General features: G+C 69.5%; 393 protein-coding genes (1 of these 393 running past the window's edge). 223 read left to right on the top strand and 170 right to left on the bottom strand.

Annotated features, from left to right (window positions below):
• Positions 1 to 2108 carry the 5' portion of a phosphoribosylformylglycinamidine synthase subunit PurL gene (purL, locus tag AKH00_RS12055; RefSeq protein WP_050723010.1) on the bottom strand. Its footprint begins 223 nt before the window's first position, so 2108 of the gene's 2331 nt are visible here — the first part of the coding sequence; it begins with the start codon at positions 2106 to 2108; its stop codon lies beyond the left edge, outside the window.
• Positions 2109 to 2116: 8 nt separating this feature from the next.
• On the bottom strand, positions 2117 to 3097 hold the full coding sequence (locus AKH00_RS12060; protein ID WP_050723011.1) for a helix-turn-helix transcriptional regulator: 981 nt from the start codon (positions 3095 to 3097) through the stop codon (positions 2117 to 2119).
• Positions 3098 to 3196: 99 nt separating this feature from the next.
• Here AKH00_RS12060 and AKH00_RS12065 point away from each other — a divergent pair, with 99 nt between their 5' ends.
• Positions 3197 to 3652: a VOC family protein gene (locus tag AKH00_RS12065; RefSeq protein WP_050723012.1), complete on the top strand. Its 456-nt coding sequence runs from the start codon at positions 3197 to 3199 to the stop codon at positions 3650 to 3652.
• Between the two features lie 55 nt (positions 3653 to 3707).
• Here AKH00_RS12065 and AKH00_RS12070 read toward each other — a convergent pair whose 3' ends face one another.
• Positions 3708 to 5045: a serine/threonine-protein kinase gene (locus tag AKH00_RS12070; protein WP_050723013.1), complete on the bottom strand. Its 1338-nt coding sequence runs from the start codon at positions 5043 to 5045 to the stop codon at positions 3708 to 3710.
• A gap of 185 nt (positions 5046 to 5230) precedes the next feature.
• Between AKH00_RS12070 and AKH00_RS12075 the strand changes: the two genes are divergently transcribed.
• From AKH00_RS12075 to AKH00_RS12085, 3 genes are all read left to right on the top strand, one after another.
• Entirely contained in the window at positions 5231 to 5458 is a 228-nt protein-coding gene (locus AKH00_RS12075) for a DUF2188 domain-containing protein (RefSeq protein WP_050723014.1), read from the top strand.
• Complete coding sequence (locus AKH00_RS12080) at positions 5458 to 6210, top strand: 3-keto-5-aminohexanoate cleavage protein (protein WP_050723015.1); 753 nt, start codon at positions 5458 to 5460, stop codon at positions 6208 to 6210. The genes AKH00_RS12075 and AKH00_RS12080 overlap by 1 nt, the downstream gene beginning before the upstream one ends.
• Before the next feature lie 145 nt (positions 6211 to 6355).
• Positions 6356 to 7576 carry a MalY/PatB family protein gene (locus AKH00_RS12085; protein ID WP_050723016.1) on the top strand — a complete coding sequence of 407 codons (1221 nt, stop codon included), beginning with the start codon at positions 6356 to 6358 and terminating at the stop codon, positions 7574 to 7576.
• On the opposite strand, the gene AKH00_RS12090 is transcribed toward AKH00_RS12085, so the two are convergent.
• From AKH00_RS12090 to AKH00_RS12100, 3 genes are all read right to left on the bottom strand, one after another.
• The gene (locus AKH00_RS12090) at positions 7573 to 8787 is read right to left on the bottom strand and encodes a glycoside hydrolase family 76 protein (RefSeq protein ID WP_200903856.1); all 1215 of its coding nucleotides are present in this window, start codon (positions 8785 to 8787) and stop codon (positions 7573 to 7575) included. The genes AKH00_RS12085 and AKH00_RS12090 overlap by 4 nt on opposite strands.
• Positions 8788 to 8877: 90 nt before the next feature.
• Positions 8878 to 10653 (bottom strand): class I mannose-6-phosphate isomerase, encoded by a 1776-nt coding sequence (locus AKH00_RS12095; RefSeq protein WP_050723018.1) that lies wholly within the window; start codon positions 10651 to 10653, stop codon positions 8878 to 8880.
• A 108-nt stretch (positions 10654 to 10761) separates the two neighbouring features.
• Complete coding sequence (locus tag AKH00_RS12100) at positions 10762 to 11775, bottom strand: LacI family DNA-binding transcriptional regulator (RefSeq protein WP_050723019.1); 1014 nt, start codon at positions 11773 to 11775, stop codon at positions 10762 to 10764.
• A 195-nt stretch (positions 11776 to 11970) separates the two neighbouring features.
• On the opposite strand from AKH00_RS12100, the gene AKH00_RS12105 reads away from it, so the two are divergent.
• The 6 genes from AKH00_RS12105 to AKH00_RS12130 all read left to right on the top strand — a co-directional run bounded on the left by AKH00_RS12105 (position 11971) and on the right by AKH00_RS12130 (position 20320).
• Positions 11971 to 13215, top strand: coding sequence for an ABC transporter substrate-binding protein (locus tag AKH00_RS12105; protein ID WP_152926179.1), 1245 nt, complete (start codon positions 11971 to 11973; stop codon positions 13213 to 13215).
• Positions 13212 to 14141 (top strand): carbohydrate ABC transporter permease, encoded by a 930-nt coding sequence (locus tag AKH00_RS12110; protein WP_235556766.1) that lies wholly within the window; start codon positions 13212 to 13214, stop codon positions 14139 to 14141. The genes AKH00_RS12105 and AKH00_RS12110 overlap by 4 nt, the downstream gene beginning before the upstream one ends.
• Positions 14138 to 14959: a carbohydrate ABC transporter permease gene (locus AKH00_RS12115; protein WP_200903857.1), complete on the top strand. Its 822-nt coding sequence runs from the start codon at positions 14138 to 14140 to the stop codon at positions 14957 to 14959. The genes AKH00_RS12110 and AKH00_RS12115 overlap by 4 nt, the downstream gene beginning before the upstream one ends.
• Before the next feature lie 39 nt (positions 14960 to 14998).
• Entirely contained in the window at positions 14999 to 15940 is a 942-nt protein-coding gene (locus AKH00_RS12120; protein WP_161804393.1) for an ROK family protein, read from the top strand.
• A gap of 91 nt (positions 15941 to 16031) precedes the next feature.
• Positions 16032 to 19148 carry a glycoside hydrolase family 38 C-terminal domain-containing protein gene (locus AKH00_RS12125; RefSeq protein WP_050723023.1) on the top strand — a complete coding sequence of 1039 codons (3117 nt, stop codon included), beginning with the start codon at positions 16032 to 16034 and terminating at the stop codon, positions 19146 to 19148.
• A 62-nt stretch (positions 19149 to 19210) separates the two neighbouring features.
• Positions 19211 to 20320, top strand: a complete 1110-nt coding sequence (locus AKH00_RS12130) for a GntR family transcriptional regulator (RefSeq protein WP_050723024.1) — start codon at positions 19211 to 19213, stop codon at positions 20318 to 20320.
• 101 nt (positions 20321 to 20421) lie between these two features.
• On the opposite strand, the gene AKH00_RS12135 is transcribed toward AKH00_RS12130, so the two are convergent.
• The 5 genes from AKH00_RS12135 to AKH00_RS12155 all read right to left on the bottom strand — a co-directional run bounded on the left by AKH00_RS12135 (position 20422) and on the right by AKH00_RS12155 (position 26169).
• The gene (locus AKH00_RS12135; protein WP_050723025.1) at positions 20422 to 21525 is read right to left on the bottom strand and encodes a glycoside hydrolase family 76 protein; all 1104 of its coding nucleotides are present in this window, start codon (positions 21523 to 21525) and stop codon (positions 20422 to 20424) included.
• Between the two features lie 97 nt (positions 21526 to 21622).
• Entirely contained in the window at positions 21623 to 22876 is a 1254-nt protein-coding gene (locus AKH00_RS12140) for an ABC transporter substrate-binding protein (RefSeq protein WP_050723026.1), read from the bottom strand.
• Positions 22877 to 22931: 55 nt separating this feature from the next.
• Entirely contained in the window at positions 22932 to 23885 is a 954-nt protein-coding gene (locus AKH00_RS12145; RefSeq protein WP_082297592.1) for a carbohydrate ABC transporter permease, read from the bottom strand.
• Entirely contained in the window at positions 23885 to 24847 is a 963-nt protein-coding gene (locus AKH00_RS12150) for a carbohydrate ABC transporter permease (RefSeq protein WP_235556767.1), read from the bottom strand. The genes AKH00_RS12145 and AKH00_RS12150 overlap by 1 nt, the downstream gene beginning before the upstream one ends.
• On the bottom strand, positions 24844 to 26169 hold the full coding sequence (locus AKH00_RS12155; protein ID WP_050723027.1) for a glycoside hydrolase family 125 protein: 1326 nt from the start codon (positions 26167 to 26169) through the stop codon (positions 24844 to 24846). The genes AKH00_RS12150 and AKH00_RS12155 overlap by 4 nt, the downstream gene beginning before the upstream one ends.
• A 268-nt stretch (positions 26170 to 26437) precedes the next feature.
• Between AKH00_RS12155 and gnd the strand changes: the two genes are divergently transcribed.
• The 4 genes from gnd (at position 26438) to AKH00_RS12175 (ending at position 29684) form a co-directional block, all read left to right on the top strand.
• The gene (gene gnd / locus AKH00_RS12160; RefSeq protein ID WP_050723028.1) at positions 26438 to 27493 is read left to right on the top strand and encodes a phosphogluconate dehydrogenase (NAD(+)-dependent, decarboxylating); all 1056 of its coding nucleotides are present in this window, start codon (positions 26438 to 26440) and stop codon (positions 27491 to 27493) included.
• 172 nt (positions 27494 to 27665) lie between these two features.
• A complete protein-coding gene (locus AKH00_RS12165) occupies positions 27666 to 28136 on the top strand; it encodes a GNAT family N-acetyltransferase (protein WP_050723029.1) in 471 nt (156 codons plus the stop codon).
• 241 nt (positions 28137 to 28377) lie between these two features.
• Positions 28378 to 29301, top strand: coding sequence for a hypothetical protein (locus tag AKH00_RS12170; protein WP_050723030.1), 924 nt, complete (start codon positions 28378 to 28380; stop codon positions 29299 to 29301).
• A 14-nt stretch (positions 29302 to 29315) separates the two neighbouring features.
• Complete coding sequence (locus tag AKH00_RS12175; RefSeq protein WP_152926180.1) at positions 29316 to 29684, top strand: hypothetical protein; 369 nt, start codon at positions 29316 to 29318, stop codon at positions 29682 to 29684.
• Positions 29685 to 29852: 168 nt separating this feature from the next.
• On the opposite strand, the gene AKH00_RS12180 is transcribed toward AKH00_RS12175, so the two are convergent.
• The 3 genes from AKH00_RS12180 to AKH00_RS12190 are packed head-to-tail and all read right to left on the bottom strand — an operon-like array spanning position 29853 to position 31962.
• Positions 29853 to 30224 (bottom strand): VOC family protein, encoded by a 372-nt coding sequence (locus tag AKH00_RS12180; protein WP_082297593.1) that lies wholly within the window; start codon positions 30222 to 30224, stop codon positions 29853 to 29855.
• A 53-nt stretch (positions 30225 to 30277) separates the two neighbouring features.
• The gene (locus tag AKH00_RS12185) at positions 30278 to 31042 is read right to left on the bottom strand and encodes a MerR family transcriptional regulator (RefSeq protein WP_050723032.1); all 765 of its coding nucleotides are present in this window, start codon (positions 31040 to 31042) and stop codon (positions 30278 to 30280) included.
• Positions 31043 to 31053: 11 nt separating this feature from the next.
• Complete coding sequence (locus tag AKH00_RS12190; protein ID WP_050723033.1) at positions 31054 to 31962, bottom strand: DUF2268 domain-containing protein; 909 nt, start codon at positions 31960 to 31962, stop codon at positions 31054 to 31056.
• 178 nt (positions 31963 to 32140) lie between these two features.
• Here AKH00_RS12190 and AKH00_RS17990 point away from each other — a divergent pair, with 178 nt between their 5' ends.
• Both AKH00_RS17990 and AKH00_RS17860 read left to right on the top strand, forming a co-directional pair.
• Positions 32141 to 32296, top strand: a complete 156-nt coding sequence (locus tag AKH00_RS17990; protein WP_161804394.1) for a hypothetical protein — start codon at positions 32141 to 32143, stop codon at positions 32294 to 32296.
• 170 nt (positions 32297 to 32466) lie between these two features.
• Positions 32467 to 32976, top strand: coding sequence for a hypothetical protein (locus AKH00_RS17860; RefSeq protein WP_152926181.1), 510 nt, complete (start codon positions 32467 to 32469; stop codon positions 32974 to 32976).
• 129 nt (positions 32977 to 33105) lie between these two features.
• Here the strand turns inward: AKH00_RS17860 and AKH00_RS12195 are convergent, their stop codons facing one another.
• Complete coding sequence (locus AKH00_RS12195; RefSeq protein ID WP_050723034.1) at positions 33106 to 33426, bottom strand: DUF2087 domain-containing protein; 321 nt, start codon at positions 33424 to 33426, stop codon at positions 33106 to 33108.
• Positions 33427 to 33464: 38 nt separating this feature from the next.
• On the opposite strand from AKH00_RS12195, the gene AKH00_RS12200 reads away from it, so the two are divergent.
• Positions 33465 to 34025 carry a dihydrofolate reductase family protein gene (locus AKH00_RS12200; RefSeq protein WP_050723035.1) on the top strand — a complete coding sequence of 187 codons (561 nt, stop codon included), beginning with the start codon at positions 33465 to 33467 and terminating at the stop codon, positions 34023 to 34025.
• A gap of 10 nt (positions 34026 to 34035) precedes the next feature.
• Here AKH00_RS12200 and AKH00_RS12205 read toward each other — a convergent pair whose 3' ends face one another.
• Positions 34036 to 35217 carry a MalY/PatB family protein gene (locus AKH00_RS12205; protein ID WP_050723036.1) on the bottom strand — a complete coding sequence of 394 codons (1182 nt, stop codon included), beginning with the start codon at positions 35215 to 35217 and terminating at the stop codon, positions 34036 to 34038.
• 107 nt (positions 35218 to 35324) lie between these two features.
• Here AKH00_RS12205 and AKH00_RS12210 point away from each other — a divergent pair, with 107 nt between their 5' ends.
• Entirely contained in the window at positions 35325 to 35594 is a 270-nt protein-coding gene (locus tag AKH00_RS12210; protein WP_050723037.1) for a hypothetical protein, read from the top strand.
• A 6-nt stretch (positions 35595 to 35600) separates the two neighbouring features.
• On the opposite strand, the gene AKH00_RS12215 is transcribed toward AKH00_RS12210, so the two are convergent.
• Both AKH00_RS12215 and AKH00_RS17995 read right to left on the bottom strand, forming a co-directional pair.
• A complete protein-coding gene (locus AKH00_RS12215) occupies positions 35601 to 35888 on the bottom strand; it encodes a hypothetical protein (protein ID WP_050723038.1) in 288 nt (95 codons plus the stop codon).
• Positions 35889 to 35977: 89 nt separating this feature from the next.
• Entirely contained in the window at positions 35978 to 36139 is a 162-nt protein-coding gene (locus AKH00_RS17995; protein WP_161804395.1) for a hypothetical protein, read from the bottom strand.
• A gap of 57 nt (positions 36140 to 36196) precedes the next feature.
• Here AKH00_RS17995 and AKH00_RS12220 point away from each other — a divergent pair, with 57 nt between their 5' ends.
• Complete coding sequence (locus AKH00_RS12220; protein WP_235556768.1) at positions 36197 to 36766, top strand: TetR/AcrR family transcriptional regulator; 570 nt, start codon at positions 36197 to 36199, stop codon at positions 36764 to 36766.
• Between the two features lie 87 nt (positions 36767 to 36853).
• On the opposite strand, the gene AKH00_RS12225 is transcribed toward AKH00_RS12220, so the two are convergent.
• Entirely contained in the window at positions 36854 to 37234 is a 381-nt protein-coding gene (locus AKH00_RS12225) for a hypothetical protein (protein ID WP_050723039.1), read from the bottom strand.
• Between the two features lie 105 nt (positions 37235 to 37339).
• On the opposite strand from AKH00_RS12225, the gene AKH00_RS12230 reads away from it, so the two are divergent.
• The gene (locus AKH00_RS12230) at positions 37340 to 37618 is read left to right on the top strand and encodes a hypothetical protein (RefSeq protein WP_152926182.1); all 279 of its coding nucleotides are present in this window, start codon (positions 37340 to 37342) and stop codon (positions 37616 to 37618) included.
• Positions 37619 to 37775: 157 nt separating this feature from the next.
• Here AKH00_RS12230 and AKH00_RS12235 read toward each other — a convergent pair whose 3' ends face one another.
• From AKH00_RS12235 to AKH00_RS12270, 8 genes are all read right to left on the bottom strand, one after another.
• Positions 37776 to 38117 (bottom strand): hypothetical protein, encoded by a 342-nt coding sequence (locus tag AKH00_RS12235; RefSeq protein WP_152926183.1) that lies wholly within the window; start codon positions 38115 to 38117, stop codon positions 37776 to 37778.
• Positions 38114 to 38998 (bottom strand): hypothetical protein, encoded by an 885-nt coding sequence (locus AKH00_RS12240; protein ID WP_152926184.1) that lies wholly within the window; start codon positions 38996 to 38998, stop codon positions 38114 to 38116. The genes AKH00_RS12235 and AKH00_RS12240 overlap by 4 nt, the downstream gene beginning before the upstream one ends.
• Before the next feature lie 142 nt (positions 38999 to 39140).
• Positions 39141 to 40136, bottom strand: coding sequence for an SDR family NAD(P)-dependent oxidoreductase (locus AKH00_RS12245; protein ID WP_050723043.1), 996 nt, complete (start codon positions 40134 to 40136; stop codon positions 39141 to 39143).
• Between the two features lie 215 nt (positions 40137 to 40351).
• Positions 40352 to 42151 (bottom strand): glycosyltransferase family 4 protein, encoded by a 1800-nt coding sequence (locus AKH00_RS12250; RefSeq protein WP_082297595.1) that lies wholly within the window; start codon positions 42149 to 42151, stop codon positions 40352 to 40354.
• Between the two features lie 135 nt (positions 42152 to 42286).
• Positions 42287 to 45220 (bottom strand): type I restriction endonuclease subunit R, encoded by a 2934-nt coding sequence (locus AKH00_RS12255; RefSeq protein WP_050723045.1) that lies wholly within the window; start codon positions 45218 to 45220, stop codon positions 42287 to 42289.
• A 2-nt stretch (positions 45221 to 45222) separates the two neighbouring features.
• A complete protein-coding gene (locus AKH00_RS12260) occupies positions 45223 to 46422 on the bottom strand; it encodes a restriction endonuclease subunit S (protein ID WP_050723046.1) in 1200 nt (399 codons plus the stop codon).
• Between the two features lie 149 nt (positions 46423 to 46571).
• Positions 46572 to 48437, bottom strand: coding sequence for a DUF262 domain-containing protein (locus tag AKH00_RS12265; protein WP_050723047.1), 1866 nt, complete (start codon positions 48435 to 48437; stop codon positions 46572 to 46574).
• Entirely contained in the window at positions 48434 to 50407 is a 1974-nt protein-coding gene (locus AKH00_RS12270; protein ID WP_050723048.1) for a type I restriction-modification system subunit M, read from the bottom strand. Before AKH00_RS12270 ends, AKH00_RS12265 begins: the two co-directional genes overlap by 4 nt.
• Before the next feature lie 429 nt (positions 50408 to 50836).
• Here AKH00_RS12270 and AKH00_RS12275 point away from each other — a divergent pair, with 429 nt between their 5' ends.
• Positions 50837 to 52339, top strand: coding sequence for a hypothetical protein (locus AKH00_RS12275; protein WP_050723049.1), 1503 nt, complete (start codon positions 50837 to 50839; stop codon positions 52337 to 52339).
• 89 nt (positions 52340 to 52428) lie between these two features.
• Here AKH00_RS12275 and AKH00_RS12280 read toward each other — a convergent pair whose 3' ends face one another.
• Positions 52429 to 52929, bottom strand: coding sequence for a MarR family winged helix-turn-helix transcriptional regulator (locus tag AKH00_RS12280; RefSeq protein ID WP_050723050.1), 501 nt, complete (start codon positions 52927 to 52929; stop codon positions 52429 to 52431).
• 88 nt (positions 52930 to 53017) lie between these two features.
• On the opposite strand from AKH00_RS12280, the gene AKH00_RS12285 reads away from it, so the two are divergent.
• Positions 53018 to 53947, top strand: coding sequence for an NADP-dependent oxidoreductase (locus AKH00_RS12285; protein WP_050723051.1), 930 nt, complete (start codon positions 53018 to 53020; stop codon positions 53945 to 53947).
• A 41-nt stretch (positions 53948 to 53988) separates the two neighbouring features.
• On the opposite strand, the gene AKH00_RS12290 is transcribed toward AKH00_RS12285, so the two are convergent.
• Positions 53989 to 54765, bottom strand: a complete 777-nt coding sequence (locus AKH00_RS12290) for a DUF4839 domain-containing protein (protein WP_082297596.1) — start codon at positions 54763 to 54765, stop codon at positions 53989 to 53991.
• A 98-nt stretch (positions 54766 to 54863) separates the two neighbouring features.
• Here AKH00_RS12290 and AKH00_RS12295 point away from each other — a divergent pair, with 98 nt between their 5' ends.
• Entirely contained in the window at positions 54864 to 55766 is a 903-nt protein-coding gene (locus AKH00_RS12295) for a restriction endonuclease (RefSeq protein WP_050723053.1), read from the top strand.
• 81 nt (positions 55767 to 55847) lie between these two features.
• Here the strand turns inward: AKH00_RS12295 and AKH00_RS12300 are convergent, their stop codons facing one another.
• Positions 55848 to 56318, bottom strand: coding sequence for a hemerythrin domain-containing protein (locus AKH00_RS12300; protein ID WP_050723054.1), 471 nt, complete (start codon positions 56316 to 56318; stop codon positions 55848 to 55850).
• A 167-nt stretch (positions 56319 to 56485) separates the two neighbouring features.
• On the opposite strand from AKH00_RS12300, the gene AKH00_RS12305 reads away from it, so the two are divergent.
• The 6 genes from AKH00_RS12305 (at position 56486) to AKH00_RS17865 (ending at position 59388) form a co-directional block, all read left to right on the top strand.
• Positions 56486 to 56926 carry a hypothetical protein gene (locus tag AKH00_RS12305; RefSeq protein ID WP_050723055.1) on the top strand — a complete coding sequence of 147 codons (441 nt, stop codon included), beginning with the start codon at positions 56486 to 56488 and terminating at the stop codon, positions 56924 to 56926.
• Between the two features lie 99 nt (positions 56927 to 57025).
• Complete coding sequence (locus AKH00_RS12310; RefSeq protein ID WP_050723056.1) at positions 57026 to 57349, top strand: hypothetical protein; 324 nt, start codon at positions 57026 to 57028, stop codon at positions 57347 to 57349.
• Between the two features lie 91 nt (positions 57350 to 57440).
• A complete protein-coding gene (locus tag AKH00_RS18000) occupies positions 57441 to 57593 on the top strand; it encodes a hypothetical protein (protein ID WP_161804396.1) in 153 nt (50 codons plus the stop codon).
• 82 nt (positions 57594 to 57675) lie between these two features.
• A complete protein-coding gene (locus tag AKH00_RS12315) occupies positions 57676 to 58272 on the top strand; it encodes an HAD family hydrolase (protein ID WP_050723057.1) in 597 nt (198 codons plus the stop codon).
• A gap of 48 nt (positions 58273 to 58320) precedes the next feature.
• Positions 58321 to 58581 (top strand): hypothetical protein, encoded by a 261-nt coding sequence (locus AKH00_RS12320; RefSeq protein WP_050723058.1) that lies wholly within the window; start codon positions 58321 to 58323, stop codon positions 58579 to 58581.
• Positions 58582 to 58605: 24 nt separating this feature from the next.
• Positions 58606 to 59388: a hypothetical protein gene (locus tag AKH00_RS17865; protein ID WP_152926185.1), complete on the top strand. Its 783-nt coding sequence runs from the start codon at positions 58606 to 58608 to the stop codon at positions 59386 to 59388.
• 162 nt (positions 59389 to 59550) lie between these two features.
• Here the strand turns inward: AKH00_RS17865 and AKH00_RS12325 are convergent, their stop codons facing one another.
• The 3 genes from AKH00_RS12325 to AKH00_RS12335 form a co-directional block, all read right to left on the bottom strand.
• The gene (locus AKH00_RS12325; RefSeq protein ID WP_050723059.1) at positions 59551 to 61053 is read right to left on the bottom strand and encodes a SulP family inorganic anion transporter; all 1503 of its coding nucleotides are present in this window, start codon (positions 61051 to 61053) and stop codon (positions 59551 to 59553) included.
• Positions 61054 to 61293: 240 nt separating this feature from the next.
• On the bottom strand, positions 61294 to 62718 hold the full coding sequence (locus AKH00_RS12330; RefSeq protein ID WP_050723060.1) for an MFS transporter: 1425 nt from the start codon (positions 62716 to 62718) through the stop codon (positions 61294 to 61296).
• A gap of 79 nt (positions 62719 to 62797) precedes the next feature.
• Complete coding sequence (locus tag AKH00_RS12335) at positions 62798 to 63361, bottom strand: TetR/AcrR family transcriptional regulator (RefSeq protein ID WP_050723061.1); 564 nt, start codon at positions 63359 to 63361, stop codon at positions 62798 to 62800.
• A gap of 689 nt (positions 63362 to 64050) precedes the next feature.
• On the opposite strand from AKH00_RS12335, the gene AKH00_RS12340 reads away from it, so the two are divergent.
• The 5 genes from AKH00_RS12340 to panB all read left to right on the top strand — a co-directional run bounded on the left by AKH00_RS12340 (position 64051) and on the right by panB (position 67833).
• Complete coding sequence (locus tag AKH00_RS12340; RefSeq protein ID WP_152926186.1) at positions 64051 to 64815, top strand: hypothetical protein; 765 nt, start codon at positions 64051 to 64053, stop codon at positions 64813 to 64815.
• A 159-nt stretch (positions 64816 to 64974) separates the two neighbouring features.
• Positions 64975 to 65697, top strand: a complete 723-nt coding sequence (locus AKH00_RS12345) for a DUF2520 domain-containing protein (RefSeq protein WP_050723359.1) — start codon at positions 64975 to 64977, stop codon at positions 65695 to 65697.
• On the top strand, positions 65694 to 66581 hold the full coding sequence (panC, locus tag AKH00_RS12350) for a pantoate--beta-alanine ligase (protein ID WP_050723063.1): 888 nt from the start codon (positions 65694 to 65696) through the stop codon (positions 66579 to 66581). Before AKH00_RS12345 ends, panC begins: the two co-directional genes overlap by 4 nt.
• On the top strand, positions 66581 to 66967 hold the full coding sequence (panD, locus tag AKH00_RS12355) for an aspartate 1-decarboxylase (RefSeq protein WP_050723064.1): 387 nt from the start codon (positions 66581 to 66583) through the stop codon (positions 66965 to 66967). Before panC ends, panD begins: the two co-directional genes overlap by 1 nt.
• The gene (gene panB, locus AKH00_RS12360; protein WP_050723065.1) at positions 66964 to 67833 is read left to right on the top strand and encodes a 3-methyl-2-oxobutanoate hydroxymethyltransferase; all 870 of its coding nucleotides are present in this window, start codon (positions 66964 to 66966) and stop codon (positions 67831 to 67833) included. The genes panD and panB overlap by 4 nt, the downstream gene beginning before the upstream one ends.
• Positions 67834 to 67973: 140 nt before the next feature.
• Here the strand turns inward: panB and AKH00_RS12365 are convergent, their stop codons facing one another.
• From AKH00_RS12365 to AKH00_RS12375, 3 genes are all read right to left on the bottom strand, one after another.
• Positions 67974 to 68177 carry a helix-turn-helix domain-containing protein gene (locus tag AKH00_RS12365; RefSeq protein WP_050723066.1) on the bottom strand — a complete coding sequence of 68 codons (204 nt, stop codon included), beginning with the start codon at positions 68175 to 68177 and terminating at the stop codon, positions 67974 to 67976.
• On the bottom strand, positions 68177 to 68665 hold the full coding sequence (locus AKH00_RS12370) for a DUF2975 domain-containing protein (protein WP_050723067.1): 489 nt from the start codon (positions 68663 to 68665) through the stop codon (positions 68177 to 68179). Before AKH00_RS12370 ends, AKH00_RS12365 begins: the two co-directional genes overlap by 1 nt.
• A gap of 276 nt (positions 68666 to 68941) precedes the next feature.
• Positions 68942 to 70159, bottom strand: coding sequence for an MFS transporter (locus AKH00_RS12375; protein ID WP_050723068.1), 1218 nt, complete (start codon positions 70157 to 70159; stop codon positions 68942 to 68944).
• A 102-nt stretch (positions 70160 to 70261) separates the two neighbouring features.
• Between AKH00_RS12375 and AKH00_RS12380 the strand changes: the two genes are divergently transcribed.
• Complete coding sequence (locus AKH00_RS12380; protein WP_050723069.1) at positions 70262 to 70567, top strand: ArsR/SmtB family transcription factor; 306 nt, start codon at positions 70262 to 70264, stop codon at positions 70565 to 70567.
• Positions 70568 to 70864: 297 nt separating this feature from the next.
• The gene (locus tag AKH00_RS12385) at positions 70865 to 72223 is read left to right on the top strand and encodes an HNH endonuclease (RefSeq protein WP_050723070.1); all 1359 of its coding nucleotides are present in this window, start codon (positions 70865 to 70867) and stop codon (positions 72221 to 72223) included.
• A gap of 137 nt (positions 72224 to 72360) precedes the next feature.
• Here AKH00_RS12385 and AKH00_RS12390 read toward each other — a convergent pair whose 3' ends face one another.
• Positions 72361 to 73119: an SDR family NAD(P)-dependent oxidoreductase gene (locus tag AKH00_RS12390; protein WP_050723071.1), complete on the bottom strand. Its 759-nt coding sequence runs from the start codon at positions 73117 to 73119 to the stop codon at positions 72361 to 72363.
• A complete protein-coding gene (locus AKH00_RS12395; RefSeq protein ID WP_050723360.1) occupies positions 73119 to 73391 on the bottom strand; it encodes a helix-turn-helix domain-containing protein in 273 nt (90 codons plus the stop codon). The genes AKH00_RS12390 and AKH00_RS12395 overlap by 1 nt, the downstream gene beginning before the upstream one ends.
• A 48-nt stretch (positions 73392 to 73439) precedes the next feature.
• Between AKH00_RS12395 and map the strand changes: the two genes are divergently transcribed.
• Complete coding sequence (gene map, locus AKH00_RS12400; RefSeq protein WP_050723072.1) at positions 73440 to 74210, top strand: type I methionyl aminopeptidase; 771 nt, start codon at positions 73440 to 73442, stop codon at positions 74208 to 74210.
• A 274-nt stretch (positions 74211 to 74484) separates the two neighbouring features.
• On the opposite strand, the gene AKH00_RS12405 is transcribed toward map, so the two are convergent.
• From AKH00_RS12405 to AKH00_RS12415, 3 genes are all read right to left on the bottom strand, one after another.
• Positions 74485 to 76056, bottom strand: a complete 1572-nt coding sequence (locus AKH00_RS12405; RefSeq protein ID WP_050723073.1) for a glycosyltransferase family 2 protein — start codon at positions 76054 to 76056, stop codon at positions 74485 to 74487.
• Positions 76057 to 76547: 491 nt separating this feature from the next.
• Complete coding sequence (locus AKH00_RS12410) at positions 76548 to 77738, bottom strand: RNA polymerase sigma factor (RefSeq protein ID WP_050723074.1); 1191 nt, start codon at positions 77736 to 77738, stop codon at positions 76548 to 76550.
• Entirely contained in the window at positions 77735 to 78112 is a 378-nt protein-coding gene (locus AKH00_RS12415) for a YciI family protein (protein WP_050723075.1), read from the bottom strand. The genes AKH00_RS12410 and AKH00_RS12415 overlap by 4 nt, the downstream gene beginning before the upstream one ends.
• 177 nt (positions 78113 to 78289) lie before the next feature.
• Here AKH00_RS12415 and AKH00_RS12420 point away from each other — a divergent pair, with 177 nt between their 5' ends.
• The 3 genes from AKH00_RS12420 to AKH00_RS12430 all read left to right on the top strand — a co-directional run bounded on the left by AKH00_RS12420 (position 78290) and on the right by AKH00_RS12430 (position 82876).
• Positions 78290 to 78913: a PadR family transcriptional regulator gene (locus AKH00_RS12420; RefSeq protein ID WP_050723076.1), complete on the top strand. Its 624-nt coding sequence runs from the start codon at positions 78290 to 78292 to the stop codon at positions 78911 to 78913.
• 23 nt (positions 78914 to 78936) lie between these two features.
• Entirely contained in the window at positions 78937 to 80622 is a 1686-nt protein-coding gene (locus tag AKH00_RS12425; protein ID WP_082297597.1) for an ABC1 kinase family protein, read from the top strand.
• Between the two features lie 250 nt (positions 80623 to 80872).
• Positions 80873 to 82876: a BCCT family transporter gene (locus AKH00_RS12430; RefSeq protein WP_050723361.1), complete on the top strand. Its 2004-nt coding sequence runs from the start codon at positions 80873 to 80875 to the stop codon at positions 82874 to 82876.
• A gap of 90 nt (positions 82877 to 82966) precedes the next feature.
• Here AKH00_RS12430 and AKH00_RS12435 read toward each other — a convergent pair whose 3' ends face one another.
• The gene (locus AKH00_RS12435; RefSeq protein WP_050723078.1) at positions 82967 to 84532 is read right to left on the bottom strand and encodes an SDR family oxidoreductase; all 1566 of its coding nucleotides are present in this window, start codon (positions 84530 to 84532) and stop codon (positions 82967 to 82969) included.
• A 91-nt stretch (positions 84533 to 84623) separates the two neighbouring features.
• On the opposite strand from AKH00_RS12435, the gene AKH00_RS12440 reads away from it, so the two are divergent.
• On the top strand, positions 84624 to 84875 hold the full coding sequence (locus AKH00_RS12440; protein ID WP_050723079.1) for a hypothetical protein: 252 nt from the start codon (positions 84624 to 84626) through the stop codon (positions 84873 to 84875).
• An 85-nt stretch (positions 84876 to 84960) separates the two neighbouring features.
• The gene (locus AKH00_RS12445; RefSeq protein WP_082297598.1) at positions 84961 to 86541 is read left to right on the top strand and encodes an MFS transporter; all 1581 of its coding nucleotides are present in this window, start codon (positions 84961 to 84963) and stop codon (positions 86539 to 86541) included.
• A gap of 57 nt (positions 86542 to 86598) precedes the next feature.
• Here the strand turns inward: AKH00_RS12445 and AKH00_RS12450 are convergent, their stop codons facing one another.
• Together AKH00_RS12450 and AKH00_RS12455 are read right to left on the bottom strand one after the other, a co-directional pair.
• Positions 86599 to 87156 carry a MarR family winged helix-turn-helix transcriptional regulator gene (locus tag AKH00_RS12450; RefSeq protein ID WP_414685090.1) on the bottom strand — a complete coding sequence of 186 codons (558 nt, stop codon included), beginning with the start codon at positions 87154 to 87156 and terminating at the stop codon, positions 86599 to 86601.
• Positions 87153 to 87395, bottom strand: coding sequence for a hypothetical protein (locus AKH00_RS12455; RefSeq protein WP_050723081.1), 243 nt, complete (start codon positions 87393 to 87395; stop codon positions 87153 to 87155). The genes AKH00_RS12450 and AKH00_RS12455 overlap by 4 nt, the downstream gene beginning before the upstream one ends.
• A 210-nt stretch (positions 87396 to 87605) precedes the next feature.
• Here AKH00_RS12455 and AKH00_RS12460 point away from each other — a divergent pair, with 210 nt between their 5' ends.
• The 10 genes from AKH00_RS12460 (at position 87606) to AKH00_RS12505 (ending at position 94876) form a co-directional block, all read left to right on the top strand.
• Positions 87606 to 88016, top strand: a complete 411-nt coding sequence (locus AKH00_RS12460; protein WP_050723363.1) for a MarR family winged helix-turn-helix transcriptional regulator — start codon at positions 87606 to 87608, stop codon at positions 88014 to 88016.
• A 103-nt stretch (positions 88017 to 88119) separates the two neighbouring features.
• Positions 88120 to 88449: a DUF7882 family protein gene (locus AKH00_RS12465; RefSeq protein WP_050723082.1), complete on the top strand. Its 330-nt coding sequence runs from the start codon at positions 88120 to 88122 to the stop codon at positions 88447 to 88449.
• 71 nt (positions 88450 to 88520) lie between these two features.
• Positions 88521 to 88736 carry a hypothetical protein gene (locus AKH00_RS12470; RefSeq protein WP_152926187.1) on the top strand — a complete coding sequence of 72 codons (216 nt, stop codon included), beginning with the start codon at positions 88521 to 88523 and terminating at the stop codon, positions 88734 to 88736.
• Between the two features lie 65 nt (positions 88737 to 88801).
• Positions 88802 to 90025 carry an MFS transporter gene (locus tag AKH00_RS12475; protein ID WP_050723084.1) on the top strand — a complete coding sequence of 408 codons (1224 nt, stop codon included), beginning with the start codon at positions 88802 to 88804 and terminating at the stop codon, positions 90023 to 90025.
• A gap of 103 nt (positions 90026 to 90128) precedes the next feature.
• The gene (locus AKH00_RS12480) at positions 90129 to 90608 is read left to right on the top strand and encodes an SRPBCC domain-containing protein (protein ID WP_050723085.1); all 480 of its coding nucleotides are present in this window, start codon (positions 90129 to 90131) and stop codon (positions 90606 to 90608) included.
• Positions 90605 to 90922, top strand: coding sequence for an ArsR/SmtB family transcription factor (locus tag AKH00_RS12485; RefSeq protein ID WP_050723086.1), 318 nt, complete (start codon positions 90605 to 90607; stop codon positions 90920 to 90922). Before AKH00_RS12480 ends, AKH00_RS12485 begins: the two co-directional genes overlap by 4 nt.
• Before the next feature lie 94 nt (positions 90923 to 91016).
• A complete protein-coding gene (locus AKH00_RS12490) occupies positions 91017 to 92324 on the top strand; it encodes an ABC transporter substrate-binding protein (protein ID WP_082297601.1) in 1308 nt (435 codons plus the stop codon).
• A gap of 71 nt (positions 92325 to 92395) precedes the next feature.
• Complete coding sequence (locus AKH00_RS12495) at positions 92396 to 93268, top strand: carbohydrate ABC transporter permease (protein WP_050723088.1); 873 nt, start codon at positions 92396 to 92398, stop codon at positions 93266 to 93268.
• A complete protein-coding gene (locus AKH00_RS12500; protein ID WP_050723089.1) occupies positions 93265 to 94158 on the top strand; it encodes a carbohydrate ABC transporter permease in 894 nt (297 codons plus the stop codon). The genes AKH00_RS12495 and AKH00_RS12500 overlap by 4 nt, the downstream gene beginning before the upstream one ends.
• Before the next feature lies 1 nt (position 94159).
• Positions 94160 to 94876, top strand: coding sequence for an alpha/beta fold hydrolase (locus AKH00_RS12505; RefSeq protein ID WP_050723090.1), 717 nt, complete (start codon positions 94160 to 94162; stop codon positions 94874 to 94876).
• Positions 94877 to 95006: 130 nt separating this feature from the next.
• Here the strand turns inward: AKH00_RS12505 and AKH00_RS12510 are convergent, their stop codons facing one another.
• Entirely contained in the window at positions 95007 to 95564 is a 558-nt protein-coding gene (locus AKH00_RS12510) for a hypothetical protein (protein ID WP_050723091.1), read from the bottom strand.
• A 114-nt stretch (positions 95565 to 95678) separates the two neighbouring features.
• Here AKH00_RS12510 and AKH00_RS12515 point away from each other — a divergent pair, with 114 nt between their 5' ends.
• The gene (locus AKH00_RS12515; protein ID WP_050723092.1) at positions 95679 to 96278 is read left to right on the top strand and encodes a TetR/AcrR family transcriptional regulator; all 600 of its coding nucleotides are present in this window, start codon (positions 95679 to 95681) and stop codon (positions 96276 to 96278) included.
• A 113-nt stretch (positions 96279 to 96391) separates the two neighbouring features.
• On the opposite strand, the gene AKH00_RS12520 is transcribed toward AKH00_RS12515, so the two are convergent.
• From AKH00_RS12520 to hisD (AKH00_RS12530), 3 genes are read right to left on the bottom strand one after another with little or no spacing between them, the layout of a single operon-like run.
• Complete coding sequence (locus AKH00_RS12520) at positions 96392 to 97132, bottom strand: HpcH/HpaI aldolase family protein (RefSeq protein WP_050723093.1); 741 nt, start codon at positions 97130 to 97132, stop codon at positions 96392 to 96394.
• Positions 97129 to 97887: an SDR family NAD(P)-dependent oxidoreductase gene (locus AKH00_RS12525; RefSeq protein ID WP_050723094.1), complete on the bottom strand. Its 759-nt coding sequence runs from the start codon at positions 97885 to 97887 to the stop codon at positions 97129 to 97131. The genes AKH00_RS12520 and AKH00_RS12525 overlap by 4 nt, the downstream gene beginning before the upstream one ends.
• Positions 97884 to 99230: a histidinol dehydrogenase gene (gene hisD, locus AKH00_RS12530; RefSeq protein ID WP_050723095.1), complete on the bottom strand. Its 1347-nt coding sequence runs from the start codon at positions 99228 to 99230 to the stop codon at positions 97884 to 97886. Before hisD (AKH00_RS12530) ends, AKH00_RS12525 begins: the two co-directional genes overlap by 4 nt.
• Before the next feature lie 100 nt (positions 99231 to 99330).
• Between hisD (AKH00_RS12530) and AKH00_RS12535 the strand changes: the two genes are divergently transcribed.
• From AKH00_RS12535 to AKH00_RS12545, 3 genes are all read left to right on the top strand, one after another.
• Positions 99331 to 100332 carry a LacI family DNA-binding transcriptional regulator gene (locus AKH00_RS12535; RefSeq protein WP_050723096.1) on the top strand — a complete coding sequence of 334 codons (1002 nt, stop codon included), beginning with the start codon at positions 99331 to 99333 and terminating at the stop codon, positions 100330 to 100332.
• Positions 100333 to 100507: 175 nt separating this feature from the next.
• On the top strand, positions 100508 to 101488 hold the full coding sequence (locus AKH00_RS12540; protein ID WP_050723097.1) for a nuclear transport factor 2 family protein: 981 nt from the start codon (positions 100508 to 100510) through the stop codon (positions 101486 to 101488).
• Between the two features lie 30 nt (positions 101489 to 101518).
• Complete coding sequence (locus AKH00_RS12545; RefSeq protein ID WP_050723098.1) at positions 101519 to 102688, top strand: cupin domain-containing protein; 1170 nt, start codon at positions 101519 to 101521, stop codon at positions 102686 to 102688.
• A gap of 101 nt (positions 102689 to 102789) precedes the next feature.
• On the opposite strand, the gene AKH00_RS12550 is transcribed toward AKH00_RS12545, so the two are convergent.
• A complete protein-coding gene (locus tag AKH00_RS12550) occupies positions 102790 to 103716 on the bottom strand; it encodes a LysR family transcriptional regulator (protein ID WP_050723099.1) in 927 nt (308 codons plus the stop codon).
• 77 nt (positions 103717 to 103793) lie between these two features.
• Here AKH00_RS12550 and hisD (AKH00_RS12555) point away from each other — a divergent pair, with 77 nt between their 5' ends.
• Positions 103794 to 105110 (top strand): histidinol dehydrogenase, encoded by a 1317-nt coding sequence (gene hisD, locus AKH00_RS12555; RefSeq protein WP_050723100.1) that lies wholly within the window; start codon positions 103794 to 103796, stop codon positions 105108 to 105110.
• A 130-nt stretch (positions 105111 to 105240) separates the two neighbouring features.
• On the opposite strand, the gene AKH00_RS12560 is transcribed toward hisD (AKH00_RS12555), so the two are convergent.
• The 5 genes from AKH00_RS12560 to AKH00_RS12580 form a co-directional block, all read right to left on the bottom strand.
• A complete protein-coding gene (locus AKH00_RS12560) occupies positions 105241 to 105993 on the bottom strand; it encodes an SDR family NAD(P)-dependent oxidoreductase (protein WP_050723101.1) in 753 nt (250 codons plus the stop codon).
• A 132-nt stretch (positions 105994 to 106125) separates the two neighbouring features.
• Entirely contained in the window at positions 106126 to 107166 is a 1041-nt protein-coding gene (locus tag AKH00_RS12565; protein ID WP_050723102.1) for an adenosine deaminase family protein, read from the bottom strand.
• 89 nt (positions 107167 to 107255) lie between these two features.
• Positions 107256 to 107999 (bottom strand): DUF2071 domain-containing protein, encoded by a 744-nt coding sequence (locus tag AKH00_RS12570; protein ID WP_050723103.1) that lies wholly within the window; start codon positions 107997 to 107999, stop codon positions 107256 to 107258.
• 85 nt (positions 108000 to 108084) lie between these two features.
• Positions 108085 to 108711, bottom strand: coding sequence for a response regulator transcription factor (locus tag AKH00_RS12575; RefSeq protein WP_050723104.1), 627 nt, complete (start codon positions 108709 to 108711; stop codon positions 108085 to 108087).
• Complete coding sequence (locus tag AKH00_RS12580) at positions 108708 to 109892, bottom strand: sensor histidine kinase (protein ID WP_050723105.1); 1185 nt, start codon at positions 109890 to 109892, stop codon at positions 108708 to 108710. Before AKH00_RS12580 ends, AKH00_RS12575 begins: the two co-directional genes overlap by 4 nt.
• A 164-nt stretch (positions 109893 to 110056) precedes the next feature.
• Here AKH00_RS12580 and AKH00_RS12585 point away from each other — a divergent pair, with 164 nt between their 5' ends.
• Together AKH00_RS12585 and AKH00_RS12590 are read left to right on the top strand one after the other, a co-directional pair.
• Complete coding sequence (locus AKH00_RS12585) at positions 110057 to 111127, top strand: ABC transporter permease (RefSeq protein ID WP_050723106.1); 1071 nt, start codon at positions 110057 to 110059, stop codon at positions 111125 to 111127.
• Positions 111124 to 111816: an ABC transporter ATP-binding protein gene (locus AKH00_RS12590; protein ID WP_050723107.1), complete on the top strand. Its 693-nt coding sequence runs from the start codon at positions 111124 to 111126 to the stop codon at positions 111814 to 111816. The genes AKH00_RS12585 and AKH00_RS12590 overlap by 4 nt, the downstream gene beginning before the upstream one ends.
• Before the next feature lie 18 nt (positions 111817 to 111834).
• Here the strand turns inward: AKH00_RS12590 and AKH00_RS12595 are convergent, their stop codons facing one another.
• The 3 genes from AKH00_RS12595 to AKH00_RS12605 form a co-directional block, all read right to left on the bottom strand.
• Positions 111835 to 112731 carry a hypothetical protein gene (locus tag AKH00_RS12595; RefSeq protein ID WP_050723108.1) on the bottom strand — a complete coding sequence of 299 codons (897 nt, stop codon included), beginning with the start codon at positions 112729 to 112731 and terminating at the stop codon, positions 111835 to 111837.
• Between the two features lie 64 nt (positions 112732 to 112795).
• Positions 112796 to 113554, bottom strand: coding sequence for an IclR family transcriptional regulator (locus AKH00_RS12600; RefSeq protein WP_050723109.1), 759 nt, complete (start codon positions 113552 to 113554; stop codon positions 112796 to 112798).
• Between the two features lie 12 nt (positions 113555 to 113566).
• Entirely contained in the window at positions 113567 to 114553 is a 987-nt protein-coding gene (locus AKH00_RS12605; RefSeq protein ID WP_050723110.1) for a phosphoglycerate dehydrogenase, read from the bottom strand.
• A 205-nt stretch (positions 114554 to 114758) separates the two neighbouring features.
• Between AKH00_RS12605 and AKH00_RS12610 the strand changes: the two genes are divergently transcribed.
• From AKH00_RS12610 to AKH00_RS12625, 4 genes are read left to right on the top strand one after another with little or no spacing between them, the layout of a single operon-like run.
• Positions 114759 to 115301 (top strand): tripartite tricarboxylate transporter TctB family protein, encoded by a 543-nt coding sequence (locus tag AKH00_RS12610; protein ID WP_161804397.1) that lies wholly within the window; start codon positions 114759 to 114761, stop codon positions 115299 to 115301.
• A gap of 2 nt (positions 115302 to 115303) precedes the next feature.
• Entirely contained in the window at positions 115304 to 116812 is a 1509-nt protein-coding gene (locus AKH00_RS12615; RefSeq protein WP_050723112.1) for a tripartite tricarboxylate transporter permease, read from the top strand.
• 21 nt (positions 116813 to 116833) lie between these two features.
• A complete protein-coding gene (locus AKH00_RS12620) occupies positions 116834 to 117838 on the top strand; it encodes a tripartite tricarboxylate transporter substrate binding protein (RefSeq protein WP_050723113.1) in 1005 nt (334 codons plus the stop codon).
• 3 nt (positions 117839 to 117841) lie between these two features.
• Positions 117842 to 118456, top strand: coding sequence for an RraA family protein (locus AKH00_RS12625; RefSeq protein WP_050723114.1), 615 nt, complete (start codon positions 117842 to 117844; stop codon positions 118454 to 118456).
• Positions 118457 to 118520: 64 nt separating this feature from the next.
• On the opposite strand, the gene AKH00_RS12630 is transcribed toward AKH00_RS12625, so the two are convergent.
• Positions 118521 to 119219: an SDR family NAD(P)-dependent oxidoreductase gene (locus AKH00_RS12630; RefSeq protein WP_050723115.1), complete on the bottom strand. Its 699-nt coding sequence runs from the start codon at positions 119217 to 119219 to the stop codon at positions 118521 to 118523.
• 101 nt (positions 119220 to 119320) lie between these two features.
• Between AKH00_RS12630 and AKH00_RS12635 the strand changes: the two genes are divergently transcribed.
• From AKH00_RS12635 to AKH00_RS12645, 3 genes are read left to right on the top strand one after another with little or no spacing between them, the layout of a single operon-like run.
• A complete protein-coding gene (locus AKH00_RS12635) occupies positions 119321 to 119971 on the top strand; it encodes a TetR/AcrR family transcriptional regulator (RefSeq protein ID WP_050723116.1) in 651 nt (216 codons plus the stop codon).
• Positions 119968 to 120636, top strand: a complete 669-nt coding sequence (locus AKH00_RS12640) for a hypothetical protein (RefSeq protein ID WP_050723117.1) — start codon at positions 119968 to 119970, stop codon at positions 120634 to 120636. Before AKH00_RS12635 ends, AKH00_RS12640 begins: the two co-directional genes overlap by 4 nt.
• A 19-nt stretch (positions 120637 to 120655) precedes the next feature.
• Positions 120656 to 121573 (top strand): oxidoreductase, encoded by a 918-nt coding sequence (locus tag AKH00_RS12645; protein ID WP_050723118.1) that lies wholly within the window; start codon positions 120656 to 120658, stop codon positions 121571 to 121573.
• 290 nt (positions 121574 to 121863) lie between these two features.
• Here AKH00_RS12645 and AKH00_RS12650 read toward each other — a convergent pair whose 3' ends face one another.
• Both AKH00_RS12650 and AKH00_RS12655 read right to left on the bottom strand, forming a co-directional pair.
• Positions 121864 to 123060 carry an amidohydrolase gene (locus AKH00_RS12650; protein ID WP_050723119.1) on the bottom strand — a complete coding sequence of 399 codons (1197 nt, stop codon included), beginning with the start codon at positions 123058 to 123060 and terminating at the stop codon, positions 121864 to 121866.
• Between the two features lie 20 nt (positions 123061 to 123080).
• Entirely contained in the window at positions 123081 to 124487 is a 1407-nt protein-coding gene (locus AKH00_RS12655) for an MFS transporter (RefSeq protein ID WP_050723120.1), read from the bottom strand.
• Between the two features lie 138 nt (positions 124488 to 124625).
• Here AKH00_RS12655 and AKH00_RS12660 point away from each other — a divergent pair, with 138 nt between their 5' ends.
• The 3 genes from AKH00_RS12660 to AKH00_RS12670 all read left to right on the top strand — a co-directional run bounded on the left by AKH00_RS12660 (position 124626) and on the right by AKH00_RS12670 (position 128361).
• Positions 124626 to 125651, top strand: coding sequence for an Lrp/AsnC family transcriptional regulator (locus tag AKH00_RS12660; RefSeq protein WP_050723121.1), 1026 nt, complete (start codon positions 124626 to 124628; stop codon positions 125649 to 125651).
• Positions 125652 to 125731: 80 nt separating this feature from the next.
• Complete coding sequence (locus tag AKH00_RS12665) at positions 125732 to 127135, top strand: L-serine ammonia-lyase (RefSeq protein WP_050723122.1); 1404 nt, start codon at positions 125732 to 125734, stop codon at positions 127133 to 127135.
• 14 nt (positions 127136 to 127149) lie between these two features.
• Positions 127150 to 128361 carry a metal-dependent hydrolase family protein gene (locus AKH00_RS12670; RefSeq protein ID WP_050723123.1) on the top strand — a complete coding sequence of 404 codons (1212 nt, stop codon included), beginning with the start codon at positions 127150 to 127152 and terminating at the stop codon, positions 128359 to 128361.
• A gap of 38 nt (positions 128362 to 128399) precedes the next feature.
• On the opposite strand, the gene AKH00_RS12675 is transcribed toward AKH00_RS12670, so the two are convergent.
• The 3 genes from AKH00_RS12675 to AKH00_RS18495 all read right to left on the bottom strand — a co-directional run bounded on the left by AKH00_RS12675 (position 128400) and on the right by AKH00_RS18495 (position 130869).
• On the bottom strand, positions 128400 to 129188 hold the full coding sequence (locus AKH00_RS12675; protein WP_050723124.1) for an alpha/beta fold hydrolase: 789 nt from the start codon (positions 129186 to 129188) through the stop codon (positions 128400 to 128402).
• A gap of 5 nt (positions 129189 to 129193) precedes the next feature.
• Positions 129194 to 130048 (bottom strand): enoyl-CoA hydratase/isomerase family protein, encoded by an 855-nt coding sequence (locus AKH00_RS12680; protein ID WP_050723125.1) that lies wholly within the window; start codon positions 130046 to 130048, stop codon positions 129194 to 129196.
• Positions 130049 to 130185: 137 nt separating this feature from the next.
• Positions 130186 to 130869: a TetR/AcrR family transcriptional regulator gene (locus tag AKH00_RS18495; RefSeq protein ID WP_082297608.1), complete on the bottom strand. Its 684-nt coding sequence runs from the start codon at positions 130867 to 130869 to the stop codon at positions 130186 to 130188.
• A 146-nt stretch (positions 130870 to 131015) separates the two neighbouring features.
• Here AKH00_RS18495 and AKH00_RS12690 point away from each other — a divergent pair, with 146 nt between their 5' ends.
• On the top strand, positions 131016 to 132464 hold the full coding sequence (locus AKH00_RS12690) for an MFS transporter (RefSeq protein WP_050723127.1): 1449 nt from the start codon (positions 131016 to 131018) through the stop codon (positions 132462 to 132464).
• Positions 132465 to 132544: 80 nt separating this feature from the next.
• On the opposite strand, the gene AKH00_RS12695 is transcribed toward AKH00_RS12690, so the two are convergent.
• The 8 genes from AKH00_RS12695 to AKH00_RS12730 all read right to left on the bottom strand — a co-directional run bounded on the left by AKH00_RS12695 (position 132545) and on the right by AKH00_RS12730 (position 139669).
• A complete protein-coding gene (locus AKH00_RS12695; protein ID WP_152926188.1) occupies positions 132545 to 132985 on the bottom strand; it encodes a hypothetical protein in 441 nt (146 codons plus the stop codon).
• A 201-nt stretch (positions 132986 to 133186) separates the two neighbouring features.
• Positions 133187 to 133858: a response regulator transcription factor gene (locus AKH00_RS12700; RefSeq protein ID WP_050723129.1), complete on the bottom strand. Its 672-nt coding sequence runs from the start codon at positions 133856 to 133858 to the stop codon at positions 133187 to 133189.
• The gene (locus AKH00_RS12705) at positions 133839 to 135017 is read right to left on the bottom strand and encodes a sensor histidine kinase (protein ID WP_050723130.1); all 1179 of its coding nucleotides are present in this window, start codon (positions 135015 to 135017) and stop codon (positions 133839 to 133841) included. The genes AKH00_RS12700 and AKH00_RS12705 overlap by 20 nt, the downstream gene beginning before the upstream one ends.
• 13 nt (positions 135018 to 135030) lie before the next feature.
• Positions 135031 to 135843, bottom strand: a complete 813-nt coding sequence (locus AKH00_RS12710) for an ABC transporter permease (protein WP_050723131.1) — start codon at positions 135841 to 135843, stop codon at positions 135031 to 135033.
• Complete coding sequence (locus AKH00_RS12715; protein WP_327037270.1) at positions 135840 to 136793, bottom strand: ATP-binding cassette domain-containing protein; 954 nt, start codon at positions 136791 to 136793, stop codon at positions 135840 to 135842. The genes AKH00_RS12710 and AKH00_RS12715 overlap by 4 nt, the downstream gene beginning before the upstream one ends.
• A 573-nt stretch (positions 136794 to 137366) precedes the next feature.
• Positions 137367 to 138605, bottom strand: coding sequence for an RNA polymerase sigma factor (locus AKH00_RS12720; RefSeq protein WP_050723132.1), 1239 nt, complete (start codon positions 138603 to 138605; stop codon positions 137367 to 137369).
• Positions 138602 to 138970: a YciI family protein gene (locus AKH00_RS12725; RefSeq protein WP_050723133.1), complete on the bottom strand. Its 369-nt coding sequence runs from the start codon at positions 138968 to 138970 to the stop codon at positions 138602 to 138604. Before AKH00_RS12725 ends, AKH00_RS12720 begins: the two co-directional genes overlap by 4 nt.
• A 33-nt stretch (positions 138971 to 139003) precedes the next feature.
• Positions 139004 to 139669 (bottom strand): DUF998 domain-containing protein, encoded by a 666-nt coding sequence (locus AKH00_RS12730; protein WP_050723134.1) that lies wholly within the window; start codon positions 139667 to 139669, stop codon positions 139004 to 139006.
• Positions 139670 to 139843: 174 nt separating this feature from the next.
• Between AKH00_RS12730 and AKH00_RS12735 the strand changes: the two genes are divergently transcribed.
• From AKH00_RS12735 to AKH00_RS12755, 5 genes are all read left to right on the top strand, one after another.
• On the top strand, positions 139844 to 140323 hold the full coding sequence (locus AKH00_RS12735) for a hypothetical protein (RefSeq protein WP_050723135.1): 480 nt from the start codon (positions 139844 to 139846) through the stop codon (positions 140321 to 140323).
• A gap of 34 nt (positions 140324 to 140357) precedes the next feature.
• The gene (locus AKH00_RS12740; protein WP_050723136.1) at positions 140358 to 141203 is read left to right on the top strand and encodes an alpha/beta fold hydrolase; all 846 of its coding nucleotides are present in this window, start codon (positions 140358 to 140360) and stop codon (positions 141201 to 141203) included.
• Positions 141204 to 141231: 28 nt separating this feature from the next.
• Complete coding sequence (locus AKH00_RS12745; protein ID WP_082297609.1) at positions 141232 to 141573, top strand: ArsR/SmtB family transcription factor; 342 nt, start codon at positions 141232 to 141234, stop codon at positions 141571 to 141573.
• A 141-nt stretch (positions 141574 to 141714) separates the two neighbouring features.
• Entirely contained in the window at positions 141715 to 142116 is a 402-nt protein-coding gene (locus AKH00_RS12750) for an ArsR/SmtB family transcription factor (RefSeq protein ID WP_050723137.1), read from the top strand.
• 1 nt (position 142117) lies between these two features.
• Positions 142118 to 143095 carry an SRPBCC family protein gene (locus AKH00_RS12755; RefSeq protein ID WP_050723138.1) on the top strand — a complete coding sequence of 326 codons (978 nt, stop codon included), beginning with the start codon at positions 142118 to 142120 and terminating at the stop codon, positions 143093 to 143095.
• 78 nt (positions 143096 to 143173) lie between these two features.
• Here AKH00_RS12755 and AKH00_RS12760 read toward each other — a convergent pair whose 3' ends face one another.
• The 3 genes from AKH00_RS12760 to AKH00_RS12770 form a co-directional block, all read right to left on the bottom strand.
• Entirely contained in the window at positions 143174 to 143587 is a 414-nt protein-coding gene (locus tag AKH00_RS12760; protein WP_050723139.1) for a DoxX family protein, read from the bottom strand.
• Positions 143588 to 143606: 19 nt separating this feature from the next.
• Positions 143607 to 144464 carry a ribonuclease H family protein gene (locus AKH00_RS12765; protein ID WP_050723140.1) on the bottom strand — a complete coding sequence of 286 codons (858 nt, stop codon included), beginning with the start codon at positions 144462 to 144464 and terminating at the stop codon, positions 143607 to 143609.
• A 127-nt stretch (positions 144465 to 144591) separates the two neighbouring features.
• The gene (locus AKH00_RS12770; protein WP_050723141.1) at positions 144592 to 144831 is read right to left on the bottom strand and encodes a hypothetical protein; all 240 of its coding nucleotides are present in this window, start codon (positions 144829 to 144831) and stop codon (positions 144592 to 144594) included.
• A gap of 115 nt (positions 144832 to 144946) precedes the next feature.
• Here AKH00_RS12770 and AKH00_RS12775 point away from each other — a divergent pair, with 115 nt between their 5' ends.
• Complete coding sequence (locus AKH00_RS12775; protein ID WP_050723142.1) at positions 144947 to 145999, top strand: mechanosensitive ion channel family protein; 1053 nt, start codon at positions 144947 to 144949, stop codon at positions 145997 to 145999.
• A gap of 5 nt (positions 146000 to 146004) precedes the next feature.
• On the opposite strand, the gene AKH00_RS12780 is transcribed toward AKH00_RS12775, so the two are convergent.
• Both AKH00_RS12780 and AKH00_RS12785 read right to left on the bottom strand, forming a co-directional pair.
• Positions 146005 to 146358 carry a protealysin inhibitor emfourin gene (locus tag AKH00_RS12780; protein ID WP_235556771.1) on the bottom strand — a complete coding sequence of 118 codons (354 nt, stop codon included), beginning with the start codon at positions 146356 to 146358 and terminating at the stop codon, positions 146005 to 146007.
• Positions 146333 to 147397, bottom strand: coding sequence for a M4 family metallopeptidase (locus AKH00_RS12785; RefSeq protein WP_050723143.1), 1065 nt, complete (start codon positions 147395 to 147397; stop codon positions 146333 to 146335). Before AKH00_RS12785 ends, AKH00_RS12780 begins: the two co-directional genes overlap by 26 nt.
• Positions 147398 to 147616: 219 nt before the next feature.
• Between AKH00_RS12785 and AKH00_RS12790 the strand changes: the two genes are divergently transcribed.
• Entirely contained in the window at positions 147617 to 149125 is a 1509-nt protein-coding gene (locus tag AKH00_RS12790; protein ID WP_442922397.1) for an SDR family NAD(P)-dependent oxidoreductase, read from the top strand.
• A gap of 105 nt (positions 149126 to 149230) precedes the next feature.
• Here the strand turns inward: AKH00_RS12790 and AKH00_RS12795 are convergent, their stop codons facing one another.
• Positions 149231 to 149569 (bottom strand): winged helix-turn-helix transcriptional regulator, encoded by a 339-nt coding sequence (locus AKH00_RS12795; RefSeq protein ID WP_050723145.1) that lies wholly within the window; start codon positions 149567 to 149569, stop codon positions 149231 to 149233.
• 77 nt (positions 149570 to 149646) lie between these two features.
• On the opposite strand from AKH00_RS12795, the gene AKH00_RS12800 reads away from it, so the two are divergent.
• The gene (locus AKH00_RS12800) at positions 149647 to 150300 is read left to right on the top strand and encodes an FMN-dependent NADH-azoreductase (RefSeq protein WP_050723146.1); all 654 of its coding nucleotides are present in this window, start codon (positions 149647 to 149649) and stop codon (positions 150298 to 150300) included.
• 118 nt (positions 150301 to 150418) lie between these two features.
• On the opposite strand, the gene AKH00_RS12805 is transcribed toward AKH00_RS12800, so the two are convergent.
• Together AKH00_RS12805 and AKH00_RS12810 are read right to left on the bottom strand one after the other, a co-directional pair.
• On the bottom strand, positions 150419 to 151651 hold the full coding sequence (locus tag AKH00_RS12805) for an Nramp family divalent metal transporter (protein ID WP_050723366.1): 1233 nt from the start codon (positions 151649 to 151651) through the stop codon (positions 150419 to 150421).
• A 154-nt stretch (positions 151652 to 151805) separates the two neighbouring features.
• Complete coding sequence (locus AKH00_RS12810; RefSeq protein ID WP_200903858.1) at positions 151806 to 152741, bottom strand: dihydrodipicolinate synthase family protein; 936 nt, start codon at positions 152739 to 152741, stop codon at positions 151806 to 151808.
• Between the two features lie 151 nt (positions 152742 to 152892).
• Between AKH00_RS12810 and AKH00_RS12815 the strand changes: the two genes are divergently transcribed.
• Positions 152893 to 153900, top strand: a complete 1008-nt coding sequence (locus AKH00_RS12815; protein WP_050723148.1) for a LacI family DNA-binding transcriptional regulator — start codon at positions 152893 to 152895, stop codon at positions 153898 to 153900.
• A gap of 63 nt (positions 153901 to 153963) precedes the next feature.
• Here AKH00_RS12815 and AKH00_RS12820 read toward each other — a convergent pair whose 3' ends face one another.
• A complete protein-coding gene (locus tag AKH00_RS12820) occupies positions 153964 to 155046 on the bottom strand; it encodes a sensor histidine kinase (protein WP_050723149.1) in 1083 nt (360 codons plus the stop codon).
• Between the two features lie 10 nt (positions 155047 to 155056).
• Positions 155057 to 155764: a response regulator transcription factor gene (locus tag AKH00_RS12825; protein WP_050723150.1), complete on the bottom strand. Its 708-nt coding sequence runs from the start codon at positions 155762 to 155764 to the stop codon at positions 155057 to 155059.
• Positions 155765 to 155867: 103 nt separating this feature from the next.
• Between AKH00_RS12825 and AKH00_RS12830 the strand changes: the two genes are divergently transcribed.
• The 6 genes from AKH00_RS12830 to AKH00_RS12855 all read left to right on the top strand — a co-directional run bounded on the left by AKH00_RS12830 (position 155868) and on the right by AKH00_RS12855 (position 160269).
• Positions 155868 to 156470, top strand: a complete 603-nt coding sequence (locus tag AKH00_RS12830; RefSeq protein ID WP_050723151.1) for a M15 family metallopeptidase — start codon at positions 155868 to 155870, stop codon at positions 156468 to 156470.
• Positions 156467 to 157714 carry an alanine racemase gene (gene alr, locus AKH00_RS12835; RefSeq protein WP_082297612.1) on the top strand — a complete coding sequence of 416 codons (1248 nt, stop codon included), beginning with the start codon at positions 156467 to 156469 and terminating at the stop codon, positions 157712 to 157714. The genes AKH00_RS12830 and alr overlap by 4 nt, the downstream gene beginning before the upstream one ends.
• Positions 157711 to 158667 carry a D-alanine--D-alanine ligase family protein gene (locus AKH00_RS12840; protein ID WP_082297636.1) on the top strand — a complete coding sequence of 319 codons (957 nt, stop codon included), beginning with the start codon at positions 157711 to 157713 and terminating at the stop codon, positions 158665 to 158667. Before alr ends, AKH00_RS12840 begins: the two co-directional genes overlap by 4 nt.
• Positions 158664 to 159719 (top strand): acyltransferase family protein, encoded by a 1056-nt coding sequence (locus AKH00_RS12845; RefSeq protein WP_050723153.1) that lies wholly within the window; start codon positions 158664 to 158666, stop codon positions 159717 to 159719. Before AKH00_RS12840 ends, AKH00_RS12845 begins: the two co-directional genes overlap by 4 nt.
• Complete coding sequence (locus AKH00_RS12850; RefSeq protein WP_050723367.1) at positions 159719 to 160000, top strand: ArsR/SmtB family transcription factor; 282 nt, start codon at positions 159719 to 159721, stop codon at positions 159998 to 160000. The genes AKH00_RS12845 and AKH00_RS12850 overlap by 1 nt, the downstream gene beginning before the upstream one ends.
• 113 nt (positions 160001 to 160113) lie before the next feature.
• The gene (locus AKH00_RS12855) at positions 160114 to 160269 is read left to right on the top strand and encodes a hypothetical protein (protein WP_050723154.1); all 156 of its coding nucleotides are present in this window, start codon (positions 160114 to 160116) and stop codon (positions 160267 to 160269) included.
• An 84-nt stretch (positions 160270 to 160353) separates the two neighbouring features.
• Here the strand turns inward: AKH00_RS12855 and AKH00_RS12860 are convergent, their stop codons facing one another.
• The 7 genes from AKH00_RS12860 to AKH00_RS12885 all read right to left on the bottom strand — a co-directional run bounded on the left by AKH00_RS12860 (position 160354) and on the right by AKH00_RS12885 (position 166988).
• Complete coding sequence (locus AKH00_RS12860) at positions 160354 to 160572, bottom strand: hypothetical protein (RefSeq protein ID WP_152926190.1); 219 nt, start codon at positions 160570 to 160572, stop codon at positions 160354 to 160356.
• Positions 160573 to 160731: 159 nt separating this feature from the next.
• On the bottom strand, positions 160732 to 161061 hold the full coding sequence (locus tag AKH00_RS18500; protein WP_082297613.1) for a CPBP family intramembrane glutamic endopeptidase: 330 nt from the start codon (positions 161059 to 161061) through the stop codon (positions 160732 to 160734).
• A gap of 72 nt (positions 161062 to 161133) precedes the next feature.
• Positions 161134 to 162153, bottom strand: a complete 1020-nt coding sequence (locus tag AKH00_RS12865; RefSeq protein ID WP_050723156.1) for an ABC transporter substrate-binding protein — start codon at positions 162151 to 162153, stop codon at positions 161134 to 161136.
• Entirely contained in the window at positions 162150 to 162974 is an 825-nt protein-coding gene (locus tag AKH00_RS12870) for an ABC transporter ATP-binding protein (protein WP_050723157.1), read from the bottom strand. Before AKH00_RS12870 ends, AKH00_RS12865 begins: the two co-directional genes overlap by 4 nt.
• Entirely contained in the window at positions 162971 to 164080 is a 1110-nt protein-coding gene (locus AKH00_RS12875) for a FecCD family ABC transporter permease (RefSeq protein ID WP_082297614.1), read from the bottom strand. Before AKH00_RS12875 ends, AKH00_RS12870 begins: the two co-directional genes overlap by 4 nt.
• Positions 164077 to 165783 carry a prolyl oligopeptidase family serine peptidase gene (locus AKH00_RS12880; protein ID WP_050723159.1) on the bottom strand — a complete coding sequence of 569 codons (1707 nt, stop codon included), beginning with the start codon at positions 165781 to 165783 and terminating at the stop codon, positions 164077 to 164079. The genes AKH00_RS12875 and AKH00_RS12880 overlap by 4 nt, the downstream gene beginning before the upstream one ends.
• Positions 165780 to 166988, bottom strand: a complete 1209-nt coding sequence (locus tag AKH00_RS12885) for a hypothetical protein (RefSeq protein ID WP_050723160.1) — start codon at positions 166986 to 166988, stop codon at positions 165780 to 165782. Before AKH00_RS12885 ends, AKH00_RS12880 begins: the two co-directional genes overlap by 4 nt.
• 113 nt (positions 166989 to 167101) lie before the next feature.
• Between AKH00_RS12885 and amiA the strand changes: the two genes are divergently transcribed.
• From amiA to AKH00_RS12915, 7 genes are all read left to right on the top strand, one after another.
• Positions 167102 to 167200, top strand: coding sequence for a streptamidine family RiPP (gene amiA / locus AKH00_RS18405; protein WP_268768111.1), 99 nt, complete (start codon positions 167102 to 167104; stop codon positions 167198 to 167200).
• Between the two features lie 79 nt (positions 167201 to 167279).
• Positions 167280 to 168080 (top strand): hypothetical protein, encoded by an 801-nt coding sequence (locus tag AKH00_RS12890; RefSeq protein WP_050723161.1) that lies wholly within the window; start codon positions 167280 to 167282, stop codon positions 168078 to 168080.
• Positions 168077 to 169051 (top strand): CocE/NonD family hydrolase, encoded by a 975-nt coding sequence (locus AKH00_RS12895; RefSeq protein ID WP_050723162.1) that lies wholly within the window; start codon positions 168077 to 168079, stop codon positions 169049 to 169051. Before AKH00_RS12890 ends, AKH00_RS12895 begins: the two co-directional genes overlap by 4 nt.
• Positions 169048 to 170439, top strand: coding sequence for a YcaO-like family protein (locus AKH00_RS12900; RefSeq protein WP_050723163.1), 1392 nt, complete (start codon positions 169048 to 169050; stop codon positions 170437 to 170439). Before AKH00_RS12895 ends, AKH00_RS12900 begins: the two co-directional genes overlap by 4 nt.
• 10 nt (positions 170440 to 170449) lie before the next feature.
• Entirely contained in the window at positions 170450 to 171460 is a 1011-nt protein-coding gene (locus AKH00_RS12905) for a hypothetical protein (RefSeq protein ID WP_050723164.1), read from the top strand.
• The gene (locus AKH00_RS12910; protein ID WP_050723165.1) at positions 171457 to 173100 is read left to right on the top strand and encodes an ATP-binding cassette domain-containing protein; all 1644 of its coding nucleotides are present in this window, start codon (positions 171457 to 171459) and stop codon (positions 173098 to 173100) included. The genes AKH00_RS12905 and AKH00_RS12910 overlap by 4 nt, the downstream gene beginning before the upstream one ends.
• Entirely contained in the window at positions 173097 to 174791 is a 1695-nt protein-coding gene (locus AKH00_RS12915; protein WP_082297615.1) for an ABC transporter ATP-binding protein, read from the top strand. The genes AKH00_RS12910 and AKH00_RS12915 overlap by 4 nt, the downstream gene beginning before the upstream one ends.
• Here AKH00_RS12915 and AKH00_RS12920 read toward each other — a convergent pair.
• The 3 genes from AKH00_RS12920 to AKH00_RS12930 form a co-directional block, all read right to left on the bottom strand.
• Complete coding sequence (locus AKH00_RS12920; protein ID WP_050723166.1) at positions 174763 to 177333, bottom strand: DEAD/DEAH box helicase; 2571 nt, start codon at positions 177331 to 177333, stop codon at positions 174763 to 174765. The two genes, AKH00_RS12915 and AKH00_RS12920, sit on opposite strands and share 29 nt — an antisense overlap.
• A gap of 119 nt (positions 177334 to 177452) precedes the next feature.
• Positions 177453 to 178166, bottom strand: coding sequence for a purine-nucleoside phosphorylase (gene deoD, locus AKH00_RS12925; RefSeq protein WP_050723167.1), 714 nt, complete (start codon positions 178164 to 178166; stop codon positions 177453 to 177455).
• A gap of 34 nt (positions 178167 to 178200) precedes the next feature.
• On the bottom strand, positions 178201 to 178869 hold the full coding sequence (locus AKH00_RS12930; protein ID WP_050723168.1) for a DNA alkylation repair protein: 669 nt from the start codon (positions 178867 to 178869) through the stop codon (positions 178201 to 178203).
• Between the two features lie 105 nt (positions 178870 to 178974).
• On the opposite strand from AKH00_RS12930, the gene AKH00_RS12935 reads away from it, so the two are divergent.
• A complete protein-coding gene (locus AKH00_RS12935) occupies positions 178975 to 179154 on the top strand; it encodes a hypothetical protein (RefSeq protein ID WP_050723169.1) in 180 nt (59 codons plus the stop codon).
• Positions 179155 to 179161: 7 nt separating this feature from the next.
• Here AKH00_RS12935 and AKH00_RS12940 read toward each other — a convergent pair whose 3' ends face one another.
• On the bottom strand, positions 179162 to 180196 hold the full coding sequence (locus AKH00_RS12940; protein ID WP_050723170.1) for an FUSC family protein: 1035 nt from the start codon (positions 180194 to 180196) through the stop codon (positions 179162 to 179164).
• Positions 180197 to 180345: 149 nt separating this feature from the next.
• Between AKH00_RS12940 and AKH00_RS12945 the strand changes: the two genes are divergently transcribed.
• The 10 genes from AKH00_RS12945 to AKH00_RS12990 all read left to right on the top strand — a co-directional run bounded on the left by AKH00_RS12945 (position 180346) and on the right by AKH00_RS12990 (position 190276).
• A complete protein-coding gene (locus tag AKH00_RS12945; protein ID WP_050723171.1) occupies positions 180346 to 180801 on the top strand; it encodes an SRPBCC family protein in 456 nt (151 codons plus the stop codon).
• Between the two features lie 181 nt (positions 180802 to 180982).
• Positions 180983 to 181216 (top strand): hypothetical protein, encoded by a 234-nt coding sequence (locus tag AKH00_RS12950; RefSeq protein ID WP_050723172.1) that lies wholly within the window; start codon positions 180983 to 180985, stop codon positions 181214 to 181216.
• Positions 181217 to 181284: 68 nt separating this feature from the next.
• Complete coding sequence (locus AKH00_RS18455) at positions 181285 to 184158, top strand: helix-turn-helix transcriptional regulator (RefSeq protein WP_050723173.1); 2874 nt, start codon at positions 181285 to 181287, stop codon at positions 184156 to 184158.
• Between the two features lie 75 nt (positions 184159 to 184233).
• Complete coding sequence (locus AKH00_RS12960; RefSeq protein WP_050723174.1) at positions 184234 to 184437, top strand: cold-shock protein; 204 nt, start codon at positions 184234 to 184236, stop codon at positions 184435 to 184437.
• 179 nt (positions 184438 to 184616) lie between these two features.
• On the top strand, positions 184617 to 185639 hold the full coding sequence (locus AKH00_RS12965) for an iron-siderophore ABC transporter substrate-binding protein (protein WP_050723175.1): 1023 nt from the start codon (positions 184617 to 184619) through the stop codon (positions 185637 to 185639).
• A 26-nt stretch (positions 185640 to 185665) separates the two neighbouring features.
• On the top strand, positions 185666 to 186709 hold the full coding sequence (locus tag AKH00_RS12970) for a FecCD family ABC transporter permease (protein ID WP_050723176.1): 1044 nt from the start codon (positions 185666 to 185668) through the stop codon (positions 186707 to 186709).
• A gap of 5 nt (positions 186710 to 186714) precedes the next feature.
• A complete protein-coding gene (locus AKH00_RS12975) occupies positions 186715 to 187776 on the top strand; it encodes a FecCD family ABC transporter permease (protein WP_050723369.1) in 1062 nt (353 codons plus the stop codon).
• Positions 187773 to 188573 (top strand): ABC transporter ATP-binding protein, encoded by an 801-nt coding sequence (locus tag AKH00_RS12980; RefSeq protein ID WP_050723177.1) that lies wholly within the window; start codon positions 187773 to 187775, stop codon positions 188571 to 188573. Before AKH00_RS12975 ends, AKH00_RS12980 begins: the two co-directional genes overlap by 4 nt.
• Positions 188563 to 189522 (top strand): siderophore-interacting protein, encoded by a 960-nt coding sequence (locus tag AKH00_RS12985; protein ID WP_050723178.1) that lies wholly within the window; start codon positions 188563 to 188565, stop codon positions 189520 to 189522. Before AKH00_RS12980 ends, AKH00_RS12985 begins: the two co-directional genes overlap by 11 nt.
• Positions 189523 to 189583: 61 nt before the next feature.
• Positions 189584 to 190276 carry a ThuA domain-containing protein gene (locus AKH00_RS12990; protein WP_050723179.1) on the top strand — a complete coding sequence of 231 codons (693 nt, stop codon included), beginning with the start codon at positions 189584 to 189586 and terminating at the stop codon, positions 190274 to 190276.
• A gap of 190 nt (positions 190277 to 190466) precedes the next feature.
• On the opposite strand, the gene AKH00_RS12995 is transcribed toward AKH00_RS12990, so the two are convergent.
• Positions 190467 to 191309: an alpha/beta fold hydrolase gene (locus AKH00_RS12995; RefSeq protein WP_050723180.1), complete on the bottom strand. Its 843-nt coding sequence runs from the start codon at positions 191307 to 191309 to the stop codon at positions 190467 to 190469.
• 95 nt (positions 191310 to 191404) lie between these two features.
• Between AKH00_RS12995 and AKH00_RS13000 the strand changes: the two genes are divergently transcribed.
• Both AKH00_RS13000 and AKH00_RS13005 read left to right on the top strand, forming a co-directional pair.
• Positions 191405 to 191977, top strand: a complete 573-nt coding sequence (locus AKH00_RS13000) for a TetR/AcrR family transcriptional regulator (RefSeq protein ID WP_050723181.1) — start codon at positions 191405 to 191407, stop codon at positions 191975 to 191977.
• 178 nt (positions 191978 to 192155) lie between these two features.
• Positions 192156 to 192953 (top strand): TspO/MBR family protein, encoded by a 798-nt coding sequence (locus AKH00_RS13005; protein ID WP_050723182.1) that lies wholly within the window; start codon positions 192156 to 192158, stop codon positions 192951 to 192953.
• On the opposite strand, the gene AKH00_RS13010 is transcribed toward AKH00_RS13005, so the two are convergent.
• From AKH00_RS13010 to AKH00_RS17870, 6 genes are all read right to left on the bottom strand, one after another.
• Positions 192935 to 193606, bottom strand: a complete 672-nt coding sequence (locus AKH00_RS13010) for a response regulator (RefSeq protein ID WP_050723183.1) — start codon at positions 193604 to 193606, stop codon at positions 192935 to 192937. The two genes, AKH00_RS13005 and AKH00_RS13010, sit on opposite strands and share 19 nt — an antisense overlap.
• On the bottom strand, positions 193603 to 196119 hold the full coding sequence (locus AKH00_RS13015) for an ATP-binding protein (protein ID WP_050723184.1): 2517 nt from the start codon (positions 196117 to 196119) through the stop codon (positions 193603 to 193605). Before AKH00_RS13015 ends, AKH00_RS13010 begins: the two co-directional genes overlap by 4 nt.
• Complete coding sequence (gene kdpC, locus AKH00_RS13020) at positions 196116 to 196715, bottom strand: potassium-transporting ATPase subunit KdpC (RefSeq protein WP_050723185.1); 600 nt, start codon at positions 196713 to 196715, stop codon at positions 196116 to 196118. The genes AKH00_RS13015 and kdpC overlap by 4 nt, the downstream gene beginning before the upstream one ends.
• Before the next feature lie 110 nt (positions 196716 to 196825).
• On the bottom strand, positions 196826 to 199222 hold the full coding sequence (gene kdpB / locus AKH00_RS13025) for a potassium-transporting ATPase subunit KdpB (RefSeq protein ID WP_050723186.1): 2397 nt from the start codon (positions 199220 to 199222) through the stop codon (positions 196826 to 196828).
• 2 nt (positions 199223 to 199224) lie between these two features.
• Positions 199225 to 200913 (bottom strand): potassium-transporting ATPase subunit KdpA, encoded by a 1689-nt coding sequence (gene kdpA / locus AKH00_RS13030; RefSeq protein ID WP_050723187.1) that lies wholly within the window; start codon positions 200911 to 200913, stop codon positions 199225 to 199227.
• Positions 200913 to 201002, bottom strand: a complete 90-nt coding sequence (locus tag AKH00_RS17870) for a potassium-transporting ATPase subunit F (protein WP_050723188.1) — start codon at positions 201000 to 201002, stop codon at positions 200913 to 200915. Before AKH00_RS17870 ends, kdpA begins: the two co-directional genes overlap by 1 nt.
• A gap of 332 nt (positions 201003 to 201334) precedes the next feature.
• On the opposite strand from AKH00_RS17870, the gene AKH00_RS13040 reads away from it, so the two are divergent.
• The 3 genes from AKH00_RS13040 to AKH00_RS13050 all read left to right on the top strand — a co-directional run bounded on the left by AKH00_RS13040 (position 201335) and on the right by AKH00_RS13050 (position 204230).
• Positions 201335 to 202513 (top strand): SLC13 family permease, encoded by a 1179-nt coding sequence (locus AKH00_RS13040; RefSeq protein ID WP_235556772.1) that lies wholly within the window; start codon positions 201335 to 201337, stop codon positions 202511 to 202513.
• Positions 202514 to 202822: 309 nt separating this feature from the next.
• On the top strand, positions 202823 to 203524 hold the full coding sequence (locus AKH00_RS13045) for a GntR family transcriptional regulator (RefSeq protein ID WP_050723189.1): 702 nt from the start codon (positions 202823 to 202825) through the stop codon (positions 203522 to 203524).
• 1 nt (position 203525) lies between these two features.
• Positions 203526 to 204230 (top strand): GntR family transcriptional regulator, encoded by a 705-nt coding sequence (locus tag AKH00_RS13050; RefSeq protein ID WP_050723190.1) that lies wholly within the window; start codon positions 203526 to 203528, stop codon positions 204228 to 204230.
• On the opposite strand, the gene AKH00_RS13055 is transcribed toward AKH00_RS13050, so the two are convergent.
• A complete protein-coding gene (locus tag AKH00_RS13055) occupies positions 204217 to 204807 on the bottom strand; it encodes a GNAT family N-acetyltransferase (RefSeq protein ID WP_050723191.1) in 591 nt (196 codons plus the stop codon). The two genes, AKH00_RS13050 and AKH00_RS13055, sit on opposite strands and share 14 nt — an antisense overlap.
• A gap of 16 nt (positions 204808 to 204823) precedes the next feature.
• A complete protein-coding gene (locus tag AKH00_RS13060; protein WP_050723192.1) occupies positions 204824 to 206953 on the bottom strand; it encodes an APC family permease in 2130 nt (709 codons plus the stop codon).
• 218 nt (positions 206954 to 207171) lie between these two features.
• Here AKH00_RS13060 and AKH00_RS13065 point away from each other — a divergent pair, with 218 nt between their 5' ends.
• The 5 genes from AKH00_RS13065 (at position 207172) to AKH00_RS13085 (ending at position 210892) form a co-directional block, all read left to right on the top strand.
• Positions 207172 to 207870 carry a GTP pyrophosphokinase gene (locus tag AKH00_RS13065; RefSeq protein WP_050723193.1) on the top strand — a complete coding sequence of 233 codons (699 nt, stop codon included), beginning with the start codon at positions 207172 to 207174 and terminating at the stop codon, positions 207868 to 207870.
• A gap of 68 nt (positions 207871 to 207938) precedes the next feature.
• Entirely contained in the window at positions 207939 to 208220 is a 282-nt protein-coding gene (locus AKH00_RS13070) for a hypothetical protein (protein ID WP_152926191.1), read from the top strand.
• Between the two features lie 78 nt (positions 208221 to 208298).
• Complete coding sequence (locus AKH00_RS13075; RefSeq protein ID WP_050723195.1) at positions 208299 to 209906, top strand: molybdopterin-dependent oxidoreductase; 1608 nt, start codon at positions 208299 to 208301, stop codon at positions 209904 to 209906.
• A gap of 60 nt (positions 209907 to 209966) precedes the next feature.
• On the top strand, positions 209967 to 210455 hold the full coding sequence (locus AKH00_RS13080; protein WP_050723196.1) for a MogA/MoaB family molybdenum cofactor biosynthesis protein: 489 nt from the start codon (positions 209967 to 209969) through the stop codon (positions 210453 to 210455).
• Complete coding sequence (locus tag AKH00_RS13085) at positions 210452 to 210892, top strand: molybdenum cofactor biosynthesis protein MoaE (protein WP_050723197.1); 441 nt, start codon at positions 210452 to 210454, stop codon at positions 210890 to 210892. Before AKH00_RS13080 ends, AKH00_RS13085 begins: the two co-directional genes overlap by 4 nt.
• Before the next feature lie 79 nt (positions 210893 to 210971).
• On the opposite strand, the gene AKH00_RS13090 is transcribed toward AKH00_RS13085, so the two are convergent.
• The 4 genes from AKH00_RS13090 to AKH00_RS13105 are packed head-to-tail and all read right to left on the bottom strand — an operon-like array spanning position 210972 to position 213686.
• On the bottom strand, positions 210972 to 211205 hold the full coding sequence (locus AKH00_RS13090) for a MoaD/ThiS family protein (RefSeq protein ID WP_050723198.1): 234 nt from the start codon (positions 211203 to 211205) through the stop codon (positions 210972 to 210974).
• Positions 211202 to 211681 carry a cyclic pyranopterin monophosphate synthase MoaC gene (moaC, locus tag AKH00_RS13095; RefSeq protein WP_050723199.1) on the bottom strand — a complete coding sequence of 160 codons (480 nt, stop codon included), beginning with the start codon at positions 211679 to 211681 and terminating at the stop codon, positions 211202 to 211204. Before moaC ends, AKH00_RS13090 begins: the two co-directional genes overlap by 4 nt.
• Entirely contained in the window at positions 211681 to 212919 is a 1239-nt protein-coding gene (locus AKH00_RS13100; RefSeq protein WP_050723200.1) for a molybdopterin molybdotransferase MoeA, read from the bottom strand. Before AKH00_RS13100 ends, moaC begins: the two co-directional genes overlap by 1 nt.
• Positions 212916 to 213686 carry a HesA/MoeB/ThiF family protein gene (locus AKH00_RS13105; RefSeq protein ID WP_050723201.1) on the bottom strand — a complete coding sequence of 257 codons (771 nt, stop codon included), beginning with the start codon at positions 213684 to 213686 and terminating at the stop codon, positions 212916 to 212918. Before AKH00_RS13105 ends, AKH00_RS13100 begins: the two co-directional genes overlap by 4 nt.
• 166 nt (positions 213687 to 213852) lie before the next feature.
• On the opposite strand from AKH00_RS13105, the gene AKH00_RS13110 reads away from it, so the two are divergent.
• The 6 genes from AKH00_RS13110 to moaA all read left to right on the top strand — a co-directional run bounded on the left by AKH00_RS13110 (position 213853) and on the right by moaA (position 219046).
• On the top strand, positions 213853 to 214707 hold the full coding sequence (locus tag AKH00_RS13110) for a CPBP family intramembrane glutamic endopeptidase (protein ID WP_050723202.1): 855 nt from the start codon (positions 213853 to 213855) through the stop codon (positions 214705 to 214707).
• A gap of 81 nt (positions 214708 to 214788) precedes the next feature.
• Positions 214789 to 215181, top strand: coding sequence for a TOBE domain-containing protein (locus AKH00_RS13115; RefSeq protein ID WP_050723203.1), 393 nt, complete (start codon positions 214789 to 214791; stop codon positions 215179 to 215181).
• A 1-nt stretch (position 215182) separates the two neighbouring features.
• A complete protein-coding gene (gene modA / locus AKH00_RS13120; RefSeq protein WP_050723204.1) occupies positions 215183 to 215962 on the top strand; it encodes a molybdate ABC transporter substrate-binding protein in 780 nt (259 codons plus the stop codon).
• On the top strand, positions 215959 to 216747 hold the full coding sequence (locus AKH00_RS13125) for an ABC transporter permease (protein ID WP_050723205.1): 789 nt from the start codon (positions 215959 to 215961) through the stop codon (positions 216745 to 216747). Before modA ends, AKH00_RS13125 begins: the two co-directional genes overlap by 4 nt.
• On the top strand, positions 216744 to 217808 hold the full coding sequence (locus AKH00_RS13130; protein WP_235556773.1) for a sulfate/molybdate ABC transporter ATP-binding protein: 1065 nt from the start codon (positions 216744 to 216746) through the stop codon (positions 217806 to 217808). Before AKH00_RS13125 ends, AKH00_RS13130 begins: the two co-directional genes overlap by 4 nt.
• Before the next feature lie 158 nt (positions 217809 to 217966).
• Entirely contained in the window at positions 217967 to 219046 is a 1080-nt protein-coding gene (gene moaA / locus AKH00_RS13135) for a GTP 3',8-cyclase MoaA (RefSeq protein ID WP_050723207.1), read from the top strand.
• A 66-nt stretch (positions 219047 to 219112) separates the two neighbouring features.
• Here the strand turns inward: moaA and AKH00_RS13140 are convergent, their stop codons facing one another.
• A complete protein-coding gene (locus AKH00_RS13140; protein WP_050723208.1) occupies positions 219113 to 220327 on the bottom strand; it encodes an amidohydrolase in 1215 nt (404 codons plus the stop codon).
• Between the two features lie 105 nt (positions 220328 to 220432).
• Positions 220433 to 221083, bottom strand: a complete 651-nt coding sequence (locus tag AKH00_RS13145; RefSeq protein ID WP_050723209.1) for a TetR/AcrR family transcriptional regulator — start codon at positions 221081 to 221083, stop codon at positions 220433 to 220435.
• Positions 221084 to 221237: 154 nt separating this feature from the next.
• Between AKH00_RS13145 and AKH00_RS13150 the strand changes: the two genes are divergently transcribed.
• From AKH00_RS13150 to AKH00_RS13175, 6 genes are all read left to right on the top strand, one after another.
• Entirely contained in the window at positions 221238 to 222902 is a 1665-nt protein-coding gene (locus AKH00_RS13150; protein WP_050723210.1) for an ABC transporter substrate-binding protein, read from the top strand.
• Positions 222903 to 223086: 184 nt separating this feature from the next.
• Positions 223087 to 223911 (top strand): ABC transporter ATP-binding protein, encoded by an 825-nt coding sequence (locus tag AKH00_RS13155; RefSeq protein WP_050723211.1) that lies wholly within the window; start codon positions 223087 to 223089, stop codon positions 223909 to 223911.
• The gene (locus AKH00_RS13160) at positions 223908 to 224729 is read left to right on the top strand and encodes an ABC transporter ATP-binding protein (RefSeq protein ID WP_050723212.1); all 822 of its coding nucleotides are present in this window, start codon (positions 223908 to 223910) and stop codon (positions 224727 to 224729) included. Before AKH00_RS13155 ends, AKH00_RS13160 begins: the two co-directional genes overlap by 4 nt.
• Positions 224726 to 225826 carry an ABC transporter permease gene (locus tag AKH00_RS13165; protein ID WP_050723213.1) on the top strand — a complete coding sequence of 367 codons (1101 nt, stop codon included), beginning with the start codon at positions 224726 to 224728 and terminating at the stop codon, positions 225824 to 225826. The genes AKH00_RS13160 and AKH00_RS13165 overlap by 4 nt, the downstream gene beginning before the upstream one ends.
• A 1-nt stretch (position 225827) precedes the next feature.
• Positions 225828 to 226925, top strand: a complete 1098-nt coding sequence (locus tag AKH00_RS13170; RefSeq protein WP_082297619.1) for an ABC transporter permease — start codon at positions 225828 to 225830, stop codon at positions 226923 to 226925.
• Positions 226922 to 229168, top strand: coding sequence for a glycoside hydrolase family 3 N-terminal domain-containing protein (locus AKH00_RS13175; RefSeq protein WP_050723214.1), 2247 nt, complete (start codon positions 226922 to 226924; stop codon positions 229166 to 229168). The genes AKH00_RS13170 and AKH00_RS13175 overlap by 4 nt, the downstream gene beginning before the upstream one ends.
• Positions 229169 to 229261: 93 nt before the next feature.
• On the opposite strand, the gene soxR is transcribed toward AKH00_RS13175, so the two are convergent.
• Positions 229262 to 229735: a redox-sensitive transcriptional activator SoxR gene (gene soxR, locus AKH00_RS13180; protein WP_268768113.1), complete on the bottom strand. Its 474-nt coding sequence runs from the start codon at positions 229733 to 229735 to the stop codon at positions 229262 to 229264.
• A gap of 74 nt (positions 229736 to 229809) precedes the next feature.
• Between soxR and fdxA the strand changes: the two genes are divergently transcribed.
• From fdxA to AKH00_RS13195, 3 genes are all read left to right on the top strand, one after another.
• Positions 229810 to 230136: a ferredoxin gene (gene fdxA, locus AKH00_RS13185; protein ID WP_050723215.1), complete on the top strand. Its 327-nt coding sequence runs from the start codon at positions 229810 to 229812 to the stop codon at positions 230134 to 230136.
• Complete coding sequence (locus AKH00_RS13190; protein ID WP_050723216.1) at positions 230133 to 230651, top strand: flavin reductase family protein; 519 nt, start codon at positions 230133 to 230135, stop codon at positions 230649 to 230651. The genes fdxA and AKH00_RS13190 overlap by 4 nt, the downstream gene beginning before the upstream one ends.
• 70 nt (positions 230652 to 230721) lie before the next feature.
• Positions 230722 to 231351: a superoxide dismutase gene (locus AKH00_RS13195; RefSeq protein WP_050723217.1), complete on the top strand. Its 630-nt coding sequence runs from the start codon at positions 230722 to 230724 to the stop codon at positions 231349 to 231351.
• A gap of 100 nt (positions 231352 to 231451) precedes the next feature.
• Here AKH00_RS13195 and AKH00_RS13200 read toward each other — a convergent pair whose 3' ends face one another.
• The 3 genes from AKH00_RS13200 to AKH00_RS13210 all read right to left on the bottom strand — a co-directional run bounded on the left by AKH00_RS13200 (position 231452) and on the right by AKH00_RS13210 (position 234666).
• On the bottom strand, positions 231452 to 231856 hold the full coding sequence (locus AKH00_RS13200) for an arsenate reductase ArsC (RefSeq protein WP_050723218.1): 405 nt from the start codon (positions 231854 to 231856) through the stop codon (positions 231452 to 231454).
• 34 nt (positions 231857 to 231890) lie between these two features.
• Positions 231891 to 232907 (bottom strand): LacI family DNA-binding transcriptional regulator, encoded by a 1017-nt coding sequence (locus AKH00_RS13205; RefSeq protein WP_050723219.1) that lies wholly within the window; start codon positions 232905 to 232907, stop codon positions 231891 to 231893.
• Positions 232908 to 233004: 97 nt separating this feature from the next.
• Positions 233005 to 234666: a glycoside hydrolase family 13 protein gene (locus AKH00_RS13210; protein WP_050723220.1), complete on the bottom strand. Its 1662-nt coding sequence runs from the start codon at positions 234664 to 234666 to the stop codon at positions 233005 to 233007.
• A 138-nt stretch (positions 234667 to 234804) separates the two neighbouring features.
• On the opposite strand from AKH00_RS13210, the gene AKH00_RS13215 reads away from it, so the two are divergent.
• A complete protein-coding gene (locus AKH00_RS13215; protein WP_050723373.1) occupies positions 234805 to 235233 on the top strand; it encodes a DUF1761 domain-containing protein in 429 nt (142 codons plus the stop codon).
• Here the strand turns inward: AKH00_RS13215 and AKH00_RS13220 are convergent.
• Positions 235230 to 235685, bottom strand: a complete 456-nt coding sequence (locus tag AKH00_RS13220; RefSeq protein ID WP_050723221.1) for a VOC family protein — start codon at positions 235683 to 235685, stop codon at positions 235230 to 235232. The two genes, AKH00_RS13215 and AKH00_RS13220, sit on opposite strands and share 4 nt — an antisense overlap.
• Before the next feature lie 228 nt (positions 235686 to 235913).
• Here AKH00_RS13220 and AKH00_RS13225 point away from each other — a divergent pair, with 228 nt between their 5' ends.
• The gene (locus AKH00_RS13225) at positions 235914 to 237179 is read left to right on the top strand and encodes a hypothetical protein (RefSeq protein ID WP_050723222.1); all 1266 of its coding nucleotides are present in this window, start codon (positions 235914 to 235916) and stop codon (positions 237177 to 237179) included.
• Between the two features lie 85 nt (positions 237180 to 237264).
• On the opposite strand, the gene purQ is transcribed toward AKH00_RS13225, so the two are convergent.
• The 3 genes from purQ to AKH00_RS13240 all read right to left on the bottom strand — a co-directional run bounded on the left by purQ (position 237265) and on the right by AKH00_RS13240 (position 238833).
• Complete coding sequence (gene purQ / locus AKH00_RS13230) at positions 237265 to 237972, bottom strand: phosphoribosylformylglycinamidine synthase subunit PurQ (RefSeq protein ID WP_050723223.1); 708 nt, start codon at positions 237970 to 237972, stop codon at positions 237265 to 237267.
• Positions 237969 to 238217, bottom strand: a complete 249-nt coding sequence (gene purS / locus AKH00_RS13235) for a phosphoribosylformylglycinamidine synthase subunit PurS (RefSeq protein ID WP_050723224.1) — start codon at positions 238215 to 238217, stop codon at positions 237969 to 237971. Before purS ends, purQ begins: the two co-directional genes overlap by 4 nt.
• An 85-nt stretch (positions 238218 to 238302) precedes the next feature.
• Positions 238303 to 238833, bottom strand: a complete 531-nt coding sequence (locus AKH00_RS13240; protein ID WP_050723225.1) for an adenine phosphoribosyltransferase — start codon at positions 238831 to 238833, stop codon at positions 238303 to 238305.
• 296 nt (positions 238834 to 239129) lie between these two features.
• Here AKH00_RS13240 and AKH00_RS13245 point away from each other — a divergent pair, with 296 nt between their 5' ends.
• Together AKH00_RS13245 and AKH00_RS13250 are read left to right on the top strand one after the other, a co-directional pair.
• The gene (locus AKH00_RS13245; protein WP_152926192.1) at positions 239130 to 240125 is read left to right on the top strand and encodes a LacI family DNA-binding transcriptional regulator; all 996 of its coding nucleotides are present in this window, start codon (positions 239130 to 239132) and stop codon (positions 240123 to 240125) included.
• A 211-nt stretch (positions 240126 to 240336) separates the two neighbouring features.
• Complete coding sequence (locus tag AKH00_RS13250) at positions 240337 to 240996, top strand: TetR/AcrR family transcriptional regulator (RefSeq protein ID WP_082297620.1); 660 nt, start codon at positions 240337 to 240339, stop codon at positions 240994 to 240996.
• Positions 240997 to 241047: 51 nt separating this feature from the next.
• Here the strand turns inward: AKH00_RS13250 and AKH00_RS13255 are convergent, their stop codons facing one another.
• Complete coding sequence (locus AKH00_RS13255; RefSeq protein ID WP_050723227.1) at positions 241048 to 241686, bottom strand: GntR family transcriptional regulator; 639 nt, start codon at positions 241684 to 241686, stop codon at positions 241048 to 241050.
• Positions 241687 to 241857: 171 nt separating this feature from the next.
• Here AKH00_RS13255 and AKH00_RS13260 point away from each other — a divergent pair, with 171 nt between their 5' ends.
• The 5 genes from AKH00_RS13260 to AKH00_RS13280 are packed head-to-tail and all read left to right on the top strand — an operon-like array spanning position 241858 to position 248055.
• Complete coding sequence (locus AKH00_RS13260; protein ID WP_050723228.1) at positions 241858 to 243135, top strand: NRAMP family divalent metal transporter; 1278 nt, start codon at positions 241858 to 241860, stop codon at positions 243133 to 243135.
• Between the two features lie 4 nt (positions 243136 to 243139).
• Positions 243140 to 243904 (top strand): LamB/YcsF family protein, encoded by a 765-nt coding sequence (locus tag AKH00_RS13265; protein ID WP_050723229.1) that lies wholly within the window; start codon positions 243140 to 243142, stop codon positions 243902 to 243904.
• A 1-nt stretch (position 243905) separates the two neighbouring features.
• A complete protein-coding gene (locus AKH00_RS13270) occupies positions 243906 to 244706 on the top strand; it encodes a putative hydro-lyase (protein ID WP_050723230.1) in 801 nt (266 codons plus the stop codon).
• On the top strand, positions 244706 to 246313 hold the full coding sequence (locus tag AKH00_RS13275) for an urea amidolyase family protein (RefSeq protein WP_050723231.1): 1608 nt from the start codon (positions 244706 to 244708) through the stop codon (positions 246311 to 246313). Before AKH00_RS13270 ends, AKH00_RS13275 begins: the two co-directional genes overlap by 1 nt.
• Entirely contained in the window at positions 246310 to 248055 is a 1746-nt protein-coding gene (locus tag AKH00_RS13280; RefSeq protein WP_050723232.1) for an acetyl/propionyl/methylcrotonyl-CoA carboxylase subunit alpha, read from the top strand. The genes AKH00_RS13275 and AKH00_RS13280 overlap by 4 nt, the downstream gene beginning before the upstream one ends.
• Before the next feature lie 75 nt (positions 248056 to 248130).
• On the opposite strand, the gene AKH00_RS13285 is transcribed toward AKH00_RS13280, so the two are convergent.
• Complete coding sequence (locus AKH00_RS13285; protein WP_050723233.1) at positions 248131 to 249486, bottom strand: uracil-xanthine permease family protein; 1356 nt, start codon at positions 249484 to 249486, stop codon at positions 248131 to 248133.
• A gap of 125 nt (positions 249487 to 249611) precedes the next feature.
• A complete protein-coding gene (locus tag AKH00_RS13290; RefSeq protein WP_050723234.1) occupies positions 249612 to 250487 on the bottom strand; it encodes a phosphoribosylaminoimidazolesuccinocarboxamide synthase in 876 nt (291 codons plus the stop codon).
• Between the two features lie 71 nt (positions 250488 to 250558).
• On the opposite strand from AKH00_RS13290, the gene AKH00_RS13295 reads away from it, so the two are divergent.
• The 6 genes from AKH00_RS13295 (at position 250559) to AKH00_RS13320 (ending at position 256132) form a co-directional block, all read left to right on the top strand.
• Positions 250559 to 250804, top strand: coding sequence for a DUF2945 domain-containing protein (locus tag AKH00_RS13295; RefSeq protein WP_235556774.1), 246 nt, complete (start codon positions 250559 to 250561; stop codon positions 250802 to 250804).
• A gap of 66 nt (positions 250805 to 250870) precedes the next feature.
• Positions 250871 to 251494, top strand: coding sequence for a PadR family transcriptional regulator (locus AKH00_RS13300; protein WP_082297621.1), 624 nt, complete (start codon positions 250871 to 250873; stop codon positions 251492 to 251494).
• Positions 251491 to 253062, top strand: a complete 1572-nt coding sequence (locus AKH00_RS13305; RefSeq protein ID WP_050723236.1) for an MFS transporter — start codon at positions 251491 to 251493, stop codon at positions 253060 to 253062. The genes AKH00_RS13300 and AKH00_RS13305 overlap by 4 nt, the downstream gene beginning before the upstream one ends.
• Before the next feature lie 248 nt (positions 253063 to 253310).
• Positions 253311 to 253865, top strand: a complete 555-nt coding sequence (locus AKH00_RS13310; RefSeq protein ID WP_050723237.1) for a GNAT family N-acetyltransferase — start codon at positions 253311 to 253313, stop codon at positions 253863 to 253865.
• 117 nt (positions 253866 to 253982) lie between these two features.
• The gene (locus AKH00_RS13315) at positions 253983 to 255407 is read left to right on the top strand and encodes an amino acid ABC transporter substrate-binding protein/permease (protein WP_050723375.1); all 1425 of its coding nucleotides are present in this window, start codon (positions 253983 to 253985) and stop codon (positions 255405 to 255407) included.
• Positions 255404 to 256132: an amino acid ABC transporter ATP-binding protein gene (locus AKH00_RS13320; protein WP_050723238.1), complete on the top strand. Its 729-nt coding sequence runs from the start codon at positions 255404 to 255406 to the stop codon at positions 256130 to 256132. The genes AKH00_RS13315 and AKH00_RS13320 overlap by 4 nt, the downstream gene beginning before the upstream one ends.
• 95 nt (positions 256133 to 256227) lie before the next feature.
• Here the strand turns inward: AKH00_RS13320 and AKH00_RS13325 are convergent, their stop codons facing one another.
• From AKH00_RS13325 to AKH00_RS13340, 4 genes are all read right to left on the bottom strand, one after another.
• A complete protein-coding gene (locus AKH00_RS13325) occupies positions 256228 to 257538 on the bottom strand; it encodes an MFS transporter (protein WP_050723239.1) in 1311 nt (436 codons plus the stop codon).
• The gene (locus AKH00_RS13330) at positions 257535 to 258020 is read right to left on the bottom strand and encodes a winged helix-turn-helix transcriptional regulator (RefSeq protein ID WP_082297623.1); all 486 of its coding nucleotides are present in this window, start codon (positions 258018 to 258020) and stop codon (positions 257535 to 257537) included. Before AKH00_RS13330 ends, AKH00_RS13325 begins: the two co-directional genes overlap by 4 nt.
• A 187-nt stretch (positions 258021 to 258207) precedes the next feature.
• Entirely contained in the window at positions 258208 to 259485 is a 1278-nt protein-coding gene (gene purD, locus AKH00_RS13335; protein WP_050723240.1) for a phosphoribosylamine--glycine ligase, read from the bottom strand.
• 40 nt (positions 259486 to 259525) lie between these two features.
• Positions 259526 to 260206: an NUDIX hydrolase gene (locus AKH00_RS13340; protein ID WP_050723241.1), complete on the bottom strand. Its 681-nt coding sequence runs from the start codon at positions 260204 to 260206 to the stop codon at positions 259526 to 259528.
• A 55-nt stretch (positions 260207 to 260261) separates the two neighbouring features.
• Here AKH00_RS13340 and AKH00_RS13345 point away from each other — a divergent pair, with 55 nt between their 5' ends.
• Positions 260262 to 260633 carry a sterol carrier family protein gene (locus tag AKH00_RS13345; protein WP_050723242.1) on the top strand — a complete coding sequence of 124 codons (372 nt, stop codon included), beginning with the start codon at positions 260262 to 260264 and terminating at the stop codon, positions 260631 to 260633.
• Between the two features lie 108 nt (positions 260634 to 260741).
• Here the strand turns inward: AKH00_RS13345 and AKH00_RS13350 are convergent, their stop codons facing one another.
• From AKH00_RS13350 to AKH00_RS13360, 3 genes are read right to left on the bottom strand one after another with little or no spacing between them, the layout of a single operon-like run.
• The gene (locus tag AKH00_RS13350) at positions 260742 to 261530 is read right to left on the bottom strand and encodes a heme ABC transporter ATP-binding protein (RefSeq protein WP_235556775.1); all 789 of its coding nucleotides are present in this window, start codon (positions 261528 to 261530) and stop codon (positions 260742 to 260744) included.
• Positions 261527 to 262600 carry a FecCD family ABC transporter permease gene (locus AKH00_RS13355; protein ID WP_050723244.1) on the bottom strand — a complete coding sequence of 358 codons (1074 nt, stop codon included), beginning with the start codon at positions 262598 to 262600 and terminating at the stop codon, positions 261527 to 261529. Before AKH00_RS13355 ends, AKH00_RS13350 begins: the two co-directional genes overlap by 4 nt.
• Entirely contained in the window at positions 262597 to 263721 is a 1125-nt protein-coding gene (locus AKH00_RS13360; RefSeq protein WP_050723245.1) for a heme/hemin ABC transporter substrate-binding protein, read from the bottom strand. The genes AKH00_RS13355 and AKH00_RS13360 overlap by 4 nt, the downstream gene beginning before the upstream one ends.
• A 161-nt stretch (positions 263722 to 263882) precedes the next feature.
• On the opposite strand from AKH00_RS13360, the gene AKH00_RS13365 reads away from it, so the two are divergent.
• Together AKH00_RS13365 and AKH00_RS13370 are read left to right on the top strand one after the other, a co-directional pair.
• Complete coding sequence (locus tag AKH00_RS13365) at positions 263883 to 267737, top strand: HtaA domain-containing protein (RefSeq protein ID WP_050723246.1); 3855 nt, start codon at positions 263883 to 263885, stop codon at positions 267735 to 267737.
• 120 nt (positions 267738 to 267857) lie between these two features.
• Positions 267858 to 268172: a hypothetical protein gene (locus tag AKH00_RS13370; protein ID WP_050723247.1), complete on the top strand. Its 315-nt coding sequence runs from the start codon at positions 267858 to 267860 to the stop codon at positions 268170 to 268172.
• A gap of 23 nt (positions 268173 to 268195) precedes the next feature.
• Here the strand turns inward: AKH00_RS13370 and AKH00_RS13375 are convergent, their stop codons facing one another.
• Complete coding sequence (locus tag AKH00_RS13375; RefSeq protein ID WP_050723248.1) at positions 268196 to 268822, bottom strand: hypothetical protein; 627 nt, start codon at positions 268820 to 268822, stop codon at positions 268196 to 268198.
• 62 nt (positions 268823 to 268884) lie between these two features.
• On the opposite strand from AKH00_RS13375, the gene purM reads away from it, so the two are divergent.
• From purM to AKH00_RS13390, 3 genes are read left to right on the top strand one after another with little or no spacing between them, the layout of a single operon-like run.
• The gene (gene purM, locus AKH00_RS13380) at positions 268885 to 270000 is read left to right on the top strand and encodes a phosphoribosylformylglycinamidine cyclo-ligase (RefSeq protein WP_050723249.1); all 1116 of its coding nucleotides are present in this window, start codon (positions 268885 to 268887) and stop codon (positions 269998 to 270000) included.
• A 6-nt stretch (positions 270001 to 270006) separates the two neighbouring features.
• Positions 270007 to 271479 (top strand): amidophosphoribosyltransferase, encoded by a 1473-nt coding sequence (purF, locus tag AKH00_RS13385; protein WP_050723250.1) that lies wholly within the window; start codon positions 270007 to 270009, stop codon positions 271477 to 271479.
• Entirely contained in the window at positions 271452 to 272777 is a 1326-nt protein-coding gene (locus tag AKH00_RS13390) for an MFS transporter (RefSeq protein ID WP_235556776.1), read from the top strand. Before purF ends, AKH00_RS13390 begins: the two co-directional genes overlap by 28 nt.
• 12 nt (positions 272778 to 272789) lie before the next feature.
• On the opposite strand, the gene AKH00_RS13395 is transcribed toward AKH00_RS13390, so the two are convergent.
• Together AKH00_RS13395 and AKH00_RS13400 are read right to left on the bottom strand one after the other, a co-directional pair.
• Positions 272790 to 273608: an MOSC domain-containing protein gene (locus AKH00_RS13395; RefSeq protein WP_050723251.1), complete on the bottom strand. Its 819-nt coding sequence runs from the start codon at positions 273606 to 273608 to the stop codon at positions 272790 to 272792.
• 19 nt (positions 273609 to 273627) lie between these two features.
• Entirely contained in the window at positions 273628 to 274662 is a 1035-nt protein-coding gene (locus tag AKH00_RS13400) for a LacI family DNA-binding transcriptional regulator (RefSeq protein ID WP_050723252.1), read from the bottom strand.
• A 92-nt stretch (positions 274663 to 274754) separates the two neighbouring features.
• On the opposite strand from AKH00_RS13400, the gene AKH00_RS13405 reads away from it, so the two are divergent.
• Together AKH00_RS13405 and AKH00_RS13410 are read left to right on the top strand one after the other, a co-directional pair.
• Complete coding sequence (locus tag AKH00_RS13405) at positions 274755 to 276587, top strand: glycoside hydrolase family 35 protein (RefSeq protein WP_082297624.1); 1833 nt, start codon at positions 274755 to 274757, stop codon at positions 276585 to 276587.
• A gap of 284 nt (positions 276588 to 276871) precedes the next feature.
• Positions 276872 to 282010, top strand: coding sequence for an endo-alpha-N-acetylgalactosaminidase family protein (locus AKH00_RS13410; protein ID WP_235556777.1), 5139 nt, complete (start codon positions 276872 to 276874; stop codon positions 282008 to 282010).
• Positions 282011 to 282344: 334 nt separating this feature from the next.
• Here AKH00_RS13410 and AKH00_RS13415 read toward each other — a convergent pair whose 3' ends face one another.
• The 4 genes from AKH00_RS13415 to AKH00_RS13430 form a co-directional block, all read right to left on the bottom strand.
• Positions 282345 to 283265, bottom strand: coding sequence for a carbohydrate ABC transporter permease (locus tag AKH00_RS13415; RefSeq protein ID WP_050723253.1), 921 nt, complete (start codon positions 283263 to 283265; stop codon positions 282345 to 282347).
• Positions 283262 to 284245 (bottom strand): carbohydrate ABC transporter permease, encoded by a 984-nt coding sequence (locus AKH00_RS13420; protein WP_082297625.1) that lies wholly within the window; start codon positions 284243 to 284245, stop codon positions 283262 to 283264. The genes AKH00_RS13415 and AKH00_RS13420 overlap by 4 nt, the downstream gene beginning before the upstream one ends.
• Positions 284246 to 284332: 87 nt before the next feature.
• Complete coding sequence (locus AKH00_RS13425; RefSeq protein ID WP_050723380.1) at positions 284333 to 285643, bottom strand: ABC transporter substrate-binding protein; 1311 nt, start codon at positions 285641 to 285643, stop codon at positions 284333 to 284335.
• Between the two features lie 307 nt (positions 285644 to 285950).
• On the bottom strand, positions 285951 to 286139 hold the full coding sequence (locus AKH00_RS13430; protein WP_050723254.1) for a DUF3073 domain-containing protein: 189 nt from the start codon (positions 286137 to 286139) through the stop codon (positions 285951 to 285953).
• 149 nt (positions 286140 to 286288) lie between these two features.
• Between AKH00_RS13430 and AKH00_RS13435 the strand changes: the two genes are divergently transcribed.
• The gene (locus AKH00_RS13435; protein WP_050723255.1) at positions 286289 to 286831 is read left to right on the top strand and encodes a universal stress protein; all 543 of its coding nucleotides are present in this window, start codon (positions 286289 to 286291) and stop codon (positions 286829 to 286831) included.
• Positions 286832 to 286943: 112 nt separating this feature from the next.
• Here the strand turns inward: AKH00_RS13435 and AKH00_RS13440 are convergent, their stop codons facing one another.
• The 7 genes from AKH00_RS13440 to AKH00_RS13470 form a co-directional block, all read right to left on the bottom strand.
• Entirely contained in the window at positions 286944 to 287570 is a 627-nt protein-coding gene (locus AKH00_RS13440; RefSeq protein WP_050723381.1) for a PadR family transcriptional regulator, read from the bottom strand.
• Positions 287567 to 288409 (bottom strand): DUF4097 family beta strand repeat-containing protein, encoded by an 843-nt coding sequence (locus AKH00_RS13445; RefSeq protein WP_050723256.1) that lies wholly within the window; start codon positions 288407 to 288409, stop codon positions 287567 to 287569. Before AKH00_RS13445 ends, AKH00_RS13440 begins: the two co-directional genes overlap by 4 nt.
• An 87-nt stretch (positions 288410 to 288496) precedes the next feature.
• Positions 288497 to 289063, bottom strand: coding sequence for a hypothetical protein (locus AKH00_RS13450; RefSeq protein ID WP_152926194.1), 567 nt, complete (start codon positions 289061 to 289063; stop codon positions 288497 to 288499).
• 1 nt (position 289064) lies between these two features.
• Positions 289065 to 289316 (bottom strand): hypothetical protein, encoded by a 252-nt coding sequence (locus tag AKH00_RS13455; protein WP_152926195.1) that lies wholly within the window; start codon positions 289314 to 289316, stop codon positions 289065 to 289067.
• A complete protein-coding gene (locus tag AKH00_RS13460; RefSeq protein WP_050723259.1) occupies positions 289270 to 290784 on the bottom strand; it encodes a hypothetical protein in 1515 nt (504 codons plus the stop codon). Before AKH00_RS13460 ends, AKH00_RS13455 begins: the two co-directional genes overlap by 47 nt.
• A complete protein-coding gene (locus AKH00_RS13465) occupies positions 290781 to 291503 on the bottom strand; it encodes an ATP-binding cassette domain-containing protein (RefSeq protein WP_152926196.1) in 723 nt (240 codons plus the stop codon). Before AKH00_RS13465 ends, AKH00_RS13460 begins: the two co-directional genes overlap by 4 nt.
• Before the next feature lie 65 nt (positions 291504 to 291568).
• Positions 291569 to 291811, bottom strand: a complete 243-nt coding sequence (locus AKH00_RS13470; RefSeq protein ID WP_050723261.1) for a hypothetical protein — start codon at positions 291809 to 291811, stop codon at positions 291569 to 291571.
• A gap of 205 nt (positions 291812 to 292016) precedes the next feature.
• On the opposite strand from AKH00_RS13470, the gene AKH00_RS13475 reads away from it, so the two are divergent.
• The 3 genes from AKH00_RS13475 to AKH00_RS13485 all read left to right on the top strand — a co-directional run bounded on the left by AKH00_RS13475 (position 292017) and on the right by AKH00_RS13485 (position 294177).
• Positions 292017 to 292805, top strand: coding sequence for a MerR family transcriptional regulator (locus AKH00_RS13475; RefSeq protein ID WP_050723262.1), 789 nt, complete (start codon positions 292017 to 292019; stop codon positions 292803 to 292805).
• A gap of 180 nt (positions 292806 to 292985) precedes the next feature.
• Positions 292986 to 293360 carry a hypothetical protein gene (locus AKH00_RS13480; protein WP_050723263.1) on the top strand — a complete coding sequence of 125 codons (375 nt, stop codon included), beginning with the start codon at positions 292986 to 292988 and terminating at the stop codon, positions 293358 to 293360.
• Positions 293361 to 293364: 4 nt separating this feature from the next.
• Entirely contained in the window at positions 293365 to 294177 is an 813-nt protein-coding gene (locus AKH00_RS13485) for a nitroreductase family protein (RefSeq protein ID WP_050723264.1), read from the top strand.
• Between the two features lie 2 nt (positions 294178 to 294179).
• On the opposite strand, the gene AKH00_RS13490 is transcribed toward AKH00_RS13485, so the two are convergent.
• Complete coding sequence (locus AKH00_RS13490) at positions 294180 to 295706, bottom strand: FAD-dependent oxidoreductase (protein ID WP_050723265.1); 1527 nt, start codon at positions 295704 to 295706, stop codon at positions 294180 to 294182.
• Positions 295707 to 295794: 88 nt separating this feature from the next.
• Here AKH00_RS13490 and AKH00_RS13495 point away from each other — a divergent pair, with 88 nt between their 5' ends.
• The 7 genes from AKH00_RS13495 to AKH00_RS13525 all read left to right on the top strand — a co-directional run bounded on the left by AKH00_RS13495 (position 295795) and on the right by AKH00_RS13525 (position 302070).
• Positions 295795 to 296181, top strand: coding sequence for a fluoride efflux transporter FluC (locus AKH00_RS13495; protein WP_050723266.1), 387 nt, complete (start codon positions 295795 to 295797; stop codon positions 296179 to 296181).
• Complete coding sequence (locus AKH00_RS13500; RefSeq protein ID WP_050723267.1) at positions 296178 to 296537, top strand: fluoride efflux transporter FluC; 360 nt, start codon at positions 296178 to 296180, stop codon at positions 296535 to 296537. The genes AKH00_RS13495 and AKH00_RS13500 overlap by 4 nt, the downstream gene beginning before the upstream one ends.
• A gap of 125 nt (positions 296538 to 296662) precedes the next feature.
• Entirely contained in the window at positions 296663 to 297934 is a 1272-nt protein-coding gene (locus AKH00_RS13505; RefSeq protein ID WP_050723268.1) for an ABC transporter substrate-binding protein, read from the top strand.
• A gap of 7 nt (positions 297935 to 297941) precedes the next feature.
• Entirely contained in the window at positions 297942 to 298901 is a 960-nt protein-coding gene (locus AKH00_RS13510; protein WP_050723269.1) for a carbohydrate ABC transporter permease, read from the top strand.
• Positions 298894 to 299787: a carbohydrate ABC transporter permease gene (locus tag AKH00_RS13515; protein WP_200903859.1), complete on the top strand. Its 894-nt coding sequence runs from the start codon at positions 298894 to 298896 to the stop codon at positions 299785 to 299787. The genes AKH00_RS13510 and AKH00_RS13515 overlap by 8 nt, the downstream gene beginning before the upstream one ends.
• A 1-nt stretch (position 299788) precedes the next feature.
• Positions 299789 to 300847, top strand: coding sequence for a LacI family DNA-binding transcriptional regulator (locus tag AKH00_RS13520; protein ID WP_050723270.1), 1059 nt, complete (start codon positions 299789 to 299791; stop codon positions 300845 to 300847).
• A gap of 41 nt (positions 300848 to 300888) precedes the next feature.
• The gene (locus AKH00_RS13525; RefSeq protein ID WP_050723383.1) at positions 300889 to 302070 is read left to right on the top strand and encodes a Gfo/Idh/MocA family protein; all 1182 of its coding nucleotides are present in this window, start codon (positions 300889 to 300891) and stop codon (positions 302068 to 302070) included.
• Positions 302071 to 302122: 52 nt separating this feature from the next.
• Here AKH00_RS13525 and AKH00_RS13530 read toward each other — a convergent pair whose 3' ends face one another.
• The gene (locus AKH00_RS13530; RefSeq protein WP_050723271.1) at positions 302123 to 303499 is read right to left on the bottom strand and encodes an FtsX-like permease family protein; all 1377 of its coding nucleotides are present in this window, start codon (positions 303497 to 303499) and stop codon (positions 302123 to 302125) included.
• 2 nt (positions 303500 to 303501) lie between these two features.
• A complete protein-coding gene (locus tag AKH00_RS13535) occupies positions 303502 to 304239 on the bottom strand; it encodes an ABC transporter ATP-binding protein (protein ID WP_050723272.1) in 738 nt (245 codons plus the stop codon).
• Positions 304240 to 304396: 157 nt separating this feature from the next.
• Between AKH00_RS13535 and AKH00_RS13540 the strand changes: the two genes are divergently transcribed.
• On the top strand, positions 304397 to 304990 hold the full coding sequence (locus AKH00_RS13540; RefSeq protein WP_050723273.1) for a TetR/AcrR family transcriptional regulator: 594 nt from the start codon (positions 304397 to 304399) through the stop codon (positions 304988 to 304990).
• Between the two features lie 17 nt (positions 304991 to 305007).
• A complete protein-coding gene (locus AKH00_RS13545) occupies positions 305008 to 308214 on the top strand; it encodes an efflux RND transporter permease subunit (protein WP_050723274.1) in 3207 nt (1068 codons plus the stop codon).
• Positions 308215 to 308337: 123 nt separating this feature from the next.
• Here the strand turns inward: AKH00_RS13545 and AKH00_RS13550 are convergent, their stop codons facing one another.
• Positions 308338 to 309234: an aldose 1-epimerase family protein gene (locus tag AKH00_RS13550; RefSeq protein WP_050723275.1), complete on the bottom strand. Its 897-nt coding sequence runs from the start codon at positions 309232 to 309234 to the stop codon at positions 308338 to 308340.
• 281 nt (positions 309235 to 309515) lie between these two features.
• Here AKH00_RS13550 and AKH00_RS13555 point away from each other — a divergent pair, with 281 nt between their 5' ends.
• Entirely contained in the window at positions 309516 to 311771 is a 2256-nt protein-coding gene (locus AKH00_RS13555; protein WP_050723276.1) for a DEAD/DEAH box helicase, read from the top strand.
• A gap of 276 nt (positions 311772 to 312047) precedes the next feature.
• Here AKH00_RS13555 and AKH00_RS13560 read toward each other — a convergent pair whose 3' ends face one another.
• Both AKH00_RS13560 and AKH00_RS13565 read right to left on the bottom strand, forming a co-directional pair.
• Positions 312048 to 312587 carry a YaeQ family protein gene (locus AKH00_RS13560; RefSeq protein ID WP_050723277.1) on the bottom strand — a complete coding sequence of 180 codons (540 nt, stop codon included), beginning with the start codon at positions 312585 to 312587 and terminating at the stop codon, positions 312048 to 312050.
• 18 nt (positions 312588 to 312605) lie between these two features.
• The gene (locus tag AKH00_RS13565) at positions 312606 to 314756 is read right to left on the bottom strand and encodes an intein-containing Rv2578c family radical SAM protein (protein WP_082297626.1); all 2151 of its coding nucleotides are present in this window, start codon (positions 314754 to 314756) and stop codon (positions 312606 to 312608) included.
• A gap of 294 nt (positions 314757 to 315050) precedes the next feature.
• Between AKH00_RS13565 and AKH00_RS13570 the strand changes: the two genes are divergently transcribed.
• From AKH00_RS13570 to AKH00_RS13585, 4 genes are all read left to right on the top strand, one after another.
• On the top strand, positions 315051 to 315986 hold the full coding sequence (locus AKH00_RS13570) for a M15 family metallopeptidase (RefSeq protein ID WP_050723278.1): 936 nt from the start codon (positions 315051 to 315053) through the stop codon (positions 315984 to 315986).
• A 172-nt stretch (positions 315987 to 316158) separates the two neighbouring features.
• Positions 316159 to 317322, top strand: coding sequence for an acyl-CoA dehydrogenase family protein (locus tag AKH00_RS13575; protein WP_050723279.1), 1164 nt, complete (start codon positions 316159 to 316161; stop codon positions 317320 to 317322).
• A gap of 134 nt (positions 317323 to 317456) precedes the next feature.
• Positions 317457 to 317678, top strand: a complete 222-nt coding sequence (locus AKH00_RS13580; RefSeq protein ID WP_050723280.1) for a ribbon-helix-helix domain-containing protein — start codon at positions 317457 to 317459, stop codon at positions 317676 to 317678.
• Entirely contained in the window at positions 317675 to 318046 is a 372-nt protein-coding gene (locus AKH00_RS13585) for a type II toxin-antitoxin system PemK/MazF family toxin (RefSeq protein ID WP_327037271.1), read from the top strand. The genes AKH00_RS13580 and AKH00_RS13585 overlap by 4 nt, the downstream gene beginning before the upstream one ends.
• Positions 318047 to 318140: 94 nt before the next feature.
• Here the strand turns inward: AKH00_RS13585 and AKH00_RS13590 are convergent, their stop codons facing one another.
• The 5 genes from AKH00_RS13590 to AKH00_RS13610 all read right to left on the bottom strand — a co-directional run bounded on the left by AKH00_RS13590 (position 318141) and on the right by AKH00_RS13610 (position 322921).
• Positions 318141 to 318710 (bottom strand): ECF transporter S component, encoded by a 570-nt coding sequence (locus tag AKH00_RS13590; protein WP_050723385.1) that lies wholly within the window; start codon positions 318708 to 318710, stop codon positions 318141 to 318143.
• Between the two features lie 83 nt (positions 318711 to 318793).
• Positions 318794 to 319669, bottom strand: coding sequence for a siderophore-interacting protein (locus AKH00_RS13595; RefSeq protein WP_050723281.1), 876 nt, complete (start codon positions 319667 to 319669; stop codon positions 318794 to 318796).
• Between the two features lie 11 nt (positions 319670 to 319680).
• Positions 319681 to 320499, bottom strand: a complete 819-nt coding sequence (locus AKH00_RS13600; protein WP_050723282.1) for an energy-coupling factor transporter transmembrane component T — start codon at positions 320497 to 320499, stop codon at positions 319681 to 319683.
• Entirely contained in the window at positions 320496 to 322286 is a 1791-nt protein-coding gene (locus AKH00_RS13605) for an ABC transporter ATP-binding protein (RefSeq protein WP_050723283.1), read from the bottom strand. Before AKH00_RS13605 ends, AKH00_RS13600 begins: the two co-directional genes overlap by 4 nt.
• Positions 322287 to 322378: 92 nt before the next feature.
• On the bottom strand, positions 322379 to 322921 hold the full coding sequence (locus AKH00_RS13610) for an ECF transporter S component (RefSeq protein ID WP_050723284.1): 543 nt from the start codon (positions 322919 to 322921) through the stop codon (positions 322379 to 322381).
• 158 nt (positions 322922 to 323079) lie between these two features.
• On the opposite strand from AKH00_RS13610, the gene AKH00_RS13615 reads away from it, so the two are divergent.
• From AKH00_RS13615 to AKH00_RS13660, 10 genes are all read left to right on the top strand, one after another.
• The gene (locus AKH00_RS13615; RefSeq protein ID WP_050723285.1) at positions 323080 to 329373 is read left to right on the top strand and encodes an Ig-like domain-containing protein; all 6294 of its coding nucleotides are present in this window, start codon (positions 323080 to 323082) and stop codon (positions 329371 to 329373) included.
• 174 nt (positions 329374 to 329547) lie between these two features.
• Positions 329548 to 331830, top strand: a complete 2283-nt coding sequence (locus tag AKH00_RS13620) for a carbon starvation CstA family protein (protein ID WP_050723286.1) — start codon at positions 329548 to 329550, stop codon at positions 331828 to 331830.
• A 1-nt stretch (position 331831) separates the two neighbouring features.
• A complete protein-coding gene (locus AKH00_RS13625) occupies positions 331832 to 332077 on the top strand; it encodes a YbdD/YjiX family protein (RefSeq protein ID WP_235556778.1) in 246 nt (81 codons plus the stop codon).
• 45 nt (positions 332078 to 332122) lie between these two features.
• Positions 332123 to 333307, top strand: coding sequence for a sensor histidine kinase (locus AKH00_RS13630; protein ID WP_050723287.1), 1185 nt, complete (start codon positions 332123 to 332125; stop codon positions 333305 to 333307).
• Between the two features lie 4 nt (positions 333308 to 333311).
• A complete protein-coding gene (locus AKH00_RS13635) occupies positions 333312 to 334043 on the top strand; it encodes a LytR/AlgR family response regulator transcription factor (protein ID WP_050723288.1) in 732 nt (243 codons plus the stop codon).
• Positions 334040 to 334414, top strand: coding sequence for a Co/Zn/Cd cation transporter (locus AKH00_RS13640; protein WP_050723289.1), 375 nt, complete (start codon positions 334040 to 334042; stop codon positions 334412 to 334414). Before AKH00_RS13635 ends, AKH00_RS13640 begins: the two co-directional genes overlap by 4 nt.
• Complete coding sequence (locus tag AKH00_RS13645; protein WP_050723290.1) at positions 334411 to 335868, top strand: sodium/solute symporter; 1458 nt, start codon at positions 334411 to 334413, stop codon at positions 335866 to 335868. Before AKH00_RS13640 ends, AKH00_RS13645 begins: the two co-directional genes overlap by 4 nt.
• Positions 335869 to 336148: 280 nt before the next feature.
• Positions 336149 to 336412, top strand: a complete 264-nt coding sequence (locus AKH00_RS13650) for a type II toxin-antitoxin system Phd/YefM family antitoxin (RefSeq protein ID WP_082297638.1) — start codon at positions 336149 to 336151, stop codon at positions 336410 to 336412.
• Positions 336409 to 336663: a type II toxin-antitoxin system RelE family toxin gene (locus AKH00_RS13655; protein ID WP_050723292.1), complete on the top strand. Its 255-nt coding sequence runs from the start codon at positions 336409 to 336411 to the stop codon at positions 336661 to 336663. The genes AKH00_RS13650 and AKH00_RS13655 overlap by 4 nt, the downstream gene beginning before the upstream one ends.
• A gap of 221 nt (positions 336664 to 336884) precedes the next feature.
• Entirely contained in the window at positions 336885 to 340043 is a 3159-nt protein-coding gene (locus AKH00_RS13660; protein WP_050723293.1) for a S8 family serine peptidase, read from the top strand.
• Positions 340044 to 340307: 264 nt separating this feature from the next.
• On the opposite strand, the gene AKH00_RS13665 is transcribed toward AKH00_RS13660, so the two are convergent.
• Together AKH00_RS13665 and AKH00_RS13670 are read right to left on the bottom strand one after the other, a co-directional pair.
• Positions 340308 to 341225 (bottom strand): pirin family protein, encoded by a 918-nt coding sequence (locus AKH00_RS13665; protein WP_050723294.1) that lies wholly within the window; start codon positions 341223 to 341225, stop codon positions 340308 to 340310.
• On the bottom strand, positions 341225 to 341584 hold the full coding sequence (locus AKH00_RS13670; RefSeq protein ID WP_050723295.1) for a GNAT family N-acetyltransferase: 360 nt from the start codon (positions 341582 to 341584) through the stop codon (positions 341225 to 341227). The genes AKH00_RS13665 and AKH00_RS13670 overlap by 1 nt, the downstream gene beginning before the upstream one ends.
• Before the next feature lie 202 nt (positions 341585 to 341786).
• On the opposite strand from AKH00_RS13670, the gene recQ reads away from it, so the two are divergent.
• Entirely contained in the window at positions 341787 to 343853 is a 2067-nt protein-coding gene (gene recQ, locus AKH00_RS13675) for a DNA helicase RecQ (RefSeq protein WP_050723296.1), read from the top strand.
• A gap of 91 nt (positions 343854 to 343944) precedes the next feature.
• Here recQ and AKH00_RS13680 read toward each other — a convergent pair whose 3' ends face one another.
• Complete coding sequence (locus tag AKH00_RS13680; protein WP_235556779.1) at positions 343945 to 345228, bottom strand: TetR/AcrR family transcriptional regulator; 1284 nt, start codon at positions 345226 to 345228, stop codon at positions 343945 to 343947.
• A 134-nt stretch (positions 345229 to 345362) separates the two neighbouring features.
• On the opposite strand from AKH00_RS13680, the gene AKH00_RS13685 reads away from it, so the two are divergent.
• The 19 genes from AKH00_RS13685 to AKH00_RS18005 all read left to right on the top strand — a co-directional run bounded on the left by AKH00_RS13685 (position 345363) and on the right by AKH00_RS18005 (position 378119).
• Positions 345363 to 346661, top strand: coding sequence for an MFS transporter (locus AKH00_RS13685; protein ID WP_050723297.1), 1299 nt, complete (start codon positions 345363 to 345365; stop codon positions 346659 to 346661).
• A gap of 2 nt (positions 346662 to 346663) precedes the next feature.
• Complete coding sequence (locus AKH00_RS13690; RefSeq protein ID WP_050723298.1) at positions 346664 to 348445, top strand: glycoside hydrolase family 3 protein; 1782 nt, start codon at positions 346664 to 346666, stop codon at positions 348443 to 348445.
• A gap of 290 nt (positions 348446 to 348735) precedes the next feature.
• On the top strand, positions 348736 to 353619 hold the full coding sequence (locus AKH00_RS13695; protein WP_050723299.1) for a choice-of-anchor G family protein: 4884 nt from the start codon (positions 348736 to 348738) through the stop codon (positions 353617 to 353619).
• 72 nt (positions 353620 to 353691) lie between these two features.
• Positions 353692 to 354540, top strand: coding sequence for a DUF5819 family protein (locus tag AKH00_RS13700; RefSeq protein ID WP_235556780.1), 849 nt, complete (start codon positions 353692 to 353694; stop codon positions 354538 to 354540).
• 206 nt (positions 354541 to 354746) lie between these two features.
• Complete coding sequence (locus tag AKH00_RS13705; protein WP_442922398.1) at positions 354747 to 355751, top strand: HTTM domain-containing protein; 1005 nt, start codon at positions 354747 to 354749, stop codon at positions 355749 to 355751.
• 120 nt (positions 355752 to 355871) lie between these two features.
• Entirely contained in the window at positions 355872 to 357932 is a 2061-nt protein-coding gene (locus tag AKH00_RS13710; RefSeq protein ID WP_050723301.1) for an acyl-CoA dehydrogenase family protein, read from the top strand.
• Positions 357933 to 358074: 142 nt separating this feature from the next.
• Positions 358075 to 359121, top strand: a complete 1047-nt coding sequence (locus tag AKH00_RS13715; protein WP_050723302.1) for an NAD(P)-dependent alcohol dehydrogenase — start codon at positions 358075 to 358077, stop codon at positions 359119 to 359121.
• A gap of 196 nt (positions 359122 to 359317) precedes the next feature.
• Positions 359318 to 359899 (top strand): DNA-3-methyladenine glycosylase I, encoded by a 582-nt coding sequence (locus AKH00_RS13720; RefSeq protein ID WP_050723303.1) that lies wholly within the window; start codon positions 359318 to 359320, stop codon positions 359897 to 359899.
• A gap of 186 nt (positions 359900 to 360085) precedes the next feature.
• Positions 360086 to 366112, top strand: coding sequence for an Ig-like domain-containing protein (locus AKH00_RS13725; RefSeq protein ID WP_235556781.1), 6027 nt, complete (start codon positions 360086 to 360088; stop codon positions 366110 to 366112).
• A 58-nt stretch (positions 366113 to 366170) separates the two neighbouring features.
• Positions 366171 to 367142 (top strand): AAA family ATPase, encoded by a 972-nt coding sequence (locus AKH00_RS13730; protein ID WP_050723305.1) that lies wholly within the window; start codon positions 366171 to 366173, stop codon positions 367140 to 367142.
• Positions 367142 to 368404, top strand: a complete 1263-nt coding sequence (locus AKH00_RS13735) for a DUF58 domain-containing protein (RefSeq protein WP_050723306.1) — start codon at positions 367142 to 367144, stop codon at positions 368402 to 368404. Before AKH00_RS13730 ends, AKH00_RS13735 begins: the two co-directional genes overlap by 1 nt.
• Positions 368401 to 370806 (top strand): transglutaminase family protein, encoded by a 2406-nt coding sequence (locus tag AKH00_RS13740; protein ID WP_050723307.1) that lies wholly within the window; start codon positions 368401 to 368403, stop codon positions 370804 to 370806. The genes AKH00_RS13735 and AKH00_RS13740 overlap by 4 nt, the downstream gene beginning before the upstream one ends.
• The gene (locus AKH00_RS18410) at positions 370803 to 372332 is read left to right on the top strand and encodes an RDD family protein (RefSeq protein ID WP_050723308.1); all 1530 of its coding nucleotides are present in this window, start codon (positions 370803 to 370805) and stop codon (positions 372330 to 372332) included. Before AKH00_RS13740 ends, AKH00_RS18410 begins: the two co-directional genes overlap by 4 nt.
• Positions 372329 to 373141, top strand: coding sequence for a PP2C family protein-serine/threonine phosphatase (locus AKH00_RS13750; RefSeq protein ID WP_050723309.1), 813 nt, complete (start codon positions 372329 to 372331; stop codon positions 373139 to 373141). The genes AKH00_RS18410 and AKH00_RS13750 overlap by 4 nt, the downstream gene beginning before the upstream one ends.
• Positions 373141 to 374544, top strand: coding sequence for an FHA domain-containing protein (locus tag AKH00_RS18415; RefSeq protein ID WP_050723310.1), 1404 nt, complete (start codon positions 373141 to 373143; stop codon positions 374542 to 374544). Before AKH00_RS13750 ends, AKH00_RS18415 begins: the two co-directional genes overlap by 1 nt.
• Positions 374541 to 376226, top strand: a complete 1686-nt coding sequence (locus AKH00_RS13760; protein ID WP_050723311.1) for a serine/threonine-protein kinase — start codon at positions 374541 to 374543, stop codon at positions 376224 to 376226. Before AKH00_RS18415 ends, AKH00_RS13760 begins: the two co-directional genes overlap by 4 nt.
• Positions 376214 to 376951 carry a hypothetical protein gene (locus tag AKH00_RS13765; protein ID WP_082297629.1) on the top strand — a complete coding sequence of 246 codons (738 nt, stop codon included), beginning with the start codon at positions 376214 to 376216 and terminating at the stop codon, positions 376949 to 376951. The genes AKH00_RS13760 and AKH00_RS13765 overlap by 13 nt, the downstream gene beginning before the upstream one ends.
• Before the next feature lie 27 nt (positions 376952 to 376978).
• Positions 376979 to 377749: a hypothetical protein gene (locus tag AKH00_RS13770; protein WP_050723313.1), complete on the top strand. Its 771-nt coding sequence runs from the start codon at positions 376979 to 376981 to the stop codon at positions 377747 to 377749.
• 7 nt (positions 377750 to 377756) lie between these two features.
• Positions 377757 to 378119, top strand: a complete 363-nt coding sequence (locus AKH00_RS18005) for a hypothetical protein (protein ID WP_050723314.1) — start codon at positions 377757 to 377759, stop codon at positions 378117 to 378119.
• 39 nt (positions 378120 to 378158) lie between these two features.
• Here AKH00_RS18005 and AKH00_RS13780 read toward each other — a convergent pair whose 3' ends face one another.
• Both AKH00_RS13780 and AKH00_RS13785 read right to left on the bottom strand, forming a co-directional pair.
• Complete coding sequence (locus AKH00_RS13780; RefSeq protein WP_050723315.1) at positions 378159 to 378869, bottom strand: hypothetical protein; 711 nt, start codon at positions 378867 to 378869, stop codon at positions 378159 to 378161.
• Positions 378853 to 379512: a hypothetical protein gene (locus AKH00_RS13785; protein WP_050723316.1), complete on the bottom strand. Its 660-nt coding sequence runs from the start codon at positions 379510 to 379512 to the stop codon at positions 378853 to 378855. Before AKH00_RS13785 ends, AKH00_RS13780 begins: the two co-directional genes overlap by 17 nt.
• A 74-nt stretch (positions 379513 to 379586) precedes the next feature.
• Between AKH00_RS13785 and AKH00_RS13790 the strand changes: the two genes are divergently transcribed.
• From AKH00_RS13790 to AKH00_RS13845, 12 genes are all read left to right on the top strand, one after another.
• Complete coding sequence (locus AKH00_RS13790; protein WP_050723317.1) at positions 379587 to 380636, top strand: hypothetical protein; 1050 nt, start codon at positions 379587 to 379589, stop codon at positions 380634 to 380636.
• On the top strand, positions 380633 to 384970 hold the full coding sequence (locus AKH00_RS13795) for an FtsK/SpoIIIE domain-containing protein (protein ID WP_050723318.1): 4338 nt from the start codon (positions 380633 to 380635) through the stop codon (positions 384968 to 384970). Before AKH00_RS13790 ends, AKH00_RS13795 begins: the two co-directional genes overlap by 4 nt.
• A 111-nt stretch (positions 384971 to 385081) precedes the next feature.
• Entirely contained in the window at positions 385082 to 385738 is a 657-nt protein-coding gene (locus AKH00_RS13800) for an FHA domain-containing protein (protein WP_050723319.1), read from the top strand.
• A 108-nt stretch (positions 385739 to 385846) separates the two neighbouring features.
• On the top strand, positions 385847 to 386140 hold the full coding sequence (locus AKH00_RS13805; protein WP_050723320.1) for a WXG100 family type VII secretion target: 294 nt from the start codon (positions 385847 to 385849) through the stop codon (positions 386138 to 386140).
• Between the two features lie 50 nt (positions 386141 to 386190).
• Positions 386191 to 386631 (top strand): WXG100 family type VII secretion target, encoded by a 441-nt coding sequence (locus AKH00_RS13810; protein ID WP_050723321.1) that lies wholly within the window; start codon positions 386191 to 386193, stop codon positions 386629 to 386631.
• Positions 386628 to 386966 carry a hypothetical protein gene (locus AKH00_RS13815; RefSeq protein WP_050723322.1) on the top strand — a complete coding sequence of 113 codons (339 nt, stop codon included), beginning with the start codon at positions 386628 to 386630 and terminating at the stop codon, positions 386964 to 386966. Before AKH00_RS13810 ends, AKH00_RS13815 begins: the two co-directional genes overlap by 4 nt.
• Before the next feature lie 4 nt (positions 386967 to 386970).
• Positions 386971 to 391077 carry a WXG100-like domain-containing protein gene (locus AKH00_RS13820; protein ID WP_152926197.1) on the top strand — a complete coding sequence of 1369 codons (4107 nt, stop codon included), beginning with the start codon at positions 386971 to 386973 and terminating at the stop codon, positions 391075 to 391077.
• 44 nt (positions 391078 to 391121) lie between these two features.
• Entirely contained in the window at positions 391122 to 391484 is a 363-nt protein-coding gene (locus AKH00_RS13825; protein ID WP_152926198.1) for a hypothetical protein, read from the top strand.
• 109 nt (positions 391485 to 391593) lie between these two features.
• A complete protein-coding gene (locus tag AKH00_RS13830; protein WP_050723325.1) occupies positions 391594 to 392496 on the top strand; it encodes a hypothetical protein in 903 nt (300 codons plus the stop codon).
• A gap of 10 nt (positions 392497 to 392506) precedes the next feature.
• Positions 392507 to 392986 carry a DUF6301 family protein gene (locus AKH00_RS13835; RefSeq protein ID WP_050723326.1) on the top strand — a complete coding sequence of 160 codons (480 nt, stop codon included), beginning with the start codon at positions 392507 to 392509 and terminating at the stop codon, positions 392984 to 392986.
• Positions 392987 to 392989: 3 nt separating this feature from the next.
• Positions 392990 to 393460, top strand: a complete 471-nt coding sequence (locus AKH00_RS13840; RefSeq protein WP_050723327.1) for a TY-Chap domain-containing protein — start codon at positions 392990 to 392992, stop codon at positions 393458 to 393460.
• A gap of 18 nt (positions 393461 to 393478) precedes the next feature.
• Positions 393479 to 393964: a DUF6301 family protein gene (locus AKH00_RS13845; protein WP_152926199.1), complete on the top strand. Its 486-nt coding sequence runs from the start codon at positions 393479 to 393481 to the stop codon at positions 393962 to 393964.
• Between the two features lie 128 nt (positions 393965 to 394092).
• Here AKH00_RS13845 and AKH00_RS13850 read toward each other — a convergent pair whose 3' ends face one another.
• Complete coding sequence (locus AKH00_RS13850) at positions 394093 to 394566, bottom strand: recombinase family protein (RefSeq protein ID WP_050723329.1); 474 nt, start codon at positions 394564 to 394566, stop codon at positions 394093 to 394095.
• 52 nt (positions 394567 to 394618) lie between these two features.
• On the bottom strand, positions 394619 to 395608 hold the full coding sequence (locus AKH00_RS13855) for a malate dehydrogenase (protein ID WP_050723330.1): 990 nt from the start codon (positions 395606 to 395608) through the stop codon (positions 394619 to 394621).
• A gap of 63 nt (positions 395609 to 395671) precedes the next feature.
• Between AKH00_RS13855 and ypfJ the strand changes: the two genes are divergently transcribed.
• Positions 395672 to 396550 (top strand): KPN_02809 family neutral zinc metallopeptidase, encoded by an 879-nt coding sequence (gene ypfJ / locus AKH00_RS13860; protein ID WP_050723331.1) that lies wholly within the window; start codon positions 395672 to 395674, stop codon positions 396548 to 396550.
• On the opposite strand, the gene AKH00_RS13865 is transcribed toward ypfJ, so the two are convergent.
• On the bottom strand, positions 396551 to 397180 hold the full coding sequence (locus AKH00_RS13865) for a hypothetical protein (RefSeq protein ID WP_050723332.1): 630 nt from the start codon (positions 397178 to 397180) through the stop codon (positions 396551 to 396553).
• Between the two features lie 51 nt (positions 397181 to 397231).
• Here AKH00_RS13865 and pip point away from each other — a divergent pair, with 51 nt between their 5' ends.
• Complete coding sequence (gene pip / locus AKH00_RS13870) at positions 397232 to 398194, top strand: prolyl aminopeptidase (protein WP_050723333.1); 963 nt, start codon at positions 397232 to 397234, stop codon at positions 398192 to 398194.
• A 77-nt stretch (positions 398195 to 398271) separates the two neighbouring features.
• Here the strand turns inward: pip and AKH00_RS13875 are convergent, their stop codons facing one another.
• From AKH00_RS13875 to AKH00_RS13885, 3 genes are read right to left on the bottom strand one after another with little or no spacing between them, the layout of a single operon-like run.
• Positions 398272 to 400035, bottom strand: coding sequence for an aldehyde dehydrogenase family protein (locus AKH00_RS13875; RefSeq protein WP_050723334.1), 1764 nt, complete (start codon positions 400033 to 400035; stop codon positions 398272 to 398274).
• A 28-nt stretch (positions 400036 to 400063) separates the two neighbouring features.
• A complete protein-coding gene (locus tag AKH00_RS13880; protein WP_050723335.1) occupies positions 400064 to 401473 on the bottom strand; it encodes an MFS transporter in 1410 nt (469 codons plus the stop codon).
• A 34-nt stretch (positions 401474 to 401507) separates the two neighbouring features.
• Positions 401508 to 401771, bottom strand: a complete 264-nt coding sequence (locus tag AKH00_RS13885) for a glutaredoxin family protein (RefSeq protein ID WP_050723336.1) — start codon at positions 401769 to 401771, stop codon at positions 401508 to 401510.
• Positions 401772 to 401861: 90 nt separating this feature from the next.
• Here AKH00_RS13885 and AKH00_RS13890 point away from each other — a divergent pair, with 90 nt between their 5' ends.
• From AKH00_RS13890 to AKH00_RS13920, 7 genes are all read left to right on the top strand, one after another.
• Complete coding sequence (locus tag AKH00_RS13890) at positions 401862 to 402254, top strand: SIP domain-containing protein (RefSeq protein ID WP_050723337.1); 393 nt, start codon at positions 401862 to 401864, stop codon at positions 402252 to 402254.
• A gap of 76 nt (positions 402255 to 402330) precedes the next feature.
• Positions 402331 to 403548 carry a glycosyltransferase gene (locus AKH00_RS13895; protein ID WP_050723338.1) on the top strand — a complete coding sequence of 406 codons (1218 nt, stop codon included), beginning with the start codon at positions 402331 to 402333 and terminating at the stop codon, positions 403546 to 403548.
• A 248-nt stretch (positions 403549 to 403796) separates the two neighbouring features.
• The gene (locus tag AKH00_RS13900) at positions 403797 to 406595 is read left to right on the top strand and encodes a right-handed parallel beta-helix repeat-containing protein (RefSeq protein ID WP_050723339.1); all 2799 of its coding nucleotides are present in this window, start codon (positions 403797 to 403799) and stop codon (positions 406593 to 406595) included.
• A 121-nt stretch (positions 406596 to 406716) separates the two neighbouring features.
• Positions 406717 to 407775, top strand: a complete 1059-nt coding sequence (locus AKH00_RS13905; RefSeq protein ID WP_050723389.1) for an ABC transporter substrate-binding protein — start codon at positions 406717 to 406719, stop codon at positions 407773 to 407775.
• A gap of 68 nt (positions 407776 to 407843) precedes the next feature.
• Positions 407844 to 408575: an ABC transporter ATP-binding protein gene (locus tag AKH00_RS13910; RefSeq protein ID WP_082297641.1), complete on the top strand. Its 732-nt coding sequence runs from the start codon at positions 407844 to 407846 to the stop codon at positions 408573 to 408575.
• Entirely contained in the window at positions 408572 to 409399 is an 828-nt protein-coding gene (locus AKH00_RS13915; protein WP_050723341.1) for an ABC transporter permease, read from the top strand. The genes AKH00_RS13910 and AKH00_RS13915 overlap by 4 nt, the downstream gene beginning before the upstream one ends.
• Positions 409400 to 409461: 62 nt before the next feature.
• Positions 409462 to 409917: an RrF2 family transcriptional regulator gene (locus AKH00_RS13920; RefSeq protein ID WP_050723342.1), complete on the top strand. Its 456-nt coding sequence runs from the start codon at positions 409462 to 409464 to the stop codon at positions 409915 to 409917.
• A 3-nt stretch (positions 409918 to 409920) separates the two neighbouring features.
• On the opposite strand, the gene AKH00_RS13925 is transcribed toward AKH00_RS13920, so the two are convergent.
• From AKH00_RS13925 to AKH00_RS17690, 9 genes are all read right to left on the bottom strand, one after another.
• Entirely contained in the window at positions 409921 to 410661 is a 741-nt protein-coding gene (locus AKH00_RS13925; RefSeq protein WP_050723343.1) for a phosphotransferase, read from the bottom strand.
• A gap of 170 nt (positions 410662 to 410831) precedes the next feature.
• Positions 410832 to 411770, bottom strand: a complete 939-nt coding sequence (locus AKH00_RS13930; protein ID WP_050723344.1) for a sulfotransferase domain-containing protein — start codon at positions 411768 to 411770, stop codon at positions 410832 to 410834.
• A 1-nt stretch (position 411771) separates the two neighbouring features.
• Positions 411772 to 413016, bottom strand: coding sequence for a sulfate adenylyltransferase subunit CysN (gene cysN / locus AKH00_RS13935; protein WP_082297642.1), 1245 nt, complete (start codon positions 413014 to 413016; stop codon positions 411772 to 411774).
• Between the two features lie 2 nt (positions 413017 to 413018).
• Positions 413019 to 413939 (bottom strand): sulfate adenylyltransferase subunit CysD, encoded by a 921-nt coding sequence (gene cysD, locus AKH00_RS13940; protein WP_050723346.1) that lies wholly within the window; start codon positions 413937 to 413939, stop codon positions 413019 to 413021.
• Positions 413936 to 414694 (bottom strand): 3'(2'),5'-bisphosphate nucleotidase CysQ, encoded by a 759-nt coding sequence (locus tag AKH00_RS13945; protein ID WP_050723347.1) that lies wholly within the window; start codon positions 414692 to 414694, stop codon positions 413936 to 413938. The genes cysD and AKH00_RS13945 overlap by 4 nt, the downstream gene beginning before the upstream one ends.
• Positions 414695 to 414851: 157 nt before the next feature.
• Positions 414852 to 416030 carry an adenylyl-sulfate kinase gene (gene cysC / locus AKH00_RS13950; RefSeq protein WP_050723348.1) on the bottom strand — a complete coding sequence of 393 codons (1179 nt, stop codon included), beginning with the start codon at positions 416028 to 416030 and terminating at the stop codon, positions 414852 to 414854.
• A complete protein-coding gene (locus AKH00_RS13955) occupies positions 416027 to 417022 on the bottom strand; it encodes a sulfite exporter TauE/SafE family protein (protein ID WP_050723349.1) in 996 nt (331 codons plus the stop codon). Before AKH00_RS13955 ends, cysC begins: the two co-directional genes overlap by 4 nt.
• A gap of 76 nt (positions 417023 to 417098) precedes the next feature.
• On the bottom strand, positions 417099 to 418766 hold the full coding sequence (locus AKH00_RS17685; protein ID WP_082297631.1) for a polysaccharide deacetylase family protein: 1668 nt from the start codon (positions 418764 to 418766) through the stop codon (positions 417099 to 417101).
• Complete coding sequence (locus AKH00_RS17690) at positions 418763 to 420973, bottom strand: glycosyltransferase (RefSeq protein ID WP_082297632.1); 2211 nt, start codon at positions 420971 to 420973, stop codon at positions 418763 to 418765. The genes AKH00_RS17685 and AKH00_RS17690 overlap by 4 nt, the downstream gene beginning before the upstream one ends.
• Positions 420974 to 421105: 132 nt before the next feature.
• Between AKH00_RS17690 and AKH00_RS13970 the strand changes: the two genes are divergently transcribed.
• The 3 genes from AKH00_RS13970 to AKH00_RS18460 all read left to right on the top strand — a co-directional run.
• On the top strand, positions 421106 to 422062 hold the full coding sequence (locus tag AKH00_RS13970; protein ID WP_235556783.1) for a glycosyltransferase: 957 nt from the start codon (positions 421106 to 421108) through the stop codon (positions 422060 to 422062).
• Between the two features lie 63 nt (positions 422063 to 422125).
• Entirely contained in the window at positions 422126 to 422767 is a 642-nt protein-coding gene (locus AKH00_RS13975; RefSeq protein ID WP_152926200.1) for a hypothetical protein, read from the top strand.
• 181 nt (positions 422768 to 422948) lie between these two features.
• A partial coding sequence (locus AKH00_RS18460; RefSeq protein ID WP_050723351.1) for a PKD domain-containing protein occupies positions 422949 to 427858 on the top strand: 4910 nt, incomplete at its 3' end.

Consider the following 427858-nt stretch of genomic DNA (forward strand, 5'->3'; position numbering starts at 1 on the left):
GTCGACTCGGAGAAGAGCGCGGATGCGGCATCCACACCGTCGCGCTCGATGATCTCATTGAGCCAGACGCGCGCGCCGACGCTGAACCGCGAGACGCCCTCGGCGAGCGCCTGCGCGAGGCCGCCCTCCGACACGTCGTGCGCCGAGGAGATCAGCCACTCGTCGCGCGCCGCCGACAGCAGGCCCGCGAGGCGCTTCTCGCCGGCGAGGTCGACCTTCGGGGGGAGTCCGCCGAGGTGCTGGTGCACGGTCTCGGCCCAGGCCGAGCCCGAGAGCTCGGTCTGCGTCGTGCCGAGCAGGTAGATGTTCTGACCCTCGTCCTGCCATCCCGAGGGAATGCGCCGCGAGACGTCGTCGATGATGCCGAGCACGCCGACGAGCGGCGTCGGGTGGATCGGCACGTCGCCCGTCTGGTTGTAGAACGAGACGTTGCCGCCGGTCACCGGGGTGCCGAGCTCGTAGCATCCGTCCGCGAGGCCGTCGACGGTCTGGCCGAACTGCCACATGACCTCGGGGTTCTCGGGCGAGCCGAAGTTGAGGCAGTCGGTGATGGCGGTGGGCACGGCGCCGGTGACGGCGACGTTGCGGTACGCCTCGGCGAGCGCGAGCTGCGCGCCGGCGTACGGGTCGAGCTGGCAGTAGCGGCCGTTGGCGTCGGTCGAGATCGCGAAGCCGAGGCCCGACTCCTCGTCGACGCGGATCATGCCGGCGTCATCGGGGAACGCGAGCGCCGTGTTGCCGAGCACGTAGTAGTCGTACTGGTTGGTGATCCAGCGGGTATCGGCCAGGTTCGGGCTGGCGACGAGGTTGAGGAACTGCTCGCGCAGCACCTCCGCGTCGTTCGACCGGGGCAGGTTCTCGGCGGCATCCGCCTGCAGTGCGTCGATCCACGTCGGGTAGGCGACGGGGCGGTCGTAGACCGGGCCGTCGACCGCGACCGTGGACGGGTCGACGTCGACGATGCGCTCGCCCTGCCAGTCGATGATGAGGCGTCCGTCGCCGGTGACCTCGCCGAGCACCGAGGTCTCGACCTCCCACTTGCCGACGACCTCGAGGAACGCGTCGAGCTTCTCGGGCGCGACGATCGCCATCATGCGCTCCTGCGACTCCGACATGAGGATCTCCTCGGCCGTGAGCGAAGGGTCGCGCAGCAGCACGTTGTCGAGCGAGACCTTCATGCCGCTGTTGCCGTTGGCCGCGAGCTCGGAGGTCGCGCAGGAGATGCCGGCGGCGCCGAGGTCCTGAATGGCCTCGACGAGCTCACCGCGATACAGCTCGAGGCAGCATTCGATGAGCACCTTCTCGGCGAACGGGTCGCCGACCTGCACGGCCGGACGCTTGGTCGGACCGCCGTCGGCGAAGGTGTCGGATGCCAGGATGCTGGCGCCGCCGATGCCGTCGCCGCCCGTGCGGGCTCCGAACAGGACGACCTTGTTGCCGACGCCGGTGGCGTTCGCGAGCTTGAGATCCTCGTGGCGGAGCACGCCCACCGCGAGCGCGTTGACGAGCGGGTTGGCCTGGTAGACCGAGTCGAAGACCGTCTCGCCGCCGATGTTCGGGAGGCCGAGGCAGTTGCCGTAGAAGCTGATGCCGCTCGTCACGCCGTGCACCACACGGGCGGTGTCGGGGTGGTCGATCGCACCGAAGCGCAGTGCGTCCATGACCGCGACCGGACGGGCGCCCATCGAGATGATGTCGCGGACGATGCCGCCGACGCCGGTCGCCGCACCCTGGAAGGGCTCGATGAAGCTCGGGTGGTTGTGGCTCTCGGCCTTGAAGGTGACGGCCCAGCCCTCGCCCACGTCGATGACGCCGGCGTTCTGGCCCATGCCCACCATGAGGCGTTCCTTCATCTCGTCCGAGACCTTCTGGCCGAAGCGGCGCAGGTAGTTCTTGGAGGACTTGTACGAGCAGTGCTCGGACCACATCACCGAGTACATTGCCAGCTCGCCCGAGGTGGGGCGGCGGCCGAGGATCTCCTTGATGCGGGCGTACTCGTCGTCCTTGAGGCCCAGCGCCGCGTAGGGCTGCTCCTTCTCGGGAGTCGCGATCGCGTTCTCGACGGAGTCGGGGACGTGCTTGTGGGCAGGTGCAGGGGCGGTGGTCACGCGCACTCCTAGGGAAGGGGCCGGCGGGGCGTCGTCCAGTCTACCGGGGGGGATGCCGCGGCGAAGCGCCCGGCGAGCGCGCGGGCCGCCTCCACGAGCGGCTCCGGCCCGACGACCGTGAAGTCCGCGTCGAAGCGCGCGACCGCCGCGAGCACGCCGACCCATGACCAGGACCCGATCGTCACGCGGCACGAGTCGTCATCGAGGGGCTCGACGGTGCCGTCGGCACCCACCCACGGGGCGACGTCAGGGGCCGGGAGCTGGAGAACGACCTCGCCGACACAGGGCCACCGGTCCTCGGCATCCGATCCCTTCGCGCGCGCCGCGAGGTAGGTCTGCGCGTCGGCGGCCGGCAGCGGGCGGGGTGTGAACGCGGGACCGTGGGGGACGCGCGGAACGAGACGGTCGAGGCGGAAGGTGCGCCAGTCGTCGGCGTCGAGGTCCCAGGCGAGCAGGTACCACCGCCCCTCCCGTGCGACCACCGCGTGCGGTTCGGCCCGGCGGGCCGGCCGGTCGGCGTCGCCGTAGTCGAAGCGCAGCACGACGCGGTCGCGCACGGCCGCGCTCACCGTCTCGAGCACACCGGGGTCCACGCGGGTCGGATTCTCGACGCCGGCGAAGCGGATGCCGTCGACGCGATGTCGGAGACGCGAGGGCATGACCTGCCGCACGGTGGCGAGCGCACGGGCGGCGCCCTCGTCGATGTCGATGCCGCTCGCGGGGACGCTCTGCAGCGCGACCGCGATCGCCACGGCCTGTGCGTCGTCGAACAGCAGCGGAGGGAGTTCGGATCCGGCATCCAATCGATAGCCGCCGTCCGGACCTTTGACCGCCGTGATGCGGTAGCCGAGCTCGCGCAGCCGATCGACGTCGCGGCGCACGGTGCGCGGCGTGACCTCGAGACGCTCGGCGAGCACGGCACCCGGCCGGTCGCGGCGCATCTGCAGCAGAGACAGCAGAGCGAGCATGCGCGAGGAGCTTCCGGTCATGACTTCATTGTCGCGCAAGTAGAGGACCGAAACTGACCTCTACTGCTGTGATCGTGGAGTCACCGGCATCCCGCCGAGACCACCGATCGAGGAGATCCCATGTCCATCGTCACCACCACCCACTTCAACTTCCGCGGCACCGCCCGCCAGGCGCTGGAGTTCTACGCGTCGGTGTTCGATGCCACGGCGACGTTCGCGACCTACGGCGATGTCGGCATGCCGGCGGACGTGCCCGGTGCCGACCGGATCGTGTTCGGTCAGGTCGAGAACGCGGAAGGCGTCCGCCTCATGGCCTATGACATCCCCGGAGCGGATGCGGATGCCGCGGCGACCGCCGGCACGACCCGACGCGAGAACGGTACGACCGTGACCGACCGGACGTTCTTCCAGTCGCTGCGCGCCGGGTCGCTCGACGAGCTCACGTGCTACTGGGACGCCCTCGCCGACGGTGCCGAGGTCGTCGAGCCGCTGGCGGCGTCGGCCTGGTCGGCCGGCTTCGGGATGCTCACGGACCGCTTCGGGGTGACCTGGGTGCTCGACGTGCGCTCCGCCTGATCCCCTCGGACAGCCGGACCCTCACCTGAGGCCTCCGGTCGGAAGCCGGAGGTCGTCAGTCGTTTCGGCCGGGCCCGCCGCCGTCGCCGGGCTTACCGGGGCTGCCGTTGCCGTTGTTGCCGGGGCCGCTGTCGTTCCCGGGGCCGCTGTCGTTCCCTGGGGCGCCGGGGTTGCCGTTCCCCGCGTCGCCATCGGTACCGCGGTCCTCGGTGCTCTCCGTCACGGGTTCGGGGAGCGTCTGCTCGGTGACGACGACCTCGACGTCGGTCTCGGCCGGTGCCACGACCGCGCGGTCGAGGCCGCCGGTGGCCTGACGCGAACCGACCTCCGTCGGGGGTGAGGCGACCGAGAATCCCAGCACGAGCGCGCCGGTCGCGACGAGTGCCGAGGCGGCGGCGATCCCGACAGCGGCGCGACGGCGCTTGTATCCCGAGGGATGCTGCTCCGACGTGATCGGGGTCGTCTCGGCGGTGCCGGAATCGGCGACCGCTGCCGGAGCTGCGACGGAGGGTGCTGCGCCCTGCGCGGCATCCGCGATCGGCTGCGTCGCGGCGTCCGCTTTCATGAGGCGACCGGCGGCGTGCGACACCTCGCGGGCGGTGGGACGCTCGGCCGGGTCGAGGCGGGTCATGGCCGCAAGCAGCTCTCGCCAGGCGTCGTCGAGGTCGTCGGGGATCGTCGGCGGGTTCATGATGCGCGCGGCGGCGGCACCGCGACCCGTCGCAGTGGCGGGATAGGTCGGCTCGCCGGTGAGAGCCTCGAGCAGCACGAGACCGAGGGCGAAGATGTCGATCGGGGTGTCCGGTTCCGCATCCCGCAGTGTCTCCGGAGCCATATAGGTGAAGGTCCCGAGCACGATGCCGGGCGACGTCATCCGAGGGCTGCCGATCTGGCAGGCGATGCCGAAGTCGGCGAGCTTGGCGGTGCGGGGACCACCGCCCGGGTCGCGGCCGAGCAGCACGTTCGAGGGCTTGACGTCGCGGTGCACGATGCCGAGACCGTGCACCACGGCCAGCCCCTCGGCCAAGTCGCGGGCGAGGCGGGCGACCTGACGGGGGCGCATCGGTCCGGTGCGCAGACGACGAGCGAGCGTCGGTCCGTCGACGTACTCCATGACGAGGTAGCGCGGACGATCCGGCAGCAGCTGCGCGTCGTACAGCGTCACGATCGACGGGTGGTTGACGGCGGCGAGCAGCGCCTTCTCATTGTGGGCACGGTTGGCGAAGGCCGTGGAGCCCTCGCCGTCATGCAGCATCTTGATCGCGACCGTGCGCTCGAGGTGCGTGTCCTCAGCGCGGTAGACCGTGGCCATTCCGCCGCGACCCAGGCGGTCGCTCAGCACGTAGCGTCCGTCGAGCAGAGCCTCGGTCTCGGACAGCACTTCGAGACTCATGACTCACCTCCGGCGGGCGCACACTGAACGAGCATGGTCCCGACCGTACGGGGACGAGATCGGGGAGTCACCGGCCTTGACCTGGGCCGTGAAACATGGATGCCTTCCGGCCGCGGATGCTGTCAAGGGGGTCTGCGCTGTCGGTGGCCTCGCGTAGGAAGGAGGGGACGGAGAGGACACGACACATGGCCGCAGGAGACATCGAGACCTTCCAGCGCGACGGGATCTGGTTCAACCGCATCGAGGGCGAGTCGCGCACGCTCGGCATGAGCTTCGTCTCCCAGGAGGAGGCCGAGAAGGTCGGTCGCGGCGCCGCGGTCGCGCGTCAGGTCGAGCACTCGGTGCGCACCGAGGAGGGGCCGTCCGACACCGGCGGTCTGTACGACTGGCACCCGAGGGAGCTCATGAACTGATGGCCGGCCCAGCCAGGGAGGTGCCGCGAGCGTTGATGCAGGTCTGCGTCAACGGCGCTCAGGACATCGCCGATCATCCCGCGCTGCACGCGGACCCCGGTCTCGCCGCCGCCGACGCCGCCAGGGCCATCGCGGCGGGTGCGGGTGCCATCCACGTGCATCCCAAGGATGCCGAGGGGCGGGACAGCATGTCGCCCGACGACGTCGCCCGCTGGGTGCGAGCGTTCCGCGAGGCGTGCCCGGAGACCCCGCTCGGTGTGACCACGGGGGCGTGGATCCAGCCCGACATCGAGCGTCGTATCCATGCGATCGCCCGATGGACCGAACTCCCCGACTTCGCCTCCCTGAACTGGCACGAGGCCGGAGCCCCGCGCGTCGCCGACATGCTGCACAGGCGGGGCGTCCGCATCGAAGCGGGCATCTGGGACGCCACAGGACTCGCGGCGTGGCGGGAGTCTCCCCTGCGAGGCGAGTGCCTGCGGGTGCTGATCGAACTCCCCGACGAGGCTGCGGAGGTGGTGCGCGGTCACGCCGAGGGACTCATCGCTCACGTGCGGGCCGAAGAGCCGGACATCGCGATCCTGCTGCACGGCGAAGCGCGATCCGCCTGGCCGGCACTCGCTCTGGCGGCCGAGCTCGGCCTGGAGTCGCGCATCGGACTCGAGGACACGCTCGTCCTCCCCGACGGGCGCCCTGCGGCCGACAACGCGTCACTCGTGCGTGCGGCGGCGGCGCTGGCGGGCGGGGCCTGAGGGCGACACGGATGGACACGCGGGATGCGCCGGCGTCGCGCCCTTCATAGGGTGGAATCTCCCGTCGAAGGAGCCCGACATGTCCGACACCCGCACCGCGAGCGCAGCCTCGCGATGTCGCCGGGCGGCCTGAGAGCCGCACGCCATGACCGACCCGTCGCGCCCCGCCCCGCATCCCTTCGACACCCGGACCCGGTTCGATCTCGATCGTCCGGAGAGCCGCAAGTGGAGTCTGCATCCCGGGCGCATCGGCGCCTGGGTCGCCGAGATGGACTTCGGCATCGCCCCTGAGATCGCGGCGGCGATGCATCGGGCCATCGATGAAGAGAACCTCGGCTACCTGTCGCCGCCCCTCGCCGCCGAGCTCGGCCGGGCGACCGCGGACTGGATGCGCGACGAGTACGCCTGGACGATCGACCCCGAGAGCGTGCATCCGGTGTCCGACGTCATGGCCGCGCTGCGCGTCGCCGTCGAGGAGTATGCGCCGGCGGGGTCGCCGGTGATCGTGCCGACGCCGGCGTACATGCCCTTCCTCACGTTCCTGCCCACGATCGGGCACCCGGTCGTCGAGGTGCCGGGGGTCGAGATCGACGGTCGCTGGCATCACGACCTCGGCCGCATCGACGAGGCGTTCGCGGCGGGAGCGCGGACTCTTGTGCTCTGCAACCCGCACAATCCGACCGGCACCGTGGTCGACCGGGATGAGCTCGAGGCGCTCGCGCAGATCGTCGAGAGGCACGGTGGCCGCGTCTTCGCCGACGAGATCCACGCCCCGCTGCGGTTCGACGGGCGTCCGTTCGTGCCCTACGCCTCGGTCTCACCCGCGACCGCCGCGCACACCGTGACGGGCACGAGCGCCTCGAAGGCGTGGAACATCCCGGGCCTCAAGACCGCTCAGCTCGTGCTGTCGAACCGCATCGACCAGGAGCAGTACCGTCGGTTCGGCTTCTCGGTGCAGCATGGGGCGTCGACGCTCGGGGTGGTCGCGTCGACCGCGGCGTATCGCGAGGGACGGCCCTGGCTCGACGGGGTGCTGTCGTACCTGTCGGACTCGCGGCGTACGCTCGGAGAGCTCGTCACGGAGCATCTGCCCGGTGCCGTCTACCGGGAACCCGAGGCCACCTACATCGGATGGATCGACACCGGCGCCCTGGACATCGACGGCCGGCCCGCGGCGTTCTTCCGCGAGCAGGCCGGCGTCGTGCTGACCGAGGGCGCCCTGCTCGGCCGCGGGTACGAGGACTTCGTGCGGATCGTGTTCGCGACTCCGCGGCCGATTCTCGCGGAGGCGCTCGCCGCGATGGGGGATGCCGTGCGCGCCGGTGGACCGTCGGCATCCCCCTCGCGGCGAGTACCTGGCGGCTAGCTCACGTTCCCGAGGTCTGCGCGGTCCCAGGCGAGGATCGCGAAGATCTGGATCATGCCGGACTGGTCGAGCGTCGCTGCGGGGCGGGTCGGATCGTAGTCGCCGCCTCCCGACGGCTGGAAGTGGAACAATCCGGTCGCGGGGTCGCGGTTCGTGTCCCACATCAGCTGGGCGTACTGTTCCGCGGCAGCGCGATACGCGGGATCGTGGCTCACCGAGTCGAGCAGGAACAGATCGCGGAAGTAGAACGCGTTGAAGATGGCCGGCTGCTGCTGCAGCCTGTTCTCGGCGGTCCAGTACTCGAGCGATCCGCGCGCCGCGGCCTTGGCCTGCGTCAGATACTTCGTCTCGCCGGTCGCCCGGTAGAGGATGGTCGCGGTCGCGATCATCGACCCCGAGTTGTAGGTCCACAGCGTGGGGTTGACCTCGCCCGCGTCGTTGATGCTGTTGGCGTAGAGACCAGCCGAGGTCTTCAGACACTTGTTGTTCCAGCTGTAGAGCTTCGTGCTCCAAGTGAGATAGTCCGCGTCGCCGGTCTGTTCGTACAGGTGTGCGGCGAGCTGGGCGGCGAGCCCGGTGATGTTGGCGCCGCGGTCGGCGTTGTCGGGGCGGTCGATCCAGTCCATTCCGCCCGGGCAGGCGAGGGTGGCGTCGGTGTTCCACCCGCGCACCACGATCGAGAAGGCGTGCTCGGCCTTCTCGAGGTAGGCCGCGTCGCCGGTCTTTCGATACTGGCGCACGTCGGTGAGCCCGATGATGGAGTTGTCGTCGTAGAAGACGTCGCCCCCGGTGCCGAGCGGAGCGGGGAGGTAGGACTCGTATCCCGCGCGCCCTCCCTCGCGGACGTTGTAGTACAGCTCGAAGTTGGCGATGCGCTGCCGGGTCACGTTGGCGTAGGCGGGTCCGATGCCGGGGACGCCCTGCAGGTCGGCTGTCGCCTGACTCGCCTCCCGGTACTCCCAGAGGTAGGAATACGGGTTCGCCTCCTCGCCGGTGTTGAGACGGTAGAGCTGGTGTCCGGCGGCGCCGAGGTAGAGGTTGTCCTGCATCGCGTCGTAGCTGACGATCGCCCGATCGGACCAGGCGCCGGCATCCGACGGCGCAGCCGCTTGGGCGGGCGCGGCAGCGGTGGCGACCAGTATCGCGGCGGTCGCCACAGCGATCGCACTGCTGCGCATCGTCCGCGTATGGAGGGAAGAGGTTGACTTCATCGTTCATCCTGTCTTCAGATTGATATCGTTATCAACAAACCAAGCCTGACGGATGCCGCCGGGGGCGTCAACCCCTCTCCGGCGACCTGCTCACACGGCAGTGCCGCGCACGGAGGCCTTCACGGTCGCGCACTCCGCACCCACACCGGCGCCGTGCGGGCGGATCGTGTACTCGCCGACGGCCGCCGGGACGATGAAGGTCTCGGCGTAGTGCACGACGAACGGCTCGAAGGCCCGGGTGGGCGATTCCACGATCGCCTCCGCGCCCTCGACCAGGTTCAGCACGTTGACGGTCCCGCGGGTGTCGTGCGGCACGGCATCCGTGAACCAGTGGCGGCGCACCTCGATGAACTCGAGGTCGTGCAGACCTGTGCGCTCCTCCCGCCAGCCCTCGCCCTCCGCGACCGGGACGACCTGATCGATGAGGTTGTCCTCGGTCCACGCGGTGTCGCGCTCCCACTGGATGTTCGCGAGAGCATGGTCGAGGTGGATCGGACGCGGCACGCCGTCGAGGCCCACGCGGTCCCAGTCCCACATCTTGAACGTGAAGATGTACGGCGTCGCCGAGATCTCGAGCACCATCGAGTTCGCGCCGGAGCAGTGCACGGTGCCGGCGGGGATCGAGAAGTGGTCGTGCTTCGCGGCGGGGTAGGTGTTGACGTAGTCCTCGGCGGGGAACGAGATCTCCCCGGCCTGCGCGCGAGCGAGGTCGGCGGCGAGTCTCTCCCGGGAGACGCCCGTCTTGAGGCCGAGGTACACGACCGCGTCGTCGTCGGCGTCCAGCAGGTAGTAGCTCTCGTCCTGCGTGTAGGCCATCCCGAACCGGTCGCGGATGTACTCGGTGAGCGGGTGCACTTGCAGCGAGAGGTTGCCGCCGCCCATCGTGTCGAGCAGGTCGAAGCGGATGGGGAACTCGGCGCCGAACCGGGCGAAGGTGCGCTCGCCGAGCAGTTCCTTCGGGTGGGAGAACACCAGGTCGATGGAGGGAATCTGGAAGACGCCGACTCCGTCGCTCAGCAGCAGGCTGTTCTCCTCCGGTACGCCGTCGAACGACCAGGCGTAGTTGGCCTCCGAGGTGTCGAGTCCGCAGACCTGCTTCATCCACTGTCCGCCCCAGACGCCGGGGTCGAAGTACGGTACGACGCGGAACGGTCGCTGGGATGCCGCGGTCAGCGCTTCGCGGAAGGCGTCGCCGGTGATGAGCGCGGTCGCACCGACGCGGTTCGCGTCGAGCACGAAGTCGGCCGTGCCGAAGAGGGGGCGCTTGTGCCGGTCGGCCGCGCGCCACTCGAGGAAGAACCCGCGCTTGATCTTGCGCAGCGGATCCTCGTCGTGATTGTCGGCGTGCCAGTTCGGCATGCCGCGGCGGTAGCGCAGCTGGATCTCCCAGCGCGCCATCTCGACCAGCACCGTCACGTCGGCGCGGGTGAGGGTCGCCGCTCCCCAGCCCAGTAGAACGGTCGGGGCCGTGCGGTCGTCGACGCGGGCGCGGAGCTCGTTCCGAGCGTCGGCGTCGTAGAAGGCGTCGATCGTCGCATGGGACATCACGCCGAACACGCGATCGTCGGTGAGGTTCTGCGCGAACCGCTCCGCGAGCTCGGTCGCCGACAGGGCGGCCGACTCGATGTCCACGATCTCGAAACCGGGCAGCCCTATGCGGATCTCGTCGGTCAGGGCGAGGAGATCGGTGCCCGGGTACGCGTCGATCGCGATGAGTGCCCGGTCGCCGGCCGCGGCGGCGGCGTCGCGAAGAGTGCGCCAGGCGTCCGCGCCGTCGCGGATGCTCTCACCGGGAGGGAGCTCGATCACCGGGTGGCGGTCATAGGAGGAGGCACGCTCTCCGACGCGAGAAGAGGTATGGGGCATCGCTGCAGCCTTTCTTTCCGGATACCGGCGGGGACCGCTGGCAGCAACCGCACTGATATCGTTATCAACGTACATCACGGCCGTGCGAAAAGCACTCACTCCGGATGTCTACTCGCGGAAGCGGGTCGGGAGCTCGACGAGCTGCGGCTCACTCTCCGGTGCGGCGAGCCTCTGCATCATCATGCGGGCGGCCGTGCGCCCCAGCTCGCGAGGGTCGTGCTCGATGACCGAGAGGTCGAAGGGCACGAGCGCCGACAACTCGAAGTCGTCGAACGCGACGATGCGCATGGCGGCGGCCGCCTCGGGATGCTCTGCCAGAGCGCGCAGAGCGCCGATCGTGTTGCGGTTGTTCGCACTGAACACGGCCGTCGGCGGGTCATCGCCGGCCAGCAGCTCGACCATGACGTCGTGGGCGGCGGCATCGTCGTTCTGACCCGCCCGCATCAGGTCGGGGTCGATCGCGATGCCCGCCTCGTGATGCGCCCGCTCGAACCCGAGGCGCCGCCGTCGGCTGGTGAAGACGGAGGCGCGGTTGCCCAGGAACGCGATGCGTCGGTGGCCCTGTGCGATCAGGAACGCCGTGCCGTCGCGCGCGCCGTTCTCGTCGTCGACGAGCACGACGTCCGCGGTCACGCCGTCGACCTGGCGGGAGGCGAGGGCGAGAGGGATCCCTGCCGCCACGGCCGTGCGAAGGTGAGTGACGTCGCCGCCGGCGGGCACGACGATGAGTCCGTCGACCTTGCGGCCGATGAAGTCGTTGACGAGGGCGCGCTCGCGTTCGATGTCCTCGCCGCTGTTGCCGACCAGGAGCAGCATCCCGTCCGCGGTCACGATCTCCTCGACGCCGAGCTGCACCTGCGCGTAGTAGGGGTTCGCGACGTTCGTGATGATGACGCCGATCAGGCCGGTGCGCTGGCCGGGGCGGAGGCTTCTGGCGTTCTCGTTGCGGCGGTAGCCGAGGGCGGCGGCCGCGTCGAGCACGGCCTGCACCTTCTCGGGGCGCACGTTCGGTCCACCGCTGAGAACGCGCGACACCGTCATGGGCGAGACACCGGCGGCTGCGGCCACGTCCTGGACGGTGGGCGCGGCGGAGCCGCGATTCTTCGCAGGACGACCGGACATGCCGTCATGGTATCGATACTTCGCACGCGACGGCGGGCATCGAAGGGCGCCGCATGATCGTGCCGCCGCCAGCATTCCGGTTGCGTCGGATCGCTTGCCCTCGACTTCGAGAGCGTGTTACAGTCCGATTCTGATAACGATATCAACGCGGTTGACGCGAGATGTCGATCCTCTACCCGAACGAAGGAGTTCCGTGTGAAGTTCTCGCGAAGAATGGTCCTCGGCGCCGCCGCGCTCATGACCGTGGCCACGGTCGCCGGATGTGCCGGCTCGACCTCTGCCTCGTCGTCCGATCTGCAGTTCGTCACCGACAAGAGCTGGGACTTCGAGAAGTTCTCCGCCGTGTCGAAGGACGACATCGACGTGTCGCTCGACCCGGCGTACTACGCCGACCAGAACGCCTTCCAAGCGTTCATCAAGCAGTCCTTCCGCTCGAACAAGGCACCAGGGCTCTTCACCTGGCACACGGGTTCGTCGCTCGAGGATCTCGTCTCGGAGGGGCTCGTCGCCGAGACCACCGACATCTGGGAGAAGGCCGTCGCCGACGGCAACATCAGCGAGTCCGTGAAGGACCTCTACACGATCGACGGCAAGCAGTACTGCACGCCGATCAGCGTCGACGACTGGGTCATGTACTACGACAAGCGCACGTTCTCCGAGCTGGGCCTCGAGGTCCCCACGACCTGGGACGAGATGACGGCGGTCGCCGACACCCTCGTGGATGCGGGCATCGCACCGTTCTGGAACTCGGGCGGCAACCCCTGGGCGTTCGTGTGGTTCCAGATCCTGACCGCCGGCACCGACGTCGAGCTGTACAACGACCTCATGTCGGGCGATGCGAAGTTCACCGATCCCGAGGTCGTCGAGGTCATGAACGTGTGGCTCGACATGAAGGAGAAGGGCTACTTCTCCGACCCGGGTTCGAAGACGCCCGGAGAGACGCAGATCAAGGACCAGGAGGTCGCGATGATCCCCTTCGGCACCTGGTATGCGAGCACGCTCGACACCGTGGGGCTGGAGAGCGGCACCGACTGGGGCGTGTTCCCCATCCCGAACGTGAACCCCGACCAGGAGGTCACCCCGGTGGCCATCGAGACCGCTCCCGCCTGCGTGCCCGAGAAGTCGGCGCAGCGCGAGCTCGGCCTCGAGTACTCCGAATGGTGGATGGGCACCGAGGCGCAGACCGCGTGGTCGGAGCAGCAGGGCAACCTTCCCTTCAACCCGAACGCCACGGCCGCGACCGAGGAGTTCCAGAAGATCGGCGAGGAGTACACGGATCCGAAGTACACGTTCTATCTGCGCTACTACGAGGCGGCGCCCGCGCCCATCCTCACGTCGTCGCTCGACGAGTTCACCGGATTCATGACCAACCCCGGTGACCCGATGCCGTACCTCGAGGGCATCCAGAAGGTCGCGGACGAGTACTGGAGCGAGCATTGAGTCGGACTCCGGTCCGCTCCGCGCGTCAGCGCGACGCCTGGGCCTTCATGGGCCCGGGCGTCGCGGTGGTGCTCCTCGCGCTGTACGTCCCTGTCCTGTACACCGTCTACCTGAGCTTCACCGAGTACGACGGGCTCGGTGATCCGGAGTGGATCGGTGTCGACAACTACGTCGAGATGTTCCAGGACCCGGCGATCCTCGTCTCGATCCTCAACACCCTCGCCTGGGTCGGCGGCACACTGCTCGTGCCGGTCGGACTCGGCCTTCTGGTCGCCTATCTCGCGTACGGTCTCCCCGGCGCCGCGTGGCTGCGCGTCCCGTTCCTCATCCCGTACGCCCTGTCCGGCGTCGCTGTCGGCGTGATCTTCTCCTTCGTGCTGCAGAACGGCGGGGCCCTGTCGCAGGCGCTCGCGTTCCTGGGTCTGCCGGGTGCGGAGCTGCGCTGGCTGCAGGATGCTCCGCTGAACACGATCGTGATGATCCTCGCCGCCTCGTGGCAGGGGGTCGGCGTGAACGCCCTCCTGTTCACGGTCGGACTCCAGTCCATCCCGAAGGAGCCGCTCGAAGCCGCGAGGGTCGACGGCGCCGGCGGGTTCCGGCTGTTCACCTCCATGGTCTGGCCGCTGCTGCGCCCGACCACCACCATCGTGGTCGGGCTGTCGATCGTGAACAGCCTCAAGACGTTCGACATCGTGCAGTCGATGACCCAGGGAGGCCCGAATCGCGTGTCGGAGACCCTCGGCGTGACGATGTACCGCGAGACCTTCCTCAACAACGAGTACGGGATGGGCTCTGCGGTCGCGATCTTCCTGACCGTCATCACCGTCGCCGCATCCGTGATCTACCTGCGCCGCCAGCTGTCGCTCGGCGATGCCGCGCCGAAGACGGATGTCGCACCCCGCAAGATGGGAGCGCGCCGCGCATGATCTCCAAGATCCTCCGTTACGGCATCCTCGGCCTGATGGGCATCATCTGGCTGCTCCCGATCTACCTGCTGCTCGCCAACGCGGGCAAGACGACCTCGGAGTACTCCGGGTCGCGACTGTGGGAACCCGGCAACCTCGGAAGCCTGTGGACGAACGTCGTCGACGTCTTCACGACGACCGACGTGCCCTCCGGCCTCTTCATCACGGTGGTCTACGCGATCGTGGCGCCGATCATCGCGGTGATCCTCGGTGCGGCCGTCGGCTACGCGGTCATCGCGCTCAAGCTGAAGCACGGCTTCTTCTGGTTCTTCGTGATCTTCTGCGGCACGGTCTTCCCGCTGCAGCTCATGGTGATCCCGCTGTTCGCCGCGTACTCGCAGGTCGGCCTGTTCGACACAGCGGTCGGGATGATCCTCATCTACTCCGTGGTCTGCCTGCCGTTCTCGGCGTTCGTGATGCGCAACTTCTTCGCCGGCATCGCCGAATCGGTCTTCGAGGCCGCGGTGGTCGACGGAGCGAAGCCGTGGCGCATCTTCACCCAGATCTACCTGCCGATGTCGCGCAGTGCGCTCGTGGTCGTGTTCATCCTGCAGGCGACGTGGGTGTGGAACGACTTCCTGCTCGCGCTCATCCTCACGCAGAGCTCCGAGACGCGGCCCGTGATGCCGCTGCTGCAGGCGCTGCAGTCGGTGCAGGGCGGCGGATCGGCGTTCACGGTGCTGCTCACGGCGGCGCTGCTCGTGTCGATCCCGACGGCGCTGCTGTTCGGGCTCACGCAGAAGTACTTCCAGCGCGGTCTCGCCCTGGGGCAGTACTGACCGATGCGCGGCGGGACGCAGGATGCGAGAGTACGAGTGGTGAGCGACGACGCGCAGGGCACGACCGGGATGCCGGGCGCGACGTTGTGCGGCGTCGTCGAGGTCGGCGGGAGTCATGCGACGGCGGCGCTCGTCGAGACCACCCTGGCGTCTGCGCGGGTCGCGGAATCCGACACCGCGACTCTCGATCCTGCCCTGCCGGCGGACGATCTCCTCGATGCCTTCGTGGCTCCGGCCCGACGGCTGGACGGGATCGGCGCAGGGGGGTGGGTCGTGGCGATGCCCGGTCCGTTCGACTATGAGCGGGGCATCGGCATCTTCGGCGCGGTGGCGAAGTTCGACTCCCTCCGCGGGGTCGATGTACGCGCGGGGATGGCTCAGCGCCTCGGCATCGTCCCCGAGCGCCTCTCCTTCGTGAACGACGCCGCCGCCTACGCCCTGGGCGAGTGGGCTTTCGGAGCCGACACCCGCGCCGGACGTCAGGTGTGCGTCACGCTCGGCACCGGCGTCGGCTCTGCTTTCCTCGATCGCGGACGGATCGTCACCCACGGCGACGGCGTCCCGCCGGACGGCTGGGTCTATCCGCTGCAGTTCGCGGGCCGGCCCCTCGAGGACACGATCTCGACGAGGGCCATCGTCGCCGACCACGCGCGTCGCACCGGTCGGTCCGGCTCCGTGAAGCAGATCGCCGCCGAGGCGGCGGACGGGGAGGCGGATGCCGTCGCCGCGCTCGATCACGCGATGCGTGCTCTCGGTATCAGCCTCGGGCCCTGGCTCGCCTCGTTCCGCGCCGACCGTCTGACCGTGGGCGGGTCGATGGTGCGCTCCTGGCCGGTGCTGGTCGGTGCTCTCCTCGACGGCCTCGTGCAGGGCGGTGCGCCGGACGGACTCGACGTGGTGCCGTCTGCGCTTCTCGACGCCGCGCCGCTTCTCGGCGCCGCGCACTGGCTGCGTGCCCGCGACCCCGGCTCCTCCGGCTGAGATCCGCACCTTCGACACGAACTCCCCGCCTTCCTCCGACTTCCGCACCCTCGACTGATCCCCCGCACCCTCGACCCTGGAGCATCCGATCATGAAACCGTCCCTCATCTCCGCCAGCCCCTGGACCGGCGAGGAGGCCCGCGAGGGTCTTCTCCACCGTGCGACCGCCGCGGTGGCCACCATCGGGACGCACGTCGTCCGTGTCATCCCCGAACCGCTCCAGCGTCAGGCGGGCGGGCAGAGCGCGCGCAGCGTCCGGGTCGTGATCGAGGGCGACCGCGCCGCCGACGTCGAGGCGCTCGACGTGCAGATCGAAGATGCCGCCGGTGGGTCGCTCGGCATCGAACGGGCGACAGCGCCTGCCGGATCCGTGCGCGTCCTCGTGCCGGCATCCGCCGACCCCGTCGATGCGGTGGTGCGCGTGCCCGCCCTCGGCGACGAGTCGATCGCCGTGCGCCTCGACGGTGTGCGCCCCTGGAGCGTGCACGTGGTGCACCACTCCCACTTCGACTTCGGCTACACGGACCCGCAGGCGGCGGTGATCGCGAACCAGCGGTCGTACCTCGACTCGGCCGTGGAGCTGATCACCCGCACCGCGGACTGGCCCGAGGAGTCGCGGTTCCGCTGGAACGCCGAGGCCCTGTGGTCGTTCGACGACTGGGAGCGCCACCGCACCCCCGCGGAGATCGACGAACTCGTGCGCCTCGTGAAGGAGGGGTCGATCGGGCTGAGCGCGATGCCGTACAACCTCCACACCGACACGTGCTCGACGGACGAGCTCCACGAACTGCTCGCCTCGGCCCGCCGCATCCGCGACCAGTACGGCATCGAGTTCCGCAGCGCGATGCAGACCGACGTGCCGGGTCAGGTCGCGGGCCTCCCCGACGCGTTGTCCGATCTCGGGGTGCGGTACCTCGCGGTCGCGCACAACTGGGCGGGACGGTCCGAACCGCACCGCAACGGCGGGCTCGACAACCCCCGTATGTTCCGGTGGCGGTCGCCGGCCGGCAAGTCGGTGCTCGTCTGGATGACCGACAGTCCGCACGGCCTCGCGTACATCGAGGGGCCGATGGTCGGGTTCACCGAATCGTTCGAGACGCTCGAGACCGTGTTCTCGGCCTACCTCACGGCGCTGTCGACCAAGGGCTATCCCTTCCCGCCCGGGGTGTTCGGCGCCCACGGCGAGGAGGACCCCGGCCGCCAGCCGTACCCGTGGGACGTTCTGCACGTGCGCACGCAGGGCTTCATGGGCGACAACGGTCCCGCCCGCCTGCACCTCTCCGAGCAGGTGCGGCAGTGGAACGAGACCTGGGAGTACCCGCGCCTGCGCGTCTCCCGCAACGAGGACTTCTTCGAGGATGCCGAGGCGCGCTACGGCGACGAGCTGGTGACCTTCGAGGGCGACTGGGGCGACTGGTGGGTCGAGGGCGTCGGATCCGGAGCCGTGCCGCTCGCTCTGGCCCGCGAGGCGCAGGTCGCCGCTCCGGTCGCGCGCTCGATCTCGCAGCTGTCGCGCTGGAGCGGGGGCGACCCGGTCGCCTCGGAGGGTGCCGACGCGCGCGCCGCCTACGACGCGATCTCGATGTTCAACGAGCACACCTGGGGAGCCAGCAACTCGTGGACCCACGGTGATGAGGGATACGACTCGGGCGAGCGGCAGTGGCAGTGGAAGGTCGGGCACGCGATCGCCGCGCACCAGCGCACGGTCGACTCCACAGAGCTGGCGCTGCACCACCTCGGACGGGCGGTCGCCCCGGCGCCGGACGCTCTCGCGAGCTACGTGGTCGTGAACGTCGCCGGCCACGCCCGATCCACGACCGCCCGCGTGCTGGTGAAGGAGTCACAGGTTCCGCTCGACGCGCACGTCGCCGTCGTCGACGCCCGCACCGGTGACGTCGTGCCTCACACGGTCGAGGACCAGGGCAACTCGCTGCATCGGGAGTCGGGACGCTGGATCACGTTCCCGGTGACGGACGCACCGGAGGTCGGGTGGGTGCGGTTCGATCTGGTGCCCGCCGAGGAGCCGGCCGCCGCGCCGACCGTGCATCCGCTCCAGACCGGACGCCGTGAGGACATCCTCGTGCTCGAGAACGAGCATCTGCGAGTCGAGGTCGACGACCGCCGATCCGTGATCCGCTCGCTCGTCGAGAAGGCGACCGGGCGCGACTGGGTGAACCGGGAGTCGTTCGCGGGCTTCAACTCCTACATCTACGACACGTACGGCAGCTCGGGTGCCGGGGTGAACCACCTCGCGAACAAGCTGTCGGTCTCGCCCCGGCTCGAGCTGCTCGCGTCGCGCACGGTCGGCCGGCCGGCCGTGATCGTCGAGCGCGTGGACGACGCTGTCGAGCAGCGGCTGGTCTACGAGTTCCCCGCCGACGGTGTGGATGCCGTCCGCGTCACCCTCCGTCTGCGTCACGGCGACCCGACCCTGCTCATCGAGAACCGTGTCAGCAAGCCCGTCACGCGGGTGAAGGAGAGCGGGTACTTCGCGTTCCCGTTCGCGGCGGACGACCCGGCCGTGCGACTCGAGGTCTCCGGCGGGGTGACCGGCGACGGCATCCCGCACGTCCCCGGGGCGCCGCAGCACATGAGGGCCATCCGCAACTGGGTGACGGTCGCGGACCGAGACGATGCGGTCGTATGGGCGACGAAGGATGCACCGCTCGTGCAGACCGGGACGATCGCGCTGCCGTACGCGCCGTTCCCCGCCAGCACCGCGCCCGATGAGCCGTCGACCGTGATCTCGTGGTTCCACAACAACGTGTGGGACACGAACTTCCCGATCGAGCAGGGGTTCACCGCGACGTTCTCGTACGCGATCGGCGTGCGGGCCGTGGAGTCGCAGAGCGTCGAGGGCCTGGCCGTGGCGACGGCATCCGCTGTCGCGCGGCCGGTGGTGGCGATCCCCGCCGCGGGGCGCGGCGCATCGGAGCCGACCGCCTCGTTCCTGCACCTCGACGACGATCGCATCGCCGTGATCGGGGTCGGCACGGCCGACGAGCCCGGGTGGTCGCGGGTGCGACTGCAGTCGTTCGCCGACGTGCAGGCGCGGGTGCGGGTCGCGCTCGAGGGGATGGATGCCGCGCGCCGCGCGACCCTGCTGGGCGATCCGCTCGGCGATCTCACGGTCGTCGACGGAGCGGTCGTGCTCGAGCTGGCTCCGTTCGAGACGGCGGCGATCGAGGCGCGGATCTCCGACCGTTGAGTCCCGCACAGAGCCCCCTCACCCTGTAGATTAAATATAACTATTCGGGTGAGGGGGGCTCCGTGCTCTACAAGCGGGTCTACGAGGCCCTGCGCGAATCCATCGCGCAGGGCGCATACGCCGTCGGCGACAAGCTCCCCACCGAGGCGGAGCTCTCGAAGCAGTTCGAGGTCAGCCCCATCACGGTCAAGCGGGCACTCGATCTGCTGCGCACCGACGGCATGATCATGCGTCGACCGCGCATCGGCACCGTCGTGACGAGTTCGTCGCCCACGGCATCCGCGACCCGCATCGCGGGCGACCCCGAGGCCGGGTCGACGCTCATCGGCTGCGTCATCACGAGCTTCGACGACACCTTCGGCAACAAGGTCATCGAGGGGATCCTCGCCGCGACCGGCGCGGACGTCCATGTCGTGATCAAGCGGTCGGGCGGCGATCTCGCCGAGGAGGACGCCTGTATCCGCGCGCTCGTGGACGCGGGCGTCGAGGGGCTCATCCTGCTGCCGAGCTCGTCCGAGTACATCCCTCCCGCGGCCCTCGAACTCGTCGCGCGGAAGTTCCCCGTGGTGATCCTCGACCGGATCTTCGACGGGATCCCGGTCTCGGTCGTCTGCTCCGACAACCGGGCGGGCGGTCGTGCCGCCACCGAGCACCTGCTCGAGCTCGGCCATCAGTCGATCGGTTTCATCAGCGCGGCGAGCCATGTCTCGTCGAGCGACGATCGCCGCAACGGCTACATCCACGCACACGCCACGAATCACCTGCCGCTCGAGAATCAGGCCGAGCTGCGCACGATCGGCTCGACCGTCCCCGGCAGCTCGGAGACGACCGAGCAGGACATCGAGCGTCTGATGCGGTTCGTCGAGCAGCATTCCGACATCACGGGATACGTGGTGGCCGAGTACAACATCGCCCTGATGCTGCGCGAGGCCTGCGACCGACTGGGTCTCGCGGTGCCGGCGGACGTCTCGATCGTGTGCTTCGACCACCCTGACGCGTTCTTCGACACCCGGCTGTTCCGGTACACGCACATCCGTCAGCAGCAGCGCGCTCTCGGAGAGAAGGCCGTGGAGTCGGTGCGCAGGCAGACCGCGGCGCCGAGCGAGATCGACAAGATCGTGCTGCCGGTCGAGCTGGTCCTCGGGGCGTCGTCGGCTCCGCCGCGACACTAGCCGCGGTACCGACCCGCACCGACACGCGAATCGGCGCCTCCGGAGGAACCCCATGAGGAGTTCCCGCCGGAGACGCCGACAGGGTGCAGGAGCGGATGCCGTCAGCCGGCCACCCCTGCGACGGTAGCTGCGCCGACTTCTGCTCCGGACTCCCGCGCCTCGAGCCGCGCGCGCTGCTCGACCGCGAACACCGCGCTGAGGATCGTCGAGTACGGGATCCACTCGACCGGCGGCTTCGACCAGTCGTTGCCGGGGCGCAGGTGTCCCTCGACGAGGCCGTTCGCCCACAGTGTGTCGGTGCCCGCCCGCAGGAAGTCCGCCAGCGCGGTCCGCTGCTCGGCGAACTCCTCGTCGTCGGCGAGAGACGCGAGCAGCTCGCCGAGGTAGCGGTAGAACACACCCTTGAAGAGGCCCTCGTCGCCGCCGTCGCCCTCGTCGGGGAAGACCGCGCCGTCGCTGAGCTCGCGCACCGCTGTGGTCGCCGTCTGCACCGCGCGCGCCAGGTACGAGCGGTCGCCGGTGGCGGCGTACAGCTCGACGGCGGCGCCGACGTACAGGCCCTGGTTGTACGTGAAGCGCCACTGCGTGTCGACGCGGCCGTCCTCCTCGCGGTTGACGCCGTCCTCGACGAAGCCGTCAGGGCCCACGAGGTTCGCGGTGAGCCATTCGAAGGCCCGCTGCGCGTAGCCGAGGTGGTCACGCGAGTCATCGAGCCGGCTGAGGCGCACGCCGAGGATCACGAGCGGACCGTTCGCCGGGGTGTTCTTGTAGTACAGCTGCTGCTTGCGCCAGGCGAGGCTCTCGCCGAGGGTGTCGTTCCAGCCTTCCGCGATGACGTGGTCCCAGATGGCGGTCGCCTCGTCGAGGAACCGCTGCTCGCCGGTCGCGCGGTGCACCCGCTCGAGGGCGAGGGCGAACCAGAGCATGTCGTCGAAGTAGTCGTTGAACAGCTGCCCGCCGTTGCGCTCGACGATGTTGTCGCGTGCGGCGATCGCGGCGTCGAACCACTGCTCGTCCTCGGTGCGCAGCCACGCGTCGACACGGGCGTCGATCACGTGCGCGAGCCACCAGTAGTTGAAGACCTCCGTGTTGCCGCGGTCGTGGGGGTGGCTGTTCGCGAGGAACTGGATGCCGTCGGCGCCGAACCAGTGGTCGATGCTGTGCTGGGCGGTGTCGGCGCGTGCCGACCAGGTGTCGTCGTTCATATGTCCTTCTCGTCTGGTGGATTTCGAATAGCTCACTGTGCAACTGGCGAGCCGTCGAAGTTGCAGAGTGAGCGATTCGAAACGCGGGCGGATGCGGTCAGCGGTTCTGCTCGAGGATCTGGTCGCCCTGCTCCTGAGCCTCCTTGAGCGCCTGCTCCGCCGAGATCTCGCCGGAGAGGAAGCGCTCGAGGGCGGGGACCAGCGCCTTGCCCTCGACGTCGGAGAAGCCCTGCACGTTCGGGCGGGTCTGCGCGTAGTTCATGGCCTCGATGAACGCGGCGTAGTGCTCGTCCTCGGTGAAGTAGGCGTCGTTGGCCGCCTCGATGTTGGCGGGGATCCATCCCGAGATCTCCCCGAAGGCGACGCCGTTCTCGGCCTCGGTGGTCCACCACTTCATGAACTCCCACGCGCCTTCGGCGTTCTTGGCACCCTCGGGGATCACGAGCCCGAACCCGCCCATGTACGCGCCCTTGTCGCCGTTCGGGCCCGCCGGAGGCTGCACGACGCCGTAGCTGAGGCCGTCCACCTTGTCGAGGGTCGACAGCGCCCACGGCCCGTCGAGCTTCATGGCGGTGCGGCCCTCGGCGAACGAGTCGCCCGTGTCGCCGAAGCCCTGCTGATAGACGCCCGCGTCGAGCAGGCCCTGCCAGAACTCCAGCACTTCGAGGCCCTCGGGGCTGTTGAACGCGGTCTTGGTCTCGTCGTCGTTGAGCAGCTGCCCGCCCGCCTGCGCGAGGTACATGTTGAACAGGCCGGGGTCGCTGAGGTCGAGGCCGGCCTGGGCGAGCGTGCCGCCGTCCTTGACGGTGAGCGCCTCGGCGGCTGTCTTGAGCTCGTCCCAGTTCGTGGGCGGCGTGACGCCGGCATCCGCGAGCAGCGTCTCGTTGAACAGCAGCGAGCGGTTGTCGACGAGCAGCGGCAGGCCGTACAGCTCTCCGTCGACCTCCATCTCGCCGAGCGCCGGCTCGTAGAAGACGCTCGTGTCGACGGCATCCTCGTCCATGAACTCGTCGATCGAGGCGAGGGCGCCCTTGGGGGCGTAGAGCGAGGTCTGATAGCGGTCCCAGAGCACGACGTCGGGAACCTGGCCTCCCGCGAGCGCCGTGAGCAGCTTCTCCTCGACGAGCTCCTGCGGGACGTACGAGACCTCGTAGTCGTCCTGCGACTCGTTGAACCGCGCAGCCTGCTCTTCGAGCTGGGCGACCTGGTCGCCCGACCAGGATCCCCACATCACGACGGGTTCGGGGCCGTCTCCGCTGCCGTCGCCGGTGTCGCCCGAGGCACAGCCCGCGACGGTCACGGCGAGGGTCGCCGTCGCGACGACGGCCAGGGCTCGCAGGTTCTTCTTCATCGAAATCTCCTTGGTGGGTGGGTGGTGCTGTGGTGGATGGGTGCAGGGGTGCGGGTCACTTGGTGCCGACGTGCGCGACGCCCTCGATGATCCAGCGCTGGGCGAACAGGAACACGAGCAGCACGGGGAGGCTGGCGATCACGGTGCCGGCCATGAGCGGGCCGTAGGCGGTCTCGTAGTTGTTGACGAACGATGCGAGGCCGACCTGGACCGTCATCATGTCCTGGCTGTTCAGCACGATCAGGGGCCAGAGGAAGTTGTTCCACCCCGCCTGGAAGCTGATGATGCCGAGCACCGCGAGACCGGCCTTCGCGAGCGGGAAGTAGATGACCGTGAAGATGCGGAACTCGCTCGCGCCGTCGATGCGTGCGGCCTCGCCGAGCTCGTCCGGCAGCGTCTCGAAGAACTGCTTCATGAAGAAGACCGCGAACGCGCCGGCGGCGCCGGGGATGATGACGGCCCAGTACGTGTTGATGAGGCCGATGCCGCCCTGGCCGAGCACGTCGTTCCCGCCGACGAAGGGGATGCCGCGCAGGATGAGGAACGAGGGGATCATCGTGACGATGCCGGGGATCATGAGCGACGACAGGAAGACTGCGAAGACGGCCTTGCGCCCCCGGAACCGGAGCTTCGCGAGGGCGTAGCCGCCCAGCGCGCCGAAGAAGATGTTCGTCGCGGCGCCGCCGACGCCGAGCACGAGGGAGTTGACGAAGTATCGCCCGAAGGGCACCTCGTCGAACACCCGCAGGTAGTTCTCGATCGTCGGGTTCGCGGGGATGAGGTTGAGCGCGCCGGACAGGATCTCGGTCGCGGGCTTGAGCGAGGTCGAGATGGTCCAGACGAGCGGGGCGACCGTGAGGACGCTGATGAGGATGGCGCCGACGTACCAGCCGATCGTGGCGAGGCGCGCGCGGGGCGTCGTGCGCCGTCTGGTCGGGATCCGGTCGAGCGACGTGCCTGCGGCGATCGAGGTGGCGACCGTGCGGGGTCCGCTGAGGGTGTTCGTCATCACGCGTCCCTCCTGTTCGTGAGCCTGGCGTTGACCAGGGAGAAGACGAGGATGATGAGGAACAGCACGAAGGACAGCGCCGAGGCGTAGCCCATCTCGAGCGCTCCGAAGCCCTTGTTGTAGATGTAGTAGACCATCGTGACGGTCGAGTTGCCCGGGCCGCCCTTCGTGAGGACGTACGCCTGGTCGAAGACCTGGAACGCGCCGATGATCAGCAGCGTCGACACGAGGAACGTCGTGCGGGTCAGGGACGGCAGCGTCACATAGCGGAACTGCTGCCAGGCGTTCGCGCCGTCGAGTCGCGCGGCCTCGTAGAGCTCACCGGGCACGCCCTGCAGGCCGCCGAGGAAGATGATCATGTTGGCGCCGAATCCGGCCCACACGCTCATCATGACGATCGCGATCATCGCCCACTGCGACTCGTACAGCCACGCGGGGCCGTCGATGCCGAACCAGCTCAGTGCCACGTTGAGCAGGCCGTTCTGCGGGTTCAGCATCCAGAACCAGATGGTCGCGGTGGCGACTGTGGAGGCGACGACCGGGATGTAGAACAGCGTGCGGAACAGCCGCACCGCGCGGTGGCGGCGGTTGAGCAGCAGTGCCGTTCCGAGCGCGACCACGAGTCCGGCCGGGACGTACAGCACCGTGTAGTAGGCGGTGTTGCGCAGCGCGATCCAGAAGAACGGGTCGACCGCGATGTTCAGGTAGTTCTCGAGGCCGAGCCACTCGTAGTCGCCGACGATCGCGTAGTCGGTGAAGCTCAGCACGAGGGCCATGGCCATCGGCAGCGCCATGAAGACGAGGAACAGCACGCCCGGCACGAGCAGGAACAGCCAGGCGTTGCGGGTCATCTGCCGTGCCGAGGGGTTGCGCGGTGCGCGGGCGCGGCGGGCAGACGGCATCCGTTCCGGACTGCCCGACTCGTCGACGGATGCCGCGGGCGCGGCGACCTGGACGTTCATGCCGGCCGCGCCTCGGTCAGGGGCCGGCGGCGCAGTGTGCGGAGCCCGGCGATGTCGAGCACGAGCTCGCAGAACATGGCGTTGGCCCACGAGAACCACTCGCGCGTGAAGATCTCGGGGTCGGTCGCGAGGAACGACTCGTGCATGAGGCCGGTCCCGGCATCCGTGTCGAGCAGCAGGCGGAGGATGCGCTGCTTCTCGGCCGGGTCGTCGGTCGTGAGCGCCTCGATGCACAGGCCGATGGGCCAGATGTGACCGGCGGGGGTGTGCGGGCTGCCGAGGCCGCGGGCCTCGGCGCCCCAGGGGAGGGTGCCCGAGACGAACGTGGGGTTGGCCTCACTGAGGATCCAGGCGCGCGTCGCGAGGTACAGCGGGTCGTCGGTGGCGCTCCAGCCGATCAGCGGCAACGACAGCAGGCTGGGCACGTTGGCGTCGTCGAGGAGCAGGATGCCGCCGCGACCGTCGACCTCGTAGGCGTAGACGTCTCCGTGGTCGGGTGTGGCGACGACCCCGTGCTCGGCGACGCCCCGTTCGATGTCGGCGCGCAGGTCGCGGGCGCTCGCCGCGAGCTCCGCGTCGTCGAGCACCTCGGTCGCGATGGTCTCGATGTGCTGCAGCTCGACCGCGGCGAACATGTTGCCCGGCACGTTGTAGCCGTGCACGCAGGCGTCGTCACTGGGGCGGAACGCCGACCACGTCATGCCGGTGGGCGCGGTCTCGCTGCCGCGGCCCTCGCGCACGAGCGTGTCGGTCGACGGGCCGTCGAGGCGCTCGAAGCGGTAGGGCGAGTGTGCCTCGTGGTGCTGTTCGGTGCGCCAGAGTTCGATGATCGTGCGTGCCGCGCGGGCGAAGGCGGCACCGAGATGGTCGGTGCGTCCGGTGAGCGTCCACAGGTCGTGGGCGAGCTGCACCGGGTAGCAGAGCGAGTCGACCTCGTACTTGCGCTCCCACACCCACGGCGACTGCTCGGTGAGGTCGCTCTGGTGGCCGGCGCCGTTCGCCTCGGCGTTGAAGGCGTTGGCGTAGGGGTCGAGCAGCACGAAGTCGATCTGCCGGCGCGAGACCGCGGCGATCATGTCGCTGATCGCCTGGTCCTCAGCGGCGAAGTGCAGGTACGGCGCGAGCTGGGCGGTCGAGTCGCGCAGCCACATCGCCGGGATGTCGCCCGTCAGCATGAAGAGCGTGCCGTCGGGCATCTCGCGCAGCGTGGTGCCGAGGGTGTTCTCGAAGCAGCGCTCGAACATGGCGGCGGTCGCCTCGTCGGTGCGGGCGCGTACGCGCTCGGCGACGGAGTGGATGAAGGCCGAATGGGTCTGAGCCACGATGCTCCTCGGTCGATCTCGAACCGCCCTGCTCTGGGCGACATCGTCACTGTAACCTGAAAACACAATTAAATCTATTTATATCTATAAATATACGAGAGAGCAGTGCTCGTCCAGCGAGTGCTAGCGCCCCTCTGGTCGTTGAGCGAGCGCCAGCGAGACGAAACGCGGTGACCCGCGACCGAGCGACACGCGCCTCCCCCTTGGACGCACCCCCGCGCGCGTGTCAGGATGACGGCATCCCCTACCCCGCGACGGAAGGAACCTCATGCAGCTCGCGATGATCGGACTCGGACGGATGGGCGCCAACATCGTGCGCCGACTCATGCGGGCGGGACACGAGTGCGTGGTCTACGACGTCAACGCGGATGCCGTGCAGGCGCTCGTCGCCGAGGGGGCGGTGGGTGCCGACAGCATGGCCGACCTCGCGTCGAAGCTCGAGGCTCCGCGCGCCGTGTGGATGATGGTGCCCGCGTCGCTCACCGGCAAGGTCGCCGACGATGTGGCGGCCGTGCTCGAGAAGGGCGACATCCTGATCGACGGCGGCAACTCCAACTACCGCGACGACGTGCGCCGGGCGGCTGCGTTCCGCGAGCAGGGCATCCATTACGTCGACGTGGGTACGAGCGGCGGCGTCTTCGGGCTCGAGCGCGGCTACTGCCTCATGGTCGGCGGGCCGGACGAGGCCGTGCAGCACCTCGAGCCCGTGCTGCGCACGATCGCGCCGGGCGAGGGCGAGATCGAGCGGACCCCCGGTCGCACCGGAGAGCTCAGCCCCGAGGAGCAGGGCTTCCTGCACTGCGGACCGTCGGGTGCCGGGCACTTCGTGAAGATGGTGCACAACGGCATCGAGTACGGCATCATGGCGTCGATCGCCGAAGGCCTCAACATCCTCCACAACGCGGATGCCGGGGTGCGCGAGGCCGAGCACTCGGCCGAGATCGCGCCGCTGGAGGAGCCGGAGTTCTACCAGTTCCCCATCGACACCGCGAAGGTCACCGAGCTGTGGCGCCGCGGATCGGTCGTCTCGTCGTGGCTGCTCGACCTCACCGCCGCGGCGCTGAACGAGAACCCGACGCTCGACGGCCTGGCGGGTCGCGTCTCCGACTCCGGCGAAGGGCGCTGGACGGTCAAGGCCGCGGTCGACGTCGGTGTGCCGGTGCCGGTGCTCGCGGCATCCCTGTTCGAGCGCTTCGCCTCGCGCGACGAGGACCGCTTCGCGAACCAGGTGCTCTCGGCGATGCGTCTGCAGTTCGGCGGCCACAAGGAGCTCCCCGCGGGCGACGTGCTCGAGGCCGGTGCCCGCAAGGCCGAGTCCGCGTAGACCCCCGGCCGTTGAGCGCGCCGCGCCCCCCGGTCGTTGAGCGAGCGACGCCCCGGTCGTTGAGCGCGCCACGCCCCCGGGCGTTGAGCGAGCGAAGCGAGACGAAACGCGCTACATTCCTCGAATCGCCGCCCCGCGGCATCCGCACTACCCGCTACCCGAAAGCGTTCAGATGAATCGACCCGGCGCCGTCCGCATCCGCACCGCCACACCCGATGATGCCCCGCGCATCGCGGAGCTCCTCCACGCGTTCAACACGGAGTTCGACACCGAGACTCCGAGGGTCGAGGTGCTGACGCGCAGGCTGCGCGCGCTGCTCGCGGGGCCATCGACGTTCGCTGTGCTCGGCGGCGAGCCGGCGGTCGGCGTCGCGCTGGTGACGGTGCGTCCGAACGTCTGGTCAGATGGACCCGTGGCGCTGCTCGACGAGATGTACGTGGATCCTTCGGAGCGTGCCGGCGGTATCGGCGGTGAGATCCTGCGGGTGGTGGTCGAGGCGTGCCAGCGACTGGGTGTCGCCGAAATCGAGATCAACGGGGCCGGGTCGGATGCCGACGCGATGCGCTTCTACGAGAGGCACGGCTTCACGAACGGCGACCCCGACACCGGCGAGCGGGCGTACTACTTCTCCCGCTCGCTCTGATCGCGAGGGTCACCCGCTGCGGCGGACCTGCTGTAGCGGACGTGCCGAGGTCGGTAATGCATCCCGCGTGCCGTGAGTGGTCGGAAACGCTCCTGAAACGCCCGTGTGAGATGCCTTTTCGACCCGTTGTGAACCTCCGGGATCTCTGACGTGGCACTCCGATCGGTTATGACCGTTGAGCATCTCCACACCCCGACACAGTATTCTGCACCGTCTTCATATGTATGCTTTTGTTTCTCGTATGAAGAACACAAGCGAGTTCTCTCGGGGCCTGATCGCGATGGCCGTCACCTTGTCCCTCGTGACCACGGCGAACTCCGCCGCAGCGCAGACCGACGGCGGCACCGACCACGCCGAGGTTGCCATCATCGCGAGCGCCGTCGACGTAGCTGTGCCTGCGTCCGCGCCGGTCGCGGCGGGCGAGGTCGTCGGCGATCAGGCTGTGGTGCAGGCGAATGGCATCGAGGCAATCGTGCCGTTGAGTGCGGCCGACGTCGTGACGGTCGCGAGCGACGACAACGGAGGGCAGGCTGCGAGCATCACGCTTCCTTCCGAGTTCCGGGAGAGCGTGGGAACCTTCTCAGACGACGGGACTGTCGTCTACGAGGCAGACAGCGGGAGCGCCCTCGCCGTGCAGACGCTCACAGACGGGTCGACGCGTGTGCAGAGCGTCATCGACTCAGCGACGAGCGTGCACGAGTTCGAGTACGGTGTCGACGGCTACCGGCCGTATCAGGCGGACAGCGAGGAGGTGGTTTTCGTAGACGCCGACGGCGACTTCGTCGCCATCGCTCAGCCTTGGGCAGTCGACGCGAATGGTGTCAGCGTTCCGACTCACTACGAGATCCGTGGCGACAAGGTCGTCCAGGTGGTCCAGCCGGACGAGTCGACGGTCTATCCCGTGGTCGCGGATCCGACCTGGTTGTGGAATGGTCCCGCGTGGGGGATGAAACTCAACCGCTCGGAGACATCGCGCGTTCGTGACTACGCTGCTGCGATCGGTATGTGCGGTCTCTTCGCGAAGGCCATAGCGATCAAGGTGTGCGGAGTCTTTGCGTCGTACATCGTGGCTCAGGCCAACCTCGCTCAAGGCGATAGCCCGAAGAGCTGCTTGTTCTTCACTGCGGCTCCTATCCCGGGTGTGATCTGGAGGATCAAGTGCTGAACGGAGGACCGCTGATGGTGAACGAACCGTTCGTCTATCTCCTCACCGTCCTTCTCGCCGTGAGTGCGGGGCTCGGTTTCGGAGTGAAGGCAGCCGGCGTGCACCGATGGCTGGGCCAGGTGGCCGGCATTCTCGTTACGGCTTTCGTTGTTGTCGTCGGGTTCATGATCGGCGCTCACGCCGTGTGGATCGGGCCGATCTTCCTCCTCGTGTCGATGGTCACGACCGTGGTGGTTGGGGTGTCCGGTCGTCGCAATGAACCCATGTTCCTCGCATCGTCGTACTGGCGGCGGGTTCTTCTCGTCAGTAGGGGCTACAAGAGCGAGCCAGGCGAAGCGTCAGGAGACGCCGGACGTCCGTGTACTCGAATCGATCGCGATTGACACGGGGTGCCTACGGCGCGGACTCGCACAGCCCCGCTGTGGTGCAGGTTCTTCCTCTCCGTTTTATGGCGTCCTCCGTCCAGGTGATGCCGCGCACCTCCGACCAGAGATGGAAAACGCCTCGGAGCCGCCCTCTTCCGCAGCGTTTTCCATCTTTCGTGCCGGTGATCAGTCCCAGCCGACCCAGTCCGGGCGGTCGACGATGCAGAAACGGTTGCCCTCGGGGTCTTCCATGACGATGTAGTCCGCGTCATCGGGGCGGCCGTCCCAGTGCACCTCGCGCGCCCCGAGGTCGGTGAGGCGGCGCACCTCGGCATCCTGGTCCTCGGCGTAGATGTCGAGATGGATGCGCGGCGGCAGCACCCGTTCGGAATGGTGGGCGTCGAGCGCGATGCACGGCGCGTCGGCGTCGCGGGGTTTCAGCACGACCCAGTCGTCGTCGGCGGGGTCGCGCTCCACGTAGTCGAGGGCGGCCTTCCAGAACTCGGCCTGCGCGACAAGGTCGTTCACGCGGATCACGATCGACACGATCTTCAACATGCAGGTCAGGGTAGAGCGCGAGCGGATGCCGGGAAAGGCCTTGCGATCGAAGGTCAGGTGTCCTGCACGTGGGTGCGCAGCGCCGCGGCGGCGAAGGCCGCAGCATCCGGTGTCCCGAAGGTGACATGGAAGTCGGGGTTCGTCTCGTACTGCTCAGCCATGCCGAGCACCATGGCGTTCGCGCCGGCGATGTCGCCGGTGTGCATGGGCGTGCCGGGGATCTCCGCGAACCAGTCGAGGTGTGCGGTGGCGTGCTCTTGGGCCTCGGATGACTCCGGCGTGACTCCCTGCTCGTGCAACTCCCGCCACCGATGGACGAGCGCGTCGGTGCGAGCCTTCCAGTCGCGCTGATCACGCACGGACTTCCCATGCCACCAGCGGTTCGAGGCGTCGAAAGCCTCCCGCCCCCAGCGCCGCACGACCTCGTCCTCGTAGTCGTCGTTGAAGCCCTGCAGCATGACGTCCATACGGGGCTCGCGCCCCTGGATGCGCATCTCGATGGTGTGCTCGACCGAGGCGATGCGCCGGGCGACGGCATCCCTCTCGGTCTGCAGCTGGGCGAGGTGCGAGCGCAGCGCGGCCACCTCCGCGTCGACAGTCGCGGCGGCGCCGAGTGTCGACGCGATCTCGGCGAGCGGCATCCCGGCGTCGCGCAGCAGCAGGATGCGCTGCAGCCGGGCGACCGCGACCGGTCCGTAGTACCGATAGCCGTTCGCTCCGACGCGGTCGGGCGCGAGGAGTCCGATGCGGTCATAGTGGCGCAGGGTGCGACCGCTGATGCCGGCGCGGTCGGCGAGCGCGGAGACGGTCCACTCCATGCGGGCTCCGTTCAGTCGTCGGCGGTCGTTGCCAGTCCGAGGCGGGCGAGAGCGACGGACAGGATGCGTGAGGCCGGCGTGCGGACGGACTCCGCCGCCGTGCGTCCGCTCTCTTCACGGTACGCCTCGACGAGGCGCGCGCCGGCCGCGTAGCCGGCGCCGGTCGGGAGTCCGACGGGCTCACCGCCGAAGAGTCGCGCGGTCGCGTCGCCGAGGACCCAGGCGGCGAAGTCCTGCATCCCGGTGACGGGGAGGCCGGTGGCGACCTTCGCGAGAACGCGGTCGTCGGTACGGGTCTCGGGGGAGACGAAATGCGTGTACCCGGTCGGTCCGAAGAGCTCGGTGGCGAAGACGTCGGCGAGTCCCTCGGAGATCACGTGCTCGCCGACGGTGACCGTGGCCGGATCCCAGACGACGCCGCCGGGCGAGTACCGCACGTTGTGGTGCAGCTCGTGCACGGCGATGGCTTCGAGCCGATTGAGCACGGGCGGGGTCGGCCAGAGCGTCAGGGTGATGTAGCCGCTGATGCCGCCGAAGCCGGACAGCCCCTGCACCTCCTCGACGAAGTGCCGGTGGCTCGGATCGCCCAGGATCACCAGCACGGTCAGGTCGGGGACTCGGATGCCGGGATTCGCGCGCTCCAGTGCGTCGATGCCGGCGTGGAGCGCGGTCTCGATGCGCTGCCATGCATCGGCCTTCACGAGGGCGTCGAGCCCGGCGCGGAGTTCATCCGAGGGATGGTGGGCATCGAACCCGAAACTCTGCCGGTGCACGTCGGCGAGGTCGAGCCCGCCGGGGATGAAGTGGTACATACCTGCCATCGGCGCCCACATCTCGCGGACGAGGTCGGCGCGCGCAGGCTGGTCGGCGTCGAGGATGCGGGCGGTGGCGGAAGCGGTGTCGATCACGGTGACGGTCATGTCATACGACGGTAGACATTGCCGTCGCGTCAAGGTCAAGCGCGTGATGAACGTCGGGTCACGATGCGGGGTCGATAACGCATCCGATTCGGCTCTTTGGGATGCGTTTCTGATCCCGCCACGCGTGGTGTCACGCGTCGCCGACGATGAGATGCTCAGGTCACTGCGAGACGCGAGAATGCCGGACGCGATGGCCGATGCCGTGCTCGGGATGTCGATCGGACTGCGCGACGGGTTCGTGCCCGACCAGGAACGCACCGCGGTGACGACGACGCCGACCGGACTGCGCGGCTGGGTGCGGGAGGAGCTGGTGCCGGCGCTGGGTGGCCGTTGAGCGACGACGGAACGCCTGCTGCCGTCCGCGAGATCGCGCGCTTACATCGTTTGTCGGGTCTGCCGTGAACTTGAAGTAAACTCGCGCAGCTCACAGATCGAATGACTGGATCTCTTCCATGCGCGAGTTCGGCTGCAGCGCCGTTAGTTCCAGGAGCCAGGGGAGATGTGATGACAGAGGTGCCGGGTGCCGCGCATCTCGCTGTGGTTCAGAGGGAAAAAGAAGTGATCCAGGAGAGCCTGCTCTATGTACTTTGCCTGCCGGTTTGGACAACGCCACACCGAGATCTCGGTCGTGAGCACTGCGTTGACTCTTTTTTCCAACTGGTGTCGGAGGAGACGCGTCGTAATCGATTGCCCCGCCTTTCCTACGTATGCGGCCGTCAGGTGCTCGGCGTCGTGTTCGGAGCAGTAGTCATCCTGTTTCCACAGGATGTAAACACCCGATACTCGCTCAAGGTTCAGCCAGCGCACATCACCATTCTGCGCACCCTCCTCTCCGTCCTGGTACCACCCTTCGTGACTGTCGACAAGTTGTCGGAGGGTTGGCGTGAAGGTCGATTCGTCCGCTGTTGTGCGGTCGAACGTCTCCCAGGCTGTGCGGTCATAACACACGCAACCGCAATCGACGAAGCAACTGATGATGCGCTCTCCTTCGCCGGTTCAGAGGATGATTCATGACTCTACCGATCGGGGCCAGCCGTCGCGAAGGCACCTTGATTGGGCTCGTGAAACAGCTCGTCGAGCGCTTCGCATCGGGTGCGGAAGATCGAGCAGGCCCCGCAGGATCGAGAGGTTTGACCCCGCCTGTCACGTCCGCCAGTACGCCGACCCGTCAGCATCTCGCGACAGCACCCCGTGGACGATCAGGTACCGGCGAAGTGTGGGGATGTCGTCGGTGTGCCGTTCCAGTCGCGAATTGACCTCGGGTTCCGTCAGATGTTCGCCCGGCTGCAACAGTCCCTCGCCGATCGTCTGCAGAAGCGCCGCGCGGGCTGCGGCCCGCCGCGGATACTGCGTGATCCTCCCGTCGGCGTCGATCCAGCGGCTCAGGTCGATCGGATTATCTTCGCCACGGATCACACGTCGACCGTAGTCCTCGGGCGAGGACGAGTGCAGAATACTGTCCACGGACGGAATCGGCTGAAGCGCATCGAAGGAGCAGCGCCATGAGACCACTGCGGTATGCCATCAACGTCACGCTCGACGGGTGCGTGCACCATGAGGCCGGGGTCGCGCCCGACGAGGAGCTGATGCGCTTCTGGACGGAGCAGATGACGCAGTCGGATGCCGAGCTCTACGGCCGGGTCACATTCGAGATGATGCGGGAGGCGTGGCGTCGTCCGGATGACGGCGTCTGGCCCGACTGGATGGAGACGTGGGAGCACGATTTCGCCGACACGCTCGACCGGGCGAAGAAGTACGTCGTCTCGAGCACGCTCGACGAGGTCGACTGGAACGCCGAGCTCGTCCGCGGCGATCTCGGTGAGGCCGTGCGGGCGCTGAAGGAGCAACCGGGGAAGGGCCTGTCGGTCGGAGGGCTCGCGCTGTCGTCAGCGCTCACGGATCTCGGGCTGATCGACGAGTTCCTGTTCGTGGTGCATCCGATCGTGGCCGGTCACGGTCCGTATCTGCTCGAGGGTCTGCGCGAGCGGGTGAACCTGGAGCTCGTGGAACGACGGGAGTTCGGATCGGGCGCGACCCTGATGCGGTACACCCCGCGACCGTAATGGGCCTGGGTCAGGCCGCGTCGGCCTCCGCCCGCTCCTGCAGCGCGCGGGCGATCCGCTCGACGGCCTCGACCATCACAGGCCGGGGCATCGCGAACACGAACCGCGTGAACCCGATCGCGGCCGCTCCGCACGCGGCGCCGTCGGTCATCGCGACGCCGGCGTGGTCGCGGAACCATTCGCCGAGGTCGCCGGTCAGCCCGGTCGCGCGGAAGTCGAGCAGCGCGATGTAGCTGCCCTCGGGGGCGATCATCCGCACGCCGGGGAGCTTCTCGGACACGAGCTGCGACAGCATCCGCCGGTTGCCGTCGAGGTAGTCGACGACGTCGTCGAGCCACTCGGCGCCCTCGGTGTACGCGGAGGCGTTCGCGAGCACCCCGAGCGTGGACGTGCCGTGGCCGGCCCAGAATCCGAGGCGCTCCCAGAGCGCGACGTCCGCGTCGTTGGAGAGGATGACCTGCGCGCATTTGAGGCCGGCGAGGTTCCAGGCCTTGGATGCCGAGGTCGCGGTCAGCGTGTGCGCGGCGGCCTCCGCCGAGACCGAGGCGTAGGGGATGTGCTGCGCCGGCGCGTAGACGATCGGCGCGTGGATCTCGTCGGAGAAGACGCGCCCGCCCGCGGCTGTGACGGTGTCGGCGATCGCGAGTAGCTCCTCGCGCGTCGCGACCGTGCCGAGCGGATTGTGCGGGTTGCAGAGCACGAGAAGCTCGCCGCCGTCGCGGAACGCCTGGGCGACGGCATCCAGGTCCATGACCCAGCGTCCGTCGACCTCTATGCTCGGCACTTCGATCACGCGACGTCCGCGCATCGGCGGCACCAGGAGGAACGGCATGTACGCGGGTGTCGGCACGATCACGGCGGCGCCCGGAGTCGTGAAGTGCTCGATCGCGAGCTCGAACGCGGCGATCACATCGGGCACGTGGTGCACCCGCTCGGGCGCGACCTCCCACCCGTAATGCGAGGAATACCAGCGGGCCGTCGCCTCGGAGAGAGCGGTCGCTGCGGCGGTCGGCAGGTATCCGGTGAGGCCGACGTCGAGAGCATCCTTCACCGCGGCGCTCACCGCGGGAGCGAGCCCGAAGTCCATCTCGGCGACGAACGCGCCGATCGTGTCGGGGAACGTCGTCCATTTGACGCTGCCCGCACCCCGCAGGTCGTCTTGCGTGATCTGGTCGAACGCACCGGGATTCATCCCGCCTCCTCCGCGTGGTGATGATGCTCGGGATGCCGTCGCAGGGGCGAGGCGGGAGCCCTTCCATCCTTCCACCGGTGCGGAGGGGTGGGGCGTAGTCTGTGCGGATGAGCGAGCCGGAGAACTCTCTGATCCAGCAGCGGATGGTGCTGGAGCGGAAGCGGGGGTGGGGCGTCTACGGCATCGTGGTGCCTCTGATCGGGGTGGGGTTCGCCATCGCGCTGATGATCACCGGCACCCTGCCCTGGTTGTATGCGATCTCCGCGCTCGCGTTCCTCGACATGGCGGTGGTGAACGTGTTCCGGTTGCGTGACGCGCGGCGGGAGATCCGGGCGTTCGAGGCGGAGTACGGGACGGATGCCGGGAGGCGGGACTAGCGGGTCTCAGCGCTCAGGTTTCGAGCGCCCGGGTTTCTGGCGGCGGCTCTGCAGGAAGAGACCGAACTGCCAGGTCAGTACGCACAGCGATCCGACCGCGGCCATGGTGCCGATCACCACGGTCGCGAGCGGCACGGGCGATAGGCCGCCGGCGGTGCCGTGGATGTCTGCCTCCACGCCGGCAGCAAAGAGCGCGGATGCTCCCCACCATGTCGCGCCGAGTGAGCCGACGAGCGCGAACATGAGCAGCACGGTGTAGCGGCGCTCGGGTGAGGGAGGCGTGGGCTGCGGCATCCTTCAAGTGAAGCCGACCTGCGACGGAATGGCGGCATCCTCGCCTCAGGCGATTCCGTCTCCGTCGCGGTCGACCCGACCCGCTTCGTCTAGTCTTTGCCGTCGTCGATCCACCGCGTGTGCGCGCGCAGGCCGTAAAATACGCCTTGTCGGATGACCAGATACGTCAGGAGCAACCCGACGACGACGCCCAAGACGATGAGCGTGATGTTCAGGATCAGGAACAGGGTGAAGTGTGGTTCGAAGTTCACGCCCCGACCCTAGCAACCGCCCTCGGCCGCCGTTCCGCACCGGTTAGCCTTGTCCTCATGCCCCGTCCTCGTAGCGAAGCCGCGCGCCAGTCCGTGCTCGCCGCGATGCGCGCCGCCGTCGTGGCCGGCACCTTCGAGGCCGTGACGATCGAGGGGCTCGCGGAGTCGGCCGGAGTCGCCAAGCAGACGATCTACCGGTGGTGGCCGTCGAAGGCGGCGATCCTCGGCGAGGCGCTGCTGGAGGGAGACCTGCCCGGGGCGGACGTCTCCGTGCCGATGACCGAGGACGTGCGTAACGACTTCCATGCGTGGTTCTCGGCGATGTCCGAGGGGCTCGGGAGTCCTGAGGGCGTCGCGCTCGCGCGGGCGCTCATCGCCGTGACGGCGACCGACCACGAGCTCGGACTCGCGTTGAACGAGCGGCTGGCGGCGCCGATCCGGTCGTGGGTCGCGGAGCGGATCGGGCGCGGTCAGGTCGACGGTGAGATCCGCGCGGACGTGGATGCTGCCGCCATCGCCGATCAGCTCATCGCGATGGCGTCGTACGCGGCGTTGATCGGGCAGCCGTTGAGTGAGGACCGGGTCGGCGAGACGGTGACGCGACTGCTGCGGGGCATCGCGCGCTGACCGGTCGTTGAGCGAAGACGACGAAGTCGCCGTCCCCCGGTCGTTGAGCGAAGACGACGAAGTCGCCTGAGACGAAACGCCCCGACGCTACGGGGTGCAGTAGGCGACGATGGCGTCGGTCGCGGTGCGCAGCTGCGTGGATGCCGCATCCACTCCCGTCGCATCTCCCGCGATCGCCTTCTCGCCCTCGGTGACGAACGCGTCGATGCTCGTCGTCCACGAGTTGCGCAGGGTGACGAACTCGTCAGGGCCGTCGATGCCGCTAATCTTCTCCGACACCGCGCGGACCTCGGCCAGCGCGGCCTGCGCCGCCTCGGGCGTCGGTGAGCTGAGCTCGTTGATCGCTCCGGTCACCTGCACGGCCTCGGACGCGACCTGCCCGCACGCCGCGAGAGTCGCCGCCTGAGAGCATCCGGACAGGAGCAGGATGCCGACGGCCACGGACGCGAGGGCGGGGAGGCGCTTCATGGGAGTCAGGGTAGCTGGCGGAGATGTGAGGACAGCGCTCGCCGCATCCGCATATCCGTCTGTGGAGAACTCGGAGCGTCCTCATATGTGTGCTTCCATGCCGCCATGATCTTGATCTCGGTCGCCGTTGTGATGTTCGTCTGGGGCGTGGTCGTGGAGCGAGCGGGCAGAGTGCTCGGGACAGTGATGGCTCTACTCCCCGTCCTGGTCTGGTTCGGAGTTCTGGTAGCCATACAGGCCGACGGGGATCTCGGTTGGCGGGTAGCAGCCGACCACGCTCTGGCGTTGATTGTCGGGTTGTCTGCGTTCATGCTTGGTTCGAGCGTGGACAGCATCCGAGCGGCGTGGAGTCGGCACCGCGGGCGACGGGCGGAGAACGAGTGAGACGCACGGCGGTGCCACCGCCTCTCGGTCGTTGAGCGAGCGAGGCGAGACGAAGCGCACCGGAGCGGCTCCGATACTGGCGATGTGGGATGGCGAGCGCGACAAAGACAATGGGGCCAGATATCGTCTGGCCCCATTGTCTTTATCCTCTACTCGGCTATTCCGGCCTCGGGGTTGCTGAGGGGGACGAGCCGAGGTGTCGCAGCACGAAGAACGACGCGATGATGGTCAGCGCGATCGTCAGCGCACCTGCCATCGCCCACGAGCCGGTGACGGTCACCGCGTTCGTTCCGCCTGAGTCGTGGAACCCTTCGAACGTTGCGATGAAGGGTATGACGATCGTGCGGGCAGTCGTGAACGCGACCGCTGCGAGCAGCATCCCCACCGTGGCGATGAGTCCGCTGACACCCCCGAAGAGACAGGCGATCACAAGCACGCGTTCGCCGAGCTCGTTTGTCGGCCGCGGTGCCGCGGCGTCGAGCCCGCGGGATTGGCTCATTTCACGCACCGGGCCGTGAAGCCGTTCTTGGTCGACAGCTCGGGGTACTTGCCCTTCGCCTGGCATGTGTTCCACCAGCTGAGGACGATCCATGCTCCGACCCCCAGTGCGAGCGCCGCAACGGCGACCAAGGCGAGACCGGTGACGACGAACACGATCACCGGCAGTGGGTCCGCCACGATCGGGTAAGACACGTTCTCCATGCCTTTGTGGTTCACCACCTGAGTGAGGGTGTTCCCCTCGACGGAGTAGTGCGTCGGCACCGCAACTCCCGCCGCATCCTGGGCCCAGGCAGCTTCGAACTCGACCTTCACCCTGCCCTGTTCGTCCACGATCTGCGCGCCGCCATCCGTGGTCGCCTCAAGGCGGTGGCCGTGCGGGATCGTCAGGTCGTACGAGTAGTTCTCCGGAGCCTCACTGCTTTCGATGACCGAGAGCAGTTGGACACCACCCGCGGCAGGGACGACGGCGTTGCTACTTGCGCCGTCGGAAGGATAGACGGTCGTGCCGTCACCAAGGAGGTGCGCACTGTCTGCTGTTGCCGCATGCGGCAAGGAGATGTTCAGCTCGAAGTCTCCAACTCCCATGGAGACGCCATCGGACGCCGAGTCGGGTACGTGGACTTGAAGCGGGGCCTCAGCAGCCGACCCAGTAGATTCCGCCGCGTCTTTCACAAGCCCGCCGCTGACGTTCTCCAGGGCGACGGCGACCTCCTGCACGGTTACGCCACTGGTGGCATCGTCGGCGTAAGCGGAAGAATCCGACCACAGTAGACATCCCGCAATGATCGTGGCCGAAGCGGCTGCGATCGCGACAGTTCGATCTCTGAGGCGCGTGAGCGCGTGCGAACGGGCAACGAGGTGGCTGGTACGAGATGGCATGCGTCCTCTTTCGTGTGCGGTCCGACCATTGCCGTGCAGGCAACTGTTTCGGTCATGAAAGCGCACATATGAGGACGTAAGCAATATATTCGGCTACGCATCAGTTTGCGGGCCGTCTGATCCGCCACGGGGCGTCGCCGGTCTACTGGACCGACCATCCTCCATCCGAGGCCAGCACGGCGCCGTTGATGTTCACGGCGTCGTCCGACAGCAGGAATGTGATCGACGCGGCGAGGTGCTCGGCGGTCGCGACGGTGGGGATGGCCTGCTGGAACGGGGCGAGGCGTCCGGACCCGTACTCCGACATGTTCGGCGGCATCGGGATGCCGGTGGCGACGCCTCCGGGAGCGACGGAGTTCACGCGGATGCCCTTCGGCCCGTACATGAACGCCGCGGACTTCGTGACGCCGATGATGCCGTGCTTGCTCGCCGTGTAGGCGTTGCCCGAGGCGTTGCCGCGCAGGCCCGCCTCGCTCGAGACGTTGACGATCGCGCCGCGGCCGGCCTTCTCCATGATCGGCAGCACCGCGCGCATGAGTTTGAACGGGGCGGTGAGGTTGATGGCGATGACGCGGTCCCAGACGGCATCCGTCGTCTCGCCCGCGGGAGAGAAGTCGTCGTTGATGCCGGCGACGTTCGCGAGGCCGTCGATGGTGTCGCCCGCGGCGGCGATGACGGCGTCGATCGCGTCCTGTTGGATGAGGTCGCCGGCGACCGTGACGACGTCGGGCAGCTCGGCCTTCAGCGCGTCGAGCTTCTCGGCGGAGATATCGGCGGCGATGACGCGTCCGCCTTCACGGGCGATGCGGGATGCCGTGGCCCTGCCGATCCCGGATGCGGCTCCCGTGACGATCACGGTCTTGCCGGCGAAGCGCGCGGCGGTGGGGGTCTCTTGCCAGGTGCTGGTGTCGCTGTCTTCCGGGATCTCGCCGTTGTTGGCTGCGCGGACGAGGTCGTCGACGACCGACTGCGGGAGCTGGCCCTGGCTCATCGCGACGAGCTGCTGCAGCGGGAGGCCGAGGACGGGCGTGAGGAGCTCGGGGTCGGCGCCGGTCTGCTCGAAGAGGCCGCGAATGAGCGGGCCGCCGGTCGGGTCGTTTAGCCAATCGCCGATCGTGGAGTGGGCGGTGAGGGCCATGTGGGAACTCCCTTGGGTTTCGCAACGGTGCGTTTACTTATGGAACAGTGTACCGCTCGAAACCTGATTGGTACGCGTGATTGTCAAATACCACGGTTGCGCGGAGATCTTGCCCTGTAGCTGAGTGGATGTGGTCGTTCAACGCAGCGCGAGTAGGGGAAGAGGTCGCGTCACCGGATCCAGGGAGGCCTGGTGGTGAGGCGTCGGATACGGCCTCACGGCAAACCCTGTAGCGTTGCCACAAGCCTCTCCGTGACGGAGTTCCAACTCACCAACCTCCCAACCGAAGTGCGCAACGAGGTGACCTCTGAGCGAGCAGAATCGAAATCATCGAGAACCGCCTGTATGGCATCCGCCCATCGATCGACAGCTAGACGCGTCGGTGAGTCTCGGGTGGAGATAACTGACCGCGGAGATGTATCTAGATGCGATTCAGACAAGAACTGAGCAACACCGGATTCTGCGCTGATGAGCACCGGAACTCCGGCGGAGATCGCTTCAAACGCCGCTAGTCCGAATCCCTCGTGTCTCGACGGCATGATCAGGACCTTCGCTTGCGCGAGGTCATGCGTCAAGACTGTCTCGGAGTCGGTGTACGGGCGAAGCGTGTAGCTGACGCGGCCATCAAAGATCGAGTCAAGCTTGCGCTTAACGTCGTCTGCTGCATCGTCGGGAACACCGCGAATAACGAGTACCGGGGGATGCGACCGGCCACGAGGCCACTCGTCCATAATCTTCAATAACGCCTCGGCGGCGAGGTCAATGCCCTTTGAATGGAAGTCGTCCGCTCGCCCGATGAACAACACACGGTTCTTCACCGGTGCTCGCGTTGTAGACGCGTCAAATAGGTCGCGAAGGCCGGGCATGAACTCCATGACTGTTGCTGGCGCGCCGGGGCCCAGGAGGTCATCGCGGATTGTTTCGGTCAAAAGGGGGCCGATGCCAGCGACGAGATCGGCAGATCGAGCCAGATCGATCTCGAGGTTTCTCCGAGACTCGGTGATCGTCATCGTGGATGTCCCGCCATGCTCCTCCTTCGCTGCCTCCAACGATTCCGCATCGGTATGCACAAGGTGGACGCGCCGAGCGCCCGGGAAGAACTGCCGTTGCTGGGCTGCCGCATATGGCCCCAGTGCGCGCCCATGCCCGATGATGACGTCCGGCTCCCACCCTTTCTCACCGAAGATGGGGCGGAGGAGGAGAGTCTCCTTTTCGCTCAAGCCAGGGATCCGGGGTGGCGCAACTATGGAGACGTTCGCGGCCGACGCGACCCGGGCATCCTCCTCGGTCACGCGGGGGACTAGCACCGTGGCCTCATGGCCCGCTGCAGCTAGCGCGATCGCTAGGTGCCTGTTGATGGTCGAGATTCCGCCGCGTCCTGAGCGCCATTCGTCGGAGACGAGCAGGAAACGACGGATCGGGCGTCGAGCTGTAGGACGGGAGGTATCCGGGCTGACTGCTTCCTGCCGGATCATTGCGATCGCCTCGCTGGTAGTCCGTGGGCTCTCCTTCATCTCCTGGCGGCCTCCACGAGGAGCGAAATATCGCCAGGACAACTGCGAATCGGCAAACCCGAAAAGCACGGAGTCGTACCCGACCCCGTCGTCGGCGCGGAGCAGCCTGTCAGCCAGTCGTGGCCAGGTACTTTCGTGAATCGGTGATGTCGCGGGCGTCAGCTTCAGGATTAGCACCGCAGTAAGCAGAATCTCGCCCCGGAACAGCCGTCGCATTTCCACCGCAGTCGCTAGTAGCTCGGACGCCCGGTTGCCGATGTTGTTCTTGAAGAAGCCCTGTCCGAAAACTTTCAGCTCGATCACTGTAGGTGGCAAGTCTGCTCTAGAGATCAATATATCCGGTTGTCGCTGCCCGGGCATTCTGAGGTCTTCGGAACGCTCTCCGCCGACGAGTTTCGCGAATGCTTGTTCGACAGCCCGGTAATGACTCCCAGTTCTTCCTGATTCACCAAGTCGATGGATAGCTAAAAGTAGCTGATCTTCGCCGGATTTGCTCGCCATGGTCGCGAGTATATCCAGACCCGTGCTGCAATCGGCCCACCCAAGGACGGACGTTCCGGCTGCCTTTCTTCGCGGTAGCTGTCCAGATCGCGCAACCTGCGAGCGTACGCCGGATGGGGCGCGTATGCCGGCCGGCTAAGCCGAATTTCTGTAAGTCGCTCTGAACACGGCGTCCGCGAGCCACTGCTTGAAACTGCTGTTGTCCTGGAACTCCTTGAAGAGCTGCGTGTCGTCGGCGATGAGTCGCAACATCACCTGGCTGAGCGCACGGTCGCTCTCCACACGAGCGTTCACAGGATCGTCGTTGGCTTGTGCGTTCTGGTAGGCCTCGTCCTCGGAGACGAGACGCGGGATCTCCTCGGTGATGAAGCGCTCGACACGGTCCGCGTCGTTCCACTCGATGTTGCCGAAGTGGTCATTGAAGGTCCTAACGATCGCCGAGAGCCTCTCGAGTTCAGGATCGGCGCGGTGACCTCCGCTAGCGGCCGGGACTGGGTCGAGCGTGCCGTCCTCGTCGTCAAGCACGATCTTCATCGCGTTGAGCTTCTCAGCCCGATACGACTCCAGGTCGATGTTCTCCAGGATGCCTGCCGAGAGGTCTTCCTCCTTGGGCGCAGGCAGCTTCGGCACCAGGTGATCAAGAAAGATCGATCGCTTTTCCCACTCGCTGCTCCCATAGGGGAGAACCGTGGAGAGGAAGTTGTAGGTGCGCAGGAACGCCTTGGCGTTGCCCTTGAACATCACCTGATCGTCTTCTTCGGGCATCTCGATGTATTCGGCCACGCTGACATCGAGCAGCGGGTCGAGCTTGTCACGGCTCTCCCCCGCCAGGTATCGGGCGACGAACTCATCCACCTGTTCGAGCGTGTAGACACCGAAGGAATCGAGATCGTGGACCAGGTCGTGCAGCTTGTTCGCGTCGGTCTCCTCGGCCAGTAACGTGGTGCGATAGTACGGCTTGAACGCGCGCTGGATGTCATCAACGTCATTGGCGAAGTCGAGCACGAACGTGTCGTGTTTGGCGGGGTGCGCTCGGTTGAGTCGTGACAGCGTCTGCACGGCCAGCACCCCGGAGAGCGTCTTGTCGACGTACATAGTGTGCAGGAGAGGCTCGTCGTAGCCAGTCTGAAATTTGTTCGCGACGACGAGGATCCGGTGCGGTTCAGTTTTCACTTGTTCTGCGATCGCGTTGGAGGGGAAGCGGTTCAAGCTCGCCTCGGTGACCTTCATGCCCTTGTACTCGTGTTCGCCGGAGAACGCGACGATCACTCGGTACGGGCTCTTGCGCTCGGTGAGTGCTTCACGGATCGCGTGGAAGTACTCGATGCATCGTGCGATCGACGAGGTCACGACCATCGCCCGCGCCTGGCCGCCAATCTTCCGCTTCGCAACTACTTGGGCGAGGAAGTGCTCGACCATGATGCTGGCCTTCTGACCAATCGCATGCTCGTTTCCCTCGACGTACGCACGAAGCTTCTTCGAGGCGCGCTTCGCATCGAACTCGGGATCGTCCTCTACCGTCTTCATGAGTTTGTAGTAGCTGCCCACAGGTGTGTAGTTCGAGAGCACGTCGACGATGAAGCCCTCCTGGATGGCCTGCTTCATAGTGTAGGAGTGGAACGGCCGGAAGCCGCTCCCGCCCTCAGCGTTGGAAACCGGCTCACCGAACATCTCGAGGGTCCTGTTCTTGGGTGTCGCCGTGAACGCGAAGTAGCTCGCGTTCGTCAGCAGCTTCTTGCCCTCGATGATCTGGTTGATCCGATCCTCGACAGTGTCCCCTTCGACGTCATCGACGCCGGCGAGAGCCCGAGAGACCGCGGCGGAGGTCTTCGATCCCTGGGACGAGTGCGCCTCGTCGATCACGATCGCGAAGGTACGGTCGCGGTGATCGGCTCCGATGTCGTCCAGGATGTACGGAAACTTCTGCACCGTGGTGACGATGATCTTCTTGCCCGCCGTGATCGCCCGCCGCAGGTCTCCGGACCGGTCGGCGTGGACGAGGGTCGACCCCACCTGCAAAAACGACTTGATCGTCTGCGTCAGCTGGTTGTCGAGAATGATGCGGTCCGTCACGACGATGACCGAGTCGAACGCGATACGACCCTCGTGTGTGGCTTCGGTGAGCTGGTGGGCCAACCATGCGATCGAGTTCGACTTACCGCTGCCTGCCGAGTGCTGGATGAGGTAACGGCGACCTGCCCCATTCACTTCGACGTCAGCAAGTAGGCGACGGACGACGTCAAGCTGGTGATAGCGAGGGAAGATCGCCTTCGACACCTTCTTGCCGGTCTTCGGGTTTCTCTCGATCACGACCTGTGCGTAGTTCTCGATGATCCCCGCGAGGCTCGACGGGGCGAGCACGCGACGCCATAGGTAGTCCGTCATGACCCCATCAGGATTCGGCGGGTTGCCCGCGCCGTCATTGAAACCCTGATCGAAGGGGAGGAACCAAGACGACGTACCCTTGAGCTCGGTGCAGAACCGGGCACGCTGGTCGTCGAGCGCGAAGTGCGCGATCGTCCGACCGAACGCGAACAGCGGCTCGCGCGGGTCACGGTCGCGCTGATACTGCTGCACCGCGTCTTCGACGGTCTGGTTCGTGATGTTGTTCTTCAGCTCAAACGTGAAAACCGGCAAGCCGTTGACGAACGCGACGATGTCGACAGCATCCCCCGCGTTGCTGACGCTGTGATGCACCTGTCTTGTGATCACGAACCGGTTCGCACCGAACAGATCTGCCGCTTTCGCGTTCCCATCCGCAGGTGTCGGGTAGTACAGATCGATGTGGATGCCGTGGTGGTCGACTCCGTTGCGCAACACATGGACGACACCCCGCCGAGTGATCTCTCCCTGGAGCCGGGCTAGGAACTTGTGACGCGAAGACGTGTCCGACGCAAGGCCCAGCGGCTCGACGAGGGAGGGCTGAGTTGTCTCGATGAACGCGGCGAACTGGCCAAGATCGAGTACGTAAGACGCGACATAATCGGAGGTCGCGCCCTCGGCCCAGCCACCACCGCACATCTGAGAGACGATGAGTGTCTCTAGGCTCTCCTCGTTGAGTCGCTGCATGCTCACTCCTCTACTTCGTTCAGTACTTCCTCGAGATCATCATCAAGATGCGCGGATGCGTTGCTCAACGAGTCCGGCGGTTCCGGCAACGTCGCGGCAATCGCTCGGACGTCAACTTTGCCGGTCACAACGTCGGCTATCAGACGAGAACGAAACTCTCGAAGCAGGACGAGTTCGCGCACCGTCCGCGTGCGCACAGGCGTAGTTTCGGCGCGCTGGCGTTCGATGGCTTTTACCGCCCGTATTTGTGCTTCAAGCGGTGGGAGCGGCAATCGGATGGCACCGAAGTCCTCGTAATATAAGCGCATGAACCCCGACGCGCCTGTTCCCAATCCGTTGGAGCGGCGGCGGAACTCGGCCATCGCCTGATCAGTCTTGAACAGGCTGAGGAAGAACTTTGGATCCACGCCGTCAGCAACTGTCATGGTTGAATAGTCAGGACTTACGAGCCCCTGCTCGTTAGCCACACCGAATAGGCCGATGGATGCGCGCATGCGGTTCATTACCATTTCGCCGGGGTGCACAATCTTATAGCCGACTAGACTGTGCGGAGGAACTGGTGTTTCCGTGTACTCATTGGCATCAACGAGCCCGTCGCGCATTCTCAGAGACAGCAGCCCTTCGCTGCCTGTCACACTTCGACGGTCGATTTCCTTGAAAAGGCGCTTCGCGGGTATCGTGCTCCATGTCGGCGGGATAACGCCGAGCCACGGAATCGCCTTCTCTCCGTCGTCGCGGATGCCTATTGAGCCGGCGAGGTCGTTCTCGACCGCCCGGTCGAGCTCTCCAAGAAGGGTGATCAAGCGGTTCTTTGCAGAGATCGCCTTGTCGATCCGGGCGTGCGCGTGGGCGAGGTACTTCACGATTGCCGCCTGCTCGTCTGCCGCGGGCAAATGCACTTCGATGCTGCGCATGCGCGGGATGTTGAGATCCCACTGCCCGATCCGGACCCCGTCCGACGCCGCTCCGAACTTCGCCACGTACGGCTTGCTACGCAGGAGATACTCACCGAACTGAGGGACTGCGAAATCAGCATGGAAGACGTAGTAGGCGGGGCTCACGATTCCGTCGATCGGGGCCAGTCCGAGGGATCCCTGCCATGCCTTCATCTTGTTGATGACGAGGTCCCCAGCGCGGGCAACCTTATAGTTGCTGAGGTCATCTGGGATCGAATTGTGGTTCGCATCGTCTGCGGAGCGCACGAAGACACCACGCTCACGAGCGACCGTAAGCAACGGAAGCTCGGGACGATTTCGCTCACTCCGAGAACGGAGTATCGAACGCAACGAGCGGGCTGACCAGCCTTCCCGACATCGGTTGACGCGCGGTAACGCGAATATACCTCCCGCCATCATTCAGCCCCCACGATCCCAGCGACGCGAAGAAGATCGTCAGGGTCCCACACTTGCTTGGCGATGGCTCGGAACAGATCCCCTCGCTCGGTGATCGAGGCTGCGGTGAACGTGTCATACGCGCGGAACTTGAGCCCGCTGTTGCGTACCAATCGAATGAACCCCGGGTTCTTCTCATAGGCCTGCGGATCGAGGGATGCCGCCAGCAGGTTCTGTGAGAAGTACCGAGGTCGCTTCTGCTCGTACGTGTCGTCGTTGTAGCTGCCGTTGTGTTGCTTCGGCAGGAGCAGCAGGTCTCCTATGCGGTTGCGATGGCGAGCGAAGTCGGCTTCGTGGGCGAACTCGTCGGTGTGACGCTCTGCGTGGTTTGCCCAGATGTGCTCGACTTCGTACTTGACTCCGGTGCCGCCGGTGAGCTCCACGTAGTTCGACGCCTGCCCGGACTGCGTGGTGACGTAGTCGGTTAGGCGAGCGAGGATCTTGTGTAGTTGTCCACGGTTTTGCTGGTGCACGAGCAGGTCGTCGTTCGACTCGAACGTCTCGCTCTCGTTCAGAAGGTACCGATGCAACTCACGAGCGAGCTCTGTGCTGCTGAGTCCGCGGATGCGGAACATGAGCGCCGTCATACCGTACTGCATGGTCGAGTAATCGGTTGCGCGGAAGTTCCATATACGCCATGCCAAAAGGATGTCGATGAAGCGCCCGACAATCTCGAGCTTGGTATCGATGCTCGCGGCGTCATCGTCAATGCGCAGCGGAGCAAGCAGCATCTGATCCTGCAGCGTGAAGCGATGGTCGGCGTTGAACCGGATGAACCGCAGTGGACTCGACGGATCGAACGTCACCTCGGCCTGGGTCAGGCGCTCGTACTGGCGAGCGTAGAAGTCAAGGTCACGCGTGACGAAGGCGCCGAATGCGTCGGAGGATGTAAGTCCGATTCGCTTCGAGTCTCCGCGGAGCCATCGATGGAACTCAGTGCCGATTCGGTCCCAGTCCTGTGGCTTCGCATCCTTCTTGCGCTCACGGATCTTGGTCGAGTATTGGCTGCGCAACCAGGTTTTCAAGAAGTCCGAGCTGAGGCTCTCTCCGAGATCATCAAGTCGGCGCATCCAGGACCGCCAGACGTCGTTGGCCTTTGCGCGCGGCATGCCGTCGTCGATGTTCGCCAGCAGGTAGCCCTTGAGCATGTCGGCCGGTGTGAGCTTGAGTCCGCGGTCGTTCATCGTCTCGAAGATCGCGTAGGCATCGTCGTCGTTGTAGGCCGTGATCTGGACGATCTGAACTCGGTCCTTGAGCCAGTCGATGAAGTACGGCAGCGCGTCACCCTTGAGTTCGTCTGGGAAGAGCCCGTCGATCTCGCCATAGCGGGCAACGAGCGTGTGCACAGACTCGACGGACTCTGGTGGCGCTTCGTACGCACCCTGCTCGAACAGACCCTGCATGCAGTCGTTGCGATCGACCACATCGAGGTTGAACGACTTCTCGCCGTACGACTCCGAGTAGATCAGCTCGTCGATCTTTACCTCGGGAGTACCGAGATCGCTCTGCAGGCGACGCAAATATGTGAGGAGCAGCGTGAGAGTGGTGAGTCGCTGTTGACCATCGACGACGAACGGCTGATTGCCCTTCTGCGAGATGATAATCGACCCGAGGTAGTACCCGGGGTAGCCCCCGACTGCGGTGCGTTTGTGGTCCAGGCTGTACAGCTGCAGGAACTTCGCGGTGAGGTCTGTGACCAGCTCCGCCAGTTGCTTGGTCTCCCACTTGTACTCACGCTGGTAGTAGTCGATCGAGTACTTCTTGTCCTTCAGGATCTCGGCGATCGTCTTAGCAACCCCGTCGATGCTGTTCGCGCGCTCGCTCACGCTTCGCCTCCTGCGATCTCGGCGATCAGGTCGTCCGTCTCGGCTTCGAGCGCGCGGATGTCGGCCTGGATCTCGGCCAGCGTGCGCATCGGCGCGGGTTTGTAAAAGTGACGTGTGAAGGAGATCTCGTATCCGATCTTCGTCTTCGACTCGTCGATCCATGCACCCGGGGCGTACGGCAACACCTCGCGACGGAAGAACGCTTCCACGCCATCGGCGCAGTCGCCAGCCGGCTCGGTCAACGGCACCCGTTCGGTGTCGCGGAGTTCGGTATCGGGCTCGTACTCGACCACGCGGGTTCGTCCGTCGATGACTGCTTCGTAACGGCCGTGCAGTGCGTCAGCGATCGCCGTGTACGGGAGCGCCTTCTTGATCACCGCTGGTGCGGTCTCGTCGCGCACTCCCTCCTCCTTGAGTTGCTTGATCTCCTTAGCTGTGTATACACGGTTCGGATCCACGCCGACGATACGGAGCGGACGTTCGACGGTGATCTTCTGGTAGCCGAACTCGGCATCGTCGAACACCTTGGAGCGATCGGTGTCCTCATATTGGTCGAATGTCATGAACGCTTCGAGCACCTTGTCGGCGTCCGTCGTGCTGACTTCGACGCCCTTCTCCCCAAGGTTCTTGCGCAGCGGTGTGAACCAGCCGGTCGCGTCGATGAGCTGAACCTTGCCTTTTCGGCGCTGCTCCTTGCGATTCGAGAGCACCCACACGTAGGTCGCAATACCGGTGTTGTAGAACATCTTGAGCGGCAGCGCGACGATCGCCTCGAGCCAGTCGTTCTCGATGATCCAGCGACGGATGTTGCTCTCGCCCTGCCCCGCGTCACCGGTGAATAGCGAGGATCCGTTATGGACGGAGGCGATCCGAGTTCCCAGCTCGGTCTCCTGCTTCATCTTGGAGATCAGGTTCGCTAGGAACATCAGTTGGCCGTCGCTACTGCGAGTGACGAGCGAGTACTCGCTGTCGCCGTGGTGCGTGACGATGAAGCGGGGGTCGATGATCTTCTTCGCGCCGCCGAGCCGGTCCTGGTCGGTCTTCCAGCTCTTGCCATACGGCGGGTTCGAGAGCATGAAGTCGAACTCCTGCCCGGCGAACGCGTCGTTCGAGAGCGTCGAATACTCCGGTCCGCCGACGATGTTGTCGGCCGCCTTGCCATCGCCCTTCAAGATCAGGTCTGCCTTCGCGATGGCGTATGTCTCGGCGTTGATCTCCTGCCCATACAGGTGGGTGGACACCCTCTTGCCGGACGCCTCTGTCAGGTGCTTCAGCGTCTCCTCGGCGACGGTGAGCATGCCGCCGGTGCCCATCGCACCGTCGTAGAGACGGTACGTCCCCGATGGGATGCCATCAGCGATCGGCTCGAACATCAGCCGGGTCATCAAGCGCACCGCGTCGCGGGGAGTCCAGTGCTCACCGGCCTCTTCGTTGTTCTCCTCGTTGAAGCGGCGTACGAGCTCCTCGAAGACGGTGCCCATCCCGTGGTTGTCGAGGCCTCTCGGTGAGAGGTCAAGGTCGGGAGCGAGGAACTTCTCGATCAACGCGCCGAGCGCATCGGCCTTAGTTAGCCTTGGCAGCTGGTTGCGGAACTCGAAGTTGTCGATGATGTCCTGCACGTTGGGCGAGAACCCATCGAGGTAGGCCTCGAAGTTCTGCCTTAGCCGCGTCGAGTTCGACGTGTGCCGTAGTTCCTGTAGCGAGAACCCGGACGTGTTGTAGAAGTCCTGCTTGGCTGCATCTCTGAGAGGGGCATCCTGATCGGCGATGCCTGCTTCGTCGAGCATCTTCTTCATCGCCATCACCGCGTCGCGCGTCGGGCCGAGTACGCTGTCGAGTCGGCGCAGCACGGTGAACGGCAGGATCACGTCGCGGTACTTGCCCCGGACGTACAGATCACGGAGGACATCGTCGGCGATACCCCAGATGAGTGCGACGATCCGGGCGTGGTTGATCTGGGTGCTCGGCAACGGGTCTCCTCTTGGGTGCGCAGGGCCATCATCTGCGACGCGCGTGCGTGGCAGCCTGGCGAGGGCGGGCGGCGCATTGAAGCGCCTTGTGCCGCGGACTTCGCCGGGGACACCTACATCTTCTCAGGCCTCGCCGAGGCTAATGACACGCGACGCGCATCGCTGCTCGAGGTAAGCGCGGACGTAGCTGCGAACTAGAGGGCGCCATTCGCTAGAGCGACCGCGCCGCACTGCACACCGGTGTTGGTCGACCCATTCTTGCGCCGTGATTCGGTGCACGTGGCCGTCGCGCCGACGTAGGGGTCGTGCCTCGAGAGGCCGGCTTGCAGCTAAGTGGAAACCATGCCGAGTCTCGTGAGTCAGGTCAAGATGAGAGCAGCCGAGGAGCCACGGCACTGGCCTGGATCCAGTACCGATACGATCGGCTCCATGGAGGACATGGGGTCGACTACCGAGCAGTCGTCGGATTCGAGCCGAAACGCGCCTGCCATGCGGTCATTATCCGCTGATGGTCTGCGATCGCTGCTTGGTGCAGCCTTGCTGGGCTTTGCGGTGAGCTTCCTCTCGTCGTTTTTTACGGGGCTAGTTGCGATTACCCTGGTGCTTGCGTGTCTGGGTTTGCTCGTGCTTCTTGTTGGCCCGCGCAAAGATTCGGGCGGCGGGGTGCCGCTACCCCAGTTTACTGAGCGCCGCGACGGTATCGTGTTCCTTGCTACGTCGGTCATCATCGGTACCGCTCTTGGGGGGCTGTCTTTGCTCCCGGCCTTTCCGAGTAGTTCGCCGAGCGTCCCCTGGGTAGGTATTTTCGATCCGGAGGTGTTCAGCTACGGCGGGCAATTTCACTGGTACGAGATGCTGGCGTCGATTTTGATCGTGGCGGTTGCTTGTGTGCCACTGTTCAGGGGCCAAAAGCTGTTCCGAGCGCTAAGTTTCGCCGTCCCGGCTGTGGGGGGCGCTGTGACAGCATTCTCCGCTTTCGGGCGAAGTTTCAGCGATCCCGTTCAAACGTTCTTGGGGTGGTCGATCGCGGTGGTGGTGCTCGTGGGACTAATCGGGCTCGCGCACCAGGGGTTCATTCACCTGGGCCTCGCTCTGCGCCCCTCCGCTCCCCACTCCGTCCGAACGGTTGACTCCATCAGACCGAGTGCGTTGCGGAGCGATCGAAAGAACGCACGTCGGGTGCGCTTGCCTGCCAGCGGCGAAGCTCACCGCATTTGGCCGGCAGTGCTAGTTCTCGGAGTGTCGACGTTCATTGTCGTTAGCCTTGCGGTGGCAGTTGCCCAGGTGCAGTTTCGGGATCCGCTGTTCCTCATCCTGATCGGGTTGTTCGCGATCGGTGCCGTCGCGCTCTGCGCATCGGCCAGACTGCTTTTGAACCGATTGAAGAACAGAACGACTGTCTTCGCTGCCTTGGCGTCTGCGGGGGTGTTGATTGCCTTGCTATTCGCGTTCCTCCAGCTCCGCCCCGAACCGCCCCCTGAAACATACTCACCGGACGCCATGCCGACGCCGCGGGCAAGTTCGCCTACCTCCGGGCCGGCAGCAGCGACGTCGGGTCCCGAGGAGCGCCCGTCGCCTGCCGCCACTCCGACGCTGATTTCCGAGGAGGCTACGAAGCGAGGGGACGGTGGGTCGATCACTCTGCTAGAGGCTGCATCGATCAAGATCGAGTCCTGGGGGATGCGGATCTCCACGACCTCCATCTTCTCTTCATGGGCGAATGTTCGGGTCACCACTGACCAGAAGGTTTGCGAAGCGTCTCTGCACGTTGGCGAATCCATCGTGATGACAAACAGGCAATCGGCGGTCGACGACTACGAGCAGTGGTACGAGGTCGTTTTGGAAGGCATTGAAAACAGTCAAGCGACTTTCGCTTGGTCGGTAGGAACAGGAGCAGCACCCGCCGCCGATTCGCAGGATTCTTGCATCTGACTCGAGTCGAACGCGCGGGCCTCAAGAATGTGCTTCAGGTGATGTGGGGCGTATCTAGCAAGGGACTGTGGCCCAGAGCAGCGATCCTCCTACCCCGCGGGAGAACGCCTCCGCGGCGCCGCGCTCCGCGGCGACTCTGCCCGCAGCCTGTCGCTGACTCGCGTCATCACTTGGGCGAGCATCTCTACATCCGTCGCGCTCAGTGGCCCGAACAGATGCGTCTTCACGGCTTCGATGTGCCCGGGGAACACTTCCGCCAGTACCTTCCGTCCCGCGGCAGTCAGCGAAACAATGGTGCTGCGCTCATCCTCCGGTGACGGCGCCCGAGTCACGAGCCCCCGCTCCTCCAACACCTGCGCCTGATACGTCAACCCGCTCCGGCTGTAGACGACCCCGTCCGCAAGGTCGGTCATCCGCAGTGACCCACCAGAAGCATCGCCGAGCCGCGCGAGCAGCTGGAACTGCACGTAGCTGAGCTTGCCGACGTCGCGGAGCTGCTTCTCGACCTCGTGCCGAAGAAGGCTGCTGACCTCGGTGAATGCGAAGTACGCCGAGAGCTCGAGCGGGGACAGCTGCGCGGGACGACTCATGATCCCAGTATAGGTTGCTTCGAATTCGTAGCAGTGCTACCGTCATCATATACTTCGAATTCGAAGTACTTGCGAAAGGGAAGAAGTCATGAAGGCAGTACGGTTCCACGAGGTCGGCGGTCCAGAGGTTCTCCGCATCGAGCAGATCGACCAGCCGACTCCGGCGGCGGGTCAGGTGCGGCTGCGGGTCGCGGCATCCGCTTTCAATGCCGCCGACAACGGCATGCGCGCCGGCTTCCTGCCGATCCCGGTGAAGCTCCCGCACGTCCCCGGATACGACGTGTCCGGAACGATCGACGCCATGGGCGACGGTGTCGAGGGCTTCGCGGTCGGTGACGAGGTGATCGGGTTCCTGCCGATGACCGACGACGGAGGCGCCGCCGAGTACGTCGTCGCTCCCGCCGACTCGATCGTCGCCGCGCCCACGAGCGTTCCGCTGGCGGATGCCGCCGCACTCCCGTCTGTCGCCCTCACAGCCCGCCAGGCGCTGTTCGACGACGGCGGGCTCGAAGCCGGCCAGCGCGTGCTCATCGTCGGCGCCGGCGGAGTCGTCGGCAAGTACGCGATCGCCCTCGCCAAGCGCGCCGGCGCTCACGTCATCGCGACCGCGAGCCCGCGAAGTGCGGATGCTGTACGCGCAGCCGGTGCTGACGAGATCATCGACCACACGCAGTCGACGGTGCTGGATGCCGTGACCGACCAGGTCGACCTGTTGCTCAACCTCGCCCCCCTCGAACCCGACGAGTTCACCGCCTTGGTCGGCCTCGTGCGTGACGGGGGAGTCGTCGTCAGCACGACCGCATGGATGCCCGCCCCCGATGACGCCGACCGCGGTGTGCGCTCGGTCGTCGTGTTCGTGCGGAGCGACGCGGAGAAGCTGCATGAGCTCGTCGGACTGGTGGATGCTGGGGTGCTGACCGTCGAGGTCACGCGCCGGGTTCCGCTCGAGGAGCTGCCTGCCGTGCACGCCGAGGCTGCGGAGGGGCGGATCGCGGGCAAGGTGATCGTTACCCCGTGAACGGATTCGCGATCGGCTGGCAGGGGACCCCGTCGCGCGTGTCAGCGCACCTGCGTGGTCACCGGCTCGAGGAGGAACAGCGTGCTGTTCGGCTCATACGCACCAACGCGCGCGACGATGTGCAGGTTGGTCCCCACACCGATCGTGTTGGGGACGTCGCCGATGAGGTTGAGGTCGCTAGTGATGTTGACATCGCGGAACTGGAAGTTCGGTCCACCGGAGGACTGAGTTTCGCTATAGTCGCCGACCGGTACGAGGATGTCGTACCTCGTCGAGTAGCCCTCGTGAGTGTTCATCGCCCCGATGGAACCATCGAACTCGATCGTCTGCCCTGCGTACTTCGACGCAAACGCCTCAACTGTTGGGCCGTCCTGGGGGCCTGTGAGCAGCGCCGCGAGATCCGCGTTGTTCGCGGCCGTCAGCACGACTGATTCCGGTGCGGCTGACGGCTCGGGCGTCTCCTCAGCCTCATCCGTCGGCTCGGGCTCCGCTGCCGCCACCTCGCTCGGCGCGTCGCTCGCTGCGGGCTCGGCGGCATCTCTGCCCGCTGCTAGGGCGACGTTGACGACGATGATGATCGCGGCCACAACGAGCACGCCCCCGATCACGGCGAGCGGCTTCCAGGGCACGGGTCTCTTCGGCCGGCGGAAGGTGAGTTCCGTGCGCAGAGTGCCCTGCTCCTGGGAGACGAACTCCCACCCATCCGCTTCCCACTTCGTGCGGGTGCGCGCCTCCAGCCCGCGGATCGCACGAACATTCATGGTTTCGTACTTCACGGGCGTCTCAGCGTGGGTGTCGGGAGGAAGTTCCGCAGTCATGTTCTGATCATGGCGGATGTCGGGGCGTAGCGATGACCCCGTGAGCCGGAAGCGAGATCTGCGACGGCATGTGAGCCTTGATCTGCCAGGATGAGCGCGTGAGGTCCGTCAACACCGCGAACAAGATCGGCAGGGAGATCGGTCGCGATATACCGGACGTCTGGATCCCCGACGAACTTCTGAAACGTCAGATCCGCCGAGTCATCGGTCCGCAGATCAAGCTGCATCGCTCAGACGAAGACAGGGCGCTTGAGTCGTATCAAGGGGCTCTCATCGTCGCCTCCATCATCACGTTGCTCACGGTGATCGCTACGGTGATCCTGATGCTCCCGAGGGCGACGGTCGAATCGACGCCCGCGTTGATCACGATGCGCGGGCTTATCGATCAGGTGCCTCGTGAAATCGTGATCCTCGTCACAGCGGCGCTTCTCATCATCACGCTTGCGCTGTCGTTCGGTGTCGCGGCCGCTAGTAAGCGTGCGAAGGAGGCATACAGCTCGGCAGTCCGCGCGCTCTACGACGCAGCGTTCCAGGGAGCCATCACCGTCCTCGCCGTGCGTCGACAGCGAACCGGGATGACGGTCGAGACGTCGAGGTCGAGAGGTTTCCTTCCACCGTCGCCTCGACCACACGGTGTCGATGCTCGAGGCGCCGAGGAGGTCGTGGCCCAATGGATGCGGCACCTGGGGGAGGCGGATGCTGAACTGACGAGCTACACGGGCGACGGAGGCATCGACGTCACCGGGACGCGCTCCTTCGCACAAGTGAAGCACTACGCCTCGTCAGTCGGCGTTGCGGCCGTGCGGGAACTCGCTGGAGTCGCAGCCAACGATCCTCGACGTCGACACGCGTTGTTCTTCACGAGCACGGGTTATGCGCGCGGTGCGCGAGAGTTCGCCGACACTGCCGGGATAGCTCTGTTCGTCTATGACGCGGAGCGCGGCGGCTTGGAAGCAATGAACGGGCTTGCGAAGACACTGGTGCACAACGGGATCAGGTAGGCGCGCGCTGCGGTGCCGCGGGACCGGGACTTCCCTCGTCGCTGCTCTGCACCCACTTCCTTGCTGCGTACACCCCTGGCATCACAACGGCCCGAGCACCCGCCCCACTTCCGCATCGAGCACCAACCCTTCCAGCACTCTAAGCAACTCCCGCTCCTCATACCGGAAGTGGCTCTCCATGATCGCGCCGATGCCTTCAAGGTGCGACGACAAATCACCCGCAGTCGAACCAGAGGAAACGGCCGTCTGCAGCCCGCCGATCAGGTGGGAGATCATCGAATGGTCCTGCATGAGCTTGCGGATCGTGTCGCCCAGCTCCGGATGCGCCTCGACGAGCGCGGGGAACAGCATCCGGTCCTCGCCCTCGTGGTGCCCGGTGAGCGCGGTGCAGAATCCGTGGCAGAACAGCAGCAGATCGCGCGACGCGACCTCCGCAGATGACCCGGACGCGACAGCATCCTGTGTCGCCACCAGCGCCTCTCGCAGCCGCGCGTGCACGGCTCGCAGTTCATCGGCCCAGGCGATCAGCCTGGCCTTCTCGCCCTCAGACACCGGAGGGCGAAGAGATCGACGGGGTCATGTCGCCTCCTCGGGTCCCACGCCTCCATGCCTGGCACAGACTGCCATCGACACGCGACGCTGCGGCCACGGTAGCAGGTCGGCCCCTTCGTGTCCGCAACCCCCTTCGCCCGCCGCCCCACGCCTCTTACCCTCGGACCATGGACATCACCGCCGAACGAATCGATGACTTCTTCGCGCGTTACGCCGGCTCCCTCACCGCGTTCGATGCAGATGCGGCTGCCGCTCTCTGGTCCACCCCTGGACTCGTCGTCGACGACATCGCCTCGATCGTCGCCGCATCCCGGGAGGAGATGACCGCCGGCGTGCAGGCCTCGTATCCGCTGTACACGCAGCTGGGGCTCGCGTCCGTCGACCACGAGCTGCTCGACGTCACCCGCGTGACCGCGCGGCTCGCGTTTGCGCATGTGCGCTTCGTCTTCCGGGATGCCGATGGCGCGCGGCTGACCGACACGACCAGCCACTACCTCCTGCGCGATGAAGACGGAGAACTTCGCGCGACGGTCTGCATCGAGACGGATGCCGCCGAAAACCTCCGCGCGCTCGCCGCCGAGAAGGGCGTGGAGCTGCCGGACGCGTGATCCCGGTATGGGGTGATCTACCTGGGTAGATCGACCCATCGGCATCCGACCGCACCTTCGATAGCGTGAAAGCACACCGAGACCTGAGGGGGAATCACGATGTCCGCAGAAGCGACCACCACTTTCCATTCGAACGCCGATGCCGCCACGACCGCAGCCGCCGTGCAGCGCGTGCTCGCCGACAATAAGAGCAAAGTCCTCGGGCAGAGCCCCGACGGCACGCAGATCGACTTCCAGACCAAGAAGACGATGTTCAACTGGGAGCTCCTCGGCCGCGCGAACGTCGTGCCCGCGGCATCCGGGTCGGATGTGCACCTGTCGCTGAACGTGCACCACAACCGTCCGCCGGCGCTCATGGACGGCGTGAAGAACAAGAAGGCCATCGAGAAGCTCGCGGGGCAGATCCAGGCGGCTCTCGGCTGATCGCCCCGCGGCACGGTGTATCAGCGCCGCGCAACGGTGCTCCTGACAGGCAGACGCCGAACGACTCGGCGCGCCGATGCGAAGGAGCACCATGCCAGATCAGGCCTACTACTCGATCAACCCTGACGACCCCGACGTGCACCACGTGTACGACGACTGCGTGAGCGGCAAGCAGATCCCGCCGATCAACCGACGTCTCGGAACCGGGGGCTACCGGCTCTGCGAGCACTGCGCCAAGCGCTAGCCGGATGCGGGCGGGCGGCCACCCGGAGCACCAGGCCGCCCGCCCGCCCGCACCCACATCCATCGCCCCGTATCGTGAAGTCATGACCCCGATCCGTGCCGTGCTGTTCGACCTCGACGGGGTCATCCGTCACTTCGATTCGGCGCACACCGCGGAGGTCGAGCGTCGGCACGGTCTCGATGCGGGCGAGATCTTCCGCGTCGCGTTCGCCCCGGCCGTGCTCGACCTCGTGACCACCGGACGCATCACGCGCCGTGCCTGGGTCGCTCACGTCGGCGCCGAGCTCGACAACGCGGAAGCGGCGGAGGAGTGGTCCCGTCAGCCGACACGCATCGACGAGGGCACGCTCGCTCTGGTGAGCGAACTTCGCGCAGCCGGCATCCGCACGGCGATCCTCACCAACGGCACCGACACGATCCCCGCCGAGATCGCCGACATGGGTATCGGCGAGCACTTCGAGGCGATCTTCAACTCGGCGGAGATCGGCTGGATGAAGCCCGACGTCCGCGCGTTCCAGCACGTGCTCGACGCTCTCGGGCTCGCGGCGAGCGAGGTGTTCTTCACCGACGATTCCCCGAGCAAGCTCGTCGGAGCGGCTGAACTCGGGATGCCGGTGCACCACTTCTGCGAGGTGGAGGGCCTTCGGGTGGCGCTGCGCGGGGCTGGGGTTCTCGCTTAGTCGGTCCAGCGCTCCTCCACCGCCGACGCGGCGACCACTGCAGCCGCCGTGCAGCGCGTGCTCGCCGACAACAAGAGCAAAGTCCTCGGGCAGAGCCCCGACGGCACGCAGATCGATTTCCAGACGAAGAAGACGATGTTCAACTGGGAGCTCCTCGGACGCGCGAACGTCGTGCCCGCGGCATCCGGCTCCGACGTGCACCTGTCGTTGAACGTGCACCACAACCGTCCGCCGGCGCTCATGGACGGCGTGAAGAACAGGAAGGCCATCGAGAAGCTCGCGGGGCAGATCCAGGCGGCCATCGACTGAGCGTGCCGCTCATATAATCGCGAAGTGAACATCTCATCCGCCATCCCCTCCGCGTCATCCACGATCATCTGCGGCGATACGAAGACGGATCTGGGAGAGATCGCTTCAGGTTGCTGGACTGTTGTCCTGCAGGAAGTAAGTGCAGGCGCGAACGGAGTCGACTTCGGGCTTCTTGCGGCTGTAGCCGCCGGCCTAGGTGCAATCGCGGCGGCGGCTGTGGCTACCATAAACCTGCGGATCGACTACGTAGCGCGCCGCGATCAACGAGTGGCGGCCTTGGTGGCGCACTTCATGTCGGAAGAGGTCGCGGCTGCGCGTGATCTACTCACGGCCAAGGAGAGTAAGTTCCATGGCAGTCGTACTCGTCACTCGGCCTTTCTGCTGCTCTGGACGATCGAGAGAGTAGGAGCAGATCTCGATGCCCTGCGTCCGAGCTGGGCAAGCAAGGTCGCCTACAGCCACGGCAGGCGACCCCGACAAGCGAGTGGAATCGAAGTGCTTTACGCGAACATCGCGCGGGTGACTCGCTGCCTTAACCGCTACTTTCGATCGGATGCTTCCAACTCCTACTTCTCGGGCAGCGTGGGAACGGCGAATCGAGTCCTTGGCGACCTGCCGGATTGGCACTCAATCTCGCACGATCAATTCAAGACGCGTGTCGTCGAGCCAAGAGAGGGCGAGGACTATCGTGAGCGACACGTATACAAGATCATCCCGCCAATCAATGAGTTCCGCCCTCCGAGAGGTACGGGATCGACCAACCGGCTGCAACGATTGAGGCGTGACGCCCGTTCTCGACGCGCATAGCGTGTGAACAGCTGACTCGAGTCCTTCAGGCCTTGCGGAACGTTTGTCGCTCGGGTCCTCGATCGCGGTCAGGGGGACTACCGAGCAACGAGCGCTGGGCGATGCATCCGCGCTCGACTTGTTCAGCTCCCTCGACTACCGACGACCGACGACCGACGACCGCTACTCGAACCCTCCCGTCAACCGCCCTCGCATCCGCTGACTGCTCTCGTTCATCCCGACGATCTCTACGGTCTTTCCCATCCCCGCGTACTTCGTCTCGATCGCGTCCAGCGCGGCGACGGTCGACGCATCCCACACATGCGATCGGGACAGATCCACGACGACTCGAGAGGGATCGTCGGAGTACGAGAACAACGTCGTCAGATCGTTGCTCGACGCGAAGAACAGCTCCCCGTCCACGACGTAGGTGACGGCATCCCCGGAAGCGGACACAGTCCGCGACACCGACACGAAGTGCGCCACGCGCCGCACGAACAGCACCGACGCGACCAGCACCCCACCGACGACCCCGATCGCGAGGTTGTGCGTCAGCAAGACCAAGACCACCGTCGCGATCATGACGAACGTCTCGCTCTTCGGCATCCGCTTGAGTGTCGACGGCTTCACGGAGTGCCAGTCGAACGCCCCGATCGCGACCATGATCATCACCGCGACGAGGGCAGCCATCGGGATCGTCCCGACGAAGTCGCCGAACACGACGACCAAGAGAAACAAGAACACCCCGGCGAAGAACGTCGAGATCCGGGTCCGCGCGCCTGACGCCTTGACGCCGATCATGGTCTGGCCGATGACCGCGCATCCGCCCATGCCGCCGAAGAACCCCGAGAGCATATTCGCGACGCCCTGCGCCCACGACTCGCGCGTCTTGTTCGAGTGCGTGTCGGTGATCTCGTCGACGAGCTTCGCGGTGAGCAGCGACTCCATGAGCCCGACGAGCGCGACCCCGAGCGCGAACGGCGCGATGATGCCGAACGTCTCCCACGTCCACGGGATGTCGGGCAGGAACAGCGACGGCAGACTCCGCGGCAGCTCGCCCTGATCGCCGACCGTCGGCACCGCGATTCCCATCGTCAGCACCACCGCGGTCACGATGATCACCGACACGAGAGGTGCGGGCACGATCTTCGTGATCCGCGGCATGACGATCATCACGAGGATGCCGAGCGCGACCAGCGGATACACCAGCCACGGCACGTCGATCAGCTGCGGGAACTGCGAGCTGAACACGAAGATCGCCAACGCGTTCACGAACCCGACCATGACGCTGCGCGGGATGAACCGCATGAGCTTCGCGACGCCGAGCACCCCGAGGATCACCTGGAACACTCCCGCGAGGATGACGGTCGCGATGAAGTAGTCCATCCCGTACGTCGGCGCGACGGGCGCGACCACGAGCGCCACGGCTCCGGTCGCCGCGGTCACCATGGCCGGCCTGCCGCCGAGGAACGCGATCGACACCGCCATGATGAACGACGAGAACAACCCCACCTTCGGATCGACCCCGGCGATCACCGAGAACGCGATCGCCTCGGGGATCAGCGCCAGCCCCACGACCAGGCCCGCCAGGACCTCGCGCGTCAGCATCCGCGGACTCTTCAACGCATCGAGGACGGAAGGCTTCGCCCGGTAGCGGGCGCGGTCATCGACCGTGAGTGCAGACATGAGGGATGCTCCAGAGAAGGGCCACGCGAAAGGGGCCGACAGTCCAGAGTAAAGCGGATGCCGGGACTCGCCGTGCCGTTCGGTCGTTGAGCGAGGAGCGCAGCGACGAGACGAAACGCGGTGACTGGCTGAGGTTGGTCACCGCGTTTCGTCTCGTGGAGACCCGCGCTGAGCGAGCGCAGCGAGTCGAAGTGTCGCTCAACGACCGGGGGCGCTCGCTCAACGACCGGGGGCGCTCGCTCAACGAGCGGAGGGTCGCCGCGCGAACCCCGCCACCACCGCCCCGGCGACCGTGACCGCCGCGGCCCCGAGGAACAGCCACGAGAACCCCTCGGTCATCGCCTCGGGCACTGCGACTCCCGCCGCGGTCAACGCCTCGGTCCGCAGCGAGGCGACGGTCCCGAGCACGGCGAGTCCGAGCGCGCTGCCGATCTGCTGGCTGGTGTTCACGAGTCCGCCGGCGAGTCCGGCCTCTCCGCCCTCGACCCCGTCGACCGACAGCTGCGTGGCGGTGACGAACGCGCCTCCGAGGCCGATGCCGATGAGGAGGGTCGGTCCGAGCAGGTGCGCGACGAATCCGGCATCCGCGGGTGCGAACGACAGCCACACGAGACCCGCCGCGAGCACGAGCAGTGATCCGATGAGTGTCGGGGTGAGCCCGAGGCGCTGCACGAGCGCGGGCACGATCCCGGCGACCACGACGAGCGCCCCGGCGAGCGGCAGCTGCGAGAGTCCGGTGGTGAGGGCGTCGTAGCCGAGCACGGCCTGCATGTACACCGAGAGGGCGAAGAACAGCGCGACCATCCCGGCGCCGACGAGCAGCACGACGAGGTTGCCGATCGCGAGCGTGCGGGTGCGGAAGATCCCGAGCGGCACGAGCGGGGATGCCGTGCGCTGCTCGATCGCGATGAACGCCGCACCGAGGACGACCGCTACCACGAGCAGGCCCAGCGGCAGCGGATGCAGAATCCCGACCTGCTCGACGGCGCTGAGTGCCCCGACGATCGCGACGAGTGCGCCGGTGATCGTGACGGCGCCCCACACGTCGAGCTTCTCGCTTGCGGACGCGGTGTCGCGCGAGATCAGCAGCGGCACGGCCACGAGCACGATCACGCCCACCGGAACGTTCACGAAGAACACCGACTGCCACCCGAACGCGCCGGTGAGCACGCCGCCGAGCAGCACCCCCGCGGCCGATCCGATGCCGGCGACTCCACCCCACACGCCGAGCGCCTTCGAGCGATCGCCTGGCGCGGGGAAGAGTTGCGTCAACAGGGCCAGCGCCGAGGGAGCGAGCAGCGCCGCCGACATGCCCTGCAGGGCGCGGGCCGCGAGCAGCATCTCGCTCGAGAACGAGAACCCCGCCAGGGCGGATGCCGCGACGAACCCGGCCGTGCCGATCAGGAAGATCCGTCGGCGGCCGTAGCGGTCGGCGAGCCGTCCGCCGAGCAGCAGCAGCCCACCGAACGCGAGGACGTAGGCGGTGATCACCCACGCCAGTGCGGCGGTGCTCATGGCGAGCTGCTCGCCGAGAACGGGCAGGGCGATGTTGACGATCGACGCGTCGAGCACGACGAGGAACTGCGCGAGGGCGAGGAAGCTCAGCGCGAGCCAGCGTCGTGAACTGCGCACTGTCGTCGTGGGCGAGGGGGCGGTGAGGGTCATGAGGTGCTCCTTATAGTGCTTGGTTAGTGAGTGGTCACTCACTCAACAAGGCATGAAAAGACAGGGTGGTCGTGGGGGATCACTCGGGGTGTCGGATGCCGTGCGCGACGATCTTCGCCCACGGCGCGCTGCTCTCGTCGACCCGGGCGGTGACGATCAGGTGGCACAGCTGCCCGTAGGCGATGAAGCGCTGCACGGCGTCGTCGCTGCCGGCAGACCGCTGACGCACGAACTCCGTCACCTTCGCGAGGCCGGTGCGCAGCGCGTCGCCGATCTCGGGGATCTCCGCCGCGGACTGCGCGTGCACCTGCAGCATGAGCAGCGAGCGGTCGCGGATGAGATCGGCGTACGCCTCGCCCATCGCATCCAGTACCTCGTCGGGGGTCGGGGATGCCGCGGCGTCAGCCCCGGCATCCAGTGCCTCGACGATCCGCTCGAAGCAGGCCTCGAGCGCAGCGACGAACAGCTGCTCCTTGCGCGGATACAGCTTGAAGACATACGCGGGCGAGATCTTCGCCTCGCGGGCGACGTCGGCCACGGTCGTGCGGAAGTAGCCGCCGCGCGCGAACTCGACGAGCGCCGCCGCGGCGACCAGGGGTCGGCGGACATCGGCGGTCGAGAGGATCGGGCTGCGCGGGGTCATGTGAGCGACCGTACTCGGGTGAGAGTGATTGGTCAATCATTCCTCGATGTGCGAGCGTGAAGAGGGGACTCGCGGCGGAACGCCGGTCGTCTGGCGAGACGTGGCTCGCTGGTCGGTGGGAATGACGCGCTCTCCACCGAATGCCCTCGAATTGACGTTGTTCACAGCCCGTGGCACCGGGACCTCTGGTGTCCGGGATGCTCCCTAACCTCGCTCGCATGAGCATTCACATCCCTGCCCGAGTCTCCGCCTTCATGCACCTCGAACTGACGACATCAGGTCACCCGGAGCGTGATCGACTGATCACACTTCCGCGGAGCGCCCCCGTGGGGTGGGCGATCGATGCATACCTCCTGAGCATCGGACGCGAGCCGCGCGAGCGATTCGATTACGAGGACGAACCCGAGTCATTCGATGACTGGCCCTACCGCTATCGCCGGGATGGTGAGTGCCGCAGTGACGAGTTCGCGTTGGAAGACCATCGCCCTGATGTCCGCGTCTCGGACGCGGTGCCTCCGGAGATCGGTACGCCCTTGGTGTCCGTGACCCTGCCCGGTGAAGGAAGGGCCGCCGGTCGACCGTCCGCGGAGGACTGGTTGACGGCTGAGGCGCCGTTCCGCGAAGACGACGTCAACCGAGAGCTTCTGCAGCGACATGGGGTGGTGAGGCCGTTCTTCGACGACCTGGACATGAGGCCCGACTGCCCGGGCATCCGCGGTTCTTCGCCCGCGGCGACGTTGCTCGGCGCACTCACCCCGGCTCGCCGGCTCGCCCTGCTCGGACATCTCGAGGAGATGCTGTCCCAGGTCGCGGAACCTGGGCTCCCGGATGTCGAGGCAGCGGTCATGCCGCTCGCGGAACTGATGCGCCACCTCGGAGTCGGCGGCGTGGCTCAGGATCCGTCGTCGGGCTGGCTGCCTGACGCGGATGTCGTGAAGCTCGCAGAGGCTCTGGGGTGGGGCGGGGGCCGCCAGCTGGCCCTCGCGAGAGGACGGGTTCTCGTCGAGTTCGCGCGGGAATCGAGGATGATCCGGAGATACAGAGGGCGAGTGGTGGCCACGGCGTCCATGAGGCGACTCGTCGTGGCCGGCCGTGGAACCCTCGACGCGCTCGCCGGTCTGATCGGGGCATCGACTCGTGATCGATACGGATACCCACTCCCACGTCGTGAGGCGGAGATCGCGCTCGCACTTCTTGCGGTGGCCGACGGGTCGGCCGCGCACCTCGACGCGGTCACCGACCGGGTGGAAGCGGGCACGCAGGCGTTCGACCCGCAGGGTCTGTTCCGTGACTACCGCTTCGACGACATCATGGCGACGCGCACGCCGGACCTGAGTGACGCGGACGGGGAGGTCCGTCGTGTCCTCGATGCGCTCTCGTGCATGTCGGCTCCGGGGCGATTCGGAGTCGTCACCCCCGCGATGCGTGAGGTCGCACGTCGTGCGCTTGCGTGAACGCGCGGACCTTCCGGATCAATATGAGCATCATTCTTCCCTGATGCTCACCAAAATGCGCTATCAAGCGATGCTTCTGATGCTCGAAACGCTCCGCGATTTTGCTCTCGCCGCGCGATGAGCGGATACTCGACCCATCCGCGCCGACTCGGAAGCGACATGACACACACTGCTCTCGACCCCCACGCGACCATCGCCGTGATCGGCGCCGGCCGCCTCGGCGTCGTCCTCGCCCGGGCACTCGACGCCGCGGGGTTCGACGTCCGCGGTCCGCTCGGACGGAGTGACGAGATGCCCGCGGTCGACCTCGCGATCCTATGCGTCCCGGATGCCGCGATCACCGAGGCCGCAGCATCCGTCCGCCCGCATGCGACGCGCGTGGCTCACGTGTCCGGCGCGACCGGTCTGCACGACGTCGACCTCAGCATCCACCCGCTCCAGACGTTCACGGGATCCGAGTCGCCCGCGGTGTTCCGCGGCGTCGGCGCCGCGATCGACGGGCGCACGGATGCCGACCTCGTGCTCGCCGGGGAGGTCGCGATGACCCTCGGGATGCAGACGTTCCGGGTCGACGACGCGCACCGGGCGAGCTATCACGCCGCGGCATCGTTCGCTTCGAACTTCGTGCTCACGGTGCTCGACGCCGCCGAACGGCTCGCGACGCCGTCCGGAGTCGAGCGCGCGCACCTCGCCCCGCTCGTACGGCAGACGGTGGAGAACTGGGTCGCGTCCGGGGCGTCGACCGCGCTCACCGGGCCGATCGCGCGCGGCGACGAGGAGACGATCACGCGGCAGCGCGCGGCATCCGGCGATCTCGCTCCGCTGTTCGACGCGCTCGCCGCTGCGACGCGCGAGATCGCTGCACGGAAGGACGAGGGATGAGGATTCTGCGCACGATCGCCGAGGTGCGCTCCGCGATCCGCGAAGCGCGCGCCGACGGGCAGACCGTCGGACTCGTGCCGACGATGGGAGCGTTCCACGAGGGACACCTGTCGCTCATGCGCGAGGCTCGCGCGCATCACGACCTCGTCGTCGTGTCGCTGTTCGTCAACCCGACGCAGTTCGCCCCGAACGAGGACCTCAGCACCTATCCGCGCGACGAGGCCCGCGATGCCGAACTCGCCAAGGCAGAGGGTGTTGACATCCTCTTCGCCCCGGAACCCGCCGAGATCTACCCCGAGGGGTTCGCGACGAGCATCCATGTCGCCGGCATCAGCGAGGTGCTCGATGGTGCGATCCGCGGCGCCCACCACTTCGACGGCGTCGCGACCGTCGTCACCAAGCTGTTCGGCATCGTGCGCCCCGACGCCGCGTACTTCGGGCAGAAGGATGCGCAGCAGGTGCTCGTGGTCCGCCGCGTCGTGCGCGATCTCGACCTCGACGTGCGGATCGTCGCCTGCCCGATCGTGCGCGAGGCCGACGGACTCGCGATGAGCTCGCGCAACGTCCACCTCGACGCGGATGCTCGGGAGCGGGCCACCGCGCTGAGTCGGGCGCTCGACGCGGGAGCCGCGGCGCTCCGTTCCGGCGATCCCATCGTGCCTGCGGCCCGCGCGGTCCTCGCCGAGTCCGGCATCGACCCCGAGTACCTGGAACTCCGGGATGCCGAGACGCTGGAGCCGGTCACGCGGGTCGACCGTGACGCATTGCTGCTCGTCGCGGCTCGTGTCGGCACCACCCGACTGATCGACAACCATCTGCTGCGGGGGCCGTACGCCCCGGCATCCGCCACCGCATCCCTCCCCGACGGAAAGGACGACGCCTGATGCGACGCACCATGCTGAAGTCGAAGATCCATCGCGCGACCGTCACCGGCAGCGACCTGCACTACGTGGGCTCGATCACCGTCGACCCCGATCTGCTCGAGGCCGCCGACATCCTGCCGCACGAGCAGGTGCACGTCGTCGACGTCGACAACGGCGCCCGCTTCGAGACCTACACGCTGGTCGGCGAACGCGGATCCGGAGTCATCCAGGTCAACGGCGCCGCCGCCCGACTCGTGCACACGGGCGACACGATCATCGTCATCTCCTACGCCGACTACTCGCCGGACGACCTCGTCGACTACGAACCCGTCGTCGTGCACGTCGACCGGTCGAACGCGATCGTCCGCGTCGACGACGCTGTCGGCGAACTGGTGACCACCGCATGAGCGCGCACGCCGCCCCGACCCGCGCCCTCACGATCGTGGACCTCGCGCGCAAGAAGGATGCCGGCGAGCCGATCGTCATGGTCACGGCCTACGACCATCCCAGTGCGCAGATCGTCGAGTCCGCGGGCGTCGACATGGTGCTGGTCGGCGACTCGGCTGCGATGACCGTGCTCGGCTACGACAGCACGGTCCCCGTCACGATCGACGAGATGCTCATGCTGACGAAGGCCGTGCGGCGCGGACTCTCCCGGCCGCTGCTCGTGGGCGACCTGCCGTTCGGCTCGTACGAGGCCTCCGATGCCCTGGCGCTCGAGACCGCGCAGCGCTTCGTCAAGGAGGCCGGCGTCGACCTCGTGAAGATCGAACGCGGTGGCACGACCGTCGACCGCGCCCGTGCGCTGGTGAATGCCGGCATCGCGGTGGTGGGGCACGTCGGACTGACCCCACAGACCGCGACAGCTCTCGGCGGCTTCCGCGCGCAGGGCCGCACGGCCGAGGCCGCGCTCGCCGTGATCGACGACGCCCTCGCTCTGCAGGATGCCGGAGTCTCGCTGATCGTCGTCGAAGCCGTCCCCTCCGCCGTGACCGCGGCGCTCATGCCGCTGCTGCGGGTGCCCGTGATCGGCATCGGCGCCGGGGCGGATGCCGACGGCCAGGTGCTCGTGTTCCACGACCTGCTCGGCATCTACGACGGGCCGGCTGCCGCGTTCGTCAAGCGCTACGCCGAGGTGCGCGCGGCCTCGGTCGACGGGGTCGCAGCCTATGCGCGAGAGGTGCGATCGGGCGAGTACCCCGGCCCCGAGCACGGCTACGGGATGCCGGAGGCCGAGGTCGCGCGACTGCGGGAGCTGCTCGACGAGCGGTAGGTCGGGCGCAGCGCCGTGTCGCGGCATCCTCTCCCGGCCGTCGTATCGCAGGAGTTCCCTCGATTCGAAGGATGCTTCCGGGTGGGTGCTCCTGCGGAGTGCGAGATCTCCTGCCCAACGTGCGGCCGACGAAGCGGGGGTCACGGCTCCCAGCGCAGGATGTCGCCCGGCTGGCACTCGAGCGCCTCGCACAGAGCATCCAGTGTGGTGAATCGCACGGCCTTCGCGCGGCCGTTCTTCAGCACAGCGAGGTTCGTCGGCGTGATGCCGATGCGCTCAGCGAGCTCGCCCACGCTCATCTTGCGCCGGGCCATCATCACGTCGATGTCGACGACGACGGGCATCAGATCACCTCGTCGTCGAGTTCGGATCGCAGAGAGCGCGCCTCCGTGTCGCGATCGATCGCCTGTCGCAGGAGCGCTTTCATCACGACGACGAGCAGCGCCATGCCGCACAGGACGAGCCCGGCCCCGCCGACGAGGGCGACGGCTCCCGGTGCCATGTCGCCCGGTGCGAGCAGCGCGGCGAACGCGAAGGTGACCGCGGCGGCGACGAGGATCGCTCCGATGATCACGTCCACAAACCGGAACGACGACACCGAGAAGATCGACCCTCGCCGCACGCGCGTCAACAGCATCCACACGCAGATCCCGAACACCTGCATGGTGGCTACGCCCAGCACGATCAGCCCCACGATCGTGATGCGCCCCCAGAGTTCCTCCGAACCGAGGTCGAGCCACAGCATCGGCACGATCAGCGCCTGCACTGCGATCGACCCCACGAGCGCTATCGCTATGAGAACGCGCAGCACCGCGATCGTGATCCGACCCATGGCCTACCTCTATCGAAGAACAACAGGAATCTATCGTTTATCGTTCGATGTGGCAAGATGGTGGTGTGGGGTAGCCTCCGTTGCCGACGGAGTTCTCACGCTGCGCAGGAGCATCCCGGGCAGAGGCTCCTGCGAATCGTGAGAACTCCTGCAGAACCTGCGGGCACCGAGGCGGGATCCCGGATGCGGGATGCGGGGTGCCGGTCCGGATGCCGGATGCCGGATGCCGGATGCCGGATGCCGGATGCCGGATGCCGGATGCCGGATGCTGTCGGCCTACTCCGCCCGGCGGACCCGCAGGGTGAACGCGATGACGGCGAGCGCGATCACGACGACCCCGTACCCGAGGCATACGGCGCCGAGGCCGAACGCTCCGACCAGGGTTCCGGCGACGACGGCGGGCACGGCGAACGCGAGGTAGGCGAGCACGTAGATGACCGCGAACGTGTCGGCGCGGGCATGTGCGGGGATGCGCGGCGCGAGCGATCCGACCACGCCGGAGAAGGCCGTGCCGAAGCCCATGCCCGTGATCGCCGTCGCCGCGAGGTAGAAGGGGAGGGACCCGAGGCCGAGTGCGACCAGCGACAGCGCCGTGCCGACGGCGAGGGCCGCCGTGCCGAAGATCACCGAGGTGCGCGGAGCGCGACGGCGAAGGGTGAACGCCGCGATCGCGCCGACGCCGGCGAGCATCGCGACCGACAATCCCTGCCAGGTGTGCGCCTCGCCGCCGAGCTCGGTGCGCACGATGTTCGCGCCGAGGGACAGGAACAGCCCGCCCGTCGCCCAGCCGGCGATGACCGCGGGCGCGCCTCGCCAGAAGTCCGCGCGGATGCTGCCCGGGATCGACAGGCGGAAGCTCAGCGACGCCCACGCTCCGGGTGTCAGCGGCGCGGTCTCTGGGGCGAGCAGGAAAAGTCCGGCGAGCGCGAGGTAGGCGACCGTGAGCGGAGCGAACACGTCGAGCAGCGGTTCGCCGGTCGCATCGAGCGCGATGCCCGAGACCAGCGCGCCGAGCGCGAGGCCGATGCCGGGGCTCAGGGCGTTCCACAGGGCGGCGGTCTTGGCGCGTCCGCCGGGTGCGAGGTCGAGCGCGGCCGCTGACAATGCGGCGATCAGCACGCCGCTTGCCGCGCCCTGGAGGATCCGCGCGAGCACCAGCGTCGCGACCGAGTCAGCATGCCAGAACAGCACCATGCTTCCGGCGAGGAGGAGCAGGCCGCCGGTCACGACGGGGCGGCGGCCGATGTGATCCGACAACGATCCTGCGGTCAGGAGCGCGAGGAGCAGGGCGATCGCGTACACGGCGAACACCGCACTGATCACGATCGCGTCGAAGCCGATCTCGGCGGCGAGCACCGGATAGAACGGCGACGGCGCGCTCGCGCCCATCATCATCACGATCTGCGTTCCCACGGCGAGGACGAACCCGAGACGCGCGCGGCGAGGGGTTGTGGCATCGGCGGTCTGCGCGGTGATGGGCTGAGTGGTGGTCATGGGTCTCCTCGGGTGGCTGCGCTCCGGCATCCGTGGTTCGACAATTATCGAACCGTGGCGACGTTACTCGCCTTCCTCGGATTGTTCAACTATTCTCGAACCATGCCTGGCGACCTTCCGCATCCGGATCGCTCCGAGATCCAGCTGACCGACGTGCTCTTCGCGCTCAGCGACCCGGAGCGCCTTGCGATCGCGCGGCAGCTCGCCGACGGCCCGCTCGACATGGCCGCCTGTCACGCCAGCGATCCGAACCTTCCCAAGTCCACGAAGTCGCACTTCATGAAGGTGCTGCGCGAGGCCGGCGTCATTCGCAACGAACCCAATGGGCGGCGGAGGATGCTGACGCTGCGGCGCGACGATCTGGACCAGCTGTTCCCCGGGCTGCTCGACTCAGTGCTGCGGGGGTAGGGGTCTCGGGTCTGGCTCTCGTCGCTCGGGCCCCGTCTCCCGTCTCTCGTCTGGCGTCTCTCGCAGTGTCTCGCCTTTCCCCTCCCGTGTTTCGTCCTTCGTCTCTCGTGTTTCGTCTCTGGGGTCTCGCGGTACCTCGTTTCTCGTCTCTCCTGTCTCGGTATCTCGCAGTATCTCTTCTCTCCTCTCTCGGTACCTCGCAGTATCTCTTCTGTCCTCTCGCGCAGCATCTCGGAGTACTGGAACTCTTCGTATATATGTTCGAAAGTCGCTTGTTATGCCGCCTACAATGGAGGCATGGCAACTCTGACCGCACTGCACGAGGCGATGGCACGCCTCGACGAGGCGTGGGCAGAGTGCGACGACGTGCTTTCGTTCTCCCGATCTCAGCTGCTCGCGGTCAACGGGGCTGTCGACGCGCTCAAGAGGCGCCTCGATGCCGTGCACGTCGAGGTCGTGGCGCGGATCGCCGATGAGTCGCGCCGCGAGCTCGGGGCAGACAGTCTCGCGAAGCAGCAGGGATACCGATCATCGGCGAAGCTCATCGCCGCGAGCACGGGGATGTCGACGGGTGACGCGAGTCGCCTGATCACGGTCGGCGAGGCGACGGCGCCGCGGGCTGATCTGCTCGGCGCCCCCTTGCCCGCGAAGTATCCGGCCGTGCGCGAGGCACTCGGCACAGGAGCGCTGAGCGTGCAGGGGGCGGCGCTGATCGTGGCGCTGCTCGACCGTTGCCGTGTCGCCGCGGGGCGAGAGCGCACGGCCGAAGCGGAGCGTCGGCTCACCGAATCCGCCCCCGGGCTCGGACTCGACGACGTGCGACGACTTGTGACGAAAGCCGAAGCGTGGCTCGATCCCGAGGGTGTCGAACCACGTTCCGTCGAACAGCGGGCCCAGCGGTCGCTGACGATCTTCGAACGCGACGGGATGGTGCACCTCGATGCTCGGCTCGACGCGGAGTCTGCGGCGCCTGTGATCACCGCGATCCGCGGATATGTCACCGCGGCGTTCGCGGCCCGCAAGGACTCCGCAGCGCCGGATGGGCCCGATGCAGACCGCCGCTCGGTGCCGATGTTGCAGGCCGACGCGCTCGCGATGTTCTGCGCGCACGCCCTCGGCTGCGAGGAGCGCCTGCCGCTCGGTGGAGCGACCGTCGTGGTGCGTGTGGCTCTCGCAGACCTCGAGTCGGATGCCGGAACGGCCGCGATCGACGGACTGGACCAGCCCGTCGGAGCTGGCGCGGCACGGCGGATGGCGGCGGACGGAGGAATCATCCCCTGCGTTCTGGGCGGCGACAGCGAGATCCTCGATTGGGGGCGCGAGAAGCGTCTGTTCACCAGGTCGCAACGGCTCGCGCTCGTCGAACGCGACGGAGGATGCGCGATGTGCGCACTGCCTCCGCAGATGACCAAGGCCCATCACATCCGATGGTGGAGTCGAGATCGAGGGTCGACCGACCTCGACAACGGAGTGCTGCTCTGCGAGACCTGTCATCACCGTATCCACGACAACGGCTGGGAGATCCGCATCGACGGTCGAGGCATCGACGGGCGGGTGTGGTTCGTGCCGCCACGGTGGGTCGACCCCGAGCAGACGCCACGACTCGGAGGACGCGCGCGGTTCGATCCCGGACGAGGGATGGGCAGGGTGGCGTGACGATGGTGAGGGGCGTCAAAGGGTCAGCGCGTCGCGGGTTGGGCGTCGGTGGGGTGGTCTGCGATCGGCGGGGATGCACGAGGCTGCGCGGGGCCTCTCGGGGGCGGGCAGGCGCGTGGGTGGTCGAGCAAGGCGAGTCAGCGAAAGTAGGACGCGCCGTTCAGGTCGAGCACCGCGCCCGAGGTCCACACCGCGCCCGGGGAGGTGAGATAGGCCACGGCGTCGGCGACCTCCTCGGGCGTGCCGACCCGGTCGAACGGGCTCTGCCCGCGGATGTCGTCGCCACCGACGCCCTCGAGCTTCGACGCCTGCCGCTCGGTCGCGATCATCCCCGGAGCCACCGAGGCGACCGAGATCCCATACGGCGCGAGCACGAGAGCCATCGACTGACCGAACGCCTGAAGGCCGGCCTTCGTCGCGGCATACGCAGGATGATCGCGCTCGCCGCGGAACGCACCGCGCGACCCGAGGTTCACGATCGCCCCACCCTCACCCTGAGCGATCATGCGCTGCGCCACCAGCATCGTCACATTCGACGATCCCAGCAGATTCACCGCGACCATATCCGCCCACGCGCGCTGCCAATCCTCGAACGACACCCCATCCACGCGATGCGCGTTCGCAGCACTCGGAGCGACCGCCGCGTTGTTCACCAGGATGCCGATCGACCCCAGGGCCTCGGCGGCGGCATCCACCACGGCCTGCGCCCCGGCAGGATCACCGAGGTCCCCGCCGACGAGCGCATGCCCATCACCGTCCAACGACGCGAGCGTCCGCTCCGCCGCATCCCGATCGCGGCCGAAGTGCACGGCCACACGATCGCCTCGGCGGGCGAACGCCTGCGCGACCGCACGCCCGATACCGCGGGACGCACCGGTGACCAGTGCAGTCGCCATCAGGACGCGACCCGGCCGCGCACCACGGGCGTCGGCTCGATCTCCGACCACACCGCATCGAGCGACAGATGCAGCACACCCGCGATCGCCGCGATCGTCGAGAACGCCGGCGTCGCCACACGACCGGACTCGATCTTGCGCAGAGTCTCCGGCGAGACGCCCGCATCGAGAGCCACGCTCAGCATCGACCGTTCACCGCGCGCGCGCCGCAGCAGAGCGCCCAGACGCTCACCGCGCTTGACCTCGGCAGGACTCAGGGGAAGGCGAACCATCATGCACCGATTCTAATACCGGGATAGTTTGGCCGGTATAGTTATACCATGATCGAGATCCTCACTCCCGCTCAGCTCGACCGGGCCCGCGACACCGGTGCGCTCGTCGGCGGCATCCTGCAGACACTCAAGAACCGGGCCGAGGTCGGTGTGAACCTCCTCGATCTCGACCGCTGGACGAAACAGCTGATCGAGGATGCCGGGGCCGAATCCTGCTACGTCGACTACGCCCCCTCGTTCGGCAGAGGCCCCTTCGGACACTACGTCTGCACAGCGGTGAACGACGCCGTGCTGCACGGGATGCCCCACGACTACCGCCTCGCCGACGGAGACCTCCTCACACTCGACCTGGCGGTGACCCTGCGCGGCGTCGCCGCCGACGCGGCGATCAGCTTCACGGTCGGCACGCGCGCGGCATCCGACGACCTCGCGATGATCGACGCGACCGAACGGGCGCTCGCGGCAGGCATCGCGGCGGCACGCCCCGGCGCGCGCATCGGCGATCTCTCGCACGCGATCGGCACGGTTCTGCACGACTCCGGCTACGCGATCAACGGCGAATTCGGCGGCCACGGCATCGGCTCGACCATGCACCAGGACCCGCACGTCGCGAACGACGGACGCCCCGGCCGCGGCTACACGCTGCGCCCCGGCCTGCTCCTCGCGCTCGAGCCCTGGGTCATGCGCGACACCGATCAGCTCGTGACCGATGCCGACGGATGGACGCTCCGCAGCGCCACCGGATGCCGCACCGCGCACACCGAGCACACGATCGCCATCACCGAGACCGGCGCGGAGGTGCTCACGCTCCCACGCTGACGCAGGAATGCGGGGTCGCGGGGTCGGTGCGCGCCGTCGAGGTAGGCGATGACGCCGGCGTAGGAGGGTTGCGGGTGGATCCTCCTGCCTCCGCGGTATGTCCTACCTTCGGGAACGGCTCAGCGGCGTCGGGCCCGGCTCAGCCCTTCGGGGATGGCTCGGCCCTTTCGGGGACGGCTCAGCCCTTCGGGAACGGCTCAGCCCTTTCGGGGACGGCTCAGCCCTTCGGGAACGGCTCAGCCCTTCGGGAACGGCTCCGCCCTTCGGGGACGAGTCAGCCGCGTCGGGCGCGGCTGCGCACTCGACGCACCGCGCGACCCGCGAGATCCTTGAGGCGACCGCCCGGGAACACCCGGCGCAGCTCGACGACCCCGCCACGCGTCGCGACGGGAGTGCACGTGCGTCCCGCGAGGAGGGGCGAGTGCCCGGCGCCGGCCAGGGTCGCGGCATCCGAGGTGAGGGGCACGTCGAACGTCCACCCGGCCCGGCGGACCTTCGCCACCAGGCGCACACCGCGTGAGTCGTCGCCGCGACCGAACACCTTGAGCGGGTCGAGCGCGAGCGATGCGGCATGGCCGTCCTTCAGGCGGGCGCTGGCGATGACGCGCTGGTCGCCCGCCCCTCCGATGACGAGTTCCACGCGGTCGTTGCGCAGCTCCCTGCCCGCTTCGAGCAGTCCGGTCGGCAGCCCGTCCATCGGCACAGGCAGCGACGTGAGGCGGCCGGAGTCCGGATCGATCACGAGCCCATCCTGGTCGTCGCGCAGGACGTCCACGCGCAGGTCCAGGTGCAGCCCGCCACCGCGCGACCAGGATGCCGAGGTCACGGCGACCCGGCACTCGAGATCCCTCTCGAACCGGGCGAAGGCGAGGAGATCCGCCCGCCGGTCGGCGCGCAGCAGGGCGGCGCGGATGCGCTGCGGGAACGCGAGACCCCCGTCGACCCCCGGACCGAAGCGGCGGCGCACGAGCGGCACCACCACGTCCAGGAGACGGTCGCGGTACTCGGCCGGGTACTTCACCAGGCGCTTCCCGGCCAGGCGCTTCAGGATCTTGCCGCGGAACCAGTGCCGCAGCAGACGGTCCCGCAGCGGACCCGGCTGCGTGTACTGCTCCACGAGGTCGAGCACGGCCTCCAGATGCGGGAAGTAGGACTCCGGATCGATCCGCGCCGAACTCGCGCTGCCCGCCTGCTTGACCCACGCATAGCAGGGCGTGCTCGCGAGGATCGAGATCCGCTCCGCCTCGAAATACGCGCGCATCACGAACAGGTGATCCTCGAGTCGCACCTTGCCGTCGGGGAAGCGCACCCGCTTCTCGCGCAGGAACTCCGTGCGGAACATCTTGTGCGGCGTGAGCATCTCGAGCAGCGGGTCGCGGCCCAGGCGGGCATCCGGCACATCGCGGCGGTAGATCCGCGAGGGGAGCGGCCGACCGACGCCGACCTCCTTGCCGACCAGGACGTCGGCGCCGTGCAGATCCGCATAGTCGCACATGCGCTCCAGCGCCTCGTCGAAGAGCCAGTCGTCCTGGTCGACGAACTGCACGTAGTCGCCGCGCGCCGCAGCGACTCCTTCGTTGCGGGGCGTGCCGGGCCAGCCCGAGTGGGGCAGACACAGCACGCGGGCGTAGGACCGGGTGCGCTCGACCTCCGCCAACCGGGCCTGCGTCTGCTCGTCGGAACCGTCGTCGCACAGCAGCAGCTCGAACCGGGAGTGGTCGAGGGTCTGCCGGTCGAGCGATGCGATGAGATCGTCGAACGACGGCCCGGGATTGAACACGGGGACGACCACGCTCACACGGATGTGGGCGGAGGGGGAGTTCGCGGGCGCAGCAGGAGTCGACATCGGAGGCAGTCAACCATCACGGGCTATGCACCCGCACGGGGGTTGCCATGAGTGCGCTGACGTGCTGAGCAGCGCGCGCAAGCGGCGCATCTGCAGGACCGGGGCGCGAATGGCGGATGGCGGATGGCGGATGGCGGATAACGGATGGCGGATAACGGATGCCGGATGGCGGATGCCGGGGTGGATGCCGGGGCGAGCGGATGCCGGGCTGCCGGATGCCGATGCCGGGGCACGGCTGCCGGGTGGGATCGGATGCGGATGCGGACGCGGATGCGGATGCGGATGTCGATGCCGATGCCGATGCCGATGCCGGGGCGGACGGATGCCGATGCCGATGCCGGGGCGGACGGATGCCGATGCCGGGGCGCGGCTGTCGGGTGGGATCGGATGCCGGATGGCGGACGGATGCCGGGACGGGGTGGGCAGACGGCGGGGTGGGCAGACGGCGGGGCGGGCAGAGATGGCGAGCGGATGGATGCCGCGGCTCGGCGCTACGGACGGGCGGCGCGGGCGCGGAGGAACGCCGCGACCTCGGCATCCTCCGCGAGCTCGACCGCACGGGCATAGGCGTCCGTCGCGTCGCGATCGGCGGCGGCGAGCAGCTCGGCGCGCGCCGCCCAGTACGGCTGGAAGGTCTCCGCATCGGCGGCGAGCGCGGGCAGAGCGGCGAGTCCGGCATCCGGGCCATCGAGGCGCGCCGTCACGACGGCCGCCGCGACCCGGGCGCCGAGGGTGGACGCGATCTCCAGCAGCGCTGCGTACAGCATCCGCAGCGCCGCCCAGTCCGTCTCACCCGTGCGCCGTCGGTCGGTGTGCACGGCCTGGATCGCGGCCTCCACCTGGAACCTGCCCGGTGCGCCGTCCGGCCGCGCTCGCCGCAGGTACGCCTCGCCCTCGGCGATCAGCGCGGCATCCCAGTCCTGGGGGTCCTGCTCGTCGAGCGGCACGAAGCCACCGGTCCGACGTCGGGCGAGGGTCAGTGTCGTCAGCGCCGCGAGTCCCCAGGCCTCCGCCTCTCCGTCGAGCAGGGCGGCGAGCGTGACGGCAAGGTACTGCGCCTCGCCGGCGAGCGACGAACCGTCGCCGCGCCACGACAGTGCCGCGCACCCGTACACGGCCTCCAGCACCACGGGCAGACGCTCCGGCATCGCCGTGCGGTCCGGCACGGCGAACGGGATGCGGGCGTCCTTGATGCGGCGCTTCGCCCGCACGAGACGCTGCGCCATCGCGGCGGGCGGCACCGCGAACGCCCGCGCGATCTCGGCGGCGTCGAAGCCCAGCACGGTCTGCAGCATGAGCGGCGTACGCACGGCCGGGTCGATCGCCGGATGTGCGCACACGAACAGCAGCTCGAGTCGCTTGTCGCCGATCGCGAGCGGATCGTGCTCGGCGAGCGGGTCGGTCGCGGCGCGCACGGCGTCGTCGAGCGGGGCGGATGCGCGCATCGCGGACGACTTCCACACGTCGCGCAGTCGGTTCCTGGCCACGGTCAGCAGCCATCCTTCCGGGTTGTCGGGGACGCCTCCGGAGGGCCAGCGCCGCAGCGCCTCCTCGAAAGCGCCCGACAGCGAGTCCTCGGCGAGGCCGATGTCGCCGCTCTGCGCGGCGAGCAGGGCGACGAGCCGCCCGTAGGAGGACCGCGCCGCGCGCTCGGCGACGACGCGGGCCTCCTCGGCGCTCATCGGTTCGGCGTCCAGACGCCGTCGACCGTGTACACGGCACCCGGCCGCACCTCGACCGCGCCCCACTGCACCGACGGCGCCTGCCGGGCGTAGCCGATCGCGGCGTCCAGGTCGGGCACGTCGATCACGAACGTGCCTCCGAGCTGCTCCTTCGTGTCGGCGAAAGGGCCGTCCTGCACCTGCAGGGCGCCGTCGCGCATCCGCACGGTCGTCGTCACGGCCGACGGCTGCAGCACCTCGCCGCCGATCAGCACTCCGGCGGCCTGCAGCGTCGCGGCGTAACTGGCGAAAGCGGCCTGGCCCTCGGCCAGCGACACCTCGCCCAGCTCGGCGTCACTCATCTCGGGGTAGTGCAACAGCAGTGTGTAGCGCATCGCTCTCATCTCCTCTGTCAGCGGTCAGCGTACAGAGGGATGACGAGCGAGCAGAAGGCCGATCGACAGCATCCGCCGACTTTCTCGCAGGGGCCGGATTCCCACCCCACACCCAGGGTTAACGATATATCGTTGAGTATCGCTCACCGGCTCCATCGACAGCACTGGGAGGTCATCATGAACAACTCATTCCCCTTCGGCAACACCGGCCAGGGCGGCGACAACCCGCTCGGCGGACTCTTCGGATCGGGCGGTCTCGGCGGCCCGAACGGACCCGCCGGCGCCATCTTCGACGCGATCGATCAGCTCCGCAAGTCCTTCGACGCACCGCGCCCCAGCGGCGGCTCGCGCATGGCGCGCGGCGACGTCCGCACCGCCGTGCTCTCGCTCCTCGCAGAGCGCCCCATGCACGGCTACCAGATCATCAGCGAGATCGCCGAGCGCAGCGGCGGATCCTGGAAGCCCAGCGCAGGCTCCGTCTACCCGACACTGCAGCTGCTCGCCGACGAGGGCCTGATCGAGGCCGAGGAGCAGAACGGTCGCAAGACCTACTCGCTCACCGAGGCAGGTCGCGCCGTCGCATCCGAGTCGACCGAGACCCCTGCACCCTGGGAGTCGACCTCGACCAAGGACGGACACCGCAACGACCCGCGCTTCACCGCGCTCCCGAAGGCCGGCGTCGACCTCGCCGCTGCCGCCGCGCAGGTCGGTCGCAGCGGCAGCCCCGAGCAGGTGCAGCAGGCCATCGACGTGCTCGACGAGGCCCGCCGTAGGCTGTACACGATCCTCGCTCAGGACTGACCCCGGACGAACAGAGGCCATCGATGACGGATGCTGCGGCGCAGGGCGCCCATCGCGCCCGGTACCGCCGCATCCTGTCGTTCGCGGCGCGGGAGTTCACCATCGTCTGGTGGTACGAGCTCGTCCTCCCGCGCCTCGGCCTCTCGCGCGTCTCCGAGCGCACGCGCCCGCCGCGCCTGCAGCGGTTCGCGCAGCGCTTCCACGCCCTGGCGATCGAACTCGGCGGTCTGATGATCAAGGTCGGACAGTTCATGTCCTCGCGCCTCGACGTGCTGCCGCCCGAGATCACCAAGGAGCTCGAGGGCCTGCAGGACGAGGTGCCCGCGGTGCCGTTCGCCGACATCCGCCGGGTCGCCGAAGCCGAGCTCGGCATCCCCCTGGACCGCGCCTACGCGTGGTTCGACGAGACGCCCGTGGCGGCGGCATCCCTCGGACAGGCGCACCGCGCCCGTCTCTCCGAGCTCGACGCAGCGGACACAGGACTCGACCAGGTCGTCGTCAAGGTGCAGCGACCCGGCATCGACGGGATCGTCGAGACCGACCTCGCAGCGCTCCGCCGCGTGGCGCGCTGGGCGATGCGGGTGCGCCTCGTGTCCGACCGCGTCGACGCCCCCGCTCTGGTCGAGGAGTTCGCGCACACGAGCCTCGAGGAGATCGACTACCTGCACGAGGCGGCGAGCGCGGAGCGGTTCCGCGAGAACTTCGCCGACGACCCGCGCATCGACGCGCCCCAGATCGTCTGGGAGCGGTCGACGCGTCGCGTGCTCACGCTGTCGGACGTCACGGCCATCAAGATCAACGACATCGAGGCCCTGCGCGCTGCGGGCATCGACCCCTCTGCCGTGGCCGACGCCTTCGCCGAGGTCATGTTCGACCAGGTCTTCACGCACAGCTTCGTGCACGCCGACCCGCACCCCGGCAACATCTTCGTCACCCCCGACCCCTCGCTGGACGGCGGCTTCCGCCTCACGTTCATCGACTTCGGGATGATGGCCGAGGTCCCCGACAACCTCCGGGACGGTCTGCGCACTCTGCTCATCGCGGTCGCCGGGCGCGACAGCCGCGGGCTCGTCGCCGCCGCGCAGGAGATCGGCGTGCTGCTGCCGTCCGCCGACACCGCCGAGCTCGAGCGCGCCCTCACGGCCCTGTTCGCACGCTTCGGCGGCATGGGGTTCGCGGAGCTCGCGCAGGTCGACCCGCGCGAGTTCATGGCCTTCGCCGACGAGTTCGGCGACATGGTGCGCTCGCTCCCGCTGCAGCTGCCCGAGAACATGCTGCTGCTGATCCGCGCGGTGTCGCTCACCTCGGGCATGTGCTCGAGCCTCGACCCGACCTTCAACGTCTGGGATGCCGCGGAGCCTTACGCCGGACGGCTGCTGCGCGACCAGACCGGCGGGTTCATGCGCGACATGGGGACGCAGGCCATGGAGAACGCCGCCGTCACGTGGCGTCTGCCGAAGAAGATCGACGCGATCATCTCGCGGGTGGATGCCGGCACCGTGACGTTCGACACCTCGCGTCTGGAGCGCCGGATCGACCGGCTCGAGGGGCTCGCGAGACGGATCGGCTCCGGCGTGCTGTTCGCCGCGATGCTCGTGGGCGGCGCCCTGCTCGTGCCGACGCTGCAGCCGCTCGGCATCACCCTGATCTGCGTGTCGGCGCTGCCGCTGCTGCACGCGGTGTTCGCGGGCCTGGGCCGGCGCCGCTGACCCGGGGTCTCGAGGTCGACTCACGGCGTTTCGTCTCGCTGACGCTCGCTCAACGACCGGATGGGGCGGTGCTGGTCGTCGAGCGACTGAGTGAGACGAGCGAGACGAAACGGGGTGCGTCTCGAGGTCGGCTCACGGCGTTTCGTCTCGCTGACGCTCGCTCAACGACCGGATGGGGGCGGTGCTGGTCGTCCTCGCTTGACGACCCGCAGGAACGCCGCAGAATACCGGCATGGGAGAATCGGTGGTCATGGACACTCCTGACGAGAAGCCCAGACAACGCACAGACCCCACCAAGACGACGACCGAGACCCTACGGCAGGCCGGCAAGCAGGCGGGCAAGATCGTCCGGGACATCGCGACGGTACCGCCGCGCAGCGTGCACCCGGCCCTCGTGCCCGGCGTCTCGGTCGAGGAGACCGGTCGCACCTACCGCACCGATCCGCTCGTGTTCGGCGTCGCCGCATCCTTCACGATCGCGTTCATCGCGTGGGGGGTCTTCGCGGGCGACAACCTCGCCGGCACGACTCAGGCCGTGCTCGATTGGGTCGTCGAGTACTTCGGCTTCTTCTTCACGACGATCGCCACCGTCATCCTCGTGTTCATGCTGTTCATCGGGTTCACGCGCTACGGCCGCATCCCACTGGGCCGCGACGACGAGGAGCCGGAGTACTCGATGTTCTCCTGGATCTCGATGCTCTTCGCCGCCGGCATGGGCATCGGCCTCGTGTTCTGGGGAGCCGCCGAGCCGCTCACGTTCTTCGAGAACCCGCCGCCCGGCACGGTCGAGGCGAACACCCTCGAGGCCATGCACACCGCGCAGGCCCAGGTGCTGTACCACTGGGGGCCGCAGGCGTGGGCGTTCTACGCGCTCGTGGGAGGCGCGATCGCGTACGGCGCGTTCCGTCGCGGCCGCACCCCGCTCATCTCGTCGATCTTCGCGCCGCTGCTCGGCGAGGGCCGCACCACGGGACCCCTCGGCCGCACGATCGACGTCTTCTCGATCATCGTCACCCTGTTCGGCACCGCCGCCTCGCTCGGACTCGGTGCCCTGCAGATCGGGCACGGCGTCGAGATCGTCAGTGGCATCGGCGAACTCGGCAACGGCGTGCTCATCGCGGCGATCGCCGTGCTCACCGCCTGCTTCATCGCCTCGGCCGTCTCAGGGGTTTCGAAGGGCATCCGTGCGCTGTCGAACATCAACGCGGTCGCGGCGCTCGTGCTCGCGTTCTTCGTGTTCTTCGTCGGTCCGACGCTGCTGATCCTCAACGTCATCCCCTCGGTGGCCGTGCAGTTCCTCGGCGACCTGCCCGAGATGATCGCCCGATCCGCCTCGCAGGGCGACGAGGCGCAGATGTTCCTGTCCAGCTGGACGATCTTCTACTGGGCGTGGTGGATCTCCTGGTCGCCGTTCGTGGGCATGTTCATCGCCAAGATCTCGCGCGGCCGCACCATCCGCCAGTTCGTGTCCGTCGTGATCCTCGTGCCCGCGGCGATCTCGCTCGTGTGGTTCGCGATCTTCGGCACCACGGCGATCCAGCAGCAGATGGACGGCGCCGGCCTCACGGTCGACCCGCCCGAGGAGGTGCTGTTCGGCGTGCTCGACAACCTCCCGTTCCCGCTGATCACCAGCATCCTGCTGATCCTGCTCATCTCGATCTTCTTCATCACCGGAGCCGATTCCGCCTCGCTCGTGATGGGCACGCTGTCGCAGCAGGGTCGTCCCGACCCGTCGCGCTGGGTCGCGGTCGTCTGGGGTGTGCTGGTCGGTGTGATCGCCGCAGTGCTCCTCGTCACGGGAGAGGAGGGGAGCGGTCTGCGCTCACTGCAGAACGTCACGATCATCGCGGCACTGCCGTTCGCGGTGATCATGGCGTTCATGATGGTCGCGTTCATGAAGGACCTACGGCGCGACCCCATGATCCTCCGTGAGCGCTATGCGCGGGCGGCCGTCCGCCACAGCGTCATGGCCGGCCTCGAGGAGTACGGCGACGACTTCGCGCTCGTGCCCGTCGAGTACGACCACTCCGAGGACGACCTGGCCTGGATCGACGAGTCCGAGGTCGACGACAGCCTCGCCGAGGTCTACGCGACCGCGACCGAGGCGATCGACATCATCCCGGATGCGGGAGCGGATGCGGGAGCGGATGCCATCCCGGATGCCGCGACGCATGCGGACCCCGCCGCCGCGCTCGCCGAGGACACGGCCGAGTCCGTCGACGAGGCCGGAGGCACCGCCCCGACCGAGCGCTAGCCGCGCGCCGTCCCGTTGAGAGATGGAAAACGCCGCTGACGGATGCCGTTCAGCGGCGTTTTCCATCTACCGAGCGTGGAACACCGCGCGTCAGGCCCCGGGCTGCTCGGCGGCGGCGGTGATGCGCGCCGCCATGCCCGCGAAGATGAACCCGTGGAACGGCAGCACGGCGAACCAGTACAGCCGTCCGGCGAGGCCCCGGGGGAAGAACACCGCCCGCTGCTCGTAGCGCGCGCCCCCGGCATCCGGCAGCGCACGCAGCTCGAGCCACGCCTCGCCCGGCACCTTCATCTCGGCGCGCAGACGCAGCAGACCGCCGCTCGCGGCCGAGGCCTCGGTCTCGGTGCCCGGCTCCTCCACGGCCTCGACGCGCCAGAAGTCGATCGCGTCGCCCACCCGTGCGGCGGCCTTGTTCCGTCGCCCTCGCCGCAGTCCGACTCCGCCGACCACGCGATCCATCCACCCGCGCACGGCCCAGAGGAACGGCGAGGAGTACCACCCGTTCGTGCCGCCGATGCCGATGATGACGCGCCACAGTCCGTCGACCGACGCCGTGGTCTTGAGGGAGCGGGCGTCCGTGAAGACCATGCGACCGGCCCACTCGGGGTCGCTCGGAAGCGGATCGCTCGGCGCCCCGGAGACCTCGGAGTCCTGCCAGCTCGTCTCGATCGCATCCGCGTTCACGCGTCCGAGCGCGAGGTGCACGGCCTGGCGGTAGGGCGTGAGCCCACCCTCCGGCCGGGGGATCAGATCGTCGACCGCGTGGTCCTTCACCACACACTCGTTCTGCAGCGAGGCGACCAGGGGACGTGCGATCGACCGTGGCACGGGCGTGACGAGGTTGACCCAGTGCGAGGCGAGTCCGGGCGTGAACACGGGGAGCGCCGCGATGGCCCGCTGCGGCAGCCCGGCCTCGACCGCGTATCCGTTCATCATCTGGCCGTAGCGCAGCACGTCGGGTCCGCCGATGTCGACCGCACGGTTCACCTCGGGTGCCACGCGCGCCGCGCCCAGCAGATAGTGCAGCACGTCGCGCACGGCGATCGGCTGGATGCGGTTCCGCACCCACCTCGGCGCGGGCATGTACGGGAGGACCTCGGTCAGGTGGCGGATCATCTCGAACGACGCCGATCCCGAGCCGATCACGACTCCGGCCTGCAGCACGAGCGTCGGAACGCCCGATCGCAGGAAGATCTCGCCGACGTGCACGCGCGAGCGCAGGTGCGGCGAGAGCTCGACGCCCTCGGGATGCAGCCCGCCGAGGTACACGAGACGGTGCACGTGCACGCTCGCCGCGGCATCCGCCACGGTCTGCGCCGCACGCTCGTCGCTCTCCTCGAAGCCCTTGCCGGCCGACATCGAGTGGATCAGGTAGTAGACGACGTCGACGTCGCGCATGGCCTCGGCCACGGCATCCGCGTCGTCCGCGGAGCCCTCGACGATCTCGCAGTCGGCTCCCCAGGGGAAGGATGCCGCGCGCGCCGCGTCTCGTGCGAGCACGCGTACCCGGTATCCGGCGTTGAGCAGGCGAGGTGTGAGGCGTCCGCCGATGTAGCCGGTGGCGCCGAGCACGAGCACGCGCGGGGTCGTGCCGTCGTCGCGGAGGACCGCGCGCAGGTCGTCTTCGAGTCCGGTGGGCTGGGTGAGCTCCGTCATGTCACCGAGCGTAGGCGGCTCTCCCGAAGTTTTCACTAGGTTGGCAGATGTCTAGTTCATCTAGTAACCTTCCCCCGAAGGAAGGCAAGAAATGTCCGGAGCACCGAAGTCCCCCGTGCGCGTCGATCACGCTCTGCGTGACGCGCCGTCGGTGCTCTCGGATGCGGCCAGCCTCGCGCCGCTCCCCGCCAGCGAGGCCGTGGGACGCACGGTCGGAGTCGACCGTGCGTCCCTGGTCTCCGCGGACCCGCGCTGGCGCACCGCCGGACTCGCCGGACTCGTCGCCCTGGTCGCCGCGGCATCCCTCCCCCTCGCGACCGTCCTGCTGACCCGCCTGCTGTGAGGCGCGACCCGCTCGCCCACGCTCGCCGCTCCGCCGTCCGCCCCCGTTCCACCGCGGGCATCCTCCGGGAAGAAGAGAGAACACAATGTCCGAACCCGTGAAGAACAGCGAGTCCCTCTGGCGCCGTCTCGGCCGACGGCTGGGGCTCGTGAAGCCCGAGGAGCCCCGCCGCCTCACGGTCGACGACGTGACCGTCGTCGACAAGCCGATGCTCCGTCGTGCGGTCGCCGGCACCGTGGTCGGCAACCTCATGGAGTGGTACGACATCGGCGTGTACGGCTACCTCGCCGTCATCATCGGCCGTGCCTTCCTGCCCGACGCCTCCGCGGGGGCGCAGTCGCTGTTCTCGCTCGGCGTCTTCGCGGTCACCTTCGTCGCCCGCCCGCTCGGAGGCATCGTGCTCGGTCAGCTCGGCGACCGGATGGGGCGACAGCGCATCCTCGCGTTCACGCTCATCATGATGGCCGCAGCGACCTTCCTCATCGGCGTGCTGCCCGACTTCTCGGTATGGGGCGTCTGGGCGCCCATCCTGCTCATCGTCCTCAAGCTCGCGCAGGGCTTCTCGACCGGCGGCGAGTACGCGGGAGCGACGACGTTCATCACCGAGTACGCCCCCGACAAGCGTCGCGGGTTCTACGCCTCGCTGCTCGACCTGGGCTCGTACATGGGGTTCGCGATCGGCGCCGCGTTCGTGTCGATTCTGCAGTTGACGCTCTCGGCCGAGGTCATGCAGGGCTTCGCCTGGCGCATCCCGTTCCTCGTCGCCCTGCCGCTGGGTCTCATCGCGATCTACTTCCGACTCAAGATCGAGGACACGCCCGCGTTCCAGGAGGCGCAGGATGCCGCGGCGAGGGCGACCGACGAGGCGCAGGCCGCGGCGGATGCTCCCAAGGGTGTGCTCGCGCTGATCCGCGCGTACTGGCGCGAACTGCTCACCGCGTTCGTGCTCGTCGCCGCCGCGAACACGGTCGGGTACGCGCTGACCTCGTACATGCCCACGTACCTCACCGGAACGCTCGGCTACGACGAGGTCCACGGCACGCTGCTGACGCTGCCGGTGCTCGTCGCCATGGCGCTGTCCATCCCGCTGACGGGCAAGCTGTCCGACCGCATCGGCCGCCGCAAGGTGCTGTTCATCGGCTCGATCTCGGCGATCGTGCTCGCCGTCCCGGCGTTCCTGTTCATGATGCACGGCGAGATCTGGTCGACGCTCCTGGGGCTCGTGCTGCTCGCGTTCCCGGTGACGTTCTATGTCGCGAACCTCGCGTCCTCGCTGCCGGCGCTGTTCCCGACGTCGTCGCGCTACGGCGGCATGGGCATCTCGTACAACCTGGCGGTCGCCCTGTTTGCCGGCACCGCGCCGGTCGTGATGGAGGCGCTCGTGCAGATGACCGGGTCGTCGCTCGCCCCGGCGTTCTACGTGATCGGCACGTCGATCGCCGGCTTCATCGCGGTCGTGGTGCTCAAGGAGTCCGCGCGCCGGCCGCTGCCCGGGGCGATGCCGAGCGTGCAGACGCCGGAGGAGGCGATCGAGCTGGTCGCGACGCAGGACGACAACCCCGACCTCGACCTCGATGAGCTGTTCCCCGAGCGGCTCGAGGGCGCGGAGACGGAGGCTGAGTCCGACCCCGAGTCCGCGGCGGGGGAGCAGCCCGAGAAGGTCTGAGCGGATGCCGCGTCGGTGGGAGGGCGGGCGCTACGCGCCTGCGGACCCCGGCGCGCGCTACGCGCCTGCCGATCCCTCCTCGTGAGAGCGGATGACGTCGCGGAGCTCCTGGTCGAGGTCGGCAGCCTCTTCGATCGCCGAGGTCATGCCGGCGAGGAAGCGGGTGACGGTCGCGCGCTCCTTGTCGGACATCTCGTCGACGAGGGCCAGCATCCGGCGGTGCATGGCCCCGAGCGTCTCGCGCACCTCGTCGTCGCTGCTCACGGTGGGCACGATGACACCCGCGCGACGGTCGGTCGGGTGAGGCTCGCGTCGGGCGTGGCCGCCCTTCTCGAGGCGGTCGATCAGCGTCGTGGTGGACGCGGTGGAGATGTCCAGCATCCGAGCGATGTCGATCGGGCGCACGAGGCGTCCGGCGCGCTGCTCTCGGAGGAGGAACCGGAGGGCGACGAGGTCGGTCTCGTTCATCCTCATCGACGCACGCGTACGCGCGCGCATCGCGGTCTCGGCGGCGCGGTATCGGCGGAGCAGGTTCAGCACGTCGACGGTGCTGGCGGAGTCCGTGTCCGGATACCAGTATCCGGAGCGGGTGAAGTCCTCGGAGCGCTCCATCATGCCACCTCGTCGTCGTCGGTCATTCCGCCGTCCTGCTCACGCGCGAGCATCTCGACCGCGCCGGATTCGACGGCCGCCGGAACGATCTGCAGGATCCCTCCGGTGATCGCCTCGTTCTCGGCGGCGATGATCTGCTCGAGGCGCCAGTCGGCGACGGCGGGGAATCGCTGGCGAAGGCGTTCGAGTACATCGGAATACAGGATGTATCCCGCCTCCTCGAGGGTGAATTCCTCTGCCATGGCGTCCTTTCCGCAGGATTCCATCTTCGCATCCGTGACGAGTGGTGGATCACATTGATATTCGCTAGTCTGCCTGCTTACCTGGTTGTCGAGTAGCATGGAAGACGTCAGGGGGTGACACGAATGACGAACGACACGCAGGCTCCTGGGCGCGCACGGGCGACCGTGCATCCGCGGATCGCGGACGGAACCTCTACAGAGACGCGGGAGATGATCGAGCGGATCGAGCAGTTGCGCCGATCGGAGTCGCAGCTCGCACGGCGGCTGTCGTCGCGGCGTGAACCCAACGACACCGATCGCGAGGCGATGCGCTTCATCGCCGATGCGCCGGATCATGCGCCGGCGACGCCCGGTGGCCTCGCGGGGCACCTCGGCGTGAGCACCGCGGCGATCACGAGCGTGCTGCGTCGACTGCAGGAACGCGGCCAGGTCGTCGTCACCGCGCACCCCGCCGACGCGAGATCGAAGGTAGTGCGTCCGACGCTGCGCGATCTGCATGCGCCGGCCGACGACATGACGCAGCGCCTCGAGGGACTCGCGAGCGAGTTCACTCCCGAGCAGACCGAGGTCATCGTCAGGTTCCTCCGTCGACTCGCCGAAGAGATCGACGATCTCCCCTGAGGAATTCTTGACCTTCGTCCAGCTTCGATCCGTGGAGTGGCATTTAACTAGGTAACCTAGTAATCTATCTCCTAAGCGATTCTTTCTGGATGGGAGAGAGATCATGGGACACCTGACCTACGGCAACGGCGGAGCACCTATCGACGTCGAGGATGAGATCCTCGCGCATGTCCGAGTCGTCACGCTGACCAAGCTGCGACGCAACGAGTCCTTCGCCCTGACGATCCCCACGACGGGCGGTGCGGTCGAGACGCTCTGGATCCAGGCGGCGATCCCGCTGCGCTTCGTGCTTGATGCCGAGGCCCCCGTCGACCGGGCGCTGCTCGTGAAGATGATGAACGCCGCCAGTTCGTCCGCAGGCCTCGACCTCACGCGCGACGAGTTCTCGTCCGAGTTCGGCGCGGCTCCCGTGCTGCACGCGATGAGCGCCTGAGCCCGACGATGTCGAGAAGGATCGGACTCGGCGCGCGCACCCGCGTCGCGTCGGCCCCGCGAGGCCTCTGGGTGGAAGTCGATCCCGGGTTCTTCGTGGGCAATGACCGGAGACGATTCCTCGGGTCGATCAGCGGAGCGCCGACGCAGGGCTACACGGCGTTCGGCCCGCACTCCGAGTTCGTCGGGTCGTTCCGCGATCTCGATGAGGCGAAGGCCGCGGTGATCGCGGTGGTCGACGGCCCGCGCGCGGACGCGGCCGCGGAGGCGGATACTCCTTCGCGCTGATCCGTGATCGTCACGGCGGCGGATGCCGGAATCGGGGCGCATCCGATGCGTGTACGATCGTACGCATGACGTCCGCCGAAACGATTCGACGCGCTGCTCCCGATCGAGCGGCGCGACGTGCGCGCATCGCCGTGAGTGCGTTGTTCCTGACGAACGGTGCGCTGTTCGCCAACCTCCTGCCGCGGTACCCCGAGATCAAGTCCCAGCTCGGCCTCGACAACGTCGGCTACGGGATCGCGATCGCGGCCTTCCCCGCGGGGGCCATCGCCGCCGGACTCCTCGCCGCCGTGCTGATCCGTCGATTCGGCTCGGCGCGCGTCGCGGTGATCGGCACGGTCGGTGTGGGGGTCTCTCTGCTCGCTGCGGCGCTCGCGCCGACCGGCATCCTGTTCGCCGCAGCGCTGCTACTCGGCGGCGCCTTCGATGCGATCACCGACGTCGGGCAGAACGCACACGGCCTGCGCGTCCAGCGTCGGTACGGGCGCTCCATCATCAACTCCTTCCACGCGATCTGGTCGATCGGCGCCGTGCTCGGCGGCGGCATGGCGGCCGTGGCGATCGCGCTGCAGCTCCCGCTCGCCGTGCATCTCGGAATCTCCACCGCGGTCTTCGCCGCTGTGGCGCTCACCTCGCTGTTCTTCTGCCTCCCCGGGCGTGATGAGGAGGCGGATGCCGAGGCCACGGCAGAACCCGCGGAGATCGAGAAGGCCGTGCGCCGAGGCGTGGGCCCGCGCGTGGTGTTCGCGGTGATCGCGCTGACGCTCATCGCCATGGCCGGCGCGGTCGCCGAGGATGCGGGCAACTCCTGGGCGACCCTGTATCTGGGCGAGTCGCTGGGTGCCGCTGCCGCCGTGGCTCCGCTCGGCTTCATCGCGCTGGTGGGAGCGCAGTTCATCGGGCGGATGCTCGGCGACGGCATGACCGACCGGTTCGGGCAACGGGCGGTCGCACGCGTCGGCGGTCTGATCGCCGCGGTCGGCATGGGACTCGCGCTGCTCTTCCCCAGCGTTCCCGGCACGATCGCCGGGTTCGCCGCGGTGGGGTTCGGCATCGCAACGCTGATCCCGGCCGCGATGCACGCGGCCGACGAGCTCCCGGGTCTACGGTCGGGCGTCGGCCTCACCATGGTCTCGTGGCTCCTGCGTCTCGGGTTCCTCCTCTCACCGCCGTTCGTGGGATTCATCGCCGAGCACGAGAGTCTGCGCGCGGGCCTGATCGTCGCTCCCGCTGCGGCGCTCGTCGCGGTGCTCCTGGCCGGCGTGCTCGAGGGGCGCAAGCCCCGCGCTTAGCCCCACCTCCGTGTTGCTCGGAGCAACGTGCAACTTGCAGATTGCAGTATTCGCGACTACGTGCAATTCTGGAGTTGCACACGAATCGAAAGGGAGCACGATCATGGCTGACATCCGAGAAGACGCATCCGTCATCGACGCGGAGGCGTTCGTGGTCCGCCGCAGCATCCGCATCGGCGCATCCGTCGAGAAGGTCTGGCGTGCGGTCGCGGAACCCGAGCACGTGTCGCAGTGGTTCGGCACGCTCGAGCTCGACCGCGCGGGCGCCGGCGCGATCGGCTCGATGACCTTCGGCCCCGGTGACGTGATCCCGCTGCGCGTCGAGAGCGTCGACGAGCCGCGGCGCATCGTCTACCGGTGGAGCAATGACGACGCTCTCGGCCATCGACCCGCCGTGCTCGACGAGGAGACCTCGACGCTCGTCGAGTTCACGCTCGAGGCGGTCGACGACGGCACCCTCCTGACCGTCGTCGAGAGCGGATTCGAGCGCACGAGCGACCCGGCGGTCAACATGGAGTACCACCGCACCGGATGGGACGAGGAGCTCGACAAGCTCGTCGCCCTCGTGGAGGCCGAGGCGTGAGCGCCGACACGCTCCTGCCCACGCTGTCGGCGCTCGCCGACGAGACCCGCTGGGCGATCCTCGCCGAGCTCGGGAGGGCGGACGCCTCGGCATCCGCTCTCGCGATACGGATGCCGGTGAGTCGCCAGGCCATCGCGAAGCACCTTTCCGTCCTGCAGGAGGTGGGCCTGGTCGAGCCGGTGCGCGTCGGCCGTGAGGTGCGATTCCGCGTGATCGGGGCGGAGCTCTCGGCCACCGCGCAGCGCCTCGACGAGATCGGCCGCGCCTGGGATCGCCGTCTCGCCGCCATCAAGGAGATCGCGGAGAACCTCTGACCACGAAGGCTCACGACGTATACGTATTCAATCCGTATCAATTCCTCGAATATAGGCTTCCCTAAGTCGACTGCATACGTATACCATCAGCGACATGGGACATTCACAGCACCGAGCACTGCCGGTACTCGCACTCGCAGCCGTGGGCATCGTCGCCCTCACCAGCTGCGGCGCCGGTACCCGCACAGACAACGCGAACTCGACCACGGTGACGTGCGACTACACGGCACCTGAAGGCAAGACGACGGTCAACGTCCTCGCCTACAACTCCTCCGCGATCGACCCGTTCACCGACACCATGGTGTCGAGTTGTTCGAACGACGACGTGACTCTCAAGCACGACCCGATCGACTTCGGCGGCCAGGTGACCAAGACGACCGCCACGCTCGCGGGCGACACCGGCACCTACGACATCATCGAGACCTACGGCTTCGTGATCCCCGGCTTCGGCGAGGAGGGCAAGCTCGTCCCCCTCGACGACCTCTGGGACAAGTACGCCGACGACTACGGTCTCGGCGACATCAGCCAGTCGATGATCGAGGGCATGTCGTACGACGGCGACATCTACGCGGTGCCGATGCAGGCGCAGATGTTCGTGCTCGCGTACCGCACCGACATCTTCGAGGACCTGGGTCTCGAGGCCCCCACCACGTTCGACGAGATGATCGACGCCGCCGAGGCGATCAAGGGCGCCGGCCTCATGGACTACCCGATCGCGCTGCCCTGGCTCGCGACCGCCGACGTCACCACCGGCTTCCAGGGAGCCATGAACTCCCTCGGCGCCGACTTCGTCACGGCCGACGGCGAGGTCACGCTCGACGGACCCGAGGCCAAGCAGGCCGTCGAGGGGATGCTGTCGCTCAAGCCCTACATGGACCCGCAGGTCACCACGTTCGACCAGCCCAAGGTGCAGCAGCAGATGTTCAACGGCACCGCGGCTATGTCGATCATGTTCTCGGGTCGCATGTTCGACCTGACGCTCGACTCCAACTCGAAGTTCGCTGACTCGTTCGGATTCGCCGGGGCTCCCAAGGTCACCGCCGACGCCGAGTACTCCTACAACCGTCTGTCGATCGACGGTTGGTCGATCCCGTTCAACACGAAGCTCGACCATGACATGCTGTTCCAGATGATGGCCTCCGCCGTCAGCGAGGACGCGTCCGAGGCATCGGTCCCCGCCGCCTACCCGGCTCGTGAGGGAATGGTCACGGAGAAGAACTCCCCGTACGGCGCCGCGGCGAACGACTCGATCGCCAGCGCCATGCCGCCGATCGTGTCGCCCGTGATCGCCGACATCACCAACGAGATCCGGCCCATCCTGGTCTCGGTCCTGAACGGCCAGATCTCGGTCGACGAGGGACTCGCCCAGATGCAGGCCGCCGGCGAGAAGATCGCCGGCTGACCGACGCACCGACGTCATGACTGTGGCCTGAGCGCGAGTTCAGGCCACAGTCCGTCCAAGGGAGGACGCTTATGAAGGCACGCGAGTTCTGGTTGCTCTTCTTCCCGAGCCTGCTGGTGATGGGGGCGCTGCTCGTGCTCCCGCTGGTGCGCACGGTGCAGTGGAGCTTCGAGCAGGTCCGCTACGGCACACCGGGAACCTTCATCGGGTTGACCAACTTCACCGACGCCCTGACCGACCCGCGCTTCCACAAGGCGGTACTGTTCACCGTCGTCGTCACGGTGGTCACCACGGCGATCCTGCTCGTGGCCGGCTACATCATCGCGACGGGCATCAACCGCATCACGACCTCCCGGCCGCTGGTCCTCGGCATCATGCTGGTGTCGTACGTGCTGCCCAACCTCGTCGGCGCCGTCGCGTTCTCGTGGCTGTTCGACGACAACTTCGGCGGCGTCGTGAACCGCCTGATCGGCTTCTTCGGCGGCACGCAGGTGCTCTGGTTCACCGATCAGGTGCCCAACGGCATCCTCGTGATCGCCAACACCGTGTGGCACATGCTCCCGTTCGCGATGCTCATCATCCTCGCCGGGCTCCAGGGTGTGCCGAACGAGCTCAAGGAGGCCGCCGTGATCGACGGCGCCAACGGCTTCCAGACGCACATCAACGTGATCATCCCGACGATCCGCGGCGTGCTCGGCTTCGTGACGCTCATCACGATCATGGACGTGCTGCGCATGTTCGACAACCTCATCCCGCTGTCGCCGCAGGCGCAGAACATCGGCAACGAGTCGATCATGCTCTACGTCTACTCGGTGGCGTTCGCCGACGGTGCCGAGAACCTCGGTCTCGGCAGCGCCATCAACGTGCTCACCATCATCCTGATCCTCATCATGCTGACCCCGTTCATCCGGGGCATCTTCAAGGAAGCGAAGGCCGAACGATGAGTCTCACCGCCACCGAGCTCTCGACGAGGGCCATCGTCACGCGCGGCGCACCGAAGCGCCGCCGCGGGGGACCGAAGCGTCCCCCGATCATCACCGGCATCCTGCTCGCGGTGCTCTGCATCGTCATGTTGAGCCCGTTCATCTGGATGACCCTGTCGGTCACCAAGCCCACCGACGTGGCGTTCGCCAACCCGCCAGTGCTGTGGGACTACCAGCCGACGCTGCAGGCGTTCATCGACCTGTGGGAGACGACGTACTTCGCCGACTACCTCGTCAACACGATCGTCGTCGCCGTGGTCTCGACCGTGATCGCGCTCGTGATCGGCATCCCGGCCGCGTACGCGCTCTCCCGGTTCCCCAGCTACGTGTCCGCGCTGCTGCTCGTGCTCGCGCTCATCTTCCGGGCGCTGCCCCGCTTCTCGGTCGTGCTGCCGATGTACGACATCAGCCGCGCTCTGGGTATCTACGACACGACGTTCGCCCTCGCGATCGCGCTCGTCGCGATCAACCAGCCGTTCACGATCTGGTTGTTGCGCAACTTCTTCGCCGAGATCCCCCGGGAGCTCGACGAGGCGGCGATGATCGACGGATGCACGCGCATCGGCATGCTGCGTCGCGTGATGATCCCGCTGATGGGTCCCGGCATCCTCACCGCCGGCATCTTCGTGTTCCTGTTCGCGTTCCAGGAGTACCTGACGGCGCTCGTGCTCACCGACACGTCGTCGAAGACCGTGCCGGTGTTCATCGCCACGCAGCTCGGACAGACGCTGCCGATGCTGCAACAGGCGGGGGCGGCCTCGATGCTGCTCACCATTCCGGTGTTCGTGATCGCCTTCATCGCGCAGAAGTACCTCGTCGCGGGCCTCAGCGACGGTGCCGTGAAGGGCTGACGTGACGGCTCCGCTCGTCCTGCTCCCGGGCATGAACTGCACCGGCGACCTGTGGGCGCACACGGGACTCGACACGGAGGGCGGGACGATCCGGCCGGTGCTGGACCGTCCCGCGCTCCGGGATCAGGCCGCCGAGCTGATGCGGGTGCTGCCGCCGCGGGTCGTGCTGGTGGGGCATTCGCTGGGCGGCATCGTGGCGATGGCGTTCGCGCTCGCCGCACCCGAGCGCGTGGAGGGACTGTGTCTGGTGTCGACCAACGCGAAGGCTCCGACCGCGGCGCAGCGCGACGGCTGGCGGGCGTGGATCGATCGACTGGATGCCGGAGCGTCGCCGCGTGCGCTGCAGCAGGAGATCATCGAACCGCTGCTCGGCGCGGAGGTGGCAGCCGACCGGCCCGATCTCGTCGAGCGCACCCTGGTCATGGGGGAGGAGACCGGGGCGGCCACGTTGCGCGCGCAGCTCGAGATGCAGCTGACGCGCGTCGACCTGCTGTCGCGGCTCTCGGCGCTGCGGCTGCCGACGCTCGTGGTGTCGGGCCTCGACGACGTGATCTGCCCGCCGCATTTCCACACCGAGATCGTGGGCGAGGTCGACGGCGCTCGGCTCGTGTCGCTCGATGCGGGGCACCTCCTGCCGCTCGAGCGTCCGCACGAGTTCGGCGACCTCGTGCGCTCGTGGCGGTCGCAGCAGCTGCGCCCCGCGGCTGTCGGGGCGTAGGCGCGCTCGCTGCTCGCTGCTCGCTGCTCGCACGATTCGACGGAGATCGCACGTCCTGCAGGAGCGGATGTGCAGGAGCATCCTTCGTTGCGCGAGATCTCCTGCGCGCGGCGCAGAGGAGGGATGCCGGTCAGGCGCGCTTCTTCGCCAGGATGCCGAGGCGGATCGCCGAGATGAGGAAGAAGACGGCTCCCACGATCGCGTAGCCGCCGACACCGGCGATCGCGGTCGCGCCCATCAGACCCTGGATGAGGAACGCCGTGCCGGCGAATACCGAGATACCGCCGCTGAGCATCTGCGGGACCTGGCCGCCGGTGCGTCGATTGCGGATCGCGGTGATGAGCTGAGGGATGCCGGCGCCGATCGCCCAGACGCCCCAGATCGCGAGTGCGGCCGGGACCGACAGCGACGATGCGATGCCGAGGGCGAGCGCGACCAGCACACTGACGACGACGCCCGCCCACTGGCTCGTCCGAGCCCGCCGAGCTTCTCCTGCGGCACGCATCTGCCACAGCACGGCCCCGGCGTCGAACAGCGGGTATATGACCAGGAGTGCGGTGAGCAGCGCTCCGCCGAGCGGCGCGGTCGCGATGAGGGCGACGGCCCAGACGACGGCAAACGCTGCGCGCACGAAGTACAGGCGTCGAAGTGCCGTCGCGAAGGACGGGGTGATGGCGGTGGCGGTCATGTCGTTGCTCCTTGAGACGTTGGTGTCGATGTAGAGTTACTAGTACGTCTACATGGATGACCATAGACTGATCCCACGGCCGGCGCAACCGGCCCGCCCCGACCGGAGAACCGCATGACCGCTGAGATCGCCGCATCCGACGCGCGGACCCCGCGCGGATCGGCCACTCGCGACCGCATCCTCGACGCCGCGAATGCGCAGTTCTACACGCACGGCATCCGCGCCACCAGTGCCGACCGGATCATCGAGCAGGTCGGCATCACGAAGGTGACGTTCTACCGGCACTTCCGCACCAAGGGCGAGCTCGTGGTCGCGTATCTCGCGCAGCAGTCACAGGCCGAGCAGGCGTGGCTGCGCAGCGTCGCGCGCCCCGGGGAGCCGCGCGCAACCCTCCGCGAGATCGCCGCGGGGATCGGTGCCGCGAGCTGTCGGCCCGAGTTCCGCGGCTGCGCCTTCATCAACGCGGCCGCCGAGTTCCCCGACGCCGACGACCCGGTGCGGACCGCGGTCGACGCGCACCGGCGGTGGCTGCGCGAGAACTTCGCCGGCATCGCCGCCGAGGCGGGCGCGACGGATGCCGAGGCCGTTGCCGCGCAGCTCATGATGCTGCGCGACGGCGCGATGGTGAACGGCTACCTGGGCGACGGGGAGACCGTTGCGGGAGAGCTCGAGGCGGCGTTCCTCGCCGTGCTGGACGGCGCCGTCCGCGGCTGAGACAGCGCGCGCTCGGCTCGTTACGGCGGAGACCTCACGTTCCGCAGGAGCGCATGTCGAAAGACGTCCTTCCGTGCCTGAGATCTCCTGCGAATGGAGAGCGCCCTACGGGGTCAGCGCGCGGCGGCCAGCCCGTGCAGGTGCGCCATGAGCGAGGACGCGAGGTTGTAGACCACGAGGTCGGCGCCGGCGTCGAACGCCGCGGCCGCGGCATCCTTCGTGCCGACGATGTCCATACGCAGCGACCCCGCCTGCGCGAGCGCGTCGTGCACCGCGGCGATCGCCTCGGGCACCGGCAGATCGTGGGGACCGGATGCCGCGGCGAGATCCGCCGGGCCGACCATGATGCCGTCCAGTCGCGGCGTCGCGACGATCGCGCGGGCCTCGGCGACCCCGCGCGGGGACTCGATCATGCCGAGCACGAGCGTGTCCTCGAGCCAGGAGTCCCGGTGCTCGGCGGGCGGCACGAGGCCGAACCGCCCTGCGCGGCTGTAGGTCGCGAAACCCCGCGATCCCACCGGCGGGTAGAGAGCCGCGTCGACCAGTGCGGCCGCGTCCTCCGCGGTATCGAGGTGCGGGGCGAGGATGCCCTCCGCACCCTGGTCGAGCACCCGCAGGATCTGCCCGCGATCCCCCTCGCCCACGCGCACCACGACGGGCACCCCGTGCACCTGCGCGAGCGCGATGTGATGGCGCAGCGCCACGACGTCGGCCGGGCCGTGCTCGCAGTCGATCAGCACGAAGTCGAACCCGGCGACCGCGAGCATCTCGACGAGCTCCTCCGAGGGCATGCGCAACAGCGCGCCGATCAGCTTCTCACCCGCGCGAGCGCGCTGCCGCAGCGAGGCGGTCATGCGACCATCCCCGCCGACAGGTCGACGTCGGCGCCGCACATCCCCGGCATCCCGAGCATTGCGATCACGGCCGCGCCGACCTCCTCCTCCGTGACCATGCGGCCCAGAGCCGCGCGCGACACGAACGCCTGCTCGGCCTCGTCGACGCTCCCGCCGGAGCGCTCGGCTTCGAGACGGAAGTTGCGCGCCATGCGGGGCCCTTCGACGGGACCGGGGGACAGCGAGTTGACGCGCACCCCCGCCGGGCCGACCTCGAACGCGAGGGTCGAGGTGAGCCCGATCACGGCCATCTTCGAGGCGCAGTACGGCGTGCGGTGCGCGAGAGGGCGCTTGCCCGACACGGAGGCCACGTTGATCACGTCGCCGCTGCCGCGCTCGACCATGCCCGGAAGCAGCGCCTTGCACAGCAGGAACGTGCCGCGCACGTTGACCGCGAAGACCTCGTCCCAGTCGTCGGCGTCGATGTCGGTGAGTGCCGCGACCGGGCCGGGGATGCCGGCGTTGTTCACGAGGATCGAGACCTCCGTGCCGGCGAGGGCGTCGCGCAGGGCGTCGACGGATGCCGGGTCGGCCACGTCGCACGCGAGTCCGCGCGCCCGGGATCCGAGCTCGGCGACCACGGCGTCGAGCTTGCCGGTGTCGCGACCCACCACGACGACCTCGGCTCCGGCGGCGTGAAGGGACCGGGCGATGGCCGCCCCGAGTCCGCTGCCGCCGCCGGTCACCACGGCCACGCGGCCGGTGAGGTCGGTCATCGTGACTCCGCGCCGACCGGAGCCGTGCCGGCGGCCGCGTGGCTCTCGTCGATCCAGTCGAACTGCGTGCCGGCGTGCCGCCAGGCGCGTGCGTCTCCCGAGCGGGCATGCCCTTCGAACAGCTCGACGCGGGCGGCGCGGCCGCACACGGCGCCGAGCTCGGCCGAGGAGTCGGTGTTCTGGATCTCCTGGTAGGTCACGGTGCGCAGGTACTTGCCGACCCACAGCCCGCCCGTGTAGCGCGCGGCGCCGAGAGTGGGAAGCACGTGGTTGGTGCCGATGACCTTGTCGCCGTAGGAGACGCAGGTGTTCTCGCCGAGGAACAGGGCGCCGTAGTCGTGCATGCGGGTGAGCGCCTCACGAGGCTCCTGCGTGAAGATCTGCACGTGCTCGAACGCGAAGTCGTCGGCGATCCGGTAGGCCTCGTCGAGGTCGTCGGCCACGATCACCTGGCCCCAGTCCCGCCAGGCGGGACCGGCGTAGTCGCGCGTCGGCATCCCGGGCAGGATCCGCTCGATCCAGTCGAGCACCTGCTCGCCGAGCTCCTGCGAAGTCGTGACGAGCACGGCGGGGGAGTCGGGCCCGTGCTCGGCCTGCGAGAGCAGGTCGACCGCGGTGAAGAACGGGTCGGCGTGCTCGTCGGCGACGATGAGGATCTCGGTGGGACCCGCGAAGAGGTCGATGCCGACCTCACCGAACAGCTGCCGCTTGGCCTCGGCGACGTAGGCGTTGCCCGGACCCGCGATCATGTTGACGGGCTGGATAGTGTCGGTGCCGACGGCCATGGCGGCCACGGCCTGCACCCCGCCGAGGATGTAGATCTCATCGGCGCCCGCGAGTTTCATGGCGGCGACGGTGGCCGCGGGGATCTCGCCGCGGATCGGCGGCGTGCACGCGACGACGCGGGGGACGCCCGCGACCTTGGCCGTGATGATCGTCATGTGCGCCGAGGCGGTGAGCGGGTACTTCCCCCCGGGGATGTACGCTCCGGCCGCCTGGACGGGGACGTGCTTCTGCCCGAGGAACACGCCGGGCAGGGTCTCGACCTCGATGTCGACGAGCGAGTCGCGCTGCGCCTGGGCGAAGCGGCGCACCTGCGCCTGCACGAACTCGATGTCCGTGATCACCTGCGGGTCGAGGGTCGCCATGATCTGCGTGATCTCGTCGTCCGACAGCCGGTACGACTCGGGGCTCCAGTTGTCGAACTGCTCGGCGTACCGGCGGACGGCGGCGTCGCCGTTCTCGCGGATGTCTCCGATGATCGCCCTGACGCGCTCGGCGACATCCTGCTGAGCGGTGTCCGCGAACGTCTTCGTCGGCGCGGTCTTCAGATGCAGGGGCATGGCCCTTCCTTTCTTTGCATACGTATGCTCCGATTATGACCGCGTATGCATTACGGCGTCAAGGGCAGTAGAATCCGGTGGATGGAGGGGGAGGCCTGACATGGTCGTCACGAGTCGCGATGTCGCCCGCCTGGCGGGCGTGTCCCAGCCGACGGTGTCGAGGGCGCTGCGCGACGACGCCCGCGTCTCCGAGGCCACCAAGCTCCGCGTCCGCGAAGCGGCGCAGCTGCTCGGCTACGTGCCCAGCGAGGCGGGTCGTGCGCTGTCGTCCGGCCGCACCCGCCGCATCGGTCTGCTGCTGACCGATCTCGACAACCAGTTCTACTCGCACATCATCGCGCCGGTGCACCGCGAGCTCGAGGCGCTCGGCTACCAGCTCATGCTGCACACCGAGACCGCCGACAACGACACGATCGTCGAGCGCCTGCTCGCGAACGGCCTCGACGGCGTGATCCTCGCGACGACCACGGTCGACTCCGTGGCGCCCGTGCGCCTGCGCGACCGAGGGCTCCCGTTCGTCTACTTCAACCGCATCGGATCGTTCGTCGATGCGGACTCCGCGGTCGTGAACTCCGTGCCGGGGTACCGCGAGGCGGTCCGCGCGTCCGTCGCGCTCGGGCATCGGCGCATGGGCGCCGTGCTGGGGCCGAGCAACACGAGTACGGCGCAGGGGCGAGAGGCGTCGCTCCGCACGGCGCTCGCCGCCGAGGGGCTCCAGCTCGACGAGCGCGACGTGCGCCGCACCCCGTACGGGGCGGCGGAGGGCGAGACGGCCGCAGCCGAGCTCCTCGCCGGCCCCGACCGCCCCACGCTGCTCTTCTGCGGTAACGACGTCGTGGCATACGGCGCACTCAACGCCGCCCATCGCGCGGGCCTGCGCGTGCCGGAGGACCTCTCGATCATCGGCTTCGACGACCTTCCCGAAGCGGCCTGGCCCATCATCGACCTCGCCACGGTCGGCTACGACATCGTCGGCATGGCCCGCGCGGCCGCCGATCTCATCGTGCGGCGCATCGAGGATCCGGACGCCGAGATCCGGATGTCCGGATTCGCGTCGACCTTCGTGGCGCGCCGCACGCTGGCATCTGCGCCGTCGCGCTGAGCCGACGCTCCCGCCCCGCCCGCGTTCGGCATCCGTTCCCCGTCGCTCGCGCGGAATGTCCACCGTGTGCGCTGGATCGTCTCTTGCAATGAGCTGTGCATACGCATACACTGGCCGCAACGCGCCGCACGGTCACCGATGAACCGCAGCCGCGTATCTCGAAGGAGTGAAAAGCGTGTCTCTCGACCCGGTCGCCTATCTGCCGTATAAAGACCCCGATGACTTCATCCGCGAAGTGACCGACCTCATCTGGGTCGATCGGTCGATCAGCTTCATCGTGGACAACTACGAGCCCGACTCGATCGTGCACGGTGGACTGGGCACCTCCACGACCCGACAGGAGGTCATCGAGGGATCGCTCATGCGCATCTCCGCGACGCCCGACCGCGTCGGACAGGCGGAGGACGTGATCTGGGAGGCGCGCGGCGACGACGCGTTCCTCAGCTCGCACCTCGTGCTCTCGGGCGACCTGCACTCCACCGGGGTCAGCCGCACGATCGCGAACTGCCTCTACCGCCGCGGACGCATGGTCGAGGAGTGGGTCGTCCGCGACACGCTCGCCGGCGCACAGCACCGTGGCCTCGACGTCGACGAACTGGCGCGCACCCAGGCCTTCCGCGGCTTCACCGGATCGTGGAACGACGCCGCCCCCGCCGACCCGATCGCGGAGGGCGACTCCGGGGTGCGCCCCGACGAGTACCGCTCCGAGGTCGAGACGGTCATCGACATGATCCAGACCGTCTGGAACGGCCGCGACCTGCAGAAGGTCGAGAAGTACTTCGACCGCGACCTCACTCTGCTCACCGTCGGCGACCGCACGATCATCCGTCCCGAGGGCTACCGCCGGGCGCTGCTGCACCTGCTCGAGTCCTTCCCGGGCGGCCAGTTCGAGATCCGCGACATCCAGACCAACTACGACGTGCGGTACGCGGGCCTCCGGGTCGCGGTGCTGTGGAAGTTCGTGGGCGAGTACAACGGCGTCCCGAACTACGGCCCGCTCACAGGCAAGCCCGTCGACCTGATCGGCATCTCGCAGTTCACGTTCCACAAGGGCGCCATCGTCAAGGAGGTGCGCCTCTGGGACGACATCGCCCTGCGCGCCCAGATCGCCGGACAGCGCGGCGACGAGCCCGTGCAGTTCGCCAACATCTACTGATCACGACTGATCGACAAGGAGAAGAAGACAATGAGCACTGTCATCGAGGGCCCGAACGACGTCATCGTCGACGCGTCCGAGATCGAGCGCCGCACCATCCGACGCACCGACTGGGTGCCGTGCAACTCGGCGTTCATCGACTGCCGCACCCCGGGTTCCGACCGCAAGGAGAACTTCTCCTTCATCGGCGCCGGTGTCTCGCAGAACGCGAGCCAGTATGTGAACCTCGAGGTCGAGCACGGATTCAACACCGGCGCGGCGGGCATGCCGAACGGCATCTCGAACAACCTGCACCTGCACTTCACGGCCGAGGTCTTCATCAACCTGGGCGGCGAGTTCCGGTTGCGGTGGGGCGTCGACGGCAAGCAGGGCGAGTACGTCAGCCATGACGGCGACATCGTCACGATCCCCACCTGGATCTTCCGCGGTTTCACGAACGAGGGGCCGGACGACGGCATCCTCTACACCGTCCTCGGCCGCGACGACAACGGGGGCATCATCTGGGGCCCGTCCGTGCTCCGCGAGGCGGAGTCCTACGGGCTGCACCTCACCGCCGACAACAAGCTGATCGACACGGTCGCGGGCGACGTGCTGCCCGACGACGTCGCGCTCATCAAGCCGATGAAGCAGCACTACATCGACGAGCTCACGACCTACACGCTCGAGGACATGCGCTCGCGCGTCATCCAGCCCGGTGACCGCAAGTACTCGGCGGCTGCGCTGCTGTGCGCGGCGGTCGACGGCGGTCGCGTCGAGCTCGCCACCGCGATCGGCTACGGCATGAGCGAGAACCGCCGCCAGGTGCCGAACGTGCACGAGCCGCACTCGTTCAACCTCGCCTGGGTCAAGGCCGAGGCGGGACAGGGCGTGCTGCGCCACCGGCACGACAAGACGCAGGCGCTGCTCTTCAAGACCGGCCGCTGGGAGGTCACCCTCAACGGCGACCCGTCGACGACCGTGAACCTCGGCGCCGGCGACACCTTCTCGGTGCCCGAGGGCGCGTGGCGCGAGTACCGCTGCGTCGAGGGCGACGAGACCGGTGCGGGCACCGTCCTCGTGATCAACGGCGGCGACGACCGGGTCTACCTCGAGTGGGCTCCGGAGGTTGTCGAGGCCGCAGCCGCCGCCGATTGGACCATCGACCCGAACGGCTACCTCGCGCCGCTCGGTGTGATGGTCACCGCGACGGAAGACGACTGACACACACTCCGGTCGTCGACGGTCGCGAAGCGCGAGGGGCCCCCGGGGCTCCTCGCGCTTCTGCGTGTCGCGGGCGGTGGTCTCCGGCCGTCGAGCGCGGATCAGTCCAGAGCGACGCGGCCCTCGTGCTCGGGCAGGCGCTCGCGCAGCATCCGCTCGGCGAGCTCGGCGATCCGCTGCGTCGCGGGTGAGAGCAGCACGCCCTCGCGCCGTACGAGCGCGATCGTGTCGTGCATGGGCTCCGCGAAGGGGAAGGTGCGGATGCCGTCGGGGAAGCCCTCCGACTCGGCGACCGAGCGCGAGACGATCGTGTCGGCCGTGCCGGCGGCCACGAGGCTGAGCGCGGTCTCGACGTGCTCGACCTCGACCGCGGGCTCGATCGTGCGGCCCCGCAGGCGGGCGCGTTCGAGCAGTTGGCGGCGGGTGGGGTCGTCCCAGCCGGCGAAGGCGTCGTAGAGCACGAGCTTGGCGTCGGCCACCTCGTCGATCGTGACAGCTCCGCTCCCGGCGGGGCGGGTCGTTGAGGCGTACAGCACTTCGTCGCGGAAGAGGGGGTGCACGTCGAGGCCGTCCTCGTCGATCGGCAGCACGAGCAGCCCCGCCTCGAGCTCGCCCGCGGCGATCGATCGGGCCACGAGCGCCGAGTTGATGCCGACGAGCCGCAGCCGCACGTTGGGATGCCGGTGGTGGAAGGTCTCGGCGAGGTCGGCGAGCGCGTAGTAGGCGGCGTTGCGCAGCACCCCGAAGGTGCACGTGCCGCGGTCGAGGGAGGCGAGGGCCTGGATCGTGTCGATGCCGTTCTGCACGGCGCTCACGGCCTGTGCGGCATGCGGGCGCAGTTCGAGGGCGGCGGCGGAGGGCACGAGTCGACGGCTGCCGCGCGCGAACAGCGTGACGTCGAGTTCGCGTTCGAGGCGCGCGACGAGCTCCGACACCGACGCCTGGGTCATGTCGAGAGCGCGCGCGGCGGCCGTGAAGGAGCCGTGCTCGAGCGCGGCGAGGAAGGCGGTGAGCTGCGTGATTGTCACGCGACAATGGTAAACCCGATGGCATCGAACGGACCATCAGGCTTTTCAGATGGGTGCTGACGACGTAGCCTTCCTGCATGCGTTACTCCTCTGCAGTCCTCGCCCGCCTCGACGGCGCCTTCCACCACCTCAAGACCCCGCTCGTCGACGCTCCGGCCGCGCAGCGCGATCCCGCCGTGATCGAGACGGTCACGAACATGCTCGCCGACATCCGCGAGCGCGGCATGGACGCCGTGCTCGACTACGCGAAGAAGCTCGACAACTACCAGGGCGCGGCCATCGAGCTCACCCCCGAGCAGATCGCGTCGAGCGGCGACCGTCTCGACCCCGACCTGCGTGCCGCGATCGAGCTCGGCGCCGAGCGCACCCAGGCGTTCGCCCGCGCATCGCGCGAGCACCTCACGGATTTCGAGACCGAGTTCGTGCCTGGCATCGTGACCGGCGCGAAGTACGTGCCCGTCTCCCGCGTCGGCGCGTACCTGCCGGCCGGCCGCTTCCCGCTGACCGCGAGCGCGTTCATGACCGTCGGCGTCGCGAAGGCCGCAGGCGTCCCCACGGTGATCGCGTGCACTCCGCCGCAGCCCGATGGCGGGGCGAACGACGCGGTCGTGTACGCGGCTCACCTCTCCGGCGTCGACCGCGTGTTCGTGATCGGCGGGGTGCAGGCCCTCGCGGCCATGGCCTACGGCCTGCTGGGCGAACTGCCCGTCGACATGCTCGTCGGCGCAGGCAACGCGTTCGTGGCGGAGGCCAAGCGTCAGCTGTTCGGCACGGTCGCGATCGACCTGCTCGCCGGTCCGAGTGAGGTCGCCGTGATCTCCGACGAGACGGCCGACCCGGTGCTCGTCGCCGCCGACCTGCTCGGCCAGGCCGAGCACGGCCCCAACTCGCCGGCCGCGCTCGTCACGACCTCCGAGGAGCACGGACGCGCGGTGATCGCCGAGATCGAGCGGCAGCTGTCGACACTTGCCACGGCGGAGATCGCCGGTGCGGCCTGGCGCGATTACGGCGTGGTCACGGTCGCGAAGGACCGCGAGACCGCGGTCGCGCTCATGGACGACCTGGCCCCTGAGCACCTCGAGCTCCTCACGGCGGACGACGACTGGTACCACGAGACGTTGCGCAACTACGGCTCGATCTTCCTCGGCACCTGGAGCACGGTGGCTTACTCCGACAAGGGCATGGCCGGTACGAACCACGTGCTGCCGACGGCCGGCGGTGCGAAGCACAGCGCAGGTCTGTCGGTGTCGAGGTTCCTCAAGCCGCTCACCTACCAGCGCATCGCGCGCGAGGCGACGCTCGAGCTCGCGAACGCCGTGCAGGTGATCTCCGACTCCGAGGGGATGGCCGCGCACAGCGCCACGGCGACGCTGCGCCTCGAGCGGCTCGGCTGAGCCGCGGCATCCGCCCTCCGTCTGACGGCGCGCCCGCATCGGGGGCCGACGCGCCACACGACGGACGAGACACGGATCGGGGGCCGACACCTGGCGTGTCGGCCCCCGATCCGTGTCCGGAAGGTACTGCTCAGAGAGCCGTGTAGCCGCCGTCGACGAGGTGGTAGCTGCCGGTCACGAAGCTCGCGGCGTCGCTGGCGAGGAAGGCGATGAGGTTCGCGACCTCGTCGGGCTGGCCGAGGCGGCCGATCGGGTGCTTGCTCACGAGGAACGCCTTCGCCTCATCGCCCATCGTGGCGAGCAGCGGGGTGTCGATGAAGCCGGGGCCGACCGAGTTGACGCGCACGCCCTGCGCCGAGTACTCGAGCGCGGCCGACTTCGTCATGCCGACCACCGCGTGCTTGGCAGCCACGTAGGCGGGGGAGTTCGCGAAGCCGACGCTGCCGAGGATCGAGGCGATGTTCACGACGGAGCCGCCGCCGTTCGCGAGGATCGACGGGATCTGCGCCTTCATGTTGCGGAACACGGCGTTCAGGTTGATCGAGATGACCTTGTCCCACGCCGCGTCGTCGTACTCGGCGGTGGGGGCGGATGCTCCGCCGATGCCCGCGTTGTTCACGCCGATGCGCAGCGGGGCGAGCGAGTTCGCGAGTTCGATCGAGGAGCCGATCCACTCGGTGTCGGTGGCGTCGCCGACGGAGGCCTCGGCCGTGCCGCCGGCCGCGCGGATCTCCTCGACGACCGCGTTCGCGTGCTCGGCGTTCAGATCGTTCACGACCACGGCGGCGCCGTTGGCGGCGAGGAGCAGGGCGGTGGAGCGGCCGATGCCGCTGCCCGCTCCCGTCACGATCGCGGAGCGGTTCGAGACGTCGTACTGAGCCATGAGTGGGCTTCTTTCCCGGGCGGTCGCGGTGCCGGGAGATCTTCTCGGACGGTCCGTCCTTCACTCCAGCCTACGCCCGAAACGCAGAGGTGGATTCACATGAATGGATCGGCGTGGGGTCGCCAGCTGCCGCTATCGCGGGTCGCGGGGGTCCTGGACGAGAGCCTCCGCCTCGAGCGTCCACTCGGCGAGGAGTCGGGAACGGTTCGGCTCCGTGATCCAGGCCGCAGCGAGCGAGTCGAGCGCGACCTGGGCGGTCGTCTCCGGGGTCCAGGCGAAGGCACGCGCCGCCATCCGGTACTCCTGGGCGAGATCGGTGAAGAAGAGCGCCGCGTCGTCGGTGTGCAGGCTGGCGGTGATGCCGGCGGCGCGGAACTCATCGATGGGGAATGCCGCGAACGTGGGGAAGCGCCCGGGGAGCATGATCAGGTTGCTCGAGAGGCAGAGCGTCACGGGGATGCCGGCGTCGGCGCAGCGCGCGAGGTCCGCGGGGCGGCCGCTCATCGCGAACCCGTGGTCGATGCGGTCGAGAGGGAGTGCGAACGCGTCGTCGATGTCCTCGACGCCGTCGACGTGCACCGTGGTGCGCAGGCCCTCTTCGCGTGCGAGGGCGTACGCCTCCCGGAACTGGCTCAGGGGGCGGTCGAGCGGGCCGTCGTTCCCGATGCCGAGAATCGGGAGCCCGACGTCCCGAGCGTCGAGCGCGGAGCGCACCGTCCGCACCGCGGCGGCGCCGTCCTCTCCGCGGTACGTGGCGAGGATCAGGCCGCCGCTCAGACCCACCCGATCGTGCATGATGTCGAAGGCCTCGACGACCGCGGCGATCAACTCCCTCTCGTCGAGCGGCGAGCCCCGGAACTCGGCGAGTTGCAGCGAGAGCTCGACGTGACGGCATCCCGCGTCGACGGACCCCTCCAGGATGCGCACGGTGGCGGAGGTGAGGTCCTCGCGCGCGGTGAACGACGCGCTGAGGCTGTGCAGCGCGGTGAAGAAGTCGTCGGCACCGCGATAGCTGCGGCTCCGGCCGTCCGAGTCGGGGGCGAACGACGGGCGCAGGGACCCGCCGAGGTGGGCGTGGAGGTCCGCCTTCGGTAGGCGGCGCGACAGGATCTCGATGCCCAGGCCCGGGGCGAGCTCGCCGTGTTCGCCGGCGATCGTGTTCGCATCGGTCATGGAGACGCCCCTTCTCGCATGTCCGCCCGGCGATGTCAGAGCGAACAGATCCTGTCGGGTGAGCGTACGACCGGCGGGCCGATCCCTCCTCAGATATTCCGGTATGAAGCAAGGTCTCCATGCTCGGCGGCGGGGGTCCTCGCTGCATCCGACAGGATCAACGGGAGGTCGCGCATCACGACCACGCTGTCGAACGCCGCCGACCCCTCCGGGAGCGCGTCGAAGAACGACGACCGGAGCGCGTGCAGTCGGGCGGGTTCGATCCTCCACGTGTCGGTGCTGAGCGCGACGGGTTCGGCGGTGCGCCCATCGTGAGCCATCGACCATCCGATGTGTCCGGCGCGGTAGAAGTCGGAGGCCTCGTCGACGGAGGCGAACACGCCGCTCGTCCATTCGCCGCCCACCTCCACGTCGGCGTCGAGGACGAGTCCGCCGGCCGTCATCTCCACCGCGTAGCGGTCGGCGCTCTCTTCGATGCGGAATCGCGCCTTGCGGTGCACCCCGGGGAACAGCCGGCCTCCGAACAGGACGGGATGCCACGCGGAGCTGTGGCGTTCGAAGATGAAGACGCCCCGCTGCGGCCCATCCGATCCGTCCCACTCGACGGCCATGCGATGCGCGGCGTTCTCGGAGCGCAGGCCCCATCGGCGCTGAGCCCAGGTCGGCCGTATCGATTCCAGTCCCAGCACGCACACGCCCGCGAGAGCGGACCCCTCGACGAGCTGAGGGCGGAAGCCGTCAGGGAGCAGTGAGGCCGCCACCTGCGGATCGAGGCGATACGTGATCAGGAGCCTCCGGCGCAGGTGCGCACGCACTTCTCGGACGATGGTCATGCTCGGAATCTAGCGGCGAGAGAGTGATTCGCCAAGGGGTGACTTGCCGCTGTCGGAACTGGGGTGTGATGAGGCGGGCCGGACCTCAGCGGAGGATGCCCTTGCGCCGGGCAGCGGAAACCGCGGCCGTGCGCGACGAGACGTCGAGCTTGGAGAAGATGTGTGCGAGGTGCGACTTCACGGTCGTCTCGCTGATGAAGAGGGTCTCCGCGACCTCGGTGTTCGACCTCCCCGAGGCGACGAGCTCGAGCACCTCGATCTCCCGGCCGCTCAGGCTCACCTGCGGCGCGCGCATCCGATCGAGCAGGCGTGAGGCGATGACCGGGGCGAGGGCGCTCTCCCCGGCCGCGGCGGCACGCACCGCCGCGGTCAGCTCGTGGGGAGGGGCATCCTTGAGCAGATATCCGCTCGCTCCGGCCTCGACGGCGCCGAGGATGTCGGCATCCGAGTCGTAGTTCGTGAGGACCAGGACGTACGGTGCCGCCTCGAGCGCGCGGATGCGGCGGGTGGCGTCCGCGCCGCCGACGGTCTGCGCCGAGCCGAACTGCAGGTCCATCAGCACGACGTCGGGGTTCTCTCGTTCCGCAGCCCGCACCGCCTCATCGGGACTGTCGACCTCGGCGACGACCTCGAGATCCGGCTCGATGCTGAACAGCGCGCTGAGGCCCGCGCGGACGATGGGGTGGTCGTCGGCGATCACGAGTCGGATCATGAGAGCGCCTCCAGCGAGAGATCGACGGTGAGAGTGGTCCCTCGTCCGACGGCGGTGTCGAGTGTGAGAGTGCCGCCGAGCTGCTGCACGCGCTCGGCCGTGGCCCGCAACCCGAACGCGTCGGACGTCGAGAGATCCTGGGTCGGGAGGGGCGCGGCGTCGAAGCCGACCCCGTCGTCGGCGACGCTGAACCGGAGGTCGTCGCCGTCGACGGTGATGGTCACGGTCGCGGTGCTCGCCTGCGCGTGCTGGATGACGTTCGCGATCGCCCCCTGGGTGATGCGCAGGAGAGCGGTCTGCAGATGCATGGGCAGAGCGACCGCATCCGAGACCCGCACCCGGACGTCGAGACCCTGGTCCGCCCACTGCGTGGCGGCGAGTCGGCGCAATGCGCCAGCCAGGGTCTGGTCGTCGAGTTGCGGCGGAGTGAGCTCGCGGATGAATCGGCGGGCTTCGACGAGGTTGGCCGCTGCGGTCTCGCGGGCGAGACGGATGTGGTCGATGCCGGGGCGATCCCCATCGGCGCGCTCGGCGGCGTGCAGCAGCATCTGGATGCTGGAGAGACCTTGCGCGAGGGTGTCGTGGATCTCCCGGGCGAGGCGCGCGCGCTCCGCGAGCACTCCCGACTCGTGCTCGGTGGCCGCGAGCCGCCCGCGGGTCGTCAGCAGCTCCTGGACCAGCGCCTCCCGCTGCTGTGCCTCCCGGGCGAGCGCCTGGTAGCCCAGGCCGATGAGCAGCGCGACGCCGGCGCCGACGAGGGGGCCGACGACACCGCCCACGCTCCATCCGCCGTGCAGCCCCAGCGCGACGATCGCGAAGGCGGTGGATGCCAGGATCGCGGCGGAGCCCCACCACCTGCCCAGCAGATGCAGGTAGAGGAAGAACAGCGGGAAGACCAGGTAGGCGGCGTCGGCGATGAGCCATGTCAGCACGAGCCACTCGGCTGTGAGGGCCGCCAGCCAGCACGACGTCGCGAGCCGTCGGGACTGTGCGGTCCTGGCGAGGAGTGCCCCGAGCGCGTAGGTGACGCCGAGCGTCAGGGCCAGCGCGATCACCGCCGCGCTCGCGTCACGGGGATCGAGGACCGCTCGGGCGACGACCACGACGAGCAGAGCGGCGAAGAGCACGTGGAGTCCCGTCCGCAGCCCCACGAACACGGGGGTCAGAGCGGTGTGCGCCATAGGAGGGAGTCTATGCAGGACGGAACGCGGTCACATCGTCCGAAAGGACGAGAGGCGGATCGGCATTCCGGTCGCCGGATGCTGTGCCCGCGGCGGATGACCGCGCGCGACCCGGAGGCGAGAGTGGAGGAGTCGTCGCATCGGCGGCAGGAAAGGCAGACACCATGTTCGTCGCGTTGCGCGACCTCCGCTTCGCCCGCGGCCGATTCCTCCTGATCGGCTCGGTCGTCGCCCTCATCACCGTGCTCGTGGGGTTTCTCAGCGGCCTCACCGGCGGCCTGGCCACGCAGAACGTGTCGGCTGTGCTCGGACTCCCCGGCGACCGCATCGTGTTCTCCGCTCCCGCAGCGGGTGACGGCGGGCCCAGCTTCTCCGAGTCGACGATCACCGAGCAGCAGGCCACCGCGTGGGCGGGCGTCGACGGAGTGTCCTCCGCACGCCCCGTGGGCATCAGCCAGACCCGCGGCGAGACCGACGCCGCGCGCGCCGCGATCGCCGTGTTCGGCGTCGAGCCGGGATTCGATGCGACAGCGCCCGCGAAGGACGGGCAGATCAGTCTGACGCGTCCTGCGGCCGAGGCGCTCGACGCGGGAGTCGGTGACGACGTCACGATAGCCGGGTCCGCGTTCCGCGTCGTCGAGGTCGGCGGGGACGGCTGGTACAGCCACACCCCTGTCGTGCAGATGACGCTGGACGACTGGCAGCGATACTCCGCGGCGACCGGCAACCCCGACGCGTACGCCACCGTCCTCGCGGTCAGCGGAGCGCCGGACTGGGATGCCGCGGACACGGCGCAGTCCACCGTGTCCGAGACGCCGCTCGGATCGCTGACGGCTCTCAGCGCCTTCCGCTCCGAGATCGGCTCGCTGCTGCTCATGGTCGCGATGCTGTTCGGGATCTCGGGTCTCGTCATCGGCGCGTTCTTCACGGTCTGGACCATCCAGCGCAAGGGAGACGTCGCCGTCCTGAAGGCTCTCGGCGCCAGCACCCGCTCGCTGATCCGCGACTCCCTCGGTCAGGCGCTGATCGTCCTGGTCGCGGGGATCGGCGCAGGGCTCGGAGTCGTCGCACTCCTCGGCACTCTCGCCGGCGGGGCGCTCCCGTTCATGCTGAACCCGCTCACCACGCTCCTGCCCGGAGCGATCATGATCGTCCTCGGCCTCGCCGGGGCCGCGTTCGCCCTTCGTTCCGTCACCTCCGCCGACCCTCTGACCGCACTCGGGAGCAACCGATGATCCGCCTGAAGAACATCACCCTCACCTTCCCGGACGGCGACACCAGGGTGACCGCCGTCGACGACGTGTCCCTCACCGCGCGCCCCGGCACCGTGACCGGCATCACCGGGCCCAGCGGCTCGGGCAAGTCGAGCCTGCTCGCGGTCGCCGCCACGCTCATCCGCCCCGATTCCGGAAGCGTCGCCATCGACGGCGTCGAGGTCACGACCCTGGCGCCGTCCGAGGGCGCGGCGCTGCGACGCGACCGGATCGGCATCGTCTTCCAGCAGTCCAACCTCCTCCCGTCGCTCACCGCGCGTGAGCAGCTGACCGTCATGAACGAGCTCGGCGCCCCGCACAGCCGTCGCCGTCGCGCGAGCAGCGCCGCGCACGCCGAGGACCTCCTGGAGTCCGTGGGTCTCGCCGACCATGGCGACAAGCGACCGCACCAACTGTCCGGCGGTCAGCGGCAGCGCGTCAACATCGCCAGGGCCCTCATGAACGACCCCAGTGTGCTCCTGGTCGACGAGCCGACCAGCGCGCTGGACCAGGAGCGCGGCGCGTCGATCATCGACCTCATCCTGCGGCTCACCGCGCAGCGGAACACCTCGACCCTGCTCGTCACGCACGACCTCGTGCACCTCCCCCGCATGCACGGAGTCGTCCACCTCGTCGACGGCAGGATCGTCGACGAGCCCGCTCGCGTGTGACGCCGATGCGGATGGGGGTCAGTGCCGTTCGTCGAAACCCCACCGGAGGCCAACGACCCCTGGTCCGAAACGCTGGCGCGCGATGTGCATGACCGGCGGGGCGGGCGAGCGGCGGTGCGCGACCTCCTCAGCCCCCGAGGTCTGGACGAAGGACTCGCACCAGGTCGGAGCAGCGTGCGGATCGAACTGCGCCCACACGATGATCTCGTGACTCGGGCGCGTGGTGGCGTGCCACAGTTCGTGCTGGGACGGGTGGTCGTCGGGGTAGGTCTCGGTGAACTCGTACAGCGCCGTCTCGCCGGGTTGGGCGGGGTCGAGCAGTTCGAAGAGCCGCCCCTCGACGAGCATCCCGGGATGCGGGTACGACGCCTTCAACCGGATGCCGCGCAGCGACGAGACCGTCGACCACGTCGTGCGAGGAGCGGGGGAGACGTTCACGACGGCGAACTCCGTCAGCACTCCCCGCGTGGACTGCAGGAGCCCCTTGGTGGTGCAGTGGCGGATACTCCCGCTCTCGTCGACCTCCGCCGTCAGGTGGGTGGTGACGTCCCTGAGACTGTCGGAGGTGGGGCATCCGAGAGCGTCGAGGGTCTCCGCGATGTCCGCCTGCAGGTCGGCGTCGCCGAGGGCGTTCTGCATCGGCGGGAGAGGTCCGGTTCTGTGGGTGGGGCCGATCAGCCGCTCCAGATGCCCCGACGGCAGGTCGAGGAGCCTCTCGATCTCTCGGACGGCGTCACGGGAGCGACCTCCCTCCGGGCGGCGTGCCCCTGATCGCCAGTAGCTGAGGGTCGTCATCGACACCGGCATCCCGTTGTCGGCGAGCCGCCGCTGCACCCAGGTGAGGGTCTGCTTCTTCCGGTACAGAGCAGCGGCGAACTCGCGGCCGAACGCACGCGGGTGATCCCTGTGCGGCATCCTCGCCTCCGTCTCCTCCGGGAACGCAGAGCGTCAGCGTAGCGCGGATGCCACCGCGGGGTCGCTAGAGGAGCGTCTCGGAGATCACCGCCGCTGCGCGCCGCACCTCCATACTCACGGTCGGGATGTCCGCCTCGGTGAGGTCGGACGTGCTGGCTGCGATCTGCACCCCGGCGATGCAGAGTCCCTCGTGGTCGAACACCGGAGCGGCGATCGATGCCACGCCGATGGCTCGGCCGTTGCGCGACCAGCAGTAGCCGTCGCGGCGGATGTGCGCCAGTTCTCGGCGGAACTCGCGAGCGGTGACGTGCGTGCCGTCGGCCCTGTCGAGACGGGAGTCGCTGGCGAGCAGGTCGTCGAGCTCCTGCTCGGTGAGGTAGGCGGCGAGGACCTTGCCGGCGCCCTGGGTCAGCGGCAGGCGCTCGCCGACGGGGAGGACGTACCTCATCGGGCGGACGCCCTCGATGCGGGAGACGACGGCGCGCGACAGCCCGGTGCGGACGAAGAGGGATGCCGTGAGACCCGTCGCGCTGGCCAGGTCCTGCAGATGGGGGAGTGCCGAGGCGACGAGGGGGCTGGACAGCAGATACGCGTGGGCTCCGAAGAGCAGGGCGACACCGGGCCGGTAGCCGCCGTCGTCGCGCTCGACCCGCCCGCGCGCTTCGAGCACGTTGAGGATGCGCTGCGTCGTGGCGACGTGCAGGCCCGCGCGCCGGGCGACCTCGGTCAGACGCAGCGGCTGGCGGCTGTTGTCGAGCACTTCGAGCACGTCGATGGCGCGCTCGAGCGAGCGCATGGTGTTCGACTCGGCCGTTGTCGACATCGCGGGGCTCTCCTACCCGGTGACGAGGTTCTGGCGGTACCCCGGGTTCACCACATTACGAGGCGGACGCCCCTGCAGAAAGTCGACGACGGATTCCACGGCAACCCTGGCCGACTCGTCGCGGGCCTGGGAGGTCGATCCGCCGATGTGGGCGGTGACGAACGCCCGGGGGTGATCGCGCAGCGCGCTCGAAGCGGCGAGAGGTTCCTCCTCGACGACGTCGAGGGCGGCACCGGCCAGGTCCCCCGCATCCAGGGCCGCGATCAGGGCATTCTCGTCGACGACCGGTCCGCGCGCGGTGTTGACGAGGTAGGCCGTGCGCTTCATCCGCCGCAGCGCGTCTGCGTCGATGAGATGGCGCGTCTCGGGCGTGAGGGCGATGTGCAGGCTGACGACGTCGGCCTCGTCGAGCACCTGCTCGAAGGGCACGAGCGCGATGTCGTGGTCGGCAGCGTAGCCGCGGTCGGCGTAGGGGTCGTGGGCGACGACGCGCATGCCGAGAGCCTGAGCGTGTTGCGCGACGGTGCGTCCGATGGCGCCGAGCCCCACGATGCCCAGCGTCGAGCTGTCGAGCTGCAGGCCGGTGGGTCGGGCCCACGCTCCCTCACGCACGCTGCGCATGGCTTCGGGGACCTTGCGCGCCAGCATGAGGATGAACGTCAGCGCGAGCTCGGCCACCGCGGCACTGTTGACTCCGGGGGCGTTGCAGACGGCGATGCCGCGAGACGCCGCCGCGGCGGTGTCGATGCTGTCGTAGCCCACGCCCGTGCGGGCGATGATGCGCAGGTCCCGCGCCGATGCGAGCACGCCCTCGTCGAAGCGGTCGCTGCCCGCGATGACGCCGGAGACCCCCTCCAGGAGGCTCTCCAGCTCCCCGGGCTTCCGCTGACCGCGCAGCGGCGCGTGCACGGTGTCGAAGCCCGCCTCCCGCAACGCGAGATCGGTGGCATCCCCCGGTCGGAGGAACGCGGAGGTGACGAGGATGCGAGCGGTGCCCATGGCGGTTTCCCTTTCCCGATCCGCCCCGCGTCGGTCCTCGGGCTGCGAGGTGGAGCGGGCCGGAGGTGTCGAGACCCGCATCGAGCGCGGCCTTGACGTTCACGACTTTGTGGGTCGATAATGACACAACCGCACCAATTTTGATAGCTCTTATCACTCTGTGATAATCCGGGACCAGTCAAAGATGACGAGGAAGCGCACCGCCATGGCACCAGAAGACCTGCGAACAGGCACGATCGGGTTCCCCGAGTACGTGCGATCCATTCCGGGAGTAGTGGCCGCCGCGCTGTTCCTGCTCTTCGGGCTCGCCACCGCGGTGGCTGCGATCCCGCTCGGACTGTGGACCCCACTCGGTCCAGGTCCGGGCTTCTTCCCGCTGTGGACCGGGCTGATCGTGGCAGCGGCGTCGGCGGTCTGGGGGCTGGGGCAGTGGCGCCGGCCGAACATCGTCGAGCACGCGGCCACGCCGGAGGCCGCCGCAGCCGAGGTCCCGGCCACACCGCGCCAGATCATCACGACGCTCGTGTCGCTGCTCGCGTTGGCCGCCCTGCTCGAAGTGCTCGGCTTCCAGCTCAGTGTCTTCCTGTTCCTCGTCTTCCAACTGAAGTTCGTGGCCCGCCGCTCATGGCTGCTCACCGGCATCCTCTCCCTGGCAGGCAGCTTCGGCGTCTACAGCCTGTTCTCCAACGTGCTGAGCGTGCCGCTGTCCGGCGCGGGCATCCCCTTCCTCTACGACCTGGGGCTGTAGGAATGAACACCTGGGACTACCTCCTGCAGGGACTCGCCGCCGCAGCGACTCCCGAGAACCTCATGTTCGCCCTGATCGGATGCCTCGTCGGCACGGTGCTGGGTCTGCTGCCCGGCATCGGATCGACGGCCGGCATCGCGATCCTCCTGCCGCTGACCTTCGGCATGGATCCCGCATCGGCGATCATCATGCTCGCCGCCATCTTCTACGGCACCGCGTACGGCGGGACCATCACGAGCGTCCTCCTCAACATCCCCGGCGAGGGGGAGTCCGCGATCACGTGCATCGACGGCTACGCCATGACGAAGAAGGGCCGCGGAGGCGTCGCGCTCACCGTCGCCGGCATCGGGTCCTTCATCGGCGGCACGGTCGCGACGATCGCCCTGGTGATCGCCGCGCAGCCGCTGGCGAGCCTGGGCCTGCTCATCGGACCTCCCGAGTTCTTCGCTCTCGTGGTCGTCGGTCTCGCGCTGCTGGTGGGCCTCGTGGGGCGCTCCGTCTCGGCCGGCGTCATCTCGGCTGGCATCGGCATGGTCATCGCCATGGTCGGCATCGACCCCGTCGAAGGCCTGCCGCGCTTCACCTTCGGCAGTGAGCACCTGCTCGACGGCATCAGCATCGTGCCCGTGCTGGTCGGCATCTTCGGCCTCGGCGAGCTGCTGCACGTCTCGGCCGGCGGCACGGTCCGCGCCCGCAGCCCCAAGCTGCGCGAGCTCATCCCGAGTCGCACCGACCTGCGCCGTGCCGCTCCCGCCGTCGGTCGCGGCACCCTCATCGGCGCGGGCATCGGCGTCGTGCCCGGCATCACCAGCACGATCTCCTCCCTCATCGCGTACAGCACCGAACGGCGCGTCGGACGGTTCCGCCGCCAGCTAGGGTCCGGGGCGATCGAGGGTGTCGCCGCCCCGGAGACGGCGAACAACGCGCACGCCAACGCCGCGTTCATCCCGCTGTTCACCCTGGGGATCCCGGCTTCGCCCGCCATCGCGGTGCTGATGGGCGCCTTCCTGCAGAACGGCCTCGTACCGGGGCCGTTGCTGTTCCAGACCGATCCGCTGCTGGTGTGGACCGTGATCGCCAGCCTGTTCATCGGCAACGCGCTGCTGCTCGTGCTGAACGTGCCCCTCGTGGGGCTGTGGACGAAGGTGCTGGCCATCCCGTTTCCCGTGCTGGCTGCCGTTGTCTACGTGTTCATCTTCGTCGGCACCTACGCCGTCAACCGCAGCATCGTCGACATCTTCATCATGATCGCCTTCGGCCTGCTGGGACTGGCGTTCCGCCGGCTGGACCTGCCCCTCGCCCCGCTCGTGCTCACGCTCGTGCTCGGGCCGCTTCTCGAGTCCGCCCTCCGACAGACGCTGCAGATCTCCAACGGCGACTTCGGCTTCTTCCTGTCCCGCCCGATCGCGCTCGTCCTGCTGGGCGTGGCGTCGCTCATCCTCATCCTGTCCGCGATCGGAGGGCGCCGTCTGAAGGCGCGCGCCCATCTGCCCGTCGACTCCGAAGTCTGACCGCTGCAAAGGAGCACCATCATGCGAAAGTCCCTCACCATCGGCCTCGCGAGCCTCGCGCTCGCAGGTCTCGCCCTCTCCGGATGCGCGCAACGCGGCGGCAACGCCGCGAGCGAGGACGGAGAGATCTCCTGGCCGGAGAAGCCCATCACCCTCATCGTCGCATTCGATCCCGGCGGCAGCTCCGACGTGGGCGCTCGACTGCTCGCCGACGCCCTCGAGGAGCAGCTCGACGCGACGGTGGTCGTCGAGAACCGGCCGGGCGCCGGTGGACAGATCGGGTACACCGCGCTCGCCGGAGCAGCCGCCGACGGCTACACCTTCGGTCTCACCACCATCCCCGGGGTCATCGTGTCGGCGCTCGACGAGAGCCGCGGCGCCACGTACACGCCCGAGGACTTCGCCCCCGTCGCGCTGCAGGTGACCGACCCCACGGCCATCGCCGTCGCGCCCGGCAGCCCGTACAAGACGCTCGACGATCTCATCGCCGCCGCCGAGGCCGCGCCCGATACGATCACCGCGTCGACCACGGGCATCGGGAGCCAGGACCACTTCGGTCTGCTGCTGCTCAACGAAGCCGCGGGTGTCGACATCCGTCCCGTGCACTTCGCCGACGGAGCCGCGCAGGCGACCACGGCGTTCCTCGGCGGCAACGTCGACGTCCTCGTCGGCAACGTCGGCGACGTCAAGCAGCTCGAGGAGAGCGGCACCGCGCGCATCCTCACGGTGCTCGCCGACGAGCGCAGCCCCTTCCTGCCCGACGTGCCCACGGCAGCCGAGGCAGGGTACGACGTCGAGCTCGGCTCCGCCCGCGGCTACGCCTTCCCGGCCGGGACGCCGGACGAGATCATCACCAAGCTCTCCGATGCGATCGGAGAGGTCATGAAGGACGAGACGTTCATCTCGCGCATGGAGGACCTGGGCCTGCAGCCCACGTACATGGATGCCGAGGCGTACTCCGCATTCTGGACGGAGCGGACCGACACCCTGGCCGACCTCGTGGACCTCGTGCGGAAGGACGGCTGACCCGTGTCGACGACGACCTCACCCGGAGCGGACCTCATCGCCCGGTTCGCGCGGATCCCCGCCGCCAACATCGGCGACGGCATGGACCGCCTGGGGCTCATGGACGGCGGCATCAGTCCCGTCTGGACCGGCGCCGCGATCGCGGGGCCCGCCTTCACCTGCTGGACGCGCTCGGGCGACAACCTCTTCATCCACAAGGCGATCGACGAGGCGCAGGCCGGAGACGTCATCGTCGTCAACGGCAGCGGGGACTCGACCCGCGCGCTCATCGGCGAGCTCATCGCCGCACGGGCGAAGGCCAAGGGGATCGCCGGGTTCGTCATCGACGGCGCGGTGCGCGACGCGGACGGCATGCGCGAGTACGGGATGCCGGTCTTCGCCCGCGCGGTCACCCCGGCGGGGCCGTACAAGCACGGACCCGGTCGGCTCCAGGTGCCGATCGCGGTCGGCGGCGTCGCGGTCAACCCGGGCGACATCATCGTCGCCGACGCCGACGGGGTGGCCGTCGTGCCGCTCGCGCAGGCGGCGGACATCGTGGTCGCGGCCGAGTCGGTGCAGACGAACGAGGACGGTCGTCGCCGTGACCTCGAGCAGCATCTCGACCTCGCTCGGTCCTGAGGTGCAGCTGTCCGCATTCGATGACCGGGGCGGTGGGGCAGGTTCCCCACCGCCCCGAGTCGTGTCAGCGACGGTCCTCGGTGACGAGGACGTGCGTCTCGTCGCGCGCCCCGGCCATGTTCCAGAGCCGGTCGGCGATCCACGCGGGCTCGATCGCGGTGGGGCTCGCATGCGGTGAGCCGGCGACCGAGCCGTTGATGACGATCTCCCCGACGTAGACACCGTCAGGGCGCAGGCGCGCGGCGAGCAGCCCGACGAGCTTGGTCTTCGCGGCGCATTCGAGCGCCACGCCGTCACCGCCGAACGACACCGCGTAGGCGTCGATGCCGTCGTCGTGCTGCCCCAGTGCGCCGTTGACGACGAGCACCGAGCCCGACTCCGCCGCCCGGAGGTCGTCGAGCGTCTCCTGCACGGCGGTGAGCAGGCCGGCGACGCCGATGTCGAACACGTGCAGGACGGCGTCGGTGTCGACCTGCAGCACGTCGGACACCTCGATGCTGCGATAGGCGGTGAGCGCGAGCGCGGAGATCGGCCCGAGGGAGGACCGGATGCGCCGCAGGGTCTCGCGCAGGGATGCGGGGTTCGCGGCGTCGCCGGCGAACGCGTGAGCGGTGATCCCGGCATCCGCGAGTCGGGCCACGCCGTCGTCGAGCCGCACCTCGCTCCTGCCGATGAGGGCGACGGTCCACCCTTCGGCACCGAAGCGGTGCGCGATGGCGTGGCCGTTGCCGGGACCGTATCCGACGATGACGAGCACGGACATGTTGTTCTCCCGAGGTCGGGCATCCGGAATCGGATGCGCTGGTCCGACCCTACACAAAACGGAACCGGACATTCCACTTCCGATTCTGTTAGAGTCGGGTCATGACCACCGAGGCGCCCCCGATCCGTCGCCCGCGTGCGGATGCCGAGCGCAACCGCCGCCGCATCCTCGACGCCGCATCCGCCGTGTTCGCGGAACACGGGCCGAGCGCGACCCTCGGCGACGTCGCGGCCGAGGCGGGGGTGGGGATCGGCACGATCTACCGCAAGTTCCCCGACAAGAGCGCCCTGCTCGACGCGCTCTTCGACGACAAGATCGGCGACGTCATGGCGGTCGTCGACGATGCCTCCGCACTCAACGACCCGGGCGAGGCGTTCCGCGCCTACCTGAGCGGGATGATCGAGGTGCACGCGCGCGATCGGAGTCTCGCGACGGTGCTCTTCGGCCCCGATCGGTTCGACCGCTTCCCTGCCGAGGTGAGCGAGCGACTGGCCACCGCCGCAGACCGGCTCATCGCGGAGGCCGTCGCCGCCGGGGAGCTGAGGCCGGGATTCACCCGACAGGACACGATCGCGCTCGGGGTCATGGTGAGCACGCTCGCCATGGCCTACCGCGAGAGAGGACCCGAGCTGTGGCGTCGGTACGCCACGATGGTCGTCGACGGCACCCGCCCCTCGGCATCCGCTTCTCCGCTCGCCCCGCAGCCGCCGGCGTTCCGCGCGATGGCCGAGTCGCTGAGCAGGGTACTGTGACGACGCACCCCGCGCTCGAGCTCGTGGACCCGGGCCTCTACGCGACCACGACGCCCGTGCCGCTGCCGTTCATGGCGGGTGTCGACCTCCGGGCGTTCGTACTCGACGCCGATGAGGGGCCCGTCCTCGTCTACAACAACCCCGGCATCGACCCGGCTGCCGACGGCATCCACTCCCTCGGCCGACCGACGCGACTGCTCATCAACCACTGGCACGAGGGCATGCACGGCAGCCCCGCCCTCGACGTGCCGGTCGCCGTGCACGAGCGCGACCGTCGGCAGACCGAACGCGGCATGCGCGTCGACGAGTCGCTCACCGGCGGGCGGCAACGGCTCGGCGACGACCTCGAGGTCATCCCCAGCTTCGCCCACACCCCCGGCGCCGCGTTCTACCTCTGGGACAGCGGACACCATCGATATCTCTTCCCCGGGGATTCGATCTGGGTCGAGGACGGCGTCTGGCAGGCCGTCATCCTGGGCGAGAGCGACCGCCGCGCCTTCGTCGAGACGCTGGAGCTGATGCGCGACCTCGACTTCGACGTGCTCGTGCCGTGGCCCGCGCAGACCGGAGCGCCCGTGCTCGAGAGGGTGTCGGCGGAACAGAAGGAGCGGCAGATCGCCTCCTTGCTCGGTCGCATCCGCGCGGAGGGCGCGCGCGGACGCTGAGCGCGGGTACGGTGAGCGCGTGAGCGATTCCTCGACCGACACTTCTTCCGCTGATCCCCGCATCGCCGTCGTCGGGCCGGGCGCGATCGGCACGACGATCACCGCCGCCCTGCACGCGGCGGGCCGGACGCCCGCACTCTACGGACGCACTGCCCGCGAAGAGCTCGAGCTCCTCGTCGGCGACGAGCGGATCGTGGTGCCCGGCCCCGTGCACACGAACCCGGACGAGGTCAGCGCCACAGCCGATGTCGTCTTCCTCGCGGTCAAGGCCACGCAGATCGATGCGGCGGCGCCGTGGCTCGACGCGCTGTGCGGGCCGGGCACCGTCGTCTGCGTCCTGCAGAACGGCGTCGAGCAGGTCGCCCTGGTCTCGCCGCACGTCGGCGACGCCGTCGCCGTGCTGCCGTCGGTCGTCTGGTTCCCGGCGCAGGCGCAGGCCGACGGCACGGTGCGGCTGCGCGGCGACGCGCGGCTCACGATCCCGGCAGGCGAGGATGCCGAACGCATCGCCGCCGTGCTCGACGGCACGCTGTGTCGCGTCGAGCAGGCGTCGGACTTCGCGGCGATGGCCTGGCGCAAGCTGCTGCAGAACGCCGCCGCCGGCCTCATGGCACTGACGGGACGGCGCGCCGGGGCGTTTCACCGCGACGACCTCGGCGACCTGACGCGCGCCTATCTGCGCGAGTGCGCCGCGGTGGCGCTCGCCGAGGGCGTCGCGCTCGACGATGGCGTCGCCGACGAGATCCTCGCAGGGTTCCGCTCCTCACCCGCCGACCTGAGCACGTCGATCCTCACCGACCGCGAGGCCGAACGGCCTCTGGAGTGGGACGTGCGCAATGGCGTCGTCTCGCGGCTGGGCCGGCGCCACGGCATCCCCACCCCCGTCTCCGACATCGTCACCACCCTGCTCGCGGCGACCAGCGACGGGCCGGGGTGACGGGCTGGCTGACGTCGACCTGTCTTGGTCATCACGGACGATGACATCGGCGAACGCGCAGCCCTGAGCACCCTCGATGCGACCTTCGTGCCGCACCGCTTCGAGAACGCGTCGACCTCCCCCACGAATTGGGAGAGGAACGCGAGGACGGGAATCCGAGACCACTCAGCCATGGGTTTGTCTCTGGCTCCCGCCCCCGCGGGTCTTGGGTGTTCCGGGACGAAGGTGGGTTCCCCGGTTCACGCTGCCTGCCTATCGGCCGCGCCCGCTCGTGAGCTTGTGACTGCGATTCATCGGTTCGGCACCGCGGGGGACGCGTCGGCGCTGGTCAGCTGGTGCCCCGCCCGTAGGAGCGCTACGACGTCGACAGCGGTGAGTGCCATCGCGAGTGCCCCATCGACGACCGCGGCGTCGGCTGCGTGGCCGATCGCGTCACCGGCGAACTCGGGTGTGTGCGGAGCAGAGGAGCATCCCTCGATCGCGATGAGCGGATGGATGGATGGAACGACGTGCGACACATTGCCCATGTCGGTCGACCCTCCCGGCGACGCCGCGGAGGGGTGCGGTGTGCGCCCGAGCGCGGCGATATTGCGATCCCAGGCCTCGGCCAGCACCGGGTTCTGCACCAGTTCGGCGTAGGTGGGTTCGGCAGTCTCCCACGCCCATGAGCACCCCGTCGCGGTCGCCCCACCCTCGAAGCACGCAAGGATCTTGCGCTGCGTGCTCTCGAGCGCGTCGAGGGTGTTCGCGCGCACCTCGGCTCGCACTCGCGTTGACGACGGAATGATGTTCGTTGCCTCACCACCGTGGTCAATGAAGGCATTGGCACGGACTCCGTCGGGAAGGTGCTGGCGGAGAAGGCCCAGTGCGACGAGCCCGATTGTCGCTGCATTCGCCGCATTCACCCCATCGGGGCTCGGCCCTCCCGCATGACCGGCGTGCCCCTGGAAGGACACGTCGAATCGGGCGACGGCCTGCGTGCGCACGTCGGCACAGCGCAGATCTTCGCCGGGCCCACCGTGCACCATAAGGGAGAAGTCGACGTCATCCCACGCGCCAGCGTCGAGCATGAGGATCTTTCCCCCACCGTGCTCCTCCGCCGGCGTTCCGAGTAGCTTCACGCGGATGCCGAGGTCGTCGACGACACCTGCCAGCGCAATGGCTGCACCGACGCCGGCGGCGGCGATGATGTTGTGACCACAGGCGTGGCCCATGCCGGGGAGTGCGTCGTACTCCGCGCAGATCGCGACGGTGATATCTCCCTGTCCGATCGTGGCCTCCACGGCGGTGTCGAGACCGAACGCATCCTCCCACACCTCGAACCCGGCTGCACGCATCGTCTCAGCCACCACCGAGGCTGCCCGGTGTTCAGCGAAAGCGAGCTCCGGATGCGCGTGGATCTGCGCACTCAGCGCCAGAGCTTCTGCTTCCCAACTCGTGCGGGAGGCGATCACCGTGCCCCGCACGTCGGAAATCGCGGCGGGCACAGGGAGAGAGGGGAGAGCTGTCATCGTTCTTCAATCGGTTCGGGGGCATGTGAGTGGGAAGTGTCGTCGATCGGGTCGGCGGAGCGGGCGACCCGAACACGCAGCCCGACAACGGCAAGAGCGAGCGAGATCACCAGGCAGATCGCCCACACCGCGACGAAGGACGTGGGGGTGGAGCGTGAGACGGTCGCCCCACCATCGGATGCTGTAGCAACGAATAGCGTCATAACGAGGGCGAACACCGCCCCGGCTGCTGCTCCTGCCGCAGTGCGCGCGGTGTTGAAGAGGGCGGAGGCGATTCCCACGGAGTCCGCAGGAGCGTTGCGGACCACGACCGCGGGCAGAACAGCGAGCAGGACACCGGCGGAGACGCCCCCGAGCGCCATCGACGCGATGAACAGTCCGGCCGCCCCGGCAAAGACGATCATGAGAGCGAAGCTCACGGCGGCTGTCGTTCCCGCGAGAGCGATCGCGCGGTGAGCGGATATCCCTCGCACGAGTCGATCCCCGAGGAGCGTGCCGACAAAGGCGGCCAGCGCATACAGCACGATGATCGCACCGGCGGCGGCGGGCGGGATGCCGAGGCCGTACCCGTCGCGCTCGCTGTCGCCGAGGAGCCAGAGGAAGCTCGCCGTCTGACCGCCGTAGGTCTGGGCGCCGAACAGCAGCGAGGCGACGATCGGCAGTCCGATGCCCCCGCGCGTGAGCATCGCGAGGTCGACCAGCGGGTCGGCGATCCGGCGTTCCACGAACACCCACAGCGTCAGCACCGCGGCTCCGCCCAGGATCAGCGCGAGGGTGCGCAGGTCTCCCCATCCCCAGGTGCCGGCGTTCGAGACGCCCGTCAGTATCGCGAGCAGGCCGATCGTCAGCAGGACGGCTCCGATGATGTCGACGCGGCCTCTTTTTCGCACGGCGGTCTCAGGCACGAGAAGCACGACGACGGGGACACACAGGGCGATGAACACTGCGGGGATCAGCAGGACGATCGTGAGGTCGCCGGTCGCGCCGAAGAGCAGTCCGGACATGAGGGAGCCGACCGCGGCGCCGAGGGTGAGCCCGCCGACGAGCACTCCGATGCTGCGGCTCGCCGATCGTTCGTCTCTGGCGCGGACGATCGCGAACTCCAAGGGCAGGAAGGCCGCCAGCGGTGCTTGCAGCGCTCGCCCGAGGAGGAACACCTCGAACGTGGGTGCGAAGGCAACGACGAGAGATCCCACGGCGACGAGTCCCGTTGCGATGACCAGCAGCCGCTTATGCCCGAACATGTCGCCGAGCTTGGCCAGGATGGGAACGCAAGCAACGGTCATGAGCATGTACATCGCGCTCACCCAGTTCAGTGCACCGGCGCCGACGCCGAACTGCTGGCCGATCGCGGCGAGCAAGGGCGAGAACCAACCTTGTAGCGCGCCGCTGCCAAACTCCATGACGACAAGAAAGCCGACGACACCGATTGCCGGGCGCCCACGAACGAGACTCTGCGACACGACCTGCTCCTCTGTCGATCCAATGCGATGGGTTATGTTCACCCACGATTGCGAGAAGCGTGCCTAAAATGCAGTTTTATGAACAGGACTGACCGTTCGACGCAGTTAGCGAGTCTTGACGAGACCGATAAGAGACTGATCCAAGCGCTCCAGATCAACCCCCGCGCCCGATGGGCTGCCCTCGCGCCCATCATCGGCGTCGACTCAGTAACGTTGGCACGCCGCTGGGAACGACTGTCCGACCATGGACTCGCCTGGGTGGCCGGTCATCCAGGGCCCGGAACACGGGGACCGTCAGCGATCCTCGAGATTGAAGCCGAACCCGGCGCGACTCTAGAGATCGCACAGTCCCTCGCCGCGGACCCCGAGGCCTTCACGATCGATCACACCGCAGGAGGGCGGGACCTGCTGGCCATCGTGGGCGCGAACGATCTCGACTCGCTGAGCGAATACATCATGGGGAGGATGCGTCGGCTCTCGGGCGTGCGCGCGACACGCACATTGCTCCTGTCCTCCCCGTTCACAGACGCCGGGCAATGGCGACTGCGTTCCCTGTCAACCGACGAGACGTCCGCCGTCGAGCGCACTCTCGATGTGCCGACCACCGCGCGAGGCGAGGTCGATCCGCAACTGGAACACGCCCTACTGCACGCGCTCGGACAGGACGGGCGTGCCACAGTGACGAACATTGCTCGAGAGCTAGGCGTCGGGCAACGACGCGTACGCGAGGCGCTCACCACCCTCAGTACGCAGGGGCGCCTGGTGGTTCGTACCGAAGTTGCGCGCGCTCACTCCGGTTGGCCGGTGCACGCGTGGTACTTCCTCCGGGTCCCGGCGGGCGTCGCCGAGCGCGTGGGGTCTGCCATGACGAGGCTCGGAGAAGTCCGCATGGCGGCATCGACGATCGGCCCGTACAACCTGGTTCTGTCGGTGTGGATGCGCGCACTCGCCGACGTGCAACGACTCGAGGTGGCGATCGAGGAAGGGGTGCCTGGTGTGTCGATCGCCGACCGATCAGTGGTCTTGCAGAGCCTCAAGAAGGAGGGCCGCTACCTCGCTGCCGGCGGGCTTGCAACTGACACCATGATCCCTATGTTGATCTAGATTCTGCGTGAGAATCATTGGTTTCGCTGGGAAGCCTCTAATCAAGGCAGCTACCGTACCTGCTGCTTAGCGTATGTCGTATGACGCATGCGCAGCCGGCTGTCGGAGTCTTCGACCTCTTCACGGTCGGGATAGGGCCCTCGAGTTCACACACAGTCGGACCGATGAAGGCCGCCGCCGACTTTGCCGCGTCGCTCGAGGCCCGGGACCTGCTACTGCGCGTGTCGACGCTGCGCGTCGAGATCTTTGGCTCACTTGCCGCAACTGGCGCCGGGCACGGCACCTTCACCGCCGTGCTGCTGGGGCTGACGGGAGCTCGCTCCGATGAGATCACCCCCGACGAGGTCGCGGCACGGCTCGACGAAATTACACGTACCGGAACTGTCGCCCTCGCCGGACAGCATCCCATTCCTTGCGCAGTCGAAGACTTCGTCCTTCGCCCCCTGACTGTTCACCCCCGCCACACCAATGCGTTGTCGTTCACCGCGGCCGATGCGACCGGTACCGCGCTCGCGACAGAAACCTACTTCTCGGTGGGCGGAGGATTCATCGTCCGCGAAGGCGGGGAACCGGGCTCGACGTCGACTGCAGGAGACGTCCTCCCGTGGCCGTTCTCTTCCGGGGCAGAACTCCTGGCCAGGTGCGAGGAGGCAGGACTCGCCGTGAGCGCGGTGATGCGTGAGAACGAGCGCGCTCGGCGGCCTGACGATGAAATCCATGCGGGCCTGCGTCACATCTGGGACGTGATGGAATCGAGCGTGCGGTCGTCGATTGGGCGCGACGGCGTGCTCCCCGGCGGCCTGAAGGTTCGGCGCCGGGCGGGTGCGTGGGCGGCGCGTCTGGCCGCGGAGGATCCCGACCACGGTCACGAACACTGGCAGCAGCGCGTGAATCTGATCGCACTCGCGGTCAACGAGGAGAACGCGAGCGGCGGGCGCGTGGTGACGGCGCCGACGAACGGCGCGGCCGGCATCGTTCCTGCGGTGCTGTACTACGCCCTGCACTACACCTCCGCGGCGGCGAGCGGCGGCGAAGCGGTCCGAGAGGACATCATCGAGAGATTCCTTCTCGCTGCGGCTGCGGTCGGCTCGCTCTACAAGGCGAACGCCTCGATCTCCGGCGCCGAGGTCGGATGCCAGGGGGAGGTCGGGTCGGCGTCGTCGATGGCAGCGGCCGGTCTGGCTGAAATCCTCGGCGGCACACCGCGCCAGGTGGAGAACGCCGCCGAGATCGCCATGGAGCACAACCTCGGCCTCACCTGCGACCCGATCGGCGGGCTGGTGCAGGTGCCCTGCATCGAACGCAATGCGATCGCGGCATCGAAGGCCATCAACGCGGCACGGATGGCGCTGTGGGGCGACGGAGAGCACCGCGTCTCACTCGACCAGGTGATCGCGACGATGCGCGACACCGGCGCGGACATGAGTGACAAGTACAAAGAGACTGCGCTGGGTGGCCTCGCCGTCAACGTCGTCGAGTGTTGAGAGGAACACCCGTCATGCACACACGTACCGTTTTCACCGGAGGGCGCGTCTTCGACGGCGTCACGACCGCGGAGGCCGACGTGGCCATTCATGGAGACCGAATCGTTGATGTCGGGATCGGGCTTGACGGCGATGAGGCGGTCGACTGCACGGGGGCGTTCATCGTCCCCGGACTCTTCGACTGCCATGTCCACATCATGGCGAGCGACTTCGACGTGGCCCGGAGCGAACAGGAGCCCTTCTCCCTCCCCTATTACGAGGCGGTGCGCAACCTTTCGCTCCTCCTCGATCAGGGCATCACCTCAGCGCGCGACGCGGCCGGAGCCGATGCCGGCGTGAAGCGCGCGATCGCGAAGAACCTCATCGAAGGACCGCGACTGCAGACCGCAATCGTGATGCTCTCCCAGACCGGCGGTCACGGCGATCTGCATCTCCCCTCCGGCGGCAGCCGTTCGATGGCGATGATGATGCCACACCCGGGACGACCGCGCTCGGTCCGTGATGGAGTGGATGACGTACGCCGCGGGGTGCGGGAAATCCTGCGCGCCGGTGCCGACGCGATCAAGGTGGCGACCACCGGGGGAGTCATGTCGACGGGCGACGATCCCCGCCACGCGCACTTCCGCGATGACGAACTCGCGGTGATCGCGGAAGAGGTCGCCGCGGCGGGAACATACTTCTTCGCCCACGCCCAAGGCACGGAGGGGATCAAGGCCGCCTTGCGGCATGGAGCACGGTCGATCGAACATGGGTATTACCTCGATGACGAGGCGATCGACCTCCTTCTCCGCACCGGGGCGTGGCTCGTGCCGACGCTGTCCGCCACGCAAGCGATCGTGGACGCCGCCGACCGCGGCGTGCCGATCCCCGCCGAGAGTCAGGCCCTTGCCCGGGAGGCTGTCGGTGCCCACCGGGCGAGCTTCGCGCGAGCCGTCGACGCAGGCGTCAAGGTCGCCATGGGTACCGATTCGCCGCCGTACGGCCACCCCTCCGCAAGCAACCTCGACGAACTGTCGCTGATGACACAGGCGTCGGCGATGACGCCGGCGGATGCGTGGCGCGCAGCCACGGCGAACTCTGCAGCATTGCTGCGGCAGGACGACCTCGGTGCCCTCGCGCCAGGAAAGATCGCCGACCTCGTCGTCGTGAACGGCGAAGTCGACGATCTCCGCGGGCTGCGCGGGCGCATCCGATCCGTCATCCTCGGCGGACGACGCGTGCGCTAATCGTCAGGCCTCACGCAGCGCCGGCCCGTCAGCGAAGATTACGTATCGCCGAGGAAGGCCGTGATGGCCGACGCGGCACGAGCAGGGTGCTCGTTCTCCCACGCGTGCCCGCAGCCGGCAAGCACCAGTGCATCCGCCCGACGGATCTCGTCGACCATCGACAGGGCATCCACCATGGGCACCGCGGCGTCTTCACGTCCATGGATGACCAGCGCGCGGGCATCGATCTCGCCCAGTCGGCCGCGTGTATCGAACCCGCGCGTGGCAGCGAAACGTCGCATCAACCGATCGCCATGATCCGCTCGTACAGGCGCCCCGTCCGTCGGCGTCGTGGAGGTCGCGGCAGGCACCAGGTGCGCGAGGGTGGCCCTGGCGCGCGCCTCGTCGCCACGCTCGAGCGCGAGGAGCAGATCGGCGACAGGGCCAGCGGTGCGCTTGGCGCGGAACGGGGCCTGCGAGGTCGCGCCGAGCACGAGCCCACCCAAGAGGTCTGCGTGACGGAGAGCGAAGGCCTGAGCCACCATCCCCCCGAATGATGTGCCCAGAACATGCGCGCGCGGATATCCGAGCGCCTGGACAAGCGCAGCGAGATCATCGGCGAGATCATCGGTCGTGTACGTCGACGGTTCGAACTCGGTGTCACCACGATCTCGCTGATCGTACGTGATGACCGTGAACGCTGATCTCAGGTGCACCCGAAGCTCGTCGAACAGTTCCTGCCCGACCTGGAGCCCATGGAGGAGGAACAGCGGGGGCCCGGCACCATCGACACGGAACGCGGTGACTCCCGCGCCAGTTCGAATGACGGCTTCCCCAGCCCCCGCCATCCGGGTCACCAGATCTTGCGCTCGCGCGCGTCCGCGACCAGCTCGGGGTCGGGGATGAGCGTCTTCGCCGCGACCGTGGCCAGCGACTGCTGCGAGAAGTGGAACCCGAAGTCCTCGGTCACGAGCTTGCGCCACGGCCGGTTCAGGATGTTGTGCGTCGACCACCGCGCGAACCGCGGCCGCTTCATGATGTCGCGGGCGAGCTGCCAGGCCTTGGGGAGCAGGTCTTCGCGGGGCAGCACGTCGCTGACGAGACCATACTCCAGAGCTTTGCGGGCCGGGATGCTCGTTCCGCCATAGACGGCGTAGGCTGCCCGCTTGGTGCCCATCAAGTGCTGCAGGGCGAGAGCGAGCCCGTCGCCGGGCGAGGTGCCGACCATGAAATGCGGGTCCATGAAGTCCGCATCCTCGGCGGCGAGGGTCACGTCGCACATCAACGCGAACTCCGTGTGGATCCCCGGCCCGTTCACCACCGCGATGGTGGGGATGTCGATGTTGTTCACGAAGTTCTCGATCAGCTTCCACGCATCGATCGTCTGCTGGAAGATGTAGTCCGGAGTCTCGTCGACCAACGGCTTGGGCCACGTCTGACGGGGATCTCCGCGGAACCAGGCCTCACCGGTTCCCGTGATGATCAGAACGTGGTTCTCGGGGTCGTTGCCGACGTCCTGCCACACCCGATTCCACGCGTTGTGCGCTGCCCAGTTGTGCACGTACTCGCCGCCTTCGGTGTGGAGGCGCAGTTCGAGGATGCCATCCTCTCGACGCATCTCGAAGAAATCGGCGTAGCGTTTCGAGTACTCCTCCAACGGTGTGGGCGCGACGTGACCGTCCCAACCGAAGCTCGCGGTGTCAACCATGGTGAGTCCCTTCGTCGGAGCGAGCCAACCCCGCCCGTTAATGAGACACTGTATCTCGATAAGCCGGGAGCTGATCGGGTAACTCGCAAATCGCTGGGAACCGACCCCTCCGACGAGCTTCGCGAAGATTCAGACGCTCAATCGACGTGATCGCGCCACAAACCGGCCACGACGAGTTCCACGATCGCCTGCGCATCCTCAGGGAGGAAAGGGCGATCTCGGCGCAGGACGAACCACTGCACGGGGCCGATGAGCATCATATTGACAAAGGGGGCCTCCGCAGGAGGGAGCTGTCCAGCCTCTGTCGCCCGGTCGAGGCGTCGCTGCAGTTCGCCCGTGCGGCGATCCAGCAGTTCCACTCCCACATGGTGAAGCCCATCGTTCTCATCGGTGCGGCGCAGGAGGATCTGGAGCACCGCGCGACCGGCAGGCGTCATGGACGCCTCGGCGAAGGATTGCAGGAAGGTCGTGAGATCGCGGACGATATCGCCGGTGTTCTCGATCTGCACAGTTGTCTCGGCGAAGTGTGTAAGTACGTCGCGGAAGAGATCGTCGCGGTTCGGCCACCGTCGATAGACCGTCGCGCGCCCGACCTGTGCGCGGGAAGCGAGTACTTCGTATTGCAGACCGTCGATACCGCTCTCGGCGACGATCTCGAGCGCCGCCGATCGCAACCGCTCCGTGACAAGTCGAGTGCGCCCTCCGGGGCGCCGCGCACGCAAGTCATCAACCATCATGAGGCCACCTTGTCTTCCGATGCCCCTCAGCGCAACCGCGAGCTGCAACCGCCGAGCGACATCAGCCGATGCTAGCCGTTTCATTCATCAGCGGCTCCTCGAGCAAAGATTCCTTCAACAACCAGGCTTCGTGCGACGGTTTCCTGCGTCGGCTGCCGGTGGCAACATCGCACTCCCACAATGTCCAGAACATTCGCGACGCCCTGTCGCGCCTACTCCCGGAGCGAGCCATGACACAGAATCCCGCCAGTGCGATACGCCTCAACGAACGAGAACACGATGGATGGAGCGGACGCCTCGTCTGGTGGGTCGCGATCCTCATCGTCGCGAACACCCTTGTCGACACCGTGATCGTTGCTCCCTTACTCGTGCTGCCGCAGATGGCCGAGTTCTTCGGCACGGATCAGAGCGCCTGGCTCAACGCGAGCGCCGTACTGGCGGGGGCGATGTGGGCACCACTCTTGGGCAAGAGCGCTGACATCTACGGCAAGCGTCGCATCCTCGTGCTCGCGCTGTTCGCCGGCGGTGTCGGCGCTCTCATCTGCCTCGTCGCCCCGAACATCGGGATCTTCCTGATCGGTCGTGTCATCCAGGGCACGGCGGTGGGCTCGGTCTTCATCACCGTCGTTTACATCCGACAAATGTTCCCCACCCGGGTCGGCATGACGTCCGTCGGTATCGTCACCTCCGGCTCGGCGATCCTGGGAATCGCATCGCCCTTCCTCTTCGAAGCGGTCGTCAGGGCATTCGACTTCCGCGCGGTGTTCGTCGTGTCCGCTGCCCTCGCGTTCGTCGCGGCGATCTCGGTGCGCGTGTTCCTGCCCGAGTCGCCCGTTCATGCTCGCAGTCGACTCGATGTGCTTGGCGCCATACTGCTCGGGTTGGGTCTCGCAGGTGTTCTGGCCTACATCAGCCTTGGGCCCACCGCAGGATGGACGAACGCCGGACTGGTGGTCATACTTCTGATCGGCGTCACACTTCTGACGGGATGGGTGTTCTCTGCACTGCGCACCCCACAGCCTGTGGTCGATCTGCGCCGGCTGACGCGGCCGATGGTGGCGATGCTCCTGGTCGTCGTGCTCGGCACCGGAGCGTACCAAGCGCTGCTGCAGCTGATGGGCCTGATCGGACAGACGCCGCCCGAGGCCGGCCTCGGCTACGGTCTCGCCGGAGAATCGAGCTCACTCGGTCTCATGTTCGCGCTCCCCGCACTGGGCGCAGCGATCGGAGGAATCTTTGCCGGCTGGCTCGGCGCCCGCATCGGCCCTGCACGCACGCTCGTCGGCGGTGCCTTCATCGGCCTGGGATCGGGTTTCGGCCTCCTCCTGTCCACTGGGGCCTTCCTACCCGCGGCCATCTGCGCTGGCCTGCTCGGACTCACTGCCGGAGCGCTCGTCACCTCCGGCTTCAACCTCGCGACCACGCTCGTGCCGGAGGAGAGACAGGGGGTGGTCGCTTCGCTCGTGCAGGTGATGCTCGGCGTCGGTTCTGTTGTGATGAACATCGTCGGCGGGAGCATCCTGAGCGCTACCACGATTCCTGACAGCTCAGGACCCTCGGCAGCCGGGGTGAACACGTACATCATTGTGATGCTCGGCGCGTTCGCTGTCGCAACCGCGATCGCCGTGGGGCTCTCGCGACACATCCGCTGGACGCCCCGGACGGACAGCGCTCACTGAGTCCAGCACCCGCATTCCGGTCCTCGTCGCCGAAGGGGGCGAGGACCGGGAGCGATGCTCCTGTCAGGGATCTCACGCACCTAGTGCGTAAGCAGCACCTTCACGATGCCTATTGCTAGAGCGACAAAAGCCAGAGCCACGCCAGCCCAGAGAGCCCTCAGCGTGAGAGCCACACCGCTGAACCGCTGCATGAACAGTCCGACGAACCCGATGCGTGCAGCGAGGATGAGGATCGCGGATGTCTGCACCCATAGAGGTGGCACCCATCCCAGCCATGCCACAAGGTAAAGCGCGGCTGGGATCAGTGCTGCCGTCGCGATGGGGCGGGCCGTCACGAGTACCTCGCGCACGACCTCGCGAGTCGCCGGATGCTCTGGTTCGTCGACACTCTGCCCGATACCGTGCGAGACGACGTGTGCGAGTACGTGAGCAAGGAATGTCAGAAATCCGGTGGCCAGCACCGCACCCACTGCTGACCCATGACGGATCTGCTCGGGATCCACCGCGATGGCGGCGCTCAAAACGGTGATGTTCCCATACACGTAAGACGAGAGCCATTCACGCGCCCGCCCTACCGGGATATTTGTTCGTTGGTGACGATCTCGGCGATGCGTGCGGTCTCGACCGTGGCTATCTTTCTGCCTGTCGCGAGGACGGAATCGCATGTGGATGGTTCCTTTCTGGGACGGGTCACATACTCGCGGCGGAGACGAGGATGCGAGCTAGTGCTTAGCGGAGCCAGGTGCGATCCCCGCGTGAAACGCCAGAATCACCGCTTGGACGCGATCGCGGGCGCCGATCTTGTTGAAAATCCGCCCTACGTTGCTCTTCACGGTCGATTCCGCGAGGTGCAGCGTCGCAGCGATCTCGGAGTTCGTAGCTCCGCGCGCGATCTCGACGAAGATCTCATGCTCACGGGCGCTCAGCCGCGTAGTGGCGGCTCTTGCTGAAAAGTTCTGTGGCTCCTGTTGGGATAGCCCACCCGCCAAGCGCGAGAGCAGGCGCCTTGTCGCGCTCGGCGCGATCACGGCATCACCTGCCGCTATGGAGCGGATGGCCGAAAGGATATCGCCAGGCTCCGAGTCTTTCGTCAGGAATCCGCTCGCTCCGGCTTCCAGTCCCTCGATCACATACTCGTCGAGGTCGAAGGTCGTCAGGAGAAGCACCCGGGCCTCGGGAACATCCGCGACGATCTGTCTGGTCGCCTCGATCCCATCCATACCGGGCATCCGTACGTCCATGACGACGATGTCGGGGCGCAGACGGAGCGCTTGGCGGACCGCATCCGCACCATCCACCGCCTCCCCCACGACCTCGAGCCCGTCTTGCCCGGCGAGGAACATCCGCATGCCCATCCGGTGCAGCGCTTGGTCATCAACGAGAAGCACTTTCATCGAATCCACCTCCCTGGTTCGGGATCACCGCTTCGACCAGCCAGCCGGCGGCGGTCGCACCTGCGTGGAATACACCCCCGAGCGCGTCGACACGTTCCCTCATACCGACGAGACCATGGCCATCGGTCGACACCCTGGGGTGCCCTGCGCCAGGCACGGCGCCGCGGTCCGCGATTGATACAACCACTTCTTGGGTGCTGACGACGACGCGCACCGTGACGGCGGTGCCTTCTCCGCCGTGACGCAGCGAGTTCGTGAGCGCCTCTTGGATGATGCGGTACACCGCTAACTGGTGAGCTCGCGGCAACCCATGGAGGTCGCCGCGACGTTCGTCATCGATGTGGAGACCTGCGCTTCGCACCGTGTCGATCAAGGCGCTCAGGCGAGAGAGGTCCGGCTGAGGCGACAGTGGGGCGGGAGCATCACCATCGCCTGAGCGCAGAAGGCGAAGGACTTGCCGTAGTTGACCGACTGATGCCCGGCTCACCTGGCCTATGGCGGCGAAGGCGCGTTCCGCTTCGTCTGGCGACGACCGCAAGACGTTCTGTCCACCCGCGGCCAAAGACGCGATGACAGAGAGGTCATGCCCGATGAGGTCGTGCATCTCGCGTGAGATCCGCGACCGTTCTTCTGCCGCGGCTTCTCGCGCGACGTCAGCGCGGCGCCGCTGCTGCGCCTCCCGGGTACTGCGTAACTGCCTTCCCGCCAGGAGCGCGGCCGCGCTCATCGCGACAACTGGCAGCATCGCCGCGCCCCGTTCGCCGAGCGCGAGCGTCCCGGGCGAGGCTGCGCCCGCGAACGCGACGAGAGCCAAGATACCGATCAGCGCCGCGCTGGCCGCGAGCGCGCCCGACCGCCTCAGCCCTACGTGGTACAGGAGGACCCAGATCGCGAGGTAACCCCAGGGCGAAGGCTCCCCGATGAGTGCACTCGCCACGCCGCCCATGGTGAGCGCGGCGGTTGCCACGACGAGGGCGGCGAACGGAGCCCGGCGACGAAAGGCGACAGCGACGCAGGCGGCGAACAGGAACGGCGCCCCGACGGGTGACAGGCCCGCCGAGGCGCTCGTGCATGCGAGGGCGATCAGGATGGTGAGCGCAGCGTCCCAAACCAGAGGATGGGCAGTGTCGAAGGCACGTAGTCCCTCTTGTCGTGTCACGCTCACCCTCCGCTTAGCCGTCGAACTTCTTCAGACGCCACCATGCCAGACCGCCGAGGGCAGTCAACCATGCCAAGAGGATGATGATCGCCGTAGCGGCCCCGTATGGTTCCGTGCTCATCCCACCGGATCGCATGATGTTGATCGCTGCAAGCGGCATGTAGTCGGTGATGCTGGACAGGGGCTCGGGAAGGAACGCCGGCAGGATTTGGGGTCCCATTTGGAACAGGCCGAAGTACAGGCAGATCGCTCCCGCAGCGTTGCGCAGCAGCCACCCCAGCAGCACGCCGAACAGGGCCCCGTACGGCAACATGAGCGTGCCGCCAAGCACTCCCCACCACATCTCCGGAGCGAAGAGGGACATCCCCACGGCCGATGGAACCGTCCCCATCGCCTGGAGCAGCAGATAGAGGAGGACGGTGGTGGCGAAGGCGAGGATCGTGGAGATCCCGGTGACGACTGCGACTTTCGCAAGCATCACCCCTGTGCGGCGAGGCGCGGCGGTCAGACTCGTGCGGATTGAACCGCTTGCATACTCGGTGGTAACGTTGAGTACGCCATAAACCACGAGGACAAGCATTCCTACCGGATAGATGCCTGTCCAGCCGAACGGGATGTGTCCTGCGTCGGCACCTCCGAGCGTCGTGCCGTCGATGATCATGTAGGAACAGAGCCCGATCGTCAGCGCGAAGGCGGCCGCCAACGTCACCCAGAGCGATCGAGCTGTCCACAGCTTGCGCCATTCCGACCGCAGCAGTCCGACGCCGGTTATGCGCTCGCGGTCACGCGATGCGGAGAAGGTCGGGACGGTGACTGCGGTCATCATGCTGCGGACTCCCCCTGGGACGAGTACTCGACCGCGTTTCGGGTGATCTGCATGAAGGCCTCCTCGAGTGACGCCCTTTCTGCGGAGAGGGCGTAAAGCGTGGCTCCCTGACCTGCCGCGATGTGGCCGACTTCTCGAGCTGTGAAGCCGCTGATGAAAAGGGTGTCCTCGCCTGATCGTCGAACCTCGACCCCGGATCGCTGGATCACATCAGCGAGACGCGACGCATCAGGACTCACGACGCGTGTGGTCTGCGGCGCCACCGACTCGATGACATCTTCGACGGTCCCCGCCGCGAGCAGGCGCCCTTGGCCGATCACGACGAGGTCCTTCGCGATCAGGGAGAGCTCGCTCATCAGATGTGAGGAAAGAAAAACGGTTCGCCCCTCAGCGGCAAGACGCACCAGGAGATGACGAAGCCAGAGCACCCCATCAGGATCGAGGCCGTTCACTGGTTCGTCGAGCACGAGAGCGGTGGGGTCCCCCAGAAGGGCTGTGGCGATGCCGAGCCGTTGGCTCATGCCCAGCGAGAACCCACCTGCTCGTTTGTCTGCGACTGCTCCGAGGCCCACCATCTCGAGGACTTCGATCGCCCTTGCGCGAGCGATATTATGTGTCTCGGCGACGACGAGAAGATGGTTGAGGGCGGTGCGCCCGGGATTCACCGCCCTCGCGTCGAGCATCACGCCAAGGTGCCGAATCGGGTCGCGAAGGTCCTGATATCGGCGTCCGCCGACGGTGATGCGACCATCTGTGGGTCGGTCGAGACCGACGAGCATGCGCATGGTGGTGGATTTGCCGGCGCCGTTGGGCCCGAGGAAGCCCGTGACGACGCCCGGGCGAACGGTGAAGGTGAGGTTATCGACGACAGTCTTGTCGCCGTACCTTTTGGTGAGGTGGTGACTGGTGATCATGTCATCAATCCTGTTGTCTGTCTCTTCGCTCGACATCTCACTGCGGTACCGCACACTACCTCCCGTGGTACCCCTCCGGCATAGCCATGCCTCTGGCTGAGTTGAGGGCTGAGGGCGTGCAGGCATCCCCCATGAGAGCGGCGACAGCGTTCGCTGCGATCCAGTCGTACCCACCCTCCGTTGCCGCCTCCGAGGACGGCCAGAGATCCAGGGGTAGCCAGCAGACGGCAAGGGGTCAAGGTGGCGATCGCGCTGTCGTATGCGGCGCCTTCGACATCGAGGTTGGAGGCTGAGGGTTCAGGGTTTGTAACGACCTGGATCGTGGCCGCCAGCGAGCCCGCCAGGTGCCGCGCCTCCTGAGCATGGTGCTAGAGGCACATCGGGAGAACCTTTGAGTGTGACCGGCCTGCGCCATGCTGCCACAGAATGTGTTCGCAGGGGATCGGTCTACGAGAGGCGACGTCCTCGGCGCACTCATGTCGGAAACGGATTGGGGAGACACCGAATGTCACCCGGTTAGGCACGTCCGGCCTTCACTGACCGCGGTCTGTCGTGACACTTTCTGAGCCCCGATGCTTGCAGTGCGCGGAGTGCTGCGCCGCGGCCGGGTCACTCGTTGAACGCCTTGCGGGAGAGGTATCGGGATTCGGGTTCGTTCGTCGTCATGTCGGCGGCGGCGAGGAAGTCCTCTTTCGCCGCAACAGCGTGCCCCTCCGCTTCGCGGAGGTGCGCGCGGATCGCGTGGGCGCGGTGCCGGGTCAAAGGGTGCTGCAGGAGCCCATGCTCGCGATCCAGTTCCTCGAGCAGAGCGGTGGCACGCGCGGGGCCGAAGGCATGGGCCACGGCGACGACTCGTGAGAGCATGACCAGTCCGGTGGGTTCGACCTGTTCGAGCGCCAGATACAGGGCAGCGATCTGTGCCCAGTCGGTCTGCTCGGCTGCGGCAGCGGATGCATGAACGGCGGCGATCGCGGCCTGTAGTCGGTAGGCTCCCACGTTCCCTTGCGACCACGCGGTACGGATGAGGTCCGATCCCTCTCGGATGGACTCCTGATCCCATCGAGTGCGGTCCTGGTCGCGGAGAGGGATGAGGTCGCCGTCGGCGGTGGTGCGCGTGGCGCGACGCGAATCGATCAGCAGCATGAGCGCGAGAAGGCCTGTCGGCTCTGGATCATCGGGGACGAGGGCGTGGAGGAGCCGTGCGAGGCGGATCGCCTCGCCGGTCAGGTCGGTTCGAGTGAGCTCGCTGCCGGTGGTCACCGTGTACCCCTCGTTGAAGATCAGGTACAGCACTCGCATCACTGCGGAGAGGCGGCCGGGGAAGTCGTCATCGGCCGCGAATTCGAATCGGGCGCCGCTCTTGCGGATCTGCTGTTTCGCGCGGCTGATCCGCACCGCCATCGTCTGCTCCGTCACTCCGTAGGCGTGCGCGATCTCCGTGGTGGTCAACCCGCCCACGGCGCGCAGCGTCAACGCGACACGCGAGGCGGACGACAGGGTGGGGTGACAGCACAGCAGCAGGAGGTTCAAGCTGTCGTCGTGATCGGCCAGGGACAGGTGCGACGAGGGCGGGTTCGGCTCGGAGGCTACGTACTGCTCTTCGCGGCGGCGGTCAGCCGATTCGGCGCGCAGCGTATCGATCATGCGGCGGTAGGCGACGCGGATCAGCCAGGATCGAGGCTGATCGGGGATCGCGTCCGGACGCCACTGGCGACTTGCTGCGAGCAGTGCGTCCTGTGTGGCTTCCTCGGCGATGTCGAAGTGGCCGAAGCGGCGCACCAGAGCTCCGAGGACCTGCGGCGCTTCTGCGCGCAGCAGGTCCTCGATCGCGTCAGGCCGGGCAGTCACGCGAAGTCGTCGCCCATGATCGGCCGGATCTCCATCGGCTCGCCGAGCATCTCCACCATCCGCGCGACGATGTCCTTCGCTCGCTCCACGCCGGACACCTCGATGACGGCGAAGGATGCGAGGACCTCCTTGAGTTCGGCGAACGGACCGTCTGTCATGACGATCCCTCCGTCGACCTTGCGCACGGTCGTCGACGTGGCCGGGTGCCCGAGTCCTTCGGTGCTGACGAATTCCCCGCTGGCGCGCAGCTCGGCTTCGAACTGCTGATACGCGGCGAAGGCGGCAAGCGCGTCCTCGGTGGGGGCATCCGCGGTCGCGGCGTCCCAGCTGCTGCTCGGCGTGTAGCCGAGGATGAGGAACTTCACGATCTCTTCTCCTTGGGTCGGTTGGAATTCAGGCTAGCGAGACGCACGCGGCGACCTCAGAAGGGAGATGGCCGTCGCGGTGCACCATCCGAAGGCGAAGAGTCCCGTGACTGCCACCTGGATGCTGGCGATGTCGGGGACGACCGGAGCGAGGAGGGCGATCGCGACGATGCCGTTGCCGAATGCGACGGCCGCTCGCCGTTCGCGGATGGTGCGGATGAGCGCGACGATGGCGGCCACGGCCAGGGCGGTGAATGCGACGATCGCCGCCACCATGTGGAGGAGCGCGTGCCAGGTGGGCTCGGCGGCGGGGCCGTCGGCCACGCCGAGCGGGAATCCGTTCGCGGCGTCTTGCGGGAAGAGGCCGGCGGCGATGAAGCCCGCTCCGCCGATCGCGACGAGGATTGGGATGGCGGCGCGACCGATCCCGCGGGTCACGACCCGCCGGTGACCGATCGACAGGCAGATCAGCCCGAGTCCCGCCAGGACGAAGGTCAGGATCTGGATCCAGCCGAGGTCGCCCGTGGAGAGTTGGCTGAGGGGATGGATACGGATGTCGAATCCCGGGCGCGTCAGCATCTGCACGAGGGCGGAGGCATAGAACAGCGGCCCGGCGACCGCACCCGCGAGCAGGAGGCGTCGGGTCGAACGAGGCAGGGTGTGGGCCTCGCGGTGTGCGAGGCGTGGGGCTGAGTTCATGGTCACGGTGTGCTCCTTCGTGGATCGGGCGTTGCTGCACGGATACGTCGGAGCCAGGCAGCGGGTCTTGACATGGTGCCGCCGGCGAATTCGCGCGCAGATGTCAATCCACGGAGCTCGGCTCCGAGGTCTCTGTAGAAGCGGCCCGCCGGGCGGCAGACGAAAGGACACCTGATGAACGAGAACCTGCAGGAGAACATCACCGCCGAGCAGATCGACGCGTACGGGCTCGGCGAGCAGCCCACGCCCAGCAGCGCCGTGAAAGCACTCGACCGGCTCGTCGGCGAATGGACGGTCACGGGTGGTGCCGAGGGCGTCATCCGGTACGAGTGGATGACGGGGCGATTCTTCCTGCTCCAGCACGTCGAGCTCGAGCAGTTCGGCCAGACCATCACCGGCATCGAGGTCATTGGCCAGCTGCGCCCGTTCGGCCAGCCCGCCGGCACCGAAGTCGTCTCCCGGTTCTATGACTCGATGGGCAACACGCTCGACTACGTCTACGAGTTGGAGGGCGACACGCTCACCATCTGGGCCGGAGCCAAGGGGAGCCCGGCGTACTTCACGGGCACGTTCAGCGACGACGATCGTGTCCTCGACGGCGCCTGGGTCTACCCCGGTGACGGCGGATATGCATCCACGATGAATCGCCGCTGATACCATCCGCTTCTCGAAACAGAGGGAAACCACCATGCCGAAGAACACGTCCTCCCCCCGCCCCTCGGTGCACCGCGTCACCTCGGCGGATGGCACGGGGATATCGTTCGAGCGCAGCGGTGAGGGGCGGGTCGTCATCCTGGTCGCGCAGGCGCTGTCCGACCTCCGCGACAACCGTCGCCTCGCGGCCCTGCTCGCCGACACCCACACTGTCGTGAACTATGACCGTCGCGGACGCGGCGACAGCGGCGACGCCGGCGCATGGAGCGGCGCTCGCGAGATCGAAGACATCGAGGCGCTCATTGACGCCCACGGCGGCAGGGCATCACTTCTCGGTGCATCATCCGGCGCTGTCCTCGTGTTGGACGCTGCCGCAGCTCTTCCCGATAAGGTCGAGGCCGTCATCGCCTTCGAGCCTCCGGTGATCGTGGATGAGCAACGCGCACCGGTTCCCCGCGACCTCGCCGACCGTCTCGAGCAGCTCGTCGACGAGGGGAGGGGATCGGATGCCGTCCGCGAGTTCAGCCGCGTCGCCCTCGGCGCATCCCCGTTCATGATCGGGGCGATGCGCCTCATGGTCGGGCCGTGGCGGACCATGGTCGCGATGGCCAGGACTGCCGTCTACGACACGCGCCTCTGCGCGGGGTTGCAGGACGGAACACCTCTCACCGGAGACCGGTGGAGGGGGCTCCGGGCACCCTCACTCGTGCTCGTCGGGAGCACGAGCGAGCCGTTCGTGCAGAGCGGCACCCGGGAGCTCTCGTCGCTGATCGGAGCCCGCCACGAGAGCATCGACGGCGCGCATCACGCGACACCAATGATGAAGCCGGCCGCGCTGATCCCGTCCGTCGTGCCGTTCCTCGGCGAGGTGCTCTCTTGATCGCGACCGCCGCGGAGTGCCGATACCCGTGATTCCCGACGAACTCACCCCTCGGGACGCGAACAGGGTCTTCCGAGCTCTGGGCGATGCCACCCGTCGCGACGTCCTCGCCCGAACGCTTCTCGAGGAGCGTTCGGTGACGGAGCTCGCGCGCGGCTACGACATGAGCCTTGCGGCAGTGCAGAAACATCTCGCGGTGCTCGAGCGTGCGGGACTCATCGTCAGACGCGCGCGAGGACGGGAGCGGCTCGTGCGCGCAGATCGGGAGACGATCAGGCGCGCGTCATGGCTGCTTCGCGCCTTCGACGGCGGCGGTCTCGGGTGCACGAGACCGCCGTCTCCGCCGGAACCGGATGCCGCGTCTGGTTGAACCGCCCGTTCGGCGCCAGCAGGTGCACCGTCACGCTCCATCAGAATCTCATGTCATCCACAGGCGGGTTGTGTCACTGCAGTGTGTTCTCGACAGATCGCCTCTTGACACCCGCCGCACCCGGGTCTAACGTACAACCAAATGGTTGCACAACGAGAATTGAGCGAAGCGGAGGTCGACCGTGTGTTCCACGCATTGGCGACGTCGACCCGACGCGACATCCTGCGTCGGACGATCGAGCGGGAGCAGTCCGTCTCGACCCTCGCCTCCGAATACGAGATGTCGTTCGCCGCAGTTCAGAAGCACGTCTCCGTGCTCGAGGCCGCGAACCTCATCGTCAAGCGCGCCGAGGGACGCGAGCGGCTCGTCCGCGCGAACCCCGAGATGATCGCCCGCGCCAGGGCGCTCCTCGCCCGATACGAAGAGCTGTGGCGGTCGCGCATCGCCCGCCTCGACGACCTGCTGGCCGAGCCGCCGCGCTCGACAGCATCCGACACGACCGACAACGACAGCACCACCACACCGACCGGAGAAGGAGACTGACATGCCTGTCACCGACATCACCACGGATGCCGACAACCTGACCATGACGGTCGTCGCGGACTTCGCGGCACCGATCGAGCGCGTCTGGAGCGCCTACAGCGACCCGCGCCAGCTCGAGCGCTTCTGGGGTCCTCCGGGATGGCCCGCCACGTTCACGGCGTGGGACCAGTCCGTCGGCGGACGCGCGAACTACACGATGAACGGTCCGCGGGGCGAGAGCTCGTCGGGGTCGTGGGAGTTCCTGTCGATCGAGGAACCCAGCCGCTTCACGGTGCTCGACTCGTTCACCGACGCCGACGGCAATCCGCTCGACGGCTTCCCCGCGCAGCGCATGGAGTTCGCTTTCGAGTCCACCGCCGACGGCACGCGCATGGTCACGACGAGTCACTTCGACTCGGTCGAGGCGCTCGAGCAGGTCGTCGAGATGGGGCAGAGCGAGGGCATCCGCATGGCGATGGGCCAGCTCGACGTCGTGCTGCAGGACCTCCGCGACTACGCGCAGGGCAAGGGGACGACCGTCGATCTGCTGGACGACACCCACGTGCGCATCACCCGGCTCGTCGAGGGGCCGCGCGAGCTGGTGTGGCGCGCCCACAACGAGCCCGAGCTCATGAAGCAGTGGCTGCTAGGGCCCGATGGCTGGGAGATGACGGAGTGCGTCGTCGCGACGGAGGTCGGCCAGGCTTACCGGACCTCCTGGGCCCCGGTCGGCGACACCGAGGGGGAGCCCTTCGGCTTCGAGGGGGAGGCGCTCGTGATCGACGCCCCGCGCCGGTCGGTCCAGACCGAGCGGATGATCGGGATGCCGGTCGAGACGCTGAACGACCTCAACCTCTACGAGGAGAACGGCGCGACGCTCATCACGCTCTACATCGAGTACCCCGACAAGGAGACGCGTGACATGATCCTCGCCACCGGCATGGCCGACGGCATGGAGGCCTCGTACGACCGTCTCGAGCGGGAGCTGCTCGCGGTCTGAGCCGCACAACTCCGGAGAACCGGCCGATTCCGTCGCGGAACCGGCCGGTTCTCTGCGTTCCGGGCCGGTTCTCCGGAGTTATGGCGATGCGTTCCGGCGGACGCGCGGGCTCCACGTCGACCAGAGCGCGAGGGCGATCAGCATAGGCTGGAAGAACAGGCGCACGAAGCGCGCCGTGTCGGTGTTCAATCCGAACGCGTCGCGGTGCTCCAGCCACTGGGCGATGTTGCCCGGGAAGACCGCGACGAAGAACAGTGCCGTGACGATACCGACGGCGCGCCGGTGCTTGCGGGCGACGAGCAGTGCGCCACCGAGGCCGACCTCGACCACACCCGAGGCGAGCACGGTCACGTCGGGGTCGACCGGCAGCCACGGCGGCACCTGCGCCTGGAACTCCTCTCGCGCGAACGTCAGATGCGAGACACCGGCGAACACGAGGAACGAGCCGAGCAGCAGTCGGCCCACGGTGCGGGCCACACTCGTCTTCGACATGGGGCGAGTGTACGCGCGATCAGATCAGGCGACGGAGCGCCTCGTCGAGACTGATCCCCTGCGCGCTCGCGAGATCGGCCAGGCGCGCGTGCTCCTCTCCGGTCAGCGTCAGGCGCACCTCGACGGGATCGGATGCCGGGTCATCGTCGAATCCCTCGAACAGATCGGCCGTCTCGGCCCACAGCGGCTCGGCCGCCGTCGCGGCCGCGAACGGCGACGGTGCGGATGCGGCGGCCGCGCCGACCGCGGGATCGGTCGGGTCGACGGCGCCAGCGCCGGGCGCGCTCGCCGCGCCGACCGACGGATCGGTCGCATCGGCATCCGCCCAGGCCGACTCATCGGCATCCAGCCAGCCGGAGTCCGCGGCAGCCGCGAGCGGAGCCGATCCGGCGGCCGCAGCCCCGGCATCCGTCGCGAGGGTGAAGCCCGGGCCGCGCCGCGGCTCCTGCTTCTGCTGGTACGCCTTCGCGGCGGCGTTCGCACGCTCGTCGGCCGCCTCATTGAGAGGATGGCCCGCGTGGCCCTTGACCCACGAGAACTCCACGTCACGTCCGCGGATCGCCTCGTCGATGCCCTCGAGCAGATCGCGGTTCAGCACGGGACCGCCGTCGGACTTGCGCCACCCCTTGCGCTTCCACCCCGGCATCCACTTCGTCACGGAGTCGATCACGTACCGGCTGTCGCATTCGATCAGCAGCTTCTCGTCGATGCCGGCCGTCGCCCGCAGCAGTTCGAGCACGGCGCGGAGCTCGCCCTGGTTGTTGGTGCCGTGCGGCGAGCCGCCGGCCGCCCAGTTCGACTCGTCGATGTACCAGGCCCAGCCGTTGGGGCCGGGGTTGCCCAGTGCGGAGCCGTCTGCGGCGGCGGTGATCGTCATCCCTCCACCGTAGCCGCGGCGGCGGACAGCCACGCGTCGCCTCCAGCCCGTCTGTTTCTGCCGAATGGCGCAAACGGACGGTCTATTTGCGTCATACGGCAGAAATAGACGGGCTGGGTGGGGAGGGTCAGTCCTCGGGCTCGGGCTCGGGCTCGCGGTTCTCGACCGACACGGCCGACGGGGCGGGCGGCGCCACGGGGAACACGATCGAGCTCACATCGCCGCTCGTCTCGGCACCCAGTCCGATCGACAGCGGATCGAGCGCCGGCGCGGAGCCCAGCACCTCGGACTCTCCGCGTTCGAGCGGCTCGGAAGGCAGTGCCCACTGCTTCTCTTCTTCTTCGGGTCGTTGCTGGAACAGTCCCATGCCTCCCATTGTGGCCCCGCGGGATGGTTCCGGCCTCCGATTCACACGCCATTAGTCGGATGCCGGGGCACCCGCCGTCCAGGTCGCGGCCATGCGCTCCGCGTAGGGTGGGCGGATGGCCGGAATCGTATGGGACTCCTGGATCGGAACCGTCGCAGCCATCGGCATCGCGCTGGTCGCCGCCGCTGCCGCCATCGGGATGGTGACTCTCCTCACGTCTCTCGTGAGCCGCAAGGTCGAGTGGGTGCGGGACATCGCGCGCCGCTCGCGTCGGGCGCTGCTGACCACCGTCACCGTGGTCGCGGTGTGGATCGCGTGTGCGACCTCGCAGCCCGCGCAGGCCGACTGGTGGCCCTCGCTCTCACGGATCTTCCTGATCGCGACGATCCTCGCGGGGTCCTGGCTGCTCGGAGCACTGGTGTCGTTCGGCTTCGAGCGGCTGATGGTGCGCGAGGAGGAGGAGCGGGTCGGTCCGGACGCCCGGCGCCGGCGCACGCAGCTGCTCGTCATCCACCGCCTCGTGCTCGTGACCATCGCGGTGCTGGCGCTGGGCACCGTGCTCTTCACATTCCCCGAGATGCGCGCCGTCGGCACGAGCCTGCTCGCCTCGGCGGGGATCGTCAGCATCATCGCCGGCCTCGCGGCGCAGTCCATCCTCGGCAACCTGATCGCGGGCGTGCAGGTGGCCTTCACCGATGCGATCCGGGTCGGCGACGTGGTCGTCGTGGAGGGCGAGTGGGGACGCGTCGGCGAGATCAACCTCTCCTACGTCGTCGTCTACATCTGGGACGAACGGCGACTCGTCGTGCCGTGCAGCTACTTCACGACCACGCCGATCGAGACGTGGACACGACGGTCGGACAAGATCCTCGGCACGGTCTACATGGACCTCGACTGGCGGGTGCCGATGGCGGAGGTGCGCGCCGAGTTCGAGCGGATCGTCGAGGCCTCGCCGTTCTGGGACGGTCGCTCGTCGAGCGCTCTCGTGACCGACTCGCAGGGCGGGTTCGTGACCGTGCGATTCGTCATGTCGTCGAAGGACTCGTCGGATCAGTGGGATCTCCGGTGCGAGGTCCGCGAGCGGATGATGACCTGGCTGCAGCAGACGCATCCGGAGGCACTGCCGCGCACCCGCGTCAGCGTCGAGGCGGGCGGAACCTCCGACTAGAAGCTTCAGGCGGATGCTGCGCGCACGGCGTCGACGAGGGCGCGCCAGGGTCCATCGAGCGCCGAGTCGGGGAGTTCGCGCTCGCGCCTCTGCTCAGGGGTGCGCACACGGATGACCCAGACGAACCGGTCGGCGCCGCGCTCGGCATCCTCGTCGGCATCCCACGGGCAGTCGTCGACCATGCTGATCCACTCGGGAGCCTCGGCGGGCTCCGGTTCGACCTGCCACTCGCGTCGGATGCCGGCGATCCCGCCCGTCCGCACGACGACGATCACGACTCGCGCGTCGGTCGATCCGTCGGCCGGCTCGATGCGCGGTCCGCCCGTCGGCCGGTCACTCGGTGGAGGGGGCTGGCTCATCTCCATAGACTCCCACGGTCGTCCACGCGCGTCGAGCGGATGCCGCGGTGGCCTCGTCGACCTCGGCGGCGGCCGCGACGGTCGCATCGGCGAACTCGGTGAAGTTCGCGGTGCTCGAGAGGTCGCCGGTGAGCGCTCGGTACCAGACCGTGCCCGCGGTCTCCCACGCCTTGCCGCCGAGGTCGATCGCGAACAGCGCGAAGGCCCGATTCGGGATGCCGGAGTTGATGTGCACGCCGCCGTTGTCCTCGGTCGTGCGCACGAACCCGCTCATGTGGTCGGGCTGCGGATCCTTGCCGAGCTCGTCGTCGTCGTAGGCCGTGCCGGGGGCGATCATCGAGCGCAGCGCCACGCCCTCGACGGCATCCGTGAAGATCTCGGCGCCGATCAGCCACGTGGCGTCGGCGGCGTCCTGGCCGGTGAGGTACTGCTCGGTCAGGGCGCCGAACACATCGGCGATCGACTCGTTGAGGGCGCCCGGCTGCCCCTGGTACTCGAGGTTCGCCGTGTGCTGCACGACGCCGTGCGCGAGCTCGTGGCCGATCACGGTGGTCGATCGCGTGAACCCTGTGAACACCTCGCCGTCGCCGTCGCCAAACACCATGCGCTCGCCGTCCCAGAAGGCGTTGTCGTAGTCGACGCCGTAGTGCACGGTCGCGTCGAGAGGGGCGCCGGCGTCGTCGAGCGAGTTGCGGGCGAACGCCGACAATAGCAGCTCGAAGGTCGCGCCGAGACCGTCGAACGCCTCGTTCACGGAGGCGTCGTCGACCGGCGCGTCGTCTTCGGTGCGCACGACCGCCCCGGGCAGGGTCTGCGTGTTCGCGGCATCGCTGATCGTGCGGTTCGGCGCATCGGACAGCTGTGCGACGAGATCGCCGTTCTCGTCGATCGACAGGTCGATGCGCGCGCGGAACGGCGGTCGACCCGCGGTGAGCGTCTGCCGGGCGGCCGCGGCCGCACGCGGGTAGCGGCCCGACTCGGCCAGGCGCGCGAGCAGGTAGGACGGGACGACTCCGGGGGATGCGACGTGGCTGCTCATGGTCCGACCCTACGCCGGGGGTCCGACGTCGGGGCGGATGCCGGGGTCGGCTTTCCCGAAGTCAGGATCCGGCGACGACCTCGATCACGGTCGTGCGCACCCCTCCGGCTTCATAGCGCACCGGCATCCCGGGATGGGCGAGCGAGAACCAGAACACCCCGTCCGCCGAGTCGTAGCGCACGCAGATGACGCGCGGAAACCTCGCGTAAAATCGGGACGGTGACCGACGCGAACCCTGAAATCGGCGCCGGCCTCGACCCGGACGATCTCGCCACGACCCTGCGCGTGCTCCGCCAGCTGCACACGATCGACAACGAGCATCCCGACTTCATCGCCGTGCGGCAGGCGACCGCCGCGATGTTCAAGGACGTCAAGCGCGTGCGGCGCAAGCAGATCCGCGACGCGATCGCCGAGGCCGACAAGGCCGTCGTCGCCCGCACGGCGACCGGTGCCCCCGACCGCATCGACGACGAGACCCGCGGCAACGACCTCGCGACGAGCGTCGTCGACGCGCCCATCGCGGGCGAGCTGCTCAAACCCCGCAACTGCTACATCTGCAAGAAGCCGTACACGATCGTCGACGCCTTCTACCACCAGCTCTGCCCGGACTGCGCACGTTTCAGCCACGGCAAGCGCAACGCCCGCACCGACCTCACCGGCAAGCGCGCGCTGCTCACCGGAGGTCGCGCGAAGATCGGCATGCACATCGCGCTGCGCCTGCTCCGCGACGGCGCGCACACCACCATCACGACGCGGTTCCCGCGCGACGCCGTGCGCCGCTTCTCGGCACTGGAGGACTCCGCCGACTGGCTGCACCGGCTGCGCGTCGTCGGAATCGACCTGCGCGACCCCGCTCAGGTGATCGGCCTCGCCGACTCGGTCGCGGCCCAGGGGCCCCTCGACATCCTCATCAACAACGCCGCGCAGACCGTGCGGCGCTCGCCCGGCGCGTACTCGCTGCTGGCGGATGCCGAGCTGCAGCCCCTTCCCGACGGCCCGTTGCCCGAGATGGAGACGTTCGGGCACACCGCCGACCCGCACCCGCAGGCGCTGCAGGCCTCGGTCGACGCGCATCCGCTGCTGTCGGTCGCGGCTCTCGGCGGCACGGTCGCCGAGCAGGGCGGGCAGGCGCTCACCGCAGAAGACCTCGCGCGTCTCGCGATGGCCCCGGGGTCGTCGTCGCTCGAGAAGCACGCCGACGGCACGGCGATCGACGCCGGTGGCCTCGTGCCCGACGTGAACCGGGTGAACAGCTGGGTGCAGTCGGTCGACCAGGTCGATCCGCTCGAGATGCTCGAGGTGCAGCTCGCGAACACCACCGCGCCGTTCCTGCTCATCAGCCGGCTGCGGGCCGCGATGGCGGCATCGTCGTCGCACCGCAAGTACGTGGTCAACGTGTCGGCGATGGAGGGGCAGTTCTCGCGCCGGTACAAGGGACCGGGGCATCCGCACACCAACATGGCGAAGGCCGCGCTCAACATGCTCACGCGCACGAGTGCGGGGGAGATGCTCGAGACCGACGGCATCCTCATGACCGCCGTCGACACCGGGTGGATCACCGACGAGCGCCCCCACTTCACGAAGGTGCGTCTTGCCGAGGAGGGGTTCCACGCCCCGCTCGACCTCGTCGACGGAGCCGCTCGCGTGTACGACCCGATCGTGCGCGGGGAGGCCGGCGAGGACGTCTTCGGCGTCTTCCTCAAGGACTACGAGCCCAGCCCCTGGTGACCTGACGGAGCCACCGCTCCACGATTCGAATCGCGTGCTTTGCGGGTTTCGAGTCCCGGAATCTGCAAAGCAGGCGATTCGAAACAGCCAGTGGAGGCCCGGGCGTCAGCGCGTCGGCGCCTCGAGGGTCGCGGAGGCCCAGGCGCCGAGCTGGTCGAGGATGGGCAGCAGGCCGCGTCCGCCGTCCGTGAGGGCGTAGGACACCGTCACCGGCGGACCCGCGTCGACCGCGCGCGCCACGAGGCCGGCGTCGGTCAGTTCGCCGAGCCGATCCGACAGCACGGTGTCGCTGATGCCGGCGACCGCGCGGCGCAGGGCGACGAACGTCGAGGGGCCGTTGCCGAGCGACGACAGGATCATGCCGTTCCACCGCTTGCCGAGCACGCTGAACGCCAGCGTGACGGCGGCGTCGCACCTGTTCAGATCGTCACCGGCCTCGGGCATGACGCCATTCTACCTGTGCTACGTTAACGCGAGTCGCTAAGAAAAACAGAGCGACTACGAAAAACGAAAGGTCAGCCATGTCCCTGTTCCGCCTGGATGCCAGCATCCTCCCCGCGTCGTCCGCCAGCCGATCGCTCGCCGACCTCGTCGAGGCCGAGTGGACGGCATCCCACCCCGACTCCGCCGTGACCCGCCGCGACCTCGCCGCCGACCCCGTGCCCGCGACCGCCTGGGCGGATGCCGTGACCGGAGGCTTCGTCGAGGAGGCGCAGCGCACCCCGGCGCAGGTCGAGGCCCGCGCCCTCGCCACGACGTTCGCCGACGAGCTCATCGCCGCCGACGCCCTGCTGTTCGCGGTGCCGCTGTACAACTACGGCGTCTCGCAGCACTTCAAGACCTGGTTCGACCTGGCCTACACCGACCCGCGCATCGACCCGCAGGGCACGGCGCTGCGCGGCAAGCCCGCGACGCTGGTCACGGTGCTCGGCGGCAACTACGCCCCCGGAACTCCCAAGGAGGGCTGGGACCACTCCACCGGATGGCTGCGCCGCGTGCTCGAAGACGTCTGGGGCCTCGACCTGCGCGTCGTGCAGCGTCCGTTCACGCTCGTCGGCGTGAACCCGGCACTCGACGCCTTCGCCGACACGGCTCGCGAGCTCAAGGAGAACGCGGAGTCCGACGCCGTCGCCTTTGGCCGCGAGCTCGCGGCACGTCGGGGCGAGGTCGCCTGACCCTCAGGCCGTCCGACGGCGACTTCTGCGGCCGAACGCGACTTCTGCGGCCTCGATAGGGGATCGAGGCCGCAGAAGTTCGTCATGGCCGCAGAAGTCGGCCGGGTGAAGCCCCTGCCTAGCCGATGAGGGTCAGGAACAGCCGGATCGACAGGGCGAGCACCGCCGCCAGGCCGATGACGCCGGCCGCGTTCTGCCACCAGGTGTTGCGCATGTCGCCCATGAGCTTCACGCGGTTCGCCATGACGATGATCAGCGCGGCGAGCACCGGGGCGACGAACACCGTCAGCGCCTGGGCGACGACGATCAGCTGCACCGGGGACTGCTGGAACGTCACGGTCACGACGACCCCGAAGACGAGGATGCTGGCGCTCACGAGCTTCGCGGTGAGCGAGCTCGACGACGCGCCACGGCCGAGTCCGTCCGACAGCATGGTTCCGCCGGCGGTCGCGTTCGCGATCATCGACGAGAACGCCGCGCCGAAGAATCCGAGCGCGAAGATCGTCGAGCCCACGGGACCGGCGAGCGGTTCGAAGATCCCCGCGAGCGCCACGATCGTCGGTGCGGTCTCTCCGGTCTTGCCCAGGACGGAGGCCGCGACCACGATGACCAGCGCGGTCATGATGCCGGGCGCGACGATGCCGGGGACGGTATCGACGATCGTGACGTCACGGTAGTCGGCCTCGGTCCGCCCGCGCTCCTTCGTGCCGTACGCCGTGTAGAAGGCCGCGTTGATCGAGAAGTTCGTGCCGACGAGGGCGACGATCAGCAGCCATGCGCCGCCGGGGAAGGTCGGGAGGAGTCCGACGCCCGCTGCTGCCCAGTCCGGGTTCGAGATGAACGCCGAGGCGACGAACGCGATCGCCATGAGGGCGACGATCACGACGAGCACCTTCTCCACGACGCGGTAGACGTTGCGGAGGAGAAGGAGGGCGGCGACCGCGGCGGTGCAGATGACGGTCCACATGATCGGGCTGCCGCCGAAGAGCATGGAGAGCCCGAGGCCGGAGCCGACGGCGTTGCCGACCGAGAAGCACAGCGTGATGAGGAAGACGCCGATGCCCGCGAGCACACCGACCCAGCCGCCGAGGTGCTCCTTGATGGAGGAGATCAGCGAGGTGGGCGACTTGATGCCGAGGCGGACGGCCATGTCGGTGAGGAAGATCATCAGGATCGTCGATACCACGATCACCCAGATGAGGGCGTACTGGTAGCCGCTGCCGGCCTGGACGGCGGTGGTCAGGTTGCCCGGCCCGAACTGCCAGGCGCCCGCGACGAACGCCGGACCGATGAGGGCCAGGTGCTGCCAGAACGGGCGCCGTTGCTTGCGTGAGGTGACGATGTTCTTCATCGTCTCAGTGGAGACCCGTCCGTAGCCAGTGCCCGGCGTGGTGGCGGAGTGACGCGTTGTCGTGCGTTCGTTCATGATCGTGTCCTTCGAGTCGTCGTTGACTGCTGGGAGGTGGTGGGCGAGGCGGTCTTCGGCGACCGCCCCGCCCTGGTCGTCACGCCGAGACGGTGACCTTGCCGAGCCCGGCCAGCGCGAAGGCGGCGGCGATCTCGGCATCCGCGCCCTCCGGAAGAGGGAGGAGCGGCGTGCGGACGGTGGCGTGATCGAGGATGCCGCGCTGCACGAGTCCCCACTTCAACGCCACGGTTCCCTCCATGTGCGAGCCGCGGTGGTACACGTTCTGCGTGACCGGGAGCAGGCGCTCGTGGATGGCGTGGGCGGCTTCGTAATCGCGCGCCTTGCCGGCGGCGATGAGCTCGACGAGAGGCTCGGGTGCGACGTTGCCGTAGCCGACCAGGAGGCCGTCGACGTCGAACATCGTCGGAAGCAGGTACTCGTCGTGGCAGGAGAGGATCTGCAGCTCGGGGTAGGCGGCGCGGAGCGCGGGGATCTCGGTGTACCAGCGACGCATGTTGCGGACGCCGTTCTTCGTGGCGAACACGCCCTCCTGGCCGGCGATCTCGAGCTGCGTGTCGAGGTCGTAGGTCGCCTTGGTGTTGTCGGGGTACTGGAAGAGGATGAGCGGCAGACCCGACTCCTCGTAGATCTCCCGGTAACGCGACTGCGGGGCGCCCTGCTGGTATCCGAAGCGCAGCCACCCGTGCGACGGGTAGACGAGACCGGCCGCCGCGCCCGCGTCGACCGCGGCCTTGGCTTCGAGAGCGGCGGTCTTGTTGCCCTCCTTGGTGATGCCGGCGATCACGGGGACGCGGCCGTCGGTCGAGGCGACGAAGGCGCGGATGACGTCGAGCTGCTCCTCCTCGGTGAGGAACGTGCCCTCACCGGCGTGGCCGAGCACGACGAGGCTCTTGACACCGTCGATCGAGCCGAGCCAGGAGCCGAGGCGCTGGATAGCGTCGTAGTCGACGTCGCCGGCCTCGGTGAAGGGGGTGACGGGGGCGGGGTTGAGGCCGCGGAGGTCGAGAGTCATGATCGGTCCTTTCCTTGGAGCTTCTTCGCTGGTTTCTCGTCATCGAGATTGTGGGAACGTTTGCGGGAACGTTTGCAGGAACGATTGCAAGTATGATCGGGGATGCGCGGGTTGTCAACACCCCGATCAGGATTCCATCGAGGAGGATGCCGTGGACGAGGAGCAGGAACGACACGTCGTCACGCTGAAGGACGTCGCGGCGGCATCCGGTGTGAGCATCTCCACGGTCAGCCGCGTGCTCGACGACCGGACCCCGCCGTCGCGCTCCTCCACCGCCGAGAAGGTGCGCCGGGTCGCCGACGAGCTCGGCTACCGGCGCAACATGTTCGCCTCCGGGCTGCGGCGCGGCGCGACCGGAACCATCGGGGTGCTCGTGCCGCGGCTCACCGACCACGTCATGGCGCTGATGTTCGAGGCGATCGAGCGCACTGCCCGCGCCCGGGGCTCGTTCGCCGTGGTCGCGACCTGCGGCGACGACCCCGCCGAGGAGCGGCGCGCGACCGAGACGCTGCTCGACCGGAACGTCGATGGCCTCGTGCTCGCGACGGCTCGGCTCGACGACACGCTGCCGGCTTCCCTGCGCGAGCGCGGGGTGCCTCACGTCCTCGTGCTGCGCACCGACGGCGTGAGTCCCTCGGCGTTGGGCGACGACGAGGCCGGCGGCTACTTCGCCGCTCGACACCTCGTCGACCTCGGGCACCGCGAGATCGCCGTCGTCACCGGGCCGTGGTTCACCTCCAGCGCCCGCGACCGTCTGGCCGGGGCCCGACGAGCCTTCGCCGAGGGCGGTGTCGAACTCCCTGATGCGAGGGTGATCTCGACCGGCTACGGCATCGAGTCCGGGCACCTCGCCGGACGCTCGCTGCTCGAGGACGCGGCATCGCGTCCGACTGCGATCTTCGCCGCGAACGACAACCTCGCGATCGGGGTGGTCGCCGCGGCATCAGCCGCCGGGCTGACCGTGGGGCGCGACGTCTCGGTCGTCGGATACAACGACATCCCGCTCGCTGGGATGCTTCCCGTTCCCCTGACGTCGGTGCGAACGGCCTTCGACCAGATCGCCGCCAGCGCGCTGGACCTGCTCGGCGGACCGGGGCCCATCACGCGTGCCCTGCCGACCCTCATCCCGAGGGCGTCGACCGCGGCGCTCGCGCGCTGACGGCTGCGGCGCTCCGGCCCGGTATCCAGGAAGTCCGCGCGCGGTTGTCGCGACAGGCCGATGTCAGCCGACGGGTGCCGGGTACGGATGCGGCAGCCACACCGTCACGTTCAGGCCGCCGCCCTGCTGCGGGGTGAGCACGAGGGACCCGTCGTGGGCCTGTGCGATGCGCTGGACGATAGCGAGGCCGAGGCCGACGCCCGCGTGATCGTCGTCGCGGGTGCGCTCGGCGCCGCGCTGGAAGGGCTCGGCAAGCGTCGCGACGCGGTGAGGGGCCATGAGCTCGCCCGTGTTCTCGACGACGAGCGCCACCGCCTCGGGAAGCACGTGCGTCCGCACTACCACGGTGCCGTCCGCCGGGAGGTTGTGCACGATCGCGTTGTGCACGAGGTTCGTGATCAGCTGCTGCACGAGCGCCGGGTTGCCGAACACGTGCGCGGTGTCGCCGCCGACGTCAATCGTCACGCCGCGGCGGTCGGCGAGCGGTAGCAGCGTCTCGACCGATTCCTCGGCCAGCAGCGACAGCTCCACGGGCTCGCGCGTGAACACCCGGCGCTCGGCGCGGCTCAGCAGCAGCAGGGCCTCGGTGAGCTCGATCGCCCGAGTGTTGACGTCCCGCAGCCGGTCGATCAGAGCATCGACATCGCGGTCGGGGTCGCTGCGCGCCACCTCGAGCATGGTCTGCGAGATCGCGAGCGGCGTGCGCAGCTCGTGCGAGGCGTTCGCGGCGAATCGCTGCTGCTCCGCCACGTGGGCCTCGAGCTGCTCGAGCATCGCGTCGAATACGTCGGCCAGGTCGCGGAACTCGTCGCGCGGCCCCTCCAGGTCGACCCGGTGCGACAGCGACCCCTGCGCCGCGAGCTGCGCCGCGCGTCCGATGCGGCCGAGCGGCGCCAGCATCCGTCCGGCCAGCAGCCAGCCCCCGCCGATGCCGATCGCGAGCAGCACCATCATCACGATCACGGCGGCGGGGATGAATGCACGGATGAGGTCGGAGCGGTTCGGCACGAACTGGTCGATCGTCGTCACGATGTTCACATCCGGCACGTACCGCAGCAGCCACAACGCGACCGCGGCGAGCAGCAGCACGCCGGACACGACCACGACCCCGGCGTAGCTGAGCGTGAGCTTCCAGCGGGCGCTCATGCCGCGCCTTCTACGCCTCGGCGACGGCATCCGTCCGCACCTCCGCATCCGTCTGTGCCTCTGCGCCGATCCGATACCCGACGCCGGGAACGGTGACGATGACCCCCGGCTCTCCCAGGCGCTTGCGCAGCGACGAGACCGTGATGCGCACGGCGTTCGTGAACGGGTCGGCGTTCTCGTCCCAGGCGCGCTCCAGCAGCTCCTCGGCGCTCACGACCCCTCCCGCCGCGTCGACGAGCACCTCCAGCACCGCGAACTGCTTGCGGGTGAGGGCGACGTAGCGACCGTCGCGGAAGACCTCGCGGCGGAACGGGTCGAGCCGAAGCCCGGCGATCTCCAGCACGGGCGGGCGGGCCCGCTGGCGGCGCCGGTCGAGGGCGCGCAGCCGCAGCACGAGCTCACGCAGCTCGAACGGCTTGGTGAGGTAGTCGTCGGCGCCGATCTCGAACCCCGACGCCTTGTCGTCGAGGCGGTCGGCCGCCGTGAGCATGAGGATCGGGATGCCGCTGCCGGAGGCCACGATCGAGCGGGCGACGTCGTCGCCGGAGGGGCCGGGGATGTCGCGGTCGAGTACCGCGAGGTCGTAGGCGTTGACGCTCAGCAGTTCGAGCGCGGTGTCGCCGTCGCCCGCGATGTCGGCGGCGATCGCCTCGAGGCGCAGTCCGTCGCGCACGGCCTCGGCGAGGTACGGCTCGTCCTCGACGATCAGCACGCGCACGACAGGGCTCCCATGTGCTCAGAGCTTACGCACCCCGGCATATCGCGAGCGTATGCAAAAGCGCATACGACCTCGCAACACGCTCCCGCGTTGGCTGGGACCCATGAACGCATCCCTCGCCGCCCGACGGCGCCGACTCATCGCCACGATCGGCGGCGTGCTGCTCGCGGCCGCCGTCGCCGGGTCGATCGCCGTGATCGGCCAGCAGTCCCTCGCCTCCGCCTCCACCGCCGTGTCGTCGGGGCCGGTCACCGAGGCCGACGGGCTGATCCGCCACGAGGGGGACGTCTCGGTGTTCGACGACGTCCCCGCCGTCTCGAACCTCGACTCCGACCTCCTCGAGGCCGTGCGGGCCGCCGCGACGGCCGCCGAGGAGGACGGCGTGCGCATGCACGTCAACAGCGGATGGCGGTCGGCCGCGTACCAGGAGCAGCTGCGCCGGGATGCCGTCGCGCAGTACGGCTCCGAGGAGGAGGCCGCGCGCTGGGTGGCGACGCCGGAGAACTCCGAGCACGTGTCGGGCGACGCGATCGACCTCGGCGGCCTCCCGGCGCAGGACTGGCTCGCGCGTCACGGAGCCCAGTTCGGCCTGTGTCAGATCTACGCGAACGAGCGGTGGCACTTCGAGCTGCGGCCCGCGGCGGTCGCGAACGGCTGCCCGCTCATGTACGACGACCCCACGACCGACCCGAGGACGCAGCGATGACCACTCTGCCCGCCACGACCATCGGATCAGAGGCCGCTCAGCGCCTCACGCTCTCCCGCATGCACGCGCCGACCCTGCACACTCTGCCCGCAGCGATCGCGGCGAACACGGCGAGGGTGCGGGCAGCGACCACCGCACGCGTCATGGCCGTCGTGAAGGCCGACGGCTATGGGCACGGCGCCGTCACGGTCGCCCGCGCGGCCGTGGCCGCCGGCGCGGAATGGCTCGGGGTGACGGATGCCGCGGACGGCGCCGCTCTCCGTGCCGCCGGGCTCGAGGTCCCGATCCTCGCCTGGCTGAACCCCGCAGGCGTCGATGCGGCGCAGGCCGCGGCCGACCGCATCGACGTCGCGGTCGGGTCGATCGACGAGCTGCGCCAGCTCGCGGCGGATGCCGCGGGTGCGACCTCCCCGCTGCGCGTCCACCTGCACGTGGATACCGGGATGGCGCGCGGCGGCGTCCCGCTCGAGGACTGGGCCGAGCTGCTCCGCACCGCCCGCGCCGGGCGCGATCGCATCGAGATCGTCGGCGTCATGGGACACCTGCCCCGAGCTGACGACGCCGACCCCGCAGCGAACGCCCCGGCGGTGCTGCGCATGCGCCACGCGCGCGACGCCGTGCTGAGGGCGGGCTTCGGCCCGGTGCTCGTGCATCTCGCCGCGACATCCGGTGCGCTCACCGACCCCTCGACGCACTTCGATCTCGTGCGGGTAGGTGCGGGGCTCGTCGGCATCGACCCCTCCGAGACCGTGGAGCTGCACGGAGCGTCGCGGCTCACGGCATCCGTGGTGCACGCGAGCGTCGTGCCGGCGGGGACGGCGGTCGGCTACGGCGGCACGTTCGTGACGCCGCGGGAGACGCACCTCGCGGTGATCGGGGTGGGCTATGCCGACGGCATCCCCCGCGAACTCGCTCAGGGAGCGGGCGTCGCGATCGACGGTGTGCGCTGCCCGGTCGTGGGGCGTGTCTCGATGGACCAGATCGTCGTCGACACGGGTGACCGGTGCGTGCCGCGTGGCACGGAGGCCGTCGTGTTCGGCCCGGACGGCGGCGCGGTGCCGAGCATCCGGGACTGGGCGCGGTGGGCGGACAGCATCCCGCACACGATCGTCACAGGGATCGGCGCGCGCGTGCAGCGCAGGATCGCAGGAGATCGCATGATCCGAAGGGCGGATGCTGCTGTCGAGTCCTTCGGAACGGCAGATCTCCTTCGCAACGCGTGCGGGCCGAGGGGGAACGCGTGAGGGTGCTCGTGATCGGAGGGGGACAGAACGCCGAGCACGAGGTGTCTCTCGCCTCCGCCGCTGCGGTAGCCGGGGCGCTACGGGCCGGCGGGCATGACGTGAGCGAGGCGACCATCTCCACGGAGGGTGTGTGGCGGGTTCCCGGACAACCGGATGCCGCCACGGTGGTCGCCTCGCTCACGGCCGTGCTGCCGTTGCTCGGCGAGGTCGACGTCGTGTTCCCCGCGGTGCACGGCCCGCTCGGCGAGGACGGCGCTCTCGCCGCGGTGTGCGCGCTCGCGGGCGTGCGGGTCGTCGGCTCGGGGCCGCGCGCGGGCGCGATCGGCATGGACAAGTGGGCGACCAAGCTCGTCGCACGGGCCGCGGGGATCCGCATCGCGAGTGGGCGTGTGGTGGACGCGGCGGCCATCGGGGATGCCGAGTTCGACGGACCGGTCGTCGTGAAGCCCGTGTCGGCGGGGTCGAGCTACGGGGTCGGTCTCGTGCGCTCGGAGGACGAGCTCGCCGCCGCGCTGCGGGAGGCGGCGCGGTTCGACCACCGGATCCTCGTGGAGGAGGTCGTGCGGGGGCGCGAGATCGACGTCGCGGTGATCCGCGAGGCGGGCGGTGTGCGGTGGGCGGCTCCGCCACTCGAGATCGAGACCGTCGGGCTGTTCGACACCGCGACGAAGTACGACGGGAGCGCGCGGTTCACGGTTCCGGCCGCGCTCACGCCCGTCGAGCACTCGACCCTCACCCGCGCCGCATTGACCATGTTCGACGCTCTCGGCTGCGCGGGCGTCGCGCGGATGGACTTCTTCCTCACCGGCGACGGCCCGATCCTGAACGAGGTCAACACCATGCCGGGCCTGACCGCGGCCTCGCAGGTGCCGCGCATGTTCGCCGCCGCAGGGGTCTCGTACGTCGACCTTGTCGACCGCCTCGTGCGCGCGGCCGAGGTCCCGGGGCGGTGAATACGCGCGTCGGATGGCCCGATGTCGCCAAGGGACTGTGCATCATCCTTGTCGTGCTGTGGCATGTGGTCACGAAGCACGCGATCGATGTGCCGGGGGCCGGTCCCGTCACAGACGCCTGGGCGACACTGAACGCCCAGCTGCTCCCGCTGCGGATGCCGCTGTTCTTCCTGATCTCGGGGATGTTCGCCGGCCGCGCGGTCCTCGCCCCGGACGGGACGTCGTGGCGGCGGCGCGCCGGCCGGCTGCTCTCGGTGTACGTGATCTGGGTGCTCATCCAGACCGCCGTGCTCGCTCTCGCCCCGGACTTCGACACCGCCAGGGCCACCGACGGCTGGGAGCTGCTCGCCCAGCTCACGATCAGCCCCACGAACCTCTGGTATCTGCTCGCGCTCGCCGCGTACCTCGGCATCGCGCGGCTCACGCGCGAGCTGCCCACGGCGTTCGTGCTGCCCGTCGCGTTCGCCGTGGCATCCTTCGCGGCCGCCGGTCTCCTGCCCGACCTCGGCAACCTCTGGCAGGTCGTGCAGAACCTGATCTTCTTCCTCGCCGGGCTCCGGCTGCGGGATCCGGTCGTGCGGTTCGCGGCATCCACCGGCATGCTGCGCGCTCTCGCGCTCGCCGCGGCGTTCGCGGGCGCGACGGCAGTGGTCGGCGTGCTCGGCATGCGGGCGTGGCCCGGCGTGTGGCCGGTGCTCGCGGGGGTGGCGGTCGCGTGCGGCGTGGCGGTGTGCGCGCTGATCGACCGACACGCGCCGGTGCTCGCGCGGCCGTTGCGATGGATCGGGCAGCGCACCCTCCCGATCTACGTGCTGCACATGATCCCGCTCGCGCTGATCGACCAGGCGCTGAGGGCGTCGGGATGGCGGGCGATCCCGGTGGTCGAGGCGATCGCGCCGGTCGTGCTCACGGCGGTCGTGATCGCGCTGTGCCTGGCTCTGCATGCGGCGCTGATACGGGCGCGGCTCGGGGTGCTGTTCGATCCGCTGGTGCTGTGGGACCGTCTGTGGCGAGGGCGCCGCGACGTATTGCCGTCTGCTTATATGGGGTGATGCACGACGATCTACGAGCCGCCGCCGAGCTCTTCAAGGCGCTCTCCTCGGAGTCGCGTCTCTCGCTCCTGCGCATCCTCGCCGCCGGGCCGCTCACGGTCACCCGCATCGCGGAGGAAAGCGGTCTCTCGCAGCCTCTCGTCTCCCAGCATCTGCGGACGCTCCGCGCGGCGGGGCTCGTGTCGGTCGAGAGATCAGGGCGCGAGGCGCACTATTCGGTGACGGACCAGCACGTCACCCACATCGTCGAGGATGCCGTGAAGCACGCCTCTGAGACGTGATGAGAACCGCTCGCAATTGCGAAGATATATTGCAATGCGTTTATACGTGTGATGCACTCGAAGGGTCGTGACGACGGGGATCTCCCGTCGTCGATCCAGAGAAGGAGATCATCATGAGCACTGCCGAGGTCCACGCCGAGCACACCGTCGCCGAGCACGAGCACGGCACCTCCTGCGGACATGAGGCCGTGGCACACGACGACCACGTCGACTACGTGCACGACGGCCACAAGCACGCCCTGCACGACGGTCACTACGACGAGCACTGAGCCGATCCCGCTGCCGATGAAGGGCTGGTCGTATCGACCGGCCGCCCTTCGTCGCGTCCCAGCGGTCGGTCGTGCCGTCGTGCGTCAGACCGTTGCTCGGTGCACGATGGTCGCGTCGTCGTCGAGTCCGGTGATCGCGACGCGGTCTCCGCGAATCTGATACCCGATGAAGCCGACCACCCCACCTGCCGTCGAGCCGTACAGCTCGGTCGCGCCACCATTGACGATCGCGTCGACGACGGCGACGATCTCGTCGACGTCGTCGTCATCGTCGTACACCTCGCCATGCACGAGCCTGCTCACGAAGATACGGACTGTGTCGTCGCCCACCTCGAACGTGAGCGTCCGAGATTCTGTGGGTCCGGTAAGAATGAAATGACGCGGTCCGTCCACTTCGATGATCTGACCCGGGTATCGGGCTTCGAGGGCAGTGGCTAACGTTCCCGTGTGCATGCGGCCTTCCTAACTCAAGAGCATTCCGAGGAGGACGATGTCCGCGACGATGTGAGCTCCTATCGTAGGCACGATGCTCCCATTGCTTCTGCGGACTATCCAGTGGGCGGTCAGGGCGAACGCAGCCGTGAGCACGACGCCGCTGAGGCCGTATGGCATCGAGTTGAGGTGTGCAAGCCCGAAGCCGACGCTCAGCAGGAACGTTCGGCCGCCGATAAGCCGTGGCAGGAGAAGTCTCCACAGGACTTCTTCATACGCCGAGTTGAGCTCCGTGAGGCTGTAGAAGGCGGCGCCTAAGGGTGTTCGGCGCGAGCAGTTGCGTTGAACGCCAGGGGGCAATTCCGAGCAGTCAGAGTTGTAAGAAGAGCTGCCGGACTCCCCAGGGGGGGGGGGGAGCCCGGCAGCGTCGTCTCAGTCGAAGGAGGCGTCGGGGTAGAGCGCCTCGGCGATCTGCCGCACGACCGAGACGTTCCCGAGCGTGCCCGGGAACATGTCGGAGCTCGACACCGCGATCAGCCGACCGTCGCGCACGGCCGGCATATCGGGGAACGTCGTGGTCAGGTACGCGCGCACGGCCTCCTCGTGAGCCGGGTCGGTGACCGCGAACACGAGGGCGTCCGGCGCCTCGGCGGCCAGCGACTCGGGGGTGATCTCGGCGGCGAAGAAGTCCGCGAACTGCGGGTCCTCGGGCGTGAAGACCGTGTCCGCCCCCGCGTGGCGGAGGATGTCGTACTCGACGCCGGCGCCGATCGCGCTGAGCGTGGTGCCGTCCACGTAGATCTGCGCGACCCGGGGCTTCTCGCGGCCCTCGATCGCCGTCTCCACCGCCGCGAGCTGCGCCTTCGAGTCGTCGATCAGCGCCGAGGCCTCGTCCTGCACGTCGAAGATCTCGCCCAGGTTCTCCAGGTCGACGAACAGGTCGTCCACCGTGCCCTCCATGCGCCGCGTGAAGCATCCGCCCGTCGCCGTGTACGCCGTGACGCCCGCCTCGGCGAGCTGCTCGATGCTCGCGAAGCCCTGCTCCGCCGTGAACTCGTAGGTCGTGGGCGAGTAGACGAAGTCGGGCTGCACCGCGAGCAGATCCTCCCGGCTCGGGGGGGTCTCCCCGCCGATCACCGGCACGTCGGCCGCGAGGCCGGCGACGTCCGCCGGGAGTTCCTGGACGGTCGCCTGGGCCTGCCCCACGAGGCTGTCGGCGAGTCCGAGGCGCAGCAGCAGCTCGGTCTGCGACGGGTGCAGGCCGACGGCCGCGGTCGGGACCTCGGGGATCGTGACGGTGGCGCCGCAGTTCTCGATCGAGAGTGCATCGCCCGCGGGGGCGGTCGTCCCGGCGGGCGCGACGGCGGAGCCGCAGGCGGTGAGCGCGAGCGCGCCGAGGCCGCCGGTGACCGCCATGATCAGGCGGGTGGGTCGGAAGGGATGCTGTGTCATTCGTCTCTCCTTGTGTGGGTGTGGGTGTGGGTGTCGGGCGGGGATGATCCGCGGTGCGGACGGGGGTGGAAGGCCATGACGCGCGCGCCGGTGTCGACCTCGGTCGCGATGCGTGCCGTGACGCGGAACACGTCGTCGACGAGGCCGGGGGTGAGCACGTCGTCGGGTCTGCCGACGGCGACCAGGCGCCCCTGGTCGAGAACCGCGACCTCGTCGCAGAACGCCGCCGCGATGTTGAGGTCGTGCAGCGCGGCGATCACGGTCGTGCCGAGGCCGCTGACCACGCGCATGAGGTCGAGCTGGTGCGCGATGTCGAGGTGGTTGGTCGGCTCGTCGAGCACGAGGATCGACCCCTGCTGTGCGAGGGCGCGCGCGAGCATGACTCGCTGCCGCTGCCCACCCGAGAGGCGGCGCACCAGCCGGTCCTCCAGGTCGAGCACGTCGGCGGTGCGCAGGGCGTCGGTGACGATCCGGTGGTCCTCGGCCGTATCGCGGCTGAACGGAGGGCGGTGCGGGGAGCGTCCCACCATCACCGTCTCGCGCACCGTGAGGTCGAACTCCGACGGGGAGTCCTGCAGCATGACCGCGACCATGCGGGCGAGGGCGCGCGGCGCAAGGGTCGCGACGTCGACTCCGTCGATCGACACCCGACCCTCGTGCGGACGGCGGCCAGTGAACAGGGTGCGCAGCAGCGTCGACTTGCCGCTGCCGTTAGGGCCAAGCAGGCCGAGGATGCGTCCGGCCCCGACCGCGAGATCGACGTCGTGCAGCACCCGGCGTCCGCCGAGCTCGACGCTCACGGATTCGAACGACACGGTCATCGGTCGAACCCCGCCCGCTCGCCACCGCGGCGCATGAGCCACAGGAAGAAGGGAGCCCCCACGAAGGCCGTGAGGATGCCGAGCGGGATCTCGGTCGGCGCGGCGACGGTGCGGGCCAGCAGGTCGGCGACCATCAGGAACAGCGCGCCTCCGAGCACGGCCACCGGCAGCATCCGGCGATGATCCGAACCCACGAGCAGCCGCGCGACGTGCGGCACGACGAGTCCCACGAACCCGATCCCTCCGCTCACCGCGACGATCACACCGGTGAGCAGCGAGGCCACCACGAGCAGGGTCGCCCGCACCCTGGTGGTGCGCACGCCGACCGCGACCGCCGACTCGTCGCCCGCGAGCAGGGCGTTCATCGAGCGCGACATCCCGGCCGCCGCGACGAGCGCGATCACGAGGGCGATCGCGGGCAGCGCGAGCGACGACATGGTGGCCGCGGACACGCTGCCGAGGAGGAAGAACATCACGCTCACGACGTTCTGCGCATCGGTCGTCAGCGTGAGGTAGCTCGTCACGGCGCTCAGCAGCGACCCCAGGGCGACTCCGGCGAGGATCATGCGCGTGGGTGACAGCTCGCCGCGGTTGCGGGCCAGCAGCGCCACGAGCACGCACGAGCCGACGGCGCCCGCGAAGGCCGCGCCGCTCATCGTGAGACCGAGGAACGCGGCCCCTCCCGAGACGATCACGAGGACCGCGCCGACGCTCGCGCCGGACGACACCCCCAGGATGTACGGCTCGGCGAGCGGATTGCGCACCACCGCCTGCATCATCGCGCCGGCCAGGGCGAGACCCGCGCCCGCGAGACCCGCGAGAAGCGCCCGCGGCAGCCGGAACTGCCAGACGGCCTGATCCTGCAGCGGGGTGAGCGAGCCGTCCGTCATCCACGGCATGCCGGGCACGAGGTGCCCGATCACGATCCTCGCGGCGTCGAGCGGCGGGACGGGCACGGGGCCGATCGCTCCGGACAGCACGACCGTCACCACGATCAGCACGGCGCTGACGGTCACGGTCGCGCCGAGCGGCAGCATCCGTCGGCCGCGTCGTGCCGGGCGCGCGCTCGTCTGCGGACGCGTCTCGCGTCGTGCTGTCGAGGTCATCGTGCGCCACCGCCCGTCACGTCGGCGGCGAAGTCCAGCACCGTGAGGCCCAGCTCGTGCAGGTCGGTGAGGGCGTTCGCGCCGTGGCCGGCCGAGGGGGCGGTCCACAGACGTGCGGAGGCGCCCACCCGCTGCAGGGCCTCGACGGTGCGGCGCGTGTCCACGGCGCGCACGCGGGAGTCCCGGCCCAGCGTGATCCCCAGGAAGGCGGGGAGCCCGACGGCATCCGTGCGGTCCTCGGCGAGGGCGAGCGGGGAGAGGCGGCGGAGGCGCTCGCGGGCCTCGAGGGTACCGTCGTCGCCGAACTCCGACAGCCAGCGAGCCCCGAGCGGATGGTCGGCGAGCGACAGGAGGTCAAGAGGTGCAGCCGTCGTGACGACGCCCGCGCACAGACCCGGATGCTGCAGCGCGCAGCTCGCGGCGATCACGCCGCCCAGCGACGCGCCCACGAGCACGAGCAGGTCGGGAAGGGTGATCCCCCGGTCGACGAGGTCGCGGGCGATGTCGGCGAGATCGTCGACCGCCTGCTGCTTGCGGGTGCCGCTCCCGGCCGTGCGCCAGCCGTCGCCGCGCTCGCCTCCGCCGCGGATCTGAGCCGTCGCGTAGGAGCCGCCATGGGCGACCCAGGCGGGGACGGTGGGTTCGAACACGGGGAGGTGCGGCACACCGAAGCCCCCGTAGCAGGCGAGCAGCAGCGGCCTCGGACCCGTGGCGTCCACCGGTGACGTGACGTGCACCGTGAGGGTCTCGCCGTCCCGCGCCGTCGGATCGATGCGCGTCGTCACGCCCAGCGTTGCTCCAACCGCGGCGTCGCTCGCGACCGCGGCCTGCGTCTCTGTCACGATCCGCGGTGGCGTGAGCGGTCCCTCGACCGCGAGGTGCAGGATGCCGTCGTCGGTGCTCACCCCGGTGACGGTCGCCTCGCCGACGGCGGTGAACTCGAGGGGGTGGGCGTCGTCGGCGTCGACGCGCACGACGATGGATCGTCCGTCCCGCACGCCGAGCGCGACGATGCGGTCGTCGGCGGCGACGGCGACGTCGGTGATCCGCAGTGTCGCGTCGCGGTGCGTCCACCGCACCGCGCCGGAGAGGTCGAGTGCGTCGAGGCCGTCGACGTGCCACGCCAGCACACCGTCGCGCAGGGGAAGGGCGCGGTGCAGCGCCGGCCACCGCCCGAGCAGGGTCCCGGTGGCGCGGTCGCGCAGGGTCGTGCCGTCGCCGCGTGTGGTCTGCGCGAGGAGGCCGCGGGATCCCCCGGGGAACAGGCGCGTGCGCAGGGCGGGCGCGAGGGGAGAAGCCGTCCACGCACCGGAGTCGACGTCGAGGGCGACCAGCATCCCGTCACGACTCGCGACGACCTCCAGCGAGCGGGAGTCCTCGCCCCACAGCACCTCGTCGTAGCGCAGGCGGATGCCGGGATGCAGGCGCAGGGCGCCGGACGTGACCTCGACGATGCCGAGCACGGCGTCCTCGCCCGCGTCCTCTGCCCACTCGATCGCGATGCGACGCCCGTCCGGGGCGGGGCTCATCCGATGGACATGCGCGTCGGGGGCGAGCACGACGCGGCCGTCGACGTGTCGGATCGCGGGCAGCGGAGCGTCGGCCGCGCGGTCGAGCACGAATCCGCGATCGGGCAGCCCCGGCCGACTGTGCCGCTCATGCAGAGTGAGCGCCTGATCGAGCGAGGTGCGGAGCGCGCTCATCGGCCCACCGGATCGGTGAACTCGCCGCCGCGCCCCGCCCACAGCAGGTGGCCGCCCTCGTCCAGCGGGTCGGGCATGGCGATCGTCGTGATGCGATCGTCGCCGTCGATCAGGCGGACCGCGCCGTCGCCGCCGGCCGTCACGGCGACGGTCCCCGTGTGCGGATCGATCGCGACCGCGCGGCGTTGGGCGGGACGTCCGTCGACCGCATCCCACGGCATCCTGCCCGGCTGCGGCGGAGCGCCGAGCGGGGGCAGCGGCACCGTGCGGAGGACCCGCCCGGCGTCCCGGTCGATCTCGACGAGCACGTCGCCGTCGGGGTGGATGACGGCAGCCGCGGCCCTGCCCTCGGCGAGCGCGAACCGGAAGGCGAGTCCGGGTGGGAGGGGCACGGTGCGGGACGCGCCGGCGTGCAGGTCGATCTCGGCGAACACGTTGGTCCATTCGGTCCAGCGCGAGGGATCGGCGGGACCTCCGCGGAGCACACCCGTCGCATGTCCGGTGTCTCCGGCGCGGCGTAGGTAGTAGGCGCGTCCTTCCGCCGGCCAGGGGATCGCGCCGAGCGCCCGTGGCACGCCGTCGTCGACCGCGAACGTCTCCAGCCCGCGTCCGGTGGCGACGCCGACGACGCCGGTCGCGTGGTCGACGATATCGCCGTGACCGTCGTCCGCGACGTCTGAGCACAGGGAGCCGTGCAGCACCGGCACGTGCGCGCCGAGGGCGAGCGCGTCCGCCAGGGGGATCGCCTCGATCGCGCCGGGATCGCGGTGCCGCAGCACGATCATCGGTCGTCCGGTCACGCGGTCGGGCACGATCAGGACACCGGGTTCCCCGGCGCGGGTCCGGAACCGCACCGAGGTGTTCCGGGCGAGGTCCACGACGGTCACGACGTCGTTCCAGGCCTCCTCGTTCGCGCCGAGGCCGGGGGTGACGACCACGTGCCGGCCGTCCGGGGACGCCGCGAGGTGCTCCGCGGGGATCGCGATCGGGATGCGGCGGACACCGTCGGGGCCGCCGACGACGAGGGCTCCGCCGCGGTCGTCCGCGAACGCCCAGGAGTCGTTACCGGCGGGCGGGAGTCGCAGGAAGCCGGCGTGCTCGGCGAGCCAGGCGTCGGGGACGACGACACGCCGGGAGGAGGCATCGAGCGAGAAGAGGGTCCCGGCCCGGTGATCGGCGACGAGGAGGGGGTTTACGGAGGGCATGCCGACGATCCTAGTAGATATTGAGAATCATTCTCATCTAGAGTCGGGAGTGTTCACACCGTGAACCCCGCCCGCACCCCAGCGAGGCGGACCACAGAGAGAAGGAGAAGGAAATGGACAAGCAGATCCTGTCCGAGATCGAAGAGACCGAGCAGCTGGCGCACCTGTCGGCGACCCACTCGAACGCACTCGTCGAGAACCCCTTCGAGTGACACCCCGGGTCGCGACGCACTGACGCGACCTCCCCGGCCGGGCGCCCTGCGTCCGGCCGGGACCATCGGAAAGACCCGCATGAACGCCGAACCCCGCATCACCGCGCTGCCCTCCACGGGCGCCCACGTCGTCACCGCGCACGGCGCGGCACCGCTGCTCCGCCTCCGCACCGGACGTCACACGGCGCTGGAGTCCCCGCCGGCCGCCCTGCACGAGGCACTCGCCGCCGACTCGCTCGCCGCCGACTCCTCGGGCTATCTCAGCAGGTTGACCCTCGAGGTGCAGGAGCGCGAGCACGCCGACGAGGAGCAGCGCTGGCCCCCAGCCCGCCGCGCGGTCGGACTCGTGGGCGAAGGCGTGCTCGCGGAGGAGATCTCACGCGCCCTGAAGGAGTGGGGTGCGCGGGTCACGCGCACCGCATCCGCCGCGTCGGTGCAGGCTGCCGCTCTGATCGTCTCGGTGGCCGACGGCGCCGACGAGCGCCGTGACCGTGCCGTGCTCGACAACCTCCCCGACCACGGCGCAGCCCACCTGCGCGTGTACCGCGAAGGGGAGTGCGTCTTCGTCGACCCGCTCGCGACCGAGGCGGCCGACGCTACGGCGACCCACGTCTCACGGCGCCGCGTCGCGGCCAGCACCGCGCCGGGCGCGCTCGACGCGTGGCAGCGGTCCGGACCGGCCTCCGACCGCCCTCTGGACTCCCCGACCGTCGCGCTCGTGACCGCACGCGTGCTCACGGTGGCACTCGCCTGGGCGCAGGACGACGACACGCTCCCGCGCCTGCGCACCACGCTCTGGAAGCTGGTGCCGGCGCTCGGACGCGTGACCGAGCATCCGGTGATCGCCTACCCGGCTCCGCACCCGCGAGCGAGCCGATGACCCCGCCGCGTGACGCCCGCCCGCACGTGCACCTCACCGACGACGGCGTCGCGCTCCGCGGGTGGATCTGGGAGCCCGAGACGCCCCGCGGAATCGCGGTGCTGCGCACGCCCTACGGTGCGTGGCGGCAGGGCGACGCCGCCCGTGCCTGGACGCGCCGCGGATACCTCTGTCTCGTACAGGACGTGCGCGGCAGACACTCCTCAGAGGGCGAATGGAATCCCTACCTCTCGGAGCGCGGCGACGGCGCCTCCGTCGTCACCGCACTCCGCTCCCGGCATCCGCAGCTGCCCGTCGTTCTCTCGGGAGGGTCGTACGACGCCCATGCGGCGCTCGAGACCGCTCGCGACGTCGACGTCGACGCACTCGTGCTCCTGGTACCGGCGCTCGGACTCGCCGAGACGGCCTGGGACGCGCAGGGGCGTCCGCAGCTTTTCCACCGGATCGGCTGGTGGCATCAGCACGGACGTGGGCAGCGCTCGTTCCCTCCGCTGACCGACGAGGAGCTGACCTCGCGGGTCGCGGCCGCCGAACGGCTCGGCGTGCATCGCGCGGTCCAGGACTGGGGATGGACGTCGACCGTGCTGTCGGGGTGGCGGCGGCTGTGGACCGCGCCGCCCGTCGACCTCGACCGCTCCTACGGGGCGATCGACGCCCCGCTCCTGCTCGTCCGTGGCGACGACGACTTCTTCCACGACGACGCGGGCCGGCTCGCGGCCTCTTGGCGCGGCGACGTGCACCTGGTCGACGGCCCGTGGGGGCATCGCCTCAGCGCGGACATCCTCGACGAGGACGTGCGCGCCCGACTGCGCGACTCGGGTGGCATCGGCGGTGTGCTGGACGCCTGGCTCGCGCGCCACGGTCTCCCGTCGGGCGCATCCGGCGCACGCCACGTCGTCCCACCGGGCCGACGCTCACGCTCCACCTTCGAACCGCAGTCGGGCCGCTGGCGCCACGAGAGGACCGCATGACCGCGCACGACATGACGACACTCCCTCCGCTCGCGGTCGAGGACCTGGTCGACCCCGAGACCGGCATCATCCGCTCCGTGCGCGAGGTCCCGCATCCGGCCGGGGCCCCGCACCGCTACCTCGCGCTCACGGCATCCGTGTCGGACGCGCGTGCGCTCGGCGAGTGGCCGGCCGACAGGGTCTCGCTGGGCACGTCGTTCGGCGACCCGGCGCAGGCGCGGATCGCGGCGATCGGCGAGGGCGTCGAGCGGTACTGCGGCAATTGGCTTCCCGAGACCCTCACCCGCGACGACCTGAGGATCGCGACCGCGGACGAGCTGCAGGCCGACGGAGAGGCGGTGATCGCGCTCGACGCACTGCCCCGGTTCGCGGACTGGCAGCTCGCGCGGGAGGGTTTCGCCTACCGCGAGCTCGATGCGGCGACCCCCGCGCTGTGGGCACGGGCAGCGGATGCCGAGGGGCGGCCGCTCTGGCTGCCCGACGCGCTCGTGCACCTCAACTGGCGTCAGTCGCGGTTCCGCCACCTCCCGCGCACGCACCACCTCAACTACGCCGGCATCGCGACCGGGACGAGTGTCGACGACGCGCGCGACCGCGGGGTGCTCGAGGTGATCGAACGAGACGCTCTGGAGGTGTGGTGGCACCTCGACGGGCCGACGTTCGGCATCGATCCGGCGAGCGTGCCCGGCCTGGTCGACGACCTGCGCGGCAGCAGCCTGCGGGTCTGGCTCGTCGCGATGCCGTCGGAGTTCGCCCCCGCGATCGCGGCCCTCGTGCACGACGAGGAGCGCGGGCTGTACGCCGCCGGGTTCTCGGTCGCGCTCGACCCGGCGAAGGCGGCGCGCAAGGCCGTGCTCGAGGCCGTGCACACCTGGATCTATACGCAAGGCTGCACGGATGCCGACGGCTGGGTCTTCCGTGCGGTCGAGGCCGGGGTCATGGCGAAGGGCCTGATGCTCGACTTCCGCCCCGACACGGACTACCTCACGGCCGCCGGCGCTCAGTGCGAGCGGGTCATCGACCTGGGCGCGCACGTGCAGGTATGGCTCGACCCCGCCGTGCACGTCGAGGCGCGGCGGTTCACCGATCCCGCGTTCGGGGTGCGCCCGCTCAGCGCCCTGCCGGCGGTCACGATGGCCGAGGTCCACGCGCGGCTGCGTCGTCGGGGGCACCGCGTGCTCATGCGCGACCTCACCACGTCCGACGTGCGACGCACCCCTCTCCGGGTCGTGCGCTCGCTCGTCACGGGTCTCGTGCCCAACGCCCCCGCGGCGTTCTCGTACCTTGGGATGCCGCGCTTCCGCGACGCCGCGCAGGAGCGCGGGTGGCGCTCGGCCTGGAGCGGCGGACCCGAGGACTTCACGCTCCTGCCCGCACCGCACATGTGAGGCGGATCCCATGACCGATGCTTTCGACCGGCCGCTCGGCCGTCCCCTCGCCCGCGCGCTCACGGCGGAGGCGCCGGGGGATCCGCTGCCGCCCGGGCCCCGAGCCAACGCCTGGCAGAGCGCGGGGGCCGTGATCGACGACCCCGGGGCGGAGCTCACCGGTCTGGTCGAGGCGCTGTGGCGTTCCGGTGAGCCCCATCGTGCCCCCGACGGCACGGCGACCGGCATCCGACGTCGACCCGTTCCGTCCGCAGGCGCGTGCTACCCGGTGCAGACGCATGTCGTCGCGGGCGGTGAGCGCTGGGCGTTCGATCACGAGCACGGCGTGGCCCGTCAGCGCGATGCCGCCGTCGAACGCGTAGCCGGATGGCCCGAGGGCGCGCCGTCGCCCGCCACCACGATCGTGTTCACGGTGCAGCCGGGACGATCGTTCGGCCGCTACCGCCACCGTGCCTGGCCGCTGTGGATCGCCGATGCGGCCTATGCGCTCGCGGCCGCGGAGTTCGTACTCGGTCGGCCGTCGACCTCCGTGCGGGTCGGCCCGTCCGCGCGGATGCGTGCACTGCTCGCCGTCCCGCCGGCTGCACGGGCACACCTCTGGACCGATCTCGGGCTCGCCCCGGAGATCCCGCTCGTCGCCTTCGACGTCTCGGCCCGGCCCGACCTCGCGCCCGCGGCGGTCCACGCCCTCGGGCGACGTCGATCGCCGAGCGTCGACGTCTTCCTCGCCCGTGCCGAGCGCCGCCGCCCGCTGAACGGCGTCGAACGGATCGCCCGCGCTTCGGGGCAGGCATGGGTCCGCGGCGCTGCGTCCGTGCGTTCCTGGTCGGTCCCCGTCGCATCGTCCCCCGCAGCACTCGCCCACGCGCTCTGGGCGGGCCACCTCGCCGCCGCCCGCCTCGCCTACGCCGCGGCGCTGCGCGGAGCGGGCACTCGCGCCGTCTCCGGTCTCCCCGCGCAGGGCGACCGATGGACGTTCCACGCCCTCGCCTTCCTCGACCCGACGGGAGACCACCCATGATGATCGTTCACGAGCTCTGGCGGGAGGCGCGGCGTCACCCGCGGCTCCTCCTCGCGAGCATCCTGCTCCAACTCCTCGTGTTCGCCACCTACGTCGCACAGGCCCTCGCCCTCGCGGTCGCGCTCGCGGCCCTCGTGCACGGCGACGCCGGGGGCGTGTTCGCGGCGATCGGCGCGATCCTCGGGATCGGCGCCGCCCGCATGCTCCTCGGCCTGGCCCAGGGTGACGCCGCCGTCCGGCTGGGTGGACGCGTGCGGGAGGCGCTGCGTGCACGGGCGGTATCAGCCGTGCTGACACCGGATCGTCTGCACGACGTCGCCCTGCGTGACGGCTCGACACGCCTCACGCTCGGCGACGGGGTCGACGGCACCGAGGCGTACGTCTCGAAGTACCTCCCGGCCGTGGTGCAGCTCGTGGTCGGCGGCATCGCGGTGGTCGTCGCGCTCGCGGTGCTGTCGCCGGGACTCGGCGCGGGGGTCGCGCTCGCCCTCGTTCTCGCGGTTCTCGGGCCGATGGCGTGGAAGCGGATGCTCGCGCGGCGAGGGTTCACGCACTGGGACAGCTACGAGGCGGTGAGCGGAGACATGCTCGAGGCGCTGCGGGGCATGTCGACGCTCCGCGCACTGGGGGACGTCCCCGCGACCCGTGCGCGGTTGGAGTCGCGGTCGGAGGCGCTGCGGCGGGCGACCGAGCGGGTCATGCGCTCCTCGCTCGCGGAGACCGCGATCACGGACTTCGCGATCCAGGCCGGTGCCATGCTCGCTGCGTCGGTCGCGATCGTCTCGGTGCTGACCGGCCGCGCTCCTGCGGTGGAGGTGTACATGCTGCTGCTGCTCGCGTCGGAGGCGTTCCGTCCGGTGCGCGAACTGTCGAGGCACTGGCACGCCGGATTCCTCGGCCTCACCGCTGTGCCGGGGCTGCGCGCGCTCGGGGCTTTCGCCGACGACGGCGAGACGGCGGACCGACGTCCGGCATCTGTCGCCTCCGACCGGCCGACGGGTGCTGAGCTCGTGATCACGGACGTGTCGTACCGCTACCCCTCCGCCGAGCGACCCGTGCTCGACGGGGTGCATCTGCGTGCGAAGCGTGGCGCCGTGCACGCGATCGTCGGACCATCGGGAGCGGGCAAGTCCACGCTCTTCGACGTGGTGCTCGGTTTCCTCCGCCCCGATCGCGGGACCGTCGAACTCGACGGGCGGCCGTTGCAGGCCGAGGACGTGGCGGTGGTGTCGCAACGACCCGTGCTGTTCGCGGCCACCGTGCGCGAGAACATCGACCTGTTCGGCGCGGGCGACGACGCGCTCGAGCGCGCCTGCGCGGATGCCGGGGTGCTCGAGGAGATCCGCGCCCTCCCCGGGGGCTTCGACGCCCCCGTCGCCGAGGCGGGAGGCAGCCTCTCCGGTGGACAGCGCCAGAGGCTGGCCCTGGCTCGCGCCCTACTCGCACGCCGACCCGTGCTCCTCGTCGACGAACCCACCAGCGCTCTCGACGACATCCGCGCGGAGATCGTCGGGCAGACGCTCGAGCGGGTCGCGGCCGACCGGATCGTGCTCATGATCAGCCATCGCCCCGAGGCACTCCTACGCCTCGAGCATGTGCACGTGCTCGAGGACGGCGCGCTCGTGGAGGCGCGGTCATGAACGACGACGTCGTGAACGGCGGGACCGCGTCGGTGCTCGCGCGGCTGATCCTGCCGCTGCGTCCCGAGTGGCGGCGCATCGTCGGGAGCTACGTGCTCGCGACCACGAGTCTGCTCGCGCTCGCGGCCATCGCCGTGCTCGCGGCGTGGGGCGTCGGCGGAGCCGTCGTCCACGGCGCGTGGCCTCCGCCCGCCTGGTGGTTCGTGATGGGTGGACTCGTGCTGCTGCGCACACTGCTCACGTGGCGGGAGATGGACGTATCGCACGCCCTCGCCTATCGCGTGCTCGCGCGCCTGCGCGTCGCCCTGTTCGACGCCTACGCCCGCAGCGTCCCAGCGCGCCGCCGCGAGCACTCCGGACGGGCGGCGTCCGTCGCGATGACGGACATCGAGAAGCTCGAGTTCTTCTACGCGCACACGCTCGCCCAGCTCGGCGCGTCGCTGACCCTGTTCGCGGGTGCGCTCGGCGTCGCCCTGGCGCTCATGCCGAGCGCCGCCCTCGTGATGGTGATCGGTGCGGCCGTCGTCGCGCTCACCGCCTGGGCGGGAGCGGGTCCCGCGCGACGGATCGGCGCGGAGGAGCAGACGGAGCGGGAGGAGCTGTCCGAACGGCTCGTCGACGCGCTCGGCGCATTGCGCGAGGTGCTCGCCTACGGGCTGCAGGACCGGGTCGTCGGAGAGGCCGTCTCGGGGACGCGGCGTTCGGTGCGGACCGCGCGCCGTCGCGAGCTCCTCGCGCGCCTCATCGACGGCGCGCGTGAGCTGATCCTCACCGGGGTCGTGATCGGCGTGATCGCCTCGACGCTGCTCGCCGGCGGGATCGGCGACCCGCGGTCGGCGGCGCTCGCTCCGGCGGTCGTCGCGCTCGCGGTCTCCGGGGTCGCGGCCGTCGCAGACGCCGCTCACACGCTCTCAGAGCTGCATCCGCTCGTCGCGAGCGCCGCCCGGGTGGATGCGGGGCTCCGCCGACCGCCCGTCGTGGTTCCGGTCGTCGACGCCGGTCCGCCGCCAGCGGGTCCCCTCGGCATCCGCTTCCGCGAGGTCGGATTCTCCTACGACGACCGCACCCGGGTGCTGCAGGGCTGGTCCGCCGAGGTGCGACCGGGTGAGCACGTCGGACTCGCGGGTCCGTCGGGGGCGGGCAAGAGCACCGTGATCGCGCTCGCCGCGCGACTGTGGGATCCGGACTCCGGCGACATCGAGATCGTCGACGCCGACGGGCGGGGGACGTCTCTGCGTCAGGTGGCCGATGCGGAGCTGCGCGACGCCGTCGCGGTCGTCGAGCAGGATGCGCGGCTGTTCCACGGCACCGTGCGCGAGAACCTGCTGCGCGGCACGAGTGGGCGGACCGACGAGGAGCTCCTCCTGGCACTCGACCGCGTCGGAGCCCGTGACTGGATCACGCTCGACGACGAGCTCGGCGAGCACGGCGCGCGCCTCTCGGGCGGACAGCGAGCGCGACTCGCCCTCGCCAGGGCGCTGTGCAGGAAGCCGCGCATCCTGATCGTCGATGAGGTCACCGCGAGCCTCGACCCCGAGACCGAGCGGGCGATATCACAGGTGCTCAGCGAGGTGGACGCGACCGTGATCGCGGCATCCCACCGACGGGAGACGCTCGCCCGCCTCGACCGCGTCGTTCGCGTGGACCGGCCGATCGTGGCCGCTACAGCCGGTCGACCCCCGTCACCGTGACGACAGCCGCGCCCTCCTCGTCGGAGGCGGCGAGGTCGACCGTCGCGGAGATGCCCCAGTCGTGGTCGCCGGCGGGGTCGTCGATGATCTGACGCACGGTCCACTCCGTCGCGCCCTCGGTGAGGAGCAGCAGCTGCGAGCTGCGGGCGTTCGGCCCGGTGAGGATCTCGTCGTGGTCGGCGAAGTAGCCGTCGAGGGCATCCGACCAGGCGTCGGCCCCGAAAGTCGGGTCGAGCTCGGCCAACGCGGTGACGTCCTCGCGCGCGGCGAGCTGCACCCGGCGGAACATCTCGTTGCGCACGAGGATGCGGAAGGCGCGGACGTTCGCGGTGAGGCGCTTCGGTGCCGGCGGCACGATCGGCTCGTCCTCGTGGTCCTGCGGCACGCCCGCGACGAGCTCCTCCCACTCGTCGAGCAGGCTCGAGTCGACCTGGCGGACGAGCTCGCCGAGCCACTCGATCAGGTCGCGGAGGTCTTCGTCCTTGAGCTCCTCGGGAATGGTCTGCGAGGCCGCGCGATACGCGTCGGACAGGTAGCGGAGCACCACGCCCTCGGAGCGCGCGATCTTGTAGTACGCGACGTATTCCCCGAACGACATGGCTCGCTCGTACATGTCGCGGACGACGGACTTGGGATGCAGTTCGAAGTCGCGGATCCACGGCTGCGCCGCGCTGTACGTCTCGAACGCGGCGCTCAGCAGCTCGTCCAGAGGTTTCGGGTACGTGACCTCCTCGAGCAGCTCCATGCGCTCGTCGTACTCGATGCCCTCGCGCTTCATCGCGGCGACAGCCTCGCCCCGGGCGAGGAACTCCTGCTGGCTCAGCACGGCGCGCGGATCGTCGAGGGTGGCCTCGACGATCGAGATCATGTCGAGCGCGTACGAGCCGGTGCCCGTGCCCGCGGCGGGGTCGGGGTCGAGCAGGTCGAATGCCGCGAGGGCGAACGGCGACAGCGGCTGGTTGAGCGCGAAGTTGGGCTGCAGGTCGACCGTGAGGCGGATGTCGTACACGGTGTGGCGCGTTTCGTCTCGCTCCGCTCGCTCAACGACCGGGGAGCCCGCTCGCTCAACGACCGGCACCTGTTCCACCACGCCTGACTCGAGGAGCGTGCGGTAGATGCCAAGAGCGCGGAGCGCGAGCTGACGCTGCCGCGCTCGCGGTTCGTGGTTGTCGTATACCAATGCGCGCATATTCGCGAAGACGTCGCCGCCGCGAGCGATCACATTGAGCATCATGGCGCTCGTGATCTGCATGTGCGAGGTCAGCGTCTCGGGCTCGGCGTCGATCAGCTTGCGGAACGAGGGCTCGCCCCACGACACGAAGCCGTCCGGCGCCTTCTTGCGGATGATCTTGCGCTTCTTCTTGGGGTCGTCGCCGGCCTTCTTGATCGCGGCGATGTTCTCGCTCTCGTGCTCCGGCGCCTGCGCGACCACGGTCCCCGCGGTGTCGTATCCGGCGCGGCCGGCGCGACCCGCGATCTGATGGAACTCCCGCGCGTTGAGCTGCCGCATCCGGGTGCCGTCGAACTTCGTCAGCGCCGTCAGCAGCACGGTGCGGATCGGCACGTTGATCCCGACGCCGAGCGTGTCGGTGCCGCAGATCACGCGGAGCAGCCCGCGCTGCGCGAGCTGCTCGACCAGGCGGCGATACTTCGGCAGCATCCCGGCATGGTGCACGCCGATGCCCGCGCGCAGGAAGCGCGAGAGCGTCTTGCCGAACGCCGTGGTGAAGCGGAACCCGCCGATCAGAGCCGCGATCTCGTCGCGCTGCTCACGCGTCGCGACCTTCGTGCTCGAGAGGGCCTGCGCGCGCTCCATCGCCGCCGCCTGCGAGAAGTGCACGACGTAGATCGGGGCCTGGCCCGTGCCGAGCAGATCGTCGATCGTCTCGTGGATCGGCGTCGTTTCGTAGAAGTAATGCAGCGGGACCGGCCGCTCGACGCCCGTGACGGATGCCGTGTCGCGACCCGTCCGCCGTGTGAGGTCGGAGGCGAGCTGCGTGACGTCGCCGAGCGTGGCCGACATCAGCACGAACTGCGCCTGGGGGAGTTCGAGCAGCGGCACCTGCCACGCCCATCCGCGGTCCGGGTCCGCGTAGAAGTGGAACTCGTCCATCACGACCTGGCCGACGCACGTCTCCGTCCCCTGGCGCAGAGCGAGGTTCGCGAGGATCTCCGCGGTGCAGCAGATGATCGGTGCGTCCGCATTGACGGAGGAGTCGCCCGTGATCATGCCGACGTTCGCGGCGCCGAACACGTCGACCAGCGCGAAGAACTTCTCGCTCACCAGGGCCTTGATGGGGGCCGTGTAGTACGAGCGACGGCCCTCGACGAGCGCGGCGTAGTGCGCGCCGACCGCCACGAGCGACTTCCCTGTGCCGGTGGGGGTCGAGAGGATGAGGTTGTTGCCCGAGACGATCTCGATCAGGGCCTCGTCCTGCGCGGGGTACAACGAGATGCCGGTGGACTCGACCCATTCCACGAACGCCGTGTAGACGGCATCCGCGTCGGAGCCGTCGGGCAGGGTCGTCGGGTCGAGGAGCATCCTCCGATCCTTTCATCCCGCCACAACTCCGGAGAAACGGTTCGCTTCGAGCGCGTAGGCGAGCTATCGGAGCGAGGCCGGCGGGTTCTCCGGAGTTATGACAGGGGACAGCCCAGCCCTCAGACCGAGGTCGCGGCGCGCAGCGCGATGCGGATCATGTCGCCGAACGTCTGCTCGCGCTCCTGGGCCGTGGTCTCCTCGCCGGTGACGATGTGATCGGAGACCGTGCAGATCGCCAGCGCGCGGCGCTCGTAGTACGCGGCGAGGGTGTACAGCCCCGCGGCCTCCATCTCGACGCCGAGCACCCCGTGCTTCACGAAGGGCTCGGTGAGCTCGGGGCGCGTGCTGTAGAACTGGTCGCTCGAGAACAGCAGTCCCACGTGCACGGCCGAGTCGATCGCCTCGGACTCGCTGGCCTCGACCGCCGCGCGCAGCAGCCCGAAGTCCGCGACGGGCGCGTAGTCGAGGCCGTGGAAGCGCACGCGGTTGATGCCGGAGTCCGTGCACGCGCCGTTCGCGATGACGATGTCGCGCACCGCGAGCTTCTCGGTCAGAGCCCCGCACGAGCCGACGCGCACGATCGTCTCGACCCCGTAGGAGTCGAACAGCTCGTTCGCGTAGATCGCCATCGACGGCTGCCCCATGCCCGAGCCCTGCACCGAGACGCGGTGCCCCTCCCAGGTGCCGGTGTAGCCCAGCATCCCGCGGGTCTCGGAGTACAGCTCGGCGTCGTCGAGGAAGGTCTCGGCGATCCACTTCGCCCGCAGCGGGTCCCCGGGGAACAGGACGATGGGGGCGATCTGGCCGGGCTCGGCGGCGATGTGCGTACTCATGGCCTCAGCGTACGGCCGTCGCCGATGAGGATGCTCAGCCCTCGCGTCTCCGGACGATCTCGTCGATCCAGATCGGCGCGAACGGCGACGTGCAGCCGGGGGCGGTCGGGTAGTCGGCGAGCACTTGCAGACGCTCGCCGATGTCCCGCGCCCGATCCCGCAGGTCGGGGTGGAAGATCCCGATGGTCGCGAGCGTCTCGTTCATCGACCACTGCAGGCGCGCGGGCGCCGTCTGCAGGTCGCGCTCGATCAGGTCGAGCAGGTGCGGCAGATCGAGGCCCTCGGCATCCTTGGCGACCCGCACGCTCGTCAGTGCCCACGCGGCCGCCGCGGTCGTCGGATCGGGGTCGTCGAACCAGCGCAACCGCATCTCCTCGGCGCGCGGCGTCTTCTTCGCGACATAGTTCACGAACCAGTCGTTCACCTTGGGTGGGCGGGTCTCGCGGATCATCGCGTCGAGCTCGTCGGCCGTGAACGCCTTCGGCGCGCAGATCAGCAGCGCAAGCAGCCGGGCCGCGGTGTCGCCCGTGGCCCAGAGCTCCTGGGCGAGCGGGTGATCCGTCTTGATGCGTTTCGCGAGCGCGCGCATCCGGCTGAGGTTGATGCCGTGGTCGTCGCCGCGCTTCTCGTTCGCGGCGCGCATCTTCGGATCCTCGAGAGCGGCGAGCTCGGAGCGGGCTTCGGCGACGGTCATCCCTGGCATGACTCCAGGGTAGGCGGCGAGATCGTCGTGCGGGAGGTTGTCAAGACCCCTGCGCCGACGGCGTCCCACCCGTAGCGTCGCAGGGACGAAGAGAGAGGACCGATCATGGGACACGACGACATCGACACCGACCGCACCGACATCAGCACCGAGCCCTCGCCCGGCCCGGAGGAGAACGACAACCTCGGTTCCGAGGACAACAAGGGCGGGATGCCCACGGCGCTGCCCTCCGACGGGGACGACGACGGCCGGCACAGCAGCGACGTCGAGGCCGAGAGGGACTGACTCGCCCTCAGTCCTCGTCGACCAGTTCCGCGCGGATGCGACGCAGGTCCTCCATGAGCGAGCCGATGAGGATCCAGTGGTCCGAGGACGGCGGGCGTATCACGAGAGGGGCGGTGAGCGCCGGGATAGCCGAGGTCAGCGCCTCCGGCTCGCGGGCGACGTCGGCGATCTGCACCGCGAGACGGACGTCGTGCCCTGCCCTGCGCAGCTGGTCGGCGATCGCCGTGACGGCGGGTTCCCGGCCGATCGTGTCGTCGTAGTGGTCGAAGTAGGCGCGGGTCATGCCGATCGTCTGCGTGACGATCGGGGTGAGGCGGTCGAGCAGCGCGCGCATCTCGGCGAGATCCCGGCGATGGGTCGAGCGGCGCGGGTTGAGCGTGAGCGACTCCTCGCCCGCCGCGATGGATGCCGACGCCGCATCCTTCATGGGACGCAGCAGCCGCACCTCGAGCATCAGCTCCTGCAGTTGCGCGGGCGACTGCGGCTCGGGCAGGGCATCGGCGAGGCGGTCGAGGCTCGCGGCGAGCTCTCCGCCCAACAGCCCCAGGTCGCGGCGGGCGGGGGCGACGAGCACCGGCGGCACGATGACCGCGTTCACGACGATGCCGATCACGACGCCGATGATCGTCTCGAAGATGCGGGCGAGCGCGTAGTCGGGGGTGGAGCCGAGGGCCAGCACGAGCATCGCGGAGATCGCGACCTGGTTGCCGGTGCCCGGCGTCGCGCGGAACACCCAGGCGACGAGCATCGCGACGACGATCGCGAGCAGCACGATCCAACTGGGGGAGCCGAGCAGCAGGCCGAGCGCGACCGCGATCACGACGCCGACGATCACGCCGATGCTGCGCTCGAGCGCCTTCGACAGCGACTGGTTGATGCTCGGCTGCACCACGAGGAGGGCGGCGATGGCCGCGAACACCGGCAGTTGTCCCGGTACGACCCATCCCGCGAGCAGCCAGGCCGCGATGGTCGCCGCCGCGGACTTCACGACCTGCAGCAGCGGGGAGCGCTGGGAGGCGCGGATCGCGGCGGGGATGCGCATCCCTCCACGCTACTCGCGTCGGGGGAGGACCCGAGTCGTCGCGCGATCATGTGCGAGGTGCTCGCACGTGTCAACCCCATCGCGAAGGCCGTCGCCGTCGCGCTGAATGGGATGACACCCAGAACCCGACGAGAAGACAGGAGCATCCCATGGTGCAGATCATCGAGACCGTCGACGTGCACGTCCCCGTCGACATCGTCTACAACCAGTGGACCCAGTTCGAGAGCTTCCCGCAGTTCCTCGACGAGGTCGAGTCGATCGTGCAGCTCGACGACACGCACACGCGGTGGACGGTCAAGGTCGGCGGAGCGACGCGCGAGTTCGACGCCGAGATCACCGAGCAGCACCCCGACGAGCGTGTCGCCTGGAAGAGCGTCGGCGGCGACACCGAGCATGCGGGCGTCGTGACGTTCCACAAGCTCGGCGACCTCGAGACGCGCGTGACGGCGCAGATCGACTGGGAGCCCGAGGGCCTGCTCGAGAAGGTCGGCTCCCTCGTCGGCGCCGGATCGCACGCGGTCAAGAAGGACCTGCACAACTTCAAGACGTTCATCGAGAAGCGCGGCGAGGAGACCGGCGCGTGGCGTGGTGACGTGAAGGCCTGAGCGCAGGCTCCCTGAGCACGGACCCCAGGCGGCGAGGCCCGGACGGCGGATGACGCGTCCGGGCCTCGTCGCGTGCGCGCCCGTCGCGTCTGATGCGTCGGCCTGCGGAAGATAGGGCATCTGCCCGATGTCGAGGGGGTGCCTCAGAGCGGAGTGTGGGGACATCGACGGAGGAGATGTCATGTACGAGCACCCGTATCTCGCCTACAAGGTCACCCAGCACGACCAGGAGCAGTTGCAGCGCGCCGCCGAACGACGCCGCTTCCTGCGGGAGCACGCCGATCAGCTCGTCCCCCGCGGCGCCGGACCGCTGCGGAGGCTGTGGGAGCGGATGCTGCGCGGCTCCGCCGCCCGCCGTTCCGAGGCCACGCGCAGCGGACGCTCCGCGGTGTGCGAACCCGCCTCCGCGCGGTGATCACGCCCGGGGTTCCGCCGAGGGCGGAGACCCGCGCGGATGTCGGAGGCGGGTGGCACGATGAATCCATGGCCCCCGTCTCCAGCACCGCGATGATCGGCCGCGAGGTCGAGTCCGCCGCGGTGCGCGCGGCGTTCGAGCGTGCGGTGGGCGGCGTGCCGACCGCGCTGCTCGTCGAGGGCGAGGCCGGTATCGGCAAATCGCGACTGCTGCGCGAGTTCGGCGCTGAGGTGGCGAACCGGGCCGACGTGCACGTGGGCTGGTGCCTCGACCTCGGAGCTTCGCGGACCCCGTTCGGGCCGATCACCGGCATCCTGCGGTCTATCGTCGCCGCGCTGGGTGTCGACCGCGTGCGCGATGAGCTGGGCGTCGGCGTCGAGGCGCTGGGCGTGCTGCTCCCCGAACTCCACCCCACCGAGCGCTCGCAGACGAGTCCCGACCGGGTGCGCGATGCGATCGCGGCCCTCGTCGAGGTCGCCGCCGAGAACGCGCCGCAGGTGCTGGTGGTCGAAGACCTGCACTGGGCCGACGACTCCACTCTTGCGATCCTCTCGTTCCTGCTGCGCAGGATTCCGCAGGGGCGCATCCTGATCCTGCTGTCGTGCCGCTCCGACGACGTCCGCCGCGGCGATGCGGTGAGCTCCTTCATCGGCGAGTCCACGCGGGCGCGGCTGATCGAGCGTGTGCAGGTCGACCGTCTCAGCCCGGGCGCGGCGCGTGCGCTGGCCGAGGCGATCACGGGACATGCGCTCAGCGACACGGTGGCCGAGCGCATCCAGACGAGAGCCGAGGGAGTGCCCTTCTTCGTCGAGGAGATCGCCGGATGCTCGACCGGCCCGCTCCCCGGCACACTGCGCGATCTGCTGCTCGCCCGCTTCGACCGCCTCGGCGACGACGCGCGTCGTGTCGTCCAGGTCGTGTCGGGTGCCGAGCGGCCCCTTCCGCACCCCCTGGTCGCCGGGCTCGTCGGCCTGCCGGAGCCGCAGCTCGACGAGGCGATCCGCGAGGCGACGTCCAGCGGCATCCTGGTGGTGGTCGACGACACGTATCGTTTCCGCCACGCGCTGCTGCGCGAGGCCGTGCACGACGACCTGCTGCCCGGGGAGCGCGCGAGACTTCACCGCACGTACGCGGAGCGGATGGAGGCCGACGCCGCCCGTCAGAAGGTCGATGCGGCGGCGCTCGCCTATCACTGGCAGCTCGCACAGGATGCCCCGCGAGCGCTGGCCGCAGCGGTGACGGCGATGTCGGACGCGAAGTCGCGGTTCGCGTTCGCGAGCGCGGGTCGGTTCGGCGAACGCGCTCTGGATCTCTGGATGCAGGTGCCGGATGCCGAGAGCGCCGTCGCCGTGCCGCGGCTCGAGTTCCTGCGGTCGCTCGGCTCGGTGCTGCGCAACGGCGGCGACGGAGAGCGCGCGCTCGCCGTGGTGAACCTCGCGCTCGCCGAGGTCGACCCCGAGACCGTCGACCCGCGTTTGCACGCGAGACTGCTCCGCGACAAGGCCTACTACACGATGAACGTCGGGCGCACCGGAGCGATCCCGCTGCTGCAGCAGGCGCTCGCGGTGCTCGACGGCCGCGTCGACGACGATCGTCTGCGCGCCTCTATCCTCAACCAGCTCGCGAGTCGCTACATGGTGGCCGCACGCCTCGAAGACGCGGTCGAGCTGGCGACGGAGGCGGGAGACCGCGCCGAGGCCGCGGGATCCGCGGAGGAGGCGTCGATCGCGGCCAACGTCCGCGGCGGCTCGCTGGCGCATCTCGGCCGGATCGCGGAGGCGCACGAGGAGTACGCCCGGGCGATGTCGCGGGCGGACACCACGAACGCCGAGCTGCGGTACCGAGTCAACTACTCCGATCTGCTCGGCCTCCTCGGCCGGTATCGAGACGCGGTACGTGTGGCCGGAGAGGGCTTGGAGCGGGCTCGCGACTTCGGCGTCGAGCGCACGACGGGCGCGATCATGACGCAGAACATGGCGGTGCCTCTGCTCGAGCTCGGCGAGGTCGAGCGGGTCGAGGGGATGCTCGCGCGCGAGCTCTCGCAGGAGACGCTGCGCATCTTCCAGACCTACGCGACCATGACCCGAGTGCGGGTGCTGTCGTGGCGGGGCCGTCATGAGGAGGCCGCCGAGATCGTACGGGAGTGGCACCCGATGTTCGAGGAGGCCGGACGGGACGAGCGGCAGATCTGGTACGACGAGGTCATGATGCGCGTGGCCGTTGCCGAGAGCCGCGGTGACGACCTCGGGGCGCTCGACGAGATCCTGCAGATGCTGCGTGACGACGGCCCCGCGCTGCTGCACGAGAGGCGGCTGCTACTGGAGGCCGGGTGGCTGATCGCTGAGCTGCACGCGAGCGGCGCCGAGGTCGGCGACGCGATCGACGAGGTGCGTGCCGCCTGGCTCGCCCAGCCCGAACAGCTGCGCGGCGACGCGTGGGAGACGATCCTCGACGCGTTCCTGTCCCCGTCGCTCGAGGCGCTGCGGGTGGCGGTCGCTCTGGTCGACGGCGACGACGTTCCCGTGACGTTCCGCGCCATGGCCCGCCTCGAGCTCGCGCGGCTGCTCGTCGGCGCCGGGGAGCGCGCCGAGGCGGGAGCCGTGCTCGACGAAGCCGCACGCATCGCCGAAGCGCTCGGCCACGATCGGCTCATCCGTGGGATCGGGGTTTACGCCAGTGCTGCCGGGCTGCGCACACCCGTCGTCGTGGAGGACTCCGAGACCGACGCACTCACGGCGCGCGAACGTCAGGTGCTGGAGCTCCTCGCCGAGGGGTTGAGCAATCGCCAGATCGGCGAGCGCCTGTTCATCAGCGTCAAGACCGTGAGCGTGCACGTCTCCGCGGTCCTCCGGAAGCTCGGCGTGAGCAGCCGCACCGAAGCGGCCGTGAAGCATCGCGGCGATGAATTCTCGGCGACACGGCAACCTGCCGTGATACGTTGACCGGGCGTGCGCGTCGGATCTTCCGTCGCGGCGTAGGCCGCGAGAGCGGCCGTATCAACAGAAAGTAGAAAACACATGGCCACTGGCACTGTGAAATGGTTCAACGCGGAGAAGGGCTTCGGCTTCATCGCTCCTGATGACGGTTCTGAGGACCTCTTCGCTCACTACTCGGCGATCGCCGGCTCCGGTTTCAAGGAGCTCCGCGAGAACCAGAAGGTCGAATTCGACGCTGAGCGTGGCCCCAAGGGCATGCAGGCGGCGAACATCCGCGCTCTCTGAGCGCGCGCTGACTTCCTGAGCCGGCCGGATCCTCACGGATCCGGCCGGCTTCTGCATTCCGGCATTTCGTATCACGAGATGAGGCATGCCTTACTTTCTGTTAGATTAGGCCAGGCTTACCAAAGCCTGGCGCCCCGATCTGCGCCGCACCCCTCACCTCTACCTGGAAGGGCATTCCCGTGCGCACCTCCCGTCTCATCGCCGCCGGCGTCGCCGCGGCCCTCGCCGTGGGCCTCACCGCCTGCGCCACCTCGAGCGACACCGGATCGGATGCGGGTGCCAACCCGGCCGACGACGGCGCGTTCCCCGTCACGATCGAGCACGTGTACGGCGAGACCACGATCGAGTCGAAGCCCGACCGCGTCGCCACGGTGGCCTGGGCCAACCACGAGGTGCCGCTGGCCCTCGGCGTCGTGCCGGTCGGCATGAGCAAGGCGACCTGGGGCGACGACGACGACAACGGCATCCTGCCCTGGGTCGAGGACAAGCTCGACGAGCTCGGCGGAGAAACCCCCGTGCTGTTCGACGAGACCGACGGCATCGACTTCGAGGCCGTCGCCGACACGCAGCCCGACGTCATCCTCGCCTCGTACTCCGCGATCACTCAGGAGGAGTACGACACGCTCTCCAAGATCGCGCCGGTCGTCGCGTACCCCGACATCCCCTGGGGCACCACCGTCGACGAGATGATCGAGATGAACTCGAAGGCTCTCGGGCTCGAGGACAAGGGCGACGCGCTCATCGAGGAGCTGCACGCCGACGCCGAGGCCGCGCTCGACGCGCAGGGCGACCTCAAGGACAAGAAGGCGATGTTCTTCTTCGTCGACCCGACCGACCTGAGCCAGATCGGGTACTACACCCCGATCGACCCGCGCGTCGGCTACCTCAACGAGCTCGGGATGCCGCTCTCCTCGCTGCTCGAGGCGGATGCCGACACCGACCAGTTCTACCTGCAGGTCAGCGCGGAGGACGCGGCGAAGTTCGACGACGTCGACCTCATCATCACGTACGGTGACGACTCGACCCTCGCCCTGCTGCAGGCCGACCCGCTGCTGTCGAAGATCCCCGCGATCGCCGAGGGCCGCGTCGCCGTGCTGCCCGACTCCACCCCGCTCGCGGCATCGGCCAACCCGACGCCGCTGTCCATCCCGTGGGGCATCGACAAGTACTTCGAGGCCCTGGCTGCGCCGCTCGCGCAGTGATCGCGCGCACCACTCCGCTCTGACCCGTGACCGTTGTCACCGAACCCACGCCGGGCATCGCAGACCTGCGACGCCCGGCGTGGGCGCGTACCCTCTGGCTGCTGGCCGGAGCGGGCGTGCTCCTCGTGCTGTGCGCGCTGTCGGTGAGCTTCGGCGTGCGCGCCGTCACACTCGACGACATCGGGGCCGCACTGTCGGGGCACGCCGACACGATCGCCGAAGCCGCGGTCGTCAAGCGCATCCCGCGCACGGTCCTCGCGCTTCTCGTCGGAGCGGCTCTCGCACTGTCGGGCGCGACCATGCAGGCGGTGACCCGCAACCCGGTCGCCGACCCCGGCATCCTCGGGGTGTCGAACGGTGCGTCCTTCGCGGTGGTGCTGGGACTCGCGTTCCTCGGACTCACCAACCCCTACGGGCAGATGGCTCTCGCGATCACCGGTGCCGCCGTCGCGGCCGCGTTCGTGTACACGGTCGGCTCGCTCGGCCGGGGCGGAGCGACGCCCCTCAAGCTCGCCCTCGCGGGGGCAGCCACCTCCGCCGCCTTCGCCGCGCTCATCAGCGCCGTCATGCTTCCTCGCGTCGACCTGCTGCAGGCCTTCCAGTCGTGGCAGATCGGCGGGGTCGGCGGAGCCGAGTGGCCGCGTATCGCGCTGACAGCGCCGGTCCTCGCGCTCGGCGCCCTCATCTGCCTCGCGAGCGCGCGAGGCATGAACTCGCTCGCGCTGGGCGACGACATGGCCAAGGGCCTCGGCGAGAACGTGTTCCGCACCCGGCTGGTGTCCGCGCTCGGCGCGGTCATCCTCGCCGGCGCGGCGACCGCGATCGCTGGTCCGATCGGATTCATCGGCCTCGTGATCCCGCACGTCTGCCGGATGCTGATCGGCACGGACCACCGCTGGCTGCTGCCGTTCTCGGCGATGGCCGGTGCCGCACTCCTGCTCGCGAGCGACGTCGTCGGCCGGGTCGTCTCGCCGTCCTCCGAGGAGATCCAGGTCGGCATCATCACCGCGATCATCGGTGCGCCGTTCTTCATCTGGATCGTGCGTCGGCAGAAGGTGCGTGAACTGTGACCACCATGGACCGCACCGCCCCCGGGGAGACCTCGATCGCCGACCGCGCCGCCGCGATCGTCCGGGGACGCCGCGCGCGACACCGACGCCACGCCGTCGCGACGGTCGTGCTCGGTGTGCTGCTGCTCGTGCTGTTCACTGTCGCGCTCATGATCGGCAACACGTTCTACCCGCTCGACGCCGTCGTGCGCGTGATCCTCGGCGAGACCGTGCCCGGTGCGTCGTTCACGGTCGGCGAGCTGCGCCTGCCTCGGGCCGCGCTGGCAATCCTCGCCGGCATCGCGTTCGGCATGGCCGGCGTCTCGTTCCAGACGTTGCTGCGCAACCCGCTCGCGTCGCCCGACATCATCGGCATCTCGAACGGCGCCGGTGCTGCAGCGGTGATCGGGATCATCGTGCTGGGTTTCAGCGGCCCGCTCGTGTCGCTCATGGCTCTCGCCGGGGCGCTCGTCACCGCCGCGGCGATCTATCTGCTGTCGATCAGGGGCGGCTTCGCGGGCACCCGGCTGATCCTCATCGGCATCGGCGTCTCGCTGATGCTGCAGAGCGTCATCTCGTATGTGCTGTCGCGGGCCGCGTCGTGGGACATCCAGACCGCGATGCAGTGGCTCACCGGGAGCCTGAACAGCGCGTCGTGGGAGCGCGTGGCCCCGCTCGCGGTCGCCGCGGTCGTGATCGTGCCGCTGATGCTCGCTCAGGGCCGCGCGCTCGGCGCCATGCAGCTCGGCGACGACTCGGCATCCGGTCTCGGCGTGCGGGTGAACGCGACGCGCGTGCTCTGCATCCTCGGTGCCGTCGCGCTGCTCGCGTTCGCGACCGCGGCGACGGGACCGATCGCATTCGTCGCGTTCATGGCCGGCCCTATCGCGGCTCGCATCACAGGACCCGGAGCGAACCTGCTCCTGCCGAGCGCCTTCGTCGGGGCCGTGCTCGTGCTGGGCAGCGACCTCATCGGGCAGTTCGCGTTCGGCGAGCGCTACCCGGTCGGCGTGATCACCGGCGTGCTCGGCGCCCCGTATCTGATCTATCTCCTCATCCGCACCAACCGCTCGGGAGGCTCTCTGTGACCGAAGCGCACACCCTGAGGGCGGACGCCGTCACCCTCGCCTACGGCGATCGCACGATCATCGACGGTCTCGACCTCGACATCGCCCCCGGCAGGATCACCACGATCGTGGGGGCGAACGGATGCGGCAAGTCGACGCTGCTCCGCTCCCTCGCCCGCCTGCTCTCGCCCACCGCCGGGCAGGTCGTCCTCGACGGCACCTCGGTGCACTCGCGTCCGACCAAGGAGGTCGCGCGCATCCTGGGTCTGCTGCCGCAATCTCCCGTCGCGCCCGAGGGAATCGCGGTCGCCGACCTCGTCGGCCGTGGCCGGCATCCGCATCAGAAGATGCTGTCGCGCTGGAGCGCGCACGACTACGAGGTCGTGGCGGATGCTCTCGCTGCGACCGGCACCACCGAGCTCGCCGACCGCAGCGTCGACGAGCTGTCGGGCGGGCAGCGGCAGCGCGTGTGGATCGCGATGGCCCTCGCCCAGGAGACCGACATCCTGCTGCTCGATGAGCCGACGACGTTCCTCGACGTCGCCCACCAGGTCGAGGTCCTCGACCTGCTCACCGACCTGAGCGTGTCGCGCGGCACCACGATCGTCATGGTGCTGCACGACCTCAACCTCGCGGCCCGCTACTCCGATGAGCTCGTCGCGATGAAGGTCGGCCGCGTGCACGTCACCGGCACGCCGCAGGAGGTCGTGACCGCCGAGCACGTCGAAGAGGTCTTCGGCCTCGCCAACCAGATCACCGTCGACCCGGTCTCCGGGAAGCCGATGGTCACCCCGATCGGAAGGCATCATGTCCGCTGAGACGACCACCACCGACCGCCCCACGTACGTCCTCGCGCGCGCCGAGGTGCGTGGCGTCGAACGCGTGTCGCCCAACTTCGTGCGGGTCACCTTCGGCGGCGAGGAGCTGTTCGAGTTCGGCACCCCGGGCGACGTCTTCGACGCCCGCATCAAGCTGATCTTCCCTCCGGCATCCGGCGTCCTGCCGACGCTCGACCGGGAGACGGGGGACTGGTGGGGCTCCTTCCTCGCCGTGCCCGAGGAGGAGCGCGGATCGATGCGCACCTACTCGGTGCGCGACCTGCGCGTGACGGATACCGGGACCGAGCTCGACGTCGACTTCGTGCTGCACCTCGCGCCCGGTCTCACAGGTCCCGCGTCGCGCTGGGCCGATGCGGCCGCGGTCGGCCAGGAGCTGTTCCTCGTGGGGCCGCGGCGCGGTGTCGCGGCGTCCGACCACGGTGGGGCGGAGTACGAGCCCGGAGGCGCGGCATCCGTCGTGCTCGCGGGTGACGAGACGGCCGCCCCGGCGATCGCGCGCGTGCTCGAAGACGCTCCGCGCGACCTCCGCGGCGTGGCGTTCATCGAGGTGCCCTCCGCCGAGGACGAGCTCGCGATCGATGCGCCGGCCGGTGTGGAGGTGCGCTGGCTGCCTCGCTCCGAGGAGCAGATGCACGGTGCGCTGCTGATCCCCGCGGTGCTCGCGCACCTCGGCGACGCGGACGCCGGCGACGACCTCGACGTGACGGACGTCGACACCGAGGATCTGCTGTGGGAGACCCCCGACTACTCCGGGCTCGGCGAGGACATCGCCGTGACGGACGCCCCCGCGGACCGCTACTTCTGGATCGCGGGCGAGAGCGGGGTCGTGACGACCCTGCGCCGGCACCTCGTGAAGGACCTCGGCATCGACCGCGGACAGGTGGCCTTCATGGGCTACTGGCGTCGCGGGGTCGCGATGCGCGGCTGACGATTTCGGTCGTCGAGCGAGGAATGAGGCTGAACGCCGGGGATCCCGCGAGGATGGGGCCATGCCCGATGCGCTGATCCTCACCGGCAGCGGCCGGTACTCCGACCCGTGGCATCCGTACGACGAGACGAGCCTGCTGCTCGCGGGCCTCGCGATGGATGCCGGCTTCGAGCCCCGCATCGAGACGGACGTCGATGCGGCGCTGCGCGATCTCGACGCGGACGTGCGGCTGCTCGTGGTGAACGCGGGCGACCCGGAGGGGCCGGATGCCGAGGGTGGCAGAAGTGACGCTCCTCCGCGGCCGAGCGATCTCGCCGCCGGGGATGCCGCGCTGCGCAGTGCGCTCGAGCGGGGCATCGGAGTGCTGGTGATGCACTCCGGGGCGGCGAGCCTGCGCGACTACCCGAGCTTCGGGACCGCACTCGGCGGCCGCTGGGTGCGCGGCGAGTCGTGGCACCCGGAGTTCGGCGATGCCTGCGTGCACGTGGTGCTGGAGCATCCGCTCGCCGCCGGCCTCGCCGACTTCGACGTGCAGGATGAGCGGTACACCGACCTGCGGATGGATGCCGAGGTGCAGCGTCTCGCGGAGCACGAGGAGGGCGGGGTGCGGCATCCGCTCGTGTGGACGCGGCAGCTCGGGACATCGCGTCTCGTCTACGACGGACTCGGGCATGACGCGCGGTCGTACGCCTCGGCGGGCCACCGTGAGCTGCTGCGTCGCGTGCTCGCCTGGCTGGGGGAGCCCGGTCGTTGAGCGAGCGCATCCGCCCGTTCGTTGAGCGAGCGTAGCGAGACGAAACGCGGTGACCCCTTCTCGGGACTCACCGCGTTTCGTCTCGTCGCTGCGCTCCTCGCTCAACGACCCGGGGGGCGCGCTGCGCTCCTCGCTCAACGACCCGGGGTCGCGCTGCGCTCCTCGCTCAACGAGCGGGGATGGCTGCGCCTTACTTCGCGAGGAAGTCCTTCAGAGCGGCGTTGACCTCGTCGGCGTGGGTCCAGAGGAGCCCGTGCGGGGCGCCCTCGACCTCGACGTACTCCGCCTCGGGCACGGCCTGGTGGAACCGGCGCGCGGTGGCGTCGATCGGCAGGATGTTGTCCTTCGTGCCGTGCAGGATGAGGGTGGGCTTGCCGGCGGCGCGAACGGCCTCGACGTCGCCGCGGAAGTCCTCGATCCAGGCGGGGACGACGGCGTAGGCGGCGACGGGTGCGCTGCCGATCGCGACGTTCCAGCTGCCGTCGACGGCTTCCTGGCTGATGCGCGAGCCGAGGTTCTCGTCGAGGTTGTAGAAGTCGTTGTAGAACTGGGTGAACCAGGCGAAGCGGTCGCCCTTCGCTGCGGATTCGATGCCGTCGAACACGTCCTGCGGCACGCCGTCGGGGTTGTCGTCGCGCTGCACGAGGAAGGGCTCGAGCGAGGCGAGGAACGCGAGCTTCGCGACCCGCTCATGTCCGTGCTTCGCGACGTAGCGGGCGAGCTCTCCGGTGCCCATCGAAAAGCCGACGAGCACGACGTCGCGGAGGTCGAGGGTCTCGAGCACCGTGTTCAGGTCTGCCGCGAACGTGTCGTAGTCGTAGCCCGTGCCGACCTTGGACGACTGGCCGAAGCCGCGGCGGTCGTAGGTGATGACGCGGTAGCCCTGCGCGAGCAGTTCGCGCGTCTGACGCTCCCAGCTGTGACCGTCCAGCGGGTAGCCGTGGATCAGCACGACCGGCTGCCCGGAGCCCTGGTCCTCGTAGTAGAGCTCGATGGGGGCGCTGTTCTCGTTGCCGACGGTGATGTAACCCATGATCCTGATCCTTTCGGTTCCGGTGAGAACGATCGTTCTCGCTCGATGTCCTCAATCTAGAGAACGATCGTTCTCATGTCAAGTACACTGGGAGCATGACCGAGGAAACAGCGCGTGAACAGATCCTTGCGGCGGCTGAGGGGCTGTATTACCGCAAGGGATACGCCGCTGTCGGCATGGACGAACTGCGCGCCGCATCGGGCGTGTCGCTCCGGAGGCTCTACTCGCTGTTCCCCGCCAAGACCGACATCGTGAAGGCCGTGCTCGACCGCAAGCACGCCGAGTGGGAGAGCGGACTCACCGACGCCGTGGCGGGTGCTGGAGCGGACCCGCGCGACAGGCTCCTCGCCGTCTACGGCTACCTCGAGGACTGGTTCTGCGCCGACGACTTCCGCGGGTGCGCCTTCATCAATGCCTTCGGCGAACTCGGCGGAACGAACCCCGAGGTCGCGGAGATCGTCCGCGCGCACAAGGCGTCGTTCCAGGCGTACATGGCCGATCTCGTGGTCGACGCCGGCGCCCCGGCATCCCTTGCCGCCCAGCTCTCGATCCTCGCCGAGGGTGCGCAGAGCACCGCCGCGATCTCCGGCGACTCCCGGGTGGCGGCGCAGGCGCGCGCCGCGGCCGACGTGCTGATCTCGGCAGCGGTCACGGCCCCCGCACTCTGACGGAGATCTCTCGATTCGCAGGATCATGCGAGAGAAGCGGACCTGCGTGACGCGAGATGTCCTGCGGATCGTGTGAATCCATATCGTCCGGATCACATTTCGCTAGCCAGGCTAGACAGTTGCTTGGCGAGAGTCAAGGCCCTCCGGAACGCGCGCTCGCTCGCGTAGCGTGCGGGACATGGAATCTCGGATGCAGGACATCTCCCGCCAGACCGCGACCATCGCCGCCGCGGTCTTCATGCTCATCGCCGCGGCGGTCGGCTCCGGAGCGTTCGGCGGCACCTCCGTGAGCGAACTGCAGGACGGAGCGCTCTCCGCCTCCGGCTCCTACCTCGCACCCGCGGGACCGGCGTTCTCGATCTGGTCGCTCATCTACATCGGGCTCATCGCGTACACGGTCTGGCAGGCGCTCCCGGCGCAGCGCGCGAACGACCGGCAGCGCGCGGCGGGCTGGTGGATCGCCGCGACCATGGTGCTCAACGGCCTCTGGCTCGTCACGGCGCAGTTCCTGACGCTGCCGCTCACGGTGCTCATGATCGCCGTCCTCCTCGCGACTCTGGCGCGCGTCATCCTCCTGCTGAACCGCCGCCCGGCCCGCGGATGGGCCGAGCGGATCGTCGTCGACGGGACCAACGGCCTGCACTTCGGCTGGGTCACGATCGCGACCGTCGCGAACATCACGGCCTGGCTCACGCAGGTCGCCCCGGCCGACTGGGCGGATGCCGCCGAGGTCTGGGCCGTCGTCGTCCTCGTCGCGGTGCTCGTGATCGGTGCGGCCAGCGCGCTCCTGACGATGCGCATCGCCCCGTCCCTCGCCACCGCGTGGGGCCTCGCGTGGGTCGCGGTCGGACGCACGACCGGCGAGCCCGACAGCGCGGTCACCGCAGTCGTCGCGGGCATCGTCGCGGCGCTGCTCGTCGTCGCGGGCGTGCTCGGGGTGCTGCGGCGCCGCGCGCTTCAGAGCACGAGCCGGTAGCCCATCCCGGACTCGGTGAGCAGATGCGCGGGAGCCCCGGGCTCGCGCTCGAGCTTCTTGCGCAGCTGCGACATGTACAGGCGCAGATAGCCCGAGTCCGACACCTGCTCGCTGCCCCAGATCTCCTTGAGGAGGTCCTGCCTGGTCACCAGGGCACCGGGATGCCGGGCGAGATGCTCGAGCATCCGCCACTCGGTCGGTGTCAGGTGCACCCGAGACCCCGCACGCGTGACGGTCTTCGTCGCGAGGTCGACCACGACATCGGCGAACCCCACGGTCGACTCCCCGCCGGCTGGCGCCGCGCGGCGGGACAGCGCACGCAGTCGGGCGAGCAGCTCGTCGACCTGGAACGGCTTGGTGACGAAGTCGTCGGCGCCGGCATCCAGCGCCTCGACCTTGTCGGCCGATCCCGTGCGTCCCGAGACGACGATGATCGGCACACTCGTCCATCCGCGCAGGGCCTGGATGACCTCGATGCCGTCGAGCCGGGGCATCCCCAGGTCGAGCATGATGAGGTCGGGGTGGGTCTGCGCGGCGGCGGCGACCGCGGCGGCACCGTCCGGTGCGACCACCACCTCGTACCCGTGCGCGGCGAGCGTGATGCGCAGCGCCCGCACCATCTGCGGGTCGTCGTCGGCGATCAGGAGCTTCACTCCGCCCCCTCCCTGTCGGCGCCGGCCAGCGGCAGCGAGATGACCATGGTGAGGCCACCACCCGGGGTATCCTCGGGAGTCAGGCTACCGCCCATCCCCTCGGCGAACCCGCGCGACAGGGCGAGGCCGAGCCCGAGACCGGTCGTGTTGTCGGTGTCGCCGAGCCGCTGGAACGGCTGGAAGATCGCGTCCCGCTTCTCGGCCGGAACGCCCGCACCGCGATCGATCACTCGGATCTCGGCCCGCTCTCCGAGCGTGCTCGTCGACACGATCACGCGGCTGCCGGCGGGCGCGTGACGGTGCGCGTTCGCGATCACGTTCACGAGCACGCGCTGCAGCAGCACGGGGTCGGCCGCCACCGCCGGAAGCGCGACGTCGAGCGCGAGCTCGACGTCACCCGGACCCAGGTCGAGCTCGTCGACGGCCGCGAGCACGGGCCCGGCGATGTCGAGTCGCATGGTCGACACAGCCAGCACCCCGGCCTGCACGCGGCTCACATCGAGCAGATCGGTCACGAGGGTCGACAGCGTCGCGAGGCTTTCATCGGCGGTGGCGAGCAGCTCCTCACGATCGGATGCCGACAGCCCGTGCGCCCCGCGGAGCCCGCCGATCGCGGCGACGGCCGACGCGAGCGGGCGCCGGAGGTCGTGGCTCACGGCGGAGAGCAGCGCGCTGCGCACCTGGTCGGTCTCGGCGAGCGCCGCGGCCTCGCGTGCCGTCGCGCGCAGATCGGTGTGCTCGATGGCCGCGGCGAGCTGGGCCACGATCGCGTCGAGCAGCCGCCGCGCGGGAGTGTCGAGCGGTTCGCCGTGCAGTTCCAGGACCGCGGGGGATGCGCCGTCGACGTCGATCCTGGTCGCACGGCCGTCCGGCACGGGCTCACCATCGCTCGCGAGCACCTCGCCGTCCGGCGTCAGCAGGCGCACACCGGCGAGGCCGAACGCCTCCCGCGTGCGACTGACGAGCGCGAGCACGGCGTTGTCGCCGCGCAGCACGTTGCCCGCGACGGCGGCGAGCAGCTCGGCCTCGGCGGCGGCGCGCTGCGCGGTGCGGGCACGCCGGGCGGCCTGGTCGACGATGATGCTCACGAGCACGGCGATCAGGACGTACAGCGCGAGCGCGAGCACGTGGAGCGGATGCGCGATCGTCATCGTGAACAACGGCGCGACGAACAGGAAGTCGAGGGTGATGCCCGACAGCACGGCCGCGAACACCGCCGGACGGACGCCGCCGACGAGGGCCACCACGACCACGAGCAGCTGGTATGCGAGCACCTCGGCCGTGATGGACTCGGGGCTGCGGAACGTGAACATGATCCACGACAGCACCGGACCGACCACGAGCGCGAGCGCGAAGCCGAGCACCTGTCGGCGCCAGCCCAGCGCACCGCCGGTGATGCGGGGGAGGCGCACGCGACCTCCGGCGGCGGCGTGTGTGACGATGTGCACGTCGATGTCGCCGGAGCGGCGGATGACCTCGGCTCCGATGCCCGGGCCGGTCAGCGCGGCGGCGAGGCGGCCGCGCCGGCTCACGCCGATCACGAGCTGCGTGGCATCCGCGCCCTGGGCGAACTCGACGAGGGTCTCGGGGATGTCGTCGCCGATGATCTGGTGGAACGTGCCGCCGAGCGACTCGACGAGGGACCGCTGCGCCGCGAGCGCGCCCGGCGTCTCGTCGCGCAGTCCGTCCTGGGCGGCGACGTGCACCGCGAGCAGCTCCCCGCCGGCCGATCGCGCGGCGATGCGGGCTCCGCGGCGCAGCAGCGTCTCGCCCTCCGGGCCACCGGTGAGGGCCACGACCACCCGCTCGCGCGCCTGCCAGGTGCCCTCGATCCCATGGTCGGCGCGGTAGCTGCGCAGGGCGGAGTCGACCTCGTCGGCCAACCACAGCAGCGCCAGTTCGCGGAGCGCCGTGAGGTTGCCGAGACGGAAGTAGTTCGACAGCGCCGCGTCGATGCGCTCGGCGGGATACACGAGTCCCGCGGCGAGACGATCGCGCAGCGTTTGCGGCGCGAGATCGACGACCTCGACCTCCTCGGCCGCCCGCACCACGGCATCCGGGATCGTCTCCTGCTGTGCGATGCCGGTGATCTTCTCGACCACCGCGTTGAGCGACTCGATGTGCTGCACGTTGACGGTCGTGACGACGTCGATGCCGGCATCCAGGAGTTCGCCGACGTCCTGCCAGCGCTTGGGGTGCGCCGAGCCCGGGATGTTCGTATGCGCGAGCTCGTCGACCAGCGCGATCTCCGGGCGCCGCGCGAGCACGGCGTCGAGGTCCATCTCGGTGAGCGGCACGCCGCGGTGCAGGTCCGTGCGCCGGGGGATCTCGGGGATGCCGACGGTCAGCGCCGCGGTGGCGGCGCGCTCGTGCGTCTCGACGATCGCGATCACGACGTCGCGGCCCTCGTCGAGCAGGCGCCGCCCCTCAGCGAGCATCTCGAACGTCTTGCCGACTCCGGGCGCCGCACCGAGCAGCACGCGCAGTCGGCCGCGCCTCCCGGATGCCGTCATTCGCCCTCCCGCTCATCGAGCGCGAGATTGATCTCCGCGACGTTGATGCGCTCCTCGCCGAGGAATCCCAGATCCCGCCCTTGAATCCTAGACTCCACGAGGTCGCGCACCTCCTGCTCGGGCAGGCCTCGCTCCGCCGCGACCCGGGGGACCTGGAGCAGTGCATAGTCGACGCTGATGTGCGGGTCGAGGCCGGAGGCGGATGCCGTCACGGCGTCGGCCGGCACCGCATCCTCGCTCACGCCCTCCCGCTGCGCGATCGACGCCCGACGCTCCTCGATCGCTGCGACGAGATCGACGTTCTCGGGGCCGAGGTTGCTGCCGCTCGAGCTCGTGCCGTCGTAGCCGTCGCCCGCGGCCGACGGGCGGGACTGGAAGTACTGGGGGAGCGGCTCACCCTCGGCATCCGTGAAGGACTGCCCGATCAGGGAGCTGCCCTTGTCGTCGGGGAGGGGCGATCCGTCGGCCTGGACGGGCAGGAGTAGCTGCCCGATCCCGGTGAGGACGAGCGTGTATGCGACGCCGAGCACGAGTGTGAGGACGAGCATCGCGCGCACGGCGACGCCCGTGGTGCGGAGGGTGGAACGGGTGGACATGGGGAGACCTTTCGAGGTGGACCTGGTCGTTGAGCGACACTTCGACTCGCTTGCGCTCGCTCAGTGCGGGTCTTCGCGAGACGAAACGCAGAGACGAAACGCGCCGTGGGTCAGAATCCGGGGATGAGGCTCACGACGAGGTCGATGAGCTTGATGCCGAGGAACGGCGCGATCACTCCGCCGAGGCCGTAGACGAGGAGGTTGCGCTGCAGGATCTGCGAGGCGCTCGCCGGCGTGTACTTCACTCCGCGCAGCGCGAGCGGGATGAGGAACACGATCACGATCGCGTTGAAGACGATCGCGCTCGTCACCGCGGATGCCGGGGAGTGGAGCTGCATGATGTTGAGGACAGCGAGTCCGGGGAAGACGCCCATGAACATCGCCGGGATGATGGCGAAGTACTTGGCGATGTCGTTCGCGAGCGAGAACGTCGTGAGGGCGCCGCGGGTGATGAGCAGCTGCTTGCCGATGCGCACGATGTCGATGAGCTTGGTCGGGTCGGAGTCGAGGTCGACCATGTTGCCGGCCTCCTTCGCGGCCGAGGTGCCGGTGTTCATCGCGACGCCGACATCGGCCTGAGCCAGTGCGGGGGCGTCGTTCGTGCCGTCGCCCGTCATCGCGACGAGACGACCGCCCTCCTGCTCGCGCTTGATGAGCTCGAGCTTCTGCTCGGGGGTGGCCTCGGCGAGGAAGTCGTCGACGCCGGCCTCCTCCGCGATCGCGGCGGCGGTCAGGGGGTTGTCGCCCGTGATCATCACGGTGCGGATGCCCATGCTGCGCAGCTCGTCGAACCGTTCACGCAGACCGTCCTTGACGATGTCCTTGAGGTGCACGACGCCCAGGATGCGGTCGGCGCGTTTCGTCTCGCGAAGACCCGCACTGAGCGAGCGCAAGCGAGTCGAAGTGTCGCTCAACGACCCGCGGGTGGTGGCCCTCTCCTCGGTCGTTGAGCGAGGAGCGGAGCCCCGAGACGAAACGTCGTGCGTCTCTTCGGCGCGTTTCGTCTCGCTGCGCTCGCTCAACGACCGGGTGGTGGTGGCGTTCTCCGCGGTCGTTGAGCGAGGAGCGGAGCGACGAGACGAAACGTCGTCGGCCGTACGCACGGCGACGACGAGGGGGGTGCCGCCGCTCGAGGCCACGCCGTCGGTGAGGGCCGCGAGCTCGGCATCCGCTCCCAGCCCCAGCCACACGGCCACCGCGGAGCCTGCGCCCTTGCGGATCTGCGTGCCGTCGGCGAGGTCCAGCCCCGACATGCGCGTCTGCGCCGTGAAGGGCACGACCACGGCATCCGCCGGCTGCTCGACGCGGATGCCGCGGCTCGCTGCCAGCTCGACGATCGACGCCCCCTCGGGGGTGGGGTCGGCGAGGGAGGACAGCGCCGCGATGCGCAGCAGCTCCTCGGCGTCGACGCCCGACAGCGGCAGCACCTCGTGCGCACGGCGGTTGCCGTAGGTGATCGTGCCGGTCTTGTCGAGCAGCAGAGTCGTGACGTCACCGGCGGCCTCGACCGCGCGTCCCGACATCGCGAGCACGTTGCGCTGCACGAGTCGGTCCATACCGGCGATGCCGATGGCCGAGAGCAGCGCGCCGATCGTCGTCGGGATGAGGCACACCAGAAGAGCGATCAGCACGGGGATGCTGACGGGCGACGCCGCGTACGAGGCGATGGGGTTGAGCGCGAGAACGACCACGACGAACACGATCGACAGGCTCGCCAGGAGGATGTTCAGTGCGATCTCGTTCGGGGTGCGCTGGCGGCTCGCGCCTTCGACGAGCGCGATCATGCGGTCGACGAATGTCTCGCCGGGCTTCGAGGTGATGCGCACGACGATGCGGTCGGACAGCACGCGGGTGCCGCCAGTGACGGCCGAGCGGTCGCCGCCGGACTCCCGGATCACCGGGGCGCTCTCGCCCGTGATGGCCGACTCGTCGACGGTCGCAATGCCCGCGACGATGTCGCCGTCGCCCGGGATCAGGTCGCCGGCCGTGACGATCACGATGTCGTCGCGCTGCAGCTCGGCCGACGAGACCTCGACGGTCTCGGCGCGCTCGGCCGCAGCATCCGTCGTCGCGTCGTAGCGGACCACGCGCCGGGCCATCGTGCTCGTTCGGGTCTTGCGCAGCGTGGCGGCCTGCGCCTTGCCGCGGCCCTCGGCGACCGACTCGGCGACGTTCGCGAAGAGCACGGTCAACCACAGCCAGATCGCGATGCCCCACGTGAACGGCGTCGGCACGGCGGTGCCGCCGGAGGCCGCGGGCCCGCCGAGGAACGGCTCGGCGATCGCGAGCACGGTCGTGAACGCCGCGCCCACCCAGACCAGCAGCATGACGGGATTGCGGACGAGGGATGCCGGATTCAGCTTGCGCAGCGCGCCCGGCAGCGCCTGCGTGAGCTGCGCCCACCCGAACGAGCGTGGTGCGGAAGTGGGGGTGGCTGCCGCGGCATCCTCCCCTTCGGTCGTTGAGCGAGCGGAGCGAGACGAAACGTGCGAAACGTGCGTAGCCATGGTCAGAGTCCTTCGGCGAGGGGTCCCAGTGCGAGCACCGGGAAGTAGGTGAGGGCCGTGATGATGACGGTCACGGCGGTGAGGAGTCCCACGAACTGCGGTCGGTGGGTGGGCAGTGTGCCGGTCGTCTCGGGGACGCGCTGCTGGGCGGCGAACGATCCGGCCAGGGCGAGCACGAGCACGATCGGGAGGAACCGGCCGAGCAGCATCGCGACGCCGAGCGCGGTGTTGAACCACGGCGTGTTCGCGGTGAGACCGGCGAACGCGGAGCCGTTGTTGTTCGCCGCCGAGGTGAAGGCGTAGAGCACCTCGCTCATGCCGTGCACGCCCGGGTTGAGGATGCTCGTGGCCTCGACATCCGCGCGGATGCCGGGGATCGCGAAGCTCACCGCGGTGCCGAGCAGCACGAGCGTCGGCGTCACGAGGATGTACAGGCTCGCGAGGGTGATCTCCCGAGGGCCGATGCGCTTGCCGAGGTATTCGGGGGTCCGGCCGACGAGCAGTCCGCCGACGAACACCGCGATCACGGCGAGCACGAGCATCCCGTACAGTCCCGAGCCGACGCCGCCGGGAGCGACCTCGCCCAGCATCATGTTGAGCATCGGCATCATGCCGCCGAGCGCCGTATAGGAGTCGTGCATCGAGTTCACGGCTCCGGTCGAGGTGAGGGTGCTCGCGCTGCCGAACAGCGCCGAACCGAGGATGCCGAAGCGCACCTCCTTGCCCTCCATGGCAGCTCCCGCGAGCTCGGGGGCGGTGCCGCGTCCGGCGAGCTCCAGTGCCGAGAGGGCGAACGTCGACACGAGGAAGATCGTGCCCATGACGGCGGCGATCGCGTAGCCCTGGCGGTTGTCACCCAGCATCCGTCCGAAGGTGCGGGGGAGCGCGAACGGGATCATCAGGATGAGGAGGATCTGCAGCAGGTTCGTGAAACCGGTGGGGTTCTCGAACGGATGCGCGGAGTTGGCGTTGAAGAACCCGCCGCCGTTCGTGCCGAGCAGCTTGATGGCCTCCTGCGAGGCGACCGGACCGCCGGGGATGCTCTGCGTGCCGCCCGAAACCGTGGTCACGTCGGTGAAGCCGGCGAAGTTCTGGATCACGCCGCCCGAGATCAGGGCGATCGCCGCGATCAGGGCGATCGGCAGCAGGATGCGACCGAGCCCGCGGATCAGATCGACCCAGAAGTTGCCGATCGTCGTCGAGCCACGACGGGAGAGCCCGCGGATCAGCGCGACCGCGACCGCAAGGCCCACCGCCGCCGATACGAAGTTCTGCACCGTGAGGCCCGCGAGCTGCACCGTGTAGCCCATGGTCTGCTCGGGCGAGTACGACTGCCAGTTCGTGTTGGCGACGAACGACGCCGCCGTGTTGAACGCGAGGCCCTCGGGGACGGCGGGGAGGCCGAGCGATTCGGGGAGGAACGCCTGCAGGCGCTGCAGGCCGTAGACGAGCAGCAGGCCGACCACCGAGAACGCGAGGACGCTGCGTGCGTACGCGCGCCAGGTCTGCTCCGATGCCGGGTTCACACCGATCACGCGGTAGACGCCGCGCTCGACGCGCGCGTCGCGCGGGGTGCTGAAGACGTGCGCCATGTAATCGCCGAGGGGGCGGTACAGCAGCACGAGTGCGGCGATCAGCACCGCCGCCTGCAGGACGCCGAACCAGATCTCGGCACTGGATCCGGCGCCCATCAGAACTTCTCCGGAGCGACGAGGGCGACCACGAGGTAGACGATCGCGGCGACCGCGAGGGCCGCGCCGATGATCTCGAAGACGATCACAGGCGTTCCACCCCCTTCGCTATCAGGGAGACCAGGGCGAACAGCGCGAGAGTCAGCGCGATGTAGATGATGTCGAGCACGAGAGTCGATACAACTCCCGTGCGGAGGCCGGTGCGGCCATCCTCACGCTTTGCCTACGGCGGTATGCCGGAATGCATGCGGGATGCTCACGGCGGCGCTGCGTGGCTTCACCCGGGGCCGACACGCCAGATATCGGACCGTCGCAGCCGGAATGTCCGGAAAGTGGCGTGTCGGCCCCCGGGGTGAGGCCCGCTGAGCGCGTCGCACCGGCGAACGAGCCGATCCACCCTGCGCGGTCGTACACTCACGAAGTGAGCGCGACGCGACGCCGGCTGGGGCCGGGCACCATCATCGTCCTGGTGCTCGTCGCCGTCGCCCTGATCTGCCTCTTCACCGGCATCCTTCCCGCGCCGGATGCGGGTGCCCTCGGCGAGCGCATCACCCCCGTGCTGGGCTTCGTCGTGGCGATCACGATCGTCGCCGAACTGGCCCGTGACGCCGCGGTGTTCGATGTCCTCGCTCAGCGTCTCGCGCGGTGGGGACGAGGCCGGGTGATCGCCCTGTGGGCCTCGGTCGTGCTGCTCGCGGTCGTGAGCACGGTGTTCCTGTCGCTCGACACGACCGCTGTCATCGTCACGCCCGTGGTCGTCGTGCTGGCGCAGAGCATCGGCGTCTCCCCGCTGCCGTTCGCGCTCGCCACGGTATGGCTCGCGAACACGGCCTCGCTCGCATTGCCGGTGTCGAACCTCACGAACCTGCTCGCCGCGCCCGCGATCGGCGAGAGCCCGGCCGCGTTCCTCGCGCTGAGCTGGGCGCCGACGCTCGTCGGCATCCTCGTGCCGGTCGTGCTGCTCACGATCGTGCATCGCCGCCCCCTGTTCGGCTCGTATCGGATGCCGTCGTCCGGCGACCCGTCCGACCGCGTGCTGTTCTGGGTCGCCTCCGGCATCCTTCTCGCGCTCCTGCCGCTCCTCGCCCTCACGCATGACGTGTGGATCCCGGCGACGACGGCCGCCGTGCTGCTGGTCGCGCTGTTCGCGGTGCGCCGACCGCACGTGCTGCGCCTGTCACTCGTGCCGTGGCAGGCCATCGGGCTGGCCACCGCGCTGTTCGTGCTCGTCGAGACGGCTCACGCGAACGGCATCCTCGACTTCCTCTCGGCCCTCGCGACCGACGGCCACGGCGTCGGTCAGCTGCTCGGCCTCGCCTCGGCCGGAGCGCTCGCCGCAAACGGCGTGAACAATCTGCCCGCGTACCTGATCCTCGAGCCGGCGGCCTCCGACCCGGTCGCCCTGATGGCCCTGCTGATCGGTGTGAACCTCGGCCCGCTGATCACCCCGTGGGCCTCGCTCGCCACCCTGCTCTGGCATCACCGGGTCGTGTCGCTGGGCGTCGAGATCCGCTGGGGCACGCTCATGCTGTGGGGTGCGGCCGTCGCGGTGCCGACGGTGGTCGTCGCGACCCTCGCGCTGGCGCTCGTCGCCGGCTGACGGCATCCGTCGATCCGCCGCTCCGGTCGCATTTCGTGGCGCCGGGATGCGTCGCAAGCGGCACCAACTGCGACGGGAACCCGCATGCCCCGCCACCCGCATGTCCGCACCCTCGATGCCGGGGCATGGAGAAGGGCAGCGGCCCAGGATCGGGGGGATCTGGGGAATCCATGGCACGGATTGGGGAGTTGTGCCGGAAATGTGAGCCGCTGCCCTACGCTTCGACGGTACTGAAGGCACGGATGCGCCGGTGAAACTTCAGTGTCTGATGTGTGGTGCGGCAATATACCGGCGACTTAGAGTGTGCCCGTGGACGAGAACAGCGAGCACCTCCCCATCCGGCCGCGGCAGCTCATCCGCGACCAGGTGTTCAGCACCCTCGCGGAGGAGATCGTATCGGGGCGCATGCAGCCGCTCGAAGAGATCCGCGACCAGGATCTGCAGGCGGAGTACGGGGTCTCGCGCACTCCGATCCGCGAGGCCCTCAACCGGCTCGCCGACCTCGGCCTCATCGAGGTGCGCACCAACCGCTTCACCCGCGTCGCCCCCGTCGACCTGGACGCGCAGGCCGACCGTGCGGAGGCCGCGGTGGCGATGATCGGGTACTGCGCCGTGACCGCGGTGCCGGACTACACCGACGAGCAGGTCGCGTCGCTGCATCGGCGCATCGACGGGATGCTCGGCACCGACCTCGCCTGGGCGGCCACCAGGGAGGGCCTGCAGCACTGGTACGCGCTGTGGGCCGAGGTGGTCACGAACGCGGGGAACCGGACCATGATCGAGATCCTCGACGGGCAGCTCGCCCTCCATCTCACTCGCACCGTGCCCGAACAACGAGTGCCTGACGCCTTCGTCGAGCACATGCGCACGGCCCTCGCGGAGCTGCGCGCAGCGCTCACCCACCGCGACGGACACCGATTCCGCGAGATCATCGAGCCGCTCTTCGCGCATGTCACGATCGAGCCCCTGCGCTCCGCGGCGATCGCCGTCGAGAAGAACGCGCGGCGCTGACGTGGACGACGACGCGCGCGGCGACGGCTTCCTGTACAGCCGCCTCATCGGCGGTGCCGAGCCGTCGACCCCGCACGCATCCTCGCGGGTGGATGCCGTCGTCGACAGCCTCGCCCGCTCCATCGTGTCCGGTGAGCTCGCCCCCGGCGACCCCCTCTCGGTCTCGGACCTCACTCGCCGCCTCTCGGTCGCGCCGGCCACCGTGCGCTCCGCGCTCAGCGCGCTGGAGGCCATGCACCTGATCGAGCCGCGGTTCAACCGCGCCTCGGTGGTCACGACACCCACTCCCGCGTGGTTCGTGGCGGTGGCCGCCGAGTGCGTGGGGCTCTCGGTCGCGGCGGTCGATCTGGGGCTCGCGAACGCCTCGGATGCTGAGATCGCGACGTTCCTCGACAGGGCGGACGAGGTCGCGGCGCTGTGGTCGGACGCCGACCTGGACCAGGTCGCGGGGGCGGAGGGGCTGTGGGACCTCCTCGACCTGCTGGCGGGATTCTCGACGAACGCGTACCTGCGAGCGCTGCACGCCGCGAAGCGCAGGGCGATGGTGTTCGGCATCCGCATGCTGAGCCGTCAGCGCAATCCGGCCATGCTGCGGTCGGTGGTCGAGGCGCTCGTCGTGGCCGCACGCGAGCGCGACCGGGTCGAGGCCGCCGACATCGTGCGCGACCTCTACACGTTCGTGGTCGACGGCGTCACTGCCCCCTGAGTGCCGCCCACTCCTCCGCGAGGATGCCGTAGTTCATGCCGTCGAGCCACTCGCCCGACCGGTGCAGGGCGGTCTTGCGACTGAACTCCTCCCGTCGCATCCCGATCCGCTCCATGAGCCGCCACGAGGGCTCGTTGTCGGCGAAGCATCCGGCATGCACGCGGCGCAGCCCCAGCGGTCCGAAGCACGCGCCGATCACGGCGCGGATCGCCTCGGTCGCATAGCCTCGTCCGGTGTACGCCGGGTCGAGCACCCAGCCGAGCTCGGCCTCGACGCCGCGTGCCTGATCGGCGACCTCGAGCTGCGCCCATCCGTCGCCGACCTTGATCATGAGGTCGCCGATCGGAGTGGCGGCGCCGTCGCCCTCGGGCAGGAGCTCGATTAGATGCATCGCCGCGAGCCGATCGGGGTCGAGGTAGCGCTCGCGGAAGGCGTCGAGCGTGTCAGGGGCGAGTCCCAGCCAGCGATTCACCTCGGGGATTCGCCGCCACTCCCACATGACGTCGATGTCGTCGGGCGCGAGGGGACGGATCCGCAGACGCTCGGTGCGGATCGGCCAGAAGTCGTGCGAGCTCATGCCCCTCAGCCTAGGATCACTCCTCGGCCGGATGCTTCGCGCCGTCCTCCGGCGGGCCCTCGGGTCGGTGCGCGCGACGACCCATCACGACCACCGGCCGTCCGGCGCGCTCCTGCCCCGGCAGCGGACGCGACCGGCGTCCGTAGATGAGCTCCGAGGAGTCCAGCAGCCACGGCACGAGCGTGATCGTCACACCGTGCACGAGCATGAGCTGGTTGGCCATGCGGCGGGCGCGGCGGTTGTGCAGGAAGGTCTCCCACCAGTGGCCGACGATGTACTGCGGCAGGTACACGGTCACGACCGAGGCGCCGTGCTTCTCGCGGTACTGCTTGATGAACTGCGCGACGGGCTGCGCGAACGAGCGGTACGGCGACTCGGCGATCACGAGCGGGATCGGCACGTGGTGATCGCGCCACTCCTTCTGCAGCGGCGCCACGTCGTCCGAGGCCACCGCCACGTGCAGGCCGATCGTCTTGTCGTGCTTGGCGGCGACCGCGTAGTCGACGGCCTTCGCGACGGGCTTCTGCAACCGGTTCACGAGCACGATCGCCAGGTCGCCCGTCGCGCCGAACTTCGTGGTGTCGTCGATCGCGATCTCGTGCTCGACGTCGCGGTAGTACCGCTTCACCCCGAGCATGAGGAAGGCGAGGATCGGGATCGCGAAGAACACCAGATAGGCGCCGTGCGTGAACTTGGTGATCGTGACGATCACGAGCACCAGCACCGTGAGGGTCGCCCCGGCGGAGTTGATGATGAGACCGACCTTGGCGGAGCGGCGGTCGGATGCCGAGGCGCCGTCGATCCCCGACCCTTCCGGGCTCTCCGCAGGCCCGCGCAGCACGCGCCGCCAGTGCCGAACCATGCCGATCTGGCCGAGCGAGAACGACACGAACACGCCGATGATGTACAGCTGGATGAGAGTCGTCAACCGCGCCTGGAACACCACGAGCACCGCGATCGCGGCGATGCCGAGCACGATCATGCCGTTCGAGAACACGAGGCGGTCGCCGCGCGTGTTGAGCGACTTCGGTGCGTAGCCGTCGCGCGCGAGCACCGATCCGAGCAGTGGGAAGCCGTTGAACGCCGTGTTGGCTGCGAGCAGCAGCACGCACGCGGTCGCCGCCTGGATGACGAAGAACAGGATGCTGCCGCCGCCGAACGTCGCGGAGGCGATCTGCGCCATGAGGCTCGGCTGCGGGTTCGAGCAGTCGAAGCCCACGAGATCGCACGGGTTCTCGGCGTAGTGCACACCCGCGATGAGCGCGAGCGCGGTGAGACCGGCGAACAGGCACGCCGCGATCGACCCCATCAGCACGAGGGTCGTCTGGGCGTTGCGGATCTTCGGGGTGCGGAAGGCAGGAACGCCATTCGACACGGCCTCGACCCCCGTGAGGGCGGAGCATCCGCTCGAGAAGGCGCGCAGGATGAGGAGGATCACGGCGGCCTGGCCGAGGTCCTCCGAATGCACCGCGAACTCGGCGCTCGACGCCACGGGCGCGTCGCCGAGGAACGTGCGGACGAGTCCGGTCACGATCATGAATCCGACTGAGCCGATGAACACGTACGTGGGGATCGCGAAGACGAGCGAGGCCTCGCGCACGCCGCGCAGGTTCACGATGATGATGAGGATCACGAAGCCGACCGCGAGTTCGACGCGGAACGGATCGAGACCGGGCACGGCCGAGATGATGTTGTCGACGCCCGACGCGACGGACACCGCGACGGTGAGGATGTAGTCGACGAGCAGCGCGGCCGCGACGATCACGCCCGGGATCTCGCCGAGGTTCTTCGACGCGACCTCGTAGTCGCCGCCGCCCGAGGGGTACGCCTTGATGAGCTGGCGGTAGCTGAGCACCACGACGATCAGCAGCACGACGACTGCCGTGGCGACGAGCGGCGTGAACGAGAGGAACGTCAGTCCGCCGATGAGCAGGATCATCACGAGCTCCTGCGGCGCGTACGCGACCGAGCTCAGCGCGTCGGACGCGAAGATCGGGAGCGCCATCTTCTTCGGCAGCAGCTGGTCGTCGACCTGCTGGCTCGTCAGCGGTTCGCCGATGAGGATGCGTTTGGCGAGCGGAGGCGCATCCGTGGTCTCGCGTGATTCATCTGACACGTCCGGCGACTTTACGCCCGTGCACGGCATCCTCACGACATCCTGACGGAATCCCTACGGCGCGTCGTCGCACCCTAACGGAATCCTCACGCTCTCCCGCCCGTCTATTTCTGCCGTACGGCAGAAATAGACGGGCTATTCGCGCCATACGGCAGAAATAGACGGGCGGGGGACGGGCGGGGGCGTGCGTCTCGCACACATCGACGATCCACAGCCGTTTCCGATCACGAACGCGTAACGTCGGAGTCATGACGTCCCTCCAGGTCACCGACGACGCCATCCAGCAGACTCGGGAACTCCGCGACGAGTTCCAGCGCTTCCTGCGCGAGTACGAGTTCGGGATGCGCGAGGTCGAGACCAAGATCGGCATCCTTCGCGACGAGTTCACGCACCACCATGCGTACAACCCGATCGAGCACGTGAAGAGCCGTCTCAAGACGCCCGACAGCATCGTCGAGAAGATCGCGCGCAAGGGGATCGAGGAGCCCGACTTCGACCGCATCCGTGCCGAGATCACCGACATCGCCGGTGTGCGGGTGACGTGCAGCTTCGTCGCCGACGTGTACCGCCTGTTCGACCTGTTCACCGCGCAGGACGACGTCACGGTCCGTACGGTCAAGGACTACATCGCGACGCCCAAGGAGAACGGCTACAAGAGCCTGCACGCGATCATCGAGGTGCCCGTCTTCCTCTCGACGGGCGCGCTCTCGGTGCCGGTCGAGGTGCAGTTCCGCACGATCGCGATGGACTTCTGGGCCAGCCTCGAGCACAAGATCTACTACAAGTTCTCGAACCAGGTGCCCTCGCACCTCGTCGAGAGCCTGACGGATGCCGCGGAGGCCGCCGCCGAGCTCGACGCTCGCATGGAACGCCTCCACCGTGAGGCGCACGGCGTGCCCCAGCGTCAGCTGCCCCCGCCCCCGCCGCCCCACGTCGTGCAGGTCTGACGCCGGGATCCACCCGCCGGCGCGTCGCCGAGGTTGCGGTGGCTCGCGCGCCCTGGGAGCATCGGCAGGTGACCTCGACGCAACAGGATGCCGGAACAGCGACCGACCTCGGCGCGCTGCTCGGCCTCGACGAGCTCGCCGGCCTCGACCGCGGCCGTCAGCGCTGCGAGTGCGATCACGGTGACGACGAGGCCTACGCGCCGTGCGGACGCAAGGCGAAGTGGCGCGTCTCGATCGACTGCCAGTGCGGGGAGAACCACCCGCGCACCGTCGAGATCCTCTGCTCGCGCTGCCTCAGCACTCTGCGCCGCAGCCAGGACCGCGACACCATCACGGCCCGCCCGCTCTGACGCCGACCGCGGCATCCGTTCCCGCGTCCGCTCCGAACAGAGGGTGACCCACGTCGCCGTCGAACGAGGAGAACGCACATGTCACGGAACGCACCGCGCAAGAGGTTCTTCCTGTGGGCGGCGCTCGCCGGCCTCATCGGCGGCGGGACGTTCCTCGCGACGGCCGAGCTGCTCGCGCTGATCGTCGCGCGGGAAGCCAGCCCGATCCTCGCGGTCGGCGGCTTCGTGATCGACATCGTCCCGCAGCCGTTCAAGGAGTTCGCGATCGCGACGTTCGGCGAGTACGACAAGATCGCGCTGCTGGCCGGGCTCGGACTGGCGGTGGTGATCGCCTCGGCGATCGCCGGCATCCTGCAGCTCGTGAAGGCCCCGCTCGGCGTCATCGCGCTCGTGATCGCCGGGGCGCTGTCGACGGCCGCGATCGTGACGCGCGCAGGGGCGACCCCCCTCGCGTTCCTGCCGCCCGTGATCGCGACGGTCGTGGGCTCGATCATCCTCGTCCTGCTCGTCCGCCGCCTCCGCGCGTGGCGCGACGGCGTCGTCGAGACCACCCGCGACGGCATCGACGACGGCGACGACGTCGCCGCGGGTGACCACCGCACCGCCACGCCGACGCAGCTCGGTCGTCGTCAGTTCTTCGTGCTCGCCGGCATCACGGCCGCGGCGGCGGCCGTCGTCGGCGTCGCCTCGCGCGTGGTCAGCACGACGGTGGCCTCGGTGGCCTCGATCCGCGACTCCCTCAAGCTCCCTTCGCCGAAGTCGACCGTCACCGTGCCGGACGGCGCCGAGCTCGACATCAAGGGCCTCAGCTCGCTGTACACCCCGAACAAGGACTTCTACCGCGTGGACACCGCGCTCACCGTGCCGACCATCGACCCCGCGACGTGGCGACTGGTCATCGACGGGATGGTCGACAACCGTGTGGAGATGAGCTTCCAGGACATCCTCGACATGGGCCTCGACGAGTACTCGATCACGCTGACGTGCGTGTCGAACGAGGTCGGCGGCGAGCTCGTCGGCAGCGCGAAGTGGCTCGGCGTCCCGCTGCGCGAGGTGCTGAAGAAGGCCGGAGTCAAGGACGGCGCCGACATGGTCCTGTCGAAGAGCGTCGACGGCTACACCGCCAGCACCCCGCTGTCGGCGCTGACCGACGAGAACCTGGACGCGATCCTCGCCGTGGGCATGAACGGCGAACCGCTGCCGCTCGAGCACGGCTTCCCGGTGCGCATGGTCGTGCCGGGCCTCTACGGCTACGTGTCGGCGACCAAGTGGCTCACGGAGCTCAAGGTCACCACCTTCGAGAAGGACGAGGCGTACTGGACGCCGCGCGGGTACAGCGCCGAGGCGCCGATCAAGTTCTCGTCGCGCATCGACACCCCCAAGCTCGGAGCAGCGGTCGATGCGGGCAAGGTCCCGATCGCGGGCGTCGCGTGGGCGCAGTCGGTCGGCATCGAACGCGTCGAGGTGAGCATCGACGACGGCGACTGGCAGGCGGCGACCCTGTCGGCTCCCGTCAACGAGGACACCTGGGTGCAGTGGTTCGTCGAATGGGACGCGACGCCCGGTACGCACTACGTGGCGGTGCGAGCCGTCAACAAGAACGGCGATCTGCAGATCGAGGAACGAGCGCCCATCGCGCCCGACGGCTCCTCGGGATGGCAGCGCTCGCTCATCCGGGTGGTCTGAGATCCGCGCGGGTGGCCCGAGGTCCGTGCGGGCGGGATCGTCGCGCCCTAGGGTGGACCCATGACGTCACTCCCCGCGTGCGTGATCACCGTCTCGGACCGATCGTTCGCGGGTGAGCGCGAGGACCGCGGCGGTCCCATCGCGGTGGGGCTGCTGCGGGATGCCGGGTGGCACTGCCCCGACGCCGAGATCGTCGCCGACGGGGTGGAGTCCGTCGCCGAGGCTCTGCGGCGCGCGGTCGGCCGCGGCATCCGGCTCATCGTGACGACGGGCGGCACCGGGGTGAGCCCGCGCGATCAGACACCCGAGGGCACGCGACAGGTCATCACGCGGGAGGTGCCGGGCATCGCCGAGGAGCTGCGTCGCAGCGGACTCGCCGACACGCCGCTCTCGGTGATCTCGCGGGGTCTCGCGGGCATCGTGGATCCGGCGGGCGCACTGATCGTGAACCTCCCGGGGTCCACGCGCGCCGTGGCCTCCGGCATCCCGGTGATCCTCACCGTGGCACGTCATGTCGTGGATCAGGTCGACGGAGGGGACCACTCATGAACACCGTACGCATCGCCGCCATCTCGGAGGAGCCGCTCGACCTCGACACGCATCTGCGCGCGGTCGAGGACCCGGCGCTCGGAGGCGTCACGACCTTCATCGGACGGGTGCGCGACAACGACCCCGACGCCGAGACCCCCGTCGTGGGTCTGGAGTACAGTGCGCATCCCGACGCCGAGGCCGTGCTGCGGTCCATCGCCGAGAAGGCGGGGGCGGATGCCGTGGGCGCGGCCCGCGTGGACGTCGCGGTGAGCCACCGCATCGGCACCCTTCAGGTGGGTGACGCGGCGGTCGTGATCGCGGTGGCGGCCGAGCACCGCGCCGAGGCGTTCGAGGTGTGCCGTGCCGTGATCGAGGACATCAAGCGCGACCTCCCGGTGTGGAAGCGTCAGCTGGAGTCCGACGGCTCGACCCTGTGGAAGGGCATCGGCGGCTGACCCCGGTACGTCCTCAGGTCGTGGGGCGTTTCGTCTCGCTGCGCTCGTTCAACGACCGGGGGTGAGGGGCAGGTGTTTCTCAGCCGCCGGCGAACGGCGGCAGCACGTCGATGAGCTCGACGCCCTCGAGCGACCGATCCGCGTCGCTGCGCACTCCGTCGACCATGACCGCGCACCGCGGCAGGATGTCGGCGAGAGCCGGATGCTCGACCACGACCGCCGCGCGCAGCTCGGCCAGAGTCCCCTCGGACCGGTCCTCGGCATCCGTTCCCGCGGCCTCGGCGGCTGCGGCGAAATAGCGCACGCGGGTCACGGCGCCTCGCCCTCGCGCACCCAGTCACCCGAGCGCCCGCCCGACTTCGCGACGATGCGCACGTCTTCGATCACGACGGAGCGGTCGATGCCCTTCACCATGTCGACGATCGCGAGCGCGCTGACCGAGACCGCGGTGAGGGCCTCCATCTCGACGCCCGTGCGGTCGGCGGTGCCCACGGTCGCCTCGATGTGCACGCCCTCATCGACGACCTCGAGCTCGACGCTCGCCCGGTGCACCCCGATCACGTGCGCGAGGGGGAGCAGCGAGGGTGTGGACTTGGCCGCCTGGATGCCGGCGATGCGGGCGACCGCGAGCACGTCGCCCTTCGGCGCGGTGCCGTCGCGCAGCGCCGCGATCACGACGGGGCTGCAGCGGACGAAGCCGCGGGCGGTCGCGGTGCGCACGGTCGGCTGCTTGGCGGTGACGTCGACCATGTGCGCCCGACCGGCGTCGTCGAGGTGCGGGAAGCTCATCAGACCAGCATGACATCGATCTCGTCGCCCGCGGCGACCCGCTCGACCTCCGCGGGGACGATCGCGAACGCGTGCGCGCGGGCGAGGCCGCCGGCGAGGTGGGAACCCGAACCACCGGCTGTCGCCGGCCGCACGGTGCGCTCCCGCAGGTCGACCACGGCGGGGAGGTACTGGCGGCGTCCCGGCGGGGTGTTCCAGTCGGCGGCGGCCGTGAACACGGCGCGTGCCCGATGGATCTCGGCGCGGCCCTGCAGCGCGAGCAGGGCGGGTCGCACGAACACCTCGAACGACACCGCGACGCTCACGGGATTGCCGGGCAGGCCGAACACGAGCGTCCCCGCGCCGAGCACGCCGAACGCCTGGGGCTTGCCCGGCTGCATGGCGACGCTCGCGAACTCGACCTCGCCGGCGCCGTCGAACGCTCCGCGCACGGGTTCGTAGGCTCCCGCGCTCACGCCGCCCGTGAAGACGATCACGTCCGCTCCGCGCGCCACCGCCTCCGCGGTGACGTCGTGCACGGCACCGGCGTCGTCGGCGACGCGGGCGACGAGCACGACCTCGGCATCGACATCCCTCACGAGCTGCGTCAGCAGCGGGCCGTTGGAGTCCGGGATGCGCCCCCGTGTCGGCGTCTCGCCCGGCGTGAGGAGTTCGCTGCCCGTCGAGACGACCGCGACCCGTGGAGCGCGCGTCACGTCCACCCGGCCGACGCCCGCGGCGACGGCGGCCGCCACCTGGAAGGCGCCGAGGCGCTCGCCCGCCCGGACCACCGCGTCACCCGCGCGCAGGTCGGCGCCCCGCCGACGCACGAAGGCACCGGATGCCGGAGCAGACAGCACCCGCACCGCGCCGAGCGAATCCGCGAGTCCCCCGGCGGTGTCCTCGAAGGGCACGATCGCGTCGGCGGCGCTGGGCGTGGGCGATCCCGTCATGATGCGCACCGCCTCTCCCTCGCCGAAGGCCGGGTCGTCGGACGCACCCGCCGGAAGGTCGGCGACCACCCGCAGCGTCACAGGGTGCTCGGGGGATGCCGTCGCGACGTCGGCCCCGCGCACCGCGAAGCCGTCCATGGCGGAGTTGTCGAACAGGGGGATGTCATGGGCGGCGGTCGCGTCGGCGGCGAGGGTGCGGCCCGCGGCATCCGTCACCGTCAACGTCCCGACGGGCAGCGTCCGCACCGCGCCGAGTACACGGGCCAGCTGCTCTTCGACGGTGCGTCGCGAGCCTGCGGCGCTCATGCGGCCACCGCCGGCCGGATCGCGATCTCGTGCTGCCGGGCCGTGAGCGCGTCGATCATCGCGAGGCGTCCGAGCAGCGGCTCGCCCGCACCCGTGATCAGCTTCACGACCTCGCCGGCGAGGATCCCGCCGACCTGCACGCACAGGGCGCCGAGCACGCCGACCTGCGCGCAGCTGGGCGGCTCTCCCTCGGTGCCGGGCGGGAACAGGTCGGCCAGCACGACGGGTGCCTGGCCTGCGGGCGGCGCTGACCAGAACACGGTCGCCTGCGCGTGCCACTCCTGCACCGCGCCCCAGACCAGAGGGATGCCGAGATGCTCGGCCGCCGCGGCCACGTCGCGTCGCGTCGCGAAGGAGTCGCTCGTGTCGACCACGATGTCGGCCGGACCCAGCAGCCGGGCCGCGTTCGCGGCATCCAGTCGCACCCGCTCCGCACGGACCGCGGCCTGCGGGGCGAGCGCGGTGATCGCGCGCGTGGCCGAGTCGGTCTTCGGCGTGCCGATGTCGTCGACGCGGTGCACCACCTGTCGCTGCAGGTTGGTCAGCTCGACCACGTCGTCGTCGATCACCGTGAGTGCGCCGACGCCCGCGGCTGCGAGCGCCATCAGCACGGGAGAGCCGAGCCCGCCGGCGCCGACGACCGCCACGTGGGCGGCGGACAGCCGACGCTGCCCCTCCTCGCCGATGCCGGCCAGCACGGCGTGACGGGCGGTGCGGACGAGCTCGGACGGGTCGAGGGCCGGAGCGGGGGCGACGAGGGGGTCCATGGGACCAGGTTAGGCGCGGGGGAGCCCGGGTGGTCCGTGTGCGGGAATCATCCCTCGGGGTCGAGCGCGCACCCGACCATCATTCTGCGTGCTCGGATGCTGACGCCGACACCCTCGTACTGCCATCATGTCTCTCAGATCGAGGACTCGACGAGCGGGGGCGGCAATGACAGCGACGAACGACCTGACGACCGGGGGACGAGCGGGCAACCCGTGGCGGCGCTTCTGGGAACGCGGTGGCTGGTGGCGGGCGCTCCTACTCGCGGCGGCCTATTACGGGCTGTACCAACTCCTCGGCCTGCTCGTCGGGACGGTGTTCCCCGAGGGTGGCGCGCTCCGCGGCGAGAAGGGCAGCGCGGGCGACGTCTTCATCGGGACAGGGCTTCCGATCCTCCTCGGCGGCGTGCTCCTGGTGCTCTTCGCCGTCTCCGTCGGCTGGCTCCGTGAACTGTTCGCCCCGCAGGCGATCCGCGGGCGTCGGTGGATGTGGATCGGGATCGTCGTGGTCCTCGTCATCAATGTCACCGCCCTGCTCAGCGTCGACTACGGCGAGGCCGGTCTCCCGTTCGTCTTCAGCTGGCTGCTCACCGGGCTCTTCATCGGCTTCGCGGAGGAGGTGCTCACGCGGGGCTTCGTCGTGAATCTCATGCGCAAGGCCGGTCAGGGGGAGATCGCCGTCGCGCTGGTGTCGTCCGCCATCTTCGCCGCCCTGCACCTCGGCAACCTGTTCACCACCGACCAGGGCCTCGTCGTCACGCTCGAGCAGGTGGCGTACACGTTCGCCTTCGGCGTGATCATGTACCTCGCGCTGCGCGTGACGGGCAGCCTCATCGCGCCGATCCTCATCCACGCCAGCACCGACCCCACGCTGTTCGTGCACGGCGCGTATCCGCTCGAGGGATCGCTGCTCTCACTGGTGCCCGCGCTGAGCACGTACCTCGTCCTGCTGACCGGCGTCATCCTGCTGATCGTGCTGATCGTGAGCGAGAGGCGCCGCGCCCGGGCGGCTGTCTCCGTCTGACTCCGGAGTTCCCCGCCGACCACTTCCGCATCCGCGGATAAAATCAGCCGCAGTGATCCGCATTGGCGGTATGGTCGGATCATGCAGACCTTCCGCATCGCCCGCGCCGCACAGCTGCTCGGAGTCAGCGACGACACCGTGCGACGTTGGATCGACCAGGGGTTGCTCCCCACCACGGATGCCGTGCCCGCAGAGATCCCGGGTGACGCGCTCGCCGCGCGAGCCGTCGCGCTCGCCGAGGAGACGACCGATCCGAACGGCGTGCTCTCCAGCGCCCGCAACCGTTTCGTCGGCATCGTGACCCGCGTGCAGATCGAGGGCCTCATGGCGCAGGTCGATCTGCAGTCCGGGCCACATCGCGTCGTGTCGCTCATGTCGGCCGAGGCCGCGCGCGACCTCCACCTCGAGGTCGGCTCCCTGGCCACCGCATCCGTCAAGGCGACCCAGGTCGTCGTCGAAGTCCCGAAGGGCTGACATGAGCCGCTCGCTGCTCCGATCCGCCGCCGTTCTCGCGCTCGCCGCGCTCGCCCTCACCGGGTGCTCGTCGCCCTCCGCCGAACCGACTCCCGACGACACCGTCTCCAGCGCCAGCGCGCTGGCCGGAGACCTCACGGTCTACGCGGCCGCGTCGCTGAAGGGCGCGTTCGACGAGATCGGCGCCGCCTTCGTCGAGGAGCACCCCGATGTCAACTTCAGCGCCGTGTACGACGGCTCGTCGACCCTCGTCACGCAGCTGCAGGAGGGCGCGCCTGGCGACGTGTTCGCGTCCGCCGACGAGAAGAACATGGACAAGCTCGCGGACCTCGCCGTCGACCCGACCCTGTTCGCGTCGAACACGCTCGTGATCGCCGTGCCGGCCGGCAACCCCGGCGGCGTCGAGAGCCTTGCCGACCTCGCCGACGTCACGACGGTGCTCTGCGCTCCCGAGGTGCCGTGCGGCGCAGCATCCGCCACCCTGCTCTCGAACGCCGGTCTCACCGTCGAGCCCGCCAGCCTCGAGCAGAACGTCACGGCCGTGCTGACGAAGGTCGCCGCGGGCGAGGCCGACGCCGGACTCGTCTACGCGACCGACGTGATCGGCCGCGACGACATCGAGGTGATCGTTCCCGACGGAGCCGACGACGTCGTGAACCGCTACCCGATCGCCGCGCTCGACGGGGCTCCGAACGGTGAGGCTGCCGAGGCGTTCGTCGCGTTCGTGCTCTCGGACGCGGGGCAGAAGATCCTCGCGGACTTCGGGTTCGGAGCACCGTGAGCGCAGCCGATCACCGGGGGCACGCGCCGCGGGCGCTCCTCGTCCCCGCGCTGATCGCACTCGTGTTCCTCGTGCTGCCGCTCGCGGCGCTCGTGGCTCGGGTGAACTGGTCGACGTTCGTCACGGACGTGACCTCGGATGCCGCTCGGGATGCGCTCGTGCTGTCGTTGGTCACCGGACTCGTCGCCACTGCGGTGTGCGCGATCGTCGGCGTGCCGCTCGCGCTCACGATCGCCCGTTCGGGGCCGCGGGTCGCGGCGGTGCTCCGTGCAGCCGTCACGATCCCCCTCGTGCTGCCGCCCATGGTCGGCGGCGTGGCTCTGCTCTACCTGTTCGGCCGTGCCGGCTGGTTCGGCGGGCTCGGGCTGTCGTTCAGCACCCCGGCGGTGGTGCTCGCGCAGACGTTCGTGGCGCTGCCCTTCCTCGTGCTCGCGGTCGAGGGGGCGGTGCGCACCTCCGGGGTCGAGTACGAGCGCACTGCCGCCGCGCTCGGCGCGAACCGTTGGACGATCCTGCGCCGGGTGACCCTGCCTCTCGCCGCGCCGGGCATCGTCGCCGGGGTGGTGCTGTGCTTCGCCCGCGCGATCGGCGAGTTCGGGGCCACCGCGCTGTTCGCGGGCAACCGGCCGGGCGTGACGCAGACCATGCCCCTCGCGATCTACACCGCGTTCAACGGGGCCGGCGTCTCTCAGGGCACCGCGGTGGCCCTCGCGCTGCTGCTGCTCGCCGCCGCGATCGCGGTGCTGCTGCTCGTGCGCGGATGGCGGCCGGGGGCGACCCGATGAGCGCGGCGCAGGGACTGAGGGCGCACGTCGTCGTGCCGCGCGAGCACTTCGTCGTCGACGTCGCACTGCAGGTCGCCGCGGGCGAGACGGTCGCGATCATGGGCCCGAGCGGAGCCGGCAAGTCGACCGTGATGCAGGCCCTCGCGGGCATCGTCGGCATGACCGCGGGCGAGATCGAGATCGACGGCCGGGTCGTCGACCGCATCGCCGCGCCTCGGGTGCGCACCGAGCCGGCCCGACGGGGCATCGTGCTTCTGGGGCAGAATCCGCGGCTGTTCCCGCACCTGACCGTGCGCGAGAACGTCGCGTTCGGGCCGCGGGCTGGCGGCGTCGCCGCCGCGATCGCGCGGAGCAATGCCGACGAGTGGCTCGACCGCGTCGGGCTGCCCGGCGCGGGCGGACGGATGCCGCACGAACTCTCCGGCGGGGAAGGGCAACGCGTCGCGGTCGCCCGGGCACTGGCCGCCGCGCCGCGGGCCGTGCTGCTCGACGAGCCTCTCGTCGCCCTCGACCCCGACACCGCCGGCGAGATCCGACGGATGCTCCGCGAGCAGCTCCAGGGCACGACGACCGTGGCCGTGACACACGACGCGGGCGATGCGGTCGCCCTCGCGGAGCGACTGATCGTCGTGGAACGGGGCCGCGTCAGGCAGCACGGGCAGGTGCGCGAGGTGCTCGCCGCCCCGGCATCCGCCTTCGTCGCCTCGATCGCCGGGCTCAACCGGGTCGAGGGTGTCAGCGGAGACGGCGGGTGGCGGTGGGGTGATCTCCGGTTGACGAGCACAGACACCGCCTCCCGCGCACTCGCGGAGAAGGACGGCGTCGCACTCGCTGCCGTCTTCCGCCCGCAGGACGTGCAGATCGTCGGGGACGGCGAGTCGGATGCCGGTGCGTGGCCTGCCCGGATCGCACGACTCGAGCCCACGCTCGCGGGGATGCGGGTGCACACCGAGTCCTGCCGAGTCGAGGTCTCCCTCTCTGAGGCAGCAGGCCTCCTCGTGGGTGACCCGGTGCTTCTGCGGGTCGATCCCGCCGACGTGCGTTTCGTGCCCCTGGCCTAGGGTGCTGCGACGGATCCCTGCGCTGGTGCAGGATCCGGACGACATCGACCGTGTTCTCGGTCACGACAGAGAACACGAGGTGGCCGCGGCTGCCGAAACGGCCCCGGCCCGATCCCACCGGGTTACTCTCGAAACATGGCGGGGAACGGGGCGAGGCGATGACGGCGGTGCCCGTCGCGATCGGGCGGCGGACGACCACGCCCGCGCCCGCTCCCGAGCGCGGGGACGGCCGCCTCGTCGACACGCACGGCCGCGTCCACCGCGACCTGCGCATCTCCCTCACGGATCGCTGCTCCCTGCGGTGCACGTACTGCATGCCCGAACAGGGCAACGAGTGGCTCGCGCGCACCAGCATCCTGTCGACCGACGAGATCGAGGAGGTCGCCCAGGTCGCGGCATCCCTCGGCATCCGCACGTTCCGACTGACCGGCGGTGAGCCGCTGCTGCGCGCCGACATCGTCGACGTCGTGCGTCGCATCTCCCGCATCGAGGGGCCGGACGGGCCCGTCGAGGTCGCGATGACGACCAACGGCATCACGCTCGCGAAGAAGCTGCCCGAGCTGATCGACGCTGGACTCTCGCGGCTCAACATCAGCATCGACACGATCGACCGGCAGAAGTTCGCCGACCTCACTCGCCGGGACCGTCTCGACGATGTGCTCGAGGGCATCGCTGCCGCCGCGGCCTCCGAGCTGCGTCCGCTCAAGCTCAACGCCGTCGCGATGCGGGGCGTGAACGACGACGAGCTGGTCGACCTCGTGCAGTTCGCGATGGACGTGGGAGCGCAGCTGCGCTTCATCGAGCAGATGCCGCTCGACTCCGGTCACACCTGGGACCGCGCCTCGATGGTCACGCGCGAGGAGATCCTCGAGTCGCTCGGTGCCCGCTGGCGGCTCGACCCGGTGCCCGGCCGTGGGGGAGCGCCGGCCGAGAAGTGGCGGATCGACGGCGGTCCGCACGAGGTCGGGGTGATCGCTTCGGTGACGGCGCCCTTCTGCGGAGCCTGCGACCGGCTGCGCCTCACCGCCGATGGGCAGTTCCGCAACTGCCTCTTCTCGAACTCCGAGTACGACCTCGGCGCGGTGCTGCGCGAGAGCGCGGCATCCTCCCCCGCCGAACGGGCCGAGGCGATAGCCGCCCTGCTGCGCTCGTGCGTGCACGGCAAGCTGCCCGGCCACGCGATCGACGATCCGTCGTTCCTGCAGCCGGCCCGCGGGATGAACGCGATCGGCGGCTGAGGGCGGCTCGTGACTTCCGCGCACTTTCCGCGGCCGAGCGTGGCCGCGGAAAGTGCGCGGTGCGCGTCAGCCGAGGAACTCCCGCGCCGCCGCGCTGAGCGCCGTGACGCCGACCTCGATGGTCGGGTGGATCTCGGGCGCGAAGAACGGCGAGTGGTTCGTGGGGATGTCCTTGTCGAGCGTTCCCGCGGCCATCGCGGCCTGGAACCGGGCCGGGTCGACACCGCCCCAGAACCAGAAGACGAGCGGAGCGCCGGTGTCGCGCGCGAACCACGACACATCCTCGCTTCCGGTGAACATTCCGGGGTCGATCACAGCGGTCTCCCCGAGGGCCCTCTGCAGGGCCGAGGTCACGCGCGCCGTGGCATCAGCATCGTTGATCGTGGGCGGCAGCGTGTGGTCGGTGCGGATCTCGGGCTCGCGCTCGGCGCCGGATGCCGCAGCCTCGGCGCGCACGATCCGCTCGACGCTCGCGAGCACCTTGTCGCGCATCTCGTCGGTCGGGTAGCGCAGGCTCAGCTCGAGCTTCGCCTCGGCCGGGATGATGTTGTTCTTGAGTCCCGCGTGGATCGAACCGACCGTCACGACGGCGACATCGCGAGGATCCACCTCGCGTGAGGCGATGGTCTGCAGTCGCATGACCGTGGCCGCGGCCATGACGACGGGGTCGATCGTGGAGTGCGGTCGCGAACCGTGACCGCCGCGTCCGTGCAGGATGACGGTGAGGCCGTCGGAGGCTGCCATCTGCGTGCCCGACCGGACGCCGATCGTGCCGGCGGGCAGCGGCGTGACGTGCTGCCCGAGCACGATGTCGGGCTTCGGGACGATATCGAGCAGGCCGTCGTCGAGCATGGCCCTGGCGCCGGCGCCGTACTCCTCGGCGGGTTGGATCAGCACGACGAGGGTGCCGGACCAGTCATCCCGGTCGGCGACGAGCTTCTCGACCGCGCCGATCATCGCGGTCACGTGCATGTCGTGGCCGCACGCGTGCATGACGGGCACGGTGGTCCCCGCGGGGTCGATGCCGGTGGCGGTGCTGGCGTAGGCGAGGCCGGTCTCCTCGGCGACGGGCAGCGCGTCCATGTCGGCGCGTACCCACACGACGGGGCCCTCGCCGTTCTCGAGCACGCCGACGACGCCCGTGACGCCGACGCCCTCGCGCACGTCGAGGCCGAGATCGCGCAGGTGGCCGGCGGCGATGCCGGCGGTGCGGGTCTCCTGGAACGAGAGCTCCGGGTGCTGGTGCAGGTCGATGTACAGCGCTTCGAGGTCGATCGTCATGGCCCCGAGCCTACTCGCGCACATCTGTGCGGCATCCCGCCCGTCTATTTCTGCCGTTCGGCACGAATAGACGGTCGGTTTGCGCCGAACGGCAGAAATAGCGGGTCAGGGGGTGTGGCTGTACGACTCCAGCTCGGGTCCGGGATGCAGCACGCTGTTCACGATCGCGCGGATCGCGAACTCGCTCGCCTCTCCCAGGTCGAACACGTCGCGGTGCAGCAGCCACTGCAGCTGCAGGCCGTCCATGACCGCGAGGATGCTGGCGGCGGCCATCGCGATCGTGTCGGGTTCGGTCACGCCCTCCTGCGCGCAGAGCTCCCGGAACGCCTCGGTGACCTCTCGGCGCAGCGTCGTGTACCGCTCCTCGAAATACTCGCGTCCGGGGTGATTGTCGGTCACCGACTCCGAGGAGAGCACGGTATAGGCCTGCACGATCCCGGGGCGGGAGACGTTCGCGATCGCGGTGCGCACGAGGTGGAGGAACAGCTCGGGTCCCCCGGGGATGTGCTTCTCGGCCAGGTCCTGCACGTCGGCCTGGTCACGGAACGCGAGCACCTCGAGCAGCAGCTTCTGCTTCGACCCGAAGTGGTGCAGGACGCCGGCGTGCGTGATGCCGACCTGCTCCGCGACATCCGCCAGGGTGCCGTTTGTCGAGCCCTTGTTGCCGAAGATCTCCACGGCCGCGGAGAGGATCTGCTCCCGCTTCGCGCGGGTCGCCGGACGCACGTGCTCCTGCGCGACGGCTGCTTTCGCCATGGTCGCTCCTCTCTCTCGCGGACCGTACTTGCCAACCTTACTTACTAACGAGTAACCTCGCATCAACTTACTTTCTCGACAGTAAGTAAACACCTCGGCGGATGCCCGAGCACCCGCCGCTCACAGCACAACGACCCGTGCCCAAGGAGAAGCAATGAAGCTCAGAAAGTCCCTCATCGCCGCGCTCGCGGTCGGCGCCCTCGGCGCCACGGTCCTCGCGGGATGTTCGTCGGACGGCGGATCCGGAGACGGCGCCGACGGCGGAGCCGCGCTCACGATCGCGAAGCCCGACGGCGCCATCACCACCGAGTCGAACAACCCCTATGTCGGCGACTCCTCGGCATCCAAGTACGGCTACGGCAAGGTCATCTTCGAGACGCTGGCCCTCGTCAACCAGACCGGCGACCGCGAGACGACCCCGTGGCTCGCCGAGAGCATCGAGTGGAACGACGACTACACCGCCGTAACCGTCGTCCCCCGCAAGGACGTCACCTGGAGCGACGGCGAGCCCTTCACCGCCGACGACATCGTCTACACCTACGAGCTCGTCTCGACCCCCGCGCTCGACACCGCAGGCCTCAAGTTCGAGGGTGCCACCGTCGAGGGCGACGCCGTGACGCTCAACTTCGGCGAGTCGAAGTACGTCAACCAGTCGCGCGTGCTGCACGTGCCGATCGTGCCGAAGCACATCTGGGAGAACCTCGACGACCCGGCCACCGACCCGGTCAAGGGCGACGACCTCGTCGGCACCGGCCCGTACGCGCTGTCGAACTGGTCGACCGAGTCGGTCACGCTCGAAGCCCGCGACGACTACTGGGGCGGCGACCTCGCCGTGCCCGAGCTGCACTACGTCTCGTACGGCGACAACACCGCGCTGACCACCGCTCTCTCCCAGGGCGAGGCCGACTGGGCGCAGGCGTTCATCCCGCAGATCCAGGAGCAGTACCTCGACGCCGACCCCGAGCACAACAAGTTCTTCGTGGCTCCGACGACCGGTTCCGCGACGCTGTTCATGAACCTCCAGGAGAAGCCCTTCGACGACGTCGCGTTCCGCCAGGCGCTCGCCTGGGTCATCGACCGCGACGCCTACGTCGACATCGCCCGCGAGGGTGCGAGCGAACCCGTGTGGTCGGTCACCGGCCTCTCGTCGATCCTCGAGGACGAGATCCAGCCCGAGTTCCAGGGTCAGGACTACTCGGTGGATGCCGAGAAGGCCCGCGACCTGCTGGAGTCGGCCGGGTACACCTGGAAGGACGACGCGCTGATCGACCCCGACGGCACGCCCGTCTCGTTCACGCTCTCGGTCCCCTCGGGCTGGAGCGACTGGAACACCGCGCAGGAGCTCATCGCCGAGGACGTCACCGAGGCGATCGGCGCCGAGGTCAAGATCGACATGCCCGACTGGGGCGGCTGGGCCGGGCCCCGCGACGAGGGCACCTTCTCGGCGATCATCCACTGGCTCGAGGACAGCGGCACGGCCTACGGCCTCTACACCTCCACGATGGACCCGCGCTGGATCTCCCCCGAGGGGATCGCGGGCTTCAACTTCGGGCGCTTCGAGGACCCGGCCGCCACGGAGGCGCTGAACGCCTACGCGAACGCCTCGTCCGACGAGGAGCGCACCGCGGCGATCACGACGCTGGAGCAGATCTTCGTCGCTCAGGTCCCCGCGATCCCGCTCGGCGCGCACCCGCTGCTCGGCGAGTACAACACGCGCAACTACGTGGGCTGGCCGTCGGAAGACGACCCTTATGCCTCGGGCGACCCGACGCAGCAGAACATCGTGATGATCCTCACGAAGCTGAAGCCCGCCGAGTAAGCAGCCTCACCCGGTCGTTGAGCGAGGACCGAAGGACCGAGACGAAACGCGTCCACCCCGGCGCGGAACGTCGAACGCAGGCGCAGCGCGTTTCGTCACTTCGACTCGCTTCGCTCGCTCAGTACGGCGCTCGCTCCGCTCGCTCAACGACCGGGTGTTCAGCACCCGACGAAGGACACCACCCATGTCAGACCCCCTCCTCAGCGTGCGCGACTTCTCGGTCGTGTACGACGTCGATCCGCCCGTCGAGGCGGTGAAGAACGTGACGCTCGAACTGCAGCGCGGCGAGATCCTCGGTCTCGCCGGCGAGAGCGGATGCGGCAAGACGACGCTCGCGTACGGCGTGCAGCGCCTGCTGCGAGCGCCGGCCGTGATCGCGGGCGGCAGCGTCACCTTCCATGACGCCTCCGGCGTCGACGTCGACATCAACGCGCTCGACGTCGACGCGATGCAGCGCTTCCGCTGGGACAAGGTCTCGATGGTGTTCCAGGGCGCGATGAACGCCCTCAACCCCGTCGCGACGATCGGCTCGCAGCTCGAGGACGTCTTCGAGATCCACCGTCCCGACATGACGAAGAAGCAGCGTCGCGCCGAGGCGGAGGAGCTGCTCGAGATCGTCAAGGTCGGCCGCCAGCGCATCCGCTCCTTCCCGCACGAGCTGTCCGGCGGCATGCGCCAGCGCGTCATGATCGCGATGGCCCTCGCTCTGCGCCCGCAGCTCATGGTCATGGACGAGCCCACGACGGCGCTCGACGTGCTCGTGCAGCGGGAGATCCTCAAGCAGATCTCGCAGCTGCGGCACGAGTTCGGCTTCTCGGTCATCTTCATCACCCACGACCTCCCGCTGCTGCTCGAGATCAGCGACCGGATCGCGATCATGCGCGAGGGCGAGATCGTCGAGCTGGCGTCCGCCGAGCAGATCTGGACCGACCCGCAGAGCGACTACACCAAGACCCTGCTGTCGTCGTTCCCCCGGCTCACCGGCGCGAGAGGAGTGCTGGCGCGATGACGACTCTCGAGTTCTCCCACGTCACCAAGGTCTACAACGTCCGTGGAGCCGGCCAGCTCAAGGCGCTCGACGACGTGAGCTTCACACTCACCTCGGGCCAGACGATCGGCCTCGTCGGGCAGTCCGGCAGCGGCAAGTCGACGATCGCGAAGATCCTCACCCAGCTCGAGACCCCCACGAGCGGCGAGGTGCGCCTCGACGGCAAGCCGATCCCGCGCCGGGGAAAGGGGCTGCGCACCTACCGCCAGCAGCTGCGCATGGTGTTCCAGGATCCGTTCGCCTCCCTCAACCCGTACCACTCCATCCGGTACCACATCGAGCGTCCGCTCCGCCTCGACGACGTCGTGCCGAAGAAGGAGACCGAGGCCGAGGTGCGGCGCCTGCTCGAACGTGTCCGCCTCGACGCAGACGCCGTGATCGATCGTCGTCCGCACGAGCTGTCCGGCGGTCAGCGTCAGCGCGTCGCGATCGCCCGGGCGCTCGCGTCCCGTCCGAGCCTGCTCGTGGCGGACGAGCCCGTGTCGATGCTCGACGTGTCGATCCGACTCGGTGTGCTGACCCTGCTCGCCGACCTGCAGCGCGAAGAGGGGCTCGGCGTGCTGTACATCACGCACGACCTCGCCACCGCCCGGCACTTCAGCGACGAGATCATGGTGCTCAACCAGGGTCGCGTCGTCGAGTACGGCCCCGCGGACGACGTCATCCTCGACCCGCAGGACCCCTACACGCGCGAACTGCGGGCGGCATCGCCCGACCCCGAGAAGCACTTCGCCTCGGCCGGGGCGAACGGCATCGGCAGCACAGGAGGCGACCAGTGACCACCGCATCCCCCGAGCTCGGCCAGACCGGGCTGAATCCTGAAGACGGCCGTCCCGATGCACTCGAGGTCGGCACGACCGCCACCACGGCGCAGAAGGGCCGCAAGGTCGTGCCGTGGCGCTTCTTCGCCGGCCGCGCCGCGTTCTACCTGTTCACGCTGTGGGCCGCGATCACGATCAACTTCTTCCTGCCCCGGTTCATGAAGGGCGACGCGGTCGACTCGTACCTCGCGCGCAACCGCAACGTCAGCCCCGAGGCGGCGGAGTCCCTCCGCATCCTGCTCGGCATCGACTCCGACAAGTCGCTGTGGCAGCAGTACCTCGAGTACTGGGCCACGCTGTTCCGCGGCGACCTCGGCATCTCGACCCTGCACGGCCTGCGCCCGGTCGCCGAGGTGCTCAGCGCCGCACTGCCGTGGACCTTGGGCCTCGTCGGGCTCGCGACCATCATCTCGTTCGCGCTCGGAACGGTCGGCGGCGCGATCGTCGGGTGGAAGCGCGGCAGCCGACTCGACGCCCTCATCCCGATCACGACGTTCTTCAACACCATTCCGTACTTCTGGCTGGGTCTGATCGCGATCGCGATCTTCTCGTCGACGCTGAAGTGGTTCCCGTCGTCGCACGCCTACGACAAGGGGCAGTCGCCCGAATGGAGCCTCGACTTCATCGGCCAGGTGATCTCGCACGGCACGCTGCCCGCGGTCACGATCATCATCGCGTCGCTCGGCGGATGGATGCTGGGCATGCGCAACATGATGCTGACGGTCCTCGACGAGGACTACATCACGGTCGCACAGGCCAAGGGCATGCCGAACCGCCGCGTGCTGTGGGCGTACGCCGCCCGCAACGCGGTGCTGCCGCAGATCCAGAGCTTCGCGCTGTCGATCGGCTTCATCGTGGGCGGCACGATCGTGATGGAGATGGTCTTCAGCTATCCCGGCGTCGGCAAGCTGCTGCTCGACGCGACGAACGCGAAGGATTTCGCCCTCATGCAGGGCGTGTTCCTCGTGATCACCCTGTCGGTGCTCGTGGCCAACATCCTCGCCGACGTCGTCTACGCATACCTCGACCCGCGCACGCGCCAGACGGAGGCCTGACATGAGCGTTCCCACCCAGGCGGACACCACCGCCCCCGACGGCAGCACGGTCGCGACCGGGATGCCGGAGACCGTGACGTTCCGCACCGGCGGAGGAGCCACGCCGCCGCGCAAGACCTTCTGGTCGCAGATGGCGCAGGCGTTCGCGATGTTCCGCAACCGCAAGTCCATCGCCGGTCTGATCATCCTCGGGATCTTCGTGCTCGTGGCGATCCTCGCGCCGCTCGTCGCCCCCTACGGGCCGACGCAGAAGGACCGCTCCGCACTGCGCCAGCCGCCCTCGTTCGAGCACTGGCTCGGCACGACCCACATGGGCGAGGACGTGCTCAGCCAGATCATCTTCGGCACCCGCGGCGTCGTGGTCGTCGGCTTCCTGTCGGCGATCATCGCGACCCTCATCGCCATCACGATCGGCGTGATCGCGGGCTACGTGCGCGGCTGGAAGAGCGAGTCCCTGTCGGCGCTCACGAACGTGTTCCTCGTGATCCCCGGCATCCCGCTCATCATCATCGTCGCCTCGCAGTTCGAGAACCCGCCGCTCATCGTGATCGCGGCCGTGCTCGGCCTCACCGGCTGGGCGTGGGGCGCACGCGTGCTGCGCGCCCAGACGATGTCGCTGCGCAACCGCGACTTCATCCAGGCCGCCCGCGCGAACGGCGAGCCGCTGCGCCGCATCATCACGGTCGAGATGCTGCCGAACCTCATGGCGCTCATCGCGTCGAGCTTCGTCGGCACCGTGACCGCGGCGATCCTCGGGCTCACGACGCTCGCGTTCATCGGTGTGATCCCGGTGAGCAACCTCAACTGGGGCACGATCCTCTTCTGGGCGCAGCAGAACGGCGCGTTCCCGCGGCTGTGGTGGTGGTACGTGCCCGCCGGACTCTGCATCGCGATCATCGGCGTCGCGCTCTCGCTCATCAACTTCGGCATCGACGAGTACGTCAACCCGCGGCTCCGGTCGGCGGGCGAGCGGGCCAGGGCGATGAAGAAGAAGGGCCTGAACGTGAACGACCCGGTGACGGCCGTGCGCGCCCCGGCATCCGGCCCGGCGGCGGCAGCCGGCGACATGAACCAGAACACGACGAACAGCAAGCGATGACCTCTCAGACACTGACCGACTCCCTTCCCTACCTCGACCCCGCACTCCCCATCGCGGCCCGCGTCGCCGACCTCCTCGACCGCATGACGGTGGAGGAGAAGGTCGGCCAGATGCTGCAGCTCGACGCACGCGACGACCTCGACGACCACGTGCTGCGGCGCACCGTCGGCTCGATCCTGCACACCTCGCCCGAGCGGCTGATCCGCGCGAACGAGCTCACGGCGCAGACGCGTCTGCGCATCCCGCTGCTCGTCGGCGAGGACTGCATCCACGGGCATTCGTTCTGGCCGGGCGCGACGATCTACCCGACGCAGCTCGGGATGGCGGCGTCGTGGGATGCGGAGCTCGTCGAGAAGGTCGCCCGGGCCACCGCGGTCGAGGTGGCTGCGACCGGCATCCACTGGACGTTCTCGCCCGTGCTGTGCATCGCCCGTGACCTGCGGTGGGGACGCGTCGACGAGACGTTCGGCGAGGACCCGTTCCTGATCGGCGAGCTGGCCTCGGCGATGGTGCGCGGCTACCAGGGCGAGGGCCTCGACGACCCCACCGCGATCCTCGCGACCGCCAAGCACTTCGCCGGATACTCCGAGACGCAGGGCGGACGTGACGCCAGCGAGGCCGACATCTCGCGCCGCAAGCTGCGGTCGTGGTTCCTGCCACCGTTCGAACGCGTCGCCCGTGAGGGATGCCGCACGTTCATGCTCGGCTACCAGACCACCGACGGTGTGCCGATCACGGTCAACGACTGGCTGCTCAGCGACGTGCTGCGCGGCGAGTGGGGCTACACCGGCACGCTCATCACCGACTGGGACAACGTCGGACGCATGGTGTGGGAGCAGCAGGTGCAGCCGGACTACACGCACGCGGCCGCCGCGGCCGTGAAGGCCGGCAATGACATGGTCATGACGACCCCCGGGTTCTACGAGGGGGCGTTGGACGCGGTCGCCCGCGGGATGCTGTCGTCGTCGGACTTCGACGCAGCCGTGGCCCGCATCCTCACCCTCAAGTTCGAGCTCGGGCTGTTCGAGGACCCCCGGCTCCCGCAGGACGGGTTGGATGCCGTCGTCGGCAGCGCCGCGCACGCGGACCTCAACCTCGAGGTCGCGCGGCGCTCGCTCGTGCTGCTCGAGAACGACGGCACGCTGCCGCTCTCGCCCGTCGCACCGCTGTCGGTCGCCGTGGTCGGGCCGCTCGCCGATGACGCGCAGACGCAGCTCGGCGACTGGGCCGGCGGCTCGGGACAGGCTGGATGGCTCGACGGACAGCCCCGCGAGATGATCACGACCGTGCTCGACGGCCTCGCCGGGGTCGACGGCTGGGCCGTGACGCACGCCCGCGGCGCCGACATCCTCACGCTCGAGGAGGACCCGCGCGGGGCGACGTTCCCCGACGGGCAGCCGCGCCCGCCGGTGGTCGTGCCGGCTGATCGCGATGATGCGCTGATCGCCGAGGCGGTCGCCGCGGCCTCGGCATCCGATGTCGTCGTCGCCGTCGTGGGCGACCGGATCGAACTCGTCGGCGAAGGGCGCTCGACCGCGACGCTCGAGCTGATCGGGGGCCAGAACGCCCTGCTCGACGCTCTCATCGCGACCGGGAAGCCCGTGGTGGTAGTGCTGCTCGCGTCGAAGCCGCTCGTGCTGCCGGCATCGGTCTCTCAGGCCGCCGCCGTCATCTGGGCGGCGAATCCCGGAATGCAGGGCGGGCGCGCGCTCGCCGAGATCGTCACGGGCGCCGTGGAGCCCTCGGGGCGTCTGCCGATCTCGTTCGCGCGACACGTCGGGCAGCAGCCGACGTACTACAACCAGATCCGCGGACAGCACGGCGACCGCTACGCCGACCTCACGCAGTCGCCCGCCTGGGCGTTCGGCCAGGGACTGTCGTACTCGACGGTGTCGTACTCGGATCTCACGGTGTCCTCCGGGCCGTTGTCGGTGGGGGATGCGGTGGTCGGCGAGGTGACCGTGACGAACACGGGTTCGCGCCCGGTGCGCGAGACCGTGCAGGTGTACGTGCGCGACGAGGTCACGAGCGTGAGCTGGACCGACCGCGAGCTCAAGGCCTACCGGCAGGTCGACCTCGCTCCGGGGGAGAGCGCGCGCGTGCGCGTCGAGGTGCCGGTGGCCGAGTGCTCGATCGTCGATGCGGCCGGTGTGCGGCGGGTCGAGCCGGGCGAGTTCGCTCTGCTCGTCGGCCCCGACTCCCGCGAGCAGTCCCTTCTGTCGGCGGCGTTCACGGTGGCGTGACCCCCGTCTCCCGCCCGTCTATTTCTGCCGAACGGCAGAGATGGACGGGCGGTTTGCGCCATTCGGCAGAAACAGACGGGCGGGGCGACGGGCTCAGTCCTGGAGGCGCTGCGGGCCGGCGCCGTGTGTGCCGAGCTCGTCGTCGGGGTTGAGCAGCCCGCACGCCTTCATCGACAGGCAGCCGCAGCCGATGCATCCGGTCAGCTCGCGCTCCAGCCGTTCGATGCCCTCGCGGCGCTTCTCGAGCTCGCGCTTCCACCGGCGGGACGCGCGCTGCCAGTCGTCGTGGCTCGGCGTCTGGGTGAGGGGCACGTCGGCGAACGCCTCTTGCACGTCTGACAGCGGGATGCCGAGGCGCTTCGCCACGGTGACGAGCGAGACCCTGCGCAGCATGTGCCGCGCGTACCGGCGCTGATTGCCGGCGGTGCGGGTCGACGCGATCAGGCCGAGGCTCTCGTAGAAGTGCAGCGCCGAGGGCGCGACGCCCGTGCGGCGGCTCATCTCGCCGATCGTCAGGGGCTCGTCCGGGGCGTGCGGCGTGCGGTCGGAATCGTTGGATGCTGTCAAGGGGCCTCTCCGATTTGACCTCAAGTGTACTTGAGGTCTTACGGTGGAACCGTGCTGCGAACGAAGACCACCCGATGACCTATGTGATCGCGCTGCCGTGCGTCGATGTCAAGGACCGCGCGTGCATCGACGAATGCCCCGTCGACTGCATCTACGAGGGCGAACGCTCGCTGTACATCCACCCCGACGAGTGCGTGGACTGCGGCGCGTGCGAACCGGTCTGCCCCGTCGAGGCGATCTTCTACGAGGACGACCTGCCCGACGAATGGCAGGACTACTACAAGGCCAACGTCGAATTCTTCGACGAGATCGGATCCCCGGGCGGCGCGGCCAAGGTCGGGATGATCGCGCACGACCATCCCCTCATCGCCGCGCTCCCACCCCAGGAGGCTCACGAATGACCAGCACACCCGCACCCGTCCCCGTGCCGTCCCCGGTCGGCGAAGGGCTCAAGGCGGCGTTCCGCCAGCATCCGGCCGGTGTCGCGATCATCACCGCGACCACTTCGGCAGGACCCGTCGGGCTGACGGCATCCAGCGTCGCCTCCGTGGCGGTCGATCCCGCGGCGATCGTGTTCTCGGTCACCCGCGCGACCGGCAGCGCCGGGGCGATCCTCTCGGCCGACAGCTTCGTGGTGCACCTGATCGACGACGAGCACTCCGCACTCGCGCAGAGCTTCGCGGTGAGCGGCGCCGAGCGCTTCACCGACGCACAGGGCTGGAGCGCGCTCCCGACAGGCGAGCCGTACCTGCGCGAAGCGCGCGTCGCGATGCGCTGCCACCCCATGACGATCGTCGCCGTCGGCTCCTCGACCGTCGTGATCGCCGAGGTCGACGAGGTGCTGCTGGGTCGACCGGGACGCCCGCTCGTCTACATCGATCGCCGGTTCCACGCGCTGCCGAACGACGACGCCTGAGGCGACGGCGCCGCAGCGACGGCGCCGCAGCCGCGACACAGACCGCAGAATCACCGAAGGAAGGAATCCCATGTCCACTGCGTACACGCTCCCCGAGCTGCCGTACGACTACTCGGCGCTCGCCCCGCACATCTCCGGGAAGATCATGGAGCTCCACCACTCCAAGCACCACCAGGCCTACGTGACGGGCGCGAACACGGCGCTCGAGCAGCTCGCCACAGCCCGCGGCGCCGGCGACCTCGCCGCCGTGAACAAGCTCGAGAAGGACCTCGCCTTCAACCTCGGCGGACACATCAACCACTCGGTGTTCTGGGAGAACCTGTCGCCCGATGGCGGCGGCAACCCCGAGGGCGAGCTCGAGGCCGCGCTGGCCGACGAGTTCGGCTCGATCGACGCGTTCCGCGCGCACTTCACCGCCACCGCGCTCGGCGTGCAGGGTTCCGGCTGGGCCGTCCTCGCGTGGGACTCGGTCGGCGCACGGCCCGTGATCTTCCAGCTGTTCGACCAGCAGGCCAACGCGCCTCTCGGCGTGACGCCGCTGCTGCAGCTCGACGTGTGGGAGCACGCCTACTACCTCGACTACCTCAACGTCCGCGCCGACTACGTCAAGGCGTTCTGGGAGCTCGTGAACTGGCCCGACGTGCAGCGCCGCTTCCAGCTCGCGCAGGAGAAGACCGCGGGTCTGATCGCCGCGCGCTGATCTGCGGCGGCCCTGCCCTCCCGCCCGTCTGTTTCTGCCGTTCGGCACAAACAGACGGGCGGTTTGCGTCATTCGGCAGAAATAGACGGGCGGGGCGGGGTCAGGCGAGCAGCTCGGCGGCGAGAGACTCGATGCGGCGGCGGATGTCGTCGCGGATCGGACGAACGGCCTCGATCCCCTGCCCGGCGGGGTCGTCGAGCGCCCAGTCCTCGTAGCGCTTCCCCGGGAAGAACGGGCACGTGTCACCGCATCCCATCGTGATCACGACGTCCGAGTGCTGAACGGCTTCGGTCGTCAGGACCTTCGGCGTCTCGGCTGTGATGTCGATGCCGAGCTCGCCCATCGCCTCGACCGCCACGGGGTTGATGTGCTCGGCGGGCAGGGAACCGGCCGAGCGCACCTCGATGCGGTCGCCGGCGATGTGCCGCAGGAACCCTGCAGCCATCTGCGAGCGACCCGCGTTGTGCACGCACACGAACAGGACGGAGGGGATGCCGGGGGCCATGACTCCAGCATCCCATGCGTCCCGCGTCGCTGCCTCAGGCGAGCCGGGCCGTCGTCCCGCGCACCCTCAGCTCGTAGGGCAGCGCAGAGGGAAGGTCCGGATCACCCTCGATCTCGCCCTCGGCGAGCTTCGCGAGCACGACATCCGCGGCCCTCTCGCCCTGCCCGAGCGGGAACTGGTCGACGGTCGTGAGCTGGAAGAGCGCGCCGAGCTCGTGCCCGTCGATCCCCACGATCGACAGGTCGCGCGGCACCGAGATGCCGAGATCCCGCGCGGCGAGGATCGTGCCGATCGCCATCTCGTCCGATGCTGCGAAGACCGCGGTCGGGCGAGGGCCAGGCCGCGTCAGCAGGTGCGTGGCCGCGCGGTATCCGCCGTCGATCGTGAAGTCCGCCGGCTCGAGGAGCGCGGGATCGAGCGGGATGCCGGCTGCCTCGAGCGCCCGCTCGAACCCCAGCCGCCGGAGCGGTGTGACGTGGAAGTCGACGTCGAATTCGGGCGTCGAGCCGATGTGCGCGATGCGCCGGTGGCCGAGACCGATCAGATGCTCGGTCGCGAGCCGGGCCACCGCGACCTCGTCGACCGTGAGGGTGTCGAGTCGGGGGTTCGGGCCGCCGATCGCGACCACGGGCAGTCCGACGGCGAGCAGCTGCTGCGTCTCGTGCTCGTGGAGTTCGATCGACACGGCGATCACCGCGTCCACGCGCTGACGCCGCAGGAAGGTGTCGAACACGTGTGCGCGCACATCCCTGTCGGCGGTGATGTTGTACAGCGTGATGTCGTAGCCCGCGCGCATGAGCGTCGTGGACACCCCCGACAGCACGGTGCTGAAGAACCAGCGGTCGAGGAACGGCACGATCACCCCGATGTTGCGCGTGCGCCCGGATGCCAAGCTCGACGCGCGAGACGACACCACGTAGCCGAGCGCCGACGCGGCCTCCTGGACGCGCAGGCGCGCCGACTCCGACACGTTCGCGCGGCCGCTCAGCGCTCGCGACACGGTCGCCGTGGACACCCCGGCGAGTCGGGCGACCTCGTCGATGCTCGGCATGCTGTCTCTCCCTCGGCGTTCGGATCGCTCCGGTCGCAGCCGGTGCCGCCGGAGGGATGCCGGAGCCACGCCGACTGCGACCGGAGCGGCTCCGGACTCAGACCGTGGTGTACCAGACCGCCGTGTCGACGGGCAGCTCGCCGCCCTCGAACGGCTCGCTCCGCTCCACGATGAGGGCGTCGACGGGCAGGGAAAGCGGCTCGGTGCCCAGGTTGGCGAGCACGTGGACGTCGCCGCGGCGGAACGCCACGGCATCCGCTCCGGCGTCCTCCCAGACGAGCGATCCGCTGCCGAAGCCGTACTCGCGGCGACCGGCGAGCAGTCGCTTGTAGAGCGCGAGCGTCGACGCGGGGTCGACCCCTTCGACGTCGCGGGCGTACGTCGCCCAGTCCGCGGGCTGCGGCAGCCATGAGGCGCCGGTGTCGTTGAAGCCGAAGGCGGGGGCCTCCGCCTCCCAGGGCAGCGGGACGCGGCATCCGTCGCGACCGTAGCGCTCCCCGTTCGTGCGGAACCAGGTCGGGTCCTGACGGAACGCGTCCGGGATCTCCATCGCCTCGGGCAGGCCCAGCTCCTCGCCCTGGTACAGATACGACGAGCCGGGCAGCGCGAGCATGATGGTCGTCGCGGCGCGAGCGCGGGACAGGCCGGTGGCGGTATCGGGCTTGTCCGGGGTGTTCGGGCCGATGCCCTCGCCCTGCGGGTTCTCGGAGGTGAGCGCGAGACGCGAGGCGTGGCGCACCACGTCGTGGTTCGACAGCACCCACGTGCTCGGGGCGCCGACCGCGCCGAACGCGTCGAGGGACTCGCGGATCACGGTGCGCAGCTTCTCGGCATCCCACTCGGTCATGAGGTACGGGAAGTTGAACGTCTGGTGCATCTCGTCGGGGCGCACCCAGAGGGCGGTCTGCGCGAGAGTCGGCATCCACGCCTCGCCGCACAGGGCGCGGTCGCCGTCGTACTCTGCGAGCACCCGGTGCCAGTCGCGGTAGATGTCGTGCACGCCGTCCTGGCCCCAGTACGGGACGTTCGCCTCGCCGCCGCCCATCGAGTCGGCATCCGCGGGCGGGGTGTAGTCGGGGAGGCCGTCGGCCTTGATCATGCCGTGGGCGACGTCGACGCGGAACCCGTCGACGCCACGGTCGAGCCAGAAGCGCAGGATCGAGCGGAACTCCTCCTGGACCTCCTCGTTGGTCCAGTCGAAGTCCGGCTGCGTGGCGTCGAAGATGTGCAGGTACCACTGGCCGGGCGTGCCGTCGGCCTCGGTGATGCGCTCCCACATGCCGCCGCCGAACACCGACTCCCAGTTGTTCGGGGGCAGCTCGCCGTTCTCGCCCTTGCCGTCGCGGAAGATGTAGCGTGCCCGCTCGGGGCTGCCCGGTGCGGCCCTCAGTGCCTGCTGGAACCACGCGTGCTGCGCGGAGGAGTGGTTGGGCACGAGGTCGACGATCACGCGGATGCCGCGGGTGTGCGCCTCGTTCAGCATGGTGTCGAAGTCGGCGAGCGTGCCGAACAGCGGGTCGACGTCGCGGTAGTCGGCGACGTCGTAGCCGGCGTCGCGCTGCGGGCTCGTCATGAACGGGCTGAGCCAGATCGCGTCGACGCCGAGCTCCTTGAGCGCGTCGAGGCGGCTCGTGATGCCGGGGAGGTCGCCGATGCCGTCGCCGGAGGCGTCGGCGAACGAGCGGGGGTAGATCTGGTAGATGACGGCGCTGCGCCACCACTCGGAACCGGGGGCTGCGATCTGCTCGAGCTGTGTCATGCGCCCAGGCTAGTGCAAACGCTTACATGAGCGCCATAGCGGGGATCGAATCGTTTCGGACAATCGGTCTTGCAGATGCCGCTGATCCGGTCCGCACTCGGGAGTATGCTTCCGGCATCCGACGATGTGGAGGTGGTCATGGTTCCCGAGATCAACTACTGGGCGGTCCTGCTGGCGACGCTGTCGAGCATGATCGTCGGCTCGGTCTGGTACGCGCCGCCGGTGTTCGGCACCCGCTGGGCGCGGCTCGCGAACGTCGACATGGATCGGCCGCCCGCGACGGCCGTCCTCCCGATCGTCACGACCGTGCTCGTGAGCTTCGTGACGTCGTGGGTGCTGGCCGGCGCGGCCGCGATCGCCTGGCATTTCTACGGCGGTTCGTTCCTCTGGGGCACCATCGTCACGGCGGTGCTGCTGTGGGCGGGTTTCACGGCCGCGCGGTTCATCACGCACGACGCCTTCGAGGGGCGGCCGACCGCGCTCACCACCATGAACATCGCGCACGAGCTCGTGACGGTCGTGGTGATGGCGCTGCTGATCGGCGTCTGGCCGCCCGCGCTGGGCTAGTCCTCCCGCGCGGTGCGGGTCTTCGTGAGGTCCTGCGCGAGCATCACGAGGATGCCGCTGGGCCCGCGCAGGTAGGTGAGCTTGTAGACATCCTGGTAGTTCGCGACGCCGCGCAGCGGATGGCATCCGTGCCGCGCGGCGATCGCCAGCGACGCGTCGATGTCGTCGACGGAGAACGCCACGCGGTGCATCCCGATCTCGTTCGGCAGCGTCGGCTCGGTCTCTATCGCCTCGGGATGGATGTACTCGAAGAATTCGAGCTGCCCGTGCCCGTCGGGAGTCTGCAGCACGGCGATCCTCGCGTGATTCCCGTCGAGGCCGACGGCGGTCGAGGCCCACTCGCCGCTCACCTCGTCGCGGCCGACGACCGTGAGGCCGAGGTCGGTGAAGAAGGCGACGGCCTCCTCCAGGTCGCGGACGGCGATTCCGACGTTCTCCAGTGCGATGGGCATGGGCTGGATGCTACTCCGCGAACCGCATCCGCGGCAGGTCCGCTGCTCTCGCACTCGCCCTGCGCGCGTCGCTCGCGCACCGATATACCGGGATGCTGGACGGATGGGCGTCCGACCGTGGACGTTCGGCGCTAGTCGCACGGCTGCGGCGTTGACAGGATCGTCTCGTGACCTCACGGTCGCCTGCGCACGCTCGGCCCGTGCGCGGTCTCGACCGAGAGGGTCCCCATGTCCGGTTCTCCGCGCCGTTCGGTGCCGTGGATCGTCGCCGCCGCGCTCGTCGCCGTCGCCGTCCTGACCGGCGCAGCGACCGCATCCGGAGCGGCGACCCCCGCGGACGAACCGGCCCCCGTCGCCGACCCGGCCGATCCTGCGACCTCCGTCGCGCTCGCCTACGAGTTCCTCGACGCGCGCGTCGACGAGTTCTGCGACGATGCGGGCCACTGCCTGCCGCGCAGCTACCAGGGCGGGTTCTTCACGGATCTGCCGACCTGGGACTTCACCCCGTCCTTCGTGTACGACGACGCGCTCGTCGTGATCGCGTACACCGCGCGCGGACTCCCCGACGACCTCCGCCGCGCCCGCGCCGTCGCCGACACGCTCCTGTTCGTGCAGGAGAACGATCCGATCGGCGATGGCCGCGTCCGCACCTCGTACGAACCCCACGGCATCCGCCAGGGACGCGTCGAGATCACCGGGCCCGGCACCTTCACCGGCAACCAGGCGTGGGCCGGCATGGCACTCGCCCGGCTGTTCCACGCCACCGGCGAGCAGAAGTATCTCGACGGCGCGCTCGACATCGCCCAGTGGATCCAGACGAACACGGCCGACATGACGCGTGCGCCCTTCGGCTACACGGGCGGGCAGCTCGAAGACGGCACCTCGCTGGTGTGGAAGTCCACCGAGCACAACAGCGACATCGCCGGATTCTTCGGACAGCTCGCGCAGCTCACCGGCGACAGCGTGTGGGCCGACCGCGCCGCGACCGCCGCCGCCTTCGTCGCGGCGATGCAGGCCCCCGACGGTCATGTCGACACCGGCACGCTGCTCGACGGCAGCACGACCAACGTGTACCCGGTGCCGCTCGACGCGCAGACCTGGAGCGCACTCGCCACCGGAGACCCGCGCTACGGCGCAGCGCTCGACTGGACGCTCGCGAACCTCATCGCGACGGACGGGCCGCACCACGGCCCCTCGATCAGCCACGTCGACGTCTCGAAGGTCTGGTTCGAGGGCGCGGGACACCTCGCGCTCGCGCTGCGTCTGCGCGACGGCGCGGGAGACGCGGCGGAGGCGGACGCGCTGCTCGACAGCATCCGACTCGCGCAGCGCGACGCCGTGAACGGCGACGGCAAGGGGATCGTCGCGACGTCGAACGACGGTCTCGACTCCGGGTTCGGTGACCTCTACTACGCGAGCCTGCACACCGGCACGACCGCGTGGTACCTGCTGGCTGCGATCGGCGACAACCCGTTCACGCTGCCCGCGTCCTGACCTGCCACTGCGTCGTCCCGCGCGCCGTCTTCTCGTGTGCGCCGCGTGGTGAGCGCCGTGCGCCGGGGTGACGCGGCGTGGTGACTCAGGCGGCGATGCGGGCGACCGCGGCGATCGCGCTCGTGAAGAAGTCGAGTCCGTCGACGCCCGACCGCATGGCCGCAGTCGTGTCGGGACCGAAGCCCGGCTCGGTGGCGTGCTCGGGGTGCGGCATGAGCCCGACGACGTTGCCCGCCTCGTTCGTGAGGCCGGCGATATCGCGGAGCGACCCGTTGGGGTTCACTCCCGCATAGCGGAAGGCGACGAGGCCCTCGCCCTCGATGCGGTCGAGCGTCTCGTCATCGGCGATGTAGCCGCCGTCGGCGTTCTTGAGCGGGATGACGATCTCCTGGCCGGTGCGGAACCGGTTGGTCCACGCGGTGTCGGAGTTCTCCACGACGAGCTTCTGGTCGCGGCGCACGAAGTGCTGGTGGTCGTTGCGGATCAGGCCGCCCGGCAGCAGGTGTGCCTCGACGAGCATCTGGAAGCCGTTGCAGATGCCGAGCACGGGCAGGCCCTTCGCGGCCGCGTCCTTGACCTCGGCCATGATCGGCGAGAGCGCGGCGATCGCGCCGGCGCGCAGGTAGTCGCCGTAGCTGAAGCCGCCGGGGAGCACGAGCGCGTCTACGCCCTGGAGGTCGTGCGAGCCGTGCCAGAGGGCCACGGGCTCGGCGCCGGCGAGGCGGACGGCGCGCTGCGCGTCGCGGTCGTCGAGCGAACCGGGGAACGTGACGACCCCGATGCGCGTGGTCATTCGGCGACCTCGATGCCCACGACGTCCTCGATCACGGAGTTCGACAGCACCTCGTCGGCGATGCGGCGGGCCTCGGCGAGGACCTCGTCCGTGACCTCTCCCTCGACCGTGAGTTCGAAGCGCTTGCCGATCCGGACGTCGGAGAAGCCCTCGACGCCGAGACGGGCGAAGGCGCCGGACACGGCCTTGCCCTGCGGGTCGAGCAGTTCGGGCTTGGGCATGACGTCGACGACGATGGTGGGCATGACGGCTCCAGGAGTCGTGGGCGGACGGGCGGCCTCAGTCTACCGGCTCCCGACACGCGCGATTCGCGCGGCATCCGCCTCCTTCTCAGGCGTGGAAGACCGTGTGGAGGTCGCCGATCGTCTCGCGGCCTCCGAGGCCGTCGATCTCGAACAGCACGGAGATGCCGATCACGTGGCTGCCGAGGCGCTCGACCAGTTCGCGTCCGGCGGCGAGGGTGCCTCCGGTGGCCAGCACGTCGTCGATGAGCAGCACGCGGGACCCCTCGGGCAGATCGTCGTGCATCTCGATCGTCGCGGTGCCGTACTCCAGGGCGTAGTCCACGGATGCTGCGGGGCGGGGCAGCTTGCCGGCTTTGCGGATCGGGATGAGGCCGACGCCCGCGGCGATCGCGGCGGCGCCGGCCAGGATGAAGCCGCGCGCCTCGATGCCGGCGACCACGTCGAACTGACCGGCGAAGGGCTCGACGATCGCGGAGGTCGTGGCTGCGAGGGCGTCGGCGTCGGCGAGGAGTGGCGTGATGTCGCGGAAGACGATGCTCGGCTCCGGGTAGTCCGGGATGCTGCGGATCAGGGATTCGGCGCGGAGGAGTGCGGGGGAGAGGTCGGTGTCGGGCACCGGACAAGGGTACGCCGTGGGGCCTGGGCGCGGGAATCCGGCGGGCGCGCCGGGGCGAGTGCAGGGGTGCTCTTTTGTCGACTAGCGTCCAACAATTGTGCAGAATCCGAAATTCGGGAGCGCTCCCTCGTGTAATGCCGATATATTGCACAGATTTCGCACCCTGAACGTGCATCGGACGCACGCTGGGATACCAAGGGCGCAGTACGCTCAGAACACCACCGTCGGTGTACTCCGACACCCGCGGTGAACTGGGAATAATGCCCGAGTCGCAGCCGGGTGGAGGGGAGACTGTCGTGCCTTCGCACGCGACGATCGAAGAAGTGGCCTCGGCCGCGGGAGTATCACGGTCGACGGTGTCGCGCGTGGTGAACGGGTCTTCGGCGGTGAGCCCCGAAGCGCTTGCCGCCGTGCAGGATGCGATCGCCGCACTGCACTACGTCCCCAACCGGGCCGCACGCTCGCTCGCCTCCAGGCAGACCCACACGATCGCGCTGGTCGTGCCCGAGGACACCACGACGTTCTTCGGCGACCCGTTCTTCGCGGCGCTCGTCGCAGGGATCACCGGAGCGCTCCGCGGCTCGGACTACCTGCTCAACGTGCTCATCGCGAGCGAGGATCCCGGAGACAAGGTCGCGAGCTTCGTGCGCAACGGCGGCGTCGACGGCGCCCTGATCGTCTCGCACCACACGAGCGACGCCTTCATCGCACGCATCGCCGAAGCTGTGCCTGTCGTCTGGGGCGGTCGTCCGGTCGGACGCCGGGACGGCGAATACGTGGTCGACGTCGACAACGTTGCTGCGTCGCGCACGGCGACGCAGCACCTCATCGACACAGGACGCACGCGCATCGCCACCATCTCGGGCTCGCCGTCGATGGTGTCGGCTGCCGACCGTCTCGAGGGGTACCGAGCCGCACTGGCGGATGCCGGGCTCACGCCGTTCGCGGAGGAGTCCGGCGACTACACCGAGGCCGGAGGAGCGCAGGCCGCTCGCCGCATCCTCGAGCTCGGCCAGCCCGACGCGATCTTCGTCGCGAGCGATCTCATGGCGCGCGGCGCGCTCACGGCGCTGCGCGCCGCCGGCCTCCGCGTACCCGAGGACATCGCGATCGTCGGCTTCGACGACTCCTCCGTCGCCCTGAGCACCGACCCGCAGCTCACCACGATCCGTCAGCCGATGTACGCGCACGGCGAGGCCATGGCCGCGGTGCTGCTGGCGCACCTCGCCGGACGCGAGACCGAGCAGACGACCATCCTGCCCACCGAGCTGATCGTCCGCGACTCCGCCTGACCGCCCCGCGGCATGGTCGCGCCCCTCGCGCGGCGTGACCGCGTGCAGGGGAACACGGACGCGGACCCGACGCCCCTCCAGGTGGGTCCGCGACCGTGGGTTCATGGGGCAGCCACCTCATATGCATTGAACGGGTATTCAGTGGCTAATCTATAGGGCGGGGGGTGAATTCCGGAAGACATCCGGAACGAACTCAGGAGGTGGAGCCCGGATGGCGCGCTCCGACGAGCAGAATCGTCTGGCGAGGGAACGGGCGCGGGAGGTGATCCTGCAGGCCGCGATCGAGACGTTCGCCGAGCGCGGGGTCGCCGGCGCCAGCATCGCCGAGATCACCCAGCGAGCGGGCGTCGCCCAGGGCCTCGTGAACTACCACTTCGGCGGCAAGGACCAACTGGTCGCCGCCGTCATCGAGCAGTGGTTCGCCGCACTGTTCGGCATCCCCGAGGTGCCGGGGCCCGCGGATACGCGGCTGGCCGGCATCATCGACGGGGCGATCATGGCCACGGGATACGCCCTCCCCTTGCAGAAGGTCGTGCTCGCGCTCCAGCAGCAGCCGGCGACGCACCGCCTGTACGCCGAGGTCGAGGACCGGTATCACGACCGCGCGATCGAGGCCGAGGAGAAGGTGCGCGACATCTTCCGCGAGCGCGGAGCCGCCGACCCGGAGCTCGAGGAGATCATGCTCCGCAGCACGCTCGAGGGCATCCTGCTGAAGTTCGCGGTCTACGGCGACACCTTCCCGCTCGAGGACGCCCGTCGCTGGATGCACCGCGTGTACGACCTGCCCGTGCCCGAAGCTCCCCTGCCGCTTGCAGTCGCGCCCCGCGTGGCCCCGCTGCGGTTGCGTGCCTCCGGTGCGCTACCGTCGTGAGGTGAGGACCGCGCGTCAGCTAAGGACCGCGCGTCAGCTAAGGACCGCGCGTCAGGCGTGCCCCATGCGAGCGAATGCGCCCAGGACACTGCGCTCGGATGCCGTGAGGTAGCGTTCGAGCTCGTCCGCCGCAGCCTGAGGTCCCTGCTCCAGGAGGGCGGTGAGCACCGCGCGGTTGCGTCGCACGAACGGCTCGTGGAGCGACCGCGGCTCGTCGATCTCGAGGAAGACGAGACGCAGCTCGGCGGCGACGTCGCGGTACGTGCGCGCGAGTCGAGCACTGTCGGCGAGGGCGACGATCGCGTCGTGGAAAGCCATGTTCGCGCTGCCGATCCGACGCCAGTCCTCGTGCGGCAGGTGCTCCTCCGCTTCGGCGAGGGCGTCGCGCATCAGCTGCACCGCGGGGTGCTCCGGCTCGGACTGGCGCAGTGCCGTGCACTCGATCACGCGGCGCGCGCGGTAGATGTCGATGACGTCGGCGATGGTCGGCGAGGCGACCGAGACGCCGCGGTGCGGCACGTGCTCGACCAGGCCCTGTTCGGCGAGCACGCGGAAGGCCTCGCGGAGCGTGTTGCGGGACACGTCGAACTGCTCGGCGAGGGCGGACTCCGACAGTCGTGATCCGGGGGCGAAGTCGCCGTCGATGATGCGCTGTCGGAGCACGTCGGCGAGCGGACCCTCGTGGTTCATGCCTTCATCGTAGGTGCGAGGCGCGGGGGTCGTTCACGATCGATGTGCCCGTATTACAGACCGGATACCCCGCTGTAGCACGATGGAAACATAATTGTTGAACAATCGGGTTCCATACGTTCTACACTGGGGGTCTCCGCACCCCCACCAACGACGATGGGAATCCCCCGCATGTCAGAGCAGACCACCTCCTCCCTCTCCCCGGAAGACGAAGCCCGCCTCGCCCGGGTGAAGAAGCGCACCGGGCGCAGCGCCGTCATCGGGGCGATCTTCCTGATGGCCACCAGCGCGATCGGCCCCGGCTTCATCACCCAGACCGCGACGTTCACTGCCACGATGGGCGCCGCGTTCGCATTCGCCATCCTGATCTCGATCCTCGTCGACATCGCGGTGCAGCTGAACATCTGGCGCATGATCACGTCGTCCGGGCTGCGCGCCGGCGAGCTCGCCAACCGCGCGATCCCGTTCTCCGGACACGTCATCGCGATCCTCGTCGTCATCGGCGGCCTCGCGTTCAACATCGGCAACATCGCCGGTGGCGGCCTCGGGCTGAACGCGCTGCTCGGCATCGACCCCAAGATCGGCGGCGCCCTCACCGCCGCGCTCGCCATCATCATCTTCCTCGTCAAGAAGGCCGGACCCGTGATGGACGTCGTGCTCGTCGTCCTCGGCGTCGGCATGATCGTCATGACGATCGTCGTGGCCGTGATCGCCCAGCCCCCGATCGGTGAGGCGCTGCGCCAGACGTTCGTGCCCGATGAGCTGAACTTCGCCACCATCACGACCATCGTCGGCGGCACGGTCGGCGGCTACATCACGTACTCCGGCGCCCACCGCTACCTCGACTCGGGCCACACCGGGCCGGAGCACGCCGGTCCGGTCATGCGCGCGGCGGCCAACGGCATCCTCGTGACCGGAGTCATGCGCTACGTGCTGTTCCTCGCGATCCTCGGCGTCGTGGCATCCGGGGTCGCCCTCGACCTGTCGAGCCAGGCGGCGAACCCCGCCGGTCAGGCGTTCGGCGCGGTCCTCGGCGACGCAGGACTGCGCATCTTCGGCGCCATCTTCTGGGCGGCGGCGATCAGCTCGGTCATCGGCGCCGCGTACACCTCGGCCACCTTCCTCTCGACCTTCGCGGCCAAGCTCAAGGGCGGCTGGCCGCTGCAGCTCGCGACGGTCGCCTTCATCGTGGTGTCGCTGCTCGTCTACCTGTCCATCGGCACCGCGCCCGCCGCGATCCTCGTGTTCGTCGGCGGGTTCAACGGACTGATCCTGCCGATCGGCCTGACGGTGTTCATGTACATCGGCTGGTTCCGCCGCGATCTGCTCGGCTCGCGGAAGTACCCGATCTGGCTGCTCGTCGCCGGTACGGTCGTCACGGCGCTCACCTGGTACATGGGCGTCGTCTCCATCGGACCCATCTTCGCCTTCCTCGGCATCGGAGCGTGATCGCATGACCTCGATCGACCTGAACTCGGACCTCGGAGAGAACGTCCCCGACCGGATCGTGAGCGACGACGAGAGCATGCTGCGTCTCGTCACGAGTGCGAACGTGTCGTGCGGGTTCCACGCCGGCAGCCCCGAGGGCATCCGCGACACGCTCGCGGCAGCCGTGCGCGGCGGGGTCGTGATCGGCGCGCATCCCGGATACCGCGACTACGAGAACTTCGGACGCACGAAGGTCGAGATCGACTCGTCGACGCTGCAGGCGCACGTCGAATACCAGCTCGGCGCGCTCATGGGCCTCGCCTCCGCCGTCGGCGGCCGGGTGTCGTACGTCAAGCCGCACGGCGCGCTGTACAACACGATCGCCCGCGACGAGCGGCAGTCGAAGGACGTCGTGGCGGCCATCCGTGCGATCGACCCCGACCTCGTGCTGCTCGGCCTCGCGGGCGGAGTCGTGCTCGACGTCGCCGAGCGAGCCGGGCTGGCCGTCGCGGCCGAGGCCTTCGCCGACCGCGCCTATCAGCCCGACGGTCAGCTCGTGTCGCGCGCCGAGGAGGGAGCCGTGCTGCACGACCCCGTCGCGGTCGCGGAGCGCATGGTGCGTCTCGCCGCCGACGGGGTGATCCGCGCGATCGACGGCACCGACGTCGCCGTCGAGGCGCAGTCGATCTGCGTGCACGGCGACAGCCCCGGATCCGTCGCGATGGCGGCCGAGACGAAGCGTCTGCTGCAGGATGCGGGCATCGCGATCGCTCCGTTCGCGGGCGTGTGACATGACCGTTCTCGCCACCGCCGATCAGCTCGCCGCCGGACGCGCCGCCCGCGCGGCCATCCGAGCGGGCAGTGCCGCGCCGACCAGTGGGGTCGCCCCGGGGCTCACGCAGGCCAACCTCATCGCGGTCCCCGCGGACTGGGCGTTCGAGACGCTGCTCTACGCGCAACGGAACCCGAAGCCCTGCCCCGTGCTCGAGGTCATCGAAGAGGGTCAGGTGGAGTCGGCCCTCGCCCCGGGGAGCGACATCCGCACCGACATCGGCCGCTACCGCATCTGGCGCGACGGCGAACTGGCCGAGGAGGTCTCGGATGCCACCGCGGCCTGGGATGAGCACCCCGACCTCGTCGCGTTCCTCATCGGCTGCAGCTTCACGTTCGAAACCGGACTCGTGGAGGCGGGGATCCCCATCCGCCATCAGGAGCTGGGCCGCAACGTCCCGATGTACCGCACCGCCGTGCCGTGCACGCCCGCAGGCCGACTGAGCGGCGAGATGGTCGTGTCGATGCGCCCGATCCCCGCGGGGCGCGTCGCTGACGCCGTGCAGATCTCCGGCCGCACCCCCGCGGTGCACGGCGCGCCCGTGCACATCGGCGATCCGGCATCCCTCGGCATCGCCGACCTCTCGCGCCCGGACTTCGGCGACGCCCCTGAGGTACGCGATGGCGAGGTGCCGGTGTTCTGGGCGTGCGGCGTCACCCCGCAGGCCGCGATCATGGCCTCGAAGCCGCCGTTCGCCGTCACGCACGCACCGGGGTTCATGTTCATCACCGACGTGCCGGATGCGGAGTACGTCGTCTGATGCGCATCCTCACCGCATCCGACCACGCGCTGCTCGTCGAGGCCGCCGACCTCGACGAGGCGATGCGTCTGAACCTCGCGTGGGACGGGGTCCCCGGAGTGGTCGAGCGCATCCCGGGTGCGCGCACCGTTCTCGTGCGCTTCGACCCGCTGCGGGTCTCGGCCTCCGATCTCGCCGCCGCGCTCGAGGCGACCGAGGTCGGCGACGTCCGGCTCTCCGGCGCTGGAGAGGTCGCCGTGCCCGTGATCTACGACGGCGAGGACCTCGAGGAGGCCGCCGCCCTGCTGTCCGTGTCGGCCGAGGAGCTCGTGAATCGCCACCTCGGCGCGGAGTGGCGGGTCGCGTTCTCAGGCTTCGCCCCGGGGTTCGGATACGTGGTCGGCGACGACCCGCTGTTCGCGGTGCCCCGGCGCTCCTCCCCTCGCACCCGGGTGCCGGCCGGCTCGGTCGCGCTCGCGGGAGAGTTCACGGGTGTGTATCCACGGGAGAGCCCAGGCGGCTGGCAGCTCATCGGCCGTACGGATGCCGTGATGTGGGACATCGACCGCGATCCGCCGGCGCTGCTCTCGCCCGGGGTCGCCGTGCGCTTCGAGCGCGTGCAGGCGCAGGCCGTGCTCTCGGGGAGCGGATCGTCGACGGGGAACGGAGACGTCGCGACATCGGGACGGCGAGTCGAGGCGCTCCACGCCGAGCAGGACGCGGATGCTCCGGGTTCTCCGTCGGCCGGGGCCGTCGAGGTCGTGCGGCCCTCGCTGCAGCTGCTCGTGCAGGATGCAGGACGCCCGGGCTACGCGGCACTCGGCGTCTCGGCATCCGGCGCAGCGGACCGCCGGGCGATGCGCGATGCGAACGAGGCTGTGGGCAACACCCGCGGTGCGGCCGTGCTGGAGAGCGTCGGCGGGGCCGTGCTGCGGTTCCACGGGTCCGGCGTCGCCGCCATCACCGGCGCGATCGGCGACCTGGCGCTGATCGACGCCGACGGGCACCCGCGCCCCGTCGTGCACGGCGAGCCCTTCGCGACGGCCGACGGCGACGAGTTGACCCTGGGTCACCCATCGCGCGGTCTGCGCTACGTCATCGCCGTGCGGGGCGGTCTGGATGCGGACGCGGCGCTCGGCAGTCGCGCCGCCGACACGCTCGCCGGCCTCGGTCCGCGCGCGCTCGCCGCGGGGGACGTGCTCCCCCTCGGCGACGCCGGCACCCGCCCGGTCGCGCCGACGGCCGTGGACCGCGAGCTCCCCGCGCCCGGAGAGCTCGTCGAACTCGACGTCACCCTGGGCCCCCGCGACGACTGGTTCACGGCGGCGGCGCTCGAGGCGCTGACCGGTCAGGAGTGGACCGTCACGCCGCGCTCCGATCGGGTCGGCATCCGCCTTCACGGCGAGGTCGCGCTGGAGCGCGCGCGGAGCGGCGAGCTGCCGAGTGAGGGCGCCGTCACGGGGGCCATCCAGGTGCCGCCGGACGGGCAGCCCGTACTGTTCCTCCCCGACCATCCGCTCACGGGCGGCTACCCCATCATCGGCGCCCTCACGGACCGCAGTCTCGACCTCGCAGGCCAGCTCGCCCCGGGAGTGCGCCTCCGCCTCACCGTCAAGGAGTCCTCATGACCATGGAGCCGACCACGCAGCGGAGACGCCAGACGAAGAAGGTCCTGATCGCGAATCGCGGCGAGATCGCGGTGCGTGTGATCCGAGCGTGCGCCGAGGCCGGGCACGCGTCCGTCGCCGTCTACGCCGACCAGGACGCGGATGCCCTGCACGTGCGGCTCGCCGACGAGGCCATGGGCCTGGGCGGCGCCACCGCCGCCGACACGTACCTCTCGATCGACGCCCTGCTCGACGCGGCGCGTCGAGCCGGTGCGGATGCCGTGCACCCCGGATACGGGTTCCTCTCCGAGAGCGCCGCCTTCGCGCGAGCCGTGGAGGAGGCGGGGCTGATCTGGATCGGTCCGTCGCCCGACAGCATCGACGCCCTCGGCGACAAGATGACCGCGCGGCGGATCGCCCAGCGCGTCGGGGCGCCGCTCGCCGCGGGCACCGACGAGCCGCTCGCGGGTCCCGCGGAGGCCGTGTCGTTCGCGGAGGAGCACGGACTGCCCATCGCGATCAAGGCCGCGTTCGGTGGCGGAGGGCGCGGCCTGAAGGTCGTCCGCGAGCTGTCGGAGGTGGCCGAGGCGTTCGACGCGGCCACCCGGGAGGCCGTCGCCGCGTTCGGGCGCGGCGAGTGCTTCGTCGAGCGCTTCCTGGAGCGTCCGCGGCACATCGAGGTGCAGGTGCTCGGCGACGGGGAAGGCGGTGTGGTCGTGGTCGGCGACCGCGACTGCTCGATGCAGCGTCGCAATCAGAAGCTCATCGAGGAGGCGCCGGCGCCCGGCCTGACGCCCGAGCAGCGCTCGCGATTCCACGAGGCTGCGCGCGCGATCTGCGCCGAGGTGCAGTACCGCGGTGCCGGGACCGTCGAGTTCCTGCTCGCCGAAGACGGCACGATCTCGTTCCTCGAGGTGAACACACGACTCCAGGTGGAGCATCCGATCACCGAGGCGGTGACGGGCACCGACCTCGTGCGCGAGCAGTTCCGCATCGCGTTCGGCGAGGGGATGACGCTCAGCGGCACCCCCACGCCCCGTGGGCACGCGTTCGAGTTCCGCATCAACGCCGAGGACCCGGGGCGTGGCTTCCTGCCCAGCCCTGGCCGCGTCGACGCCCTGCGCATCCCCGGCGGACCGGGAGTGCGGTGGGACAGCGGCATCGAGGCCGGGGATGCCGTGCAACCGGCGTTCGACTCGATGATCGCGAAGCTCATCGTGCACGCCGACTCGCGCGATGCCGCGCTCGTGCGGGCGCGCCGTGCGCTGCGCGAGCTCGGTGTCGAGGGGCCGGCGACCGTGGTGCCGTTCGACCTGCTCGCGATCGACGACGCGGCGTTCGCGACCGAGACCTTCGCGGTGCACACGCAGTGGATCGAGAGCGACCTGCTGCCGAGGCTGGAGATGCAGTCGCGCCCCGCGCCGGCGTCCGATCCGCCGCTGCAGCGTTTCCCCGTCGAGATCGACGGGCGTCGAGTCGTCCTCGGGCTCCCGGTCGCTCTGCTCGCCGGCATCCCGTCCTCCTCCGCGCCTGCCGTCGAGGGCCAGGCCGACCCGGGTGAGCTGCGCGCGCCGGTACCCGGCACCGTGGTGCGCTGGCTGGTCGACGACGGAGAGTCGGTGGCGGAGGGCGATCCGATCGTGGTCCTCGACGCCATGAAGATGGAGACGACCGTCACCGCGCACCGTGCGGGTGCGCTGTCGCACCGGGCGGAGCTCGCCTCCTCGATCGCCGCCGACGGCATCCTGGCGGTCATCGACTGATCCGCTGCACGATGCACAGAGGGCCGGGATGCCGCCGCAGCGGCTTCCCGGCCCTCCCGTGTTCAGCGGGTCGACCTACTCCGGGTCGCCGCCGAGCGGCCCCACGGCCTCGAGCGGGCGCGGGTCGTCGGCGCCGGTTTTGCGTGCGCGTGCGATCAGGTTGCCCAGGTGGTAGATGAGCAGCGCAGCGACCGTGCCGAGCACGATGCCGCCGAACGCGAAGTCGCCGAGGTTCATCGAGAAGCCGGCGATGCCGATCACGAGAGACACGGCTGCCGTGTACTGGTTGACCGGGCGGGAGAAGTCGACCTTGCTGTCGACCCAGATCTTGATGCCGATGATGCCGATCAGGCCGTACAGCGCGGTGGTCGCGCCGCCGAGTACGCCGGCGGGGATCGAGTTGAACACCTCGCCGACCTTGGGAGAGAACGCCAGCAGGATCGCGAAGAGTCCGGCCACCCAGTAGACGGCCGTCGAGTAGACGCGGGTCGCGGCCATCACGCCGATGTTCTCGCCGTACGTCGTGGTGCCCGAGCCGCCGAAGCCACCCGCGATCGTCGTCGCGACGCCGTCGGCGATGAGCGCACGGCCGGTGTGCTTGTTGATCGAGGCGTCCTCGGTCATGGTCGCGACGCCGCGCACGTGGCCCACGTTCTCGGCGATGAGCACGAGCACGACCGGCAGGAACATCGCGATGGTCGACCATGTGCCCGGCTCGACGAAGTCGGGGAGCTGGAAATGGGGCAGGCCGATCCACGGCGCGTCGGCGATCAGCTCGGCGGGCGTCTTGCCGTCGCGGAGCGCGTTCGGCACGTCGAAGGAGCCGTTGAACGCGGCCCAGATGAAGCCGACCGCGACGCCGAGGAAGATCGAGATGCGACCGAGGAAGCCGCGGAACAGCACGGCGAAGAGGATGATCGCGACGAGTGTGATGGTCGCGGTCACCGGGTCGAGCTGGAAGTTGTTCCAGGCCGTCGGGGCGAGGTTGAAGCCGATCAGGGCGACGATCGCGCCGGCCACGACCGGGGGCATCAGTGCATCCACCCAGCGGAGCCCGGCGAACTGCACCACGAGACCGACGACGGCGAGCAGGATGCCGACCGCGACGACGCCCGCGAGTGCCGAGCCCGTTCCTCCCGCGGCGACGGCCGCGGTGATCGGCGCGATGAAGGCGAACGAGGAGCCGAGGTAGCTGGGCAGCTGGTTCTTCGTGATCAGCAGGAAGATCAGCGTGCCGAGGCCGCTGAACAAGAGGGTCGTCGAGACCGGGAAGCCGGTCAGGGTCGGGACCAGGAACGTGGCGCCGAACATCGCGACGACGTGCTGCGCGCCGATCGCGATCGTCGCCGGCCAGTTCAGTCGCTCAGCGGGCGTGACGACGGCGCCGGGTTCGACAGTGCGGCCGTTTCCGTGGATCTTCCACAGGGGCATGCGGGCTCCTCAGATATCGGGGGAGGGGAGGGAGTGCTGGAGCAACACTACCGATTCCTGAGTTTTCCCTGTGTGCGCCCCGATCAGCCTCCGGTCGTTGAGCGAGCGGAGCGAGACGAAACGCCTCAGGCCCCGAGGCGCTCGATCAGCTCCCGATAGCGGGCGGCGGTGCGCTCGACCACGTCCTCCGGCAGCACGGGCGGCTCGCCCTGCTTGTCCCAGTTCGCGGCGAGCCAGTCGCGCACGATCTGCTTGTCGAAGCTCGCCATGCGCTCGTTCGGCGTCGAGCCGGTGCGCCAGGCCTCGGCATCCCAGTACCGCGAGGAATCGCTCGTGAGCACCTCGTCGGCGAGACGCAGGACCCCGTCGGCGTCGGTTCCGAACTCGAACTTGGTGTCGGCGAGGATCAGGTCCTTCTCCTCCGCGATCGCCGCGGCCCGCGCGTAGATCGACAGCGAGGCGTCGCGGAGCTCTGCCGCGCGCTCGACGCCGACGATCTCCTCGACCCGCTCGAACGTGATGTTCTCGTCGTGCTCGCCCATGGGCGCCTTGTAGGCGGGGGTGAACAGCGGCTCGGGCAGGCGGTCGCCGTTCTGCAGGCCGGCGGGCAGGGGGATGCCGCACACCGTGCCGCTCTCGGTGTACTCGGCCCAGCCCGTTCCGGTGATGTACCCGCGCACGACGCACTCGACCGGGAGCATCTCGAGCGACTGGGCGAGCATCGCGCGATCCGCCACGACCGCCGGGATAGATCCCTCTGCGAGGTGGTTCGGCACCTCGAGGCGGTCGAACCACCAGCGGCTCAGGCGGGTGAGCAGTGCGCCCTTGTCGGGAATGCCGGGTGACAGCACGAAGTCGAACGCGCTGACCCGGTCGGAGGCGACGACGAGGATGCGGGTGTCCGCGGCATCCTCGGAGGCGTAGAGGTCGCGGACCTTGCCCGAGTAGATGTGGCGCCAGCCGGGGATCGTCTGCGCGGTGCTGTCGGTAGGAGTGCTCACCCGCCCATTATCGCGGGTCGTCGAGCGGCCGTCCGCCGCGTGTCAAGGCCTGGCGCCGGCATCCGCTCTCCATGACCCTCGAAGAAACGAGCGGAGGCACCATGTCCAAGGATCTGTCCACCGGTGACCGTGTGAGCTGGAACACCTCTCAGGGGCGCACCCGCGGGACCGTGCAGCAGAAGAAGACCGCGGACTTCGAGTTCGCGGGGCAGCACTTCACGGCATCCGCAGACGACCCTGCCTACATCGTGAAGTCGGAGAAGAGCGGAGACGAGGCTGCGCACAAGGGGTCGGCATTGCGGCGACTGAAGAACTGAGACGACTTGTCCTGATCCCGGAACGAGCGTATAGTCCACGTGGACTAATCGGGATGGAGCAGGGCTGTGAAGAAGCCGATCGACACGCTGACGCCCATGGGGGTCATGGTGCTCGCGCTGCTGCGCGAAGCCGACATGCATCCCTATGAGATGGTGCGGCTGCTGCGCGCTCGGCACGACGACCGCCTGCTCACGATCACGAACGGCACGCTGTACCACACCGTCGCACGCCTGCAGCGGAGCGGGCTGATCGACGAGATCGGCATCGATCGCGACGGCAACCGTCCCGAGCGCACGACGTACACGCTGACGGATGCCGGACGCGACACCGTCATCGCGTGGGTGCGTCGCGAGCTTCCCCGCGTCGACAGCGAGAAGGACTTCCGCATCGCGCTCGCCGAATCCCACAACCTCGAACGCGACGATGTGCGCGCGTTGCTCCAGGAGCGTCGCACGGCCCTCGTCGAGACCCACGACATGCACCGGCACGGCCTCGCCAAGGCCCGTGCCAAGGGCGTACCCGCCCAGGTGCTCGTCGAGATCGAACGCGAGGAGGTGCTGCTCGACGCCGAACTGCGCTGGCTCGACGCGCTCCTCGCCCGTCTCGACGGCGGCGACCTCCCCTGGGGTCCGTCCGCCTTCACCGATTCAGACCGCTACCTCGCTCAGCGAAAGGCTGCTCAGCAATGACCGATTCCCGACAGGCCGCAGGCCCCCAGACCGGCCCGTTCGCCGCCGGCCACGCGCCCAAGAGCCCCTGGCCCGCCCTCTGGGCGCTCGTCATCGGCTTCTTCATGATCCTCGTCGACACGACGATCGTCTCGGTCGCCAACCCCGCGATCAAAGCCGCGCTCGACCCGAACACCAACAACCTCGACAACGTCGTGTGGGTCACGAGCGCCTACCTGCTCACCTACGCCGTGCCCCTGCTGATCACCGGACGACTCGGCGACCGCTTCGGCCCGAAGAACATCTACCTCATCGGTCTCGCGATCTTCACGCTCGCGTCGCTCTGGTGCGGCCTGTCGAGCTCGCTCGAGGGGCTGATCGCGGCGCGCGCCGTGCAGGGTCTCGGTGCCGCCTTCATGACTCCGCAGACCATGGCCGTCATCACCCGGACCTTCCCGCCGAACCGCCGTGGAGCGGCCATGGGGCTGTGGGGCGCCACAGCCGGCGTCGCGACCCTGGTCGGCCCGCTGCTCGGCGGCGTGCTCGTGGACGGCTTCGGCTGGGAGTGGATCTTCTTCGTCAACCTTCCCGTCGGCGTGATCGCCTTCGTCGCCGCGTGGATCCTCGTCCCGAAGCTCAAGACGCACCCGCACCGCTTCGACATCCTCGGCGTCGTGCTCAGCGCCGCCGCGATCTTCCTCGTCGTCTTCGGCCTGCAGGAGGGCGAGAAGTACGACTGGGGCGTGATCTGGGGTCCGATCTCGGTCTGGGGCCTGATCATCGCCGGCATCGTCGTGATGGGACTGTTCATCCTGCAGCAGTGGAAGACGACGAGCGAGGCGCTCGTGCCGCTCGACCTGTTCCGCGACCGGAACTTCTCGGGTGCCAACATCGCGATCGCGACCGTCGGCTTCGCGGTGACGAGCATGTCGCTGCCGCTGATGTTCTTCCTGCAGATCGCACGCGGGCTCACCCCGACGCAGGCGGCGCTGCTGATGATCCCGATGGCCGTGTTCTCGGGCGTCCTGGCCCCGGTCGCCGGCAAGATCCTCGACCGCACCGACCCTCGGTTCATCCTCATCCCCGGACTGGTCATCTTCGCCTCGGCGCTGGTCTGGTACTCGTCGCTCGTGCGGATGGACACCGAGATCTGGATGTTCCTGTTCCCGTCGGCCCTCCTCGGCATCGGCAGCGCCGGCATGTGGGGGCCGCTCGCGACCACCGCGACCCGCCGCCTGCCGATGCGTCAAGCCGGAGCGGGCGCGGGCATCTACAACACCACCCGGACGATCGGCTCGGTGATCGGCTCCGCCGCGATCGCGACGTTCATGCAGGCGCGGCTCGAGGCGAACCTGCCGGGGATGGGAGACTCCGCGGGATCGATCAGCTCCGGCGGGACGCTCCCGGCGCCCGTGGCGGACGGGTTCGCCGCGGCGATGTCGCAGTCGATCCTGCTGCCGGCGAGTGTGATCGTGATCGGTCTGATCGCGGCGCTCTTCCTCCGCGGTGCGCCGAAGGAGGAGGATGCCGGTGCGCCCGCCGCATCCGCTCCCGCCGCCCCGGCCGCCGACCCGGCGCCCGCCGCCTGACGCGAGGCCCGAAGAAACGAGACGCGTCGATCGATCGGTCGACGCGTTTCGTCTCGCTTCGCTCGCTCAACGACCGGAGGGGATGCCCCCGGTCGTTGAGCGAGGAGCGCAGCGTCGTCTGTCGGGTCGTTGAGCGAGGAGCGCAGCGTCGTCCCGTCGGGTCGTTGAGCGAGGAGCGCAGCGACGAGACGAAACGCGGTGAGTCCCGCGGTTTTGCCCGCGCAGACGGGGTGTGATTCTATCGGGCGATGACCGTCGCATTCGTCCGTCCCACGACCGCTCTGTATGACAGTTGGGCCTCGGCTGTCGCGGAGTTCGGTGAGGGTCACGTCGACGGATCAGGTCTGCAGGCGCCGGTGACTCCCGACCGCGCGACTCTCGACGCACTGATCGCGAAGTCCGAGCTGCTCGCCGACACCTCGGCGCCCGCCCCCGAGGGCGCTGTGCACAACGACCTCTACTGGATCGTCGACGAGGGCGAGGTCGTCGGCTTCGTGTCCTTCCGGCACGAGCTCAACGACTGGTTGCGCGAGGTCGGCGGCCACATCGGCTACTCGGTCCGCGCGTCGCGTCGGCGCCAGGGAGTCGCCTCGGCGGGCCTCGCGCTCGCACTGGACCGCGCCCGCGAGATCGGCCTCGACCGGGTGATGGTCACGTGCGACGACGACAACATCGCGTCGTACCGCACCATCGAGCGCGCCGGCGGCGTGCTGCAGGACGTCAGCGATCAGAGCGAGCGCGGCTATCCGATGGTGCGCCGGTACTGGATCGACCTCGCGGGGCCCGGAGCGCGCGCAAAGTAGGGTGGATGCTCGGCGGCAGTCCGTCCGCCGTATCCGATCCGAGGAGCATCCGTCGTGATCCCGAAATCCACCTCTGCGACCGCGCGCCTGCGACGGCTCGGTCGCACCGTCGGCGCGATGGCGCTCACGGCGTTCGTCGCCGCGGGCGCCCTGCTCGGCGGCGCCACCGCCGCGACCGCCGACACCACCGGCGAGACCTACGTCATCGGCACCGACACGACGTTCGCGCCGTTCGAGTTCACCGATCCGAACGGCGACCTCGTCGGCATCGACATGGACCTGCTCCGCGCGATCGCGAAGGATCAGGGCTTCGACGTCGAGATCCGCCAGCTCGGGTTCGACGCCGCCGTACAGGCCCTGCAGGCCAACCAGGTCGACGCGGTCATGGCCGGCATGTCGATCACGGACGAGCGCAAGCAGGTCTTCGACTTCAGCGACCCGTACTTCACCAGCGGCATCCAGCTCGGTGTGCTCGACTCCAGTGACATCGAGTCGCTCGACGACCTCGACGGCAAGACCGTCGCCGTCAAGACCGGCACCCAGGGCCAGACCTTCGCCGAGGACAACCAGGACGAGTACGGCTTCCGCGTCACGCCCTACTCCGACACGACCGACATGGTCGACGCGGTCAAGGCCGGTCAGGCCGTCGGCTACTTCGAGGACTTCCCGGTGCTCGCCTACGGCATCCAGCAGGGATCGGGCTTCCGTCTCGTGGGCGAGCCGGAGCTCGGCGGCGAATACGGCTTCGCGGTCAACAAGGGGATGAACCCCGAGCTGATCGAGATGTTCAACGCCGGGCTCAAGAACCTGCAGGACTCGGGGGAGTACGACGAGATCGTCGACACCTACCTGTCGGCCGGCGACGGCGAGGGCGGATCCACGCAGGCCACCGACATCTTCTCCGTGGCCGTGAAGTACTGGCCGGCGCTCATGGAGGGCCTGTGGCTCACGATCCTCGCGACGCTCGTCGCGATCGTCGCCGCGTTCATCCTCGGCCTCGTGTTCGGCTTCGGACGCATCTCGCGCATCGCCCCGTTCCGCTGGATCGCCACCGCCTACGTGTTCGTGTTCCGCGGCACACCGATCCTCGTGCAGGCCTTCTTCGTGTTCTTCGCCATCCCGCAGCTGTTCCCCGGGCTGACGTTCAACCCGTTCGTCGCCGGTGCGATCACGCTGTCGCTCAACACCGGTGCGTACATGACCGAGATCATCCGCGGCGGCATCCAGGCCGTCGATCCCGGTCAGAACGAGGCCTCGCGCTCACTCGGCCTGGGACACTGGAAGACGATGCGCAAGGTCGTGCTGCCGCAGGCGTTCCGCATCATGATCCCGTCGTTCGTGAACCAGGGCATCATCACCCTCAAGGACACGTCGCTGATCAGCGTCATCGGCCTCGCCGAGCTCACCTTCGTGTCGCGTCAGATCATCGCGTCGACGTACCTGTCGGCGCAGGTACTGACGATCGTCGCCATCATCTACTTCGTCGTGATCACGCTGCTCACGCTGCTGGCCAACCGCCTGGAGAGGAAGTTCAACGCATGAGCAAGATCGAGGTCAAGGACCTGCACAAGTCGTTCGGCGACAACCAGGTGCTCAAGGGCATCGACCTCACGGTCGAGGACGGCGAGGTCATCGCGGTCATCGGGCCGTCGGGCTCGGGCAAGTCGACCCTGCTGCGCTGCCTGAACAAGCTCGAGGAGCCCACGTCGGGCCACGTCGTGATCGACGGCGTCGACCTCACCGACAAGAGCGTCAAGCTCGACGGCGTGCGCCAGCGAATCGGGATGGTGTTCCAGCACTTCAACCTGTTCCCGCACATGACCGTGCTCGAGAACATCACGCTCGCGCCCGTCGAGACCGGCAAGATGTCGAAGGCCGAGGCGCGCGAACGTGCGCTGGCGCTGCTCGACCGGGTGGGTCTCGCCGAGAAGGCCGACGCGAAGCCGGCATCCCTCTCGGGCGGTCAGAAGCAGCGCGTGGCGATCGCCCGCGCGCTCGCGATGGACCCCGAGATCATGTTGTTCGACGAGGCCACGAGCGCACTCGACCCTGAGATGGTCGGCGAGGTGCTGCAGGTCATCCGCGACCTCGCCTCCGGCGGCATGACGATGGTGCTCGTGACGCATGAGATGGGCTTCGCGCGGGAGGTCTCCGGCCGCACGGTGTTCATGGACGGCGGCGTCGTCGTCGAGTCCGCGCCGCCGGCCGAGCTCTTCGGGTCGCCCAAGAACGAGCGTCTGAAGGACTTCCTCTCGAAGGTGCTCTGAGGGTCCCCGCGCGCCCGTCTCAAGACCGTCTGTTTCTGCCGTATGGCAGAAACAGACGGTCTGTTCGCGTCATACGGCAGAAATAGACGGGCGGGTCAGAGGGTCTCGACCGGGGAAGGATGCCGGCGGATCGTGGCGCTCACGACGGCGGCGACCGCGCACAGCCCGGCGGCCGCGAACCACGCGATCGTGTACTGGCCGGTGTGGTCGCGCACGATCCCGGCGAGCACCGAGGCGATCCCGGCGCCGACCTGGTGCGCCGCGAACACCCACCCGAACACGAGCGGTCCGCGGTCGCCGAACACCTCGCGGCACAGGGCGATCGTCGGCGGCACGGTGGCCACCCAGTCGAGCCCGTAGATCACGATGAACACGACGATGCTCGGCTGCACCTCGGCCGACAGCAGGCTCGGCAAGAACAGCAGACTCACCCCGCGGAGGGCGTAGTAGGCGGCGAGCAGGATGCGAGGGTTCACGCGGTCGGTGAGCCAGCCCGAGAACACCGTGCCGGCGATGTCGAAGATCCCGACGACGGCGAGGAGCCCCGCGGCAGTGGTCGTCGGCATCCCGTGGTCGTGCGCGCTGGGGATGAAGTGCGTGCCGATCAGGCCGTTCGTCGTGGCGCCGCAGATCGCGAAGCCGATCGCCAGCGCCCAGAAGGTCTTCGTGCGGGCCGCGTCGCGCAACGTCGTGAGGGCGAGGCGCGCAGCGCCCCAGGCGTTGCCGCGCGGACGCGGTGCGGGCGGAGCGGTCGGGGCCGCCTCTCCGAAGCGCCCGACGCCGAGGTCGCTCGGTCGGTTGCGGAGGAAGATCCACACGAGTGGCACGACCGCGAGAGCGCCGCCGGCGATGATGAGGGATGCTCCGCGCCAGCCGATCTGCTCGGCGGACGCCGCGATCACGGGGAGGAAGATCAGCTGCCCAGTGGCGCTGCCGGCGGTGAGCACACCGGAGACCAGGCCACGCCGCGTCGCGAACCACGTGTCGGTGATGGTCGCTGCGAAGACCAGGGCCATCGATCCGGTGCCGAGGCCGATCAGCACGCCCCACGTGAGGATGAGCTGCGCCGGTGTCGCGACGAACACGCTGAGTGCCGAGCCCGCGCCGATCACGAACAGCGCGGTCACGGTCACCGCACGGATGCCGAAGCGCTGCATGAGCGCGGCGGCGAACGGGGCGGTGAGCCCGAACAGCAGCAGGTTGACCGTGACGGCGAGGGAGAGCTCGGCGGTGGTCCAGCCGAACTCGTCCTGCAGCGGGAGCATGAGAACACCCGGCGCGGCACGGAACCCGGCGGCGCCGATCAGGGCGATGAGCGCGACGAGCGCGACGATCCACGCCGGGTGCAGGCGGCGCGGTCGGGGTGTCGGAGTGCCGGTCGGCTCCTCGACGGACTCGGCGGTCATTCGGATGCTCCCGGCGCCCGCGTCTCGCCGGAGACGAGGGCGAAGGGCTCGCCGCCCATGCTCCGCCGCGCCCACAGCGTCGAGTCGGTGTCGAGTGGGGCATCGCAGTGCGTGCACCAGTCGGCGGATGCGGCGGCCTCGCCGCATCGCGCGCAGGACACCGTGAGCCCCCAGGGGCCGTCGGGGTCGGTCACGCGGGAGAAGCGCGCGAAGGCGTGCAGGACCGGAAGCGTCTCGCGTCCGGCATCCGTGAGGGCGTAGCCGCGCTCCTCACTGCGAGCGATCAGGGCGGCGTCGGTCATGGCGGTGAGGCGTCGGGACAGCACGGAGTCGGCCGCGCCGGTGGCGTCGCGCAGCTCGTCGAAGCGCGTGCGGCCGGAGAACAGCTCGCGCAGGATCAGCAGGACCCAGGGATCGGCGAGGACGTCGGCGGAGCGGGCGATCGGACACGTGGCTGTCGACCAGTCGGAGCGGAGCGGCATCCACCCACTTTCTTGAAGAAAGTGCGCGGTGTCAAGTGCCGATGCTCACGCGCGACCCACCCGCCTCTCTGTTTCTGCCGAACGGCAGAAACAGAGGGTCCATTCGTGCCGAACGGCAGAAATAGACGGGCGGGCGGACGCGCGGACGGGAGGGCGGGCGGACGGGAGGCCCGGGCGGGAGGGCGGACTACTCCGCGACGCGCGCGGCGATGTCGCTGCGGTGGTGCGAGCCCTCGAGGCGGATACGGCCGATGGCCTCATACGCACGGTCGCGCGCGGTGCGGAAGTCGGATGCCGTCGCCACGACGTTCAGCACGCGCCCTCCGGTCGCGACGAGCGACCCGCCGGGAGCGTCGGGGCTGGCGGTCGCGGCGTGCACGAGGCGCACACCCTCGACCTGGGCCGCCTCGGCCAGACCCTCGATCGGGCGGCCGGTCTGCGGAGCCTCGGGATAGCCCTCGCTCGCGAGGACGACCGTGATCGCGACGTCGTCGGAGAACTTCGGCTCCGGCTGGTCCTCGAGGGTGCCGGATGCTGCGGCGAGCAGCAGCTTCGACAGCGGCGTCACGAGACGGGGCAGCACGACCTGCGTCTCGGGGTCGCCGAAGCGGGCGTTGAACTCGATCACGCGCACGCCGGCGGGCGTGAGGATGAGCCCGGCGTAGAGCAGGCCGATGAACGGGGTGCCCTCGCCGTCGAGCTGCCGGATCACGGGGAGGGCGACATCGCGCGTGACCTCCTCGACGAACGCCTGCTCGCTGCCGAACTGCTCGGCGAGCCAGGGGAGGGGGGAGTATGCGCCCATGCCGCCGGTGTTGGGACCCTCGTCGCCGTCGAGCGCGCGCTTGAAGTCCTGCGCGGGGCTCAGCGCGCGCACCGTGTCGCCGTCGCTGAGGAAGAACAGCGAGACCTCCGGTCCCGAGAGGAACTCCTCGATCAGCACAGGGCCCGACGGGAGGTACTGCTCCGCGTGCGCGAGGGCCTCGGCACGATCCGAGGTCACGATGACGCCCTTGCCGGCGGCCAGGCCGTCGGCCTTCACGACGTGCGGGGCGCCGAGCTCGTCGAACGCGGCCTCGACCTCGGCGGTCGTCGTGGCGCGCACCGCGCGCCCGGTCGGCACGGAGGCTGCATCCATGATCCGCTTCGCGAACGACTTCGATCCCTCGAGCTGCGCGGCGGCCCTACCCGGGCCGAACACCGGGATGCCGCGCTCACGCAGCACGTCCGCGACACCCGCGACGAGCGGGGCCTCGGGGCCGACTACGACGAGATCGATCGCGTTGTCGTTCGCGAACGCCGTGATGGCGGCGCCGTCGAGCGGGTCGACCGAGACGGGCGTCGCGTCCTGCGCGATGCCCGCATTGCCCGGTGCCACGAAGACCTCGTGCTCCGTCTGCTCGGCCCGCAGGGCGAGGATGATCGCGTGCTCACGGGCACCGGAACCGAGGACGAGGATCTTCACGCGTCCAGCCTACCGAGGCGCGTCGCGACGTTTCAGCGGATCAGAGCTCGATCGGGCGCTCGACTCCGCGGTCCCACTCCTGCGTCCAGCCGGTCGCGTCGAACAGGGCGTCGAGCACCATCGCCGTGAAGCCCCACACGATCGTGCCGTCGACGTCGAACGCCGGTCCGCGCCAGGTGCGGCCCATCCGGTGGATCGTCGAGGTGAAGCGGATGCTCGGATCGAGCAGCTGCGCCACCGGCACGCGGAACACCTCGACCGTCTCGGCGTGATCGACCGCGGCGACGCGAGACGGCGCACGCCACCAGGCCAGCACCGGCGTCACGAGGTGGTTGCTCGCGGCCAGCGGGAGCTCGCCGAGCGTCGCGAGCACCTCGACTCCGGAGGGATCCAGGCCGGTCTCCTCCTGCGCCTCGCGGAGCGCGGTGGCCGCGGCGTCGGCATCCTCGTCCTCGCGACGACCGCCCGGGAACGACACCTGACCGGGATGCGAGGACAGCGTGGCGGCCCGGCGCTGCAGGAGCACATCGAGGTCGGCCGCGACGGTCAGCTCGTCCGTCTGCGCCGGGACGCTGTCGAGCCGCCCGAACAGCACGAGCACGGACGCGGCGTGGGCGTCGCCGACGTTCGGCGGGAGGGCCGGGGCCCAGGCATCCGCGCGCTGCGCGGCCGCGAGCAGTTCGGCTCGTGCGCCGTGCAGTGTCTCGGGATTCTGGCTCATCGTGTCGAGCCTATGCCCGGCCCGCAGTATCCGGGTCGGGCGTACCCTGGATCGCATGCCCTCCCGCAGGATCGACATCATCGACGGCCGTGCCGCGCTCGACGCCGTCCGCGCCGCCGACGCTGCGAGCGAGAAGCCGGCACGCACCGACCTCGCGACCGCGGTGCGGTACCTGCTGCAGCTGCTCGACGAGAAGGCGCCGGGCAACAGCGTCGAGGTGCGCGTGCCGCCGTTCGGCGCGGTGCAGGTGATCCAGGGTCCGCGGCACACGCGCGGCACCCCGCCGAACGTCGTCGAGATGGATGCCGTGACGTGGATCGCGGTCGCGACGGGCACACAGCATTGGACGGATGCCGCGGCCGCGGGCCGCATCCACGCCTCCGGCACCCGCGCCGACCTCGTCGACGTGCTGCCGCTGCGCCCCTGAAGCCCTGAGCCCTGCGGTTTCGAATCGCTTGATTGGTGATTCCCAGGGCGTCAGAGCTGCAGATCAAGCGATTCGAATCGCGGGGACGTCCGCGTCCCCGGGCGCGGGTCAGCGTCGAGCGACGACCAGAGGCACGCCCGTGACGGGATGCGGGAAGACATCGACGGCCTGACCGTAGACGGCCTCGATCCGCGCGGCTGTCAGGACTTCCGCGGGTGTGCCCGACGCGGCGACCCGACCGCGGTCGAGCAGGGTGACGCGGTCGGCGTGCGCGAGGGCCGCGTTCAGGTCGTGCAGCACGATCGCCACCGCGATGCCGGCGTCTGCCTGCGCGCGGATCAGTCGCATGACGTCCTCGTGGTGCTTGAGGTCGAGGGCCGCGGTGGGTTCGTCGAGCAGCAGGATGCCGGTGCTCTGCGCGAGCACGCGGGCCAGGGCGACCCGGGCGCGCTCTCCGCCCGACAGCGAGGTCACCGGGCGTGAGCCGAGCGGGAGCACCTCGGTCGCGGCCATCGCCGCGGCGACGACCACGTCGTCCTCCGCGGACGCCTCGGTGCGCGCCCACGGCGCCCGTCCCATGCGCACGACCTGCTCGGCGCTGAACGGGAACGAGACGGCGTTCTCCTGCAGCAGCACGGCGCGTGCGCGGGCGAGGTCGGCTGCGCGGATGTCGTCGAGCGGCGTCCCGTCGAGCGCGACCTCTCCGGAAGCCGGGGCGATGTCGCCCGCCAGGACCCCGAACAGCGTGGACTTGCCGGCTCCGTTCGGGCCGACCAGGGCGTGGATCTCGCCGGCCCTGATCTCGATCGAGGCGTCGTCGAGGATCGCGCGGTCGCCGCCGAGGCGCACGGTGATGCCGGACGCACCCAGGCGCGCGGAGGCGTCGGCGGCGCTCATGCCCATCCTCCCGAGCGGCGTCGCGTGCGAACGAGCAGCCACAGGAAGAACGGTCCGCCGACGAGCGAGGTGATCATGCCGATGGGGAGGTCGGCGAGCGGCACGGCCGTGCGGGCGACGAGGTCGGCCAGCGCGATGAGCAGCGCACCGCCGAGCGCTGAGGAGATCATGAGCGGCAGGTGCGCCGGTCCGATCAGCATGCGCATGAGGTGCGGCACGACGAGTCCGGCGAAGCCGATGATGCCTGCGAACGCCACCGCGGCGCAGACGAGGATCGCGACCGTGACGATCACGACCATGCGCAGCGCCTCGACGCGGACTCCGAGGTGTCGTGCGGTGCGCTCGCCGAGGGCGAAGAGGTCGAGCTCCGGGGACACGATCAGCGCCACGACCACGCCGATAGCGACGAGCGGAGCGACGAGCGCGGAATGCGACCAGAGCGCGCCGTTGAGGGATCCGAGCTGCCAGAACACGATCTGCTCACGCGTCGACGTCGTGCCGAGGAACGTGAGGAACGCCATGCCGGCGCCGGCGATCGCGTTGATCGCGATGCCGGTGAGCAGCAGCGTCACGACCTCGGTGCGCCCGCCCGACCGGCTGATGAAGTACACCGCGAGCACGGCGGCGAGTCCGCCGAGGAAGGCGAAGGCCGGGGTCGTCCACATGCCGAAGGATGCGAGGCCGAGGGTGATGCTCGCTGCCGCGCCGAGCGCCGCGCCGGAGGAGACGCCGACGACTCCGGCATCCGCTAGCGGGTTGCCGAAGATCGCCTGCATGAGCACGCCCGAGACGGCGAGGGCCGCGCCGACGAGCAGTCCCAGGACGAGGCGCGGGAGGCGGAGGGTGTAGATGACGCCGTAGTCGGTCGTGGCGGCCGGGGCCCAGGCCGAGTCGATGCCGACGCCCTTGAGCAGCACGCCGATGAGGTCGGTGGGTGACAGCGTGTACTGGCCGCTCGTGATCGACAGGACGGCCGTCGCGACGAGCGCGGTGACCAGCCCGGCGACGACGAGGGTGAAGCGCAGCGTCCGATGGCCCGCGGGAGTGCGGGTGACGACCTCGCCGCTCACTTCGCGGGCTCGGCTGCGGCGGCCTCGGGCGCGTACAGGGCGCGGGCGATCGCGCCGATCAACTCGGCGGAGCGGGGCCCGAAGCTGAGAATCTCGCTGTCGGCCATGTCGATCACGCGACGGTTCGCGCCCGCGGGGGTCTCGGCGATCGCCGGGATGCGCTCGATCAGCCCGTCGATGCCGCCGACCGAATCGAGCCCGTCGGTCATCATGACGAGCACATCGGGCTGCGCGGCGACGAGCGCCTCGGCGGTCATGGGCTTCATGCCCTCCCAGCCGATCTCGCCCGCGACGTCGACGCCGCCGACCGCGTCGATCAGGGAGTCGGCTCCGGAGTCCTCTCCGAAGATGTAGTACACGTTGGCGCTGCCGCGGACGTAGAGGAACAGCATCCGCGCGCGGTCCTCGGCATCGGCCGGCACGACGGCGGCGATCTCCGCGAGCGACGCCTCGAGGTCGGCATCCAGTCGTTCGATGAGGGCTTCCCCGCGCGAGGGCACGCCCAGGGCACTGGCGATCTCGGTGACCAGCTCGTCGGTCGTGTCGAGGCGGCGGTCGCTCGAGATCACGACGACGGCGATGCCGGCATCGCGCAGCTGCTGCCGCACCTCCTTGGGGCCGATCGTCGTGTCGGTGAGGATCACGGTGGGGGCGAGTTCGAGGATCGCCTCGGCGTTGAGCGTGTGGCCGGACTTCGTGACGACGGGCAGGTCCTCGGTGCCGACGAACTGGGTGGATGAGTCACGGCCGACGACCCGATCGCCGAGTCCGAGCGCGAACACGGTCGACGCGATCGTGCCCGAGATGTCGATGGGGAGGATGCGGTCGACGTCCGTGACCTCGACCTCGCGGCCTTCGCTGTCGGTCAGTGTGACGGGCAGGTCGGGGGCGGTGTCGTCGCTCACGGGCTCGATCGCGTGGCTCGACAGGCAGGCCGTGGAACCACCGGTCGCGGCGCGGACGTCGTCGACCAGGTCGAGCGAGGCGAGGGGGACGGATGCCTGGGGGCACGCGTCCGGAGTCACGGCGTCCTGCGGTGCGGCGGTAGCGCCGGGGTCGGCGCACGCGGTGAGGCCGACGGCGAGAGCGGCAGCGAGCAGGAGGGCGGGGACTCGACGCATTAGGCAAGGCTATCCTAAAACTTGACGCAGTCTTCCGCGCGGCTCTATTCTCAGGAATAGAGCTCACTTAGCTAAGCCTAACCAACAATCACCCTTCGCCCGATCGCATTGCGGCACCGCCGGCGCGCGCCCGAACCGCGCGCCCGGGAGCCTGGAGAACCGTGAATCACACAGCCACAGCATCCTGGGGGAGCAGGCGTCTGCGCGTCGCGCTCGCCGCTCTCCTCTCCTTCCTCCTGATCGCCGCCGGAGCCGTGATCGTGCCTCCCGCGCACGCCGCGTCCGGCTCGGTCGCAGCGACCGTGGCCTCCGCCGACGCCGCAGGCGTCTCGGTGCAGGTGCAGGCATCGGGGCTCCCCGAGGTCTCCAGCGCCTACGCCGCGCTCATCGTCAAGGGCACCGAGGCCGGACTCTCGGGCCCCGGCGGTGGCTACGCGGCGTTCGCGACGCCGTTCCCGGCGGTGAGCGCCGGTGCGAGCTCGTTCACGCTGACCGCCCCGGCCGACAAGCTCGACCGCACGCAGGTGTACGAGGTCCTGATCTGGCAGCAGCACTCGGTGCCGAACGCCGACACGATCTACGCCCGCGGCGACGTCGCGATCTCCGATGCGCAGTGGGATGCCGTCTTCCCGCCGACCACCGACCCTGGCACAGACCCCGGTACCGACCCCGGCACGGACCCGGGAACCGATCCCGGCACGGACCCGGGTACCGATCCCGGCACGGACCCAGGTACCGACCCCGGCACGGACCCCGGCACGACGCCGGAGCCGACCGAGCCGTCGATCGCCGTCTTCCTCGCCGACGGCACCACGCCCGCCGGCACGACCGCTCTCAAGGCCGGCGACAAGGTCGTCGTGAAGGGCTCCGGCTACGACCCGACCGCGAACGTGGGCGGACGGGGCGTACCGATCCCCGCGAACCTCCCGCAGGGCACGTACGTCGTGTTCGGCAACTTCGCCTCGGCCTGGCAGCCCTCGACGGGCGCCGCGTCCGCGACCCGTTCGGTCGGTGCGCAGCAGTGGGCCCTCGCCGAGTCCGTGCTCCTCCAGGTGCCCTCGCAGTACCAGTCGACGATCCGCTCGCAGTGGGTCGACATCGCTGCCGACGGCACGTTCACCGCGACCCTCACGCTCAAGGACACGGCCGCGACGCCCGGTGCCTATGGCGTCTACACCTACGGCGCCGGCGGGGTGAGCAACGCGGCGCAGGAGCGCAGCGTCGCCCTGAACTACGCCGTCACTCCCAAGATCACGGCCGTGGCATCCCTGGCCGAGGGCGCGCCCGGCGTCACCACGAAGGTCACCGGCACCGCGTTCGGCAGTGCCACCGGGGTGTATGCCGCGGTCATCGAGACCGGCACCGAGGCGAACGTCACCGCGGGCGGCGGCTTCGCGGCCATGCAGTACGTGCGCTCGGTCACGGGTGGGGCGTTCACGGTCGACCTCAACGCCCCGGCTGCGGCTCTCGACCGCACGAAGACCTACGAGGTCATCGTGTGGCAGCAGCACACCATGCCGAACGCGCAGACGATGCTCGCCCGCACGCCCGTCGCGATCAGCGACGCGATCTGGGATGTCGTCGACCCCGCACCGGCCATCACCGTGTTCCTCTCCGACGGCACCACACCCGCCGGCGCGACCGCGCTGAAGGCAGGCGACACGATCGTCGTGAAGGGCTCCGGCTACGACCCGACCGCGAACGTGGGCGGCCGCGGGGTGCCGATCCCGAACACGTTGCCGCAGGGCACGTACGTCGTGTTCGGCAACTTCGCCTCGCAGTGGCAGCCGTCTACCGGGGCCGCGTCCGCGACCCGCTCGGTCGGTGCGCAGAAGTGGGCGCTGGCCGAGTCGGTGCTCGATCAGGTGCCCTCGCAGTATCAGTCGATCATCCGCTCGCAATGGGCCGACATCGCGGACGACGGCACGTTCACCGCGACGCTGACCCTGAAGGATGCTCCCGCGACGCCCGGCGCATACGGCGTGTACACCTACGGCGCCGGTGGCGTGACCAACGCGGCGCAGGAGCGCGGCGTCCTGCTCAACTACGGCAACGCCCCGGTCGTCTCTGCGACCGTCACGGACGCGACCGCGGCCGAGGGCCTCGCCGTCACGGCATCCGCGTCGAAGCTCGGCGACATCGCCGGCGCCTACGTTGCGCTGATCGAGACCGGCACCGAGGCCGATGTGACGGCGGGCGGCGGCTTCGCCGCGATGCAGTACGTGCGTCCCGTCACGGGCGGCGCACTCACGGTCGACCTCACGGCGGCCGCGAAGCTCCTCGACCGCACCAAGACCTACGAGGTCATCGTGTGGCAGCAGCACACCATGCCCACCGCGAGCACCATCTACGGCCGCAGCGCGGTCACGGTAGCGCCCGAGCAGTGGGAGAGGATCTTCGGCCCGACGACCACACCGCCCGTCACGCCGACGGCCCCCGAAGTCGTGGTGCCCGGAGTCGTGGTGCCCGGTGGCTCGCTGCGCTGGGGCATCTCGACCTCGTTCACGAACTACGTCACGGGTCCGATCGCCAAGGGCGCGATCGAGGTCTCGGGCGGTGCGACGCGGTCCGAGGGTCGCTTCCAGTTCGGTCAGATGGCCGGGGGCGACTACAGCACGGCTTCGGGGCTCGGCAGCGTGATCTACCGCGGCTCCGTGCGTTTCACGGGTCACGGCGGTGTGCTCGACGTCACGGTCTCCAACCCGCAGGTCACCGTGACCTCCGCCGGCGCGGCGACCCTGTCGGTCACGCACGGCGGCGCGCAGGTGGCGTTCGCGACGCTCGACCTCTCGCGGGCCGTCGTCACTTCGGCCAACGGTGCGGTCACGTACTCGGGAGCTCCCGCGACGCTCACGCCTGCCGGTCGCGACCGCGTGCTCGCGGGCTTCTCGACGACGCTCGACCCGGTGACGTTCACGATCGGATCCGTCGCCGCCGCCCCCGCGGGCACGACCGGAACGGTGGCCGCGGCCGCCGTGAAGGCGAAGACGACGATCCCTGCGACCCCGCCGGCGACCACCGGCATCCAGATCGACGGGACGAACCTCACCGCACTCCAGTCCGGGCAGTCGGCCAGCTTCTCGGCATCCGGCTTCCAGGCGGGCGAGAAGGACATCAAGGTCGTCGTGTACTCGACGCCCGTGCTGCTCGACACCGTCACGGCGGATGCCGACGGCGTGGCGACCTGGACGGGCACACTGCCCGCGAGCCTCGAGGACGGCGCGCACACGCTCACCCTGCAGGGCTCGGTGTCGCGCGGGCTCGAGTTCACCCTCACCCGCGCCACCACGGCGGCGCTCGGCCAGTGCACGGTGGAGGGAGCGACCCTGCAGTGGGGCTTCAAGGAGTCGTTCCGCACGTACATCGAGGGCATCGCCGCGGGCGGATGGACGCTCGACGGCGTCGAGTACCGCTACCCGGACTATGTGTGGGAGGGCGGCGCGGGCTCGTTCGAGGACGAGACCTTCACCGGTCTGGTCGCGTTCGGCGGCAGTATCGCTTTCACCGGACACGGGGGAGCACTGAACACGACGATCGCGAATGCACGGGTCGAGCTCGCGGGCGACACCGGCTACATCGTCCTCGACGTGCTCGGTACGACGCAGGACGGTCAGAGCATCGACCAGCAGGGCGTGCGGTTCGCGGAGTTCTCGCTCGCGGACGCCGCCGCCGTCGACGGGATGCTGTCGCTCGACGCGCTGCCCGCGACCCTCACCGAGGCCGGGGCTGCAGCCTTCGGCACGTATGCCGCCGGTGAGGAGCTCGACCCGGTGACCGCGCGGATCCCCGTCGCCACTGCGTGCGGTGCGACCGCCGAGGAGCAGGACGACGCGCCCGCCGAGGCCAGCGCGGCCACGACCGCGGTCACCGCCGTGGCCGATGTCGACGGCGCGCCGGTGTGGCCGTGGATCGTCGGCGGCCTCGTGATCGTCGCGCTCGCCGCAGGCGGAGGCGTGCTGCTGGTGCGCCGCGCCCGGGCGAAGGCCGAGGGGGCCGAGGTCACGACCGAGGTCTGACCCCGCAGGACGGCACCGCCCTCCCCGCAGCGGACGCGGGGTGGGCGGTGCTCTGCGTCCGGGGGCATCCCCGTCGCAGACCCGGCAGCGGTGCACGGACAACGGTGGGACAATGGAGTCATGTCCTCCCACGATTCCTCCCAGACGGTCGAGGCGACCGTCCGCCGCGTGCCGCGCTACGGCGTGTTCATGGGCATCGGCGTCGTGCTCGGCATCGTCGTCGCCGGCATCCTCACGCTCGTGGGCAGCTACGAGCCCTCCGACGCCGTGAACGTCGTCTACCCGCCCGGACAGGTGTTCGGCTTCCTGCTGCTGTGGACCGTGCCGATCGGCCTCGCGCTGGGCGGCGTCGTCGCCCTCGTGATCGAACGCGTCTCGCGTCGCCACGACCGCGTCGTGCGCGTCGAGCACGAGACGATCGTCGAGAGCGACTGACCCCCTCCGACGTCGGGCCCCGCCTACGCCAGCTCGGCGATGATGGGCCGGATGGCCGCGTCGAACGACACCACGTCGCGCCGCAGGCCGTCGGTCACCGCGACCGTGAGGGCGCCGATCCACCAGATCCCGCGCTGCGAGAACGGCAGCACCTGCACGTTGAGTTCGAACGAGTGCGCGCGGCGGCCGATGTCGCGCTCGAATTCTGCGATCGCACTCGCGTACGCACGGTAGGCCTCACCGTCGGTCGAGCCGGACCGGTGAGCCATGGAGCTGCGGATCGACGCCACATAACGGTCGTGTGCGACGCGGGCGTAGTGCAGCGCGGATGCCGCGTGCGGGGCGATCGCGTCGGTGAGCTGCTCCGCGCCGGAGGCCGGCAGTGCGACGAGGGTGTCGAAGCCGTCGACGAGTTCGAGCGGCACACCGGAGTGGTGGGCGCGCGGCTCCACCGTCATGTCCCAGTAGTCGCGCCACTGCGTCTCGAGCTCGGGCGTCGCGTCGGCCGCATCCGGAGCCCTCACCGGCAGATCGCGCAGCGAGGGCAGATCCTGCGGGGTGCGGATGCCGAGCGACTGGCGCAGCGCGAGCGCCACGAGCACGGGGACGCTCGCGTCCTCGCGGATCAGCCACTGCGGCTTGTCGGCCATGGCCCCATCGTAGGAGATGCCGCGCGGGGATCGGAGGGCGCCGCGGGCGGTAGGCTGGACGCGTGGCTGCCTCCCCCACCAACCCCTATTCCGAAGCCGGCGTCGACACCGCTGCCGGCGATCTCGCGGTCGAGCTCATGAAGTCGTCCGTGCGTGCGACGCACGGGCCCGAAGTGCTCGGCGGCGTCGGCGGATTCGCCGGCCTGTTCGACGCCAGCGCGCTGCGCGATTTCCGGCGTCCGCTGCTCGCGACCAGCACCGACGGCGTCGGCACGAAGGTCGCGATCGCGCAGGCGATCGACAAGCACGACACGATCGGCCAGGACCTGGTCGGCATGGTCGTCGACGACATCGTCGTGGTGGGCGCGAAGCCCCTGTTCATGACCGACTACATCGCGTGCGGCAAGGTCGTGCCCCAGCGCATCGCCGACATCGTGCGCGGCATCGCGGAGGCGTGCTCGGCGACCGGCACCGCGCTGGTCGGCGGCGAGACCGCCGAGCACCCCGGTCTGCTGGGACCCCGCGACTACGACGTCGCCGGCGCCGCGACCGGTGTGGTCGAGGCCGACGGCATCCTCGGTGCGGAGCGCGTGCAGGACGGCGACGCCGTGCTCGCGGTCGCCTCCAGCGGGCTCCACTCCAACGGATACTCCCTCGTGCGCCACATCGTCACGAACGCCGGCATCGGCTACGGCGACAACGCCGCCGACTTCGGCACCACGTGGGGCGAGGCGCTGCTCGAGCCCACGCGTCTGTACACGCTGCCGCTGCTGCGCCTGATCTCGGCGCTCGACGGCGGGGTCCACTCTCTCAGCCACGTCACGGGCGGCGGCATCGCCGCGAACCTCGCCCGCGTGCTGCCTCAGGGCAGCTGGGCCGAGGTCGACCGCAGCACGTGGTCGCCGAGCCCCGTCTTCCGTGTGCTCAGCGACATCGCGGGATCGACGCTCGAATCGGCCGAGGGCACCTGGAACCTCGGCATCGGATTCCTGGCGATCGTGTCGGCGGAGAAGAAGGACGCGGCGATCGCGGCGCTCGAGGCCGAGGGGATGCCGGCCTGGCAGGTCGCGACGGTCGGTTTCGGCCCGCGTCCCGATGGCGAGTTCGAGCAGGGCGCCAAGGGCGTCGACGGTGGAGCGGTGCGCCTGGTGGGCGCATACGCGGATGGAGCGAAGTAACCACACATGTGCGGCATCGTCGGAATGGTCGGAACGGCCCCGGTCAATCAGGACATCTACGACGCTCTCCTCCTGCTGCAGCACCGCGGTCAGGATGCGACGGGCATCGCCACGGCAGAGGCCAACGGCGTCATGCACAACGCGAAGGCTCAGGGCATGGTGCGCGAGGCGTTCCGCACCCGCGACATGCGCGGACTGCTCGGCAACGTCGGCCTCGGCCACGTGCGCTACGCCACCAAGGGCACGGCGTCGAGCGAGGAGGAGATGCAGCCGTTCTACGTGAACGCGCCCTACGGCATCATCCTCATCCACAACGGCAACCTCACGAACACGCGTGAGCTCACCGCCGAGATGGCGAAGCGCGACCGCCGCCACCTGAACTCCTCGAGCGACACCGAGCTGCTGCTGAACGTGCTCGCCGGGGAGCTGCAGAACACCACCTCGACGGTCGACCTCGACCCCGAGCGCATCTTCGAGGCCGTCTCCCGCACGCACGAGCGCATCGAGGGCGCCTACGCCGTGATCGCCGTGATCGCCGGCTATGGCCTGCTCGCATTCCGCGATCCCTTCGGCATCCGTCCCCTGATCCTGGGACGTCGTCCCTCGACGGTGCCCGGCGCCGAGGGCAAGGACGAATGGGTCGTCGCGAGCGAGTCGCTCGTGCTCGAGAACGCCGACTACGAGGTCGTCCGCGAGGTCGAGCCCGGCGAGGCCGTGTTCATCACGAACGATGGCGAGTTGCACACGAAGCAGTGTGCGGACGAGACGACGCTCGCGCCCTGCGCGTTCGAGTACGTCTACCTCGCGCGTCCCGACTCGGTGATGAACGGCATCTCGGTCTACGAGTCCCGTCTGCGCATGGGCGACCGCCTCGCCGACACGATCGCGAAGCACGTGCCGATGGACAAGATCGACGTCGTCATGCCGATCCCCGACTCCTCGCGGCCCGCCGCGATGGAGGTCGCGCGCAAGCTGGGCATCGAGTACCGCGAGGGCTTCTACAAGAACCGCTACGTCGGCCGCACCTTCATCATGCCCGGGCAGGCCGTGCGCAAGAAGAGCGTCCGGCAGAAGCTCAACGCCATGTCGACGGAGTTCCAGGGCAAGAACGTGCTGCTCATCGACGACTCGATCGTGCGCGGCACGACGTCGAAGGAGATCATCCAGATGGCGCGGGATGCCGGTGCCACCTCGGTCACGTTCGCCTCGGCGGCGCCGCCGGTGCGGCATCCGCACGTGTACGGCATCAACATGCCCTCGCGTCAGGAACTGATCGCCCACGGGCGGACGATCCCCGAGATCGCCGAGGTGCTCGGCTGCGACCACCTCGTGTACCAGGAGGTCGACGACCTCAAGGCCGCGATCACCGAGGGTTCGGCGATCGAGGATCTCGACATGAGCTGCTTCGACGGCCGCTACGTCACGGGCACCGTCTCCGACGAGTACCTCGCGTGGGTGGAGGGGTCGCAGACCTCGTGACCGGCGGTGCGCAGCCGCTCTGGCGGGGGCGTGCCCTCGCCCTGATCGGCATCGTGCTGGTCGCCTTCTCGCTGCGATCCGCCGTGGCGTCGCTGTCACCGGTGATCGATCACATCGCCGAGGACTTCCCGGTGACCCCGGTCGTGGCCGGACTCATCGGCGCCGCACCACCCGTGTGCTTCGCCGTGTTCGGCCTCCTGACGCCGCTCGTCGAACGGCGCTTCGGTCTCGAGCGCATCGCGGTCGCCGCGATCGCTCTCATCGCCGCCGGGCTCCTCCTGCGCGGGTTCGCGGTGGACTCGACCTCGCTGCTCGCGGCGACCGTCGTGGTGTTCGCGGGCGTCGGCTCGGGCAACGTGCTGCTGCCGCCGCTCGTGAAGAAGTACTTCCCCGACCGCCTCGGCGTCATGATGACCGTGTACTCGACCATGATGGCGGTGTCGACGTTCGTGCCGCCGCTGATCGCGGTGCCGATCGCCGACTCCGCGGGGTGGCGCGTCTCGCTCGGCCTCTGGGGTGTGTTCGCGGCGATCGCGCTCGTGCCGTGGATCGTGATGCTCGCCACGAACCGCACTCAGGGGCCCGTGCTCACCCCGCCGATCGTGAAGCCGTCGATCGAGCAGCTCGAGAACCCCGATCCGGCGTCGGTGTCGACCGGGCCGATCGTGACCCGACCGGCGAACCCGCGGGTGTTCGGGCGGCTGTGGCGGCTGCCTATGGCGTGGGCGGTCGCCCTCGTGTTCGGCACCTCGTCGACCCTCGCGTACGTGTCGTTCGCCTGGCTGCCGGCCATCCTCATCGAGGTGGGTGATGTCACGCCGGCCGATGCGGGACTCCTGCTCTCGCTGTTCGGGCTGATGGGCCTGCCGTGCTCGCTGATCGTGCCGCTGCTCATCGTGCGCTTCCACGCGACGCGGCCGGTGTTCTTCGTCGGGATCGTCGCCGGCCTCGCCGGGCTCGCCGGGCTGCTGTTCGCGCCGACGGTCGCGCTCCCGCTGTGGGTCGCGCTGTTCGGCCTCGGACCGATCCTGTTCCCGCTCAGCCTCGTGCTGCTCAGCATCCGGGCGCGCACGCCGGAGAGCGCGGTGGCGCTGAGCGGGTTCGCGCAGAGCATCGGCTACGCGGTCGCGGCCGTCTTCCCGCTGCTGGTGGGTCTACTGCACGAGGTCACCGGGGGGTGGCAGCTGCCGCTGTGGCTGCTCGTCGGCATCCTCCTCGCGGCGATCCCCGCCGGATGGGTCGCGGGTCGCCGGCGCACGATCGAAGAGGACTGGGAGCGCCGGCACGGCCGGTGGTGACCCGGCCAGGGCTCAGTCCGCGCGCACCTCGTCGCCGATGCGGATGACTCCGCCCCGCCACTCTCCGCCGTCGTCCTGCGCCGAAGCCGGGAGCAGCAGGCGTCCCAGGGTCGGCTCCTCCTGATCGAAGCTGCGGGTGAGCGTGGTCAGCACCTTCGCGTCGCGCTCGCCGGTGTCGGGGTTCGCGTGCGTCGCGAGGCAGCGCACGATCGGTCCGGCGGCGCGGAACACGAGGTCGCCGACCGTGACCTCCCCGCTCCAGTCGAGTTCGGCCCAGGGCGCGACGCCGTCGATCGCGATGTTGGAGCGGAACCGCCGATCGTCGATGCCGAGTCCGAGCGCGTCCCCCAGGGCGTCGACGCTGCCGTGGCTGTGCACCGACACGTATCCCTGCGGACGGTCCTGGAACCTCGACGTGAGCCCGTCGCCGACCAGCACGAGCGGCAGGCGCCCGGGTCGACGGAGCCGGCGACCTTCCGGGGTCGCGAGGACGTAGTCGGTGACCGCCGCGCTCAGCTCCGCGCGGCCGTGCTCGTCGAGCCCGGCCTCCACGAGCATCCCGCCGTCGTGTTCGATCCGCAGCCGTCGATCGACGTCGTCGAAGCGCAGGCGCAGCGCGGCCAGTGCCGGGAAGTCCTGCAGCGAGAGCCCCTGAGACTTGGGCCAGTAGTCGAGACCGTCGCGGTCCTCGGGCGCAGCGGCGTCCGCGAAGCGGAAGGCGAGCACTCGATCGCCGGCCACGCGCCCGTCGGCCTGCACGGTGAGCGCATCCACGCGCTCGGGAGTGAAGCCCTTCACGGGATGACGGTAGAGCGCGACGACGTGAGCCATCCCTCGATCCTCTCAGGCGTCAGCGGGCGGTCGACGGTGGTGCGGTCGACGACCGCACCACGAGCTGGGGATCGGTCGACGGGATCTCGCCGATTGCGTCGTGTCCCTCGATCTTCGCGATCACGCGCAGTGCAGCTGCACGTCCCATGTCCTCGAAGGGCTGCCGCACGGTCGTGAGCGCAGGGGAGGCATAGGCGGCCAAAGCGATGTCGTCGACGCTGACCACCGACACGTCGTCGGGCACGCTGCGTCCGGCCTCGTGCAGCGCACGGATCAGGCCGAACGCCATCTCGTCGCTGCTCACGAACACGGCCGTGACGTCGGGGATGGCGGCGATCGTGCGTCCCGCGCGGTAGCCGGATTCCGGCGTCCAGTCGGCGGGGATCAGCGGCGGGGGTGCGATGCCGCGGTCGCGCAGCGTCTGCTCCCACGCCTCGATGCGGTGCTGCGTCTCGATCCAATAGTCGTCGCCGGAGACATGCCAGACCGTCGCGTGGCCGAGGTCGAGCAGATGCTCGACCGCAAGCCGGGCGATCGCGCGCTGGTCGACGGCGAGCGGCGCGTCGTCGTCGAGGGAGCTCCTCTCGCTGCGGGTGGCCGGGGTCCGCTCGGTGCGCGCGCGCATGGCCGGGCTGTCGAGCTCGACCGGCACGCCCAGGATGATGCCTTCGGCGCCTTGGCGCTCGAGCCGGTCGAACGCTTCGAGGAAAGCTTCGGTGGAGGCGTGGTCCGCGACCGCCGCCGTCGTGACGGTGTACCCGTTCGCGGCGGCGACCTGCTGGATTCCGACGCCGAGCGCGGCCGACGAGTAGCGATCGGTCGAGACGACGATCACCCCGAGCACGCGCGTGCGACCGGAGGCGAGGGATGCCGCGGCCGCGTGCACCCGGTAGCCGAGCTCCTCCACGGCCGCGAGCACGCGGCGCGCAGTGTCGGGGCGGACGTTGTCCTGTCCCGACACCACACGGGAGACCGTCTGGGTCGACACTCCCGCGAGGCGGGCCACGTCGACCTGGCTGGGGGATCGGTCTTCCTGATGGCGACGAGGGGGCATGGGGCAATGGTAGCGATCAAACAGCGGAATATCACGAACCACGGGGAGCTGTGGTGCAATAATGTGAACGCAAACACTATCGCTGGAGGATCATGTCAGACCTTCTCGCCCGCGCCGTCGACGGTCGTTCCCCGGGCGCCGACGCCCCGGAGCGCACCGTCGGGGCCCCGGCGTCCGCCCTGTCCTGGCGCGACGGCGCGCTCTTCCGCGGCGGCGTCCCGCACCGCATCCTCTCGGGAGCGATCCACTACTTCCGCGTGCACCCCGACCAGTGGGAGGACCGGTTGCGCCGCCTCGCCGCGATGGGCGCGAACACGGTCGACACCTATGTCGCGTGGAACTTCCACGAGCGCGTCGAGGGCGAGCGCCGCTTCGACGGCTGGCGCGACGTCGAGCGCTTCATCGCGCTCGCCGGAGAGATCGGCCTGGACGTGTTCGTGCGGCCGAGTCCGTACATCTGCGCGGAGTGGTCGAACGGCGGCATCCCCTTCTGGCTCTCGGGTCGCGTCGCCGCGCTGCGTTCGAGCGACCCCGACTTCCTCGAGGCCGTCGACGCCTGGTACGACGAGCTGATGCCTCGGCTGGCCCCGCTGCAGGCCGCCCACGGCGGGCCGATCGTCGCGGTGCAGATCGAGAACGAGTACGGCTCCTACGGCAGCGACGCCGCATACCTGGTGCACCAGCGGGATGCGATGCGCCGTCACGGCATCGTCGAGCTCCTGACCACGGCCGACGGGATCACCGCGGACATGATCGAGCACGGCAGCGTGCCTGGTGCGATGACGACCTTCACGTTCGGGACCGGGGTTGCCGCAGCCCGCGCACTCCGGCGGGGCGATGAGGCGCTCATGTGCAGCGAGCTGTGGGGCGGATGGTTCGACCACTGGGGTGAGCGTCATCACGTGCGATCGGCGGCCGGCATGGGCGGAACGGTGCGGGAGCTGCTGGATGCCGGAGGATCGGTGAGCCTCTACATGGCGCACGGCGGCACGAACTTCGGCCTGTGGAACGGCGCCAACCACGACCGGGTTCTGCAGCCCACCGTGACGAGCTACGACTCGGACGCCCCGATCGGAGAGGACGGGACGCTCGGCGAGAAGTTCCACGAGATGCGCCGGATCCTCGAGCCCTTCCACGACAGGGAGCTCCCGCCGGTTCCCGCGCAGCCTCGGCGTCAGCGCCCGGCGTCCGCGCCGTTGCGGGCGGTCGCCGGACTCGTCGACGTGATCCGCTCCGCACCGGTGGTCGGCTCGGCATCCGCGCGCCCGCAGACGTTCGAGCATCTCGGCGCAGAAGACGGCCTCGTCGCGTACGAGGCGACCGTGTCCTTCCGCGACGGAGCCGCGCTCACGGTCGACGGGCTGCACGACCGCGCCACGGTGCTGCTCGACGGCGAGTGTCTCGGTGTGCTCGAACGCGACGGCCTGACCACCGTCACCTTGCCGGGGGCGAGGCGCGAGGCGCATCTCACCCTCCTCGTGGAGAGTCTCGGGCGGATCAACTACGGGCCCTACACGGGGGAGGGCAAGGGGATCATGCGCGGCGTGATGATCGGGCGGCGCCTGGTGCACGGGTGGACCCACAGGGTTCTCCCGCAGGACGCGCCGCGCCTCGACGAGACGGCCATGGCGGCGGTGGCGGCCACCGGTTCGGAAGGGCTGGCCACGGCATCCATCGTGGTCGAGGAGGCGCTGGACGCCTGGCTCGCGTTCCCCGGCGGCACGAAGGGCATGGTGTGGCTCAACGGCTTCCTGCTCGGCCGCTACTGGGAGATCGGACCGCAGGAGACCCTCTATGCGCCGGCGCCGCTGTGGCGGGCGGGCGAGAACGAGATCGTGGTGCTCGACACTGCAGGTCTCGGAGGGGCGGTGGAGATCCGGGAGCAGCCCTCGTTCGGGCCCCGCGAGGAGTTCATCGGCTCCTGACGCCGTGACGAAGGGCCGCCTCGCGCTGACGCGAGGCGGCCCTTCGTGTGCCCGGCGGGGGAGACCGTCGCGAGCGAAATCCGTGAATGTTTACGCTTATATCACTCAGGGTATTGCAAAATCGAGCATGATCCGCCTACGGTGATAGCGCAAACATTCGTGTCCGCGAGTGTCCAGCGCGACGCATCGAGGCGTCTCCTCGCCGTGTCGCCCCATCCGAGAGGCAAGACGTGTTGAGTACACCCCGAGCCCACCGCGCAGGGAGAGCCGTCGGCTCCCTGCTGGTGACCGCCCTCGCCGTCGGCGGAGTCGTCGCGCAGGCCGCGCCGGCCCAGGCGGCCGATCTGATCCCGGTTCCGAAGTCCGAGTACCGCCTGGCCGCGGTCTCGAGCGAATCCGACGCGTACCCCGCACCCCCGGCGCTCGACGGCACCGCGCTCGGAGCCTTCGACGGCGACTTCTCCACGCAGTGGGTCTCGCGCTACACGACGCCGGCCCCCGCCCCGCACTGGCTCTCGCTCGACCTGCAGCGGTCCATCTCGATCTCCGCGGTCGACTATTCCGGCAAGAGGGGCCAGCGCGTCTCGGCCAAGAACGTCGAGGTGTACGTCACGGACGACGCGGCCGTCGCCCTCACGGATCCGAAGAACGGCGGCTGGGGCGCGGCGGCCGCCACCGCCACTCTGCACGCCCCGACCGCGAACGACGAGAAGCAGCGCATCGCGCTCGGCGAGGCGAAGACCGGCCGCTACGTCGCCTTCGTGATCCTCGACGCACAGGACGCCGCGGGCAACGGAGGGGGAGCGGGCGAGATCGAGGTGCTCAGCGACGAGGCGCTCCCGCCCATCGTGACCGATCCCGGCGGACCCGCCGTCGGTGACACGGTGCAGATCTCGAGCGGAGGAACGACGGCGACGGTCGCCGCGGACTTCCCGCAGATCGTCGAGTACTCCGTAGGCGGCGCCACGATCGGCGGCCAGCGCGCAGCCGGTGCGACGTGGTCGGTGAACGGCACCGCGCGCACCGCGACGACCACGGCGACACCTTCCGCGGCCGGTGTCGACTACATCTCAGTGCTCGACGGGATCGACGTGACGGTGCGCAGCAGCATCCGGGTCGACGCCGAGGGGTCTGTCGTGTTCGAGGTCACGGGCGTCGAAGGCTCGACTCCCGTCACCACGCTCGGCCTGCCGGACAACGCCTTCCTCTCCGCCGGAGCATCCGACGGGTCTCCCGTGCTCGACCGCACGGTCATCAGCCCCGACAGCACCAAGAACGCCGACGAGCACATCGCGGTGAACGCCGGGACGCCCACAGGGCAGAAGGGCGCGGCCTTCGCGTTCCTCGGCACCGGCGACCTCATCGGCAGCGTGATCTCCAACTCGACCACCCAGGCGTCCGGCAGCACGGCGCCGTGGAACACACGACTGACCACCCGCATCACCGGCGTCGACGGACGCACCGCCGAGATCGGCTCGAACAGCTGGCTCATCCACCCGACGACCGCCGTGGACGACCGCGTGACGACCTACGAGCTGCCGAAGGTCACCGTGCTGCTCACCGGCGACCGCAACGGCGACGGCGCGGTGGACTGGCAGGATGCCGGAATCCGCTATCGGGAGGTGGACACGCCACGACTCGGCGCCGACCGCGTCGCGGAGCGCGTCGTGAGCCGCATCCCGTTCAACTTCGCCTCGAGTGCCACCAACTACTTCGACCTGACGCTCGACAACACCAAGCGCATCGCGAACCAGACCGACGGTCTTGGTCAGTGGGTGCTCAACAAGGGCTACGGCAGCGAGGGGCACGACTCGGCCAACACCGACTACGGCGACAACGTCAACGAGCGCGCCGGCGGTGTCGAGGCCCTCAACCACCTCGTGGACGAGGGCGCGAAGCTCAACGCCGACATGAGCGTGCACGTCAACGCGACGGAGATGTACCCGCAGGCGAATGCCTTCGACACGGCGATCATCGACGGCGCCGCCCCCTACAAGCCGGGCTGGAACTGGCTCGACCAGTCGTACTACATCAACCAGCAGGCCGACCTCGGGTCGGGACGTGTGCTCGACCGCTTCCAGCAGCTGCGCGACGAGGTGCCGGGACTCAGCGGTGTCTACATCGACGTCTACTACTCCAACGGCTGGGTCGCGGAGGAACTCGCCGACGAGCTGCACGGCATGGGGCTCGAGGTCGCGACCGAGTGGGGCGACAAGTTCGTCGACAACACCGTGTGGTCGCACTGGCCGAACGACCTCAGTTACGGAGGCGTCACGAACAAGGGCATCAACTCGACCATGGTGCGCTTCATCCAGAACGGACAGGCAGACATCTGGAACGACGACGCCCTGCTCGGCCAGCAGCGACTGGTCGACGCCGAGGGATGGGTGGGCAACCAGAACTGGGACGGCTTCATCGGCAACGTGTGGACGCAGAGCCTGCCGACCAAGTTCATCCAGCAGTTCGATCTGCTCGCCTACGAGGCGGGGAAGTCGGCGGCGCTCACCGACGACGTCGCGATCACGATGGACGGCAGCACACGCGTCATCACGATGGACGGAGCCACGGTACTGCGCGGCGACTCGTACCTGCTTCCCTGGCAGTCGCTCGCGTCGAACACGGAGGCCGGATCGCCCGTCGACGCCGACAAGATGTACTTCTACTCGGCCTCGGGCGGAGCTCAGACGTTCGGCCTCACCGACGCCTTCGGTGCGAACACGGCGTTCGAGGTCTTCGCGCTGGGCGACCAGGGCCGGCAGAAGGTCGGGACCGTGAACGCGGTCGGCGGCGAGCTGACGATCACCGGCGACAAGGGCGTGGCGTACGTCGTCGTGCCGCAGGGCGGCTCCGAGCGGGCCGCGGTCGACTACCGCGACGCCGGCCTCGACGACCCCGGATTCAATGCGGGATCGCTCGACGCGTGGCACCCGAGCGGTGATGTGGCGATCGCACGCACCGACGAAGGGACGGCGAAGGGCGACTCCCGCGGCGACAACATCGCCGTGCTCGGCGACGCCGCGTCGTCGATCGGCCAGACCGTCACCGGGCTCACTCCGGGAGAGCGGTACTCCTTCTCGGCGCAGGTGGAGATCGATCCGATCGCGACACGCGACGTCACGATGTCGGTCGACACCGGCTCGGGTGCCGTGCAGCGCACCTGGAATCTCTCGCCGACGATCAACTACGTGGCCGCGGACTCCAAGAACGGTCGGCACTCGCAGCGCGCGACCGTGTCGTTCCTCGCACCGGCGTCGGGCGAGGTGCGGGTATCGATCGCCGCGGCCGAAGGCGAGGCGACGGTGCGGATCGACAACGCGCGGATCATGTCCGACACCACGACGCCCTTCGCAGCCGGAACGGTCTATTCGAACGACTTCGAGGGCAACCAGCCCGGATGGGGGCCGTTCGTGAAGGGCGACGCGGGCGGTGTGACCGATGCGCGCACCAGCATCTCGCGACGCCACGATCCGTACGCGAGCAGCGAGTGGCGCAACACCGCCGCACCGTTCGCTCCCGGAGGCGCGCTCGCAGGTCTCGCGGTGGACTCCACCCTCACCGGCGACCACTCCCTGATGTCGCACTCCGAGAACAACGGGCTCGTCTATCGGACCGACCCGACGCTCGTGCCGTTGCAGGCGGGCCACACGTACCGCATCGGCTTCGACTACCAGGCCGGTGCGATCGGCTCCTACCGCTGGCTCACCGGCACCGACGCGGTGACCGACGGCGAGGTGTCGTCGACTGTGCTGAACCGCACCCCTGTCGAGCAGGCGCTCGAGACGACGGCGTTCTCGCAGGACGTGGTCGTCGGATGCGGCGACTACACCTGGGTGGGCCTCGAACGCGCCGGCGGACCCGACGTCGACTTCGTGCTCGACGACTTCACCGTCACCGATCTCGGGCCGACCGCGGGCGGGACGCCGTGCGCGACGGTCTCGGGAGCGAGCGCAGTGCTGAACCCCGGCGCCCAGGCGACGTTCACGACGCAGTTCACGAACAGCGAGGACATCGTCGCCGAGAACGTCGCGGTCGCGCTCGACCTGCCCGAGGGATACGACATCGAGGTGGCCGACGGATCGTCGAACCTGTTCGCCTCCGTCGACCCCGGGAAGACCGTCGAGACGACCTGGCTCGTCACCGCCCCGGCGGAGGCCGCCGGGGCGACGGTCGCCATCGGCATCGCGGCGACCTACCTCGTCGACTGCGATGTGCGCACGGTGCGCACGACGCAGCAGACGGCTGTCGCGAGCAGGGCGAGGATCCCGAACGCGCAGATCACCGCCTCCGCGAGCTCGGAGGAGACCGAGGGAGAGGACGGCGCTGCGGCGAACATGCTCGACGGAGAGGCCGGGAGCTTCTGGCACAGCCGCTGGAGCACGAGCGCGACGTCGTATCCGCACGTCGTGACGCTCGACCTCGGAGCCGCCGAGACGGTCGACGGCGTCTCGTACCTGCGTCGCGGCGCCAACCAGAACGGTCCCATCAAGGGCTACGAGGTCGCGGTCTCGACCGACGGTCAGACGTACACGCCGGTGGCTTCGGGCGACTGGCAGAACGTCGCCGGATGGCAGGACGTGGACTTCGCCGAGACCACCGCGCGCTACGTGCGGATCACGGCGACATCGTCGATCTCCGGCACGCAGTTCGCCGCGATCGCCGAGGTGGCCGTGTACGGCACGCCCGCGGCGAAGGCCGGGCATGCGCCGAAGCCCCGCCCTGACGACGCTCTCGACGGATGCGGCCAGGCGACCGATCCGGTGCTCGACCTCGATGCCGGATCGGTACGGGCGGGGGACAGCGTGGGCGTCGCGCTCACCGGCTTCGCCCCGGATTCGGCGGTGTCGTTCTGGCTCGATGGCATGAGGATCGCGGATGCCGCGGTGGACGGAAAGGGCGCCCTGTCGACGTCGCTGCTGATCCCCGCGGATGCCGTGGTCGGGGCGCACCGGTTGATCGTCAAGGACGCCGGAGGCGCGGAGCTCGCGAGCTCGGCGCTGGAAGTCACCACGGCGGCGACGCCGAAGGACGCCACGATCACCGCCTCCGTCGCCACGGCGCGCGCTGGCGCGAGCCTCAGCGTGCAGCTGCGCGGCTTCGTCGCCGGAGCGGTCGTGCAGGTGTGGCTGCACTCCGACCCGGTGCGCCTCGGCGAGGTGACGGTGGGTGCCGACGGCACCGCCGTCGCGACCGTGACGGTCCCGGCGAACACGCCCGCCGGCGCCCACGCCCTCGTCGCCACGAACGCCCAGGGCGCGGAGCTCGCGCGCACCGGACTGGCCGTCACGGCGGTGCCGGGTTCGGCGACCGGCGCGCTCGCCGTCACGGGCGGCGACGGCGCGGCATGGGCCGCGCTCGCGGCATCCGCCCTGGTGCTGCTCACGATCGGCGGTCTGATGTGGGGCAGGCGCCGCCGCGCAGACTGACGCACGGCATCCCGAGGAGGCCCGGACGATCACGTCCGGGCCTCCTCTGCGTGCGCGGGCTCTGCGTGCACGGGCGGTGGTGCTTCGCAGCTCGGTGGCCATGCCAGGATCTGGGCGGCGCTGCCCACGCGTGCGTCGCGGACGGAGAGCTCGGTCCCGGACGGCAGGCCCGGCCCCGATCTTCCGCGCCCGATGAGAAGTCCTTCCGCCCGACACGGGTGCTCGAGGGGCCCGGAGGCCATGGCGAGGGTGTCGAGGCGTCACCGCGCTAGGGCACCCCCGGACACGCGAAGAGGCCCCCGCCGTGGCAGGGGCCTCTTTCCCAGGTTCCGGATCAGCCCTTCACGGCGCCGGCCGCCAGCCCCGACCGCCAGTAGCGCTGCAGCGTGAAGAACAGGAGGATCAGCGGGATGACGCCGAGCAGTGCGCCGAGCATGACGGCGCCCTTGTCGGGCGAGAAGTAGCTCATCATGCCGTACAGACCGAGCGTCACCGGCTTGAGGTCCTGGCTCGAGATCATCATGAGCGGCAGCAGGAAGTTGTTCCAGGTCGCGACGAAGATGAAGAGGAAGATCGTCACCATGGCGGGGCCGAGGAGGCGAAGCACGATCGTGAAGAAGATGCGCGCCTCGCCGGCTCCGTCGATCCGCGCCGCCTCCAGGAGCTCGGTCGACACCGAGGATTCGGCGTAGACCATTCCGAGGAACACGCCGAACGGCGACACGGCCGAGGGGATGATGATCGCCCACACCGTGTTCGTGAGTCCGAGGGCGTGGAACTCGATGTACAGGGGCACGGTCAGCAGCGCCACCGGGAGCAGGAGTCCCGCCATGATGATCCCCACGGCGATGCGCTTGCCGGGAAAGGCGAACTTCGCGATCGCGTATCCGGCCATGACCGCGAACAGGGTCCCGATGACGCCCGCGCTCACCGAGTAGAAGAGCGAGTTGCCGACCCAGCGCCAGAACAGCCCCTGAGTCCAGCCCATCAGGCTGTCGTAGTTCGCGACGAGGTTCGGTTCCGCGAACCAGAACCCGAACGTCGAGGTGAGGTCGGTGTTGTCCTTCGTGGAGGCGACGACGAGCCAGTACACCGGCACGAGGAAGTACAGGGTCGCGACGACGAGGGCGATGATCCCGAACGCGCGGGCGACGGGTCCGGGTGCGATCGAGGGCGGCGGGGCGTCGAGGTCCGGGCGGCGCGCGCGGCGACGCCCCGGGGCGGGCACGGTGGTGGCGAGAGCGGTGGCGGTCATGCGTCCCCCTTCCGGCGCTGCAGCAGCGCGTACACGATGGCGAGGACCCCGGCGATCAGGGCCATGAGCAGGGAGTAGGCGGATGCCGGGCCGCTGCCCGACGGCGACAGTTCGCCCATCATCGAGTTGTAGGTGAGCATCATCGGGGTGAAGTCCTTGCCCATCCAGGAGTTGGCGCTCTCCATGATCACGGGCTCGTTGAACAGCTGGATGGTGCCGATGATCGACAGCAGCACGGCGAGGAGAGCTGCGCCTCGGACGAGCGGCACCTTGATGCGCATCGAGATCTGGAATCCGGATGCGCCGTCGAGACGTGCGGCTTCGTAGAGGTCGCGGGGCACCGCCTGCAGGGCCGACAGGAAGATGAGCATGTTGTAGCCCATGTACGTCCACGTCGTCATGTTCGCCATGGAGAAGAGGATGGTCTGCGGCGACATGAGGTCGGTGCCGTCCGGCAGGTAGGGGAGGAAGGGTGAGACCTCGGGCGTGTAGAGGTAGAGCCACATCATCGCCGCGATCACGCCGGGCACCGCGTACGGGAGGAAGAACGACAGGCGGAAGAGGGCGGGCCGTCTGACGATGAACGAGTCGAGCATCAGGGCGAGGGCCAGCGCGCCGACGATCATGACGGGGATCTGCAGGCATGCGAAGAGGATGACGCGTCCCATGCCGAGCCAGAACGCGCCGTTGCCCGCCGCGGCGACGAAGTTGTCGAGCCCGACGAACGTGTCGACGAGCTCGCCGCCTCCGTAGAGGCCGCCCCCGGCGGGGACCTGAGCGAAGAACGACGACCGTACCGACACGATGATCGGCACGAGGAACACGATCGCGAAGAGCGCCGCGAACGGCGCCATGAACAGCCAGCCGGTGAGTCCCTCGCGCCTCCGTCCGACTCCTGTGCGGCGGGTACGTGTCGCCGTCGAGGGGAGGCGCGGTCTCGTCGACGGCGACGTCGCCCTCGTGTCGGTCACAGTGGCCATTGTCCTGCCTCTCGGTCCATGACGGTGGCGGAGCGCACGTGATCGTGCACTCCGCCACCGGTCATCTCGTGCTCTTGCTGTGGTCGATCACTCGGCGACGGGGAGGCCGAGGTCCTTCAGCGAGGCGACGGCCGTGTCCTGTGCGGTGGTGAAGATGTCCGCGACGGTCGCCGAGCCGGATGCCGCGGCTGCGGCGGTCTCGTTCATCTTCGACAGCGTGGAGAATCCGGGCGCGTACGGGAAGTCCGGGTTGAGGTTCTCGGTCGCGGTGGCGAGCTCGGCGAGCACGTCCTGGCCGCCGAACTGCCGGAGCATCTTCTCGGGGGTCTCGACGTCGCCCTTCGCGGCGACCACGAGCCCCTGCGAGGCGAGGTCGTCGACCTGCGTGTTGAACCAGTCGTTGAACTCCATGGCCTCGGCCGGGTGCTCGCATCCCTTCATGATCGAGACTCCGGATCCGCCGTCGGGGCCGCTCTGGGCGCCGGCGCCCATGTCGGGGAGCTGTGCGACGCGCCACTGTCCTTCGGCGGGGGTGCCATCGAGGGAGTCGAGCAGGAACCCCGCCTCCCATGCCGCGCCCACGTGGCCGATCAGGCTGCCGTCGTTGAGTGCGGAGGTGAAGCCTTCGCCCCAGCGCTCCGTGGTCAGGGTCTGCTTGTTGTCGAGGAGTCCCTGCCAGAAGGCCGCGACCTTATGCGAACCGTCTCCCTCGGTGTCGACCTTCCACTCGTCGCCCTCGGCGGCGAACCAGGTGTCTCCCGCGGCCGCGGCTTGCCCTGCGAGCCAGTTCTGGGCCTCGTCGGGGGTGAAGGCGGTCACGAACTTGCCTGCAGCGGCCGCGGTCGCGGAGTCCGCGGCGAGGTCGTCGAGCGTCGCGGGGGCGTCGAGACCGAGAGCGGCGAACTCGGCCTCGTTGTAGAAGTAGACGAGGGGTCCGGTGTCCTGCGGCAGTCCGACGATCGCGTCGCCGACCTTCATACCGCTGAACGCGCCGGCGGAGTAGTGCTCCTCGTACTTCGTCGCCTCGTCGGCGACGTCCTGCAGGAGGCCCTTGACGAAGAGCTGAGGGACCTCCGAGTACCCGGTCTGCGCGAGGCACGGGCCGTTCCCGGCTTTGATGTCGGTCTCGAGCTTGAGGATCATATCGCTCGACTTGCCGTCGAACTTCGTCGCCTTCACCTGGACGTCGGGGTGATCGGCGTTCCAGCGCTTCACGATGTCGTCGACCTTGGTCATGCCGTCTCCGTCGGGCAGACGGTGGACGTACTCGATCGTGATCGGCTCTCCCGCGTCGGCGCCGCCGGAGTCGGTGGTCGAGCAGGCCGCGAGTCCGAAGGCCGAGACGGTGCCGACGGCGACGACGGCTGCGGTGCGGATGAGGCGAGGGGTGGGTGCCATGCTGTTCTCCTCTTTGAGGTCATGTTCGTGCGGGTCCGGCACCGGGGCGCCGTCGATCACATGCACATCAAATCAGAAAATGTTTGCGCTCACAAGAGCGTGAGGACAACGATTACGGCGTCAGCAGCCTTCGCTTAGGGAGCGCTGACATTGCCGGCGCCGTCGGCGGGTCGACTCGATCGCGGGACGGACGCACGGCCTCCTCGCGATGCCTCGCGGAACTCGATCGGCAGGTGTTCCCGAATGCTCTCCGGGCACGACGAAACCCCCGTGCGGTGCACGGGGGAGACGACGAACGGGAAAGCGGTCAGGCCTTCTCTAGTTCGTCCTCGTCTTCGTCGGCGTACTCGTCAGCCCACTTGTCGACGTACTCGTTCTCCGAGTCACTCGGGTGACCGAGTTCGCGCTCGAGCGCCGAGTAGTTGACAGACGGACTGAATGACTTCAGTTCGCGGGCGATTTTGGTGTGCTTCGCCTTCTGACGGCCACGGCCCATGCCTGAGACCCCCTCACGAGTTGAGCTGCGGGCTAGCTGGGGCCCGATGCATTCACGACACCGGCGCGAGGCCGGTAAGAGTAGCATTCAGAATAGCACGCGGCTACGCCGTACTGCCTGACAGCAGCACTGTGAAGGGAGCGATTCTCATGACCGACAACGCCTCCACTCCCTCCGATGAGGCCGCCCAGAACGCCACTCTGCAGAAAGCCGTGATCGTCGGCATGCAGCCGGGGCAGAGTGCGCACGTCATCCATGAAGCCGCGCGGTTCGCGCGCCTGCTGCGGGTGCCGCTCGTGGTCGTGCACGTCGACGTCACGCGGTTCGTGACGTACGAGGATCCGGACGGATACGTGCACTCGGCACCGATCGACATCAACTTCGACGCGGGCACCGCCGAGTTCGAGGCCGTGCAGTCGGAGGCCGCCGCGGCGCTCGACGGCACCGGGCTCACCTGGACGGCGCGTCAGCTCGTCGGCGACCCGGCTCTCGCGATCAAGCAGCTCGCGAACAAGCTCGACGCTCAGCTGATCGTGGTCGGCACCCGCAAGCGGGGGATCGGCGAGTCGATCCGCGAGTTCTTCACCGGATCGGTCGCCGCGCGTCTCGCTCATCGGCAGCATCGCTCCGTGCTCGTCGTGCCGCTCGAAGAGCCGGTGCCCGACACGCAGCCCGAGATCTGGACCGAGTAGCAGCTCGGAGCACGGCGTTTCGTCTCGTCGCTCCGCTCCTCGCTCAACGACCGGGTAAGACCCCTGGTCGTTGAGCGACGAGCGCAGCGAGGAGACGAAACGCGCCGCCCGATCAGCGCGACAGGGTCGACAGAGCCGCCGTGATACCCCTGGCCGCGGCATCCAATCCGTCTTCGAGCTCTGACACGACGGATGCCGGCAGGCGGCCACCCTGCGCCACATGCGTGCGCAGATCGGTGCGCACCCTGGCGCGGAACGCGTTGATCACGGCATCCGCCCGGTGCATCTCCTCGCGGCTGACGATGCGCTCGTCATCGCCGGGCGTGCGGGGACGGGCCTTGGAGGCCGCGCGGTCGTCCTTCTCGGCGGAGGCGAAGTCGGCGCGCAGGCTCTTCATCGCCTCCTTGACGCTCTGGCGCACCTCGTTGGCGATCAGACGCACCGAGTCGGTGAGTCCCGCCTCGATGCCGGCGAGGTCGCCCTCGCGAGACGTGAGCTCGGCGCGTCCGGCGTCGGTGATCGCGTAGATCGTGGTGCGACCGTCGACGGTCTTGGAGACCAGGCCCTCCTCCTCGAGCTTCGCGAGACGCGGGTAGATCGTGCCGGCACTGGGCGTATAGGTGCCTCCCGTGCGGTCGGTGAGCGCCTGGATGATGCCGTAACCGTGCTGCGGCGCCTCGGCGAGCAGCGACAGCAGGTACAGGCGCAGGTCGCCGTGGGAGAAGACTGCGGGACTCATGCGTCCTCCCACTCGGCGTCGTTCTCGATCGAGGCGGGGGTGCGGCGCAGCACCGTCACTCCGCCCGAGACGGAGTTCACGCGCAGGTCGACGAAGCGTCCGGCGAGCTCTCCGGTCGAGCCGGTGTAGTTGCTGGGGCCCGAGGAGGACCGCTCGACGCCGTCGATCAGGAGTCGGCCGCTGAGCGAGCGCAGCACGTAGTTCGCCGCGAGGGACTCGTCGAGCCGCACGGTCGTTCCGCCCGACACCGAGTTCACGGTGACGGTGTTCACGTCGCCGGCGGCGTCGACCAGGGTCGCGCCCGACACGGTGTCGACGGTCGCCTTGCGCACGGTGCCGGTCACGGCGATGTCGCCTGAGACGCTGTTGGCGCTGATCGAACCGGTGAGGCCGCGCACCTGCACGTCTCCCGAGACGGAGTTGACGGTGAGGTCGCCGATCAGCGTGTCGACGATGAGGTCGCCTGACACGGTGTTGAGGCGGGCGTCGTTGCGGATGCCGGAGACCAGCGCGCCTGCGCTCACGACGCCGAGGTTCAGCGCGATCGAGCGCGGGACCGCGACGCTGACCTCGGCCTTGGGTCCGCCGGAGCCGAAGTTGCGGAAGACCTCGAGGAAGTTGTCCCAGCCGAGCTGCGGGTGGTCGATCTCGACCTCTCCGTCGTGGGACTCGATGCGGAGGTCCTTGATGGTCACTCCGTGCACTTCGATGCGGATGCCGGGTTCGTCGTGCGCGATGACGTCGACCTGGCCGCCGACCAGGCCGATCTTCAGCCGACTGACGTTCTCGATGTCGATGACGCGTTCCTCGCCGGGGGCGATGAGCCACTTCTCGGTCATTTCTTCTCCTGTGGGTGGTGGGGCCGTGTTGAGACGGATCACGATATATCGTGTGTGAGAAGCGTAACACGATATATCTCGAAAGTGTCAAGACTGTGATCGCGCCTTCTCGTCGGTCGGCGGGATCCCGGTGATGGATCGCTCGCACCCGATCCACCGATGCCACGACCGGGCGCCCGCGATCGCGGCGCGCCCGTCCGCGAAGATCGGGACCAGGAAGAGCCCGTGCGCGAGGAACCACGCGTGCAAGAGGAGGTCCGGGCACGCGAGCAGGAGCAGGAGACCGACTGCGACGCATCCGCCCGGACCCGCGGCAGCCGCGACGAACATGTCGCGACCTCGGATGCGACCGCGCGCCGACACCGAGATCCGCCAAAGCGTGCGCTCGAGCGTGAGCGTCGTCACCCCCGGCGAGCGTCGGAGCGCGATCGCGTGACCGAGCTCATGGAGCACGAAGGAAGCGCAGAGTCCGCACGAGTAGTGGACAGCGAGCAGGATCGTGCCGACGAGAAGGGCCGGCTGCGCCGTGACGACGCCGAGCACGCCGGCCGCGGTGGCGGTGGACGCGAAGACGATGTGCAGCGGCCATCCCGCCAGCAATAACCAACGGCTCAGCGTGCGGACGTCAAAGGAGTCGATGGCCCGCGTCCACACGTCATTCCGCTTCGGCGAGGAGCTGCGCCCGGCGTTCGACCAGCATGTCGTACACGGCGAGCGTCGCGAGCAGCAGGAACGTCACGACGACGAAGGCGATCACGAGCGGTGCCGGATTCGCGAGTCCCACCTCCAGCCCTGTCGTGCCGTCCTCGCGCTGATCGACGCTCACGAACAGCGAGTCGAAGAAGCCGAGTCGTCGGCCCTCAGTCGACCCCGACGAGAACATCAGCCACACCAGCGTGACGGTCACGATCCCCGCCACGGCGACGGCGGCCGCTACGACGCATCCGAGTGCTCTGAACATCCACTTCATGACGTTCCGTCCTTTCGATCTTCTGCATTCCGAGGAGCGAGAGCCCCACTGCCGCAGCGCTGATGACGAGGAGCGAGACGACGCTCACTCCGGTGGGGAGACCGAGGAGATCGGTCCCGAGGAGAAGGGTGCCGGTGACGATGCCTGTCGTCACGATGCCGACGATGACGGAGAACGGATTGCCCTTCTCCGGCGGGAAGGCGATGCCGGCGAGGGTCAGCACGACGATGTTCGACAGTGCGAAGCCGACCACGGCGAGGATCGTGACCACGTCGATCCCGGTGAGGGCCGACATCACGCCGATCGGCACGGCGCACAGGACCAGCGCGGTCGCCTGCGGCGCGACGATGAGCAGATAGCGCACGAGCAGGCCGTGCCGCCGCGGCCCGATCGCGCGGAGCGGAGCCGTGGAGACGTGGGCGTACACCGCGGACACCGTGCAGGCCACGAGCAGGAACGGCGGCAACTCGATGTCGAGGAGCAGGAGAGCGTAGGACCCGCCCAGCACGAGGCCGTACACCGTCATGGTCTCGATCGGGCGGAGGTGCGCGGCGACGTAGGCGCCGAACTCGGAGCTCCCGAACAGGCGGGGAGCGATCGCGAATCTCCGGGTCGGCTCGAAGCTGCGCGGGTTCACGACAAGGATCAGCGCGACGAGCACGGCGACGATCGCGAGCCAGGCGACGGTCGCGACGACCGGTCCGAGCGTCTCGGCGAGATCGGCGAAGAGCAACTGGACCGCGAAGTGCTCGGGGCCGCGGTCGACCGCCGCGAACAGCACGCGCTCGGACTGGGCGGTGGTCACGACGGACAGGGCGATCAGGGAGCCCGCGAGGATCACCGGGACGAGGAATGACCGCAGCCGCGCGAGCCGCAGGCGCAGGAGTCCGCGCTCGAGCGCCAGGTAGAGAGCGCTCGCGAGGAGGTAGGAGATCACGGACGGCATGACGAGACACGTGACGATGTCGTCGAGAATCCCGATCCCGCCGATCGACAGGGCGCCGACGACGAGCGCTCCGAGGATCACGGCGGTCCCCGCGCCGACGAGCGCCGCTTCGAACAGCATGAACCCGATCGTGCGCGCGCGATTGGTCACGGGGAGGCAGTAGGTGAGTTCGACGAGGTCGTTCGACCGCAGGAACAGGACGCGGACGACCGTGAACAGCGCGAGGGTCCACATCGGCACGGCGGTGCCGGCCACGCGCAGCAGCGGGCGGAGCAGCTCGGGGTCGGTGATGATGCTCCGCAGCGTCACCACCCCGAACGTCAGCGCGCCGCCGAGGGCGATCACGACGACCGCCACGAGCAGCGCGCGGATCGCGGGCACTCGGAGAACCCCGTGCCGGAGAACCCTGCGGACCAGGAAGGTGCCGAGGAATCCGGCCAAGGTCAGCGCGGGAGTCATGACGTCGGAGAGGATGCCGGACTGCGCGTGGCCTCTGCGACGAGGGCATCGAGAGACCCATACCGAGCGAACACCTCGTCAGTGGAGAGATCGTGGCGGACGGTGCCGTCGACCAGGAGGATCACTCGGTCGCAGACGGCCTCGATGAGACGCAGGTCGTGGCTGCAGAAGACGAGTGCGCGGTCCGCGCCCAGGCGACGGGCGTCGGCGGTGAACGCGCGCACTGCATCGGCGTCGACGCCGTTGAGCGTCTCGTCGATGATCGTGAGGGGCCGCTCGACGAGAAGGCTCGCGATGACCTGCACCTTCTTGCGCATGCCGTGGGAGTAGTCCTCGATGAGGTCGCCCTCGCGGCCCGCCATGTCGTAGCGGCGGAAGAGGTCGGCTGCCTTCGCCGCGTCGGTCTCCTGACCGTAGAGGCGGTGCATCAGATCGACGTACTCCTGTCCGGTGAGGAACTGCGGGAGGGTGTCGTTGCTCGCCGAGTAGGCGAGATCCCGACGGGAGGCCCGGTCGCGGTGCGGGCGTCCCTGCATGCTGATCCGGCCGCTGCGAAGCTGCAGCAGATCGGCGAGAAGGCGGATGAGGGTCGACTTCCCGGAACCGTTCGGTCCGACGAGGCCCACACGCTCGCCTCGGTTCACGGCGAAGGACACGTCCCGCAGGACGGGCCGGGACTTCACATAGGAGAATCCGACGGACGAGACGTCCAGCAGCATCTCGGCACCTTTCTTCTGGGTGTCCCTCGGCGCACCGTCGGTGACGCCGAGGGAACGGGGTGGTGTCACACGCACTCGATCGACACGGAGACGCCCTTCTTGCTCCACTTCCAGTTGCCGGTGAACTTCCTGCCTCCGTTGGAGAAGAAGCACCAGAGCGCGAGGGCTGCGAGGAACGCCACCCCGAACACGAGGATCGCTGCGATCAGCACCAGCCACCAGGCGTCGACGCGGACGATCACGTCGTCGACGGCGTCCTGGACGCGTCGGCGCATCAGTGTGGGCTCGATCATCGACATCACGGACATGAACCCCCTTCTTTCTACTTGTTGTCGGTGGGACGATGCTCGCAGTCGGGCGACCACTTCCACAAGCGATTCAAGGCGTATATACCGTCATACGACTACATTGCGTCGACAGGTTCTCGCGAGTGAGTGAATCGTACTTGACCTTGACGTAGCGTCAACCTCTACCGTGGAGTCATCCGGTACGAACCCCGCGGAAGGAGCAGCCATGACCGGTCGGGACTGGTCGATCCAGGAGATCGCCCGCCTCGCGGGAACCACCAGCAGGACGCTGCGTCACTACGACGACATCGGCCTGCTGCCGCCGACGCGAATCGCGCACAACGGATACCGGCACTACGACCAGGCGGCGCTCGTGCAGCTGCAGCGGATCCTGCTCCTGAGAGAACTCGGACTCGGACTGCCGCAGGTGGCCGACGTGTTGCGAGCCGCTCCACAGGGCCAGGCCGAGGCCGCAGCCCTGGAGACGCACCTCGCGCTGCTGCGCGAAGAGCAGGACAGACTGGCGCGTCAGATCGCGTCGGTCCAGAGCACCATCACGGCACTGAGAGGAGGTGAAGAGCTCATGGCAGAGAACATGTTCGACGGCTTCGACCACACGCAGTACAAGGACGAGGTCGAGCAGCGCTGGGGCCGCACGGCCTACGCCGACGGCGACGGCTGGTGGCGGGGGATGACGGATGCCGAGCGCGCCGACTGGCAGCAGTGCGTGGCCGACCTCGGTCGCGACTGGATCAGGGCGGCGGAGAGCGGCATCGACCCGGCATCCGCGGACGCCCAGGACATCGCACGTCGCCACGTCGAGTGGGTGACGGGCGTGCCCGGCACCCCGGCATCCGTGCCCGGTGGCGACGTGAAGGCGTACGTGATCGGTCTCGGCGAGATGTACGTCGCCGATCCGCGCTTCGGCGCGAACTACGCGACGTCGTCCGGCGGGACCCACGGCGCCGAGTTCGTCCGTGACGCGCTCCGCGTCTATGCGGACGCGTACCTGTAGGACCTGGCGCGTTTCGTCTCGTCGCTCCGCTCGCTCAACGAGCGGGGGCTGTTCCTCGGTCGTTGAGCGAGGAGCGCAGCGACGAGACGAAACGCGTCTCCTTCCGCGCGACCCGTACCGAACACGCGCACGCGCCGCAAGAGCCGAGCCGGACGCCGCCTCCGGGCGTAGGGTCGTGCCATGACCCACCGCCGGGAGCGCACGAACGCGGCTCCGCTGTTCGCAGCGGCCGCCGTCGCCTACGGCGCGAACGCCGCGCTCGGCACCGCGGTCGCCGCGCGGCTCATCGACACCCGTGGGTTCCGCTGGGTCCATCACGCGCTCTACATCGCCACGTGCGTCACGACCGCCGCCGCGCTGAGCGCTGTGCTGTGGGCACGTCCGAAGCGGGCCAGCCGCCGCGCCGCGGCATCCCTCGCTCCGGCGATCGCACCGCTCGCGGCCATCCCGTACCTCGGTACCCACACCCGACGGCATCCGCTCGTCGCGCTCGCCGCAGCGCCCTTCGTCGTCGCGGGCCTCGTGTGCTCGCGCATCCCCTCCGACCGGAAGTGAACGCATGGAACTGCTCGATGTCATCCGCCGCCGCAAGACGACGAACGGTCCGTTCCTGCCGGACCCGGTGTCGGAAGAGCATCAGCGCATCCTGCTCGAGGCCGCCGGCCGCGCCCCCTCGCAGCTGAACAGCCAACCGTGGCGGTTCGTCGTGATCGAGGACCGCGGCACGATCGACCGCATCGCGCGCATCTCGGGCGAGAGCATGACCGAGGCGATGTCGAACGGCACGTTCTTCGAGCGCTACAAGCCGTACTTCCGCTTCAGCCAGGCCGAGATGGAGGAGAAGCGCAGCGGGATGCTGTTCGACAAGCTCCCCGCCGCGCTCCGGCCCTTCACGAGCCAGGTGTTCACGAAGCGCGGGCAGAAGCTCATGAACACGTTCGGCGTGCCCAAGACGCTCGGCGAGGAGAACCACAAGCTCGTGGCGGGGTCGCCGCTGCTGCTCGGCGTGATGCTCGATCGCAGCGAGTACCGGCCCGGTCAGCTGTCGTCGTTCTACTCGGTGTTCAGCATGGGCGCCGCGATGGAGAACGTCTGGCTGACCACGGTCGAACTCGGCATGGGCATCCAGTTCATCTCGTTCCCGATGGAGGTGCCGGGGCGATGGGAGGAGATCATCGAGCTCCTCCACGTGCCCGACGATCTCGAGCTCATGGCCGTGTACCGGCTCGGCTACCTGCCGCCCGAGCAGCGCCGCCCCGCGATCGACTGGTCGAGCCACCAGCGCAAGCTCGTCTCGCAGTACGTGTTCCGTGAAACGTGCGAGCAGCCGCAGCAGGGCTGGGACGGCCCGCCCGCCGACGCCGCGCGCTGAGCTCAACCGGCGCTCGTACGCGGCAGCGTCTTCAGGTCGCGCAGCGCCGGACCCTCGATGCGCGTGCCGTCGGGCGAGAAGCGCGAGGCGTGCAGCGGGCAGTCCCACGTGCAGTCGGCGTCGTTCCAGGCGAGCACGCCGCCGAGGTGCGGGCACACCGCGTCGACGGCTCGAGTGACGCCGTCGACCGTCGAGACGCCCACCGGCAGTCCGCCGCGGTTCGCGACGACGCCCTGGCCCTCCACGGGCCGGGGGACGGGGACGCGCCGTCTCTCGGCGTCCACCCACCCCGTGGTCGCGGCGGCGGCGACCTTCGCGCCCTCGACCGCCCCGCGAGCGAGGTCGGCGGGCACGGTGAGCCGCGTGCCGATCTTCACCATCCAGTCGGGGCGGTCGTGCCAGCTCGCGCCGAGCACCTCGGCGGTGAGGCGGAGGGCTGCGGCAGGGGCGTTCGAGAGGCCCCACTTCGCGTACCCGGTCGCGAAGCGCACGGCACCGAGACCGCGGGGCATCGCGCCGACGAACGGCAGCAGGTTGTGCGACTCGTAGTCCTGAGCGGACCAGCGGTGCGTCTCCTCGGCGCCGGGGAAGTGCTGCTGCGTCCACGCGACCAGGTCGTCGACCGCGGCGCGCTCGCCGTCGGAGCGCCCGACCGGGTGCCCGTTGCCGCCGACCACGAGGTTCGAGCCGTCCTCGGGCCCGTCGGACGGCGAGACGGGACGGATCGACCTGGTCGGCCCGTCCGCGGAGATGTAGGTGGCGACCGGGATGTCCCCGGGCACGCGGAACGAGACGCAGTACGACCGGAACGCGCGCATCTTGGCGAAGTACAGGCCGCGGTCGAGGATCGGGGCGCCGGTCGTGACGACGATGTGCTCGCCGAACAGCGGGCCGGACGCTGTCTCCACCCGCGAGTCCGGCAGGGCATGGACGGCCGTCACGCGGATGCCGGTGTGCAGCGTCCCTCCCGCGGCGAGGAACTCCTCGGCCAGGGCTCGGGCCACCCGCATCGGGTCGATCGTCACCTGCTCGCCGAGCGCGACGGCTCCTGCGACCGGGAACGTCTCGGGCACCTGCGTGCCGATCAGCATCCGCGTCGGAAGTCCCGCTTCGCGTGCGGCGGCATGCGAGGCGCGCACGCTCTCCAGTGCGTCGGGGGTCTGCGCGTAGGTGTGGTCGGTGCGGCGCTCGTACGGCACGCCCGCGTGCTCCGCGAACTCGAGCAGCCAGTCCATCCCGGCGCGGTTCGCGTCGACGTACGCGCGGAGCAGCGACGCCGAATGATGTCGACGGATCTCGGCCAGGCGCTGTCCCTGCAGGAGCGACAGCTTGCCGGTGTTGCCGCCCGTCGCGAGTTCGCCGACCGCGCCGGCTTCGACCACGGCCACGTCGAGCCCCGCACGCACGAGCATGACGGCGGTGGCGAGACCCGTGAGGCCCGCACCGACGATGACGACGTCGTGCCGCCCTCCGGACTCGAAGGGCGTGCCGACGGGCGGGGCGGAGTCGATCTTCCACAGCGGCTTCATGGCGTCAGTCTTGGCCCCTCGGGTGAGGTCGCACAGCGGGTTGACAAGCGTCCGCGGCGCTGCGAGAGCGGCGGACTAGAGTGGCCGGGTGACTCCCCGCCGCCTGCTCCTCGTGTTCCTCGGGGGCGCCGCGGGCACGGCGGCGCGGCTCGCCCTGGGCCTGTGGATCCCGGAGGTCGGCGGCTTCCCGGTCGCGACTTTCGCCGTGAACGTCGCGGGCTCGTTCCTGATCGGCGTCCTCGCGGCGCGACTTCCGCAGACCACGGATCTGCGCGTGCTGCTGGGCACTGGAGTGCTCGGGGGCTTCACCACATACAGCGCGTTCATGACCGGCACGGTGGGGGTGTGGGCGTCGGCGCCTGCTCTGGCGGTGGCGTACGCGGTCGCGAGCCTGGTGCTCGGATTCGCCGCGGCGGCGCTGGGGCTGCGTCTCGGGGGTCGGGCCGCCGGGTCGACGCCGGAGGGTGCGCCGTGAGTCCGCTGCTGTTCCTCGGTGCCGCGCTCGCCGGGGGAGTGGGGGCCACGCTGCGGTATGTGCTCGATGTCGCTGTGGGGTCGCTCGCCGGACGACGCTTCCCCTGGGGCATCCTGGCGGTGAACCTCACCGGTTCCTTCGCGCTCGGTCTCGTCACGACGGCCCTGCCCGAGCAGGCGTTCCTCCTCGGGGCGGGATTGCTGGGCGGGTACACGACCTTCAGCACCGCGATGCTCGACACGGTCGCGCTGTGGCGCGACGGCGAGCGCCCGGCATCCGTCTTCAATGTGGTGGGGATGCTGGTGCTGGGCCTGCTCGCGGCAGGCCTCGGGATGCTGCTCGGAGCGCAGCTCTGACGCCACCGGCGAATCGATGCTTGCGCGCGGCCGCCTGGCCGGGTTAGTCTCCTTGCTAATCGTTTAACTGTTAATCGTTTAACACTATCGACGCACACCTCCCGCACCCGTCAAAGGAGACACCGATGCCCCGCACCTCCCCTCGCGCCCTCGGCGCCCTCGCCGCCTCCGCGGTCGCCGTCCTGGCACTCAGCGCCTGCTCGTCCTCCACGGGCGGCGACTCCGCCTCCGGTGGCGACGTCACGCTCAGCTACGCGATCTGGGACGAGAACCAGAAGCCGGCCATGGAGGAGATCGCTGCGGCGTTCGAGAAGGAGAACCCGAACGTCTCCATCGACATCCAGGTCACGCCGTACAAGGAGTACTTCACCAAGCTGCAGACCGCGGCGACCGGAGGCTCGGCCGCCGACGTGTTCTGGATGAACGGCCCCAACTTCCAGCTCTACGCCTCGAACGGTCAGCTCGCCCCGCTCGACGACGCCGGAGTGGATGCCGCGGACTACCCCGAGGGATTGATCGACCTCTACACCTACGACGGGAAGCTGTACGGCGCCCCGAAGGACTTCGACACCGTCGCGCTCTGGTACAACAAGGAGCTGTTCGACGCGGCCGGCGTCGCCCACCCCGCCGCCGGATGGACGTGGGACGACTTCACGGCCGCCGCCGCCGCCCTCACCGACCCCGCCACGGGCCAGTTCGGCGTCGCGGCGAGCCAGTACGGTCAGGAGAACTTCTACGACTCGATCGCGCAGGCCGGCGGCGAGGTCATCTCGGAAGACGGCACGAAGACCGGGTACGACAGCCCCGAGGCGCTCGAGGGCATCGAGCTGTGGACCGATCTGATCGCTGCGGGGTCCTCGCCCACGGCGCAGCAGATGACCGACACGAACCCCGAGGACATGTTCCTCTCGGGCAAGGTCGCCATGTTCCAGAATGGCTCCTGGGCGGCGATCGCCTACGGCAGCAACTCCGATATCGCCGACAAGGTCGACGTCGCTCCCCTTCCCGCCGGACCCGAGGGCAACCAGAGCGTGATCCACGGTGTCGGCAACGTCGCCAACGCGAAGAGCGCGCACCTGGCTGAGGCGAAGGCGTTCGCGGCGTTCGCGAGCGGCGAGGAGGCCGCGAAAATCCAGGCCGAGACCGGCACCGTGATCCCCGCGTTCGACGGCACGCAGGATGCCTGGGTCGACGCGCTGCCGCAGTACGACCTCCAGGTCTACATCGACGCGCTCGCCACCGCCGTGCCCTACCCCGTGTCGAGGAACACCTCGGCGTGGACGAGCATCGAGAGCGAGGTGCTCTCGCAGGTCTGGTCGGGAGCGGTCACGCCCGAGGCCGGCCTGAAGGACCTGGCCGAGAAGATGCAGGCCGCGCTGGACGCCGAGCAGGAGTGACGCCGTCATGACCGTCGTCGCCCCCCGCGAAGCCGTGCAGGCGGAGCGGATGCCGGAGCCGCCGCGCTCCGGCATCCGCCGCCGACGGCGCAGCCCCGGCGCCTCGCCCTGGTGGGCGTTGGTCTTCCTCGGCCCCACGGCCGTCGGCATCGCCGCGTTCTACCTGTGGCCGACCGTGCGGACGCTCCTCATCTCGTTCACCAAGTCCGGGCCGTTCGGCGGCTCGGAGTGGGTCGGGATCGACAACTACGCCCGTCTGTTCCAGGATCCCGAGCTGATCGGCGCCCTGCGCAACACCGCGCTGTACACGGTGATCGCGCTCATCGGCATCCCGCTCGCGGTGGCGATCGCCGCCCTCCTCAACACCACGGGCCTCAAGGGGCGCAGCGCGTACCGCACGCTGTACTTCATCCCGGTCGTGACGATGCCCGCGGCGATCGCGCTGGTCTGGCGCATGATCTACAACGGCGACTACGGGGTGCTGAACGCCGCGCTCGGCGCAGTGGGCATCGACGGGCGCAGCTGGCTGACCGATCCGAGCACGGCGCTGATCGCGATCGCCGTCGTGGGGATCTGGGCCGGCCTCGGCACGAACATCGTGATCTTCCTCGCGGGGCTGCAGGGCATCCCCGACACGATCATGGAGGCCGCCGACCTCGACGGCGCCGGCCCCGTGCGCAAGTTCTTCTCCATCACGATCCCGCTGCTGTCGCCCTCGATCTTCTTCGTGAGCGTCATCAGCGTGATCGGCGCGCTGCAGGTCTTCGACCTCGTCTACATGATGCTGGGACGCAGCAACCCGGCCATGCCCAACACCCGCACCGTGGTCTACCTGTTCTACGAGGCCGGGTTCCTCGACAACGACCGCGGCTACGCGGCCGCCGTCGCCTTCCTGCTGCTGCTCATCATCCTGGTGCTGACGATCGTGCAGTTCCGCCTGCAGAAGAAGTGGGTGCACTATGAGTGACGTCTCGCTCGACACGCGCGCCGTCGTCGGCGCCGCCCCCGGCCGATCGGGATCCCGCCCCGGAAAGCCGCGCAACCGCGGCCTCTGGATCGTGCACCTCGTGCTCATCGTCGGCGCGGTCCTCATGGTGTTCCCGTTCGTCTGGCAGCTGCTGACCTCGTTCAAGACGCTGTCCGACTCGGTGCAGGTGCCGCCGTCGATCCTGCCGCGCGAATGGGTCTTCACGAACTTCGCCGAGGTCTTCGACTCGATGCCCTTCGCGCAGATGTTCGCCAACTCGGTCCTGCTCACGATCGGGCGCACGGTGGGTCAGGTCGTGCTGTGCACGATGGCCGGCTACGCCTTCGCGCGCATCCCGTTCCCCGGCCGCAACGCGCTGTTCGTCGTGTTCCTCTCGGTGCTCATGGTGCCCTCGCAGCTGTACCTGCTGCCGCAGTACGAGATCATCCAGGCGCTCGGGTGGCTCAACACGCTGCAGGCGCTCATCGTGCCCGGCATCTTCAGCGCCTTCGGCACCTTCCTGATGCGGCAGTTCTTCCTCTCGATGCCCGCCGAGCTCGAGGAGGCCGCGCGCATCGACGGCGCGAATCCGTGGCAGACCTTCTGGCGGATCATGGTTCCGCTCGCGAAGCCTGGCATCATCGCACTTGTGGTGTTCACTGTGCTGTGGTCCTGGAACGATCTGCTCTGGCCGTTGATCGTGACGACCGACCCGGCGCGGATGCCGCTGTCGGTGGGACTCTCGCAGCTCGTCGGCATCCACGGTACCGACTACCCGGTGCTCATGGCCGGTGCCCTGCTCGCCACGCTGCCGATGCTGGTGACGTTCATGATCCTGCAGCGGCAGTTCATCCAGGGCATCGCCTTCAGCGGATCGAAGGGATGACATGACCGAGCGCAGACAGCACGCACCCCGCCGCCCCACGCTGCGGATGGTGGCGGAGCGCGCGGGCGTGTCGACCGCGACCGTGTCGTACGTGTTCTCCGGTCGGTCGGGATCGTCGGGTGCCGGGGTCGCCGAGGCCACGGCGGCCCGCGTCCTCGCGGCGGCGGAGGCGCTGAACTACCGGCCGAACAGCGCGGCGCGCGCGATCCGGACCGGTCGCACCGGCATGATCCAGCTATCGCTGCACATGCTCAGCGACCCGTGGTCGCTCGCGGTCGCGGACGCCGTCAACGTGGAGGCGAACCGGCACGGCCTCACCACCCTGATCCTCGCCGACGGCGACTGGCACGCAGCCCTCGATCGCGTCGAGAGCGACGTCGCCTATCTCGATGGGATCGGCCTCGACGAGGACGCCGTGGGAAAGCTCGGCGACCTCGTGCAGCGGGGGCAGCGGCTCGTGGTGTTCACGGAGCAGCCGCTCGACCCTGACGGCTTCGACGTGGTGCGCTCGGATGCGATCCCCGGCTGTGAGATCGCGATGGACCATCTGCTCGAGCGGCATACGCGGATCGGCGCTCTCACGGCCGAAGGCGCGGTGCGCCTCGCCCCGACTCAGGTCACGCGGTACACCCCGTACCTCCGGCGCATGGCCGACGCCGGGATCGAGGTCGACCCCGCGTGGACGGCCACCTACGGCGACTCGCAGTCGAGCGCGTTCGAGGCGGCCGTCGGGCTGCTGTCCCGCGACGACAGGCCCGAGGCGATCTACGCGACGACCGACTTCGCGGCGATCGCGGCGATCAACGCGGCGCACATGCTCGGACTGCGGGTGCCGCACGACGTCGCGGTGATCGGCATCGGCAACACCCCGGACGCGCAGCTCGTCGCCCCGACCCTCACCACGGTCGGCCCGACCGACTTCTTCGCGCGTCAGGCACGCATCATCACCGACCGCGCTCTCGCACCCGACGGCTCAGCCCCGCAGGTGCACGAGTTCCCGTGGTCACTCTTCCCCGGAGCGTCGACGGACCTCGACGCCCCGGCCTCCCGTTCGCGGTGACGCTCGCGCACCGCATCTCTCTCTCGACTCAAGGACTCACCGTGGATCTCACCATCGGCATCATCGGCTTCGGCGCGCGCGCCACCCTCCGCGACGAGGTGCATCGCCCCGGCGAGGGCTCGCGCGTCACCGCCGTCTGCGACCCCTCCGAGCGCGCACGGGACGACGCGCGCCGCCTGTTCCCCGAGGCGCTCGTCACCGATTCGCTCGACGAGCTGCTGGCCTCGGGGGTGGATGCCGTCATGGTGCTGACCCCGGACGACACGCACGCCGCGCTGAGCATCCGGGCGCTCGAGGCGGGCGTCGCGGTGTTCTGCGAGAAGCCGCTCGCGATCGACCTCGCCGACGCCGACGACATGCTGCGGACGGCACGGCGCACCGGCAGTCGCCTCTACATCGGCCACAACATGCGCCACATGCCGGTCATCACCCTCATGCGCGGCCTGATCCAGGACGGCCGCATCGGCGACGTGAAGGCCGTGTGGGTGCGGCATTTCGTCGGACACGGTGGCGACTACTACTTCAAGGACTGGCACGCCGACCGCCGCCGCACCACCGGGCTGCTGCTGCAGAAGGGCGCGCACGACATCGACATCATCCACTGGCTCGCGGGCGCCTACACCGAGCAGGTCGCCGCGATGGGCGAGCTCAGCGTGTACGGCGCGATCACCGATCGGCGCGAGCGCCGGGGGGAGCGGATGCCGGACTGGTTCAGCGTCGACAACTGGCCGCCGACCTCGCTGACCGGACTGCATCCGGTGATCGACGTCGAGGACATCTCGATGGTCAACATGCGGCTGTCCGGCGGCATCCTCGCCTCGTACCAGCAGTGCCACTTCACGCCGGACTACTGGCGCAACTACACCGTGATCGGCACCGAGGGGCGCATCGAGAACTTCGGCGACACGGCCGGCAGCGAGGTGCGTCTGTGGAACAGGCGGCACCGCGGGGCGGCGGACGCCGACGAGACGTTCATCGTTCCCGAGGTGGTCGACGCGGGGCACGAGGGGGCGGACGCCCTGCTCGTCGCCGAGTTCCTGCGGTTCGTGCGCGACGGCGGCCTCACCGAGACCTCGCCGGTCGCGGCGCGCGAAGCCGTGGCCGCCGGCATCCTCGCGACGCAGTCGCTGCGCGGCGACGGCTCGGCGATCGAGGTCCCCGAGCTCGACGCCGACCTCGTCGCCTACTTCGAGCGCGGTCAGGTGGAGGTCTCCGCCGCCTGACCCGGCCCGTCCTGTCCGGTCGAGCCGGCACATGACCGTCTCGACCGGGTGCTCACTCGGGTGTCGCGATGCGGTCGCGCGCGGCATGGGCGACCATCGTGGGCACGATGGTCGCGATCACGTTGAGGAGGAGGAGCACGCTCAGGATGATCCCGAAGTCCCTCCATGGCGGTGCGAAGTCGGCGGCCCCCTGCGTCGCGAGCGCGGCGTCCAGAAGCGTGCTGAAGAACAGCCCGATGCCACCGCCGGTGCCGACGACGATCACGCCCTCGAACAGCGCTTGCCGACGCTGCTGGGCGGGGGTGGCGCCGGCGAGCTCGGCGAGGTGGATCTCGCGTTCCCGCTGCTGCCCCGCCATGAACACGAGCACGACGGATCCGGTGACCGATACTCCCAGGGGGAACCCGACCAGCAGGATGAAGCCCGCCAACTGAGAGGCGCTGCCGGAGTTGCTCGCGAACAGCGAGGTGAACAGGAAGACCGCTGTCGCGATCGAACCGGATGCCGCGACCGTCCTGGCCGTCGAGGCGATCAGCGTCTTGCGCGCGAGGAACCATGACGCCGAGGAATGCTCCGGTACCAGACCGGTCCAGAAGCGGACGAGACCGATGATGGTGACCGGTCCCCCCGTGTTCACCGCCGCGATGCCGAGGACTCCGCCGAGGAGCGCCAGCATCGCGGCTCCGCTCGGGTCGGCCGAGGTGAATGCGGCGGCGATCGCGCATGCCGCGAGCACGCCGAAGACGATCATGCCGGTCCAGCGTCGGCGATCCATCGGGAGTTCGCGCACGCCCTCGGAGCGGATCGCCTCGAGGGGGCTGATCGTGCGCAGTTCTCTGCCGACGCCTCGCACGGCCAGCACGCAGACCAGCGCGATAGCGGCGGCGCCGAGGGCGTAGCCGGGATACACCCCGGCTGTCGACATCGGCGGGGTGTAGAGCAGTTGCGCTGATCGCATGATGTCCAGGACGGCGGGCGTCAGAAGGATCGCGACCGGCGTCGCGACGATGAACGCGGCGACGGACAGGAGGGCGATCTGCGCGCGCAGCACGCGGAGCAGCTGGCGGTCGGTCATCCCGGCCAGTTGCCACAGAGCCATCACGCGTCGCCGTTGGTAGACGATCGAGTTCACGACGTTGCGCACGGTGAGAGAGCCGACGAACGAGATGACGATGAACGCCATCGTGGTGGCGGAGGAACCGGCTGCACCGAGCAAGGACACCAGCTGCGGATCGAGAGGGGACCCGTCGGCCGCACGGAACGGCGGCCGGGTCGCAGGCTCCATCAGGAAGAGGGGCGTGTTGGTGATGCTGACCATGAGCATGCCGGTCACGCTCATCGCGCTGATCTGCACGACGATGAGCACGACGAGGGCACCGATCCAGATGCGGAGCGAGTGCCGTAGATCGGCGATCACGAGGTGGAGCATCGTCAGAGCTCCCCGCGAAGGGCGACGAGCATCTCGGCGACGTCCTCGCTCGTCGGGGCCGTCATCTGCGACACCACGGCGCCGTCGCGCAGGAAGACGACGCGGTCGCACTGCGCGGCGACGGTCGGGTCGTGCGTGGCCATCACGACGCACTGCCCGTGCTGACGCACGGCGCGCTGCAGGAGCGCGAGGACGGCGGCCCCGGTGGCGGTGTCGAGCGCGCCGGTGGGTTCGTCGGCGAACACGATCGCCGGCTGGGACGCCATCACGCGGGCGATCGCGACGCGCTGCTGCTGTCCGCCGGAGAGCTGGCTGGGCATCCGGTTCTCGCGCCCCTCGAGCCCGACCTCGGCGATCGTGCGACGGATCTGAGCGGGGTCGACCTTGCGCTTCGCCAGGCGGGCCGGCAGTGCCACGTTCTCGAACACCGTGATCGACGGGATGAGGTTGTACTGCTGGAAGATGAAGCCGACGTGGTCGCGGCGGAACTCCGCCAGCTGGGCGCGGTTCAGTGCGGCGATATCGGTGCCGAGGAGCATCGACCGGCCGCTGGTCGGAGTGTCGAGGCCGGCGAGGTTGTACAGGAGTGTCGACTTGCCCGACCCGGATGGACCCATCAGTGCCGTGATGCTCGCCGGTGCGAAGGAGATGTCGACGCCGCGCAGCGCGTGCGTCTCCTCCCCGCCGGTGCGGAATACCTTCGTGAGCCCCTCTGCGCGGATGATGACGGGAGACGACATGGTGCCCTTCCGGATCTCGAGGAATAGGCGGCCGACTCTATTCGCGTCGCGTTCACGTGCGACGCGTTCTTAAGTGAACGGAGGTCGTCCCGGGCGAATCCTCAGGTTCGGCGGGCAAGATGTACAAACGTACATGTACGCCCGTACAGGAGGTCGGATGAGCGAGGGCACCCGGCGGCGCCGCGACCCCGAGGCGCGACGTCGCGAGATCGTGACCGCAGCCGCCGAGCTCATCGTCGAGATCGGGGTCGACGCCCTCACGCACCGCAAGGTGGCCGCCCGCGCCGGCGTCCCGCTCGGCGCGACGACACAGTACTTCGCGACGCTCGACGACCTGCGGGATGCCGCGCTCGGGGCGCTGGCCGCCGAGATCCAGATCCGCGTCGACGAGACCCGCCGCGCAGTGATCGCCGAGGGCGTGACGCCCGACGGCATCGCGCGCCTCGTGCGCCAGGCGCTCGACGACGCACGCGCCGTCCACGCCGACCGCGCGGTCGTCACCGCCGCGGTGCACGACCCCCGCGTGCGCGATTTCGCCCGCCAGTGGTCCGACGAGATCGTCGGCTTCATGTCCCCCGTGCACGGTCAGCGTCGCGCACGGGCTGCCGCCGTCTTCATCGACGGCGTACTCTGGCACGCGCAGATCCACGACGAGCCGCTCGACGAAGAGCTGATCCGCGACGCCCTCGCCGGCATCCTCACCCCGGCACAGGTGTCCGCACCCGCATCGACCGCCGCAGCATCCGCTTGACCGACAGAGAGAACCCCATGTCGAACCTCGCCGTCCTGAGCCTCAAGAACCGCGCACTGATCGCCCTGATCACGATCGTCGCGGCGATCTTCGGCGGACTCGCCCTGACGAACCTCAAGCAGGAGCTCATCCCCTCGCTGGAGCTGCCCAACCTCATGGTCATGACGACCTACCCGGGCGCATCGCCCGAGGTCGTCGAGAACGACGTGTCGACGCCCATCGAGGCGGCGATCCAGGGTGTGCCCGGGCTCGACAGCACCACCGCGACCAGCACCACGAACGCCTCGATCGTGCAGGCGACCTTCGCGTACGGCACGAACCTCGCCACGGCGGAGCAGAAGATCCAGCAGGCGATCAACCGCATCTCGGGGCAGCTGCCCGAAGACCTCAGCCCGCAGGTGCTCGCGGTCTCGATCGACGACTTCCCGGTGATCCAGGTCGCGGTGACGGGCTTCGACGACGCCGACAACGCCCAGGCGCAGCTCGAGAACGTCGCGATCCCCGAGCTCGAGGACGTCGACGGGGTCAACGCGGCGCAGATCATCGGCGGCGTCGGCCAGCGCATCACCATCACGCCGGACGTCGCCGCGCTCGCCGCCGCAGGGGAGAGCACGCAGGCGATCAGGACGGCCCTGCAGCAGAACGGAACCCTGTTCCCGGGTGGCGACATCACCGAGGACGGCCAGACGCTCACCGTGCAGACCGGCGCGAAGATCACCTCTGTCGAGGAGATCGCCGCGCTGCCGCTCGTCGGCACCGACGTCACGATCGGCGAGGTCGCGACCGTCGCGCAGGAGGACGACCCGATCTCGTCGATCTCCCGCGTCGACGGCGAGGACGCCCTCTCGATCTCGATCACGAAGCTCCCCGCCGCGAACACCGTCGAGGTCTCTCAGGGCATCATCGCCGCTCTCGACACGATCGGCGAGGCGCTGCCGGATGCCGAGTTCACGATCATCTTCGACCAGGCGCCGTTCATCGTGCAGTCGATCGAGACCCTCGCGACCGAGGGACTCCTCGGACTCGTGATGGCCGTTCTGGTCATCCTCGTGTTCCTCATGTCGGTGCGGTCGACGCTCGTCACGGCGATCTCGATCCCGACCAGCGTGCTCATCACGTTCATCGGGCTGCAGGCGTTCGGGTACTCGCTCAACATCCTGACCCTCGGGGCCCTGACGATCGCGATCGGCCGGGTCGTCGACGACTCGATCGTCGTGATCGAGAACATCAAGAGGCATTACGTCGGGGATGCTGACAAGGGCACCGCTATCCGGCTGGGGGTGCGCGAGGTCGCGATGGCGGTGACCGCGTCGACCATCACGACCGTCGCGGTGTTCCTGCCCATCGTGTTCGTCGGCGACATGGTCGGTGAGCTGTTCCGTCCGTTCGCGATGACGGTGACGATCGCGATGGTCGCGTCGCTCCTGGTCTCGCTGACGATCGTGCCGGTGCTCGCGTACTGGTTCCTTCGTCCGGGCAAGCCGCTGCTCGACGAGAACGGCGTGCCGATCGATCCCGAGCACGAGGATGCTCCGCCCACGCGTCTGCAGCGCGGCTACCGGCCGGTGCTCGCCTGGACGCTCAAGCACTCCTGGATCACAGTGATCCTCGCGGTCGTGGTGCTCGGCGGGACGATCGCGGCGGCCCCGCTCATGAAGGTGAACTTCCTCAGCGACTCCGGCCAGAACACCATGACCGTCACGCAGGACCTCGGACCGACCGCGAGCCTCGAGACGAAGTCCGAGGCGGCCGTGGCCGTGGAGGACGCGCTGAGCGGCATCGACGGCATCACGCACGTGCAGGCCTCGATCGGGTCCAGTGGCTCCGCGCTACGCGACGCCTTCTCGGGCGGAGCGGGCGTGACGTACTCGGTGCTCACCGACAGCGACGCCGACCAGGAGAAGCTCCGCACGGAGGTGCAGGATGCGATCGAGAAGCTCACGGACGTGGGCGAGGTGTCGGTCGCGGCATCCGCGGGCCTCGGATCGAGCGATATCGAGATCACGGTCTCAGCCTCGACCGCCGACGACCTCGACACCGCGACGAAGGCCGTGGTCGCCGAACTCGACGGACGGGACGGCATCGGTCAGGTGAGCGACAACCTCGCGGCCGCCCTGCCGTACCTCGCCGTGGTCGTCGACCGCGACGCCGCCGCCGCGCGCGGTCTGTCGGAGGCCGCGGTCGGAGGGATCGTCTCGGGCACCATGCGTCCGCAGCAGCTCGGGACGGTCGAGATCGACGACACCTCTCTCACGGTGTACCTCGCCACGGCCGAACCGCCCGCGACCGCGGACGCGCTGCGCGAACTGGCGATCCCGACCCCGCTCGGCGTCGTGCAACTGCAGGACATCGCGACCGTCGAGGAGCGCAACGGACCCACGTCGATCACGACCGAGCAGGGACGCCGAACCGCGACCGTGACCGTGCCCCCGGCATCCGACAACCTCGCCACCGCGACGCAGTCGGTGACCGAGGCGCTCGCCGCGGTCGACCTGCCCGACGGGGCGTCGGCCGAGGTCGGCGGCGTGGCCTCCCAGCAGGCGGACTCGTTCTCGCAGCTCGGTCTCGCGATGCTCGCGGCGATCCTCATCGTGTACGTCGTGATGGTCGCGACGTTCAAGTCGCTGCGTCAGCCGCTGCTGCTGCTCATCTCGGTGCCGTTCGCGGCGACCGGGGCGATCCTGCTGCAGATCGTGACGGGTGTGCCGCTCGGCGTCGCCTCGCTCATCGGCGTGCTGATGCTCATCGGCATCGTGGTGACGAACGCGATCGTGCTGATCGACCTCGTGAACCAGTACCGCGAGAAGGGGCTGTCGACCGCCGCGGCGGTGATGGCCGGCGGTGAGAAGCGTCTGCGGCCGATCCTCATGACGGCCCTCGCGACCATCTTGGCGCTGACCCCGATGGCGCTGGGCATCACCGGGCACGGCGGATTCATCTCGCAGCCGCTCGCGATCGTCGTGATCGGCGGTCTGCTGTCGTCGACCGTGCTCACGCTGGTCGTGCTGCCGACGCTGTACAACCTCGTCGAGGGCGCGAAGGAGCGGCGCCGGGCGCGCAAGAGCGGTGGCTCGGATGGTGCCGCGGATGCTCTGGACGACGACCCGACTGCACCGTCCGGCGAGCCGGGGGCAGCCGGGACGGCATCCGCCACGGCATCCGATCTCCCGCCGGCCCCGAAGCTGACCCGCCGCGAGCTTCGGGAGCAGGCGCACGGGCACTGAGTCGGCGCCGAGCGAGGCGCCGAGGGAGGCGATGACGCCGGGGGAGGGGGATTCCTCAAGAATCCTCCTCCCCCGGCGCTATGTCCGCCCTCCGCGACGGGTGATCCGGAGGTGGGACTCGGCTCAGTCGAGCGTGAGGCCCCAATGCAGAGTCCAGGTCTCGCCCGGCGCGAGGCGGCGGAGACCGCGACCGCTGTTCAGCGCGTCCGCGGGGGCGGTCATGGGCTCGATCGCGACGGCCAGGGGCCGTCCGGGGTACTTGTCGGTCGTGAAGACCTGCACGACGTCGAAGCCTTCGCCCTGCCACAGGGTCAGTCGACGTCCGTCCGGTGCCGTGAGCGTGTGCCGGACCAGGCCGTCGGCATCGCGGTCGAGGTCGGTGAAGCCGGTGTCGAGCGACACGTCGCCGAGGCGGACGCCCTCCCGCAGGGAGGCATCGGCCGGGTGGGTGCCGACGGGCAGCATCCGCTCGTCGGTCTCGAACCGCGTGCGCGCGGGCACGCGCAGCACGAGGTCCTGTTCCGCGACGCCGCCGATCGTGAGGAACGGATGCGTCCCGACCGCTACCGGGGCCGCGGTGTCGGAGTGGTTCGTGATGACGTGCTCGACGTCGATGCCGTCCGCGCGCAGCGTGTAGGTCACGCTCGTCTCGAGCAGGTAGGGGTATCCGGTCTGCGGCACGACCCACGCGCGCAGAGTCGCGGACGATGCGCCCTCGGTGATCTCGTAGGCGGTGAAGCGCAGCAGCCCGTGGCTCGCGTTCGAGAACTTCGGTTCGGTGATCGCCAACTGCCGTTCGACGCCCTCGTCGCTCCACCGACCGTCACGCACCCGGTTCGGCCAGGGCACGAGCACGACGCCCGAGCACGACGGCGTCGGGGCGTCGAGCGGGTACGGGGCGACGAGGTCGACGCCGCCGATCTGCAGGGAGCGGAGCGAGGCGCCGACCTGCGCGATCTGGGCCGAGACGTCGCCGAGCTGGAGATGAACCTGGGTGCCGGTGGGGGATGCGGAGGTCACACCGTCATCGTAGGGCGCGGTGGCACGGGGCGGGCTCCCAGGTGCGACGGGTACACTGGCGGAGTCGGCTTCGGGCACCCGCGTATGGACGCGGACGTTTTCGAGCAAGAAGTGTGAGCCCAGGGGCCGATGGTGAGCGTCGATCGACGTTAATCAACCATCACATGAATGGCCCCGGCCGCTGACAGTCCGGACCCGCTGCACGATCGACAGATCGGATGCCGGGTGCTCGCGCGTGTGCGCGGCGCTGTTCTCGTGCGAGAACTCAGAAGGACAGAACCATGCCCAAGAACAAGAAGCCCCGCGGCGGACGACCCGCCGCCAACTTCGAGCCGCGCTACGGCGCCAAGAAGGCCTCGTTCCACGATCGTCACGCCGGCGGTCGCGACGGGGGTCGCGATGCACGTGACGCCCGCGACACCCGTGGCGGGCGAGCGGATGCCGGTGAGCGGCGCCCCGCGGCGACCGGCTACGACCGTCGTCCGGGCAGCCGCAGCCCCGGCCACCGCGGATACCGTGCCGCCGAGGAGGGCGGTGCACCCAAGCAGCGCTGGAACGCCCAGGAGCGCGCGGGCCGCGACGAGGCTCGCAGCATCCGCAATCGCGCGGAGTCCGGCCGCCGTGAGGCGCCGCACCGCCGCGACGAGAACCCGCGCTTCGGCGACCGGAACGAGCGTCCCCGGTACGGCAACGACCGTCCCGCCGGCGCCCGCCGCTTCGACGACCGCCCGCGCCGGGACGACCGCTCCGAGCGTCCGCGCTTCGACCGTGACGACCGTGGTGGCCAGCGTTTCGATCGTGATGCGCGTCCGCAGCGCGACGACCGCGGCTACGGCGACCGTGGTCCGCGTCGTGACGACCGTGGCGAGCGTCCCCGGTACAGCGACCGTGGCGCCGAGCGTCCTCGCTTCGATCGTGATGCGCGTCCGCAGCGCGACGACCGCGGCTACGGCGACCGTGGTCCGCGTCGTGACGACCGTGGCGAGCGTCCCCGGTACAGCGACCGTGGCGCCGAGCGTCCTCGTTTCGACCGCGACGACCGTCCGCAGCGTGACGACCGGCGCGCCGAGCGCCCCGAGCGTTCCTACGATGCGGATCGCGCACGCCGCGCGTTCGATCGCGACCGCGCCCAGCGTTCGATCGAGGGTGGCCGCGACGAGCGGTCGCGTCCCTCGACCGGCGGCGCGTACCGCACCGAGCGCCCTCGTCGCGACGACCGTTCGCAGCGCGACGCGCGTCCGAGCCGGAGCGACTGGAACGCCACGCCGAAGGCCGCGTTCGAGCCGACCGAGGACGCCGTGCACGAGCGTCTCGAGGCGAAGGCCGTGCAGGCCGTCGAGGTGAACGATGTGACCTTCGCCGACCTCGGTCTCGGATCGAACATCGTCGAGACGCTCGCGAACATGGGGGCGGCGACGCCGTTCCCGATCCAGGCCGCCAGCATCCCGGCCGTGCTCGAGGGACGCGACGTGCTCGCCCGCGGGCGCACCGGCTCGGGCAAGACGATCGCGTTCGGCGCGCCGCTCGTCGAGAAGGTCCTGCAGTCCCAGGCGGGCAAGCGCCGCGAGTTCGGCCGCTCGCCGCGCGCGATCATCCTCGCTCCGACGCGCGAGCTCGCACTGCAGATCGACCGCACGATCCAGCCGATCGCCCGCAGCGTCGGACTCTTCACGACGCAGATCTACGGTGGCGTGCCGCAGGGCCGTCAGGTGGGCGCGCTCAAGAAGGGCGTCGACATCGTGATCGGCACGCCCGGTCGCATCGAGGACCTCATCAACCAGGGCAAGCTCGACCTCTCCGACTGCCGCATCGCGGTGCTCGACGAGGCCGACCACATGTGCGAGCTCGGATTCGTCGAGCCGGTCCAGCGCATCCTCCGGGCGACGGCCGACGGCAGCCAGAAGCTGCTGTTCTCCGCGACGCTCGACCGTGAGGTCGCCGCGCTCGTCGACGAGTTCCTCGTCGACCCGGCCGTGTACGAGGTCGCGGGTGAGGACCAGGAGTCCAGCACGATCGAGCACCGCGTGCTGGTGATCGAGCACCGCGACAAGGCCGAGATCCTCACGTCGCTCGTCGACCGCGAAGGCAAGACGCTCGTGTTCGCCCGCACTCGCGCGTATGCCGAGATGCTCGCCGAGCAGTTCGACGACGCCGGCATCCCCGCGGTGTCGCTGCACGGTGACCTCAACCAGAACAAGCGCACGCGCAACCTCGAGCGTCTGACCTCCGGACGCGTGAACGTGCTCGTCGCGACCGATGTCGCCGCGCGCGGCATCCACGTCGACGACATCGACCTGGTGGTGCAGGCCGACGCCCCCGACGAGTACAAGACCTACCTCCACCGCTCGGGCCGCACCGGCCGTGCGGGTCGCTCGGGCCGTGTCGTCACGCTCATCACGCGTCAGCGTCAGCGTCGTATGAACGAGCTGCTGGAGCGCGCCGAGATCGAGGCGCCGTTCGAGAACGCGCGTGTCGACGACGATCTGATCGAGGAGATCGCCGGTCGGATGCCGTCGGCGGCCGACCTCACCGCTTGATCGCTCGTGCTTCGAAGGCCTCGTCCCGCATCCGTGGGGCGAGGCCTTCTGCGTGTTCAGGACGTTTCGTCTCGCTGCGCTCGCTCAACGACCGCCAGCGGAGCGCAGCGATGTCTCCCAGTCGTTGAGCGAGGAGCGCATGGACGTTCTCCCGGTCGTTGAGCGAGGAGCGCAGCGACGTTCTCCCAGTCGTTGAGCGAGGAGCGCAGCGACATTCTCCCGGTCGTTGAGCGAGGAGCGCAGCGACGAGACGAAACGCGCCGCCGCCCGCGGGACTCAGTCGAGGGCGTGCTCGTGCACGGCCGTCGTCAGGGTCGTGCCGTTCAGCGTGAGGTAGAGGGTCTGCTCGGTGACGGTGAGCGTCACGGTGTTGCGCCGTTCGAGGAGCGGGGCGGCGGTGGCGATGAACTCGGGGTCGAAGCTGTAGACGCGCACGTCGTCGGCGCGGTGGATGCGCTTGTCGGCCCAGGGTGCCATGACCTTGGCGGGATCGCGGTGCGTGTAGACCACGACGCGGTCCGCGAGTCGCGTCGCATGGTGCAGACGCTCGGCGTCGGGCGCTCCGACCTCGATCCAGGCGGTGATCGCCCCGGTGAGGTCGCGGGCGATGACGGCGGGTTCTTCGGTCGACGACACGCTGCCCCCGAACTCGATGCCTTCGGTGTGCTCGAGCCCGTAGGCGAGGACGCGCGTGAGCATGTACGCGTCGGTCTCGGACGGATGCCGGGCGGCGCGCAGCGAGTAGTCCTCGTACACGCCCCGGTCCATGTCCGCGAGCTGCACGTCGAACGTGTGGATTGTCGAGCCGATCGCCATAGTCATCGAGCCTACGGGTCAGAACAGCATGGGTTGCGCGGGCACGGCAGGGGAGGTCCCCGTGGTGCGGAACCCGACCGACGTCCTCTCGCGTGCGCCACCCCGCGTCTCGTCCTGGTTCCAGATCGAGTCCACGTGACCCTGACCCGGACGATGTCCTCGGCGGGGGTAGTCGTTCTCATCGCGCCCGTCGAGCCCGTGCATCCGGATCAGCGGCCGAGCACGCTTGGCGAGCCACTGCCGGTACCCCTTCGGGGCTTCCGCCGAGACGCCGGGGTAGAGCCCGAGGTACGACGACACGAGGTCGGGCCGCGCGTCGCCGAGCCACTTCATGAACCAGGGCTTCACGCCGGGCCGCAGGTGCAAGGCGCCGTAGATGACGCGTCCGGCACCGGCATCCTTGATGCGCTTCAGCGCCGTGTCGATCGCCTCGACGGAATCGGTCATGTGCGGCATGATCGGCATCAGGAACACGGTCACCGGGAACCCGGCATCCGCCAGCGCCCTCACGGTGTCGAGCCGCGCCTGCGTGGTCGGGGCGCCGGGCTCGATGGCCTTCTGCAGGTCGTCGTCGTACATCGCGATCGACATCTGCACGTCGACGGGCACGCGCTGCGCGGCCTTCACGAGCAGGGGGATGTCGCGGCGGATCAAAGTCCCCTTGGTGAGGATCGAGATCGGCGTGCCCGACGCTGCCAGCGCGTCGATGATGCCCGGCATGAGCCTGTATCGACCTTCTGCACGCTGGTACGGGTCGGTGTTGGTGCCGAGCGCGACGGTCTCGTGCTGCCAGCTGCCCTTGCGCAGCTCGCGCTGCAGCACCTCGACGACGTTGGTCTTGACGACGATCTGCGAATCGAAGTCCGCGCCGCCGTCGAGGTCGAGGTACTCGTGCGTCCCGCGGGCGAAGCAGTTGTGGCTGATCACGCCGTTGGCGATGAAGTCACCGGTCCCGGTGGTGATGTCGACAAGGTCCTGTTCGCCGGGGAGTGCCTCGATGCTCACGACCCGCAAGTCGGCGACGCTCTTGACTGCGGCACCCTCGACGGAGAGCTTGCGGCTGATCGCCGGCGCAGCGACCGAGAAGAATCGCTGGCGATTCGGAAGACCTCCGACGATCCGCACGATTCGAACGCCGTTCTCGCGTGCGGGTTCCGTGACGTGAGGGATGCCGAAGACGCTCAGGGCGCGTCGGATCGAGTCGATCAGCTCGTCATCCTTGTTGGATATCCGGATGACCCCTCGCGAACAGCTCCCCTCCGCGTCGAAGATTCCGCCGAGGAAACCGGCATGCCAGTCCGGAGTCTGCTCGTGGGGCGTGAGGATCAGCGACTCGATCGTCGCGACGTCGCTGCGTCTGGCCGTATGGATGGCATCGGCGGCGCTGCGTGTCGCGGTGGCGATCGCGAACGGACGAGTGCGTGTGGATACGCCTTCCTGTTCGAGGAACGTACGGGTGCGTGACAGTGCTTCATCGTCGATCAGCGCGAGGCGGAACCTGTGGATGTCCCGCGTGCGCTTCTCGCTCGGATAGGTACTGTGGAAGATCATGCCGTCACCGCGGATCATCCCCGAGAGGTACCCCCGTCGGTACTCGGAGGACGTGGTGTCGGCATGGGCGCTGGCGATGCCTATGCCGAACCCCATGAGCCGGTTGTTCACCGTCAGGTGCGGTCGCTGACCGCTCTCCGCATCAGTGACGTGCTTCCAGCCGCGATCCGTGAGGAAGCGGTGGTCGCCGCTGGCGACGAGCTTCGTCCCGTCGGCGAGCGTGACGCGGTGAGCCTTTTTGCGAGTCGACCATTTCGCCTGGATCGTGGTGCGCACATAGCGTCGATAGACGCCTCTGCGCTCGGTTCCGATGATCTCGTCGCCGACTTCGAGATCGCGGAGAGTTCTCTGGCGCCCGTCTGCGCAGAGGATCAGCGTGTCGGGTGAGAGGCAGTAGACGCAGGCATGACTGCATCCGCGGTAGGGGTTGATGGTCCAGGCGAACGGCATGCGCGAAGCGCCGGGGACGTGGTTGAGCGCCGATTTCGACAGCACCTCGTGGAACGTCATGCCCGCGAACTCGGGTGTCGTCACCGACCGCAGCACGCTCGACCGGTCTTCGAGACCGGGGAGTGCCGCAGCATCCGTCTCTCCGAGCTTTTGTCCCTGCCACCGCATACCCTCATTCGAACATGAAGTCGAAAGGAGCGCAAGTGAGATTCGAAGAAAAAGACGAACTCTAGCCGGATGGCTCAGTGGCACGGATCAGGCCGCACTCGACGCATGACCACACCACGAGGAACCGTTCGTCGTCGAGGATCTCGAAGCTCAGTGGCCCGCCGCAGGTCGGACAGGTCCGGGGGTCCTGCGTGCGTGCGTGCATGCACTCCAGCCTACGGACGCTGTGAACCGATGCGACCAGTATTCCGGACTCTGAATGCGGCTCCCCGCCGCTCGCGGCACAATGGAGGGATGACCCTCATGCCGCAGCCTCGGCATGCGGCGCCTCGCTCCCCGATCAGCGGTCCCGCCCTGCCCGTCGGGCTCGCGGTGACCGCTGTCGGCATCCTGCTGTCGATCGCGGCGGCGCCCGTCGCGACCTCGGCGCAGAAGGAGCCGACTCTGCCCGAGCCGGTCGTCGTCGCCGAGGTGCCCGAGGTCCAGGTCGGCGCGACGACCGCCGCCGACCCCTGCTCCGAGCCCGCCGTGCTGGAGGCCATCGCGGTCGCCGATGACGCGGCCATCATCGCGGGCTTCGGCGGCGGGGCGAGTTTCCAGGCGGCGGTCGTCGCGGGAAACGCGCCCTGCATCTCCCTCGACGACCCCGCGCACGTCTGGGTCGTGGTGAACAAGGCCCGCCCGTTGAACCCCGTCGATTTCGCCCCCGCGTCGCTCGTCGACATCCCCCTGCAGATGACGACGCGATCGGGTCAGGCGCGCGCCGACGCCGCGGCGGCTGTCGGACAGATGGCGGCGGCCGCGGTCGCCGAGGGCGCGGGGGAGATCGGCGCCAACAACGGCTACCGCTCCTACGACCTCCAGGTCTCGACGCATGCCTCGCACGTCCGCAACAGCGGGCAGGCCGAAGCGGATGCCGCGTCGGCGCGAGCCGGCCACAGCGAGCATCAGACGGGGCTCGCCATGGATGTCGTCGCCTGCAGCCCCTCGTGCGGCGAGATCGGCGCCTTCGGCGCGACGCCGCAGGGGGCCTGGGTCGCGGAGAACGCCTGGGAGTACGGCTTCATCGTGCGCTACGAGGACGTGGGGTCAGGCATCACGGGATACAAGCCCGAACCGTGGCATCTGCGCTATCTGGGGCCGGAGCTGGCGGCGGCCTATCATCACGGCGGCTTCCACACGCTGGAGGAGTTCTTCGGGTTGCCCGCGGCACCCGACTACGCGCACTGAGACCAGTCGGAGGGTCGACGGGGCCGGCGCGCGGCTGTCTGGCGGCATCCGACAATCGCGGTACCCAGTCCCACGCAATGTGGGATGCATTCTCACAACGCGCTGTCGTCTGATCGGTGTACCGGCATATGATCGCCGGAGCAACGACGCACGACACGTTCGGGAGGACGTCATGGAACGCGACATCTACGAAGAGGATCACGAGGCCTTCCGCGACCTCGTCAAGGATTTCGTCAAACGGCACGTGAACAACGAGGCCATCGAGCGGTGGGATGCTGCGGGGGAGATCGACCGCGACACCATGCTCGCCGCCGGAGAGGCCGGACTCATCGGACTGTCCGTGCCCGAGGAGTTCGGCGGTGCGGGGATGCTGCAGGACTACCGCTTCCGTACGATCGTGATGGAGGAGGTCATCGCCGCCGGCGCCGGTTCGCTGGCCGGTGCGTTCGGCATCCAGGATGACCTCGCGGTGCCCTACCTCGTGCACATGGGCACGCAGGAGCAGAAGGAGAAGTGGCTGCCCCGCATGGCCACGGGCGAGGTGCTCGGGGCGCTCGCGATGACCGACCCGGGGGCGGGGTCCGACCTCCGCGGCATCAAGACCAACGCGAAGAAGGTCGACGGCGGGTACATCCTCAACGGTGCCAAGACCTTCATCTCCTCGGGAACCACGGCCGACGTCGTCGTGACGTTCGTGAAGACCGGCGAGGGCAACCGCCCCGACGCGTTCAGCCTGCTGCTCGTCGAGAAGGGGATGGAGGGCTTCGACCAGGGCAAGAAGCTCAGCAAGATGGGCTTCCACGGCTGGGACACGGCCGAGCTCAGCTTCACCGACGTCTTCATCCCCGACGAGAACCTCATCAGCGGCCAGGAGGGGCAGGGCTTCATCCAGCTCATGCTCAACCTGCCCCTCGAGCGCCTGTCGATCGGCGTCGCCGCGGCGGCCGCCGCACAGGCCGCCGTCGACTGGACCGTCGCCTACACCAAGGACCGCGAGGCGTTCGGCGAGCGGATCGCGGACTTCCAGAACACCCGCTTCCGCCTGGCCGACATGGCCGCGACGACCGACGCGATGTGGGCGTACATCGACCGCGCGCTGCGCGCCTACTCGCAGGGGAAGCTCTCGGCCGAGGACGCGGCGAAGGTCAAGTTCTGGGCCACCGAGCGCGAGTGGGAGGTGCTCGACACCGGCGTGCAGCTGCACGGCGGCTACGGCTACATCATGGAGTACCCGATCGCGCGGGCATTCACGGACGCCCGGGTGCACCGCATCTACGGCGGCACCAACGAGATCATGCGCGACCTCGTCGGTCGTCAGATCGCCGGCAAGCGCTGAGTCCCGCCGGCCGACGTCGGTCGATAGATGGGAAACGCTCCGGAAGCACTCGCTTCCGGAGCGTTTCCCATCTCTGGACCGCTGACAGTGGGGCGCGGGTGCTACCCGTGGTGCTACTGCGGTAGCATGACCGCATGTCCAGTGCGAAGGTGAGCCTCAGCCTCTCGGAGAGCGATCTCGCATTCCTCGACGCCGAATCCCTGAGCGGGCGGTACCCCTCGCGGTCCGCCGCCGTGCACGATGCGGTCCGTCTTCTGCGCGAGAGCCGCCTCGCCGACGCGTACGCCGAGGCGTATGCGGAGGGTTACGACGAGGACTGGGATGCCGCTGACACCGACGGGCTCGCGAGCGCGTGAGCCCGGCATCCGTGTCGATCCTGCGTCGCGGTCAGATCGTGCTCGTGTCCCTGGATCCCGCCGTGGGATCGGAAGCGCGCAAGACGCGGCCCGCGGTGCTCGTCAGTAACAACACGGCGAACGCGCAGGCCATGAGATCACCGCGAGCGACCGTGACGATCGTTCCGCTGACGTCGAAGACCGATCGCGTCCTTCCCTTCCAGGTGCTCCTGCCTGCCGCGGCGACCGGACTCGACCGTGATTCGAAGGCGCAGGCGGAGCAGGTGCGCACGGTCGCCGTCTCCCGTATCGTCCGCCCGGCCGGATGGATGCCGGCCGAGCTGATGGGCGCCCTCGACGAGGCGCTTCGTCTCCACCTGGCCCTCTAGGTCGGGCACGGCTTCGGATGCCGGTGCGCGGCGCGCCGGCATCCGTCCGCCTGCCCCGGCGTGTCGTGGGCCGGCTCCGAAGTTGTGCCCGGGGTCAGCGGGGGAGGCGGGCTCCGACGCCGGCCGTGCGGAGGCGGTCGGCGATGAGGATGCCGAGGGCCGTGCCGCCGAGGCAGCTCGCCAGCGTGATCGTGAAGAACGCGATCTGCACACCGAGGTCGAAGCTGCCGAGGTCGAACGACTGCCACGCGAGGATCGGGTAGAGGACGCCGACGATCGCCGCGCCGAGGTAGTGCAGCCAGGTGCCCCAGTAGCGCCACAGCACGAAGAGGAACGGCAGCTCCGTGAAGGCCGCCCACCACAGGTTCGTCGCGACGCTGCTGAAGCCGTAGCCCGAGAACGGCACGATCACGAGTCCCGCGAGGAGTCCGACGAGGAGACCGACCAGAGGGCGACGCAGCAGCCGCAGCGCGATCACGGAGGGCAGCAGCCAGAGTCCCGCGATCCCCACGCTCACGAAAGGAAGGCCGGCGTACAGCAGCGTGGACACCCAGTTGGCGGGCGCGAGCAGGATGCCCCCGGCGACGCCGAGCGCCGCGCAGGTCAGCAGGATCGCGGTCGGGAAACGGAACCGTCGGCGGTTCGTGCGGGGTCGATTCCGCACCGCTGCGGCCTCGGCGTGTTCCGTTTTCGACCCCGCAGCGGCGGCAGGGTGCGCTTCCGACCCCGCACCGGTCGACGCGCCGGTCATGCGAGGGGCTCCGCCGCGGCATCCCGCGCGGCCTTGGATGCCGGTGATGCGGCGCCGATCTTCCAGTAGCCGCAGAAGCTCACGGCGTTCTTGTCGACGCCGCGTTCGCCCACGAGATGCTTGCGCACACCCGAGGCGAGGGACTGCTCGCCCGCCGCATAGGCGTGGAACGGGGCAGCGGGAAGCTCGAGGTCGTGCAGCAGCGACAGTGCCCGGGAGCCGGGCGGGAACTCGTGCGGCCGGTCGAGCCACACGACGTCGATCCCCTCCGGATGCGGGAACTCGAGAGCATCCTCCTTCGAGGGCACCTCGATGATCGCCGTCCCCGTCGCCGTCTCGGGAAGTGACGAACAGATCGACGCGATCGCGGGCAACGCCGTCTCGTCGCCGATCAGCACGACACGATCCACACCGCGCTCCGGATTGAACGTGAGCCCCTCGTCGATGATGAGCACGTTCTCGCCCGGCTCGCAGGTCTCGGCCCAGCGCGACGCCGGTCCGGCGGTGCCGTCGGCGGCCGAGCCGTGCAGCACGAAGTCCACGTCGATCTCAGCCCCCACGGCTTCCGTCGCCGGGCGGTACGCGCGCACGCTGTAGTTGCGCATGACGGGTCGCTCGCCGTCGGGGATGCGGAGGAACTTCAGGTACCCGAACATCTTGTTGGCCTTGGCCGGCACGCGGTCGAGTCCCGCATCCCCGCCGATCGGGAGGAACAGGCGGAACCACTGGTCGAAGCCCATGGGCCGGAACCGCTCGACCTCGCCACCGCCGAGAGTCACCCTGACCCAGTGCGGTGCGAGCCGTTCGGTGCGCAGCACGGTCAGGTGCAGGAGCTCCGAGGACTCGGGCTTGACGAGTTTGCTGAATGCCATGAGGGTGCCTTTCAGGGCAGCTGCCAGGGGAAGAACGCCGTGAAGATCGCGGCGGAGACGGCGAGGCACAGGACGATGAACACGGTGTCCCGCGTGCGGAACGGGACCAGGTGCCGTTCGGTGCGGGTCGGGTGCGCACCGAAGGCGCGGGAGTCCATCGCGAGGGCCACCCGCTCGGCATGACGGATGGCGCCGGCCAGCAGCGGGACGATGTAGCCCCAGCCGCGGGCGACGCGCGCGAACGGGCCATTCCCGCCGTGATGGCCGCGGACGCGGTGGGCGGCGCGGATGACCGCGAGCTCGTGCCCGAAGCGCGGCACGAACCGGAACGCCGCGAGGGCCGTGTACCCGATGCGGTACGGCACGCGGAGCTGCTGCACGCTCGCCCGCACGAGGTCGGGGCCCGTCGTGGTGACTCCGCCGATCAGGGCGAGCGCGATGATCGTGCCCAGCCGCAGCCCCGTGGCGAAGCCGATCGCGAGCGCTCCCTGATGCAGCGTCCACGCGCCGATCTGCAGCACGGCGGGGGTGTCGGCCACGAGCGCGGCATCGACCCACAGCGAGAATCCGACGCCGATCGCGAGGATGCCGAGGGGCAGGATGCCGAACAGCAGCGCCGCGAGGCGCCCCGTGAGCCGTGCACCCACGAGGACCGTCGCGAGGGCGAGCACGAGGAACGCCGCCGGCGTCGCGAGGTCGCGCACGAAGATGAGGAGCACCATCGCCGGGGCGACGCCGGCGACCTTGGCGAGGGGGTTCAGGGCGTAGAGGAACTGCCGCGGGGAGGTCGCGACGACGGCGGCATAGGGATCGAAGACGGACGCGCTCATGGGATCGACTCCCCGGCGGCCGCGAGCACGCGCTGAAGGGGAGGCAGGCGCAGACCCGCGGCGCGGAACGTGTCCTCCCCGAGGAACAGCGCCGACGTCTCGCCCGCCGCATGCACGCGGCCGTCTCGGAGGATCAGCGTGTGCGTGGCGTGTTCGGCGACGAGCTGGAGGTCGTGGGTCACGATGAGGATCGTCGTGCCCTCGTCGCGCAGTCCGTGCAGCAGATCGAGCAGCTCCGACGCCCGGGCGCGGTCCTGGCCGAAGGTCGGTTCGTCGAGCGCGAGGATCCGCGGTCGCGTGATGAGCGCCGTCCCGACAGAGAGCCGGCGCTTCTCCCCGCCGGACAGCAGGAAAGGATGCACCTCCGCCTTGGCCTCGAGGCCGAACCGCGCGAGCATCGCACCGACGCGCTCGGCGATCTCGGCATCCGATGCGTGCCGCAGCCGCAGGCCGTGCGCGAGCTCGTCGAACACCGTGTGCGCGATGAACTGGTGCTCGGGGTTCTGGAACACGAAGCCGATCCGGCTCGCGAGGTCGCGCGGAGACGCCGCGCCCGGGTCGATCCCGTCGACGACGACCTGGCGCTTCGGCGGCGGGACCACGCCCGCGAGCGCCTGCAGCAGGGTGGTCTTGCCTGCGCCGTTCGTGCCGACGATGGCCGTGAGGGTCCCCGGTGCGACCTCGAGGTCGACCCCGTGCAGGATCTCGGTGCGCCCGCGCCGGACGGTGAGGCCGGTGGCGCGGATGATCGGCGTGGTGCGTTTCGTCTCGTCGCTGCGCTCCTCGCGGGGCGACCGGGGCCAGGCCGCCCCGCGAGCGGAGCGAGCGCCGTGCTGAGCGAGCGCAGTGAGTCCAAGTGACGAAACGCCGTGAGCCGCTCCGCGGTCGCTGGCGCGTTTCGTCTCGTCGCTGCGCTCCTCGCTCAACGACCGGGTTGTAGTCAGCGCGGTGGCGAGTTCCTCGGGCGTGAGGGGCAGCGGATCGAATCGTGCCCCGGCATCCTGCATCCGGAGCGCGGCGATCGTGGCGGCGGGCAGCCAGACGCCCATCGCGAGGAGCTCCTCGACGTGGGTGCGGATGACGTCGGCGGGCGCCCCGTCGAAGGCGACGCGGCCGGACCCGTCGAGCACGATCGTCCGGGTGACGAACGACATCGCCGCATCGAGGTTGTGCTCGACGAGGAGGATCGCCCTGTCGCCCGCGGCGATCACATCGGCGAGTGCGGCGTAGACGTCGTCGATGCCCTGGGGATCGAGGTTCGCGGTCGGCTCGTCGAGCACGATGAGCGGCGACCCCATCGCCAGCGCGCAGGCGATCGCGAGGCGCTGGCGTCCGCCGCCGGAGAGCCGGTCGGGGTTCTCGTCGCGGCGCTCCCACAGGCCGACGCGTCGCAGGGCGTCCTCAGTGCGCGCGTGCACCTCGTCGAGCGGCAGCAGGAGGTTCTCGGGGCCGAAGGCCACTTCGTCGTACACGGTGCCGGTGACGATCTGCGCGTCCGGGTCCTGGAACACCATCGCCACGCGGGTGCTGAGCGCAGCCGTGAGGGCGTCGGCGGTGTCGAGCCCGCCCGCCGTGACCGTGCCCGTCATGGTCGCGGGAACCGCATGCGGGATGAGTCCGTTCAGCGCGAGCGTCAGTGTGGACTTGCCTGAGCCGGACGGCCCGAGCAGCAGCACCACCTCGCCGGCGTGGATGTCGAACGTGACGTCTCCGGGGGAGGGGTGCGCGGCATCCGCGTGCGTGATCGAGAGGTCGCGCACGCTCAGCAGAGGCTCGGTGGAGCGCACGGCATCACCCCGGGTCGGCGGATCGGTACCCCTCTAACTTAGCCGAGCCTTACCTACCTCCGCCATGTGGCCGTGGAGCCGGACGGTGTGGGTCAGCGGCGGGCGACGCCGGCGCGGCTGAGGGCGGTGCCGACGGCCATGCCCACGGCGGTCCAGGCGATCGGACCCAGCACCGAGAGCACGAGGTAGGCGATCTGCGCCCAGAGCGGCTGCACGCCGAGGTGCGCGGCGAAGAACACCACGATCGCGACGAAGACGCCGATGACCGCGGCCGAGAGGAAGAACCGCCATGCGCCCCAGGCCCGGTAGCGGGTGAGTGCGGCGACGCCCTCCTGGATCGCTCCGAAGAGCAGGGCGGTGCCGAGGAAGCGGAGCGTCCACGCGGGGTTGAAGGCGCTCGCGATGAGCGCCGCGATCACGTGCGTCACCAGGGCGACGAGCGGACGTCGGAGCACTTCCTGCGCGATGATGCCGGGCAGCACGTGCGAGCCGAGCACCAGGCCGTACAGGAATGCCGGCCCGGCGAGGACGGGCAGTGTGACCCAGCCGGCGATGCCGCCGAGGATGCCGGTCGCGACGCCGATGGCCGCGCAGACGAGCAGCACGCGTGTCGTGAGAAGAGGGGTACGGGCCACCGTTCCAGCCTACTTGTGCGAGATCGCGCGGGCAGTGGCGGGTGGCCGTGAGAAAGGTGTTCGCCCGGGATGCCGGGAGGGGATGCCGCATATCGGTATGCCAGTTGTGTATACCGGTATGCCCGTTTTCGAGGTGCGCGCGCTCATACGATTTTCGGATGGTCAGGACGGGGTGGGGCCGCCGATTCGGCGCGGCCGGGGCGGCAGTAGCACTCGTTGCGACGGGGATCGTCGTGCTCGACGACGACTCGTCGGCGGTCGCGGCGGTGTACGCGCAGTGCCAGAACCAGGACTCCCTCGACTGGGCATCGCTGCCGGATCGCTCCTCTCCCACGACCGTCACGGGCGACGGCGTGACCTACGCCCTCACCCGCGACGATCAGGCACCCGTCACCGGGAGCCCCGCGCCACCCCAGGTCGACTACGCCACCGTCAAGACCGCCGTGCAGGGCAATCGCTCGGGGTACTACTCGCTGGCGATGGATCCCCGGAACCTCACCGATCACGAAGAACTGATCCTCACTCCCGACAACCCGGTCGCCGGGTTCGAGCTCACACTCCTCGACGTCGACATCCGCACGGACGGCGGCAACTACCGCGATGTCGCCGTCGTGAGCGCGTCGCTGCGCGGCACTGCGGTCACGGCCACACCCTCCGCGCTCGGCAGCGCCGTGCAGTACTCCACCCGAGCCGACGGCGCGGCAGTCGTCACCGGCATCGCCTCCGCCGACAACACCAGTGAGAACGCCAACGCGACGCTGGCCTTCCCGAGCCCCGTCGATCGCATCGTGATCCGCTACGAGACGGGGGCTCCTCCGCTCGGCGGCAACAACCCGACGCAGCAGCTGATCGGCATCGACGACTTCCGCTGGTGCGGGCTCTCCACCGGGGTCGCCAAGTCCGTCTCCGCGGCCACCTTCGACAGCGGTCACTACACCGTGAACTACGACTACACGCTCGAGAACAACGGCGGACCCGGCGGCTTCGATCCGCAGATCGTCGAGGACCTCGCCGCACGATTCGGCACCTACGTCTCGGGAACGCCGACCGCGAGAGGGACCTACACGGTCGGTGCGACCACGATCGTCACGAACTCCGTCATCCCCGTGTCGGCGTCGGCAGGATTCACCGGTTCAGGCACGAGCAAGGGCATCCTGACGCCCGGGGTCGGTGCCCTCGGCTCCGGCGAGAAGATCGTCGTCCGTGTGCCGGTCACCTTCGTCCCGGCGGCCCTGCCCTTCTCCGTCACCAACCAGGTCACCGGCACGCTCGACTACTTCGCCCACGACAACGGGACGGTCGAGGGCGATCAGACCGACCGGTCCACGAACGGCTCGAACCCGGATGCCGACGGCGACGGTCATGCCGACGACGATGGGGCCACCACCCCGCTGACCATCCAGGGCACACCGGTCATCGACCTCACGGTCACGGACGATGCGGGTGGCCGAGCCCGTGAGGGCGAGTCGGTCAGCTTCACCTACACCGCGGTGAACCGTGGCGACGTGCCGCTGACCGGGGTCACGATCGACGGCGCGACGCCGGCGCTCGTCTGCACCCCTGCCCAGCCGGCGGCGGTCCCGGTGGGCGGGCGTCTCGTGTGCACGGGCACCCGCGTCGTGGGGGCACCGGACGTCGCGCGAGGCGTCCTCGTCGAGTCGCCGACCGTCACCGCGCAGTCCACGGTCGGCTCAGCCCGCGACGCCGACACGGATACGGTGCCCGTGGTGCCGAACCCCGTCGCCCAGCCCGACACGGGGAACGGGGCGCAGGGTCAGCCCCAGCGCATCGACCCGCTCGCGAACGACACCCCGGGAGCCGCAGAGGTGCCGCTCGACCCGGCGACCCTCCGCCTGCTCGACGCCGACGGCCAGCCCACGGAGCGGCGGGTCGTCGCCGGGGAGGGCGCGTACGAGATCGATCGCGCGGATCCGCAGCGACCGGTCGTCGTCTTCACGCCCGAGCCCGGTTTCGCGGGCACGGCGACTCCGATCCCGTATCGCGTGGCCGATGGTGACGGCATCATCGCGAGATCGACCATCACGCCTGCGGTCACCCCTCAGGCGCCCACCGCGGCACGTGACGAGACGTCCGGTCCGCAAGGGATCGCCCAGCGGATCCGGCCCCTCGACAACGACACGGCAGGGCACCCCTCCGTGCCGATCGACCCGACGACGTTCACACTCCTCGATGCCGCCGGTTCGCCTGCCGCGTCCGTCACGGTCCCGGGGCAGGGCGTCTACACCGTGGAGTCCGGTCCGCAGGGGCCGACCGTGGTCTTCACGCCGCAGCCGGACTTCGTCGGCGCCGCCGTGCCGGTGTCGTACCGGATCGCCGACAGCCGCGGCGCGACCGCCACGAGCACGTATGCGCCGACGCTCACCGCCGTCACGCCCGTCGCGACAGCCGACACCGGCGAAGCACGCCAGGGCGCTCCCGCACGCATCCCGCTCCTCGCGAACGACCGGCCGGGCGACCCGGCCGTGCCGCTGGTCCCCGTGACCACGACCCTCCTGACTCCCGAAGGGGTGCCGGCCGACACGGTGACCGTCCCCGGTGAGGGGGTCTACACGCTGGAGAACGGACCGGACGGACCGACCGCGGTCTTCACCCCCGAGCCCCGCTTCGCGGGCACACCGACCCCCGTCGTCTACCGGGTCGCGGACGCCAACGGCACCACGGTGACGGCGACCGTCACCCCGCGGATCGTCGCGGTCACGCCGACCGCGTCACCCGACACGACGACCGGAATGCAGGGTCAGCAGCAGCGGATCGACGTCACGACCAACGACACCCCGGGTGATCCCGGCGTCCCGCTGGACCCCGCGAGCGTCACCCTGCTGCAGAACGGGGAGCCGGTGCGAGAGATCGTGACCGCCGGTGTGGGCACATACTCTCTCGGGCCGTCGGGGACCATCATCTTCACGCCCGAAGCCGCCTTCAGCGGTCCCGCGCCCGCCGTGGCGTATCGGATCGCGGACGCGAACGGTACGACGGCGGAGTCGACGTACACGCCCACAGTGACGGCTGTGGTGCCGGTCGCGAACCCCGACCAGACGACAGGGCGACAGGGAGCCGTGCAGCAGATCGATGTCTCGCTGAACGATGCCGCGGGCGATGCCTCCGCACCCCTCGTGCCGGCATCCGTCCAGCTGCTGAACGCGAACCGCGAGCCGGTTGCCGAAGTGGTCGTCGACGGAGTCGGCACGTACTCGCGCGGTGCGGGCGGAGTCATCGTGTTCACGCCGCTCCCCGCGTTCACGGGTGACGCTCCCGGAGTGCCGTATCGGATCGCGGATGCGAACGGCACGACGGCGGAGTCGACCTACACCCCGACTGTCACCCCGGTGACGCCGACGGCGAATCCCGACGCGACGACAGGCCCGCAGGGTCAGGCGCAGCAGATCGATGTGTCGACGAACGACGCCGCCGGCGATCCGGCCGTTCCGCTCGACCCGGCGTCCGTGCAGCTGCTGAACGCTGCAGGTGAGCCGGTGGCCGAGGTCGTGGTCGACGGAGCCGGGACCTACACGCGGGGCACCGGTGGAGTGATCGTGTTCACACCATTGCCGGACTTCGTCGGCACAGCCACGCCGGTGCCGTATCGGATCGCGGATGCGAACGGGACGTTCGCCCGCTCGACGTATACCCCGACCGTCACACCAGCCCCGGGCGTTCCCGTGGCGGCACCGGATGCGACGACGGGTCCGCAGAATCAGCCGCAGCGGATCGACGTCTCGCTCAACGACACCCCGGGCGATCCGGCCGTTCCGCTGAACCCGGCGTCCGTGCAGTTGCTGAACGCGGCGGGCGAGCCCGTCACCGAGGTCGTGGTCGATGGTGCGGGCACGTATACGCGCGGTGCGGGCGGGGTCATCGTGTTCACGCCACTGCCGGAGTTCACGGGGACCGCTGCCGCTGTGCCGTATCGGATCGCGGATGCGGATGGCGTGACCGCGGAGTCGACGTACACCCCGACCGTGACCCCGGTCGTCCCGACGGCGTCGCCGGATGCGACGACGGGCCCGCAGGGTCGGGCGCAGCAGATCGACGTGTCGACGAACGATGCTCCGGGTGCTCCGGACGTGCCGCTCGACCCGGCGTCAGTGCAGCTGCTGAATGCGGCGGGTGAGCCGGTCGCGCAGGTCGTCGTCGACGGTGCGGGCACGTACACGCGGGGCGCGGGCGGAGTGATCGTGTTCACCCCGTTGCCCGAGTTCACGGGCACGGCGACTGCGGTGCCGTATCGGATCGCGGACGCGAACGGGACGTTCGCCCGTTCCACGTACACTCCGACGGTGACCCCGGTCGTCCCGACGGCATCGCCGGATGAGACGTCCGGCCCGCAGGGGCAGGCGCAGCAGATCGACGTGTCGGCCAACGACACCCCGGGTGCCGAGGACGTGCCGCTCGATCCCGCAACCGTGCAGCTGTTGAACGCGGCGGGTGAGCCGGTCGCGCAGGTCGTCGTCGACGGCGCCGGCACGTACACGCGCGGTGCGGGCGGAGTCATCGTGTTCACGCCGTTGCCTGAGTTCGTCGGCACCGCGACCGCTGTGCCGTATCGGATCGCCGATGCGAACGGGACGTTCGCCCGCTCCACGTACACCCCGACGGTGACTCCGGAGCCGGGTCGGCCCGCCGCCCTCCCGGACACCTCGACGGGCCCGCAGGGTCGGGCCCAGCAGATCGACGTCTCGCTCAACGACACCCCGGGCGATCCGGCGGTGCCGCTGGATCCCGCGTCCGTCGAACTGCTGGATGCTGCCGGGAACCCCACGACGGAGGTCGTGGTCGACGGCGCGGGGACCTACACCCGGGGTGCGGGCGGAGTCATCGTGTTCACGCCGCTGCCCGCGTTCACGGGCACGGCGCCGGGTGTGCCGTATCGGATCGCAGACGCGGACGGCGTGACCGCGCAGTCCACCTACACCCCGACGGTGACCCCGGTCGTGCCGACGGCCTCGCCGGACGCGACGTCCGGCCCGCAGGGTCAGGTGCAGCAGATCGACGTGTCGGGCAACGACACCCCGGGCGCCGACGATGTGCCGCTCGATCCTGCATCCGTGCAGCTACTGAACGCAGCGGGTGAGCCGGTCGCGCAGGTCGTCGTTGACGGTGCGGGGACGTACACCCGAGGCGCGGGTGGGATCATCGTGTTCACGCCGTTGCCCGAGTTCGTCGGCACCGCGACCGCTGTGCCGTATCGGATCGCGGACGCGAACGGGACCTTCGCCCGCTCGACCTACACCCCGACGGTGACCCCGGAACCGGGTCGGCCGGCGGCGCTCCCGGACACCTCGACGGGTCTGCAGGGCGCGGCGCAACAGGTCGACCCCCTGCGCAACGACACTCCCGGTTCCCCGGACTCCCCGTTGGATCCCGCCACGACGACCCTGATCGACGACGACGGAGATCCGGTCGGCACGGTCGCAGTGCCTGGCGTGGGCGAGTACACCATCGAGCGCCCGAGCGGCGAGAGCAGGATCGTGTTCACGCCGGATCCGAGCTTCTCCGGCACGGTTCCGGCCGTCACCTACCGGGTGTCGGACTCGGAGGGAGTCACCGCGCAGTCCACGTACACGCCGACGGTGACCGCAGTGACCCCGATTGCGACCCCCGACACGACGACGGGAGTGCAGGGTGAGCCGCAGCAGGTCGACGTGTCCGCAAACGACACGGCCGGTCATCCCTCGGTTCCGCTGACGTCTTCCTCCGTCACCTTGCTGAACGCCGACGGGCAGGTGGTCCCCCAGCTCGTCGTCGACGGGATCGGCGCCTACTCGCGCGGATCAGGTGGCGCTGTCGTCTTCACCCCCGAACCGGACTTCGTGGGAGCGGCCCCGCCCATCCGCTACCGCATCGCCGACGCGAACGGCACGACCGTCGAGACGACCTACACGCCGACCGTCACGCCGACACCCCGTCCGGCTGCCTCTCCTGACACGTCGAGCGGACGCCCGGGCGAACCCCAGAGCATCGACCCGCTCTCCAACGATCGCGCCGGCAGCCCCGCTGTCCCGCTCGACCCGTCGACGCTGGTGCTCCTGCAGCAGGACGACACCCCGACCGCTCGAATGGAGGTGCCGGGGGTCGGCGTGTTCATCGCCATCGCTGAGCCCGACAGCGCCCGACTCCAGTTCCTTCCGGAGCCGGACTTCATCGGCACCACCCCCGAAGTGCGCTACCGCATCGCGGATGTCGACGGGGAGACGACCATCTCCACGTACCAGGCAGTCGTCTCGGCCGAGGATCCCACGACACCTCCCGTCACCACACCGCCAGCTCCGCCCGCACCGAAGGGAGACGTCCGCTCCGGGCCTCTGGGGGCGTTGGCGGCGACCGGTGGGGGCGCAGGCCCGATCGGACTCGGATCCGCCCTGCTGCTCGGTGGCATCCTTCTTACGCTGTGGAGTCGACGTCGCCACGTGAGCCGCGGCACCGACAGCTGACCGCACGGACGGCTGACCCGACGGACAGCCGACCGCACCGCTCGTCTAGCCGACCGCACCGCTCGTCGCCCCGTCCACACCGCTCGTCGCATGACGCCTCCCACGGCATCCCATCGACCATCGGCGATCTCTACCGTGGGGGAACGCAATGACGCGCACCCTGAGGAGAACCCCATGACCGCATCCTCGCCGCACAGCCGCGGCGCCGCGAGTGTCGATGACGACCCCATCATCGCCACCGACCCGAAGCTTCCCCCGGTCGCCCTGACCGAGGCTCACCACGAGAGGTCCAGCCGCTGGACCTTGCCGAAGATCCTGCTGTGGACGGCCATCGCGCTGCTCGGCGGTGTCGCCTGGGTCATGCTCGCGATCGTCCGCGGCGAGACCGTCAACGCGATCTGGTTCGTGTTCGCCGCGGTGTGCACGTACCTGATCGGGTACCGCTTCTACTCCAAGGTCATCGAGCGCTACATCACGCGCCCCGACGACCGCAGGGCCACGCCCGCCGAGGTCAAGCAGGACGGCAAGGACTACGTCCCCACCGACCGCCGCGTGCTGTACGGCCACCACTTCGCGGCCATCGCCGGCGCCGGTCCTCTCGTCGGGCCGGTGCTCGCCGCGCAGATGGGCTACCTCCCCGGCACGATCTGGATCATCGTCGGCGTCGTGCTCGCCGGTGCCGTGCAGGACTACACGGTCCTGTTCTTCTCGATGCGCCGCGGCGGCCGCACGATCGGCCAGATGGCGCGCCAGGAGCTGGGCAAGATCGGCGGCACGGCCGCGATCATCGCCTCGCTGCTCATCATGCTCATCATCGTCGCGATCCTCGCGCTCGTCGTGGTGAACGCGCTCGGCGAGAGCCCCTGGGGCGTCTTCTCGGTCGCGATGACCATCCCCATCGCGCTCTTCATGGGCGTGTATCTGCGCTACCTGCGCCCCGGCAAGGTCACCGAGGTCTCGCTCATCGGGTTCGTGCTGCTGATGGCCGCGATCATCGGCGGCGGTTGGGTCGCCGGCACCGAGTGGGGTCAGGCGATCTTCCACCTCGACCGCACGACCATCGCGTGGGGCATCATCGTCTACGGCTTCATCGCCGCCGTGCTCCCGGTCTGGCTGCTGCTCGCCCCGCGCGACTACCTCTCGACGTTCATGAAGATCGGCGTGATCGTCATGCTCGCCGGTGCGATCGTGCTCGTCCGCCCGGAGATCACCGTCCCGGCGGTCAGCATCTTCGGCGAGAACGGCATGGGGCCGGTGTTCGCCGGTCCGCTCTTCCCCTTCCTGTTCGTGACGATCGCCTGCGGAGCCCTATCGGGCTTCCATGCCCTGATCGCCTCGGGCACGACCCCGAAGCTCGTCGAGAAGGAGCGCCAGACGCGTTTCATCGGCTACGGCGGAATGCTCATGGAGTCGTTCGTGGCGATCATGGCCCTCGTGGCGGCGATCTCGATCGACCAGGGCATCTACTTCGCGATGAACGCCCCGACGGCGGCGACAGGGGGAACCGTTGAGGGAGCCGTCGCCTTCGTGAACTCTCTGGGCTTGACGGGGGTGAACCTCACACCCGAGATGCTCACGGGGACGGCGGCGGCGGTCGGCGAGGAGTCGATCGTGTCGCGCACGGGCGGTGCCCCGACGCTCGCCCTCGGCCTCGCGCACATCATGCAGCAGGCGCTCGGCGGTCAGGCGCTCATGGCGTTCTGGTACCACTTCGCGATCATGTTCGAGGCGCTGTTCATCCTCACCGCGGTGGATGCCGGAACTCGCGTCGCGCGTTTCATGCTGCAGGACTCGATCGGCGCCTGGTTCCCGAAGTTCCGCGACGTCTCGTGGCGTCCGGGCGTGTGGATCTGCACCGCGATCATGGTGGCCGGTTGGGGAGCGATCCTCATCCTCGGCGTGACCGACCCGCTCGGCGGCATCAACACTTTCTTCCCGCTGTTCGGCATCGCGAACCAGCTGCTCGCCGCGATCGCGCTCGCCGTGGTGCTCGCGATCGTCGCGAAGCGCGGACGCAGTTATTTCAAGTGGCTGTGGATCATCGGGCTGCCGTTGGCGTTCACGGCGGTCGTCACGATCACGGCTTCGTTGTACAAGATCCTGTCGCCGGTGCCCGCGATCGGCTACTGGGCGAACCACGTCAAGTACCGGGATGCGCTGAGTTCGGGTGACACGTCGCTCGGCGAGCCGAAGGTGCTCGAGGCCGTCATCCGCAACACGGCCGTGCAGGGCACGCTGTCGATCATCTTCGTGACGCTCGCGATCGTCGTGATGATCGCCGCGGTGATCGCGACCATCAAGGCGATCCGCAACGGTGGCGGCGAGAACACCGAGGATGCGCCGGTCGCCTCCCGGCGCTACGCCCCCGCGGGCTTCCTGCCGACGGCCGAGGAGCGCGAGCTCGAGAAGCAGTGGGAGCCGATCCTCGCCGACGAGCGCAGGGCATCGTCGCACTGAGATGACCGACACCATGAATCGGACGGATGCCGTGGCCATGGCCCTGCGGACGCTCTGGTGCACCGCGGGGCGGGTGGGCCGCGGCATCCGCTGGTACATGACGACGCTGATGGGCGACACGGCCTACGCGACCTATGTCGCCCATCACCGTCGTCACCACCCCGACGAGGAGCCGGTGACCGAGCGGCAGTTCTGGCGTCAGCGCATGGACGACCAGGACCGCAACCCCGGTGCCCGCTGCTGCTGACGAGGGTGACGCCGGGTGCCGAAGCCGGATGCTTAGGCTGAGGGCATGAACGATGTCGTCCTCGCCGCGATCCTGGGCGCGCTCGGCGGCATCGTGCTCACGGTTCTCCTGGTGCTCGCGCGGCGGTTCGCCCGGGGATCGGCCGACCTCGGCAGCGACGCGGAGCGTGCGGCGCTGCAGGCGCTTCATCAGGCGAGCCTCGCGGCTCCGCACCTGCGCGCGGGGTTGACGGGGCCCGACGTGGTCAAGGCCGCCCGACATCTCCGGGTCCTGCTCGGCAGTGCGGCGGTGGCGATCGTCGGCGACGGCGACGCGCTCTCGTTCGACGGTCCGTCAGACGGTCTGGAGTCCGCGGCGCTGCGGATCGCGCGGGCGGTGCGGGAGTCGGGTCGTCGGCAGGTCTTCCCGTCGCCGGACGGGCGCACCGACGATCTGGAGGCGGTGGGCGCCCCGATCCTCGTCGATGGGCAGGTCGTCGGCGCGGTCGTGGCCTTCGCGGCCCCGGTGGGTGCGGCGCTCGTGCGGGCGGCGGAGGAGGTTGCGGACTGGTGCGCCGCGCAGGTGGAGCTCGGGAGCCTCGACGCCTCGCGCACGCAGTTGGCCGAGGCGGAGCTGCGCTCGCTCCGCGCACAGATCTCGCCGCACTTCATCTACAACGCCCTCACCGCGATCGCGTCGTTCATCCACACCGATCCGATGCGGGCCCGCGACCTCGTGCTGGAGTTCGCCGACTTCACGAGGTACTCGTTCCGGCGCCAGGGCGAGTTCACGACGGTCGCGGAGGAGCTCGGCAGCATCCACTCCTTCCTCGAGCTCGAGCGGGCACGGTTCGGGGAGCGCCTGCGGGTCACGCTGCAGATCGCTCCCGAGACGCTCGCGACGGTCATCCCGTTCCTGTCGGTGCAGCCGATCGTCGAGAACGCCGTGCGGCACGGGATCGAGCCGGGCGAGGGTGGCGGTGAGATCCGCATCGTCTCCCGCGACGACGGCACGCACACGGAGGTCACGGTCGAGGACGACGGCGTCGGCATGGATCCCGATGCGCTGCGGGCGACGCTGACCGCCGTCGACGACGGGCTGCACGTGGGGCTGCGCAACGTCGACACCCGGCTGCGGCAGCTGTACGGCGCGGACGGCGGACTCGTGGTCGAGACGAACACGGGCGCGGGTACCCTGGTGCGCATGCGGGTGCCCAAGTCGCAGCCGCAGCACGATCCCGAAGGCGACTGAACTGATGACAGAGGTGCGCACGATCGACGTCCTCGTCGCCGACGACGAGAGACCGGCGCTCGACGAGCTCGTGCATCTGCTGCGACTCGACCCGCGGATCGGCGACATCCTGACGGCGTCTTCGGGGGCGGAGGCATTGCGGATGCTGTCGCAGCGCGCCGTGCGTATCGCATTCCTCGACATCCATATGCCGGGGCTTCTCGGCACCGAGCTGGCGAGGTCACTGCTCGCGCTCGCCGCACCGCCCGCCGTGGTCTTCGTGACGGCCGACGAGGCGCGTGCGGTCGAGGCGTTCGAGCTGCGTGCCGCCGACTACCTGCTCAAGCCGGTGCGCGTCGAGAGGCTGCGCCAGGCGGTCGACCGGGTCATCGACCTCGGCGAGGTCGCGGCTCCTGTCGACGAGGAGATGCTGCCGGTGACGGTGGGATCGACCGTACGGTTCGTCCGTCGCAGCGAGGTGCGCTGGGTCCAGGCGCAGGGCGACTATTCGCGTCTGCACACCGAGGGCGGCGGGCATCTCGTGCGCATCCCGATCTCCGAGCTCGAGGCGCGATGGACGGATGCCGGTTTCCTTCGCATTCATCGCTCCACCCTCGTCCGTGCGACGGCTGTCGCGGAGGCGCGTCTGTCGGGATCCGACCCGGTCGTGGTGGTCGACGCCGCCGTGCTGCCGGTGAGCAGGCGGCTTGTACCGTCGGTGCGGGAGGCGCTTCTGCGCGCGGAGGGCGCGCCGTGACCGAGACGCCGAGACGGGTGCGGGTCACGGCCGATGCGCCCGCCCGACGGTCGACGCCGGCCACGCGGGGGATCGCCCTGCCCGGTTCTCCGGTCGACGAGGCGGATGCCGTGTTCGCGCGCGCCCTCATGCGCAGCCAGCTGCGACTCGCGCTCGGCACGGTCGCGGGGTTCGTGCTCGTGGTGATCGCGCTGACCCTGACGATCGCGCTGATCCCTGAGATCGATCAGTTCGTGGTGTGGGGTCTGCCGCTGTCGTGGCTGCTGCAGGCGTATGCGTTCTATCCGATCATCCTCGTGTTCGCGGTGCTGTACGTGCGCACGGCGGCACGCAACGAGAGGCGCTTCCGCGCGCTCCGGGACCGCGAATGAACGCGGTGCTCGACCTGGTGGGCATCGCCCTCGTCGTGGTGGCAACGCTGCTGATCGGCGTCTACGGGCTGCGGATCTCCCGCACCACGGGGGACTTCTTCGTCGCCTCGCGCACGGTGCGGCCGGTGTGGAACGCCTCGGCCATCAGCGGCGAGTACCTCTCGGCCGGCACCTTCTTGGGGCTCTCAGGGCTCGTGCTGCTCGACGGCGCCCGCGGGTTCTGGTTTCCGATCGGATACGCGGCCGGGTACCTGCTGGTGCTCGTCTTCGTGGCGGCACCTCTGCGCCGCAGCGGCGCGTACACGATCCCCGACTTCATGGAGGCGCGGCTCGAATCGACCGCGGCCCGCCGCGTGACGAGCATCGCGGTGCTCGTGATCGGCTGGCTGTACATCGTGCCGCAGCTGCACGGCGCGGGCATCACCCTGCTCGTCGTCGCCGGGGTGCCGGAGTGGGTGGGCGCTGTGCTCGTGGCGGTGCTGGTCGCGGCGGCGGTCGCCGCGGGAGGCATGCGGGCGATCACGTACGTGCAGGCGTTCCAGTACTGGCTCAAGCTCACGGCGCTGCTCGTGCCGGTGGTGTGCATCGCGTTCGCGCTCAGTGGCGGTCCGCACGATTTCGACCCGGCGCTGGTGTTCCCGGCGGAGGCGGGCCCCTCGGGTTTCGACGCGTATGAGACGGCATCCCTGCTCCTCGCGCTGCTGCTGGGGACCATGGGGCTGCCGCATGTGCTGGTGCGCTTCTATACGAGTCCGACCGGCGTGTCGGCGAGACGCACGACGGTGATCGTGATCGGCATGGTCAGCGCGTTCTATGCGGTGTCGAGCACCATGGGGCTCCTCGCCCGCATCGCGGCCCCAGACCTGGCAGTGCCCGGTGTCGCCGACACGGTCGTGCTGCTGCTGCCCTCCCGGGTCTTCCCGGGAGCCCCGGGTGAGCTGCTCACGGCGCTCATCGTCGCGGGAGCGTTCGCGGCGTTCCTCGCGACGTCCGCTGGCCTCGTGGTATCGCTTGCCGGCGTGATCAGCCAGGACGTGTTCTCGGGATCCGTGCGGTCGTTCCGGCTGTCGGCGGTGCTGTGCGCGCTCGTGCCGCTCGCGGTCGCGTTGCTCACGGCTCCCGCGGGGCTCGGGTCGAGCGTCGGGGTGGTGTTCGTGGTGGCCGCGTCGACGCTGTCGCCCGTGGTGCTGCTCGGGGTGTGGTGGCGAGGTCTCACGGCCCGGGGAGCGGTCGCGGGGATGCTGTCGGGCGGCCTCGCGGCGGGCCTCGCCCTTCTGGTGCATGCGGCCGTCGGCGGGGTGGGCGTCGCCGCGCCGTATCTCGCGCAGCCGGCCGCGTGGACCATCCCGCTCGCCACCGCCGTGACCGTGACGGTCTCGCTGCTCGACCCCCGAGGCCCGTCCCCGCGCATGGCGCGATTCCTCGCCCGGGTGCACTCTCCGGAGCGGGGCTGAGCGACCGGGCGAGGCGGTATGCCGGAATACGTTCCGACGGCGCGCCGCAAAGGTACGCGACCTCCGCACTGCAGGCGATGGCGTCGACGGTGGATCCGAATGGGTTGGCGTTGAAGACGGCGACGACGTTTGAGCAGCCGGGTGGGTCGGGGGTGGTTGCGGCGTCTCACCTGGGCGCTGCCGGGGCGACGGTGGCGGGTGCTCCGGCGTCGGCACGAAACGGACGCGGATGCGACTCCTTGAACAGTGCAAAACGTACGTTTCGCGCTATCCTGTACTCATGAGTGAGATCGCGATAACCGAGGCCCGTAGCCGTCTGGCGTCGATCATCGACGATGCGCGCACCGAGCCGGTGTATCTGACTCGCCGTAGCAGGCCGGTGGCGGCCGTCGTCGACACTTCCCTCTTGGAGCGGCTCCTGGCCGATGCTGAGGAGCTCGCAGATATCCGTGCCGTGGACGAGGCATGGGAGGAGACGGAGCGTCTGCAGGAGACGCCGATCCCGTGGGACGACGTCAAGCGAGACCTCGGACTGGTGCAGTGACCTACACGCTGTGGGTTCTTCCCGTGGCGGCTCGCGCGATACGCAAGCTCCCGCCGGAGGCGAAGCGGCGAATAGAGGGAGTCATCGAGACGCTGGCCGATCAGCCGCGACCGCCGGCCGCGACGAAGCTCACCGGACGCCCGGAATGGCGCGTTCGCACCGGCGATTACCGTGTGCTCTATCGCATCGAGGATCAGATCCTCACCGTGGTCATCGTTCACGCCGCGCATCGACGCGACGTATACCGATGATCGGCCACGGCCCCGGCTCGGGGGCCAGTCCGGCCATCTCCCCGCTGCCTGGGAGCACTCCCACCGGGAAAGAGCGACAGGAAATGACGTACTGGCCTTTCGTCTAGGTTTCGACCTCGAACCTGGCAATCCCGTGTGAGTCCGGGTTACTTTGAGCGGCGTTGCGGCAAGAGGCCGCACAACGATCATCGGAGAGTCACATGGGTCGAACACCCCTCCGGATGGCAGCGGCCACAAGCCTGGCCGTGCTGTTCGTCGCGTCGACGGCAACCGTAGGATACGCAGGCGTCGAGGAGGTGAACGCACCCACCCCGATCGAGGGCACGCCCGGACAGTACATCGTCGTACTGAAGGCCGACCCCCTCGCCAGCTACGAAGGCGGCGTCGACGGCATCCAGGCGACGAAGCCCGCCGAGGGCGAGCAGCTCGAGACCGAGTCGCAGGACTCGCTCCGCTACGTGAAGCACCTCGAGGCCGAGCAGCAGACCGTCGCGCAGGAGGCCGGCGTCACTCCCGACACGACCTACCAGGTCGTGCTCAACGGCTTCAGCGCGCAGCTCTCGGGTGAGCAGGTCGACACGCTCCGCGCCTCGAAGGACGTCTTCGGCGTGTACCCGGACTTCATCCGCCACCCCGACGCGCAGACCTCCACGAGCTTCCTCGGACTCGGCGACGACAAGAAGGGCAAGGGCGGCGTCTGGCAGCAGACCGGCGGCGTCGACAAGGCCGGCGAAGGCGTCGTGGTCGGTGTGATCGACACAGGCATCGCCCCCGAGCATCCGTCGTTCCAGGGCAAGAAGCTCAAGCAGCAGAAGAAGGACAAGAGTCGCCACAAGGGGCGCGAGCCGTACACCGACGGCACGAACGTCTACTTCGACAAGTCCGACGGCGGACGCTTCCAGGCCACCATGGTCGAAGGCCAGGGCTGGGACAAGAGCGACTACTCCAGCAAGCTCATCGGCGCGCAGTACTTCTCCTCGGGCGCCGCCGCCGCAGGCTTCGACTTCCAGTACGACTACCTCTCGCCGCGTGACGGCGACGGCCACGGCTCGCACACCGCCAGCACTGCAGCCGGCAACTTCAAGGTGAAGGCAGCGGTCGAGGGCGTCGACTTCGGCACGATCTCGGGTGTCGCGCCCGGCGCCAAGGTCTCGGCCTACAAGGCCTGCTACGTCGGCCCGGACCCCACCGTCACCACCGACGACATCTGCGCCGGCAGCGACCTCATCGCCGCGATCGACCAGGCCGTCGCCGACGGCGTCGACGTGATCAACTACTCGATCGGCGGCGGCGCGGCATCCACCGTCCTCGCCCCCGAGGACATCGCGTTCTTCAACGCGGCCGCCGCCGGCGTCTTCGTCGCCGCGAGCGCCGGCAACGACGGACCCGACTCCGTCACCGCCGACCACGCCTCGCCGTGGTACACGACCGTCGCCGCGTCGACCATCCCGACCTGGGAGGGCACCGTGCAGTTCGACGGGTTCGCGCAGGCCGGCGCCTCGGTCAGCGTGCCGTTCGGCCAGACCGTCACCGGACCGTCGGTGTACGCCGGCGACATCCCGGCATCCGGCGCCTCGGGTGCGGATGCTGCGCTCTGCCTCCCCGGAATGCTCGACGCCGCCCGGGCCGCAGGGCACATCGTGGTCTGCGACCGCGGCAACAACGCACGCGCCGAGAAGTCTCAGGTCGTGAAGGATGCCGGAGGCATCGGCATGGTCCTCGTGAACGTGCCCGGCGGAGCCGACTCGCTCGACAACGACTTCCACGCCGTGCCGACCGTGCACCTCGCCTCCGCGTACCGCGCGGCCGTGCTCGCCTACGTGCAGGGCGGCACCGATCGCCCGATCTCGCTCGTCGGCAAGAACACCACCGGTGTCACCACCCCGACGCCGCAGATCGCCGGCTTCTCCAGCCGCGGACCGATGCTCGCCGACGGCAGCGACGTCATGAAGCCCGACATCGCCGCCCCCGGCGTCGCGATCCTCGCCGCCACGAACAACGACCCGGGCGAGGCGCCGACCTTCGGCATCCTGTCGGGAACGTCGATGGCGTCGCCGCACATCGCCGGCCTCGCAGCCCTGTACCTCGGCGAGCGGCCCCTGGCCAAGCCCGCCGAGATCAAGTCCGCGATGATGACCACCGCGTACGACACGGTCAACGCCGACGGATCGCCCAACCGCGACCCGTTCTCGCAGGGTGCCGGTCAGGTCGACCCGAAGCGAATGTTCAACCCGGGCCTGCTGTACATGAACGACGTGGTCGACTGGATGGCTTTCCTCGAGGGCAAGGGGCTCGCCGACTTCCCCGGTGACCCCATCGACGGCAGCGACCTCAACGCCGCGTCGATCTCGATCGGTTCGCTCGCCAGCGCGCAGACCGTCTCCCGCACGGTCACGTCGACCGAGAAGGGCACGTTCACGGCATCCGTCGACGTCCCCGGCGTCGACGTGACGGTGTCGCCGTCGACCCTGAAGTTCGACCGCGCGGGCCAGAAGGCGACCTACACGGTCACGTTCGACAACCAGAGCGCACCCGTCGAGCAGTGGGCGACCGGCTCGCTCACCTGGACGAGCAAGAAGAACACGGTGCGCTCGCCGATCGCGGTGTTCCCCGTCACGGCGGATGCTCCCGCCGAGGTCACGGGCACGGGCGTCGACGGGTCGACCACGGTCGAGATCACCCCCGGTCTCGACGGCGATCTGCCGCTCGGGCTCTCGGGCCTCACCCCGTTCACGCTGCTCGAGGATCCTGACGGCCGCGTCGTCGGGCACTCGGGTGACGAGGCATCGGGTGACGCGAACAAGGACGTGTCGTGGATCGTCGACGTGCCCGAGGGCACGACGCTGGCACGGTTCGACCTCGATTCGTCGGACGACACCGGCAGCGACCTCGACCTGAGTGTGTACCGGGTGGTGAGCCCCGACGACCTGCGGTACTACGAGCAGTGGAAGTCGGCCACCGGATCGGCCGATGAGCAGGTCACCGTCGCCGCCCCGACCGCAGGCACCTACCTGGTCGTCGCGAACGTCTACGCCACCTCGGCGCCGATGACGTGGGACATGACCTACGCCACGGTGCAGCCGGGAGGCGACGGAGCTCTGACCGCGACCCCGAACCCGATCGCCGCCGTGCGCGGTGAGAAGACGAGCTACGACCTCAGCTGGTCCGGCCTCGCCGCCGGCACCCGGTACCTCGGGCTCGTGCAGTACGGGGAGTCGGCCGTGCGCACGATCCTGACGGTCGAGACGCCCGCCGCGGCGGACGTGCCGGACGCCGGCGCGCCGGAAACGGAGGCGCCGGAGACGGAGGTCCCGCCGACGGAAGCTCCGCCGACAGAGGCTCCGCCGACGGAGGCTCCGGAGACCGACCAGCCGGAGTAGTCGCAACCGGTCGTTGAGCGAGGAGCGCAGCGACGAGACGAAACGCGGTGAGGAGTCGTACGGACCTCACCGCGTTTCGTCTCGCTCCGCTCGCTCAACGACCGGGGTGCTCACCGCGTTTCGTCTCGCTGCGCTCGCTCAACGACCGGGGTGCTCACCGCGTTTCGTCTCGCTCCGCTCGCTCAACGACCGGGGTGCTCACCGCGTTTCGTCTCGCTGCGCTCGCTCAACGACCGGCGGCTCGACGATCGAGAGCGGCTCGCGTCAGATCTTCCGCCCGCGGGGCATGAGCCGCACGTCGGGCAGGGGCGGCGCCGGGATGCGCACGTCGTGCCCCTCGACGACGCCGAAGCGGTCGGACGCCGCCTCCCAGTCCTCCCGCGCCGACACGATCTCCTCGTGGGTCCTGCCGGCGAAGTTCCACCACATGACGATGTCGGCCTCGAACGGTTCGCCACCCACGAGGAACAGCAGGGCGCCGTTCGCGCTCGACACCTCGACCTCGTTCCGCGCATCGCCGAGGTAGAGCATGTCGTTCAGCTCCATCGGATGCTGTGACACCACGGCATCCCCCTCGACGAGCATGATCCCGTGCTCCCAGTCGCTCCGCAGCGGCAGCCGCACGGTGCTCCCCGCGGCGATCGCGATCTCGGCCCCGACGATGGGCGTGTGCACGGTCGCCGGCGACGTGATGCCGGCGAACTCCCCCAGCACGACCGTGGCCGCGGCATCCGCTCCCTCGACGGCCATCAGCCGGACGCCGGGAAGGTCGGTGTGACGCTCGAACCCGCCCGCCCCGTGACGGGCGCTCTCAGGCAGCACGACCCAGAACTGCAGCGCATCGAGCGGCACAGGTCCCTCGCCGATCGAGTACTCCGAGTGCGAGATGCCGTTGCCTGCGGTCATGAGGTTGAGCTGCCCGCGGCGCAGGTCGGCGTCGCTGCCGAGCGAGTCGCGGTGGCGGATCTCGCCGACCAGCGGCCAGGTCACGGTCTGCAGGCCGATGTGCGGGTGCGGCTCGACGCGCATGCGCGTGTCTGCGGGCCCGAACCGGTCGAGGAAGCACCATGCGCCGATGGTCGGCAGGTTGCGGTGCGGCAGCAGGCGCAGCACGTTCATACCGCGCACGCCGCCGAGCGGCACCTCGCGCGGCTCGAGGACGATGCGGCGTTCGCCGATCATCAGGAGTCCGCGGGATCGGTGCCGGCGGCAGCCGTGCCGGCGGCGTCCGTGCCGGCGATCGGGGCCGGGCGCTGCGGCCAGCGGATCTCCGCACCGGGGATCTCGTGCGTCGTCAGGTACTTCGCGATGTAGGGGCACAGCGGCACGATCGCGTCGCCCGTCGCCGCGGCATCCGTCAAGGCGTCTTTCGCGAGGACGCCCGCCACACCCTGCCCCTGGAACGCCGGGTCGACCTCGGTGTGGATGAAGCGGATCGCGCCGGGGCGCTGCTGGAACTCGGCGAAGCCGGCGAGCGTGTCGCCCGAGTGGATCTCGTAGCGGGAGGCGTCGTCGTTGCGGGTCACGGTGAAGTCGGTCATCGGATGCTCCTTCGGGCGTCTGCGTCCAACCTAACCCCGTGCGGCGTGGGGCGGGTGGAAAACGGAGGCCGTCGGCGATGTGGGCGGCGCGCCGGGGCGGGACTCGCCGGCCGGGTCTTCGCGGCTCTCGGTTTCCCGGTCGCTTCCGCGCGGGTGTGGGGGACGGGTGTCCGGTGTCGGCGGGGGTCGTTACGCTGGGGGGATGCCGCAGACTCCCCGTGACCCGTACGAGGACCTGCCGTTCGCGGACGAGCCGCCGTCCGACGGATGGGACGGCGACGGGTGGGAGCCCTCCGAGCCCCCGGAGCCGATGGACTGGGAGCCGCAGGGCGCCGGGTTCGAGCCTCCGCTGGACTGGGGCCCCGGTCCGAGCACGCGGGTCGCCGCAGCCCCGGCATCCGGTCCCGCTGCTCCTGCCGTGCGCCGCGCGACGCCGAGCCGGTTCGCGAGCGCCCGCGAGGCCCTGCACACCGTCTTCGGCTACGACGAGTTCCGCGGCGACCAGGCAGCGATCGTCGAGCAGGTCATCGGCGGCGGGGATGCCGTCGTCCTCATGCCGACCGGCGGCGGCAAGAGCATCACGTACCAGGTGCCCGCACTCGTGCGCGAAGGCACGGGGCTCGTGATCAGTCCGCTCATCGCCCTCATGCACGACCAGGTCGACGCGCTCCGCGCGAACGGCGTCAAGGCCGCGTACCTCAACTCCACGCAGTCGATCGACGAGCGCCGCGACGTCGAGCGGGCCTACGTCGCCGGCGAGCTCGACCTCCTCTATGTCGCCCCCGAGCGGCTGTCGAACCCCGCGACGACGGCACTGCTGCAGCGCGGCACCCTCAGCGTCATCGCGATCGACGAGGCGCACTGCGTGTCGCAGTGGGGCCACGACTTCCGCCCCGACTACCTCGCCCTCGGCGACCTCGGCGAGCGGTTCCCCGGCGTGCCGCGCATGGCGCTGACCGCCACGGCCACCCGCGCCACCCACCAGGAGCTCACCGAGCGCCTGCACCTCGACGGCACCGGTGGGGCAGCGGCCGCCAAGCACTTCGTCGCGAGCTTCGACCGACCGAACATCCAGTACCGCATTGTGCCGAAGGTCGATCCCCGCAAGCAGCTCGTCGCGTTCATCCGCGAGCAGCCGGAGGGGGCGGTCGGCATCGTCTACGCCCTCAGCCGCAAGTCGGTCGAGCAGACGGCCACCTACCTCGCGGCGCAGGGCTTCGACGCCCTGCCCTATCACGCGGGTCTGCCGGCCGAGGTGCGCGCGGCGAACCAGTCGCGGTTCCTGCGGGAAGACGGCGTCGTGATGGTCGCGACCATCGCGTTCGGCATGGGCATCGACAAGCCCGACGTGCGTTTCGTCGCGCACATCGACCTGCCGAAATCCGTCGAGGGGTACTACCAGGAGACGGGTCGCGCCGGTCGCGACGGCCTGCCCTCGATCGCCTGGATGGCCTACGGGCTGGGCGATGTGGTGCAGCAGCGCCGCCTGATCGACCAGAGCCCGGGCGACCGCACGTTCAAGATGCGCATGGGGCAGCACCTCGACGCCATGCTCGCGCTGTGCGAGACCGTGCAGTGCCGCCGCCAGAACCTGCTCGGCTACTTCGGTCAGGAGTCCGAGCCGTGCGGCAACTGCGACACCTGCCTCGAGAAGGCCGACACCTTCGACGGGCTCGTGCCCGCGCAGAAGCTGCTGTCGACGATCGTGCGACTCAAGCGCGAGCGCAATCAGGCGTTCGGCGCCGGGCACCTGATCGACATCCTGCGTGGGGCGTCGACCGAACGCATCCGTCAGCAGCGGCACGACGAGCTCGCGACCTACGGCATCGGCGCCGACCTGTCCGACCAGGACTGGCGCAGCGTCGTGCGGCAGCTCCTCGCCCGCGGCATCCTCGCGGCGCAGGGGGAGTACGGCACCCTCGCCCCCGGCGCCGAGGCACCCGGGGTGCTGAAAGGGGAGACCGCGGTACCGCTGCGCAAGGACACGATCGGGCGGCCGGCGTCGTCGTCGCGCGCCCGCAAGGCGAGTGCAGCGGATGCTCTGGATGCCGGTGACCGCGGACTCTTCGAGGCGTTGCGCTCCTGGCGCGCCGGCGTCGCCCGGGAGCAGGGCAAGCCCGCCTACGTCGTCTTCGGCGATGCGACCCTGCGGGCGCTCGCCGAGCACCGCCCCACGTCGTTGGCCGATCTCGAGGGAATCACCGGCATCGGCGAGAAGAAGCGCGAGGCCTACGGAGAGGACGTGCTCGCGGTCATCGCCGCGGCCTGAGACCGCCGACAGCAGTCGACTCCGGCCGTCCCAGACACGACCGTCCCAGACACGACCGTCCCAGACACGGGCGTTTTCAGCCGCGGCCGGCTCAGACGCGGGCGGGCACCACGTCGGCGAGGTGGGAGCGCAGCTGTGCGGCCACATCGACGGCCGTACGGTCGTACAGCCACTGGTACTGCAGGCCGTCCCAGAGCGCGATGAGCCAGATGGCCTCGTGCTCGGGGTCGCGATGCGCGGATACCTCGCCCTCGAGCTGGGCGATCCGGAACAGCTCGGCGAAGTAGTCGATCGCCCGTGAGAAGCGCTGTGCGAAGTATCCGTGCGCGGGGTGTCCGGCCGGGACGGCCTCGCACGACAGCACCGCGTAGACCTCGATCAGACCGGGCTCCACGTGCGCGCTCTGGAACGCCCCGACCGGCAGGTCGCGCAGGGCCGACGCCGCACTGTCGATCCCTTCGGCGTCGCCGCGGTCCTGGATGGCCCTGTCGCGCTCGGTGAGCACCGCGCTGAGCAGCAACTCCTTGGTGGGGTAGTGGTGCAGGAGGGTCGACTTCGAGACGCCGACGGCCTGAGCGATGTCGCGCAGACTCGTGTCGCCGTAGCCGTCCTGGGCGAACAAGCGCATCGCGTCGGCGACGATCTGCGTGCGTCGACGGCGCCCCACCGCGTATCCGGGTTCGTCGTCGTCGGCGACGTCGACGAGCGCGCCGGTCAGCGGGGGCAGCATGGGTGCGGTCGTGGCCGATGCCGCCGTATCCGGCTCCTGCCATCCGAACGGCAGCGCCCACAGCGACTCGCGCTCCTCGAGCATCGAGACGACGTCGACCCGGTCGGGGAGGTACTGCGAGATCAGCTGCAGCCCGTCCCAGCCGGCCATGTGGCGCACGGTCTCGTCGGCGACGTCGCGGTCCGGGTCCATGGCTCCGCTGGCACGGGCGTCGTCGAGCAGCTCGGTCGTCATCGCTCGCAGACGCTCGTAGCGGTCGCGCATCCGCTCGTGGGCGGGATGCTCGGGTGCCGATGCCTCGCCCGTGAGCGCGGCGAACAGCTCGAGGTAGCCCTCGGTGCGGGCGTTCCGAGCCGCGATGGCCGCGGAGACGAGCTCGCCGGGCTCGGCGTTCGCGGTGATGGCATCGAACGCCTTCTCGTTGTCGTCCTCGAAGCCGGCGACGACCTCGGCGAGCAGGTCGTCCTTCGACGCGAAGTGCCCGAGAAGGCCGGGATGGCTGATCGATGCCGCGGCGGCGATGTCCCGGAGGGAGACGGAGCGATAGCCATCGCGCACGAACAGCTCGCGGGCGGCGTCGACGATCCGCTGTCGCGTGGCAGCGGCACGGCCCTGCCGCGAGCCGGTCGACGTCATGGTGGTCATCGCGCCCTCCTCCTGCATCCTATCCTCGCTCATTACCAAGCGGTCGATATTCACTTACCAAACGGTCGAGATTCGTGTATCGTCGGGTCCACGCCGCGTCGATGACGAACGGCTTCCGCCCGAAAGGAACACCCATGACAGAGTTGTCACCCGCCGCGAACGCGGCCGCCGTCGGCACGACGGGCGTCAAGGTCCCCGGCACCACGCCCGCGCGCACACCCCGCGGCTACGCGCCCGGCCTCGCCGCCGTGAACTTCGGCGTCTTCCTCGCCCTCCTCACCCCGGTCATGGTCTCGATGGCCTTCAAGGTCGCCCGCATCGATCCCGTGACCACCGAGGCGAGCCTGGGTCTCGTCATGGGAGTCGGCGCGGCCTTCGCCCTGGTCGCCAACCCGCTCGTCGGGCGGCTCTCCGACCGCACCACCTCGCGCTGGGGCATGCGCCGCCCCTGGATCCTCGGCGGTGCCGTCGTGGGCCTCGGCGGATTCGTGCTGATCGGCGTCGCGACCTCGCTCTGGGTCGTGCTCCTGGCCTGGTGCCTCGTGCAGGCGGCCATGAACGCGGTGCTCGCCGCCGCCAACGCCACTCTGCCCGACCAGGTGCCCGCGGGCAGCCGCGGCAAGGTCTCGGGTCTCGTCGGCATCACGACGCCCATCGGCATCCTCGCCGGCAGCTTCATCGTGAACTTCCTCCCCGGCGACTTCGAGCGCTTCGTCGTGCCGGGCGTGATCGCGCTGATCCTCGTGATCGTGTTCGTCCTGATCCTCAAGGACCGTCGCCTGACAGAGAAGCCCGCCGAGCGCTTCACGATCGCGACGTTCTTCGGCTCCTTCGTCTTCAACCCGCGCAAGCACCCCGACTTCGGCTGGACCTGGCTGACCAAGTTCTTCGTCATGTTCGGCTACGCCGGCATCGCGACGTTCCTCCCGCTGTACCTCGTGACCAAGTTCGGCCTCGACGAGCAGGGCGCGGTCGGCACCATCCTGCTCGCCAACCTCGCCTCGATGGCCGCCATGGCCATCTCCTCGCCGCTCGGCGGATTCCTGTCGGACAAGATCGGCAAGCGCCGTCCGTTCGTCGCGATCGCCGGCCTGGTCATGGTCGTCGGCCTCGTGATCCTCGCGGTCGCCCCCTCGATCGAGATGGTCATCGTCGCGCAGGCCATCATCGGCTTGGGCGCCGGATCGTTCCTCTCGGTCGACCTCGCTCTCGCGACCGAGGTGCTGCCGAACCCCGACGATGTCGCGAAGGACCTCGGCGTGCTGAACATCGCCAACGCCCTGCCCCAGTCGATCGCCCCCGCGATCGCCCCCGCCATCATCGCGCTCGGCGCCGCCACTCCGCTCGGCGGCTACCCCACCTGGTATCTCTTCGGCGCTCTCGTCGCCCTCGCCGGAGCCGTGCTCGTCTACCGCATCAAGGGAGTCAAGTGAGCATGACCGACGCCACCACCGCCGCCGCATCGACCACCACTGTCGCCGACCGCCCCTGGCTCGACGCCTCCCTTCCCGTCGACGAGCGCGTGCAGCTGCTGCTCGACGCGATGACCGTGGAGGAGAAGGCCGGACTCTTCTTCCACACCATGATCGCGATCGGCGACCTCGACGAGGCGAACCCCGTGTTCGGCACGCCCAGTGCGCGCGAGTTCCTCGAGGTCAAGCAGATGACGCACTTCAACCTGCTCGGCGCTGCACCGACCGGGCGCGAGATCGCCGCCTGGCAGAACGCGCTGCAGCGGCTCGCGGCGACGACGCGCCTCGGCATCCCGGTGACGCTCTCGACGGATCCGCGGCACTCGTTCAGCGAGAACCCCGGTGCGTCGATCCTCGCGGGCCCGTTCTCGCAGTGGCCCGAGACACTGGGTCTCGCGGCGACCCGTGACCCCGAGCTCGTCGAGCGCTTCGCCGATATCGCCCGACAGGAATACACGGCGGTCGGCCTGCGCGTCGCCCTGCATCCGCAGGTCGACCTCGCGACCGAGCCCCGCTGGGCACGGCAGACCGCGACCTTCGGTGAGGATGCCGAGCTGGCGGGCATTCTCGGTGCGGCATACATCCGCGGGTTCCAGGGCGCCTCGTTCGGTCCCGGATCCGTCTCGACCATGACGAAGCACTTCCCGGGCGGCGGCCCCCAGAAGGACGGCGAGGACCCGCACTTCCCCTATGGCCGAGAGCAGGTCTACCCGGGCGGCGAGTTCGAGCTGCACCTGAAGCCGTTCCAGGACGCGCTTGCCGCCGGCACCCGTCAGATGATGCCGTACTACGGCATGCCGATCGGCACGGAGTACGAGGAGGTCGGCTTCGGCTTCAACCGCTCGGTCGTCACCGGGCTGCTGCGCGAGCGGTTCGGCTTCGACGGGCTCGTCTGCACGGACTGGGGGCTGATCAACGACTCGGAGATCTTCGGACAGCCGTTCCCCGCGCGTGCGTGGGGTGTGGAAGACCTCTCGCCGGCCGAGCGGATGAAGAAGGTGCTGGATGCCGGCGCGGACCAGTTCGGGGGAGAGGACTGCCCCGAGCTGCTGCTCGAGCTCGTCGCGTTCGGGTCGATCACCGAGGACCGCCTGGACGTCTCGGCGCGTCGCATCCTGCGGGAGAAGTTCGAGCTCGGTCTCTTCGAAGACCCCTTCGTCGACGAGGACGCAGCCGACCAGATCGTGGGTCAGGCGAAGTTCCGCGCCGCGGGCGAGCAGGCGCAGCGCGCATCGATCACGGTGCTCACGAACGACGGCTCGCTGCCCTTCGCCAAAGGGCTGAAGCTCTACGTCGAGGGCATCGATGAGGAGGTCGCTGCCGCGTACGGACAGATCGTCGGAACTCCCGCGGAGGCAGACCTCGCGGTGATCCGCCTGCAGGCGCCCTTCGACGAGCGCGCGACCATGTTCGAGAACTTCTTCCACGCGGGGTCGCTCGACTTCGCCGAGGAGGTCGTCGCGCATGTGCGCGAGGTCTCGTCGGCGGTGCCGACCGTGGTCGACGTGCTCGCCGACCGCCCGCCGATCCTCCAGCCGATCACGGATGCCGCGGCCGCGGTCACCGTGAACTGGGGTGCGTCGGGTGCTGCTCTGCTCGATGTGCTCAGCGGGGTCGCCCCGTCCACGGGGGCGCTGCCGTTCGACCTCCCCCGGTCGATGGCGGCCGTCGAGGCATCACGGCCCGACGTTCCCTTCGACACCTCCGATCCGCTCTTCCGCTTCGGTCACGGTCTCCGGCTCTAGCCGCCCGGCACACGAAGATCCCGCCGCCTCGCATGTTCGCCATGCGGGGCGGCCGTCGTGTGGGGGTCATGTCATGTGACCGCTCCCACGTTTTTGCAGGACCGTTCCCATGATTTTCGTGTGATCGCTCCCACGAAACAGTGTGACCGCTCCCATGAATTTTGCCAAGACCTCTGGACAAACCGTTCGGAGGGTTGGCATAGTCGCTTACCAACATCGTCCTGACCGGCAGATGCCGGCACCTGGGGAGGGCCTTGTGACGCGGAACATCTGCATCACGGGAGAGGCGAATGGCGAAATTCGGAGGGGCGGGACTGCGTAGGCGCAGGGCCGCAGGAGCAGGACTGGCGGGCGCGATCGCCGCGGCCGTCGTCCTCGCAGGAGCACTGGTTCCGACGGCGGCGACAGCCGCGCCGGGCGACCAATCGGCGTCGAGCTCGCGGTTCCTGAGCGGCAGTCTGCTGCTCGGAGGAGTGCCGCTCGACGACGTCGTGGCGCTCGGCGGATCGTCGACCAGCAACGCGGGTTCGCCGACGCCCGACACCGAGACGAGTTCGCTCGATCTCACAGCGTTGAACGCGCTGCAGCTCGGCATCCCCGGCGGCCTCAGCGTGCCGCTGTCGAACTTCGTGCAGCTCGGCGCCGTGAACCAGTACTCGCAGTCCTCCGACGCGGGCGTCTCGCGCGCCGCAGCCGGTGCCGTGAGCGATTCGGGCGTGATCGACACGACCGGCACCGGCGCCTATCCGTCCAACGCGTCGTTCAACCTCCAGGGGCTCCTCGGCTCCGCCGTGACCGGCACGGTCGCCGACCTCGACATCTCGCTCGAGGCGATCAGCTCCGAGGTCGCGATCGACTCCGCGGGAGCCGTGACGCGGGACTACAACGTGGCCGGTGGCGACGTCGCGCTGTCCTTGCCGGCGATCGCGACGCTCACGAACACGCTCACCGGTCCCGGCGGAGTCACCGCGACCGTGGACGCTGCCGTCGCGAGCCTCGCCGGTCCGAGCGGACTGCTCGCGCAGGCCCTCGCAGGCCTCAACGCCGCGCTCGCTCCCATCGTCGGCAACGACGGCGTGAACATCACGATCACGACCGACATCGCGGCCGCCATGAACACGATCCTCGACACCCCGGTGGGCGACGGGGTCGTCAGCGTGAACCTCCGCACCGGACTCGTGACCGCCGATATCGCCGCGCTGTTCTCCGACACCACCGGCCGTGGTCTGAACAACCTGAACGTGGGCGAGGAGGTGCTGTCGGCCGCCGTGCTGAACAACCTCATCACCCGCGTCGGGAACGTGCTGAACACGGTCCCGAACCTCGTGCAGACCGCGCTGACGAACACGCTCAACGCCGCCGTGCTGAACATCGGCGTCGCGGTCTGCGTCGTCGGCACGGCCCCGACCTGCACCACGCCGGTGGTCGACATCGGCACGGGTCTGCAGGTCTCGGTCCCGAACCAGACCCTCGGCAGCGTCGTCGCCGGAACAGCGACCGCGACGATCTCGCTCAAGGTCGCCGGGCTCCCGGTCGTCGTCCCCGTGGGCACCCTGCTCGGCGCCCTGACGACGCCCATCAACACGACGCTCTTCGGCCCGACGGGCGTGATCGCGACGGTCGTGCCGACCGTCACCACCGCGGTGACCGGGATCGTCACGGCGATCGCCCCCGCGGTCGGTCTCCTGAACGGCGTGGTCTCGCTGCGCGGCAACGTGCAGCCCGACAACGGCCCGATCTTCAGCGAGGAGGCTTTCGTCCTCACGGTCGGCGACATCCTCGGCACCGGGGGTGTCGGCACGATCGCCCTCGCCCGCGCGCAAGCCGGACCGAACGCTCTCGCCGACGCACCGACCGTGGATGCCGCCGCGACCGTGCAGGCGGGCGACGACCTCGCCGTCACGGGCGCCGGCTGGCCCGCGAACACCGAGGTGTCGGTGCAGCTGACCGCTCCGGGCGGTGGAGCGAACGTCGGTGGTCCTGAGACCGTCACGACCGACGGCACAGGCGGCTTCACGCTCGCGTACCCGGTCCCTGCGGGAACCCCCGCCGCGACCGGTTACACGGTCACGGCCACCGACGGCACCTCCACGGCCTTCGACACCACAGACGTCACGGCAGCCCCCGCTACCGTCGACGCGGCGCCCGCTGTGCAGGCGGGCGCCGACCTCGCTGTCACCGGCGCCGGATGGCCCGCGAACACCGAGGTATCGGTCCAGATGACCGCCCCGGGCGGCGGCGCGAACGTCGGCGGACCCGAGACGGTCACGACCGACGGCACGGGCGGTTTCACGCTCGCGTACCCGGTTCCTGCAGGCACTCCCGCCGCGACGGGGTACACGGTGACCGCGACTGCCGGGGCCGTCACGGCCACGGATACGACCGAGGTCACGGACGCCCCCGTCCCGACCGTCGACGCGGCTCCGACCGTGCAGGCGGGCACCGACCTCGCGGTCTCCGGCACCAACTGGCCCGCGAACACCGAGGTGTCGTTGCAGCTCACCGCCCCGGGCGGTGGCGCGAACGTCGGCGGCCCGGAGACGGTCACGACCGACGGCACGGGCGCCTTCACGCTCGCCTACCCGGTCCCTGCAAGCGCGGCGGCCGGCACGGGTTACACCGTGACGGCGACCGCGGGCGCGCAGACCGCTATCGACACGACCGACGTCACGGCAGCGGCCACGGTCGACGCGGACGACACCGTGCAGGCGGGCTCGGATCTCGGCATCACCGGTGCCAATTGGCCTGCGAACACCGAGGTGACGGTGCAACTCACCGCCCCAGGCGGCGGCGCGAACGTGGGCGGGCCCGAGACGGTCACGACCGACGGCACGGGCGGCTTCACGCTCGCCTACCCGGTGCCCGCCGGCACGCCGGCAGGAACGGGCTACACGGTCACGGCGACCGTCGGAGCGCAGACCGCGACCGACACGACCGCCGTCACCGCGGCACCCACGGTCGACGCGGCCGACACGGTCGAAGCCGGGTCCTCGCTCTCGGTGACGGGTTCCGACTGGCCCGCCGACACCGAGGTCACGGTGCAGCTGACCGCACCCGGCGGTGCCCCGATCGGCACGCCGCAGACCACGACGACCAGCGGACTCGGCGGCTTCACGCTCGCCTACCCCGTGCCCGCAGGGACCCCTGCCGGGACGGGCTACACGGTCACGGCGACAGCCGGTGCGGCGACCGCGGTCGACACCACCGAGGTCACGGCCGCGCCCGTCGTGCTGGATGCCGCGGCATCCGTGCCCGCGGGCACGAACCTCGCGGTGACCGGCTCGGGCTGGCCCGTGAACGCCACGGTGTCGCTGCAGCTGACCGCCCCGGGCGGCGGCGCAAACGTCGGCGGCCCCGTGAGCGCGACGACGGATGCGTTCGGCGCCTTCTCTGTCAACTACCCCGTGCCGGCAGATACGGCACCGGCCACCGGGTACACGCTGACCGGCACCTCGGGGGCGGTCACGCAGACCGACACCGTGGAGGTCACGGCGGGCGACCCGGCCGACGTCAACACCAACGCGGCGGCTTCGGCCTCGGCGTCCGCAGATGCCACGGCCGACGGCGACCCCTCGGCACAGGCGGCGGCAGAAGCGGCGGCCCTCGCGGACGCCACCTCCGCGGCCTCGGCCGCTGCCACGGCGGACGCGTCGGCGGCTGCGGTCTCGGCGGCCACGACGGACGCCTCGACCACGGCCACGACCGACGCGACGGCGGCAGCCAACGCCTCCGCGGCCGTCGCCGCACAGGCAGCGGCGCAGGCCGACGCCTCCGACGACGCGAACGCCGCAGCCTCCACGGCCGCCGACGCCAACTCGGCCGCCTCGTCCGAGAGCGCGGCGACCGCGGATTCCTCCACGAACGCCTCCTCGGAGGCCTCGACGAACGCGAATGCGGCGGCCTCGGCATCCGCGTCCGCGAACGCCGATGCCTCGACCGACGCGGTCGCCGAGGCGGCCGCGCAGGCGGCGGCCTGGGCGGATGCTACGGCGGAAGGCTCCGCTGCGGCGAACCCGGCGGCGGAGGCGGCGGCGCAGACCGCGGCGACCGCCACCTCGTCGACGGATGCCACGGCTGATGCCACGTCGGCGGCGAACGCCGGGGCCGCGGTCGCGGCACAGGCGGCAGCGCTCGCGGATGCGACGAGCACGACGGCGGCGCAGGCCTCCGCCACGTCCGACGCGAGCACGAGCGCCGCATCGAACGCCAGCGCGGCGGCCCTCGCCTCCGCCTCGACCGACGCGTCGTCCGATGCCGTCGCCTCCGCGGATGCGGACGCCGACCCCTCGGCGGAGGTCAACACCAACGCCTCGGCGTCGGCGGCGGCCTCGGCGCAAGCCGACAGCGACGCGAACGCGGTCGCCGAGGCGGCGGCGGTCGCTGCGGCCCTGGCCGATGCGACCAGCAGCGCCTCTGCGGCGGCCGACGTGACGGCGGATGCGGCGGCCTCGGCCGCGGCGACCACCGACGCATCGACGGACGCCTCCTCGACCGCCACGACCGACGCGAACGCCTCGGCGGCCGCGGCGGCGCAGGCGGCGGCGCAGACGGACGCGACGTCGACCAGTGCCGCCGACGCCTCGGCTGCGGCGACTGCGAACGCGAACGCGTCCTCGGCCGCGGCGGCGAACGCCTCGGCGTCCGCGACGGCATCCTCGTCGGCAGCGGCAGACGTCTCCGCCGACGCGACGGCAGAAGCCTCCGCGACCGCGACGTCGACGGCCTCGGCATCCGCGTCCGCCGACGGGAACGCCGCCGCGAACCCCGGAGCGCAGATCGGCATCCGGGTCGTGACGCCCGTGCTCGAGCGAGGAGATCAGCAGACCGCGATCGGCACGGGATTCCAGCCCGGCGAGACGGTCACGGGGCTCATGACCTCCGCGCCGCTCGCGCTCGGCAGCCGCATCGCCAACGCCCAGGGCGAGGTCACGTTCACGTGGACGATCCCCGCGGACACCGACCTCGGCACCCACACCGTCACGCTGACGGGGGCGACATCCGGAGCCGTGTCGACGACGTTCCAGGTCGTGGCATCGGGCCTCGCCACCACCGGTGGAGACGTGCAGACGGGATGGGTCGCGCTCGCGGCTCTCCTGCTCCTGATGGGTCTCGGCGCCGTCCGTCTCGGTCGTCGCCGAGCGCAGACCGTCGCAGCCGACCGCATGGTCGAGTAGCGACATCCTCGTCGGGGCCGCCGCGCACGGCGGCCCCGACCTCCCCCTTCGTCGGTCAGGAAGGTGCGCACAATGACCACGACGCAGATGTCATCCGACACCGACACCGACACCGACACCGACGCCTCGACTGAGGTGATCGAGACGGCTGAGGCGGCCGAGACCGCGAGGCCGCGCCCCACGTGGTGGGTCAAGCTCATCGCGTTCGCCGCATGCCTCCTCACCCTGTGGCACGTCGGCGCATCCTTCCTGTGGATCGCACCGTACTCGGCGCTCCGGGAGATCCCCACGCAGGAGGTGCTGTCGAGCTACATGCTGCCGATGTTCGGCCAGTCATGGAGCGTCTTCGCGCCGGAGCCGATCAACGGTGACTACCACTTCAACGTCCGCGCGATCATCGAGAAGGACGGCGAGGAGATCGAGACCGGGTGGGTCAGCGCAACGGACGTCGAGCTCTCCATGATCCGCTACACCCTGTTCCCGCCGCGCGCAGGCATCCAGTCGACCGAGGTCGCGAGCGGGCAGATGAACGCCTACAACAAGCTCGACGAGCAGCAGCAGGCGGTGGTCGCGCTCGACTACACCGAGGACGGCTGGGAGGAGTGGATGACCCGGTCCTTCGACGAGCTCGAGGGCGACCACCCCTCACCCGCCGCGTACCTGGCCGAGGAGCATCTCTCCACCGCGTACGCGACCCAGGTCGCCTATGCGATCTGGGGAGCGGATGCCGTCGTGCAGGTGCAGTACCGCGTGAGCCGTCAGAACGTCGTGCCCTATGCCGAGCGGAACGACCCCGGGGCGCAACGCCCGGATCCGACCTTCTCGACCACGGGCTGGCGTCTGCCGATAGAAGAGGAGGGTCAGAGCCGCGAGAACTTCGCGAACACCTTCCGCGCCCAGTTCGAGAGGATCCAGCCGTGAGCGCGCCGACGAGGACACGGGACAAGGCGGTGGAGAAGCAGAAGAGGGATGCCGCGCCCGCGGCGCTGCGCCCGGATGCGCCGCCGAAGAAAGCGCCGGAGCAGGCGCCGCAGAAGAGGCCTGCCGTCCCCGAGCCCGTACCCACGGCATCCTTGCCTGCACGGCTCCTCACCTTCGCCTCGTCGATGGTCGCGGGACTGTGGGCGATGGTCGTGTCGGCCGTCGACCGCATCTCCGCGTTCGTCGGCGACTGGCTGTTCCACGGCAAGAAAGCCCTCTACGGGCTCGCCGTGACCCGCATCCTGTTCGGCGTCACCGCGCTCGGACTGCTGGCGGCGAACTTCGGCACCCGCCTGTACACGTTCGGCTCGGGCTCGGCGTGGAACGGCGAGATGGCCCAGCCCGTGAGCGACTTCCCGACGATCTGGGTGTTCAGCGCGTTCCACGCGGCCATGGGCAACGACGTCCTCTATACCGCGCTGTACCTCGCGCTTGCGGGACTGGCGGTGCTGTTCGTGCTGGGCTGGCGCTTCCGCCTCGTGCTGCCGGTGTTCTTCTGCCTGTGGGTCGGATTCATCGAGGCGAACGACATGGTCGGCGACCAAGGCGACAACATGTTCCGCATCGCGCTGCTGCTGCTGTTCTTCGCCGACCCGGCCGCACGGTGGTCGCTCGACGCACGGCGCCGCGCGAAGGTCGGCGACTGGTTCCCGCCGAACAGCCAGCCGGCCCTGCTCGGCACCGTCTTCCACAATCTTGCGCTCGTCGCGCTCACGGCTCAGGTCTGCTTCGTGTACGCCTCCGGAGCTCTCTTCAAGGCGGGAGGCGACCCGTGGAAGGACGGCTACGCGGTCTACAACCCGCTGCAGACCGCCCGCTTCGGCACCTGGCCGGTGCTGAGCGACCTCGTCACGGCCTGGGGGCCGATGGTGACGATCGCGAGCTGGGGGTCGATCATCCTGCAGGTGGCGTTCCCCCTCATGCTGTTGACGCGCCCCACCAGACTGATCGGCCTCCTCGGCATCCTCTCCTTCCACATCGGCATCGCCGTGCTCATGGGTCTGCCCTGGTTCTCGCTCACGATGATCGCGATCGACTCGATCTTCATCCGCGATCGCACATGGGCGCGGTTGAGCTCCGGCACCGCGCGGCGATGGGCCGACGCGAAGACGGCACCGCCACCGGGCAGGACCGTCGGCACTGTCGGCTGACGACAACCCGGTCGGGGGACGTCGCGGCAGCCTATTGGAGGAACAGCACAGACGAGTTCGCCCATGGTTGTGGCAGACCTACCATGGATGCATCCCCGTCTCCCTCTGAGAGGAATGCGCATGGTCGACGCCGCCGTCCGTCCGAACACCACTTCCGCCGATGCGAACGACGCCGGAGCCCGCCTCGACGTCGACGCCGTCACGCGTCTGCTGCTCGGCACCTGGGCCGACACCCGTCTCGAAGCGCGAGAGCTGATCAAGGACCCCGCCTTCTGGCGCGACGACGAGCTCGGCAAGGACGAGCACCGCGAGCGCGTGCTGAGCCAGCTGCACCTGCTGGTCGAGAACAAGGCCGTGCACCGGGCGTTCCCGAAGCGCCTCGGCGGCGAGGAGAACAACGGCGCGAACATCGCCGGCTTCGAAGAGCTGGTCGTCGCCGATCCCAGCCTGCAGATCAAGTCGGGTGTGCAGTGGGGCCTTTTCGGATCCGCCGTGCTGCAGCTCGGCACCGCCGAGCACCACGACAAGTGGCTTCCGGGCATCATGAGCCTCGAGATCCCCGGCGCGTTCGCGATGACGGAGATCGGCCACGGGTCCGACGTCGCGGCTGTCGGCACCACCGCGACCTACGACCCCGAGACCCAGGAGTTCGTGATCCACACGCCGTTCCGCGCGGCTACCAAGGAGTACCTCGGCAACGCGGCCCTGCACGGCGTCGCGGCCACGGTCTTCGCGCAGCTGATCACGAACGGCGTCAACCACGGCGTGCACTGCTTCTACGTGCCGCTGCGCGGCGAGGACGGCGTCGACCTGCCCGGCATCGGGCGCGAGGACGACGGACTCAAGGGAGGCCTCAACGGCATCGACAACGGACGCCTCTCGTTCGACCACGTGCGCATCCCGCGCAACAACCTGCTCAACCGCTACGGAGACGTCGCGGCCGACGGCACGTACTCCAGCGCGATCGACAGCCCCGGACGCCGCTTCTTCACGATGCTCGGTACCCTCGTGCAGGGGCGCGTCTCGCTCGACGGCGCCGCGTCGTGGGCGTCGGCTCTCGGCCTCAAGATCGCGATCACCTACGCGACCCAGCGTCGCCAGTTCGACGGTGCCGACGGGCAGGAGGTCGTGCTGCTCGACTACGGCAAGCACCAGCGCCGCCTGCTGCCCCGCCTCGCCACCACCTACGCGCAGATCTTCGCGCACGACGAGTTCCTGCAGAAGTTCGACGGCGTGTTCTCGGGCCGCACCGACACCCCCGACGACCGCGAGGACCTCGAGACCCTCGCGGCGGCCCTCAAGCCGCTCTCCACCTGGCACGCGCTCGACACTCTGCAGGAGGCCCGTGAGGCCTGCGGCGGCGCCGGCTTCATGTTCGAGAACCGTCTCGTCGGGCTTCGCGCCGACCTCGACATCTACGTGACCTTCGAGGGTGACAACAACGTGCTGCTGCAGCTCGTCGGCAAGCGCCTGCTCACCGACTACGCCAAGCAGTTCACCGGCAAGGATGCTGCGGCGCTGGCCAAGTTCGCCGTGGGCCAGACCGCGGGCAAGGTGTTCCACGGCGCGGGTTTGCGTCAGTTCGGCCAGTCCGTCGCGGACTTCGGCCAGGTGGCGCGGTCGGTCGAGAACGGGCTGCGCGAGGAGCAGCAGCACCTCCTGCTCGCCGAGCGCGTGCAGCAGATGGTCGCCGACATCGCCGGTCGCCTCCGCGCCGCGGGCAAGGACAAGGTGCGCGGGGCGCAGCTGTTCAACGAGAACCAGGCCGAGCTGATCGAGGCCGCCCGCGCCCACGGCGAGCTGCTGCAGTGGGAGGCGTTCACCGACGCCGTGCACCGCGTCGAGGACGCCGACACCAAGAAGGTGCTGACCTGGCTGCGCGATCTTTTCGGCCTGCAGCTCATCGAGAAGCATCTCGCCTGGCACCTCATCAACGGCCGCCTGTCGATGCAGCGCGCCGCTGCGGTGTCGAGCTACATCGACCGCCTGTGCGCACGTCTGCGCCCGCACGCCCTCGACCTCGTCGACGCGTTCGGCTACGAGCCCGAGCACGTGCGCGCGCCCATCGCCTCCGGCGCCGAGAAGCAGCGTCAGGACGAGGCGCGCGCCTACTACGCCGACCTCGCCGCCTCGGGTGAGGCGCCGATCCAGGAGAAGGCGCTCAAGGCCAAGAAGCGGTAGTCGCGGGGCGTTTCGTCTCGTCGCTGCGCTCCTCGTTCAACGACCCTTCTCCCGGTCGTTGAGCGAGCGAAGCGAGACGAAACGCGCCGACGACCGTGAGCGGGCACAGTTCCGACCTCAGCGGCGTAGGTAGGGTCGAGGCATGACCCGCGTCCACGCCTACGCCGCCCCCAGCGAAGCCGCTCCGCTCGAGAAGACCGAGATCGATCGTCGAGAACTCGGCCCGCACGATGTCCTGATCGACATCGCGTTCGCCGGCATCTGCCACTCCGACATCCACACGGTGCGCGGAGACTGGGGCTCCCAGACCTACCCGCTCGCCCCTGGGCACGAGATCGCCGGCGTCGTCGCCGCAGTCGGCCCCGAGGTGACGCGCCACGCGGTCGGCGATCGCGTCGGCGTCGGCTGCATGGTGAACTCGTGCGGCGAATGCCGCAACTGCGAGCGCGGCGACGAGCAGTTCTGCACCCAGGGCGCCGTGTTCACCTATGGGGCGACCGACCGCGACGGCACGATCACGCAGGGCGGCTACTCGGAGCAGGTCGTCGTGACGGAGTCGTTCGTGGTCAGCATCCCCGACGCCCTTGCCCTCGACGTCGCGGCCCCGCTGCTGTGCGCGGGCATCACGACGTACTCGCCGCTGCGCCATTGGGGCGTCGGCCCGGGGAGCCGCGTGGCGGTCGTCGGTCTCGGCGGCCTCGGCCACATGGGCGTGCAGATCGCGCACGCGCTCGGCGCCGAGGTGACGGTGCTGTCGCAGACGCTGAACAAGAAGGACGACGGACTGCGGCTCGGCGCCGACCACTACTACGCGACGAGCGACCGTGAGACGTTCCGGAACCTGCGCTCGTCGTTCGACGTGATCCTCAACACTGTGAGCGCCGGCATCGACCTGCGCGCGTACCTCAGCCTGCTCGACGTGGGCGGATCGATGGTCTGCGTCGGTCTGCCGAACGAGCCCCTTCCCGTACCTGTCGGCGCGCTGATCGGCGGACGTCGCTCGCTCGCCGGGTCGAACATCGGCGGCATCCGGGAGACGCAGGAGATGCTCGACTTCTGCGCCGAGAAGGGCATCGCCGCTGAGATCGAGGTCATCCCCGCATCGCAGATCAACGAGGCCTACGAGCGCGTGCTCGCCTCGGACGTGCGCTACCGCTTCGTGATCGACGGAGCGACCTTCGCGGACTGATTCCTGGTCGGCGCCGCACGCGAAGTCAGGCGAACACACGGAGGGAGGACGATTCGCCAGAAATCGTCCTCCCTCCGTGTGTTCGCCTTCCTCGGCGCGGGCGCGGGCGCGGGCGCGGAGCTCTATGGAGTCGCGGAGCTCTATGGAGTGAGGTGCCAGCGAGTGCGATGTCGGTGCCGAGCGGTAGCGTCGGAGCATGCCCTCTCTCCTCACCGGACCCGACGGTCGCGCGCGCTGCGCGTGGGTCGGCGACGACCCCGAGTACCGCCGCTATCACGACGAGGAATGGGGCACGCCGTTGCACGGCGACCGGGCGCTGTTCGAGAAGATGGCGCTCGAGGGATTCCAGGCGGGGCTCTCGTGGATCACGATCCTGCGCAAGCGCCCGCGCTTCCGCGAGGTGTTCGCCGGGTTCGAACCCGAGAAGGTCGCCGACTTCGACGAGGGCGACGTCGAGCGGCTCATGGCGGATGCGGGGATCATCCGCAACCGCGCCAAGATCCTCGCCACGATCGGCAACGCCGGCATCGTCCGCGGCATGGCCGACGGCGAGCTCGACGAGCTCATGTGGTCTTTCGCGCCGCCACGGACCAGGCGCCGCCCCATCGAGTTCGCCGACGTGCCCGCCGTGACCGCGGAGTCGACGGCGATGAGCAAGGAGCTCCGCCGCCGCGGATTCCGCTTCGTCGGGGCCACCACGATGTACGCGCTGATGCAGTCCGCCGGCATGGTCGACGACCACATCGAGGGATGCTGGCGCGCCACCGAACTCGGCTGAATCAGCCCTGAGCATCCCCTGGGCAGTTCTCCCCATCGTGCGCGGTATTCCGGAAGGTTAGGATGTTCGGGTGTATCGTGCGCCGCCGGGCGCACGGTCGGAGAGTCTTGATCAGCGAGACCCTGGGGGGAACCGGGCATGAAGGCGTTGTCGTGGATGCGAGCGCGGCCGAAGACACTGGCGTCGGTGGCCGGCGTGACGGTGGGCGTGATCGCCCTCACCACGATGGCGATCAACTACCAGGGGTTCCCGACCACCAAGGTCGACCTCAACGACGGCGGCGTCTGGATCACCAAGACCTCGAGCCTCCTCGTCGGCCACTTCAACCACGAGTCGACCGTGCTCGACGGCGGTCTGCGCACGGCGGGTGAGAACTACGACATCCTCCAGGACGAGACGAACATCCTCGTGGTCGACGAGAGCGCCTCGACCGTCACGGCCGTCGACCCCGCCCGCGTCGCTCTCGGCGACTCGGCCCGCATCCCCTCCTCGGCCAAGGTCGTGCTCGGCAACCGCACCACCGCGATCCTCGACAAGAAGACCGGCAAGGTCTGGGTCGTCCCGGTGTCGGGCATCGCCTCGTTCAAGATCGAAGCAGCCGAGCCTGCCGTCGAGCTCGGCGCGAACGCCGATGTCGCGGTGGCCGAGGACGGCACCGTCTTCGGCGTCTCCGCCGAGCGCGGCGAGGTCGTCACCGTCCCGGTCGACAACGAGGGCGAACCGCTCGACCCCTCCGCGGCATCCGTGGGCGACATCGACGAGGAATCCGTTCCCGTCATCACCGCGGTCGGCCGCACACCGGTCGTCCTCGACCCCGCGGCGGGGATCGTCACAACCCCCGGCGGGTTCCGGACCGAGGTCGCGGATGCCGCGGACGCCGTGCTTCAGCCCGCATCCGCTCAGACCTCGGCCGTCGCGCTCGCCACCAAGTCCGCGCTCGTATCCGTGCCGCTCGACGGCGCCGAGCCCACGATCACCGACGTCGGCGGCACCGGCACCCCCGCCGCCCCCGTGTCGCTGCGCGGCTGCACCTATGCGGCCTGGGCCGGATCCGCGCGGTTCCTGCGCGAATGCCCCGGGGACTCCAACGACGTCGACGAGAGGATCGAGGGTGCCGAGCAGTCGAAGAGCCTCACGTTCCGCGTGAACCGCGACGTGATCATCCTCAACGACGCCGTCGGCGGCGCGGCATGGATGGCGAACGAATCGCTGCAGCGCGTCGACAACTGGAACGACCTCACCCCGCCCGAGGGCGAGACGCAGGACGAAGAGGACACCACCGAGGAGACCGTCGAGACGACCCTTCCCGACCGCAAGGAGGAGAACCCCCCGCCGATCGCCGAGGACGACGACTTCGGCGTGCGTCCCGGCGCGACGACCCTCCTGCCGGTGCTCGACAACGACAACGACCCCGACGGCGACGTGCTGGTCGCGACGATCGCCGAGGCGCAGCCCTCGATCGGCACGGTGCAGCCCGTGCAGAACGGCGGATCGCTGCAGATCGCGGTCGACGAGAAGGCCAGCGGCTCCACGACCTTCATCTACGAGGCCGATGACGGCCGCGGCGGCAAGGACACCGCGAACGTCACGCTCACGGTGTTCGACTGGGACCAGAACTCAGCCCCCACGCCCAAGCGCAAGACGAGCCTGACCGTCGAATCCGGCGGCACGATCTCCTACAACATCCTCCCGGACTTCATCGACCCTGAGGGCGACGACATCTACCTGAAGGGCGTCGAGCCCGCGCCCGGCGACGAGGTCGACTTCAGCACCGACGGTCAGATCACCTACAAGGCGACCGCCAGCCTGCAGGGGCGCAAGGACATCAGCGTCACGATCGCCGACGGCTTCGGCGAGACCTACGTGGGCACGATCTCGCTCGACGTGCGCCCCGAGGGGTCGACCGACCCCAAGACGAACGCCGACCATGTCGTGACCAGGGTGGGCGAGCAGGTCGCGGTCGCGCCGCTCGTGAACGACACGAGTTCGGGCCGTGAGCCACTGCGCCTCGGACGCGTCGATGAGACACCCGGCGCGACCATCCTCCCGGACTACTCGAACAAGACCTTCACCTTCTCCGCGCAGGCGCCCGGCACCTACTACGTGCAGTACCTCGCGACCGCCGGCCCGAAGAACGCACAGGGACTCGTGCGCGTCGATGTGCTCGACGCGAACGAGACCGACCTGCCGCCCGTCGCCGTGCGCGACGTCGCCCTGCTGCCCTCGGGTGGAGACGTGCTCGTCGGAGTGCTCGCGAACGACATGGACCCCGCCGGCGGCATCCTCGTGGTGCAATCCGTCTCGCTCGAGCCGAGTTCCGGCATCTCGGTCTCGGTGATCAACCACGAGACGCTGCGCATCACCGATCAGGGATCGCTCAAGGATCAGGTGCGCGTCAAGTACCGCATCTCCAACGGCTCGAAGTCGGCCGAGGGCGAGGTCGTCGTGATCCCGATCCCCGCGCCCGACCAGATCCTGCAGCCCGTGGCGAACCCGGACACCGCCTACGTCCGCGCCGGCGACGTCGTGACGATCCCCGTGCTCGACAACGACACGCATCCGAACGACGACGTCATGCACGTCGTCCCCGAGCTCGTCGAGGTCCCGGATCCTGAGGACGGCGAGGCCTTCGTCTCGCAGGACGCCGTGCGGTTCAAGGCCGGCGACGAGGCGAAGACCGTCTACCTCACCTACGAGGCCGTCGATTCGCGCGAGCAGAAGGCCGCCGGCTACGTCACGATCCAGATCATGCCGATCGACGCCGAGACCAACGCGGCGCCCCGGCCACAGGACATCGTGGCCCGTGCCCTCGCCGGCACCGAGGTCAACATCGCCGTGCCGCTCGACGGCATCGACGCCGACGGCGACTCGGTGGAGCTGATCGGCATCGCGTCGAACCCGGCCAAGGGCCGCATCAACGAGAACGGCTCGAACTACTTCACCTACGAGGCCTTCGACGGCTCCACCGGCGTCGACACGTTCAAGTACCGCGTGCGCGACCGGCTCGGCAAGGAGGGCCTCGCCACGATCCGCGTCGGCATCGCGCCGGCGGAGGACATCAACCAGGCGCCGTACGCCGTGAAGGATGCGGTCGTGGTGCGTCCCGGACGCGAGATCGCCGTCCCGGTGCTCGCGAACGACTCCGACCCCGAGGGTGACGAGATCACGCTGGTCAGCGAGAAGAACGGCGGTCTCGAGGTGCCGGAGATCGACGGCCTCTCAGCCCGCGTCTCCGGCGACCGGGTGCTCGTCCAGGCGCCGGACCGCGCACTGGAGACCTCGCTGCAGTACACGATTCGCGACTCCCGCGGCGCCACCGCCTCGGCCGTGCTCCAGATCACGGTCGACGAGGATGTGCCCCTGCAGGCGCCGATCGCCCGCGACGACCGGGTGCGCCCCGAGGACCTCAAGGACGGGACGCTGACCGCGGAGATCCCGATCCTCAAGAACGACGAGGATCCCGATGGCACGACGGATGCTCTCACCGTGACGCTCGGCGAGGGAGCGACGCAGCTCGACAACGGCTCGGTGCGCGTCACGGTGCAGGAGGAGCAGCAGCTCATCCGCTACACGCTCACCGACCGCGACGGGCTGGAGGCCTCGGCGTTCATCTTCGTCCCGGCCGAGTCCGGACTGCGGCCGACGGTCGACCTCACGAAGCCCGTGGAGGTCGTGAGCGGCGAGACGAAGAAGCTCCCGCTGTCGGAGTACGTCACGGTCGCGGGAGGCGGCACCGCCCGCATCACCGAGCACGCCAAGGTCTCGGCGGTGCACGCCGACGGCAGCGACCTCGTGCAGGACGAGACGACGCTCGTCTACACGTCCGCCGCCGGCTACTTCGGCAAGGACGCGCTCACGTTCGAGGTGACCGACGGCTCCGGTCCGGACGACCCCGAGGGACGCATCGCCACGCTGACGATCCCGATCGACGTGCTGCCGCCCGAGAACCAGCAGCCGGTCTTCGTGAACGGCCAGATGGAGGTCGCGCCCGGCGAGGACGCGACGGCGCTCGACCTCGCGGCGCTCACCACCGACCCGGACCCCGAGGACGAAGGCAAGCACACCTACAAGTTCACGGGTGGCGACGGCAAGGGCGTCAAGGCCAGGATCGACGGCTCGAACCTGATGGTCGAGGCCTCCTCCGAGGCCAAGAAGGGCACCGCCCTGACGCTCAAGGTCGAGGTGACCGACGGCGAGACCGAGCCGGTCGAGGGAACCGTGACGGTGCTCGTCGCCGCCTCCACGCGTGCGATGCCGGCCGCCAACACCGACACGGTCTCCGAAGCCGACCAGGGCAAGCCGGTCACGGTCGACGTGCTCGCGAACGATTTCAACCCGTTCCCCGAGACTCCGCTCAAGGTCGTGTCGGCCGTGGTCGAGGCGGGCATGGGTTCGGTGACGCAGAAGGGCGACCAGCTCACGGTCACCCCTGCGGCGACGTTCGTCGGCACGCTGGTGGTGCGCTACCGCATCCAGGATGCGACGAAGGATCCCGACCGCGAGGTCAACGGCCAGGTCATCGTCACGGTGCAGGGAGTGCCGGAGGCGCCGGGTGCGCCGACCGTCACGAGCGTGCAGGACCGCACGGTCGTGGTGTCGTACGGAGCCCCGTCGAACAACGGTGCCGAGATCACGAAGTACACCGTCAAGGCGGTGAGCGGCGGTTCGTACACCAAGGAGTGCCGATCGACCACGTGCACGCTCGACGGCCTCACCAACAACGTGGAGTACACGTTCCAGGTGACGGCGACCAACCGCGTCGGCGAGAGCAAGCCCTCCGGCACCTCCGCCGTCGCGCGTCCGGACGCCCGTCCCGACACACCGAACCCGCCGACGCTGAAGTTCGGCGACAAGTCGCTGGCCGTGAGTTGGACGACTCCGTCGACGCCGGGATCCCCGGTGGAGAGCTACACGCTGGAGATCTCCCCGGCACCGCCGTCCGGAGTGTCTCAGAAGCAGGTCTCCGGCAACTCCCTCACCTGGGAGGGCCTGGAGAACGGCGGCAACTACCAGGTGCGCGTCCAGGCTCACAACAAGGCGCCGGATCCGTCGAGCTGGAGCAACTGGTCGGCATCGGAGGTGCCCGCGGGGCCGCCGCTCAAGCCCGCGGCTCCGACCACGACTCAACTCGCCTCCGTCGGCAACGAGGCGCAGATGCAGGTCAACTGGAGCGCGCCGAACTCCAACGGCGACGCGATCGCCAGCTACCAGCTCGAGGTGCGCAACGGCGGCACGGTCGTCAACACCCTCACGCCGAGTGCCGGGGCGACGTCGCAGGCCGTCAAGGTGCCGACCTCGGAGACGCCGTACACCTATCGCATCCGCGCGCAGAACAAGGCCGGCTGGGGAGAATGGTCCGAGCTGTCGGCGCCCCGCCGCGGCGTGAACGCTCCTGGCGCTCCGACCGGCCTGCGCGGTCAGGCCGCCGACCGGTCGATCACGAACATCTCGTACACCCCCGGCTCCGCGAACGGCGCCAAGTCGTCGGAGATCTCGTACCAGTACACCTTCAACGGCGGTGGCAGCTGGCAGGCGCTCAACGGCAACTCGATAGGCGGGCTCTCGAACGGCACCACGTACAACCTGCAGGTGCGCGCCGTCTCCACGGTCGACGGCAGCACCTACGCGGGTGCCGCCTCGAACGTCGCCCAGGTCGTGCCGTTCGGGCAGCCGAAGGCGCCGGTCGCGAAGGCGGAGAACGCCGGGATGTCGGTGAAGCTGAGTTGGGATGCACGCAACTCCGGCAACGGACGCCCCATCGAGACGGTGCAGATCAGGATCGACGGCGGCGGCTGGCAGACCGTGGGCGCGAGCGGCTCCCAGACGGTCGGGAACGGCTACGACGAGACGCACAGCATCACGGTGCGCGCGACCGCCAGCGAGGGCGGCACCTCACCCGAGGCGTCGGACTCCGCCAAGACCAACCCGCGCCCCGCCGAGGTGCTGAAGACCGGCAAGGGCGCGTCCGGCAACTGGCCCGGCGAGTGCACGCACTCGTCCTGCGCCTACGTCACCCTCACGGTGCAGAACTTCCGCAGCCCCGGCAATTACACCCTGCGCTGCGACGACGGTGGGCAGTTCGGCAACTCGGCGCGGTACGTGCCCGAGAACGGCACGGTGCAGCTGGGCTGCTTCTACGGAAACCCTGGCCGCTCCATGCGCGTCTACATCGTCGAGCTCAACCGCTACGCCGACGCCATCAGCTGGTACTAGTGCGACCCGACGGCGCGACGCCCACGATCCCTTCACAGAACGAGGAACCGACACACTCATGACCATGACCCCCGAACAGGCCGCCTGGTTCCAGGGCACCTTCCAGCGCCTCGTCGACAACGTCGACAAGGCCGTGCAGGGCAAGCGCGAGATCGTCAGCCTGGTGCTGTCGTCGATGCTCGCCGAAGGGCACGTGCTCCTCGAGGACGCCCCCGGCACGGGCAAGACCAGCCTCGCGAAGGCACTGGCCGCCACCGTGCAGGGCACCAGCACGCGCATCCAGTTCACGCCGGATCTGCTGCCGTCCGACGTCACGGGCGTCACGATCTACGACCAGCAGTCGCACAAGTTCGAGTTCCACAAGGGCCCGATCTTCGCGTCCATCGTGCTCGCCGACGAGATCAACCGCGCCTCGCCGAAGACGCAGTCCGCGCTGCTCGAGGTCATGGAGGAGTCGCGCGTGACGGTCGACGGTGTCGCGCACGAGACCGGTCGGCCGTTCCTCGTGATCGCGACGCAGAACCCGATCGAGCAGGCCGGTACCTACAAGCTGCCCGAGGCGCAGCTCGACCGCTTCCTCATCAAGACGTCGATCGGCTACCCCGACCTCGACGTCACCGAGAGCATCCTCTCCGGCGCCTCCGACCGCAACCCCTCCGCTGGTCTCGCGGCGATCATCACGACGAGCGCGGTCGCCGACATGGCCGACCTCGGCGCCTCCGTGCACGTCGAGCCCGCGGTGCTGCGCTACGTGGCCGAGCTCGCCGCCGCGACCCGCGACGACTGGGCGATCCGCCTGGGCGTCTCGGTGCGAGGCGCGATCGCGATGATCCGCATGGCGAAGGTGTGGGCGGCCGCGCAGGGACGCCACTTCGTGCTCCCCGACGACATCAAGGCGCTCGTGCGTCCCGTCTGGCAGCACCGTCTGCTGCTCGACGCCGAGGCGGAGTTCGCCGGCACGTCCGCCGAGACGGTCCTCGTGCGCGTGCTCGACGCGGTCGCCGCACCGCAGGCCCGAGCGGCGGCCTGATGACCGCGGAGGTCCACCAGATCGCGAACGCGCCGATCGACCGCGATGCCGGATGGCGTGACATCGCGGCGGTCATCGGCGCGCGCATCCTGGTGCGCCTCCGACTGATCGCCGCCGCGATCCGTCCGCTCGCGTGGGTGCTCATGGGCCTCGCGGTCGTGTTCTGGATCGTCGGTCAGGTCGCGGGCTGGGCGGAGTTCACGGTCGCCGCGGTCGTGATCGCGATCACCGTGGCGCTGTGCGCGCTGTTCCTGATCGGCCGCACCGCGTACGACGTCTCGCTCGACCTGGCCCGCACGCGTGTCGTCGTCGGCGAGCGCGCGGTCGGCGCCCTCACCCTCGCGAACCACGGCACCAGGGCGATCCTGCCGTCGCGGATCGTGCTGCCCGTCGGCGCGGGGCGCGGCGAGTTCGGCATCCAGCGTCTCGCGCCGGGAGAGGAGGCGGAGGAGCTGTTCGCCATCCCCACCCAGAAGCGGGGCGTCGTGAAGGTCGGCCCCGTCAGCGTCGTCCGCGGAGACCCGCTCGGGCTGTTCGAGCGCGCGCATCGCCGAGACGACCCCGTCGATCTGTTCGTGCACCCGAAGACCGTGCTGTTCGACGGCCAGTCGCTCGGCTATCTGCGCGATCTGGAAGGACTCCCCGCGGCCGACCTGTCGCGCGACGACGTGTCGTTCCATGCGCTCCTCGAATACCAGCCCGGAGACGACCTGCGCCACGTGCACTGGCGATCCACCGCCCGCACCGGCACCATGATGATGCGCCAGTACGAGGAGACCCGCCGGTCGCACTTCGTGATCGGGCTGTCCCGTTCGTCCGGGGACTACGCGAGCGACGAGGACTTCGAGCTCGCGATCTCCGCGGCCGGATCGATCGGTCTGCGGGCGATCCGCGACTCCCAGCGGGTCGACGTGCGCGTGCAGGGCAGAGAGCTCCCCGCGGGTACCGGCAAGAGGCTCCTCGACTCGCTGTCCGGCGTCGAGCAGTCCAAGCCCCGCGACGGCGGCATCGACCACCTCGCCGGCGTGCTCGCCCGCACCATGCCCCTCGCGAGCGTCGTCGTCCTGGTGTGCGGCTCCAAGGTCAGCACCGACGACCTCCGCCTCGCGTGCTCGCGTCTGCCGTTCGGCGCCAAGGCCCTCGCGGTCGTCGCCGACACGACGGTCGCCTCGCCCGCGCTGCGCCGGATCGGCGATGCGGATGTCGTGACCATCGGCGCACTCGATCAGGTCCCCCTCGCGCTGCAGAAGGTGCTCGCATGACCGCTCTCTCGACCGACTTCGCCGGGATTCCTGTACGTCGCTGGATCCTGGATCTCGGCGCTTCCGCGCTGCTCGTCGCGGTCGCCGTCGTCGGGTTCTGGCCCACGTTCGCCGGCGGCTCGTATCTGCCCGCCGCCCTCGGCGCGATGCTGCTCGGTCTCGCGATCGCCGCGGTGTCGACGTGGCGTCGCTGGGGGATCCTCGTCGTCGCCGGCCTCACGGTCGCGGTGTACTTCGTGTTCGGCGGCGCTCTCGCGCTGGCGCACACGACCATCCTCGGCGTGATCCCCACACTCGAGACGTTCGAGAAGCTCGCCGTCGGCACCGTTACCGCGTGGAAGCAGCTGCTCACGACTGTGGCGCCCGTGGCCGGAGCGGACGGTCACTTCCTGGTGCCCTTCCTGCTCACGCTGGTCATCACGGTGCTCACGGCCTCGCTCGCGCTCCGACTGCCGCACGTCGGATGGGCGCTGCTGCCCGCCGGATCCATGCTGATGCTCGTGATCGCGCTCGGCACCCCCGAGCCCGCTGTCCCGGTCGCGCAGGGTCTTGCGTTCGCGGTCGTCGCCGTCGCCTGGCTCGCGCTGCGGCAGCTGTGGGCTCCGCAGAACGCGGCGGTGTCGGTCGGCGAGGTCGATCCGTCGCGGGCCGGGCACATGCGGCTGCGCAGGCTGCTGGCAGGCGTGGCCGTGCTCGCCGTCGCCGGCGGCGCGGGTATCGCGACGAGCGCGGTCGCGGCCCCCGCTCAGCCCCGACACGTCTTCCGCGACGTGATCATCCCGCCGTTCAACATCCGCGACTACCCGAGTCCGCTCCAGGCGTTCCGCAAGAACGTGCGCGACGAGGCCGGCGACACGCTCTTCACCGTGAGCGGGCTGCCGAAGGACGCGCGGATGCGGATCGCGGTCATGGACCAGTACGACGGCATGGTCTACAACGTCACCGACGGCGGCGCCGGCTCGTCGAGCGCCTTCGCGCCGATCCGCGCCAACATGTCGCCGGAGGCCGAGGGCATCCCCGTCACCCTGCAGGTGCAGATCGAGGAGTACCGCGGGGTCTGGGTGCCGGATGCCGGTCAGGTGTCGGAGATCGACTTCACGGGGGACCGTGCGGAGGACCTGCGCCGCTCCGCGTACTACAACGCCGAGACGGGGACGGCCGTGGTGACCTCGAAGCTCACGGCGGGGGACTCCTACACCGTCGACACGGTGATCCCGGGCGAGCTCGACGACGACCAGATCGCCGACGCGCCCTTCGGCACCGTTCCCCTCCCGAAGCAGAGCAACGTGCCCGAGGAGCTCACGGCGCTGGCCTCCGAGACCGTCGCGGGTGCGGAGTCGCCGATCGAGCAGGTGCGGGCGCTGGAGAGCTTCCTCGCGGAGGGCGGCTTCTTCAGCCACGGCCTCGAGGGCGAGGTGCTCTCGCGCGCCGGCCACACCTCCGAGCGGATCTCGACCCTCATCGGCGGCGACCAGATGATCGGCGACGACGAGCAGTACGCGGTCGCCATGGCTCTGCTCGCCCGCGAGGTCGGCATCCCCGCTCGCGTCGTGATGGGCTTCTACCCCGACGAGGAGCAGGCGGGCGACGCGGTGTTCACCGCCACGGGCGACAACATCCATGCCTGGGTCGAGGTGAACTTCGAGGGGCTCGGGTGGCTGACGTTCAACCCGACACCGCCCGAGGACAAGGTCCCGAACGATCAGAACACCAAGCCCAAGGTCGACCCGAAGCCGCAGGTCCTGCAGCCCCCGCCCCCGCCGCAGGAGCCGGTCGATCTGCCTCCGACGCTGCCCGACGACCGCAAGGGCGACGACGAGACCCTCAACATCCTCGGCATCATCGGCATCATCCTCGCGATCGGCGGGATCTCGCTCGGGGTGCTCGCCCTGCTGGCCTCGCCGTTCATCCTGATCGGAGCGTGGAAGGCGGCCCGGCGCCGCACCCGGCGCAACGCCACCCGCACCGCCGACCGCATCAGCGGCGGCTGGGACGAGCTCGCCGATCGCGCCGTCGACTACGGCGCGCACATCCCTCCGGGCGGCACCAGGGCTGAGGAGGCCGCTTCGGTGGCCGCCACGCTCACGGTGCCGCAGGTCACGGCCCTGGCGCAGCGCGCGGATGCCAAGGTGTTCGGGCCCTCCGAACCGACGCCGGAGGACGTCGAGGCGTTCTGGACAGAGGTCGACGCGATCGTCGGCGGACTCGGCAAGGACGCAGGTTTCTGGAAGCGGCTGAAGGCGCGACTGAACCTCCGCTCCCTGCTCGGCGGATCCGCGTTCTCGGTCGGCCTGCAGAACCTCCGCGAGGCCGCGGCCGCGCGCGTGCGCCGCGAACCTGGCACGATCGAGAGCAGCCCCCGTCCGACGACGTCCACCTCACCCGAGAGCGAGACACCATGACGCAGCCACAGTCCGGCCGGATCGCGCCGATCCCGCGGCGCGCGATCGCGTACCTGATCGATGCGCTGATCGCCGGCGGCATCGCCATCGTGCCGAGCATCGTCGTGTTCGTCGCCTTCACGGCATCCGCGTCCTCCGCGACGACCCCGGATGCGGCCCTCGGGAGTCTCGCCATCCTCGGGGTCGGTCTGCCGATCGTCGGGCTGCTGGCGCTCGGCTGGTTCGTGTTCTACACGGTCATGCAGTCGGGGCGCGGCTCGATCGGCATGCGTGCGCAGGGTCTGCGCCTGGTCGGCGAGGACGGCGCACCGCTCGGCTTCGGCCGGACACTGCTGCGCAACGTGATCTTCGGTCTCACGGCCGGCATCGTCGTCGGCTACTTCACGCCCCTGTTCGACGGCTCAGGACGCTTCCAGGGCTGGCATGACAAGCTCGCGAAGTCGCTGATGTACGACGTGCGGACGGATGCCGCGGCACCGGGCTCCGCCGCATCCGCTCCTGCCTCGGCGCCGATGGTGCCCCCCGTGCCGACGGCTCCGCCTGTGCCAGGACTCGCGGCGCCAGGGTCGGTTCCGCCCGGAGCTCCCGGTGCACCCGGAGCTCCCGGTGCGCAGAGCGATCCGGCTCCCCAGTCGCCGAGCGGGTATCCGGTCCCGCAGGGGTACGCGGTGCCGGCGCCTCCGGCGGGCGCACCCGCATCGCCGTTCGCCCGCCCGGAGGCTCCCGCTGCTGCTCCGCAGATGCCGCCCGTTCCCGCCGCACCGGCGTTCGCCGCTCCGCCCGTGCCCCCGGCCCCGGCAGCGCCCGTCCCGTCCGCGCCCGCCGTACCTTCCGCGCCCGCCATGCCCTCGTCCGGCGAGCAGTCGACGGACCGTTCCGTTCCTGAGGTCCCGATCACGACCACGCCTCCGTCGCCGGTGGACGACGGCGGCGTGATCGCGTACGTGCCGGGCATCACCCTCGACGCCCCGCCCCCGCGACCCGCCGCCGTGGAGACCCCACCGCCCGCTCCCGCGCATCCCGCGGCACCGGCGTTCTCGGCCGCGCCCCCCGCTCCTGCGTTCGCCCCTCCGGCGGAGGCCGCTGCGCCAGCCCCGGCCGCGCCCACCGCGCCCGCGCCCGCTGCTCCCGGGTCGTCCCCCGAGGCGCCGGCGTCCGCAGGTCTCGACGACGACCTCGAGGAGACGCGCATCAGCATCCCCGGGCATCGCCTGGTCTTCACCTGGGACGACGGGACGCGCGTGACCGTGTCTCGTCGCACGGTCTTCGGTCGTAACCCCGGCCCGGAGGACGGCGCGATCATCGTGCCGGTCCGCGATGAGACGCTGTCGCTGTCGAAGACGCACTTCGAGGCCGCGGCCTCCACCTCGGGCGGCTGGGTGCTCGACCGCTTCTCGACCAACGGCATCACCCTCGTGCGCGACGGTCAGCGCATCGCCTGCCCGGCCGGACAGCGCGTGCCCGTGCGCCTCGGCGACGCGCTCGAGATCGGCGACCGCATCGTGACGATCGGGGGCTACGCATGACCGTCCCCCTCGCCGTCTCGACGGGTGCGGCGACGCACACCGGTCTGCGACGCACCCTCAACGAGGACGCCTTCCTCGCCACCGCCCCCGTGTTCCTCGTCGCTGACGGCATGGGCGGCCATGAGGCGGGGGAGCGCGCGAGCGCGGCTGTGATCGCCGAGTTCGCACGGCACGTGGGCCGCGAGGCGCTCGCCCTCGACGACGTGCGCGATGCGGTCTCGGTCGCGCGCGCCGAGGTCGAGGCGCTGTCGACGAGCAGCAACGGCCGCGCGGGGACGACGCTCAGCGGTGTCGTGATCGCGAACGTCGACGGCATGGGCTACTGGCTCGTGCTCAACATCGGCGACTCCCGCGTCTACCGCCTCGAGGACGGCGACCTCGAACAGGTCAGCGTCGACCATTCGGTCGTGCAGGAGCTGATCGAGGCCGGAGAGCTGCGGCCCGAGGACGCCCAGACCGACCGCCGCCGCAACGTCATCACGCGGGCGATCGGGGCCGGGAGCGACGGCGAGGTCGACTACTGGCTGTTCCCCGCCGAACGCGGCGACCGCCTGCTCGTGTGCTCGGACGGCCTGACCTCCGAGCTCGGCGACGGGGCGATCCGCGAGATCCTCCTGGTCGAGGACGACCCGCAGCGCGCCGCCGACATCCTCGTCTCGAGCGCCGTCCACGCGGGGGGACGCGACAACGTGACGGTCGTGGTGGTGGATGCCGTCACGGTCGCCTCGCGCCCCGGCACGCTCGTCGAAACCGACGAACCGGACATCGCGGACACGCGTCCGCGCGAAGCCGCAGGAGGAGTGCGCTGATGCGTGTGAACTATCGCCCTGGTACCTGGAACGCCCTCGTGCGCGAGGGGGCCCTGCTCGTACTCCCTGGCACGACCCACCCCGCGCTCATCGCCGACGCCTGGGACGGCGTGGACGGCATCCGCGACCTCGGTCGCCTCGTCGACCTCCTCACCTCGCGGTCGGGCGGCTCCCTCTCGGCGCTGCCGGACTTCGCGGCCGTCGTGGTCGAGGCCGACGTCGTCCGGGTCGCCGTGCGCGGTCTGCCCGAGGTCGTCGTCGAGACGAGCGAGGGGCGCACGCGCGTGAGCGGCGCCGAGGTGTCGACGTGGAGCGAGCGTCTCGTGCGCGGGGCGACCTCCGTGGAGATCACGGCCGAGGATGCCGGGGGCGCCGCCGATCCGGGACTCCCGCTGCTCGGCGGCGTCGTGCGGGTGTCGTCGCTCACCGTGGACACGACGGGCGCGTCCGCCGAGGCCCGCGTGGAGGGCGCCGTCACGTCGGCATCCGTGTCCGCTCCGCCCGCATCCGCTCCGCCCGCATCCGCTCCGTCGGCATCCGCCCCGGACGACGATGTCTCCGCGGCGGGCCTGGGCGGCGTGAGCCTCGGCGCTCTGGCCGGAGCCGCGGCCGTGGCTCCCGCCGTGGTCCCGGCAGCGCCGATCGGCCACCCGGCCGACGCCCCCGCCGAGACAGCCGCCGATTCCGAGACACCCGCCGAATCCGATCCTCCCGCCGAGACCTACGCCGCGCCGGAGGACACGATCCTGCCCGAGCCCGAGCCCGAGCCCGAGCCCGAGCCCGAGCCCGAGCCCGAGCCCGAGCCCGAGCCCGAGCCGGATCTCACCGACACCCTCATGCCCGAGGACGTCGCGTCGACCGAGGATGTCGACGAGTTCGACCTGCTGTTCGGGCAGACGATCCACCGTCCCGCCGCCGACGCCCCCGAGGAGGCCGTGGTCGACCCCGCCCTCGCGGGAGACCACGACGGCGCCACGATCTCCTCCGCAGAGGCGCGGGCGCTGCGCCGCGACGCCCCGGTCTCGCCCGAGGCCCCGACCATCGCGCTGCCCGTCGTGGGCGGCACCGGCCGCATCCGGGTGTCGACCGGTCAGGTCGTGACCCTCGATCGCACGGTCATCATCGGCCGCCGTCCGCGCTCCACCCGCGCCAGCGGTGCGAGCCTGCCGCACCTCATCGCGGTCGAGAGCCCGCAGCAGGACATCTCGCGCAGCCATCTCGAGGTGCGTCCCGAGGGCGACACGGTCGTCGTGATCGACCTGCACACCACGAACGGCTCGACACTGCTTCGTTCGGGCGCCGACCCCGTGCGACTGCACCCCGGCGAGCAGACGGTGGTCGTGTCGGGTGACGTGGTCGACCTCGGCGACGGCGTGACCGTCGCCTTCGAGGATCTGCCGTGAGTCGTCGCCCCTCGCCGCCGCCCGACCTGCCCGGGTTCACGTACCTCGAGCCCCTGGGCACGGGCGGCTTCGCCGACGTCTTCCTGTACGAGCAGCAGATGCCCCGCCGGCGTGTGGCCGTCAAGGTGCTGCTCGCCGACCGCCTCGCGAGCAGCGCGGCGCAGGAGTTCGCCGACGAGGCGAACGTCATGGCCATGCTGTCGACGCATCCGGCGATCGTCACGATCTACCAGGCCGGCGTGGCCGGCGACGGCCGCCCCTACCTCGTGATGGAGTACTGCCCGCGGCCGAACCTGCAGGTGCGCGCGCGCAAGGAGTCGTTCTCGGTCGCCGAGGCCCTGCGCGTCGGCGTGCAGGTCGCGGGTGCGGTCGAGACCGCGCATCGTGCGGGTGTGCTGCACCGCGACATCAAGCCCGCGAACATCCTCGTCACCGAGTACAACAGGCCGGCGCTCACCGACTTCGGCATCGCCTCGACCACGGGCGCCACGGGCGAGGCATCCGGGATGTCGATCCCGTGGTCACCGCCCGAGTCGTTCGGCGACCCGCCGCAGAGCGGTCCTCGCACCGACGTGTGGGCGCTGGGCGCCACCCTCTACACGCTGCTCGCCGGTCGTTCGCCGTTCGAACGCGCGGGGGAGCGAAACTCGAGCGCCGACCTGATCGAGCGGATCGAGCGCGCGGCGCTGCCTCAGCTCGCGCGCCCCGACTCTCCGGAGAGCCTGCAGCGCCTCCTCGAGCGCGCGATGGCCAAGAACCCGGATGACCGGTTCCCGAGCGCTGTCGCGTTCGCCCGGGCGCTGCAGAAGGTGCAGATCGAGCTCTCGCATTCGGTCACGCCGATCGACATCGTCGACGACCACCCCCCGGCGGAGGACCTCGACGACGACGGCGACGGTCTGACCCGGGTCCGCGAGATCGTCAGCATCGACCCCGACGTCGCCGCGTTCACCCGCCCCTCGGCGGCGACGCAGCCCAAGGGCCCGGCCTTCGCCGCGCCCGACGTGCCGCGTTTCGACAGCCCCGAGCCCGTCGACGAGGCCACCCAGCTGCGCGCGCCCGCGCCTGCTCCCGTCGACGACGACGACCGCACGATCGCCCGCGGCCCGGTCGTCGTCTCGCCCCAGGCGAGCGCACCCGTGGGCACGACGCCGAGCGCACCGTCGGGCACGACACCCGGCGCCGCCGCATCCGCCCCGCACCTCGCGCCGGCGCAGACGCCGCCTCCGGGTGCGCCCGGAGCATCCGAGGCGGAGCCCGCGACGCCGCGCAGCCGCACGGGCCTGTGGATCGGCCTGATCGCCGCCGGAGTCGTCGTGGTGGTCGGCGGCATCATCGGCCTCAACCTGCTCGTCGCGAACGCGCCGACCCCCGATCCGGTCGCGACCGAGGAGGAGGTCGACCCCAAGGACGTGGTGTCCGACGTCGTGCCGCAGGTGTCCGATCTCGTCGGAACGCGCACGGGCGTCCAGGTGACGTTCACGTGGACGAACACCGACCCGCTCGAGGGCGACAGCTTCATCTGGATGCCGATCGAGCTCGACGGCTCCGGCGCGGCGTCGACCACGACCGAGACGACGGCGACGATCACGGGCGCGCCGGCCGGTCAGGTCTGCGTCGACGTGGCGCTGCGACGAAAAGACGGACGAGCGTCCGAACCGGTGCGGGGGTGCGTGCAGTGACGGACACGACGGATGTCGGGACGGTGACGGTCGAGTTCGCCGGCGAGTACTTCACGATCGCTCCGGGCAGTCGGTTCTCGCTCGGGCGCGAGGGCGACCTGGCGATCGACGACAACCTGTTCCTGCACCGCAACTTCCTCGAGATCTCCGATGTCGACGGGCTGTGGTGGCTGTCGAACATCGGCTCGCGCCTGACGGCCTCGGTGACCGACAGCTCCGGCGGCGTCCAGGCGTGGCTCTCGCCCGGTGCGCGGCTGCCGCTCGTGTTCGAGGCGACGACGGTCGTGTTCAGCGCGGGTCCCACGACGTACGAGTTCGTCGTGCACTCGACTCAGCCCGCGTTCCGCGACACGCAGCGGGAGACGACGAGCGGGGACTCCACGATCGGCGACGTGCCTCTCACCGCGAGCCAGCGCCTGCTGATCCTCGCTCTCGCCGAGCCGCAGCTGCTGCGCGACGGCACCGGCATGAGTGAGATCCCCACCTCGGCGAAGGCGGCGGCACGGCTGGGTTGGACCGTCACCCGCTTCAACCGCAAGCTCGACAACGTGTGCGACAAGCTCGACCGCATCGGTGTGCCCGGCATGCGCGGCGGTCAGCGCTCGTTCGCGACGAACCGCCGCGCGCGACTCGTCGAGTACACCATCGCGACGCGCCTCGTCACCCGCGACGACCTCGCGGAGCTCGATCGGCCCCAGGCGTCCGCGGAGGACGAGGATGCCTGAGCCGAGCCGACCGGGGAGCAGGCGCCCGTGCACGAGCTGAGCGCGCTCGGCCTCACCGAGACGCACGAGCGGGAGTGGCGCGACTACTTCGCGGGAGGGCGCGTCTTCGCGGTCCGGCTGGATCGGGCAGCCGCGCGACGCCGGCTGCGGGCCAACACCGTCGTGCTCGTTGTGGCGGCCCTCGTGCTGCTCGCTGCCGTCGTCACGTTCGTCGCGGTCCTCGTCGGGCAGCTCGGCGGCCCGGTGACCGTGCTGCTGCTCGCCCTGCTGGCGCTCGCCGCCGCGGTGCTGCTGGTGCGTTTCGCGCTGCTGCGGCGACGGCTGCGCATCGCCAGGGCATCGGGCGACGACTACCTCGTCGTGAGCGCGGAAGGCCTGCGGATCGCGGAGCACGTCGACCTGCCGTGGAGTGCGATCATCGGGGCCGTCGGCTACGACGACCGCGGCGGGTCGGTGCCGTTCCTGCGTGCCCCGGCCGCGGCCGTGGAGCGTGCAGCCGGTCGGATGCAGGCCGAGTACACGCTCGGCATCCGCGGCGTCCGCGCACTCCGCGATGCCGCACCGCGCGACCTGCACGGGATCTTCGAAGTGATCGCCGACCACGGCGGGATGCGGCTGCCGCTCGATACGATGGTCGCTCCCGAGGACGTCCGCACCGCGCTCGCGGCGATCTGCATCGCGGGTCGTGGTGCGGGAGTGGACGTCGAGGTCACGGCCGACCGGTCGACGATCTTCCGGAGGACAGTGGCCCTGCTGGGGGCCGAGACGACCGCTCCGCCTTCCGCGGGGCGAGGATGAGGGGAACATGATGGCCGATCTCCGTGCCGCCCGCTGCGAACAGCTCCTGTCTCCGGTGACCGCTCTCACGGTCGCCGTGGTGTCGTGCAACGAGCGCATCCCGCAGAGCTTCGCCGACGTCGTCAGCGCCGCCGAGGACGTGCTGGCGATCGCGGACCTCGGATCGCTCGGCGTGGACAGCGAGGACTACGTGGCCTGGGCCTCCGGCGCCCCGCAGACCCTCGCCGACATGATCGAGGCCGCACAGGCCAAGGACACCACGCGGATCTGGGAGGCGTTCTCGCACCCGCAGTTCGGACTCCACCGCCTGGGTTCGGCGTGCAGCGGGCTGCCGGGCTGGGTCATGCCCGAGGGGTCCGAGTTCGCCTGAACCGGCTCGTCTGACCCTGGTCGGCTCGCGTCCGGCGGATCAGCAGCCCGCGGGCGACCCGAGATCGGGGACGTCGATCTCGTCGCCCCAGCCCGAGAACTCCAGCTGCAGGGTGCCGGCGGCATCGGCCCGCGTGAGCGAGATCGGCAGCGCGGGCCCCTGCGTCTGCACGCGCAGAGCGCCGAGGGTGCCGTCCGCACCCATCACGAGGTCGACCGCGTCGTCGCGCGGTGCGCCGAGCGTCGACGCGTCACCCGTGTACTCGGCGAGCGTCTGAAGCGGATGCAGGAGCGACGACCACTGCGTGAGCGCCGCGTCGTCCTCGGACACGCAGCTGTAGACGCCCGCGTCGAGTCCCTCGGCCGCCGCCGTGGCCGAGGGGCGGACGTACGCCTGGCCCTCGCTCATGACGACGGAGGTCGTGGCGCCGTCGACCGTGAACTCCGCGACCGTCTGCTCGCTCGACCCGTGCACCACCATCGCGAGCGTGCGCCCGGCGCCGTTCGTGTACGTGCCGGTCATGGTCGCGGTGCCCGCGTCACGCACGGCGGCCAGCATGGTGGCGCGGGCGGAGGCGGCGTCGAGCAGCACGAGCCCGTTGCCGGACGCTTCCTCGTCCCAGGTGCCGAGGTCGAGGTGGGTCGGCGTCGGCACCGGTTCCGCGGCCGCCGTCTTCGACGTGCACCCGGTGAGCAGCAGAGCCGCGCCGAGCACGACGGCGATCAGCCGCGCGTCACCCCGCCGCGGCATCCGCGACACATCCCGAGACCGCGCCCTGCGCATCGAGCGTGGCCCGGTCGAGCTTGACCTCTGCGGTCTCGTTGCCGGCGGCCGGACGGACCACGACGCAGGAGCCGTCGTCGACGATCGCGGCGGCGCGCGGCAGCCAGGCCTCCGTGCCCGTCACAAGCTGCGAGACGTCGAGCGTCGGTCCCGAGGGCCCGTCGACCACGATGACCTGGTACGGCACGTCCGGTCCCGACCAGTCGATCCGCACGGCGTTGTCGGTGACCTCGAGCTTCAGGTCGGTCGCCGTCGACCCGCCGGACAGGCCGCCGAGGATCAGGAACACGACGAAGGCGATGAGCGCGAGCAGCGTGGTGCCCACCGAGATCAGGAAGGCCGGATGCCGCCACAGCGGGCGCTGCTTCTCGGGTGCCTCCTCCAGCTCGGGCAGCACGTCGCCGGACGTCTCGAGCGTCCGGATCGCTCCGGGGGCCAGTTGCATGCTCGGTCGGGGGGAGTCCCACCCGAGCTGGCCGTCCAGGGCCGCGGGCGCCGAGCTGCGCGTCGCGGTCCAGGGCACGGGCGCCGCTGTGATCATGGCGTCCACCGGGCGCTCGGCGGCCGGGGCAGCGTTCTGCTGACGGCGCGTGCGCGGGATGTCGCTCATAGATATTCCGGGATTCTCCGTCGTGGTCGGGCGCGTCTATCCTAGTCATGGCCTGCCGCCGACCCTGGAGTCCCATGACCTCGACGCACCGACGCCGGCGAGGAGCTCTCGCTCTCGCCGCCCTCGCGGGTGCCCTGCTGGTCGGATCGCCGCTCGCGGCTTCCTCTGCGCTCGCCGTGGCCACGCCATCCGGCGACGCGATCGAGGTGTCGTACGCCGACGTCACCGAGATCCGCCCCGGCGAAGGATGGCTCATCGACTGCTCCGGCGTCGGCACCCTCGACGGCATCACCGTCACCTGCGCCGAGGACCGCGTGACGCTCGTGTCCGCGGGGTACGACACGGCCCTCGGCACGCAGACGCTCACGGTGCCGCAGATCACGGGCTCCACCCGGATCTCCATCGACTACCGGGTGCGACTCGAGCCGCCGCCCGCGCCGGAGGTCGGCGTCGACCGCATCGACCTCCCGATCGCGGTCGGCGAGCAGGCGCTCGTGCCGATCTCGGCGCTCGCGATCACGTGCGCCGCATGCACGGCCGACGGCGGGGCGACGATCCATGTGGAGCCCCCGGCGCCCGCCGGGAAGGCGGCCGTGCCCTCGGGCGTATCGGTCGGCGTGAGCGCCACGCACATCGCGATCCGCGGCACGATCCCCGGCGACGTGGCGATCCCCGTCACGATCACCGACGACGCCGGACAGACCGTGTCCGGCGAGCTCTCGGTCACGATCGTCGACGCACCGGCCCCGACGCTCGGAGCCCTGCACGTCATGGGCGACGCCACCGCGGTCGACATGGTCGCGCAGGTGTGGGGCGGCGATGCGGTGATCGTCTGCAGCACACCGCAGTCCGTCGGCCTGCGGTGCACGGCCGAGGGCGGCGTGGAGCGCACCGGCGAGGGACCGGCGCAGCTGCTGTTCCGGGTCGTCGCCGACGACGGACGCTTCGCGTGGGGCAGCGTCACCGACGACGCGGATGCCGATGGCGTCTCACTGGTCGCCCCGTCGTGGGAGAGTGAAGCGCCGCTGTCGATCGTCGCGGCGCCTGTCGAGGAGCAGCAGGCCGACGAGGCCGTACCGCTCGCGGGCCTCGCCCGACTTCTGGAAGGGATACCCGCATCATGAGCCTTCGGCTGACCGTCGCCGATCGTCCGGGAGCACCGCAGCCCGAGTCGTGGATCGTCAAGATCGACGAGGCCACCACGATCTCCGAGATCGGCGAGTCGCTCGACGTCCCCGTCGACGAGCTCGCGCCCGGCACCGACCCCGCGTCGGCGTTCACCGCCACGGGCATCCGCAGCGGCGTGGTCGTGCCGTCCCGCCAGCAGGTGGTCCTCGAGCCCGGCGCCCTGCGCCTGGAGTTCGTCGCCGGTCCGTTCGCCGGGGAGTCCGTGCCGATGGCGCCGGGCGTCGCCACGACGATCGGCCGCGGCTCGTCGGCGGCCGTGCGCGTGGCCGATCCGCACCTGGGGGAGGAGCACGCGTCGATCACGGTGTCCGGCGGCATCGCGGCCGATGGCTCCCTCCTGCCGCTCACCGCCCACATCGAACTGCTCGACCCCGAGGCGCAGCTGGTCGTCAACGGCGCCGGCGACGAGCGCGCGGCGGACATCGTCCCCGCGGATCTCGTGCAGCTCGGCAGCAGCGTGATCCGCATCGGCGCGGCGCCCGCCTCCGACGCCGACATCACGATCGACGAGGTCGGCTCGCGGGCGTTCAACCGCCCCTCGCGCATCCGCCCCTCGCAGGTGCCCCCGGTGGTCCCGCTGCCCGGCGACAAGCCCGAGGAGCAGGATGCCTCGCCGCTGCCCTGGCTGTCGGCCATCGTGCCCGTCGTGCTCGGCATCACCCTCGCCGTGGTCTTCCAGCGCCCCATCATGCTGCTCATGGCCGCCGCGTCCCCCGTCATGGTGATCGGCTCGTTCTTCGCGAACAAGAAGCTCGCGCGGCGCAAGGGCGAGCGCAGCGAGGCCGACTGGATCGAGGAGATCGACGACGCGCGCCGCCGCATCGCGGTGCACGTGCGCCAGCAGCGTCTCACGAGCTGGTACCACCACCTCGACCCCGTGTACATCCGCGACGTCGTCACCCGCCCGCTGTCGCGCCTGTGGGAGCGTCGCCGCGGCGAGGAGGACGCGCTGCGCGCGCGGGTGGGCGTCGCCGACGTGCCGCTCGACGTGCGCTTCGAGGGCGGTCCGCAGAAGGAAAGACGCAGCGAGCGACGTGTGGGCGTCTCGCCCTCCCCGGTCGCGGTGGACCTCGCCACCGGCCCGGTGGGCGTCGCCGGCCCCGCCGACGTCGCGGGCGGCGTCACGCGCGCGATGCTCACCGCTCTCGTCGCGCTGCGCTCCCCTCGCGACCTGCAGGTGGTGGTGCTGTGCGACCGCGACCAGGAGCACGCCTGGTCGTGGACCCAGTGGCTGCCGCACGCGCAGCCGGGCGTGGGACCGGTTGCGCTGATCGGCAACACCGACCTGACGCGACGTGAGCGCATCCGCGAGATCGGGAACCTGCTCGACATCCGCATGCGGATCGGCAAGGACCGTCGCCTCGACTCCGAGTCGCAGATCGTGCTCGTCGTCGACGGGGCGCGGCGCTACCGCATGCTCCCCGGCATGGTCACGATCCTCGAGCACGGCGCCGCGTACGGCATCCACGTGATCGCGATCGACTCGGACCGCTCGCGTCTGCCCGAGGAGGCCACGACCGTGGTCGTCGCGGATCCCGGCGACCCGCTGCTCGGCCGCGTGGAGTCCGGCGACGCGTACCACTCGCCCGTGCTGTTCGATCAGGTGAGCGTCGGCTACGCCGAGGAGATCGCCCGCGCACTGTGCTCGATCGAGCACGTGCGGGGCGTCGGCGATGACGCGACCGTCCCCAGCAGCGTCCGCTACACGGAGCTCCTCGGCATCGACCTCGCCGACCCGCAGCCCATCATCGACCAGTGGCAGGTCGTGCCGCGTCAGTCGTACGTCGTGATCGGCGCCGGGGCCGAGGGCGAGTACGCGATCGACATCGCGACCGACGGCCCGCACGCGCTCGTGGCGGGCACCACCGGATCCGGGAAGTCCGAGTTCCTGCAGGCTCTCGTGATCTCGCTCGCGCTCGCCAACCGTCCGGACGCGCTGAACTTCGTGCTGATCGACTACAAGGGCGGATCGGCGTTCGCGGACTGCGCACGCCTGCCGCACACGGTCGGCATGGTCACGAACCTCGACGCCCGCGAGACCGAGCGCGCGCTCGCCTCCCTCGACGCGGAGCTCAAGCGCCGCGAGCGGGTGCTCCGCGACGACATCGGCGCCAAGGACGTCGACGCCGCCTGGGAGAAGGATGCCGAGGCGGCGGCGCGTCTGGGACTCGCGCGCCTCATGATCGTGGTCGACGAGTTCGCCGAGCTCAAGACCGAGCTGCCGGACTTCATCACGGGCCTCGTGCGCATCGCCCGCGTGGGGCGGTCGCTGGGCGTGAACCTCGTGCTCGCGACGCAGCGCCCCTCGGGCGTCATCACGCCCGAGATGCAGTCGAACATCAACCTGCGCATCGCGCTGCGCGTGACCGATCGGGCCGACTCGACCGACATCATCGGGGTGCCGGATGCCGCGCTCATCTCGGCATCCACCCCCGGTCGCGGGTACGTGCGGGCAGGTCTCGACGCGGCGCCCGCTCCGTTCCAGACCGCACGCGTCGCGGGACTCCGGATCGGCCACCAGCGCACCACCCGGGTGCTGCCGCCCGCCGCGCGTTTCGACTGGCAGACCGTGGGTCTGCCGCCGCGCTTCCCCGCGGTCGAAGCGGCGTCGCATCGACCCGATCAGGACGACACCGACCTGCGCGGCCTCGTGCAGCTCGCGAACCAGGCCGCGACCGCTCTGGGCATCGAGCGCAGCCCCTCGCCGTGGCTGCTGCCGCTGCCCGACCTGCTCCCGCTCGACCGCTTCGACGAGTCCTCGGCGCCGGAAGGCGGCCTCGTGCTCGGTCTGGTCGACGTGCCGTCCAAGCAGAAGCAGCAGCCGCTCGTGTGGAACGTGCTCACGGGATCGCACCTGCTGTTCTTCGGCGGCAGCCGGTCCGGACGCACGACGGCCGTCCGCACGCTCCTCGCCCAGGCGGTGCAGCGCTTCACACCCGCCGACCTGCACATCTACGCGGTCGACTACGGCACGGGTGCGCTGCTGCCCTTCGCGGACGCCCCGCACACCGGCGCGGTGGTGACCCCGCAGGACGCCGCGCGCCTGCCGCGGCTGCTCGACCGCCTCGGCATGGACCTGTCGCGCCGTCAGGCCACGCTCGCCCGCGCCGGGGTCGGCAGCATCGCCGAGCAGCGCCGCCAGGTCGACGCCCGCGACGCCCTGCCGTACACCATCGTGGTGATCGACGGATGGGAGCGCCTCGGCGCCTCCATGAGCGCCGACGACCTGGTGCTCGTGCGCGACCAGGTCATGCGCCTGCTGCGCGAGGGCCCGGCCGTGGGTCTGCGACTCATCCTCACCGCCGACCGGTCGATCTCTTCCGATAAGGTCTCGACCTTCATCGACACGCAGTACGCACTGCGGATGCGCGACATCAACGACTACCGCGGCGCAGGCATCATGATCCGCGACCTCGCCCCGAACATGCCGCCGGGGCGCGCGCTGTTCGGCTCCGAGGGCACGGAGGCGCAGTTCGCGGTGCTCTCCGCCGAACCGGGCGGTGAGGCGCAGACCGCGGCGGCCCGCGGGATCGTCGAGTACGTGCGTGGGCACTTCGGTCAGTTCCCGCAGCTCGCCGAGCTGCCGCAGCCGCTGCGCGTCGATCCGCTGCCCTCGCGCATCGGTCTCAGCGTCGTGCACTCGCTGCCGCTGCTGAACGCGTCTGCGGCGGAGACTCCGGTGGTCGCGGTGGGCGGCGACCAGCTCTCGCGCATCACGATCGACTGGCCGAACGTCGGCGGGTTCGTCGTCGCCGGCGACCGCCGCAGCGGCAAGACGCACACGCTCGCCGCGCTCGCGCATCAGCTGGGCTGGCACAAGACGCCCATGGTCATCGTCGCGCGGGACGGCTCGATCCTCGCCGAGGTCGCCAAGAGTCACGGCGTCACCGTGCTGTCGCCGCGCACGCCGGACGAGGAGATCGCGGCGGCGCTCGCACCGACCGATCAGCCGCTCACGGTGGTCGTGGACGACAGCGAGTCGATCAGGGACTCCGCGCTCGACCGCGCGCTGGGCGGTGCCCGTGGGCACGCCCGCTTCATCGTCGGAGTCGGTGCGGAGTCGGCCGGATCGTCGCTCACCGTGGCGCTCACCGAGGCGAAGAAGGGGCGCTCCGGCATCCTGCTCTCCCCGCCCTCGACGATCATCGGGACCCAGGTGTTCGGGGTGCAGCTCGCGCGCACGCACATCGGCCGTGCGGCACCCGGGGCCGGCGTGTTCTTCAGCGACGGCTCGTACATGCCCGTGCAGGTCCCGGACCTGACCGCCTGACGATCCGCAGCGTCTGCAACGGCGGTCTCGCGGGCTCTGCGGCGGGATAGACTGACGCGGGTGCCGTGACCTTGTCGCGGCGCGGGAGGACCACGACGGGGGAATCAGCCGATGAGCACTCAGTGCCGCTTCTGCGGCGAGGCCGTGCGCCCGGACAGCATGTTCTGTCCGTCGTGCGGGCAGCTCATCGGCATGCCGGGCGGCGTCGTCCCGCCGTTCCCTGGCGGCCCCACGGGCGCCCCCACCGCCTCGCCCGCCGAGCAGCAGCGCGCCGCGGAGCCGCTGCCGCCCGTCCCGCTCCCCGCACCGCTCGCGGCCGAGCAGCCCCCGGCATCCGCTCCGGCCGCCGCGCCGCAGCCGGCCGCGCCGCAGCAGCCCGCGCAGCCCGAGCCCGTGCAGCCCGCCGCCCCGCAGGAGACGCCGCAGCCCGCGGCATCCGCCCCTTCCCTCCCGACGACCGTGTCGCTCCCCGACGGCCAGCACCTCGGCCTCGACGCCGTGCTGGTCTTCGGACGCTCGCCCGAACGCGGCGCCGCCGCCTACCAGGGCGCCCCCGTGCGGCTCGACGACCCGGCCCGGGCCATGTCACGCGTGCACCTCGTGCTGTCGCCCGCCACCGGGGCCGTGATCGCCACGGATCCCGGCTCGGCCAACGGCACCCTCCTCGAGCGCGACGGCACCCAGTACGCGCTCGTGCCGGGCACGCCCTCGGCTCTCGTGCCCGGCGACCGGCTGCTGCTCGGCGACGCCGTCCTCGTCATCTCCTGACGACGGATGCTCATGGGGAGTTCTCCCCATCGGCCTGCGGCCCCGTGCGTGTTAGGAATGTATCCGGACCAATTCCGCGGCGTCGCCGCACTGAGCAGGGGGTAAGACATGGCTGAGATCAAGGTAACTTCGGAGTCGCTCGCGGGTGTCGCGAACCAGCTCTCCTCGGGCGCGACGTCGATCGAGTCGCAGCTCGGCAACCTGAAGTCCCTCGTGCAGGGCCTCATCGCCGGCGACTGGGGCGGCTCCGCGTCGCAGACCTTCAACGAGCTCTACGAGCAGTGGGACGCCGCCGGCATCCAGCTCAAGGAGTCCCTCAACGGCATCAGCGACCAGCTCTCGAAGGCCGCACTGGCCTACGAGGAGTCCGAGAACAACATCGGCAACAGCTTCCGTTCGTAAGTCCGTTCCGCCCGGTGCTCCGGGCCCGCTGATGTGAGGGGGGATGCCTCGTGGTGCAGTTCCACGTATCCACGCCGGCGCTGGGGTTCTCCGCGGCGTCGATGACCGGGGCGGTCGCGCAGTTCGACGCGCAGCTCGCCCAGGTCACGGCCGCGGTGAACGCGGTCGTGGGCTCGACCTGGACGGGGAGCGCGGCCGACGCGTTCCTCGAGGAGTGGACGTCGTTCCTCGCCAGTGCGGGCGTGACCCGGGAGGCTCTCATGAGCATCGCGGCACGACTGCAGAGCGGTCAGAGCACCTACGAGGGCAACGAGGCGCAGCTCACGGTCGCCGCGCGCTCCTCGAACGTCAACATCCGCATGCCCGGCACGACCGGCGGCAACTCCGGCGGAGCGCAGGCCGCGCCCGCAGCGTTCCAGGCCGAGGGCGTGCAGGCCATGCCCGCCGAGGTCACGATCGAGGCACGGGTCAGCAAGGGGGACACCGCATGAGCGGCCTGCACACCTACGAGACGGCGGACATCCGCGGACTCGAGTCGGCGCTGAAGCAGCTGCACGGCTACTGCGGTGAGCTCCAGGCGCACGCCTCCGGGGCGACCGGCGCGCTGAGCGCGCAGTGGAGCGGCATGGCGAGCAACGACTTCGTCAACTGCGTGCAGACCTGGCAGGTCGGCGCGACCATCCTCACCTCGTTCGCCGAGTACCTGGCGACGTGGGCGGGGGATGCCGCGACGCAGTACGAGACCGCGCAGTCCTCCGTCGGCGCCATGTGGGGCGGCGGCGGTTCGGGTGGCGGCGGCGGCGCCGGCGGACCCGTGGCGGTGTGACGACATGGTGAGAATCGATCCCGCGAAGTACTCCACCGCGGCTGACGCCTACGACACGGTCTCCCAGCAGGCCCTCAACTACGCCATCGAAGCGCGCGGAGCCCTCTCCGGCTTCGGCGGCATCGCCGGCACCGACCCGGGCGGCGAGTCCTTCTCGGAGTCGTACGACGCGATGGCGGGCGCCGCCCTGCAGACGCTCTACGACATCGCCGTGGCCTCGCGCGGCCTCGACCGCACGATCATGGCGTCGGGCGGCACGCACGCGCAGGCCAACGCCAACGCGGAGGGCATCGTCTACGACGCCTCCTCCGCCTTCGTGCTGCGCCCCGCGATCGCCGAGTCCTCCGTCGCCCCGCCGCCCTCCGCGTTCGGCGGGCGTCCGGACACCATGGTGCAGGGCCTCGACAGCGCGGCCGTGTGGGTGTGGGACCAGATCCTCAACTTCATCGGCACGCTGTTCCCCGACGGCGACCCCGAGAAGCTCGAAGAGGCCGGTCGCGCGTGGCGCGGCATCCTCAGCGACATCCGCAGCCTGCGCAACGACATCCGCCTCGCGGACAACTCGCTCGCCGGGATCGACAGCGGAGAGATCGCGTCGATCACGCAGAAGGTCGACGACTTCGCCGACGGCCTCACGACCTTCCTCAGCGACGACGAGGGCATCGGCCAGATCGACGACATCTGCAAGGAGTACGCGCAGACCATCCGGGAGACTCTCGAGGAGACCCGGAACATGCTCGTCCAGCTGGTGATCGAGGTCGTCGCCGGCGCCGGTCTCAGCTTCGCCCTGTCGTTCGTGACGTTCGGCGCGGCCGGCGTCGCGGGTGCCGCGGCCATCACCGCCCGTGTCATCGCCATCGGCGGACGCATCGGCGCCCTGGTCGCGAAGTGCGTCGGCGTGGCGGTGCGCCTCGCGGCACGGCTGCGCGCCATCGTCCCGGGCCTCGCCCGCGCGGCGACCAAGTTCCCCAAGCTCACGCGCGCCGGCATCGAGATCGTCTCGGGCACCGGGGCGTCCGTGATCGCCGAGACCGTGCAGGGCGGCAACGCCAACTACGGTGCCGCTGCTCTCTCGGGTCTCGCGGGCAGCTCGCTGACGGCTGCGATCGTGGCGCCGTTCGGCAAGGCCGGCGAGCGCTTCGTGGTCCAGGCACTGGCGAACGGCGCGGGCGGCGCCGGCGGCACGGTCGTGGACCTCGCCGTCCGCGGCGAGGAGATCACCGGCGCGTCCATCGCGATGGGCGCCGGTCTCGGTGTCGCGGGGTCGGCCCGCCTGCCGGGACGCCGCGGCGGGGCCTCCGCGGGCGGCAGCAACAGCGGCGGCGGCGTCCACGTGAACGACTACGACGGTCCTTCCGGGACCGGCGACGCCGCGAACGCCTCGGGTGGAGACGGCGGCGGCGGTCCGCGTACGGACTACGACGGTCCGACCGGGCAGGGCGGCGACATCGGCGGCGGCGGATCCGACGGCGGCGCGGCTCCGTCGAACCACGGCGACGCCCCCGCGGCGACCGACGTGCATGTCACCCCGGAGAGCAACGGCTCGGGAACGGGTGGATCGGATGCCGGCACGGGAACCGGCTCCGGCGACGGGGGCAGCGGCTCGACGGCCGATTCGACCTCGACTCCCGACACGTCCTCGACTCCCGACACGACGTCGACGCCGGACACGACGTCTTCGGGCGACTCGACCGGAAGCGGCTCCGACAGCACCGGCACGTCCACGCCCGAGACCTCCACGACGCCGCAGGGCACCGGCGGCGACTCGTCATCCCTCGGCGGGTCCGGCGACTCGCCGGCTGCGGGCGGTACCGCCGGCGACTCCTCCCCGTCGGGCACCGGAGCGGGCACGGCAGGAGACTCCGCCCCCACCGGCACCGGCGCGGGGAGCAGCGGCGCGGCTGGGCACGCGGGCTCGTCCCCCGATGCGGGCTCGACGCCGGACGCGGGCTCGACGCCGGACGCGGGCACCAGCCCCGACGGAGACGCGTCTGCTCCGGCCGACGTCGACGCCGACGTCGATGGCCCGCCGCCCGTCGATCCCGATGGTGACATGAACGTCGACCCCACGGCGGACGGCGACGGCGCGGGCACGGATGGTGCAGGAACGGACGGCGCGGATGCCGACGGCGTGGACTCGACGTCGGACGGAGCGGATGCCGACGATGCGGCGCCGCACACACCGGGCGATCAGGGTGCCGCCGATCAGGCCACGACAGACCAGCCGCGCCGGGAGTGGGACGGACCTGCGCCGAGTCACGACGCGCATGGTCGGCCATACCTCGAGGGCCCGGACGGGCGCCGCACCCTGGACGGCGACCCCGACAACACGTACCGCGATCGCACGGGGCGACTGCACGATGCCGACACGCACCACTTCGCCACCGACACGAACAAGCCCGAGACCGACCTGCCCGTCGAGCGCGCGGTTCGTGGCGAGAGTGAGACGATCACGCTCGACTCCGATGCCCAGGCCGAGCACCAGGCACGGGTCGACGAGCGCACGGAGCTCAAAGCGGACTCGGATGCCGCGCAGCAGCGCGTCGACGAGTTGCTGGACCGCGCCGGTATCGAACCCGGCACGCTCACCGGGAACTCCAGCGACGTCAACGCCGCACTGCGGGGGCTGGAACGTGACGGAACGCTCACCCGCCGCCAGGCGGATGCGATTCGCGAGGCGCTGAGCCTCCGGGCCGACGCGCGACACGCTCTCGGACTGTCGTCGGAATCCCTGGGCGACCAGGCGGCGGGTGCGGTGTCCGCGGCCCGCGGCGAGACCACCCTCATCGCCCCGGGAGGCGCAGGGGCGAACCAGTTCGACCACGTGACCATCTCCGGGAATCCCGATCCGACCCTGCACGTCTATGAGGCGAAGGGCGGCGGCTCGTCGCTCGGCGACCGCCTGGTGGACGGCGGCGGGCGTGCCGAGCAGGGCACGACCGCGTATCTCAACGAGATCGGCGCTCGCGACGGCCGTCTGCAGGAGCAGCTCGACGCGTACATGCAGAGCCCCGACGCCGACCCGCGTGTGGTGGAGGCGATCCGCAACGGCACCCTCGACGTGCGTTACGAGCTCGTCGAGGCGCGTCCGAACGGCGACATCCGCGTGACCGAGTTCCAGATCGACCGCAGCCAGGTGCGAGTGCCCGGTGCGGATGCGACCCCCACTGCTGCGCACGGCGGTGCGGACGGCTCCTCGTCTCCGTCGCGCGCCACCGGGATGAATGCACCGGTCCACGCCGGGAGCGCCGACGCGGCACCGACCGCGACCGACGATGCGTCGAACGGTGCGCCCGCTCACGCGGATCCGGCCCCGGCCGCAGAAGCACCTGTCGCCCCTGAGGCGGCGGATGGCGGCACGAACGGCGGCCTGGACGGCGACGTCGGCGAGGGCGGATCCGCCGTCGAGGCGAACGGCGACGGCGGCGGTCCCCTCGATCCCGCGAACGGCACCGGCCACGGCGGCGGACCGGAGCTCAGCTCCGACCAGATCATCCGCGACTTCGCAGACGCGAATGGACTGTCGAACCAGGACCTGCACGACCTGCGACACACGCCTGCCTCGCAGCTCACGCAGGATCAGCGCGCACAGCTTCTCGAGCTGCGCGGACTCATCGAGACCCCGACGCCCGACACGCATCTGGTGAAGGTGATCCCCTTCGACGATGTCGCCCGGTACCTCTCCGGCGATTACGATCCGCAGGTCCGAGGATTCGTGGCGCGCGCGACCGACCTGAATCCGTGGGGCGGCCTCGATCAGGTCGTGGCAGATGCCCGTCTGGACTACGTTCCGGACAGCGGCCGGACGAACCCGTATACGGAGCCGGGTGCTGACTCCTATGGCTTCATCGAGTTCCAGACGGACCAGACGCACCGGCTGACGACTCCGTTCTCGCCGGAGTTCGGGGGCACCGCGGAGTACGATCAGCCGTTCGCCGGGTCGGGCTTCCTCCTCAACCGCGACGATGTCTGGCGGCCCGAGTACGAAGCATCCGCACCTATGGACATGTCCGCGGGTGCGCGGATCTGGGCGGTCGGGCCCGACGGACCCCGCCTCGTCGGGATCTACGTTCCCGGGAGGGGCTTCTTCACCCCCGGCTCCGGCTCGTGACGGCGGATCGTCTCGAATCCGGGCTGCATGCTCGATTCGACGGGGTGGACTATCGACTCGAGAGTCGCGGCCGGGGATGGGTGCTGGTCTCCGAGAGCCCTGCTCCGGGCTTCGAGAAGCTCCCGTTCGACAAGAATCGTGGTTCGCTGTACGTCCGCCGGGTGCAGCCCGACGAGCGCCTCGAATGCTTCGACATCGATCACGAAGGGGAGTATCGCGGCCTTCCGGTCAGCGTGTCCTCGAGCACGCAGGGTCGGGTCATGGCCGTCACGCGGGATCCACAGGCGCAGCAGTACGGGTTCGATCCGTTCGAGCGCGATTCCTGGGTGAGACTGATCCCCCGAGACGATCGGGATCTGCGGTTCGTCGAGACGCGCACGCCGGTGCCCGCGCCGTGGTTGAGATGAATCGACCGCCGCGGCTGCGGAAGTGGAGCTCCGCGAATCGCGTCCACCCGTTTGATAGCTTTGATCGCGATCGGTGGATGCGGCAGCGTCCCGATCCGGGAGGGACAGGATGACCGAACTGATCAAGGCCGTCACGCCTGCGCGTGGTCGCGCGTGGCTGAGCCAGGGACTCGGGTGGGTCTCCGGCTACGTGGTCCGTCGCGACGACGTCCTCGCGGCGACGACGCCCTCCGCTCTCTTCGCCGAGCTCGGACTCGGGTTCCCGGAGTCGCCGTTCACGCCCGATGCGCCGCACATCGACACCCTGCGCATCCCCGCGGCCTCGTACCTGGCGCTGCAGTCACCGGGCACACGCGACGTCGTCCCGCCGTTCCGGGATCACCCCCCGACGAGTGGCACGGGCTTCGTCGAGAGCGCCTCCGCCATGGTTCCGTACTGGTGGCTCGCACCGAGCGCGCTCCCTGCCGGCACGAGTCTGTGGCGTACGTATGCCGACGGCCGCGAGGAGATCCTCGCCGGTTACGCGAACGTCGCCGAGGGGTGGGTCTCCGTGCGCCCGGACTTCGGACTCCCCGCTGTTCCCGTCCGTTCCCCGGAGCTCGTCGGCATCTGGGCGGAGGTGGCAGGCGAGCGGATGCTGGCGGACGTCCTGCCCGATGGGCAGGTGATCGTGTGCTCGCCGCAGCAGCGGGAGGACATGCAGCAGTCGGCCCGAGGCGTCTGGTGGCGCCACGCCGTGGCGGAGGAGGTCGAGCGGATCTTCGCCGTCCGCGTCGTCGGGCGCTGGCGCAACCGTCGGGTGCAGCTCGTCGGCGCCGAGCGCGGCGAGTCCGGCGATCGCGCCCACATCGTCTTCCTCGGTCACGACGCCATCGACGCCGAATCGCTCGGCCTGACGAAGTCGGATGCCGGCGTCTACGAGGGCGTCGTCGCAGCCGCCGAGGTGGCGGACCTGAACGAGGAGCAGACCGAGGTGTCCGCTCCGCGCGATGCAGCGGGTATCGGCGGATAGGGTTCTAGACATGACGTGGAAATCGATGACCCCGACCGAGGTGTGCGACCTCATGGACTTCTGGGCCGCGGCTCCATGGCCGCTCACCCGTGACGAGGTGCTGCGACTGGCCGTCGACCGGTTCGGCTGGACGATCGAGGAGGAGGACGGCACGTCCTACTTGATGAACACCGTCTCGAACTTCACCGTGCCCGACGTGTCGACGATCGGAGCGCGGACGCAACTGAACTACCTGAGTCTCGACCTCGCCGATGAGGCGACAGAGGAAGACCCGACGTCGCAGGATCTCCTCAGTGACGCGTTCGCACTCATCGTGCGCGAGGGGACGACGCGGTGGGGCGAGCCCGCCCAGCGTCAGAAGGACGGGACGCGGTTCGCGAGCTGGGAGAGGTCCGGCGGTCGTGTGACGATCAGCGCCTCCGATGTGACGCTCAGCGGCATGTTCCAGACGCCGTACGGGGTCGAGATCGATCGAGACTCGGGGAGCTGACGGATGTCTGCGTGGGATGAGTTCGAGAGCGCGCTGGCTCGCGTGTTCCGTGACATCACGGATCGTGTGTTCGTGATCATCGCAGCCGAGGCCGACCCGACGCGCTACGTGCAGTTCGCGGGGCAGCCGTCGAGGCTCGACGCCGAGGCGCCGGGGGCGGACGTCGTCTCGGATGCCGACGAGTCTGTGCTACGCGCATCCGGTTGGATGGCGCCCACCACCGAGCAGCCGAACTGGACCGCCGCGCTCGCGCTGCCGGCTCTCCACGGAGAATACGCGGATCTCGCTTCGCGCTGCGTCGCCGCTCTGCGCGATGCGTTCGGGATCGGTGCTCCGGAGGAACTCGCCTATCGTGCATGGCGGGAGGCTGAGCAGATGCCGCGTGGCGTCACGTGGTCGAAGGAGCGCATCGCCGAACTCGATCCCGGAGCGGACTTCGTCGTGCTGTCCTCGCTCGGCATCTCGGCTGACTGACGCCCCCGAGGTGCTGCGGTGAGCTGGAAAGTGATGCCTGCCGCTGAGGCCTGTGACCTCATGGACTTCTGGATCGCCGCGGCGTGGCCGCTCTCGCAGGAGGAAGTCCAGCGCTTGGGCGTCGAACGCTTCGGGTGGACGATCGAGGTCGACAACGGGAAGTCGTACCTGTTCAATCGGGTGTCTGATTTCACCATTCCCGACGTCATGACCATCGCCTACAAAGACGTCGTCAACTATGCGACGTTGCGCCTCTCCGACACGATCACACCCACGACCCCCGATTCGACCGCATTCCTCAACGATGCCTTCACACTCATGGTCCGTGAGGGCGAGTCCCGGTGGGGCAAGACGATGCTGCGCGACATCGAGGGCACGATGGCGGCGCGGTGGGACGTCGCCGGCGGCGCCCGTATCCAGTTCTCCTTCCGTCCCGCCGGGATCACCGCGAAGTTCGAGACTCCGCAGGGGGTCGCGGTCGAGCGGAAGGCGGGCGGCCGCTGATCGCCCGAGCTGATTCCGCCCGGTGAGACGTGGTCGCCCGAGCAGGTCGCCGAACTCGATCCAGGAGCCGACTCCGTCGACTTCTCGACCCTGGGGATCTCCTCGGACTGGCCGGTCCGCGAGCGCGCTCAGCGGGCGGCGGCGTCGGCGAGGTGCCGGGCGTTGTGGCTCAGGACCTTGACGATGATTCCGTGACGGCGCAGCTCCGACACCGTGCGGGCGCCCTCGTCCGCATCGCGTCCGAGGGCGCGGATGTTCGCGACGACCAGCACGTCGCCCTTGTGCAGCGTCGCGATCAGGCGGGAGAGCCGATCGTTCCAGCTCTCCAGGATGTCGGGGGCCGGGTGACGGAAGCCCTCGATCGGCACGCCGAAGCGCGTGAGGTCCTCACGCTGCTCCACCACCGAGGGCATGTCGTCGCGCGAGACCACGAGCCCGACGAGACGTGAGCCGTCCGGACGCGCGAGCCAGAAGTCGCGGTTCTGCTGCAGCTCGGTGAAGCACTTCGGGCACTCGGCCGCCGCGTGCGGCAGGTGCAGCGGGCTGGTCAGGGCCTCATCGACGGACGCCGTCGTGGTCGTGGGTTCTGTCGTCTCGCTCATCGCGCACCTCCGGCATCCATTCTGCCCTGAAAGCGGCCGGATCGGTGACGGTTCAGAGGAGCCCGAGCGCGCGGACCGCGTCGCGCTCCTCGACGAGCTCGGCGACCGAGCGGTCGATGCGCGCCCGTGCCCAGGAGCCGACATCCAGCCCCTCCACGACCTGCCAGGCGCCGTCCACGGACCGCACGGGGAAGGAGCAGACGAGACCCTCGGGCACGCCGTACTCCCCGCGGGAGACGACGCCCGCCGAGGTCCAGTCCTCGGTGCCGTGCACCCAGTCGCGCACGTGGTCGAGCGTCGCGTTCGCGGCCGAGGCGACCGAGGACGAGCCGCGCACCTCGATGATCTCGGCACCGCGCTTCGCGACCCGGGGGATGAAGGTTCCGTCGAGCCACGCGGGGACGTCGCCGACGATGGCCTCGAGGGCCTCGCCGACGGGACGGCCGGCTACGGTGGCGTGCGACACATCGGGGAACTGGGTCGCCGAGTGATTGCCCCAGATCGGCACCCGGCGCACGGTGTCGACCGGGACGGCGAGCGTCTGCGCGAGCTGAGCCCTCGCACGGTTCTCGTCGAGGCGGGTCAGGGCGGTGAACCTGGCGGCAGGAACGCCGTCCGCCGAGGCGGCGGCGATCAGGGCGTTCGTGTTCGCGGGGTTCCCGACCACGGTCACGCGCACGCCCGGCGCGGCGTGGGCAGCGATCGCGGCGCCCTGAGGTCCGAAGATGCCGCCGTTCGCGGCGAGGAGGTCACCGCGCTCCATGCCCGGCCCGCGCGGGCGCGCGCCGACCAGCAGGGCGAGGTCGCAGCCGTCGAAGCCGACGGTGGCGTCATCCGTCACCTCGACGTGCTCGAGCAGGCCGAACGCGCCGTCCTGCAGTTCGAGCGCCGCGCCCTCCGCCGCGCCGAGCCCCTGCGGGATCTCCAGCAACCGCAGCCGCACCCTCTCGTCCGGGCCGAGGAGGTCTCCGGCGGCGATGCGGAACAGCAGCGCATATCCGATCTGCCCGCCCGCGCCCGTGATGGTGATCGTGGTCGTCATGCCCCGAGCCTACGACGGGTCGCGGTGCGCGAGCACGGAGTCGGGCCGGAGTACTCTCATGGCATGACCTTCAATCCCGATGCCGACGTCTCCGGCAGCACCGCCCGCCGCAAGGGTCGGGGCGCCGTCATCGCGGGGGCCGGCGGCGTCGGCATCCTGGGCATCATCGCGCTGATCGCGGGCCCGTTGCTCGGCGTCGATCTCACCGGCCTTCTCGGGGGTGGGGGTGGAGGGAGCGGCAGCGAGCCGGCGGAGGGCAGCGTGATCGAAGGCTGCCTCACGGGCGAGGACGCGAACGAGAACGTCGACTGCCGCGTTGCGAGCGCGCAGCTCGCGCTCGACCAGTACTGGGGCGAGCACGTGGAGAACTACCGCGCACCCGGGTTCATCATCGTCGACGGCGCCACGGCGACCTCCTGCGGCACTGCGTCCAACCAGGTCGGCCCGTTCTACTGCCCGCCCGACGAGACCGTCTACATCGACCCCACGTTCTTCCAGCTCATGCAGCAGCAGTTCGGGGCGTCGGCGGGAAATCTGGCCCAGCTCTACATCGTCGGCCACGAGTGGGGTCACCACATCCAGAACATCACGGGCGTGATGACGGCATACCCGAACAACGGCACGGGGCCCGAGAGCAACGGCGTCCGCATCGAGCTGCAGGCCGACTGCTACGCGGGCGCCTGGATCGGTCAGATGACGGAGCAGGAGGATGCCGACGGCGTGCCGTACCTCGAGAAGCCGACGGAAGCGCAGCTGCAGGATGCCGTCAACGCGGCGTACACGGTCGGCGACGACCACATCCAGGAGCAGTCCGGTTTCGTGAACCCGGAGAGCTTCACGCACGGCACGAGCGAGCAGCGCAAGTACTGGTTCGCGAGCGGCTATCAGAACGGTCTCGACGTCTGCGAGCAGCCGCTCACCCTCGCCGGCGACCGCCTCTGATCAGACGCCGTCGAGGCTCGTCTTGCCGAGCGCGGCGGCGAGGTCGTGCTTCTTCGCGTCGAAGTAGCGGTCGGGGTCGACCGTGATCGGCTCGCTGTCGATCCACAGCACGTTCCCGTCGACACGCAGCACGCCGATGTACATCGCACGGTCCGCGTCGGACGACCAGATCGTGAGGAGACGCTCGTCCCCGGCATCCTTCTGCATGGCCGTCAGCGCCGCGATCACACCCTGGCTGTCGGCGCTCCCTTCGCGCAGCGCCGCGATCGCCCGGTCGACGGGGAAGCGGGCGCTGAAGCCGTGGATGACGGGGTTGAGCAGCACGCCGCCGCCCTTCACGCGCCACCGGCGGGCGCCGAGGAAGATCATGACCACGCTCACGACGATGATGATCGGCGGCAGCGCGAAGGCGCCGGCGATCGCGAGCCCCCCGCGGACGCGCCCGCCGAGGAGCTCGACCGTGCCCGTCGGGTTGAGGTACACGAGCAGGGCCACGACGGCCATGATCCCGGCGACGATCGCCCATCCGGTCGTCTTTCGCGGGGAGCGCTCGGCCGTGAACAGATCGGGGCGGGTCGCGAACCATGCGTAGAGGTTGCGCGACTTCGAACGCAGCGGCGTGAAACTCATCCGACCACGCTAGCGTGTAGACGTTGGACTGCTTTGACCCGGGGGTCGACGATGAACCTGGATGCGCTGTATCCGCCGATCGAGCCGTATGAGACCGGCGAACTGCTGGTGGGCGACGGCCACCGCGTCCACTGGGAGGTCAGCGGCGATCCCGAGGGCAAGCCGGTCGTGTTCCTGCACGGCGGACCCGGCAGCGGCACCTCCGCCTGGCAGCGGCGCTTCTTCGATCCCGAGCGCTATCGCATCGTGCTGTTCGACCAGCGAGGGTGCGGTCGCAGCACGCCGCACGCGAGTGCGCCCGACGCGGATCTGCGTCACGTGACGACGGCGCACTTGATCGCCGACATCGAACTGCTCCGGCGCAACCTCGGCATCCGGGCCTGGCAGGTCTTCGGCGGATCGTGGGGGAGCGGCCTGGCGCTCGCCTACGCGCAGGCGCACCCGGAGTCCGTCACCGAGCTCGTGCTCCGCGGCATCTTCACGCTGCGTCGCGCCGAGCTGGAGTGGTTCTACGAGGGTGGGGCCGCTGCGCTGTTCCCGGACCTGTGGGAGGACTTCCTCGCGCCGATCCCGCCGATCGAGCGCTCGCACCTCGTGCACGCGTATCACCGGCGGCTGTTCGACCCCGATCCCGCCGTGCACGAGCCCGCTGCGCTGGCGTGGTCGCGCTGGGAGGCGTCGACCGTCACGCTGCGGCCCGATGCCGAGCAGATCGCGGCGATGTCGGACCCGCGCACCGCTACCGCGTTCGCCCGCATCGAGAACCACTTCTTCGTGCACGGCGGATGGTGGCGCGAGGGGCAGCTCATCGAGGACGTCTCGCGCATCCGCCACATCCCCGCGGTGATCGTCCAGGGGCGTCACGACGTGTGCACGCCGATGATGACCGCGTGGGACCTGCACCGCGCGTGGCCCGAGGCCGAGTTCGTCGTGGTGGACGACGCCGGTCACTCGGCGGCCGAGCCCGGCATCCAGAGCGCGCTGCGCGCCGCGACCGACCGCTTCGCCGGCTGACCCCAGACCGTCTATCTCTGCCGTTCGGCACGAATAGACGGTCTGTTCGCGTCATACGGCAGAAATAGACGGTCGGGTCAGGCGCGCAGCGCCCGCGCGAGGGTCTTCACGAGCCCGAGCACGCCGCCGTTCGCGCGGAACCGGGTCAGGCCCTCGCTCACCTCGGCGCCCGTGCGCGCGGACACGAACCAGGGCGGCGTCGGGAGGATCGTGAATCGCCCGCCGCCGTTCACGATCGGAAGCGCCCGCGGGAGCGGGCGGAAGGGCCCGCGCACGATCGACCGCTCCACGCCGTCGAGCAGCAGCGCGTTGTGCACCACTCCGATGCCGCTCCCGACGTCCTGGATCGTGTTGCCGGGGAACGCGCCCCACGACAGGGTCGGCGTGAGGAAGCCGAAGGCCGTCCATCCGTTGATCGCGATCGATCCGTAGCGGAGAGCGGTGATGGCCCTCTCGAACCCGGCACCCAGCGCCTTCTCGGTCGCGGGGTCGATCAGGAGGTTGGCCCCCAGCGTGCCCTGCAGCTCGTCGTTCGCGTATGCCACGGCGGCATCGAGGAAGTCCTGGCCGGTGCCGGGCACGCTCACGACGCCCAGCACGGGCGAGAAGTACTCGGTGCTCTGCAGAGCGCTCGCGTCGTCATCGGCGTCGATCTCGACGAGCAGACGGTCACCGAGCACGAGGGCATCCGGGTACGCATCGCTCGCGAGCTCCATGCGGGACGTCGAACCCGGATACCAGATCGGCCGCTCGGGGGCGTTCGCGTACGCGCGGCGCAGTGCGGCGCGGAAGGCGTCCGCCTGATCCCAGTCCTCCGAGAGGATCACGACCTGACCCGCGATGCAGTTGTGCCCGCCGTTCTGCAGCCGCATGGTCGCGACGTGCTCGGCCTGATACGCGAGATCCGCGTCGGTCCAGCGTCCGGGGACCACGATGATCGGCGAAACCCCGCCGAGCTCCGCCGTGATGGGCTTCTTCAGCTGCGGGCGGCTCTCCCGGCGGCGTCGGGCGCCCGAGGCTCCGGTGCCCCACACGATCGCGTCGAACGTCGCGGCGGAGCCCGTGATGTGCACGTGCACGAGGTCGCGGTGCCCCGTGAGGTACGCGCCGACCGCCGGCCCGCCGCGCACGATGCGCAGGAACCCGGGGCCGATGAGCGGCGCGAGCGCGCGCTTGAAGACCGGCACCAGTGCATCCTGCGTGGGATTGACCTTCAGCAAGGCGGTGCGGTTGTGGGCGAGCAGCTCGTAGAGCACGTCGAGCACCGGGATCGCGGTCACATTGCCGGCTCCGAGCACGAGGCCGACGCCCCCGGAAGCGGTCGGTGTGCGCTGCGCGAGCCCGGCGGCGGCTCGCGCCGCGTTCGGCGTGATCCCCGGTTCGAGCCACACCTCGCCCGTGAAGCCCGAGAGCAGGAACCGGTCGATGCCGGTGAGAGGGAACGCGTGCACGCGCGTCCGCCCGCCCGGCGCACGGTCGATGCGCACCCCGTCGAGCGGGTTGCGTCCTGAGGCCAGGCGGGAGAGCGTCTCGATCGACGCGTCGAGGTAGCCGAGCACCGCATAGGGGCCGCTCAGCCATTCCTCGCCGCGCAGCGGATGGCGGGCATCGAGGCCCTTGGATGCTGCCGCCGTGACGGCCCAGTCCTCGGCGGCGGCCGCGACGTTCGTGCGCACGGCCCGCAGCAGCGTCACCCGCTGCGCGAGCGTGAGCGCGGCCCACGTCGTCGCGCCCGCCTGCAGGTCGGCGACCGCGGTGTCGAGCCGCTCGCGTTCGCCCTCGTCGACGGCGGCGGCCTTCGAGGGACTCTCGTTCGTCGGACGGGTGGTCGCAGAAGTCATCGGCGTCTCCTTCGGACGGGTCTCCAGCTTAGGCCGCGGGCGACTGTTCGATGTCGGCGCGGCGCAGCCGATAGCCGCGCAGGGTCAGCAGGCTCCCGGCCATGAGCAGAGCGGGAAGGATGCTGAAGCTCAGCACGATCCCGGTCACCGCCTCGGCGGGCTGCGAGGCGGTGACCCCCGCGACCGAGGAGACGTAACCGGTCGCGGCGAGCGTGAGCGCGACCACCGAGGCTCCCAGCGCGAAGCCGATGGTCTCGCCCGCCGTCCAGACTCCGGTGAAACTCCCGGACCGTCCGGAACCGTTCGTGCGGCGGTCGTGCGAGATGACGTCGGGGAGCATCGCCATGGGGAGGCACTGCAGCCCTGCGTAGGCGATGCCGGCGACCGCGACGGATGCGTAGATCCACGCGCCGGGCACCCAGACGGCTCCGACGATCGACGCCGCGGCGAGGAGGAACAGCACACCCGCCGCGGCGAACGCGCGCTCCTTGCCGGTGCGGCGCGCCGCGAGGGTCCACAGCGGTGTCGCGACGAGCGCCGGGCCGACCAGTGCGACGAACAGGAACGTCACGGCCCCCTCCGAGCGCAGCACCCAGGTGGCGACGTACTGCGCCGCCGCGAGCATCGTGCCCGTCGCGAGAGCCTGCAGCAGGAAGGTGCCGAGCAGGGCGCGGAACGGCTGACTGCGCCGCAGCGTGTGCACGGCATCGGCATACTGCGCGCGGATGCCTCCGGCTGCGGCTTCTGGCTGCGGGCCGCCGGAGACAATGTCGGATGCCGTCGTGGTGCGCCGCGCCGCGGCATCCGCCGTCCGTGTCGCGACGAGCATGCCGATGCCGATCGCGACCCCGGCGACGACACCCATCACGAGGTAGCCGGTGACCTGGTCCGGCCCTGCGCCCCGGAGCTCGGGGCCGCCGGCGCCGAACAGGAGGATGGCCGCGGTGAGCACGATGACCCGCCAGCCGAGCAGTCGCGTGCGTTCGTCGTAGCCGTCGGTGAGCTCGGCGGGCAGGGCGACGTACGGCACCTGGAAGAGGCTGAACGAGGTCGCGGTGGCGAGGAAGGCGAGCAGGACGCAGGTCGACCCCGCGAGCGGGCCCCAGGAGGGCGGCACCGCGAACGTGAGGGCGAAGAACACCGGCAGGGTCAGCGCCCCCAGCACCATGAAGCCGCGACGCGATCCGGTGCGCGCGAGCTGACGGTCGGAGGCGGCGCCGATCAGCGGGTCGATCACGACGTCCCAGATCTTGGCGAGCGTGACGATGAGTCCGGCGGCGAGCGCCGCGACGCCGAGGTTGTCGGTGAGGAAGTAGGTCAGCACCAGGCCCGGAAGCGTGGCATAGCCACCCGTGCCGAGCGAGCCCACCGCATAGAGCGCGATCGTGCGCGCGGGGAGGCGCAGCGACTCCCTCTCGGGTTGAGCCTCGGTGCTCATCGCGCCAGTGTAGCGGTGGCGCGATGAGACGGGGTCAGATCAGCGAGAGCTCGCGGAGCTTGGCCTCGACGTCGGCGTTCGACGGCTCGACGTGGTGCGAGGAGTCCGGGTACAGCACCACGGGGATGTTCGTGCGACCCGAGATCTCCTTGGCGACGTCGGCCGCGGACGGGTCGGCGACGAGGTCGACGTAGGTGTACTCGACGCCGAGTTCGTCGAGCTGCTTCTTGGTGCGGATGCAGTCACGGCACCAGTCGGCGCCGAACATCGTGATCGCGGATGCTGCGGGAGAGGTCATGCATCCAGCGTACGACGGTCCGAGGGGGAGGGCGCCGACGTCATCCCCAGGGGTTGTTCGGTTAGGTGAGCCTTACCTATACTGAACGGCATGAACACCGCGTGCGAGCACCTCGAGGACCCGGACTGGGAGAGCATCGAGGGGGCCGTGCTCATCGCCGGGGACGCGGCGGACGTCGGAGTGATCGCCGGAATCGCCGCACGTCTTCCCTGGGATGCCGATGGCGTGATCCTCGTGGAGGCCGCGGCCCGCATTCAGTTCCGCCACATCGACGTCCCCGAGGGTGTCTCCGTGCGGTGGCTGCTGCGCGGCGACGGCATCCGGCAGCACGCGAAGGGGGAGCGTCTGGCGAACGCGGTGCACTCCTGGTGCGTCGAGTGGACCTGCTCGGAGCCGCCCGCTCAGTGGACCGTGTGGCTCGGCGCCCACACACCGCCGCATGTCGCGCGCATGGCGCGCAGTCTGCTGGGCGTCGCGCACTGAGCTCTGAGCCGGCCCACCGGCGCACGGCCCGTTCGGGACCGTGCGGGTTTCGCTGCCCATAGCAACCCGTGGAACTATGGATGCCGCGGCGGATTTCGCTGCGTCGAAGGGGGAGCTCGTGGAGTCAGCGGTCACGGTGATCGTTCCGACGTTCAACGAACGCGACAACGTCGCGGAGCTCGTCGCCCGCACCGCGGCCGTGCTCGCCGGACGCGAAGCCGAGATCCTCTTCGTCGACGACAGCACCGACGACACCGCCGCCGAGGTCGAGCGCGTCGCCGAGACCGCCGTGCTCCCCGTACGGGTGATCCACCGCGCCGAGAACAGCGGCGGACTCGGCGGCGCCGTGGTGGTCGGTCTGGGCGCTGCCGCGCACGACCTCTGCATCGTCATGGACGGCGACCTGCAGCATCCACCCGAGCTCCTTCCCGCGCTGCTCGCACGTCACGCCGCGGGCGACGCCGACGTCGTCGCCGCCTCGCGCTACATCGGCGGCGGCGACACGAGCGGACTCGGCACCGCGGTGCGATTCGGCGTCTCCCGCGCGGCCACATGGCTCACGCGCGCGATGTTCCCCATCCGCCTCGCGCGCAGCACCGACCCGATGACCGGCTTCTTCCTCGTCGACCGCGCGCGCCTCGATCTCGCCTCGCTCAAGCCCCAGGGATTCAAGATCCTCCTCGAGATCCTCGCGCGCACCGATCTGCGGATCGCCGAGGTGCCGATGGAGTTCGGGGAGCGCCGGCACGGCACCTCGAAGGCCAGCCTGCGACAGGGAGGCACCTTCATCGCCCACCTCGCGCGTCTGCGGTTCGGCAAGATGTCGCTGTTCGCGCTGATCGGCGCGATCGGGGCGTTCGCGAACCTGGGCATCATGTGGGCGCTCACGGCTGCGGGCATGCCGTACGTGTGGGCGGCCGTCATCGGCGCCGAGGTCACGATCATCGGCAACTTCCTCCTGCAGGAGCGCTACGTCTTCGCCGACATGCGCACCGATGCCCGCGCGCTCTGGGTGCGCTTCGCGACATCGTTCGCGTTCAACAACGTCGAGGCGGCGCTGCGCATCCCCGTCATGGCGCTCATGGTCGAGACCTGGCACATCTCCAGCGTGCTGGCGACCGCGCTCTCGCTGATCGTCGCGTTCTTCGCGCGCTTCCTGTTCCACTCGCTCGTCGTCTACGCGCCGTCACGACGACGGGGAGCGGATGCCGTGGCAGAGCCGAAGCCCGACACGGCGGCGCTGCGGGTGATCCGTGCGATCGACGCCGAGGTCATGAAGCCCGGGGAGCTCTGATCGCGGAGGTCCCTCACAGTCGGCTCCAAGGGGAAAAGGCGCGTGCCACTCGAATACGAGCGTTTCCGCGGGGCGAACTATGCACCTCGAACCTGACAATTTCCCGAAAGAAATCTGGCAAGGGTTTGAGGATCCGCGGCGGCCTGTGTTTGATGGGGGCGACCGTTACCGAATCTTCATCGTCAGTGGCGGATACCTCCTCCCGATAGGTACCCGAAATGCGTCCTCCCCTTTCTCGTCATGCCCTGGTGACCCCCCTCGTCGTCGCCGCCCTCGCGCTCGCCCCGCTCTCGGCCAGCGCATCGACCGATCCGTCCGACCCCTCCGATCCCTCGATCACGGCTCCTGCGGTCGCACCCGACCCCGCCGTCGGGGGCACGCAGGTCTGGGGTGACGGCTTCGCCCGCGGCGATGGGAAGGGATGGGGCGACGGTTACGTGTCGACGCCCGCTTACGTCGCGTCCGTGCAGGACGGCTCGGGCGTGATCGCGCTGCGAGGCGGCCACCGCAGCATCCTCGCCGCGACGACGGGAGTGGCCGCCGACGGCGTCGTCGGCGCGACGCTGCAGTTCTCCAGCATCCCGAACGCCGGTTACGGCGCGACGACCATCGTGACGTCGCGCAACGGCGAGACCGGCTCCTACGGCGCGCGCTTCCGCCTCGACACGCAGTCGCGCGGCGTGCTGTCCATCGCCCGGTACGACGCCGACGACGTGCAGACCGTGCTGCGGCAGGATCTGCTCCTGATCGACGTGGTCCCAGCCGACGCCGCCGTGCGGGTCGAGATCGAGACCGTGGGCTCCGAGGACGTCACGATCCGTGCACGCGCCTGGATCGCGGGCGCGGAGGCCCCCGACTGGCAGATGTCGGTGACCGATCGGTCTGACGCTGCCATCACCTCCGCCGGCACTTCCGGCATCTCGACATACCTGTCACCCGGCAACCGCTCCCTCGCCGTGCGCGTCGACGATCTCAGCCTCGCCTCGACCGAGGTGCTCCCCGTGCCTGTCCCCGAGCCGGAGCCCTCGCCCGAACCGACGCCCGCGGTCGAGCCCACGGAACAGCCGACTCCGGTCCCTACCGATGCACCCGTCCCCGAGCCGACGGACGAACCCTCGCCGACTCCGACGCAGGAGCCCTCGCCCGAGCCCACCGTCGGACCCACGCCGGCCCCGACCGAGGAGCCCTCGCCGGAGCCGACCGCGACGCCGACTCCCCGCCCGACCCCCACGCCTGCGCCGACCGCGACACCGACGCCGGCTCCGACGCTGTCTCCGTCTCCGACGGCGTCGCCGACTTCCACGCCTACGCCGACTCCGACTCCGACTTCCACGCCGTCGCCCACGCCCGAGCCGACTACACCCCCGGTCACCACCCCGCCGCCGACGACCACGCCGCCGACCGGCACCACGCTGGCGGGCTCCATCCCCGTCGGACAGACCGCGTATCCGGTGCCTGACGGAGCGATCCACGTGATTCCCGCGGGCTCCCGGGCTTCGGGTTCCGGCAGCGCGGCGAACCCGATCGCGGGCGCTCAGGCCGCGATCGACGCGGCGCCGAGCGGCGCCACGATCGTGCTGCACGCAGGCACGTACCGGGAGAGCGTCACGGTACCGTTCTTCAAGAAGCTCACGATCCAGTCGGCGCCCGGCGAGGCCGTGTGGTTCGACGGATCGCGCCCCGTCTCCGGGTGGACGGCGTCCGGCGGCACCTGGGTCGCGCCGTGGAGCACGTTCTTCGACTCGCGCGTCTCGTTCAGCCAGGGCCGCGACGAGACCAGCTGGTGGGTCAACTCGTCGAACCCGCTCGCCGGCTTCCCCGATCAGGTCTGGATCGAGGGCACGCCGCTCACGCAGGTCGGCAGCCGCTCGGCCGTGACCGCGGGAACCTTCTACGTCGACCAGAGCGCACGCCAGCTCGTGATCGGCTCCGACCCCGGCGGACGCACGGTCTCGGCGAGTGCCCTCGCCAAGGCCATCAAGATCCAGGGTGCCGGGACGACGGTGCGCGGCATCGGCGTGCAGCGCTATGCCACGACCGTCGCTCTGCTCGGCGCCGTGAGCGCCGAGGTCGACGGGATCACCCTCGAGAACATGGTGATCCGCGACAACGCGACCGTGGGCCTGTTCGCCTGGAACGACCACAAGATGATCCGCAACGTCACCGCGACCGGCAACGGTCTGCTCGGCATCGCGGTCAACGACGTCACCGACCTCACGATCGAGAACTCTCTCATCACCGGCAACAACGCGGCGCGGTTCAACTACACCCCGGTGGCCGGCGGCGTGAAGATGTCTCGGGCCTCCGACGTCACGGTCACGCGCAGCATCATCTCCGACAACGTGGCCTCCACGGGGCTGTGGTTCGACGTCTCGAGCTCCGACCTCACGATCACCGACAACGTGTTCGAGGGCAACGGCCGCGAGGGAGTCGAGATCGAGCTGAGCCAGACCGCGATCGTCGCCGGGAACTACATCATCGGCAACGGCAACAGCGGATTGTTCGTGTTCGACTCCGGCGACGTCGACGTGTGGAACAACACGATGGTCGGCAACGGCCGGACGATCACCTACATGCAGGACGAACGGCGCCAGGAGGTCGCGAGCCTGCGCAGCCTGATCCCCTGGGTCACGAGCGATGTCGTGGTGCGCAACAACGTCCTGTCCTACGGCGGCCAGGCTTGCCCCATGCTCACGCAGGACCTCACCAACCGCTGGTACGGCAACGACTTTGGCGTCTCCCAGGATGCGAATCTGTACCACCGCACCTCGGCGTCCTCCCCGTCGAACTTCGCCTGCTGGGCCGACGGACCGAAGGGCACCCGCGGATTCACCACCATCGAGGAGTTCCGCGCGCACACCGGCGGCGACGCCCGCTCGGTGCTCGTGCAGGGTGCGCCGGTCGTCGACCCGGTGACCTGGCAGCTCACCGCCCCATCACCGGTGAGCGGGGCGTTCTCGCTCACCGGCACCGTGGCGGCTCTGCTCGGCATCGCACCGGGCACGGTCACGGTCGGTGCGCCGAAGCCGCCGGTGACCGCGCGGTGACGGGCAGTCTCCGGCGGATCCGGAATCGTGTGTTGATCATTTCCTAGTTATATGGTCTGATATACGGAGATTGCGTCGGTCCAAGGGGCTGGGGAGCACCGCCGACGTACTGGGGATCATCATGAAAAGAACACTGCTGTCTGTTGCTGCCCTCGTGGTGGCAGGTCTTGCGTTCTCGGGCTGTGCGACGGATTCGTCGCCTTCCGCCTCCGGAGAAGGATCTGGTCCGTCCACCGACGAGGTCCGGATCGGATACTTCCCGAACTTCACTCACGCGCCGGCGATGGTCGGCCTCGCGAGCGGCCGCTTCCAGGAGGCGCTCGGCGACGATGTCACGATCGCGACGCAGACCTTCGACACCGGAACGACGGAGATCGAGGCGCTGTTCGCCGGATCCATCGACATCGGTTTCATCGGTCCGAGTCCGACCGTGACCGGCTGGGCGAAGTCCGGAGGGCAGGCGCTCCACGTCATCGCCGGCGCTGCCTCCGGAGGAGCGTCCCTCGTGGTCCGCGCGGGCATCGACACGGTCGAGGACCTCGAAGGGGCCACGATCGCGACGCCGAGCCTGGGCAATACGCAGGACGTCGCTGCTCGGCACTGGCTCAGCGATCAGGGCTTCGAGACGAACCTCGAAGGGGGCGGCGACGTGCACATCACACCGATGGACAACGCGACGGCGTTGCAGACGCTGGCCACCGGCGGCATCGACGGGGCCTGGGTTCCCGAGCCCTGGGCGACTCGTATGATCGAGGAGGCCGACGCGCACGAACTGGTGGACGAGTCCGACCTCTGGCCTGGGGGGCAGTTCGTCACGACCAACGTCATCGTCTCGACTGCCTTTCTCAATGAGCACCCCGACGTCGTCGACTCCTTCCTCTCCGGGCTCGCACTCACGCTCGACGACATGGCTGCCGACCCGGATGCGGCGCAGGCCACGGTGATCCAGGCGATCACAGACCTCACAGGCTCGTCGCCGAAGGCAGACCAGCTCGCGACGGCGTGGAGTCACATCACTTTCACGATCGACCCTCTTGCTGAAACGCTCGAGACCCAGGCGCTCCAGGCCTTCGACCTCGGACTGCTCGACGCGAAGCCCGACCTGGACGGCCTCTACTCCCTCGATCCTCTGAACGCGCTGCTCGAGGAGCGCGGCGAGCAGAAGGTGAGCGGACTGTGAGCGTCGCGCAGCCGCTGGCGGTCGACGCTCTGCGCGTCGACACGGCGGTCGACATCGAGCACGTGTCGATGCGCTACGGCCGCGGTGACGCTGGCACGCTTGCTCTCGACGATGTCAGTCTGCAGGTCGGCGCGGGGGAGTTCCTCTGTCTGCTGGGCCGGTCCGGATGTGGAAAGAGCACGTTGCTGTCTCTGATCGGCGGGCTCGAACGGCCGACCGCCGGGACGATCGACGTCGGAGGGCGACGGGTCGGGACGATGTTCCAGGACTCCTCGCTCTTCCCTTGGCTCACCGTGGCCGGCAACATCGAACTCTCCCTGGCTCTCTCCGGCGTCCCACGTCGGGATCGCGCGTCCCGGGTCGAAGAACTCCTCGACATCGTGCGTCTCCCCGGTACGGAGCGCAAACGTCCGCACGAGCTCTCCGGCGGCATGCGCCAGCGCGTCGCGCTGGCACGCACTCTGGCACAGGACTGCCAAGTCCTGCTCATGGACGAACCCTTCGCCGCGCTCGATGCGATCACCCGGGATGCCATGCACGACGAGATCGAGCGGATCTGGATGGAGCGGGAACTCACCGTCGTCTTCGTGACACACAATGTTCGTGAGGCCGTGCGTCTGGGAGACCGCGTGATGCTCATGAAGCCGTCGCCGGGGCGGATGGCAAGAGAGATGGTGGTGGACGTCCCGCGTCCGCGCCGGATGGACGCTCCGGAGATCGCGCTGCGCGCAGCCGAGCTCCACGACGAGCTCGACCGGCAAGAGCGTCTCGCCACGCGGACGGCAGAGGCCGTCGCATGAGCGCGACGACGCAGATCGCTGCCGTGCCCACGACGGCGCGCACCCGCCGTATCTGGAACGCCACCTGGCCGGGGATCATGGCCATCGGCATCGTCCTGCTCGCCTGGCAGCTGCTCTGGCTCACGAATTGGAGACCGCACTGGGTGCTGCCGGACCCCGCTACGGTCGGCGCCGAACTCGGCGGCATGATGCTGGATCCCCGATTCTGGCAGGCGCTGCTCACGACGATGACGCGGGGCATCGTCGGCTTCGGTATTGCGCTCGTCGTCGGAACCGTCCTCGGGGCGCTCGTCGCGCGATCCCGCATTCTGCGATCGGCGATCGGTTCGCTGCTCACCGGCCTGCAGACCATGCCGTCGATCGCATGGTTCCCGCTCGCCATTCTCTTCTTCGGAGCGACGGAGGAGGCGATCCTGTTCGTGATAGTGCTGGGGGCTGCGCCTTCGATCGCCAACGGGCTCATCGCGGGCATCGATGACGTGCCTCCGCAACTCCAGCGCGCGGGGCACGCTCTCGGCGCGCGGGGCTTCACGCTCTTCCGCACTGTCATCCTCCCGGCTGCGCTGCCCACCTACGTCGCCGGACTCAAGCAGGGGTGGGCATTCTCCTGGCGCTCACTCATGGCGGGCGAGCTGCTGGTCGTGATCGCCGAGCGGGCGTCGCTCGGGGCGCAGCTGTCGAACGCCCGGGCTTTCGCCGACGCTCCCCTCCTGCTCGCCACGATGATCGTGATCCTCGTGCTCGGGATGCTCGTGGACGCGGCTTTCACACAGCTGGCCAACCGCATCCGAGCGCGCCGCGGACTCGGCACCGTGCGTCTCTGACTCCGACCGATCGTCACTCCCTATACTCACTAGGGGCTCGCACGAAGGACGGGAGATGGGCGATGCAGATCACGGCTCGCGTCGACTATGCGGTTCGGGCGCTCGCGGAACTCGCTTCCACAGATGGCCGTGCAGCTTCCCGCGCGGAGCTCGCCGAGAACCAGGACATCCCCGCGAAATTCCTCGAAACGATCCTCGCCGACCTCAAGCGCGCGGGCGTGGTGCGTTCTCAGCGTGGGGCGCACGGCGGCTACACCCTCGCCGCCCGCCCGGAGGACGTGTCGATCGCCGATGTGATCCGCGCGGTCGAGGGGCCCTTGACGAGCGTTCGCGGTTCGGCGCCCGAGGACATGGAGTACGCGGGATCCGCCGCCCAGCTGCGCGACGTGTGGGTGGCCGTGCGCGCCGGGATCCGTCAGGTGCTGGAGAGCACGACCCTTCAGCACCTCATCGACGGGCGCCTCCCCGACGGCGTCCAACGCCTCCTGGAGGACAGCGAGGCCTGGCGGAGGCGCTGATCGTCAGCGGGCCACAGGGATCGCGCGCAGGACGTCGCGTGTGCGGGTGATCTCGGCCGCGGCATCCGGCTGTGTGGCGATGCGACCGCTCAGGAGATCGTCGACCCATGCGTGTGCCTCGGCGGGAGCGCTGACCGGCAGGGGCGTCCCCAGCGACACGTGTGCAGTGAGTGCGCCGTAGAGCGCATCGACGCCGGGGGGTGCGTATGCCGCGTCCTCCCAGTCGATCACCTGCACGGCACCGCTGATCCGCCGACGAAGATTCCAGGGCGACAGGTCGCCGTGTGCCACCGTCCAATGCGGCGGCACATCCGCGGGCCGGTCGAGTGCGTCCGACAGGACGTCTGAGATCTCCGCGGCCACCGCCTCCCGGGTACGGCTGCGGCGGACGGCGCCGAGCGGATAGTTGGGCACCGACTCTGAAAGCATCCACCCGAGACCGTTCACGTCTTCGGCCGCGACGAGCTCGGCGACTCGGAACGTCTCGGGGCGGGCTCGGTTGAGGGCGCGGACCACCCGCGCCTCGTGGTTCACGCGCGCGACGTCGTTGCTGACTCGGACGAACCCGACGCCGCGTCCCTCGCGCAGCAGGAGGGCCGACAGGCCCACCCGACCCGTCTGCGGGCGGTGGTAGACGGCGACGGAGTCGACCCGTCCGACGTGACTCGTCCACTCCTCGAGCAGGCCGCTCCACACCTCCTCGGGCAGCGGCGGTGTCCACCGCGCGCGTTCGCCCGGAACCACCCGAGGACCGACGACTCGTGCCCCGGCGTAGAGGATTCTCTGCGCGAGGACAGCTGCTGGTCGGCAGCTCGAGTGCAGCGACAGCCCCGCGGCGACTGCACGTCGTCCCTCTGCCGGAATCAGGATGTGGCCGGACCTGGGGAACCGGATGTGCGACGAACCGGGCTCGCTCATCCCCACGGCAGTCGTCGTCCGACCATCTGCTCGAGCTCGGCGATGTCGGGTGCGAGCTCGGCGCGCAGCCGATCAGCGACATCCGGCGGCAGACTGCCTCCGGATGCGGCGTTGCGTCGCTCGCCGGCGCGGATGCCGCCGGGATCGACACCGAGGAACTCTGCGACCTGGGCGACCACGGCCGTCTGATCGGCGTAGTACTCCTCGCTGGGCACCACCAGAATGTTCTGCATGCCGTAGAGATCGGCCCAGCGTCGCAGCGCGCGCGCGTAGTGCGATTGTGCAAGGTAGGACTGCTGCTCGTGGGCGTAGCTGCGGTAACGCGGATCGGCGATGAGGCGTTCCTCCTCGCCGGCGAGGCGGTCGCTCTCCGCCGCGAGTGCGTCCTCGAAGTCCAGATGCTCGGCCTTGCTCCGTCGGCGCTCCTTCCAGTGCGAGTAGGTGCGCTGCACGGGATCGCGAAGTATGAGGATCACCTTCACGTCCGGCAGCGCCGCATACGCGCGCTCGGCCGCGAGCGGGTGGAAGAGGTAATAGGGCGACGCTTCTCCGACGATGACGGGTCTGCCGAGGCGCTTCTCCGCGCGCCGACGCGACCCCCGCGTCGGCATGTGCGACCTGTACCACCGAAGACCGCGAGCGTATTCCGAGTCGAAGAAGTGGATGCCCTTCGTGGCCGCCGCCTTGGGAAGGTAGTCGGGGGAGGGGAACAGCGGGATGATCTGCGGCACCTTGAGGAGGTCGTAGTACAACGAGGTCGTGCCGCCCCGCTTGGCGCCGATGATGAGGAAGTCGGGATCCTGCCGCTGTCCGGCCGTGAGCCGACCCCACGTCCTGAAGACCTCGCTTCCGAGGCGGAAGGCAAGGCCTATGACGCCGCGACGACGCTGCTCGCGAAGCCGGTCGGCGTCGCGCTGTCCAGTCGAAGCGCTCATCTCAGTTCTCCGTGATGAAGCCCGCGCCGACCGTGCGGTTGGTCGACTCGTCGATGATGATGAAGGATCCCGTGTGCCGGTTGCGTCGGTAGGGATCGGTCAGAAGCGGCTGTGTCGTCCGCAGACGCACGCGTCCGATGCCGTTGAGCGGAAGCTCGCCGGGAGCCACATCACGACGCAGGGTGTCGATGTCGAGGGAGTAGTTGATCTCCTTCACCATCGCTCGTACCGTGCGCGTGGTGTGCTTCACCGCGTACTTGGCGCCCGGTCGGAGCGGCGTGGAGTCCATCCAGCACACCATCGCGTCGATGTCCTGCGTGACGGTCGGCTGGTTGTTGGGACGGCAGATCATGTCGCCCCTCGAGATGTCGACCTCGTCGTCGAGCTGCACCGTGATCGACTGCGGCGGGTAGGCCTCGTCGAGCGGGCCATCGGCGGTGCGCACCTCCTTGACCCGCGAGGGGAGCCCCCCGGGCAGGGTCACGATCTCGTCGCCGGGTCGGATCACGCCACTGAGCAGCTGACCGGCGTATCCGCGGAAGTCGCCGCGGCCGTTCTGGGGCCGGATCACGTACTGCACGGGGAAGCGAACGTCGATGAGGTTGCGATCGCTCGCGATGTACGCGTGCTCGAGGTGGTGCAGCAGCGCGGAGCCCTCGTACCACGGCATGTTCGTCGAGCGTGTGACGACATTGTCGCCGGTGAGCGCGGACAGTGGGATCGAGGTGACGTCGGCGAAGTCGAGTCGAGCGGCGAAGTCCTCGAACTCGCGCGTGATCCGTGTGTACACCTCCTGCGACCAGTCGACCAGGTCCATTTTGTTGATCGCCAGGACGACGTGCGGTACGCGCAGCAGCGAGACGATCGTCGCGTGGCGGCGGCTCTGCTCGAGGAGACCCTTGCGGGCATCGACGAGGATGATCGCGAGATCGGCGGTGGAGGCGCCCGTCACCATGTTGCGGGTGTACTGGATGTGCCCGGGGGTGTCGGCGATGATGAACTTGCGCAGTGGGGTCGAGAAGTAGCGGTACGCGACGTCGATCGTGATCCCCTGCTCGCGCTCCGCGCGCAGACCGTCGGTCAGCAGGGCGAGGTCGACGTAGTCGTCGCCTCGCTGGGTGCTCGTGCGTTCGATCGCGTCGAGCTGGTCGGTGAAGATCGACTTGGAGTCGTACAGAAGCCGCCCGATGAGCGTGCTCTTGCCGTCATCCACGGACCCCGCAGTCGCGAATCGGAGCATGTCCATCATCAGAAGTACCCTTCCTTCTTGCGATCCTCCATCGCAGCCTCGCTGACACGGTCGTCGCCTCGGGTGGCGCCGCGCTCGGTGACGCGTGTGGCGGCCACCTCCTCGATGATCTGCTCGACCGTGCTCGCCTCGGACAGTACGGCAGCGGTCAGCGTCGCGTCGCCCACGGTGCGATAGCGCACGGAGCGGCGCACGACCTCTTCTCCATCGCGGGGTTGGATGAACTCGTTCACCGCGAAGTACATGCCGTTGCGTTCGACGACGTCGCGCTCGTGCGCGTAGTAGATCGAGGGGAGGTCGACGCTCTCTCGGGCGATGTAGTGCCAGACATCCAGCTCGGTCCAGTTCGAGATCGGGAAGCAGCGGATGCTCTCGCCCTGATGGATCCGGGCATTGTAGAGGGACCAGAGCTCGGGGCGCTGATCCTTGGGATCCCACTGTCCGAACTCGTCGCGGAAGGAGAAGATGCGTTCTTTCGCTCGAGCCTTCTCCTCGTCGCGGCGGGCACCGCCCATCAGAGCGCTCAAGCCATGGGTCTCGGCGGTGCGGAGGAGGACAGGCGTCTGGATGCGGTTGCGAGAGCCATCGGGTGCCTCGCGGACGAAGCCCTCGGCGATCGCATCGGGCACGGACCCGATCACCAGGCGCAGATCGAGCTCGGCGACGCGGCGGTCTCGGAACTCGAGGACCTCGGTGAAGTTCTGGCCGGTGTCGACATGGACCACCGGGAACGGGATGGGACTTGGAGCGAACGCCTTCGCTGCGAGGTGGAGCATCACCGCGGAGTCCTTACCCCCGGAGAACAGCATTCCCGGATGCTCGTTCTCGGCGACGATCTCACGGATGATGAAGATCGCCTCCGCCTCGAGCTGGTCGAGGTGCGAGACGTGGTAGCCGCTCGCGTTCGCGGTGTCGTTCATGAGCTCGGCCTCTCGGTGATCAGGTCGATTGTCTGGCGGATGCGGTCGGCGATCGTCGGATTGCAGACGATCAGGTCGGGGAGGTACGGGTCCTCGCGGTTGTAGACGAGCGGTGAGCCGTCGACGCGGGAGGTGAAGAGACCCGCGGCTCTCGCCACGGCGACCGGCGCGGCCGAGTCCCACTCGAACTGGCCCCCGGTGTGCACGTACGCGTCGACATGGCCGCGGATCACGGCGCACGCCTTGTAGCCGGCGGAGCCCATCGGCACGGTCTCGGCGTCGAGCTCCGCCGCCAGGGCCTCGACCAGCGGAGTCGCTCGGCTGCGGGACACGGCGAGACGGATGCGCGCCGGCTGCTCCCAATCGCGCGGTGTCAGATCGGTGGTGAGCACGTCGTCCAGGGCGGGCAAGGCGACGGCGGCGGCGGTCAGATCGCCGTTCTCCCAGAGCGCGACGTGGACGGCCCAGTCCTCGCGCATCTCGGAGAACTCGCGGGTCCCGTCCAAGGGATCGATGATCCAGACCCGGTCGGCATCCAACCTGGTCCGGTCGTCGACGGCTTCCTCGGAGAGCACGCTGTCGTCCGGGCGGGACTCGTGCAGACGTGCGGCGAGCAGCTCCTGGCTCGCGCGGTCTCCGCGGTCCTTCAGCGCCGGAGTGCCGACGTCGGCGGGAAGCGCCGCGCGCTGCACATCGAGCAGCTGCTGCCCGGCCTCCTTCGCCAGCGCAGCCGCCAGGCTTGCGTCGTTCGTCACGAGTCCCCCACCTCTCGAGCGCGCGAGAACGCTCGGCTCATGCGACCACACCCGCTCTGCGCGGCTCCCCAGAACCGCCCTTCGATGCACGCGAGTGTCATCTCCCCTTCTGAGTCAGGGTAGCGGATCGCGGGCCGATGAGCCACATCCCGGCGACTCAGCGTGGCGATGGGCCTTCCGGGAGCACGCCACGTGACCGCAACGCACTCATGACGACGGCCACGCACTCCTCGACGGATGCGGACGACGTGTCGATCGCGGCATCGGCATCGACGGGGTCCTCGTAGGGTGAGTCGATGCCGGTGAAGTCCGAGATCAAGCCCGCTCGGGCCTTCGCGTACAGACCCTTCCGGTCCCTGGCCTCGGCGACCTCGAGAGGCGTCGAGACGTGGATGAGGATGAACGGCGAGCGCGGCTCGACCTTGCGGCGCATCTCGGCACGTGACGCGGCGAACGGGGCGATCGGCGCGCACACGGCGATACCGCCGGCTTCGGCGACCCGTGCGCCCACCCAGGCCACGCGTTGCAGGTTGCGGTCGCGGTCCTCCGCGCTGAATCCCAGCTCTCCGGAGAGCTGCCGACGGACGTCGTCGCCGTCCAGGAGCACGGGCGTTCGGTCTGCGTGCGCGTGGAGGTGCTCGACGAGAGCACGGGCGACGGTCGATTTGCCGGAGCCGGACAAGCCGGTGAAGACGACGACCGCGCCGGTCGCCGTGGACGCACGTCGGTGCCGTAGGTCGACGATCTCCGCCGCTCCGAGTGACCGGCACACGCGGGCGAGCGCGTCGTCCGTTCGAAGCGCGGGTCCGTCGGGGACGAACCACAGGCGGCTGTCCGGGGTCATCGAGGCGACGGCGTCCAGGTCGTCGAGCGCCCGTGCGGTCGTGGCTCCGACTGAGGATCCGCAGAACACGACGTCCAGAGGGCGTCCGTCGGCGATGCGGAGAGCCGTGAGGACGTCGGGCGCACGCACCTCGCCGCCGAACAGGGCGACGACGCGTCCGTCGAGGCGGGACCCGGAGGTGAGACGCGGATGCGACGGCCCGTGCCCGAAGGGTCTCAGAGGCGTCACCCTGCCTGCCACCCAGGAATGCGCGGGGCGCTCGGCGGCTCGGGAGCCGGTGATGCGGACGGACGCGACCGGCGTGCCGTCGGGATCGAGGAGTTCGACCGTGGATCCCGGTTCCGCCGGGGGGCCCGGGATCGCGAGCGAGGTCACGTCCGAGGGAGCGGCCGCGGGCAACCCGTAGGACGGGAGGCCTGTCAGTCCGCTCAGAAGGAGCTCGAGAGCGTCGAGCTCCCCGCCGTGCAGGACGGCGCGACGGTCGTCGGTCATGGCGTTCCTCCGCCCGGTGGATCCGAGGGGTCCGGGCGCCCTGCGTTCTCCTCGGCGCGTCGCTTCTCCTCCCGGTACCGACGCATCTCGACGCTCGCGAAAGCGGGGAAGCCGTTGCGGCGGCGGAGATACGCCCACAGCAGGGGGCCGCAGACGAGCGCGACGACCAGGATGATCCCCGTCGGGAGGTCGGGGACGCCCAGCAGCTTCAGACCCGATGCGAGAAGCACGAATGCCAGGACGCGACGCACGGCCCCACCCGGAAGTCGCGAGGACAGCTGCGCGCCGATGAACGCACCGGGGACGCTGCCGATGATGAGCGGCAGCGAGACTGCGAAGTCCAGTTCGCCGAACATCGCGTGGCCGATGGCGGCGGAGACCACGAGCGGCACCGCCTGAACGAGGTCGGTGCCGACCAGGCGGCTCGCGGTCAGACCCGGGTAGAGGAGCATCAGCCCGATGATGATGAGCGACCCGGATCCGACCGAGGTCATGCCGACGATGAGACCGCCGACGACACCGAGGAGGATCGTGGGGATCGGGCGCGCGACGACGTCCGGACGCTCCTGGGAGAGCGGGGCTCCACGCCCGTCGCGCGTGCGCGCGCGTTCGGTGAGGCGCATGTACGCGCGGATCAGCAGCATCGCAGCGGAGAAGAGGATGGCTGCCCCGAGGGCGAGCTTCACCGCCGCCTGCACGTCGGCGCCGTCGCCCAGGGCGCGGAGCACGAGGACGCCGCAGAACGCGGCGGGCACCGATCCGATGGTCAGGTACAGCACGAGCCTGAGATTCACGGTGCCGCGTCGCAGGTGCACGACGGAGCCGACCGGCTTCATGACGGCGCTCGCGACCAGGTCGCTCGAGACGGCCGTGAGCGGGGATACGCCGAAGAACAGGACGAGCATGGGCGTCATCAGCGCACCGCCGCCCATGCCGGTGAGCCCGACGATGATGCCGACGGCGAACGCTCCGATGATCAGGCCTACGTCCATGCCCGGCATCCTTCCACAGCCCCGTCCGTCGCCTGCACGGGTCCTCTTCGCTTTTCACGGATGAGCATCGAGCACCTCACCCGACCAGGATCGTCCGTCGGCGCAGGCGGCCCCGCTCCGCGGCCCGCGCGAGCGAGACGGTGCGCAGGCCCCGTGCGGCGTACGCGTCGAGCACGTCGGCGATCAGCGCGGCGCGATCGAAAGGGGAGATCGGCGGGTCGTCGACGCCGTCGTGGATGCCGGCGCGCGAGTCGTGCGCCAGCACGATCGCGCCTCGCGCGATGCGGTCGGTCGCGCGTTCGATCCGCCGCTCATGGGAGGCGTCGCCGCCGTCCAGCACGCTCGTCGTCCACAGCACCGGCGTCATGCCGGCGCGACGCACCGAGCGCCAGGTGCCGACGGACAGGGCGCCGTAGGGCGGACGATACCAGCGGACAGGTCGTCCGGTCGTCGACTCCAGTTCCGCGCGCCCGTCTGAAAGGATCCGGTCGAGCTCATCGCGCGGGATGGTGCTCAGGTTCCTGTGGTCGGTGCCGTGCAGAGCCACCTCGTGCCCGGCGTCGAGGATGCGACGCACCAGCTCGGGGTGCGTGCGCGTCCGCGTGAGCAGGACGAAGAACGTCGCCGTGGCTCCGCGTGCGTCGAGGACGTCGAGGATCTTCGGGGTCCACTCCGGATCGGGACCGTCGTCGAGAGTCAGCACCACGACCGGTTCGAGGGTGCGGATCGCCGTCACGGATCGGAAGAACGGCGAGGCGCGGCGCACGGCGCCGACCACGGCGGAGACGGCAGGTCGCCGGGAGCGCGTCGCCGGTCGGGCGTACTCGGGGCGAGCGATTCCGAGCGCTCCCTGCATGAGTCCGATGCCTCGGTGGATCTGGCGCACTCCGGTCGCTCGTCGTCCGAGAGAGCCCATCGCGACGCCGACGGTCGCTCTCGCGAACCCGCGCGTGCACCACGCCGCGCTCTTGAGGGCGTTGCGGGCGCGCGCGATCGCCCTCTGGCGTCCATCGGGCGCGAGTCTGAGCTCGACCACGACCTGGGTCTGACCGTGGTGTCTGGCGCGTGCGAGGGAGAACCTCCGAGTGGCTCGTCCCGGCTCGAGTTCGTCATCGGCGATGGAGGCCGGGCACGCGACGATCGAGCCCCCGTTGGAGACGATCTGACGGGTGAACAGCGTGTCCTCGCCTCCGAAGAGGCCGAGGGTGGTGTCGAACCGTAGCCCGAATTCTCGGACCACGGCCAGGTCGAGCAGCAGGTTGCCCGCCCCCGCCGCGGGCATGCGCTCGTCCTCGGCGCGGTCGGGGCGGCGGAAGAGCCCGGAGGCGAGGACCCACGAATCGGCGTCGGCAGGGAAGACCGTGTGCACACGACCGGCGACGGCGGAGGCCCCTGTCCGCCTCCAGCACTCGACGAGCGCGGACAGCCATCGCTCCCGCGGCACTTCGTCGTCGTCGATGAAGACGAGCAGATCGCGACCGTCGGCCGCCTCGAGCGCGTGCTGGCGCGCTGCGGCGATGCCGGGAGTCGGCTCGGGCGCGTACAGGACCTCGGGTGCGGATCGAGGGGAGGTGGCGACAGCTCGGGCGCTGCCGTCAGGGTCGTTGTCGACGACGATCACGCTCACCTCGGCATCCGCGACCTCGGCGATACGGGACGGCAGGACGTCGAGCAGCCTCTCGAGACGGTCGGGGCGGCGGTACGTCGGGATCGCTATCGCGATCCGCAGCGGCGAGGCGGTCATCGGGCCGCGGCCCGCAGAGCCCGGGCGTGCCGGAAGGCGCTGGCGTGCTCGGATCCGACGGCTGACCAGTCCCGGCGGGAGAGGTCGGGAGGATCGGTCGCTGCCTCCGTCCGGATGGCCGCGAGAGCATCCTCGAGATCCTGGGCCGTCAGGTCGCCGTCGAAGAACTGGACCCAGCGCGGCCCGACCTCTTCAGCGAGTGCGCGGTTGACCTCGTTGTCGGGGACGAGGACCGGGCGACCGAGGGAGAGTGCCGCGAGCGTCGTTCCCGAGTTGTGCATGTGGCGGTAGGGGAGGACGACGAGCTCGGACTCGCTCGTCCGCGCCACGAGCTCTGCATCGTCGAGGAATCGGAACGCGAAGTCGATGCGGTCGTCGCCATCGGCGAGTGCGATCAGTTCGTCGCGGAGCTCGGGGGTGGAGGGGCGGCCGCCGATGGACAGCGTCGTGTGCTCGGCATCCCAATCACGGAACGCGGACAGGAGCTGCTCGACGCCCTTGTAGCGACGGATCAGACCGACGTAGCCGATCTTCCCTGCCACGGATGCGGGGGAGGGGTGCTGCGCGAACCATTCACGGTAGTGACCGTGCAGGATCGTGCGCCGCGCCCGGCCAGCAGGAAGAGGCGTCTGGTCGTTCAGAGTGATGACCAGGGTGGTGGCGCGGTCGACCCTGTCGAGAAGCGCGAGGTCGAACCGCGTCATCCCGCTCGGACGCTCCAGGTTGTGCAGCGTCCTGACGACGGCCACGCCCGTGATCCGGATGCGGAGGAGGAACAGGATCGTGAGCGCGCGTCGGGCGAGGCGGCCTGAGAGCCGGTGACCGCCGACCAGGAGCTCTGGCCAATGGACGTGGAACACGTCGAGCCGGCCGAACAGTGCGCGCTTCCAACTGAACAGCGACAGCTCGAGTCCCGCGGTTTGTTCGATCGCGGCGCACAACTGGATGAGATAGGGGTTGGTGGTCGGCCGAAGCACCGTCGACTCCATGACCATGAGCGGGCGGCGCCGTGACACGGCCGCCTCGTACCATTCGCCGACGAGCACCGGCAGTCGGGTGGCGCTCCAACGATCGTGCGGTGTTCCGGGCGTCGTCGAGGAGCCGCGGAGCGCCGTGGCGAGACGTCCCGGAAGGTCGGCGCCGTGCACCGGTACCACCCGGGCGTTGACGTGTGCGAGGAGCTGGGGGCCGCCGAGATCGAGGCAGACGACCGGGAGCCCCATCGCGCTCGCCTCGCCGGCGATCCAGCCGGCCTGATCGTGCATCGACGGGAAGAGCAGTGCGTCGGCTCCTGCCAGGGTGTCGAGCGTCTGCTCCCGCGATACGTGGCCGGCGAAGTCCACCCGGTCGGCGACTCCCAGCCGGGCGGCGAGCCGCACGAGTCGATCGTGCTCGTAGCCCTCGCCGAGGACGACGAGACGCCATCCCTCAGCGGCGGGCCGCGAGATCGCTTCGATCGCGAGCGCGGCGCCCTTCCATGCGAGAAGTCGCCCGGCGAAGACGGCGACGCGGCCCGAGGCGCTCCCCCGGTGCGCGGGGATCTCGCCGGTGAAGGCGGCGTTCGGTTCGACGACCACGCGCCGCGCACGTCGGAATCTGCGTGCGACGTCGTCGTTCTGAGCGACGACGATGGCCGCCTTGCGGGCCGCGTGGTCTCCCCAGATCGCACGGGGCACGGCCGTCGCGATCCGGCGCGCTACTTCGGTCACCGTCCCGCGGACGCCCAGCCAGCGGCGCAGTCGAGAGATCGGTACTGGGCTCGAACCCCCGACCGGGCCCCACACCAGAGGGATGCCGAGATCGGCGACGCCGCAGGGGAGCCAGTCGTTCGCGAACGAGACGTGGTGCACCACGTCGAACCCGTGCTCGGCGTGGAGTGCCGCCGCCGTGCGACCGGCGAGACGCTGCCAGGCGACGTAGTACCAGTAGAGGTCCCAGCTGCGGCGTTTCCACCGGAGGACCCGGGCGGACAGATCGATATGCACCACGGTGATGCGCGCGGCGAGGTCGGCGTCGGCATCGAGAGCAGCGTCGAGCGCCTCGCGGAAGCGTTCGCGCGTGATGATCCAGACGTCACCGGACGCGGCGGCGGCTTCCGCCATGGCCCACCCGGCGATCGCCTCCGGGCCGTGGTCCGGCCCGCACGCGTACGCACTGATGAGGATGCGCGATCTCCGACCGGTGATCTGTGGATCGTCGACAGTCATTGGTATACAGCCCTCCCCTGAGGCCGAGGTTCCTCCGCACGGTCCCCAGAACTCCGTGACGACACTCGGCAGGCCATACTCTATCTGAGACGATGCCCTGCCGACCGGGGTACGGGAAGGCGACGCATCACGATGCGCGAGGGCAGCGAGCAGACCACGGGTGCCTCCACGGGAGCCGATCTGGCGGTCGCGTCGATCGTCGTCGTCAATTACGGCTCCTCCTCGCTCCTCGAGCGCCATCTCGTGCCGATGGCTCGGTCGATGCCCGGGGTCGCCGTGTACGTCGTCGACAATCATTCGACGCCGGGGGAGGCGCGACGCGTCTCCGAACTGTCCGCGAGCGAGGGATGGACGCCACTGTTGAGTGCGGGCAACGACGGTTTCGGCGCAGGCGTCAACCGCGGCGTCACTGCCGCTCGCGCGGACGGCCGCACGCGGTTCCTGGTGATCAACCCCGACGCGGTCGTCGATGCCACCTCGGTGCAAGTGCTGCTCGATGCCGTCGACGGATCGGAGCCGATCGTGGCGGCGCCCGTCATCCAGGACGGCGCGGGTCGCCTCTGGTCGGCAGGTCACGTCCTCGATCTCGACGATGGAGCGACGCACGGGCGTGCCTGGGCGCAGCGGCATCCCGAGGCTCGCGTCCGCCGGTGGCTGACCGGAGCCGTCCTGATGATCAACGAGGCGGCGTGGGTCGCGACCGGTGGGTTCGACGACGACTACTTCCTCTACTGGGAGGACGTCGACTTCTCGATGCGGGTCGAGGGTGCCGGGGGCGAGCTCGTGCTCGTCGAGGCGGCGAAGGCTGTGCACGATGAGGGCGGGACGCAGGGCATCGGCGACCCCGACGTTCACGCGAAGTCGCCGCTGTACTACTACTACAACATCCGCAACCGGATGCTGCTGGCGCAGAAGCTCCTGGACGCCGAGACGGTCCGCCGATGGGATGCCTCGTCGGTGACCGCCGCCCGAGAGGTGCTGTTGCGCGGCGGCCGGCGACAGCTCCTCAAGCCGTGGCGTCCCTTCCGAGCCGCATGGCGGGGATGGCGCGACGGGCGGCGTATCGCTCGGCGCTCTCGACGGGCCTGACCGGATAGAATCGCCCCCATCCTCCGCACTCACGGTGGATCGCCGCACGGGTAGGGGACGGACATGGGTGAAGACTCGAGCACAGCCACGAGCGGTCCTCGTCGTCGGATGTGGTGGTGGGTGGCCGCGATCGCGGTCGTCGTCGTCGCCGTCATTGTGTACTACGCCGTCACGTCCTCCGGCACCGCGAAGGACTCCGACACCTCGCCGACCTCGTCACCCACGGCGACTGTCACGGATGTTCCGTCGGCCACCCCCGACCCGGCTCAGCCGACCCCGGGTCCATCCGAGCCGTCTGGCTCCATGCCGGAACTCGCTCCCGTCGCCCCCGAGGAGCCGTCGGACAACGGCTCGGGCCTCGTCGCCCGGATAGCCGCGATGAAGGCCGTGCAGGGCGAGGCCGTCCAGGCCGGTGAGATTGCCGGTCCCGCAGTGCAGTTCACGCTCGAGCTCACGAATGACACCGGTGAGGCCGTCGACCTGGGACTCATCTCCGTCAACGCGTACATCGGCGACGACCGGACTCCCGCAGGCGGTCTGGTGCGCCCCGGAGGTGCACCGTTCGAGGGAACGTTGGATGCCGGGAAGTCGGCGACGGGGGTCTACGTCTACACGATCCCCGAGAGTCAGCGCGGCGATGTCACCCTCACGGTCGACTATCGCGCGGGACAGCCCGCCTTCGTGTTCCGCGGCGCGGTCGGCTGACCGCACTCGAATGACCGTCTGGCCGAAGGTCGGACACCCCGGAGATTCCCTTCGACTTGCGTCTTGCCAATAAGACCGATATGCCGCTAGCATCAGCGCAGGGGAAAAGGTCGCCTGTGGGAGGCGGTCTTCATATAGCGCCGCTTCGGCGTGCGCAGTGCAGAACTCTGGGGAGAACGAAGTGCACATCAATCGGGGTGGCCGTATCGTTGCGGCCGAGAAGCGCGGCGTTCGCCGCACGCGCGCGGCACAGCTGTTGGGAGCTGTCGCCACCGCTCTGGCGCTGACCGTCGGCGCACTCACCGTGCCCGCGGTCGCGACCGCCGATACGGCGCCCGCCGCCGGAACACCGGAGACAGTTGCGGCCGACGCGTTGCCGACCGTCCAGATCGACGGGGTCGTGTATGCGCAGGAAGTCGTCGGCAATACCGTCTACGTGGGCGGCAGCTTCGCGCAGGCTCGTCCGGCCGGTGCCCCCGCAGGCACCAACGAGACTCCCCGCGCGAACCTCCTGGCCTACAACCTGACGACCGGTGCCTTGATCTCGTCGTGGAACCCGGGAACGAACGGGACGGTCCTCGACATCAAGAAGTCCGCCGATGGATCCCGCATCTACGTGGCGGGAATGTTCTCGCAGGCCGCGGGAGCCTGGCGTTATCGTGTTGCGGCATTCGACACCGCCACCGGTGCGCTCGTCACCAACTGGGCCCCCGAGTTCAACGCCAGAGTCGACTCTGTCGCGGTGACGGACTCCACGGTCTACATGGCGGGCGAGTTCACCACAGTCAACGGTGCTCAGCGCACGAAGGTCGCAGCGGTCTCGACCGCGACAGGTGCCGTCACAGCTTTCACCGCGGACGTCCAGGGAGGCTACGGTGCGAAGGGCATCGTCGTGTCCCCCGACCGCTCGAAAGTCGTCATCGCAGGCTCCTTCACCTCCGTGAACGGTTCCACCGATCCAGGGCGTGGCATCACTGCTCTGGACGCCAGCCAGGGCACGCTCATGCCCTGGGCGATGAACAGTGTGCTCCGCAACGGCGGCACCGCGGCCGCGATGTACTCGCTGTCCTCCGACGGCGACAGCGTCTACGGCACGGGCTTCGACTACGGCGGGACCTCGCAGGACGGGTGGGAAGGCGGGTTCCGCGCGAGCTGGAGCGACGGCAGCCTCGTCTGGATGGAAGACTGCCACGGCGACAGCTACGACATCGCCCCCACCGCCGACACCATCTACGTGGTCGGCCACCCGCACTACTGCGGCAATGTCAACGGCTTCCCGGAGACCAACCCGCGCTCCTTCAAGCACTCTCTCGCCTTCGCCAAGGCGCCCAACGGCCAGGTGATCACGAACGACACCCAGGGCTACCGCAACTTCGCGGGGCAGCCCACCAGCAACCTGCTGCAGTGGTACCCCGAGTACGTTCCCGGTACCTACACGGGCCAGTCCCAGGGGCCGTGGCAGGTGACCGCCTCCGGCGACTACCTGCTCATCGGCGGCGAGTTCCTCAAAGTCAACGGCACCGCACAGCAGGGCATCGTCCGCTTCGCGAAGAAGACGGTCGCGGCCAATAAGCAGGGCCCGCAGGTGCAGGGCGGAGCGTGGACGCTCAGCGCCACGTCCTTCCAGACCGGCGTGAACCGGCTCTCCTGGGCGGCGAACTACGACCGCGACAACCAGAGCCTGAAGTACCAGGTCTTCCGTCAGGACAAGGGAACGACCACGCCGATCTACGAGACCGACCAGCTCTCGAACTTCTGGACGCGCCCGGCGATGTCGTTCCGCGACACCACAGGTGTGCCAGGGACGACCTACAGCTACCGGGTGCGGGCGACGGATGCCTTCGGCAACACCACGCAGAGCGACTGGACGCCCGTCACGACCGCGGCCGCCGGGGTCTCGACGTCGTACGACGACGCCGTGCTCACCAGCACACCCGTCGACTACTGGCCCCTCAACGAGAGCAGCGGCGCCGCCGGCTTCGACTGGTCCGGCGGCAACGACCTCGTCGTGACCAACGGCACCCGTGGCGCGACGGGTCCGGTCGGCACCTCGAGCGCGACCACGTTCACCGGCGCCTCCGGCTCCGGCGCACGCACGAGCAACAGCACCGCCGGCCCGCAGACCTTCACGGTCGAGGCCTGGTTCAAGACCAACAGCACGCGCGGCGGCAAGATCGTCGGCTTCGGCAACGCCGCGACCGGCAACTCGGGCAGCTACGACCGTCACGTCTACCTCGACAACTCGGGGCGGGTCACCTTCGGCGTCTACCCGGGCTCGACCAGCACTATCACGAGCGGCACCGGCTTCAACAACAACCAGTGGCACCACGTGGTGGCCTCGCTGAGCCCGGCCGGTCAGGTGCTGTACGTCGACGGCGTCAAGATCGGCGAGCGTACCGACACGACCTCGGCTCAGGACTACACGGGGTACTGGCGCATCGGCGGCGACAACTACGGGTCGTGGCCGAACACCGGAACGAGTGCGTACCTCGCCGGCTCGATCTCGAACGTCGCGATCTACGACCGGGCGCTGACCCGCAAGGAGATCGACACGCACTGGGTGGCCAGCGGCCGCACCAGCACGATCCCGGCCGCACCGGCGGACTCCTACGGCAAGGCCGTGTTCGATCTCGACCCGACGCTGTACTGGCGTCTGAACGAGACCGGCACGGGCACCACCGCCGCGGACTCGGGCATCAACGCCTCGACCGGAACGTACACGGGCAACACGAGCGTGCTCGTGAAGAACCAGACCGGAGCGATCTCGGGCGTGAGCAACAAGGCCGTGCGCTGGGCGCCGACCACCAGCTCCACGACCGTGCGTCTGGCCGGCACGAAGCAGTACACCGCGCCGCAGGTGTTCTCGACCGAGGCGTGGTTCAAGACCACGACGACGGCGGGTGGCAAGATCCTCGGATTCGGTGACAGCAACAGCGGGCTGAGCAGCAGCAACGACCGCCACATCTACATGTCGCCGAACGGCCGGCTGAACTTCGGCGTGTGGAACAACGCGCAGATGACCATCAGCACCTCCGGGTCGTACAACGACGGCCAGTGGCACCACGTCGTCGGTGCGCTCTCGGGCGATGGCATGGCGTTCTACGTCGACGGCACGCTCGTCGGCACGAACCCCAACACGGTCGCTCAGGACTACAGCGGCTACTGGAGGGTCGGCAACGACTCCGGCTGGGAGGGCGCCACGACGTTCACCGGCACGATCGACGAGGTCGCGGTCTACAGCAAGCCGCTTACGACCGCGCAGGTGAGCGAGCACTACCAGCTCGGCGCCTTCGGCTCGGTGAACCAGGCCCCGACGGCCGCGTTCGGCTCGATCCCGACCGACCTGGCCGTCGCGTTCGACGCATCGACCTCGACCGACGCGGACGGCTCGATCGCCTCCTACGCCTGGGACTTCGGTGACGGCACCACGTCGACGGACGGTCCGACCGCGGCGCACACCTACACGGCGGGCGGCACCTACCAGGTGAAGCTCACGGTGAAGGACGACCGCGGCGCGACCGACAGCCTCACGCAGGCTGTCACGGTCCGGGCGGCCAACGTCCTCCCGACCGCCGCGTTCGATGCGACCTCCACCCACATGAACGTGGCCGTGGACGCCTCCACCTCGACGGATTCCGACGGCACGATCGCGACCTATTCCTGGTCGTTCGGCGACGGAGCGGTGGCCACCGGCAAGACCGCCTCGCACGCTTACACGACGCCCGGCGAGTACACGGTCACGCTGACCGTGACCGACGACCGCGGCGGCAGCGCGACGATCAGCAAGCAGGTGACCGCGGCGCTCGCGCCCAACGTCCTGCCGACCGCAGCGCTCACGGCGACGATCACGAATCTGTCGGCCGCGCTCGACGCCTCGGCGTCGACCGACTCCGACGGCCAGATCGTCTCCTACGCCTGGAACTTCGGCGACTCGACCACCGCGACCACGACGACTCCGACCACGACGCACGAGTACGCGGCCGGCGGGGCATACACGGTCACGGTCACCGTCACGGACAACCGCGGCGGCACGGCATCCGCATCCAAGGGCCTGACCGCCGTCGAGCCTCCCAAGTTCACGGTGCTCGCGAGCGACAAGTTCCAGCGCACGGTGGCAGCCGGATGGGGGACCGCCGACAAGGGCGGCGCCTGGACCACCTCGGGCGGCAACGCGGCCTTCTCGGTCGACGGCACCACGGGGCGCATCGTCTCGAACATCTACGACACGCGCAGCACGCTGCTCACGGGCGTCTCGTCCAAGAACTCCGACATCACGGCGAAGTTCGCGGTGGACCGCACCGGAGCCGGGTACTCGTGGACGCTGATCGGCCGTCAGGTTGGCGCGGACAACTACTCGGCACGCGTGCGCTTCGAGGCCGGAAACACCATGCGGGTGTACATCCTGCGCGGTGAGACCGCGATCGGCAGCTCCTACGTGCTGCCCGGAACGTACACGCCCGGCACGGAGCTGTCGGTCCGACTGCAGGTCACCGGCACCTCGCCGACGACCGTGCGGACGAAGGTCTGGCGCTCCGCGGATGCCGAGCCCACGGCCTGGCAGCTCTCGGGCACCGACACGACCGCGGCCCTGCAGGCCAACGGATCCGTCGGTCTCCTGACGTACCTCGGCGGCACCTCGGCCACGCCGAACGCCACGATGACCCTGAAGTCGCTCGAGGTGGTCGACCCGACCGCTCCGACCGCTCCGAACCAGCTCCCCACGGCGGCGTTCACGCCCACCGTGGCGGGTCTGAAGGTCACGGTCGACGGTTCGGCCTCGGCCGACTCCGACGGCACGATCGCAGGTTACGCGTGGAACTTCGGCGACGGCGGCACGGCCACCGGCGCGACGGCCTCGCACACCTACACGAGCGCCGGGACGTACAACGTGTCGCTGACCGTGACGGACGACCGCGGAGGCGTCGCGACGAAGACGACCGCCGTGACCGTGGCGCCCGCGCCGAACCAGGCTCCGGTGGCGGCGTTCACGCCGACGGCGACGGGTCTGTCGGTTGCGGTGGACGGGTCGGCGTCGGCGGATCCGGACGGCACGATCGCGTCGTACGCGTGGGACTTCGGTGACACGGGCAC

It is taken from the genome of Microbacterium sp. GCS4 (genome assembly GCF_001262495.1).
Lineage (GTDB): Bacteria > Actinomycetota > Actinomycetes > Actinomycetales > Microbacteriaceae > Microbacterium.

What these genes read in the sequence shown, in the direction of transcription:
- AKH00_RS12060 (WP_050723011.1), bottom strand. Translation starts at nt 3,097, where the DNA reads ATGACCGGAAGCTCCTCGCGCATGCTCGCTCTGCTGTCTCTGCTGCAG.
- AKH00_RS12065 (WP_050723012.1), top strand. Translation starts at nt 3,197, where the DNA reads ATGTCCATCGTCACCACCACCCACTTCAACTTCCGCGGCACCGCCCGC.
- AKH00_RS12070 (WP_050723013.1), bottom strand. Translation starts at nt 5,045, where the DNA reads ATGAGTCTCGAAGTGCTGTCCGAGACCGAGGCTCTGCTCGACGGACGC.
- AKH00_RS12075 (WP_050723014.1), top strand. Translation starts at nt 5,231, where the DNA reads ATGGCCGCAGGAGACATCGAGACCTTCCAGCGCGACGGGATCTGGTTC.
- AKH00_RS12080 (WP_050723015.1), top strand. Translation starts at nt 5,458, where the DNA reads ATGGCCGGCCCAGCCAGGGAGGTGCCGCGAGCGTTGATGCAGGTCTGC.
- AKH00_RS12085 (WP_050723016.1), top strand. Translation starts at nt 6,356, where the DNA reads ATGACCGACCCGTCGCGCCCCGCCCCGCATCCCTTCGACACCCGGACC.
- AKH00_RS12090 (WP_200903856.1), bottom strand. Translation starts at nt 8,787, where the DNA reads ATGAAGTCAACCTCTTCCCTCCATACGCGGACGATGCGCAGCAGTGCG.
- AKH00_RS12095 (WP_050723018.1), bottom strand. Translation starts at nt 10,653, where the DNA reads ATGCCCCATACCTCTTCTCGCGTCGGAGAGCGTGCCTCCTCCTATGAC.
- AKH00_RS12100 (WP_050723019.1), bottom strand. Translation starts at nt 11,775, where the DNA reads ATGTCCGGTCGTCCTGCGAAGAATCGCGGCTCCGCCGCGCCCACCGTC.
- AKH00_RS12115 (WP_200903857.1), top strand. Translation starts at nt 14,138, where the DNA reads ATGATCTCCAAGATCCTCCGTTACGGCATCCTCGGCCTGATGGGCATC.
- AKH00_RS12125 (WP_050723023.1), top strand. Translation starts at nt 16,032, where the DNA reads ATGAAACCGTCCCTCATCTCCGCCAGCCCCTGGACCGGCGAGGAGGCC.
- AKH00_RS12135 (WP_050723025.1), bottom strand. Translation starts at nt 21,525, where the DNA reads ATGAACGACGACACCTGGTCGGCACGCGCCGACACCGCCCAGCACAGC.
- AKH00_RS12140 (WP_050723026.1), bottom strand. Translation starts at nt 22,876, where the DNA reads ATGAAGAAGAACCTGCGAGCCCTGGCCGTCGTCGCGACGGCGACCCTC.
- AKH00_RS12145 (WP_082297592.1), bottom strand. Translation starts at nt 23,885, where the DNA reads ATGACGAACACCCTCAGCGGACCCCGCACGGTCGCCACCTCGATCGCC.
- AKH00_RS12150 (WP_235556767.1), bottom strand. Translation starts at nt 24,847, where the DNA reads ATGAACGTCCAGGTCGCCGCGCCCGCGGCATCCGTCGACGAGTCGGGC.
- gnd (WP_050723028.1), top strand. Translation starts at nt 26,438, where the DNA reads ATGCAGCTCGCGATGATCGGACTCGGACGGATGGGCGCCAACATCGTG.
- AKH00_RS12165 (WP_050723029.1), top strand. Translation starts at nt 27,666, where the DNA reads ATGAATCGACCCGGCGCCGTCCGCATCCGCACCGCCACACCCGATGAT.
- AKH00_RS12170 (WP_050723030.1), top strand. Translation starts at nt 28,378, where the DNA reads ATGAAGAACACAAGCGAGTTCTCTCGGGGCCTGATCGCGATGGCCGTC.
- AKH00_RS12175 (WP_152926180.1), top strand. Translation starts at nt 29,316, where the DNA reads ATGGTGAACGAACCGTTCGTCTATCTCCTCACCGTCCTTCTCGCCGTG.
- AKH00_RS12180 (WP_082297593.1), bottom strand. Translation starts at nt 30,224, where the DNA reads ATGTTGAAGATCGTGTCGATCGTGATCCGCGTGAACGACCTTGTCGCG.
- AKH00_RS12185 (WP_050723032.1), bottom strand. Translation starts at nt 31,042, where the DNA reads ATGGAGTGGACCGTCTCCGCGCTCGCCGACCGCGCCGGCATCAGCGGT.
- AKH00_RS12190 (WP_050723033.1), bottom strand. Translation starts at nt 31,962, where the DNA reads ATGACCGTCACCGTGATCGACACCGCTTCCGCCACCGCCCGCATCCTC.
- AKH00_RS17990 (WP_161804394.1), top strand. Translation starts at nt 32,141, where the DNA reads ATGCCGGACGCGATGGCCGATGCCGTGCTCGGGATGTCGATCGGACTG.
- AKH00_RS17860 (WP_152926181.1), top strand. Translation starts at nt 32,467, where the DNA reads ATGACAGAGGTGCCGGGTGCCGCGCATCTCGCTGTGGTTCAGAGGGAA.
- AKH00_RS12200 (WP_050723035.1), top strand. Translation starts at nt 33,465, where the DNA reads ATGAGACCACTGCGGTATGCCATCAACGTCACGCTCGACGGGTGCGTG.
- AKH00_RS12205 (WP_050723036.1), bottom strand. Translation starts at nt 35,217, where the DNA reads ATGAATCCCGGTGCGTTCGACCAGATCACGCAAGACGACCTGCGGGGT.
- AKH00_RS12210 (WP_050723037.1), top strand. Translation starts at nt 35,325, where the DNA reads ATGAGCGAGCCGGAGAACTCTCTGATCCAGCAGCGGATGGTGCTGGAG.
- AKH00_RS12215 (WP_050723038.1), bottom strand. Translation starts at nt 35,888, where the DNA reads ATGCCGCAGCCCACGCCTCCCTCACCCGAGCGCCGCTACACCGTGCTG.
- AKH00_RS12220 (WP_235556768.1), top strand. Translation starts at nt 36,197, where the DNA reads ATGCCCCGTCCTCGTAGCGAAGCCGCGCGCCAGTCCGTGCTCGCCGCG.
- AKH00_RS12225 (WP_050723039.1), bottom strand. Translation starts at nt 37,234, where the DNA reads ATGAAGCGCCTCCCCGCCCTCGCGTCCGTGGCCGTCGGCATCCTGCTC.
- AKH00_RS12230 (WP_152926182.1), top strand. Translation starts at nt 37,340, where the DNA reads ATGATCTTGATCTCGGTCGCCGTTGTGATGTTCGTCTGGGGCGTGGTC.
- AKH00_RS12235 (WP_152926183.1), bottom strand. Translation starts at nt 38,117, where the DNA reads ATGAGCCAATCCCGCGGGCTCGACGCCGCGGCACCGCGGCCGACAAAC.
- AKH00_RS12240 (WP_152926184.1), bottom strand. Translation starts at nt 38,998, where the DNA reads ATGCCATCTCGTACCAGCCACCTCGTTGCCCGTTCGCACGCGCTCACG.
- AKH00_RS12245 (WP_050723043.1), bottom strand. Translation starts at nt 40,136, where the DNA reads ATGGCCCTCACCGCCCACTCCACGATCGGCGATTGGCTAAACGACCCG.
- AKH00_RS12250 (WP_082297595.1), bottom strand. Translation starts at nt 42,151, where the DNA reads ATGGCGAGCAAATCCGGCGAAGATCAGCTACTTTTAGCTATCCATCGA.
- AKH00_RS12255 (WP_050723045.1), bottom strand. Translation starts at nt 45,220, where the DNA reads ATGCAGCGACTCAACGAGGAGAGCCTAGAGACACTCATCGTCTCTCAG.
- AKH00_RS12275 (WP_050723049.1), top strand. Translation starts at nt 50,837, where the DNA reads ATGGAGGACATGGGGTCGACTACCGAGCAGTCGTCGGATTCGAGCCGA.
- AKH00_RS12280 (WP_050723050.1), bottom strand. Translation starts at nt 52,929, where the DNA reads ATGAGTCGTCCCGCGCAGCTGTCCCCGCTCGAGCTCTCGGCGTACTTC.
- AKH00_RS12285 (WP_050723051.1), top strand. Translation starts at nt 53,018, where the DNA reads ATGAAGGCAGTACGGTTCCACGAGGTCGGCGGTCCAGAGGTTCTCCGC.
- AKH00_RS12290 (WP_082297596.1), bottom strand. Translation starts at nt 54,765, where the DNA reads ATGACTGCGGAACTTCCTCCCGACACCCACGCTGAGACGCCCGTGAAG.
- AKH00_RS12305 (WP_050723055.1), top strand. Translation starts at nt 56,486, where the DNA reads ATGGACATCACCGCCGAACGAATCGATGACTTCTTCGCGCGTTACGCC.
- AKH00_RS12310 (WP_050723056.1), top strand. Translation starts at nt 57,026, where the DNA reads ATGTCCGCAGAAGCGACCACCACTTTCCATTCGAACGCCGATGCCGCC.
- AKH00_RS18000 (WP_161804396.1), top strand. Translation starts at nt 57,441, where the DNA reads ATGCCAGATCAGGCCTACTACTCGATCAACCCTGACGACCCCGACGTG.
- AKH00_RS12315 (WP_050723057.1), top strand. Translation starts at nt 57,676, where the DNA reads ATGACCCCGATCCGTGCCGTGCTGTTCGACCTCGACGGGGTCATCCGT.
- AKH00_RS12325 (WP_050723059.1), bottom strand. Translation starts at nt 61,053, where the DNA reads ATGTCTGCACTCACGGTCGATGACCGCGCCCGCTACCGGGCGAAGCCT.
- AKH00_RS12330 (WP_050723060.1), bottom strand. Translation starts at nt 62,718, where the DNA reads ATGACCCTCACCGCCCCCTCGCCCACGACGACAGTGCGCAGTTCACGA.
- AKH00_RS12335 (WP_050723061.1), bottom strand. Translation starts at nt 63,361, where the DNA reads ATGACCCCGCGCAGCCCGATCCTCTCGACCGCCGATGTCCGCCGACCC.
- AKH00_RS12340 (WP_152926186.1), top strand. Translation starts at nt 64,051, where the DNA reads ATGAGGCCCGACTGCCCGGGCATCCGCGGTTCTTCGCCCGCGGCGACG.
- AKH00_RS12345 (WP_050723359.1), top strand. Translation starts at nt 64,975, where the DNA reads ATGACACACACTGCTCTCGACCCCCACGCGACCATCGCCGTGATCGGC.
- panC (WP_050723063.1), top strand. Translation starts at nt 65,694, where the DNA reads ATGAGGATTCTGCGCACGATCGCCGAGGTGCGCTCCGCGATCCGCGAA.
- panD (WP_050723064.1), top strand. Translation starts at nt 66,581, where the DNA reads ATGCGACGCACCATGCTGAAGTCGAAGATCCATCGCGCGACCGTCACC.
- panB (WP_050723065.1), top strand. Translation starts at nt 66,964, where the DNA reads ATGAGCGCGCACGCCGCCCCGACCCGCGCCCTCACGATCGTGGACCTC.
- AKH00_RS12365 (WP_050723066.1), bottom strand. Translation starts at nt 68,177, where the DNA reads ATGCCCGTCGTCGTCGACATCGACGTGATGATGGCCCGGCGCAAGATG.
- AKH00_RS12370 (WP_050723067.1), bottom strand. Translation starts at nt 68,665, where the DNA reads ATGGGTCGGATCACGATCGCGGTGCTGCGCGTTCTCATAGCGATAGCG.
- AKH00_RS12375 (WP_050723068.1), bottom strand. Translation starts at nt 70,159, where the DNA reads ATGACCACCACTCAGCCCATCACCGCGCAGACCGCCGATGCCACAACC.
- AKH00_RS12380 (WP_050723069.1), top strand. Translation starts at nt 70,262, where the DNA reads ATGCCTGGCGACCTTCCGCATCCGGATCGCTCCGAGATCCAGCTGACC.
- AKH00_RS12385 (WP_050723070.1), top strand. Translation starts at nt 70,865, where the DNA reads ATGGCAACTCTGACCGCACTGCACGAGGCGATGGCACGCCTCGACGAG.
- AKH00_RS12390 (WP_050723071.1), bottom strand. Translation starts at nt 73,119, where the DNA reads ATGGCGACTGCACTGGTCACCGGTGCGTCCCGCGGTATCGGGCGTGCG.
- AKH00_RS12395 (WP_050723360.1), bottom strand. Translation starts at nt 73,391, where the DNA reads ATGGTTCGCCTTCCCCTGAGTCCTGCCGAGGTCAAGCGCGGTGAGCGT.
- map (WP_050723072.1), top strand. Translation starts at nt 73,440, where the DNA reads ATGATCGAGATCCTCACTCCCGCTCAGCTCGACCGGGCCCGCGACACC.
- AKH00_RS12405 (WP_050723073.1), bottom strand. Translation starts at nt 76,056, where the DNA reads ATGTCGACTCCTGCTGCGCCCGCGAACTCCCCCTCCGCCCACATCCGT.
- AKH00_RS12410 (WP_050723074.1), bottom strand. Translation starts at nt 77,738, where the DNA reads ATGAGCGCCGAGGAGGCCCGCGTCGTCGCCGAGCGCGCGGCGCGGTCC.
- AKH00_RS12415 (WP_050723075.1), bottom strand. Translation starts at nt 78,112, where the DNA reads ATGCGCTACACACTGCTGTTGCACTACCCCGAGATGAGTGACGCCGAG.
- AKH00_RS12420 (WP_050723076.1), top strand. Translation starts at nt 78,290, where the DNA reads ATGAACAACTCATTCCCCTTCGGCAACACCGGCCAGGGCGGCGACAAC.
- AKH00_RS12425 (WP_082297597.1), top strand. Translation starts at nt 78,937, where the DNA reads ATGACGGATGCTGCGGCGCAGGGCGCCCATCGCGCCCGGTACCGCCGC.
- AKH00_RS12430 (WP_050723361.1), top strand. Translation starts at nt 80,873, where the DNA reads ATGGACACTCCTGACGAGAAGCCCAGACAACGCACAGACCCCACCAAG.
- AKH00_RS12435 (WP_050723078.1), bottom strand. Translation starts at nt 84,532, where the DNA reads ATGACGGAGCTCACCCAGCCCACCGGACTCGAAGACGACCTGCGCGCG.
- AKH00_RS12440 (WP_050723079.1), top strand. Translation starts at nt 84,624, where the DNA reads ATGTCCGGAGCACCGAAGTCCCCCGTGCGCGTCGATCACGCTCTGCGT.
- AKH00_RS12445 (WP_082297598.1), top strand. Translation starts at nt 84,961, where the DNA reads ATGTCCGAACCCGTGAAGAACAGCGAGTCCCTCTGGCGCCGTCTCGGC.
- AKH00_RS12450 (WP_414685090.1), bottom strand. Translation starts at nt 87,156, where the DNA reads ATGATGGAGCGCTCCGAGGACTTCACCCGCTCCGGATACTGGTATCCG.
- AKH00_RS12455 (WP_050723081.1), bottom strand. Translation starts at nt 87,395, where the DNA reads ATGGCAGAGGAATTCACCCTCGAGGAGGCGGGATACATCCTGTATTCC.
- AKH00_RS12460 (WP_050723363.1), top strand. Translation starts at nt 87,606, where the DNA reads ATGATCGAGCGGATCGAGCAGTTGCGCCGATCGGAGTCGCAGCTCGCA.
- AKH00_RS12465 (WP_050723082.1), top strand. Translation starts at nt 88,120, where the DNA reads ATGGGACACCTGACCTACGGCAACGGCGGAGCACCTATCGACGTCGAG.
- AKH00_RS12475 (WP_050723084.1), top strand. Translation starts at nt 88,802, where the DNA reads ATGACGTCCGCCGAAACGATTCGACGCGCTGCTCCCGATCGAGCGGCG.
- AKH00_RS12480 (WP_050723085.1), top strand. Translation starts at nt 90,129, where the DNA reads ATGGCTGACATCCGAGAAGACGCATCCGTCATCGACGCGGAGGCGTTC.
- AKH00_RS12490 (WP_082297601.1), top strand. Translation starts at nt 91,017, where the DNA reads ATGGGACATTCACAGCACCGAGCACTGCCGGTACTCGCACTCGCAGCC.
- AKH00_RS12495 (WP_050723088.1), top strand. Translation starts at nt 92,396, where the DNA reads ATGAAGGCACGCGAGTTCTGGTTGCTCTTCTTCCCGAGCCTGCTGGTG.
- AKH00_RS12500 (WP_050723089.1), top strand. Translation starts at nt 93,265, where the DNA reads ATGAGTCTCACCGCCACCGAGCTCTCGACGAGGGCCATCGTCACGCGC.
- AKH00_RS12510 (WP_050723091.1), bottom strand. Translation starts at nt 95,564, where the DNA reads ATGACCGCCACCGCCATCACCCCGTCCTTCGCGACGGCACTTCGACGC.
- AKH00_RS12515 (WP_050723092.1), top strand. Translation starts at nt 95,679, where the DNA reads ATGACCGCTGAGATCGCCGCATCCGACGCGCGGACCCCGCGCGGATCG.
- AKH00_RS12520 (WP_050723093.1), bottom strand. Translation starts at nt 97,132, where the DNA reads ATGACCGCCTCGCTGCGGCAGCGCGCTCGCGCGGGTGAGAAGCTGATC.
- AKH00_RS12525 (WP_050723094.1), bottom strand. Translation starts at nt 97,887, where the DNA reads ATGACCGACCTCACCGGCCGCGTGGCCGTGGTGACCGGCGGCGGCAGC.
- hisD (WP_050723095.1), bottom strand. Translation starts at nt 99,230, where the DNA reads ATGCCCCTGCATCTGAAGACCGCGCCGACGAAGACGTTCGCGGACACC.
- AKH00_RS12535 (WP_050723096.1), top strand. Translation starts at nt 99,331, where the DNA reads ATGGTCGTCACGAGTCGCGATGTCGCCCGCCTGGCGGGCGTGTCCCAG.
- AKH00_RS12545 (WP_050723098.1), top strand. Translation starts at nt 101,519, where the DNA reads ATGAGCACTGTCATCGAGGGCCCGAACGACGTCATCGTCGACGCGTCC.
- hisD (WP_050723100.1), top strand. Translation starts at nt 103,794, where the DNA reads ATGCGTTACTCCTCTGCAGTCCTCGCCCGCCTCGACGGCGCCTTCCAC.
- AKH00_RS12560 (WP_050723101.1), bottom strand. Translation starts at nt 105,993, where the DNA reads ATGGCTCAGTACGACGTCTCGAACCGCTCCGCGATCGTGACGGGAGCG.
- AKH00_RS12565 (WP_050723102.1), bottom strand. Translation starts at nt 107,166, where the DNA reads ATGACCGATGCGAACACGATCGCCGGCGAACACGGCGAGCTCGCCCCG.
- AKH00_RS12570 (WP_050723103.1), bottom strand. Translation starts at nt 107,999, where the DNA reads ATGACCATCGTCCGAGAAGTGCGTGCGCACCTGCGCCGGAGGCTCCTG.
- AKH00_RS12575 (WP_050723104.1), bottom strand. Translation starts at nt 108,711, where the DNA reads ATGATCCGACTCGTGATCGCCGACGACCACCCCATCGTCCGCGCGGGC.
- AKH00_RS12580 (WP_050723105.1), bottom strand. Translation starts at nt 109,892, where the DNA reads ATGGCGCACACCGCTCTGACCCCCGTGTTCGTGGGGCTGCGGACGGGA.
- AKH00_RS12585 (WP_050723106.1), top strand. Translation starts at nt 110,057, where the DNA reads ATGTTCGTCGCGTTGCGCGACCTCCGCTTCGCCCGCGGCCGATTCCTC.
- AKH00_RS12590 (WP_050723107.1), top strand. Translation starts at nt 111,124, where the DNA reads ATGATCCGCCTGAAGAACATCACCCTCACCTTCCCGGACGGCGACACC.
- AKH00_RS12595 (WP_050723108.1), bottom strand. Translation starts at nt 112,731, where the DNA reads ATGCCGCACAGGGATCACCCGCGTGCGTTCGGCCGCGAGTTCGCCGCT.
- AKH00_RS12600 (WP_050723109.1), bottom strand. Translation starts at nt 113,554, where the DNA reads ATGTCGACAACGGCCGAGTCGAACACCATGCGCTCGCTCGAGCGCGCC.
- AKH00_RS12605 (WP_050723110.1), bottom strand. Translation starts at nt 114,553, where the DNA reads ATGGGCACCGCTCGCATCCTCGTCACCTCCGCGTTCCTCCGACCGGGG.
- AKH00_RS12610 (WP_161804397.1), top strand. Translation starts at nt 114,759, where the DNA reads ATGGCACCAGAAGACCTGCGAACAGGCACGATCGGGTTCCCCGAGTAC.
- AKH00_RS12615 (WP_050723112.1), top strand. Translation starts at nt 115,304, where the DNA reads ATGAACACCTGGGACTACCTCCTGCAGGGACTCGCCGCCGCAGCGACT.
- AKH00_RS12620 (WP_050723113.1), top strand. Translation starts at nt 116,834, where the DNA reads ATGCGAAAGTCCCTCACCATCGGCCTCGCGAGCCTCGCGCTCGCAGGT.
- AKH00_RS12630 (WP_050723115.1), bottom strand. Translation starts at nt 119,219, where the DNA reads ATGTCCGTGCTCGTCATCGTCGGATACGGTCCCGGCAACGGCCACGCC.
- AKH00_RS12635 (WP_050723116.1), top strand. Translation starts at nt 119,321, where the DNA reads ATGACCACCGAGGCGCCCCCGATCCGTCGCCCGCGTGCGGATGCCGAG.
- AKH00_RS12655 (WP_050723120.1), bottom strand. Translation starts at nt 124,487, where the DNA reads ATGGAGTTTGGCAGCGGCGCGCTACAAGGTTGGTTCTCGCCCTTGCTC.
- AKH00_RS12660 (WP_050723121.1), top strand. Translation starts at nt 124,626, where the DNA reads ATGAACAGGACTGACCGTTCGACGCAGTTAGCGAGTCTTGACGAGACC.
- AKH00_RS12665 (WP_050723122.1), top strand. Translation starts at nt 125,732, where the DNA reads ATGACGCATGCGCAGCCGGCTGTCGGAGTCTTCGACCTCTTCACGGTC.
- AKH00_RS12670 (WP_050723123.1), top strand. Translation starts at nt 127,150, where the DNA reads ATGCACACACGTACCGTTTTCACCGGAGGGCGCGTCTTCGACGGCGTC.
- AKH00_RS12675 (WP_050723124.1), bottom strand. Translation starts at nt 129,188, where the DNA reads ATGGCGGGGGCTGGGGAAGCCGTCATTCGAACTGGCGCGGGAGTCACC.
- AKH00_RS12680 (WP_050723125.1), bottom strand. Translation starts at nt 130,048, where the DNA reads ATGGTTGACACCGCGAGCTTCGGTTGGGACGGTCACGTCGCGCCCACA.
- AKH00_RS18495 (WP_082297608.1), bottom strand. Translation starts at nt 130,869, where the DNA reads ATGAAACGGCTAGCATCGGCTGATGTCGCTCGGCGGTTGCAGCTCGCG.
- AKH00_RS12690 (WP_050723127.1), top strand. Translation starts at nt 131,016, where the DNA reads ATGACACAGAATCCCGCCAGTGCGATACGCCTCAACGAACGAGAACAC.
- AKH00_RS12700 (WP_050723129.1), bottom strand. Translation starts at nt 133,858, where the DNA reads ATGAAAGTGCTTCTCGTTGATGACCAAGCGCTGCACCGGATGGGCATG.
- AKH00_RS12710 (WP_050723131.1), bottom strand. Translation starts at nt 135,843, where the DNA reads ATGATGACCGCAGTCACCGTCCCGACCTTCTCCGCATCGCGTGACCGC.
- AKH00_RS12715 (WP_327037270.1), bottom strand. Translation starts at nt 136,793, where the DNA reads ATGTCGAGCGAAGAGACAGACAACAGGATTGATGACATGATCACCAGT.
- AKH00_RS12730 (WP_050723134.1), bottom strand. Translation starts at nt 139,669, where the DNA reads ATGAACTCAGCCCCACGCCTCGCACACCGCGAGGCCCACACCCTGCCT.
- AKH00_RS12735 (WP_050723135.1), top strand. Translation starts at nt 139,844, where the DNA reads ATGAACGAGAACCTGCAGGAGAACATCACCGCCGAGCAGATCGACGCG.
- AKH00_RS12740 (WP_050723136.1), top strand. Translation starts at nt 140,358, where the DNA reads ATGCCGAAGAACACGTCCTCCCCCCGCCCCTCGGTGCACCGCGTCACC.
- AKH00_RS12750 (WP_050723137.1), top strand. Translation starts at nt 141,715, where the DNA reads ATGGTTGCACAACGAGAATTGAGCGAAGCGGAGGTCGACCGTGTGTTC.
- AKH00_RS12755 (WP_050723138.1), top strand. Translation starts at nt 142,118, where the DNA reads ATGCCTGTCACCGACATCACCACGGATGCCGACAACCTGACCATGACG.
- AKH00_RS12760 (WP_050723139.1), bottom strand. Translation starts at nt 143,587, where the DNA reads ATGTCGAAGACGAGTGTGGCCCGCACCGTGGGCCGACTGCTGCTCGGC.
- AKH00_RS12765 (WP_050723140.1), bottom strand. Translation starts at nt 144,464, where the DNA reads ATGACGATCACCGCCGCCGCAGACGGCTCCGCACTGGGCAACCCCGGC.
- AKH00_RS12770 (WP_050723141.1), bottom strand. Translation starts at nt 144,831, where the DNA reads ATGGGACTGTTCCAGCAACGACCCGAAGAAGAAGAGAAGCAGTGGGCA.
- AKH00_RS12775 (WP_050723142.1), top strand. Translation starts at nt 144,947, where the DNA reads ATGGCCGGAATCGTATGGGACTCCTGGATCGGAACCGTCGCAGCCATC.
- AKH00_RS12780 (WP_235556771.1), bottom strand. Translation starts at nt 146,358, where the DNA reads ATGAGCCAGCCCCCTCCACCGAGTGACCGGCCGACGGGCGGACCGCGC.
- AKH00_RS12785 (WP_050723143.1), bottom strand. Translation starts at nt 147,397, where the DNA reads ATGAGCAGCCACGTCGCATCCCCCGGAGTCGTCCCGTCCTACCTGCTC.
- AKH00_RS12795 (WP_050723145.1), bottom strand. Translation starts at nt 149,569, where the DNA reads ATGCCCGAGGCCGGTGACGATCTGAACAGGTGCGACGCCGCCGTCACG.
- AKH00_RS12800 (WP_050723146.1), top strand. Translation starts at nt 149,647, where the DNA reads ATGTCCCTGTTCCGCCTGGATGCCAGCATCCTCCCCGCGTCGTCCGCC.
- AKH00_RS12805 (WP_050723366.1), bottom strand. Translation starts at nt 151,651, where the DNA reads ATGAAGAACATCGTCACCTCACGCAAGCAACGGCGCCCGTTCTGGCAG.
- AKH00_RS12810 (WP_200903858.1), bottom strand. Translation starts at nt 152,741, where the DNA reads ATGACTCTCGACCTCCGCGGCCTCAACCCCGCCCCCGTCACCCCCTTC.
- AKH00_RS12820 (WP_050723149.1), bottom strand. Translation starts at nt 155,046, where the DNA reads ATGAGCGCCCGCTGGAAGCTCACGCTCAGCTACGCCGGGGTCGTGGTC.
- AKH00_RS12830 (WP_050723151.1), top strand. Translation starts at nt 155,868, where the DNA reads ATGAACGCATCCCTCGCCGCCCGACGGCGCCGACTCATCGCCACGATC.
- alr (WP_082297612.1), top strand. Translation starts at nt 156,467, where the DNA reads ATGACCACTCTGCCCGCCACGACCATCGGATCAGAGGCCGCTCAGCGC.
- AKH00_RS12850 (WP_050723367.1), top strand. Translation starts at nt 159,719, where the DNA reads ATGCACGACGATCTACGAGCCGCCGCCGAGCTCTTCAAGGCGCTCTCC.
- AKH00_RS12855 (WP_050723154.1), top strand. Translation starts at nt 160,114, where the DNA reads ATGAGCACTGCCGAGGTCCACGCCGAGCACACCGTCGCCGAGCACGAG.
- AKH00_RS12865 (WP_050723156.1), bottom strand. Translation starts at nt 162,153, where the DNA reads ATGACACAGCATCCCTTCCGACCCACCCGCCTGATCATGGCGGTCACC.
- AKH00_RS12870 (WP_050723157.1), bottom strand. Translation starts at nt 162,974, where the DNA reads ATGACCGTGTCGTTCGAATCCGTGAGCGTCGAGCTCGGCGGACGCCGG.
- AKH00_RS12875 (WP_082297614.1), bottom strand. Translation starts at nt 164,080, where the DNA reads ATGACCTCGACAGCACGACGCGAGACGCGTCCGCAGACGAGCGCGCGC.
- AKH00_RS12880 (WP_050723159.1), bottom strand. Translation starts at nt 165,783, where the DNA reads ATGAGCGCGCTCCGCACCTCGCTCGATCAGGCGCTCACTCTGCATGAG.
- AKH00_RS12885 (WP_050723160.1), bottom strand. Translation starts at nt 166,988, where the DNA reads ATGCCCTCCGTAAACCCCCTCCTCGTCGCCGATCACCGGGCCGGGACC.
- amiA (WP_268768111.1), top strand. Translation starts at nt 167,102, where the DNA reads ATGGACAAGCAGATCCTGTCCGAGATCGAAGAGACCGAGCAGCTGGCG.
- AKH00_RS12890 (WP_050723161.1), top strand. Translation starts at nt 167,280, where the DNA reads ATGAACGCCGAACCCCGCATCACCGCGCTGCCCTCCACGGGCGCCCAC.
- AKH00_RS12895 (WP_050723162.1), top strand. Translation starts at nt 168,077, where the DNA reads ATGACCCCGCCGCGTGACGCCCGCCCGCACGTGCACCTCACCGACGAC.
- AKH00_RS12900 (WP_050723163.1), top strand. Translation starts at nt 169,048, where the DNA reads ATGACCGCGCACGACATGACGACACTCCCTCCGCTCGCGGTCGAGGAC.
- AKH00_RS12905 (WP_050723164.1), top strand. Translation starts at nt 170,450, where the DNA reads ATGACCGATGCTTTCGACCGGCCGCTCGGCCGTCCCCTCGCCCGCGCG.
- AKH00_RS12910 (WP_050723165.1), top strand. Translation starts at nt 171,457, where the DNA reads ATGATGATCGTTCACGAGCTCTGGCGGGAGGCGCGGCGTCACCCGCGG.
- AKH00_RS12915 (WP_082297615.1), top strand. Translation starts at nt 173,097, where the DNA reads ATGAACGACGACGTCGTGAACGGCGGGACCGCGTCGGTGCTCGCGCGG.
- AKH00_RS12920 (WP_050723166.1), bottom strand. Translation starts at nt 177,333, where the DNA reads ATGCTCCTCGACCCGACGACCCTGCCCGACGGCTCCGACGCGGATGCC.
- deoD (WP_050723167.1), bottom strand. Translation starts at nt 178,166, where the DNA reads ATGAGTACGCACATCGCCGCCGAGCCCGGCCAGATCGCCCCCATCGTC.
- AKH00_RS12930 (WP_050723168.1), bottom strand. Translation starts at nt 178,869, where the DNA reads ATGCCAGGGATGACCGTCGCCGAAGCCCGCTCCGAGCTCGCCGCTCTC.
- AKH00_RS12935 (WP_050723169.1), top strand. Translation starts at nt 178,975, where the DNA reads ATGGGACACGACGACATCGACACCGACCGCACCGACATCAGCACCGAG.
- AKH00_RS12940 (WP_050723170.1), bottom strand. Translation starts at nt 180,196, where the DNA reads ATGCGCATCCCCGCCGCGATCCGCGCCTCCCAGCGCTCCCCGCTGCTG.
- AKH00_RS12945 (WP_050723171.1), top strand. Translation starts at nt 180,346, where the DNA reads ATGGTGCAGATCATCGAGACCGTCGACGTGCACGTCCCCGTCGACATC.
- AKH00_RS12950 (WP_050723172.1), top strand. Translation starts at nt 180,983, where the DNA reads ATGTACGAGCACCCGTATCTCGCCTACAAGGTCACCCAGCACGACCAG.
- AKH00_RS18455 (WP_050723173.1), top strand. Translation starts at nt 181,285, where the DNA reads ATGGCCCCCGTCTCCAGCACCGCGATGATCGGCCGCGAGGTCGAGTCC.
- AKH00_RS12960 (WP_050723174.1), top strand. Translation starts at nt 184,234, where the DNA reads ATGGCCACTGGCACTGTGAAATGGTTCAACGCGGAGAAGGGCTTCGGC.
- AKH00_RS12975 (WP_050723369.1), top strand. Translation starts at nt 186,715, where the DNA reads ATGGACCGCACCGCCCCCGGGGAGACCTCGATCGCCGACCGCGCCGCC.
- AKH00_RS12985 (WP_050723178.1), top strand. Translation starts at nt 188,563, where the DNA reads ATGTCCGCTGAGACGACCACCACCGACCGCCCCACGTACGTCCTCGCG.
- AKH00_RS12990 (WP_050723179.1), top strand. Translation starts at nt 189,584, where the DNA reads ATGCCCGATGCGCTGATCCTCACCGGCAGCGGCCGGTACTCCGACCCG.
- AKH00_RS12995 (WP_050723180.1), bottom strand. Translation starts at nt 191,309, where the DNA reads ATGGGTTACATCACCGTCGGCAACGAGAACAGCGCCCCCATCGAGCTC.
- AKH00_RS13000 (WP_050723181.1), top strand. Translation starts at nt 191,405, where the DNA reads ATGACCGAGGAAACAGCGCGTGAACAGATCCTTGCGGCGGCTGAGGGG.
- AKH00_RS13005 (WP_050723182.1), top strand. Translation starts at nt 192,156, where the DNA reads ATGGAATCTCGGATGCAGGACATCTCCCGCCAGACCGCGACCATCGCC.
- AKH00_RS13015 (WP_050723184.1), bottom strand. Translation starts at nt 196,119, where the DNA reads ATGACGGCATCCGGGAGGCGCGGCCGACTGCGCGTGCTGCTCGGTGCG.
- kdpC (WP_050723185.1), bottom strand. Translation starts at nt 196,715, where the DNA reads ATGTCCACCCGTTCCACCCTCCGCACCACGGGCGTCGCCGTGCGCGCG.
- kdpB (WP_050723186.1), bottom strand. Translation starts at nt 199,222, where the DNA reads ATGGCTACGCACGTTTCGCACGTTTCGTCTCGCTCCGCTCGCTCAACG.
- kdpA (WP_050723187.1), bottom strand. Translation starts at nt 200,913, where the DNA reads ATGGGCGCCGGATCCAGTGCCGAGATCTGGTTCGGCGTCCTGCAGGCG.
- AKH00_RS13055 (WP_050723191.1), bottom strand. Translation starts at nt 204,807, where the DNA reads ATGAGCTCGCACGACTTCTGGCCGATCCGCACCGAGCGTCTGCGGATC.
- AKH00_RS13060 (WP_050723192.1), bottom strand. Translation starts at nt 206,953, where the DNA reads ATGCCGTGCACGGGCGTAAAGTCGCCGGACGTGTCAGATGAATCACGC.
- AKH00_RS13065 (WP_050723193.1), top strand. Translation starts at nt 207,172, where the DNA reads ATGACGTCCCTCCAGGTCACCGACGACGCCATCCAGCAGACTCGGGAA.
- AKH00_RS13075 (WP_050723195.1), top strand. Translation starts at nt 208,299, where the DNA reads ATGTCACGGAACGCACCGCGCAAGAGGTTCTTCCTGTGGGCGGCGCTC.
- AKH00_RS13080 (WP_050723196.1), top strand. Translation starts at nt 209,967, where the DNA reads ATGACGTCACTCCCCGCGTGCGTGATCACCGTCTCGGACCGATCGTTC.
- AKH00_RS13085 (WP_050723197.1), top strand. Translation starts at nt 210,452, where the DNA reads ATGAACACCGTACGCATCGCCGCCATCTCGGAGGAGCCGCTCGACCTC.
- moaC (WP_050723199.1), bottom strand. Translation starts at nt 211,681, where the DNA reads ATGAGCTTCCCGCACCTCGACGACGCCGGTCGGGCGCACATGGTCGAC.
- AKH00_RS13100 (WP_050723200.1), bottom strand. Translation starts at nt 212,919, where the DNA reads ATGAGCGCCGCAGGCTCGCGACGCACCGTCGAAGAGCAGCTGGCCCGT.
- AKH00_RS13105 (WP_050723201.1), bottom strand. Translation starts at nt 213,686, where the DNA reads ATGGACCCCCTCGTCGCCCCCGCTCCGGCCCTCGACCCGTCCGAGCTC.
- AKH00_RS13110 (WP_050723202.1), top strand. Translation starts at nt 213,853, where the DNA reads ATGACAGCGACGAACGACCTGACGACCGGGGGACGAGCGGGCAACCCG.
- AKH00_RS13115 (WP_050723203.1), top strand. Translation starts at nt 214,789, where the DNA reads ATGCAGACCTTCCGCATCGCCCGCGCCGCACAGCTGCTCGGAGTCAGC.
- modA (WP_050723204.1), top strand. Translation starts at nt 215,183, where the DNA reads ATGAGCCGCTCGCTGCTCCGATCCGCCGCCGTTCTCGCGCTCGCCGCG.
- AKH00_RS13130 (WP_235556773.1), top strand. Translation starts at nt 216,744, where the DNA reads ATGAGCGCGGCGCAGGGACTGAGGGCGCACGTCGTCGTGCCGCGCGAG.
- moaA (WP_050723207.1), top strand. Translation starts at nt 217,967, where the DNA reads ATGACGGCGGTGCCCGTCGCGATCGGGCGGCGGACGACCACGCCCGCG.
- AKH00_RS13140 (WP_050723208.1), bottom strand. Translation starts at nt 220,327, where the DNA reads ATGACGATCGACCTCGAAGCGCTGTACATCGACCTGCACCAGCACCCG.
- AKH00_RS13145 (WP_050723209.1), bottom strand. Translation starts at nt 221,083, where the DNA reads ATGGCGAAAGCAGCCGTCGCGCAGGAGCACGTGCGTCCGGCGACCCGC.
- AKH00_RS13150 (WP_050723210.1), top strand. Translation starts at nt 221,238, where the DNA reads ATGAAGCTCAGAAAGTCCCTCATCGCCGCGCTCGCGGTCGGCGCCCTC.
- AKH00_RS13155 (WP_050723211.1), top strand. Translation starts at nt 223,087, where the DNA reads ATGTCAGACCCCCTCCTCAGCGTGCGCGACTTCTCGGTCGTGTACGAC.
- AKH00_RS13160 (WP_050723212.1), top strand. Translation starts at nt 223,908, where the DNA reads ATGACGACTCTCGAGTTCTCCCACGTCACCAAGGTCTACAACGTCCGT.
- AKH00_RS13170 (WP_082297619.1), top strand. Translation starts at nt 225,828, where the DNA reads ATGAGCGTTCCCACCCAGGCGGACACCACCGCCCCCGACGGCAGCACG.
- AKH00_RS13175 (WP_050723214.1), top strand. Translation starts at nt 226,922, where the DNA reads ATGACCTCTCAGACACTGACCGACTCCCTTCCCTACCTCGACCCCGCA.
- fdxA (WP_050723215.1), top strand. Translation starts at nt 229,810, where the DNA reads ATGACCTATGTGATCGCGCTGCCGTGCGTCGATGTCAAGGACCGCGCG.
- AKH00_RS13190 (WP_050723216.1), top strand. Translation starts at nt 230,133, where the DNA reads ATGACCAGCACACCCGCACCCGTCCCCGTGCCGTCCCCGGTCGGCGAA.
- AKH00_RS13195 (WP_050723217.1), top strand. Translation starts at nt 230,722, where the DNA reads ATGTCCACTGCGTACACGCTCCCCGAGCTGCCGTACGACTACTCGGCG.
- AKH00_RS13200 (WP_050723218.1), bottom strand. Translation starts at nt 231,856, where the DNA reads ATGGCCCCCGGCATCCCCTCCGTCCTGTTCGTGTGCGTGCACAACGCG.
- AKH00_RS13205 (WP_050723219.1), bottom strand. Translation starts at nt 232,907, where the DNA reads ATGCCGAGCATCGACGAGGTCGCCCGACTCGCCGGGGTGTCCACGGCG.
- AKH00_RS13210 (WP_050723220.1), bottom strand. Translation starts at nt 234,666, where the DNA reads ATGACACAGCTCGAGCAGATCGCAGCCCCCGGTTCCGAGTGGTGGCGC.
- AKH00_RS13215 (WP_050723373.1), top strand. Translation starts at nt 234,805, where the DNA reads ATGGTTCCCGAGATCAACTACTGGGCGGTCCTGCTGGCGACGCTGTCG.
- AKH00_RS13220 (WP_050723221.1), bottom strand. Translation starts at nt 235,685, where the DNA reads ATGCCCATCGCACTGGAGAACGTCGGAATCGCCGTCCGCGACCTGGAG.
- AKH00_RS13225 (WP_050723222.1), top strand. Translation starts at nt 235,914, where the DNA reads ATGTCCGGTTCTCCGCGCCGTTCGGTGCCGTGGATCGTCGCCGCCGCG.
- purQ (WP_050723223.1), bottom strand. Translation starts at nt 237,972, where the DNA reads ATGACCACGCGCATCGGGGTCGTCACGTTCCCCGGTTCGCTCGACGAC.
- purS (WP_050723224.1), bottom strand. Translation starts at nt 238,217, where the DNA reads ATGCCCACCATCGTCGTCGACGTCATGCCCAAGCCCGAACTGCTCGAC.
- AKH00_RS13250 (WP_082297620.1), top strand. Translation starts at nt 240,337, where the DNA reads ATGGCGCGCTCCGACGAGCAGAATCGTCTGGCGAGGGAACGGGCGCGG.
- AKH00_RS13255 (WP_050723227.1), bottom strand. Translation starts at nt 241,686, where the DNA reads ATGAACCACGAGGGTCCGCTCGCCGACGTGCTCCGACAGCGCATCATC.
- AKH00_RS13260 (WP_050723228.1), top strand. Translation starts at nt 241,858, where the DNA reads ATGTCAGAGCAGACCACCTCCTCCCTCTCCCCGGAAGACGAAGCCCGC.
- AKH00_RS13265 (WP_050723229.1), top strand. Translation starts at nt 243,140, where the DNA reads ATGACCTCGATCGACCTGAACTCGGACCTCGGAGAGAACGTCCCCGAC.
- AKH00_RS13270 (WP_050723230.1), top strand. Translation starts at nt 243,906, where the DNA reads ATGACCGTTCTCGCCACCGCCGATCAGCTCGCCGCCGGACGCGCCGCC.
- AKH00_RS13275 (WP_050723231.1), top strand. Translation starts at nt 244,706, where the DNA reads ATGCGCATCCTCACCGCATCCGACCACGCGCTGCTCGTCGAGGCCGCC.
- AKH00_RS13280 (WP_050723232.1), top strand. Translation starts at nt 246,310, where the DNA reads ATGACCATGGAGCCGACCACGCAGCGGAGACGCCAGACGAAGAAGGTC.
- AKH00_RS13285 (WP_050723233.1), bottom strand. Translation starts at nt 249,486, where the DNA reads ATGCCCCTGTGGAAGATCCACGGAAACGGCCGCACTGTCGAACCCGGC.
- AKH00_RS13295 (WP_235556774.1), top strand. Translation starts at nt 250,559, where the DNA reads ATGACCCTCGAAGAAACGAGCGGAGGCACCATGTCCAAGGATCTGTCC.
- AKH00_RS13305 (WP_050723236.1), top strand. Translation starts at nt 251,491, where the DNA reads ATGACCGATTCCCGACAGGCCGCAGGCCCCCAGACCGGCCCGTTCGCC.
- AKH00_RS13310 (WP_050723237.1), top strand. Translation starts at nt 253,311, where the DNA reads ATGACCGTCGCATTCGTCCGTCCCACGACCGCTCTGTATGACAGTTGG.
- AKH00_RS13315 (WP_050723375.1), top strand. Translation starts at nt 253,983, where the DNA reads ATGGCGCTCACGGCGTTCGTCGCCGCGGGCGCCCTGCTCGGCGGCGCC.
- AKH00_RS13320 (WP_050723238.1), top strand. Translation starts at nt 255,404, where the DNA reads ATGAGCAAGATCGAGGTCAAGGACCTGCACAAGTCGTTCGGCGACAAC.
- AKH00_RS13325 (WP_050723239.1), bottom strand. Translation starts at nt 257,538, where the DNA reads ATGACCGCCGAGTCCGTCGAGGAGCCGACCGGCACTCCGACACCCCGA.
- AKH00_RS13330 (WP_082297623.1), bottom strand. Translation starts at nt 258,020, where the DNA reads ATGCCGCTCCGCTCCGACTGGTCGACAGCCACGTGTCCGATCGCCCGC.
- AKH00_RS13340 (WP_050723241.1), bottom strand. Translation starts at nt 260,206, where the DNA reads ATGAGCCAGAATCCCGAGACACTGCACGGCGCACGAGCCGAACTGCTC.
- AKH00_RS13345 (WP_050723242.1), top strand. Translation starts at nt 260,262, where the DNA reads ATGCCCTCCCGCAGGATCGACATCATCGACGGCCGTGCCGCGCTCGAC.
- AKH00_RS13350 (WP_235556775.1), bottom strand. Translation starts at nt 261,530, where the DNA reads ATGAGCGCCGCCGACGCCTCCGCGCGCCTGGGTGCGTCCGGCATCACC.
- AKH00_RS13360 (WP_050723245.1), bottom strand. Translation starts at nt 263,721, where the DNA reads ATGCGTCGAGTCCCCGCCCTCCTGCTCGCTGCCGCTCTCGCCGTCGGC.
- AKH00_RS13370 (WP_050723247.1), top strand. Translation starts at nt 267,858, where the DNA reads ATGTCCTCCCACGATTCCTCCCAGACGGTCGAGGCGACCGTCCGCCGC.
- AKH00_RS13375 (WP_050723248.1), bottom strand. Translation starts at nt 268,822, where the DNA reads ATGGCCGACAAGCCGCAGTGGCTGATCCGCGAGGACGCGAGCGTCCCC.
- purF (WP_050723250.1), top strand. Translation starts at nt 270,007, where the DNA reads ATGTGCGGCATCGTCGGAATGGTCGGAACGGCCCCGGTCAATCAGGAC.
- AKH00_RS13395 (WP_050723251.1), bottom strand. Translation starts at nt 273,608, where the DNA reads ATGGCTCACGTCGTCGCGCTCTACCGTCATCCCGTGAAGGGCTTCACT.
- AKH00_RS13400 (WP_050723252.1), bottom strand. Translation starts at nt 274,662, where the DNA reads ATGCCCCCTCGTCGCCATCAGGAAGACCGATCCCCCAGCCAGGTCGAC.
- AKH00_RS13405 (WP_082297624.1), top strand. Translation starts at nt 274,755, where the DNA reads ATGTCAGACCTTCTCGCCCGCGCCGTCGACGGTCGTTCCCCGGGCGCC.
- AKH00_RS13415 (WP_050723253.1), bottom strand. Translation starts at nt 283,265, where the DNA reads ATGACCGCCACCGCTCTCGCCACCACCGTGCCCGCCCCGGGGCGTCGC.
- AKH00_RS13420 (WP_082297625.1), bottom strand. Translation starts at nt 284,245, where the DNA reads ATGGCCACTGTGACCGACACGAGGGCGACGTCGCCGTCGACGAGACCG.
- AKH00_RS13425 (WP_050723380.1), bottom strand. Translation starts at nt 285,643, where the DNA reads ATGGCACCCACCCCTCGCCTCATCCGCACCGCAGCCGTCGTCGCCGTC.
- AKH00_RS13430 (WP_050723254.1), bottom strand. Translation starts at nt 286,139, where the DNA reads ATGGGCCGTGGCCGTCAGAAGGCGAAGCACACCAAAATCGCCCGCGAA.
- AKH00_RS13435 (WP_050723255.1), top strand. Translation starts at nt 286,289, where the DNA reads ATGACCGACAACGCCTCCACTCCCTCCGATGAGGCCGCCCAGAACGCC.
- AKH00_RS13440 (WP_050723381.1), bottom strand. Translation starts at nt 287,570, where the DNA reads ATGAGTCCCGCAGTCTTCTCCCACGGCGACCTGCGCCTGTACCTGCTG.
- AKH00_RS13445 (WP_050723256.1), bottom strand. Translation starts at nt 288,409, where the DNA reads ATGACCGAGAAGTGGCTCATCGCCCCCGGCGAGGAACGCGTCATCGAC.
- AKH00_RS13460 (WP_050723259.1), bottom strand. Translation starts at nt 290,784, where the DNA reads ATGACTCCCGCGCTGACCTTGGCCGGATTCCTCGGCACCTTCCTGGTC.
- AKH00_RS13465 (WP_152926196.1), bottom strand. Translation starts at nt 291,503, where the DNA reads ATGCTGCTGGACGTCTCGTCCGTCGGATTCTCCTATGTGAAGTCCCGG.
- AKH00_RS13470 (WP_050723261.1), bottom strand. Translation starts at nt 291,811, where the DNA reads ATGTCCGTGATGTCGATGATCGAGCCCACACTGATGCGCCGACGCGTC.
- AKH00_RS13475 (WP_050723262.1), top strand. Translation starts at nt 292,017, where the DNA reads ATGACCGGTCGGGACTGGTCGATCCAGGAGATCGCCCGCCTCGCGGGA.
- AKH00_RS13480 (WP_050723263.1), top strand. Translation starts at nt 292,986, where the DNA reads ATGACCCACCGCCGGGAGCGCACGAACGCGGCTCCGCTGTTCGCAGCG.
- AKH00_RS13485 (WP_050723264.1), top strand. Translation starts at nt 293,365, where the DNA reads ATGGAACTGCTCGATGTCATCCGCCGCCGCAAGACGACGAACGGTCCG.
- AKH00_RS13490 (WP_050723265.1), bottom strand. Translation starts at nt 295,706, where the DNA reads ATGAAGCCGCTGTGGAAGATCGACTCCGCCCCGCCCGTCGGCACGCCC.
- AKH00_RS13505 (WP_050723268.1), top strand. Translation starts at nt 296,663, where the DNA reads ATGCCCCGCACCTCCCCTCGCGCCCTCGGCGCCCTCGCCGCCTCCGCG.
- AKH00_RS13510 (WP_050723269.1), top strand. Translation starts at nt 297,942, where the DNA reads ATGACCGTCGTCGCCCCCCGCGAAGCCGTGCAGGCGGAGCGGATGCCG.
- AKH00_RS13515 (WP_200903859.1), top strand. Translation starts at nt 298,894, where the DNA reads ATGAGTGACGTCTCGCTCGACACGCGCGCCGTCGTCGGCGCCGCCCCC.
- AKH00_RS13520 (WP_050723270.1), top strand. Translation starts at nt 299,789, where the DNA reads ATGACCGAGCGCAGACAGCACGCACCCCGCCGCCCCACGCTGCGGATG.
- AKH00_RS13530 (WP_050723271.1), bottom strand. Translation starts at nt 303,499, where the DNA reads ATGCTCCACCTCGTGATCGCCGATCTACGGCACTCGCTCCGCATCTGG.
- AKH00_RS13535 (WP_050723272.1), bottom strand. Translation starts at nt 304,239, where the DNA reads ATGTCGTCTCCCGTCATCATCCGCGCAGAGGGGCTCACGAAGGTATTC.
- AKH00_RS13540 (WP_050723273.1), top strand. Translation starts at nt 304,397, where the DNA reads ATGAGCGAGGGCACCCGGCGGCGCCGCGACCCCGAGGCGCGACGTCGC.
- AKH00_RS13545 (WP_050723274.1), top strand. Translation starts at nt 305,008, where the DNA reads ATGTCGAACCTCGCCGTCCTGAGCCTCAAGAACCGCGCACTGATCGCC.
- AKH00_RS13555 (WP_050723276.1), top strand. Translation starts at nt 309,516, where the DNA reads ATGCCCAAGAACAAGAAGCCCCGCGGCGGACGACCCGCCGCCAACTTC.
- AKH00_RS13560 (WP_050723277.1), bottom strand. Translation starts at nt 312,587, where the DNA reads ATGGCGATCGGCTCGACAATCCACACGTTCGACGTGCAGCTCGCGGAC.
- AKH00_RS13565 (WP_082297626.1), bottom strand. Translation starts at nt 314,756, where the DNA reads ATGCGGTGGCAGGGACAAAAGCTCGGAGAGACGGATGCTGCGGCACTC.
- AKH00_RS13570 (WP_050723278.1), top strand. Translation starts at nt 315,051, where the DNA reads ATGACCCTCATGCCGCAGCCTCGGCATGCGGCGCCTCGCTCCCCGATC.
- AKH00_RS13575 (WP_050723279.1), top strand. Translation starts at nt 316,159, where the DNA reads ATGGAACGCGACATCTACGAAGAGGATCACGAGGCCTTCCGCGACCTC.
- AKH00_RS13580 (WP_050723280.1), top strand. Translation starts at nt 317,457, where the DNA reads ATGTCCAGTGCGAAGGTGAGCCTCAGCCTCTCGGAGAGCGATCTCGCA.
- AKH00_RS13595 (WP_050723281.1), bottom strand. Translation starts at nt 319,669, where the DNA reads ATGGCATTCAGCAAACTCGTCAAGCCCGAGTCCTCGGAGCTCCTGCAC.
- AKH00_RS13600 (WP_050723282.1), bottom strand. Translation starts at nt 320,499, where the DNA reads ATGAGCGCGTCCGTCTTCGATCCCTATGCCGCCGTCGTCGCGACCTCC.
- AKH00_RS13615 (WP_050723285.1), top strand. Translation starts at nt 323,080, where the DNA reads ATGGTCAGGACGGGGTGGGGCCGCCGATTCGGCGCGGCCGGGGCGGCA.
- AKH00_RS13620 (WP_050723286.1), top strand. Translation starts at nt 329,548, where the DNA reads ATGACCGCATCCTCGCCGCACAGCCGCGGCGCCGCGAGTGTCGATGAC.
- AKH00_RS13625 (WP_235556778.1), top strand. Translation starts at nt 331,832, where the DNA reads ATGACCGACACCATGAATCGGACGGATGCCGTGGCCATGGCCCTGCGG.
- AKH00_RS13630 (WP_050723287.1), top strand. Translation starts at nt 332,123, where the DNA reads ATGAACGATGTCGTCCTCGCCGCGATCCTGGGCGCGCTCGGCGGCATC.
- AKH00_RS13635 (WP_050723288.1), top strand. Translation starts at nt 333,312, where the DNA reads ATGACAGAGGTGCGCACGATCGACGTCCTCGTCGCCGACGACGAGAGA.
- AKH00_RS13645 (WP_050723290.1), top strand. Translation starts at nt 334,411, where the DNA reads ATGAACGCGGTGCTCGACCTGGTGGGCATCGCCCTCGTCGTGGTGGCA.
- AKH00_RS13650 (WP_082297638.1), top strand. Translation starts at nt 336,149, where the DNA reads ATGAGTGAGATCGCGATAACCGAGGCCCGTAGCCGTCTGGCGTCGATC.
- AKH00_RS13660 (WP_050723293.1), top strand. Translation starts at nt 336,885, where the DNA reads ATGGCAGCGGCCACAAGCCTGGCCGTGCTGTTCGTCGCGTCGACGGCA.
- AKH00_RS13665 (WP_050723294.1), bottom strand. Translation starts at nt 341,225, where the DNA reads ATGATCGGCGAACGCCGCATCGTCCTCGAGCCGCGCGAGGTGCCGCTC.
- AKH00_RS13670 (WP_050723295.1), bottom strand. Translation starts at nt 341,584, where the DNA reads ATGACCGACTTCACCGTGACCCGCAACGACGACGCCTCCCGCTACGAG.
- recQ (WP_050723296.1), top strand. Translation starts at nt 341,787, where the DNA reads ATGCCGCAGACTCCCCGTGACCCGTACGAGGACCTGCCGTTCGCGGAC.
- AKH00_RS13680 (WP_235556779.1), bottom strand. Translation starts at nt 345,228, where the DNA reads ATGACCACCATGACGTCGACCGGCTCGCGGCAGGGCCGTGCCGCTGCC.
- AKH00_RS13685 (WP_050723297.1), top strand. Translation starts at nt 345,363, where the DNA reads ATGACAGAGTTGTCACCCGCCGCGAACGCGGCCGCCGTCGGCACGACG.
- AKH00_RS13690 (WP_050723298.1), top strand. Translation starts at nt 346,664, where the DNA reads ATGACCGACGCCACCACCGCCGCCGCATCGACCACCACTGTCGCCGAC.
- AKH00_RS13695 (WP_050723299.1), top strand. Translation starts at nt 348,736, where the DNA reads ATGGCGAAATTCGGAGGGGCGGGACTGCGTAGGCGCAGGGCCGCAGGA.
- AKH00_RS13700 (WP_235556780.1), top strand. Translation starts at nt 353,692, where the DNA reads ATGACCACGACGCAGATGTCATCCGACACCGACACCGACACCGACACC.
- AKH00_RS13705 (WP_442922398.1), top strand. Translation starts at nt 354,747, where the DNA reads ATGGTCGTGTCGGCCGTCGACCGCATCTCCGCGTTCGTCGGCGACTGG.
- AKH00_RS13710 (WP_050723301.1), top strand. Translation starts at nt 355,872, where the DNA reads ATGGTCGACGCCGCCGTCCGTCCGAACACCACTTCCGCCGATGCGAAC.
- AKH00_RS13715 (WP_050723302.1), top strand. Translation starts at nt 358,075, where the DNA reads ATGACCCGCGTCCACGCCTACGCCGCCCCCAGCGAAGCCGCTCCGCTC.
- AKH00_RS13720 (WP_050723303.1), top strand. Translation starts at nt 359,318, where the DNA reads ATGCCCTCTCTCCTCACCGGACCCGACGGTCGCGCGCGCTGCGCGTGG.
- AKH00_RS13730 (WP_050723305.1), top strand. Translation starts at nt 366,171, where the DNA reads ATGACCATGACCCCCGAACAGGCCGCCTGGTTCCAGGGCACCTTCCAG.
- AKH00_RS13735 (WP_050723306.1), top strand. Translation starts at nt 367,142, where the DNA reads ATGACCGCGGAGGTCCACCAGATCGCGAACGCGCCGATCGACCGCGAT.
- AKH00_RS13740 (WP_050723307.1), top strand. Translation starts at nt 368,401, where the DNA reads ATGACCGCTCTCTCGACCGACTTCGCCGGGATTCCTGTACGTCGCTGG.
- AKH00_RS18410 (WP_050723308.1), top strand. Translation starts at nt 370,803, where the DNA reads ATGACGCAGCCACAGTCCGGCCGGATCGCGCCGATCCCGCGGCGCGCG.
- AKH00_RS13750 (WP_050723309.1), top strand. Translation starts at nt 372,329, where the DNA reads ATGACCGTCCCCCTCGCCGTCTCGACGGGTGCGGCGACGCACACCGGT.
- AKH00_RS18415 (WP_050723310.1), top strand. Translation starts at nt 373,141, where the DNA reads ATGCGTGTGAACTATCGCCCTGGTACCTGGAACGCCCTCGTGCGCGAG.
- AKH00_RS18005 (WP_050723314.1), top strand. Translation starts at nt 377,757, where the DNA reads ATGATGGCCGATCTCCGTGCCGCCCGCTGCGAACAGCTCCTGTCTCCG.
- AKH00_RS13780 (WP_050723315.1), bottom strand. Translation starts at nt 378,869, where the DNA reads ATGCCGCGGCGGGGTGACGCGCGGCTGATCGCCGTCGTGCTCGGCGCG.
- AKH00_RS13785 (WP_050723316.1), bottom strand. Translation starts at nt 379,512, where the DNA reads ATGAGCGACATCCCGCGCACGCGCCGTCAGCAGAACGCTGCCCCGGCC.
- AKH00_RS13790 (WP_050723317.1), top strand. Translation starts at nt 379,587, where the DNA reads ATGACCTCGACGCACCGACGCCGGCGAGGAGCTCTCGCTCTCGCCGCC.
- AKH00_RS13795 (WP_050723318.1), top strand. Translation starts at nt 380,633, where the DNA reads ATGAGCCTTCGGCTGACCGTCGCCGATCGTCCGGGAGCACCGCAGCCC.
- AKH00_RS13800 (WP_050723319.1), top strand. Translation starts at nt 385,082, where the DNA reads ATGAGCACTCAGTGCCGCTTCTGCGGCGAGGCCGTGCGCCCGGACAGC.
- AKH00_RS13805 (WP_050723320.1), top strand. Translation starts at nt 385,847, where the DNA reads ATGGCTGAGATCAAGGTAACTTCGGAGTCGCTCGCGGGTGTCGCGAAC.
- AKH00_RS13815 (WP_050723322.1), top strand. Translation starts at nt 386,628, where the DNA reads ATGAGCGGCCTGCACACCTACGAGACGGCGGACATCCGCGGACTCGAG.
- AKH00_RS13820 (WP_152926197.1), top strand. Translation starts at nt 386,971, where the DNA reads ATGGTGAGAATCGATCCCGCGAAGTACTCCACCGCGGCTGACGCCTAC.
- AKH00_RS13830 (WP_050723325.1), top strand. Translation starts at nt 391,594, where the DNA reads ATGACCGAACTGATCAAGGCCGTCACGCCTGCGCGTGGTCGCGCGTGG.
- AKH00_RS13835 (WP_050723326.1), top strand. Translation starts at nt 392,507, where the DNA reads ATGACGTGGAAATCGATGACCCCGACCGAGGTGTGCGACCTCATGGAC.
- AKH00_RS13840 (WP_050723327.1), top strand. Translation starts at nt 392,990, where the DNA reads ATGTCTGCGTGGGATGAGTTCGAGAGCGCGCTGGCTCGCGTGTTCCGT.
- AKH00_RS13850 (WP_050723329.1), bottom strand. Translation starts at nt 394,566, where the DNA reads ATGAGCGAGACGACAGAACCCACGACCACGACGGCGTCCGTCGATGAG.
- AKH00_RS13855 (WP_050723330.1), bottom strand. Translation starts at nt 395,608, where the DNA reads ATGACGACCACGATCACCATCACGGGCGCGGGCGGGCAGATCGGATAT.
- ypfJ (WP_050723331.1), top strand. Translation starts at nt 395,672, where the DNA reads ATGACCTTCAATCCCGATGCCGACGTCTCCGGCAGCACCGCCCGCCGC.
- AKH00_RS13865 (WP_050723332.1), bottom strand. Translation starts at nt 397,180, where the DNA reads ATGAGTTTCACGCCGCTGCGTTCGAAGTCGCGCAACCTCTACGCATGG.
- pip (WP_050723333.1), top strand. Translation starts at nt 397,232, where the DNA reads ATGAACCTGGATGCGCTGTATCCGCCGATCGAGCCGTATGAGACCGGC.
- AKH00_RS13875 (WP_050723334.1), bottom strand. Translation starts at nt 400,035, where the DNA reads ATGACTTCTGCGACCACCCGTCCGACGAACGAGAGTCCCTCGAAGGCC.
- AKH00_RS13880 (WP_050723335.1), bottom strand. Translation starts at nt 401,473, where the DNA reads ATGAGCACCGAGGCTCAACCCGAGAGGGAGTCGCTGCGCCTCCCCGCG.
- AKH00_RS13885 (WP_050723336.1), bottom strand. Translation starts at nt 401,771, where the DNA reads ATGACCTCTCCCGCAGCATCCGCGATCACGATGTTCGGCGCCGACTGG.
- AKH00_RS13890 (WP_050723337.1), top strand. Translation starts at nt 401,862, where the DNA reads ATGAACACCGCGTGCGAGCACCTCGAGGACCCGGACTGGGAGAGCATC.
- AKH00_RS13895 (WP_050723338.1), top strand. Translation starts at nt 402,331, where the DNA reads ATGGATGCCGCGGCGGATTTCGCTGCGTCGAAGGGGGAGCTCGTGGAG.
- AKH00_RS13905 (WP_050723389.1), top strand. Translation starts at nt 406,717, where the DNA reads ATGAAAAGAACACTGCTGTCTGTTGCTGCCCTCGTGGTGGCAGGTCTT.
- AKH00_RS13910 (WP_082297641.1), top strand. Translation starts at nt 407,844, where the DNA reads ATGCGCTACGGCCGCGGTGACGCTGGCACGCTTGCTCTCGACGATGTC.
- AKH00_RS13915 (WP_050723341.1), top strand. Translation starts at nt 408,572, where the DNA reads ATGAGCGCGACGACGCAGATCGCTGCCGTGCCCACGACGGCGCGCACC.
- AKH00_RS13920 (WP_050723342.1), top strand. Translation starts at nt 409,462, where the DNA reads ATGCAGATCACGGCTCGCGTCGACTATGCGGTTCGGGCGCTCGCGGAA.
- AKH00_RS13930 (WP_050723344.1), bottom strand. Translation starts at nt 411,770, where the DNA reads ATGAGCGCTTCGACTGGACAGCGCGACGCCGACCGGCTTCGCGAGCAG.
- cysN (WP_082297642.1), bottom strand. Translation starts at nt 413,016, where the DNA reads ATGGACATGCTCCGATTCGCGACTGCGGGGTCCGTGGATGACGGCAAG.
- cysD (WP_050723346.1), bottom strand. Translation starts at nt 413,939, where the DNA reads ATGAACGACACCGCGAACGCGAGCGGCTACCACGTCTCGCACCTCGAC.
- cysC (WP_050723348.1), bottom strand. Translation starts at nt 416,030, where the DNA reads ATGACCGACGACCGTCGCGCCGTCCTGCACGGCGGGGAGCTCGACGCT.
- AKH00_RS13955 (WP_050723349.1), bottom strand. Translation starts at nt 417,022, where the DNA reads ATGGACGTAGGCCTGATCATCGGAGCGTTCGCCGTCGGCATCATCGTC.
- AKH00_RS17685 (WP_082297631.1), bottom strand. Translation starts at nt 418,766, where the DNA reads ATGACCGCCTCGCCGCTGCGGATCGCGATAGCGATCCCGACGTACCGC.
- AKH00_RS17690 (WP_082297632.1), bottom strand. Translation starts at nt 420,973, where the DNA reads ATGACTGTCGACGATCCACAGATCACCGGTCGGAGATCGCGCATCCTC.
- AKH00_RS13970 (WP_235556783.1), top strand. Translation starts at nt 421,106, where the DNA reads ATGCGCGAGGGCAGCGAGCAGACCACGGGTGCCTCCACGGGAGCCGAT.
- AKH00_RS13975 (WP_152926200.1), top strand. Translation starts at nt 422,126, where the DNA reads ATGGGTGAAGACTCGAGCACAGCCACGAGCGGTCCTCGTCGTCGGATG.